Below are 438,939 nucleotides of genomic sequence, written 5' to 3' on the forward strand. Positions count from 1 at the left end.
ACGACGAGGTCGCCGCCAGTTCCATCGTCAACCGGTCGCGCTCGGGGCGACTCCGCGTGACGTTCGAGGTCGGAATCGACTACGATGCGGACGTCACCCGCGCGGCCGAACTCGCGGAGGCGGCGATGACGGACGCCGACGTCGGCCCGCTGCTCTCGACGCCCTCGCCGAGCGTCGTCGGGAAGGGCTTCGGCGACTCCGCCGTTCTCCTGGAGTGTCGGTTCTGGATCTCGGACCCGAGCGCACGGCGGAAGTGGCACACGCAGACCGCCCTCGTCCGCGCCGTCAAGGAGGCCTTCGACGAGGAAGGCATCAAGATCCCGTACCCGCAGCGCGAACTGATGGCCCGCGAGGAAGCCGACGGGTTCAGACTCGCCGGCGGCCCGGAGTCGGTCGAGGGGGCGACCGCCGACGGCCGCGCCAGCGGGGACGGGGACGCGGCCGAAGACAACCGTTCGGGTGACGGCCGATGACGGATCTCGCGGACCGGCGGGACCCCGATCCGGTGTACCAGCCGGCCGAGGACTCCCGACTGCTCGGCGAGGTGACCCGGGAGTTCGTCGACCGCGGCGATCTGGTGTTGGACGTGGGAACGGGCTCGGGGTGGGTCGGGAGCGTCGCGGCCGACGAGGGAGCCACGGTCGTCGGCGTGGACGTGAACCCCCACGCCTGCCGGGAAGCCCTGGATCTCGGCGTTCCGACGGTTCGCGGGAACCTCGTCGAACCCTTCCGGGACGAGACGTTCGACACGGTGGCGTTCAATCCGCCGTATCTGCCGACCGACCCCGAGGACGAGCGCGACGACTGGCAGGAGACGGCCCTCTCCGGCGGAGAGTCCGGCCGTGCCGTCGTCGACCCCTTCATCGACACCGTCGGTCGCGTTCTCGCGCCCGGCGGCGACGTGCTCCTGCTGGTCTCCTCGCTGACCGGCATCGAGGAAGTGACGGACCGCGCCGAGGCTAACGGCTTCCACGTCGAGGAAGTCGAACGCGAAAAGTTCCCCTTCGAACGCCTCGTCGTGCTCCGAATGATTACTCAGAAACATCAAACTGATTAGCAAATATTAAAGGCCGTCATTACGTATCGATGCGTAATGCCAGAGGTAGTCACGACGACGCCGGGTTTGTTCCCGTTGCCCGACTGGGCGAAAGACGAGTTATCGGAGTTGAAGGGCCATCAGAAGGCCGATCTGATTAGCGGCGACGAGACTGGGGAGATCCAGGAGGCCTACGAGCACGGCCGGAGCGAGATCATCGACCGCCAGCGCGAGGCCGGTCTCGACCGCATCGTCGAGGGCCAGTTCCGCTGGGACGACATGATCGCGCATCCGCTCGCCGTCCACGACAACGTCGACACGCGCGGCATCGTCCGCTACTACGACAACAACAACTTCTATCGGGAGCCGGTCGTCACCGGTGACCTCACTGCCGACGGCGACGTTGCCGCAGAGCTGAACGCCGCCGGCGAACAGGTCGACGAGGGCCTCCAGGCCGTGCTGCCGGGGCCGTACTCGCTGGCCGATCTGGCGACCGACGAACACTACGGCGACGACGGGGAGTTCCTCGACGCGGTCGCGGAGTTCCTCGCCGGCGAGATCGCCGAGTTCCCCGAGGTCGAGACGCTGTTCCTGCTCGAACCGTCGCTGGTCGAGAACGCGCCCGGCGAGGGTGCCGACGAACGCGCCAGCGAGGCCATCGACGCCGTCGCGAGCGAGGCCGACGCCGAGGTCGTCGCCCACACCTACTGGGGCGCGCTGGACGAGAAGGTGTACGCCCACCTGATGGACGCCGACGTCGACGCCATCGGCTTCGACTTCGTGGCCGACCACGAGGCGAACCTCTACAACATCAACGAGTACGGCACGAAATCCGACGTGGCGCTCGGTCTGGTCGACGGCCAGAACACACTGGTCGAGGACCCCGAGACCATCGCGGAGCGTATCGAGTGGGTCGCCGACCAGACGCCCTCGGCGGACTTCGAGACGGTCTACGCCACGATCAACACGGAGACGTTCTATCTGCCGTACAACAAGTTCGAGGCCAAACTGGAAGCGCTCGCTGCAGTCAACAAGACGGAGGTGGAAGCATGACCCGAGAGCAGTTCCGACCCGAGAACCACGACAACGACAACTTCCTGCTGACGACCGTCGTCGGCTCGTATCCCAAGCCGAAGTGGCTCAACCGCGCCCAGGATCTCATTGAGGACGACGAATCGAGCTTCGACGACGACGACTTAGAAGAGGCGCTCGACGACGCGGCGCGACTCATCACGGACGAACACGAGCGGACCGGGATGGACGTCGTGGTCGACGGCGAGATGCGCCGCAACGAGATGGTCGAGTACTTCGCCCACCTCATCGAGGGCTACGAGTTCAACGGCCGCGTCAAGGTCTGGGGGCACAACTACTTCGATAAGCCCTCGGTCGTCGACGAGGTCGAGTACGACCAGGAGTGGCTCGTCGACGAGTTCGAGTTCACCGACTCGGCGTCGGCCCGCCCCGTCAAGGTCCCGATCACCGGCCCTTACACGCTCGCGAACTGGTCGTTCAACGAGGTCTACGACGACACGGAGGAACTCGCCTACGACCTCGCCGATCTGGTCAACGAGGAGATCGTCCGGCTGGTCGAGGCCGGCGCGAAGTACATCCAGATCGACGAGCCGGCGCTGGCGACGACGCCGGACGACCACGCCATCGTCGGCGAGTGCCTCGACCGGATCGTCGACGACATCCCGGAGGACGTTCGCGTCGGGCTCCACGTCTGTTACGGCGATTACTCGCGCATCTATCCCGAGATGCTCGACTACCCCGTCGACGAGTTCGACCTCGAACTCTGCAACGGCAACTACGAGCAACTCGACGTGTTCAAAGAGACGGAGTTCACCGCGGACCTCGCGCTCGGCGTCGTCGACGCCCACGTCGCCGAGGTCGAGTCCGTCGAACAGATCAAGGAGAACATCAAGAAGGGCTTCGAGATCGTCCCGCCGGAACAGCTCACGGTCTCGCCCGACTGCGGTCTGAAACTCCTGCCGCGTGACGTGGCCTACGGCAAGATGGAGAACATGGTGAAAGCCGCCCGCGAAGTCGAGGAAGAACTCGACGCCGGCGAGATCGACGTCGGTCGAGCGGCCCCGGCCGACGACTGATCGCGGATTTATTTTTTGTCGTCGGATTCGTCGTGGGAGAGTGCTAAGAGTGCGGCCCCCAGTGCGAGAATCACTGCGAGCAGCCAGAACTGCTGGCCGATCGATTCGCCAGCGAGGACGCTCCCACCAGCGTACCCGATTGCGAAGGCCAATACGGCGAGTCCGACAACGATGACGCCGAACTGATCGCTGTCGAAGAGCCGTTCGCTGGACGGGAGCGCTCCGCGCATACGTGTCCAATTTGCTGTAGAAATATTAAGACTACTGGCTCCAGCGATCGAGACGCTCCGACGGTGCTGCCGCTATCCGGGTAGCGTCCGAAAAAACGAGATTACCGCGCGATTACGAGGTTTCGGGACCGGTTTCTTCCGCAATAGTCGCGGAGTTGTCGCCTTCTGAGGACTCGTAGACGAGCTGAATCTCGAAGTCGTTGTTGGCCGTGATTTTCGCGTAGTCACCGGACACCACAGCGCTGTCGCCGCCTTTGTCACCGTTCGCTGTTACGTTTGCACTGTCCAGAGCGGACCATTTCGTGTTGGAACTGTTAATGAACTTGTTATCTGGATTTGTATAGTCGACCGATGGACCTGGTGAGGCGTCAGTATTCATACTGTTGTTGTACCCCTGTCCACGGAACACGAGTTCATTTGCCTTGATCGTCGCCCCGCCATCGTGAGTTACCGTAACGATGCCAGCCTCGTCGTTGAGTGAGTTGTAATCGAAGCTGAACGAGGCCTGCGGCGTCTGGTTCGTCTGCCCGCCGAGCCCGAGCACGAACGATGCGATGACTGCGGCCAGAATGACCGTGATCGCGACCATCAGGATGACCCCGATGACCGGACTGACTGCGTCGTCGTCGGAAAGCAGTTGTCGTACCTGCATGACAACTGCCTTTTGTGAGCTGGTGTACATAAAGGGGGCCGAGCGTTTATTTTTGTTCAGCCGGTATGTGGACCTCTTTCGATGGGCGTACAGTGTTTTCACGCTGTGTAAAAGCCTGTATTGAACCGGTCCCTTACTGCGATTATGGGTGATATTTCGATATCAAAATAGATATCGTACCTAGTCATCATAATCTCGACAATACTGGGACTGTCGAGGTCGATTCGGACTGGTTCGTCCGATTGGTCGATGGGTGGGTGGATTCCGGCGCGTTTCGTGGAGAGGTTGCTGTGGACATCCCAAGTAGCGCCACGTTCGGGCGGGTATGGGTTCCTCTGGCCAACACGTCCGGCCTCGAAGTCGCCCCCGTTGTTTTTGCCCGACGGCCGACAACACTGTCGACATGGGCAGTCAGGAGGTACATCAGGAGGTCGAGGCCGTCGCGGAGGACATCGCGACGATGGAGACGCGCGGGGCCGCCACCATCGCCCGCGCCGTGGCCGATGCGTTGGCAACCCAGGCAGCGGCCAGCGAGGCGGAGACGCCGACGGACTTCCGCTCGGAGATGCGCGTCGCCGCTCGACTGCTCTCCGATACGCGACCGACGGCCGTGAGCCTCCCCAACGCGCTCCGGTTCGTCTTCGAACAGATGGACGGGGAAACCGTCGATGAACTCAAAGCGACGTCGATCGCGGCCGCCGACCGCTTTCGCGTGCAACTCGAACGCGCACAGGATGATCTCGGTCGCGTCGGGGCGAACCGACTCCGCGACGGTGACACGGTCATGACCCACTGCCACTCGACGGACGCGCTGGCCTGCATCGAGGCCGCCGTCGACCAGGGCAAGGACCTCTCGGCCGTCGTCAAGGAGACCCGTCCCCGCAACCAGGGACACATCACGGCTCAGGCGCTCCGCGAGATGGACGTTCCGGTGACGCTCGTCGTCGACAGCGCCGCCCGGCGCTACCTCGACGAGGTCGACCACGTCGTCGTCGGGGCCGACTCTATCGCCGCCGACGGCTCGGTCATCAACAAGATCGGAACCAGCGGGCTGGCCGTCGTCGCCCGCGAGCGCGGCGTCCCGATCATGGTCGCCGCACAGACTATCAAACTCCATCCCGCGACGCTGACCGGCCACACTGTCGAGATCGAGATGCGCGACGAACGGGAAGTGATCGACGACGAGGCTCGAAGGGACATCGGCGAAATAACAGTCGAGAATCCCGCCTTCGACGTGACACCGCCGCGGTACGTCGACGCCATCGTCACCGAACGCGGGCAGTTCCCACCCGAGAGCATCGTCACCCTGATGCGAGATATGTTCGGCGAGGGGACCGACGACCCGTGGGAAGCGGAGACGTGACCTGCCCGCTCGCGGGGCGAACTATTTACCGCCGTCGCTCGAACCTACCTGTTCGTGGCTCGTGTCATCTGTGCCGGGCACGTCAACTGGGACGTGACCCTCCGCGTCGATCGCTTCCCGGCAGCCGACGGTGAGGCGACCATCACCGACCAGCACCAGTCCGGCGGCGGGAGCGCCTCGAACGTCGCCTGCGCCCTGACGGCCCTCGACGTCGAGACCGCGCTGCTCGGGAGCGTCGGCACCGACGAGAACGGGCACCTCGCCAGGCGTGAACTCTCCGCCGCCGGCGTCGACTGTTCGTCGCTGGTGACCGCCGAGGGCGAGACAGCAGTGAAGTACCTCGTCGTCGACGCCGACGGGGAGGTCGTCGTGCTGGGCAACGACGGCGCGAACGAGTCGTTCGACGCGGCCGACCTCTCGGAGGAAGCCCTCGAAGCGGCCAGCCACCTCCACCTGACGAGCCAGGAGCCGGACACCGCGGCGCGGCTCGCCGAACGGGCGACAGAAGCCGGCCTGCGGGTCAGTTTCGACCCTGGCCGTCGCATCCACGCCCGGGACTACTCGGCGACTATCGCGCTCGCGGACGTCCTCTTTCTCAACGAGCGCGAGGCGGCCACCGCTATCGAGGAGCATCTCGGAGCCATCGAGGACCTCGCCCGCGTCGTCGCCATCAAACACGGCGGCGACGGTGCCGAAGTGTTGACGCCCGAGGGCAACTACGTCAGCCACGACGGGTTCCCCGTCGATACCGTCGACACCACCGGTGCCGGCGACGCCTTCGCCGCCGGGTTCATCGCCGCTTTGCTCGACGACCGCTCGCCTCCGGACTACGAGCGAGCGCTCGCGGTGGCGAACGCTTGCGGCGCGCTCGCCGCCTGCGAACCCGGCGCTCGCGCCGACATCTCCTGGGACTGTATCGAAGCCGTCCTCGAAGAGCGATGAGTCCGCCTAGCGGGGCGTCTCAGTTCCCCACTTCTCCAGGGCCGTCGCCAGTTCGGGGACCGCTTCGGCTTTCGACTCGATGTCCTCACCGGAAGCGGCGGCCTCGACGGCGGCTCTGAGTGCCTTCGCGCCGGCGTGGGTTCCGTCGGGGTGGCCGTGGACGCCGCCACCGGCCTGCACGCCGATGTTCGTCCCGAGACGGTCGACGAGCTCCGGGACGAGTCCGGGATGTAATCCGCCGGACGCCATCGGAAGCACGTCGTTCAGGCCGTGGAGGTCCGAGTAGAGCCACTCGTTGATGCCGGCCGTGTCCTCGTTTTCGAGTTTGCCGAGGTCGGCGGTCCCCGTGTGGATGTGGTCGACGCCGCAGAGTCGGGCGATCTGTGCGACGACGCGCATCGAGACGCCGTGATTGGGTACCCGGTCGAACGCCGCGTGCATCGCACGGTGGGCGTGGATGGCGATGCCGTGTTTCTCACAGCGTTCGCGGACCCGCTGGACGGCCGCCCACCCGGTCGTCACCACGTCGACCATCACGTACTCACAGCCCTGCTCGGCCGCCATGTCTACGCGTTCGAGCATCCGCCGGGTGTCCGCCGTGACGTTCACCAGGTACGATTTCGTCTCGCCGGTCTCCTCCTCGGCCCGGTCGCGTGCGGCCAGGCTCTCGGTCAACCGGTCGGCGAAGGGGTTGAAATCCTGGTCGGTCAGGTTCTCGTCGTCCTTGAGCAGGTCGAGGCCCCCCGTCCAGGCCTCCTCGCCGACCGTGACGTGTTGGTCCGTCGAGAGCCCCACCTTCGGCTTGGGGACCGTCGCGGTGATGGGGCGGTCGCCGGCGTCGAAGATCTCCTCGCGAACGCTGGTCCCGAACTGCGGCCCGGGGAAGGAGGTCGACAGTGGTTCGGGCCAGTCGCAATCGAGCAGGCGGATGCGCTCGACGGCTTTCATCCCCAGGATGTTCCCGGCGATACAGGAGAGCACCTGCGCCATGTTGCCGTCCTCGAACAGGGCGTCCGGATAGGCGACCCTGATCTCCCCGGACGACTCGTCGATGGCACACGCGGTCGCTGAGAGGTCCGTGACCGCCCCCTCGACCTGGAGTTCCGCCCAGGTGCCGTTGGAACTCTCGGAGGCGACGCGGCCGGCGGCCGCTTCCATGTCCATGTCCGCCGCCGGTTCGATGCGGAAGTCACAGACCAGTTCCGAATCCGCGGGGTCGTAGTCCAGATCCAGGAAGTCCTCGTATTTGATGCCGGGCATACCTCCGAGTTGGTGGCCCGCCAGTATAAAACTCGGACCGGATTAGAGTATCGAGACGACGATTCGTGCAAGAAGCACGTATCCGAGCGCCACCGGCGCGAAGTAGATGCTGCCCGCGACGACGGCATCGAGGCGGTCGTGTCTGAACTGCCAGACGTGGGCCGCGATCGCCGTCAGGATCGCGAGGATACCGACGACCGTCCACCGGGGCGCGAACTGCGTCGTCCCCGTGAGGGTAAACACCGCGACGAGCGATGCCGCCGCGGTGGAGACGTACTGAAAGGCGTGCTCTCGCTTGCTGACTGCCCCGGCCAGGGCCGCTACCAGCGGCAGCCCCAGCACGACGGCGACGAGCGTCGAGAAGACCGTCTCCGGTCCGATCAGTAGTGGTCCGAAAACCGTCCCGCGTTCATCGTCGCGAAACCGTCGACCTGGCCGCCACGTCATATCTCGGGTTCCCGTCGGGTTCGTATATAGTTTCCGTCAGGTGTCGTAACTGATAGCTGCTGCTCGGGCGAGTGAAAAAGGGAGAATCAGCGGGCCGCCTCAGGCGTCTTCGTAGACCCAGGGCTCGTCGGCGCGCTCGTAGTCGACGAGTTCGTCCTCGTCGAAGAACAGTTCGATCTCGCGCTCGTTTGCGCCCTCGTCCTCGTGGTCGGAGCCGTGGATGACGTTCTGCCCGAGGTCCAGTCCGAGGTCACCGCGGATGGTGCCCGGCTGGGCTTCCTTGGGGTCCGTCGTGCCCATCATCTGGCGGACCTGGCGGGTCGCGTCGGCACCCTCCCAGACCATCGCCATGACGGGACCGGACGTGATGAACGCCACGAGCTCGTCGAAGAACGGTTTGTCCTCGTGCTCGCCGTAGTGTTGCTCGGCGAGGTCCTGGTCGATCTGCATGAACTTCGCCGCGGCCAGCTTCAGCCCGCGCTCTTCGAGTCGACCGATGATTTCGCCCACGAGTCCGCGCTGGACGCCGTCTGGCTTGACCATGACGAACGTGCGTTCGTCGTGATGGCTCATGCCTCGGCCTCCTCTTCGGCCTCGTCGTCCTCGGTGTCCGCGTCAGCTTCGTCCGTCTCCGCCGGCTCCTCGTCCTCGGCGTCAGCCTCGTCGGCTTCGGCGTCTTCCTCGGCCGCTTCGAGGTCGGGGGCCGCTTCGGAGTCGTCGGCTTCCTCGGTTTCCGGTTCGGGTTCCGGCTCGCTCTCTTCCGCCTGCTGTGTGGCCGGTCCACCCGCCGCCTGCCCGGACGCGGTCCACTCTACCTCGCGTGGCTCGCGTCCGAGGTCGGCGTTCTTCTCGCATTTCGAGGAGCAGTAGTCGACGGTCGACCCGTCGTTTCGGACGAGCAGCGTGCCCGTCCCGGGCTCGATGTCGTCACCACAGTAGTCACACTCGCGTGTTCGTGGCATTATTGGCCTCCAATCTGGTCAGCTTCGCGGGCGGTCTCGCGGAGCTGCAACACGTCGCCCTCGCGGACTGGCCCGAGGACGTTCCGCGTGATGATTCGACCCTGGTTTTCGCCTTTGCGGATTCGACACTTGACCTGCATGGCTTCACCGTGCATGCCGGTCCGCCCGACGACCTCGATGACCTCTGCGGGCGTCGAACCGCCGTCGCCTTCGGATTCCTCTGCACTCATCTAAACCACCTACTGGAGGTCCTCGAGTTTCTCGGCGATGTCGTCGACGTCGCCGCTGGCGTCACCGGCGTCGGTGACGGCTGCGGCGGCACTGCCGACTTCGAGGCCGGCTGCGTGTCCGACATCGTCCTGAGACTCGACGAAGAGATAGGGAACGTCCTTCTCTTCGGCCAGCTCGGGGAGATGCATGACGATCTCCTCGGGCTGAACGTCCTCTGCGACGAAGACGAGGTCCGCGTTGCCTCGCTCGACCGCTTTGGTCGTCTCGTTCGTTCCTTTCTTTACGCTACCTGTGTCTCGTGCTACCTCGAGCGCTTCGAGGGCGTCCTCGGCGAGATCCGCCGGAACATCGAAATCAACGTATACTGGCATGGTTGTTCACCTCCCGCGCGTGGGCTCGCGCTCCCCCGCCTGGAGGGCCGCTGTAACCCGGCTTCGGGTGCTGCCGACGTGAGTCGGCTGCTCCGTGGCTGAGTTACAGCCGGCCCGATGTAGTCCTAAGAGGCTAGGAGCATCATCAACCCCGCGCAGGCTGTATCCGTCATTGAACCATGCCCTGTTAAAAGCGCTTTCGATGCCGAGAAGAGCGTGTCAGAACCCCGCACATGCCTGAGGACCAATGAGACCATACGGACCCCTGCTCGAGCCCCGTTTTCCCCCGTCTCCTGTCGACGGCTCTCGAAAACGACCCATCGGCACATCCAAAGGCCCCGACCGTCACTGACCGAGTATGTTCGCGGAGGTCGTCGACGCGCTTCGCGCCGAGGCGCGAGCGACGAACGAACGCCGCCTGCTGGTGTTCACTGGGGAGCCATCCAGTACCCGAGAGAGGGCGGCCGAGGCGTTGGATGCGGCCGCCATCGAAATGACCGACACCACGCTGATCGGCCCCGAAAACGCTCTCCGCTGTGAGCATCTCTCAGTGGCTCAATCCGGAGACCTGCTCGGGCGGACCCGCGACGCTGTCGTCCTCGATTTACACGACGAGTGCCGACCGAACGCGATTGGCCGGGCCGTCGGTGCCGTCGACGGCGGCGGCCTTCTGGTACTCCTGACGCCGCCGCTCGACGAGTGGCCGGTCCGTCGCGACGAGTTCGACGAGACCCTGGCGGTTCCGCCGAGTTCCCTCGGCGATGTCTCGGGGAACTTCCGAACTCGCCTGGTCGAAACCCTCCGGGCACATCCGGGGATCGCCATCGTCGACGCCGACGACGGGACGGTCGAACGCGACGGGCTGACCTACCCGGCACCCCGCTGTCGATCACCGAACGACGACCTCGCTCCCCCCGCCGACGCCGACTTCTCCGACGACATCTACGACGCTTGTCTCACCGCCGATCAGGTGTCCGCTGTTCGAGCGTTCGAGGATCTCCGGACCGACGGACGAGCGCTCGTCGTCGAGGCCGACCGCGGCCGGGGGAAATCCAGTGCCGCGGGACTCGCCGCCGCCGCACTGGCGCTCGACGGCCGGCACGTACTCGTGACCGCCCCGCAGTACCGCAACGCCGCCGAGGCGTTCGCTCGCGCTCGGGAACGACTCGATGACGCGGGCGAAACGGCGGACCACACCGACGAATCCCGGGAGATACGGACCGACACCGGCCGAATCCGGTTTCGCCGCGCGGCCGAGGCGACTGACCTTCCGGGGGACCCCGACGTGGTCGTCGTCGACGAGGCGGCTGCCCTCCCGGTCCGGGTCCTCGAATCGTTCCTGGATGCGCCCGCTGTCGCCTTCGCCACGACGATCCACGGGTACGAGGGGGCCGGCCGTGGATTTTCCGTCCGATTCAGGGACCGACTCGAAGAGAGCGATCACGAAATGACCGAACGCACGCTCGAGGAACCGATCCGGTACGCCGGCGGTGATCCGGTGGAGGTCTGGGCGTTCCGCACGCTCCTGCTCGATGCCCGCCCGGCCGTCGAACAGGTCGTCGAGACGGCGACACCCGACGCCGTCGAGTACACGCGACTTTCGGCCGATTCCCTCCTCGCCGACGAACACCTGCTCGGAGAAGTGTTCGGCCTCCTCGTCCTGGCTCACTACCGGACGGAACCCGACGACCTGGCCCGCCTGCTCGACGCCCCGAACGTCGCTGTCCGGGCGCTTACTCACGAAGGTAACATTATCTCGGTGGTGCTACTGGCTCGTGAAGGTGGCCTCTCGGCCGAGACGCGAGCGGGGATGTACGATGGGGGACGCATCCGGGGAAATATGCTCCCCGACGTGCTCACGACACAACTCCGGGACGAGTCAGCGGGGGCTCCGGAGGGGCTGCGGGTGTTGCGTATCGCCACGCACCACGCTGTCCGATCGCGCGGTTTCGGGTCGCGACTCCTCGCCGACGTCCGCGAGGAATTTGGGGCTGACCTGGACTGGCTGGGCGTCGGCTACGGTGCCACGCCCGCACTGCTTTCCTTCTGGGCGCGGAACGGCTACACGCCAGTGCACCTCTCGACGACCCGCAACGACACCAGCGGCGAGTACTCGGCACTGATGGTGGACCCCACGAGCGACGCCGGCCGCGACCTCGTCGACCGCCACGCCGACCAGTTCCTCGACCGTATCGGCGGCGTCCTGGCGGACCCGCTCTCCGACGCCGATTCCGACGTGGTCAGGGCGACGCTGTCGGCCGTCGACCGTGAGATCGACCCCGAATTAGCCGACTGGGAGTGGCGACACGTCGCCAGCGCCGCCTTCGGTCCGGGGCTGTTCGACATGGCTCCCGACGCGTATCGGCGGCTCGCCGTGACCTACTTCGCGTCCGGTCGAATCGACTCGCTGTCCGACCGACGGGAGCGCCTGCTCGTCCTGAAGGCCCTCCAGGGGCGTCCCTGGGACGAGGTCGCCGAGGGTCTCGGGTACCACTCGACTGCCCAGTGCATGCGCGCGCTCGGTGACGCGCTCGAACCGCTCGTCGACGCCTTCGGCTCCGAGGCCGCGATCCGGGAGGCCGATCGATATCGGTGATCGACTCGTTCGTGCCGCTCGTCCCCGTGCTTGGGATGGACCTGCTCACCTGGGCTGCAATCGGACTCGCACTGCTGGGCGTGGTCGGCAGCGCCGTTCCCCTCGTGCCCGGCGCGTTGCTCTCGCTGTCCGGACTCTACCTCTACTGGTGGCACACCGGGTACAGCGACCCTGGCCTGATCGTCCTCGTCGCGTTGACCCTGCTCGGACTCCTGATCATCGCCGTCGACTGGCTCGCCGGCGCGATATCGGCGAAAGCGGGGGGAGCGTCGACGGGCACTGCAGCCCTGGCCGGCGTCGTCGGCTTCCTCCTGTTTTTCGTCGCCGGGCCGGTCGGCATCCTCCTGGGCGTCGCCGGGGTCGTCTTCCTCGCGGAGTTCAGCCGGACCGGGAACCCGACAACCAGCGGGCGGACGGCCGTCTACACGACGGTCGGGATGCTCGCCTCGACGGTCGCACAGGTCCTGCTGACCGTTCTCTTCTTCATCGGATTCCTGCTCGCGATCCTCATCTGAGGGAAAAACACCTTGCCAGTGCCCGCGAAGATCGGAGTATGGCCACCTGTACGGAGGGGGAGTGTGAGAAACGCGCGGCCGTCATGTTACACATCCCGTGGGCCGAGAACCGCCGGGTATGCCTCGGGCACGCCAGAGTCTGGTCGCAAAAAGACGGGGTCGTCGCCGATCCGCTGGACGAGGCCGACGAGGAACTCCCCTAGAGGGTGATCTCCATCATCACCTCGTCGACGTAGTCCCCGTCCATCATGTAGTGGTCCTCGCGACGGGCTTCCTCGTGCCAGTCGTGCGTTTCGAGGAACTCGATAGCGGCCTCGTTCGACGAGGGGATGCTGTTGTAGATCTTCTCGTAGCCGTGTGAGTTGGCCCACTCGAGTCCGCGCTGGAGGAGGTGGCTCCCGATCCCGTACTCGCGGTACTCGGTGAGTACGCCGACTGTCAGTTCGGCCGTGTGGCTCAGTTTCTCGATTTCCGGGTGATTGAGGTGGACCCACCCGACGACCTCTCCCTCGACGCTGGCGACGAAGAACATCCGCGACTCCAGTTCGTTGTGTCGGAGCAGGACCTCCTCGTGGTCGATCATGTCCGCGATACTCTCTGCGACGACGTACGACCCGTCCTCGACGACTGACCGCATCACGCCGACCAGGCCGGTGATGTCTTCCTGGCGGGCCTGCCTGATCGTGAATTCGATCTCGGCTTCCTCGTACTCCTCCTCTGCGGCCTCGTCGTACGCGATCTGCAACTGGTCGTCGTCGGTCTGGGCCAGGACGCCGTCACGGCGCAGGATCGCGACGTGGTGGCCGAACTCCCGCGGCTCCATCCCGAGCGCCTCCCGGGTGGCGTCCGGGTCGACCAGACCGTGCCTCTCGACGTACTCGTAGATGTCTTTGCGACCCCGGTGGCTGAAATCCAGTTGCTCGGTCAGCTCCATGGTATGAGTTACCAGCCCACGATACTTAACTGTTGATGCAATTATAACACGGATTGTCACTCCCCGATCGGACGGATCGGGGGTTTAATTCCCACGTGTGATAGAATCCGAAATGCGGACAGCGAGACCTTCAGTCGATCTCACTCCGATCAGGGACGCGGGTAAGCATCGCGGCGACGTCTCTGATGTTGTGGGTGTCGAGAAGCAACTCGGCGGCTTCCCGGACGGTGAAATCTGCGTCGAGTTCGGTCCCGTAACAGCGCGTGTACAGTTCTAGATAGCCGTTCAGGGCCTCGTGGAGTTCCTCGAACTCGGCATCGGTGAACTCGACGCCCCGGTCGTTCGCTCGGGCGTCGACGTACACCATGACCGTCGGACCGACACCTTCGCGGAGGTACGCCATCGCACGGTCCGCCGCTGGTGGGTTCGCCGGCGGCTCGAAGTCGGCACGGTCCCGGCGGTACTGCTCTACGAGCACGTCGATTCGGTTCGCGTAGGCCGAACGGCGGTTCGTCATGTGGAATCCTTGGGACCAACCGGGTATCAGCCCTGCTTGAACTCGACGCCTTTCCCGCCGGCGGGGTGGTCCCAGTCGGTGTCGGCGACGATCGCACAGGTGCCACACTCGACGCAGGGCTGGGTGTCGAGGCTGACGAGGTGTTCCTCGCTGCCGTTGGTCTTGACCTTCTCGTCGCGGTAACAGCCACCGCCAAAGTCCGTCGCGCTCACGGGGCAGGCCGACACGGCGTCGCCGCTGGCCGCGAAGGAGTTGTCGACGAGTTCGATGTGCGGATCGCCCACGTCGTAGGTCAGGTCGCCGATGCGATCGGCCAGGTCCGGGGGCTGGATCGTGTTCTCGTCGGTGACCCGATCCCCGAGCGCCTCGCCCAGCGCGGTGGGGATCGTCACGTAGGGTAGTTTCGTGTCGGGCATGATCGACATCACGAACGGTGAATTGAATCCCCGTTCGAGCACCCCCGTCTTTTCAGCGACTTTCAACCCGGCCCGCCCGAGCGGTGAGTTGACGACCCGCTCGCCCAGTTCCGTCACCCGTTCGTTCTCCCCGACGACGCTCGCGAGTTCGTACTGGGGCGGTCGGAGTTTGTCCATGACGCCCTCGGTCCGTAGCTTCTGTTCGTACAGTTCGCCGGCCGTCGACTCGTCGCCCCGAGCCTGGGCCTGTGCGAACGCCTCGGCCGCGAGCGCGCCCGCGGTGACCGCGTGGTTCATCCCCTTGATGATGGGACCCTGGGCCTGCATCTGCCCGGCGGCGTCGCCCACGAGCATGAGACGGCCCTCGTGTGGCGAGGGATGGGCGACCTTCTTCGAGTCCGGGACGAGTTTCGCCCCGTACTCGATCTCCTCGTAGTCGTCGCCGAGCCACTGCGCCAACAGCGGATGGGTCAACAGCGCGTCGAGCAGTTCGTGGGGTTCGGCCTGCTCGGCCACCAGCGAGTCGAGGTGGAAGACGGTCCCGATCGAGAGGGTGTCCTCGTTCGTGTAGAGCAGCCCGCCGCCGCGTACGCCCTCGAAGAGATCACCCGAGAACAGGTGGGCCTCGCCCTCGTCCTCGCGAATGTCGAATCGCTCCTCGATGGCCCCTTCGGGCATGTCGACGATGGCTTTGACCCCCTGGAACCACTCGTCGGGTTCGTCCCAGTCCATCAGCCCCGCATCCCGAGCGAGTTCGGAGTTGACGCCGTCGGCCGCGACGATCACGTCCGCTTTGATGGGGTCGAGTTCGTCGCAGGTGACGCCGACGATTTCGCCGCCCTCCCGGAGGAGACCGTTGACCCGGACCTCCGTCAGGAGGCCGCCGCCGGTCTCCCTGGTCATCTCGTGCACCCGATCTTCGAGCCAGCCGTCCATCCGCCGGCGAAGCACCGAATCACACCACTCGGTGTCCGTGTGGTGGAGGTCGGTCATGTCCACCGTCTTCACCTTGTTTCCGGCGACGTTGTGCAGGTAGTACTCGTCGGCCGGCCGTTCGGTCGCCTCCTCCCGGAAGTTCGGGAACAGGCCGTCGATGGTGTACGGTGCCGATTGCTCGGCGTAGATGAGTCCCCCGGAGACGTTCTTTGACCCGGCTTCGACGCCCCGCTCTAAGACGAGCGTCTCGACGCCGTTGTTCGCGAGCGTTGCCGCTGCCGCCGCGCCGCCGGGACCCGCCCCGACGACGACCGCTTCGTAGTGTTCGTAGTCGTCAGTCATCAGTCGTATTCCCCCCATCAGCCAGCGCTTTCACGTCCAGTTCCCCTTTCTCCAGCGACTCGGTCAACTCCGGTAAGACATCGAACAGATCGCCCTCGATGAAGTAGTCCGAGAAGTCCACGATGTCCGCCTCGGGGTCGGTGTTGATGGCGATGATGGTGTCTGACTCGTCCATCCCGACCTTGTGCTGGACAGCCCCGGAGATGCCCGCCGCGATGTATACGTCGGGTTCGACCACCTGCCCGGACTCCCCGATCTGGCGGTCCATGCCGACGTACTGCTCGACGTGGCCGGCGAACTGGTAGGACGCCGTGATGACCCCGCGGGAGAGTCCGAGGTCGGCGTCCTCGAACTGATCGACCAGGTCCAGTCCCAGTTCGATGCCTTCCGTCGGGTCGTCGCCGATGCCGCGCCCGAGCGCGACGACGACGTCGTTGCCCGAGAGGTCGACGCCGCTGTCCAACTGGTCGAAGTCCGTCACCTCGACGCGGAACCACTCGTCGTCGAGCGGCATCTCGTGTTCGACGATTTCACCCTCGCGTTCGGGATCGGGGTCGGGCAGGTCGAAACTCCCGGGAATGACCGACGCCCCCTGCGGGTGGAACTCCCGGAACGGTTTGTCGATACAGAGGATCGTCGAGTACTCGAACCCGGAGAAGTCCGGCCGCTTCATGTGGAGGATGCGGTCGAACTCCTTCTTTTCGCCCGGCCGGCCGGTCTTGGCCGGGTTCGAGATCATCGCCGACTCGATGAACAGGTCCGAGCAGTCGCTGGCCAGTCCCGAGTCGAGTTCGCCCTGCACGAGCGCCGAGAGGTCCCGCCCGTTGTTCGTCGCCGGGAAGACCGTGTAGCGCGGCTCGTCGTAGTCGCGCCAGTCCTCCTCGGGACGGTCCGCCCGTCCGTAGGGATGTCCCGCCCCGCGTGCCATGTCACAGAAGATCTCCGTGTAGGACTTGTGGCGGAACCGCGAGAGCCGGTCGTCTTCGAGGTAGACCACCACATCCGCCCCGTAGGCGATACACACCTCGGCCAACTCCTCGACCGAGTCCCCGATGAGGACCGCGATAACCTGCTCGTCAGCATCGTATTCCTCGTTGTACTCGTCCATCAGCCCGCGGGCTTTCCCGAGCATCTCCTTGGACACGTTGATGAGGTCGCCCTGCTGAGTCTCACAGTACACCCACATGTCCTCGTAGACGCCGTCCTCGATGGCGTGGACCCACTGCTTGTCGGCGGTCGGGTGGTCGAGGTCCGGGTGTTTCTCTTCGGGCGGAACGTACTCCAGGTCCTCGCTCTCGTCCTCGTCGCTGCCTTCGACGGAATCGATACGGCTCTCGATCTGCTCTTTGGCGGATTTGCGGTCCTTGCCGTCCTTCTCGCGTTCGAGCATGTCCCGCAACACGTCGCCGTCGTCGACCTCCCGGACCAGGTTGGCGATGTCCGCGACGGTCTGGTCCGCGAGGTCGACCTCGCTCGGGTCGACGGTCTCCTCCTCGCCGGAGAGTTTCTCGATGCGGTCCTCGATGAGCGTCTTGACAGGGACGCGGTCCTCGCCGCCCTTTTCGAGGGCGAGCATCTCTTCGAGTTCCTGGACGTCCTCGACGTCTTTGATCTTCGGCCCCAGGTCCGCGATCTCGTGGTCGGTCGGGTCGATGTCCGGCATGGTCAGTCACCCCCTGCGTACGGTTTCACTTCCTCGAACACCGATTCCATACCCGCCTCGTCGCTCGGGTCGATCATCGTCGCCTCCCGCTCGGAGGGGGCTTTCGGGATCGGATCGACGCCGGCGACGATCGTCGGCGACCCGTCGAGCCCGATGTAGTCCGGGTCGAGATTGAGGGCCTCGTGGTTCCACATCTCGAAGTGATCCCAGTCGGTCGGTTCTTTCTCGGTTTCGTCGTCGAGGTACTCCCCGAACTCCTCGGCACGGGCCTGGGTTTCCTCGCGGAGGTCCTTGTACCGGAGCCGGTGTTCGGCCGTCCGATACGTCGGTTCGAAATCGGGGTCTGCGACGACGAAACAGGGCAGCGGCGCTTCCACCGTCTCGATCTCCTTGACGTCGCCCTCGACCAGTCGCTTGGCTCGCAACGTTCGCTCCTCCTCGTCGATATCGAGCGCGATGACGTGGGTGACCAGCGGCCAGTCCATGCACCACTCCGTCTGTGGCCCGGTGTGGCCGGTCTCCCCGTCGGCGGTTTTGAACCCGGCGAAGACGACGTCGGGTTCCTCGTCGAGGTTCTCCAGTCCCGTCGCGAGCGTCATCGCCGTCGCCCAGGTGTCTGCGGCCCCCATCTCTCGATCCGAGAGCAGATACAGATCGTCGGCGTACACGTCCGCCATTCCCTCCTGGAGGACCTCCGCATACCCCGGCGGCCCCATGCTCATCAAGCTAACCGATCCCCCGTGTCGGACCTTCGTCTGGAGCGCGGCCCGGAGCGCGTGCTTGTCGTTTGGATTCATCACCGTCGGTGTCTTCCCCCGTTCGAGGTGCCCGTCCTCGTCGAACGATACCTGTCCCTCCCTGAAGTCCGGAACGCCTTTCGTGAGAACTACTGTGTGCATAGTTACCGTGTCCTTTGACTGAACATATCTATCAGGGTCCGCCTTGTATATCGTTATTGTGTTTTATCTACAAATTCTGACGCATTACCAGTCGGACGTATCTGCCGCTACGAGTCGTCGGAGAACCGTTCGGCCCACCCGGTATCCCATCGTCAGATACGGCCCGCCCGTCCCGGGTCGACGTCGATGGCGTCGACGGGACAGACGTCGACACAGAGCATACAGTCGATACACTGCTCCTCGTTGGCCGGGTCAGCCTTGATTTCGCTTTCGGGATGCCCGGGCGTGTCCACCCACTCGAAGACGTCGACCGGGCAGTCCTCCAGACACGCGCCATCAGCCAGACAGATGTCGAAGTCGACCGCGACGTGTGTCCCGTGGATGCCGAGCGCTTCCGGTTCCTCGACTGGCCCCCACACCTGGTGGCCGTCGTGTTCCTCTACTGCCTCGCGGTTCTGTTCGAATTCTGGATCAATGGCCATCGGTACCTATCCGCTACCTCCGTAGCGACGTACTTAAACCTTTGACTGGCCCGAACTCGTTCGGCACGGATCGGTCGGGCAGTCGAGTTATCGCTAGGGGTGGGCGTAGTACGTCACTGTCTGATCGCCTTCGTGGGCATCGATCCTGGCGAACCCGACGCGGACGAACTGGACCATCTCGTCGGAGTCGTAGCTTGCGATGCCCGGTTCGGCGTGACCCGACACGTCGCCGTCCATCGTCCGCAACAGGACGGGCTGGCTTTCGTCGGCCGGCACCCAGTGGACGACGCTCACGTCGCCCTCCCGCACGACCTCGATGTCGTCGTCGGTGTAGGTCAGTCCCTCGTCGGTCCGACGGACGGGCCCGTATCCTTTCAGCCACACCCGTTCGCCCTCGGCCGGAACGTCGTCGGCTTCCAGTAGCACGGCGTCGCTGACCGGAATCTCCCGGGTGCCGCGGTCCTCGTGGCTGGGATGGAGCAGGGGTTCGGCCGAGTCGGGACCGCCCTCGATAGCGAACCGCTCCCCGTCCCGGACCAGGAAGCGGCGGTCGGTCTCCTCGTCGATGGCGTCCCGGTTGTTCGAGTAGATGGCCGACATCGCCAGATCGACGTTCGAGGTCGAGGTTCCGAGTTCGACCATCGCGTCGACGATCGACTGGCCGCGGATGCCGCGCCGACGCAGGCTGGCGATGGTCGGCGCGCGCGGGTCGTCCCACCCGTCCAGGTCGCCGTCCTCGATGCGTTCGATGATCGAGGACGTCGAGAGCTGCACGTCGTACTCGTCGATCTGGACGTGGCCCCAGTGGACGACCTCGGGGTACTCCCAGTCGAAGTAGTCGTAGACGAACCCCTGGCGCTTCGCGGAGTCCTGCAGGTCGATCCCGCGGATGATGTGCGTGATGCCGGTGAGGTGGTCGTCGATGCCGCTCTGGAAGTCGAGCATCGGCCAGCAGCGATAGTCTTCGGCCGCCTCGCGCGGGTGCGGCGTATCGATCATCCGGAACGCTACCCAGTCCCGGAGCGCGGGGTTCTTGTGTTCGATGTCGGTTTTGACCCGCAGGACCATCTCGCCGCTGTCGTACTCGCCGTCGACCATCGCCTCGAACTCCTCGCGACTCGTCTCGATGTCCTTCTCCCGGTGCGGGCAGGCCTCGCCGGAGTTTTTCATGTCGGAGAACTCGCCCTGCGGACAGGAACAGGTGTAGGCACCGCCCATCTCGATCAGTTCGCGGGCGTGGTCGTAGTAGGTCTCGACGCGGTCGCTGGCCTTGATGACGTCGTCCGGTTCGAAGCCCAGATAATCGATGGCTTCGAGGATCTCGTCGTATGCGTCCAGATCAGGCCGCTTGGTTTCGGGGTCGGTGTCGTCGAACCGGACGATGAACTCCCCGTCGTACAGGTCCTTGTACGTGCCAATCACGGAGGGCATGCGCGCGTGACCGAGGTGCCACGGCCCGTTCGGGTTCGGCGCGGCGCGCATTCGAACCGTCTCGTCCTCGTCGACGTTGGGAAGGTCCGGCAGGACCTGATCGTCCGCCTCGTCTTCCGCGTCGAGTTCCTCGACCAGTTCCGGTGCCAGTTCTTCGAGCCGACTACGGCGCTCCTCGGTCGACATGTCGCCGATACCCTCGACGACCGGCGCGATGACGCCGGCGATCTGGTCCCCGTGTTCGCGGAACTCGGGGTTCTCGCCCATCAGCGGCCCCATGATCGCGCCGACCTGCGGGTCGCTTCCGTGTTTGAGCGCGTTGAACAGGGCGTTTTTCTCCGCTTCTTCCCTGACTCGCTCACGAAGTTCGTCGTCCATTGCCAGTCGCTTCCGCGTCGGCCCCCAAAACTCCGCCGTTCCTCGGTCGTATCTGGGGGACGCGCCGGACACCGCCTCGATCTTCGGTGGTGCTCGCGCGGTCAGGTTCCCGTCACTTCCGTTCGTGGTGACCGACAGGTTCAAAGTATTCTGTTGCATATAACGCGACACGATGATGTTGCCAACGCACGCGCTTGGGGGGATGGCGCTGGGGCTCGCGGTCGGTGCAGTGGCCCCGGAGTTCGCCGGCGTCGCGCTGATCGCGGGGCTGTTCGGCGGAATCCTGCCGGATCTCGACCTGTACGCCGGACACCGTCGGACGTTGCATTACCCGGTGTACTACTCCGCGCTCGCGGCCGTCGCGTTCGTTCCGGCGCTACTCGCGCCGTCGGCGGGGACCGTCGGGCTCGCGGTCTTCTTCCTCGGAGCGGCCACCCACAGCGTCGCCGACGCGTTCGGCGGCGGGCTCGAACTGCGCCCCTGGGAAGGGACGTCCGACCGAGCGGTGTACGACCACTACCGGAATCGGTGGATCGTCCCGCGACGGTGGGTCCGCTACGACGGGTCCCCGGGCGATCTCATGCTCTCCCTGACGCTCGCTGCCCCGCTTTCCCTGGTGCTCGACGGCCTCCCGCGGTACGTCGTCGTGGCTAGTGCGGCCGTGGCAGTGCTATACGCCGCTGTCAGGCGTTTCCTCCCCGACATCGCCGAGGTGCTGATCGCCAGCCTGCTCCCGGTTCTGCCCGGACGTGTCGTTGCACGGCTGCCCGATCGGTACCTGCAGGCTCACTCGCAGTAGACACAGCCCCGTCCGGCGGACGACGCGGAGCCAAAGAATCATATCATCACGGTGTCGATCTTACGACATCGACGTTCCGTAACGATGGATCTGTTACTTTCCGTTCTGTTGGCCGTGCTTCTCGGCGGACTCGCGATCACGCTAGCCGTCGCCGCTCGCCGCCGTGACGTCGCTGCGCTGGTCAACACGCTGGTCTCGCTCGCCATCGCGCTGGTCTCGCTTCCCCTGGCTGCCGGCCTGCAACTGCCGCCGGGCGGGACCGTTCTCACCCCGGAGCTCCCGATCTGGGTCGCCATGGCCGGACTCTTACACTCGATCGGAATGCTCGGGCCCTACGATTCGATCTGGTGGTGGGATCACCTCACCCACACGGTGTCGGCGATGTTCGTCGCAGCGTTGTTGTACGCTGGACTCCTCGTCGCCGTCGACACCGACGCGACTCTGGCGCTCTCACCCGCCGGGATCGCAGCCGCGACGGTCGCCTACACGTTCGTCGTTGGCGTCTTCTGGGAACTCGTCGAACTGGTCGCCCGCGCTGTCGGCGACCGCTACGATATCGAGCCCGTGCTGGTCCATTACGGGTGGCGGGACACCGGCCTGGACCTCGTGTTCGACCTCGTGGGCGCGGTCGCCGTGGTCGCGCTGGACCTGCGAGTGTTCGTCGACCTCGCTGCACGGTTTCCAGACGCGACGCACGCCCTGCTCGGCTGGACCAGCGGCCTCGTCACTGTCGGTTCGTTCGTGTTAGCGCTCGGCCTCGTGGCCACCGAACGGTGGGACGGGTTCAAATAAAACGGACGGGCGCGGCGGAACCGCGATCGGTCAGTACTCGCGCTCGACCAGATAGTCCGCGATACCGCCGAGCAGGTCCCGCGACTCGTTGTCTGGGAGGATTTCCAGGTTTGCCTTCCCGCTGGCGATCAACTCGTGAGCGGTCTCGCGAGCGTACTCGATGCTGCCCGCGGCACGGAGTTCTTTCAGCGCCGCCTCGACCTCGGTCTCTTCGACTGCGTCGACGTCCTCGGCGTCTACCAGCCCGTCCACGTCGACCCCGTTCTGGCGGGCGTGGAGCGTCACGAGCGTCTTCTTGCCCTCGACGAGGTCGCTCCCGCGCTGTTTGCCGAGTTTCTCGCTGGGCGTCGTCAGGTCCAGCAGGTCGTCCTGGATCTGGAACGCCCGGCCGATGTCGAGCCCGTACCCGTAGAGGGCGTCGACGGCGTCGTCGGCACCGAGCAACACGGCCGGCACGCTCGCGGCCGCCGCGTAGAGCACGGCGGTCTTGAGTTCGACCATGTCGAGGTACTCGTCGGGTTCGACCGCGTTGCGGCCCTCGAAGTCGATGTCGAAGGCCTGTCCCTCGCAGATCTTTGTACACGTCGTGGCCAGTTCCGAGAGCGCCCGAACCGAGCGTTCGGCGGGCGCGCCGGTTTCGAGCATCGACTCGAAGGCCTTCGAGTACAGCGTGTCGCCGGCCAGAATGGCGGTTTCTAAGTCGTACTCGTTGTGGACCGACGGCACGCCGCGACGCATGTCGTCGTCGTCCATGATGTCGTCGTGGATGAGCGTAAAGGACTGGATGATCTCGATGCTCACCGCTGCCGACATCACGTCGACCTCGCCCGACTGGGAGGGGAACGCCCGGTAGTCCGCCGAGAGCGGCTCGATGTCTTCGATCGCCTCGGCCGCGAGCAACAGGATGGTCGGACGCAGGCGCTTCCCGCCGGCGTCGAGCAGGTACCGCGACGCCTCGTAGAGCCGTTCGGGCCGAATGATCGGCAACTCGTCGGTGATCGCCTGGTTGACCTGCTCGCGGCGCTCGACGAGTGCCCCCTCGACCGCCCGCTGTGCCGCGCCTGGTTCGCTCATCACTCGGTGAGCTGAATCATGTTCCCGTTACGCGTCACGTGGAGGTCTCGCCCGACTTTGTAGCCCTGGTTCTCGGCCAGATCGACGTACGGCGCGAACCCTTTGAGCGACTGGTGAGCCGGGATGACGTGCTGTGGCTGGAGCGCGTCGAGCATCTCGTAGTGGCCCTCGCTGCGCAGGTGGCCCGAGACGTGGATGTCGTCGTAGATGCGTGCGCCCTGCATGCCCAGCAGTTTCTCGGACTGGTAGCGCTGGCCCTCGTTGGTCGGCTCCGGGATGACCCGGGCCGAGAACAGCACTTTGTCGCCGTTTTCCAGTTCGTACGGCGTCTCGCCCCGACCCATCCGGGTGAGCATCGCGCGCGGCTCGCCCTGGTGGCCCGTCACGATGGGCAGGAAGTCCTCCTTGCCCTCCTTCATGATCCGCTTGAACGTCCGGTCGACGGATTTCCGGTGGCCGTACATCCCGAGGTCGTCCGGGAAGTCGACGAAGTCCAGGCGCTCGGCGGTCCCGGAGTACTTCTCCATGGACCGTCCCAGCAGCACCGGCTGGCGACCGATGTCGTCGGCGAACTCAACCAGCGACTTCACGCGAGCGATGTGCGAGGAGAAGGTGGTGGCGACGATCCCGCCGTCGTAGTCCTCGATGCTCGTCATCACGTCTTTGAGGTGGCGACGCGCGACGGATTCGGAGGGCGTCCGACCCTTCTTGCCGGCGTTCGTACAGTCCTCGATGTAACAGAGGACGCCGTTGTCCTCGCGGCCGATCTCCCGGAACCGCTTCATGTCGATGGGGTCGCCGATGACCGGCGTGTGGTCCATACGCTTGTCCAGGCCGTAGACGATCGACCCTTCCGGCGTGTGCAGGACCGGGTTGATGGCGTCGATGATCGAGTGCGTGACGTTGACGAACTCGAGTTCGTTGCGCTCGCCGATCTGCATCGTCTCGCCGGGGTCCATTTTGACGAGATCGTTCTCGACCCCGAACTTCTCCTCGCCCTTGATCTGCTGTTTGACCAGTTCGATCGTAAAGGGCGTCGCGACGACGGGCGCGTCGTACCGGTGGGCCAGTTTCGAGATGGCACCGATGTGGTCCAGGTGACCGTGCGTCGGCACGATGGCTTTCACGTCGCCTTCGAGGTCGCTCATGATCCGGTCGTCCGGGATCGCGCCCATGTCGATCAGATCGAGGCTGTGCATCCGCTCGGTTTCGACGTTGTCGTGGATCAGGACCTTCGAGAGGTTCAGACCCATGTCGAAGATAACGACGTCGTCACCGGCTCGTACTGCAGTCATCTGGCGGCCGACCGCCTCGTAGCCGCCGATTGTCGCGATTTCGATTTCCATAGTTGTGTCGCCGAGTCGGCCGCGTCGGGGACGGCTGACTGCGACGACCGGCAAACACGTGCCGTCCAAATGGTCCGAAAGCTAGCGACCGCCACGCCGTCGTCGTACCGTTTCCTCAGTGCTCGCTGGCCGGGAACGGCCATCGGCACTGCGACGAGGGCTGGCAGTCAGTCCCGTTCGGACACATCGAACCGCTCGATGTGTTGCCGGCCGCCGCAACCGTCTCCGGGCGGCCGTGCGCTCGGTTACCTGGCGCTTCGACGGCCGTCTTTAAAAACTGTTGGGTTCGACCGGCCCGCTATTCCATCGGCGACTGGTGCAGCAGGTGACCCCCGTCGACGGTGAAGTACCCGCCCGTCACGTAGTTCGCGGCCGGACTCGCGAGAAAGAGCGCCAGCGGGACGCAATCGGCGGCCGTCCCGTAGCGGTCGGCCGCCAGGTCCTCCAGCAGTTCCTCGGGCAACTCGCCGCCGACCGCGCCGGTGATGCCCTCCGTCTCGATGATGCCCGGTGCGACCGTGTTAGCGCGAATCCCGTGTTTGGCCCACTCGCTGGCGAGCGACTGCATCAGGTTGTGGACGCCCGCTTTTCCGGCCCCAGAATGGGCGTGGTACGGTGCCCCGAACACGGAGTTTGTCGCGCCCATCGAGACGATCGACCCGCCGCCGTTCTCGATCATGTGCTCGCCGACCGCGAAACTGCAGTAGGCCGTCCCGTCCAGAATCGTCCCGACGACCGACCGCCAGCCGTTGGCCGAGAGGTTTTCGGTCGGCGTGACGAAGTTCGCACCCGCGTTGTTCACGAGGATCGTCACGCCGCCGAGTTCCTCGACGACCGTCTCGGTCATCTCGTCGACCTTCTCGCGGTCGCGCACGTCCACGGTCGTCGCACAGGCGTCCTGGCCCGTCTCCTCGATCGCCTCGGCGACCGGCTCCAGATGGTCCATGTCCCGGCTGGCGATGGCCACGTCCGCCCCGTGCTCGGCCATCGCGAGGGCGATCTCCGCCCCGATTCCGGTCCCACCGCCCGTAATCAACGCCGTTTCTCCCGCCAGCAGATCGTCACTGTAGATGTCCGTACTCGGCGGCGTCGGGTCAAAGCCTGTCATGTGTTCTCACGATCTACCTAACATCACGGCGGACCAACGATAAATCCGTTTCCCATTCTATGGTACTCGATACCGCGCGTCATGAAATAAACCGAACGCCGGTTCTTGCCCATCGGAAACGATTAACACACTAACTGTACTCTGGGACGCATGATCGACTTCTCACTGACCGACCAGCAGCAGGCGGTACGCAAGACCTCCCGTGAGTTCGCGGAAACCGAGATCGATCCGGTCGCGCGGGAGCACGAGGAATCCGGGGAGTGGCCCCGCGAAGTCTGGGAGAAGGCCGTCGACGCCGGTCTCATCGGCGTCTCCATCCCGGAGGCCTACGGCGGCGCGGGGATGGGACAGGTCGAAGCCTGCATCTTCGCCGAGGAGTTCGCACGCGCCGACGCCGGCATGCTCGCGGCCCTGGGCACGGAGTTCGGGACCCGGATGATCGCCGAGTACGGAACCGAGGAACAGAAAGAGTGGATCCTCGAAGGGATCACCTCCGGAGACCTCATCGGCGCGCTGGGCAACACCGAACCGGAACACGGGAGCGACGCCGCGAGCATCGAGACGACCGCGGAGAAAGATGAAGACGAGTACGTCATCGACGGCGTCAAGACGTTCATCACCCACGGCGCGATCGCTGACTACGTCCTCACGATGTGCCGGACGGGCGGGGAGGGCCACAGCGGGATCTCGGCGATCATCGTCGAGACCGACCGCGACGGCTTCGAGGTCGAGTCCGACATCCACAAGATGGGCTGGAACGCCTCCAACACCGCGCAACTTCGGTACGACGGCGTTCGCGTCCCCGAGGAGAACCTCGTCGGCTACGAGGACGCCGGCTTCTACCAGCTCATGGAGTTCTTCGAGGAGGAACGGGTGGGGATTGCCGCCCAATCGCTGGGCATTGCCCAGCGGTGTCTGGACGAGGCCGTCGAATACGCATCCGAACGCCGGCAGTTCGACCGCGAAATCCGGAAGTTCCAGGCCATTCAGCACAAACTCGCGGACATGGCCGTCAAGGTCGAGAACGCCCGTCGCCTCACCTACGACGCCGCCGCGCGTATCGACCGCGGGGAGAGCCCAACCAAACTCGCGAGCATGGCGAAGCTGTACGCCTCCGAAATCGCCGAGGAGGTCGCCAGCGACGCCATGCAGATCCACGGTGGCAACGGCTACACCCGCGACTATCCGGTCGAGCGTCAGTACCGCCACGCGAAACTGTACCAGATCGGCGAAGGAACGAGCGAGATTCAGCGCAACATCATCGCGAAGGAACTGCTCGACCTCTAGAGGTCGCTCTCGTCTAAGGGCTCCCAGTCCCCTTCCTCGTCGGTCGTGTCCTCGATGTCGTCGTCGGTGATCGGCTCGTCCGGGAGTTTGTCCGCCGGATCGAGGTCGTCGTCGCTCTCGTCGCTCTCCTCGGACACCGGGTCGTCCGAGACCGCGTCCGCCGGTTCGGAACTGCCATCGTCCTCGGATTCGGCGTCCGCCGGCGGTTTGGCGACGAACTCGCCCGGGGCCTCGTCGATGGTCCGTGGCTCGTCGTCCTGTTCCAGCGTCCCTTTCTCGTCGGCCGTGTCGGTGTCCTCGAACGTCCGGGGACCGTCAGTCGTTGCATCCGGCTCCGTCGCTTCGCTGACGACCTGATCGATGTTCTTCCGCCCCTCGTCGCCCTCCCACAACTCCTCTGTGCTCCCGTCTCCCTGCTCGCCGTCGGAACTCTCGTCGTCGGAGAGCCCCTCGCGCGGCGGATTCGTCGCGACGCTGTCCGGATACCCGTGATCGACCGTCGACTCCTCGTCGGTTCGCTCCGACGGACGGTCGGCCGGGGACTGCCCGGCGTTCTCTCGTTCCCACGTCCGCTGATCCGGCGATGACGGACGCTCGCCGGCCGTAGTGTCTCCCGGTTCCGTCGGTTGCCCGTCGGTCGGTTCCGGTTCACCGTCAGCGTTCCCCGTGGCGGACGGTGTCGTCTCCGGGGGCGTCTCCCGCGTCCGCGGTTCGCTCGGTTCGGCTCGCGCCTGGGACGTGTCGATCCCGAAAATACCCTCGTCTTCCTGGGATTCTCCCGCCGAACCGTCGCTCTGTCCGCCGGCGTCTCCGTTCTGTTCACCTTCGGCCGGCGTTTCCGAGTCGTCCTCGTCGGTCGTCGACTGCTCGGATTCGTCCGCGTCGGTACTCGCTGTCGACGTCCCGCTCTCTTCGGTCGACCCCTCGTCCGCCTCGTCGGCGGATTCGGCGTCGGAATCGCTCGCCCCGCCAACAGCGGCTGCGGTGGCTCCAATCGCGGCACCTGCCTCGGGTTCGGCGGTTTCGATACCCGCGATGACGCTGTCGGCGATGAACTTATAGAGGAGTCCGACCGTCGCCCCGTACAGTCCGAGGCCACCCACCAGCGCGATGAGCGCCGCCGCCGCGATCCGACCGTAGTATTCGTTGGTACTCGGATTGACCATTGCCAGTGCGTCCTGATAGATCACGTACCCGCCCGCGATGAACGCGCTACAGACCAGCGAGACGGCGATGAAAACCCCGAGAAGCTTGAACCCGTATTTCATCCCGTCTACAATTCCGACGGTTGTCATGTCACGACGTTTGGTAACCGGGGACAAATAGATTACGGCGGTTCCCCCGCTCGTTATTCGGACGTCCCCCGCGAATTCACCCTGACCGTATCGTGTCAGATATCGTTCTGTTCCGACTCACCGCGAATCGTTCGGTGGCGTCGACCCCGCGACCACGGTCCCGGGTGCAGACCCCGCCAGGAACGCGTCGAGGTCGTCCAGACCGAACACGACTGCGGGCACCGGCAGATCCAGCAGCGTCCGTACTTTCGCGGCCATGCCACCGGTTACGTCGGTCGCGTCGCTCGCACCCAGGACGTCCGCGACTTCCGCGAAATTCTCGATCCGGGGGACGACCTCGTCGGCACTGTCCAGAACGCCCGGGACCGCTGAACACAGCCCCACGCGGTCGACCGGGAGTGCCCGACCCAGCGCGACCACGAGTTCGTCGCCGCTGAGTACCGTCGCCCCGTCGCCGCTGTGGACGACCATGTCCCCGTGGAGGACCGGCACGAACCCCTCCCCGAGCATCGCCTCGATGCCGTCGGTCGGGAGCGAGAGCGCCCCGTCCTCGTCGCGACTGGCCAGGGAGAACGGATGGACCGGAACCGCGCTGACGCCGTGATCCTGTAAGCGTTCGACCACCGCGTCGTTCAGTCGCTTCATCGCGTCGTGAACGTCGGTCACTGCGACCGCGTCGTCGGTCCCGTCGGTCGTCGACACCCCGTGTCGGTCGGCGTGATGGTGACCGAAACTGCCGCCGCCGTGGACGACGACGACATCCTCCTCTGTGCCGGCGACGGCTTCGGCGGCCGCGTCCAGGGCCGACTCGGCGATCGTTTCGGGCTCGGATTTGCGCGTGATGACGCTTCCGCCGAGTTTCAGGACGACCGTCATCTACGCCTCCTCGATCCTGACGCCGTCGGTGTCCAGTTCCGCACGGAAGGTCTGTTCACAGCCTGGCGTGTACTTCAGCGCCGTCTCGGCTTCCTCCGTCTCGTCGAGCGCGACGATACACCCGCCGCCGCCCGCACCCGTCAGTTTCGCCCCGTGGGCGTTCGACTCCCTGGCGGCCCACACCATCTCGTCGAGCGACCGCGAGGAGACGCCCAGTGCCTCTAGGAGCCCGTGATTGAAGTCCATCAGCCGGCCGAGTTCCTCGACGTCGCCCGCCGCGAGCGCTCGTTCGCCCGCGCGGACGATGTCGCCGATCGTCTCGACCGTCTCTGCGGCGAAGTCGTACTCCTCGCGCAGCGACCGGACGCCGGCCACCAGCTCGCCCGTGTCCCCCTCGCCGCCGTCGTACCCGATGACGAAGGGGAGGGTCGGCACGTCCTCGATGGCGCGGCAGTCCTCGCCTTCGACCCGGACCGCCCCACCGACGGCACAACAGAACGTGTCCGCCCGCGAGGCCTGGCCGTCCTGCACCTCGTATTCGACCTGATAGGCCCGCTCGGCGATCTCTCTCGGGGTGAGTTCGACGCCGAGTTCCCGGGTCGCCGCGTCGATGGCCGCGACGACGACGGCCGCCGAGGAACCGAGCCCCGCACCGAGCGGGATCGTGCTCTCGACGCTGATCTCGAAGCCCGCGTCGGGGCGATCGGCCGCTTCTCGGGCCTGCTCGGCGGCACCGTTCAGATACCCCACGCCGGCCTCGATCAGGCCAGGAGCCACGTCGACGTCTGGCTGCACGTCGGCATCGCTGTCGTATTCGACGGTGAACCCGTCGAGCGTGAGGTCCGCCGCGTGGACTCTGAGCGCGTCGTCGTCGCGTTCCTCGACCTCGACGGTCGCCCGGCGCTCGATCGCACAGGGGACCGCCGGCTCGCCGTACACCACCGCGTGCTCCCCGAACAGGTACACCTTCCCGGGAGCGCTCGATACGACCATACCTCCCGTTCCGACCCCGTGCTTAAGGAGATTTCCGACTGCGCCGACCGATTCAGAACACGTCTTCTCGCTTGAGGTACTCGCCGAGGTACCCGCCCAGCGCCCCAAGGCCGACGGCGTACACCAGCGCGAAGCCGAGTCCGAACACGATGACGGTGATCCCCATCGCGCCCGTGAACCCTGCGCCGGGACCGGCCCCCATCATTCCGCCCATCACCGGCATGAACGCGAACAGACTCCCGAAGAAAACGGCGATCAACAGGAGCGGAATCGACGCGATCACGCCCGACAGCGCGCCGACTTTCATGCCGTCATGCCCGTTCAGATACCCCGCGACTACGCCCCCGATCAGCGGCGCAAAGCCGGTAAACGTCGTCAGGACGGTCACCACTGCGCCGATGAGTGCGTTCGTCCCGGTATCGCCGTCGTTCATAGGTGTCACTCATCGGGCGAGCGGAAATAGATGCCAGATACGCGACCGAAACGAAAAACCTGCGTTAAAGTTCGCTCTCGAAGTCCTCGAGCGCGTAGGCCGGCTCCGCACCGCGGCGGTCGAGCGTCTCGTTGGCCAGCAGCCAGTAGACGACCGACAGCGCTTTTCGACCCTTGTTGTTCGTCGGCACCACGAGGTCGACGTTCCCGATGCCGTTGTTCGAGTCACACATCGCGATGACCGGAATCCCAACGGTGATGGCCTCCTTGACTGCCTGGGAGTCCCCGATGGGGTCGGTCACGACCACGACGTCCGGCTCGATGTAGCCTTCGTAGTCCGGGTTCGTCAGCGTACCCGGGATGAACCGACCGGTGCGTGCGCGTGCGCCGACGGCGTCGGCGAACTTCTCGGCCGGGAACCGGCCGTACTGGCGCGAACTCGCCACGAGCACCTGCTCGGGGTCGTAGTCGGCCAGGAAGTCCGCCGCCGTGCGGATGCGCTGGTCGGTCATCGACACGTCGAGCACGTACAGCCCGTCGGTCCGGACGCGGTGGATGAACCGCTCCATGTCCTGGGTCTTCTGCTGGGTCCCGATGTGGACACCTGCCGCCAGGTAGTCCTCGACCGGGATCAGCAGGTCAGCCTCGTCGTCGGGCATGACGTCCTCGTCCAGTCGCGGCTCTTCGTCTTCTTCCTCCTCGACTGGCTCAGTTTCGGTCTCCTCGGCTACCTCGTCGGTAGCGTCGGGCGATTCCTCGTCGGGCTCGTCGGCCTCGGGCTGTTCGGCCACGGTTCCGGCCTCGCCAGCCGGTTCCGGGTCGACGTCCGATTCGCTGGCGTCGAGCCCCTCCTCCTCGTTGTTACCGCTCATGCGTTGTCCTCTATGCGGATGAGTTCGTTCAGCTTCGCTGTTCGCTCGCCGCCGACCGCGCCCGTCTTGATGAACGGGGCATCGGTCGCCACGGCGAGGTGTGCAATCGTCGCGTCCTCGGTCTCTCCGCTCCGGTGGGAGACGACCGGCTCGTACCCGTTCTCGACCGCCATCTCGATGGCGTCGAACGCGTCCGTCAGCGTCCCGATCTGGTTGGGTTTGATGAGGATGCTGTTTGCCGCTCCGACCTCGATCCCCTCGGCGAGTCGCTCCGTGTTCGTCACGAACAGGTCGTCGCCACAGATCAGCGTCTGGTTGCCGACCTGGTCCGTGAGGTCAGCGAATGCCTCGTAGTCGTTCTCGTCGAGCGGGTCCTCGACGTAGACGAGGTCGTACTCGGAGACCAGGTCCGCGACGTACTCGATCTGCTCGTCAGTGTCGCGTTCCACGTCGCCGTAGCGGTAGACCTCGTCGTCGCCGTCGTACAACTCGGCGCCGGCCATGTCGAGGCCGAAGCCGATCTCGAACCCGACCTCGTCCTCGACCGTCTCGACGGCCTCGGCCACGATCTCGAACGCCTCGGCGTCGTCGATGGAGGGCGCCCACGCACCCTCGTCACCCTTGCCCGCGGGCAGGTCCCGCTCGGACAGGATGTCGTGAACCGCGCCGTGGACGGCGGCGTTCGCAAACACCGCGTCGGAGACGCTCGGTGCGCCCACCGGTGCGGCGAGGAACTCCTGGATGTGCGTCGCGTCGGCGGCGTGTTCGCCACCACCGATGACGTTTCCGAGTGGGGTCGGGAAGTTCCGACCTCGGAACGCGCCGCCGAGGTGCTGGTACAGGGGAATCCCCTGGACGTCGGCACCGGCCTTGGCCGCGGCCATGCTGATGGCGACGGCGCTGTTCGCGCCGATTTCCGAGAAGTCGTCCGTGCCGTCCGCGCCGTGGAGTATCTCGTCGACGCCGCGCTGGTCGCCTGCGTACGCTTCCCCGACGAGCCGTGGCACTGCCTTCTCTCGCGCCCTCGCGATGGCCTCGTTGGCTGGCAGTTCGATCGCCTCGTACTCGCCGGTCGAGGCACCGCTCGGTGCCGCGCCGCGACCGAAGCCGCCACTCTCGGTGGCGACCTCCGCCTCGACCGTCGGGTTCCCCCGGGAGTCGAGAACGCGACGCAGGCGCACGTCGGAGACGAGCGTCATTGCTCACCACGCCTGACCGTGAAGGGCAGGACGCCAGCGTCGTACTCCTCGGCGGCGATGAGGATCGGCTGGGTCTGCTCGGTATCGATGAGCACCGGCGCGCCGTATGCCACCTGCAGGGCTCGCGCCCCGATGATGCGTGCCTTCTCGTATCGGTTGTCCTGTTGTACCATGCGTTGGGTCACTGGTATGGTGCCACGATGTCGACGAGGTCCTTGTGCGAAACGAGCATTCGACGACAGCAGTGACGCTCGACGCCGAGTTCGTCGAGGACCGCTTCGGGGTCCTCGTCGCCCTCCTTCGCCCGGGCTTTGAACTCTTCCCAATGCTCGCCGACCACGTTACCACAGGTGAAACACCGAACCGGTACCATCATACTTGATCACCTAGCGGTAGGACTTCTGATAGCGCGCGCGTGCACCAGGTCCGCCCCATTTCTTGGGTTCGGACTGGCGGACGTCGTTGACCAGTAGCGACCGGTCGAACTCCATGAACGCGTCGCGCAGTTCCGCATCGTTTGTGTGCTGGACCAGCCCGCGAGCGATGGCGGTTCGCACCGCGTCCGCCTGCCCGCTCGTCCCGCCGCCTTCGACCTGCACGTCGACGTCGATGTCGTCGCGCATCTCGTCGTCGGCGATGCGGAACGGCTCCAGCATCTTCAGTCGCGACAGCTCCGGTTCGACGAGTTCGACCGGCCGGGAGTTGACCCGAACCAGGCCCTCGCCGTCGTGGATCGTCGCACGAGCGATAGCCGTCTTCTTCTTGCCTGATGTGTTCGTTACCATGTAACCGTAGCTCCGAGTTTTTCGCTGATTTCGCCCATCTGGACGAACTTGATGTTCGAGAGCCGATCCAGCGACGTCCCCTCGATGACCTCGCCGTCGTCGTCGTGGGGGTTGCCGATGTAGACCCGGATGTCCTCGAACGCCTCGCGACCGCGCGGCTTCTTGTAGGGCAGCATGCCCCGAATGGAGCGCTTGAAGATGCGGTCGGGCTGTTTCGGGTAGTACGGACCGCGGTCCGAGCCGACGTCACGGCGCTTCTGGAACGTCTCCATGACGTTCTCCTTGCGACCGGTGATGACCGCCTGCTCAGCGTTGATGACCTTGACGCGGTTACCGTCGAGGGCGCGTTCGGCGACCTCGCTGGCGACGCGACCGAGGATGCAGTCGCGCGCATCGATGACGACATCCGCATCGAATTCCGCGACGCTCATCGGACCACCCGTACGTTCGATCCGTCCGGATTCTGTTCGAGTGCCTGTTCGAGATTCATGGTTTCGCCGACCTGGTCGATCTTCGTCTGGGCCGTTCCGGAGAAGTCCACGGCTGCAACGGTGACGTCCTTCTGCAGGACGCCGCTGCCGAGGACCTTTCCGGGCACGACGACGGTCTCGTCTTCCCGGGCGTACCGCTCGATGCGGCCCAGGTTGACTTCCGCGTGCGTGCTGCGTGGCTTCTCCAATCGCTCTGCCACGTCACTCCAGACGTCTCCGCCCGAGTCGCGGGCGGTAGACTTCAGGTCAGCGATGAGACTACGGAGTCTCGGATTCGTCTTGCTCATGACCTACCTCCTGTAAGAAAGTGCAGGGAGCAGGATTTGAACCTGCGGACCCCTACGGGACAGCGCCCTGAACGCTGCGCCGTTGGCCTGACTTGGCTATCCCTGCGCGCAGTAGTCAGTTCCAACTGCCCCTTCAAACCGCTTTCGGTTGATCCCGAATCGGCCCGGCCGCTCTCCAGGGGCGCGGGGGCGTCATGTCGGGGTCGGTCAGGGGCAGTAGTATTCATTGTTCTATAGCTGTACAGCGTCTTTCAGATCGCTCGCTCGATCGTGGAGCGTGTCGACTGCCTGCGTGACGAGCTCCTCGACCGTGAACGACCCGTCCGTCTCGACGTGGAACACGAACGCGTTCGGCACGTCTTCGACGACGAGTTCCTTGCCGGGGAACCGGTTCGTCAGGTCGTTGTCGAACTCCTCGGTCGGCACGAGTTCGCCGTCGTCCTCGATGACCCCACGAAGGATGTGGGGCTCGTCCTCGCCGAACTCGTCGGTGTCGCCGACGACCTCGACGGTCTGCAGGTGGCGATAGCCGACCGCGACGCCACCCTGGTGTTTGGCGTGTTCCCGACCGCGGTCGTACACCGCGTCCGCCTCGACTTCGAGGCGCTGGGGGGTTTCCGACCCCTCCGGGTCCTTCAGATCGATGATCGGGACGTTCTTGTCCGCCGGCTCGACCTGTGCGTCCTGACTGACCATGTCGCCCGAGTAGGCCGTCCCCGGACCTTCGACGTCCAGGGCCAGCGTCGTCGTCTCGCCGATCTCGTAATCGTCGGGCGTCGTCAGCGGCACCAGGCCCAGTCGGTGTGCGATCTGCTCGTCGAACATCACCGACGAGTTCTCGATGACCCGCACTTCGTCGATCGAGAGCGTCGGCACGTCGGCGATCATCGCCCGACGGATGCCGTTGGCAAAGGCCGGCGTGATGTCGCGCACGAGGAACCGTGCTTCCCGGTCGCCCCGTTCGATGAACGTTACGTCGTAATCCGGTACCATCTTAGAATCCGCTGTTTTTGGGGGCGCGGGTCCCGTCGTGCGGGGTCGGTGTCACGTCCTCGATACGACCGATCTCTAGGCCGGCTCGCGCCAGCGCCCGGATGGTCGCCTGCGCACCCGGTCCGGGGTTGGTCTGCTGGTTGCCACCGGGACCGCGAACGCGCACGTGGACGCCTTCGACGCCCTGTGCCCTGACCTCTTCCGCGACGGTTTCGGCCATCTGCATCGCCGCGTACGGCGACGCCTCGTCGCGGTTCTGCTTGACGACCGTCCCACCGGAGGACTTCGCGAGCGTCTCCGCGCCGGTCTGGTCCGTGATGGTGATGATCGTGTTGTTGAACGATGCGTGTACGTGGGCGATGCCCCAGATGTCGTCTGGTCCTTCCTCTGGCATGTTACTGTTCCTCCGCTCGCTCCGGGTGGAGTTCGTCCGTCAGCGCACTCGCGCTGTCGAACTCGACGGTGTCTTCCTCCGCGACGGTCACCTTCGCCGACGGCTCGGTGACGCGCCGACCCTCCATGCGAATGTGGCCGTGGGAGATGAACTGGCGGGCCTGGCTCGCCGTGTTGGCGAGGCCTTTCCGGTAGACGACCGTCTGGAGACGACGCTCCAGAACGTCCGTCACGTCCAGCGACAGGATGTCGTCCAGCCCGTCTTCCTCGCCCAGAATCCCGAGTTTCTGCAGTCGGGCCAGGAACTCCTCGGACTCCTTGGCCGCGGCCTCGGCCTCGCCGGCGGCCGCGCCGAGCAGCTGGCGGGCCTCACGCCGGAAGGATCGAAGCTCGGACTGTGCGCGCCAGAGCTCCTCTTTGTTCTTCAGGCCGTAGCGGCCGACGAGGTCGTGCTCGCCGGCGATGCGTTCGCCCTGGAAGGGGTGGTTCGGCGTCTCGTAGAGCTTCGTGTTGGAACCGAGCGCCATTATTCCTCACCACCCTCCTCTTCGGCGGCGGCCTCCTCGGCCTGTTCTTCCTTGATCGCTTCGACGTTGACACCGATGGTGCCCTCGGTACGACCGGTGGACTTCGTTCGCTGTCCCCGTACCTTCTGGCCGCGCTTGTGGCGGACGCCGCGGTAGGAATCGATCATCTTCATGCGGTTGATGTCCTGTCGGCGAGTCATCCCGAGATCGTTGCCGATCTCGTGGGTCGTCTCGCCGCTGAAGTAGTCCGACTGGTGGTTCGTCATCCAGTCAGGCACCTCGTCGGCGAAGCTCTCGACGTGTTCGACGATCTCGTCGATCTCGTCGTCCTCGAGCTTTCCGAAGATGGCCCGGCGATCGATGCCGGATTTCTCGCTGATAATGCGGGCAGCTCGGTGCCCGATCCCGTTCATGTCTGTCAGTGCTCGCTCGACGGACTTCGTGCCGTCGAGGTCTGTCTGTCCGATTCGAACGAAGTAGCGGATGTCCTCTTCGTCTTCCGCGTCCTCGTCCGGTTGTGGGTCTTCTGCACTCATGTGTAACCGTTTTTGGGTGAGCGTCGTGGCGGGGATTCGAACCCCGGAGGCTTGACGCCACAGAGTTAGCAACCCTGCGCCTTGGGCCAGACTTGGCTACCACGACCCGCTTGGCTTCATACTTGTCGCCCACGAGGTCTCCGACCTCGGTGACTCGGGACCCGGCGCCCCTGCACGATCTGTGTCTGTTCTTCTCCTCGGTCCCTACTTAAACATCACGAAAGCGTTTCCCCGGTTCCGACTCGGCAGCCGGTTACTCCGCGTGCTGACGCACGACGAGAACGGAGAGGTTCAGCAGCCAGGTCCCGAGGAACGCGACGATACCGCCGAGAAACGCCGACAGCTCCAGACTCTCGGTGGCGACGACGAAGAACCCGACGAACTCGACGGCGGCGATCCCACAGGCCACGAGTACCCATCCCACGGTTTTCGGGGTGCGGTCGTAAGCCGGCCCGTAGTCGTCGTAGGCCGTCGGCACGCCGACTGCAAGCGTCATCAGCAGGAGGAAACTCCCCTCGTAGGTGAACGCGACGTTGAACGCGTACGCGGTCGGGGCGGCGACGGCGATGGCCGTGTAGATACTGACGTTGCGCTGGCTCGTCGCTCGGTCGAGAAATCCTGTTGTCGTCTGACTGGAGGGCATTGTCGGTGATTCGTTCCGAGCCGGTGAAAAGGATACGACGAATTTCCGGGTCGGAGAACCCGTATCAGGCTCCGATGTACTCCTCGTTGATGACCCACTCGCCGTCGTCGTCTTGGATCATGTACTCGCCGTAGTAGGGAACCCGGTTTGCCACGACTTCGCGGAACGTCTCCCGGATCTCGGGTTTCGACATCTCGCCCATCGACCGGAGGTCGTCGTTGCGGTTGAGACACCCCTTGAGGTATCCTTCGTGCGTGACGCGCACGCGGTGGCAGTTCTGGCAGAACTCAGCGTTCTCGACGGGGTCGACGACCTCCACCATCCCGCCTTCGTCGGAATCGCCACCGATCCAGTACCGTCGGCGGTCGTGCATCTCCCGGTGTTCGATCTCCTCGGCCTGCTCTTCGAGCCAGCCGTGCACCCGTTCGATCTCGATGGCCCACTCCGGACGACCGGCCAGTTCTGGCATGTACTCGATAAGTTGCAACTGGAGGCCGTCGTTGTCGGCGACGTACTCGACCATCTCCGGGACGTACCCGGCCGTGTGCTCGAAGACGACCATGTTCAGTTTCACCGGGTCCAGGCCGGCATCGACGGCGGCTTTGACGCCCTCGATGACGGCGTCGTACTCGCCGCTCTTGGTAACCTCCTTGAACGCGTCGGCGTCGAGCGCGTCCTGGGAGACGTTCACTCGGTCGAGACCGGCGTCGACCAGTTCGTCGGCCCGCTCGGGGAGGAACGTCCCGTTGGTGGTCAGCGAGGTCTCCATGCTGTCAGGTGTCCGTCGGACGATCTCGGCGAGGTCGTCCCGGAGCATCGGTTCACCACCGGTGAACTTCGCCGCGTCGACGTCGAACTCCTCGGCGACCTCGAGGAATCGAACGACGTCGTCGGTCGACATCTCGTCGTCCTGGGGGTCCATGGGGCCCCGTGTGTCGCCGAGCCCCTCGTTGTGGCAGTAGACGCAGTCGAAGTTACAGCGGTCGGTCAGCGAGATGCGCACCCCTGTCACCTCGCGACCGAACCCGTCGACTAACATACCTTCCCGTCAGAACTGCGAGTGCTTAAATGCGGTGTCGACTTGCGGTCGTATGTAACTGGTAATGGTTAACTCGGTAGGTGGAGGACATGTCGAATACGTCCGCCGTACGGACGGTTGCGCGGCTGACAGACTCGAAATCGGATCTGAGACGAGTTCACAACCCTTTTCGACGCCGGCCGGGTTACGTTCGGTATGGACGAAATCGACGTGTTCGACCGACTGGAGTCGGTCGAAGACCCCGACCTCGGCGGCGACATCGTCTCGCTGGGGCTGGTCAACGACGTAACCATCGAGGGGGACACCATCCACGTCTCGCTCGTGCTCGGCGCGCCGTACTCGCCGACAGAGACAGCCATCGCCGAGTCGGTACGCGAGGCCCTCTCGGACGTCGACTACGAGATCGACCTCTCGGCCGAGGTCGACAGCGGCCTCACCGCCGACGAGCAGGTGCTCCCGAACGTCGAGAACATCATCGCCGTCGCCTCCGGGAAGGGCGGCGTGGGCAAATCGACCGTCGCCGTCAACCTCGCGGCCGGGCTCTCACAGATGGGCGCACGCGTGGGCCTGTTCGACGCGGACATCTACGGGCCGAACGTCCCCCGGATGGTCGACACGGACGAACGCCCCAAAGCCACGCAAGACGAGCAACTCGTGCCAGTCGAGAAGTTCGGCATGAAGCTGATGAGCATGGACTTCCTCGTCGGCGAGGACGACCCCGTCATCTGGCGCGGCCCGATGGTCCACAAGGTCCTGACCCAGCTCTGGGAGGACGTCGAGTGGGGCGCGCTCGACTACATGATCGTCGACCTCCCGCCGGGGACCGGCGACACCCAGCTGACCCTGCTCCAGAGCGTGCCCGTCTCGGGCGCGGTCATCGTCACGACGCCCCAGGAAGTCGCGATCGACGACGCGCGCAAGGGCCTGGAGATGTTCGGCAAACACGAGACGCCGGTGCTTGGCATCGTCGAGAACATGAGCACCTTCCACTGTCCGGACTGTGGCTCGGAACACCACATCTTCGGCGAGGGCGGCGGCGAGGCGTTCGCCGACGAGTCCGACATGCCCTTCCTGGGTTCGATCCCGCTCGATCCCAGCGTTCGGGAGGGCGGCGACGATGGTCGACCGGTCGTCCTGGACGCCGAGTCCGAGACCGGTGGGGCGTTCCGGGAGTTCGCCGAGTCGGCGGCCGACATGCAGGGAATCGTTCACCGCCGCGGCATCTCGGTCCAGCGGTCAGAGCCGGAACACTCTCACTGAACTGCCGCCGGTCTCGGGGCCAGCGGTTTACCGCCGGAGCCCCAACCGTCAGTATGCCGCGACACGAAGCGACCCTCGATATCGACTCGGAGACGGATTCACACGCGGTCAGACATCTCATGGAAGTGATGTACGACACGCTCCGAGAGGAATTACGCGCGAGCGACGGCGCTTCGAAGGAGACGCTCGCGGACTTCAAAGAGATCCGAAAGGCGACCGAAGCGTCCACGCCCGGAACCCTGAAACTCGTCTACGAGACGCGCGAGGAGTCGTTCGAGGACTGAGGGCCGAAGAACAACTCCTTTAGAGCGTGGGCTCTCAATCGGAGTAGATGGCCAGTACCGACGATCGCGTCTACTACGTGATCAGCGATCTCCACATCGGTGGGGACGAGCAACTGGAGGACGTGGAGTTCCTCCCGGAGTTGCTCGACTTTCTGGACCGCTTGGCGACGACCGACGAGGACGCGGCACTGGTGATCAACGGCGACGCCTTCGGACTCTGGGAGTTCACCACGGTCGACGGGATGGCCAAGTTCGACGTACTGGAAGAGACGTACCCGGAACTGTTCGAGCAGTTGCGAGCGACCGGCGAGAACGTCCCGATCACGCTGATCCCGGGCAATCACGACCACGAACTGGCGGCCTTCGACGAGTACGTCGAGCGCTTCGCCGAGTACAACGTCGACCTCGTGCAGGACGAGTCGATCACGCGCTCGATCGGCGACCGGACGATCTACTTCGAACACGGCCACCAGCAGGACCCCAACAACCGCATTGAGGACTGGGGCAACCCCCACGCGACGCCGCTGGGGTACTACTACAACACGCTCGTCACCAGTCGCGCCGGCAAACTCTCCGATCGGGGCCGGTACAACTGGCTGAAGGACGTCCAGGCGGTCACGCCGACCGAACGGATGCCGGTCTGGATGCTCTCGAAGTACTTCTATCGCGAGATGAACCCCCTCTTGCGGTACGCGCTGGTCCCGTTCCTGCTGTTGTTCAACGTCAGTGCCCTTCTGGCGGTGCTCGCCGGCCTCGACCTGCTCGGCGTCTGGTCGGCCCCCGTCGAGTGGGCGAACACGTTCCTGGGCCAGTTCGGCACCGCAGGCACCGCGGTCTGGTTCCTGTTGGTGGTGAACGTGGCGATCGTCGGACTCCTCTTGCTCGTCGGGATTCCGCTGTATTTCCTCAGACGGGACATCAGACAGACCATCGACCGCTTCGGCATCTTCGAGACGGAACTCACGGTCGACGCCGAGGAACCCTACGTCGAGGCCGCAGGGGAGCGATTCGACGAGCACCCGGAGACGCTGCTCTACTGTTACGGTCACACCCACCGCCCGAACACACGACGGGTCGGCGACGGACTGGTCGCCAACAGCGGAACGTGGCTCAAACGGCTCCACCGCCGCGACGGCGTCATCGGTATCCTCCCGCCGGTGTTCTATCCGTCCTACCAGCTGTGTGCCGTCCGCATCGCCGCCGAGGACCGGGACGTGACCGTCGAGTACGAGGCCATCGAGAAACCGAGCCCCGGCGTCGAGGAACTCACGCTCACCGAGCGACTCCTCACAGTCGGTCGGAAACCGGATTCCGACCTCCCCGAGCGGGAGGTTCTCGAAGACGTGCTGAGTGCTCCGACGCAGGCCACCGTCGAGTAGTCCGCGGTCGGCTCGAAGTGAATGAACCGGACTGCCAGTGGAATTTCAGATTCGAGAACGACGCGGAATAGTTAATATGAATTGCACTATTCAGTCACGTGTTAGGAGAGTTGTACTCTCGGATGGGATTTCGATATGTTCGACATCGATTCTGAACTCACGGAACGTCTTCGCGCACAGGTCGGTATCGGGACGCTCATCGTGTTCATCGCAATGGTGCTGGTCGCGGCGATAGCGGCCGGCGTGCTGATCAATACGGCAGGGTTCTTACAGAGCAAGTCCGAGGCGACCGGGCAACAGAGCGGCGATCAGGTGACCAATCGGATCCAGGTGCTGGATACGACTGGTCTGAAAACGGACATGGACGGTGACACTCTCGGTGGGGTCCAGTTACTCGTCGCGAAAGCGCCCGGAGCGGGGGACATCGACCTGACAGGGGTGACGATTCAGTGGATCGACAGCACCGGTTCGTACGGTGCGGTCCACGAGAAGGTGTTCGTCCAGAATGTCGAGGGCGAATTCGCCCATATCCCGATCAAAGACGATGACGGGTCCCTCGAGACAGACTCCGACAACACTCCGGTCATCAACAGCCCGGACGACAGAGCGTTGCTCGTGATCGATCTCGGTGGAAACGATGCCGGAGGGGACGATCTGATCGGCGAGGCGTACAACGCCACGGACCCAAATAGCGACGACGACGACTTCCGGTCGGACTCCGGATCTGACGGTACGATTCGAAACACGGGCCTCGCGGAAGGAGAGACGGCGACACTTCGAATCACGACCCGGTCCGGAACCGCGACCACGGTTCAGTTGGTTGTGCCGGAGTCGCTCAGCGGCAAGACCGCCGTTCGACTGTAGGCTCTCGTTTTCGACTCGGTGCAGATCACTGCTCGGCCCGCAGGTCCTCCATCGCCCACGTCACGACCCGCGCCTCGACCAGCGCACGGACCTCGCTGTTGTCGGCGTCTTCGTACTCCTCGATGACGCGCTCGCTTTCTTCGAGCATCTCTCGTTCGAGCGGTTTCTGGTCGGGCTCCTCGCGGACGGCGTTGAGCATCGCCTCGAAGTCCTCCCGGAGGTCGAAGTCCGCGCGGGCGGCGTTACATCGGGATAGCGGGCTCATCCCGGCGTCGAGTACCAGGTCGACGACGGTCTCCCAGTCGCTCTCACAGAAGTAGATGGAGACCTCGCCGACGATGTCCTGCCAGGCGATGGGGCCGCTGTTGTCCAGCAACTGGACGGCACGCGGCGGGATGTCGAGGCGCGTCGCGGTCTCGGGGTTCCCGCACAGGCAACACGGCTTCTGTCGCTTCCCCGTGTACATGCCCGCTGGTTGGGACCCAGCGAACAAATCCCCTTCCGTTCACCGACTCGACTGAGAAGCTTTTAATCGGGTGCCGAGGGAATCGGGGGTATGGACACGGCCGAACGGGTCGACCTCGTCACGCGCTACGCCGAGGAGGTCGTCACGGAGGACGAACTTGAGGAACTGCTGGCCGAGGAGTCGCCGTCGGCCTACATCGGCTACGCGCCGACCGGGGAGATGCACATCGGTCACTTCACGACCATTCGGAAACTCGCCGACCTCCTGCGGGCCGACATCGACGTGACGGTCCTCATCGCCGACCTGCACGCCCACCTGGACAGCGAGAAGAGCCCGTGGGACTTACTCGACGCTCGGAGCGAGTACTACGAGGAAGCCATCCGCGGGATGCTCGACGCCGCCGGTGCGGACGGCGACGCTATCGAGTTCGTTCGCGGACGGGACTTCCAGCTCGACGAGGAGTACACCCTGGAGATGTACCGGATGGCCGCCGAGACGACGGTCTCGCGCGCCCAGCGCGCCGGCAGCGAGGTCGTCCGCGAGAGCGACAGCCCGAATCTGGGCGGACTCATCTACTCGCTGATGCAGAGCCTCGACGTGAAGGCACTGGACGCGGACATCGCCTACGGCGGGATCGACCAGCGCGGCATCTACATGCTCGGCCGCGAACTGCTGCCCGACCACGGCGGCGACGCGCCCATCTGTCTGTTCGCCCCGCTCCTGTCGGGGCTCTCCGGCGGGAAGATGAGCGCCTCCGAAGCGTCCTCGAAGGTGAACCTCAACGACTCGCCCGAGGAAGTCGAAGAGAAGATCAACGGCGCGTACTGCCCGCAGGGGGAACTCGAGGACAACGGCGTCCTCGAATACATGCGCTACCTCGTGTTCCCGGTGCTCGCCGAGGACGACGAGCCGTTCGTCATCGAGCGCCCCGAAGAGTACGGCGGCGACATCAGCTTCGACAGCTACGAGGAACTGGAGACGGCGTTCGTCGAGGACGGGCTCCACCCGCAGGACCTGAAAAACGCGGCCGGCGAATACATCTCCGATATCATCGATCCGATCCGGCAGCGACTCGACGACCAGCCCGAACTCCTCGAAGAGGCCTATCCCGAAAAGTACGCGTAGCGTTCAACACTCCGCTCGACACCGCTTCTCGAACTTGTCTCGGGCGTCCCCGGCGATGAAGCCGAAGGCACCGCCGAACCCGGCTCCGATGCCCGCCCCGACCGGCCCGAGCGGGCTTCCTGCGATCGCGCCGACCGTCGCGCCAGTCGCCGCGCCCTTCCTGGCATGGTTGCGCTTTCGTGGGAGCATCGCATCCTCACTAGGGAATTCCGTGGCATAAATTCGCATGGTCTCCACACTGAAATATCAGCGCTCTACCGTGTGGTCGGAGTCGGGGCTCGCGTCATGGCCCCACTCGGTGCAGATTACAGCGCTACTCGATCGCTCCACGCTGGGCTATCGCTTCGAGAGAAGGAAGACGGTTCAGTCCGCGGTCGCCGGTTCCGGCTCGGCTTCGATGTCCTCGCCGAGCCATTCGTCGGCCCAGCGCTCGATCTCGTCGAACACCGGACACAGCGACTCGCCTTTCTCGGTCAAGCGGTAGTAGGTCGCGACGGGTGCGTCCTCCTCCATGCGACGGGTGACAAAGCCCATCTCCTGGAGGTCGTCGAGCACCCGCGAGAGCGTGCGGGAACTCGCGTCCGTCGACCGCTTGAGTTCGTTGAACCGTTTTTCCTCGCCGTGGAGGTCGTGGAGGATCACCAGCCGCCACTGCGAACCGATCTGTTCGAGCGACTCGATGACTGGACACGCCCCCTCGTTTTTGGATTCGACTGACATCGGTTGCTGGTCACAACTATATCCGGAAACAGATAAATAGGTTCGGGTCCGAACCAGGTAACAGAATGAAACTGGTAACGAAACCGTCGAGGACAGGGCTGCCGACCGAATCGGAACTCCCGACGGGAACGGACCCGGCAGACCGATGAAGATCGACCCGGACACCTTCGAGCGGTCCCTGTATCGGACGATGACCGGCGCGGTCGTGCCCCGGCCCATCGGCTGGATATCGACGACGAGCGAGGACGGGGTCGACAACCTCGCGCCGTACAGCTACTTCAACGTCGTCAGCGTCGACCCGTCGGTCGTGATGTTCGCCCCCGTCGACGAGGGGCCGGACGCGCTGAAGGACTCTGCGCGAAACGTCCTCGATACCGGGGAGTTCGTGCACAACGTCGTGACGCGGGACCTCGCCGAGGCGATGAACGCGACGAGCGCGACGCTTCCAGCCGAGGAAAGCGAGTTCGACCACGCCGACATCGAGCGGGCCGAAAGCGAGACGGTCGCGCCGCCCCGGGTCGCCGCGGCCGACATCGCTTTCGAGTGTGAACTGTACGACGCCATCGACATCGGCATCTCGACGCTGATCTTGGGCGAGATCACGATGGTTCACGTCGACGACTCGGTGACGACCTCGGAAGGGAAAGTCGACGTCGAGAAGGTCGATGCGGTCGGCAGATTGGCCGGGAACTGGTATGCGACGACCCGGGATCGGTTCCGACAGGAACGGCCGGACTGAGGGTTGGCTGAGGCATCTGGCTGTTGATCCGGTACAAAAAAGTTCGGGGAAGCGCGCCGGACTGCCTGACGGCGTCTATAGCGGTTCCTCGCCGTCGATGATGCGCATCGCGCGGTCGGCCAACTCCGGCACGCCGTCGCGCATCTTCGGGTACATCGGGTCGTCGCTGTTGCCTTCCAAGTACCGTCGGAAGAACATCTCTCCGAGACCGGCCAGTTTGTAGACGGCCAGCGCCCGGTAAAACCGGTCGTTCTCGAACTCGTAGCCGGTGTGGTCCTCGTAGCGTTCGACCAGTTGCTCCCGGGTGAGGTAATCCTCCTGGGCCATGAACGTCGAGGAAAGCGAGGATGTCGAGGCCGGCGGGTCGGGGTCTTTCCCGTCCCACCAGTACGACAGCATCCAACCGAGGTCCGTGAAGGGGTCGCCCAGCGTCGCCATCTCCCAGTCGAAGATGCTGGCGATCTCGGGCGGCGTTCCCGGCGCGAACATCACGTTGTCGAGTTTGTAGTCCCCGTGGACCAGCGTGTGCGGGTGGTCTTCGGGCGCGTTCTCCTGGAGCCACTCCATCACGTCGTACAGCACCGGGACCTCACGCTCCTCGGCGGTGACGGAGAACGCCCACGTCAACTGTTCGCTCCACCGCTTGACCTGGCGCTGGGTGAACCCCTCGGGGTAGCCGAACTCGCCCAGTCCCACGGACTCGGGGTCGACCTCGTGAATCTCGGCGAGGCCGTCGACGAGTTCCGCGCCGATGGCCCGCCGGTGGTCGGGCGTGGCGAACCGGTCGGGTTCGTCCGTCCGGATCACGTCGCCCTCCTGGCGTTCCATGACGTAGAAGTCCGATCCGATCACGTCGTGGTCGTCACAGGCCGCGACGGTCGTCGGGACGCGGACGGTCGTGTCCTGAAGCGCGTGGATGACCTTGTACTCCCGAAGCACGTCGTGTGCGTTCTCGGCGGTCTCGCCCGGCGGCGGCCGACGGATGACCAGTTCCTGCCCGCCCCAGGTCACGAACAGCGTCTCGTTGGAATGGCCCTCCTGGTGGTGTTCGACCTCGTAGTCGTCGACGGGACCCAGCTGGTCTTCGAGGTACGCAGCGAGCGCGTCCTGGTCGACGATGCGCTCGAAGTACTCCTCGCTCGCGTCCGTCACGCCCGATCACTCCGTTCCGACCGGTCACTGCCCTCTGGTGCTAACATTGTAAGAGCCATTGGATCTACTCCTATGAATAAGTGGGGGTTCACCGGAGCGGGCGGAAAAATACCAGGGCATTGTTTTACATTGTTGCGTTCTCAAGGGAGGGGTATGGTCGTCGAATACGAAGATTCCCCCACAGCACAGGAACTGCAGGAGAGCGCCAGGGAGTTCATGGAAACGGAGGTGCTCCCGGTCGAACGGGAGTATCTCGGCGAGGCGGAGGTCCCGATGGACGTCATCGAGGATCTGTTCGAGACCGCCAAGGAGTACGGCGTGTTCTGCCCGCAGATCGAGGAGGAGTACGGCGGTGGTGGCTACGACTTCCGCGACGTACTGCCGCTGTTCGAGGAGGCCGGTCGCTCGGTCCTGGGCCAGATGGCGATGCGAGTCGACGCCCCCGACGAGGGGAACATGCACACCCTCGAACTCGTCGGCACCGAGGAACAGAAAGAGAAGTGGCTGAAACCGCTCGTTCAGGGCGAGATCCGGTCGGGCTTCTCCATGACCGAGCCGCGAGACGGTGCCGGCTCGGACCCGAAGATGATGCGGACCACAGCAGAAAAGGACGGCGACGAGTGGGTCATCAACGGCCACAAGTGGTGGACGACCCAGGGCGTCGAGGCCGACGTGTTGCTGGTGATGGCTCGGACAGACATGGACGCTCACCCCTACGAGGGGACCTCGATCATCCTGGTCCCGGCCGACGCCGACGGCGTCGAGATCGTCAACTCCACGCCCCACATCGGCCAGAGCCTCGTCCCCGAGAGCCACGCCGAGATCCGCTATGACAACGTCCGCGTGCCCGAGGAGAACCTCCTCGGTGCCGAGAACGCCGGCTTCATGATCGCCCAGCAGCGTCTCGGCCCCGCTCGACTGACCCACTGCATGCGCTTTTCCGGGATGGCAGACCGCGCGCTCGGCATCGCGAAAGCGTACATGAGCGAACGCGAGGCCTTCGACGAGAACCTCTCGGAGAAACAGGCCCAGCGCTTCGAGCTGGCCGAACGCGAGACCCAGCTCCACGCGGCGCGGACGATGGTTCGCCACGCGGCCGAGAAGATCGCCCAGGGCGAGGAAGCCCGCATCGAGGTGGCGATGTCGAAGTACTTCACCGCCAACGTCGTCCAGGACACCATCGACTTCGCGGTCCAGGCCTGCGGCGGGGCGGGCATCTCCCGACACCTCCCGCTGGCGGACTTCTACGAGGCCAACCGCGCCTTCCGGATCGTCGACGGGGCCGACGAGGTCCACAAACGGTCGATCGCCCGCGCGGCCTTCGAGGACGTGCCCGAGGGCGAACTGACCAACCTCCCGCAGTTCTAGCGTCCCGTTTTTTCGCTTCGGGTCACCTCACTCGCGTTGCTCGCTGCGGACACCGCTCGCGGAAAAACTTACGCGAAAAAAGCGGAATTTGCGCAGGCACCAGTTCAGTGCATCGACTCCCTGTGGTTGACGGATGCGTGACTGGGATCGTTCAAGCGCGGTTCGCTTCTCGTGAAACCAAACCCCAGTTTGAAACGAGAAACGGTGTCAGGTAGTTCAGAACGATCTTGGCAGAGAGAGCGGTAGATAGCCCCGCCGAAAGTAACATGTCGCCTTGGTTGTAGAGCGTCAACCACGTTCCGACGACGATCGTAATGGCAAGTGTCCGTCTCAAGTGTGGCGGGTGAAAACAGACCTCTGCCGAGCGTCGGACAGGATCTTTCATCCAGTACATCGACTTCTATGCGATAATCCAGTGTTCTTCGATGCGGTCGCACACAGCCTGTACTGGGCAAGGTCGTTGCGGCCCGTTCGTCAGAACCGCCCACGGAGCAACGAGTCAGTAAGCAGTGAACTACCCCGCCCTACCGCGCTTGGGGCTACTCGCCCCTCGTTTGTTGAGGGCGGGGTCGTCCGAAAATCGGAGATTTTCGTGATCACGAAAGACTTCGTCTTTCGAACGACTTCCTGGTTCTGCGTCGGCACTTGCACCCGACGTGGGCACAGCGTTAACGAGAGCGAAGCTCTCGTTCGCCCACCAGAAATCGGAGATTTCTGGGGACGGTCCCAGACTCCGCAGGCGACTTCCCTTGATAGGTGGTTCGGAGTGTCCCACTCCTACCGGCTCAACACTCGGCCACAACCGACGACGCACGCTTCTTATCGCGTTTGAACGTCGTCGGGAGCGTGGTGAGCATCTTACTACTTCTGTTCAACCGCGAAGGTAGTAAGGGTCTGCCGTCCAGTGAAAGTGAAACGATGGCGGGCGCTGTATCCTCTTCCTACTCACTCGCTAACGATCGCTCGTTGAGGAAGAGGGGGTTTAGCGCCCTGCACCACAGAAGCTAAACCGACGCGCCCCACCGATGTGGGTATAGATGGGGGTGTTGCAATTCACGGTCGGGCCGTCGTGGCTGCCGGTCTGGCCGATGCTCGTTCTCGCCGGCGTCCTCCTGTCGCTGGGGATCGCCCTTCGAATCGCCCGGCCACAGGGCGCGTGGGGCCGACGCCTCCGCGCACGGTTTTTCCTCGGCATCCCGTGGGGAACGCTGCTGACTGTCGTCGGCGTCGCGGCCGTCTACCTGTTCCTTCAGGGCGGCCTCGCACACCCTCGCAACCCGCTGGTAGTTCCGTTCCGCGCGTGGTCGTACTTCTACCCGCTCGGGGTCCTGACCGCACCGTTCACCCACGCCGGTCTCGGACACGTCACGGGCAACCTGCTCGGCACGCTTGCCTTCGCGCCCATCGCGGAGTACGCCTGGAGCCACTTCCCGACGACGCGCGGGAGCCAGTCGTTCAGCACGTGGCGAGCGAACCCCTTCGTTCGCATCCTGCTGTTCCCCATCGGTGTCTTCGCGGTCGGCGTGCTCACCGGCGTCTTCGCTCTGGGACCGGTCATCGGCTTCTCCGGCGTCGTGTTCGCCTTCGCCGGCTTCGCGCTGGTTTCTTACCCCATCGCGACCGTCGTCGCGCTCTCCGGGATGGAAGTGCTGAACCTGCTCTACCAGGCGGCCCTGAACCCGGTCCAGATCGCACAGTCTGGGCCGCAATTTATCACGCCCTGGTGGGCGCAGGTCGCCGTCCAGGGACATGCGCTCGGACTGTTGCTCGGTGTCCTGCTCGGCGGGTACGTCGCCTATCGCCACGACCGCCGGCCACCGGCCGGACGGCTCTGGCTCGCCTCGGTCGTCTTCGTCGTGGCCCAGTCGCTGTGGGCCGTCTACTGGTTCCGCGGGGGCGGCCGCTACGTCCTGTTCCGCGCGGCCGGCGTGTTCCTCGTCTTCCTCCTGGCCGCACTGATAACGGCCGCCGTCAGCGGGTCGAGCAAACGGATTCTCGGTCGCTTCAGGCTCGGATCCAGCGTGGTCGCCGCCGGCTTGCTGCTGTCCGTGACGGTCGCGCTGGCCGGCGCTGCGGTGCTTCCGAACCTCGTGTTCGTCTCCGCGGATCCCTTCGACAATAGCGTCCAGGTCGAGGACTACACTGTCACCTACGCCGAGGACGTCGAGGACCAGTACGTCTCCGCAGTCGACGTCTCGCTGTTCGGTGAGACGACCGAAATCAACACCAGCGGCGTCATCGTCGTCAGCGAACGCCGGAGCGTCTTCCAGACGATGGTCTCGAAGAACCGGCTGGCGTTTCAGGGTCGCGCGACCGTCGTCGTCGGTGGCCCCGGCTGGCGTGAGACGGTCGTGGTCAACCGCAGTGGATGGCAGGCAGCGGGTAACAGCAGCGTCTACAAGGTGTTCCTGAACCCGCCGGACGGCGACCGCCGGCTGGCCTTCCAATCGGATGCGACGACCGTCGAACCGCGCATCGCCGGCCGCCGAGTGCTCATCGGACCCACGGAGTCGTCGTTCCGGTTCACGGTCATCGACGAGAACCAGTCCATCGGATCGGTCGGGGTTCCGGCGACTGGTGAGAACGTCAGCGCCGGCGGGCTCCGCTTCAACAGGACCGAGGAGGGCGTCTTCGTCGAACGGAACGGGACGAGGGTGCGGATCGCACAGCGGGAAAACGCCTAACCGCTCCACTCGATCCGGAACACTTCCGCGTCGACCGTCCGCTGTTCTTCGGTGTGGTGGTCGTACTGGTGTGGGAGCTCGAACTCCGCCCGGAAGGCGTGTGTCACCTCGCCACCGTTGTCGGCGGCGAAGGACTCGACGAACGCGTCGCTGCCCGCATTGTGGATCGAGTAGGACACGTCCGCGATCTCGGAAGCGGTCTCCAGGAACGCCCGGTCCGCGTGTTCGTTGCCCGACTGAGCACCGAACGGCGGGTTCATGATGACCGTCGTCGGTCCGTCCGGACCGAGCGGGACCTGCGTCGCGTCGCCCCGGACCCACTCCACCTCCGTGGCTGAGGCGACCTTCCGCTCGTTATCCCGGGCGGTCGCCAGCGGTGCCGGGTCGATGTCCAGACCGACCACCTGCGTCGGGCCCCGCAGCGCCGCCCCCAGTGCGAGCATTCCGGTGCCACAGCCGAGGTCGACGATGGTCCGGTCCTCGATATCGCCCTGCAGGTCTGCGGTATGCACCAGGTGTGCCGCCAGTTCCGGCGGCGTCCGGTACTGTTCCAAAGAGACGTTCGGGTCCTCGAACCCCGCGACGATGGCCAACCGCTGGGCCAGCGCACTCTTCGAACTCATCGCCACCCCGCCTGGGGCCGCCCCGTCCGTCGATCGGTGCTCCCGTTCATCTCCATAGAGATACACACCAATCATTCAAAAATCTTTGTACATGTCCTGCGGTAATCCCGTTGGCCCCTGGACGTTTTCAGGCAGCGACTCGTGTGCGAATCCATGTCGGACCAACCGCATCCACAGGTACAGGCCATTCTACAACTGCTCGAAGACCAGTCGGTCCCGCCGATCTACTCGCTGTCGGTCGAAAACGCTCGCCAGCAGATGGAGAATTTCGCGGCCATGCGCGAGGGCGAACCGGTCGAGGAGGTACAGAACTTCGAGATACAGGGGCCGGCCGAGGCGCTCCCGGTCAGGTTGTACCTCCCCGACGCGTCGGGTCCACATCCGGTGCTGGTGTTCTACCACGGCGGTGGCTTCGTCGTCGGGAGTCTGGACACCCACGACGCGCTCGCGCGTGGGTTGACCAACGCCGCAGAGTGTGCCGTGCTCTCGGTGGACTACCGCCTCGCGCCTGAACACCCCTTCCCCGCCGCGGTCGAGGACGCCTACGCGGCCGTCGAATGGGTCCGTGAATACGGCGATACGGTCGGGTTGGATCCAGAACGCATCGCGGTCGGTGGCGATTCGGCGGGCGGAAACCTCGCTGCGGCGACGACGCTTGCGGTCCGGGACCGCGGCGGGCCGGCGCTGGCCCACCAGACGCTGATCTATCCGGCGGTCTCCTCACCCGTGCTCGGGGAGTTCGACTCCTACGAGGAAAACGCCGAAGGCTATTTCCTCGAACGGCGGAGCATGGAGTGGTTCGTCGAGCAGTACATCACGACGGAGTCCGACGTGCGCAACGAGTACTTCGCGCCGCTCCTCGCCCGCGACCTCTCGAGCGTCCCGCCCGCGACGGTCGTCACCGCCGGCTTCGACCCGCTCAGGGACGAGGGCCGGGCGTACGCCGACCGCCTCCGCGAGGACGGTATCGACGTCGAACACCACAGTTACGAGGACATGATCCACGGCTTCGCCAGCATGCTCGGTGCCGTCGACGCCGCCGAGGACGCCGTCGAACGGATGGGGCACGAGTTGCAGGCGTCGTTCTGAGGACACCTCTTTTGCCCTGGGCGTGGACAGGTACCCATGGTATCCGCGACTAGCGCACAGGCTGGAGCTGATCCCCACCCGTCGCTCCGGCGCGCCCGAACAGTCAGCCAGTTACTCGACTCCGCGATCGAGATCCCCGTCATCAACTACCGCGTCGGACTCGACCCCATCCTCGGCATCCTGCCGGTCGCCGGCGACACCGTCTCGTACGCGTGTTCGCTGTACGTCGTCTTCGAGGCCATCCGCGCCGGCGCGTCCGCGAAATTGGTGGCAGTGATGCTCTCTCTCATTACCGTCGATTACGTCGTCGGTTCGATCCCGGCGCTCGGGACGCTGTTCGACGCCGTCTGGAAGGCCAACGTCTGGAACGTCAGACTGCTCGAACGACATCTCGACGCGTAACCGACGCACACAAAAAAAGAGGCGGCCGTTGAAGTCGCTCAGGGCGGTCCGTTGCCCGCGCCGTCTCCGCCGTCGTATCCGCCGTTCCCCGGCCGCTCATCGGGCGGTCCGGGCATCGTGGCGTTCTCGGGCACCTCGTCGAGCCAGTCGGGTTCCTCGACGGTGTCGACGCCGCGTTCGTCGAGCGAGAAGCCGTACTCGGTGACGCTGTCGTACTCGTCCGACGCGACGGTCACGTCGGCCGAGTGGACGACGCCGTCCTCGTCGACCACGAGCGAGACGTTCCCGGTGAAGTTACCCTCGACGTCCTCGTCGACCTCGACCGGTGCGGTCAGCGTGTAGGCGGTCCGGTCGTCGACGGTCGTCTCGTTCTCGACGGTGAAGTTCTCAGTGATCGCATCGAGGAGCAACACCGCGTGTCCGGGCACTGCCATCTCACCAGCACCCATGCCGTGGTGCATACCCATGCCCTGCTGCATGCCCATGCCCATCCCCGGACCAGCGTTCATGCCGGGGCCGTTCCTGTGTGGTCCGTCACGGGGACCGTCGTGGTATGGTCCGTCACGGGGGCCGTCACGGGGACCATCCCGAGGACCGTCACGGGGGCCATCCCGGGGACCGTCACGGTGTGGGCCCTCGCCCATCCCTGGGCGGTCGTCCATCGGCGGCCCGTTTCCATCGTCGTACTCACTGTCGTTCGGTGGGCCAGCGAACCCCGGCGGACCGCGCTCGTAGACCCGGTAGGTCACGTTGTCGTCTTTCTCGATTCGAACCACTGTCTGGGACTCGTTCGACCACTTCGCGATGTCGTACTCCATGCCCAGGATGGAGAGACTCGTCATCGCCGAGGCGTTCTCACCGTCCGCAGCCCCTTCACTCTCCGTTTCGGCCGTCAGGAACTCCGAGTCGTTGAGTTCGACGGTGAGACTTTCGCTCGCTCGATACCCCTCCTCGCGGAGCCCCTCGCTGTGTGCTCGATATAGCGTCGTCGTGTTTATCGTCCCGTTCTCGTAGACCCCTGGTGCGAGTTCACCACTGTCTTGCATTCCGTTCTCCGCTGCCTGTGTTCCCGTCGCAGCCGCTGCAGTCGCCGTGGCCGGTGCCAGCACGACGAACAACACTACTGCTGCTGTGAGAACTGTGCGCTTTCGTGCCACGACAGGTCGTACCACTCCCACGGAAGTATGAGCTATTGCGACGTTGCTACTCGTTGTAGCATCGTTCGATACGGTTCCCTCTCGATGGACGGGGACACTCGGCAACTGGTCCGGAACCACCGGACGGTGTCGGTGAACCGGTCATCGACCGACGGGTTGCTGCCCGTCGATCGGGGTTCTCCGCGTGGCGTTCGCCGGGAGTTCGCTGACCCAGGCCGGTCGATCGACCGATTCCACGCCGAGTTCTCGGAGTCGATAGGCGCTCTCGATGGTCTGTGCCCCACCTTCTCGTCCGGACTGGACGGTGAGCGTGTGGATCACGCCCTGGCTGTCGACGACCATGCTGACCTGCGTCCGAGCGTCGGAGGGACTGCTACCGGACGGCAGGTCCGCTGTGAGCGTGATGCGCCGCTCCCCGTCAGTCTCCGTCACGTTCGCGACGGTGAAGTTCCCGGAAGCCTGGCCGAGGACGGTGAGCGTCGCTCTGGATATCGGCGGCACGGTTCGTCCGCGCGTTCGCTCGCGAACCTGATACGATTCGTTCCCGTCGACGACCTGCCGGACGAGCGTCGTCGTCTCGTTGGAATACACCTGCGCAGTCACGTTCTCCCCGTCGGCGGTCGACCGGTTCTGTCGGACGCGCACCTGCGTGAGATTCGGTGACGCCCTGACCCGCTGGCCGCTGGAGACGGTGACGGACCCGTTCGTTCGGGACGTAACCGCGGTCACGGCACTGAAGCCACTGGTACGCAACTGGGTCTGGTGTGCCTCCAGCAATCGCGTGACGTTCACCGTCTCGTTCTCGTAGACCCCGGGCGCGAGTCGTTCGCCGTCCCCATCCGGGCCGAACGGGAGACCCGGGACGCCAATCGTCGCGAGCACTGCCGCGGCCCCGACGACGGCGAGCAGTATGAGGACAGCGACGGCGAAGACACGTCTGGAGCGATTGGGCGATCGGACCACGGAAACGTCTCAACGGGCGTGAACGTAGGCGATTTTCCCGAGTGGTTGCCCGGTGGCTCCTGGTCGCTACCAGGTTCCGTGGAAGGTGTCGAAGGAGAGTTCGTCGAGCGGTTTCTCGCCGATGGCGATCTCGTACTCGCCAGGCGTGAGCATCGGCTGTTTGAACTGCGGGCCGTCGTCGGTCGTGATGCGCGGACAGCCCGTGTTGACGTAGGCGTCGAACCCGAAGTTCGTCAGTCGGTCCGGCGTCACCTCGTCCATCGTCACGAGGTAGGCGTTGTCGTTGTTCTCGATGATCTCCTCGGCCTGGTCCCAGCGACCCTGGCCGATCTTGGTACAGAAGATGACGCCCCAGTCCTCGGCATCCATCGCCCGGTGAACCGCGCCGTAGCGCTGTTTCAGGAACTTCTCGGGGTCGGCGATCGTGACGACGTTGTTGACCGGGTCGGCGATGACGACGTGTTTGTCCGGATGTTCCATCGCCAGCCCGAGGGGGTGGAACTTCCCGCCGCCAACGTAGAGGATCTGGTCGGCGTCCACGTCCGCACTCGCGTAGTTACAGCCCAGGACCTGCCCCTCGTGGGTCAGTCTGTCGTCGCCGCGGCGGGTGTGGACCTCGTAGCCGCGGTCCTCGAGCCACTCGCGCATATCGTCGAACTGGTTCATGTGCTGGGCCGTCGTCACCAGCCCGACGTTCGGATCGTCCTCGGGATCGGCGAGGTCGTCGAGTGACTCCTCCATGATGGGCGTGACCTCGACGTTCGAGAACAGCGGGACGTAGATGATCTTCTCCGATTCCTTCATCGGGCTGTGGCCGAAGTGGACGAAGACGTCCGTCCGGCGCATCATGTACGTGTCCAGATCACAGGCCCCGTAGCAGGGTTGCCCGGAGGTCATGACGGTCACGTTCTCGGGGAGGTGTTCCCGGAGGTCGTCGGTGACCGCCTTCGAGCGGCGTTTCAACCCCTCGGGGAACTGCAGGCCGACCGTTTCGGCGTCGCGTTCCTCGACTGCTTCGACGATGCGGTCGAGTTCGTAATCCCACTCGCGGTCGTGTTTGAGCGACATCCCAGTGTTGCGGAGGTCCCCCTCGGAGTACTCCGACCGGTCCTGACTCATTAGCCACCTGTACCCGCTCGGTGCGTAAAACGCCGACGTTTCGACGCGTGCAGCGCGACCGCGCTCCAGGCCGGGGCGTGTATCGTTCGGCAGGTTAAAACGGATGAAACCCCTATCGGCTGGTGATGAGTATCGAAACGGAGTCCCCGGAATCCCCCGAATCGACGGTCGACGAACTCAGTCGCGAACTCGGCGCGGCGATCGCCGAGATGCCGGAGTACGAGGCGTTCGCGGAGGCGAAAGCGGCAGTCGAGGCAAGCGAGGAGGCCCAGGAGAAGATCCAGGAGTTCGAGCAGTTCCGCGAGGAGTTCATGCTCGCACGCCAGACCGGAGAGGCGAGCCAGGAAGACCTCCGGGAGCTCCAGTCCAAACAGGAGTCGCTCCACGACGTGCCGGTGATGTCGGAGTTCCTCCAGGCCCAGAACGAACTCGAACTGCGCCTTCAGGAGGTAAACGAGGAGATCTCCGATCCGCTCTCGATCGACTTCGGTCAGAAGGCCGGCGGCTGCTGCGAAGACTGATACTGCCGCTCCGCGTTTTCAACCCCGCGAGTCCGTATTTTCACGTCGTTTCTGCCCGCACAACAGGCCACAGTTCACGCCTTTCTGCCCGGCAGTACGATCGCCCGGGCGAGGGTGTTAAAACCCCCCACGTTGTATGCAGGTGACACGGTTAGTGATTCGATAGATGGCTCTGGCGTTCAATATCTACACTGTGCCGCTGTTCGCCGCGGCGGCGATCTCTACGGTCCTGCTGTTGTTGACGCTCCCCCAGCACCGTCGCCCGGGAGCGAAACCGATGATCGGCTTCCTCACTGCGATCGTCGTCTGGACGGTGTCCTACGGGATGATGCTCGGTGCGGGCTCGCCGGTTCGACGACTGTTCTGGCACAACCTGCGGTTCGTCGGCCCCACGCTCGCGACGCTCTCGATCTTCGTGTTCGCCGTGGAGTACACCGGTCGGGCGGACCTGATGACTACCCGGAACGTCCTCCTGTTAGCACTCGTTCCCGTGCTGACGAACCTGCTGGTCTGGACGAACGGCCTCCATCACCTCGTGCGTGCGTCGACGACTGTCGTCGAGCCACCGGGCAGCATCGTCAGACTCCAGTTCGACTGGGGGCCGTGGTACTACCTGCATGCGGCGTACTCGTACCTCCTGGCTATCGGGTCGATGGTGCTGTTCGTCGAGAAATATCTGCGCCTCGGGGAGTCGCCGACCGCGGTCAAGCAGACCCGAACGATGTTCCTGGCGACCATCGCACCGCTGTTGGGCAACGCGGTGTATCTCGTCGGCCTCACCGAGATCGATTTCGCCCCGTTCGGCTTCGCGCTGAGCGCCGTTCTCATGATCACGGCCATCGCCGTTTACTCCTGACCGGTAGGCTCTTTTCGCTGCCACCGTCACCTCCGTCCATGACCGTACACAGCGACTGGGGCGACTGGCTCCCCGCAGCCGTCGAAGACGCGAGTCCAGACGGCGTCGCGATCTGGTATCTCGGCTGCAACGGCTTCGTCCTGAAGGCCGACGACGACACCACCGTCTTCATCGACCCGTATCTGGGTACTGGTGACCCGCCCCGAACCGTCCGGATGGTTCCCGTTCCCTTCGACCCGACTGACGTTCGAGAGGCGGATGCCGTGCTGGCCACGCACGAACACTCGGACCACGTCGACGGCCCGAGCCAGGCCCCGATTCTGGCCGGAACCGGAGCCGACTACGTCGGTCCCGACGACTCGCTCGCGGTCGCCGAGGAAACCGGCTGGACCGACGAGTGGGACGTGGACGAGGGCCAATTCCACGAGGTCAGCGAGGGAGACACGTTCGAAATCGGCTCCTTTACCGTCCACGTCGAACCGGCCAACGACCCCGACGCGACCCACCCCGTGTCGTACGTCTTCGAACACGACGCCGGCACGTTCTTCCACGGTGGGGATGCTCGCCCGGGTGCTCCCTTCGAGTCCATCGGTGCGGAGTACGACATCGATCTGGGCGTCCTGGCCTACGGGACCGACGGAATGTTGCTCGACAAGGAGACGCGCGAGCCGAAATACACCAAGTGGTACAGCGACGAAACGCAGATCTGTGAAGCCGCGCGTCAACTGGAACTCGATCGACTGCTCCCCTCCCACTGGGACATGTGGAAGGGACTCACCGCAGATCCGACGGCGCTCCACGACCACGTTCGGAGCTTCGAACATCCAAGCAGACTGGAACTCGTCGAGATCGGTGACCGAGTCGACCTGTAACGGTATCGGACCCGAATTCCTCCCTTCTGATCGGTGAAAACCGGCACTCGACGGGCTCGAAAGCGGCTCTGGGGGAGATATATTTCTCTGATTTATTGTCTGGAAGCATAGGGGAACGGTACGTAGCTTTAATATCGTTGGTAAACGGACGTGTAAGCATGAGTGAATCGGAGAGTTACGAGGAGGTGACAGTCGCTTCGAACGGGATAACCGTCATCAAGACGTTCGAGGCGGACGCCTTTCCGGTCCCGGCCATCGCGTTCCGCATCAAGTCCGACCGGACGGAGGCGGTGACAGTTCGGATCGTCGACGAGGTACCGGAGAACGTCGCCGTCGAGGACCTGGGCTTTCATCCCGAGTACGGGAGCGAGTTCTGGACGATCGAGGACGACGAGATCACGTTCGAGCGCGAAATCGAGTCCGAGGAACAGTACACGACGGTGTACGGCATCCGGGCGACCGGGACGGACAACGTCGAGCAGTTCCTCACGGAACCGGACATCGCGGACGTGGACCCGCCCCTCGAAGACGAGGACGGCGTCGTCGGCGGCAGCGGGAGCGACGTGGTCCGCGACGTGATCTCGGGCAACACCGATTCCGTACCGGGCCTGGACGACGAGGAACCGGACGAGGACATTGGGACCCTCGATCTGACCGATCCCAACGAGGAAGGTGGCTCGGAAGACGCCCAGGACGACGCCGACGAATCGGCGGCCGACGACGGCGACGAGGCGGACGATGCCGGAGACGAGACGGAGGCCGAGGCGGACACGGACGAGGCAGACGAATCCGAGGCTGACGCGGACGACGACGGCGCACAGAACGCGGCGACGAACGGGGCCACGGGGAACGTCGAGAGCGTGGCCGCGGCCCTGGCGACGGAGATCCGCAACGACGAGGTCGACGACGACGACCTCGACGTGCTCCGCGAAGAACTCGAACTGGAGGGGGTCGGTAGCGACTCCTCGGACGGCGGCGCTGCCGACGCACGGATCCAGAAACTCCAGACCGACGTGGCCGATCTGGAGGCCTACATCGACGCACTGGAGGAGTTCTTAGAGGAGAACGGAACCGGCGTGGACCTCATCGAGGACGTCCAGTCGGGACTCGACGACGTCCAGTCGAAAGTCGACGGCCTCGAATCGGACATCGGTGACAACACGGACCAGGTCGAGTCGCTCGACGACAGCGTCGGCGAAGTCAAAAACGACCTGCAGTCGCTGAAAGGCGACATCAAGGACCTCGACGACGACCTCGAAGACGTCCAGTCGACGGTCGACGACGTCGAGGGCGATCTCGACGAAATCGACGACGTCGAGTCCCGCGTCGACGAGATCGACGGGGAGATCGAGGAACTCAAGGAGTGGCGCGAGCAGCTCAGTAACGTTCTGGGCGCGACCGACGGGTAACGCGTCGAATCGGTCGGAAACCGGACTCGTTTTACTTCCGGCTCGTCTGCGTTTTGATAATGACGACTGTGCGCGTCGCCGTGCCCAGGAAAGGGCGACCGCTCGAAGCCGTCCTCGAACGGATCGCCAGTCGCACCGGCACGACCGACCTCGCCGACGAAATCATCTCGACGCTTCAGTACGAAAAAGCCGTCACGAAAGGCAAACAGACCGCCGACTCTGACGTGTACGAACGCCTCGCGACCTACAGCGACCTCTACGAGGACAGTACACCTGAGTTCACGCTCATGCGCGACGACCGCGAGGGGATGCCCCGTCGCATCGTCTTCGATAGCGTGACCGTCTCCGCCGACGACATCGACATCCAACTGGTCGGCCGGGAGGAACCGTTCCGTGCACTCCGGAAACACGAGTTCGCGCTCGGCTTCGACAGCGCCGATCTCGTCCTGGAGGAAGTCGTCGAACTGACGGCCGACCCGCTCAGATCCCTCGCGGAAGTCAACGACCGGATCGACCCGCGGGACACGGACGTTCGGATCGTGTCTGGTCTCGGTGATACGGTCTGGCACTCCCTGTTAGCGACGCCCGAAATCAGACGCGAACTCGATGGGGAGCTAAACCGATCGTTCGTCGACGCCTACGAGGGCGAGTTCTGTATCTCGCCCCGATACGAGCGACTGGTCGAGGCGGTGCTGGGGACCGACGCTATCGAGAACCTCTCCTTTACCTATCCCGAACCGGGGACGGTCGAGGAAGCAGCCATCGCCGAGACGGGGATCGGCGTCTACCTCACGGTCACAGGGTCGACGGCCCACGACCACGGCCTCGAACTCGGCGAAAAGCTGTTCCCCAGTGAGACCGTGCTGTTGGAAAACACGGCGGAAAAAACCGAGGCCGTCGAGCAGGCGACCGACGTCATCGTCGACTCCGATCTGGAGACCGAACTGGCGACGTCTTGATTCTGCAATCCAATATTGGCGAGCGGGTTCTAACAGACGATCCGATCAGAATCACGACCGGTCGCTGATCGAGCGATTCGAATACGGCCCTTTGCGCCGCGGGAACGATTCGGTCACCATACCGCAGACGACTCTGATCGCCTCTACGAGCTGTAATCGCAGTTTTTCGATACTCGTCACCGCACAGATCTCGATTCGAATTTCGGCCACTTTCCGTATAGCGACATACGGTATATGAGTTCGGTAGCGAACACGCCACTATGTCGAGTATCTGCAAAAAGTACTGGAATCACGGCCAGATCGTCGCCGATGAGTGTTCTGCGGATACAGCGGCGTGCTGACTTCTGATTTATCCCGATAGATGTGTTACGGATGCCTTACTGGCACACAACTTGGATACAGCACACCTGGTCCAGCAACACGAACCGATTTGCCGTCTCTCGGCTGGATCTCCCTGGGATTCACGGCGGACAAATGGGACGTGATCTTGATGATGCTGTCTGCTCGATACACAGAGGTTCCAACGACTCGGAGACGTCCGACCGTGGGCTTAGAGACTGAGATTTTCGGTAGAATTGGCGAGCCACACCTGGCGGACCCACATAGACATTGACATGATCCGTGTTGTCGAATTGGGACTCTGTATCTGACCAGGGTTACCGGTGAAATGAACTCCACCGGGTTCGATAACCGCGTAACGTCAGTGCTCCGGCACGACATGCGACGAGGTGCTGTAAATCGAATGGAATGTTTGCCCACTGGGCGACCTGCGACCTACCAGAGCGTTACGTTGGCCAGCTGTTTCCGCGAAGACAGCCACTCCAGGGGATCGACCAGATTCGAGTAACTCGATCATGGAGAACCCAGTGTTAACTCCGAATCGGTTTGAAGACGGTATCGTCGGCTGTGCGTTCCACGGTAGGTTACGTCTCAGAACAGGATATACTCCATCGGCTTTGCTGTCTTCGTAGTGCTCTGAGTAACGGCGCAACGACAGTAGAACGGTTCAGCATCGGAAAACAAATCCGGTCTTTGCAGGCACTCACAGCGACGGAGCAATCGTGAACACGAGGGACAACTCGTTTCACTGGCAGCCGTTGCGATGAAAAAACCGCCGGCGAGGCACATCCCGGATATCGATCTGTCTCAGAAGCCGTGCTTTTGGAGTCCGAGTCCGCCACTGTTCTCGACGTGTACAACAAATTCCCCAAGGCGTATCACTGAAAGTACTGATTTTCTGGCCGAGATACGAGGCGTCCGGTCACAGCGATAGACGCCGATTCGATCGGACAGAGGTTCGGTTCCGTCCGACTGTACGATCAGTCTCGGTCGGTCTGGATTCCCGTCCCTGGAAGCACCGATGTTCGGCCTCTACCCTGGGGGTCAGCGTCTGATTCCCCCCTTCCAGAGGAGTCCGCTGATGAAGTGATTGGAAACTAGTTCCGTTGGAGGCCCCAGTTTAATATTCGTCTTACCATCACCAGTCACTGATTTTCTAACACCAGTTACCCAAATATTGTACTTTGTAGGCGAGTTATTTGATGCTGATAACTCAAATAAGATAGTTTATTTGGGTAACTGTGTCGTTTCGATCCGTGTGTTAATCCATTCAATTCGAATCGGTGGGTCGACATTCGGATCGCGTTTTTCTCCTGACTAACGCTATCGGTTTGACTTCATTGGCGCTCAATCGAACCAGTACCCCTGCTGGACTGTGGCCTTCGCTGGAGGAAGACCCCGGTACTGGTGGTTCCGGAACACGAGTCTTTGATCTCGTCAGTTGGCAACGACGAACCGATCAAAAAATTCTGGCTATACGTACTTTACGTCGAAGAGTATCGGCGTCGTCTAAAACAAGCAAAAACCAGGGATACTGCTAAATCCGAAACTCTTCCACACGATCAATGCTTTGCACGGGACCTATAAACGGCATTACGCTATATCGATTGGCTTTGTTAGTTCGGATATCCGCCGAAGATTCACAGTGCCGATAGAATGGTTCTGTGCCCGATGTGGGCACATTCTCAGTGATTGAGGTTACTTTGAAACCCGTACTGTATGACTGTTTCGGAGTCGCAGGTTCGAGGTGTCGGCTGGGACAGATACCGAATTGTTACTGTCCGGCATCGCTGCCGACCTGCCTGCGTCGCATAATCGATTAACCACCTTCGATACCCGACTTAGCTGGACGCGTCTTTCAGATTTTTCTCAGCGAACTCCTGCGTGAACACCTCCCACGCGACGCTTTGCTGTTAACGTCCCGATCCCGGGTGACGAGGTGTAGGGTCCCCATCGACTTTCACTGCCGACCGGGAGAACCAGGGCGGGATGGCACCGTGTTCTTCAATTACACTCCGGAAACGGCGAATTTGTGGTGTGAGCTCCTCGCTGTCTCATCGCCTACTCGGTATTACCCCGATCCAGCCGGAACGTGGGGGTTCGTCGCAGGCCCGAAAGGACTGACTCTCAGAAACGGTGAATACCCGGTCAAAGAGGGGTTCGCTGGCATTTCAGTCGGGATTTTGCGGAGCCATGCGAAGCTCCATCGACCTGATTTGCTTATTCGGATTACTGAGGACAGATTAAAGACGGCATCGCGAGAAAGGGCAGACATGGCAACCGAGCGGGACGCTGACACGACTCGGACAGCGGTCCGGACCTACGTGCCGTCCTACCAGAAAGACGAGTGGGAACGTCACGCCGATGAGATGGACATGAGCCTCAGCGAGTTCGTTCGGACGATGGTTCAGGCCGGTCGGCGCGGGTTCTCGGGCGGCGACGTCCCGGATACTGACACCGATTCGGGGTCAGACTCTGGAGGCGGGACTGAGGAATTGGAAGAACGGATTCTGGCAATCCTGACGGAATCAGAGCCGCTATCCTGGGACGAGCTGTTGACTGCGGTCACCGGTGATATCGAATCGAGTCTCGACGAGACGTTACAGGAGCTCCAAGCCGCGAATCGGATCCAGTACAGCGGCCGGGAAGGCGGGTACGTGCTCGGTGAGCAATGAGCCAGCAACGTGGGGCGGCTGACCCCGACGATCCGATCGGGTATTTCCTCGAAGACATCGAGTACCAAGGGAAATCATCGCGAACTCGCAACTCCTACGAGCGGGTCCTCCGGGAGTTCGAGTCGTCCCTCGGAGACCGCGGCGTCGACGGTGGACTCGATGACATCTCCTACCGTGAGTGCATGTCCTGGGTCCACTCGTTGCGAGGGGCTCACGCCGAGAGTTCGATCGCCACGTACGCCTCCTACCTCCATCGATTTTACTCGTATATGGTCCAGGTCGGCGTGTTCGAATCGAATCCCATGACGGTCGTCATGGAGGAGATGGACGAGTCGATCCACACCGATCCGACACGCCGAGACATTCCGGTCGAGGAAATGCGCGGGTTCGTGGGGGCGATGCGGCACCCCCTCGACCGTGCGGTGATCGTCACACTGTTGAAAACAGGGATGCGGTCCGGTGAACTGTGTAATCTCGACGTTCGAGACGTGAACATCGCCGGGCTCGACCTGTCCGATGCGAGATTCGACGAGGTGCGTCCCCAACTGCAGGGGAAGCCAGATTCGATATACGTAAGCCAGGAACCGGCCCAGGGAAGTCGGGTAAACGGTGAGGAACGTTCCGCCTCGAACAAGCGCAAGCGCGCAACTATCGTTCCCGTGGACGACGAGCTCAGAGCGACACTCGAACGGTGGCTGGCTGTCCGGCCCGATCCGTCGTCCTCCGCGAACCCCTTGTTCGTGACGACATCCCGGAACTGGGGCCAACGAGTGACTATCGACGCGGTCCATCACCTCGTCACGACCAACGCGGAACGCATGGGCTGGTATCGAACGGGTGGCGGCCCACAAGAGAACGTCACACCCCACTACTTCCGGCACTTCTTCACGACACACCTCAGAGACAGGACCGGGGATCGTGGAATCGTGAAGTACCTCCGGGGCGACGTCGCCTCGGACATCATCGATACCTACACACACAACTGGGGGTCACGCGTTCGAGACACGTACGAAGAATCGATCTACGAACTGCTCTGAGCTTCGCGCTGGTCCCTTTGCAATATCACGAAGTAGATGTCTAATTCTTAATTAATTCAGTATTACATTCGAGTGTATCGCCTCAAATGTATAAATCATATATCGCTATACAGAACTGAGGGGTAGTGGCTGCTATTGAGAGAAGGCATTCCACGATTCGTCCTCGAGCAAAACGAAGGGTAGCAGCGTCGTTTGGTGGATGCAGTGACTCAGAATCTAGACAAGTAAGATCGATGTGACCTCGAAATAGTGTTATATCAGGATCGCCGTACGGTGGTCCCTGTTTCACCCCCAGCAAAGCGATCGGGAACTGAGACGACATGAGCCAAGAAAAACCGTCCCGCGAACGCTCAAGCCCGACGCCGAAGTGTACCGGGCCGTCGAGAACGCGAAGGGTGAATTCGGCGTCTAGATCCGCTCTGACGAAATGTCCTATCCCGCACGGTTCAATATACGAAGTCCGTTTTCCCGAACCGCCAGGCGCTCCTGGAGATAGCCGAAGGCGAGTAGGCCCGAATCGGATCGGTTCGCACAGCAGTCCCGACATCGTCCTCGGGTAAGTCGACCGCTGAAAGGGCCTGTTTTTGGCGAACCTAAAAGTTCAAGAGGCTCCCGTGATTCCTCACCAGTAATGAGCTCAGGACTCGCAGCGGAGACAGAGACGGAGACTGACGAGACGTTCACGTTCGACGATCTCAGCGTCGTGATGGGGACCTACAACGAGGAGGAAGCCATTGGCACAGTACTGTCGGACATCGAGTCCGTGACCGACGGCAAGGCCGAAGTCGTCTGTGTCGACGGGTCCGACGACCGAACTCCCGAGATTGCACGGGATCACGGGGCCCGGGTCATCGAGCAGGAACCCCAGGGATACGGCGTCGCCGTCCGGGAGGCCGTCCTTTCGGCTGACCGGCCCATCGTCGTGACCACAGACTGCGACGACACGTATCCGATGGATCGACTTCCGGACTTCCTGGCGCGGATCAACGAGGGCTACGACGTGGTCAGCGGCGACCGGTTGTACTACGGGGCCAAGACGATGCCGTCGTTCAACCGGTTCGGTAATCACGCCTTCGCGGTCCTCGCCAGTGCCCTCGCCGGCGAGCAAGTCCACGACACGACCACCGGAATGCGCGCGTATCGGCGCGAACTCATCCAGCAGATCCAATGGACCGAGAACACCGGACTGTCGGCGGAGCTGTTGCTTCGTCCGCTGATTCGGAACTACGAGGTCTGTGAGATCCCCATCGAGTACGGCGAACGCAAGGGCGAGACCAAACTCGATCCCCTTAGCGGTGGGGCCGCGATCGCCAAATCCATCTGCAAGGTCTGTCTGGAGGAACGGTTCCGGTAATCAGTCGGCCAACGCGCTGTCCCTGCCGACCGTCTCGATGTCCTGCGATAGGGATACCCCTGCCACGTAGTCGTCCGCTCCCGGGAGGTAGGTCCCTTCGTTCCCGCAGTCGGCGACCAGCCGACAGACCCGGTTTTCCGGTGGCCAGATAACTGCGACCCCGTCGTCGGTCTCCGCCGCGGCGACTTCCTGGCGGTAGGTCACGGTCGACCCGCCGGCCTGGGTGAACGTGACGGTCAGCGTCAGGTCGGCGGCGTTCTCGAACCCGACTGCGCGCTGGTCGCTGTACCTGTTGAGTCCGTCGTCGACCACTTCGGCTCTCCCCTTTCCGACCGTCCATTTGACTGTCAGGTTATCACCGGCCAGTCGTTCGACGCCGTACTGGACCGCTCCGTGTGGCCCGTCCAGTCTGACGGTGGCTGTCTCCGATCCGGCGACACGGCCGACGCGGTAGGTGATCCGCTGTCGGTCGCCTCGTTCGACGGCCAGCGGCGTGAGCGTGGCGTCGATCGGATCACTGAACTCGTCGAAGACCGGTCGCCACTCGCCCCGGTAGGTGTACCGGTACAGCGTGCGGTTCGGGTACGCTTCGAGGGTGCGGAAATCGCTCTCGGCGTCTCGGTCCATGGCGTAGACGACATTGCCACCGGGAGCGGGGTCGTTGCGGAGCGACTGGAAGGGGTGGTTGAGCCAGTCGCCGTAGGGCGTCGGGACGAACACGAGCGCGCGGTCGAACGATCGGTCCTCGAAGGGTTCGTAGGCCTGCTCGTAGCGCTCGGTGTAGGGTTCGCTCTTCTCCAGCGGCGCGCTCACCGCGGACTGTTCGGCGATGCCGCCGACGGCCAACGTGAGCACGACGGCGAGGGCCAGCACGACGTTCGCAATGCGGGCCGTCGAGCGACGCTCGACGAACGCTCGCAGGGAGTCACCGACCCACAGGAGCCCCGCAGCTCCGAACATCGAGAGCGGCAAGAGGAGATCGAAGTGATAAAACGGCCCCACGAGCGCGATCAGCCCGTCCGACGGATCGTCGAGAGCGGCCAGGATGTTGAGGTTCCCCCAGAAAAAGAGGTTCCCGACAGGAACCGTCACCAGCAGACCGGCAACGATCGACCGGATCTGGATGTCGGTGAGCGCGCCAGGTTCGGGCAGCGAAACTCCATTTCGCGCACGTTCGAGGAGGCCGGCGAGTCCGAGCCCTGCCGCAATTGTCCCCAGCGGAGCGGCCGCGGTCCAGTGGCCGAGCAGTCGCTGGAGGACGAGGCGGTTCGCTCGGAGTGCGAGTTCGGGCGTGTAATTGCGCTCGTACCCGAGGATGCGACGAACGCCGAACCCTGGGCCGTCCATCGGTGCGAACCGCTGGTACGGGAACACCAGCGGGGACCCGGTCACGACGGCGTTGTACAGCAGTGCCACGCCGACGAAGACGAGCCCCAGCGTCCCGATTAGTGTGTAGCGCTCGACGACGCTCCTGTCGACACCAAACCACTGGGGGTCAGTCGAATCACGCCGCCACGCAACGCCGATGGTCACCAGTGCGTGAGCCATGAACGGGAGTGCGAACAGGACCGCGGTGTACGGCCTCGCGAAGAAGGCGATCCCGATGGCAGCCCCCGCGAGCGCGCTGTATCGTCGCCGACTCCGTCGGGTCTCCCCTCGGCAGGCCCTGAGATAGGCGAGCGCGAACGCGAGGTTGAACATCGTCGTCGGGGCGTAGGGGAGAAAGAGCGCGGACTGGACGAGAAAGAGCGGCGACGCCACGAACAGGCCGGCGGCGAGCAGGCCGGTCCGCTCGTCGAACGCCTCGGTGGTCACGAGGCCGACGAGCGCTGTGTTCGCGGCGGCGACGAGCGCGAGAGAGAGCCGTGGCACGTCGACCAGGACGCCGAGCGCGAAGACCGCTGCGGGAACGGGCGAGTACTTCGGATACAGCCGTGATCCGTCCTGGACGAAAAACCACGGACGAACCGCGTCCGGAACCGGACTGTGGAACCAGAGTTGGCCGTCGAGCAGGAGCGCGGCCTGCTGGAGGTAGACCCCTTCGTCGTGATTCGAGGAGTGATGCGGGAAGAACTCGGTCGCAAAGAGGAAGACGACGACGCCGGTCAACACGGAGAGGACCCCGAGCCCGACGAGCGCGGGTCGTCGCTGACGGCGGGACATCAGCGGGTCGACGACGGGTCGGTGTCAGCGACGCGAGTTCCGCCGTCGGCGACGCGAGTCGCCCCGCGCGGGAACCAGGCCAGGTCGTGGTCGGCGTCGAGTTCGACCCTGACGGGTTCGTCGAGCGGCACTGTATCGGCGTGGTTGTGCATGCAGCCGACGACGTCGCCGCTGTCCAGTTCGACCCGGTACAGGACCGTCGGTCCGAGGAACCGACGATGGACGACCGTGCCGTTGGCCCCCTCGTCGCCGGGCGCGAGGGCCTGCACGTCGTCGGGGCGGACCAACACGTCGATCTCCGAGCCGTCGTAGGCCTCGGCGAGGCCGTTGACCCTGTCGCGGGGGATCGATCCCAGGCCGGTCGTGACGGTGTCGCCCTCGACCGAGCCCGAGAGGAAGCTCGCGTGGCCGAGGAAACTCGCGACGAACCGCGATTCGGGCTGCTGGAACACCTCTTCCGGGCGACCGATCTGCTCGATCCCACCCGAGCGCATGACTGCGACGCGGTCGCTGATCGACATCGCCTCCTCCTGGTCGTGGGTGACCGAGACGGCCGTGACCCCGGCGTCCTTGATAATGCGGCGGACTTCCTGGCGCATCTCGACGCGGAGGTCGACGTCCAGGTTCGAGAACGGCTCGTCGAGCAACAGGATCGAGGGCTCGGGCGCGAGCGAGCGGGCCAGCGCAACCCGCTGTTGTTGCCCGCCGGAGAGTTCCTCGGGGTACTGGTCGCGGTGTTCGTTCAGTCCGACCAGTTCGAGCAGTTCGTCGACCCGAGCCTGGCGCTCCTCGTCCGTGTGGTCCGTGAGACCGAAGGCGACGTTCTCCTCGGCGGTCTTGTGCGGGAACAGCGCGAACTCCTGGAAGACGACGCCCACGTCGCGTTCCTCGGGGGGCACGAACGTCCCGTCGCCCGCGACCGAGACGCCGCGAAGCCGGACTTCGCCACCGTCCAGCTGGTCGAGGCCGGCGATGAGCCGGAGCGTCGTGGTCTTCCCACAGCCCGAGGGACCCAACAACGTCAGGAGCTCGCCGTCCCTGACCGAGAGGTCGAGCGACTCGATGACGCGGGTCGATCCGAACCGCTTTTCGACCCCCGAGAGGTCCAAAAGCGACTCGCCGTCTTCGGTCTGTCTTTCGGTGTCGATTCCGCCCGTCGGTGTCGAATGTGCACTATTCGCCATTGTATCCCTCCATCGCGAGGATCACGACCATCGAAACGCCCGAAACCAGCAACAGCACCAGCGCGGGCACCGCCGCCTTGCCGAACTCGGCGGAGGCCTGTGCCCGCCAGATTCCCGTGACGAGCGTCACGAACCCCGGCGGGCGCAAGAGCAGCGTGGCCGGGAGTTCCTTCATCGTCGTCAGGAAGACCAGCGCCGCACCGCCGATCAACCCCGGGGCCGCCAGCCGCAGGGTCACTGCACGGAACGCGCCGAACGGCGTCCGGCCGAGCGTCCGTGCCGCCTCCGCGAGCGTCGGACTCACCTGGAGGAACGCGGCCCGAGTCGAGCCGACGGCCTGCGGTAAAAAGCGGACGACGTAGGCGAAGATCAACAGCGGGTACGCGATGACCCCGGTCTGGTAGAGCGAGCCCCCGTACTGGGAGCCGAGGAAGACCAGCGCCAGTCCGATGATGACGCCCGGGACCGCGTAGCCGACGTAGGTCGCCCGTTCGAGGACCGCCGTCAGCCGGGACTGCCGGTTGGCAGCCAGGTAGGCGATCGGGAGGCCGGCGAGCGCGGCGACGAGGGCCGCCAGCGCCGAGACCCACACCGAGTTGAGGCTCATTCCCACGATGTCGACGGAGTAGTTGACCGCCGACGACGAGCCGCGGACCACCCAGAGTCCGAGGATGCCGAGCGGCACCAGCAGTGCGATCGCGGCCAGCGCCAGACAGCCGAGTGCGGCGACCCAGCGCCACGGCCCGAGTCGGACGGCGGGTTCGTCGCCGCCGGCGTAGCCGCCCTCGGTGCCGATGTTCCCGCCCTTGCGGAGTCGCGACTCGATGGCGAGGATGAAGAACGTCACGGCGACCAGTTGCAGGGACAACAGGGCGGCCACGTCCCGACCGCTGCCAAAGGAGTAGAACTCCACGTAGATGACCCGCGTGAACACGTCGTATCGCATGATCTGCGGTGTTCCGAAATCCGACAGCGCGTACAGCGCGACCAGCAGCGTCCCGGCACCGATGGCCGGGCGAATCTGTGGCAGGGTGACCCGTCGGAACGCCTGCCAGCGGGTGTGGTCGAGCGTGCGAGCGGCGTCGACGAGTTGCGTGTCCATCGATTTGAGCGCCGCACGGGTCGTGATGAAGACGTACGGGTACGTGTACAGCGTGATGACCAGCACGGCCCCCTGGAGGCCGTAGATACTTGGGATCTGTTCGATGCCGAGCGGGGCCAGCAACCGCTGGAACTCCCCGCGGGGGCTAAACGCCGACACGAATGCGAAGGCACCGATGTAACTCGGGACGACGAGCGGCAGGGCGAGGAGCACGGTGAACGCCCGTCGGAAGGGGAGATCGGTCCTGACGGTCAGAAAGGCCAGCGGGACGCCGAGGAGAATCGAGATCGCGGTGATTGCGCCGACCATCAGGAAACTGTTGATCGTGACCTGGAGCGTCGCGGGCCGGGACAGCAACTCGATGGCCGTGTCGAGGCCCACGCGGTTCGCGGCGAGGACGAGCCAGGAAAGTGGGAGGAGGACCACGGCGGCGATCGCGCCAGCCAGAAGGGTTAGCCCGACCGACCTGGCGTCGCGGCTATCCGACCCCTGCGTGTCCTGGTCGTGCGCGGTTTCTGTGTTGCCTGCCATGATGGGGCGAGGGCCCCCGGTGGGGTGAGTTAGAGGACGCCCGTGTCGCGCATGAGTTCGACCGTCGCGTCCTGTTCGGAGAGCTTCGAGAGGTCGATCTCGGGGACCGAGAGGTCCGAGATGGACGGGAGTCGCCCGACCGGATCGACGCCGTCGACGAGCGGGTACTCGAAGGTCTTGATCGCGAAGTACTCCTGTGCCTCCGACGACAGCAGATGGCGGACGAACAGGTCCGCCAGTTCCTGGTTCTGTGACGCCTTGACCCGTGCTGCGCCTGCCACGTTGAAGACGGTTCCGGCATCGTTCTGCGTAAAGGCCGTGTCGATGGGCGCGCTGGAGCGACCGGCGAGGACGCGCTGGATGTAGTAGTGGTTCGCGAGCCCAAGCGCGAGCTCGCCGTCGGCGACCGCCTGCGAGACGGCGTACTCGTCGTTGTACTCCTGAATGTTCAGATCCTGCATCCCGTTGAGCCACTCCCGGGTCGCGCTTTCGCCTTCGAGGAGCCGCATCGCAGTGACGAAGGCCTTGGCCGACCCGTACGTCGGTGCCCAGCCGATGTCGCCGGAGTACTGGCTCAGGTCCGGGAAGTCCATGATGCTGTCGGGCACGTCCGACTCGCTGACCGCGTTGGTGTTGAACGGCACCGTCCGCGCGCGACCGGAGGTCCCGACCCAACTGTTGTCGCCCGCGCGGAACTCAGACCCGATCAGGGAGTAGGTGTCCTCCGTGAGCGGCTCGGCCGACCCCTGGTTCGCGACGAACCCGAGTGCGCCCGCGTTGACCGAGTAGAAGACGTCTGCCGGCGTGTTCCCGCCTTCCGTGACGAGCCTGTTGGCCAGCCGGCTCGCGTTGTCGTAGGTCGGGTTGATGGTCAGGTTCGAGTACCGCGTTTCGAGGTATTCGAGCAGTTCGCCGACCAGTCCCTGGCCGCGCCCGGAGTAGACGTTGAGCGTCCCGCTCATGTCCGGCATGTCGGCCATCGAGGTCCCCCCCGGAACCGCTCGGTCCTCGAACGATCCCGGTCCGGAGCCGTACCACGGCGGCTGGTCCTCGTTCTCGACGGGCGTCGCCGTCTCCTGGCCACCCGTGAAGTTACACCCTGCTAGCGATACCATTCCAACGCCGGCCCCTGCCTGGAGCAGGCGGCGACGCGAGACGATCCCGTCACGTGCAGATTCCCTGTCTCTCATTGTTGATTTAGGCTAACCTAAAACACTTAACGTTGCCGGTTCAGTCGTCCGCCGTCACGGAGACGCGGTCCTCGGTGGCCAGCGTTCCGGGCCGGAGTTCAGCGAGACATTCGAGCCAGTCCCGCATGAACTCCCCGCAGTAGTTGATGAACTCGGCGTTCTCGTAGTCGAACTCGCCGGTGGCCATCGCGTCGGCCATCGCGGCGAACACCTCGGCGTAGCTGTCGGCGTCTTCGCCGACCTCGTCGATGATCTCCCAGACGTGCTCGTTGAGTTCCAGCCCCGGGACCTCGTTGTTCAGGTCGCCGAACGTCGAGCGCGGGGCTTTGTTGTGTTCACACAGCGGGTAGCCGTTGACGATGTCCTTATCGAGGACGTCACAGGCCCGCTTGAGGAACAGGCCGCTCCAGATGTCGTCGAACCGGCCCACGTCCCAGCGGTTGTCGTCCATCGGCAACTGGTAGAACGCGGGGATGACCTCCCGATGGAAGGCGAGGTTCATCGAGCAGACGGTGAGGTACTGCCCCGACTCGGCGACGAAGTTGCCGTCGTAGTCCTCGGTCGTGGTCCGGGTCTGGGCCTGGCCCTGGAGGTCCCCGTCCATGAGGATTCGGACCGCGTCGAGGTCCGGAACGTTCGTCCACAGTCCCTGCGATGCCACCACGTCGTCGACCTCGGTGGTGCCGGTCTCTACGTCCTCGTCCATCGCGCTGTAGGGATACCCACGCGGATACAGCCCGTGTTCGTCGACGTTCTGGTAGAGGACGTTCACCCACTGCTCGTCGGACCGGACCGACTCAATTTCGCCTTCGTAGGCGAGATTATCGAAGTGGCTGCCGAAGAAGTCGAAGTCCGGATGCGGGAGGGTGTCGTCGTCGATGAAGAGGCCGTACTCGAAGTCTCTCTCCCACATGTAGAGCAGGCCGAAACTGGTCTGAGCGTGACTCGCTTCCGGGATGAGGTGGTTGTACTCGTCGATACCGCGCTCGGCGAACCAGTCTTCCCTGGCAGACCCGTCGAAGACAGTTCCCTCGACGCCTTCGTCGTCGAGCATCGCCTGCATCGCCTCGGTGTCACAGAAGTCCTCGGTGACGAGCACGACGTGTAGCCGGTCGAGATCGAACCCGTGTTCGCGTGCGTTCTCGAAGTACGTTTCCAGACACTCGTACTCGCGTATCGTCGGGACCACGAGGCAGACGTCCGTTACCATGTACTCGAATTTGTTTAGGCTTGCCTAAAATACCTGTCGCTCTTCGGTAACCCAGCGTGAGATCTCCAATGACCATAATACACTTCGGATTTTGTTTAACCCAGTATAAGGGGAACTATTATTTGGCCGTATGTGGCCAGCAATATATGAGGGATTCGGGGAGCACGGCACGGCGCGTGGCGATTGACAGGGTCACGTCGTCGGGCTCGACACCCCCTCTACTGCAACAATGATGCTCGAAAATCAGACCTGTGTGGTAACCGGTGCATCGCGCGGCATCGGCCGTGGTATCGCGGAAGAGTTCGGTCGGAATGGGGCGAACGTGGTCGTCAACTACCGGTCCTCGGAGGCGGAGGCCCACGACGTGGCCGACGCGATCGAGGACGCGGGGGGCGAGGCGGTGCCGCTCCAGGCCGACGTCTCGAACCAGGACGAAGTCGATGCGATGGCGGACCGCGTCGGGGAACTCTACGGGGGCGCGGACGTGCTGGTCAACAACGCCGGCATTACCATCGACAAGAAGTTCGAGAAGATGACGCGCGAGGACTGGGAGCGCGTCGTGAGCGTCAACCTCGGCGGCGTGTTCAACGCGACCAACGCCTTCTTCGACGATATCAAAACGGCCAACGAGGGCCGGCTCATCAACATCTCTTCGGTCGTCGGCCAGCAGGGCAACTACGGCCAGGCCAACTACGCCGCGACGAAAAGCGGCCTGTTCGGTTTCACCCGGACGCTGGCGCTCGAACTGGCGAGCACGGGCTCGACGGCCAACTGCGTCGCGCCTGGGTTCGTCGAGACGGACATGTTAGAAGAGGTGCCCGAGCGCGTCAAGCAGAAGATTCTCGATCGGATTCCGCTGAACCGCTTTGCGACCGTCGAGGACGTCGCAGGCATCGTTCGGTTCCTCGCCACTGCGGATTCCAGTTACATGACCGGCCAGATTCTCGCAGTCAACGGCGGCATGGAATGGTAACCGACCCATGAGCCAGCAGGAAGAGCCCGACGCGGACACCGGGGAGGACGCCCCCATCGAAGAGCTCCGCGAGCGCAAACGGGAGGCTCAACTCGGCGGCGGCAAGGAGCGCATCCAGCGCCAGCACGACAAAGGCAAGCTGACCGCCCGTGAGCGCATCGACTACCTCGTCGACGACGGGACCTTCCAGGAGGTCGATCCGTTCGTCGAACACCGGGCACAGGCGTTCGGCATGGACGAGAAGACGTTCGCAGGCGACGCCGTCGTCACGGGCTACGGCGAGGTCAACGGGCGGAAGCTGTTCCTCTTCGCCCACGATTTTACGGTGCTGGGCGGCTCCGTCGGCGAGGTCGTCGCCGACAAGATCTGCAAGGTCATGGACAAGGCCATCGAGACCGGCGTGCCGGTGGTCGGCCTCAACGATTCGGGCGGGGCGCGCATCCAGGAGGGCGTCGATTCCCTCGTGGGTTTCGCCAAGATCTTCCAGCGCAACACGGAAGCCTCGGGACTCATCCCCCAGATCTCGGCGATCATGGGCCCCTGTGCCGGCGGCGCGACCTACTCGCCGGCGCTGACGGACTTCACCTTCATGGTCGAGGACACCAGCCACATGTTCATCACGGGGCCGGACGTCATCCAGACGGTCACCGGCGAGCAGGTGTCCAAGGAGGAACTCGGCGGCGCGAAGACACACGCGACGAAGTCAGGCGTCGCGCACTTCACCGCTCGCTCGGAAGAAGAGGCCCTAGACGACATCCGGCGGCTCCTCTCGTATCTCCCGCAGAACAACATGGAGGACCCGCCGCGGGTCCAGCCCTGGGACGACCCCGACCGGCGGTGTGACGAGCTCGGCGACATCGTCCCCGACGAGCCGCGCAAGCCCTACGACATGTGCGCGGTCATCGACCGGATCGTCGACGAGGACTCCTTTTTCGAGGTCCACGACGGCTGGGCGCGCAACGTCGTCACCGGGTACAGCCGCCTCGACGGGCGCGTCGTCGGCGTCGTCGCCAACCAGCCCCGGGTTTCGGCCGGGACGCTGGACATCGACGCCGCCGAGAAGGCGGCCCGGTTCGTCCGCTTCTGTGACTCCTTTAACATCCCCATTTTGACGCTGGTGGACGTGCCCGGGTTCATGCCCGGGACCGACCAGGAGCACAACGGGATCATCCGCCGCGGCGCGAAGCTCATCTACGCCTACGCCGAGGCGACGGTGCCACTCATGTCGGTCATCGTCCGGAAGGCCTACGGGGGCGCGTACATCGTCATGTCATCGAAGTTCCTTGGGTCCGACGTCAACTACGCGTGGCCAGGCTCGGAGATGGCCGTGCTCGGGCCGCGGGGTGCGGTCAACATCCTCTATCGGAAGGAACTGGCCAAAGCTGACGACCCCGACGCCAGACGCCAGGAGCTGATGGACGAGTTCCGCGAGGAGTTCGCCCATCCCTACGGCCCGGCCAAACGGGGATACCTCGACGACGTCATCGAGCCCCAGGACACTCGCAAACGGCTCATCGACGACCTGGACCTGCTCGAACGAAAGCGCGAGGACACGCCCCCCAAGGACCACGGGAACATTCCGCTATGAGGGGTCCCGAGGACCGTACGAACGGACACGACGACGTGATCGAGATTCACCTCGACACGTTGCTCGACAGCCTCGAATTCGAGGGTACCGAGGTCCCAGATGAGGCCGAGGCCGCGGCCATCGCGTCGGCCGTCGGGACCTACCTCGCCGACAGGCAGCGAGCTGTGGCGGGGCAATCGGTGGAGACGACCGAAACGGTTCCAGAGTGGAAACTCGCCGGTCGGTTCGAATCGGTCGGTTGGCCGTCGCGACGCCGTCCGCGAAACGTCGAGCGCGGCCGAGAGTGGCAGGCCGCTGCGCACTCGCTGTAACCGCCGACAGCGGGCGGTCGACGCGGCCCCCGCTTCGTGTTGTAAAGTCTCTTAGTAGGCCGACCTAAAAATGGCGGCAATGAACGAGCACGATGTGCGCGGATGGCGAGAGAGCGGACGGGTGATCGGTCGTGGGAACTAACGCCGGTACCGGCCAGATGGACCGGGAACGTTCGGCGCGGTCGTCGGATCATGGAACGGACGAACGGGAGCGGGAAGAGCACGCTGCTGAAATCGGCCTCGAACCACCTCCAACCCGACGACGGGGCTGTCGTTCTCGACGGGCGGTCGATCCACGACTACGAACAGACGGAACTCGCACAGGAACTGGGATTTCTCTCCCAGGAGCACGCCTCGCCCGAGAGCATCGGCGTCGAGGACCTGATCTATCACGGGCGGTACCCTCACCGTGGCTTCTTCGAGGCGGTCTCCGAGGCGGACCGGGACGCCCTGGCGACGACGGACGTGAAGGACTTCCACGAGAACCGCGGCCGGATCGACTACGAGACGCTCCTCGACGTCGACCCGGACGTGCTGTTGCTCCGGGGGAACGAAGCGAAGACTGCTGCCGAGTTCGAGGACACTGTCGTCTCGTTCATGCAGAACCACGACAGCGCGAGCCAGTTGACGGCCGTCGAAAACGGCGACGTGTACCGCGGCGGGTCGCTCTACCAGGGACCGATCACGAACCTGGTCTTGACCGAACGGGCCACCCGACAGCTCTCCGGCGTCGACCGCGAACTGTTCGATCGTCAGCAGGTCGCCGACATCGTCGATGGGGACTAGCCGGAAAGCCCCGACACCACTGCATCGGCCGAGACGACGGTCGCGAACTCGCCGTCGAGATGGGCGAGTGCCGACCGGTGAACGGTAGGGGCTGGCATCGACGCCCCGTCGAACTCCCGGCCGAACGTGGCCGTCGCGTCGGCGACCAGGTACACCTCGTAGCCACGATTCTCGGCCATCCGGGTCGTCGTCGAGACACAGTGGTCGGTCGTGAGCCCGGCGACGACCAGCGTGTCGACATTACGGTCTTCGAGCCACGATTCCAGACTCGTACCTACGAAGGCACCATTCACGCGTTTGGTGACGGTATGCTCACCGTCGGTCGGTGCCAGCGTTTCCTTGAACGCGAACCCCGGTTCGTCGCGCCTGAGCGGGGAGTCCGGTTCCCGCGAGTCGTGTCGAACGTGGACGACCGGCATCTCGGCGTCCCGCCAGGCAGCGAGCAATTCCGCCGCTCGCTCCTCGGCGTCGGGATTGTTTCGCTCGCCCCAGACGGCCGCGTCGAAGCCCGTCTGGAAGTCGACGAGGACGAGCGCCGTGTTCGGTGGGACCGTCACCGAGCGCTCGTCAATCGGCGGCATGACCGTCCGGGAGCGTTCTGGTCGCTTTCGGGTGTTCGCGCGTAACGTTGATGGGACACTCGTCGGGGGCCTGTTCGGGGTCCGCGGAGAGCAGATACTGGTGCCACTCGCGGTCACCCTCTACCCCGTAGTCCCCGATATCGGCGTGCGGGCAGACGCCGTCGTATTCTTCGAGACGCCCCTGGATGGTCTCCCGGGCCTGCTGTCCGGCCTCGGTGTCGTGGGTGATGCCCTCGAACAGCGTCCGGGGCTGGAACGTGATCTCCAGACCGACCGGACAGTATCGGCTCTTGCGTTCGTCGTAGAACGGCGCTCGGCAGGTGGGGAACATCGGCTCGCCGCCGAAGCAGAACTCCCAGTAGGGGTCGTCCGGGTCCGTCGGAATCTCCTCGGGCCAGGGTTCGGGGTCGTGGACGTGGAGGAACTGGAGGATGTGCCAGAGTCGTTCGTGGTAGGCCCGCTCGGAGAGCGATCGCTCGGGCGGTCTGAAGAACACGACGAACGACGCCTGGTCGGCGTGGTCCTCGTAGACGTCGAGGTACTCCAGAAGCGTGTCTCGGAACTGCAACAGGGCGTCCTTGTCGGTCATCGACGGGCAGACAGTGTAGAGGGGGTCGCCGTTCTGGATGGACTCGACGCCGAAGAAACAGGGGAACGGGGAGCCGTTGCGGTCGCCGGTCAGTGCGTTTCGGAAGGTCTCCCAGTGTGCCTCGGCCCACTCGGGAAGGCGGCCCGACGCTGCGCGGTCAGCGACAGTCGCCTGGTCCATGAGGACCTGTAGACCCGATTCGTTCATGTCCGATTGTTCGCCTCGATTAGCTTGAATCTTGGTTTTTCGGTCCAGAATGGCAACTAATAGGGAATTCGATCGACGACTTTTCCCGAATATCACCACTTTCGACGATGCGGGCTCGCAACCCACCTCGATGAACCAGTGCGTCCTGGACGCCTGCCTGTTCGAGATGGCGTTCCAGGTACGAGCAGGGTTCACACAGTTCCGTCCCGAGACAGACGGCGTCGCCAACCCGGAACCGTTCGCCGACGAGGTGGTTGAGCGCTACGCCGCGGGTCGTGACGTTGCGCCGGTGTGCGCCAGGCGACAGCGAAACGTCGTACTCGCGCTCTGCGGCGGCCAATGCTTCGGATTCGATGAACGTAACGGCACAGCCATCGCGGTCACCGAACGTCCCTTCCTCGTGGTAGTAGCGGTCACCGTCGAGACCACGACCCGCGACGGCCCGTACCGAGTCCACTGGCTCCGGTTGTGCACCAGTCGTCTGGGCGATATGAATGCTGGTGACAGTTCCCGTTTGCGTCATCGTATCCTACCACCCACTGGGGTCTCTGGGCGTATAACTGCCACAGTCCTGTCCGTTTATCTCCGAATTCGTGCAGTCGAAATCCGCCGGGTCGACGTACACGTCGCCCTCGACGGTCGAATCGATGAGTTTGACCTGGTCGGGGGCCGTGATCGATCCGGAGACGGTACTTTCGTCGACAGTGACCTCCTTGTTCGTGCTTTCGACGTCGCCATCGACCGTGCTACCGTCGAGGACGTCGACGATCCGCTGTGCCTCGACTCCGCCGCCGACAGTCACGTTGTAGAGCTTCACGTCGGCCGTGCGCGAGGTTGCCGTGCCGGAAATCCGCCCGTTCTGGTGGTTGAGGACGTTCTCGACGTCGACGGACCCGTAAACCACAGCGTCGTCGGCGTCGAGTTCTTTCGTGTCACTTCTCGTGTCACCGATGACGACACCGCCGTTTTCGATTTCGATGACTTTGTCAGTCCTGACGGAGCAGTCGACCACCTGCCCATCGATCTGGATATCGTCGGTGCCACCGTTGGTCTCGGAATCGACCCAGGCACAGCCCTCGTCGATGGACGGAACGTCGCTGCCTTCGACATCGAAGGTCGCGAGCGTGTAACTGGTCCCGTCATCACCCATCCACACGATGCGTATTTCGTCTGCTGTCGGGAGGAGATCGACCGTCTGACCGGCGCGGAACTCACCGGAGAGGGCACTTTCGTTGGTAACACCCCGAATTTCGACGTTCTCGCCGTTGAGCGTGTCGCCAGATTCGTGAACGAGTTCGTACTCCGGAAGGACCTCACTGTCCGCCGTTTCGAGTTCGAGGGCGACGTCGGGGGCAGGCTCGGGGTCATCCGCGAGACCGAACACCATGATCGCGCCCACGCCAGCCAGCGTCACAGAAATCGCCACCAGCAACACCGCACCGACGACCGGCGAAACCGCTCGTCGGTCGGTGGCAATAGCCGGCATTACGTGATATACGGAAGTCGGCCACAAGAGTATTGGCGTCGTTTCAGTTCTCGAACTGTCACCGGGGGCAGGACTGTCGCGAGAGCCAGATTTACGGTACCACCCGTTGCATTTTCAGGGGATCATGGACAGGGACGTTGCCATCATCGGGGGCTCGATGACGAAGTTCGGCCAGCGGGACGCCTGGATACGCGAGTTGCTGGCCCAGGCGGGCGAGGAGTGCCTGGCCGACGCGAGCGTCGCCCCGAGTGACGTAGAGCACGTGTACGTATCGAACATGGCCAGCGGCGAGTTCGAGGGCCAGACTGGCGTCATGAACGCGGTCGCCCACGACCTCGGGCTGATGCCCGCCTACTCACAGCGCATCGATCAGACGAGTTCCAGCGGTGGGGCGGGCATCTACGCCGCCTGTCAGTCCATCGCCTCCGGTGCCAGTGACATGACCTTACTCGTCGGCGGCGAGAAAATGACCCACAAGGGAACCGGCGGAGCCACCGACATCATCGCCTCGATCACCCATCCCGCCGAGTACAAGCAGGGTGTGACGCTCCCTTCCTTCGCCGGGATGACCGCCCGCCACTACCTCGAACGGTTCGACGCGCCCCGCGAGAGCCTCGCGAAGGTCGCGGTCAAGAACCACAGGAACGGCGTGGACAACCCCAAGGCCCAGTTCCAGAAAGAAATCGACGTGGAGACGGCACTGGAGAGTCCCGTCATCGCTGACCCGCTCCGGCTCTACGACTTCTGTCCCATCACTGACGGGAGTTCGGCGCTCATGTTCTGTTCCGAGGAGGTGGCCAGAGAGTACACCGACGAGTACGTCGTGGTCTCAGGGGTCGGGGGTGCGACCGACACCCACGTCGTCCACGAGCGAGAGGACCCGACGACGATGGGCGGTGTCGTCGAAAGTGGCCAGACGGCCTACGAGCGGGCCGGACTCGGCCCCGACGACATCGACGTGGCCGAACTGCACGACATGTTCACCATTCTGGAGTTCCTCCAGATGGAGGGCCTGGACTTCGCTGAGAAGGGCGAAGCCTGGCAAGCAGTCGAGGACGGCCGAACCGAGAAGGACGGCGAACTCCCCATCAACACCTCGGGCGGACTCAAATCGAAGGGGCACCCGCTGGGAGCCAGCGGCGTCGCCCAGGGCTACGAGATCTACGAACAGCTCATGGGTGAGGCAGGGCCGAGACAGGTCGAGGCCGATACCGGACTGGCCTGTAACGTGGGTGGATTCGGAAACTGCGTGATTACTACGATCATGGAGGCGCGATAACGATGGCATTCGAGGCATACCGCTGTCGGAACGGACACGTCACGTACCCGGGACACACGCTCTGTCCCGAATGCGGCGCAAAACAGGACGAGACCGTCGATCTGACCGACGAGACCGCCGAAATCGTCACCTGGACGGAGAGCACGGCCACGCCACCGGGCGTCCGCGAGCCCAACACGCTGGCTATCGTCGAGTTCGACGTGGATGGGGAATCGGTCAGGGCGCTCGGACAGATCGGATCGACGGACGACGACGAATCGTTCGACGTCGAGACCGGTGACGAAGTCGAACCGGTTTACGTCGAGGAACTCCGCGAACCGGGCGTCGGTCTGAAGCCTGTCGATGCCGATCAGGAGTGGGACGGGTATCGGTTCCAGCCTGTCCAGTGAGACAGTCCGTCGTCGAGCAACAGGCTGGAAGCGAAGATTCCGACCGACGCAGTGAGGGGCGACGGCGCGAACCAGTCGGTCGGAACCGAAGATTCCGGCCTGTCCAGTGAGGGTTATCAGACGTGACCCGGTTGACGCAGACCCACAGCGACTCAGGGCGTCGGAGGGGACCTGCGACCGGCCGCCGTCGTCGACTCGTCGGTTTCCAGCATGGCGATCCCGTCGCAGATCGTCACTGATCGCCCGTGCCGGGCGTGCGGGAAGACCGAACGCAGTTCCTCGTCTTCGTAGACCGCCAGGCACATCACCGGAAAGACGGTCGCAGTGAATCGGCTGTCCGTGTAGAGGCTGTGACAGTCGTGACGGTCGAAGGCGGGCCGCATCGACACGCCGTGAGCTCGCGCCCACCCCTCAAACCCCTCGTAGGCGGCCAGTGCCGGCACGGTTTCGGGCGTTCCCATCGTGACCCGTGTCGGCCAGTTCTCGACGACGAGTTCGTCGACGTGGCCAGCCGATTCGAGGGCCCGGAGTCGACCGAGCGTCTTCTCTTGTTCCACACGTGCAGCAGCTGGCACCGAGTCCCGCAGGTAAAGTGTCGCCTGTGTCTCGGGAGTCATGCCGTGCAGAATGGTCGCCGGAGAGCTTAGCTGTTTGGGAACTTGTCACACACCTTGCCGATCGGCGGCTGTCGAGAGCTGTTCGTTGGACCGAAGGTGAACGGGACGGTCCCGTCGGGACCTGTCCCGACTTATTCCACGGGGACGGCAGGCAGGTCATCGTCGGCGGGTCCCGGAACCGGTTCGTCCGTCTCGAGGTCATCGAGGCCGTCGAAGACGGTGTAATAGGTCCCGTCGTCGGTGTGGGGGTAGACGGCCTGCAATTCTCCAGCCTCGTAGACGGCGATCGCCATCACCGGCAGGACGAGCGCGGTGTATCTGGCTCCGGTGGTCCAGTCGTAACACGCTCGCGTCGCGAACGCCGGATGCAGCCGAACGTCGTTCTCGCGGGCCCACTGGCTGAACGCGTTGAACGCCCGTTGGGCGCGCTCGTCGGTCGGGCCCTGGCCATCGACGGCCACTTTTCGAGGCCATTCGTACACGTCCACCGTATCGACGGTCGGTCCCGCTGCAAGCTCGCGGACCGCCTCCCGGAATGCCGCCTGGCAGCGACCGGCCAGACCCCGTGTTTCGTCCCTGAGGTACACCGCCAGTCGTCGCTTGGTTGTTGTCGTCATGGAGGGATCACAGGTGAACCTTCATCATTGTTCAGTAAAAATCGCACTGCGGTTCTCACGAACCGAGAACGTCAGTTCGTGGTTTCGAGCGTCCCCTTTTCGACCGCTTCGGGGTCGGTTTTCCCACCAGGGGCGCGCTGCCGGGCGGATTCGATCGAGCGGAGGCAGTCCATCACGGACCGCGACCCGTCGTTCGTAGTGTGTGGGTAGACGGACTGCAGCGTCTCGTCGCGATACACCGCCAGACAGAGGACCGGCAGGACCAGGCATTCCCCCTTCGCCCCGGAGTCCATCGAGTAACAGGTTCGCGTATCGAAAAAGGGAGCCAGATCGACCCCGACGTCCTCGGCCCACTCCGAGAACTGCTCGTAGCGCCTCCGCTCGCGGGATTCGGCGTCGAGTGGCACTTTCTTCGTCCAGTTGTGGATCTCAACGTGAGAGATATGTCCCGCAGTAGCCAGTTCCTCGAGTTGCGTCGCGACCTGATCGCGGCGTTTCCCCGCAACGTTCGATAGCGACGTCCGGGCGTACAGTTCGACCCGTGTCCCCGACCGTGTCCCGTCTCCAGACATTTCGTTCTACAATCGAACGACGGAATTAATAAAACGTGCTATGTTACAATAGGTTGACATCGTTACGCACGGTAGTTGTACAGACCGATCATTCGTCACCGTCGTCGTCGATGTCCTGTTTGATCGAGTGGAGTTCGGCGTCGACGTCGACCGGCACCTCGCGCGTGGCGTCGCCATCGGGAGCGGCGCTTCCGGTATCGGCGCTCGTCGCCGCCAGTTGGTCGTCGATCTCTTCGCGGAGCGACCGCGCCTCGTCGAGGACTTCGCGCGCTTCGTCGTCCGGTGGTCGGCCCTCCATGGCCTCCTGTACGTCCGCGAGGACGGTATCGAGTCGATCGAGCGTGGTCTGGCTCAACGCGACCGCTCGCTCACGAACGGCGTGGTCTGACGACGCTCCCCCCCGATCGCTTCGGTCGTCGGCCAGCCGAATGGCACGCTGGAGCAGCCTGAGCGCCCGAACGTTCGTCTCCAGCAGCAGGATCAACCCAGGTATCGCGACTTCGTCCGTGAACCGAAGCAAGTCCCTCGGTGTCGGTGGTCGCGGCCCCCTGGGGCCCGAATCGAGTTCGTGCTGTAACTCACGCAACGACCGAGCGAGGTCGGCGGCGAGTCGAGCGAGGTCAGCGTTCCCGTCCCTGTCGCTCATAGGCGGCCTACGCCTCGTCCAGTGAAAAAGGGTGTGTCCCCGATGTTGAACGTGGGACTGCGAAGTCGGTCCATGTTCACGACCCGCCGTTCTCAAATGATTAGGTAGACCAAAACCCTTTTAGATTTAGGCCCACCTAACTCAGGTAATGCCAGCACGGGATCGGCTCTCCGCAGACGAACGGGATCAGTCGGACGACGCACCCACCGAACACCTCGAACTACCGGTGACGAGCCACCGAACCACGCCCGACCGATGTGTCTTTACCGAGTCGGGCAACACGGACGCCTGGATTTCGACCGATACGACCGTCGACCTCGAACGGTAATTTCGGCGCCCCTATCTTTTCGCCGTCGCCAGAAGCGGATGCGACAGCGCTGTCTCGAACGTGGAAAAAGACGACCGTCGGGTTAGTCTACCAGTTCTTCAGCGAGTCTTCGCCGAGGAAGTGCTCGATGGTGTGGGCGAACTCTTCTAATTCGAGCAGTTGCTGGCGGAGCATCTCGGCGGACGCGTGGTCGCCGAGGTTCTCGGCGAGTTCGATGTGGTCCCGTACCGTCTCGATGATGTCGCCGTACATCTCCATGTCGTTGCTCATCGAGGTGCGGATGTCGTAGATGTCGTCGTCCTCGGCCTCGACGGGCGCGTGTTCTTCGAGGTTGGACATCTTGGCGATGGGGACGCCACCGAGCGCCTGGACGCGTTCGGCGAGTTCGTCCGCCGCTTCCTCGGCTTCCTCGGCGGCCTCGCCCAGGAACAGGTGGAGGTCGCGGTACTCCGGCCCCTCGACGTTCCAGTGGTGTTTGCGAAGCTGGTGGTACAGCACGTACGTCGCTGCGAGGTCCGTGTTCAGCGCGTCGATGACCTGTTCCGCTTTGTCCTCGGCGAGGCGAAGCCCGTTTTCCTCGACGGTACCGGCCTCTCTTAGGACGTTCTTCTGGGTACTCATTACACCCAGACGTTGGAGCGGACGCCCCTTAAAAATTGCCATCGAGAAATTATTTTTTGGAACCCTAAAATTTGATTTGCGCTAGCCGAGGATACTATCAGATCGATGAATTGAGGACGGTGTCGGTTCAGTCCCTGGCGAGGATCATCGGTAGCGCATTGTCGTCCGGTGTGCCGTCGGTGTCCCGGCGGGTCTGTTCCGAGTGGAGGTAGAGGAGTGCATCGAGTTCGGGTTCGGTGAGATCCAGGGCGTCCGCGAACTCATCCCAGACGTGGGGGCGCAGTCGGAGGTAGTACGTCGATTCCGTTCGCCGGAGGACGGGTTGTTCGTGGAACTGGCTGCGCCACTCGTAGACGATGTCCTCGACGCCCGGGTTGTCGCGAACCTGGCGTTGGTGGGCTACGACGAGTTCGCGGAGTCTCTCGGGTGTCACGTCGTTCTCGTCGGCGACGACGTCCAGGAGGTCGCCGTCGAACGGTGCCAGCAGGGCGTCGGACTCGCTCATGGCAGTCAGTTCACGGCCATCGACAAAAGCCTCGCGCCGAACGGCGAGCGACCGGTCGGGGCCGGGCGACCAGGTCGGGAAACTATTTGGGCTGCCGGCGGGTCACGGAATCGTATGCACGAGCGAGTAGCCGAGTTCAGGACGCGCGCGAGCGACGAGTTCGGGTTCGAGGTCGACGTCCACGAGTTCCCGGACGGGACCAAGACGGCCGAAGACGCCGCCGAGGCCGTCGGCTGTGACGTGGCCCAGATCGCCAGCGCCATCGCGCTCTCGGCAGGCGACCAGTTGATCGTCGTGCTCACGAGCGGCGCGAACCGGGTCAGCACGGCCAAAATCGCCACAGAGCGCGACATCGGAGATGGCGACGTCGAGATGGCCGACGCCGACGAGATCAAAGCCACGCTGGGCTGGAGTATCGGCGGCGTCCCGCCGTTCTGCCACGACGCCGACGTCCCCGTCTACATGGACGAGACGCTCCTCGACCACGAGACCGTCTGGGCGGCGGCCGGCACGCCCCAGTCAGTCTTTCCGATCGATCCGGACCGACTCCGGGAGTACGCTGGAGCGACGCCGCTCGACGTGGCCGAGTGACGGCCCCGTGAGCCGATAGGTTTGTCCCGTCTCGGCCGCTGGGACCGGGTATGTTGCCGCGACTCGCCCGGGGAACCGGCCGATACACCGTGCCGCTTGCAGTTCTCGGGCTGCCCGCCCTCCTGTTCTCGCCGCTTTCCGGCCTGCTCGTCGCTCTCGCGATGGTCGTCGTCGTCGTCTTCCACCGCGATCCCGACCGCACGGTCCCCGAAACCGGGGTGGTCGCGCCGGCCGACGGCCGCGTCTCGGTCATCCGCCAGGATGGCGACCAGGTCCGGGTGGGGATATTCATGAACCTCGACGACGTCCACGTCAACCGCGCGCCGATGGACGGAACCGTCCAGTCCGTCACGCACACGCCGGGCGGACACTGGCCAGCGTTCTCGAAGGAATCGGACCGAAACGAGCGGGTCCACGTGGCCTTCGAGGAGTACACCGTCGTACTCATCGCGGGTGCGGTCGCCCGGCGTATCCACCCCTACCTCGAATCCGGGCAATCGGTCGAGCGCGGCGACCGGATCGGACACATCTCCTTTTCCAGTCGGGTCGATGTGCTCCTCCCCGCGGAAGTCGACCGGACAGACCTGCTCGTGGAAAAAGGCGACACCGTCTCGGCGGGCGAATCTCGACTAGTGGCGACGGAACCGAACTGACCGGGTGGGGTCGTTTCGACGGGGAGGTGTCGGCTCCGAGTACCAGCTTGTATCCCGAACTATATCCCGGCGCGGAGCGAACTCCCGGATGACACGATGGGCGAGTTATCTACGATGTTCGCACCCGATCGGGTCGCGGTCATCGGTGCGACGGAGCGTGAGGGATCTGTCGGGCGAGCCATCACGTCGAACCTCGCGACCGATTTCGAGGGCGAGGTGGTTCCCGTCAACCCCACCGCCGAGACGGTATTGGGTTTCGAGTGTTACGCGGAGGTCGGGGCGGTCCCCGGCGACATCGACGTGGCTGTGGTCGTCGTCCCCGGCGACATCGCGGTCGAGGCCGTCGCGGACTGCGGCGAGACCGGCATCGAGAACGTCGTCGTCATCACGGCCGGGTTCAGCGAAGCGGGCAGCGAGGGAGCCAGCCGCGAGCGCCGACTACGCGACGTCGCCGCGGAGTACGATCTGAACGTCGTTGGCCCGAACAGTCTGGGCATCATGAGCACTGGCGTCAACATGAACGCCACCTTCGGCCCCGAGAACGCCCAGCCCGGGTCGATTTCGTTTATGAGTCAGTCCGGTGCGTTCATCACGGCCGTCCTGGACTGGGCCAACGACCGCGACGTCGGATTCCAGGACGTGGTTTCGCTCGGAAACAAGGCGGTACTCGACGAGGGCGACTTCATCGCCGAGTGGGGTGACGACCCCGATACGGACGTGATCCTGGCGTATCTGGAGGGGATCGAGGACGGGAGCCGATTCATCAGGACCGCCCGGGAGGTTACACAGGACACCCCGATCGTGATGGTCAAGTCCGGCCGCACAGAGGCCGGCGCGTCGGCTGCCGCTTCACACACCGGAACGATGGCCGGGAGCGAGCGCGCCTACGAGGCCGGTCTCGAACAGGCCGGGGCCATCCGCGTGGACAACGTTCAGGAACTGTTCGACTTCGCCGGGATTCTGGAGGGCCAACCGCTTCCCGACGGCGATTCGGTCGCCATCGTCACCAACGCCGGCGGGCCTGGCGTGATGACGACCGATGCCATCGGCGACTCGGACCTCTCGCTCGCCTCCTTTACCGACAACACGCTGAGCGCGCTCTCGGACGCACTGCCCGACGGAGCCAACATCTACAATCCCATCGACGTCATCGGCGACGCCGACGTGGACCGGTTCGCCGAGGCCATCGACGTGACCTTGGCCGACCCGAACGTCGGCGCGGCCATCGTGATGGCCTGTCCGACGGCGACGCTGTCCTTCGAGGCCCTCGCCGAGGTCACGGTCGAGTTACAGGCGGAACACGGGAAACCGGTCGCCGCGTCGCTGATGGGCGGCGACTCCACCAGGGACGCACAGGCAACGCTCAGCGAACACGGGATTCCGACGTACTTCGACCCGGCGCGGGCGGTCAGGAGTCTCGACGCGCTTCGGAACTACCGGGAGATACAGGCGCGAACGTACGCGGAGCCGACCGAGTTCGACGTGGATCGCGAACGCGCTCGCGAGGTCCTCGACGACGCCAAACGCCGCAACACCACGCGACTCGGCGTCGAGGCGATGGACCTGCTCGAAGCCTACGGGATTCCGATTCCGGACGGGGAGATCGTCGACGGCCCCGGCGACGCGGAGACGGCCGCCGAACGGGTCGCCGGCGACGGCGAGGGCGTCGTGATGAAGATCGTCAGTCCGGACATCCTCCACAAGTCCGACATCGGCGGCGTCGAGATCGGCGTCCCGGTTTCGGAGGTCGCAGACACCTACGAGGACCTCGTGACCCGTGCGCGCAACTACCAGTCCGACGCGACGATTCTCGGGGTCCAGATACAGGAGACGCTCGACCTGGACGACGCGACCGAGACCATCGTCGGGATGAACCGCGACCCGCAGTTCGGTCCGCTCCTCCTTTTCGGCCTCGGTGGCATCTTCGTCGAGGTCCTGGAGGACACGACGGTCCGGGTCGCACCGGTCAGCGAACCCGAAGCGAGGGAGATGGTCGACGACATCGAGTCCGCGCCGTTGCTGCGGGGGGCACGCGGTCGCGAACCGGTCGACGAGGCCGGCGTCGTCGAGACCATCCAGCGCCTCTCACAGCTCGTGACGGACTTCCCCGCGATACTCGAACTGGACATCAACCCGCTCGTCGCGACGCCCGACGGCGTCTCGGCGGTCGACGTGCGGCTCACCATCGATCAGGAGCAACTATGAATCCGATACTCGTCAGTACGACCGAACGAAGCACAGGCAAGACGGCCGTGGCGCTCGCATTGGCCCAGCGACTCCTCGACGATGGGGAGGCCGTCGGCTACATGAAGCCGCGAGGGACGCGCCTCCAGAGCGCCGTCGGCAAGACGCTCGACAAGGACCCGATGCTCGCCCGCGACCTGCTCGATCTGGACGCGGAGATGCACGAGATGGAACCCATCGTCTACTCGGAGACGTTCGTTCAGGAGGCGATCAGGGGACGGGAAGACCCCGACGCGCTCCGGGAGCGACTCGAAGAGAGCTACGAATCCATTGCCGAAGGAAAAGACGCCGTCGTCGTCGAGGGCGCGGACGACTACACGACGGGCGGTATCGTGAACTTGACCGATCCGGACGTGGCGGAGCTGTTCGACGCGTCGGTCCTGCTGCTGGCCAACTACGAGGACCCGAGCGACGTGGACGAAGTGCTCGCGGCGGCCGATGCTTTCGGTGACCGGCTGGGCGGCGTCCTGTTCAACGCCGTCTCCGACGACGACTTCGACGAGTTGACCGAGGACGTCGTCCCGTTCCTCGAAGAGCGGGGAATCACAGTCTTCGGTGCGCTCCCGTCGGTCAAGGAGCTCTCCGGCGTCACAGTGGCGGAACTGGCAAACAGTCTCGGGGCCGACGTGCTCACCTCGGAGGCACCGACCGACGGGTTCGTCGAGCGGTTCGTCGTCGGTGCGATGGGGAGTGACGCAGCGCTGCGGGCGTTCCGACGCACCCGCGAGGCCGCCGTCATCACCGGAGGCGACCGCTCGGACATCCAGACCGCAGCGCTCGAAGCGCCAGGAGTCAGGTGTCTCCTGCTCACTGGCGGCTTCCGCCCGACCGGTGCGATCATCGGGAACGCCGAGGACGCCGGGAAACCTGTCCTGTTGGTACAGGGCGACACCCGAACCGCGATCGACCGGGCCGAATCGATCATCAGTTCCGGTCGAACGAGAGACGCCTCGACCGTCGACCGAATGGGTGAACTACTCGGAGACAGCGCGGACGTACAGGCAATGCTTGCACTCGGCAAGTAACTGTCACTTCGGTTATCGACCCTGAAAACGGCCTGTCGTACAGCAGTCGATACTCCGCAATCTAGAGGTCCGATAGCGCATAATTCGTCGTGAACCGCCACTGTCCTTTGGTTATCAATCACTGTAATATCCTCTTAACCGGGCGTTTCAGCTGCTAATATCGACACAAGCACTTATTTGGAGTCGGTCCAAAACGTATGATGGAGCCATCTGGCTCCGTAGTGTCACACACCGGGGGCGAAGCCCCCGGGGTTTCCCTTTGACTGTCTGCCGCGTTTCGACACGTCACGAACACACGCCAGCGATGTCTCAGGTTCCGAAGACGATATCGCGAGGGAGTCGCTCGCGGACGCCACTGACGACATCCGCCGGGTCCGATAACTGAATCGGGGAGAGCGTCGCGACGGACTCGTCCGTCATCTCCGAGAGCACCTCGGGGTTCGTTCGCTCGGCGAGGGTCGCCCCCTCGTATTCGTTCAGAACGATTCCACGGACCGGGACGTTTCGGCGTTCGAGTGCTTCGACCGTCAGTGCAGTGTGGTTCAGCGTTCCGAGGCCAGATCGTGAAACCACGACCGTCGGCAGGGATAAGTCGGCCACCAGATCGATCACTTCCCTCCCATCGGCGAGCGGGACACGCAGGCCGCCGATCCCCTCGACCACGCCGACCTCGCTGTCGGCGAGCGCTGACTCACACCCTGTCAGGAGTTCGTCGTAACACAGCGATTCCTCGGCCACGTCGGCAGCGACTGCCGGGGCGAGCGCCGGTTCGAGTCGTCTGAGACAGGTCGCGGCAGCGTCCGTGCCACAGGCCTCGGCGACGAACTCGGCGTCGTCATCCGGTGGATAGCCGGTCTGACACGGCTTGATCGCTCGGGCGTCGTGGCCCTCGTCGCGAAGCCAGCCGACTAATCCGGCGGTGACGACCGTCTTCCCGACGCCCGTTCCGGTCCCGACCACCGCGAAATCCGCCGGCGCGTCGGTCATAGGAGTCCGAGGTCCTCCCCCGCCGCTCGGAACGCGTCGAGACAGCGGTCGATGTCCTCGTCGGTGTGAGTGGCCATCGGTGCGACGCGAATCCGACTCGTTCCCTCGGGTACTGTCGGGGGCCGAATCGCTGGTGCGACGATTCCGTGATCGCGCAGGCGGTCGTCGAGCGCCACCGCGTCGCTCCGGTCGCCGACGACGACCGGGAGGATTTGGGTTTCACCCCACACGTCGTAGCCCATGTCTTCGAGACCGTCACGAAGCCGGTCGACGGTGGCCCAGAGCTGGTCCCGGCGGCCGCTCTCGCGGGCGACCCGAAGGGCTTCACGGGCTGCGGCGGCGGCGGGCGGGGCCAACCCCGTCGAGAACACGAACGAACGGGCCGCGTTCAGGAGGTGTTCGATCAGGGGGTCGCTCCCGGCCACATAGCCGCCCTGACTGGCCAGTGCCTTCGAGAGGGTCCCCATCTGGACGTGAACCCGATCGGAAAGTCCCTCACGCTGGACGATACCGCCACCGTCGTCGTACAGGCCAGTCGCGTGGGCCTCGTCGACCATCAGCCACGCGCCGAACTCCTCGACGACGTCACAGATGGCGGTCAGTGGTGCCACGTCCCCGTCCATGCTGAACACCGAATCAGTGAGGACGAGCCAGGATTCGTCCCCGACGGGCGCTGCCGCCCGTGCTTCCATCTGCGCCCGCAGGTCCTCTGGGTCGCAGTGATCGTAGACGACGGTCTCGGCTCCGGCCTGTCGGCACCCGTCGATGATGCTGGCGTGGTTCAGTTCATCGGAGAAGACGACATCGGGAGCCAGTGCGGCGATCGTCCCGACGTTGGCCGCATACCCCGACGAGAAGGCGAGGGCGCGCTCGGTATGCTTCGTCTCGGCTAACTCGCGTTCCAACGCGCGGTGGGGCGGGGTGTCGCCGGTGACGAGTCGGCTGGCACCCGCACCGGTGCCCACTTCCCTCGCGGCCTCGGCTGCAGCGGCCTGAACCCGTTCGTGATCGGCCAGTCCAAGGTAGTTGTTGGCCGCGAAGATCGACAGTTCCTCGCCCTCGAACGTCGGCGGTTCGGCCTTCGGGTCCGGGGCCATGCGACTCCTGGCCGCGACGCGCTCGACGGGCGCGATGTCGCGATGGAGACCGCGTGCCTCCCGATCCTGGAGACGTTCAGCCGGGTCGAAACCGTGATCGCTTCGCTCCCTGCCGGCCGCTCGGCGTTGCTGTTCTGACATCCCCGTTCAGAACCCGGGCATCAGATCGGCCGGGCCGAACACGCCGTACTCGCCGGCGCGATTTCGACGGACGCCCGCCTTCAGATACCCCAGTGCCGGGCCGTTGACGTTCGCCTCCATACTGGTGTCGTCGTCCAGCTGGAAGGTGTTGGTCCCCGTCTCGCCGTCGAAGGTCGTCCCGGTGACCCGGACCGTCGTGGTCGTCGGTTTCTCGTCGGAGGTCACGTCGAGGACGCCACCGACGGTCACGTCCTCGGCGTCGCAGATGCCGGCCCGCTCCAGCAACACGTCGTCTGCGTGTTCCATGTCCTCGAACTCGATGACACCGTCATGGTCGTCGATGACGGCCTCGATCTCGTCGTCGCTCATCTCCCGTGCGTCCTCGATGCTGTACCCGTCGAGATGGGCGATGTCCTCACGGACAGTCCCCCGATTGTCCTCGTACCCGGATTTGAGCCCGACGCCCCACCAGATGTCGACCGATTCGACCTCGACGAACGACTGGGCGGCGATGGCCGCGGCCCCAGTCAGGAGTCCCGGCGTGGCACCGGCACCACACACGAAGGAAATTCCGGATTCCTCGAAGGTCTCGGCGCGTTCGTCGAGCATTTCGATGACGCGTGAGCGCTTGAGCACGTCCACGAGGACGCCCTCGTAGTCGGCGTCGGCGAACCGGTCGGCCACGCGCGGGATGAAGTCGTGCTCGAAGTTCGGCAGTGCGATCAGGACGGCGTCGATAGCATCGCTCACCTCGATGACGTCCTCGATGGGCGTCTCGGTCGGGTCAGCCTGCACCGAGGCCGCGACGCCCTTGTCTTGCCCGGACTGCTTGACGCCGCCGTCGGCAGTGCTGCCAGCAGCGGTTGCGCCACCATCGCTCGCGATGTTTCCCTCCGTCGCCGCGAGCAGTTCGTCCACGTCCAGTCCACCATCGGACGCGCTCTGCGCGCCCGACGAGCCACTGGAATCGCGACGCGATTCCAGGACGCCGTGATCGACGGCGACGCCGTGGCGGTCACAGGCCGCGACCGGCGTGAGATGGTCCTTGTTCTGTGAGACTTCCAGCGTTCGTCGACCGATGCCACCAGTTCCGAGTACCGCGAAATTGATTTCGTCCATGTATGTCCTGTTTGTCGTTTCGCTCGCTCACGGCGTCCTCGACGCCGCTCGCCTTTCGGAGATTCTCGCATCCGCTCGAATCTCCCTAATCGTCCAGCTCTGCGTTGCTAGTCGCCGTTCCTGCCGCAGTCTCTACGGTTCCGTCGTCGGAGCTCCCATCGCCGCGGGCCTTGACGGCCTCCGCGTCGAACTCGTTTGCGTCCATGTTCGGCTCCATCCCGGCTTGCTCCATCACCTCGATGTCGTCGCCCGGTGACTGACCACCCGTCGTCAGGTAGTCGCCGGTCAGGATGCCGTCCGCACCCGCCTCGAAGGGCAAGTGCTGTTCGTCTTTGTCGAGGTTTACCTCGCGCCCACCGGTCAATCGAACTCGGGCCTCCGGGTGGAGCAGCCGGTAGACTGCGATGGTCTCGATGATTTCCTCGGTGGAGATATCGGCCGAGTCCCCCAGTTTCTCGCCGAGGTCTGTCCCGGCGACCGGGTTCAGGATGTTGACGGGAAGCGAGGAAACGCCGATGTCCTGTAAGGCGATGGCCGCGTCCACGCGGTCGGTCGGCGACTCGCCCATCCCGAGGATGACGCCGGCACAGAGGTCCATCCCGACGTCCTTTGCGAGTTCCAGCGTCTCCACCCTGTCCTCGAAGGTGTGGGTGTCGACGATTTCGGGGAAAAAGTCCGGCGAGGTCTCGATGTTGTGATTGTAGTGATTGATGCCTTCGTCGGCGAGAATCTCGGCTTCCTCTCGCGTGAGGATGCCGAGGCTGGCGTCGACTTCCACGTCGGTCTCGTCCCGAACGAGTCGGATGGCTCGGAGGACTTCCGCCCACTCGTCGGGGCGGTTTTCCTTCGAGACGCCCTTCTCGGCGACGACGATGCCGAACCGCTGGGCACCGTCGCGCTCGGCGCGCTGGGCCGCTTCGAGGATCTCTTCGGGGTCGAGGAAGCCGTAGGTCTCGATCCCCGTGTCGAAGTGGACCGACTGCGCGCAGAAGCCACAGTCCTCGGCGCAGTTGCCCGCTTTCGCGTTCACGATCGAGCAGGCGTCGACCGTGTCGTCGCCCAACTGTGAGCGCACGTAGTCGGCGGCCGCTGCGAGCTCGTCGACCGGCTGTGCGAGCAGTGCGAGCCCGTCCCGTCGGTCGAGACGCTCGCCCGCCAGCACTCGCTCGACGGCGTCGTCTATCGTTGGAATGCCCGTCTCGTAAACCACACCGAGCTAGTCAGTTGACGATGGCAAAAAGGTTCGGGTCAGGCGTACTGCGTCACGAGGTTTTCGAGCGTTCCTTTGTCCTGAACGCCGACCAGTTCCTTCTTCATCTCGCCGTCGTGGAACAGTTCAAGCGTGGGGACGCCTTGCACGTTGTGCTGACGCGCCAGTCCCTGCAAGGCGTCGATGTCGACCTTCGCGACTGTCGCGTCGGTCTCGGCAGCGATCGCTTCGACCGTCGGTTCGAGCATCTTGCACGGACCACACCAGTCCGCGTAGAAGTCGACCAGGACTGTGCCGCTGGAAGTTACCTCCTGGAAGTGGTCGCTGTCCTCGACGTGAATGGGTTCGTCCGAACCGGCCGAGCCGCCGATTTCGTTCTTCAGTTCCTCTTTTTTCTGCTCACGGATCGCATCGATGTCCTCCGAATCGCTTGCGTCACTCATACCCGCTATTACGTACTGATCCCGTATAATCACGTTGGTGGTGTGTCCGTTCGATGCACGAGCGTGTGGGTTCGGGAACGCAGTAGCTGCGGTCGTGAATCCGGGTCCGTCGACCACCAGGTACCGCTTCCGTCTCGTCCCCCTCTCTCCCGATCGAAATCAGTCCTGATCGACGTCGACTTCGCCGGCGTCGGTCACCGTCACCTCGTGGTCGTCCACCTCGAAGGTGAGCGATCGCTCGTCGCCCTCGAAGACCTCCACGAGGTCCGCGAGGTCGACGTACTCCTCCAGCGACGCGAAATCGTCCGGGTCGGCATCGACCGCCGAAGCGACCTCTTCCATGACGACATCGCTTGCAGGTTGTGGACTAACCCACGCCTCCTCGTCGTCCGTCTCGGCGTCGTCGTCGGGACGTAGGATGTACAGTTCCCCGTCTTCTGCGCTCATGTTCCCCTATAGACACGGCATACTTATAATAACCAATCAGTACTTTCAGGATCTGAAATAACACGAGCGACGGTCAACTGTCGGTTCGAAGCCTCACTACCACTTCGCGTGGTGGGTTTCTGCCACGCCGACAAGTTCGACGCGGTGGTCACCGACGGTCCCGCGCCAGGTACCGAGCGGCTGGGCGTACCGCGAGACGACGAGTCCGAGGTTCGTGTCCTCGGATCTGACTCCCTCCGGATCGAGACGAACGTCGACGACGCCGTCGTCAGTTTCGACGGTCCACGTCGAGGCCGGATTGCGGCTGTCGAACGTGAACGACGCGCCGTCGACGGCACGGCGCTCGTCACCGATCCAGACGGCGTTTTCCAGACCGGAGTTGAAGCCGTCGATCAGATTGAAGCCGATTGGAGTCCCGTCGGCAGTCGTCCCGGTGGCGATGGCCCACCGCCAGCGGGTATCGCGCGCGAGGAGACCGTGTGAGAAATCGAGCATCCCGTCCGCGCCGTCGAAGGTGTGCGAGCGTCCGCGCCAGTCGACCGATCCACTTGCGGAGAGACAGGTCGACTTCTGCGTGACGTTGACGCCCGGATGCCGGCCTTCGTCGACCGGGCAGATCGCTGTGACCGGTCCCGGCCCATCGTGTGTGAGCGAGAGGTCGAGGGTAACGGGTCCGAACTGCCCGGCGACGGAAAAGCCGCTGTCACGCTCGGTCGCGCCGAGGGTCACGTCGCGGAAGTCCGCGCCGATGCGCGGGCGTTCGCCGGGTCGGTCCGCTCGTCGAACGGTCGTCGGCGGCAGGAGACGGGATTCGTCGGCGACGAGACGCCCTCGCGTTCGGTCCAGGACCCACACGAAGGCGGTGTTCGCGAGGCCGGCGTCGACGACTGCACCACCGACGGCGAGGTCGTCGTCGACCGCACAGAACCACTGCCAGCCTTTCTCCTGAACGTATCTGCGGAGCCTGTTGACAGGAAGCGACGAGAGCGATGTCGTCTCACAGGCACCTGCAAACGTGCCGAAATCCGCCCGCCCGTCGACGACTGGCCGCATCGGAGCCTGCGGAAGTGTCATTAACCACTCATCGAAACACCCCGCCCTCAATCTTACGGAAACTGATAATTCGCTAACTCTCGTCGGCGAAAGGGATTAGGTGGTTGGCCCGTGTCACCGACGTACATGAGTTCGGAAACACTCGCCACCTTCGAATCGTCGCTTCAAGGGGTGGCGACGGTCCACACGACCGACGCCGAGTCGTTCACCGAGACGCTCGGCGAGGCCATCGAGGAACCAGCGGTCGGGACGGCGCTTCCCCACGAGGGCGTCTCGCTCGCCGACACGTCGGTGGTACTCGACCCGTCACCGTCGGACATCGAAACCGCTGCGACCGGCGTGACACCCGCCGGACTGGGGATCGCAGACTACGGAACGGTGACGCTTCCGTCGGGCGCTGCGGGCGAGGAACTGGTCAGTCTGTACGCGCCCCGACACGTCGCGGTCGTCGCGGCGAGCGACGTGGTCATGGACATGCCGGCGGCCTACGAGCGCATGGGCGAGGAGTTCGCCGCCGGGACGGACACGCAGGTACTCGCGACCGGGCCGAGCGCGACCGCCGACATGGGGACGCTGGTCGAGGGCGTCCACGGGCCGAGCGAGACCCACGTCCTGATCCTGGAGGACCGATGAGTTCCCGCCGCGACCGCGCCGACGAACTCCGGCACCTGATGGAGACCGAGGGCGAGGCCGTCGGCCAGAACACCCGAACCGTCAACCAGCTCACGAACTACGCGCTCCAGCGGTTCGACGACTACGAGGAACTCCGAACGGCCGCACGGGGTATCAAGGAACGAGCCATCGCTGACCTTCCGGACCTCATCGACCGCGTGGACGAGGCCGTCGAGGCGAACGGCGGCCAGGTCCACGTCGCCCAATCGGCCGCCGACGCGAACCGCATCGCCGAGCGTATCATGGCCGATCAGGACGCCGAGAAACTCGTCAAGAGCAAGTCGATGACGACCGAGGAGATCGACGTCAACGACCACCTCGAATCGGCCGGGTACGAGGTGGTCGAAACGGACCTCGGGGAGTTCGTCGTCCAACTCGCCGACGAGTCGCCTTCGCATCTCATCGGCCCAGCGATGCACAAATCGGCCGACGAGATCGCGGCGCTGTTCAACAGCGAACTCGACCCGGACGAGGAACTGTCCGGCGATCCGATCGAACTGACCGCGTTCGCACGCGAGCGCGTCGGCGAACACATCCGCGAGGCCGACGTGGGCATGACGGGCGCGAACTTCGTCGTCGCAGAGTCGGGAACGCTCATGCTGGTGACCAACGAGGGCAACGCGCGGAAGACGGCCGTGACGCCGGACACGCATATCGCCGTCGCGGGCGTCGAGAAACTCGTCCCGAGTCTGGCAGACCTCCAGCCCTTCACGGAACTCATCGCCCGTACCGGAACGGGCCAGGATATCACATCCTACGTTTCACTGCTGACGCCGCCCGTCGACACGCCGATTCCCGATTTCGAGACCGACGAGTTCCGGGACGCCGACGAGCGGTCCTTCCACCTGATTCTGCTGGACAACGGCCGGATGACGATGCGGGAAGACGAGGACCTGCGCGAGACGCTCTACTGCATCCGCTGTGGGGCCTGTAACAACTCGTGTGCGAACTTCCAGACCGTCGGCGGCCACGGCTTCGGCGGCGAGACCTACACCGGCGGAATCGGTACCGGCTGGGAGGCCGGCGTTCACGGCCTCGACAGCGCGAGCGACATGAACGACCTCTGTACCGGCTGCTCGCGGTGTGAACCGAAGTGTCCGACGAAGATAGACATCCCGTGGATCAACACAGTCGTTCGCGAGCGGTTGAACCACCAGGGAGCGGACGGAGAGGACGACCTCGATTTCCTCGTCGAGGGGTTGACGCCGGACGAGGAACCCACCGGAACGGACCTGCAGAAGCGCTTTTTCGGGAACATCGAGACGGTTGCGAAACTGGGGAGTCTGGCACCCGGCCTGGCGAACGCGGTCGCCAGTTCGCGGCCGGGAAACTGGCTGTTGGAACGGGTCGCCGGCGTGGACTCGCGTCGTGACCTGCCGACACTCGCCGACGAGACGCTGCGGGAGTGGTACGGCTCGCGCGGGGCGCAGGTCAGCCAGCCTGACCGAGATGTCGTGTTGTACCCCGACCTCTACACGGATTACTTCGATCCCGACCGGGGGAAAGCCGCCGTGCGGGCGCTGGAGGCGCTGGGCTGTCGCGTTCACGTTCCTCCCGTTCCGGAGAGCGGGCGGGCACCGCTCTCCCAGGGGATGATCGAGACGGCCCGCGAGCAGGCCGAACGCGTTCACGGCGCACTCGTCACGCACATCGACCAGGGACGCGACGTCGTCGTCGTCGAACCGAGCGACCTGGCGATGTTCCGCTCGGATTACGAGCATCTCCTCCCCGAACGATCCTTCGAGCGTGTGGCCGACCACAGCTACGACGTCATGGAGTACGTGTACGGACTGCTGGAGAACGGGTCCGAGGCCGACGCGCTCCAGTCACCGGAGGGCGACGAGGAAATCGCGTACCACAGCCACTGTCAACAACGGACGCTGGGACTGGCGGATTACACCACGTCTGTGCTCGATGAGCTGGGGTACGACGTGCGAACCTCGTCCGTCGAGTGCTGTGGGATGGCTGGCAGTTTCGGCTACAAGCGCGAGTACTACGAGATGAGCGTCGAGGTCGGCGAGCAACTCGCCGACGACCTTGGCGAGGTCGACGACGGCGAGCGATTGATCGCGAGCGGAACGTCCTGCCAGGAGCAACTCGATACGTTGTACGAACGGCAGGTCCCACATCCGGTCGAACTGCTCGCACCGGGGTCAGGTCGCTGAAACGATAGTCCGGCCGCAAACGGCCGTATACGAGGGGTGAGCGTGTTTCTTTCGACCGACGCGCGTCAGACATCAGCCAAAAGTTAAGACCTAGGACGTGTACCGGAACTGTATGGACGCGCCAACGCAGGAGATAACTGCCCTCGTGGGTCGGGAAGTGTACTCGAACAACGGTGTCTTCGTCGGCGAGGTAGAGGACGTTCGTCTGGACCTCGATGACGTGAAAGTGACCGGACTGGCACTCCACCAGGTCAACGGTGACCTGTTCGGCGAGAAGGTTCGCGGGACGCGCGGCGTCATCGTTCCCTACGACTGGGTCCAGGCCGTCGGCGACGTGGTACTCGTCAGCGACATCGTCGAGCGCATCCGGACCCCCGAAGACGAAGAAGAGAGCGAAGTCGCGGTCTGATACGTTTCGGTTCTCTAACTGCCGTTACTGCTGCCGCCGTCGCTTCCCTCGACGCCCATCGCCTCGAAGAGTTTCGTCTTGACTGCCTGCTCGGTCAGTTCCAGCAGCGTGTCCCGGTTGTCCTCGTTCGTCTCGATACCCGTGAAGATGCCGAGCGGGATCTCCGCGCTGGCGTCTGTCGAGTGGCCTGCCGTGTCCCCGATGTCGTCGAACGCGTCTTCGAGGACGGCCCCGATGTCCATCCGGATGTCCTTCGAGCGCGCGGCGAGATAGATCGTATCGTCGGCGAGTGCGAACACCGCCGTCGTCGTGATTCCTTCGAGGTTCAGGAGGTGCTGTGCAGCTTGCGAGAGGGCGTCGCGGTCGCGGATGAAGCCGGCGTTCGAGATGAGATGCGAGCCTTTGACCTCGCGGTTACGGATGGCTTCGGCGAGTACGTCGAGGGTCTCGGGCGACATCGACGGGGACTCGACCTGTTCGAGCGTGTCGTGGTCGGCGAACGGATACAGATACGCGGCCGCCGTCAGGTCGGCGGGCGTCGTGTCGCGTTTGAAATCCAGTGTCTCGGCGCGGATGCCGTAGAGGAGCGCCGTCGCGACGTTCTGGTCGACGTTCAGGTCGAGTTCCTGGATATACTTCGTGAGGATCGTCGAGGTGGCGGAGACGTTCGGGCGCACGTCCATGAACGTCGCGTCGTAGGCGTGCTCCGGCTCGAAGTGATCGATGATGACGTCGATGTCCTGGTCGATTTGCGGCTCGCCGCCCTTGGCGTGGTCGACGAGTGCGAACGTGTCGTACTCCGTGAGGTCGGCTTCACCGCCGGAGATGAGTTCGATGCCCAGCAGGTTGACGAACGCACGGTTTTCCTGATGCCCGATCTCGCCCTGATAGACGATGTCGGCGTCGATGTCCCTGCTCTCGGCGATGAGTCGGAGTGCGGCGGCGCTGGCGATCGAGTCCGGGTCGGGACTGCGGTGGATGAGAATCGCCATCCGTTTGTCCGTGTCGTCGATGACGTCGGCCAGTTGCGTGGCCTTGTATTCGAGTTCGCCGGTCTCCAGGGCTCTGAGCGCGGAGTCGGCGATGACGGTCGAGGGATTGATGACCACGTCGGTACCGGCCTCGGTGAGTTCGTCGGCGGAGACCGGATCGTCCGCGCGGGCGATGATGAACTGTTCGCCGCCGTTCTCCCTGACGTTGGTGACGGCGGCCATGTTGGCCTCGACGTCCGAGGAGAGGATCAGGAGGACGTCGCGGTCCTCGACCTCGTCGGTGAGCGACGGATCGCGGATGTCCGCGGCGCGAGCGTCGAGGTCCTGGTCGCGGAGGGCTTCGACCCGGCCTTCGTCCATGTCGAGGATGAGTACGTCCTTGTCCTCGGATTCGAGCTCTTCGGCGACAGCGTGGCCCACACTCCCACAGCCGAGAATCGCATACGTAGACATCGAGGCCATCGTGATGCCACTGCTCATGATACAGACCGCTCGGGCCGGGAGCCACTTATAACACACACCTTCTCTCACCAGCGAAGCGCGGGTTGATAAGGGAGTTACGCACGGGCGCCACCGCGGGACCGCTGGACCACGAAAGGAAACGTATTTGAACCACACCCCGCTACGAAGAAACGCCAGGGCCGATAGCTCAGTCTGGCAGAGCGACGGCCTCTTAAGCCGTCGGTCAAGGGTTCAAATCCCTTTCGGCCCGTTTTACTCTGGCGCTCACACTTCGTGAGCGCCTGCTGTACGCTGCCGAAGGGTTTGAACGAGGCGAGTCGCAGCGCGACCGGAGGGAGCGATCGTCTCGGCGTGGTTCAAATCCCGTTCGGCCCGTATTCCTGGCGACGACCAAACCGTGAGTCACAACCGCGACTAAAACAAGCGGTTGAGTCAGTAGAGTCCTGGGTCGTCTCGTCGGGAAGTGGTCCGGGAGATCTGGTAGAGGAGACTACAGAGCAACAGGCTTCCGGCGACGGCCACCAGCAGGCCGAGTGAGGGGCTGACGAGGTGGTACAGCAGGGTCGCTGCGGCGAAGTCGACGGCCGTGAGCAGGAGGGCGTGGAGCGAGTGCGGGGCTGGGGACATCTCAGTTTAGCGATGCGGGTCGGTATCAGTTAAGCCGTCTCAAATATCAAAGACCGATTGTAGCTACTCGACGGGACCGATGTCTTCTCGGAACTCTGATATCCGGGCCTGGCGAAGGGGTTGCGACGCGGATCGTCGGCCGGTTCTGTCCACCGACAAGCCCTGATACCTGCGGCGTTTCCGTCGTTCCAATATACCTTCGGGTCGTTTCAGTTCCTGTCTCTCAGTACACTTTTATATCAGCGGAAAATTCTATTTTTCCAAGGCATGGTTGCGGGACGTTCACACGATACTAACCGGGAGGACATTGACATGAATGATAACAGAACGATTCCGGTCGACCGCCGGTCGTTTCTGAAGGCGACCGGTGCGACGGCCGCCGCGACCGGGTTGGCGGGGTGTCGCGGGTCGAGCGATAGCGGGGGGTTCAAGGTGGGCGTGCTGGCCCCTCTGAGCGGCGAGACGAGTGACATCGGCCAATCGATGGCCAACGGGGCGAAACTCGCCGTCGAGGAGATCAACGGTGAGGGGGGCATCGATGGGTCCGACGTCGAGGTGAGCGTCAAGGACACGGAGGGCGACCCCTCGACAGCCAAACAGAAGTACCAGCAGGACCTCGCGCTCGACGAGGACGTGGACGTGACGACCGGCGTGTTCACGAGCGAGGTGTTGATGTCGCTGATGGACGCCATCGCGGAAAACGAGACAGTCCATCTCACGACGGGGGCCGCGACGCCGGAAGCGAGTCAGCTGGTCAGCGATAGCTACGACAAGTACAAGTACCATTTCCGTACAGGACCGTTGAACGCGGTCCAGCTCGGTCAGAACGTCGCGACGTTCGCGTTGAACGTGTTTCCCGACATCGACTGGAACCGGGTCTATCTGGTGATGGAAAACTTCGACTGGACCCGACCGGTCCAGGACGTCATCGAGCCGAAGCTCCGGGACAGCAGCGATATCGAGGTCGTCGGTGCCGACCGGTTTTCGCCCCAGCAGACCGACTACGGAACGCTGTACGATCGGGTGGAGAACGCTGACGCCGATGCCGCGCTGGTCGCGATGGGGAACACCGGCGGCCAGGCCGTCACCTCGTGGTCGCGCGGCCAACGACCGTTCGGGTTCGGAGGCATCCACATCCCCGGCCAACTCCCGTCGTTCTACGGGGACACCATGGGGGCACCGGCGTACAGCATCACGCAGAACGTGGCGACCCCGACCAGTGAACTGACCGACAAGACACAGGACTTCATCGGCGCGTACGAGGACAAGTTCGACAGTCTCCCCATCTACACCGGGTACATCACGTACGACGCGCTCTGGCAGTACGCGACCGTCGCCGGCGATCTCGACGGGGACCCCGGTAACGCCGACGACGTCATCACGGGATTAGAGGAGAGCTCCTACACTGGTGCCATCGGGACTATCGAGTACCACGGAGAAGGACAGCGGTTCGCACACGACGTGATCTACTCGCAGGACAAGGTGAACCCGGTGTTCCAGCAGTGGCAACCCGACGGAAACGGCGGCGGGACGCAGGAAGTGATCTATCCCGAAGACTTCGCTACGGCAGACTACATGAAACCGAACTGGATCTAACAGAGATATTGACATGGTAGATATACTTCCAATCGTTATCAGTTCGATAGTGAAGGGGTCGCTGTACGCGCTCGTCGCCGTGGGTTTCACGCTGATCTTCGGCGTCGGCGGCGTGTTGAACCTGGCCCACGGTGCGACGATAACCATCGGGGCCTACGCTGCGTACCTCATCGGAGAGGGGTACGCGCTCGGTGCACCCGGTGCCATCGCGGGAGCGATCATCGTTCCGGGGCTGTTCGGAGCGTTGATGTACATCGTGTTGATCCGCCGGGTGCAGGACGATCCGGTCATCGTGATGATCATGACGCTCATCGCGTCGATCGGGGTGGAATCGCTGATTGGACAGATCGGGCCGAGCGGCCAGCAACCGCAGATCCTCGTCTCCGGGAACACCCCCGAAGTCCTCGGCGTCAGCGTCCAGTACCACGAGTTGCTGATCGTCTTCGTCTCGCTCGCGCTCATCGGCGCGCTGTTCCTGTACGTGAACAGGACCGACACGGGGCGGGCAATCCTGGCGACCAGTCAGGACCGCAAAGGCGCGTTCCTCGTCGGGATCGATAGCTCGCGGATCAACCTCTGGATGTGGGTCCTGGCGAGCGTGCTGGCCGGTATCGCCGGGTTGTTCCTCATTCCGAGCGAAGGGCTTTCGGCGGACATGGGGCTGTGGCCGCTGATCTTCTCGTTCGCCATCGTCATCCTCGGTGGCCTGGGATCGATTCGGGGCAGCGTCGTCGGCGCGTACGTCATCGGGACGGTCGAAGTCATGACGACCTCGCTGGTCGATCCGAAACTGACGGGCCTGACGCCGCTGCTCCTGTTGCTGGTCGTGTTGTTCGTCCGTCCGTCGGGGCTGTTCGGACAGGAGGTGCAAGTCTGAGATGAGTAATTCGGACCTCTCGGAACGGCTCGACGTCGAAGGCGGAACGTTCCGACAGTGGCTGAACCCGCTGAACAAACCGTTGCGACACAAGATCGGGCTGTTGGTGCTCCTGTTGCTGGCAGTGTTGCCGGTGGCGTTGACGAGTTCGGAGGCGTTGATCTTCGCCTCCGCGTTCTTCTTCGCGATGTTCGCGATGAGTTGGGATCTCGTCTCGGGCTACACCGGTCAGATCAGTTTCGGACACACCGTCTTCTTCACGGTCGGCGGGTACTCCGCGGCGCTGTTGAACATGGAGATGGGACTGAGCCCGCTCATGACGATTCCGGCGGGCGTCCTCGTGGCCGCACTCGCCGGGTTGGTGATCGGCGTCCCGACGCTGCGATTGCGCGGCCCGTACCTGTCGCTGGTGACGCTGATCGCACCGCTGATCCTGTTCGGCGTCTTCCGGTACTTCCCGATATTCGGCGGCGAATCCGGTCTCTCAGGGGAGATTGACAACCTGTTCGGGCTGGGGTTCAACGACGTGATCCCGGTGTACTACCTCGCCTTCGGGCTGTTCGTCGTCGTGTTGACGGTTCTGCTGGCGGTGACCCGGTCCGACGCCGGTCGGATATTTACCGCGATTCGGGAGAGCGAGGACGCGGTCAACTCCGCCGGCCTCAACCCCGCGAAGTTCAAGATCTTCGCGTTCGTCCTCAGCGCGGCCATCGGTGGGCTCGCCGGGGCCGCGTTCGTCCACACGCCCAGCGCGTCGCCGACGCCGAACACCCTGCTGGCACTGGCGATCAACATCGAGATCATCATCGCCGTCTTCATCGGCGGGGCCGGAACCATCGTCGGCGCGGCCGCCGGCGGGTTGTTCTTCGGCCTGACGCGGAGCTTCCTCGAAGGATCCGAACTCGTCATTCCCGTGGCGAACGTGGCCATCGCCGAGGTGTATCTCATCCTCCTGTCGGTCATCGCCTTAGTCATCATCTACGCGCTACCGGGGGGCCTCCTGCGTGGCAGTATCGTCGGGGGACGACGGGTCCTCAACCGGAACAGCGACGAGGACGTAGCGACCGACGGCGGCGAGATGGTGAACCCGGTCGCACAGATACTGAACAACTACCGCGATTTCCTCGGAGGTGACGACGATGAGCGCTGACCAGGACGCACCACCAGAGTGGAGCGACGAACTCGGACCGAACGACGGCATCCTCGTGATGTCGGAACTCACCAAACAGTTCGGCGGTATCACGGCCGTCGACGAACTCTCCTTTGCCGTCCAGGAGGAGGAGATCCTGGGCTTCATCGGGCCGAACGGGGCCGGAAAGTCCACGACGTTCAACTGTATCAGCGGCATCTATCCGCCGACTGACGGGAACATCTGGTACAAGGGCGAGAACGTGACCGATCTCCCGCCGTACAAGATGGTCAAACGCGGGATGGCCCGGACCTTCCAGTCGTTCCGTCCGCTGGAGGACCGGACGGTGCTGCAAAACATCGCCCTGCCGCTCGTGCCGGACAAACTGTTCTCGCTGGCCGGCCTGCGCGGTGAGACGATCAAGAAGGCCGAAGGCGTCTGTGAACTCGTGGGGCTCGACGACCGGATGGACATGACGCCCGACGAACTCCCCCACGCCGGGATGCTCAGGCTGGAACTCGGTCGGGCGCTGGCGACGAACCCCGACCTGCTCCTGCTGGACGAGCCCTTCGCCGGGCTCTCGGACCCGGAGGTCGAGAGCATCTCCGACCTCCTCAAGCAGTTGCGATCCGAGGCCGGCGTCACGCTCGTGGTCGTCGACCACAACATGCGCGGACTCTTCCCGCTCATCGACCGCGCGGTCGTCATTCGCTTCGGCGAGTTGCTCGCCGAGGGGACGCCAGAGGAGATCAGATCCGATCCCATGGTCAAGGAAGCGTACCTCGGGGGTGGGAACTGATGAGCGGCAGCGAGACCCTCCTCGCGATCGACGACCTGGAAGTCACCTACGGGAAGGTGTCGGCGCTGCGCGGGGTATCCTTCGACGTCGATCAGGGCGATTTCGTCGCGATCATCGGGCCGAACGGCGCGGGGAAATCGACGCTGTCGGACGCCATCGCCGGCTTCGTCGACTACGACGGCTCGATCGAGTACCTCGACGAGGAAGTCCGCGATCGGATGGTCGCCTCGTCGGTCGACATCATGCGCCAGCAAAACCGAACGATCGGCGAGCGGATCGGAACGCTCACCGACCGCTACCTCACGAAGGGCGCACGGACCATGGTCCGCGACGGGCTGATCTACTGTACGGAGAAGCGCAACCTGTTCGGCGAGATGTCCGTCCAGAAGAACCTCCAGCTGGGGACCTACCAGCGGAAGGGGAACGTCTCACAGCGGATGGATTTCGTCTACGACCTGTTCCCGGTCCTCCAGGAGCGGCGCGACCAACTCGCACAGACGCTGAGTGGCGGCGAGCAGCAGCAACTCGCTATCGGTCGCGCGCTGATGAGCAACCCGCGGATGCTGTTGCTCGACGAACCGACGCTCGGACTCTCACCGCGAGTCCGGGAAGACATCGCCAACGCGCTCACGCAGATCCAGCAGGACGGCGTGACGGTCGTGCTCTGTGAGCAGAACGTGACCTTCGCGATGGACCTGGCGGATCAGGTGTACCTGATGGAGAACGGCCTGTTCGCCCGACAGGGGAACCCCGAGACGCTACGGGGCGACGAGTACATCCAGAGCGTCTACCTGGGCGAGTAACTCCCGGGAAAGCTATTTTGGGCTGTTCGTCCCATCACTCACTGATGTCTGGTCTCGAACGGTACGACTGTGACAACTGTGAGAAAGCTTTCAAAGCACACTCGGCGAGCAACGCCGCGGCGAACGCCTACTGCAGTCCGAACTGTGAGTCCGAGGGCAAAGGGTTCTGATCGACCGGCACCACCGCGGTCGGGTTATTCGTCGGGGCTGTAGTTCGGTGCTTCGTCGGTGATGACCACGTCGTGGGGGTGGCTCTCCTGTTGCCCGGCCGATGAGACGCGGACGAACTCCGCGCGCTCTTTGACCGCCGGGATGGTCTCGGCGCCGACGTAGCCCATGCCGCTTTTCATGCCGCCGACGAGCTGGTGGAGTTCGCTCGCGACAGTTCCCTTGTAAGGCGTCGCGGCCTCGACGCCTTCGGGGATGACCTCCTCTTCCTCGTCGGCGTCTTTCAGGTAGCGGTCGCCGCCGCCGGATTTCATCGCGCCGACGCTCCCCATGCCGCGGTACTGCTTGTACTTCTTGCCGTTCATCGTGATGACTCGGCCCGGGGCCTCGTCGGTCCCGGCGAAGTAGGAGCCGAGCATGACGGCGTCCGCACCGGCCGCAATGGCCTTGATCGCGTCGCCGGAGTAGCTGATGCCACCGTCGGCGATGACCGGGATGTCGTGTTGGTGGGCCACGTCGGCCACCTGTGAAACGGCGGTGATCTGGGGCATCCCCGCGCCGGAGACGACGCGAGTGGTACAGATACTGCCCGGACCGATGCCGACCTTGAGGCCGTCCGCGAAGTCCACGAGGTCTCGGGCCGCTTCCCGAGTGCCGATGTTTCCGACGACGACGTCGGCCTCGACGAGCTCTTTGATCTCGCGAGCGCTGTCGACGACGTTGCGGTTGTGCGCGTGCGCACAGTCGATGAAGAGGACGTCCGCGCCGGCCTCGTCGGCGGCTTCCGCGCGGTCGGTCTCGAAGGGGCCGACGGCGACGCCCGCTCGCAGGGCACCGGTGTCGTCGCGGGCGGCGGTGTCGTACTCGCGACGCTGGAGGATGCCCTGCATCGTCACGAGGCCGACCAGTCGCTCTTCCTCGTCGACGATGGGGACGCGTTCGATCTTGTGGTCGTACATCAGTTCGAGGGCTTCGCGGGCGGTCACGTCCTCCGGAGCGGTGATGACTTCGTCGGTCATCGCCTCTCGGACCTCGTCGCGCTCGCCGACCTCCAGGTACGGCCGGATGTCGGTCCCGGAGATGATGCCCAGCACTTCGTCGTCCTCGTCGACGACGGGGGCACCGCTGACACCCGCACGGTCCATCATCTCGTCGACGTCGCGGACCGTCTGGTCGGGCTTCGCGGTGACCACGTCGCGGATGATGAGTTCGTCGGCGCGCTTGATGCGCTCGATCTCGGTCGCCATCTCGTCGATGTCCATGTTACGATGGAGCACGCCGAGGCCGCCCTGTCGGGCCATGGCGATGGCCATGTCGCTTTCCGTGACCGTGTCCATCGCCGCACTGAGAACGGGCGTGTTCAGCGTGACGTTCCGCGATACCTGTGTACTGGTGTCTGCCTCGTCGGGTTCGATGTGGCTCTCCTTCGGACGGAGGAGAACGTCGTCGAAGGTCAATGCCTCTTCGACCCGGAGCTTCTCGGAGAAGAACTCGTCGTCTTTCGCCATGTAAACCGTGGCAGGCGGGGCGACAAAAGGGTTGCGAGACGGAGCAGTTTCGAGAGCGCGTCACATCCCACTGGACGTATCGGTTCGGATTCAGTTATACCGCGATAAATCGACGATTGTGTTTGTTTACGACCCTTCTGACACGCTTTTCAACCAGTTCTGCCGAAGTCTTCTGGACAAACCTCAGGGTGTGTGTACAATACCCACACAACGCTTATGACCGTTACAATATTTGTTACGACTATGGACTCCGCCAGTCGAACGAGTGTGTGCGTTGCGAGTCAGCTGTCAGCCAGCGGCGACAGCGGGACAAATTTCTTCGCACACACACACAAACAGGCGGAGGATGCGCCCGGTTTCGGTCGCGGTTTTCGGGACCGACGCAGGTATCACGGCGCATATCACCCACCGGCCACGGGAGACGGCCATCGACGCTGAATGAGTCAGTCTCAGCATCCGGTCGCACTCCGCATCGAGCGGCGCGTCGGCGGTGCGACCAGACTCCTCGGCACGGTGATGTGTCTCCCGCTGCTGGACGGCATCTTTCCGGCACTGGTACTGGCCGGTGCGCTGTCCAGCCCGCTGGGCATTCTGGAAGTCGGACTGCTCATCTTCAGCGGGAGCGCGACGGTCGCCGTCATCCTCGCGGAGATGGACGGGACCGTCCGTGAGCAATCGAAAGCAGTACTGCTCGTCGGGGTCGTGCTGGTCTCCGGTGCAGTCCTCGAAGCAGCCCTGGCACCGACCATTCGAGAGCTGGTGAACTTGGCCGTCTTCGAGCGATTCGCCGGCCTGGTAATTCTGGCCGTCGCGGCCAAGACTGCCAGCGCCCGCATCGGCGAGTTGCTGCCGCGCCCGGCGATCATCATCGCCTTCGGGTTCCTCGCCAGCGTCGACCCGTCCGGCGCGAGCCTGGTGGTCCAGGCAGACCCAGACCTGATGCTCAGGGCCGCTGCGGCGGCGCTCGTGGCCGTCGCCTTCGCCCTCCACCTGGCAGTGTTCGGCCCGTGGCTCCGCGAGGTGGTCGACATCGACCGCTTCCGCTTTGGCAGCGCCGTCGCACTGGGCGTGTTGCCGCTCTCGCTGTTCGGCCTCGTGCCCGGGAACGCACCCATCGCGCTGGCCGTGCTGGGCATCTCGTTCCTGTTCGCGTTCGATCCCGAGGGAACCGCGCTCGGCGACGCCATCGAGTGGGGCGCAGGCGGGCGAAGCGAGGACGACCCCGAGCCAGTCGCCAACGGCGGGCAGTCCCCGAACGGCGACGAGGGCGACGACGAGTACACGCCCGGGCCCGCCAGTGCCGACACCGTTTCGGAGGAAGACAGGGCACCGTGGCTGTGAGTCGGTCCCGCGAGGGGAAGTCTTAGGGTGGTGACCGCGCGAAATGAGATATGGCCGATAATCGCGTCGTGCAGGGGCGGATGGTCACACCAGGGAAACTGGCCGAACTGATCGAGGGCGACTCCGTGATGGACGCGGAGGCCATCGAGGACGCGGACCGGGAGTGCCCGGAATGTGAGGGTGACGTGCTGGAAGTCGGATACATGCCGTCAGTCACGGAGTTCGTGACCGGGTGGAAGTGCCAGGACTGCGACTGGGCCGAGACCGATCGGGACTGACCGAATCGAAACCCCTTTAGGCAGATTGGTCATACGCCGTAGTGCGGGGTCGTGGCCAAGTCCGGCATGGCGACTGACTCCAGAGGCACCGCGCCCGGGACGAGACTCCAGACTGATATACTGAGCGTCCGACTGATCATCGGTCGCGCTGATGACCCTCTGGAGTTCCGAGGCGCAACCGGAGATATCAGTCGATCGGGGGTTCAAATCCCTCCGACCCCACTTCATCTGTCGCTCGCAATTCGCGAGCGACTGCTGTGTGGTGAGGGGGATTTGAACGAGGCCAGACGCGCACAGCGAAGCGAGCACGTCTGGACGTAGTTCACAATCCCTCCGACCCCACTTTCTGTGCGAACTTCACCGGCGAGGACCTCGTGTGCTCGTCAGCAGTGAGGGTGGAAAACGCGGAGCTCCAGACCAGGAGGAGTTACTGCAGTGGCTGCCGTAGCTAGCTCCATGAGCGACTCGACGCTTCAGTGCCGGTTGTGCGGCGCCGAACTCAGCCAGGGACTGCTCGCGACGAACAGCCGGAACTGCTGTCTGAACGCGACACCCATCGCGGGAACTTGTCCGGAACACGGTCCCGTCGGACCGCATCACGCCGTCGAGAAGTAGTCGAGTATCGACTCGAATGGGACGCGGAGAGACCGTACGTTATTGACCGACGGCGACGTAACACCGGACAATGGGGGAAGTCTACGGGTATTCGAAGCGATCTATCGGTCGAGACCTGGCGCTCATTGGGAGCGTCGGCGTCGCCCTGATACTGTTTCACTTCCTGCTGTCCCCGGTTACGCGTGCACGGCTGGCGTTCGATCACGGCAGCCTCGACGTCGTTTCGCTGTATTCGAGTGCATTCGTCCACTTCGACGCGTCCCACCTCCTCGGAAACGTCTCGGGGTACGTCGCCACGACGGTCGTGGCCTACGGACTCTGTCTGAAGGCCGACCGGCGGCGCTGGTTCCACCTCACGTTCGCGGGGTTCCTGCTCGGCCTGCCAGCGCTGGTGAGTCTCACGAGTTACGCGGTTCTAGGCTGGCTCTACCCGGCGATCACGCCGATAACTCGGGGCTTTTCCGGTGTCGGTGCGGGGTTTACCGCATTCGTATTGCTGGCCTTGCTGATCAGTTTGCGAACGAAGCACGGACTGATGACCGCGCTGTACGTCGGGGTCGCCGTCTGGTTGTGGCTGCTACTGGAAGTGTTTCTCATCTACGGTGGCGAGTCCCTGCCCGTTGCGGTCGCCATCACCGTGACGGGGTGGGGCTTTAGCGGCTGGGGATTGATCGATGAACACAGCGGCTCCGAGCCAATCGATGGCTTGGCTCGTGAGAGCGAGTCGGTACTCACTGTCCTGCTCGTCGTGTTGTTGTTGACGCTGTTCGTCTACATCCTCTTCCCCTCGGAGCCGGTCTCCGACGGAACGGTAACGAACGTGTTCGCTCACGCCGCTGGCTTCGGGTACGGACTCCTGGGGGCCGGGACGACCTACTATCTGACAGCGTCCTGATCCCGTTCCCGACCGTCGCTCCCGGAGCTGTGAAGTCCGGTTCGGCCGATCGACCGAAAGAGTTTTGTGTGGTAGACACTAACACACAATCAGAGCCCCGTACGTTGGGGTTCTCGGCGGGAACGACCGTCGCCAATCCCCCGGGAATTGGCATAGCCGAATAAACATGCGGCACTCCCGGTTCAGGCTGGCCAGCCATCCGACGCGTTCGGCCGGGACGCCGGCGGGTTCACTCGCCGGCAGACGGTTTTTATCGTGATACCACTGCTGAGTCCTGACTACCGGCGTGGCGGACGACCGCTTCGTGTTCACGGCCAAGGGTTTTGGTACTCCGATACGACCGGTGGGACGAATGACTGCCGACGAACTGAGTTTCTGGGGCTGGGGGTACTCCGAAAAGTTCCCCGACGAGGCTGAACGCCGGGAACTGGCGTCCCGAATGGAAGGGATGCTCGGGTTCCCGGAGCGGCCCATGCTCTCGCCCCCAGCGCTATCGGACGTGTCGATCCCCGAATCCTCACTGTCAGTGCCGGCCCACCTCGACGACGTGGTTTCGACGGCGACCGAGGACCGCATCAGACACACCTATGGAAAGGGGTATCGGGATATCGTCCGGGGGTTCCACGGCGACTTCGATTCGGCCCCGGACGCCGTCGCCGAACCCGACTGCGAGGACGACATCGAGGACGTTCTCGCGTGGGCGTCCGAGGAACGAATCGCCGTCGTCCCATACGGGGGCGGGACGAGCGTCGTCGGTGGCATCGAGTGCGACCCGGACGGTGATGGGGACGGCTTCGCCGGTGTGGTGTCGCTCGACGTGCGCGAACTCGACGCGGTTCTGGAAGTCGACGATCACTCCCGGAGTGCGAGGATACAGGCGGGCACCCTGGGGCCGGAGATCAACGAGCAGTTGGCCGAGTACGATCTGCAGTTGCGACACTACCCCCAGTCCTACGAGTTCTCGACGCTCGGCGGCTGGATCGCGACCCGGGCCGGCGGTCACTTCGCCACGGTCTATACCCACATCGACGAGTTCGTCGAGAACGTCCGGATGGTAACCCCCTCGGGGCCGATGGAGACACGACGACTACCCGCCTCCGGTGCCGGACCGGACCCGAACCGGCTGGTCTGTGGTTCGGAGGGGACGCTCGGCGTCATCACGGAGGCCTGGATGCAGGTCCAGCCACGGCCGTCCTACCGTGCCCGGGCGACCGTCCACTTCGACGAGTTCGAGGCCGCGGTGGACGCAACGCGTGCCATCGTGCAGGCGCGGCTCTACCCCGCGAACTGCCGACTGCTCGACCGCAACGAGGCGATGTTGAACGAGGTGGCGATGGACGGCAGTCACGTGCTGGTCCTGGGGTTCGAGTCCGTCGATCACCCGGTAGACCCCGACCTCGAACGCGCCCTGGATCTCTCTCGAGACCACGGCGGGAGCGTCTCCGGCGATCCTTCCTTCGAGGGACCACACCGGGACAGTGAAGCCGATGCTGGTGGCGACGACCGCGACGACGAGGAAGGCGACTGGCGCTCGGCCTTCTTCGAGGCACCCTACACGTTCAACGCACTGGTGAGCCTGGGCGTCATCGTCGATACGTTCGAGACGGCCGTCACGTGGGACCAGTTCCCGCGACTCCACGAGGAGATCACCACGCAGGTGATGGACACGATGAACGAGGAGTGTGGCACGGGCTTTCTCTCCTGTCGGTTCACCCACGTCTATCCCGACGGACCGGCTCCCTACTACACGCTGCTGGCACCCGCCGACGTAGGGAACGAACTCGAACAGTGGCGCGAGATCAAGGCGACGGCATCGGATGTGATCGAGGAGTACGGCGGGACGATCACGCACCACCACGCGGTCGGGCGGGTCCACCGCGACTGGTACGAGGAGGAGACGCCCGGAGAGTTCCGGGAGGCGCTGCGAGCGGCGAAGGAATCGATGGATCCCGAGGGAATCATGAACCCCGGGGCATTGCTCCCGGCCGAGCAACACCAATCTTGAGGTAGGGGGGATTCGAAGCGGCCGGCATGGACGAGCGGTTGCCGGGGACGGAGTCGACCGGTCGCGAGCGGACGATCTGCCACGTCGACATGGACTGTTTCTACGCGGCCTGTGAGCGGCTCAAGGAGCCGGCCCTGGAGGGCGAACCACTCGTCGTCGGAATGGGCTTCGAGGCCGGTGAGAGCCACGGCGCGGTCGCGACCGCGAGCTACGAGGCCCGCGAGTACGGCGTCGAGAGCGCCATGGCCATCTCGGAAGCGCTGGAACTGTCGCCCCGCCACGACGCGGCGGCCGACGACCCGGATATCGACCCCGAGGACGCCGGCTACTACCGCCCGGTCGACATGGAGTTCTACGAGTCGGTGGCCGCCGACGTCAGGGAGATCCTCCACGACACGGCCGACACGGTGCGGGAGGTCAGCATCGACGAGGCGTATCTGGACGTGACCGACGCCGTCGCGTGGGACGACGTCGAGTCGTTCGCGTCGGACCTCAAAAGCCGGATCAGCGAGGAGGTGGGCGTCGACGCGAGCGTCGGCGTCGCGCCGGCGATGAGCGCGGCCAAGATCGCGAGCGACCACGACAAGCCGGACGGCCTCGTCGTCGTCGAACCCGGCGAGGTCCGGTCGTTCCTGGCACCGCTCGACGTCGCGGAGGTCCACAATGTCGGCCCGGTGACCGCCCGCGAACTCCGGTCGATGGGCATCGAGACGGCCGGGGACCTCGCCGAGGCGGACCCCGACCGCGTGACGGAGACGTTCGGCGAGCGGGGCCGGGAGATCTGGCGGTACGCCCGCGGCGAGGACGACCGCGACGTCGAACCGGTCGGGAAACCCAAGAGCCTCTCCCGGGAATCGGCGTTCACCGAGGCCACAGACGACCGCAAGCGCAAACGCGACCGCGTCCGCGCGCTGGCCGGCGATGTCGCGGACCGCGCCGAACGGAAGGGTGCGCTCTACCAGACCATCGGTATCAAGGTCGTCACGCCGCCGTTCGACGTGCACACCCGCGCCGATTCGCTCCCGGGGCCGATCGAGGACGCCGATCTCGTCGAGGAGATCGCGCTCGACCTGCTGGCGGAGTTCGACGACGACGAGGTGCGGAAGGTCGGCGTCCGCGTCTCGAACCTGGACTTCGCCGACAGCGATCAGGCGAGCCTCGACGGGTTCGAGGACGCGAACACGCGCGAGAACCAGTCATTGACCGACTTCACCGACCGGCGGCGGAGCGAACGCGATCCCGACGACGGGACGGCAGGCCAGACCTCGCTCGCCGACTTCGAGTGATCGAGGGTCAGTCGAGGCCGTTCTCCAGGTTCTCCAGCAGTTTGCCGATAAACAGTCCGAGACGGGGCGAGAGTGCGCCCTCCCCGTCGGTCGTCGTCTCGGCCGGATGGGCGCGGAGCGTCTCGACGAACGATTCCCCGTGGGTCATCGCTCGCATCATGTCCACCACGTCGACGGTGAGCCCCTGGTCGCTGGTGTCCAGGTCGTCGTAGTTCTGGCGCTCCCAGTCGGTGTACTCGATGGTCCAGGCATGGCCACCGACGGTGTCGATAACCCGATCCAGATCGCCGATTTCGAGTTTCCCTTCGGCGGTCTCGATGTACACGGTCCCGTCCTCGACGGTGGTCTCGTAGCGTTCCATGCTCTCTGGAGGCTCCGACCGCTCCGCGGTCCTGACAGGACTTGTGGGCGCGCACCTAAAGCAGTTCGGCCGATATCGGGACGGAGAAGCCCGGTGTCTGACGGCTGGCTGACTGACGATTATGTGGGAGGACGTACTGGCCTAGCCTGACCGATGGGAGACGACCAGCAGACGATCACGGTCGCGGAGTTGAGTGACGGCCCGCCGCTGGGCGAGCAACCGGACCAGTCCATCGATCTCCCCGTCGTCGAGATACTGACCGGGCGCGGCTTCGTCACCGGCAAGAGCGGCTCGGGGAAATCGAACTCGGCCAGCGTCGTCGCCGAGAAACTGCTCGACAGCGGCTTCGGCATCCTCATCGTCGACATCGACGGCGAGTACTACGGGCTCAAAGAGGAGTACGAGATCCTCCACGTCGGCGGCGACGACGAGTGTGACATCCAGGTCACCGTCGAGCACGCCGGCAAGATCGCCTCGCTCGCGCTCGAACAGAACGTCCCCATCATCCTCGACGTCTCGTCGTTCTTAGACGAGGACGAGGCCGAAGAGTTGCTGACCGAAGTGTCGAAACAGCTGTTCGCCAAGGAGAAAAAGCTCAAACAACCGTTCCTGATGCTCGTTGAGGAGTGCCACGAGTGGATCCCCGAAAAGGGGTCCGTCGGCGAGGTCGGGAAGATGCTCATCAAGATCGGCAAGCGGGGCCGGAAACACGGCCTCGGCATCGTCGGCATCAGCCAGCGGCCGGCCGACGTCAAGAAGGACTTCATCACCCAGTGTGACTGGCTTGTCTGGCATCGGCTGACCTGGAACAACGACACGAAGGTCGTCAGTCGCATCCTCGATTCGGCGTACTCCGACGCCGTCGAGGACCTGAACGACGGGGAGGCGTTCATGATGACCGACTGGTCCGAGTCGGTCCGCCGGGTCCAGTTCCACCGCAAGAAGACCTTCGACGCCGGCGCGACGCCCGGCCTCGAAGACGTGGACCGCCCGGACCTGAAGTCAGTCAACTCCGATCTCGTCTCGGAACTCCAGGAGATCAGCGAGGAGAAACAGCAGACCGAGGACCGCATCGCCGAACTCCGGGAGGAACTGGACAAGAAAAACTCACGGATCGCCGAACTGGAGACGGAACTCCAGGACGCCCGGGACATGAGCCGGATGGCGGACCAGTTCGTCGACGCCCTCGTCGACACCGTTCAGGGCCCCAATCCGGGGCGGACCGAACGCGAGCGAATGCGCCAGGAACGGCAGTTCCAGAGCGGCCCCGCAGCCAAAACCGATCCGCAACCACACCAGCAAGCCGAACTCCCTGACCAGTCGACGACTGACCCGTCTGACGCGGCCGATGCGAGTTCCGATGACGGAACGGCGGATCCGGGAGAGGCAGTCGCTGATGGTGACGCGGCGGACTCGGTAACGAAGACCGAAACGGCGGAGAAGACTGAGGACGAAACGGAAGCGACACCGACCGAATCCGACGATGCAGACGCGGACGACTCGGAGCCAAATGACGCGGAAGCCGACGAATCGGCAACCGACGACACCAGCGCGAGCGATACCGAGACTGATGAATCGGTAGCCGACGAAACCGAGGCTGACGACCCGGCGACCGACGACACCACATCAGAAACGGGAGACTCGGCGGCCGACCAAACAGACGACGAGTCCGCGGGAGAGATCATCGAGACTGACGAACCGGCCCAATCCGCCGAGTCCGACGAGGGATCAGCCACGCCCGACATCGACGGGGCGATCGTCAACGGGACGCTGACCTCGGCCGCGGACGACGCCACGGTGACGACGAACGGGGACGCACCCGAGGGATCGACCGATACGGACGTGGCGGCTTCGATGGCGCAACTCGGCGAGGACGACGGCCAGATTCTCGAGGACGACTCGGAGGCGACGACCGTCGTCACGAATTCGACGACGGTTCCGGAGGCCGCGAGTGACCTCGTCGACCATCTGCGATCGACCATCGAGTCGATGCCACAGAAGACCCGGCGGATGCTCCGATATTACCGGAAGGAAGGGCCAGCCAAACCGCTGGACGCGCACTTCGCCGGCGGCGGCGACGGTGACCGGACGAACGCCTACGCACACAATCGAACGCTTCGGACGCACGGCTTCATCGAACACGTCGGTCGCGGCCACTACGACTACTGCCTTCGGGACCTGATCGATGAGGAGTACCCCGGCCGGGCCGACGAGGACGACCTCGACGCGCTCGTCGAGGCCACCGAGGAACCACTGCGGGAGTGACAGCGAACCATGACCGAACACAAAAGACCGGACGACCAATCGGATCGTTCCTACGAGGACGAACTCGACGACGTGACTGAAACAGTCGGTGAACCGACCCCATCGGTGGCCGAGGGTGCCAGCGGAAACGATCGGCGGGAAATACGTTACGTGAACGACGTCGTCGGCGTCAAAGGAACGTCCGACGAGCCGGTTCTGGACCGCATCGAGTACGTGCAGTACGTCACGAGCGACCAGCGTCGCCGTCGCAAAGCGGCGACGAACGTCCGGTATCGGGCCGCGCTGTCCCGGTGACGGGACGAGTCTCCCTTCTCAGGCGATCGGTTCCACGAGGTCTTCGAGCGCCGCCCGAGGGTCGTCTGCCTTCGCGACGCCGCTCGCCAGGAGGACGCCCTCCGCTCCGAGGTCGCGAGCCGAGTCGAGGTCCTCACCCGTCGAGATACCCGCGCCACAGAGAACGTCGACGGACTCGTCGACGGCGTCGGCGGCTTCGACTGCGTCCCGGACGATGTCGGGGTCGGCCTTGCTGACCGGTGTGCCGGTGCCGATGAGTTCCGGGGGTTCGACGGCGACGGCGTCGGGACCCAGCGCCGCAGCGGCGCCGATCTGAGCGGGGTTGTTCGCACAGACGATGGTCTCCAGCTCGACGCGGTCGGCCGCGTCGAGGGCGGCGTCGATGTCCGCGAGTTTCAGCCGGTTCTCGGAGTGGTTGAGCATGGTGCCGACGGCACCGGCCTCGGCGGCCGCTTCGGCCAGCGTCGACCCGGTGTGGCTGCCGTGTTCGACGGGACTGACGTGTTGGGCCCAGGTCTCGACGCCGGTGTCGGCGACGGCCGAGAGCTGGGCGGCCTGTGGCGCGATCGCGACGCGAACGCCGGTCGCTTCACTCACGTCGTGGGCGGCTTCTGCGACTGCGACTGGATCACAGGGGTACGCTTTGAGGTTGACGAGAACGAACATACGAAAAAGGCGACGGGCATCCCAATATAGGTTGCGAGACCGCTTCCTGTGGTCGACTCGGCCGTCCCATTTATTACCGGTCGTGTGAAACTATACGACGATTGGCGTGTCTCAGAGGTCCCCTGCACGACCGACCGTACTCATAGCGGATGACGAGCGTCCCCTCGCAGACCTCTATACGGATTATCTGGCCGAGGACTACGAGGTGTTGACGGCCTACGGTGGCGAGGAGGCGCTCGAATATCTCGACGAAGCCGCGGCGCGAATCGACGTGGCACTGCTGGACAGACGGATGCCGGACGTGTCCGGCGACAAAGTGCTGGCACGGATCAACGACAGCGACGAGGACTGCCGGGTCGCGATGGTCACTGCGGTCAATCCGGGCTTCGACCTCATCGACATGGGGTGTGACGAGTACCTCATCAAACCGGTTTCCCGCGACGACCTGCTCGACGTCGTCGAGCGACTGCTCAAACTCTCCGAATACAGCGACAAACACCAGCAGCTCACGTCGAAGCGGCTCACGCGGAACGTTCTCGAGGTCGAAAAGAGCGGCGCGGAACTGGCCGAAAGCGAGCGCTTCGCGCGGCTCGAATCCGAAATCGAACAACTCGAAACGCGACTCGACGACATTACCGAGGACCTCGAATTCGAGGACCTGCAGCGTCACATCTGAGCCGTCCCCGCGGAACGGACCCGACGTTTTCAGGAGTCCTTTCGCTGAACCTTGTCGCCGAGCGTCATCGTACCGTCGGCGGTGTCACTGCTCCAGTCCGTCTCCTCGCCGCTACCGCCGCCTTCCGTGAGGTCGATGTCGAGTTCGCGCTCGATCTTCGTCTGGACCGAGTCGGTCGGGAGGGTGTCGCCCTGTTCGAGTTTCTGGATGAGGCTGGCCTTCTCGTTGAGTTGGCTGGCCAGTTCCGACTGGCTGAGGCCGGCCGCCTCGCGGGCCGTCCGGATGCGCTCGTCGAAGTCCTGGGCGACTTCGTCGAGTTCGTCGAACATGTCGCGGCCACCACCACCCGAACTCCCGGCGGACCCGCTGGACCGAGAACTCGTTCCCGAACTAGACGACGCGCCACTCGACGACGACCCGCCCGAACTGGAGGAACTGCCCGTCGAGTACTTCGTGGACGTACTCGACGTCTCCTGGGTCCGGACCTCGGTGCCGAAATCGGCACAGTCGTCACACACGTCGAGTTCTGCGCCTTCGACCTTCACCGTGTTCGGCGAGGACGTCTCGGCCCCGCACATCTCACACTGGACCATGTCAAGACCTTCACCACGCCCGCGTATAAATCGTACGCCAACAAACACACCGACCGTCCCGTTCCCTGTCAGGAAAGCGCGCGAAACGCGCCGACGAACCGCTGCAGCGCAGTGAAGTGACCCACCACCGCGAAGAGGACGAGCAGCCACCCGACGAGCGTCAATCCGGAGAGCGACGCCGGGTACACGGCCGCCGCGAGACCGACGAATCCCATGAGCGCCAGGCGGTCGGCACGCCCCAGGAGTCCGCCGTACACCCGGTCCAGCCCGACGGCCTGGGACTGGGTCCCGAGATAGGAGGTCATCAGGACGCCAGTCACCGCCGCCAGCCCGAGCGGGTAGCGGCCGAGACCGGCGGCCATGCCGACGAGCATCACGATGTCGGCGTACCGATCGAGCACGTGGTCGAGCAGGTCGCCGGCCTTCGAGTCGGTGCCGAGGCGGCGCGCCAGCGCCCCGTCGAGCAGGTCGAGCCAGCCGTTGAGAAAGACCAGCAGTGCGGCCGCGAGATACCACATCCGGTCCGTCGGCCCGAGGTAGAACGCACCGCCGGCCCCGGCGGCCAATCCGAACGCCAGCACGCTCACGGCGTCGGGCGTCAGTCCGAGTCGGGCCGAGGCGTTCACGAACGGGTTCAACAACCGATCGGCCAGCGGTCTGAATCTATCGAGCGTCATAGGTAATCGATGAAACTCACCTCGCCCGCACTCGGCTCTCGCTCCCCCGCGAGGACGCCCTCGATCTCACCGGCGACGTCCTCGGGCGAGCGCTCTGTCGCGTCGATCTCGTACACCGAATCGAGCCCGTGTTCCTCGACGGCCTCCGAGAGGACCACGTCGAGCGCCTCGCTTTCGGCGTTCTCCTGGGCTTTCGACTCGGGTTCGCCCCGCTCGGTGAGTCGTCGTTCGAGTTCCTCGGGGCGACACCGGAGGACGACGACCTTGTCGACGGGGAGGTTGTGGGCCAGGTGGGAGTCGACGAGCACGTCGTCCCGGTCGTCGAGCCACGACTCGACGGCGTCCATGTCGGCGATGAGCGTGTCTCGTTCGGCGTCCTCGCCCAGGCTGAACTCCTCGGACTCGGACTTGATGACCTCGTTCAAGTGGATTACGTCCAGGTCGGTCTCGACGAGGTCCGTCGCTGTCGTCTTGCCCGTCCCCGGCGTGCCCGTGACCGCGACTCTCACGCCTCGATCACCTCGTTGAGGACGCTGACCGCTCGCTCCATCTGGCTCTGCGTCCCGCAGGTGATGCGGATGCACTCCGGGAGGCCGAAACTCGAACAGTCCCGGACGATGACGCCCTCGCGCTGTGCGGCGTCGGTGACCGCGGCCCCGTCGCCAACGTCGGCGAGGACGAAGTTGCCGGCGCTCTCCCAGGTTGGCGCGTCGAGGTTCTCGTAGAGGTACTCGCGGGCATCCCGGACCATCGCGCGCGTCTGTTCGAGGTGGTCCTCGTCGTCCAGCGCGGCGAGGCCGGCCCGACACGTGAGTTCGCCGGTGTCGAAGGGCGTGTGGACCCGGGAGTAGGCGTCGGCCCAGTCCTCGGGCACGAGTCCATACCCCAGTCGCATCCCGGCCAATCCGTACGCCTTCGAGAAGGTCCGCAGGACCGCCACGTCGTCGCGCTCGCGGACGAGTGAGACAGCGCTCGCCCGGTCGGAGAACTCGCCGTAGGCCTCGTCGACGAGCACGAGCGTCTCCTCGTCGGTCTCCTCGGCGAGCGTTTCGACCTCGCCGATGGGGATCTCCGAGCCAGTCGGGTTGTGTGGACTGGTGACAACGACGATGCGCTCGCCGTCGTAGGCGTCGAGGACGTTCTGAGCGGTCTGACGGAAATCGTCGTCCTCGTCGAGGTAGTACTCGGAGACGCCGCCGTGGTGGTAGCGGGCGCTCATCGAGTAGTAGGCGAAGCCGGGTCGCGGGACGAGGATGCGCTCGTCGGGCCGGAGGACGGCGCGACAGAGGCAGTCGAGGACGCCGTCGCCGCCGTTGGCCAGCCAGACCTGCTCGGGGGCGAGGTCCCAGTCGTCCGCGAGTCGCTCGATGAGATCGGTGTGTGAGCTCTTCGGGTAGATGTGGACTTTGTCGGCGTACTCGCGGATGACGGCGGTCGCCGCGGGACTCGGTCCGAGGACGTTCTCGTTCGAGGAGAGTTTCACGAGATCGTCGGGATCGAGTCCGAGTTCGCGGGCGACCTCTTCGATGCCCCGACCGGCCCGATAGACGCTGTGGGCGGAGAGGTCCCGTGGTTCCATAGATGGGCAAAGCGGACCGCGGTTCTTAAGCGTGCTTATGCTGACGGTTCCCCGTCGTAACTCACCAGATTCAAGGTCCGGAGAGACAAGCGTCATCTATGGCAATCGACGTGACAATCGGGTTTGTGATCCACATGTTGTTCGCCGCCATCTGGACCGGGGCGATCATCTTCATGACCTACGGGGTCATTCCGGTCGCGCGAGCGGGCAACATCGACATCGACCCGTTCGCCGACATCACGAGTCGTCTGCTGACTCTCTCGCGGCTCTCCGCGCTGGTACTGTTCCTCACGGGTGGCCACATCGCCGCGCAACTCTACACCGTCGAGACGCTGACCGGATCGACGCGGGGTCACCTCGTCCTGGGCATGCTCGCCCTCTGGTTCGTCATGGCCGGACTCGTCGAGGTCGGGACCAAGAAGATCAGCGCCGGTCTGCGCGAACGGAAGGTCCGAACGCCCGCCGAAAAGGGCCGCCCGTTCTTCCTCGGTGCCTCGGTCGTGGCGCTCGGCCTGCTCCTGATCGCCGGCCTGCTGATCGGTCTCCCATACGCCTGATCCCCGGACTCCTTTTACAGTCGCTCGTCGACGTGATCAGCACACTTCAGCGCCAGCGCTGCGATGGTCAGCGTCGGGTTCACCGCACCGCTCGTGACGAACACGCTACTCGATGCAATCGAGAGGTTCCGAACGTCGTGGGTCCGCAGGTTCGGGTTCACGACGCTCTCCGTGGGGTCCGTCCCCATCCGTGTGGTCCCCATGTGATGATAGGCCGGCCCGGTCCGGTCCGGACCGATGACGCTCACGTCGGTCGCACCGAGTTCTTCCAATACTGACCGCTGGATCTCGTTGGCTCGCTCGATGGTCCGACGCGTCCGGGCGTCGATCGACCACTGGATGTCCGGGACTGGGTTTCCGTGGTCGTCGGTCCTCGATCGATCGAGCGTGATTCGGTTTTCCTTCCTGGGTAACTGCCCGACGAGGCCGCCCATCGCGACGTGGGTCCCGTACGAGTCCCGGAGTTGGGCGAGCAGTTCGTCACCCCAGTCGTCGCTGTGGAGGGCCATCTCGACGGGTGACGGCCCGGCGTAGTTCAGGAACTCCAGTTTGATCGGTCCGAGGTCGGCGTCGCTGGCGGGTACGCCGCCGTCGGTTCCGCTCGTCGACTGGCCGGGGTCGTCGTAGAACTGGTGGCTCTCGCTGGTGAGGAAGCCGACGTGGTTCTGGCGCGTCTCCCGGTCGAGCACGCCGCCGGCACCGGCGAAGAGGTGTTCCATGAAGTACCGACCCACCGCGCCGCTGCTGTTTGCCAGCCCGTCCGGGTGTGCAGATGATTCGGAGAGCAGGAGGAGCCGCGGTATCTCGACGCCCCCGCAGGCCAGCACGACCTCGCGGGCTTCCTGGCGGTGTTCGACGCCGTCGGGCGTCGCGTAGACCGCGGCCTCGACGCGTTCGCCGGACTCGTCGGTCACGAGCCGCTGGACGGGGGCACGATCGATGACGCGCGCGCCTTCGGCTTCGGCCTTCTCGACGTGGACGTCCGCGCTGTACTTCGCGCCGGAGGGACAGACCGGTTTACAGGTCCCGTAGCCGACGCAGGCCGACCGGTCGTCGTAGCCCTCGGAGTTGCGGGCGTTGGGCACCGTGTGCATCGTCACGCCCAGGCGTTCGCAGGCCTCGGCGAACAGCGAATCGCTGTAGGAGGGCTCGAAGGCGGGCAGTGGGTACGGCTCCTCGCGCGGCGGGGCGAAGGGATTGTCCGACGCACCGGCGACCCCCATCTCGGTTTCGGCCGACCCGTAGTACGGACGGAGGTCCTCGTAGTCGATGGGCCAGTCGGCGGCGACGCCGTCCTGGGTCCGCCGGTCGAAGTCCGACCGGTGGTGGCGCATCACCATCCCCTGCCAGTGGAGCGTCGATCCGCCGACGCCCTTGACGCGAGCGTGATTGAGCGGGTAGTACCACTCTCCACTGGACGTGTACCGGTCCCGCTCCCCGCCCATGTCCCAGACCGTCAACTCGTCGTGTGCCGGGCGGATGGCCCGTTCCATGCGCTCCTCGCGGTTCTCGAACTCGAATCGCGGTCCGGCTTCGAGCACGACCACGTCTCGACCGCGCTCGGCCAGGCGGTGTGCGACGAGTGCGCCCGCAGGGCCAGCACCGACGACGCAGACGTCCGCCCGGTCGCTCGGGGTTCGGTCGGCGTCAGATGCGTCCTCGGCGGTCATTCTGGCGGCCCCTGCCGGTAACTCGTTGGGCCCCCAGGGTGGCCCTGCGGGTTCTCGATGCCGACCAGTTCACCGCCGGTCGGGGAGGCGTACAGCGCATACAGCAGTTCGTTGACGAGGTAGTACCGGACGCGCTGGGTGATCGTCCCCTCCGGCGAAGGGTCAGCCGTTCGTACGCCCAACTGGTCGAGCAGTACCGATCGGTCGCTCGCGTCCAGTCCGGCAAACCGTTCGGCGTCGAAATGCACCGCCGTATAACTGTCCAGATCTGCGACCGCGTCGCGGACGCCCGATCGGTAGGCCGCCCGCTCCGCCATTCGCGTTCCCGCATAGCCCACGACGAACTCCCGGACGTTCGATATCGCCGAGGGATACACGAGGTCCGCCACCGCGACGAGCGTCTCCATCACTTCTTCGCCAGAGGGCAGCGACGTTGACTGCTCCTCGAAGGAGATCGGATTCCGCCGGAGTGCCGACGCGGTCCCGCCGACGACGATCCCCGCACCCGAGAGGGCTGCGAGCGCATCGCGGCGAGTCAGTTCCATCTGTCAGTGGATTAGGGTAGCCTAAACTTATGGCTTGTCATACGATGTTTCGCCGTCCGGACCCTGGTCCGTGTGAGCGCCGCGTGGCTCATTGGGGATTCGGCAGTTCAATCGTCGATACCCGACCGATGAACAGGCGAGAACCCTGTCGGTCCAAACTGTTCGCGAGGACCCACAGATTATTGTCGTTTCCCGAATACGTCCCACGTATGAACGGAGGGATCGTCGTCCACATCACGAGCGGGGAAGTGAGCGACTGGCAGATGGCGTTGCGAAACCTGGTGAACCTGGTGGGGGACGAATCGGTGTCGACGCCGCCCGAGCGAATGCAGGTCGTGGTCAACGGCCCCGCCGTTCGATTCCTCCTGGCGTCCTCGCCCGAGGCATCGAAGATCGCCCAGATGGTCAAAGCCGACGTCGATATAAACGTCTGTTCGAACTCGCTGGCGCGGTTCGGCTACGAGATAGAGGACATGACGGAGGGAGTGACACCCGTCCCCTCGGGCGTCGCCGAAGTGCTCCGCGCCCAGAAAGCCGGAAAGAACTATCTGAAGTTACCGTAACGCGACATCGGGGTCGGTCCCCCAATGTGGACCGCTGGTCAGGGGATGTGGACGGTGTGTCGGAGCGTGCCGATGCCTTCGATCTCGATTTCTACCTCGTCGCCGTCGGAGAGCGGGCCGACGCCGGCGGGCGTGCCGGTCGAGATGACGTCGCCGGGTTCGAGCGTCATGTACTCGGTGATCTCCTCGACGAGTTCCGGGATCGAGAAGATGAACTGGTCGATAGAGGACTGCTGTTTGATCTCGCCGTTGACGCGGCTCTCGATCGTGGCGTCGTCTTTGAGGTGTTCCGACGTGGCCACGAGCGGGCCGATGGGCGCCGCATTGTCGAAGGCTTTCCCTCGGACCCAGTTCTGTTCTCGCTGCTGGTCGTCGCGGTTCGAGAGGTCGTTGACGCAGGTGTAGCCTGCGATGACGTCGTCGGCGTTGGCCGCCTTGACGTTGCGCGCCTGCTCGCCGATGACGACGCCGAGTTCGGCCTCGAAGTCGATCCGTTCTTTCCCCGCTGGGAGGGTCACGCGCTTGCCGTGGCTCGTCACGGTGTTGGGCGGTTTGAGGAACAGGAGCGGGCGATCGGGAACGTCTTTGTCCTGTTCGTCGGCGTGGTCGGCGTAGTTGAGGCCGACACAGACGATCTTGGTCGGCTCACACGGCGGGAGGATCTCGACCTCGTCGGGCGTGAACGTCTCGTCACCGAAGGAGATGCGTCCGTACGGGCCAGCCGCCGCTGTGACGAGTTCCTCACCGTCCTCGACGGTCCAGCGGCCACCCCGAACGTTCCCAGCCGAGTCCCGAAAACGAACGCGCTTCATGTCCTGCGAATCACAGTCGCGACTGATAAGCGTTTACAAGCACCCACGTATTACCGTCCAGATATGCGACCAATCGGAATACTGCGGACGCTCCTCGTCGTGCTCCTCGTCGTGAGTGCGTGTCTGGCGGCGACTGGCGTCGCGAGTGCCGCTGCCGAGTCCGGGGACGACGGGAGCAACAACTCCAGCAGTTACGAGACGGTGACGACCGACGCGACCACCAGCGGCTTCACGCTCGGGGCGGGACTGCTGGCCGTCCTCGTCGGCGGGGTCTACCAGCTCACGCGGCGGTAGCAGACAGCGGTCGTCGCTGCCTCTGCCTCCAGTATTAAGTGGCTGACAGTCGAACTGCCTCACGTCATGGAACTCACTTGGTACGGTCATTCGACGTGGTACGTCACCGTCGGGGAGACGGACCTGCTCATCGACCCGTTCTTCGACAATCCGAAGACGGAGACGGATCCTGGCGAGTTGGATCCGGACGTGGTCCTGATCACGCACGGGCACGACGACCACGTGGCCGACGTGGGCGAATTTACCGACGCGACTCTCGGCGGTGCGCCCGAAGTTGTGGGCCACCTCGCCGACCAGCACGGCTTCGCCGAAGACGACGTCGTCGGGTTCAACATCGGTGGCACCGTCGAGTTCGGCGACGCGTTCGTGACGATGCATCGGGCGGACCACACCAACGGGCTCGAATCCGGCTTCAACGCACCCAGTGCAGGGATGCCCGCGGGCTATATCATCGGCGACACCAAGCCTACACAGGTCGCCGACGCGGACGCGACGACGTTCTATCACGCCGGCGACACCGGCCTGATGACCGAGATGCGCGACGTCATCGGTCCGTTCCTCGAACCCGACGCCGCCGCCGTCCCGGTCGGCGACCACTTCACGATGGGGCCGATGCAGGCCGCGGTCGCCGTCGACTGGCTCGACGTCGACCACGCGTTCCCGATGCACTACGACACCTTCCCGCCCATCGAAATCGACACCGACGACTTCGAGCGCGAAGTCGAAGCCACGGGCAGTGACGCCGAGACACACGTCCTGGCCGGCGACGAGACCGTCGACCTGAGCGAACTGTAGCCGCCGCGCGCTCGCTGCGCACGCGGGCCAGTCGCTCGCGGCTCGGATCGTCCGAGATAGCCAGCCGTTTTTTCCGCTTACCAATCCCTTAGCCCCGTCCGGGTCTTGTTTGAGATGGTATGCCAGACATCGAGACGACCACGACCAACGACGACGGGTTCGCGGCGGGCAACCACCTCGGCGAGTACGAGATCGACATCGACGCACAGGATAAGACGGGGCCGAACCCCAATCAGGTTCTCGTTGCCGACTACGCCTCGTGTTTCACCTTCGCGTTCCGCGCCGGCGCGATGCGAGGAGACTACGACGACCTGGGTCGGATACAGACCGAAGCCGAGGCGAACCTCGACGACGAGGACGATCTGTCCGATATCGCCTTCACCATGCTCGTCGAGGCAGACCTCTCCGAGGCGGACGTCGACGACCTCCTCGCGAAAGCCGAGGACATCTGCCACGTCCACGCCGCGCTCCGCGAGGGACTGCACGCCGACGTCACCGTCGAAGCCGACGCGTTCTGACGACCGTCGACATCACGGGGAACCCGAATCGGCGTTTAATATAAACCCCCGTTCATAGCCGGCGGAACTATCACTGTGGATAGCCGACTACGTGTAGGTGCAGCCTTGGTCGGGGGGTGGGCCTGGACCGAGGGCGACGCCGCGTTCGGCTTCGAAGGGGCACAGCCCCGGCGGACGACGACAGACCATGGGTGGGGACCCGCGCCACAGGGGTGGCACACGACGCATCGTCCGGCGGAGTCGAAGCGGACGACTTCTATAGTAGTCTGCAGAAATTTTCACCGTCCAGGAGCGTTTGCAGGCCAGCTTTCCGGTGCGAAACGCTCCGTTCGAGGACACTGTGAGCAAAGCCTTCTGGAGGCTACTATAGGGAACGCTGATACGCCGGGAGCCGTAAGCCCGTAGCATGACCGACCAGTGGACCGACCTCATCGTCGGTGACCGCATGACCGTCGACCAGCAGTTCACCGACCGCGTCGCCAATTCGCAGTTCTCCCGGCAACAATGGGGACTCGTCATGACCGCCGTCGAGTTCGACATCGAACGACCGGACGACGAAGAGAGTGCGGAACTCGTCGCCGACACCAGTAATCTCCCGTCGATCATCCCCGAACTGGACGCCGTCGATCAGCAGGGCCCCATGGGTGGCGGGGCGGGACGCGGCGACAAAAGCGGCGACAGCTCCGGACTTCTCGGCGGCATCACCGACGCGCTGGGACTCGGCGGTGGCGGCGATGGCGACACGGACCAGGTCGACCAGGACCAACTCGAAGCGGCCGACCGACTCGCCCAGGAGTACGCGACACAGTTACAGAATCAGTTAGAGGACACCGGCAAGTGGGAGGAAGTCAGGACGGTTGCGGCCGCCACGGATCAGTAGTCCTCGTCGCTCCCACGGAACAGCGTCAGTTCTTCGGCCTGGTAGATGTTGATGAGTTCGTTGATGACCTCGTCGTAACTCTCGTCGTCGACCCGGAGGCCGTCTAATCGCTCGATCGTCTCCTCGTCGAGATCGATGGATGACATAGAAGAGGCATTGCCTGGCAGGGTCTTAAGCCCCGCGGCGGGCGAGGGGGCACTCGGCGGCGTCCAACCGGGTTTTCCGCCGGTATTCGTAGCGAACCGGGACCCAAGTGGCCAGAGAGCTTTCCCGAACCCGATTCGTTAAATCGGGACAGAATGGAAGCGAACCGAAAGGCGCTCTGGCTCCGTCGACACGACGAGAATTCGTCGACGGATGCACAGACATACCGTCCGCCTCCAATAATGCGTTCGCGGAGATGTCAGGGATCGATCACGCGTTTTCACGCGGTCCACTCGACCGGGGCCGCGTGTATGAGATCCGTCGGTCGGTGCGGAAATCGGTGACATGAGCTTGATCGCCGAGTACACGCTGTCGAATCCGATCCTGCGGGAAACGCGCCGTGCGGTACCGAGCGTCGAAGTCGAGGTCGAGGACGAACAGCCAACCACGACCAACCCGTCACAACTCGTCTTCTGGGCGCGTGGGGACGAAGCGGACCTCGACCGATTCTTCGAGGCGCTGCCCGCCGACCCGTCCATCAGGGACTTCGAGATCCTCTCGTCGGCCCCCGAGCGGTATCTCTTCCGAGCGACGCTGTCCCCGAACGCCGAGCAGGGCATGACGTACGTCGACGCGATACAGAGCGGGATCACGTTCCTAGAGATCAAAACGTCCGGGGAGGGAGTGGAGTACCGTGCCGAGGTTCCGGACCGCGAGTCGCTGTCGGCGTACCGCGAACAGTGCCAGGAACGCGGTCTCACCTTCGAACTGCGTCGACTCTATCGGAGCGAGCACGCCGTGGCGAGGGGCTACGGGCTCACCGATCGCCAACGGGACGTGTTGGGCCGTGCCCTGGAACAGGGCTACTTCGAGGTCCCCCGGAACACGTCGGTCTCCGAGTTGGCCGACGAGTTCGACGTCTCCAGCCAGGCCCTCTCCGCACTCCTTCGGCGGGGACAGGCCACGCTTCTGGAGAACACGATCGGCTAGACCGCGACTATATAAAAGGTTGGAGCGTGAACCCGAATCCATACCGCCCTCTCTACACTCTGCTTTGGTAGATTGATGGCTACGAATTACAATCAGGCCACCGAGGGGGACACAGTGGACGAAATCACCTACACCGCAGGTGACGACGAAACGGTGACCGAGGCAGTACTCGCTGCCCTCCGGTCGGCGTCGGACGGCACCACGTCCCCGGTCCACGGGACGAATCGCGACGGGGACGACCCGATGGCACCGCTCTTCGAGACGGTCGATACTGACGCGCTCGATGCGGTTTTCAGTTCGACTCCCGACAACGACCGAGCGACCGGTTCGGTCGAGTTCACACACGCCGGATACGAGATCACCGCAACGGCCACCGGTACGGTCACCGTCTCGCCGGCGGGTGTCGTCGAAGAGAGGTCGACGGCGCGGTCCACGAGCGCCGACGAGGCCTAATTACAGGCGGTCGATTATCGCGTCGCTTACGTCCTCAGTAGACGCGTCCCCGCCGAGATCGGGCGTTTTCGGACCGTCTTCGAGGACCGACTCGACTGCCGACCGGAGCGTGGCCGCCTCGTCGGCGTAGTCGAGGTGTTCGAGCATCATTGCCGCCGACAGCACCATCGCCGACGGGTTAGCGATGCCCTGGCCCGCGATGTCCGGGGCCGAGCCGTGGACCGGTTCGAACAGCGCGTTGTCCGGGCCGACGTTCGCGCTCGGAAGCAGTCCCAGTCCGCCGACCAGTCCGGCCGCGAGGTCCGAAAGCATGTCCCCGGCCAGGTTCGGGCAGATGACGACGCCGTAATCCTCCGGGTGCATGATCAGGTGCATCGCCAGGGCGTCCATGAGCGCCTCGTCGTACTCGTAGTTCCCTTCCTCGGCGACGGCACTACAGGATTCGAGGAACTGGCCGTCCGTCGTCCGCATCACGTTGGCCTTGTGCGCGACCGTCACGTCCTCGTAGCCGTTCGCCTCGGCGTACTCGAAGCCGTACTCGGCGATGCGACGGGACGCCGAGTCCGTGATGAGTCGCGTCAGCGTGGTCACGTCGTCGGAGAGCTGGCTCTCGATGCCCGCGTAGACGCCCTCGGTGTTCTCACGGACGAACACGAGGTCCGTCTCGGGTTTGACCGCGTCCACGCCTGGGTACGCGCGGGCCGGACGCACGTTCGCGAAGGAGCCGACCGCTTCACGGAGCGGGAGGATCACGTCCGCTGCGGTCTCGCCGGCCGCACCGAACAACGTCGCGTCGGATTCCGCGGCCAGTTCGTAGGTCTCGTCGGGCAGTGCCTCGCCACGTTCCTCGAGGACGGCGTCGCCGGCGTCGCCGTCGACGAACTCGAAGCCGAGGTCGAGCGCGTCCAGTACGTCGAGCGTCGCCGGGACGACCTCCTGTCCGATGCCGTCACCGGGGATGACTGCGATCTGCTCTGTCATGCCAGGAGGTCCGCAGGGCCGTGAAAAGAGCGTGTCGATGTTCCCCCTGCTGTCTCCCGGCCCAACCCTGATCGGACACGCCGTTCAACTATCTGCGCATCGAATCGGTTTGTATGAGTGAGGATCCACTCGACAATCTCGACCGTCGCATCCTCCACCTGCTCCAGCTGGACGCCCGCGGTGCGACAGACACGGACATCGCCGAGGAGACGGACGTAACAGGAACGACGATTCATAATCGCATCATGCAACTGGAGGAGGCAGGCGTCATTACCGGATACAACCCGGAGATCGATTACGAAAAAGCGGGCTACCCGATGCGCGTCCTGTTCATCTGCTCGACGTACCTGTCCGATCGGTCGAAGATGGCGACGGAAGCACTCGAAGTCCGAGGCGTCGTGAACGTCCGGGAGATGCTGGCCGGCGAGGAGAACCTCCACATCGAGGTCGTCGCCGAATCCACCTCCGACGTGAAACAGAGTACCGAACAGTTGGATAGTCTCGGCCTTCGGATCGTAAGTAGCAATATTCTGTCAGAAGAGCACATTCAACCCTGGAATCACTTTCACCAGGAGATGGCCAGCGTTCACGACGACGACATTTCGGAACCGTCTGATTCCACCAACTAGGGACCGCTCGGTAAGGCGGGACTAGTTGCGTTATTGAATCCTTGTCGACAGCGGCTCGACTGAACCCCCTCCTCTGCTTGGAAAAGTCAACCAATACCCCGACGCTATCCGTATTTCTCAAATAGGTTAAATTATCGGAAAAAAGAGGTTAAGGCCGTTCGTAACTGAGTATGGGTATGGAACCGTTGGATTCTTCGAGACTAACTGAGACGTTCGGCCTCCTGACACACCCACACCGACGCGCCGTTCTGTACTACTTGACACGAGAATCGGACGTCGTCGACGTCGCGACGCTCGCGACGACGATCGCGGACTGGGAAGGGGACCGGACGGAGACGAGTCGCGCGGGGGACATCGAGGCGATCAAGACCACGCTCCACCACACTCATCTGCCGAAACTCGAAGCTGCTGGCATCGTTTCCACTGACTCGAACCGGAACACAGTCGAACTCGAAGAAACCGAAGGCCCCGACCTGTTCCTCGACTATACCGCACCGATCGACGGGTGCGGCGGAATCGTCGCCGACGATTGAGAATGCAGGAACGAATTCGCGCGCAGAATAGCCGAACGCGGGTTTCAGCTCAGAGGTACGCCAGTTCGTCGGCCGTCTCGTCGATGGCTTGCTGGTTGGCCTTCATCAGCGCGGTCGTGTCCCAGATCCCGTCGACGAGGGCCTTCCGCTGGCCCTCGTTGACCGTGACCTCGACGGTCGTGTCGCCGTAGGTCACCGTCTCCTCGGCGATGTCGATGTCGATCTCGGTGTCCGGGTACTTGTCGATGTAGTCCTGGATGGCCTCGACCGTCTCCTGGTCGGCGGTGATGGTCGGCATCCCGAGGGCCAGACAGTTGCCGGCGAAGATTTCGGCGAAGGACTCGCCGATGAACGCGTCGATGCCCCAGCGCATCAGCGCCTGGGGCGCGTGTTCGCGCGAGGAGCCACAGCCGAAGTTGTTGTTGACGACCATGATGTTGGCGTCCTGGAACCGCTCCTCGTTCATCGGGTGGTCTTTCTCGTTGTCGTCCTCGTCGAAGCGCAGGTCGAAGAAGGAGAACTCTCCCAGGCCGTCGAAGGTGACGACCTTCATGAACCGCGCCGGGATGATCTGGTCGGTGTCGATGTCGTTCCCGCGGATGGGAATACCCGTCCCCGAGACCTCCTCGACTTCCGGGATTTCGACTTCATCTGTGTCAGTCATACGCTGATCACCTCCTCCATCTCGCGAACGTCAGTGACTTCGCCGGTGACGGCCGCGGCCGCGACCATCTGCGGGTTCATCAGTACGGTTCGCCCGTCCTTCGAGCCCTGACGACCGATGAAGTTCCGGTTCGAGGAGGACGCACACGCCTCGTCGCCCTCCAGCTGGTCCTCGTTCATGCCCAGGCACATCGAACAGCCGGCGTTGCGCCAGTCGAAGCCGGCCTCCTCGAAGACCTCTTTGAGGCCTTCCTCCTCGGCGGCCTTCTGGACGCGCTGGCTGCCAGGGACGACGAACGCACGCACGTCGTCGGGTACCTCGCGGCCCTTGACGATCTCCGCGCCGCGACGCAGGTCGGGGAGTCGGGCGTTCGTACAGGAACCCAGGAAAGCCACGTCGATGTCGTAGCCCTCCATCGTGTCGCCGGGTTCGACGCGCATGTGCTCCTGGGCACGTTTCGCCGTCTCCTGTTTCTCCTCGGGCAGCGACTCCGGTTCCGGAATCGGGTCGGTGATGCCGACGCCCTGGCCGGGGGTGGTCCCCCAGGTGACGGTCGGTTCCAGCTCGTCGGCGTCGATTTGGACGACGTCGTCGTACTCGGCGTCGTCGTCGGACCGGATGGACTCCCAGTACGGCTTGAGTTCCTCGAACTTCTCGGGGTTGTCCTGGAAGTAGTCGGTCTCTTCTAACCACTCGTAGGTGGTCTCGTCGGGGTTGACGTAGCCGGCGCGAGCGCCGCCCTCGATGGACATGTTACAGATGGACATCCGCCCTTCCATGCCCAGGTTCTCGATGGTCTCGCCGGCGTACTCGTAGACGTAGCCGACGCCGCCCTCGGTCCCCAGTCGGCGGATGGTTTCGAGGATGATGTCCTTGGCCTCGACGCCCTCCTGCAGTTCGCCGGTGACCTCGATCTTCCGGACCTTCTGTTTGTCCATCGCAATGGTCTGCGTGGCGAGGACGTCGCGGATCTGGCTGGTCCCGATCCCGAACGCGAGCGCGCCGAAGGCACCGTGGGTCGAGGTGTGGCTGTCGCCGCAAACGATGGTCTTGCCGGGCTGGGTGAGTCCCTGCTCCGGACCGATGACGTGGACAATGCCCTGATCGCCGGTGTCCGGCGAGAGGAAGTTGATGTCCGCGTCCCGGACGTTCTCCTCCAGTTCCGACATCATCCGCTCGGCGGCGTCGTCGCTGTAGGGCCGGGACTGGTCTGCCGTCGGGACGATGTGGTCGACCGTCGCCAGCGTCAGGTCCGGTCGCGCGACCTCGAGGTCGCGCTCCTGGAGCATCCCGAACGCCTGCGGGCTGGTGACCTCGTGGATGAGGTGCAGGCCGACGAACAGCTGGTCCTGTCCGTTCGGCAGCGTCGTTACCTTGTGATTCTCCCAAACTTTGTCGTACAGTGTACCTTCGCTCATACTGATTCGTCGCGTCCTTCGGTCCCGCGCTCGAAGACTCGCATGGCACCGTCTCCTGCCGGGGGTGTGTGACTTACGTCTTTCATCGTCTGCTCGTCCGTTCCGGTTCGCTCTCCCCCGTCGGCAACGACCGTCTGACCGCGTCGGAAGGTGACCGTCTCACCGAACGGCTCGTCGGTGTAGGGGTTCGTGTGGCTGACCGCGTTCATAGCGTCCGTCATGCTGTTACTCGGCGTCCTCGTCCCAGGCGAAGAGGTCGCGCAGGCGGCCGCCGACCTCCTCGATCTGGTGGTTCTGTTCGGCGTCGCGGTACTGCTTGTAGGCGGGCCGGTTGGCCTGGTTCTCGTTGATCCATTCTCGCGCGAACTCGCCGTTCTGGACGCCTTCGAGGATCTCCTCCATGCCCTCGCGGTTGATGACTTCCTCGCCGCGCGTGAGACCACCGTATTCGGCGGTATCAGAAACGGAGTTCCACATCTCCATGTGGCCGCCTTCGTACATCAGGTCGACGATGAGCTTGAGTTCGTTGAGACACTCGAAGTAGGCCATCTCCGGGCTGTAGCCCGCGTCGACCAGCGTCTCGAAGCCGACCTTGACCATCTCGGTCACGCCGCCACAGAGGACGGCCTGTTCGCCGAACAGGTCGGTCTCGGTCTCCTCGCGGAACGACGTCTCGATGACGCCCGCCCGCGTGCAGCCGATCGCCTTCGCGTACGCGAGGCCTTCCGCTTTGGCCTCGCCGGTGGTGTCCTGGTAGATGGCCAGCAGGCCGGGGGTCCCCTCGCCTTTCTCGTAGTTGCGGCGCACGAGGTGACCGGGCGACTTCGGGGCGACCATCATCACGTCGACGTCGTCGTCGGGGCGGATCTGGCCGTAGTGGATGTTAAAGCCGTGGGCGAACATCAGCGTGTCACCAGCGTCGAGTTCGTCCCGGATCTGGTCGTAGACGTCGGGCTGTACAGTATCGGGAACGAGCATCATCACGATGTCGGCCTCGCTGGCGGCCTCGACCGGCGTCTCGACCGTCAGGCCCTCGTCCTCCGCGGCGGCTCGTGAGGAAGAACTCTCCCGGAGGCCGACGATCACGTCGACGCCGCTGTCAGAGAGGTTCAGTGCATGAGCGTGGCCCTGGCTGCCGTAGCCCAGGATGGCGACCGTCTCGTCTTCGATGTTCGATACGTCTGCGTCCTCGTCGTAGTAGATAGGGTTGGTAAAGTCGTCAGTCATCGTCTGCTGTCACCTGTTTCGGTGTTCCGTCTTCGTTCACTGCTGCGGTCGGCTGTTCGCCACGTGAGAGCGATGCGTAGCCCGTTCGGACGACCTCGCGGATGCCGAACTGGGCGTAGGCGTCGATGGCGTCGTCGATCTTCTGCTCGTCGCCGGTGATCTCGACCGTGATGGTCCGCGGCCCCGCGTCGAGCGTGTCGCCGTCGTACATCTCGGTGATGGCCTGCACCTTGTCCGGCTCGTCGCCGTTGAGTTTCAGGATCACCAGTTCGCGCTGGACGGCGTCCGGCTCCAGTTCGCGCACGTCGACGACCGGAATCAGCTTCTGGAGCTGTTTTTTCGCCTGCTCGATGCCGGGTTCGGGCTCCTCGATGACGATCGTCATCCGGGCGCGGTCCTCGTCGGTGGTCGTCCCGACGGTGAGACTCTCGATGTTGAACTGCCGTCGGCTAAAGAGTCCGGACACGTCGGCCAGCACGCCGGGCCGGTGTTCGACCAGCGCCGACAGCACCGCGCGTCGGGGTTCGTGTTCCGCCTCGACTTCCGGGTCGATACGAATGCCTTGCTCGTTGCGCCGTCCCGCCGGGCGTTGCCGCTCGTCCGGGGACGGTCCTGGGAGTTTTCCTGTCATCGTTCTAGATGTCGTCCAGCATGTCCTCAGAGAGGGCGAACTGCCCGTTGTCCCCACCGCTGGGGACCATCGGGTAGACGTTTTCCTCCGGATCGATCAGCACGTCGACGACCGAGGGCCCGTCGTACTCGATGGCCTCCTGGATGGTCTCCTCGACGTTCTCCTGGTCTTCGAGCCGCCAGCCGCGAGCCCCGTATGCCTCCGCGAGCTTGTCGAACTCCGGAATCCACGGGTACTGGGAGGCCATGTGTCGACCGCCGTAGAAGCCGTCCTGCCACTGTCGGACCATGCCGATGGCCTCGTTGTTCAGGACGACGATGGTGATGTCCAAGTTCTCCCGGACCGCGACGGTCAGTTCCTGACTCGTCATCAGGAACGAGCCGTCGCCCTCGAAGGAAACGACTTCCTTGTCCGGCTCGGCGAGTTTGGCCCCGATCGACGCGGGCACGCCGTAACCCATCGTTCCCAGGCCGTGCGAGGAGACCCACGTCCGAGGCTCCATGTACGTCCAGTACTGGCAGGCCCACATCTGGTGTTGGCCCACGCCCGTCGTGACGATGGCGTCGTCGTCGGTCGCCTCGTCGAACTGCTCGACGATGTACTGGGGTTTGAGCGGGCGGTCCTCCGGCATCTCGTAGTCCAGCGGGTACTCGTCTTTCCAGGTCTGGCACTGCTCGCGCCACTCCTCGGCCTTCGGCGCGCGCGTCATGGCGTCGTCCAGCTGGTCGATGACCTCGCTGGCGTCGCCCAGCAGCGGGTAGTCCGCTTCGACGTTCTTGCTGATTTCCGCGGGGTCGATGTCGACGTGGATGACCTCCGCGTCCGGGGCGAACGAGTCGAGGCCGCCGGTCAGCCGGTCGTCGAAACGCGTCCCGATGCCCAGCAGGCAGTCGGTCATCGTGATGGCCATGTTGGCGTAGCCGGTGCCGTGCATGCCGGCCATCTCCAGGCTGAGTTCGTGGTCCTCGGGGAACGCGCCGATGCCGGGCATCGTCGTGATGACCGGGATCTCGTACTCCGTGGCGAAGTCGTACAGTTCGTGCCAGGCCTCGCCCTTGATGACGCCACCGCCCGCCAGGATGACGGGTTTCTCGGCGTCCATCAGACAGTCCGCGGCCGCCTCGACGGCGTCCTCGTCGGCCTCTTCCGGCGGGTTGTACGTGTCCGGCGTCTTCGGCTTCGTCGGCTCCCGGGTAGTCTCGCCCTGGGTCACGTCCTTGGGCAGGTCGACTAGCGTCGGCCCCTGCCGGCCCTCGTCGGCCAGCGCGAACGCGGTCCCGACGTCGTCGCCCACCTCGTCGGGGCTCGACGAGAAGTAGTTGAACTTCGTGATCGGGGCGGTGACGCCGATGGTGTCGGTCTCCTGGAAGGCGTCGTTGCCGACGAAGTTCGTCGGCACCTGCCCGGTCAGCGCGATCAGCGGGTCCGAGTCCATGCTGGCGTCGGCCAGCCCGGTCACGAGGTTGGTCGCGCCCGGCCCGGACGTAGCCATACAGACGCCCGGATCGCCGGAGACGATACCGAACGCGTCTGCGGCGTGTGCCGCGCCCTGTTCGTGGGCCATCGTGACGTGGTTCAGGTCCGATTCGCTGTACAGCGCGTCGTAGACGGGCATGATCGCCCCGCCCTGGACGCCGAAGAGGTACTCCGCGCCTGCGTTCTTCAGCGCCGCGACGACCGCGTCAGCACCCGTCTCGACGGGTTCGACGTGGGATTCGCCCTCCGGTTCGGTCGGCGGGCCGCCTTCGGCTTCCGATTCGACTTCGTCCGCGTGCGGTGTCTGCGCGCCTTCGCTCATGTTCTGTCCTCCAGTGCGTGTGGTCGATAGTGCGTGTCGTGCATGTCTAGTACCCTCCGTTGCTCGTCGATTGACGATGCCTCAAAAGCCGAAATGTGTGTGGTATAGGGGCTAGTCGGCCCCTACAATGATCGGCAGAAGTGCGAGCGCGTCGCTGGCCGAGGAGTGAACCCGACTGCCAGCGCGCGATGTCATCGGTACGAAAGTACATCGTCCGAGCGGTATAATTCTTCCGAGTCGAGACGAACGGTCCGTTTAGCCGCCGCTCGGGACAGGTCGAAACCGGACGGGAGGTCATCTCAGATCCGGACCTCCTCTTCTTTGACGCCGACCTCGCGGGCGAACTTCTCCAGAACGTCCATCGTGACCCGCTGTTTCTCGGCGCCGTAGTCCTTGACGCGTCGGGTGACCTCCCGAACTTCCTCTTCGGTCGGGTCGAACCCGGCGTCGCTCAACCGCTCGCGAACGGAGTGTTGGCCGGTGTGTTTCCCGAGGACGAGTTCGCGCTCGGCCCCCACCATCTCCGGCGTCATGACACCCGGCTCGAACGTGTCCGAGTTCTCGATGACGCCCGCGGCGTGGATGCCGCTCTCGTGGGAGAAGGCGTTCTCGCCGACGACCGGCTTGTTGGCCGGCACCGGAATCGACGACCGGTCCTCGACCAGCCGTGCCAGTTCCGTGATCCGCGTCGTGTCGATGTTGGTGTCGACGTCGTACAGGCTTTCGAGAGCCATCACGACCTCCTCGTAGGCCGCGTTGCCCGCCCGTTCGCCGATCCCGTTGACCGACACCTGCGACTGGCTCGCGCCAGCTTCGTAACCGGACAGCGCGTTCGCGCTTGCCAGTCCGAAGTCGTCGTGTGTGTGAACGTCCACGCGCGCGTCGATCGCATCGACGACGTTCTCGACCATGTCGTAGAGTCGCCGCGGTGTCGCGACACCGACGGTGTCCGGGAGATTCACCCAGTCAGCGCCGGCTTCGTCCGCGGCTTGCACCGCTTCGATCAAGAAGTCCTCGTCCGTACGCGTCGCGTCCATCGGCGAGAACATGCACTCGACCCCGGCCTCCGTGACACGCTCGATCGACTCGACGGCGGCCTGCTTGGCCTCCTCCCGAGTCGCGTGCATGGAGTCCTGCAGTTGGACGTCGCTGGTGGACACGAAGACGTGTACCAGGTCGACGCCCGAGTCGATTGCAGCCTCGACGTCTTTCTCGACCACGCGTGCCAGTCCACAGACCTCGCTCCGGGTGGTGGACTCGGCGATGTCGCGAACGGCCTCGAACTCCGCGTCCGAGTTGACCGGGAACCCTGCCTCGATGACGTGAGTGCCCATGTCGTCCAGTACAGCCGCGATCTCGCGTTTGTCGTCGTAGGAGAACGACGTGCGAGGCGACTGTTCACCGTCGCGCAGCGTGGTGTCGAAAACTCGTGCTTCTGTTATCTCAGAAGTGGAATCCAGTGTGCCCTGGAAGAACTCGATCCGCCGGGGATCCCGACGTGCCCTCATTGTTGGACATGATTACACCCAAACGAAGGTCATGCCTCCTATATAAACCTGTCCTTGCAACAATCCGACGTTCCTCGGTGAACACGGGGCGTCCACGTCGAGAGTGGTCGAGCAGTTGTCGGCCGTGGGGAAGTGGCGAGGCTTTTTGCCACCCGCACACCAGCAGGAGGTATGAGCGACTTCGACCTCGACCTGCAGGCAGTCGAGGACCAGATGGAAGACGGTGAACGGGAGGGGAGCCACATCGTGCTCGGCATCCTCGACGGCTCGACGCCGGACGGGGAGTGGCTCGCCGAGATCGCAAGCGGCGCCGTACTCGTGCTGTCAGTCGACGGAGACGTGAACGAACTGGCCTCCGGGTTCGCCCGCGACGTGAAAGCCGACGGCGGCGACCTCGTCCACTTCCGCGACTTCCTCATCGTCACACCGCCGGGCGTCGTCATCGACACCGAACGGCTCTGAGCGGGCCCCCTCTGTCACTGCCCCGAGGGTTCGAGGGTCCAGGTCGAATCGAAGCACGAGTACCAGTTCGTCGAGGAGCCCCAGTATTTCGAGAAAACCAGCGTACGCAGTTGGCATACGAACGGGACGATTGCCACTCAGAACCGATGCTGGGCCGAACGAGGTGTAGAATACGGGGGCGAGTGCTCAGTGCCGATCGTTCACACATCCGATAGAATGCTTGGGGGTAAGCGAAGATTTTCTTCCCGGATTGGACAGATTAATATGCCAAAGCAACAACTAGCAGGTGATGAATAGGTCAACCCAGGACTGGTGGCCGAATCAGTTGAACGTGGGAATTCTCGATCAGAACGCCCAGCAAGTCGATCCGATGGGCGAGGAGTTCGACTACGCCGAGGAGTTCCAGAAACTCGACTTCGAGGCCCTCAAGGAGGACATCGAAGAGGTTCTGACGACGTCGCAGGACTGGTGGCCGGCTGATTACGGGCACTACGGCCCGCTGATCATCCGGATGGCGTGGCACAGCGCCGGTACGTACCGCACGACCGACGGCCGCGGCGGCGCGTCCGGCGGGACCCAGCGCTTCGCACCCGTCAACAGCTGGCCCGACAACGCGAACCTGGACAAGGCGCGACGCCTGCTCTGGCCGGTCAAGCAGAAGTACGGCCGCAAGATCTCGTGGGCCGACCTGATCGTCCTGGCCGGGAACGTCGCCATGGAGTCGATGGGCTTCGAGACGTACGGGTTCGGCGGCGGGCGCGAGGACGCCTGGGCGCCCGACGAGGCCGTCGACTGGGGCCCCGAAGAGGAGATGATGGCGGACAAGCGTCACGACGAAGAGGGGAACCTCGAAGGCGATCTCGCTGCAGACCACATGGGCCTCATCTACGTGAATCCGGAAGGCCCGGGCGGTGAGCCGGACCCCGAAGAGTCGGCGAAGTACATCCGCCAGTCGTTCGACCGGATGGCGATGAGCGACGAGGAGACGGTCGCGCTCATCGCCGGTGGACACACGTTCGGGAAAGTCCACGGCGCAGATTCCGACGACAACCTCGGCCCCGAGCCCGAAGCGGCCCCTATCGAGAAGCAGGGCCTGGGCTGGGAGAACGAGTACGGCGAGGGCAAAGGCCCCGACACGATCACCAGCGGAATCGAGGGTCCCTGGACCCAGTCGCCCACTGACTGGGACATGGACTTCGTCGACAACCTGCTGGAATACGAGTGGTGGCCCGAGAAAGGGCCCGGCGGTGCGTGGCAGTGGACCACCGAGAACGGCGAACTCGACGAGAGCGCCGAGGGCGTCGAGGACCCGTCCGAGAGAGAGGACATCATGATGCTGACGACGGACGTGGCGCTCAAACGGGACCCGGACTACCGGGAGATCCTCGAACGGTTCCAGGAGAACCCGATGGAGTTCGGGATGACCTTCGCGAAGGCCTGGTACAAGCTGATCCACCGCGACATGGGGCCGCCCGAGCGGTTCCTCGGTCCCGAGGTCCCGGACGAGGAGATGATCTGGCAGGACCCCATCCCCGACGCCGACTACGACCTGATCGGGGACGACGAGATCGCCGAACTCAAAACGGAGATCCTCGACTCGGACCTGTCCACTTCCCAATTGATCAAGACCGCCTGGGCAGCGGCGTCGACGTACCGCGACAGCGACAAGCGCGGTGGCGCGAACGGCGCCCGCATCCGCCTCGAACCGCAGAAGAACTGGGAGGTCAACGAGCCCGACCAGTTGGCGACGGTGCTTACGATCCTGGAAGGGATCCAGGAAGAGTTCAACGGCGCCCGATCCGACGACGTTCGGGTCTCGCTCGCCGACCTCGTCGTGCTGGGCGGCTGTGCGGCCGTCGAGCAGGCGGCGGCCGACGCCGGCTACGACGTGGAAGTGCCCTTCGAGCCGGGTCGCACGGACGCCTCGCAGGAACAGACCGACGTCGAATCGTTCCAGGCGCTCAAACCCGACGCGGACGGGTTCCGCAACTACGCGAGCGACGACCTCGACCGCTCGGCGGAGGAAGTGCTGGTGGACAACTCCGAGCTCCTGAACCTGACAGCCCCCGAGATGACGGTGCTGGTCGGCGGTATGCGCTCGCTGGGCGCGACCTACCAGGACTCGGACCTCGGCGTCTTCACCGACGAGCCGGGGACGCTGACCAACGACTTCTTCGTGAACCTGCTCGACATGGATTACGAGTGGGAACCGGTCTCGGACTCCAAGGACGTGTTCGAGGGACGCGACCGTGAGACGGGCGACGTCGAGTGGAAGGGTTCGCGCGTGGACCTCATCTTCGGATCCCACTCTCGGCTTCGCGCCCTCGCGCAGGCCTACGCGAGCGACGACGCGGAGGAGAAGTTCGTGCACGACTTCGTGGACGCGTGGGACAAAGTGATGTCCCTCGACCGCTTCGATCTCGAATAGTCCCGTCCGAGCCCCTTTTACAGTTTCTACGGCCGGACCGGTCCCGGCGAGCGGAGCCGGTGCCACCGAGCCTGCTCAGTCGTCGCTGCTCGCGACGGCGTCGGTGGTCCCGCCGAGGAGAACCAGATCAGGCGCGAAAAACCGTATCCGATCGTCGTCGAGGGCAACGTCCGGTACTGGGTCATTTTGCTCAGTCGCCTGGTGCCGTCCCCGAACCGACCGTCAGTGAACCCGACGCGTATTGTCTCGGCGGTTTGCCCGCCGATGTCTCAGCCCGAATGTGGCGTTCACACGGAATGCAGGTCCCGAATTCCTATCGAAACGTGAGGTGGTGGCCGTCGGGGTCCACGATGCGAGCCTCGTCGGGCAGACGTTCGACGCTGCAGGCGTCCGCTTCGACGGCATCGACTGCGGCGTCGGGGTCGTCCGTTTCGAACCCGACATCGACGTGGACACCACCGCGACCGTCGGCGAGACCGAGCTGTGGTTCCCACAGTTCGAGGTCGAACGATCCGGCGGTCAGCCGAACGCGTCGGCGTTCGTCGCCGCGACCCATCACTTCCAGTCCGAGCGCGCGGTAGAACGCTTCGGCGCGGTCGAGATCGGCGACTTCCAGCACGATCTCGAAGACCCCCGTGATGCCGGCCCCCTCGTCGCTTCGCTGGCCGATCTCGACGCAGTTGCCGTCCACGTCGTAGAAGTACAGCGACTTCGCGTCGCCGAACTGGTGTTCGACGAGATCGAACGACTCCGAGAGCCGGGCCTTCCAGGCGTCGTATTCCTCGTGTGGGGTCGAGAGCGCGAAGTGCGTGTGGAGCCCGCCGCGCGGGACGGCCTCAGGGCGGCGGAGGACGAGATCGGTGTCACCGGCCGCTAGCGCGACCTCCGTCTCGGTCTCTCGGACCGTCTGCAGGTCCAGAAACGATTCGTAGAACGACCGCGCTCGGTCGAGATATTTGACCTCGAGCGCGAGCCAGCCCAGGCCAGTGAGCATAGCACACGTTCGCGCCCGACGGTCTTAACAGTGTACTGTCGGATTCGATCGGCGATCAAACCGTTTCGGTCAACGCAACAGTCGGGAGAGTCGGTCAGTGATACCGCCGCCGGACCCCAGTTTGAGGTAGAACGCGTCGCCGCCGTCCTCGTAGTAGTTCTCGATCCGGCGCTGTACCTCGAATCCCATGTGCTTGTAGAACCCGATGGCCGGTTCGTTGGTCGTCCTCGCGTGGCAGGTCACCGAGGAGTGATTGTCGGCGACCCGGGCGATGAGTTGCTTGCCGAAGCCGTTACCGCGGTACTCCTCGCTGACGGCGAGAAACAGGATGTACCCGTCACGGCGGACGGCGGCGAAGCCGACGAGCCGTTCGGGTTCGAGTTGCCCCGTCTCCAGATAGCAGTAGACCGTCGACCGGCGATAGGCGTCCTTGAAGAAGCCGCGTCGCTGGCGGAGAACGCCGTCTTCGCGTCTGATCTGCTCTTTGAGAGCCCAAGCCTCGTCGACGTAGTCGTCGGCTCCCGACTCGACGACGCGGCTTTCGATCGTGGCACTCACTACCCGGTACTAAGCGGATACGTTACTATAATTCCACCGGCGTCGGTAACAAACGACCGGACCGTCGTGGTCGCGTTCGCGGTCCACAATTCCTTTTTCCCTGTCAAGTGTCGGTTCTGCCATGTCGAAACCGACAGCGACCGTCGACCGGGGCTCGAACAGGGACGTCGTCCGGAAGCGGTTCCGAAGCGCGATGGTCACGGGCATCGCCGTGACAGTGCCGCTCATCGTGACGCTCCTGGTCCTCGGGTTCGTCGTCGACTTCGTGTCGAGAACGCTCAATCCGCTCGTCGTCGTGGCCGAATCCGCACCGGTCACGTCGGACGTCCCGAAACTGGCCGTGGAGCTCGTCGTCCTCGTCACGCTGCTCCTGGTGATCCTGCTCGTCGGACTCGTCGCCGACCGCCAGCCCGAGGAAAGCGCCATCGAGGACAGCTTCGACCGGATGATGGCCGGCATCCCCGGGATCGGGTCGATCTACACCAGTTTCAACGAGATGAGTCGGCTCCTCCTGGAGAGCGACACGGACAGCTTCCGGGACGTGAAACTGGTCGAGTTCCCCCGCGAGGGGTCCTACGCCATCGCCTTCCTCACGGCCCATACGCCCGCATCGATCGAGGACGCGACCGGACACGACGAGATGGAGACCCTCTTTCTCCCGATGGCCCCGAACCCCGTGATGGGTGGCCACGTCGTCAGCGTCGACGCGGACCGCGTCGTCGACGTCGATATGACCGTCTCGGAAGGCATCCGGACCATCGTCACGAGTGGCGTCGCCATCGAGGACAGGGACGACATCGAGCATGCGACGCGCCAGTCACACTGAGCGCGGAGGGAAGCAGCAAAGGGGGCCGGCGTCGAACCGACCGAGCAATGAGCTTCGACCTGCGCGAACACACGGCCGACGTGGCCGTCGAGGCGACCGGCCCGGACCTCGACGCCGCCTTCGCCGCCGTCGCCGACGGACTGGCCGCCGCGATGTGTGAGGACGTGCCCGACGACGGCGAGCGGTTCTCGCTGTCGGTCAGCGCCGAGAGCCGCGAGGCGCTGCTCTTCGATTACCTCGACGAACTCATTTACGAGCGCGACGTGCGCGGCGTGCTCCCCGTGGACAACGAGGCGACGGTGAGCCGGGACGGCGACGAGTGGACCTGCGAGGCGACTGCCCGCGGCGTCCCGCTGGACGCTATCACGGCCCGGGAGATCAAGGCCGTCACCTACTCCGAGATGGACCTCGCCGAGACCGACGAGGGATGGCACGCGTACGTCGTCTTCGACGTGTAAGACCCTCAAATCGGGGGAAGCCCCGGCCGCGATGACGATGCTTACCCACGTCGAGTTCGTAGCGAACCCATGGGTAATTCGTCCGCACGGTCCCCCGTGGCGTCGACGCTCGGTGCGGTGTTGTCGCTCGCGGCACTGGCCGTCATCGCGACCGATTCGGCGACGGCACACATCGATTACGTCACCGATGGGGCCGGAGAAACCGGTGACCCCATCGCGTTCGCCGTGGAAGTGCTCTCACAGCCCGAAAACGCCCTGCTGTTCGGTGGGACGGGACTCCTCGGTGGCGTCGCTCTGCTCGGGTATCTGTGGGTTCGACCGACGATTCCCGATATCGACGTTTTGCGGGCCACGCTCTCGGAGTACCGTGACCTCGTGCCGTGGATGCTCCGGCTCAGCATGGGCCTGCCGCTGATCGGTGCCGGCTTCGCCGGCTACTACTTCAGCCCGGCCGTCGAGACCGCGCCGCGATTGCTGATGATCGGTCTCGGATTCTTCCTGTTGTTCGGGCTGGCGACCCGGTTCGTGGCCGCCGTTGGCCTAGTCGCGTACCTGGTCGGTCTGGCATCCGACCTGCGACTCCTGCTCTCCATGGAGTACGTTCCGGGCTTGCTCGCTATCGTCCTCCTGGGCGGTGGCCGACCCAGCGCCGACCACATGCTCGGCGCGGTCGCGAACGCGGAGGGAACGTTGTACGGCCGCGTCGACCCGTTCCACCGCCTCGGCCACTGGTTCGCGGAACGAGTGGCACCGTTCGCCCGCTACGCGCCGTCGGTGATCCGCGTCGGACTCGGGGTGACCTTCGTCTACCTGGGCCTCGTCGAGAAAATCCTCCAGCCCGGGCGGGCGCTCCAGGTCGTCGAGCAGTACGACCTGACCGCGATCGTGCCGGTCGACCCCGGCGCGTGGGTCCTCGGTGCGGGCCTCGCCGAGATCGCGCTCGGCGTCCTGCTGATCGGGGGACTGCTCACGCGCGGCGTGGCCGCGGCCGCGTTCGTCGTGTTCACGCTGACGATGTTCGGCCTCCCAGACGATCCCGTGCTCGCCCACGTCACGATGTTCGGCCTGGCGTCGGCCGTGTTCACCCTCGGGAGCGGACCACTGGCACTCGACAACTTCGTGACGGACGCCGAACACCGGACGAATCATCCGACGCCCGCCGACTGACAGGCTCCCCTCGGATCCCTGCCAGTCGTAATTTATACCCCCGTCCCCGCGGGAGTATCTCCTATGACCACCTACGACGCGGACGGCATTACCCTGGAGAAGGTACGGGACTATGTCTGGGAGATTCCACAGGAGGGCGGGATGAACGCGCCCGCACGCGTGCTGGCGAGCGAGGCCCTTCTGGAGGAGATCGAACAGGACAAGACCCTCCAGCAGTTGAAGAACTCGGCGCATCTCCCCGGCGTCCGGAAACACGCCATCTGCATGCCCGACGGCCACCAGGGCTACGGCTTCCCGGTGGGTGGTGTCGCCGGTATCGACGCCGAGGACGGCTGTATATCGCCGGGAGCGGTCGGCTACGACGTGAATTGCGGAGTCAGAATGATGACAACTAATCTCTCTTATGATGATGTCCAGGGTCGTGAAGAGGAACTCGTCAACAACTTATTTGAGAACATCCCGTCGGGTCTCGGCGGCGGCGGCGTCGTCGAGACGGGAATGGACACCATCGAGGCCATCCTGGAGCGAGGGATGGACTGGGCGCTCGAAGCAGGGTGGGCCGTCGAGGACGACCTGGCCCACTGCGAGGACGAGGGGTTCCGGCCGGAGGCCGACGCCGACAAGGTCTCGAAGAAGGCCAAGGATCGCGGGAAGAACCAGGTCGGTAGTCTCGGCAGCGGTAACCACTTCCTCGAAGTCCAGCGTGTCACCGACGTCTACCGCGAGGACGTGGCCGACTCGTTCGGGCTCGAACCCGACCAGATCGTCGTGCTCATTCACTGCGGGTCCCGTGGGCTGGGTCACCAGGTCTGTACGGACTACCTCCGGGAGATCGAGCAGGCTCATCAGGGGATGTTGAACCAGTTACCGGACAAGGAACTGGCCGCGGCACCCGCCGGTTCCCAGCTCGCCGAGGACTACTACGGGGCGATGTGTGCGGCGATCAACTACGCCTGGGTCAACCGCCAGCTCATCATGCACCGGACGCGACAGGTGTTCGAGCGCGTCTTCGACCAATCTTGGCAGGAGATGGAGATGGACCTGCTGTACGACGTGGCACACAACATCGCCAAGAAGGAGGTTCATACCGTGGAAGGTGGCGAGGAGCGCGAACTGTTCGTCCACCGGAAGGGGGCGACGCGGGCGTTCCCGGCCGGTCGCGAGGAAGTCCCGCCGGCCTACAACGACGTGGGCCAACCGATCATCATCCCCGGTAGCATGGGGGCGGGCAGCTACGTGCTGCGGGGCGGCGAGAACTCCCTGGCGGAGACGTTCGGATCGACGGCCCACGGGGCCGGCCGGCTGATGTCCCGCACGCAGGCGAAAAACGAGTACTGGGGCGAGGACGTGAGAGACGAGTTGCGCGAACAGAACCAGATCTACGTCAAGGCCAACTCCGGGGCGACGGTCGCAGAGGAAGCCCCCGGCGTCTACAAGGACGTCGACGAGGTGGTTCGCGTCTCCGACGCGCTCGGTATCGGCGACAAAGTGGCCCGAACCTTCCCGGTCTGTAACATCAAGGGGTAGCGTCCCGGTCAGGGAACTCACGCTCACACGCCCGGGGAGCCGCTTCGACGCCGGTCACCTCGAACCTGGCCCCGCCGTCGGTGGCGTCCGTCACTGTGACTGACCAGCCGTGAGCGTCGACGATGTTCTCGACGATGGCCAGTCCGAGACCGGTCCCGTCGTTGGCGGTCGTGAAGCCGGTTTCCAGAATCTCGGTCCGCTTGCCCTGAGGGATTCCGGGGCCGTCGTCCTCGACGTAGAACCCGGACTCGTCGTCCAGTGTCCCGACGGTGACGGTTACCTCCGGGCCGGCGTGTTCCACGGCATTGCGGAGCAGGTTCTCGAACACGCGCCGAAGGCTGTTGCGATCCCCGTGAATCGTCGTCGCCGTCGCGACTTCCAGGGTCAGATCGTCGCTGTCGACGACCTCCCGGCAACGCTCCAGTAAGGGCTCGAGTTCGACTGGTTCGGTCTCCTCGATGATCAGTCCCTCACGGGCCAGATCGAGGATCTCGTCCACCATCTCGCTCATCCGACAGAGGGCCGCTTCCGCGGCCTCGAAGTGGCAGTCGTCGCCGGTTTCACGGGCCAGTTCGAGGCGGCCCGAGATGATGTTCATCGGGTTGCGGAGGTCGTGAGAAACGACGCTGGCGAACTGTTCGAGGCGGTCGTTCTGCTCGCGGAGTTCCCGCTCGCGTTCCTTCCGTTCGGTGATGTCCCGGATGTTGACGATGAACCCCTCGATCCGCGGGTTCGACAGCTGATTGTTGCCGATCGCTTCGAGCCACCGCCAGGACCCATCGGCGTCTTCGAACCGGAATTCGGCGGTCCGCGTCTCGTCGGGGTTCCTGACGGCCCCTTTGAACACGGTCCAGACCTCCGACACGTCCTCGGGGTGCATCGACTCGAAGGCGTTCCGTCCGACTAACTCCGACGGCTCGTAGCCCATGAGTCGCTGCCAGGACTGACTGACGTACGTGAAGGTCCCAGACCCGTCGACGACCACCATGAGATCGGTCGACTGTTCGAGGAAGGTTCGATACCGTTCGCGCTCCCGAACAAGCGTCTGCCGCGTCCGGTGGGACTCGACGGCGTTCCGGATGCGGTTGGCGAGCACCGTGCCGACCTCTCCGGCCCCCGACTTCTGAACGTAGTCGGTGACACCGTGTGAGAGCGCTTCGCTCGCCAGCGACTCGGACCCGTCCCCGGTAAAGAGAATAAACGGGAGGTTGGAGTCGTAGTCTCGGACGTCGTCCAGAAAGGCGATTCCGTCCGTCGACGCCAACTCGTAATCGCTGACGATACAGGCAACCGACTCCGTCCGAAGGGTATCGAGTGCGTCACAGGCCCGCCGCTCCCTGGACACCGAGAACTGCTCGCCCTCTCGCTCCAACCGTCGTGTAACCGTCTCGCTAAACTCGGCGTCGTCGTCAACGATCACGACGTGGAGGGACTCCGTCATTAATCAATGTCTGCGTTCCAATACTTCTTATATCCATGGTACCAATTCACCAGATCCCCCTCCGAAATTTATCAATATTGAAAATATAGTTGATTGTGAAAACGCTGGTAAGGTGCCCATTTAATCAGTTCATGACAATATAACCCATTCTGGTTTTTAGCTTCGATAATCAATGGCGGTTTAATACCGGTGTCTCGGAATACTACATGAATAGTTGATATATTAGATACTTCGCTCGTCGGACTGCGGACGACGGGAAGGCGTGGTGTTCGTGGAGACGTTACCCGGGCCAGACCAGCGAGAGGACGGCAAGGACGATGAAGCCGATTATCAGCCACTTCGCGATGTCCATCGACAGTCCCGCGACCTCACCGGCACCGAGGACGCCGGCGATGATGGCGAGGACGAAAAAGGCGATGGCGAGTTCAAGCAGTGCCATCGTTCCACGCCCCAAGAACGGTAGTCGCTCGGTCGTGCTGGCTGTCGGAGACCCGCTCAGCGGTCGTTTGTTCGAACATGCTCAGGTACGACTTCGCCCCGGACGTGCGAGAAGCTACGGCCTGCAAACGCAGGGTCACGGGCGGGCCCGGCGGTCGACCGGGGGGAACCGGAGAGTTGATATCAGACGGGCGAGCGGCGAGAGGCAAGCGCATGAGCACGATCGAGTTGTTCACCGCCGGTTGCGTGTTGCTCGGAACGGTCGCCATCGGAACCGTGATCCACGAACTCTCCCACGCCGCCGCCCTCCGAGCGTTCGGGGTTCCCTACGCCATCACGTGGCTCCCGGGTGAGAACGAGGGGTTTCACAACGGGTGGCCGTTCGGTGCGCTAGCGTCGGTCAGTCCCCTGCCGACGCGACGAGACATTTCCCCGTTTGCACTGCGGACCGCGGCAGTGATGCCCGTGCTCATGACGATACCGGTCGTCCTGGCTCTCCTCGGGATACTCCCGGACCCCGTGGCCAGCGGCAACGTGACCGGGACCGCTGTCGTCGTCGGCTGGCTCGCCTGTGCACTGCCGAGCCCCCGGGATTTCTCGCTGGTCTGGCACGCCGAGAAAGCCGTCGAGGAAACGCGGAACGATCCGAACGGCGAGCGTGAGAAGGGGTGTCCGAAATAGCGATCACGGCCTGAAGTCGAACCGCGGCCGGTCGATGTCGGGCGTGCGGTGGTCGACCGGTCGCCCGTCCTCGTACCGCAGGAAACTCAGGTAGAAGGTCCGTCCGCAGCCGTCTCTCGACGGGTCCGGGTCGTTCGCTCCGCCCTCGCCGATCGGTTCGCCGGAACCGGCGTCGCCGAGGCAGACGAATTCGACCCCGTCGGCGGCCTCGATATCACCGGTAGTCGAGGCGTACTCCCAGTCGGCGAGGGGTTCGCGAGTCACGCACTTGTCGTCGAGATACCCCTCGCGTTCGATGCCCGTCACCGCGCCGCAGTACGGGCAGTGATAGGTCACTTCGACCATACACACGGTAGGGGCGGGAGACGCTTCAGTGCAGCGTGGGGGCCGGTCACATCCCCGAACCCGGCAACGTCCGCCGGAAGCGGTCGCTGGGTCCAGAAGGTACTTCCCGCGAGGCACCGACCGTGAGCGTATGATAGACGAGACGGTCGAGGAGATCGAGCAGATGCAGACTCACTCCTCGTCGGTCGTGGCAGTGAAGGCCGCCGACGCGCTCCGGGCGTTCACCGAGGGCGAGTACCCGACTGTCGAGGAGTTCCAGCGGACCCTGGAACGAAACAGCAGCGCGCTCCGCCGTGCGAACCCCTCGCACGCGTCGTTACAGAACGCCATGCTCGAAATCGTCGACACCGTCGACGACGCCGACACCGAGTCCGTGGCCGAGGCACAGGCCGTCCTGTCCGAGACCATCGACGAGGTCGTCGACACCATCGAGCGCGGGAAGAGCCGGGCAGCCGAGAACGGCAAGGAACTGTTCGAGGACGGAATGACGATCCTCACACACGATTACTCCTCGACGGTGCTGGAAGCCATCGAAGCCGCGGCGCGGGACGGCATCCACATGGAGGTGTACGTCACGGAGGCCCGGCCCCGATACCTCGGTCGGAAGACTGCCCGGGTCCTCTCGGCCATCGACCGGATCGACACGCATCTCGTGGTCGACAGCGCCGCCGGGCACTTCCTCCCGGAGTGTGACCGCGTCGTCACTGGCATGAGCTGTATCGTCGAGGACACGCTGTACAACCGCGTCGGGACCTATCCGATCGCCGCCACGGCGGACGACCTCGGGGTTCCGATGACGGTCATCGGCTCCGGCGCGAAGATCATCGATGGCGGGTTCGCCTTCGAGAACGACATCCGGTCACCGAGTGAGGTGATGCGGGAACCTGCAGAAGGGTTCTCCGTCGAGAACCCGGCCTACGACGCGACGCCGACTCGATTGCTCGATTCCGTCGTCACCGACGACGGGATACAACAGTACTGAGCCGTATCAGTTCGCTCGCTTAAGTACCTCGACCGGTTCCAGCGTGGTACTCCAGAACCGAAGCGTCGAAGCCCAGAGCGAACCCCAGAGCGAACCCCAGGTGTCGACCTGCTTCCGGAGACCGTTGTCATCCGACGGCGTCGTCGCCTCGCTGTCCTCTGGCAGCGGGCGGCTAGTCACGGTCGCAGCACAGTTCGGGCAGTTGAGTTTGCGGACGCCCGCCGTCCGGTCGTCGCGTTCGACCCAGTCACCGTCTACCGGCGCATCGTACTCACAGTCCGGACAGAACAGGACGGCTTTTCGCTCGTTCGGGGGTGGGACGTTCTCGTCCTGGGCCGGGGGAGACGGAACCAGGAAACTATCGTGGGAATCCATCAACTGACAGTAGGGGCCCGAGCCCGAAAGACCTGTCGTCGTACTGTGTGGATATGACCCAAATCCGACAGCAGTAGATAGTAAATAGCCGTCTATAGACGGTCTATAGTGATTTTTCACGACGTTCCACCCGGCGTTCGAAGCCAGAATTGATTAAAATATTCCTGATGAATGTGGCCAGAACAGAGGGGGGCTGTGGCTCAAAAGCCGGTTGCACAACATATTTGCACTCGCCTCGCGAGAGTGTTCTCACGTAATGACCGGGTCGCTATTGGACGGTGTCGTACGACTGCTCCAGGCGGGGAACGTCCCGTTTCGCGACGCCAGCGACACGGTCTCGAACTTCCAGTGGTTGCCGTTCCGGATTCCGGAGTGGATCGCCGACATCCTGGCGACGGTAATCGTGCTGTTCATCGCGTGGGCCGTCTCGCGGTTCATCATCAAACTCGTGGGACGACGCGTCGCACGTCGGTTCCGCCGGCCGAGTCTCACGCGGACAGTGTTGCGCGGGATCAGAGTGGGCGTGTTCCTCTTCGCTCTCCTGACGATCATGCGCATCTACGGGCTGGACCTGGGCAACATCGCGCTGTCGGTGACGGTGTTTACGGCCGTGGTGGGTGTCGTGCTCGCGCCGATCGTCGGGAGCATCATCAGCGGGGTGTTCCTGCTGGCCGACCAGCCCTATGAGATCGGCGACATGATCGAGATCTCTGACAGCGGACAGCAGGGGTTCGTCGACGACATCACGCTCCGATACACCAGGATGTTCACGCTCGACAACACGTTCATCGTCATCCCGAACGGCGAGATGCGAAATCGGGACGTGATCAATTACTCCGCCGAGGACACGCGGACCAGACTGGAACTAGATATTATCGTCACCTACGAGGGCGATCTGGCCGAAGCGCGGACACTCATCGAGAAGTCCGCTCGCGACGTGGACGGCGTCATCGAAGGCGGACCGGACATCCGCGTCGGGAGCGCGCGGTATCCGGCCGCGCCGACCTGTTACATCGATACGTTCGGCGACCACGGTGTCCACCTCCGGTTGCGGTACTGGGCGAAGGAGCCGTACAAACTCCTGGCACTCCGCTCGAAGGTTCAGACCAACGTCTGGGAACGACTGGCCGACGCGGACGTGGAAATCGCCTACCCCCACCAGCACCACGTCTTCGACGATACCAGCGGGCGGATGGACGTCAGAATGGACAACTTATCGCGGCCGTCCGATCAGGGACACAGCGGCCCGACAGGCGCGAACGACGAACTGGATCGATGACGACGGCCCGGGTCAGGACACCGACGCCGTGATGATCTTGGCGTCGACTTCCTTCTGGAGGAACTGCTCGATGTCCGGGTCGTCCATCAGGCGGCGAACCATCCTTCGCCACCGGCTAGCCTGTTTCTGTCCGATGACGACGATATCGGCCCGCTGTTGGGCGATCTCGTCGAGGATCGTCTCCTCGACGAGGAGCCCCGTCCGCACGACGTACCGAACGGTGGGGAGGTCACCGAACTGCGATTCGACGGCCGATTTCAGTTCCGAGCGCGAGACGCGATCGTTGTTGTGGTAGAGATTGACGTGAAGGACTGTTAGACTTCCGCCGGCTTCCTCGGCGACCTCGATTGCCCGCGAGAGCGTGGCTTTCGAGTGTGCGGTGAGAGGGTATCGAACTGGGACGACCACCTGTGTCATTATTCACTGCCACGCTACCGGTCGGTGTCAAGTTTTTCCCTTCAGCCGCCGGTTGGCCGGTCTGGGCGAGACCGCGGTCGTGCGCTCGTCAGTCGACGGATTCGCCGACCGGTCGCTCCGGGCTCTCGGCGGCAACGCGGCGGATGCGACCCTCGATCTCGGGGTCGATTCCCCGCTCGCGGGCGTACTCGGCGATCACCTCGTACTGGGTGTCGAGCCGGTCGACGCGGTGGTGCTCGTCGAGAACGGGGAACTCGTGGTCGGTGTACAGGAGGTACTCCGAGGTGGCCAGCGTGTAGGTCTCCTCGTCCTCGATGGGCTGGCCGTCGACGGTGGCCGTGATGCGCCCGTCGCCGTCCTGTCGGATCGCGAGGCCGCTGACGTGGGCGTGCCAGCGGTCCGGGAGCGCCGAGAACCGCCAACCGTCGGCCTGTTCACAGAGGGTCCGCAGTTCCGCGCCGGTCAACTCGGTCACCGTCACCGGTTCGTCGAACGGAACGACGCTGACCAGGTCCGCAACGGTCACCGCACCGGACAGCGCCGCCCCTTCTCGGATCCCGCCGGAGTTCTGGAGACCCGCGTCGGCGTCCGCCGCCCAGCGGTAGGCGTCCGCGATGAAGTTCCCGATTCGACACTCGCCGCGCCCTTTCTGCTCCCGGTCGCGGACGAGGGGCGTCGCAACGTGGCCGACGACCTCCTCGAGGCCGGCGTCGTCGCGGCGAGCGACCAGCGATGCCTCGACCGCCTCGTCTTTCGGCCCGTCCGCGACGGCGTGGGCGTCGACCGTTCCCGAGCCGAGGTCGATTTCCAGGAGGGTGTGACCGTTGGCACCTGGACGCGTGAGTATCGTTCCGTCGACGCGGTCGATCCGCTTCGAGTGGACGTGTCCGCCCAGGACCGCGTCGACGTCGGTCCGTCGTGCCAGTTCGTCGTCGCCGCTCCCGAGATGTGAGAGGACCACGACGGCGTCGACGCCGCGTCGACGGAGTGCATCGGCCTCATCCGAGACCGCCGCGACCGGGTCGGTGAACGTCAGATCGCTCGCGCCGGGACACATCGACGCGGTCTCGGGTTCGGTCACGCCGACGAGTCCCAGACTGGTTCCGTCCGCGTCGACGACCGTCGAGGGGACCACGCCCACGTCCGCCCCGAACGTGTCCCCGTCCAGTTCGACGTTGGCGCTCACCCAGGTCTGGGGCGACTCGGCGACGATGTCGCGAATCGCGTCCGGTCCGTAATCGAAGTCGTGGTTCCCGAAGGTGTCGGCGACAGGTTCGACCGCAGAGAAAAAATCCAGTGCCTGCCGTCCCTCGGAGACCATCGACAACACGCCCGGGGCCGTGTTGTCCCCGGTGCCGACGACGACGGTCTCGGGCGTCCGGCGAGCGGCAATGAGTCCGGCCAGCCGACCCACCCGGTTCGGGTCGTCGTAGCCGTTCTCGAGATCGGAATAGTGGAGGAGACGAACAGACATGCGGAGCCAGTAGGACGCCGGCGTTCAAGTCTCCTTTGGGTGTGAGCAGGACGGAGGGACCACAGCGGACAGCCAAGGCTTTAGGACGCCGTCACCTACCGACGGGCATGCAAGCGCGGACGACGGCGGACGGCGAGACGCTGTACGTGGACGAGCGGACGGTCGAACGAGGCTCGAAAGGCCCCTTCTACGCCGTCTACACCTCGGAAGCCGGCGAGACGAAGTGGGGCTACTTCTGTAGCAACTGCGAGTCGTTCGACACTGCAATGGACTCGATGGGTCGCATCGAGTGCAACAACTGCCGCAACCTCCGGAAAGCCGACGAATGGGACGCCGCCCACGAGTGACCGTCGGACCGTCGACCGGACGGACGTTCAAATAAACTGTCAGGTAGATAGGCTTAAGACCAGGGGGATGGTAACGTCTACCAGATGGCGACCGTTACCACGTCACTAGCCGAGAAGGCAGAGACCGTTTTCACCGACCTGGGATACGTGGTTGACCGGGACGGACGCGAGCTTCGGGCACAGCGCAAGTGGCGCAACGTCCGGATCACACCGGTCGATACGCCGACCGAGGCCCCGGCGTCGGGGGACCTGCGCTGTTTCGTCACCTGGGAAGACCGGGCCGACGAACTCCGTGACCGTCTGGCCAGTTCCGAACCGGACTACGAGTGGGCCGTCATCGGTATCGAAGAAAACGGCGGGTACGAGGTACACCACGCCCCGCAGACGCCGTTACCCGCGTAAGGTCTCTCGGGTCGCCGCGAGGCCAGCTTCGACGTCGACGGCGGCATCCTGTGCTTCGAGCGCGTCGCCCAGCGCCGCGATAAGCGTCAGGACGTTCCCCCGCCGCGCGCTGTGGCCCATGCAGCCGATTCTGAGTATTTCCCCAGAGAGGTCGCCGAGGCCGCCCGCCACCTCGATGCCGTACTCCCCCAGGAGGTGTGCGATGACCGCGTCGTCGTCGACGCCGTCCGGGAGCCGAACGGCGTTGAGGCTCGGCAACCACCAGTCGTCCGCGGGATTGAGTGCCATCCCCATCCCTTCGACGCCGGCTTTCAACGCGCCGGCCATCCGACGGTGACGCTGCCAGCGGTTCTCGATGCCCTCCTCGGCGACCAGTCGCAGCGCCTCCCGAAGCGCGTAGACGTTCGTGATCGGTGCCGTGTGGTGGTAGGCTCGCTCGTCGCCCCAGTACTCCTGGAGCAAGGAGAGGTCCAGATACCACGACCGGACCGGCGTCTCGCGGTCGAGGATCTTTGCCATCGCCCGGTCGTTCAGGGTGAGCGGACTGGCACCCGGCGGACAGGACAGGCACTTCTGGGGCCCGGCGTAGGCCACGTCGATGCCCCACTCGTCGACGCGCAACTCGACGCCGCCCAGCGACGTGACGGTGTCGGCGATGACCAGCGCGTCGTGCTGGTGGGCGATGCGCGTGAGTTCCGAAACCTGTGGCTGTTTCGCGCCGGTGCTCGTCTCGGCGTGGACGAACCCGAACAGGTCCGGCTGGTGTTCGGCGAACGCGTCGGCGACGTCGGTCGGGTCGAGTGGCTCACCCCACGGCGCCTCGACGAAAACCGGGTCCCCGCCCGCGCGTTCGACCATCGCGGCCATCCGCTCGCCGAAGTAGCCGTTGCCCGGCACCAGCACGGTGTCACCGGGTTCGGTGAGGTTGCCGATGGCGGCCTCCATCGAGGCCGACCCGGTACCGCTGACTGGGATGGTCCACTGGTTGTCCGTCCTGAACGTGTACCGCAGCAGGTCCTGCACGTCGTCCATGATGTCGATGAACGCCGGATCCAGATGGCCCACGAGCGGCGTGCTCATCGCCTGCAGGACGCGCGGATGGACCTCGCTTGGACCGGGCCCCATCAGCAACCGGTCCGGCGGTGCTAATTCCCCTACCCTCGGTCGCTCCATACAGGCACTAGCCACAGACTCCGTTAAAAGTGGTTCGAGACAACAGTTACCACGGATACTGTCACTCGCTGCCACGAACAGCTTATATTGCGGGAAACCAAACAGAAAACGAATGTTTATCGGCCACGGACTGCTCGCGTTCGCGGTGGTCGCCCTCCTCGGCCGACGTATCGGCTGGTCTCGCGAGGGGACGCTCTGGCTGGCAGTGCTTGCCGGCGGGTTCGCGACGCTTCCCGACGTGGACATGGTCTACGCGCCCGTGGGGCTGCTCGGCGGGGCGAGCGGGGCCTTCGGGGCCGCCGAGGCGTTCTGGCAGACCGGAAACGTCGTCCACCGGGTTCTCACCCACTCGCTCGTGGTCGGCCTCGTCGCGGCCGTCGCGTTCGGCGGCTGGACGGCGGCCCGTGACTGGGACGGCGCCGGGTTCCGCGGCCACTGGACCCGACGACAGGGCGTCCTGGCTGGGGCCGGGATCGCGTTGCTCGGTGGTCTCGTCGGGGGCGCTACGCTCGCCACCGGCGGCCTCGCGGGCGTCATCATGGCCGTCTTCGTCGCTGCCGGACTGGGCCTCACGACCGTCGCCGCGAGGCGCGGGGTCACCTCGGGACAGATGGTCGGCATGGCGCTCGTGGGTCTGTTGAGCCACCCCTTCGGCGACATGGTCACCGGATCGCCGCCGGCCCTGCTGTATCCGTTCGATCTGACGCTCGTCGCCGACCGTTTCGTCCTCCATCCGGATCCAACGCTCCACCTGGTGGGGGCCTTCGTCGTCGAGTTGTCGACGTTCTGGCTGGCTGCGTACGCGTACTGTCGGCTTCGTGACGAACGCGTCCGCGAATACGTGTCGCCCCGTGCGGCGGTCGGCGTCGGCTACGCCGCGGCCGCGCTCCTCATTCCGGCACCGACGCTCGCAGCGTCCTCACACTTCGTCTTCAGCATCCTCGCCGTCGGCTTCGTCGGCTCCGTCGGCGTCAAGCGAGACAGCTTCCGAGGGGGAGCCGCCCCGTTCCGCACCGGCGACAGGGCCGTTCTCACGCGTGGATACGGGTGGTTGTTCTCCGATCGGCGGCCGGTCGCGGTCGCGGACGTGCCGACAGCGCTCGTCACCGGACTCACGGCGGTAACGCTGGCTGTCACCGGGTACACGATCGCGTACCTGATAGTCTAACTACCCATTCCGTGGGCGATAGGATTTCAAGCCCACAGTCGAATGTTCGGGATATGGATACAGTCGGGCTGGCTCGAATCGTCAGGGACCAGCGAAACAACGCGATACTCGGCTGGATACTGGTCAGTCTCGTGGCCGTGGTCAGTGTCGGAAGCCTGATAACCGGGTACCTGCTCTGGGCGCTCTTTACGGCCGCAGTCGTGGCCATCGCCGTGTTCCCGGCGGTGAGCCTGCGTAACGTCTGGATGATGCCGCCCTGGGAGGTGCTCTTGCTGGCGACGCTGCCGACCATCGGACGGCTGTTCGCGACGACGCTCGTGACTGGTCGGGTCGCGACGTACGTCTCGGTCGCGGCGCTCGCGTTGCTCGTCGCGGTCGATCTCAACGCCTTCACGCCGATCGAGATGAGCGACGGGTTCGCCGTGTTCTTCGTCGTCGTCACGACGATGGCCACGGCCGGTGTCTGGGCCGTGACGCGCTGGGGGTCCGACGTGCTCCTCGGGACCGGATTCCTGACGACCGAGCGGGCGTTGATGCTGGAGTTCGTCGCCTCGTCGGTCGCCGGCGTGTTCGCCGGTATCGTGTTCGTACTCTACTTCCGTCGCCTCGCCGATCCCCGCGAGCGGCTCCCCGAGGAGGTGAGGCCCTCGTGAAGTTCAGGGACCGCCTGGGGATCTCGGTCGCCTGGCAGCACCGCCTGACGTGGCTGATGGAAACGGCGATGATCGGGATCTTCTTCGTCGGCCTCTACGAGCTACAGGTCGGAATCATGATCAACACGGGCGTCGGCATTCTGGCCACCCAGCTCCCGCCCATCCTCGAACGCGACTACGAGATCCCGATGGACCCGGCGCTGACCCTCTGGATCACGTCCGCCGTCTTCCTGCACGCCCTCGGCGTCATGGGTCTCCCAGGTGGCGCCGAGAACCTCTATCGGTCCGTTCCGTGGTGGGACCACATGACACACGCCTTCTCGGCGTCGGTCGTCGCCGCCGTCGGCTACGCGACCGCCCGCTCGTTCGACCTCCACGACGACGACGTGGACCTCCCACCGAAGTTCATGTTCGTCTTCATCCTCCTGTTCGTGCTGGCCTTCGGCGTCTTCTGGGAGGTCATCGAGTTCGCCCTCGGCGAGATCGCACGGCTCGCCGGCGGCCAACCGATCCTCGCCCAGCACGGGATCGAGGACACGATGAAAGACCTCATCTTCAACACCGTCGGCGCGATCATCGTCGCGACCTGGGGCACGGCCCACCTCACCGACGTCGTCGGTGCCGTCTCCGAGTACTTCGAGTCCGACCGACCCGCCAGGAGCGACTGACTCGATCCCGGTTCGGGAGGGGGTTTTATGACGCTATGCCAAGTATTGACACGCGATGGTTTTCAAGAAAATCACGTTGATCGGAACGAGCGAGGAGAGCTTCGACGAGGCGGTCGACGACGCGTGTGACCGCGCTGAGGCGACGCTGGACAACGTCTACTGGGTCGAAGTCGAGGAGATGGGCGTCGAAATCGCGAGCGCGCCGGAGCGACAGTATCAGGCGGAAGTCGAAGTCGCCTTCGAACTGGCAGAGTAACACCCTTCGGTTCGGGTTCCCGTCGTTACGTTCTGAAACTCTCTCCGCAGCCACATTCCGAGACCACGTTGGGGTTCTCCACGTGGAACCCCTCGCCCTGGAGCCCGTCCTCGAAGTCCAGTTGGCTCCCGCCGATGTAGTCCATGCTGGCGGGGTCGACGAAGACGCGCAGGCCGTGGTGTTCGAAGACGGTGTCGTCGTCCTCGGGTTCGTAGTCGAACCGCATCCCGTAGGAGAGCCCGGCACAGCCGCCCTGCTGAACGAACAGTCGCAGGCCGGCGACCGCCGTGTCCATGTCCTCGCTTTCGAGCAGGCGGATCGCCTCCTCGGCGGCGGTCTCGCTGACCTCGATCTCGGTCTCGACAGCCGCAGTCGTTTCGCTCATGAGCCACTCTAGTTCAGGGAGCCTGTTAACTGTATTGCCACACTCCACCAGTATCGAGGCCCGATTGGACGAGAATACGGAACTCGCGCAGAACCGACGGCCACGGGACAGTCGTTTTCGGTAAGAATCAGTTACACGGACCGACCAGGGGACGAGTTTCAGAACGGTTCCCGTACCAGCGAGGAGAGCCGCTAATGCGGGCCCGAATGGCGGATTCGGCGGAGCTGTAGTTCGGCCGATCCTAATCGTTTTGGCGTCATCATCAAGCGACCGTACCACTGAGTAATGGATACATGACTGCCGTTGCACCTGGAAACCAAACCACTGGTCCGACACTGGATACGACTACCTGGTTCGACCTCCTCTCGAATCGACGAACCCGAAGCGTCCTGGCGACGTTGCGCGACCGACCGGACGGACTCGCGCCCCGGCAACTCGCGGCCAGCATTGCCAGTGCTGAACACGACGTTCCGATTCGGGCCGTGACTGACGAACAGGTCGAAGGCGTACTGACGAGCCTCCGACACCACCAGCTCCCGAAGCTCGAATCTGTATCGCTCGTCACGACCGACGGTGGTCGAGTGATCCTGGCCGATTCACCGCCACCGCTGGAAAGCCCTCTCGCAGTCGCACTCGATCTCCGAGGGACCGATGACGCGATCGATGCCACCTTCGATGCACTGGCCTCCGAAACGCGCCGGAAGCTCGTCGCACGGCTGAGAACCGAAGGCACGATGAGTGTCACAGCGCTGACGACGCGTCTCGAAGAGACCAGCGAATCCGGCGCCGACGACCTGGCGATCGGACTCCACCACAGACACCTCCCGAAACTCGACGACGCGGGGATCGTCGACTACGACCCCGACGACGAGACAGTCAGCTACGAGGGCCTCCCCGTCGACGAGGAAACCTGGCTCGACCGGCTGCTGGGCGACCAGACGCGACCGAGCCAATGGACCGACAACAGTGATCCGTCCGACATCTGGACGGTCCGCGGCCACGAGCACATCGTCGATCGCGGGCAGGAACTGTTCGACCGGGCTGATGAGGAACTGTTCCTGATGATAACGTCCGACGGGCTTCTGGAGCCGACGTGTATCGAAAAACTACACGACACCCTCGACCGCGGTGTCGACGTCTACCTCGGGTCACAGAACGAGGCGGTTCGTGATCTGGTTCGGGCGGAGGCTTCCCGGGTCATGATCTGGGAACCGCAACTGGACTGGCTGAACCTTCCCCTGACCGACGAGACAGTGAGCCGACTCGTGATGGCAGACCGCGAAGCGGTCATGCTCGGCCTGCTCGGTGACGAACTGGCGAACGGGAACTACAGCGAGCGGGCGCTCACCGGCGAGGGGCACACCAACCCGCTCGTCGTCCTCGTGCGGGAAACGTTCGGTGCCCGTCTGGACCATCTGAACGGGGAGAGCGCGGACGTGCTCTCGTATCTTCTCACTCGCTGAACCGTCGCCGAACGCTCTCGGCGTGTCCCTCCAGCCCCTCCGCATCGGCGAGGGTCGTGATCGTCTCCGAGATATCCGCGAGCGCGTCGCGGTCGAGTCGCTGGACCGTCGTCGCCCGGAGAAACGTCTCCACCGAGAGGCCGCCGTACCGGCGCGCACCGCCGCCCGTCGGTAGAACGTGGTTCGGTCCGCTCGCGTAATCGCCGGCGGCGACCGGCGAGTACGGGCCGAGGAAGACGCTCCCGGCGCTGTCGATGCGGTCGAGCAGTTGTTCGTCGTCGTCGGCGACGATAGTCAGGTGTTCGGCGGCGTACTCCTCCGTGAACAGAACCGCCTCGCTCATCGACCGGGCGAGCAACACCCCGCTCGCGTCGTTTTCCAGCGCGGCGCTGATCGTCTCCTCGCGCTCGCGTTCGCCGACCTGCGCGTCGATTTCCTCGGCGACCGCCTCGGCGAGGGTCTCGTCGTCGGTGACCGCGACCACGGACGAGTGAGCGTCGTGTTCGGCCTGGGCGACCACGTCCGCGGCGACGAGTTCCGGGTCGGCCGTCTCGTCGGCCAGGACGGCGACCTCGCTCGGCCCCGCGAGGAAGTCGATCTCGACCTCGCCCCGGACCTCGGCCTTGGCGGCGGTGACCCAGCGGTTGCCCGGCCCGACGATCGTCTGGACGCGATCGACCGTCTCGGTTCCGTACGCGAGCGCGGCGATGGCCTGTGCGCCGCCGACCTGGTAGACGGCGTCGGCACCCGCGATGTGGATGGCGGCCAGCGTCACCTGATTCAAGTCCTCGGCGGGCGGGGTCGTGACGACGACGTGGTCGACGCCGGCGACCTTCGCGGGGATGACGCCCATGAGGGCGCTGGATGGGTACGCCGCGGTGCCCCCCGGGACGTACGCGCCGGCGCGTTCGACCGGCCGGTATCGCTTGCCCAGTTCCCGGCCGTCGAAGTCTTCGCGCCAGTCTTCGGGGACCTGGCGCTCGTGGAACGCCCTGATGTTCTCGGCCGCGGACTCGATGGCGGATCGGAGTTCCTCGTCGAGTTCCTCGGCCGCCCGTTCGGCCTCGTCGGTCACGTCCAGGTTGCCGACCGAAACGCCGTCGAACTCCTCGGTGAACTCCCGGACGGCCACGTCGCCTTCCTCGTGGACCCGGTCGACGATGTCGCGGACGTCGTCCCGTACCTCCTCGATCCCGGCGTCCCGGTCGAAGAGTGCGGCCCGCTCGTCGGGTGCCAGGTCCGAAATCTCCCGTACGTTCATGTCACCCCGTTCGGGAGCGAGTTAAAAACGGTTGTCGAACTCGTCGTTATTCCCAGTTGCCCACGACATCGGGGATACAACCCACGTCGCGTTTGGGGTAGTCGTCGTGGCTCTCGACGTAGCTCACGTCGTACTCCTCGTAGTTGTGCGGGGCTTCGCCTTCGATTCCCTCGTGGCCGACTGCGGTGTCCCACATCGCGGCCCGGTAGTCGTATTTCAGCGACTCGTCGTCCGTTTTGTAGTAGTTGCGGAACTGCTCGCAGTGGTCGGCGATGGCCTGCCCGTACTCGCCGTCGGTGGCCACCTCGTCGTCGTCGATAGCGCCACCGAGCAGGTCGACCGACGTGACCGACGTGTCGTACCCGCGGTCCATGAAGAACTCCAGGCACTCGGCGATGGTCTTGGCACCGAGCGAGTGAGCGATGACGCGCACGTCGGTCTCAGGGCTAGCTGCCTGGAGGTCGCGGACGAACGTGCCGAGTTTGTCCGCGTTCCGGTCCGCGACATCGACCTGATCCCACCACTCAAGCGTCTCGCCGTCAGAGTCCCAGGAGTACCCGACGACGGGTGCCGTCACGTCCGAGCCGCGGAGGGCCTCGGTGACCTGTCGGAACTTCTCGCGGGCCTGGACGGCGTCGTGTTTCCAGCCGTGGACGAACACGATCAGTTCCTCGGGCGATTCGTCGTTGGTCACGCCCGGAACCGTCCCCGTCGTCTCGTAGTTCGTCCGGTCGTTGCCGTCGGTCACGTACACGTCGCCGTACCACGTGGTATCGTAGTGCCCGCGCGTGGTCACGACGCCCGAGTATTGTTCGAAAAAGGTCGATTCGGTCGCCGACGCCGTTCCCACCCCACTTGCGGCTACTGTTCCTGCCACTGCTGTCTTGCAAAACGTCCGTCTCGAAAGGTCCATCTGTACTCCCCCACGTCAAACCTGCACGAAACTCCGTATTAAATTTCGGAAATATTCGACAACGATTAAAACGTTGAACGCGTTTCCCCTAGCTCGCCGCACACAGCGTCAGACGCCCGTCTGCTGGGGAATTTAGCCGCTCCAGCCGGGACCCTCTGGTATGAACTCCGACGTCGTCGGGAGCGTGACGAAGGTCTGGTACTGTACGTACTGCGAGGCCCGCAACGTAACCGCGGCGGCCGACGTGTTCTCGGACCAGTGTGAGAACTGCACGTGCTACAACGAAGTCGACTGGACGGAGGCAGGGGACGTGACGTTCAGCGAGGCAAAAGCAGTCGCTGAGGGAACGGAAGCGAACTGACGGCCTCGGGAGACGGTTCACGAGTAGATGCGTGAGACCATGTGGAGGACCGAGAAGAACACGGCCCCGCCGAGCAGGACGAGCGAAACGAACACCGTCGGGACCGAGGCCTCCCAGCGGATCAAAAGCAGGATCGTGACGAACGCGCTCATGAGAAACACGAAGTGAAAGATAAGCCAGGGGCCGATGTTCCGGAGTGCGAGTTTGACGCTTCCCACGTTGGACGGGCCGCCGGTCATCGGTCCAGTGGCGTCGTGACCCGATGGCCGATACCCGCTCGCCGTCGCGCGTGCGTTCTGCCAGCCGTCGGCCCGTGCCCCGTCGTCCGTGCCGGTGCCACCGGGATCAGCCGACGCGGTCGTGTCGCCGTCAGGGTCCCAGTCGAAGTCCTCGGTCCAGGATCGGTCCCGCCAGTCGTCGCTGTACTGCCGTGAGCCGTGGCCGTCGTCGGTCGAGTACTCGGAACGGTATCGGTCGTAGTTGTGAGCCGTTTCGGACGCGCCCGTCCGCCGGGACTGACGGGAGTTCCTGCGTGAGCCGGACGCCGTCGAACCGCCGGACTGGCGGCCGCGTTCGCCCGACGTGTCGGATCGGGCCCGCGACCGGTCGGCATCCGCCGCGTTCCCGGTGGTCGCGTTCCGGGACCGGCCGGCGTTGGCCGTTCCTGTACCGCCAGTGTGGTCGACGGTCCAGGCGTTCCCGTCCATGTACCGGCGGACGTAGGTGTTGTGGCCGACCCGGTCGTACTGTTTGCGGCTTGCGTCGTCGACGAGCACCTCCCGCGCCTGCGTGATGCGTTTGAACTGGTCGACCGCGTCCTCGGCGTCGCTGACGTCCGGGTGGTGGGTCTTGACCAGTTCCCGGTAGGCCGCTTGAATCGTCTCCGTATCGGCCTCGGGGTCGACGCCGAGGACGCTATAGAACGTCTCTGCCATGCGCGGGGCTATTGCTCGACGGTTCGTACTCGGGGAGGTTAAATGTCACCCGCGTACCGACGTGCGAAACGCGGTCACAGGTCGGGCGGACGGATCGAACCCCGACAGCGTCCTGCGTCTGCCCGACGGGTGTCTGACTCAGTTATTTACGTCCCTCGGCCCCCGGTACCACCGATGGCAGAGAATTTCCTCGACATGGACGAGGTGACGATCGAGTTAGATGAGGCGGAACTCGAGGAAATCGACCAAATCGCCTTCGAGAACCATCGGGAGAACCGCGACGCTGCGATACGCGACCTCCTCGACCAGTGGCTGAAAGAGCGCGACGGGGAGGAGTAACCGTCCCAGTCAGCCCGACCCAGGTCCGGCAGTCAGCGCGCAGCGGAGTGCTTATACGCCACTCGTGACTACATAGAAGTATGGGTGGAGAGTTGACGGTCGATTCCTGGGGAGAGGCGCTCGCCGCCGTCCACGGCGTCGATTTCGGAACGGACATCCGGGTGCCCAAGTCCTCGGAGCCGACGCTTCCCGGAACGGTCGATCTCCGGTCGTCGAACTTCCCCTGGTCGATCCACAAGGGCGCGATCCGGGTGTTCCGGGAAAACGAGGCCGGGGCGCACCTCCAGATCCGTGAGTTCCCCGACTACTGGACGGTCCAGCGCGACCGTTCGAACCCACACTATCGACCGGTGAGCCACGCGCGGACGGACGTCCCGGCGATGACGGCGGCGATGAGCGTCGCCAGTTTCCCGATCTTTACGTACCTGAGCGGCCTCAGACTCGCCGGGCACCTCTCCGCACAGGCGGCCGACCTCTCCGTGACGGTCCTGGCCGACGGCGTCGTCCCGCTGGTCAACGCCGTGTTCAAGTAGCGTACTCGTCCCGCGTTCGATGCCACCAGTAGATGCCGACGGTCAGCGCCAGCGCGATCACGCCGCCGACGAAGAGCGAGCCACCGATCGTCGATTGACCCTGGAAATAGACGAGCATGAGTCCGAGACTCGCGGCGAAGAGTCCGACCTGGGCGAGGACGACGGCGGCGAGAAAGGCCCAGAAGGTGGCGCCGTCGGCCCGCTGAATCGTCCCCTGGAACTCGCCCGGGCGTTCGGACTCCTCCTCGATGATCGAAAACGGGTCAAGGAGCATTGGCTGACGTAGGTGCTGTACGGGGATAACGGCTCGGTCGGAGACGTAAGGTCCGGTACCGTGGGTATACTTGTGTGTCGGTCCACGAGTGAGGGTATGGCTCCGTCGCACGTACTCGTCCCGCTGGACGGGTCACCGCTCGCCGAAGACGCGCTGGTTCACGCGCTCGACACCTTCGATTGTGCGGTGACGGTGTTGAACGTGGTGACACCCCTCGACAAGTCGATGAGCGAGGGCGGCGTACTGGAAGCTGACGAGAAGCGCCAGGATCAAGGACGCGAGCGGGCGAACGCCGTCGTCGATCGCGCCAAGCACCGCGCGGCCGACCAGGACAGAACAGTGGAGACAGTCGTCGAGACCGGCGACCCGGCCGAGGCCATCCTGGCGTACGTCGACGACACAGACGTCGATCACGTTGTCATGGGCGGTCACGGCGGCGACCGACATCGACTCACCCGTCGACTGCTGGGCACCGTCGCCACGGCCGTCGTCGGTGAGGCCCCCGTCACGGTCACAGTCGTCCGCTGACTCGGCGGGTCGGAGCTTAGCCACCGAGAACTGCAGCGAACACGCGATACAGCCCGAATCCGATGGCGATGGACGCGACGAGCGTGATGAGCCAGAAGGCGAGCGTGACGCCGATTTTCCGGCGCGAGACGCCCGCCGAGCCGCCGGCGAGTCCGCCGCCGATGACCCCGGAGATGATGATGTTGTTGAAGGAGATGGGGATGCCAAGCGCGATCGCCGCCTGTGCGATGATGAACCCGGGGACCAGCGCCGCGATGGACCGTCTGATCCCGAGTTGCGCGTACTCCCGAGAGGTCGCCTGAAGCAGCCGCGGAGCACCCATCCACGCGCCGCCGAGGATGCCAGTGGCCCCGATCGCGAGGAGGACCAGCCCCGGCAACCCCAGTTCGGCCGTGTAGAGGTTCTCCAGCGGCCCCGTTGCGAGACCGACCTGACTCCCGCCGCTGGAGAAGGCGACGACGCTCCCGAGAATGACGAGGAAGGTTTTCACGCCACGGTCGACCGAGTCCTGTGTCCGTCGACGGATGAACACGAAACTCCCGATCGCGAAGAGCACCGTTACGACCCCGATCCCGACCGGTGCCCCACCCACTGCGGGGACGCCGACGAGTCGCGAGAGGAAACTCGCGAGCGAGGCCGTCGTCGCTCCGGCCGGTGACGGGATGATGCTCATCTGGATGTTGGCGATGATGCCACCGACGACGGCGGCAAGCAATGGAACGCCGACGGTCTCGGGGATGTCCTCACGCCGCAACAGCGTCGCGGTCAGGTAGGCGAGGCCGCCCGATACCGGCGGGACGAGCAGCCAGAACGTCACGATTCGGCGGTAGGTGTCGAAGGCCGGCGACCCACCCAGCGAGAGGCCGACGCCGACCATCGCGCCCGTCGTCGCGAACGCGGCCGGAACCGGATACCCGGAGTAGACGCCGAAGATCATGAACCCCGTCGCGGTCAATAGGCCGGCGGTCGCGGCCAGCGAGGAGAAGGCGACACCGTTGATGAGGCCGGCACCGACCGTTTCGGAGATGCTGCCACCCTGCGTGACCGCGCCCAGCGCCGCGAGGATACCGATGAGGAAGGCCGCACGCATCGTCGAGATGGCGTTGGCACCGATCGCGGGCGCGAACGGCGGCGAGTTGCTGTTCGCCCCGAGCGCCCAGGCCGTGACCAATCCCGTGACCGTCGCGAGCGCGACCAGTGCCCAGAAAACGATGTCAACCACGATTCACCGTTGTACCGGAGTGACAACGCGAACACCTGTCGACGCTAACGACGGTTTGGCTCAAACCCATTCGTGGGGAGATTGACTTGGAGCGGGAAAAAGGGTTCGCGTGGCGTCTCCATCCGGGCGCTAAGAGCCGAATACCGAGCGAGGAGCGCCGGGAGAGACGTGCTGGGTTTCGGGGACGATATGCCGATTCTCGCGCGGCGGGATTAACTGCTCCCGCTGAGACAGGATCGATTCCCACACTTCACGTAGCTCCGGGCCGTATCGGATCCAATGCCAACACTTGCGCTGGACGACGTCGATCTCCAGTACGAAGTCACGGGCGAGGGCCAGCCGCTGGTCTTCGTTCACGGCGGATGGATGAACGGCGACGCCTGGCGGACACAGGTCGAGCGGTTCGCAGCCGACTACCGGGTGATCACCGTCGACCTCCGTGGGCACGGTCGGACGGGCGCGACAGATACGCGGCAGTACTCGATCGAACTGTTCACCGACGACCTCGAAGCGTTGTTGGCACACCTGGACGTCGAGCGGCCGATACTCTGTGGGCTCTCGCTGGGTGGAATGGTCGTCCAGGAGTACCTCGACCGGCACCCTGACGGGGCGGCCGGTGCGATCGTCGCCGGCCCGGTCCGGTCGATGCCGCCGTTCGAGATTCCCAGCGGCTTCAAACCGTTCGTCTCGCCGCTCCCGATGCTCGCGACGACGCTGTCTGTCGCCGGGTCGGCGGCCACCTTCCAGTCGCTGTTGGCCTCCATCAGGCCCGTCAACGGTGGCCCCTGGCTCTCGGTCGACCCCTCGATCCACTCGTGGGCGAGAAGCGCCGTCGGCGACATCGACAGCAGCGAGTTCCGGAAGATCTTCAGAGCGCTCTACGAGTACGATCCGCCGACCCTCTCCCACGTCACCACGCCGACGCTCGTCGTGTACGGCGACCAGGAAGTGTCGCTGGTCAAAAACCAGGGCAAACGACTCGGGTCAGCCGTCCCCAATGGCACGGTCCGGGAGATACCCGACGCCGGCCACCTGGTCAATCAGGACAATCCCGAGGCGTTCAACGCCGCCCTCGCCGAGTTCATGGCCGGCCTCTCGACCGACGACCGACAACCGGCGGCCTGATACGGTTTGCTGTAGCTGTGTACCGCTACGATCGCCCGCAATTGGGCGATCGATGCGGAAATGATCTACAGCAGTCCGTATGAGGAACCCTCACACTGCGTCTTCGGGTTCGCTCTCGATGGCCAGATCGCGGAGGCGATTCCGCAACTCGCGTGCGTCCTCGGCCGTGAGACCGGGGATCGAGACGTCCGCGCCGCGCGACCCGGCGGTGTAGACGACGACGCTCCCGAGTCCCAGCACGCGGTCCAGCGGGTCCCGCTGGGTGTCGACGTGTTGCACCCTGACGTACGGCACTGCCGTCTCGACCTGGGTCACCACGCCGCGTTCGAGTTCGAGCGCGTCGGACTGGAGTTCGTAGCGCCACCGCCGGTACAGGGCCAGAACGTACAGCACGACGAGCGGAATCAGCACGAGCGCGAGTCCAACGCCGAGAAGCGGTGAGATCCCGAGCAGGAACCGGTCTACGACCGTCACCAGCCCACCGATGACAGCGAGCGCGACCAGCGCCAGGAGTCCCCATCGGAGTCGCACGCGAGGATGGAGGGCATTCATAATTCGACTGAACGGTCGAGGCGGTGAAAAAATACCGGAACGCGATTCCGGTGCCGGCGCGGAACTGTCGACCCTCAGGTCCAGTCGTCGAGTCCGGTCTGGACCGTCGCGTCCTCGATGCGCTCGAAGCCGCGTTCGACCTCGTCGGCCGCGACGCCCCACTCCTCGACGACGAACTCGCGGGCCGCGTCGATGTCCGGCGACACGTCGGTCTCGAACGTCACGTCCTCGGTCACCGGCGGGTTCAGGAACAGCTCGCGGATGCGGTCGGTGTGTTCGATGTGGACCGACCGGTCCTCGAAGACGCCCCAGATGTCGCCGTGTTCCTTGACCGCCTTCACTGCGGTTTTGGGACCGATACCCGAGATGCCCTCGTTGAAGTCCGTCCCGCAGAGAATGCCGATGTCGACCAGTTGCTCCCAGGTGATGTCGTGGTTCGCGAGCGTCGCGTCGAGATCCATCAGTTCGGGGTCGCCGCTGGACGTGAGTTGGCGGAGCGTCAGCGGCGAGCCAAAGAGCAAGGCGTCGTAGTCCTCGGTGCCCGCGTAGTCGACCGTCCCCGTTCGAGCCATGTGTGCGGCCTGAGCCTCGCCCTCGGCGGGCGCGTCGACGACTGGCACGTCGAGCAAGGAGAGCAGTTCGCGGGTCGTCTCGATGATCGTCTCCGTGAGTCGCTGGGTCCGGGATTCGAGGGTCGCGACCATCTCGGAGTCGCCCTCCTCCCGGGCAGTTTCGAGTTGGGCTTCGTATTTCTCGCGTTGGTCCCTGCGCTTCTCGATCTCGTCGTCCTTGAGGTCGGTGACGCCGCCGTCGAAGACGAACACGGGCGTCACGTCGTGTTCGAGGAACTTCGGGAGCCCCTGGACGACGCCGATGAGGTTCGCTACCTCCGTCCCGTCGGCCGTGGTGTAGGCCGATTCACGGGTGAACCGGACCGTCGTCGTCAGGTAGCGGTAGAGCCAGTTGTGGGCGTCGACCGCCACGACCGACCCGGCCAGGTCGTCGTACGCGACGTCCTCGATGACCGCGACGTCCCGCAGATCTGCGTTTCCCATTGGACTCCCGTTGGGACGGCCATCGCTTGAATCCCCCGACAGTCGACTACGACGGTGCGTCGACCACCGACGGCGGCATCGACTCCACCCGTTCCGACAGAAACGCCGCCTCCCCCTCCGAGAGGTCCCGTTCCCGGAACAGGTCCAGCCCCGACTGATAGGTCGCCGGGTCACGCTCCCCCGGGGATTCCAGTACGAGCTCCGCCATCCCGGTCTGGTCGCCCGTGTAGCCGAACCCAGCGCGATACATCGCCTCGTAGGCGAAGGGGTTGTTCACTGCGATTCGAGCGGACTCGTACCCGCGCTCGTGGGCGCGCTCGGCGACGAATCGGGCGAGTTTCGGACCGATCCCCTCGCCGCGTCTGTCGCGCCGGACAGTAATGTAGCGGAGCCAAAGCGTACTGGCGTCAGTTCGGTCCTCGTTGAACGCGACGGCACCGACGATACGCTGGTCTCCCTCGACTGGCTCTCGGGCCACGGCCTTGCCGGTGTTCGTCATGACGAACTTCCCGGCGTAGCTGAACCGCTCGTGATCGAGCCGCAGCTTCGGCCCGTCCGGGGGCCAGCCACGGACCACGTACTCCATGGTCGACCTGGAACCCGCGAGCGCTTGAACGCTGTGCCCCAGTGCTCAAGGCCGTGGCCCGCTGTGCTCGGGTATGGCCAAGCCCGACCACGCCACCGACGGGACACGGACCGGCGATGTGTCCGTCTTCGACCGATTCTCGCCGCTGTACGACCGATTCAAGCCGGCCACGGACCGATCGAAACTCGACGCCGGCCTCGACCGTGCCGACCGGGAGATCGAGCGCGTCCTCGACGTTGGCGGCGGGTCCGGCCAGGGCGTACGCGCACTCGATGTGTCCGAGGGGATCGTCGCCGACGCCGCACCCGGAATGCTCCGACGGGCGCGGCGACGCGGCCTCGACGCCGTCGGTGCCGACGCCGGTACTCTCCCCCTCACCGACGAGAGCGTCGACGCCGTGCTGATCCTCGACGCGCTCCACCACATGCGAGGGCCAGAGGCGGTCGTCGGGGAGGCCGCTCGGGTCCTTCGGCCCGGCGGCGTCCTCGTGATATTGGAGTTCGACCCGACGACGGTACTGGGACGAGCGCTCGTCGCTGGCGAGCATCTGGTCGGCATGGACTCGGCATTCTTCGCCCCCGGTGACCTCGAAGCGATGGTTCGGGCCGCGGGCTTGGACGCGTCGGTCCCCCGAACGGGATTCGAGTACACGGTCGTCGGGCGCAAGCGACGCGGGGAGTGACACGTCGAAGGCGGGACACACAAGTTCCGGCAGTCCGAACCGGCGGGTATGAACACGGTGACCGAGTGGCTCGGAGACCGCGTCGACGTGTCCCGGACGACGATGGGACTGTTCGCGGGTGACCTCGCGTTGATAACGCTGTTCGTCGTCGTCGGCGAGATCAGCCACGGCGTCGACCCGATCGCCTTGGCCGGGTACGTGGTGACGAACACGCTGGCACCGTTCGTCGTCGGCTGGCTGCTCGTTTCGATCCCGGTCGGGATGTACGGTGTGGCGACGCGTGAATCCGCGTCCAGGGTCGCACTCAGGACCGCCGGCGCGTGGTTCGGTGCCGACGTGATCGCCCAGGCCATTCGGTCGACCTCCTATATTCAGGGTGGTGCGTCTCTCCAGGCGATTCTCGTCTTCGGGTTCATCTCGTTTGCAGTCGGTGGAACGCTGCTCGTGGCCTGGCGGGCGGGCACGACGCTGGTCAGGTCCCGACGGCGGTCGACGGCGCTCGCGTGACCAGGTAGGCACCCAGCCCGGACGCACACGCTGCCAGCGCCGCGAGGACGACGAACAACTGTTCTGCCGAGAAATACGTCAGCATCGTCCCGGCGACGACGGCACCGAGCGCACCGACGCCGAACACGCCCAGATACGTGAAGCCGTAGGACAGTCCGCGGGCTTCAGACGGCGTGTACTCCGCGACGCTGGCCTGGTAGAACGGCTGGACGAAAAACAGGAAGAAGCCGAGCAGCGCGGCCGCCGGCAGCAACGCGACGAGGCCGATGGCCGCCGCCGGAAGGAAGAGGAGCGCGACGACGACGAGCGCGCCGAAGCCGGCGAAGATGCCGATCTCGGGCCGGCCGCGGTCAGTGAGTTTGCCCCCGGCGTACTGTCCGAGGACGCCGACCATCAACAGCCCGACGTAGAGGTAATCGCCCGGTTCGAACGTCTCCCCGCCGAATTCGACGGGCGTCAACGCCGGCACGTCGCGAAGTAGCTCGGGGAGGAAGGTGAGGGCACCCCGGTAGTAGAGCCCGGAGAAGAACGTGACGAGGAACACGACGACGAACGCGCTGGCGAACAGCGTCTTCGCGGTTGCGAGGAATTCACCGAGCGAATCGACCCCGGAGTCGGTGCGGTCGTCGCCGCCGTCGGCAGCGGCGACCGCCGCTCGCTCGTCGATGTCGACACGGATCGCGTACGTGGCCGCAACGACTGCCGGGATCGTCAGGACTCCGGCGACGAGTCGCCAGTCGAAGGCGATGAGCAGCAGGATCGTCAAAAGTGGGCCGACGGCGATGCCGACGTTCCCGGCCATGCCGTGGTAGGCGAACCCACTGCCGCGTTCCTCGACGCCCCGGCTGATGAGGGAGAGCCCGGACGGGTGATAGACGCTGGCGGCGACGCCCCAGATCGCCAGCGCGAGTCCGAGGAACGCCGGTGACGGGGCGACGGCGAGGACGAGGAACGACGTGCCCATCCCGACGAGACAGCCGGTGATGAGCAGCCGGGCGTCGAGTCGGTCGACGAGGACGCCACTGGGGAGCGCGCCGAGTCCGAACAACCCGTAGCCGATGGCGACGAGGGCACCGAGCGTCGCTTCGTTGACGGGGAACTGGAGGATACCGAGGTCGATGACCGAAAACTCCGAGAGCCAGATGGGCACCAGTATGGGAATCGACAGCTCGTAGGTGTGGACCATCGCGTGTGCAACCATGACGAGTCCAACGATGGACCGGTCGTTGCTGTTCACGCCCGAGTGTTCACTGCTGGAATGCTTGAACGCGTCGATTGGGAGAAAAGCCGCCGGACCGACCCAAACCTGACAGGAACCACGGGAGACAGTCGATCGGCGGAACTGTCGCCCGGGAACCGTCACTGCTCGGCTCGCTAATCACCGCCCACGACGGTCCCACTCAGCACTGCTCTGTAATCGAGACAGCGACGCTGGACTGAATCCACGCCTGGTGGTTCTCCCGGTCGTAGATGACGAACTCCTCCTCGCCGATGTTGAGCTCTGCGTATCGCCGCCCCGTGCTATCGCCTGCGGGCTCGTCCTGGTCCGTATTGTGGATGCTCATGGGTGAACTCAGCGGGCTGCGTGCCGCCACACGTTATCTCCATGTGAACTTCACTCATGATAACGGATAAGTACTACCCCCCGATTATCACGGCCGAAAACCGACATATCCCGCATATTATTACTCTTCCTCTAGTTTCGATTCGTGATATTTGGCCCTCCAGTATCGGAATCGGATTCATCTGATCCGTAATCCGCCGTTCGCAGTACCGTACCGGTGCTGTCATCCGATTTCCGGCTTATAAGTTATGAGTAACCACTGAATTGGGTAGTAGAAAACCTCAGAGTAAATACTCGGTGCCTACAAGGAATATTATACAGCGCCTATGGGAAACACTTATACCCCTACCTATCCTCTATTTATTCACTTATGACGGGCTATTACGACCTTGTTCTCGGCCTCATCCCGCTCGCACTCGCTGGAATCACTGGCGCGCTCAGCGTAGCGGGCTTCGGCCTGACGACGGCAGTGCCGCTCGCCTCTGTCGTCGCGCTCGGCCTCGTCGGCCACGCGATGTTCGTCAGGGCTCCGGTCGATTCGCCGGCCGAATCGCCGAGCAGACAGGACTCGTCGTTCTCCGCTGACTAACTCCCGGCAAACTGACTCGATTCGCGTTCTTCGTTTCGATTTCTCGCAGCTCTCGCGATTCCCGTGCGAGACTCCCGCACTTCTAAGATACCCACCCACGAACAGGGGGACATGAGTGACGACGGAACAGTCGAGGCGCTGTTCTTCCAGAGCGACGAACTCGCGGACCTCGCGACGCCCCCGGAGTACGTCGAGGCCGTCCGTGACGGCTATCGACAACGCGGTGAGGGTGCGCCCGCCGAACCGCGTACGAAACTACTGAACGGCGACCCACCTGGATTTTTCACGGGATACCTCGCCGTCCTGCCCGACACGGGTGCGATGGGCACGTACACCTACGGCGCTGGCTTCGGCGCTCAGGATGCACACTTCATGCTCTCGCTGTTCGACGCCGAGAGCGGCGAACCCCTGGCCCTGATGGACGGTGCGAGTATGAACCCGTTCAAGACGGGCGCTGCCGGTGCGGTCGGCGTCGACGCACTGGCACGACGCGACGCCTCGTCGCTCGCGCTGATCGGCAGCGGCGCGCAGGCCCGCGGCCAGCTCCGAGCGGCCGTCACCGTCCGTGATCTCGATCGGGTGGACGTGTACTCGCCGACGAAGGACAACCGCGAATCGTTCGCCGCCGAGATGAACGAACGACTCGACCCGACGGTCGCGGCCGTCGCGTCCAGTGCCGCTGCGATCGAAGGGGCAGACATCGTCATCACCGCGACCAAAGCGACGGAACCGGTGTTCGACGGCGACCTCCTGGAAGACGGGACCCACGTCACCGCGATGGGACAGTACGACCGCGACAAGCGCGAGGTCGACGCGACGACCGTCTCGCGTGCGAAATACGTCCCTGACCTCCGGGCGCGGACCGAGACGGACGCCGGCGCGTTCATCCAGGCTGTCGAGGACGGTGCCATCGGCGAGGATCACGTCCACGCCGAACTCGGCGAGGTCGTCGCCGGCGAAGCACCGGGCCGCGAGAGCCAGGACGACGTCACGCTGTTCGACAGCGGCGGCACCGCCATCGAGACGGTCGCGTCGGCGCACATGCTCTACGAGAAGGCAGTCGAGAAGGACCTGGGTGAGCCGCTCTCCTTCGCGCGGGCCAGCGAGGCGCTGACCGGGCGGTAATCCTAGAGGTACGTCGCCAGCCCGATGGCTTCGAGTAGTGGGATACCGCTGGCGAGCGCACCGATGAGGTAGCCGGTGATCGCCCCGCCGTTGAGCAGGGGCAGTCCGGCGTGGGCGCGTCCTTTCAGCACCATCCGCAACAGGACGGCGAGTCCGACGAGCGTCCCGATCATGGCCATCAGTGCCGGCAGTGTCAGCGCAAGCCCGGGAACGCCCAGCGAGGGGACGCTCTCGGGCGAGAAGAAGGCAGCGCTGGCGACCAGAACGGTCGGAATGACGGCGTCACCGAGCCCGATGAACAGCGCGTCACGGTCCATCGGGTCGGCCTCGATGTCGTCGGCGGCGGATTCTTCGTCGGACTCGTCGTGCTCGTCGGTCTCTGCGAGGTCTTCCCCGCCGTTGGCGGCGGCCCCGTCGCCGTCGTCGGTCGGGTCGGGCGTGTCCGACGACAGGAACGAGTACGACAGCGTGAGCGGGACCACGAGGACGACCGGGACTTTGAGATCCATCACGCCGGAGGCGAGCGTGAGCATGTGTTCGGTCCCGTAGACGCTGATCGCGTCGTAGACGGCGAGGACGGTGAGGAGGATGAGTGCGGGCAGGAGCCCGAAGCTGATGCCGAACAGGCCGGCCGCGCCCGCACCCATGACGATCCCCGAGGCGTCGATGACGTACCACTCGGGGTAGGCGTAGAGGGCGATGCCGAGCGCGAGCGCAGCGGCGACTGCCAGCACGTTGACCCCCTGATAGGTCGCCACCGGCGGAACGACGACGCTGAAGACGTACCACGAGAGGTAGACGCTGGCGAAGACGATGAGCGCCCGGATGAGCAACTCGACGTCGTACCGGAAGACCAGCAGCATGAAGACCGTCATGACCAGGATGGCCGCGACGTAGACGAGGCTGTTCGTCGGGTCCTGGGGGTCCTCGACGGCCTGATAGCCGGCCTGCTGGAACGGTTCGACCAGCGCCAGCGAGCCCAGTTGGACGAGCAGGAAGATGACCCCGATAAAGCCCGAGGCCAGCAGTGCTCGCGTGCGTTGTTGCATGGCTCCACGTCCTCGGGGCAGTGGTTTCAGGATTGCGAACCGAACGCCACCCAGTTGCGCTGACAGGTCACCGCGCGTACAGCGGTTGCCCGAGCAGCGTCGGCAGGCGCACGCCCTCGTCGGGCGAGACCGCGACGTACGGCCTGTCGACGGGGCCGAACACGTCGACGACCCTGCCGATCTCCGTCAGGTTCTCGTCGACCACGTCCATCCCGAAATCGGGGTGGTCGTCGTCGGGGCAGCGCACCACCGCGAGGTTCTGGGCGGTCCGAACGACCTCACCGATGCGTTTCATGACCGAATGACGTCGAGGTAGGCCGCGACCGCGCCGAGCAGGTCGCTTTTGGTCGCGTCCTCGGCGTTCTTGACGAGGACGCGGCCGCGGGGCTCCCACTCGCGGGAGTACTGTTTGTCCCGTTCGATCTTCGAGTCGTAGCCGACCTGCTGGACGGCCTGGGCGATCTCGTCGACTGTCGGGTCCGATACGGCGAGGTCCTCGCTGACCCGCCGCCCCTCCGCGCGGGTCAGGTCCGCGTCCAGAAACGCGGGCCAGATGACGTTTTCCACCATGTGTACTCCAAAACTCCCCGTCGCTTAAGGGGTTTTCTGGTCTGACCGTGACTCATACTACCGGCTATACTCACATGGAGAGTTTCGACACCTCGGGGTGTCGAAATCTGCCACGAAGTTATAGCCGGCAGTATCAGTCCCTGCACGCGAGCAGCGCGGTCGCCAGCAGCGACGCCGCGGCGACGGCGAATCCGAACCCAGGACCGCTCGAACTGCTCCCCGTCGTCGTCGATTCGTTCGGCGTCGTCACGTTCGCCATCGTAACCGACTCGTTGGCCTGGGCTAACTCCTCGGAGTTCCACTGTTTCGCCAGTTGCGTGAGTGGACCCGCGACACGCGGCCCGGGCTGGCTGATGAAGTCCTCGTTCAGTTCGACGGTCTGACCCTGCCGTATCGCCGTCGTCTCGTTGTACGCCGCGGTGTTCGGGGCCGAGGCGTGACCCGGGTAGAGGATCCAGTCGGGGTCCTGCTCGACGGCGACTTCGGGATTCAGTTCCGCGTATGACTCGATCCCGACCTCGGCAGCGACGTTGTCACCGCCTGCCGTCTCGATGACGTCGTGGATGTGCGTCTCGCTCCCTGCCGTATAGCCGAAGAAGTAGTACAGAACGCTGGGTCGCTCGTCCGCGAGTTCGGCGGCGCGTTCGACGGTCCGAACGTCGAGTCGGAACTCGTTTGCCTGCTCGGTCGCGGTCTCGCACTCGCCGACGAGACTGCCCACGGTCTCGACGTTTCGCGCGATCTCGTCGAGCGAGGTGACCAGTCCGAAGTGATAGACGGTCAACCCAGCACGTCGGAGCTCCCGAACCGTCTCGGGATCCGTCGTGTTCGAGGCGATCACGAGGTCGGGCTGTTGGCCGATGACCTGCTCGATATTGACGGTCCCGTCGTCGTTTTTGATGTTCGTCTTCCCGCTTCGCCCGTCGAGGTACGAGGTGTACTGAGTCCGGGCCATTCCGACGACGCGATCCTGTGCGCCGACTTCCCAGGCGAGCTGTGCGTCACTGGGCTGCAGGACGACGATGCGTTCGGGTTCGGAATCGATGCGCACCGTCTCGCCGGTCGCGTCAGTCCGTTCGACCGGGAACGAACACTCCGACTGGGCGGCGTCCATCGATCCCGCCCCATCCGTTGCCGACGGAGCCGCTGCCGTTGCCGTTCCCACTCCGCCCACACAGAGACTCGCGAGTAACAGACAGACCGTAAACAGCGTCGCGTGTGTTGTCATCGCTCAGTTGCTCGGCCCGTATCCAATAAATATTTGCATACTGCAACCAGGGTTGTAAGCCATGCACAGGCGAGCCAGGACGGCCGGGCTATCGAGCGGCCTCCTCGTGCTGTTGATCGCCGTCACGCTCGCCAGCGCGACGATAGGGCCAGTCGACGTCGCCCCGCTCGTCGTCGCGAAAGCCGCGCTCAACGCCGTCGGCGTCCCGGCCGGCCTGGCCGTCTCCAGCGAGTCGACGCGGCTACTGTGGCTCTCCGCCCCGGTTCCGGTCCTCGATCTCACCTACGCCTATCCGTTCTCGTTTTCGGTGCCCCAGTCGAGCGAGATCATCGTCCGACAGGTCAGACTCCCGCGCATCGCGCTGGCGGCCGTCGTCGGCTTCGCGCTGGCGGGGGCCGGCGTCGTGATGCAGGGCTTCTTCCGCAATCCGATGGCTGACCCCTCCATCATCGGCGTCTCCTCGGGCGCGGCCGTCGGTGCCGTCGCCACCATCGCCTTCCCGCTCTTGCTCCCCTTCGGGCTGCAGACCGCCGCGTTCGCCGGCGCGCTCGCGGCCGCGTTCGGTGTCTACCTCATCGCGAGCGAGGGGGGCCGGACCCCAGTCGCGACCCTGCTGCTCGCGGGGGTCGCGGTCCAGACGCTCCTGGGGGCAATGGTTTCGTACATGCTGTTGCACGCCGGGGAAAGCCTCCGGCAAGCCGTCTACTGGCTGATGGGACACCTCCACGCTTCGACGTGGGCCGAAGTCGAACTCACGCTGCCGCTGGCTGTGCTCGCGTTCGCCGTCCTGCTGGCGTACGCGCGCGACCTCAACGTCCTCCTTTTGGGCGAAGTCGACGCCCGGACCCTCGGCATCGAAGTCGAGCGGACCAAGCGACTCCTCCTGGCGCTGTCGAGCGTCATGACCGCTGCCGCCGTCGCCGTGGCGGGCGTCATCGGGTTCGTCGGCCTCATCGTGCCCCACGTGATGCGCCTGCTGGTCGGTCCCGACCACCGCGTCCTGCTGCCGACGAGCGCGCTCGCGGGTGCCTCGTTCCTGGTCGCGACCGACACCCTCGCCCGCTCGGGGCCGGCCGAGGTACCGGTCGGCATCGTCACGGCCGCGCTGGGCGCGCCCTTCTTCCTCTATCTCCTCCGGACCCGGGAGGTGCACGCGCTGTGATCTCGCTCGACGACGTAAGCGTGACGCGTGGCGACCAGTCCGTTCTGGAATCCGTCTCCGCGTCGGTTTCGGAGGGGGAGTTCGTCGGGTTGGTCGGCCCGAACGGCGCGGGGAAGACGACGCTCCTCCAGACGATAAACGGCGTGTTAGCTCCGGACTCCGGCACTGTCACTGTCGGCGGGCTGGACGTTCGTGACGCGTCGGCGCGAGAACTCAGCCGACGGGTCGCAACGGTCCCCCAGGAGGCCACCGTCGGCTTCGAGTTCGACGTGCGGGACATCGTCGAGATGGGCCGAACCCCGTACGCGTCCCGGCTGAGTCGGGGGGACTACCGCGAGGACCGTCGGCAGGTCGAGGCGGCGCTCGAACGCACCGAGACCGCGGCCTTCGCCGACCGCTCGATCCGAGCGATCAGCGGCGGGGAACGACAGCGGGTACTACTGGCTCGCGCGCTCGCTCAGGACACGCCCGCGCTCGTGCTCGACGAGCCGACTGCCAGTCTGGACATCAACCACCAGGTCCGGACCCTCTCGCTGGTCGCCGACCTGGTCGCCGAAGGGAAAACGGCCATCGCCGCCATCCACGACCTCGATCTGGCCGCCCGGTTCTGCGACCGGCTCTTTCTGCTCGCGAACGGGTCGGTCGCGGCCAGCGGCGACCCCGCGACCGTCCTCGACAGTCGCTATCTGGACGACGCGTTCGACACCGCGACGGCCGTCGCCACCGACCCCGTGACGGGAACGCCGTCGGTCACCGCGATGACGGACCCACCCGACCGGGACCCTCGTGTCCACGTGATAGGGAGCGGTCCCGTGGCTGCGACTGTCCTGGCTCGCCTGCACGAAGCCGGACTGAGCGTAACTGTCGGCCCGCTTCCCGACGGGGACGTCGCGCTCGAAACCGCGCGCGGACGGACCATCGAGGCGCTGTCCGTCCCGCCGTTCGGGACGGTCGACGCCGACACCGAGCGGCGACTGATCGACCATATCGAAGCCGCGGCCGCGACGGTTCTGGTCGACCCACCGCTGGACCCGGCGGGGACCGTGGCGGAGGCAGCGGCCGATACCGACCAGCTGATCGCGGTCGAGTCCGATCCCGCAACGGGCCGGGCGTCCGACAGGAGCTCGACGGCGTACGAACGGCTTCGGGACCGGGCAGTCGTGACACCTCCCACTTCCGTGCTGGAAACCGTGGTCTCGACCGCCCCGGAACAGGAACTGTCGGCCGACGACTGAGGAGCGACGGGACAGGACTGACTGTGGTTCCGGGTTACCTCGGGGCTTGGACAGGTAAGGCGCGCTTACGGCCGAAAACGAACCTGAAGCGTCGAAGGTCGATTCCCCGTGGCCGTCGAACGTGAGCCGATGCCCGGCAGTCACTTCAGGGAACTCCTGTCCGGCGACTCCGGAACGCTCCTCGCAGCGGTCGTCGCGGTCCTCGCAGCGAGCGTCGTTCTCGTCGGCGCGGCGACGGCCATCGGCGTGTTCGGGATGCCGCAGGTGGTCGCCATCGACAACCACCTCGTCGGCGCGAACGAGACGACGACGAAGGTCCAGTCCCAGCTAACGGTCACCAATCCGAACCCGTTCCCGATCACGTTGCGTCGGGCCGACGTAGCACACACCGTGTTCTTGAACGGGATTGCCGTCGGTGACGGCCAGCGGTCGGGCGTGTCGCTCGGCCCGGGGAACTCCTCGGTCGATGTCCGAACCGGCCTCGAAAACGACCGTATCGACGAGTGGTGGGTCACACACGTTCGTCGGGGCGAACGGACGAACCTCACCGTCGACGCCACCGTCGAGTCGGGCCGCCTCGACCGGTCGGTGTCGCGCCGCGTGACCGACCGGACCGTTCGAACCGACATCATTTCCACGTTCAACCGGTCAGAGACCATCCCCGTCAACGCCAGCCGAGCCGTCGTCTCGGACCCGGTCCTGTACGTCAACGAAACCACGGCACGCTGGGGGAACGTCACGACGAACCGGACGGTGATCCACACCCGACTGCGCGTCTACAATCCGAAAACGTACGCCGTCCCGATCACGGGCGTCCGGTACGACGTCGGAATGAACGACGTCGCCGTCGCCAACGGATCGACGCGTGACCTCAGTGCCATCCCGCCCCGGTCACATCGCAACGTCACCGCCCGACTCGTCGTCGACAACGGCAGGCTCGACGAGTGGTGGGTCAGCCACGTCAGGCGCAACCAGACCACGACCGTTCGCGTCGACTACGCCGTTAGCCTCGATCTCTCGGCCTACGGCGGGCAAAACCGCACGGTGTCCCCGGAACCCATCGAACGAACCATCCGGACTGACGTGTTCGGGGCGCATGGGGGCGAGACGAAGCTTCAGTTTTCCTGACTGCCCGTCGTCAGTCACTCAGCGCGGTTTCCAGTCGCTCGATGAGGTCGGCGTTGCCGATGTGGACCGGGACGCGCTGGTGGAGTTCGGTCGGCTCGACGTCCAGTAACGACTGGGACCCGTCCGAGGAGCGGCCACCAGCCGACTCGATGATGTATCCGATGGGGTTGCCCTCGAACTGGAGTCGGAGTTTGCCGTTCGTCGCGGATTCGAGCGCGGGATACGCGAAGACCCCGCCGTATTCGAGGACCTGGCTCACGTCCCCGATCATTGCGCCGCCGTAGCGGAGTTTGAGTTCCTGCTCGATGTCGCGAACGTAGGACGCGAAATCGTCGGGCCAGTCCGGGACGCGCCCGCCGAAGCCGTACACGACCGGGTCCGAGGGGAGCGTCACGTCCCCGTCGACCGGCCGGCGTTCGATGCCAGTTCCCGGAGCGTTCTGCGTCTCGCAATCTATGACGTACTCCGTGACGGTGTCGTCCCGTGCCACGACCATGTTCGTGATGGGTCCGTACAGGACGTAGGCGGCGGCCCGGAGCGCCCGGCCTGGCGCCGGGAGGGGTTCGTCGTAGACGGCGACGATGGTCCCCATCACGTTGTTCGATTTGAGGTTCGACGACCCGTCGAGCGGGTCGCAGGCGACGTGGATGTCGCCGTCTTCCTCGGCCTCTTGTATCTCGTCGCGCTCTTCGCTGGCGTAGCTTCCCACGCCGTCGACGGCGAGGATGCGCTCCTCCAAGAGCTGGTCGGCGTGAACGTCCGCCGCCAGCATCTGCTCGCCCGAGGGGTTCTCGTCGGCCTGGTACTCGCGGCGGCCGGTCAGCCCGGCCCGGATCTCCGGGGCCGTCTCGGTCACTTCGTCGAGGACCGCCGTGATGACGTCGCTCATTCGGCTTCCGGCGCAGCGGCCTCGGCGGCGTCGAGCGCCGCTTCGACCGAGGTCTCCTCGAAGATGACCTTCTCGAGGGCGTCGAGGAGGCGTTCGGGGTTCTCACGCTGGAAGACGTTTCGACCGACGGCCAATCCGGCACCGCCGGCGTCGATGACGGACTTGACGTTCGAGAGGAACTCCTCGTCGGACCGCTTGGAGCCGCCGGACATGACGACCTTCGTCTTGCCGGCCATTCGGACGGTCTCCTCCATGGCCGCCTGACTCCCCGGGTATTTGACCTTCGCCACGTCGGCCCCGAGTTCGAGCCCCAGGCGTGCGGAGTAGGCGATCGATTCGGGCGTCTTCGCGTTCCGGAGGCCCTGGCCGCGCGGATACGACCACATGACGGCGGGCATGTCGTACTCGCGCGCTTTCTCCTGGGCGTCGCGGAACTCCTCGACCATCTCGATCTCGTTGTTCGAGCCGCCGTAGACGGTGAAGCCGATGGAGTCGGCACCGACCTCGTGGGCGTAGTCGACCGACCAGTTGACCGCCGAGTCCGGTTCGCCCCGCCAGAGGTTCGACGTGCCGTTTAACTTCGCGAGCAGGTTCACGTCGTCCTCGTAGGAGGGATAGTAGGCCTCGGCGATGCCCTTCTGGACCGCGAGGGAGGTGACGGCGTCGTGGGTCGCCACGTCGAAGACGCGCTCTGGGTTCGCGCTCTCGGGCACGTCCTCGAAGTCGACCGGGCCGTGTTCGAGCCCGTGGTCGTACGCCAGGATCAGCACCTTCCCGTCCCGGGTCAGCGGGCTGTCGTCGATAGGGATCATTACACCAGTTGCTCCCCCACGTTCGCTAATAATCTTGTTGGACCCTCCTGGCCAGATATTTATCGAGATTCGAGTTTCGATTTCTGGGATGGAGCTCGGACGCTTCGAGCCACCGTCGACAGCACCGGCCAACCGTCGCTGACCACTGCCGATTTTCGCCGGCTCGGTCGGGCACTCAATCGTCAGTCGCGGTCGGGTCAGTCCCGGATCGAGCGGTCCGGGCGGCGACCGTCGACTCGTTCGCGGCGACCCATCGCAATAACAGGAACGCGAACACGTATTTCGCGAAGATGTCGAGAACGGAGTACCCCCACGAGGTGAGGCCGACCGACTCGACGAGCGCCAACCCCTCGACACCGACGGCCCAGACGAGGGGATACCCGAGCCACAGGACGACGGTCAACGAACGGAGCGTCCCGAATATCTCGCCGGCTCCGGCGTCGGCCGCGGCCGCTGGCCATTCCGCCAGTAGCGCATAGAGAACGACGAGGAAGAACGCGGAGCTGATCGCGTAGAAGGCCCACCGGAACAGGTACGACGACGTGACCAGCGCGGCCGCCAGTCCAGTCACACACATCGCGATGTCGGCGGCGATGACCGTAAAGAGGCTCCCGACATCGACGTCCGCAAGGAGGCCGAGCGCGAGCAGGATCATCGGCGTCGACAGCGTCCACGTGAGATACCGGCCCCACTGGCTGAGCACTTCCTCGCCCGCGAGCGCGTGACCCGGCGGGAGTTCGACGACGCCGACCGTCAGGCCCGAAAGCAGGCCGAGGTAGCTCGCGAGGGAGATGAGGGGGATCAGCAGCGTCGCCCCCCAGATGAAGCGAGCGCGCGGGGCCGAGACACGGCGGCCCATGTACACGAACAGGAGGATCGAAACCCCGGCCAGCGCGATGTTGGCCCACAGCGAGGAACTCAGCACGACATCGTTCCGTATCTCGGACAGAACGTCAGCCTGGGTCGTTTGGAGGGGCGTGGTGGTCGCGGCTGCAGACCCGATTGATGCCATGCTTGCAGTGGTCTGATTCTCGCTGCAAATAACCCCACAACCATTGAGCGCGGGATGGCTGTCACTAACTATAAGGCTGCTGTGGTCGCTGGAACCGCGACCACGGAGGATCGCTCGGGCACAGGTTCCAGCCGACTCCGGTCGGCACCATACTTACACAGGACCGCGTGGAGAATCCAAGCATGCACGGAGTCGACGACATCGACACGATCGGCGTGGTCGGTGCGGGAACGATGGGCCACGGGATCTCGCAGGTCGCAGCAGTCAACGGCTACGAGGTCGTGATGCGCGACATCGAACAGGAACTGGTCGACGAGGGGATCGCCGGGATCGAGGACAGCCTCTCGCGGTTCGTCGAGAAAGACGAGATGGACCAACAAGCAGCCGATGCGGCCCGCGAGCGCATCACCGGCACGACCGACCTCGATGCCCTGGCCGACTGCGAGTTCGTCGTCGAGGCGGTCGTCGAGAACATGGACGTCAAGCAGGACGTCTTCGCCGACTTAGACGAGGTCACGCCGGCCGAGACCGTGCTGGCGACGAACACCAGCACGCTCTCGATCACGTCCATCGCCAGCGCCACCGACCGACCCGGTCGGGTCGTCGGGTTGCACTTCATGAACCCCGTCCCGCTGATGGAGGGCGTCGAACTCGTCGTCGGCGAGAAGACCGACCCCGAGGTCGTCGACCTGGCCCACGAACTCGCCGACTCGATGGGCAAGACAACCTGGGAGTCCGACGACAAACCCGGCTTCGTCACGAACCGCATCCTGATGCCCTGGCTCGCGGAGGGCATCCGGGCGTTCGACGAGGGCGTCGCCTCGAAGGCGGACATCGACCAGGGGATGACGCTGGGTACCAACGTCCCGATGGGGCCACTCACGCTCGCCGACCACATCGGGCTGGACATCTGCCTCGACGCCATGGAGACGTTACACACCGAACTCGGCGACCGCTACCAGCCGCCGTACCTGCTCAAACGGAAGGTCGAAGCCGGCGACCTGGGGAAAAAGTCCGGCCGCGGGTTCTACGAGTACGAGGAGTGACGGTCACGTCCCGACCGACCGACGACTATTCGACCTGAATCTGGGTCCCATCGGTGTCGTCCCGCGGGAGCGTAACCTCGAGGACGCCGTTGTTGTACGTGGCTGTGGCGGCCCCTTCGTCGACCGCGGCCGGGAGTCGGATCCGCTCGTCGTACTCGCGGCGGTCACCCGATGCCGCGATCGACAGCACGCGACCGTCGCATCGGACCTCGATGTCGGCTTCCACGACGCCGGGAAGGTCCGCGACGGCCCGAATCTCGTCGTCGTCCGCCTGTACGTCGACGTGAGTCTCCGTAGCTGATTCTCGGCGCTGGCCCCCACGTGGTGTCTCCCGCCGGTGCACGTCGAAATCGACGTGTCCGTACGGTCCCATCATCCGGTCGACGTTGTCGGTCATGTCCTCGATGATTCGTTCCATCAGCCGGAACACGTCCTCGAACGAGTCGTCGTCGCGGTCTCCTGGTCGGCGGCTCATGAACGATCTTACGGTCGCCAGCAGGAAATAGCCCTCGCGTTTTCGCCACGCTGACACGAGCCGCTACGTCTCCGAGAGGGCGTCGGTGAGTCGATCGATGTCGGACTGGAGCGATTCGAACTCCTCGGCCACGTCCTCCCGGTCGCCGAACTGTCGTTCGGCCCGCGTCCGGACCTCCTCGGCGTCGTCGCGCAGGGCATCGAGTTCCTCGGCCAGCGTGTCCCGTCGATCGAGCAGTTCCGCGACCTGCTCGGCGAGTTCGTCCAGATCGGCGTCGCCGACGAGGTCGTAGTCGTCGTACAGTCCCTCGCCGATCGCGCCGTGTCCCACACCGGTGACGTCGTAGCACTCGCCCTCGCGCTCGTCGACCTCGGTGATCAACCCGAGCGTGTCGAGTTGTCGGATCCGGTTTTCGACGGGGTCCCGGTCGATGTCCGTGGCCGTCACGACGGTCTCGACCGTCGCACCGTCGCGGTCGTCGAGTGCCTGGAGGACGACGATCGCCTCCCAGTCGAGTACGTCCTGCAGTTCGGATAGCGTCGGAGACATTCGTACCGACGCCGAGGACTGCCGGGCGGGTAAGGGTTTCCGACTCGGTACCTCCGGCGAATCCCGACCGTCACGGGGACTGTGCGGCCATCGGCCGTCCCGAATCGGACTCGTACAGCAGTTCGCCGGCGACGAACGCCGCGGTCCGCCAGTCCTCCGGGTCCTCGAACACCTGCTCCGGCGGGCCGGATTCGACCACAGTCCCGTCGTAGAGGAAGGCCACGCGGTCGGAGAGACGCCGTGCCTGGTGCATGTCGTGGGTCGCGACGACGACGCCGACGCCCCGGTCGCGCGCTCGGTCGACCGCGTTCTCCAGAACGGCCGTGTTCCGCGGGTCGAGGTTCGACGTGGGTTCGTCGAGCAACACGACGGTCGGGTCGACCGCCAGCGCCCGTGCGAACGCGACCCGCTGGGCCTCGCCGCCGGAGAGCGCCAGCGCGTTCTGCTCGGCCTTCTCGGTGAGTCCCACCGTTTCGAGCGAGTCGTGGACGGACTCGGGTACTGACGAGTTGCCGAGGAGGGTGCGGAGTCGCTCCCCGATCCGGTCGCGCCACGAGCGACGGATCCGGAGCCCGTATCCCACGTTCTCGGCCACCCGCGCGTTGAACAGGCTCGGTTCCTGAAACACCATGCTCAGTCGCCGGCGGACGGCCAGTCGGTCCTCGTCGGGGAGCGCCCAGACGTCGTCGCCGGTCCACTCGACGGTCCCATCGTCCGGACGCTGGAACATGGCGAGCGCGCGCAGAAGCGTGGTTTTGCCGGTTCCGGAGGGGCCGACGACCGTGAGGACCTCACCCGGGTCGACGCCGAGCGTTACGTCTTCTAAAACTGACTGTCCGTCGAACGCGACCGACACGCCGCTCGCGCGCAGCGTCACGACGCACCCCGTCCCCGGCCTTTGCTCCGGAGCCACGATCCGAGACCGTTGATTCCGAGGACCAGCACCAGGAGGATCGCCCCCAGGACGAGCCCGATCTCGTAGCGGCCCTGGCGCGCTTCGACGGTTATCGCGGTCGTGAGCGTCCGGGTGTAGGACTGCCCGTCGCTGTAGACGATGTTCCCGCCGACGATGAGGATCGATCCGACCTCGCTGATGGCGCGGCCGAAGCCCGCCAGCACCGCGGTCACGATGCCGTACCGGGCCTCCTTGATGACGACGAGCCCCACGTCCGCCTTCGTCCCGCCCATGGCGTACGCGGCGTCGCGGACCGGCTGGCCGACGCCCTCGACCGCGGAGAGACTGATGCTCATGATGACCGGCGTCGCGAGCACGAACTGCGATGCGATCATGGCGGTCGGCGTGAACGCCAGGTCGAGCGACCCGAGCGGGCCGCTGTTCGAGATCGCCATCAGTACGACCAGCCCGACCACCACGCTCGGGAAGCCCATCCCGGTGTTGACGACGGCCGTCACCACCCGTTTGCCCGGAAAGTCGGTGAATCCGAGCACGAGCGCGACAGGGAGGCTGACCAGCGTACTCAGGCCGACGGCCGTGACGCTGACGTACAGCGAGACGATCACGACGCTCAAAACGTACGCCCAACCGCCGTCCGGCAGCACCTGCAGGAACATATCTGTTCAGTAGTCCGCCGGCACCTGTTCGTCGACCCAGTAGAGGTACTGCCTGTCGGCCCGTGTGAGACTGTCCGCCTGCTGTGCGGAGTACCCCTGCGGGACGTACTGCCCGAGGTTCGGCTCCTCCGAGATCGCGTTCGGGAAGAACAACTGCGAATTGTTCGCCGTGTAGTCCGCGATCATCGACTGGCCCCGCTGACTGGTCAGGAATCCGATGTACGCCATCGCGCCCTCGTAGTTCACGTCCTCGTACTGGCCGGGATTGACTGCCATCACGCCGTAGGGGTTCTTCAGGATGACCGGACCGTCCTGAAGCGGCCCCTGAACGTGGATCGTGAGGTCGATCTCGTCCTGCATCGAGAGGTACGTCCCGCGGTCGGCGATGGTATATGCGCTGCTCTGACTCGCCTGGACGAGCGTATCACCCATTCCCTTCCCGACGGCGCGGTACCACTGCCCGCTGGGCTCGACGCCGGCCTCGTCCCAGACGATGCGTTCCTTCTTGTTCGTCCCGGAGTCGTCGCCGCGAGAGAGAAACGTCGCTTGCTCCTGGGAGATCGTCCGGAACGCCTCCGTGGCGCTTTCCATTCCGTCGATGCCCGCCGGGTCGGATTCGGGGCCGACGACGACGAAGTCGTTGAACATCACGTCCCGTCGGTTCACGCCGTACCCGTCCTGCATGAACTCGTCCTCGGCGTTGCGTGCGTGCACGAGGATGACGTCCGCGTCACCGTCCCGGGCCGTCCTGAGGCTCGCACCCGTACCCTTCGGAATCGTCTTCATCGTCATCCCGTACGTGTCCTCGAAGGCGGGATTGAGTTCGCCGAGCAGTCCCGTATCGAACGTGCTCGTCGTCGTCGCGAGGACGAGTTCGCCGTCACCGACCGTCCCCGATTGCGACCCTCTGCTCCCCGGAAGCGAGCACCCAGCCAGTCCCGCGACCGCACCGACGCCTGCCGCCCGGAGGAACTGCCGTCGATGTATCGTCATTGGAACAACGGTTGGAACACGGACGGTTAAACCTTCTCCCGCAGAGACGCCCGACGCCGACAGCGCGTCCCCAGGTCCGAGACGACTGTTTCCCTCTCGGTCGAATGGGCCACGGTGACGGTTCGGTGACTGCCCCCGGACGAGTCGGGACGGCGATTGCCTTCGAACGTCCCAATGCGAAAAGTAAAGGAACGACTGACCGACACTAGCTGGTATGGACCTATCGCTCACGCAGGAACAGCGCCAGATCAAGGACATGGTGTCCGACTTCGTCGACGACGAGGTCAAGCCGCGGGCCGCCGAGATCGACAAGAAAGACGAGTTCCCCTGGGACCTCGTCGACGAACTCGCCGAACTCGGCCTGATGGGGATGCCCTTCCCCGAGGAGTACGGCGGCGCGGGACTGGACTACCACGCCTATCCGATGGCGCTCGAAGAGATCTCCCGTGGCTCCGGGGGACTCGGCACCATCGTCGCCGCCCACATCAGCCTCGCGGGCAACATGGTCTACGAGTTCGGGGACCACGAGCAGAAAGAAGAGTACCTGACGCCGCTGGCCGAGGGCGAGGACATCGGGGCCTTCGCGCTTTCCGAGCCCGGTGCGGGCTCTGACGTGCCCGCCATGGAGACCACCGCCGAGAAGGACGGCGACGAGTACGTCGTCAACGGGAACAAGCTCTGGATCTCGAACGGTTCGGTCGCCGACACCGTCACGCTCTTCGCCAAGACCGACCCCGACGCCGGCAACAAGGGCATCTCCTCCTTTATCGTCCGGCCCGAGGAGGACGACGGCTTCATCGTCGAGGGCACCGAGGAGAAACTCGGTGACAAGGGCTGTCCCACCGCGGAACTGCGCTTCGACGAGATGCGGATCCCCGAGGACCGCCTGCTCGACGAGGAGGGCGCTGGCTTCGTCCACGCCCTGAAGACGCTCAACGGCGGTCGCATCACCATCGCTGCCCGATCGGTCGGGATCGCCCAGGCAGCCATCGACGAGGCCGCCAAGTACGCCGGCGACCGCGAGCAGTTCGGCCAGGCCATCGGCGAGTTCCAGGCCATCCAGCACAAACTCGCCGACATGGACACGAAGATCCGCGCGGCCCGTCTGCTCATGCACGACGCCGCCGACAAGAAGATCCGCGGCGAGAACTTCATCAAGGAGGCCGCACAGGCCAAGCTCTACGCCTCCGAGATCTCACGGGAGGTCGCAAACGAGGGCATCCAGATCCACGGCGGCTACGGCTACACCAAGGACTTCCCCGCCGAACGGTTCTACAGGGACGCGAAGCTCAACGAGATCTACGAGGGGACCAGCGAGGTCCTGCGGAACACGATCGGCCAGCAGCTCCTGGAGTGAGCCCGCGACAGACGGCACTGTTATCTGACACGAGTCGGAACCAGTCGGACGGCGAGCGAGCACATGACTGGTCACTCGGACGTCGAGACGCGAGACTGCTGGGACTGTGACGCGACAGTGGGCTCCGACGATGCGTACTGCCCGGAGTGCGGGGCCGACCAGAACCGGGAACCGGACGGCTTCTTGGGGAACGGGCGGAGTTTCTACGCCGTCGTGGCCGGCGAAGCGCTGTTCGTGGCCATGTTTTTGCTCCTCAGCCTGCCGGGATCGGTCGCGGGAGCGGTCGCGTTACTGTCGTTCGTCGTGATTCCGGTGGCGGTCCATTTCGATCTGCGATACGTCCGCCTGCGAACGTCCTGGCGACCGAACGCGGCCGGCTGGCGACTCGTCGTAGCGGTCCCGTTTCTCAACGGGTTCGCCGTACCCGCGTATCTCTGTTGTCGGTGGCTGGGCGGGCGAAAAAGCGCCCTTGTCAGCGGTCGGATACGCCGAGTACTCGTCGTCTCGGTCGTGACGGTCCTCTTTTTCAGTGCCCTTTTCACCGCCGTCTGGATCGTCGAGTGTTTCACGGTCGGGTGCTCCTCGACGGCCCCGACGTGAACGTGCGTCGCGACGACCTTCGTGTTTCAGCCCTCTAACCGGTCTTGCAGCCACTCGTAGTGGTCTCGGAGCCGGCGCTGGCCGGCCTCGGTCAGCGAGTACACGTCGGTCAACCCCTCGGTTCTGGAGTCGAGGAACCCCTTCCGTTCGAGGTCCTCGATCGACCCGTAGAACCGCTTGGGTTCGATACGGGTGTCGTAGTGCCGTTCGAGTCGTGTCTTGAGTTTCTGTGCCGGGAGTTCCCCGTCGTCCGCGCCCGCAATGAGGACGCAGATGTCGCGACGAGTCCCGCTCTGGAGCCACCGGGTCATATCGAACGAGCGGAACGCCGCCGATACGGGTCTTTCCATTCCGGTCGGTCGCGTGTCACTCCACGTGGTACGTCTCGGTGAGGTACGCCAGCATCTCGTCGACGAAATCGGCGCGATAGGTCCAGAAGCCGCTGTACACGTTCGGGCCGACCTCTTCGGCCAGCAGGCCGCACTTCTCGTCGTCGTCACCGTCGCCGTCGTACAGCACGAACCACGACCGGCCGATTTCCTCGTCGTCGATGCCGTGGACGTGTACGTCGACGCTGTCGGGAACGTCCGCGTTCGGCAGGCCGTAGACGTGGGTTTCGACCGGACTCTCGCCGAGTTTCCGGTAGATTCGCTCCTGGCTCGCGACGAGCGAGAGGCGCTGGAACCCGGTGTAAAGGGTTCCCCGGCCGGCATCCCAGGCCCGCTTTTCGATTTCACGGGACGCGATGATCATCCGCCGTTTGCCGAACTCCGAGAACGTGGTGTTGTCGATGTGACCCAGTACCTCCGGGTACTCGAAGTCGAGGTCCTGCCTCCTGTGGAGCCCGCCCTCGATGTCGACGTGTTCGTACACGTCCGCGAAGTCGGAGGCCGCGACGAAGTCACCGTCATCGTGGAGGACCACGAAGTTCGCGGGCCGCCCCTTCTCGGATGTGTCCCGCGTAAATCGCACCTGCTGGGGCTCGAGATAGCTCGCGACCTGCTCGACGGCAGACGGCGGCGCGTCCAGGTTGAACAGCGTCACGGTGGACCGCGAGCCGTTGACGGACTCGATGATCTCCCGGAAACTCATCCTGGTTCGGATATGAGAGCTTGCGGTAATAAATTCGGCCCCGACTTCGTGGATCGTAGCTGCCGTCGAGACGCTGAGGGGACGAGTCTGTTTCAGGAGCGACCGGACACCACGTCCTCGTCGGAGGGACCCTGCCCGTCGAACTCCGCGACGAACTCGTCGAGTCGGTCGGGGTCATCAGATCCCGGGAGTTGCTCGTCTGCGGTCCGGCAGACCGCATCCACGCCCAGGCGGTCGCACACGAGATCGGCCGTGGCTTCGGCCATCTGCCGGTACGTAGTCAGCTTCCCACCCACGATGGCCGCGGCGTTCTCGACGCCGTCCTCGGCGTGGTCGAGGAGGACGAAATCGCGCGAGATGGCGCGTTCCTCGCGGTCGACCTCGTCCGGTTCGTAGAGCGGCCTGACGCCCCACCAGGTCCGCCGCTGTGTCGCTTCTGCGACGGCGGGGAGCATCTCGGCACACTCGGCGACGACCCGCTCGATCTCCGCGTCAGTTTGGCTGTACTCGTCAGGATCGCCGACGGCCTCGCTGGTCGTTCCGAGGACGACCTCGCCGTCGTGGGGCAGGACGATGTCGCCGTCGCTGGGCGGCCGACACCTGTTGAGAACGGGGTCGAGCCCGTCGTACTCGACGGAAACCATCACTCCCTTCGTGGGACACATCCGAACGTCCAGCCCGGCCATCGCCGCGATCTCTCCGGCCCACGCCCCCGCCGCGTTCACGACGCACGACGGTTCGATGGTGTCGTCGACGCGACCGCCGACCGTGACCGCCACAACGGACCCGCGTTCGACGCGTACTCCCTCGACCGGCGCGTGAGTCAGGACGTTCGCACCGTGGTCGCGTGCGTCCACGGCGTTGGCCGCGACCAGTCGGGACGGGTACACCACGGCGTCCGGCACTTCCATCACGCGCTCGACCGTGTCGGCCAGGTCCGGAACCAGTTCCCGGGCCGCCGCCCCGTCGATCACATCGGTCGGAATCCCCACGTCTTCACAGGCGCGGCGCTTGCGTTCGAAATATGCGGGGTCGTCGGCGTCCAGCTGGACGAACAACCCACCAGTGTCCCGGATGGACGCGCCGGCGATGTCACGCAGGATTCGGTTCTCCTCGATGCACTCCGCCGCCCCCGATTGGTCGGACTCGGCATAGCGGGCACCACTGTGGAGCAGGCCGTGCGAGCGGCCGGACGTTCCGGCCGACAGCCCGCCGCGTTCGACGAGCGTGACGTCGACGTCACGAAGTGCGAGGTCGCGAACGATGCCGACGCCGGTCGCCCCGCCGCCGACGACGAGCACGTCAGTCTGTCTGGCCATGCATACAGTTGTGCGCTGACGCGAAAGGATATGTCGGTCGGTGGCACGACACGGTCTCGAACGGTCACCCAGTGACGAGAGCCCGGGGCAGCAGTCAGGACGGGAGTGCGAATGGCGGAGACCGACAGGTACGACCCGATTGGGTCCGTACCCCCGATAATGACGGACGCCGAAGTGACCGACCAGGGCATCACCGCACGCTACTACGAGACCGAAACCGAGCGCCGACTCGACTTCGAGCGGGACGGTGCGACGGCCGCCATCGCCCAGAACGTCGAGGGGTACGCCATGCTCAAGGTTCGACCGTCGGCCGACGGCGACGAACTCGAACGCTACTACGGGTTCGACATGGCGCTCGACCACGCGGCGGAACTGCTGGGCGTGTCACCGCACGACCTCCCAGTACCGGAACCGGCCGCCGACATGGGAATGTGAGTCCACCGAACCCACGACGGTGGATCCCAGTTCGTGACAGCTACGTACCACGTGAATAGACATCATGCGGCATCGGCAAGCCTATAAGGAGAACAACCCCTACCGGTGAGTGATGTCAGACCCACGTGTAGCCGGTATCGGCCTCACCCACTTCGGCAAACACCCCGAACGGACGGGGCGAGACATGTTCGCCGAAGCGGGCCTGGCCGCGCTCGACGACGCGGGCGCCGACCCCGACGACGTCGAAGCGCTCTACTACGGCAACTTCATGGGCGAACTGGCGGAACACCAGGGTCACCAGGGCCCGCTGATGGCCGAAGCGGTCGGCCTCGACGTTCCCGCGACGCGCTACGAGTCCGCCTGTGCCTCCAGCGGTGTGGCCGTCCGCGAAGCCGTCAAGACGGTCCGCAACGGTGAGGCCGACCTCGTCCTCGTCGGTGGTGCCGAGCGGATGACCAACATCGGAACGGCCGGTGCGACCGACGCGCTCTCTATCGCTGCCGACGACCTCTACGAAATCCGTGCCGGGATGACGTTCCCCGGCGCGTACGCGCTCATGGCCCGCGCGTACTTCGAACAGCACGGCGGGTCCCGCGAGGACCTCGCGGAGATCGCCGTCAAGAACCACGAACACGCGCTGCCCAACGAACACGCACAGATGCGCCAGGAGATCACCGTCGAGGACGCCCTCGACGCGCCGATCATCGCCGACCCGCTCGGCCTCTACGACTCCTGTCCCATCACCGATGGCGCGAGCGCAGTGGTCGTCGCCAGCGAGGAGTACGCCGAGGAACACGACCTCGACGCGCCGGTCGCCGTCACCGGCACCGGCCAGGGCGGCGACAAGATGGCGCTGCAGGACCGGCAGTACCACGCCCGCTCGCCAGCGACCGAGGACGCCGGCGAGGAGGCCTACGCCGACGCCGGGATCGGCCCGGACGACGTCGACTTCCTGGAGGTCCACGACTGCTTTACCATCGCCGAGGTGCTGGCGCTGGAAGGCCTCGGCCTCTACGAGGTCGGCGAGGCCATCGGCGCGGCCGGACGCGGCGAGACGACACGTCACGGCGACCTCCCGGTGAACCTCTCGGGCGGCCTGAAGGCCAAGGGCCACCCCGTCGGCGCGACGGGGGCCGCACAGGTCGTCTCGATCACGAAACTGCTGGAGGGTCGCCACCAGCGGGCCGACGACGTGCCCGACGCGACGACGGCCCTGGCGCACAACGCCGGTGGCACCGTCGCGAGTGCGACCGTTCACGTCTTGGAGGTACAAGAATGACTGACGCACGTGACGACAAGTACGACGACCTGCTGGACGCCATCGCCGAGGGCGAGGGCTACTACATCGAGTGTGACAACGGGCACGGCTCGCTCCCACCGCGACTGGCCTGCCCGCAGTGCGGTTCCCAGGACATCTCCGAGGAACCGCTCCCCGATTCCGGGGAGATCACGACCCACACGACGGTCACGGTCCCGACGCCGCAGTTCGAGGACGACGCGCCCTACGTGACCGCGATCGCCGATTTCGGACCGGTATCGGTGACGGGTCAGATCAGGGACGCAGAGCCCGAGGACGTCGAAACAGGCGACGTCGTCGGAATCGGCGTCGGCGAGACAGTGACGAACGAGGAACGACTGATCGTCTTCGAGCCGCGTTAGTCGGTGACCAGCGGCGTCGGCGCGTCATCGCCGGCGGCTTCCCTCGCCACGACGATTCCGAGGAGGAACGAGGCAAACGCGACGCCGCCGACCACCAGGCTGAGCGCGATTCCTGCTTCTATCGGCACTCCGATGCTGTCGTTCTGGACGGCGAACACGCCGGACACGATGACCAGCGTCCAGAGTGCGTTCCAGCGCTGGGTCGCCCACGAGTCGGTCTCGGGCACCAGAACGTGATACCGGGCGAGCAGCCAGGCGGTGACCCCGAATATCGGGGAGAGGCCGATGGCGACCAGCGGCGTCCCGAGCGCGACGGGGACGGCGACGCCGGCACCGGCGGCCACGATGCCGACCAGGCGACTCCTCCAGCGGTTCATTCCTGCGTCGTGGCGTCCTCGCCGCCAACCGCTTCGATCTCGATCTCGGTCATCGACCCGAGTCCCTCGCCGCGGACGACCTGGCGAACGAACTGCGCGCCGTGTTCGGCGTGGGGAAGGAGGTCCGACTCGTCGAAGACGATGAGCCGCGCGTTTGCGTCCTTCGCCAGTTCCTTCCCGGATTCGACCGGCGTGATCTCGGCCTGCCGCCCCCAGACGATGGTGACGGGCGCGTCGACCGTCGACAGGACCGCTCCCAGGTCAACGTCGAGGTCGAGGAAGCCGCTGATAAAGGAGGCGACGGCGAACCGGCCGCCCGGTTGATGGGCTGTCCGCCACTGGAAGTCGACCAGTTCGTCCGTGATGTTGGCCTCGTCGTAGTAGCCGTGGTCGGCGTTGAAGTGTCGGATCGACGGCTTGCTGGCGACGGCGTTGAACAGCGCCTTCCCCACCAGCGGGGAGCGAAACAGCGACCGCAGCCACACCCGGCGACCGGGCATCGTCTCGGCGGTCGGACAGACGAGAACGAGTTCCCTGACGGGGACCGACTGGGCAGCGACGCCGACGTAGGCTCCCGAGAGCGAGGAGGCGATGACCGTTGGCTCGTCGGCCATCGCAGAGAGGAAGTCCTCGACGAAGGTGGTGTACAGCGACCCGGAGTACATGAGCGGCGGCCGATCCGACCGGCCAAAACCGGGCAGGTCGGGAGCGATGACGTGGAAGTCCTCGGCGAGCGCGTCGAAGATCTCCCGGAACTCGTAGCTGCTCCCGGCGGCGTTGACGCCGTGGAACAAAACGAGGTCGTGGGCGTCGGGGTCGCCGGCCTCGGTGTAACTGACGTCGAACCCGCGCCAGCGGTACTGGCCCTGCCTGCCGTCGAGCGGCCGCGGTGCGTCGCCGGCGCGGCGCGTCAGTAGCCTGTTCGCTCCCGCGGTGAGACCGATACCCCCAAGGGCTCCAGCAGCGAGCGTTCGGAGCTTCATACACGTCCAATCGGCCGTCGGGCGCTTATATTCTGGTGTCGCCGGCCGGTCGTCCGCCGGGACGGCCTACGTCCGCCAGGCGGTTCGCATCGCGGCCGCCAGCGAAACGACGAACCAGGACGCGAGACCGATGCTATACGCGAGCGGTGAACCAGCCATCGCACCGCGCGTGTACACGTCCCCCACGGCGACCGAGAGGACCAGCCCCCGGAACGCGCTGTTGGGACTGAATATTAGCAACGGTTCGACCTGTCCGGCCGAGATGATACCGCCGGAGAGTGCGGCGACGATCGTCGCGTCGAATCCGACGACCAGTGCGATAAAGAGGACGGTGACCAGCGCCAGCGCCTCGCGGGTGGACCGTGCGACCGCCGAGACGGCCGTGGCGATGGCCAGCGTCACAAGCCCGAACACCGCGGTCAGTGTGACGAACCGGAGGTATATCGCCGGCGAGTCGACCGTCTCGTGGGCCGAGATGACCGTCACCTGTTCGCTCGGACTGGTCGCGACGAGCACAGCGCCCACGAGCAGCGGTGCCAGCACGACCCAGAGAAACCCGGCGAGCCGGCCCAGATAGACGCCGCCGACGAACGCGGTCCGCGAGACGGGATAGGTCCGTATCGTTTCGAGTTCGCCGCGCTGGGCGTCGGCGAATATCGCCCGATAGCCGAAGGCAAAGGCCAGCACCGGGACGAGCACCTCGACCGGTCGCAGCAGGTCGAGCGTGAGCGGAAGGTACCCGCCGGTCCCGGCGGCGACGACCAGGCCGACGATCACCAGAAAATAGCCCGCTGCGAGCACCGCGATGGTCCGGGTCCGCAGGAGCGTGCGGAACTCCCGCTGGGCGAACACCAGCGCGGTCCGACCGGCCTCGCGCACGGTCACGCTGACCCTCCCGTCCCGTCGACTCGCGTCGCCACCTCGCCGGATTCATGGCTCACGAGCGCTGACATGGCGTCTTCGAGGTCAGCCGCGCCCGTCTCCGCGAGCAACTCGTCGGGCGCGCCCGTCGCAGCGATCTGCCCGCGGTCGATCAGGACGGTGTCGTCGGCGATTCGCGAGACGGCCCCGAGGTCGTGGGTCGCGACGATGACGGCCGCGCCGTCGTCGGCGAGTTCGGAGATGGTCTCGGTGATGTGGTGACTCATCATCGGGTCCAGGCCGCTGGAGGGTTCGTCGAGGACCAGCAGTCCCGGATCGCCGATGGTCGCCTGTGCGATGCCGAGCAGGCGCGTCATACCGCCCGAGAGGGCTTCGACGCGCCGGTCCGGGACGCCACTGAGTCCGACGCGGTCCATGGCCGATTCGGTGTCGACGGACTCGCCCACGAGGTCGCCGTAGAACGACAGCGTCTCGCGGACGGTAAACTGCGGGCGAAACGCCGGTGCCTGGGCGAGGTAGCCGACCGGACGCGTCCCGGTCGACGGTCGGTCGACGCTGCCGCTGTCGGGAACCAGCAGTCCCGCGACTGCGCGCAGCATCGTCGTCTTGCCCGAGCCGTTCGGGCCGATGAGACACGTCACGGTCCCGGGGTCGACGCCGAAGGTAACGTCCTCGATGACGGTGAGGTCGCCGAAACTGACGGTGACTGCCTCGACGCTGAGTCCGACTGTCTCTGTCATGGGTGTGTTGCGTTCAGTTTCGATAGTTGCTCCGGATTCACCGGTTGTGCCAGCGTTGCAGTGTCGACGATGCCGCTTTCGCGGAGCCCGGGGACGGCGCTCTGGACGTTCCGGATCATCCCGACCGCGGGCGACTCCCTGAGCGTGACCGTCCCGCTCGCGTTCAGGAGCGCCCCCTCGATGTCATCGGTCGGGTAGTAGGCCGCATCGAGGGTCCCGTCGCCGTCCGCGTCCCGGCCCGGAAGCGGCCCCCAGTAGTTACCGCGGTCCTCGGTCCACAGGCGAATCGGGCCGCGAAGGGGCTGCACCTGAACCTCGTTGTCGACGATGTCGTTCCGGGCCACCTCGTTGGAGGGCAACAGCGTGCTCGCCCGCAAGCCGAGGTCGTTCCCGGCGACGACGTTCCCCGTAATGACCGACCGGTCCGCGCCGAAGGTGATTCCAATGCCGTTGTCGACGACCACGTTGTCGGCGATGTAGGAGGCGGACCCGGACATCGAGAGTCCGATATCGTTCCGGCGCACGTCGTTCCCGAGGAGCACGTTCCCGCGGGGACGCGTCATGACGATGACGCCCGCGTTCGTCCCCCGCATGGTGTTGTTCGCCACCACCGACCCGGAGGTGTACATCTCGTGGACGCCGTACCGCATGTCCACCATACGGTTGTCCCTGACGACGATGCCCGGCGTGCGGTGGGTGTAGACGCCGTCTCGACCGCCCTGAACCGAGATGTTCTGGACCACGATGGGATCGTACATCGCGACCACGCCCATGAAGCCCTCGACCCACTCCTCACTGCCGCGCACGGTACTGTCGCGAACCACCGTCCCGGAACTGTTGTGGACGATGAGCCCCGTGGCCGGCGTGTCGACGTGGACGCCCGAGACGAGCGACCCGGATGCGTTCTCGAACCTGATGGCCGAGTCGCCGCGGCCGTAGGCGACCCGGATGCGTTCGTCCCAGTCGTCGCCCACCTCCGCGAGCGACCGCGTCCCGTTCGGCCCGACTCCCGATACGCGGAGGTCGGTGACTGCCGACCCCGACGCTCGCATCTCCAGGACCGTCCCAGTCCCCGGACCCCTGAGATGAGTCTCGTTGCCCGCGCCCGTGATCGTCACCGGTTTGTCGACGGTCAGGTTCACGTCGTAGGTCCCCGGCGGCAATCGGACGGTCGTGTTCGGCTCCGCCCGTTCGATGGCTGTCGACAGGTTCGGCGCGTCCTCGCCGACGACGACGGAGACCGGCCGGTCGGCCAGCGTGGCTGTCCGCCGCACGCTCTCGTCAGCCCACGCCGAGCGGTTGTTGACGATGGTGTCGCGTTGCTCCCCGGGATCCGTGCGTTGCGTATCGGTCCGAGCCAGCAGTTCGTTCCACTCGACGACCCTGCCGTCGTACTCGTCTGCGAACGACCGCGCTGCGTCCGGGGACGAGAAGGGGACGACGGCTGGACCACCCGGTGTCCGGGCGCGGCTCTCGACGACGAAGTGGGCCTGACGCGCCGGGACCCACGAGATGTTGATGCTGCTGTTCGCGACGAGATAGTCACCTGCCGCCAGGGTCGGTTTGGCGCCGGTGTAATCGGTTACCAGTACTTCGATCGGACGCCCGAACTGCCGTGCAGTTCCCCGGGCAGCCAGGTGGTCCGCCGCCGCGTCGACGCCGTAGTAGCCGACGACGTACTGATACTGCGTGTAAAACACCTGTGCCTGCGGGATGCTGTAGCCAGCGTCCTCGGCCTGGAGGACGTCCACGCCCGACAAGCCGAGCCGCAGCGTCTCGTCGAACGGCACTGGCTGCACGCTCCGGTCGACGTCCGGGGAGACGGTGAACCCGGTCGCCATCACCGCCAGGACGGCCAACAGGGCGACGAGCGCGTACTTGACGTCCATCCCTCACATCCCGAGCTGGGCGATCAGTTCCGGTGTCACGTCTTCGACCGCCACACGCTCGCCCCCGTATTCGTCGGCGAACGACCCCGCGTCGTCGTCGGCCGAGAACGCGATGAGGTCCTGACCCATCGCGCCCTCGACCGACGAGCCGGCGACGAACGTCACCTCGCTGGCCGTGGTGAAGGCGTCGGCTTCGGGATGCGTCGAAATCATCGTCGTGCCCTCGTCCTCGAAGACGTCGTACTCGACTGTCGAGTAATCGGTGACGTACATGACGGATCGCTCCCAGCCGCGGTCCTGGCGCTCGAAGTCGTACTGAAACGCCTCCCAGGTGCTGTCGAACCGCGCCGGGTTCTCGTGGCCGGAAGGCTCGTTGTCGGGATAGAAGATTTCGGTGGTCGGTCCCGGGTGGTTCGGGATGATCATGCCACAGACCTCGCAGGCGTCGTCCGTGGTCAGGGTGATCGCGTCCGGCAGGTCCGCAGTCGTCGTCTCGCCGCCGGGGCCGGTCGTCTCCGAACAACCCGCTAGCGCCAGGGCCGCGCCGGCAGCGACGCCGCCGAGCAGCCGTCGCCGCGAGAGTCCGGCCGTCGGCGTCGTTCCACAAGCTCCGCGCGTTTCGTGCTCGCAGGGTCCGGTCGTCCGTCCGTGTGAACAGGGTTCGTGAGGGTTGTCGTCTTGCATACGTTGTGGACAGCTACGTCACAGGCATTTGGTTTCAGGCCGTTACTTCACTGGATCTATTCGCTCATTACCTAATTGGGTATTCACTGTTTTCACAATATGAGAACCGATCGGGCGTCCACGTACCGACAGGGCTTACGTGTCACGTCGTTCGCGAACGCACTCCTCGATCGGCGCGAGGATCTCGTCGGAGACGGCGTAGGGATCGGTCTCGCGGTCCATGACGCGGTCGACGAACGCCTCGATGCCGCCACGGCGATCGACCTCCGCGGCCAGCAGGTCGCTGGCGTCCTCACGGAGGAGCGTCCGGATCTCGGCGGCGTACCGCGAGCGGGCCTTGGCTTCGAGCTGTCCCGACGCCGTCAGGTACTCGGCGTGGTCCTCGAGCACCGAGCACAGTTCGCCGACGCCCTCGCCGGTTTTGGCGACCGTCTCGACGATGGGCGGCGTCCACGAGTGCTCCCCGTCGGTGTCGGTGTCCGTGCCGTCCGGTTCCGTCTCGACCGCGCCGTGGTGCCCCGTCGCGACCGCGACCTCGTTGCGTCGCCCCTCGATCATCTCGCGCAGTTCGTGGACCGTCCGATCGGCACCGTCCAGATCGGCCTTGTTGACGACGAACAGGTCCGCGATTTCGAGGATGCCGGCCTTGAGCATCTGCACGTCGTCGCCGCTGCCCGGCGGGACCAGCACCGCGACGGTGTCGGCGGTGCGGACGATGTCGACCTCGTTCTGGCCGGCCCCCACCGTCTCGATGATGACTTTGTCCTTCCCGAACGCGTCGAGGGCCTTGACGGCGTCCGTCGTGGCCGTCGAGAGCCCGCCGAGCGATCCGCGGGCCGACATCGACCGGAAGAACACGTCCATGTCGCCGGTGTTCGAGGCCATTCGGATTCGGTCACCGAGCACCGCCCCGCCGGTAAAGGGCGAGGACGGATCGATGGCGATGACGCCGACGGTGAGTCCCTGCTCGCGGTAGGCTTCGGCGAGTTTGTCGACCAGCGTGGACTTGCCGGCACCAGGGCTGCCCGTGACGCCGATGACGTCCGCGTCGCCGGTGTGTTCGTGGAGCCGCGAGACCAGTTCCCGATAGCCGGGCGCGCGGTCCTCGATCTTCGTGATCGTGCGAGCCAGGGCTCTGTGTTCGCCCGCGAGCAGGGCCTCGATCAGTTCGTCCGTCATCGCTCCGGTGCGTTCTCACGGACGAACTCGATGATCTCGTCCATCGACGCGCCGGGTCCGAAGATGCGGGCCACGCCCGAGTCGAGTAACTCGTCGCGGTCCTCGTCGGGAATGATCCCGCCGACGAGCACCAGCGTGTCGTCGAGCGCGCCGTACTCCTCGAGTCCCTCCATGATCCGCGGCACCAGCGTGTTGTGGGCACCCGAGAGGATCGAGATGCCGAGTACGTCGACGTCTTCCTGGACTGCGGCCTGGACCACTTCGTCGGGTGCCTTGTGTAGCCCCGAGTAGATGACCTCGAATCCCGCGTCGCGGAAGGCGCGCGCGATGACGTGTGCCCCGCGGTCGTGACCGTCTAACCCGACTTTGCCGACGAGACATCGGATGGTCCGCTGCTCCTGGTCAGCGCTCATGCGGGTTTGTAGCACGTTGTGGGCTTTCACTCTTGCCGTTGCCGTCCCCGACCGATCCGAACCCGACGGACTGATGGGCGTGCCGTCCACAGAACCCCGTATGGCTGTCGCCGATGAACCCCAAAGTTGGCCGAAGTCACACCCCCGCGCCGTAACCGCCGTCCTCTCCGTTCTCGGATACGCGCTCGTCGTCGGTGCCTTCGGCGGCCTGCTCCCCTTTCCGACGATCAGCCGCGACGCCGTCATCTTCCTGGGCGACGCCATCGCCGTCGTCAACACCCTGGCGCTGGCGGCGATCCTGACCGGCGTCTACTTCATCAAACGGGGCGAGGTCCGCAAACACCGCGCCGCGATGCTCACCGCCTTCGCGCTCATCATGGTCTTCCTCGTGCTGTACCTCCTGAAGGTCGGCGGCGGGTTCGAGAAGGCCATCCTCGCAGAGGGTGCGGTCTACTACACCTACCTGATTATGCTCGCCGTTCACATCCTGCTGTCGGCCCTGGCCGTGCCGGTCGTCCTCCACGCCGTCGTCCTGGGGTTGACCCACTCGCCGGAGGAACTCCGTGAGACCGTCCACGCCCGCGTCGGCCGCATCGCCGTGGCCGCCTGGGGCCTCTCGCTCGCGCTCGGCGTCATCACGTACATTCTGCTCAACCACGTCTACATGTGGACGCCACGGGGCCACAGCGCCGGTCTGGCCCTCCTGCTTCTCTCCACCCGGCCGCTCCTCGACCGGGAGTGAGGGAGGGACGGTCGAACAGACAAACATAAAAATACGCGCGGCCAGGTTCGGTCACGCACATGGCCTCGGTTCGGGTCTGGCTCGTCGGCCTCTACATCGTCGCTGGACTGCTCCCGCTCTTTCTCTTCCCGTATGTCCTGGACAACCGTGATAAACCCGGCGCGACCGGGCTGGTCCTCCTGCTGTTCGGAGCCACCGTCTGGAGCGTAGCCACCGCTGTCGTCACGATGGCGACGACGGGGACACCCGCGTTCGTGGGCGAGAACCTCACGTCGCTGGGAGCAGGCGTCCTCGGAACCGGCTGGGTCCTCATGGCGGCCGAGTACGCCGGCATCGTCGTCCCGTCACGGTCGACGGTCGGTGCGGTGCTCGGGGTGGGGGTCGTCCCGCAGCAACTCGTCGCCTGGACAAACCCGTTCCACGGGCTCTACTACCAGTCGATAGCGCCATCGGCGTCACTGACCAGTGCGTCGACTGACGTCGGTCCCGCGTTCTGGGTGTTCGTCGTCGTCGGCTACACGTTCTTCTCCGTCGGCTTCCTCGTCCTCCTCACCGAGGTGCTCACCGCTGGCGGCGTTCGCCGGAAACAGAGTGTGTTCCTACTGGCGAGTACGCTGCCGATCGTCCTGCTCTCGTCCATCAGCGTGTTCGCGTTTCCCGAGGTCAGCCTGTCCCCGTTCAGCTTCGTCGGGATGGTGTTCATCGTCACCTGGGCGCTCTTCCGGAGTGATTTCCTGGATATCGTGCCGATCGCCCGAAAGGAACTCGTCGCGACCATGCACGACCCCATGCTCACCCTCGACGAGCAGGGGCAGGTCATCGACAGCAACGCGGCCGCCCGGGCGCTCGCCGAGGTCGAATCGGAATACACGGGTGTACAGGCGTCGGAGTTCCTCCCGGACCGTGCCTGGCAGAGCGTGGACGACGAGACGCACGTGACCGTCACCCGCGACGGCCGGGACCGACACTTCGTGCCGGACGTGTCGCGGCTCACCGACGCCCGGGGCAACGAGCGCGGACGGCTCGTGGTTCTCCGGGAGGTCACACGGCTCAAAGAACACGAGCAGCAACTCGAGCGACAGAACGAGCGCCTCGAGCAGTTCGCGTCGATGATCTCTCACGACCTGCGGAACCCGCTGAACGCGGCCCAACTCCGGTTCGATATCATCCGGGACGAGGCGACCGAGGAACACGCCGCGGCGGTCGAACGGAACCTCGACCGGATGGAAAGGATGATCGACGACATGCTGACGGTGGCCAGGGCTGGGGCGGACGTCGAAGACACCGAACCGGTCGATCTGCCCAGTCTCGTCGCGGAGGCCTGGGACACGGCAGAGACCGACGGGGCCACCCTGCACAGCGACTTGCCCCCGGACACGACCGTCGCGGCCGACCCGTCCCGGCTCCGGAACGTCTTCGAGAACCTGTTTCGCAACGCCACCGACCACAACACCGCGCCCCCGACCGTCCGGGTCGGCACGCTTCCGGACGGGTTCTACGTCGAAGACGACGGCAGTGGCATCCCCGACGACGAGCGCGACGCGGTGTTCGATCGCGGGTACACGACCAGCGACGACGGCACCGGACTGGGACTCTCCATCGTGAGCGACATCGTCGAGGGCCACGGCTGGGAGATCACCGCCACCGACGGCGAGGCCGGCGGGGCGCGGTTCGAGATCACGACGGAGTGAGGTCCCGGTTGCCACGGCGACTGACCGCGACCACGCGCGCCCCCGAGCGTCAGTCCGTTCGCGGCAGAGCCGCCGCACCGCCGGCGAAGAACACGAGCGTCAGTCCGGCGAGCGCGCCCAGATAGAAGAGCGGTCCGGGCGGGGCCATCCCGAGGAACGGCTCGGTGCCGGCCTCGTAGGTCACCCACCGAACTCCTCTGGCGAAGTACGTCAGCGGCGAGAGCTCCGTGGGGAGCCACGCCGGGAGCATCGCCGGCGCGACGAACGTCTCCGAGAGGAAGAGCAAGGGCAGGGCGAGCGCGTTGCTCGCCGCGATGACGCCGTCCTGTGAGTCCGCGAAGCTCCCGAGCATCGCGCCGAGGCCGCAAAACAGCGCGACGCCGAGGCCGACGAACGGAACGAGCAGCGGCGAGAACGTGATCTCCGCGCCGGTCACGAGGACGATGAGGCCGAGCAGCAGTATCCCGGCCAGGCCGATGACGACGACGTTGACGAGCGTCTGTGCCAGCAGCCACTCCCACCGGGAGAGCGGCGTCGTCGCCAGCTTCTCGAACTGGTTGCCCTCGCGGTGGCGCGCGACCTCGCTCCCCACCCGTGAGAGCGGGGTGAAGAGGACGACGACGGCCAGATAGCCGGGGACGTAGTACCCCGCCGGTTCGGAGAACAGCCCGCTCCCGGTCGGTTCCGTCTGGACCACTGCGCCGAAGATGAGGATGATGATGACCGGGAAGAAGAAGGTGAAAAAGACCGCCGTTCGACGGCGCAGGAAGGAGTACCAGGCCGCGACGAACGCCGCCCCGATCCGGCCGGGTGCGCTCATCGTTGGGCCCCCTGGTGGGTGTCATCGTCGGCCCCGTTCTGGACTCGTCCGCCGTCGGCCAGGGGCGTCTCGCCGGCCGTAACGGGGTCCCCGCTGGCGGTGACCGCCTGCCCGGTCAGGTCGAGATACACGTTCTCCAGGTCCGGTTCGGTCCAGTTCAGCGCGTCGTAGGTCGCCCCCTGAGATTCCAGGGTCGAAACGATATCGCCGATGGCCTCGGGCGGCACGTCGTAGACGGTGAGCTGTCCGTCCGCCATCTTGGCGGGGTAGCCGAGCGCGTTCGTGACCGACGGGTCGGCGTCGGTCTCGACGACCAGCCGACTGTCCCCGCCGTGGGTTTCGATCAACGAGGCCGGCGAGTCGCAGGCGACGAGTCGCCCGTCGGCGAGCAGGCCGACGCGGTCGGCCAGCCGTTCCGCTTCGGCCATGTAGTGGGTCGTCAGAAAGACCGTCGTCCCCCCGGCGGCCAGGTCCTCGATGAGTCGCCAGACCGCGCGGCGGCCGGCCGGGTCGATACCCGTAGTCGGCTCGTCGAGGACGAGCAGGTCCGGATCGTTGACCAGCGTCGTCGCGAGACAGGTCCGGCGCTGCTGGCCGCCCGAGAGGTTCTCGTACCAGGTGTCGGCGTCGTCGGCGAGCCCCACGTCGGCCAGCACGTCCTCGACCGGTCGCGAGTCGTCGTACAGGCCGCCGTAGTACTCGACGAGTTCGCGCGCGGTCAGTCGCGCCGGCGGATCGAAACTCTGGGGGAGCAGTCCGATGCGAGCGCGGTCGACGTCGCGGGGGTCCTGACCGAACACGCGAACCGTCCCCTCGGCGTCAGTCGTTCCGAGCAACGCACGAACCAGCGTCGTCTTTCCGGCCCCGTTCGGGCCGATGAGCGCGAACACCTCGCCCTCGCCGACCGAGAGCGAGACGCCATCGACTGCGACGGTGTCGCCGTAGACCCGGCGGACGTCCTCGGCGACGACGGTGTCTGCCATGTCCGGAGACGTGACCGGGACCGGCGTAAGGGATTCGGTTCAGACCACCGCGACCGCCCACCGGCCGACCGCGAACGCGATCAGGACAGCTCCTTCCGCGCGCGACAACGCAGCGTCGGTCCAGGCCAGGAGGACGACGACGGCCACGGAGACCGCCAGCAACCCGATCCCGACCGGGACCCTGGCTCCCGACCGACAGCGGTGCCAGGACTGCCGCACCGCCGAGTCCGAGCGTGAGGTTGGTGAGATCGCTGCCGACGAGGCTTCCCGCCGAGACGTCCCGTTGCCCGCGCGTCGTTGCGACCACTGCCGTCGCCAGTTCCGGCGTCGAGGTCCCGATGGCGACGACGGTGTTCCCGATAGCCCACTCCGAGAGCCCGACTGTCCGTGCGAGGTTGGCTGCAGACCCCACGAGAAAGTGCGCACTCCCCACGACGGCGACGAGTCCCCCGAGGAGTTTCAGGGCGGACAGCAGCCACGGCTCCCGGGGGTCGGCAGCGACCGGCCCGGGCACGGCGTCGGCCGTCGCCGTCGGTGTTCGGTCCCGGTTCCCTCGCAACAGCACGCCGATATATCCGATCCACAGACAGACCAGGACCGCGCCTTCGAGCCGACCGAATCGCAGGTCGAGGAAGAACGCGGTCGTCAGCGTGCCGGCAGCCAGAAGGACGAGGCCGTCGCGGCTCACGACCCGGCGCGGGATCGGAAGCCGACCGGAGAGCGCCACGCCACCGAGAATGATCCCCAGGTTGAACACGTTCGACCCGACGACGTTGCCCACCGCGATGGCCGGTTGTCCCTCGACGGCGGCGTCGAACGTGACGACCAGTTCCGGCATCGAGGTGCCGACGGCGACGACGGTGAGGCCGACGACGAGCCCGGACAGGCCGAGCCGGTCGCTCACCGCGACTGCCCCCGTGACGAGCAGGTCGGCCCCGAAATACAACCCGACGATGGTCACGAGGACGACGGCCAGATCGACGGCGACGCCGGGAGTCACGTATCGGTTCTCTGCCGGGACCGTCAAAAAGCACCGGTACGTCCCGTGTTCAGACGAACGTGCGAACCTGCCGAACGATGTCGTCCACGTCGTACGCGTCCTCGTGTTTGTCGAACACCGTCTCCCCGCCGACGCTCACCGTGAACACCCCGTTGTCGCCGGTTTTCAGCGTCACCGCGTCGAGTTGTTCGCCGAACGTCGTCAGGAGCGCGTGCTGGACGGTTTCGGCGCGGTCGAGGAAGCCACAGGGAACACAGTACTCGATTTCGACGGTGGTCATACGAGAGGCATGGAGTGGCGCAGGTTTGAACCCTCCTACTGACCGAACGGCCGCCAGTACAGCAGGCCGACCGTCACCACGAACACGATCGTCGAGAGCCCGTAGGACTGGGAGTAGACGGCGCTCGCGACCGCGGTCCCGCTGCCGAAGACGCCCGTGGCGATGCCTGCCAGCACCGGCCAGGTGCAACTGACGCAGGACAGCAACCCGAGCAGTCCCGTCACGGCCGACCCGGCGGCGTCGAGGACCGTCGCGTAGACCAGATACGCCAGCGCGACGTAGCCGACGGCCTTGAACGGAAGTATCGAGACGGTGAACAGCGATCCGCTGTAGAACAGGGCCGGACCCCATCCCGGCGGGAGGTCGAAGCTGGCCGAGAACCCCGCCATTGGCCCGCCCATCGGGCCGTTGATCAGACCGCCGACGTACGCAAGCACCGCGAAGTAGCCCACTGCGAGCACCAGACCGATGCGCCGGTGGCGAGCGCTCGCGGCGGCGGGTGTGGTCCGGACGATGGCCCAGAGGCCGACGTTGATCCAGACGAACGGATAGAGCCAGTAGCGGACGGCACCGGCACTGGTCAACGTACCGTCGAACCCGACGACGTACAGGCTGAGGAGCAGCAACTCGAAGTTACAGACGAGAGCCACCCAGAGCAGCGTCTCCGTGTCGGGGCGCAAGCGGTCGTACCATTGCGAAGCGGCGATTGTGTCAGTTGTCATAGCGCGAGTGCGTCGACGACGACAGCTACCAACACGGCACCCAGGTAGGCGTTCGAGGCGTGGAACGCACGGAACGCCGCGTCCTCGGTCTGCTCGCGATGGAGCCTGATGACTGCCCACAGGAAGACCCCGCCCAGCGAGACCGTCGTCGCGGCGAACAGCCAGCCCAGGTCTGTCAGCGTCGCCAGGACCGTCGCGGCCAGCAGCGTCGCCGACAGCCAGAGCAGGATGTGCTTGCGCGTGGTCGCCTCACCGCGGACGACTGGCATCATCGGGAAGCCGCCCGCCTCGTAATCGTCCTTGTACGCCAGCGCGAGGTTGTAGAAGTGCGCGGGCGTCCAGACGAAGATGAGGCCGGCGAGTGCAAGCCCGGGGAGTCCGATCTTCCCGGTGACGGCCGCCCAGCCGATGAGCGCAGGGAGCGCGCCCGCCGCCCCGCCGATGACCGTGTTCTGGACGGTGTTCGGTTTGAGGACCAGCGTGTAAATGACGCTGTAGAACAGGATGGCCGACAGCCCGAGCGCTGCCGCGAGTGGATTGATCTGGAGGAACACGCCGACGGAGACGGCCGCCAGCGCCAGGCCGAAGGCGACCGCGTTCCGGACCGGAATCTGGTGGGTCGCCACGGGCCGGTCGCTCGTTCGGTCCATCCGCTTGTCTTTCTCCCGTTCGAGGACGTGATTGAAGGTCCCGCTCGCGCCGATCGCGAGTACACCACCACCGAGCGTGAGGACGACGGTTCGGACCGTCAGCGCCGGCCCCGCTGCCAGGGCCATCCCCGCGGACGCGACGAGACAGAGCAGCCACATCAGTCGCGGTTTCATCAACCGGAAGTACGCCAACCCGATGTACTTCGCACGCGTGAGCGGGCCCGCGTTCAGGACCGCCTCGGTCGTCTCCTCGCCCTCGTTCGCCGTCGCCACTGGTTCCTCGTCGAGGGTCAGGTCGGCCGTTCTGGTCGCCGTGTTTCGCTCGTGTTCGGGTTCGAGGTGCCAGGCCAGAGCCAGCGTCAGCCCGGCGAAAATCGCCATCCCGGTTACGAGGTGTGCCAGCGGGAGCGGATCGGCAGCGCCGTTGAGTGCGACGAACGCGCCGATCGCGATCTGGACGGGATAGAGCGCGAGCGACGCGGCGAGCGCGGCCTTGACACGAGTGGAAACGTCCGCTCGTCGCAGGCCGACGATTCCCGTGACGACGGCGAGGACGCCCACCAGCGACGCCACGGTCCGGTGGGTCCACGCGACCAGTAGCGTCGGCGTCGAGAGCGTGGGCGTCCGGTGACAGACGGGCCAACTCGAGCAGGCCGCAGCGGCGTCCGTCAGCGCGGCCGTCGCACCGAGTACCACCAGCAAATAGACCCCCATCGCGGTACTGGCCAGTAGAGTCACGAACCGTGGACGGGGGAGGCGCTGGAACACGGCTGATTCTCTCACTATCTGAATCTTGGAGCGCGACCACTTATGCCCCCCGCTTTACCCGCGCAGGCTGCCGAACACCTTCGTGGAAACCGCTATAGGGAGGGGGTCCTCGGGAGAAGACAGCAGCTATTTAAGCCCGAATTCCTAACGCCCGAACAATGCTAAACCGCAAGCGTGCCGGGCTCCTGGGGCTTTTCGGCCTTGGCCTGTTTCTGGCTGCGGTCGAACCGGCCACAGCACAGTCGACGGAGTCGACGATCACCGAGGGACTGATCTGGGGACTGAACGAGAAACTCGTCTACGCTGCAGTCCCCATCACGGTCCTCGTCGAAGGGATCCTGATTTACACGGTCTGGAAGTTCAGCAAGAACGACGAGGCGAAACCGACCCAGGAGAACCGCCGACTGGAGATCACCTGGACGATCGCCACCGCCATCATCCTGCTTTTCGTCGGCGTGGCGACCTACCAGGTGCTCGGAAGCCCCTACGTTTCCGCCGGGTCACAACAGGCGATCGAAGAGCCGGGCAACGTCGAGGAGATCGAGGTGTACGGACAGAAGTACGTCTGGAACTTCGAGTACTCGGTCGACGCTGAGGGAGTCACGGCCTCCGATCTGACGCTCGAAAACGTCACGTTAGATGAGGCAACCGTAACGAACACCTCTGGAGACGGAATCCAGGTCGAAGATGCGGAGGTGTCCGGCGAGAAGATCGAGAGCGGCACGCTATTCAACGGCGTCGTCACGGGCCTCGATAACGAGACCCGCGACTCGTTGACCGAAAACGAGACCGAGACGTTCTCGGACGTCACCGTCGAGTCGGCCACCATCTCGGACGCGACCATCCAGAACGGGACAGTGAGTTCCTCCGAGACGATGAAAATGCCGGCGAACCGTGAGGTCACGCTGAACATCACCTCCAACGACTGGCTGCACTCGTTCCACGCTCCGGGCCTCGGCCTCAAGCAGGACGCGTTCCCGGGCGAGTGGAACCAGATCAGGACGAAAGCGACCGAAACCGGTGAACACCAGCTCTACTGCGCCGAGTACTGTGGCTCCGGCCACTCCGACATGCTCGGACAGGTCGAAGTCGTCTCCCAGGAAGAGTACCGCGAGTGGAAAGTCGATACCTGGCTCGAAGACCAGCAGTAACTAAACGCTCCGTTTCTACGTTTCCGGTACTCGTGTTCGCGAACTCGACAGTCACCACTGTCGAAAGCAGAGACACGAACTGGATGTTCTGGCTCGCTTCGGAAACCGACGTATTCTATCTCGATCGCTGAGCAGTCACGTCCGACTGCAATCGCCCTCTGCACGTTGTTCGGTCGGTTCGCCGGTTCGGATGTCGAACAGTCCAGACACGCCACACGGCGGTCCAGAGGACAGACACATCTGGACGGACAACATGGACAGTACGACTGGAGTAACAACAGTCATCGACAACAGTACGGACGAAAGAAAACGTCGCTCGTGGTTCAGCAGACGTTCGCGGTGGCGTACACGTCGCCGGAGTCGGTGATCTCGACACCGGTGCCGATCTGATTCGCGTTCTCGTAGGTGAGTCGCGTGCGAAGGTACTGGTTGCTGGTCCACTGGTCGACGATCTCCCGCGCGATCGTGGTATCGTTCAGGTAATACTCCGCGGAGACGGTCTCGACGTTCTCGAACATGGCGTTGTCGACAGAAATGGTGGCACCACCGCCGTCCTTCTGGAACTGACAGACACCGTATAGATCAGCTTCACGGTATCGATCCGCGCTCGACTGGCCGTCGATTTTGTGGATCGCTTTCCCCTCGGCTGCCATGGCGATGCTGTGGTTCCTCGCCATCCAGTCGACGCGTTTGGCGGTCAGTCCGGTGGTGCTCAGCGGGTCGAGGCCGCGCGACTGCCGATACTCGTTGATGAACCGCTCCATTTCGGTCTCGATATCGTCGCTGTCGTACCGCCTGAATCCGACGACCGTTCGCGTTTCGCCCGGTTCAGGCGTCCCGGACTCCGTGACCGATGGAGAACTCGGACCGGCAGTCGAGGTCGGCACCTCCGTTTCACCGCCGGGGATCGGGGTCGGACTGCCGCTGTCCCCGTTGTCCCCGCCGTTTCCGTTACCGCCGTTGGTTCCGCTACCGCCGCCATCACTCGCCTGGTTGTTGGTCGGTCCACCGAGTTGCATTCCGATGAGGATACCGACACCCATCGAAACGAGGACGATGACCCCGAGGACGGCGAGTGCCGTTTTGTTCACCATACTGCCTACGTTATATCCAGCGAGTAAATCAATGTTGGGTACCGCTCAGGTTGTCGACACGACACGAACGGCGTCGACCAGCCGGATCGTAAGGATACATTAACATACCCGTTCTCGGGAGGAGCCAGCATAAACGAGGTCCTTCGGTCGATCTGTCGGCCAATAGTACCTAGCGGACCCGTTCCAATAGCACGACGATTCATGATGGGTAGCGCGGTGTTAATGGCTACCTAACTCGTCGTATCGGGGTTCAGCCTTCAGGTCGGAATCAAAATATCGTTCTATTGGTATCGGACAGTGGGGTCCGTCGGCTTCGAAACCGACGACTGTCCCGGAAACGTCACGTTTCTGGCGACGTATGAGTCGCCATGGCCCGACGAAGCGTTCTGTTCTCTCCAGGAGACCAGCCGGACCTCATGCGCAAAGCGCCCGGAACTGGAGCTGACGTCGTCGTTTTCGATCTCGAAGACGCCGTCTCGCCGGATCGGAAATCCCACGCACGATCGGCCGTCAACGACGTGCTCACCGACGAGTCGTTCGATCCCGAGTGTGAAGTCTGCGTCCGCGTCACACCACCGTCGGTCGCTGCCACCGAAGACCTCGACACCGTTCTCGACGGGACGCCACGTATCGACAGCGTGATGCTCCCGAAAGCGTCCGGGGCCGACGACGTGGCTGAGATCGCGTCCATGCTCGCGGACTTCGACGTCTCGCTTCCGGTCGTCCCCATCATCGAGTCGGCTGCCGGCGTCCTCAACGCCGAGGAGATCGCCGCGTCGGCCGCGACGACCGCCGTCGCGTTCGGTGCCGAGGATCTCGCCGCAGATATCGGGGCGACCCGAACCGAGGCGGGAACCGAGGTACTCTACGCCCGGGAACGCGTCGTCCTGGCTGCCAGTGCCGCCGGTGTCGACGCGATCGATACGATCCACGCCGACATCGAGGACACGGAGGGACTCCGCGAGGCGACCGACTTCGCCATCGAACTCGGATACGATGGCAAAATGGCGATCCACCCGGCCCAGGTCCCCGTCATCAACGACGCGTTCACCCCTACCGACGACCAGGTCGACTGGGCCGAACGGGTGATGGACGCGAAGGCCGCGGCCGAGGCCGAGGGACGCGGCGTCTTCACTGTCGACGGCGAGATGATCGACGCACCGCTCGTGAAACAGGCCGAACGCATCCTCGAACGCGCTCGCGTTGCCGAGACCCAGTGACGAAGCGTCTATTAATATAAGTATATTATAAATTCGACATTACGTTTATCAGTACAGTCAGTGATGGGTCGGCCATGAGCGACGACGTGAACCCGTTCGAGAGTCTGCAGGAGCAGATCGACGACGCTGCCGCCTACATTGACGTTGCTCCCGACGTTCTGGAGCGGTTGAAACACCCGGAGCGCGTCCTGGAGGCGAACCTCTCGGTCGAGATGGACGACGGCTCCATCGAGGTGTTCAAAGCGTTCCGGTCCCAGTTCAACGGCGACCGTGGACCGTACAAGGGCGGCATCAGATACCACCCGAACGTCTCCCGCGACGAAGTGAAAGCGCTCTCCGGCTGGATGGTGTACAAAAGCGCGACAGTCGATATTCCTTACGGCGGTGGCAAAGGGGGGATCGTCATCGACCCGCGCAAGTACTCGGCAAACGAGATCGAGCGACTCACACGGGCGTACGCGACCGAACTGCGGCCGATTATCGGCCCGGACAAGGACATCCCCGCCCCGGACGTCAACACCGGGCAGCGCGAGATGAACTGGATCAAGGACACGTACGAGACGCTGGAGAACACGACGGCACCGGGGACCGTGACCGGCAAGGCTCCGACCAGCGGCGGCAGTGCCGGCCGAGTGAAGGCGACGGGTCGCTCCGTCATGCTCACGGCCCGGGAGGCCTTCGAGTACCTCGGGAAAGAGGTCGAATCGGCGACCGTCGCCGTTCAGGGCTTCGGTAACGCCGGTTCGGTCGCCGCGGGGCTGATCGACGAGGAACTGAACGCGAATATCGTGGCCGTCTCGGATTCGAGCGGCGCCATCTACAATTCCGACGGGCTGGACATAGCAGACGCCAGGTCCCACAAGAACTCGACCGGACAGCTCTCGGGCTACGGGGGCGCATCGAAGGAACTCACCAACAGGGAACTGCTCACGCTCGACGTGGACCTGCTCGTTCCCGCAGCCCTGGAGAACGCCATCGACGCGAGCATCGCGGCGGACGTCGAGGCCGACATCATCGTCGAGGCAGCCAACGGTCCGTTGACCCCCGACGCCGACGACGAGCTCACGGACCGTGACGTGGCCGTGTTCCCCGACATCCTCGCGAACGCCGGCGGCGTCACCGTCTCGTACTTCGAGTGGGTCCAGAACCGCCAGCGGTTCCACTGGACGGAAGAGCGCGTCAACGAGGAACTGGAACGGATCATCTGTGACGCGTTCGATACGCTGACCGACCGATACGAGGGAACGGACGCCCCGAACTACCGAACCGCCGCCTACGTCGTCTCGATCGAACGCGTCGCCCACGCCGCAAAAGAGGCCGGACAGTTCCCGTAGCCGCCCGTCGATCCCGGTCCTGATTCGCCAGTACCACGTTCGTTTTACGGATACCGCCCCTAGCAGTTGCCATGTCCGTCTACCAGCGCGAGGTCCGAGTCGCTGCGCCGTTCGACGACGTCTGGGAGTTTCACTCGCGAGTCAGCGGATTAGAGGCACTGACGCCCAGCTGGATGAACCTCGACGTCGAATCAGTGGTCGGTCCTGACGGTGACCCCGATCCGGGGATTCTGGCGGTCGGGTCGCGTATCGAATCGTCGATCAAGCCGTTCGGGATTGCCCCCCAACAGCGCTGGACCTCGGTCATCGTCGAGCGGGAGGCGGGCGACGGGTCCGCGATGTTCACGGACGAGATGGAGGGCGGGCCGTTCCGGGAGTGGCAGCACACCCACTCGTTTTACGCGGACGGTGACGAGACCGTCGTGCACGACCGGGTGGAGTATCAACTCCCGCTCGGGAGCCTCGGTCGGCGGCTCGGACCGCTCGCCGTCGTCGGCCTCGAACCGATGTTCCGCTACCGTCACCGGCAGACGAAGCAACTACTGGAGTGACTGCTTCCCGTTCGCAGTCTCCTGACCACGGGGATTCGAGTCGTCCTGCCCGATTCCTGAACGCCTAAGACGCCGCCGGTCCTCGGGCGGGGTATGCGACTGGAGGACTACTGGGGCGTCGGGCCGAAGACCCGGGACCTGCTCGCCGAGTCCATCGGCGAGTCGGCGGCCATCGAAGCCGTCGAATCCGCGGACAGTCGAGCCCTCATGGCCGCCGGGCTCAGCCGCGGGCGGGCGACCCGGATTCTGCGGCGAGCACAGGGCGGCGAGGGCATGGACGTCCTCGCCACGCGGGATACGCGAGACGTATACAAGGACATTCTCAACCTGGCCAGCGAACACGCGGTGACGCGCCACGCGGAGGACCGCATTCGGGTTCTGACGCCGCTGCGCGACCGCGAGGCGATGGAAGACCGGCTCGACACCGTCCTCGAGGCCGTCGACGCCTGGCGAGGACTCGACGAGGAGACCAGGGGTGCGGTCGTCGACGCCTTCAAGCGTCACGACAGCATCGACGGCGGGGAACGGTCGGCCGTGCGGACGGTCCTCGAACTGCTCGACGTGGGCGTCTCCGGGGGCGTCTTCGATCGGCTGGCACCGCTCGATGCGGACGCGCTCGACGACGCGGCCGACGCGCTGGCTGCGCTGGGTGACGGACGGGTCGGACAGGGGGCCGACGACCGACTCGACGACCTGCGCGATCAGCAGACTGCGGTCGAGGAACTGGCCGCGAACCAGGCCGACGTGCTCGAATCCGTCCAGGAGGGCGTCCGCGGGACGGACGAGTTCCGCGAGGCGTTCGTCCGGCACGTCAGCGACGAAACGGGCATTCCCCTGAGTGCAGTCAGGGAGGCCATGCCGTCGGACGCGACCGACGCGTCGGGGTTCGTCAGCGAGACGCTGCGGTCACTGGCCGACGACAGACGGAAATCGGCCACCGATCGGGCCGACGAGGTGGCGGCCGACCTCGAAGGGGCAATCGAAGAAGCACGTGACGACATCGACACCGCAGTCGCGGCCATCGACGACATCGCGTTCTACGTGTCGCTGGCTCGATTCGCGCTCGCGTACGACCTCACGCGGCCGACGTTCGTCACCGACCGGGAGACGATCGCCGTCGCCGACGCCCGGAACCTCGAACTGCTCGGTGCGGACGCGGGGTCCGTCCAGCCGATCACGTACGCCGTCGGGGAGCACGACCTCGATGTCGGAAACGCCGACGGCCCGCCGAACGGCGATCAGGTCACGGTATTGACCGGGGCCAACAGCGGGGGGAAGACCACACTGCTGGAGACGCTCTGTCAGGTCCAACTGCTCGCCCAGATGGGGCTGCCCGTTCCGGCGGCGGCCGCCGAAGTGAGCGTCGTCGACGTGGTCGTCTTCCACCGGCGACACGCCAGTTTCAACGCGGGCGTGCTGGAATCGACCCTGCGAACCGTCGTCCCGCCGCTGTCGAGCGACGACCGGACCCTGATGCTCGTCGACGAGTTCGAGGCGATCACGGAACCCGGGAGCGCGGCCGATTTGCTCCACGGGCTGGTGACGCTGACCGTCGACCGCGGGGCGATGGGCGTGTTCGTCACGCACCTCGCGGACGACCTAGAACCACTACCCGAGGAAGCTCGAACGGACGGCATCTTCGCCGAAGGGCTCACGCCCGACCTCGACCTGGCCGTCGATTACCAGCCACGCTTTGGCACCGTCGGGAAGTCCACGCCCGAGTTCATCGTCTCCAGACTCGTCGCCGACGCCGGCGACCGCCAGGAACGCGCCGGCTTCGAGACGCTCGCTCAGGCCGTCGGCGAGGAGGCCGTCCAGCGGACGCTGGCCGACGCTCGCTGGACGAACTGACGCGGCACAGGACAGGCATCTCTCAGCCGTCCCACACACCGGGTTTCCGGTGAAACCGGCCGTAGAGGAGTCGATACCGCCCTCGAAAACGAGGGTCAGCTAGATGTATTGGCGCAGAATACTTTTCGCGGTCACTCACTCCCGATCGGTTCGACGTCATCGAGCGCGAGTGCGACCGAGGATCGTCCGTCCGGCGTCGGGTCGTCCAGGGAGAGCGCGACGACGACGTTTCCCTTCTTCGGCGTGTAGGTGACCGACGTGATCGTCCCGGGTCGCGTTTCGCCATCGACGGTCGCGGTGGCCCGTCGGCCCTGCAATCGCTCGGCCAGGTCGTCTGACATACCCGAGACTCAGCACTCACTGCCCCTGGATGTTGCGAAGCGTCACCCGGCGGGTCGAGAATACCAGTTCCGACGGGTGACTCCAACCGTCCGATATCTCCAGCCGAAACCACGGTTTCGACCCGACACACAGGACGGCCCCGATATCATTCCATGGCAGAAACGGCGAAATATGGTATACGTTACCAAAGAACATTATAGTCATTTGCTACGTGAGTGATATCAATGGGCTACGGTCGAACCCCGATTTTTCGCGTGGAAACCTCCGCCGTGCAGGGCGACCAGATCGGAACACGATCTGAACAGAACCGCTCTGGGGGTTCTGACCGTCCCCTCGGTCTGCGCTACTCGCGGAGGATTTCGTCCGTGTGGAGTCGGGATTATCTGCATAAGTTATGGCGATTTCAAACAGTGGTTCAATCATCATTTCAAATGCCTTCATGGGAAGGAATCGGGGAAACGTTTTTGTAGAATCGTTCTGAATCTCTATACGTGGAGGTGAATGCCAGATATGACACGCAGTGATGACTCTATCACTCGACGGCAGGAGAACAGACCCGGATTGACTCGGTCCTTGTCACGATACGACCTCCTGCTAGCGTTCATGCCGACGGTTTTCCTCGTGAGTATCGTCGTGGGGAACCTGCTATCAATCGGTGTTCAAACGGCATTCACCGGGGCATCGCTCGTCGGCGTGATCGCACTGGTCGATGCGCTGTTCCTGCACCCGCCGGAGGGTGCGGGACGCGCCTGACGGCTTCGTTTTCCGTCCGACGTGACCGCACCAGGTGACAACCAGCCAGCAGTTGCTCAGTCCTCGGGTTCGACAGCCTCTGCTTCGCCTTCCGTCACGCGGACGCCCTTCGAGGAGAGGTGACGCATCCGTCGCTGGGCGAAGTCCTCCTCGTTGCTTCCCCGCGTCGCGAGGACGTACACCAGCGATCGGCCCTCGGGCCGCATCGTTCGCCCGGCCCGTTGAGCGCCCTGCCGTCGCGACCCGCCGAGCCCCGAGGCGACGATCGCCAGTTCGGCGTCCGGGAGGTCGATCCCCTCGTCACCGACGCGGGAGACGATGAGCGTGTCCCGGGTCCCCTGCCGGAACTCCGAGAGCAATCGCTCCCGTTTGCTGTGTGGCATCTCGCCGTTGACGAACGGAACGTCCAGCGCCGCCGAGAACGCTCGGCCCTGGTCCAGGTAGTCGGCGAACACGAGCGCCTTCTTGTCGACGTGTCGGGAGAGGAGATGCCGCGTCTCCTCGATCTTGGCCGGGTTGGTCGCAGCGAGTTGCCGGCGTTCGTGGCCGTCGCTGCTGACGTACTCGTTGCGCGCGTCGTCGTTCGCCCACGGGACGTATCTGATCTCGACTTCCGGCTCGGCGACGAAGCCGGCGTCGAACAGCGAGTCCCAGTCGGTCCCGATGGGCGGTCCGATGAGGGTGTAGATGTCCTCTTCCTTGTCGTCTTCCCGCACTGGCGTCGACGAGAGTCCGAGTCTGTGTTTGGTCTGTAAGTTCGCGCTCCGCCGGTAGATCGATGCGGGAACGTGATGGACCTCGTCGTAGACGACGAGCCCCCACTCGCGGCTGTCGAACAGCTGGCGGTGACGGTCCATCCCGGCGGTCTGGTAGGTGGCGATGGTGACCGGCCGCACGTCCTTTGTCCCGCCGTGGTACTCGCCGACCTGGTCGGGGGAAAGCGTCGTGCGCGCGAGGATCTCGTCACGCCACTGGCCGGCGAGTTCGCGACTGGGAACGAGGATCAACGTCTCCCCGCCGACCCTGGCGAGAATGCCCAGCGCGGCGACCGTCTTCCCCGCTCCCGGCGGCCCGACCAGCACACCGGATTTCGTCTCCATGAACCGGCTCACCCACGCGTGCTGGTAGTCCCTGAGGTCGAGGTTCAGTTCGAGCGCCAGGTCCTCACCGGTGTCGAGGTCGCGCTCGTCCTGGACGGGATAGCCCGCCTCGTAGAGGATGCGCTTGACTTCGGCGACGGACTCCTCGGCCACCCAGCTCTCGGTGTCGGAGATCGGGGCGCGCAACTGGCCGTCGTCGAGTTTCTCACGCCCCACGTTGCCCATCAGGTTCTCCGTGGCGGCTTCGAGGACGACGTATCCGTCCTCGTGTGATTTCAGCGTGAACTGGTGGGCGCGTTTCCACTGATCCTCGATCCACTCCTCGAAGGCCGGCGAGCGCTCGGGCAGCACGTCCCGAACGGTGCCGAGCAGTCCCTCGAAGTCCTCGTAGGGCGCGCCCCAGATGTCCTCGCGGCGCACGTCGTAGAGGTAGCCGCCGCGATGGGTGGTGTCGACGAGGTGCGCGAACTGTGAGAGTTGCGCCCGCGTGAACTGCGTCGGGTGGTCGACGACGATCTGGCGGCGGTCGGGGAAGAGAATGACGCGTTCTCGGTCGGTCAGCCGCGACCAGTCGGTCGGGTACCAGACCACCGGGTCGGCGGACACGTCGAGTTTCTGAATCAGGTCCTCCGCCGCCAGTGCGTCCAGTGCCTCGCTGGCCGCTTCCTGGGAACACTCCAGTGTCTGTGCGACCCGGGTCGCCGTGACGACCGGTCGGCCGATGTCCTGAATGACGTCGGTGAAGCCGTCGCCGTCGAGCACGGGCGACGCGTCGGCGTCCGGGGATGGGGTGTCAACGTCCGCGGAAGCCGATTCCTCGCCGTCGGGAGCCGTTTCGGCGGAGTCCTCGTTGTCGGTCACTGCGCGTGGGTAGGCCGCCGAGCGTCAAACGGTTTGCGTCACGAGATGGATTCCCCCACCCCTCATCGCTGGGTATGGCCCGCGAACGCCGGCCTACACGCCCAGCCACTCGTCGTTGCGGACCTCGTAGCCGTTCGACCGACAGAACTTCGCCGCCTGCCGTCGAACCGCTCTGGAGCCCGGGATTTTTCCCTCGTCGTGAATCCGCTCGACGATCCAGTCGCTGATCGCCGCGACTCCCTCGTCGTCGTCATCGGCGTCGATCGCCTTGAGTTCTCGAAGCGTCTTCTCGTAGGCCTCGCGCTGTGACTTGCCGAGGTCCGTGTTCGGAACCGTCTCGACCGCCTCCACGACCCGCTTCATGGCCGCGGCGATCGTCGGCCGCTGGACCCGCATTCGAACGGTGTCGGGGGCGTCGAACGTCTCCTGGTCCGTCTCAGCCACGAGTTCCGAGACGGTGTACGTCCCCTCGACCGACTCGACCGTTTGATCGCCGACCGCATCGACGACCTCGGCACCCGTCACCGGGAACGCCAGGGTGTCGAGTTCCGACTCGAACTCCCCGAGGTCCCGCTCGTCGACCGGGGGCTCGGTTTCGTCCGCTCGTTCGAGTGCCGCGAGGACCTCCCGCTCCCGTTGACGACGATCTTCGTCCCGCGCTTGCTCCTCTCGCCCTCGTTTGTCGTCTGCCATCCGAGATAGTAGGCCGGCGAGTCGGATAACCTTGTGGTGATCTCAATTACACTAGAGGAATCGGGTTCACGATCGGGGAGCCCAGACGGTTTCGATACACCACAGCCGGTCAGGAGACCGACCGGTAGTCCCAGTCACGGCGATTCGGTCCACCACTCGTCGCGTCTGTCGCTCGCGTCGGCGTTTCGGAACGGGGCTGGGAGGTCACGCTCGGCGAGGCCGAGCGCCTGACCGAACCAGTACCCGGTGTGCCAACCGACGGCCTCCGTGTCGATGTCAGCCAGCGCAATGGTGGCGTTCGTGTAGTACTCGATGGCTCCGTCGCCGTCGGTATCCGATCCGAACCGAGCCAGCGAACTCCGTTCGGTTTCGCCGTGCCGTAACCGGTCGGGGAACTCGACGACGACGTTGGCGTCGCTTCGGTTGTCGACCCGCACGATCGTGACGTTCTCGGGCACGTCGTCGTCCTCGTCTTTGATCCGTTCGTAGTAGTCGATGACGTGCCCGACCTGCTCGCGGGCGTCGGCGCGGTCGCTCGCTCGGAGGTCCTCGGTCGCGGCGAAGACGCGGAAGTCGGTCGTCTCCCAGGGATAGCCGCGCTCGCTGGCGTTGGGTCGGGCCGTTCGATTCACCGTCTCGGTCGGCTGCATGTACTGCTCGGGGTCCTCACCGTGCCGAATCCCGAGGACGTGACCGAACTCGTGGATCATGATCTCCTCGGTACTCGCCGTGTCGTACCCCGATTCGATCAGTACCTCCGCCGGCGGGTCCGCAGTAGTGTCCTCCGTGAGCAGCGGCGCACACCCTAGCACGCGCTCGCCCTGTTCGATCCCGCAGCTATCGACCGAATCTCTGATCTCGACGTGTACGTCGGCGTCGTCAGCGTCGTCGACGGTGACGAACTCCACCGTGTAATCCCCGTACTGGGCGTTCGTGTTCCAGTAGTCGAGGGCGTCCGAGAGCGGGGTTCGGTAGTCGATTTCGCCGTCGCCTTCCGAAACGAGCGCGACGGTTACCGTGTCCACTCCCCAGGGGGTATCAGCGGGGTCGATGTCCGGCGTCGGCGTTGTCTCCGGACTGTTCCGGGTCATCGACGTGGTTTCAGCGGTCGCTGTTGCTCCCGCCGTCGTCGGTCTCGACGCGGTTTCGGTGGCTTGCGGACCCGGTGTCGAGTCGGTTCCGCCGCCGTCACCGTCCGTGACACGAGGAGTCTCGGCTGTCCCGGTCGCCCCCGGGAGCGCCGAACAACCGGCCAACACCACCAACAGGGTAACGAGAAACACCCGTTTCATTCGCCTCGCCGGTTCCACGGCCGCACGCAAAAGCGTTCGTCCGACCTCGGATGGACCCAACCGTTAACCCCATGGACGGTCTATGATATTTCATGAAATACACAATACAGGCTGCAGTCACTGGGGAATTCGACGAGGTCGTCGACGCGACGAACGCTGCACTCGAAAGCGAGGGATTCGGCGTCCTCTGTGACATCGACATCCAGGCGACACTCGAAGAGAAACTCGGTGAGGCGTTCCGTCAGTATCGGATCCTCGGTGCGTGTAATCCCTCGCTTGCATCTAGCGGATTGGCCGAGGAAATCGAACTTGGTGCCCTTTTACCCTGTAACGTCATCGTCTACGAGAGTGATGATGGTGACGTCGTGGTGAGTGCGGTCGACCCGGGACAGTTGGTCGGCATCGCGGACAACGATGCGCTCGATTCAATCGCGACAGAGGTCACCGAGCGATTCGACCGCGTACTGACCGCTGTGACAGATGAGTTCGAACCCGCACCGGAGGCCTGATTTGGGATGTCAGCATCCGACCAACTGGATCCGACGACGATACTACTCCTGGTCCTCGGCGCGGTCATCCTCCTACCCATGCTGATGATGGGGCTGGGTTTCGGCGGGATGATGGGATACGGCGGGATGATGGGCCAGTATAGCGGTACAGGTGGCTGGTGGCCCTTCGTCGGGATGCTCATGCCACTCGCCTTCCTGCTCGTGCTCATCGGCGGTGGCTACCTCGTCTTTCGGCGCACGAGCGGGACGCAGTCGCCTCACAACTCCGCGATGGAGGAGCTCCGAATGGCGTACGCTCGTGGCGATCTCACCGACGAAGAATTCGAAGCCCGCCGCGAGAAACTCGAACGATCAGAGTGACCGCTGCCGAACCAACATAGAACCCGTTCGAGCGGGCTCTCATCGAACAAGGAGTATCGAAACGACACGTCTGGGCGGGAGCGAGCTTCGAATCGAAGAAACGAGCCCGTTTCAGCTTGTGATCGCGAGTAGTAATGGGAATAAACCACAATCACGTATCCTTCAGTACGGTGGATGCCACCCACTTCGCACGGATGTCGCTTGTCGCTAACCACGGATCAAACGGCCCAGTAATCATGACACATCACACTCGACGTCGATTCTTGGGGCTCGTCGGTGCCGGCGCAGTCGCTAGCACGAGCTTCGTTCAGTCAGCGCACGCACAGCAGACACCCGTCGTGGAGATGGGGAACAATTACTTCGACCCGATCGGTCTCCGAGTCGATCCCGGGACAACCGTTCGATTTGAACTCGCAGAAGGGGCACATTCCGCCACGGCCTACTCGGATCGCATTCCGGACGGTGCTTCTGCCTTCGATAGCGGCACGATTTCACAGGGACGCTTCGAACACACGTTCGAAACTCCGGGGACGGTTGATTACTACTGCATCCCGCACGAGTCGACTGGGATGGTCGGACGGATCGTCGTGGGTAGCCCTGGAGGGCCGGCGGAGGAGGGCTCGATCCCGTATGGAGAGGTCCCGTCGAGTGAGGCCATCGTCGAGCAGGGAGCAGTAGCCTACGGCTCGACCAGTGACGGGAGCAGAGATGGGGGCGATGGAATGATGGGACCCAGCGGCCACGGAATGATGAATGACCGCAATGGGGGAGGAGTGGGGGTTCCCGTTGTCGGCGGGGGGCTCGGAATGCTGGGGATTCTCGGTGGTGCACTCTACTGGCTTCGAGGTCGAAGCACCCCATCGGAGAATCATAGCTCGCCGAGAGAGGTCCTCGAGACCCGCTATGCGAGCGGGGAAATCGATGAGGAAGAGTATCGACGTCGCCGCAAGCGCCTGGATGGTACTGGTGAGGACTCCTCTGAATGATATCTGTTTGAAATCGATGATTCAGTCGATGCCCAGTGCTTCGAGAACCCCGGGTTCGGGTCATCACGAAGCCCCTTCTGTTTCCGAATCATCTCGGGACACTGGGCCTGTACTGATCGGGGAAGCTGAAACTCCGGTCCGCAACCGAACGCTAAAAGTCACGCACTCGCCAGATTTCCTCACCCGCCGAAAGGCAGGTGTATTCACTTTGCTGTCTCTATACCGGTCGGGAGCGTCAAGAGACGGGAAACTGGGTCGTTACCGAGTTAGTGAGTATGGCCCAGTGCTTCGTTGCACATATCGTTGAGCTCCGATATCTTCTCGCGGACCCGCTCCGGCTTGTCTTCTGGGGAGTCTTCGAGCGCCGGTTGATCGTGTGCGTCGGGTTCGCCGACGATGACACTACCGATCATGCCAGTAGTCTCGTGGGGCGTGCAGTAGTAGTGGTAGACACCCTCGGTTTCGAATGTGTGTTCGAAAGTCGCTCCATCCTCCGAAAGGAGGCCACTATCCCAGGCAGCGGCACCGTCGGGGACGAGTTGTGGCTGGTCGTTATCGGGGTGGTACGCCGTCGTGGAGTGGTTGCCGCTCTCGTTGACGAACGTTACCGTCCCACCGACGTTGACTCGGGCGACGTGGGCCTCGAAGTGCTCCCCATCGTCCGCTGTTATCATCGCTACGCTGGCGGAGTCGGTCGGGTCACCAACCGCTTCGTCGTGTCCGTGTCCGTCATCCTCGTGGCCACTTCCCCCGTCATCGTGTCCGGACCCCTCGGTTTCTTCATCGTGTTGGTCTTCCGTGTGGGTGGACGTCGAGTCCGAGTCCGCCGGGCTGCTGTTGTTCTGTGTCCCCGTACATCCTGCAAGCCCGACGACCGCCGCACTACCGGTCACTCCGAGCACCCGTCGGCGCGTATACTGTAAATCAGTTGGCATCGTCGGTCACCTTACATATGTGACTACGAGAGGGCTACAAAAAGACGAGAACCCTGTTTTGCACGCGACGCAAAACGGTCCGTTACTTAAGTATAGTTGATCGAGTAGCTAGCATCGCGAGGAACAGCTGTGTCCAAAGACGATCGTGCTGAGGAGCTTCTGGAACTTCTGGGTGAGGAGCGCGTCCGCCAGATTCTGGCAGCCACGAGCCGTGAGCCACTTTCAGCGAAAGAACTGAGTGAGGAATGTGACGTTGCGCCCTCGACGATTTATCGCCGTGTAGAGGACATGGTTGCCACCGATTTGCTCGTCGAACAGACACATATCGAAGCCGATGGGAGCCACCACAGCGTCTACGAGGCGAACGTCGATCACCTCGACATCGATATCGAGGACGGAACGATCGAGATTCGGAAACACGTTCGCGAGGATGCATCTCAGCGGTTCTCGCGCATCTGGAACGACATCCGGGACACCTAACCATGCACATCGAACTCGTCATCGCGAAACTCATCACAGTCGGACTGGGACTGTTGATAACGTATCAGGCATACCGTGGGTACAGAGTCCACGGTAGCGAACCGATGATTTACGTGGCTATCGGATTCCTCTTCATCAGTGTCGGGTCCGTAATCGAAGGTGTTCTCTTCGACGTACTCGGGCTGTCCATCTTCGTGGCAGGGACTATCCAGACGTCTATTGTCGCGGTGGGCATGCTCATCGTTCTCTACTCGCTATACGGACGAATGTCCCAACCAGCAGATGGAGGAGATTACTCGTGACCAACGGGTGGGAATTCACGCTGACTGGAATCCGTGTCCTGCTACTTTTATTGGGTATTGCCACGACAGTGATCAGTTTTCGCGCGTATCGTCGGGAACGGACTCGATACTTGCGTGATGCCACGATCGGCTTCGGGTTCATTACGCTCGGCGTCCTCATAGAGGGGTTTCTCTACCAATTCACAGCGTTACCGCTCACGCAGGTTCATATCGCTGAATCCGTCGCGTTGGCGTGTGGATTCGCTGTCCTCCTCTGGTCCTTTCTTCGGTAAGTTTCGGAACCCCTCGCAGAAGACTCGATCTTTATTCTCATCGAATCTGGGTTGGGGGGAGAGATCGTTGTGGCTCCCTCTCACATGCGAAGATGCTGTGACCGACACAGTACCAATCGATGCCGTCCAAACTCGACGAGCACGGAACTACATACGGGAGGGCTGATCTTCGAGCGATCGAAAAAGCGGACAGTCGAACACGGTTCTACCGAGCGACACCCTTCCAGCTCTGTGTCCTCTCGCTCAGGGGCAACACCTTTTACCGGGTAGGTGACAACCACCTGGCATGCAATGGGGTACTTCGACGCTGGCGGTCTGTGGGGTTGCAGTCCTGTGTGTCCTGGCGGGGTGTAGCGGGAACGGGAGTCCGCCACCGGTCGAGACACCGACAGTCGACGAGAACGGAACGGCGACCACGCCGTTCGAGAGCGGGACGGCGACCCCGTTCGAACCGGGGGTCGCCGACACCGAACGCGGGCGAGCGATCCTCGACGTGATCCGCGGGCGAGACCTCCCGGTGCAATCCGTCGAAACCCGGAATCGAACCGTCCACCTGACCTACGAGGCGACGAACGGGTCACGGGACGAGACCGTCTTCTTCCTCGCGCTGGCCTACGGTGAGGCCGTCGACGATACGTGGTCGAGCGGACTGACGTGGAACGCGAGCCGGATGGACGCCGTCGCGCTGGACGGCGACGGCACGCCGGTCGCCCGGTTCCGAATGCCGGCGTACTGGGCCCGACAGACGGCCGAGAGACAACTCAACGCGACCGAACTCGCGGCCAGACTCCGAAACGCGACGGAGACCGTCCGCGCTGACACGCCCGACCGGGACGAACGAACGGGGTCGTTCCGTTCGGCCGTGACGGCGGACGCCGATGGAACAGTGACCGAAGTCGACCGACGCGGTCGAACGGTGTTCCTCACGATCGAAACCGACACCGACGACGAGACGCTGGAGAGAACGCTTGGCAACCTCACGGCGACCTACGGCACACACGTCGACCGAGGCTGGAACACGACCGCGATGGAAGTGACGATCCGGGGCCCCGACGGTGATCTGTACGGCTGGTACCGCGCCGACGCCGACCTCGCAGTCGACGCCGCGAGTGGAAACGAGAGCGTCACGGCCGACCTGCTGGACGCGATCTATCCGGAGGACGACGCCCTCGAATCGAGTCCGTGAGCGCGACTGGCGGACGGAGAGAACGGCGTCTTCCGACACGTTCTTCGGTCACTGTGTCCAAGACGTGAACAGCATGCGCGTCAGAGACTGGCAGGACATCTTAGAGGAGGTGGTCGAGAGCAACGCCGAACCCGACGGGTGGCGAGCCGTCGGCGGCGACCGCGCCAACGGTATCGGCGAGGACCTCTACGTCGGCCATCCCAGCGCCGGCGTCTTCCATCTCAAGACCTACGCGAAAAACCCCTTCCAGGTCGAGGGCGTCGGTGCGCAGGTCGCCCGTCGGATCGACGACGACCTGGACCCGCTGTTCCCCGCCGACGACGCCGGTCGGTTCGGCGTGCAACAACCCATCGAGGCGGACGACGCCGAGGACAAAGCGAACGAGCTCTCGGAAGTGCTACAGGCCCACGCCGACGCGCCGACGACGCCGGACGACCTCTTCGACGACGTGATGGAGACGCTGGAGAGCCCAGCGTTCGGTCCCGCCGAGATCGACACCTACGACCGGCCCGATTCGGTCGACGACCTCTCGACGACGTTCGAGGAAGCCGAAGAACTCCTGGACGCCGAACTCGACGAGATCGTCGACGAGTCCGTCGACCGCGGGTTCCAGTGACGGTGTGTGTTTTTGACACGGGCGTCGAGAACCCACAGCCGTAAGTCCCACCGGTGGGTTCCTCCCGACATGGACGCCGCGGCAACCATCCGCGAGTACTACGACGCCCTCCGAGCCGGTGAGCCCCTCGGCGAGTTCTTCGGGGACGAGACCTCCGACGGGGACCAGCCAGTCAAGTTCGGCATCTCCGAGCGACTGGTCGGGGCGGACGAGATCCGATCCGGCCTCGGAGAGCAAACCGAGACGACGACGGGCTGGACCGTCGAGAGCCGCGCCCTCCGGGTCACCGAACGGCCCCGTCACGCCTGGTTCAGCGACGACGTGTTCATGGCCTGGACCGACACCGAGCGGGGCATCCGCTACGAGTTCGAGACGCGCTGGAGCGGGACGCTCGAACGCCGAACGGACGATGGATCGCCGGTCGAAGACCGGAACGACGACGCCGACTGGCAGTTCGTCGGGATGCACGTCAGCACAGCGGGGTCGCTCTGATGGTCGGACCGGTGTCCGACGAGGAACGCGAGTCCGCGACCACGAAGGTCAAACTCGCCTTCACGGCGCTCATCGGTTTCTCGGCGGCGCTCGTCACGCTGCAGGTAGACCCGTCGCCGCTGGTGTTCGCCAGTGCGCTGGCCGGCGGACTGGTCGTCGGGTGGCTGCTCGTCTGGTACGTGTTCCCGGATACGAGCGGCCTCACCCAGCGGGAGAGTCGACGACGGCGATAGAACGAAGCGGCGTTACTGGACGCGGCGGAGCCAGGCCGCGGGGTCGTCGATCTCCGCGTCGGTGGGCAGGTTCTCCTCGCGCGCCCAGACCTCGCTGGCGCCCTCGATCCCGCGCTCGTCGGCGACGGACTCGAAGAAGTGTTTCCCGCGCTCGTACTGGCGGCGTTTCATTCCGAGGCCGAGCAGGCGACGGACCAGACGAGCGATGGGGCCGCGACCGCTCCGGCGCTCGTCGAGTTTGCGTCGGAGGTCGGCGTATTCGTCGTCGAACGCCCGGTCCATGATGAGTTCGGCGTACCCCTCGACGGCGGTCATGGTCGTATCGAGCGCCGTCAGGGCGTCGCGGTCGATGTGGCCCTCGCCCAGCGCGTCGATGGCGGTCTGGAGGTCAGATTCGAGTTTCTCCGAGAGCCACGGAGCCGCGCCGAACTCTGCGGCGTGGGCGACCTCGTGGAACGCGATCCACCGGCGGAATCGGGGTTCGGAGACGTCGAGCATCGACGCGACCCGGCCGATGTTGGGGTGGACGAAATAGAGCGCGTGGTCCGAGCCGTCGGCGAGCAAGAGCGGGTCGTACTGGCCGAGGACGTTGTCGCCGAGAAAGGAGAGCGCGACGGACATCGAGGCCGTGTTGGCGACCCTGGCGAACCCCGGGAGCATCCCGACCTGTTCGCCGAGGGGATCCATCACCCGACGGAAGGTGCCGATGTTGGCGTCGATCCAGTGGTGACGGTTCTGTATCTCGATGGTCTCGGGGACGTCGAAGTCGACGGCGGCCACATCGCGGACCCGCGTCCGGGCATCACGGACGTCCGCCGCGTACGCCTCGCGGACGTCGGCCGGGAGGTCGAGCGAGCCTGGATCGGTCGACGCCTTGGACGCTTCGGCGACGGCGTCCCAGTCGACCGGCCCGTCGCCCGAGGCTCCCGTTACCGCCTGCACACTGCGAAATAATCCCATGGTTGGCGGTGGGTCGCGTCGGTGAAATGTCTTCCCCCTGCCGTAGTCAGGGGGTTACTTCGAGTTCCTCGTCGATGTCCGGCATCCGGCCGCGCTTGAGCCACCAGCCCACGCCACCGAGGAGTCCGAGTCCGATCACTGCAAGCAGGAGTTTGCTCGGTCCATCGCCGGTCGACTCCTCCTCACCGATCGACACCTCGGTGGCCCCACCGCCCGATTCGCTGGACTCGCCGCCCTCGCCACTGAAGGGTGCCTTGGCACTGAACGATGCGTCTTCCAGGTGGAGTTCGACCAGGGTCACGTCGACCATAGCGATACATCCACGGCACCGCTCTTATCGTTTGGGCGCATCGGCGGTCTGTCAGTCTCGCCGACCGCAGGCGTCGGCTTGATAGTGATCCCCACGTCATGGCCGGTATGGACGAGAGACAGCGCGAGTTCCTCTTCGAGTTGATCGAAACGCCCTCGCCGACCGGGTTCGAGGCTGCCGGACAGCGCGTCTGGATCGACTACGTCGAGTCGTTCGCCGACGAGGTCCGGACCGACGCGTACGGCAACGCCATCGCGGTCCACGAGGGGAGCGGCGGCCCCGAAATCGCCGTGACCGGCCATGCAGACGAGATCGGGTTCGTCGTCCGCCGCATCGACGACGACGGCTTTCTGCATCTCTCACGGGTCGGCGGGACCGACAAGACCGTCTCCCGCGGGCAACACGTGACGGTCCACGCGAGCGACGAGTCCGTGGACGGGGTCGTCGGCCAGACCGCCATCCACCTGCGCGACCGGGACGAGGACAGCGAGGTCGCGGACATCACCGAACAGTACGTCGACATCGGGGCGGCCGACCGCGAGGAAGCGACGGAGTTGGTCGACGTGGGCGACCCCCTGACCGTCTCGTCGACGGTCGAGGACCTCCAGGGCTCGCGGCTCACCGGCCGAGCGATGGACAACCGGGTCGGCGTCTGGGCCGCCGCGGAGACGCTCAGGCAGGCCCACGAGGCCGACACCGAGGCGACGGTGTACGCGGTCAGTACCGTCCAGGAGGAGGTCGGCGGGAACGGCGCGCAGATGGTCGGCTTCGACCTGGAACCGGACGCCGCCGTCGTGGTCGACGTGACACACGCGACGGACACGCCGGGGCTCCCCGGGAAGAAACAGATCGACGTCGAACTGGGTGGCGGCCCGTCTGTCAGACGCGGTCAGCCCGATCACCCAGTCCTCGTCGACGCCCTGCGGACCGTCGCCAGCGACCAGGAAACCGAGATACAGATCGAGGCCGGCAGCAACACCACCCTGACCGACGCGAACTCGCTGTTCGTCCAGCGCGGCGGCATCCCCTCGGTGAACGTCGGGATTCCGACCCGGTACATGCACACCCCGGTCGAAGTCGTCGATTCGGAGGACCTGACGGCGACGGTCGAATTAGCCGGCGGGTTCGTCGAGCGGGCAGCGGACTTTACTCCGTACCGGACGCGTATTTGAATGCAGGCCGTGAAGCGCCGAAATCGAGGGGTATAACAGACCAAAAGCCGTGTTCGTCGGCCCTGCAGGGATTCGCAGTGGAGCGGTACGTTTATGGGTTCGTCGACACCCCGTTGGCGTATGAGTGGACGACCACTGGACATCCTGGAGGACTCCCTCGGGGAGACAGTGACAGTGCAACTGAAAGGCGGCGAGAGCTTCGAGGGGGAACTGACCGGGTACGACCAGCACATGAACCTGGTCATCGAAGCGGACGAAGACACAACGATTATACGCGGCGATAACGTGGTGTCTATCAACCCATGACTGGCGCAGGAACCCCGAGCCAGGGCAAAAAGAACAAAACGACACACGTGAAGTGCCGCCGCTGTGGCGAAAAATCATACCACAAGCAAAAGAAGGTCTGTTCCTCCTGTGGCTTCGGCAAATCGGCGAAGCGCCGAGACTACGCCTGGCAGGAGAAGGCCGGCGAATAAATGCACGAGAAGTGCGGCGTTGTGGGAATCTCTCTGGAGGACCGGAGCGCCGCCCGACCGCTGTACTACTCTCTTTACGCCCTCCAGCACCGCGGTCAGGAGTCGGCAGGCATCGTCACACACGACGGGTTCCAGCAACACTCCCACGTGGAGATGGGGCTCGTCGGCGACGCCTTCGACCAGACCGACCTAGAACAGCTGAACGGCCCGCAGGGCATCGGCCACGTCCGCTATCCCACTTCGGGAAGCGTCGACAACAGCTGTGCCCAGCCGTTTTCGGTCTCGTTCAAGAGCGGGTCGCTCGGACTGTCCCACAACGGAAATCTCGTCAACACCGAGGAGTTGCGCGACCAACTGGCCGAGCAGGGCCACGCCTTCACCTCGGACGGTGACACCGAAGTCATCGCCCACGACCTGGCGCGCAACCTCCTGGAGGAGGACCTGATCCGAGCGGTCAAACACACGATGGCGCGCATCCACGGGTCGTACGCGCTGACCATCATGCACGACGACACGGTGATGGGCGTGCGCGACCCGCAGGGCAACCGACCGCTCTGTATCGGCGAACTCGACGACGGGTACGTGCTCGCCTCCGAGAGCGCCGCGATCGACACGCTCGACGGGGAACTCGTCCGTGACGTAAAACCCGGCGAGCTCGTCGTCCTCCACGACGACGGGAGCGGCTACGACACGTATCAACTCGTCAAGACGGAGAACACCGCCCACTGTTTCTTCGAGCACGTCTACTTCGCGCGGCCGGATTCGGTCATCGACGAGGAACTCGTCTACGAGGTGCGACGCGAACTCGGCCGCAAACTGTGGGACGAAAACGGCATCGACTCCGACGTGGTGATGCCCGTCCCGGACTCGGGTCGGTCGTTCGCGTCCGGCTACGCCGAAGCCGCCAACGAGGACCCCAACGCCGAGGGCGTCGAGTTCGCTGAGGGACTGATGAAAAACCGATACGTCGGTCGGACGTTCATCATGCCCACCCAGAGCGAGCGCGAACGGGCCGTCCGGATGAAGCTCAACCCGATCAAGTCCACGGTCGAGGGGAAGACGGTGACGCTCATCGACGACTCCATCGTCCGCGGGACGACCTCGACGCAACTGGTCGAGTTGATGCGCGACGCCGGTGCCGAGGAGGTCCACGTCCGCATCGGCGCACCGCCGATCATCGCTCCCTGCTACATGGGGATCGACATGGCCTCGCGCGAGGAACTGATCGCGGCCGATCAGTCCATCGAGGAGATCTGCGAGGAGATCCAGGCCGACTCCCTGTCGTATCTCTCCATCGACTCGGTGGCCGAGGCGCTGTCGGAATCGCGAACGGACCTCTGTCTCGGCTGTGTCACCGGGGAGTACCCCTACGACATCGACGGCGAGGCGACCGACAGGGACGTCGACCGCCCCGGGATCGACACCGCGACACCGGCCGACGACTGACGACGGGCCGTTTTTCGAGCGTCGGTGGTCGATTCCCGCGGCATCGATCAGAACAGAACGTACAGCAGCAGGTAGACGACCGTCCCGAGGGAAAACGAGATCAGCCACAGCGACGCGGCGACGCGACCGATTTTCGGATGGAGCGTCTCGCCGAGTTCGCTCGCCGGGCGCGTCACGGCGAGCAGGAACACGTAGTACAGCAGCGGGATACAGACGATGGCGAGCAGGATGTGAACGGCAAGGATCGGGACGTAGAGGTACTGTTCGAGCACCGCAGGACCCGCGAACTGCGCCGGTCCTTCGAGGGTCACTCGGTAGAGATAGAGGACGAGGAACACGGCGAACAGGACGAGCGAGGCGACCATCGCCTTGCGGTGACGGTCGACGTTCCCGGCGCGGACGTTGCGCCACCCCGAGACGATGGTCACGATGGCCGCGAGACTGACGACGGCGTTGACGTGGGGAATGGCCGTGAGCACCCACTCGGGTGCGTGTGGTATCAGTCCGGTCGGGATCGCGCCGAGAACTGCCCCGAACACGAGCGCGAGCGACACGGCGGTCAACAGCCCGGTGAGTTCCGGAACGCGGTCCCGCGCCTGGAGTTGCATAGCTGAACCTGAGAACTCGACGGGCAAGGACCTTACTTTTCGGCCGGGCCGTCAGGGTTCGGGCCGACTGCCCAGCGTGAGTTCGACGGTCGTCTCGCCGCCGTCGCGGACGACGCCGACCGGAATGGTGTCGCCGGGGCTGGTTGCGAGGGCGAGATACGTCGACAGCGCCTGTTGGGTCAGAATCGGGTTCCCGCCCATGCTGACGACGACGTCGCCGCCGACCGGCACGCGGACGCCGTCGACCGCTCGTTCGTCGGTCGAGCCCTGGAGGACGCCGTCCGAGGGGCCGTCGTCGACGATTTCGCTGATGTACACGCCCTGGGCGTCGTCGAGGTCGTTCGCATCGGCGATCAGCGGCGTGACGTTCGAGAGCTGGACGCCCATGTAGGAGTGCTCGTAGGCCCCCGAGTCGATCAGTGCTGGCACGACGCGTCGCATCAGCGCCGCCGAGATAGCGAAGCCGATGTTGTCGGCCCCGCCGGAGTTGATGACGCCCGCGACCTCACCGTTGAGGGTTACCAGCGGGCCGCCGCTGTTGCCGGGGTTGACGGCGGCGTCGGTCTGAATCGCGTCGGGAATCGTGAAGTCGTTGGCCGCCGGAAGCGTCCGGTCGACGCCGCTGACGATCCCCGACGAGACCGAACCCGAGAGCCCGAACGGGTTCCCGATGGCGACGACCTCCTGCCCGACGGCGACTTCGCCGTCGATGAGCGGCAGCGGTGTCGCGGCGTCGGGGATTCCGTCGACGGAGAGCACCGCCAGGTCGCTGTAGACGTCGGTCCCCCGCAGCGTCGCGTCCCGCCAGGTTCCGTCGGTGAATCGGATCTCGATCGAGGCGGCACCGTCGACGACGTGCTGGTTCGTTACGACGTGTCCGTCGTCGTAGACGAACCCGGAGCCCTGGCCGGTCCGTCCGGCGTCGGTGTACACCCTGATTCGAACCACCGAATCGATGGTCTGTCGGTACACGTCGGTGTAGACGGACTGGGACGTCGGCGTCGAGTTGATGAGGTCTGCTTGTTCGTTGGGACTGGCTCCTCGCCCTTTTGCCGAATCCGTGGTCGGTGCGTTACAGCCAGCGAGTCCAACCGTCACTCCCGCCACGGCGAGAAAACGACGCCGTGACAACCGCTGTTCGTCCATGCCGCCCGGTTAGGAGAGCGCCGAATAAAGTCCAGTGGTTCCAGGCGCTCACGAACGGAGTGGTTTACCGCCCAGTGACAGAAACGGTCGAAGGAAAGGGTGGGGAGAGCAGGGGTGGGTAAGGGGTGGGTGGGTGAACGTGGCACCGCTGTGCCAGCATACATCCGTTCCAGACGATTCGTAATAAAGATATCTCCGCAGTTTTCTGTTTTGAGAATAAGTCGGCGCGAGACAGACAGAAACGGATTTCTTTCCCTGTAGAAAGCCGCTACTCGGGCTTGCTGGTCTGGACGCCTGCTGGTATCGGAGATTGTAGTTGCCACAATCTATTTCTTGACTTACCGCCAAGGGTGGGTATAAGAATGGTGAGCGATACCGTCGTGTCGCTATCGGGTGACGAATTGTCCGGTGTGGGGGATCTATGAGCAGCGAATCGCCAGTCGTACTCGTCGTGGACGACAACAAGGCGATCGCGAACACGTATACGGCGTTTCTCTCGGACGAGTATTCGGTTCGAACTGCCTACAACGGGAAGGAGGCCCTAGAAGAGTTGGGGCCGGACGTCGACGTCGTGTTGCTCGACCGGCGGATGCCGGAGGTGTCAGGAGACGCCGTTCTCGAAGAGATCCAGTCGCGACAGCTGGACTGCCGAGTCGTCATGCTGACCGCCGTCGACCCCGACTTCGACATCATCGACATGGGGTTCGACGAGTACCTCGTCAAGCCCATCGAACGCGAGGAACTCAACGAAGTCGTCGAGGAGATGCTGGAACGCGCGACCTACGACGACGATTTCCGCCGGTTCCTGGCGCTCGTCTCGAAGAAAGCGACCCTCGAAGAGGAGAAATCAAGCGCCGAACTGGAAGCCAGCGACGAGTACGCCAAAATCGAGGACCGGCTCTCGGACCGCCGCCAGCAGGTGGGCGTCGACCTCTCGAATCTCGAACGGGACTTCACCGAAGTCTCGGGGCGCGTCAAAGTCGCCGAGGAGATCTCCGGCGGAAGCGACGACGCACCCGACATCCCGGGTATCGACGACGACTCCGAGGACGAGGACTGATCGCGGCGCGTTTCGTTTCTCTCATCGTAGCGAGCCAACAGCGACGGCGATGCCGACCGCTCACCGGCGGACCATTGAGAGAGCGCCGAAGCTGTGACTGTGTGAAGTTGCGTCGGAAGTAAGGTTTTGCGTGGGTGATGTCCTGTAGGACGTCACCTGCACTTTGCAGTGCGTGGGACCGGATTTGAACCGGCGGACCCCTACGGGACAGCGCCCTCAACGCTGCGCCGTTGGCCTGGCTTGGCTACCCACGCACGTGGTCTCTGTCTGCATTGAATCCGTATCCGTGGCCGCATAAAAGGGCTTTCGTTTGCCATCGGCCGGAGGGCCCTCGGAAACGGACCTTTCAAATACGGGGAAGCTACTACCGGTGACATGGCCAAATATTCGACCGGCGGGGCTGGCGGCAGCGCCGGTGGGAACTGTGAACTCTGTGGCGCGGAGGAGTCGGACCTCCGAACGGCCAACGTCGCCGGTGCCACCCTGGAAGTCTGTAGCGAGTGCGCCCAACACGGTGAGACCGAGGACAACAGCGGGTCCAGCGGTGACGACGGCGAGCGGAGCGAACAGGACCGCAAGCGGCGCGCCGCACAGAACACAGCCCGAGTCGAAGACGCGCGCAAGGGCGACCCGAAACACTGGGAGGAAGGCGGGACCGACTACGAGGACGACCAGCTCCCGTATCTCGTCTCGGGCTACGGGAAGCGGCTCACCGAGGCCCGCCAGGACGAAGGCCTCCAACTCGAAGAACTCGCCGAGGAACTCGACATCGACGAGGGCGACCTGTTAGCGGTCGAGCAGGGCCGAGCCACTCAGGCCGGCGTCGGCGGGTCCGTCGTCGCCAAACTCGAAGACCGACTCGACATCGAGCTCTCGGAGTCGGCCTGAGGTTTTCATCACGGCCCGGTTCTACCGGGACGCGAAGGTGACGACCATCTACGAGGGAACGACGGAGAGCCGGAATGGGATCATCGCGCGCGACCTGCTTTGACCCCGACACACATATCTACCGGCCGTCCATACGGCAGTTCGTGACGGACGAGTACGAGGCGTACGTCTACGACCTGGACGGGACGCTGGTGTCGCTGGCAGTCGACTGGGACGAGGTCGCCCGTGAGGTTGCGGGAGTGTTGCGAGCCCGCGGGGTCGGCGTTGACGGGGCCGACCTCTGGTCGATGCTCGAACTGTCCGAGGAGCACGGCTATCGGCGAAAGGTCGACGAGACCATCGCCGAGTTCGAGCGCGAGGGGGCACGCACGTCCGCGAAGCTCCCGCTCGCCGACGCGCTGCCCCACGACCAGCCGGTCGGCGTCTGTTCGCTGAACTGCGAGGCCGCCTGTCGCATCGCACTGGAGACCTACGGGCTGGACAGTGCGGTCGACGCCATCGTCGGCCGGGACTCGGTAGCGACCGAGAAACCCGACCCCGAGCCGCTTCTGGCGACGATCGACGGGCTTGGAGCCAGCCCGGAGCGGACGCTCTTTATCGGCGATTCACAGCGCGATTACGAGACGGCGGAGAACGCCGGAACTGCGTTCGTCTACGAGTCCGAGTGGCTGGACCGCGTTTGAGTCCGATTTGCCGAAGTCAGTTCGACCGGCGGGCGTAGAGGAACACCGCGACTGCTGTACAGAGCCAGACGATCGCGCCGACGCGGACCGCGAAGCTGACGCGGGCTTCCCACGAGGGGAGTTCGACGCCGGCCGAAAGCAGGGCGACGATCGGCGCCCCGAGGACAATCGTCGTGACGAACGTGACCTGCATGACCCACCCGTAGTCGACGGTCTCGTGGTCGGTGGGTTCGTCCGGATCGTCGACGCGTGTCGGCACGGATGGGCCTGTGAGCGGACGGAATAAGCGTCTATTGGTTGCGAGCGCGGGCTCCGGTGACCGATATTCGGACACGTTTAGGAACCCGGGCCGCGAGAGGGTTCGTATGCCCACAGTCACAGAGATACGCGAGATGGCCGGCGAGGAGAAGATCACGATGCTCACGGCGTACGATGCGGTAACCGCGAGCATCGTCGACGAGGCGGGCACCGACATCGTCCTCGTCGGCGACAGCGTGGGCAACGCGGAGATGGGCCACGACTCGACGCTGCCCGTCACGGTCGACGAGATGGCGAGTCGTACGGGGGCCGTCGTTCGGGGGACCGAGGACGCGATGGTCGTCGCCGACATGCCCTTTCTCTCTTTCGGCGTCGACGAGTCCGAAAGCATCGAACACTGCGGGCGGATGTTGAAAGAGGAAGGTGCCGACGCGGTCAAGATCGAGAGCAGCCCTCGAACGGTCGAACTGACTCAACGGCTGAGCGAACTCGGCATCCCGGTCATGGCACACCTCGGGCTGACGCCCCAGAAAGTCAACCAGCTCGGGGGCTACACCCGACAGGGGACCACGCCGGAAGCGGCCAGGCGCATCCTCGACCTGGCCAACAAACACGAGGAAGCGGGCGCGTTCTCGCTGGTTTTGGAACACGTCCCGGCCAACCTCGCCGAGCGGGTGACCGACGCGCTCACGATCCCGACCATCGGCATCGGTGCGGGACCGGCCTGTGACGGTCAGGTACTGGTCATCAACGACGTGGTGGGCCTGAGCGAGTGGGAGCCGCCCTTCGCGAAACAGTTCGGCGACGTTCGCAGCGAGATGGAAGGAGCGGTCGAAGGGTACGTCGACGCCGTCGAATCCGGCGAGTTCCCCGCCGAAGAACACAGCCACCACGAGGACGAGCTAGACGAGTTGTACTGAGTCAGAGCCGCTGCCGGAACCGGTCCACCGCGGCGTCGAACGCGTCGGGTCGCTCGATCATCGCGAGGTGGGCAGCGTCCTCGATCGTCGTCAGTTCGGCGTCCGGTATCTCGTCGGCGAGGTATTCGTGAAAGTCGACGGGCGTGAGCGAGTCGTGTTCGCCAACCAGCGCCAGCGTCGGCACGTCGATCTCGTCGATCCTGTCGCGTACGTCGAACTCGTGACACGACAGGAAGTCCCGCTCGGTGACGGCCCGGCCGACCGCACGCATCGCGTCCTTCGAGCCTTCGACGTGAGCCGGATCGGGGTCGTGAAAGAGCATGTCGTCGCCGTGGAGCACGTCGATCGCCCGCTCGAAGTCCTCGGCAAGTAGCTCCCGGAGGTCCGGGTGGACAGTGAGTTTCGCGCCCGTTCCTGCCAGTACCAGACCACCGGGGTCGACATCGGTTTCGAGGACGAGGTGGAGGAGGACGGCTCCGCCGAGAGAATTGCCGACCAGGATCTCCGCCCCGGTCTCACGCATGACCGCGCGCACGTCCGCCGCGTACGCATCGAGCGTCTCGTCCCCGAGAGCCGTATCGACGTCGTCGGAATCGCCGTGACCACTCAGATCGATCGCAACAGCGGGCGCGTCGTTCTCCTGGCGCCCGTACTGTGCGGTCCACACCTCGTGTGTCCCGCCGCTGCCGTGGACGTAGAGGATCGGTGCCGATTCGTCGCCGAAATCCGTCCGCCTGTAGGCCGTCTCCCGGCCGTCGTGTGTAATCGTCTGCATGGTCCCGATTGCACCGAGACAGTCATAAAGGCTCGCGACACATATCGACACGTTAGGACATGAACCGCATTTCGACCGATAAGTTGGACTTCCGCCGCCCTTTGCCGGTTTCTGGGCAATAGATTTATATACTATCGATGCTTACTTTGAGTTAGTATGAATTCAAGAGAGCAGTTCAGAGAGCAGGAAGGACCCGTGAGCCGGATGGAATACGACGACGGGTCGATGGTGCTGGCAGCCGACGTCGGCGCCGACCGGGAGGCGACCGTCGACGTGGTCGGCGACACGGTCATCGTCGTGACCGACGACGACCAGTACGAGTTCGAGCTCTCGGGTGACGAGACCGAAACCGAAGGGGACGCGCAAGCGTTTATGAAAAACGGCGTCCTCACTGTCGAGGTAGAAGCATGAAACTCACTGTCAAACCTCTCAAGCAGAAAGACGCGGGGCGCGGACTGGCCGCCATCGACCGGGCCGCAATGTCCGAGATGGGGCTGGAAAACGGTGATTACATCGTCATCGACGGCCACGAGGGCAGCCGAGCGGTCGCTCGCGTCTGGCCCGGCTACCCCGAAGACGAGGGACGGGGCGTCGTCCGAATCGACGGCCAGCTCCGCCAGGAAGCCAACGTCGGAATCGACGACACGGTCGAAGTCGAGGACGCCGACGTCCAGCCGGCCACGTCCGTGACCGTCGCGCTCCCCCAGAACCTCCGGGTTCGCGGGAACGTCGGCCCGCACATCCGGAACAAGCTCTCCGGGCAGGCTGTCACGAAGGGCCAGACCGTCCCGTTCTCGCTCGGGCTCGGCCCCCTCTCGTCGATGTCCGGCCAGCAGATCCCGCTGAAGATCGCCGACACCGACCCCGAGGGGACGGTCGTCGTGACCGACTCGACGGACATCGAGGTCAGCGAGAAGCCGGCCGAGCAGATCGCCGGCGAAGCCCCCGGTGGCGGCAACCACGCCGACACGCCCAACATCACCTACGAGGACATCGGCGGGCTCGACGACGAACTCGAACAGGTCCGCGAGATGATCGAGTTGCCGATGCGACACCCCGAACTGTTCCAGCAGCTCGGCATCGAGCCGCCGAAAGGCGTGCTCCTGCACGGGCCGCCGGGCACCGGGAAGACCCTGATGGCCAAGGCCGTCGCCAACGAGATCGACGCCTACTTCACGAACATCTCGGGCCCCGAGATCATGTCGAAGTACTACGGGGAATCCGAAGAGCAACTCCGCGAGGTGTTCGAGGAGGCCGAAGAGAACGCGCCGGCCATCGTCTTCATCGACGAGATCGACTCCATCGCACCCAAGCGCGGTGAGACCTCCGGTGACGTGGAACGCCGCGTCGTCGCACAGCTCCTCTCGCTGATGGACGGCCTGGAGTCCCGGAAGGAAGTCGTCGTCATCGGGGCGACCAACCGCGTCGACGCCATCGACCCCGCACTGCGCCGGGGCGGTCGTTTCGACCGCGAGATCGAGATCGGCGTCCCGGACAAGGAGGGCCGCAAGGAGATCCTGCAGGTCCACACCCGCGGGATGCCCCTGGTCGACGAGATCGACCTGGACGAGTACGCCGAGAGCACGCACGGGTTCGTCGGGGCCGACCTCGAATCGCTGACCAAGGAGTCGGCGATGAACGCGCTCCGCCGCATCCGGCCGGAACTCGACCTCGAATCCGACGAGATCGACGCCGAGATACTGGAGCGGTTGAAAGTCACGGAGGCGGACCTCAAGGACGCATTGAAGGGCATCACGCCCTCGGCGATGCGCGAGGTGTTCGTCGAAGTCCCCGACATCACCTGGAACGACGTCGGTGGACTCGAAGACACCAAGGAGCGACTCCGTGAGACCATCCAGTGGCCCCTGGAGTACCCCGAGGTGTTCGAGACCATGGACATGGCCTCGCCCAAGGGCGTGCTCATGTACGGCCCGCCGGGCACAGGGAAAACGCTGCTCGCCAAGGCCGTCGCTAACGAGGCCCAGAGCAACTTCATCTCGGTGAAAGGTCCCGAACTGCTGAACAAGTACGTCGGGGAGTCGGAGAAGGGCGTCCGCGAGGTGTTCGAGAAGGCACGCGCCAACGCACCGACCGTCGTCTTCTTCGACGAGATCGACGCCATCGCGGGCGAACGCGGCCGCAACTCCAGCGACTCGGGCGTCGGCGAACGCGTCGTCTCCCAGCTGCTGACGGAACTCGACGGCATCGAGTCCCTGGAAGACGTCGTGGTCATCGCGACCTCGAACCGGCCGGACCTCATCGACTCGGCGCTGTTGCGCCCCGGTCGCCTGGATCGGCACGTCCACGTGCCGGTCCCCGACGAGGAAGCGCGCCGCGCCATCCTCGAGGTCCACACCCGGAACAAGCCGCTAGCCGACGACGTCGACCTCGACAAGGTCGCCCGCAAGACCGAGGGCTTCGTCGGCGCGGACATCGAAGCGCTCGCGCGTGAGGCCTCGATGGCCGCCTCGCGGGAGTTCATCAACAGCGTCTCCCCCGAGGAGGTCGACGAGAGCGTGGGCAACGTCCGCGTGACCATGGACCACTTCGAGGACGCCCTCGATCAAGTCGGCGCGAGCGTCACCGAGGAGACCCGGGAACGCTACGACGAGATCGAAGAGCAGTTCGACAAGCGGGACGCCGGCGTCGAGGAAGAAGAGACCGTCAGCCGGACGTTCCAATGAAGTAGTACCTTTTTTACGCTCGGGTTCGCCTTCGGCGAACCTCTCGCGTAAAAAATCTACGCTAAAAAAGCGGAACTCGCGCGACGCGCGAGTTCCGTGAACCGGCGCGCGGAGCGCGCCGGATGCTTGACCGCAACCGTAGCTAACTGTGTGTCAGTGTAGCGCTAGCGATTCTATCGAACTATTCTTCGACGGTGTCGTACTGTAGACAGGACGCGACTCTATACGCGTCGCGCTGATACTCTGATGAGTCCGTCCGACTGGCTGCAGTGGGATGGCTTATGAGCGGACCCGCCTTCTCGAAAAGTATGTCCGAGGAAACGGACGACTGGGTCTACTGTCGGGAATGTGGGGCGAAAATCCGGCGGGCAGCAGAAATCTGTCCGGACTGTGGCATTCGGCAGCGCCCGCCGCCGACATCGCCAGCCGTAGAATCGGTCCTCGATGGCCGGAATCCCCTCGTTGCTGCACTGCTGTCAGCGCTATTTCCGGGGCTTGGACACATCTATGCCCGGGAAATCGAGACGGGGCTGTTTTTCGCCGTCTCGTTCATCCTTGCAGTGCTCTCGCTCATCGTCTTCATCGGCATCGTGCTCGTGCCGGCCATCTGGCTGTATGCCCTCTACGACGCTGCCAAGTCGGCCCAGCGCCGCGACGACGAGCTGACGACGGCATACGTCTCATGATCGAACCCCGAGTGGATAGTGGACAAATAACAGCCAGTAGCATCAGAAAGCCCGCCTATTCGTACCGTAGCGCTTCGATCGGGTCCACTTTCGCCGCGCTCCATGCCGGGTACAGGCCTGCGAAGATGCCCACGAGAACGCCGACGGCGATGGCGAGCGCGAACCACTCGTAAGCCAGCACCAGCGGCAGGTCGGCGTACTGTGTGACGATCCACCCGCCGAGGATTCCGAGCGGCGTCCCGACGAGGGCACCGAGCAGGCCCAGCAGCGTGGCTTCGACGAGGAACAACTGGAGGACGTCGCGGTTCGTCGCGCCGACGGCTTTCATGATCCCGATCTCCCTTGTGCGCTCCCGGACTGAGACGAGCATGATGTTGGCGATGCCGATGGCCCCGACCAGCAGGGAGATAACGGCGATACCGGTGACGAACTGGGTGAGTCGGTCGACGACGTTTCCGATGCGTTCGACGATGTCCTCGTTGGTGCGAGCGGTCACTTCGTAGCCGTCGGGCACCAGTTGGGCGGCGTCCGAGGCCGCGAGGGACCGCTGGACGCGCTCCTGGACGCCTCCGATCTCGCCGGGGTTTTCGGCGATGACGGTCACCTGGGGATACACCCGCTGTGTCTCGCCAGTCGAGGGACTTTCGACGACCTGGTCGTAGTACGACGTGGGGAGATAGAACGCGGGGCCGCCAGAGCCGAAGCCGCCGAACGGCGAGACGCTCGCGTCGGTAGCTAGCACGCCGACGACGGTGACGTTGACGCTGGTGCCGTTGCGATACGCCACGGTCACTTCCTCACCGACCGAGAGGTTTCCGGGGAACTGGGACGCCGCGTCACGATTGACGACGATCCCCGGACGGCTCTCGTTGAAGGGGCCACCGGCGGCGAACTCCGTTCCGTCGAACAGGGCCGGGGAGGTCGCCGTCACGTCCGCCGTCGCGACCGATCTATCGCCGTGGTCGACCGCCGAGACGGGAATCGACCCGACCGGGATCACCGCACGAACGCCCTCGACGGCACGAAGCCGGTCCAGATCCCGTTCGGTAAATACGGACTGTGCGCCGAATCCAGGCCCACCGCCGTCGCCGCTGGGCGAAGCGACGAGGAAGATCCGATTCGCGCCGGAGTCGCCGAACTCCCCGAGTATGTCGGCCTTGAGACTCACGCCGAGCGTGACGAAGGTGATGACGGCGGCGATGCCGATGACGATGCCCAGCGTCGTCAGCACGCTCCGGAGTTTGTGGCCCCGAATGGTTCGGACGCTCATCCGCAGGCTCTCGCCGAGTTCCATCAGGACCCCTCCGTTCGGTCGTCGGTGGGCGTTCCTTCCGGCTGTCTGTTCCCGAGTTCCTCGATGCGCTCGACACCGCCGTCCAGGAGGTGGACGATGCGGTCGGCGTGTTCGGCGATGGTTCGCTCGTGAGTGACCAGGAGGATCGAGTGGCCCTCGTCCCGCAGGTCGTCGAACAGGTCCATGATCGTCGCGCCGGTCTCGGTGTCGATGTTGCCGGTCGGTTCGTCGGCCAGGAGCAGGGCCGGGTCGGTCGCGAGCGCTCGGGCGATCGCGACCCGCTGGCGCTGCCCACCGCTGAGTTCCGACGGCCGGTGGTCCGTGCGGTCGGCGAGGCCGACGCTGTCGAGCAGGTCTCGTGCCCGGTCGAGTCGTACGTCGCGGTCGACGCCCTGGAAAACGAGCGGGAGCGCGACGTTCTCCTCGGCGGTCAAACGCGGCATGAGGTTGAACGTCTGGAAGACGAAGCCGATCTCCTCGCCGCGGACCCGCGCCCGGTCCCGGTCGCTCAGGCCGGTCACTTCACGGCCATCGACGTGAACGGTCCCGGAGTCTGGGGTATCCAGACAGCCGATGCAGTTCAACAGCGTGCTCTTCCCGGACCCGCTCGGTCCCATCACCGCGGTGTAGGAGCCGTGGGGAAGGGTGAGGGACACGTCAACCAGCGCGTGGACCGGCTGGCCGCGCTGATACGTGCGACTGACATCGCTGAGCTGTACCGCGGCCGTCGACGCGGCGCGTTCGCCCGCCGTCCCGTCCATACTCGGAATTGGGGCTCGGGCCAATTTAACGTACCGCGAGCGTTGGGTCGGCCGCGGATCACTCGTAGGTGAACGCGTTCACCCGTCTGATCGTGTACCGATAACAGATCGCACCGATGGCCCCGACGCTCGCGGCCCAGAACGCCAGCGCACCGAGTTGGGCGAGCAGTTCAGTCGTCCCGGTGAAGGGTGGGCCGTCGTAGAGGGCCGGAACGAAGACGGCGGCAAAGCCCAGCGCGGCCAGGATCGCGGTCAGAAACGAGTGGCCCAGCAGCGCGACGGTAGTCGGCGTCGGCGCTTCGACCCCGCCGAAGGCCCTGACCGACTCGAACCGCGGCGCGGCAGCGCCGAGCGCCAGAGCCAGCGTACTGCTGAACCAGGTGAGCGCAACGGCGAGCACTGCGACGAACGCCACGTCTACGGCTCCGAGACTGCTGAACCAGCCGAGGGCGACGACCAGCAGAAGGGAGAGGGGGAGCCACAGCAGCGTCCCGGCGAGAACGCGCGCCCGAACGATCGTTCGACCCGGCGAGGGCGTCGTCACGATCGCGGGAAGCATCGAACCCTCGATGCCCAGCGGGTTCAGCCCGAAGGTCCCACCGGCGAGGAACGCGCCCAGGACGGCCACGAACATCGGCAGGACGGCCGACCGCGGATGCTCGAACGTGTATTGCAGGATCGGGAAGCCCATGAACAGGAAGTACAGCAAGTGAACGAACTGGCCCGGGGCGCGGAGACCGCGCAGCCACTGCCACCAGATCAGCCGCATGGTCCGGGTCGCGCCGAGCGGACCCGGCGCACCGACCCCGCCGAACCGCGGCGAATCGTCGCTAGCGTCGCCCTCCTCGGTCGTCGTGGCCTCACCGTCACCGTACCAGACCGCGGGTCCGAGCCGCCAGGCCGTCCCGAGCAACAACGGGAACACACCGAAGACGAGTCCCGCTGCAACGATCGATTCGAGACCAGGTGCGACGGCAAACGGCGACGCGACGAGCAGGAAGTCGGCGTAGGGACCGATGGGAACGACACTCAGCGGTTCGAGCAGGTAGTGGATGCGCGAGGTGTCCTCGGGAAGGTAGACGTTGATGCCGAAGACGACGCCGACCATGACGACGAGGGCGACGCCGGTCTGAGGGACGTCGCCCCAGCCGAGTCGGCGGTAGAGCAGGCGAACAGCGTAGGCCAGGACGAACCCGCCCGCGAGGGCAACAGCCAGGATCGGGAGCAGCCCGAAGAGGACGACGGGCACCATCAGCGGGGTGCCTGCCCCGTAGGCGAACGCACCGACGACGAACGCGATCGGCGTCAGGAAGACGGCGAGAATCCGGAGATACTCGGCGAGCACCAGTCCCGTGACGACGGCACGCGGCCGGACCGTCGTCAGCATCAGGTCGGCGTGGTCGATGTCCCCGGCGCGTTCGATCATCCGCAGGCCGAACAGGGCCGTCATCGACCCGAGCCAGGCGGTGATCTGCGCCCTGGCGAGCGTGATGACGGGCATCGTCGTTCCGTCGGCCAACCGGGTACCGGCGGCGTAGCTCCCGCTGACGAACAGGAAGCCGGCCGGCGTGAACGCCAACAGCATGAACGAGAGACCGAGCAGTTGGCGGCGGCTGGCCAGGATCGATCGGACGCTCCGGCGGACCTCGACGCCGGCGATGCGAACGCCGTGGCGCAGGTCGGTTCCGAGCCGTCCGGCCATCGGTCACCCCTCCGCGTCGGCCGGCTCGCCGTCCCAGGCCCGTTCGTCGGTGACCGACAGAAACACGTCCTCGAGCGTGCGTTCCACGGCGTCGTCGGTCCCGTTCCCGGCCGTGGCCGCTTCGGCCCGGCGCTTGAGGGCCGCAGGCGACCCTTCCGCGACGAGACTGCCGTCGGCGAGCATTCCCACGGTATCGGCGAGTTCCTCGACGACCGGGAGGATGTGTGTCGAGAGGAAGACGGTCCGCCCCTCGTCGGCCTGTTCCGCGATGAGATCACGAACCGTTCGGGCCGCTCGCGGGTCCAGGCCGCTCGTCGGTTCGTCCAGAAAGATCACGTCCGGGTCCTGCAACACGGTCCCGGCGAGCGCGGCCTTCTGACGCATTCCCTTCGAGTAGGTCCTGATGGGATCGTCGGCCGCACCGGCCAGGTCGAACCGGTCCAGCAGCGGATCGATGCGCTCGCGCTGGTCGGCGTCCAGATCGCGGAGGTCCGCGAGATAGGTCAGTTGCTCGCGAGCGGTCAGTTCGTCGTAGACCGGCGGTGTCTCGGGCATGTACCCGATGTGGTCGACGACGGCGTCGCGGTCGCTGACGTGATCGCCCATGACCCACGCGTCACCGCTGGTGGGCGTCGTCAGCGTCGTCAGAATGCGCATGGTCGTCGTCTTGCCCGCGCCGTTGGGGCCGAGAAAGCCGTAGACGACGCCGCGGGGAATCGAGAGAGACAACCCCGCCAGGGCGTCGGTGTCACCGTAGGACTTCGTCAACGAGTCGGTCTCGATGGCTGCGGGCATTTGCTATTCACTCCCCCAGCCAGGGCCATCAATCAACCGCTCTCGGACCTCAGTCGAGGCGCTCGGCGGCGTCGCGTTCGACCAGCGGGTCGGCGTTCGTCGCCGGCAGCGTCACCACGTCCTCCGAGGAGAGATCGTACTCGCGGTCGTCGACGCCCAGAATCTCGCCCACGTCGCGTGTGATGCGAACGGTCGTCCGGTCGACTCGCCGATCGCCACCACCGTCCGACCGGGGCTCCGCTTCGGGCGTCGTCCCGGTTCTGCCCCCCTGGGGTTCGTCGGTTCCTCCGGCGGACTGAGTGGCGTCGGGACCGTCCCCGACGGACACGACGTCCGGCTCGCTCGCCTGGCCATCGGGGCCGTCCGGTGGGACTGCCTGTGTGCCGTTCCGTGTGGATTCCGACGAGTCGCCGTCCGATCCCACTCCGGCTTCGGGTGCCGGTCGGTCCGTGTCGGTCGGGTCCATCTCGGCTCTCGACCTCGAACCATCGGTAGACGATGGTTGCTTCCCGTCGGTATCCGACTGTGGATCGTCCGACTGGGTTTCGGCCGTCGACGCCGAGTCCGTCCCGCCCATGAGGTCGGCGGCGTCGACGCCGTCGGTCGGGTCGGGCGCCGTCGGCTCGGGTGACTCCTGGGCAGGGCTCGCGTCCGTCTGACCGGAGTCGGTCCCGGACTCGGCGTCGTCGCCGTCGAGAACGCCGAACACCTGATCGCGGTTCGCCTCGATGGATGCGACCAGCTGTTCGAACAGTTCCCGTTCCTCGGCGGTGAGTCCTTCGTCCTCTGTGGGCATGTCCGCGGCGGCGAAGGAAGCCATCTTGACCAACTTCCCGACGCGGCGTTCGTAGATGGCCTCGACGGTCTGTTCGGCCGTCTTGATGTCGTCGGAGAGTCGGTTGACCTCGGGGGAGTCGAACGGGTCGTCGGCGCGAGCGGCCGCCGTTTCCCGTTCCTCTCGGAGGTTTTGAACGAACTCGCCGGCGTCGGCGTAAAAGGTCTCGCGCAGTTGCTGGAGGCTGTCGCTCTGTCGCTCGCGGTCCCGAATCGATTGCAGCTCGTCCAGGTTCATGCGGTCTGTAGTGTCACTCTTTGCCCTTCTCGGCGCGACCCCGTGCCATCAGGAACACGCCCACGTGCTCTGGAACGGTACGAACACCCTCCGCAAGTGTAAAGCTATCGCCCCCGAGTTCGACCGTTCCACCGTCGGTCACTTCCACAGAGATGTCGTGGCCCCGGAACGTCTCCGGGACGGCATCGACCAGCGGGTCGAACGCCTCGATGTCCCCCCGGTCGATGCGGCGCACCGCAAGCCCGCTCCCACCGTGGATGGTACCCGGCATCCGGATCAGTCGGTTGGTGTCCGTCGTGACCGGCTCGTCGATGGGAGCGTTGTCCGCTTCGACGACGTCCCCGATCAGCACCTTCGCGACCTGGACGAACGCCGAATGCACGTCGATGTTGCCGGCCCGGATCTGCTCGCGGTTCTGGCGGGCGGCGTTCAGCGCCGCGGTCGCCTTCCCCTCGCCGATACCATCGAACTCCTGGAGTCGATCGACGGCGTCGTCCTCGTCCATCGCCAGCAGATCGTCGACGAACGACTCGATGTGGTCCAGTGCGCGGCGACTCCAGCCGCCCTCCGCCGAGAGGGTTCGCTTCTGGGCCGGGCTCTTCCGGCCCGCTTCACCGCCCACGGCTTCTTCCTCGATGAGCGCGTCGAACTCCAGGCCGATGCCCCGCACGTAGTCGACGATCTCCCGGCGGGCGTCGCTTTCGAGTCGCTGGATGCCCTCGTCGCGGACGTGGACGTGGTAGCCTCGCCCGCCCGAGAAGACGACGGTCAGGTCGTCGAAACCGAAATCGTTTTCGAGGAAGTCCAGCAGCCGGCAGAGCGCGTCTTTGCACTTTGCCAGCATCTCCGCGTAGGAGTCCTCGCCGAGCGTGACCGACGGGAGGTGGTCGGCGTCCAGGTCGAAGACCAGGTCCGAGGAGCGCCAGTTTTTCTCGCCCATCGAACTCGCGCCGGGCGCGTCGTAGCGGCCGGCCGAAAAGTAGACGTGACGCGGCCGCTCGCGTTCGAGGAACGATTCGAGGTCGCCCAGGTCCAGGAGCGACTTGTGCCGGACCATCGTCGTCCCCGGACTCTCCGTCCAGGGGATGTACCCCCACTCGCGCTCGTTGGCGTCCGGCGGCGGCGACAGGTCCGTCCGGCGATAGTAGTCACCGAACCGACCCCGAAGGTACGCTCGCGTTCGTTCCTCCATGCTATCACTCCGATGGCAACCCTCGGACAATAGCGTTTGCGTTCCACTTTTTACTCTCTCGGGTGGCCTGCGGCCACCACTCGGTCGCAAAACCTGGACTAAAACTGCCGGACGACTCGCTCACTGCGTTCGTCGCGTCCGGTGAACCGGCGCGCTTGCGCGCCGGATGCTTGACTACTTACTGTGTCTGCGGACTGAACACGAGCATCCGCGCGAACGTAGTGAGTGCGGTTCACTGAAATCGAACAGAGTGAGGCTTCAGTCTTTTTCGCCCACGTTTTTCGAGGAGTGGTGATCGAGCGGAGCGAGGTCACCCGACGATGAAAAAGGTGGCTGTACTGATCGGTCTCCTGTTCTCCAGCCATCTCGACGCGTGATGACTCACACTGAAACAACTGCGCACAGCGTACTGGCACTGATAGAGGAGGCTAAAACAGACAGTCCGACGCCCCGGGAATTACCCGAGGAACAGCCGGAGTTTCGGGTAGCGCTGGACCAGGCTTGTCTCCTCGAGGTAGCCGTCGAGGCCGAAGATGCGGCCGGCACCGAACGCGCCCAGACCGAACAGCAGGAGCGCGTAGACGATGTGGTCGTCGATGACGATGCCGTTCGCGAGCGGCAGCGCCGCCGCCCAGTAGAACAGCATCATTACGGCGCCCCAGATGGCTGCCCAGCGAACGAGTGCGCCGAGCAGCAGGCAGAGCCCGACGAGCATCAGTCCCCACGCGTTGAGGGGGTCGATCAGCCAGACCCACTCGTTAGCCAGGGTCGCCCAGAGCCCGCCGAAGGGGTTCCCTTCGGGGATGGCGTTCAGCAGGAATCCCGCTGCGGTCCACTCTGGGTCCAGCACCTTCGTGATGCCGGCGTAAAAGAACGTCCAGCCCATGACGAGCCGGAGCCCCAGCAGTGCGTACCCGATCCAGTGTTCGGAGTACTCGAAGTCGGTTTCTCTGCCGAATAAGTCAGTTTCTAATTTGCGTGTGGACATGTTCGGTCACCTCTACATGTATACTTTTGAGGACTGATGATATATAATAGTATGACTATTTTCAAAAGTATATAATGGTATTTTAATTAACACCTCCAGAACAGTCAATTTATGCCTCTGGGGACAGAGACGTGCCGGAAACGAAGAACAGTTATTGGTCGCGAACAGGTCAGTTTCGTTCGACAACGCTCGTCCGCTGTGTCACCGGGTCGAGGTAAGCAATCAGTGATCCGTCCTCGTAGTCCGCTTCGACGACCCAGACGCTCACCTGGTGGTCGACGCCGGTGATCGTCGCGTCGTATCCAGCGTCCTCGATGGCCGATTCGACCAGTTCGCGGGCGTGGTCGTCGTCCTCGACGGTGACGTCCGACTCGGGGAGTCGAACCGTCATGACCGGGCAGGACGCGTGACGGACGAGTCGCTCCGCCACGCTCCCGATGAGTCGCCGCTTGACGCCGGTGCGGCCGTGGGTGCCGGCGACGATGACGTCGGCGCCGATGTCATCGGCGTAGTCGAGGATTTCCGAGGCGGGGTCGCCGTCCCTGACCGCCGTCTCGGCGGTGACACCGTGGATGTTGGCCATCGTCTCGATGCGCTCGACGGCGTGTTGTCCCTGCTGTTCCAGTTCGTCAGTCGACTCCCCGTCCCCGAGCATCGAACTGACGTCCGAGTCGACGACGTTGAGGACGTGGAGCGTCGCCCCGTACTGCTCGGCGAGGTCGATGGCCTGCATCGCTACGTGTGCTGTACCCGTGCTTCCGTCGGTGGGGATCAGTATACGCTCGTACATATTCGGAGTGAGGATGGCGGCGTGTAAATAAGTGGTCCTGCGCTCCCGGGCGGTGAGAACACACGTGGCGAAGGCCGGCTTCGAATACGACGGGCAGACCCCAGTTACCGACCCGCAGAAGCCCCCGGAACACAAAGAGGGCCGCAGCACCAGTCACCAGAACACGATCACTAGCGAGGCAAGCACCGAACCCCGAGCGGCCGCCCCAGGACGACCGCGGCCCGGGACCACCGAATTTACAATGGTGTTTCCGATCCGGCGAACTGAAACATTGGTGGCTGATTATATAGCTGTGTTGCCAGTTTACGTTCATTTTTAAGGTAGTAGACCCAACCCGTGAGACATGCCGATGAAAGGATCGGGGACGGCGACGGAGTACCGGGAAATCGACCGCCGTGAGGAGGGCGTCGGCTGGATCGCGTTCCCGAACGAGACGATGCAGCGGGCGAGTCACGCATTCGCCGTCGACGGCGAGGTCTGGGTCTGTGACCCGATCGACGTCGACGGACTCGACGAGTTGCTCGGGGAGTTCGGTGAGGTCGCCGGCGTCGTAATACTGCTGGACAGGCACAAACGCGACGCCGCCGAAGTCGCGAACCGACACGACGTGTCCGTTCACGTCCCCGAGTGGATGGACGGCGTCGTCGAGGACATCGACGCGCCGACGGAGCGTATCCACGTGGAACTGGGGGAAACGGGCGTCGGCGTCCACAAACTCGTCGACAACCGGTTCTGGCAGGAAGCCGCCCTGTACATCGAAGAACGTGACGAACTCATCGTTCCGGAGTCGGTTGGGACTGCGGACTACTTCCGGACGGGGAGCGAACGGCTCGGCGTCCATCCGATGCTCCGGCTGAAACCGCCGAAACGGCTGAAGCGGTTCTCACCGGACCGAGTCCTCGTCGGACACGGTGCCGGCGTCCACGAGGGGGCAGCCGAGGCACTCTCCAGCGCTGTCTCGGGAGCGCGAGCGCGAACGCCGGGGCTCTACGTGAAGAATTTGAAAAACCTCGTGCTGGGGTGAGTCACCGTCAGGCGATGGCGACTTCGACGTCCTGAAGGTACGAGTTCTCCCATTCGCGCCGGTCGACGAGGGCGCTTTCGCCCGACTCGGTCAGGTCGTAGGAGTTGGTCCGACGGTCGATCTGTCCTTTCTCGACGTAGCCACGCTCGACGAGTTCGTCGAGGTTCGGATACAGCCGCCCGTGGTTGACGTCGCCCTCGTAGTAGTCCTCGAGTTCGGCCTTGATAGCCAGGCCGTACGCCTCGTCGAGTCCGGCCAGTACGTAGAGGACGTCCCTCTGGAACGCGGTAAGGTCGTGCATTGTTCATATAGCTGTTGTGTTTTGACAGAGATAAAATTGTTGGCAGTCCAAAACCCGGTTACAGTTACCTAACCTACCGATTGTTCCCAACTGTTCGATAATGTGTTCATGTTTCAAATCAAATATTTCAAGCTCAGGGGCCGGTCGGTGAAATTATATCTAGGGGGCCCAAATGGAAACTGTGGTCAACATCACTCGTGGTTTAGCCGAGACGTTAGTCCGGTTCGGGGGTGACCGCGACCCGGAGTCCGTGACGATCGCCCTCTCAGTACGGCCGGCAGGGGAACTCGACGAGACGGATCTCCCGGACGATACCCCGGTATTCACGCATTTCTACCTCCCGAACGCGGGGGGATCGGTCAACGCGGTGTTCGGGATGGATCTCGGGACGCCGGCCGGCCAGACACAGGGTCGGTTCGTCTCGCACCCGTCGGGTAAGCTCTCGGTCTCCGAACGCGACGACCTCGCGGAGGTGGTGTTCGTCGCCGTCCCACCGTGGGACCTAGACTCGCTGGCCGCGTTCGACCGGAGCGGTCGACGGCAGGAACTCACACTCGTCGACGCCGAACCGCCGGAAGAATCGGTGTCGCTGTAGCGGTCCCGGTCCTCGGCAGCTAATCCAGGTAGCCCAGGTCCTGCAGTTGCTCGGCGATTTCAGCGAACTCCGACTCCGTGAGTTCGTCCTGCTGTTGGTGTTGGATGACGATGCTTCGCAGGAGGAACCGGACCAGATCGCTGGTGCTGGAGAAACTCGTGCCTTCGATAGTCTCGTCGACGCGATCGGCCAGATCGGTGGGGATCGAGACCGTCGTGTAATCGGTCATGTCGCTCCCAAGGTCGACCGCTCGGATAGGCGTTGTGCTGCCGAGCGCTCGGTCGGGAGGGATAGGGTTTTCGGGATGCGAGCAGATAGACTCAACCAATGGGAGTTCGGCCACCACAACAGGACGACGACGAACCGGATGCCATCGAGTTCGGCATCGCGGCGCTGGACGCACGCCTCTCGGAGGTCGCGGTCGAGTACCCGACCGACGGTGAGACGATTCGAAGGACGCTCGGCGACACTGAAATCCCGTACAACGCGGCCGGAAACACCGTCTCGATCGGCGAGGCCATCGACCAGTCCGGGAAGACCCACTTCGAGTCCGAGCAGGAACTGCTCAACGCCCTCCACCCGGTCTTCGAGGAGATGCGTGAATCAGCGTCGTCCAGTATCCTCATGCAACTGCGTGCCCTGGTCCCCTTCTAGTCCCGTTCTGCACTTTCGCCCGGGGCGGTCAGCTCCTCCGAAGAATCGGATTCCGTCTCCCGAGTTCCCGCTGACTCGGCGGCCTGTGGCTGCTGCTCGCTCAGTTTCTCGGCCAGTTCCTCCAGACGCCGGGTCTGTTCGCGGTTGATCGCCACGATCATGTCCGATAGGACGCCGAAGATCAGCAGCTGGACGCCGAAGATGATCGCAAGCGTCCCCACGATGGCGATGACTTCGTGTGAGGTCCGGGTCGTGATCCACTCGATAGCCACGTACGCCCCGAGCGCGACGCCGGCGAGCGTGCTCAACACGCCGACGCTCCCGAAGTAAAACAGCGGGTTGTTGGTCTTGGCCATCTGGTACAGCGTCAGAATGATGACGCCCCCGTCCCGGAACGGCCGGAGGTTCGTTTCGGAGTCGTCCGGTCTGGCCTCGTAGCGGATGGGCACGACCTCGGTCTTGACGCCGTGTTTGACACACTCGACGGCCAGTTCCGTCTCGATACCGAATCCCGAGGCGGTCAGGTTCAGTCGCTCCATCGACTCCCGCGTGAACGCGCGGTAGCCGCTCAGGATGTCTTGGAGGTTCCGGCCGTGGATCCAGCGGAACGCGCCGTTGATGAGTCGGTTCCCGAGACGGTTGAGCCGCGACATCGCCCCTGACTCCATGTCGGCGAACCGGTCGCCGATGACGTGTTCCGCTCGTCCCGCAAAGAGCGGTTCGAGCATCGCGTCCGCATCCTCGACCCGGTAGGTGTCGTCGCCGTCGAGCATCAGGACGTACGGGTTGTCGATGTACCGGAGGCTCTCGCGGACGGCCTGTCCCTTCCCGTTCCCGGACTGAATCTCCACGCGTGCGCCGTGCTCGGCCGCGATCTCTCTGGTCCCGTCGGCGGAGTCGCCGTCGATGACCAGCACGTCCTCGAAGCCCCGCGAGGTGAACTCGTCGATGACGGTGCCGATGGTCTCGGCCTCGTTCAGCGTCGGGATGAGGACACAGACGTCCGAGCGGTCGGGCATCGTCGGGGTATGGTCACCACGTTCGCAAAAAGGTACGGTTCCGTCGCCGTGTTCTCGGTCGGACACCCGTCCGTGCCGCTCACTCGTCGGTGCGCTGGTCGCTCATGTGTTCCCAGATCTCCGTGCACCCACAGCCGTCGTCGACGTCCGCGAGGTGATCCGCGTCGTCGGGTTCCCTGTCTCTCGGCATAGTTACTCGATCTCTGAGTAACTGTAGTGATTTCTTTTGATAAGTATCTTTCGGCACCCTTAGGGGGAGGGGGTTCATATCGGGGCGACATGACCGAGGAAGCGGCCGGGATATTCGACCGGCTTGGGCTGACCGAGTACGAGACGACCGCGCTGACGGAGTTACTCACGCTCGGCCGGACGACGGCCCCGAACCTCGCGGAGGCGACCGGCATCCCGAAAGCCCGTATCTACGGCGTCCTCGATTCGCTCTCGGATCGGGGCTACATCGAAATCGTTCCGGGCCGACCCAAAGAGTATCAACCAAAATCCCCCGAGGAGATACTCGACCGCGCCAGGGAGAACCGCCGACAGGACTACGAGCAGTTCTGCCAGGACCTCTCGGACCACCGGGAGGCGTTCCTCTCGGAGTTCCGGCCCCGCTTCGAGCGGGCGAGCGAGGACATCACGCCCACCGAGGAACTGTTCCACGTCGTCGACGTCGGGGAACCCAGCGAGCGGGAGACCCGCCGACTCTACCACGACGCCGAGGAACGCGTCCGCGTCATCACCAAGAGCTTCGAGTACTTCGACGCCGTCAGGCCCGCCTTCGAGGAGACGCTCGACCGGGGTATCGACGTCGACGTTCTCTTTCTTCACCCCGAACATCTCTCCGACGAGAACCGTCCGATACAGGAACGGATGGTCGAGCGCATGACTGGCGAGTACCCGTCGGTCGACCTGCGGTTCAGCGAGTCGAAACTCCCCTGGCGGGGCACGATCGTCGACCCGAGCATGGAGTACGAGACCGGCAACGCCCTCTTCCTCGTCGAGGAAAAGGACATCCCGCTCCACATGCGCCAAGCGGCGATCACCGAGAACGGTTCGTTCGTCGCTGGCCTCCAGCGCTACTTCGAGTTGGTCTGGGAACACGAAAGTGACACGTCGACGTACGAACCGTAACGGTCAGTCGGAAGGAACTGATTCTGCCGGCAGCCCAAAGCCGATCGCCCACATTGACCCGCTGACTCGATTGCGACCGAAACCGACGTCACCGTCGTACGCACAGTAGAGTTCTCCGTCTATCATCCTGAGGTCGAGGTGATGCATACGACCGGAGTTCCACCCGACACCGCCCGTTCCGACCAGAACTGGTTCCTCGAATAGCGGGCGTTCTTCGTATGTCGACGTATCCAGCGTGGTAATCTCGTAGGCACGGAGGCCACTCCCGTATTCGCCGGTAGAATCCTGGAAAAACGCGATGATGGCGTCGTCCGTGACGATGGGACGACCTGCGGGACGGCCAGCGGTTGGTCGATCCGCCACGACTGGGTTGTCGGGGTGTGGCGTCCAGTTGGGTTTGGTGAGGTCTTCCGAATAATAGACGCTGATTTCGTCGTTGGCCCCCGTTCCCGCGATGGCCCACCAGCGAGACCCTTTCTGAAAGACAACCGTGTCCTGGTATTTGTCCGGTCCGGTGATGATGTCTGCAATGGGTTCCCACTCGTGCGGGAACTCACTCGCCCAATACAGTCGCGCTGGTGCCCTGTACTTCCCCGAGTTCGCGATATCGGGGACCATATATATCTCGCCGTCCGCTGCAAAGACGTACGGAAAGGACAGGTGCCTGTCGATACTCAATGCCAGTCCAGTGTACGTCCACTCCTGGCCTGGGTTCTCGCTCACTGCGTGCCCAATCGCTGCCGTCGGGTCTCGAAGCGGACTAAACACCTCGAAAAAGAGGTGCAGTTCGTCGCCTACCGAATGCAGAAACGGGTCGGCGACGAACCCCAGTTCGCCGTGGTCCGTCACGTTGCTGGCAGTGAAGCCTGAACCGTGTAGGTCCGCACGTCGGAGTTGCTTCAGTGCGGTCCGGATGTCTGTCGTGTGAAATCGAAAGCCGTGCTGCGTTCGACCGCCGAACGAATGGTGGAGGCCACGTAACCCAGCCCGAGAGAATCGTCGTAACGTTCTGACGGCTCGATTCACTGTGTTCAGTTGGTAATCTCGGGAATTTATACCTACTGATTACGACAACATCACCATGTCGCACTCGCTGGCGCTTCTTCTCGGCAGCCGACGAGTTCCCCGGTGGGTCGTCGACGCCATCGATCGCGTCGAACGGAACGGGACCGGCTGCGTCGAGAACGTGTTTGTTCCCGAAACGACGTCGCCAGCGTCACCGGACAAGGGGCTCCGATTCTACGTCGATCAGGTCCGAGAGAAAGGGTGCTGGACGCCAGTCGCGGCGGGACAGAAACTCGTCGGCGCCGTTCTCGGCCCGCTGCCCGCGCTCGAACGCGTCCCCGTCATGACCATCGACTCCGTAGACGAGGAACGCATCGAGACCTGTGGTCTCGAACGGCCATCGGAACACCGGTGCGAACTCTCGGCATCGGCCGTGGATGCGCTCACCGGAACCGATGTTGCGTTCCACTGGGGCATCGGTATTCTCACCGGTGAAGTCCTGTCCGCTCCAGAACACGGCGTGTTGGGCGTCCATCAGGGGAACGTACGGGAGTATCGTGGTGGGCCACCAGGATTCTGGGAGTACCTCCACGGCGACGACCAAGCAGGAGTGACCCTCCAGCGGTACACCGAAGACCTGGATGCAGGCGGAATCGTTGCCGAACGGACGGTGGACGTCGACGACGCCCACACTTGGCGGTCGGTTCGTCGTCGCCTCTGTACGGCGAGCGCTAGACTTCTCGTTGACGGACTCGACAAACTCGGTGACGACGGCATCGCCGTTGACTTACCTGAAAAACTGGGACCGGTGTACCGCCCCAGTCAACGAACCTGTAAGACCACTGTCCAATACCTCGGCCGTGCGCTCCCCGGGTGGATGCGAGAACTGGCGAACAGCTGAACACCATCGAAGTATCTCGGCAGCGCACCGCACTTATTCGTCGACGAACAACCGCGCAACGCGCTTGAAGGGGCCGAGGTTGACGCCGAACCGATCCTCGAAGCTCAACACGAGCATTATCTCTTCTTCCTCGATGCCACCGAGCGCGAGAATTGCGACGCCGTAGATACTGACGAAGGCCATGCCCATACCGACCAACACGGGTGCGGTCATATCGAGGAATCGGTTGACTACGTAGTAGATGCCTGCCATCGACAAAATGCCCACCGTGGCGGGCTTTACCAGCGCGGCCGTTATCGGATGGATGCTGGTTGCTCTATAGACCTGCGCCGAGTAGAGGACGTTCAGCCCTGTGTACGACACGGCGGTGGCGACGGCTGCACCCAGAATTCCGTACTCCGGAATTAGTGCGAAGTTGAGTACGACGTTGGTCGCCCCGGCCAGAAGGTTGTCCCACATGACGACCCGAGTCCGGCCGATGGCCGTGAGCGTGTTCACGTTGGGGCCCGCCACCGAGTGGGTGAAAAATCCGAGCGCGAGCACCACAAGTGCTAGTGACCCGTCGACGTACTCCACGCCAAACGTGAGCCGAATCGACGCCGTCGGGAAGAACACGAGGATGAGTGCCGGGGGCAGCGTTGCCATGAATATCCACTTGGTGACGAGTTTGTAGGTTCGATCCATCTCATCTGTCCGTTCGTCGGAGTGTAACTGGGAGAGGACAGGCATGGCGATGAAGCTGAACGCCGAGAGCGTAGCCGTCAGCAGTTCGGCCAGCGGATACACGACGTTGTAACTCCCGACTTCCCCCGAGGTGCGAAAGTAGCTCAGCATGAAGATGTCGAAATACGAGAGGACCATCACCATCGCCGCGGTGAGCATCAGCGGCGCCGAGAACGAGACGAGTTCACGTCGACGCATGTTCGCGGTGACCGACGACCGGAGGTTCGTCCGGGTCACCACGTAGTAGAGGCCAGCGAGTCCGGCGGCGGCGAACGTCACCGAGTAGGCTCCGACGATTCCCACAGCGCCAAGGCCGAAGTACAGCACGACGAGGACAAGCGAAAAGCGGACAATCGGTTGTCCGATGTTCCTGATGAGTACCTTTGGAAGTGAACGCTGGAGCCCCTGGACGATCCCGATAGTGAATTTCATCAGCGCTGCGAAGGGGATGCCCAGAGCGGCGATTCGGACGACGCCGACCGCTTCCGGCGCACGGAGAGCATACGTTGCAAACGGCTCGGCGAATACGAACAGCAGGATAGCACAACCGACAGACAGGCCAGTCACGACCTGGAGGCCGGACGCCATGACGCCCTTTCGGTCTGCTTCGTCGTCGAACCGCGGCAAATACCGGCCGACGCCCGTGTTCATCCCGAACAACAGAATGGTGGAAACAAACGACAGCGTAGTGATGCCGATGGTGGCCACGCCGTACGAGGTCCGACCGAGTAACTGTGCGATGAGAACTTTCGCCACGAACGAGATTCCGAGTTCGAGAACGAGTCCGGCGAACAACAGGACGCCACTCTTGAACAGTCGCCGAACGATGGAATTCTGTTTCTCAAACATACCAACGTGGAATCTGGAACGACCGGTCACACGAAGTGTTTTCGCAGCGGTACTGGAGTCAGTCGGCGTAGCCGAGACTACGGAGTTGCTCCTCGACGTCGGCTGTCATCTGCCGGTCTCCTTCGTCCACCGTCTCCCCCTCGATAACTGCCCAGGGAACTTCACGGAGGGCCGGGTGATGAATGCCGGTCGGATGACCATAGAGTCGCATTGGAAGCAGAGGCATGCGCTCGCCTAAATTGTTTCCGTGATCGGACGTTACGACGGTACGACCCTCGTGGTCAAGAAGGGGTTCGATAGCGTCTAATACGCGTTGGAGATTGTCACCGTAAGCCTCCCAGACCTCGTCGGCGTTTTCGTACCCGAGTCCCACCGCCTCCCAGACATCGGTGGCACCCTGCTTGACCCCCTCAACCGTCACTTCCTCGGTCCCATTGAACTCGGCGTAGCGCAGGTGCGGGGCACCGAGGAACGGGTAGTGGGGCTGGAGGTAGTGGACGATGAGTCGCTTTTCAGGGAACTGTTCGCGGGCATCCAGCGCCGCCTCAGTGACGTCTTCTGGTGGAACCGTTCCGATTTCTGGGTCGAACGACTCTCGCCAGGGCTCCAGAAAGCAATGGAACGCCGTCTCGACCTGCCGCGAGACGACGGGGTTGCCGGTGACGTACACGCAGTCAGTCTTCGCTGGACTGCCGAAGTTGGCCTTCACCCACTCGTGTGTCGCGCTCCCGGCACTGTATACTCGCTCGTAACTGTCGTAGGTACTCGTGTCTGCGATCTCCTCGAACAGGTCTCCACGGCAGGCGTCCAGCACGAGGAGCGTGTCCCACTCTCGGTCCAGCACGTGAATACCGTCGTGCTCGTGGAATCGCGACTGGAGCGGGCCGACGATTCGATGTGCTGCTCTGTTTTGCCACCAAGTCGGACGGTCGTAATTCGCCGCGATCTCGTTGACGGCGTACTGTAGCTTCTTTAGCATCGAGGATGTGCGTATCAATCCTGAACTGCGGATAAATCACTTTCGACTACTCGGCACCGACAGGTTCAAGTCTGAAACGGCTACCTTTCGATTTATGAGGGAAATGTAACGTGGTTCGGGTCCTCCTCCTCCATACGAACAAATCGTACGCGGAAACCCTAGCCCGAATCGCCTCGCGAGATCATCCGTCCTACGACGTCGAAGTCGTCTCGCGAGTTCCCGTTTCGCACCGGGTTCGAGCGCTCAGGACCCGTGATTTCGACCTGGTTCAGACGGACGAACTCATTGTCAACGGGATGCTCGCCACCGGTGCGTCAGTTCTCTTCGACGTGCCACTCGTCGCCGCGATTCGCGGCTGGGCCGATTACACGAACGCCCACGGTCAGTACGGCTGGTTCAAAGACGCCAGTATTCGTGCGCGCACGCGACTTGCCCTCCGCCAGGCGTCCGAGACGATTTTCATCAGCGACACTGCACGCAAGACGTTCCGGGCACAGTATCCGGTCGACCGGTACTCTGTCGTCGGCAGACCTGTTGACGTCGACCGCTACGGGACCGGGCAAGCAACCGAACGGGGAACGTTCGACCTTCTCACTGTCACGAATCTCCGATACGAGGAGAAATACGAGGGCGTACTCACGGTATTACGTGCCCTCCGCCCACTGTTTGCGGAACGTCCGGACCTGCGATATCGGGTGGCTGGCGGTGGCCAGTATCTGGACGAACTGCACGCGTTTCTCGAGGACTATGAGTTTGCGGACCGCGTCAAGGCCCTCGGTTTCGTCGACGCCGTCGAAGACGAGTTCGCGAGCGCGGACGGATTCGTATACGTGAGTTTCCTCGACGCCTATCCGACCGTGGTGCTGGAAGCGCAGGCTGCAGGACTACCCGTAGTCGGTGGTGACGCAGTCGGCGTCCCCGACGTGGTTGGAGACGCTGGCGACATCTGTCCTCCAACGCCTAACGGCGTTCGCGATGCGCTCGACCGACTCGTCACCGACGACGACCACCGGGAGTCGCTCGCGGCCCAGAGCCGGGAAAAAATGGTCACCTACAATCAAAAGTGCGTCGCCGGGCACGTTGACGTCTGGGACCGCGTGCGACAGCGGTAGCGCGGCAAACGGGGTCGTTACTCCTGATAGCCGAGGTCCCGGAGTCGCTGTGCCACTTGCTCGTCCATTTCGGCTGTGACCGCTTCGGTACCGACGCGCTGGGCGTGGTCATTGATTTGTTCCGCGAAGTCAGCGCGAACGTCGGGATAGTCTCCGGCGACATTTCGTGTTTCGTCCGGGTCGTCTGTGAGGTCGAACAGGCGTTCCTCGCCGTCTTCCATGCGGACGTACTTCCAGTCTGTCGTCCGGAGACCGAACCGGCGGTCATCTTCGTCGTAGTCGGCCCACTCTGCGATGACGCGGTTGCGGTCGTGGTCACTGCCTGGTGCGAGACTCGTCCCCTGGAAGGCAGCTGGCGTCGGCGCGTCAGCGTAATCGACGAGGGTGGGTGCGAGGTCAAGTAGTCCGACCATGCCGTCGACCTTACCTCCCGTCTCTCCATCGTCGACGACGAGCGGAACGTGTAGTACTTCGTCGTAGAACGTTGCTGCGTGGCTGAACTGCCCGTGGTCGAGGAACTCCTCGCCGTGGTCGGCCGTAAATGCCACGACCGGTTCGCTGTCCCAGGTGTCGCGGACGCCGGTCAGCAACCGGTCGACTTCGGCATCCATGAACGCAATTTCCGCATCGTACAGGTCTACGATGGCCTCGAACTCCTCATCGGTGACGCCTTCGGGATCTTCGAGCATCTTCCGCCGCAGTCGGATAGCGCGCTCGTCGTCAACCGAGTCGTCTCGGAACTGCCGCTGGTACTGGGCGGGCGGCGTGTACGGGTGATGGACATCCATGTAGTGAACCCAGAGGAAACGCGGCCCGTCGCCCATCTCTTCGGCCCACTCCAGGGCCATGTCGGTCATCTCATCGGCGGAGACGTACGCCGAGCCGAGTTCGACGCCGGCACGGCGCTCAGTGGCGTTGAACGCCGTCTGGAGGAACTGGTAAATCTGGCTGTCGTTGTCGACGTGGGTCTTGATGGCTTGTCGAGCACGCGCGAGAAGTGAAGGGTCGGATTTCGAATCGTAGAACCGGTCGAACCCGCGGTCATAGCCGAAGTCAGCCGACAGATAGAGGTTCGAGTGAAGGCCAGCAGTCTCGTACCCTGCTTCGGAGAGCGACTCCGCGAGCGTCGTCCGGTCAGCTGAGAGTTGATGGAATCCGCCGTGACCCAGCGCGTAGGACGAGGTGAGAATCGAGGGAAAGGACGGCCGCGTCGAGCAGCCGTGAGAGAACGCGTTTGTGAACCGTCGACTTTCTGCCGCCAAGTCGTCAATGGTCGGTGTCGTCTCTCGGTGGTACCCGTAACACCCCACGTGGTCAGCACGGAGAGAATCGACGGTAACGAGGACGATATCGGTCATACATCCGATGCTTGTGCCGGAGAAGGAATATTTTTCTATGCACCAATCGCTGAAGCATGGACTTTGTCATGCCGTAATGCTTTCCAGAGCCAGGACATAGTCTCTCGTTATCTCTCTCCAGTCGAACCCGGCGACATACGTCTGTAACGCCTGCCCCTTCCCAGATCGGTCCGCCCGCTCGATCGCGCCGGCTACGGATTCGGGATCGGTCGTACAGTACTCGACGAGGCCCCCGAACCGTGATTCGGCCCTGCCGGCGAGTTGGACGACCGGCAGCCCCGCCGCCCCGTACTCCAGGACTTTCAGCGTGTGCGGGTCGTCGACCAGCGAGAGGCCCACATCCGCTAACTGCAAGAGCCCCGGAACCTCCTCGTGTGGCACTGTTCCCAGGAACCGAATCTCCACCGAACGTTCGGCAGCGGCTTCCACCTGCGGTTCAAGCGACCCGGCTCCCGCCACCACGAGCGTCCAGTCGTCGAGGCACGCCACGCCCTCGAGCATGGCCTCGACCGAGTACATCGGTTCCAGTCCCCCGACGTACACCGCCAGGTTCGATGGGACGGTCCCCAGTCGCTCGCGGGCGGCGTCCACGACCGACTCGTCGGGGGTGGCGAATCGGTCGTAGTCGACGCCGAGGTCGGTCTCGGTGGAGGACGACGCCCGCGCCTGTATCCGTGCGGCTTCCTCGGGATAGACGTAGAAGACGTGATCGGCGAGCCTGAACGCGAGGTTTTCGAGGCGTTCGACCAGTGCGACGACTGGCGCTGATTCGGTCTCCCGGAGCTGGCTGATCGGATCGACGTGGTCTACGACGAGTGGAATCCCGTGGGCCTTCGAGACGCAGAGTGCGGTGATCGCCCCCAGTCGAGTCGTACCGACGACCACGTCGAACCGGCCCCGCTCACGAAGGGATTTCGCCACGGTCATCGCCGTCGTCCCGCGGACCTCGACGGTCAAACCCTCGTTTTCGAGATGGGTCGCGATTCGGTCCCGCCCGACACTGATGTCGTCGGGCTTGTCCGGCGTCAGCCACAGGACGGAGCGACCGGTCACGAACCGGCCCCCCGGAGGGAGTTGTACTTCGTCGCCCCGTAGAGATAGCCGAACCCGACGACCGCGGTGAAGACGAACAGCATGACCAGTTGCGTGAGCCGCTCGACGCTCGGTCCCCGAACCAGGTTGCGGAGGCGTTCGGGGGCGAACTCGAACAGGAGATCGCCGAGGAAGGCCGACTCTTCCCCGGTCGAGTCGGGAACGAGGTACTCCATCCCGCGCTTCGAGTAGCCCTGCCAGAACGCCCGATCCAGCAGCCACCACGGGTCCGTTCGGTACTCGTAGACTTTGTGTGCGACGCGGGCCTCCGGGTTGTAGTACACCCCATTCCCGTACTCGTCGGCGAGGCGCGCACAGAGCTCCGTTTCGCCGCCCTGGAGGTTTTTGTCGCCCTGTCGGCCGCCGATGTCCGTATCGAACCCGTCCAGTTCGAGGAACACGTCCCGTCGGAAGGAGATGTTCGAGCCGAACGTGTTGCGGACTTCGCCCGCCCCGTCGGCGAACCCCCGGTGCGTGACGCCGACGAGCCAGTAGAACTCCTCGGGCAGGAACCCGGGACGGCCGGCGACCCAGGCTGGCGTCATCTTCCCGCCCGCCGCCAGGGCGTCCTCGCGTTCGTACGTCTCGACGAGTTCCGCGATCCACTCCGAGTCCGCGATGGCGTCGTCGTCGATGAACGCCACCACGTCGCCAGTTGCGACCCTCGCGCCGTTGTTCCGGCTCTCCAGCAGGCCCACGTTCTCGTCGTTACAGTGTGTCACCACGTCACCGCGGTCGCCGTAGTCCTCGCGGAACCGGTCGGCGACGGCCTCGTTCCCGTCGCTGACGAGGACGAGTTCGGTGTCCTCGTACGTCTGGTCGAGGACGCTCTCGGCCGCTTCGGTGAAAGCGTCGTAGCGGTCGAGCGTGTGCGTACAGAGGACGACCGAGACGCGCATGGTGCGGCGTGCGCGGTCGGGTCCCAAAACCGTTTTCCTTCGACAGCCGGATCTCCGACGGTGCGCGCCCCACCAGAGTGGACTCCGCCAACGTATCGATCGACCAGTACGCTCCCCACACGTTTTCACGAACTGAGACCAGAGATATGTTGCTTTTTATCCCCCTTACGAGTAATGGCGTGTAGATGTACGAATCGATTCTCTTCGCCACGGACCGGAGCGATCACGCCGACAGAGTCGGGGAACACGCCATCGATATCGCGCGAACGCGGGATGCGACGCTGCACGTCCTCTCTGTGGTCGACGACCGCGCCTTCCTGGTCTTGGACGACGACCGCGTCGAGGAAGTCCGAAACGAACTGGAAGAAGACGCGCTTCACGCGGTCGATCAGGCCGTCACGAACGCCCAGGAGGAGGGCATCAACGCGACCGCGGCCGTCGACGTGGGCCACCCGGCCGAGTGTATCGTCGACTACGTCGAGGAGTCCGACATCGACCTCGTCGTGATGGGCACCAGCGGCGACAACTACGAGCGAAACGTCGTCGGCAGCGTCTCCCAGCGCGTCGTCGAGACGTCGCCCGTCCCCGTACTGACCGTCGGTCTCGACGCCTGAACCCTATTCCTCGATTTCGTCGCTGTCGGCGGCTGGGACCACCGTCACGCTCGCGACGCCGTCGTTGGCGTCCAGTTCCATGATGGTGACGCCCATCGTGTTCCGTCCGAAGGTCGAGATCTCCGAAGCGCGAATGCGCATGATCTGACCCAGTTCGCTCATGATGATGAGCTGGTCGGCATCCGTGACGGCCTTGACGGACGTGACCGGGCCGTTGCGTCCCTCCGTCTTGATGTCGATGAGTCCCTTGCCGTAGCGGGACTGGCGGCGGTACTCGCTCAGTTTCGTCCGCTTGCCGTAGCCGTTCTCGGTGACGGTCAACAGCGCGCGCTCGTCGTCGTCGCTCGTCGCGACCAGACCGGCGACCGCGTCGCCGTCCTGGAGTTTGATCGCACCGACGCCGCGTGCGGTCCGGCCCATCTGTCGGGCCTCGTCCTCGTCGAAGCGAATGACCATCCCGTCCTCGGTGGCGATGACGAGGTCCTGGCCGCCGGTCGTCACCTCGACGTCGACGAGTTCGTCGCCCTCCTCCAGCGAGGCGGCGATGATCCCCGTCGACATGATGTTCTCGAACTCGTCGGCGCAGGTCCGCTTGACGTAACCGTCGCGGGTGACCATCGTGAGACACTCGTCGGACTCGAAGTCGTCGGTGTTGACGACGGCCGTGATCTCCTCGCCGTCGTCGATTCCCTCGATGACGTTCCGGATGTGGTTGCCACGGGCCGTCCGGCTCATCTCGGGCACCTGGTAGGTCTTCAGCCGATAAACCTGCCCCTGGTTGGTGAAACAGAGCAGGTAGTCGTGGCTGTTGGCCCGGAACACCTCGTGGACGCGGTCGCCCTCCTTGGGGTCTGCGCCGATGATCCCCTTCCCGCCGCGACCCTGTGGGTCGAACTTCTCGACGGGCATGCGCTTGATGTAGTCGTCCTCGGTGATGACGACCACGCAGTCCTCCTCGGGGATGAGGTCCTCGTGCGTGACCTCGCCGGTGTCCTCGATGATCTTCGTCCGCCTGTCGTCGTCGTACTCGGCTTTGATCTCCTCGAGTTCGTCCTTGATGACGTCGAGCAGTTCCTGCTCGTCGCCGAGGATCTCTTCGAGACGGTCGATGCGCTCGTTGACCTCCTCGTACTCGGTCTCGATCTCCGCGACCTCCGCCGAGGTCAGGCTCCCGATCTGGATGCGGACGATGTGGTCGGCCTGGTCCTCGGAGAAGTCGTACTCGGCTCGCAGGGCTTCCTTGGCAGCGTCCCGGTCGTCGGCGTCACGGACGATCTCGATCACGTCGTCCGCGTTCTGGACGGCCGTGAGTCGACCTTCGAGGATGTGTGCGCGGTCCTCGGCCTCGTCCAACTCGAACTGGCTGCGCCGCCGGACGACTTCTTTCCGGTGGTCGACGTACTCCGCGAGCGTCTCCTTGAGCGTCAGCACGCGGGGCTGGCCGTCGACCAGGGCGAGGTTGATGACGCCGAAGGTCGATTCCAGGTGGTGTTCGAGCAACTGGTTTTCCACCACGTCGGCGTTCGCGCCGCGTTTGAGTTCGACGACGATGCGTACGCCGTCGCGGTCGGACTCGTCGCGGAGGTCGCTGATCCCCTCGATTTTGCCCTCGTTGACGTTCTCGGCGATGCGCTCGACCATCCGAGCCTTGTTCTCCTGGAAGGGAATCTCGGTGATGACGATGCGGCCGTCCTCGTGGTCGATCTCGTAGGCGGCGCGAACGGTGATGCGTCCGCGACCGGTCTTGTACGCCTTGTGGATGGCGTTGCGCCCGACGATGTTCGCGCCAGTCGGGAAGTCCGGCCCCTTGATCGGACCGGGACTCCCCTCCATGTGGATCAGGTCCTCGACCGAACAGTCGGGGTTGTCGATGAGGTGGACGGTCGCGTCGATGATCTCACCGAGGTTGTGCGGTGGGATCTTCGTCGACATACCCACGGCGATCCCGGTCGAGCCGTTGACCAGCAGGTTCGGGTACGCCGCCGGCAGCACGTCCGGCTCTCGGAGGCGGTCGTCGTAGTTGGGCTGGAAGTCGACGGTGTCCTTGTCGATGTCCTCCAGGAGTTCCTCGGCGATGGGGGCCATCCGAGCCTCGGTGTACCGCATGGCCGCGGCGGGGTCGCCGTCCATCGACCCGAAGTTCCCCTGGCCGTCGACGAGGGGATAGCGCATGCTGAACTCCTGGGCCATGCCCACGAGCGTGTCGTAGATGGCCTGGTCGCCGTGGGGGTGGTAGTTACCCATCGTCTCGCCGACCACTGACGAGGACTTGCGGTGACTGCTCCCCGAGGAGACGCCCATCTCGTCCAGCGCGTAGAGGATGCGCCGGTGGACGGGTTTCAGCCCGTCACGTACGTCCGGGAGCGCCCGGCCCGCGATGACGCTCATCGCGTAGTCGATGTAGCTCTGCTCCATCTCGTCTTCGACGCGCACCCGCTCTACGTTCGCCGCGGGTACCGCCGGCGTGTCGTCCGGTCCGTCCGGCATGTCTGAACTCATATGTCCACCCACTCGGCTTCCGGCGAGTGTTCCTTGATGAACTGTTTGCGCGGTTCGACTGCGTCGCCCATCAGCACCGAGAACATCTTATCGGCCGCCGCGGCGTCCTCGATGGTGATCTGTTTCAGCCGCCTGTTCTCGGGGTTCATCGTCGTCTCCCAGAGCTGTTCGGGGTTCATCTCGCCCAGCCCCTTGAACCGCTGGACCTGGGTGGGATTCCCGTCGCATTTCTCGGTGACGATCTGTTCTCGCTCCTGCTCGGTCATCGCGTCGTACGTATTCCCGCGATAGCGGATGCGGTACAGCGGGGGCTGGGTCGCGTAGACGTACCCCGCCTCGATGAGCGGCTTCATGTGCCGGTAGAACAGGGTGAGCAGGAGCGTCCGGATGTGTGCCCCGTCCACGTCGGCGTCAGTCATCACCATGATGCGCTGATACCGGGCGTCATCGATGTCGAACTCGTCGCCGATGCCCGTCCCGATGGCCGTGATCATGCTCCGGATCTCGTCGTTTTCGAGGATCCGGTCCAGTCGATGCCGTTCGACGTTGAGAATCTTCCCGCCCAGCGGGAGGATGGCCTGGAACTCCGGGTTCCGGCCCTGCTTGGCGCTTCCGCCCGCCGAGTCGCCCTCGACGATGAACAGTTCCGACTCTGTGGGGTCTTTCGTCTGGCAGTCGGCGAGTTTGCCGGGCAGCGCCGTCGAGTCCAGCGCGTTCTTCCGACGCGTCAGCTCCTCGGCCTTCTTGGCGGCTTTCCGTGCCTTCGCGGCCTCTACGGCCTTCGAGACGATGGCCTGGGCCACGTCCGGGTGTTCCTCGAAATGGGTCGAGAGTTTCTCGTGGATCGCGCTCTCGACGATGCCCCGGACCTCGCTGTTGCCGAGTTTCGTCTTGGTCTGGCCCTCGAACTGCGGATCGGGGTGTTTGACCGAGATGACCGCGGTCAGCCCCTCGCGGATGTCCTCGCCCTTGAGGTTCGAGTCCAGGTCGCCGAGCATTCCGTGTTCGTGCGCGTAATCGTTGATGACCCGCGTGAGCGAGGTTTTGAATCCCGTGAGATGAGTCCCCCCCTCGCGGGTGTTGATGTTGTTCGCGAAGGCGTGGATCGAGCCCTGTAGCTCGTCGGTGGCCTGCATCGCCACCTCCAGGTGGACCGCACCCTCGTCGATCTCGCTTTCGTCCTCGAAGTAGATGACGTCCTCGTGGAGGGGGTTTTTCGTCTCGTTTAAGTACTCGACGAACTCGCGGATGCCGCCCTCGTACATGAACGTCGTCTCCGACCCGTCGCGCTCGTCGGAGAGGGTGATCTCGACGCCGGAATTGAGGAAGGCGAGTTCTCGAAGCCGGTTTTCGAGCGTCGAGAACTCGAACTCGTCGGTCTCGAAGATCTCGTCGTCGGGCCAAAACCTGATGGTGGTCCCGGTCTCCTCGTCGGGCTCCATCGCCCGTTCCTCCCGGAGGTCGTACTCCGGTTCGCCGTGATCGAAGCGCTGCTTCCAGACCGTCCCGTCGCGTTTGACCTCGGCTTCGAGCCACTTCGAGAGGCCGTTGACGACGGAGACGCCGACGCCGTGGAGTCCACCGGAGACCTGGTAGGACTTGTTGTCGAACTTCCCGCCGGCGTGAAGGACCGTCATGATGACTTCCAGGGCAGGCTTGTCGTGCTCTTCGTGTGTATCGACGGGGATGCCGCGGCCGTCGTCGCTGACGCTCACCGAGTTGTCCTCGTGGATCGTGACATCGATTGCGTCACAGTAGCCGGCCAGCGCCTCGTCGATGGAGTTGTCGACGACTTCGTAGACGAGATGATGCAGACCGCGAGAGTCAGTCGAGCCGATGTACATCGCGGGCCGTTTCCGGACGGCCTCCAGCCCTTCTAGGACTTGGATTTGTCTGGCTCCGTATTCAGGCTCCTTAGACATGAAATCTATAGCGTCGTAGGGTACCGGGCTTGATAAAACTCCCGCACGCTCGCGCGCGCGAAATTACCTACCCACTTTCGCTCCACTTTCACCGCGCTGCCGTGCAACATTTAACCCCTCCCGGGGTACAAACAGCCAGAAGATGACCTCGTTTCAATCGACGCTCGCCGAGGGAGAGGGGATCGCCGAGGAGTTGGCCGAGTCCCAGCGGTCGATCTCTATCGCCGAGTTCTTCGAGAAGAACCGTCAGATGCTCGGGTTCGATTCGGGTGCCCGGGGGCTCGTGACTGCCGTCAAGGAAGGCGTCGACAACGCCCTAGACGCGAGCGAAGAAGCCGGTATTCTCCCCGATATCTACGTCGAAATCCAGGAAGCCGGCGACTACTATCGACTCATCATCGAGGACAACGGGCCGGGGATCACCAAAGAACAGATCCCCAAGATCTTCGGGAAACTGCTCTATGGCTCGCGCTTTCACAAACGCGAGCAGAACCGCGGGCAACAGGGGATCGGGATCTCTGCAGCCGTTCTCTACTCACAGCTCACCAGCGGCAAACCCGCCAAAATCACCAGCCGCACGCAGCGCGGAACCGACGCGAAGTACTTCGAGCTGACCATCGATACCGACAGCAACGAACCCGAGATCGAAGGCGAGGACACGACCTCCTGGGACCGCCCGCACGGGACGCGCATCGAACTGGAGATGGAGGGGAACATGCGCGCCCGCCAGCAGCTCCACGACTACATCAAACACACGGCGGTCGTCAACCCCCACGCCCGCATCGAACTCCGAGAGCCCAGCGAGCACATGAAATACGAGCGGGTGACCGACCAACTCCCCGCCGAAACCGAGGAGATCCGCCCGCACCCCCACGGCGTCGAACTCGGGACCCTCCAGAAGATGCTCGACGCCACGGATTCGTACTCGGTCTCGGGCTTCGTCCAGGAGGAGTTCACCCGCGTCGGCGGGAAGACCGCCGATTCGATCATCGACAACTTCCGCGATCGGCACTTCGGGCGCGAGATGGCCTGGAACGCGCCGCGGGAGCACGAAGACGGAGACGTTGCGGCGGCCGTCGAGGACGCTGTCGCCAACAAGGGCTCGGAAGCCACGAGCGAGTTCGCCGGAGCCGTCGCCGACGCCGTCGACGAGCGGGAACTCGTCGCCCACCACCAGCTCGTCGAGGTGGTCGCGAGTTTCGCGGAGACGGTCGGCGAGAAACACGACACGACCTTCGGGGACACGGTGCAGGAAAACGCCGTCGAGGCCGCCTGGACCGAGATCACCCTGGAACGCACCGCGGACGTGTACAGTCTCGTCGACGGGGCCACGACGGACCGGAAGGACGACGCGCACGTCCAGGGACTGGCCGAGCGGGTCGCCGCGAAGTTCGAGAACCGGGACGACGACCCGCGCGACCGGATGACCCGCACGGAACTCGAGGAGTACGTCGACAAGTCCGCCGACGACACCGAGGAGTACGACGACGCGACCTTCGGCGAGAAGGCCCGCGGGAAGGTCGTCGACGCGCTCTGGGACCGGATGCGGACGGTACCCGACGAGGTGCCCAAGATTTCGGCCATCGCCGAGGACCGCGACATGGCGAGCGAACTCCACGACGCGATGCGCGCGACCGACATCATCGCGCCGCCGACGGGATGTCTCTCGCCGATCACCGACGACCTGGTCCTGGAGGGACTCAAAAAGGAGTTCGACGCGGACTTCTACTCGTCGACGACCCGTGACGCCTCCGTCCACGGCGGCGACCCGTTCATCGTCGAGGCCGGTATCGCCTACGGCGGCGACATGGAGGAAGGCGGCAAATCGGAGGTGATGCGCTTTGCCAACCGCGTCCCGCTGGTCTACCAGCGCGGTGCCTGTGCCATCACCGACGTGGTCAAGGACATCAACTGGCGCAACTACAAACTCGATCAGCCCGGGGGACGGGGCATCCCGAACGGCCCGGCGGTCATCATGGTCCACGTCGCCTCGACGAACGTCCCCTTCACCAGCGAGTCCAAGGACGCGGTGGCGAACGTGCCCGAGATCGAAGACGAGATCGAACGCGCCATCCGCGATTCGGCTCGGGACCTCAAATCCTACCTCAAGAAGCGCCGGTCGATGGAGAAACGCCGGCGCAAACAGGACAAACTCGCGACGATCCTCCCGGCGATGGCGGACAAACTGGAGGGCGTGACCGGCAAAGGAGAGTTGAACATCGACGACACGCTCGCTCGGATCATGAACAACGTCCTGGTCGAACGCGAGTACGGCGAGGACTCCGTCCAGTTGACCGTCGAGAACAACGACAGCACGAACGCCCAACTGGAGGTGACCGACATTGTGACCGAGGACCCCGGAGAGGTCGACGGTGCCAACGTCGTCGAGATGGACGGCGAGTGGTTCGTGAAGTGGTCGCCGACGGTGAAGGCGGGTGAGGAAGCGACCATCGAGTACGCGGTCAACGGCGAGGCGACCTTCGACATCCAGGTCGAGGGCATCGAGGACGAGAAACTGACGGTGGACGCATAACAATGAGCACGGATTCCACAGCAGACGACGGCGACGCCCGCGAGCGGCTCATCGACCTCGCGGCACAGTTCTACGACCAGTTCGAGCACGGGGACGTCCCGACGATGTCGATCCCCACCCGGACCAAGAGCAACATCGTCTTCGACGACGAGAAGGGGGTCTGGGTGTACGGCGACCGGAACAGCACCCGCTCGGCCAAGACCGTCAGCGGTGCCCAGAAACTGCTGAAGGCCATCTACACGATCGACTTCCTGGCCCAGCAACTCGAAGAGAACCGCTCGTCGACCCTGCGTGAACTCTACTACCTGAGCGAGTCCTTCGAACAGCAGGAAGCGCAGTTCAACAGCCAGGACGAGTCGAACCAGCTCATCGAGGACCTAGAGATCGTCTCGGACGTGCGCCGCGAGGAGTTCCACATGCGGCCGGAGGAATCCGGCGCAACAGTGATGGGGCCGCTGAAGATCCGCGAGCAGACGCGTCGCGGCGAACGCGAGATCCACTGCCAGGAAGACGTCGGCGAGGGCGGATACCAGATCCCCAACGACCCCGACACGATCGAGTTCCTGGAGAACGACGCGGATTTCGTCCTCTGTGTCGAGACCGGTGGGATGCGCGACCGACTGGTCGAGAACGGGTTCGACGAAGAGTACAACGCCATCATCGTCCACCTCAAGGGGCAGCCCGCACGCGCGACCCGGCGGCTGACCAAGCGACTCCACGACGAACTCGGGCTGCCGGTGACGGTCTTCACTGACGGCGACCCGTGGTCGTACCGCATCTACGGCTCCGTGGCCTACGGCTCGATCAAGTCCGCCCACCTCTCGGAGTACCTGGCGACGCCGGAGGCCCAGTACATCGGCATCCAGCCCGAGGACATCGTCGAGTACGACCTCCCGACGGACCCACTCGGCGATTCCGACATCAACGCCCTGGAGTCGGAACTGGAGGACCCGCGCTTCCAGACCGACTACTGGAACGAACAGATCGAACTGCAACTCGACATCGGAAAGAAGGCCGAACAGCAGTCGCTCGCCTCCCGCGGCCTGGACTTCGTGACCGATACCTACCTGCCGGATCGGCTCGACGCGATGGGCATCATCTGATCGGGAACTCCTTCTCGGCCCGTGAGGTGTCGGTACAGGGTGGATTGGACCTTTACTCTCGTGGGTTCAAACTGCGGTATGGCACACGCGCCAGAACAGCCGCGGACCTACGTCTGTACCGACTGTCAGGTCGTCCACGCCGGCACCGTCACCAGTCACGACGCCGGGAACTACACGTACGAGGAACCGACGACGTGCGGTGCCTGCGAGGGATCGGAGTTCGTCAAAATCGGGGACTGGCCCCATCACGACAGGTGAGGCGAGGGCGGGATTACGGGTCTTCCAGAGTGACGGACACGCCCCGACGCTCCACGTCGTCGGCGAACGCCCCGGCGTCGGCTTCGATTTCCTCGAAGGTGTCGTAATGAACCGGAACGACTAGATCGGGTTCGAGGTCACCGACGAGTTCGGCGGCCTCGTGCCGGTCCATCGTGAACGTCCCGCCGATGGGCGGGAGGAACAGCGACACGTCGAGTTCGGCGTGGCCATCGAGCACGTCGGTGTCACCGGGCCAGCAGACCTCGACGCCGTCGACGTTCAAGAGGAAGCCACAGCCCCGGCCTTCGGGATGGTACGGCTCGCCGGAGTCGTCGACGTGTGGCCCGTCCGGGCGGTTGTAGGCCGGGAGCGTCCGGAGGATGACGCCCGCCGCGACGGTGTCGGTCTCGTCGTCGACTCGGTGGACCTCGCCCGGGAGGTCCCGAACCTGGGTCACGTCCCGGTCGGTTTCGCTGTGATGGACGGCCTCGTGGACGACGACCGTCGTTTCGTCCGTGCTGATTCGCTCGATCGCGTCGGGATCGTAGTGGTGCGTGTGCGAGACACAGACCAGGTCGGCGTCGCTGCCCTCGTAGTCGTCGAGGAGTCCGTACCGGCCGGGGTCGAAAAAGACGACAGTGCCGTCGGCGGACTCGATTCTGACGCTCGCGAGACCGAACCAGTCGACGGTCAACCCCTCGTGTTCGACGGTCATTGTCGAGCGTTCGTCGAGACCGGCCAAAATCACTGTCGGTCCGTCTCGATTCAGTCCCCCGCGCTCTGTTCTGCGAGGACCTCGTGTAGCGCTTCCAGGAGGAGGTCCGCGTGCTCTTTTTCGAACACCAGCGGGGGGCGGATCTTCAGCACGTTATCGTGTTCGCCGGTCGAGCCGATGAGAACTCGCCGCTGACGTAATCCGTTGACTACTGCCTTCGTCTGATGCGGTGCCGGCTCCCAGGTCTCCTGGTCTGTGACGAGTTCGACACCAACCATCAGTCCTCGTTGCCGAACCTCACCGACGAGTTCGCATTCGGCAGCGAGTTCTTTCAGGCCAGTATGCAAGTACTCGCCGACCGTAGCGACGTGGGGCAATAGATCGTTCTCCTGGATCTGATCCAACACCGCCAATGCAGCCGCGCATGAGACGGGATTCCCACCGAACGTGCTGAAAAACCCCGTCTGATCGAACAGGGTTGACGCGATGTCCGACCGCGTCACGACGGCCGCGACAGGGTGTCCATTGCCCATCGGCTTGCCGAGTGTGACGATATCGGGAACGACGTCCGCACTCTGGAATCCCCACAGGTCCGAGCCACATCGGCCGTGCCCTGACTGTATCTCGTCCGCGATAACGAGCCCGCCGGCCTCGCGGACACGGTCGATCATCCCGCCTAACCGGTCTTCATCAGGCGGGTAGATGCCGTCGCTGGTGAACAGCGAGTCGAACATGAACGCCGCTGTCCCCGACCCCTGTCTCTCGAGTGTTTCGACCGATTCGGTCATGCTTTCGACTGGATCGGTATCCGCCTGGCTGCGATGCGAACGTTCGTCGACGGGCGGTGTAACTGTCTCGACGTGCTCTGGACAGTAATCCTCGGGCCATATTGTCGGAGATTGTTCCGTTATCGTATCGGTAATCCCGTGATACGCGTTCTCCGAAACGATCGCGCCGTTGCTTCCGGTCGCAGTTTTGGCCAATCGCCAGGCGGTGTCGGTTGCCTCGCTTCCGGAGTTGACGAAGAGGACTCTGTTCAGTTCGTCCGGCATCGTCGCCAGGATGCGTTCGGCCAGCGTGACCGGGGCTTCCTGCAGATACCGGGTGTGGGTCGCCAGTTTGTGCGCCTGCCCGCCGATGGCGTCTGCGACGGCGGGGTTTGCGTGACCGACAACCTGTACGTTATTGTACGCATCGAGGTAGCGCCGGCCATCGGGATCGAACAGCCACACTCCCTCTCCACCGGCGACGTGAACGGGGTCCTCGTAGAAGAGCGGTGATTCCCCGAGCACGGCGCGCCGTCGGGAGCGCAATTCCGACCGTTCCATCTGCTGGTACGGGACGTTACTCGAGAGCGCCGCGGTTCGCAGCCGGCGGCCCACATTGTTCAGCCCTGCGTCCTCCAGCGATCGCAACAGCGCCCAGCCGTCGTCAACACCGGCGGCGCTGTGGTCGTCGATCTTGTCGGGATGTTCGTCGATCCGCCAGGCGACCGTAACGCCCCACGCGAGATGCCGCGCCGCAACGAGATCCACCAGCAGTTTCGCTTCTTCCGCTTCGAGTGGTGTCACGCTGACGTACCCTCGAATCACTGCCTGAGCCGCCTCGATCGGGTCATCACGACGGTACATGACGCTCGCGATAGCCATTACGAGGTCGCTCACGAGAGCCGTATGAGTCAGGTCGCCGAAGTCGACGATCCCACTGACCTGATTGGACTCGTCCAGCAGTACGTTGTCGAGCGTGAGGTCGTTGTGGATCACCTGCGCACGGAGCGAGTCGAAAACCGGTGCAACTCGATTATCGAACCGATCGAGGATACGTTCGGCGAGCTCGCGTCGCTCCGGGTCGGTAACGCTGTCCAGGAGTGATCGAAGTTCAGCGGTGTGCTGCAGGTCCCACAGGATGTCGTAGTCCGCGTTCGGATGGAAGAAACTGCGGAGTGCTTTGCCGAGTCTCGCCACGACCGCTCCGTAGTCGTATAGGGCCTCGTCGTCGAGATCGCTGCCCGAAACCGGTCGTCCCGAAACGTGGGTAAACATCCGCACGTGGTATGCCTCGCCGACATCGATAGTCGTCCAGAACGAGCCATCGACCGTTGGAATGGGCTCCATCACTGGAAGGTCGGGATCGGTCCGATTCACGTGGTGCAGGGCCTCAGTTTGTAGATCGAGTGACTCAACGTCATCGGCTGGACTGGAGATCTTCAGGACGTACGCCTCGCCGTCGTCGACGTCGATTCGAAAGTTCTGGTCGCGCTCGCCCCCGATTTCCGTTGCCGTCCCCTCTTTCCCGAATTCGTGTTCGGCAATCCGTGCAGCTTGCTGTTCGTCTAACGTCGGGGGCTGTACAGTAAACGGTTCTAACAACGTGGGTGTCTCTGTCATCGGTCGTTCACAATTTCGTTTTAAATATAATTTTATTGAGTCTTTCCCGTCCGCGTCCAGCTTGGGACGGGACTAAACCGTCTTCACGTACTGGTCACGTTCCCAGTCGGTGACGTGATCCCGAACCGCTCGCAGCTCGCACCGCTTCGATGCTGTGAACATCTGCACGAAATCCTCGCCAAGCAAGTCGACGAGTGCGTCGTCCGTCTCGAGCGCGCGCAAGGCGAGTTCGGGCGAGTGGGGGAGTTCGGGGCGGTCGCCGGTCGGATCACCGTCGGACGGTGACGGCGGCTCCAGTTCGCGTCGGAGCCCGTCGAGACCCGCGGCGATTATCCCGGCGATGACGAGGTACGGGTTGGCGTCGGCGCTCGGAATCCGCGTCTCCATACGGACGTCTCCTGACGGGATGCGGACTGCAGTCATCCGGTTGTCGTACCCCCAGGAAGCGGTGTAAGGGACGAACGAGCTTGGCTCGAACCGCTTGAACCCGTTGACGCTTGGCGTCCCGAGTGCGGTCAACGCGTCGGCGTGTTCCATCAAGCCGCCGACGAAATGCCGCCCGTTGGCGGAGAGTGTACTATCAGTGCCGTCCTCGAAGACGTTCTCATCGTCGTCGAATGCACTCACGTGGAGGTGATAGCCACTGCCCGATCGATCGGCGAACGGCTTGGCCATGAACGTCGGCCACTGATCGAAGCTCCGGCCGACCTGTTTGACGAGCCGCTTGAAATCGAGGGTCGTGTCCGCCTGTTCGAGCGGGCGGCCGTAGTCGAACAGCACTTCGAGTTGCCCGGGGCCGTGCTCGTGGTGGAGCGCGGTGAGGTCGATTCCGTAGTCGCCAGCCCACTCGACGAGCCGGTCGTAGAAAGGGGCGACCTCTTCGGTCGCCCACGAGACACACTCGTGGTCACCGCCGGTCGCGGGGACGTACTCGTTCTCGGGGCCTTCCTCCAGAAGGTAGAACTCGAGTTCGCTCCCGACGTAGAAGTCGAACTCGAAGTCGTTGGTCGCCAGTACCGACTCCAGGACCGCCCGCGGTGAGCACGATAGCCGCTCGCCCTCGTGGAAAAACCGGCACAGGACTCGGACAGCGTTCTTCCGCCAGGGCAGTCGCGTTGTCGTCTCCGGGATCGGGTGGACGACTCCATCGCCGTGTCCGGTCTCTGCACCGAGTCCGGACCCCTCCGGAACGTGATTGTTCGGGGTCTGGGCCAACATCACGAGGTTCATCGCAAACCCGTCGTCCCACTTCTCGAGGAACGTGTCTGCGGTTAGCTGTTTCGACCGGGAAATCCCGTTGACGTCTGCAAATTCGATGAAGACGTGTTCGATCGCTGGATCCTCGATGGTCTCGATCATCTGATCGGCCGCGCTACTCACTGGACTCCCTCCCAGAAACGCAGAAGCACACTCATCGTCGGAAGAGTTATTCAGATAATAATAGTACTATTTCTACCGACAATATTGTCTTAAATGCTACTCTGTAGTCGGAGTTTAGATGAAATACAATATAATTCAGTTTTCTCACATACAATGGTAAAAGCCGCCTCTGGCTTGCGCGTATCAGTGCGACTGCAGAATCGATAGTCGAAACGACTCTCGAACAGTACCGGAAGACCGTTCGGCATTCGAGTGATACAGTACTGACAGGCTGGCCTCGCTTCGCTCGGCGTATGCTCCTGCTCTTCACAGTTGCTCAGTGGGGACACACAGTGAGCGATCTACGATGGTGATTACTCGTCTGAAATCCGCGTCAACGAATTCCCGTCCCGAACCGAGCTACTGCTCGTCGGCCAGCCGCTCGACGCGCTCCCGGGTGTCGGCGTCCGAGGGGTCCTTGTCGTCGCGCACGCCGAGGAACCGCGGGAACCGCAGCGCCCACCCCGACTCGTAGGTCGGCGATTCCTGGATCTCCTCGTAGCCGACCTCGAAGACGGCCGCCGGTTCGATGTCGACCGTCTGCCCGGACTCGGTCAGGACGTGGGGTTCCAGCAACTCGGTGAGGTCGGCGAGTTCCTCGTCGGTGATCCCCGTCGCGACCTTCCCGATGGTCTCGTAGCCGTCGTCGGTCCGGACCGACAGCAGGAAGGTCCCGAGGAACTCCGCGCGCCTGCCCTCGCCCCATTCGGCCCCAGTCACGACCAGGTCGAGCGTCTCCACGTCGGGCTTCCGTTTGAGCCAGTTTTGTCCGCGGCGTCCGGGCGAGTACGTCGATTGGGGGTTCTTGAGCATGATCCCCTCGTGGCCCGCCGCTAGCGCGTCGGCCTCGATGTCGGCGATTTCGACGGGGTCGTCGGTGAGCCAGAGGTCGGCGACGCCGTCGTCGAGCACCGCGTCCAATCGGTCGTAACGCTCGACGAGCGGGGCGTCCAACAGGTCCTCGCCGTCGGCGTGGAGGCAGTCGAACGCTTCCAGTTCGACCGCGACCTCCTCGCGGGCCTTCGCCACGTCGTGTTTGCGGCGGAACCGGCGGAGGATCTCCTGGAATGGAAGCGGGTCGCCGCTCTCGTCGACGGCCACGACCTCGCCGTCGAGGATCGCAGGGACGTCCAGGTTCGCCTCGACGTACTCGACGATCTCGGGAAGCGGGTCGGTCACGTCCTCCATGTTCCGGGAGTACAGCGACACCGTCTCGCCGTCGTAGTGGACCTGAATCCGTGCGCCGTCGAACTTCCAGGAGACCGCCGTCTCGTCCCACGCCTCGACGGCGTCGCCGACGGTGCCGGCCTGGGCCAGCATCGCCTGCACCGGTCGCCCGATCTCCAGGTCCAGGGCGTCCAATCCCGACTGCCCCTCCTCGCGGGCCACGTCGGCGACGAGGCCGTAGTCGTTCGAGACCTGCAGGGCGCGCTCGACTGACTCGACCGGGACCGCGAAGGCCTCGGCGATCGCGTCCCTGACGGTACCTTCCCCGACGCCGATGCGCATCTCAGAGAGGACTAGTCGGGAGAGATACCGGGCTTCCTCGGGGCTCGCGCGGTTGAACAGGCCGAAGAGGACGTCGAGTTTCGTGTCCTGGCTCCCGCTCCCATCGACGGCCGCCAGCGTCCGCAACTGTTCGTCGACCTCGCCGACGGTCAGGTCGTCAGGGCCGTTCCCGGTGAACGCTCCCAGGCCCTGCTGGCCACCGAACTCGTAGCTCGCTGCGACGGCGCCGATCTCGCCGACCTCGGCCAGTCGGTCCTCGACGTCGGCTGCCGAGACGTTCTGCCCGGCGGCGCGTGCGATGGCCTCGTAACACAGTCTCGGGCCGATGTCGAGTGTCGTCGAGTCGTGGGCCGGGAACACCCGACCCTGGACGAACCGGGTGACGGTCGACAGGTCGTCGCCGGCACCGTCGAACAGGTCCCTGACGAGGGCGACGGTCTCCAGATCCGCGGGCTCGGCCTCGATGTCTGCTGCGCGGTCGGCGAACGCGGAGAACTCCATCGGTCTCTCGTAGTCAGGTCCCCGAGTTAAATCGCCCGGAGCGAAGCTATCACAGGAATCGCAGAATCAGTCTGAGTTGGGGGCGGTGTCCTCGTATGCGTCGGCGAGTCGCGTCACGATCCGGTGGATGGGCAGCGTGACCCCGAACTGGCGGGCGACCAGTGCGACCGGAAGCAGCGTGATCCCGAGCAGCAGGGTCAGTTGGTACGTCGCGAACAGCGCGCTTCTGAACAGGCGGTTTTCCATTGTCCTCGCTGGTGATGGGGTGATTGGGTTATATATTCTTTTCCCTAATTTATAATCCATAACGTTCTTCGATTGTATTTCATCGGACCGCCGTCCTGTGGTTCCATTCGAGTCGTATTTCGGGCAACTCCCCTTGCGATGGGTGCGCCGAGAACGGTAATGGGGAGATAATCGACGGGAGATGCAGCCATAAGTTATAGGGATGATTGTAATCCCATGCGCCTCGAATTTAGTAGGTAGAACTGTTCTCCGTGGCATATCACGTTCAATCGGCGGGCAGAGTCAAATCACAAAGCACGAGAGGGAGGACGACAGAGGGATGGGTATGAACTATCTGGTAGCGATGGAAGCCGCGTGGTTGGTCCGTGACGTCGAAGACATCGACGACGCCATTGGCGTCGCCGTCAGCGAAGCCGGTAAGCGCCTCAACGACCAGGACATGGACTACATCGAGGTCGAGGTCGGCGCGACCGGCTGTCCCGCCTGTGGGGAACCGTTCGATTCCGCATTCATCGCCGCCGACACGGCGCTGGTCGGTCTCGTCCTGGAGATGAAGGTGTTCAACGCCGAGAACACCGAACACGCACAGCGCATCGCGAAAAGTGAGATCGGCGGCGCCCTCCGCGACGTGCCGCTGAAAGTCATCGAGACCATCGAGTTCGAGGAAGAAGAGGAAGCCGAGGTCTGAACGGCGACCGCGACTGAGGAAGCTTTTTGTATTACCGTTAGTTATCCGACGGTATGGAGCTACCGACGCCAGCGGACCTTCGGGAACGGCGCAACGAGCTCGATCTCACCCAGAGCGAGCTCGCCGAACGGGCCGACGTCTCACAGCCACTCATCGCCCGCATCGAGGGGGGAGACGTCGACCCCCGCCTTTCGACGCTCCGGCGGATCGTCAACGCCCTGGAGGAAGCCGAGGGCGGGATCCTCCGCGCCGAGGACCTGATGCACAGCCCGGTGTACGGCATCGAACCCGACGACAGCATCAAGTTCGCCATCGAGACGATGAACCAGGAGGGGTACTCGCAACTCCCGGTCATCCGCGACGACTACCCGGTGGGCATCGTCAGTCTCGGCGACGTTCGCCACGTCGACGCCGAGGATCCCGGCGACCTCCCCATTACGGACGTGATGCGCGAGAGCATCACGACCGTCACGCGGGAGACGACCCTCGACGAGGTCGACACGCATCTCGACCACCACGACGCGGTCATCGTCATCGAGAACGGGGAGATGGTCGGCATCATCACCGACGCCGACATCGCCGCCCACCTGTCAGAATAACGTCGGACTGCGTTAGACCAGTTCCAGCCCGCGAATCGCGACGCACTCCTCGTCGTCCTGCACCTCGCCGATGATTCTCCCATCTTCGGTCGCATCCACCACCGCTTCGGCGTCTTCTGGCGGCAGCGCAGCGACGAACCCAGTGCCCATGTTGAACGTCCGGTGCATCTCCTCGTCGCTGACCGACCCTTCCTCCTGAACGAACTCGAAGACCGGCTGGGCCTCGAAGGGGTCCGTGATCTCGTATCGGAACTCGCCCATCCGGGCCAGGTTGGTCCACCCGCCGCCGGTGACGTGGGCGGCCGCGTGGGTCTCGTTGGCCAGAAGCGGGTCGAGCAGGTCCGTGTAGATTCGGGTCGGCTTCAGCAGTTCCTCGGCGATTGTCCGGTCCGTGTCGCCCGGGAACGGATCGGTGTACTCGTGGTTCCGAGTGACTGCCTCGCGTGCGAGGGTCAGTCCGTTCGAGTGAATGCCCGTCGAGGGGAATCCAACCAGCGCGTCGCCGGGCTGGGCCTCCCCCGGGAACACGTCGTCCTTGGCCGCGAGACCGGCGCAGGTGCCCGCGATGTCCAGCCCCTTGATGACGTCGGGCATCACCGCGGTCTCGCCGCCGACCAGCGCCACGTCGGCCCGGTCGGCACCCGTCGAGAGCCCCTCGCCGATCTGCTCGCTGGTCTCGTCGTCGGGTTCCTCGACCGCCAGGTAGTCGACGAACGCAACCGGCGTGACCCCCGCCGCGACGAGGTCGTTGACGTTCATCGCGATGCAGTCGATGCCGATGGTCGAGTAGTCGTCGACGGCCTCCGCGACCAGCAGTTTCGTCCCGACGCCGTCGGCCGCCAGCGCAAGGTAGCGGTCCCCGATGTCGAGCAGGCCGGCGAAGTCGCCCTCGAACTCCTCGGTCGCACCGAGCAGTGCGGCCGTCGCCGCCTCGCTGGCGTCGATGTCGACCCCCGCCTCGGCGTACGTCAGCCCCTCTTCCGAGTCCGCGTCGTTGCTATCGCCGTCCCGAGGCGTCTCTGACGCCTCGCTGTCCTCGGTCATGTCCGAGTGGCCGCGCGGCGAGCGCAAAAGCCCGTCGGTCCCCGCTCTCGGTCGGCCGACGGATCACGGACGGCCGTATCCGAGCCGCTTGTAGAGCCGCCATTCCCCGGCCTCCGTTCGGAGTTCCAGTATCTGCGACTGTCCGTCGCCGGAGCCGTCGACGTAGGTCCCTCGCACTTCGATTGTACTGCTCCCGACACTGGTTGACCTGATGTCCACGAAGTCCACGTCGTCGCGCCGGGTACGCTCCAGTCGGTCGTCGGACAGCGGGGGGAGTTGCGCGTCGCTGTGTCGAAGTCGCTCCGCGGCCTGCCGGTCCCCGTCGTCGAGGGCCTCGTGATATCGGTCGATGACGTCGCGGGCGTCGGCCGGGAGTTGCGGACCGGGGTCCGGTGTGGATGTCGGTGTTTCCCAGAAGTCGCCGCGAACGTTCAGCGGCACGTTCTCGTAGAGTTTCCAGTTCAGGTCCGATCGATTGTTGACCCGGAGGCGAATGGTGTTGCCCATTTCGACGGGGCTCTCCAAGTCGGGATGGGAGAGGCTGACGACCGTGGACACCTCCGCCCGCTCGACGAGTTTCGTGCCGACGCTCGTCCGGGGGACCGTCACCTCGCTGGCCGCGAAAGGCGCGACGGTCCGCTCGGTGATTCCGATGTCCGAATCCGCGTGTATCATCTCGTTCGCGCCTGCCACATCACCCTCACTGAGCGTCGCGTAGAAGGCCCTGACCGTCCGCTCCGGTTCAGTGCCGTCGCTGACGACCGTCTCTACCGTCGTCCCCTGGCCCTGGTCCCGATAGCTGTCGATCGCCTCCGAACAACCAGCCACGCCGACGACGCCGAGTGTGCCCACCGCGTGGAGGTATCGTCGCCGCGTCGAACTCGACTCGCTCATATTCGGCCACAGAGACCTGTCGCTGTTAAAACATCCTGTTCTATCTCGTCCTCAGAACAACCCGACGGTCGTGATCGACCAGATCGCCAGCGCCACCGAGGGGACGAACACGAAGACGAACACGGCCTTGTCCCAGTTCCAGACGGTCTTGCCGTCCAGCGGCCCGAACGGGATCATGTTGAACCCCGCCAGGAACAGGTTGATGACCAGCCCAAAGGTACCGACCTGGCCGAGAAAGCCGCCGTACAGGAACGCGAGCGGCAGGAACAGGGCTGCGAGACCGAGGTTCGTCACCGGGCCGGCGAGCGCGATCAGGCCGTTCTCCCGCTCGGTCGACCGTCCACGGTGGTAGACGGCACCGGGCGCGGCGAAGATGAACCCGACCATCGCCGAGACGATGGCGATGAACAGCATGCCGTAGTCCGCCCGGAACTCGGCGACCTTCCCGAACTTGATGGCCGCGACCTTGTGGGCCATCTCGTGGAGGAGGAAACCGACGCCGACCGTGAGGAAACTCAACGCGAGCATCCGGGTCAACAGCGGGATGTCCGAGCGCAGTAGCGCCGGCCGCTGGAAGAAGATCGTGAAGGCGACGCTCAGGGCGACCCACGCGGCCGCGAAGTCGAACAGTTCGCGCGTCGAAAACCGGACGTTCACGCTATCAGGCCCCAGATGATGTCGATGCTGTTCCGGGCACCCTGCAGCATGAGGCGGGTGATCTCGTCGACGCCCCCGATCTGCGTGAAGAAGTAGGGGAGCAGGACGAACCCGAACAGCATGCTCGCGATGAAACTCCCGACGTTCGTCATCGCGACGATGAGAATGAGTCGGAACAGCGGCACGTCCTTCATCCGGGCGAAGATGTCACGGATGGGTGCCTGCTCGTCGTCCAGGATCTCGTTCAGCGTGTTGATGTCGCTGATGTTGACCGAGAGGTAGCGCAGTTCGACGTAGCCGGCGAACCAGCCCGGCGCGAGAAGCGGGTTCACGCTCGTGAACCAGGCGACGGCCCCACCGACGGTCGCGCTCTGCCAGTGTGCCCCGGCGAGTTTCGCCAGCGCGAACGCGATGATCCCGTTGATGAGGAACCACGCGCCGAACAGCTGGATCAAAAAGCCCGTCGAGGCACCCTCGACGCCGGTCGCGACCGCCAGCGCCAGCAGCGCGAAGAAGGCCAGAAAGCCCAGGGTGAACAGGTAGCCGAAGAGCTTGAAGAAGGAGAACCGACTCCCGGACTCGACGCCGACGAGCGACTCGAAATCCGGGAGCGTCTCGGGATGGTCCAGATACTCCTGGATGCCGGCGCGGTGCCCGGCCCCGACGACGGCGACCACCTCGTAGCCGGCGCTCCTGAGCTGGACGAGGTTGTGTGCGATGTAGGCGTCGCGCTCGTCGATCAGCGCCTCGGCCCCGCCGGGGGAGAACTGCCGGAACTCCTCCATCATCGCGGTGACCACGTCGGCGTCGGTCAGCTCAGACATGTCGATGTCCTCGGGGTCGGCTCCCTCCGTGGTCGTGGTGAACAGGACGGCAAAGAGCAGTCCGAATGCCCCGCCGATGGTGAGGACGATGGCGAGTCCGTCGAGGATCGCCAGCGGAATCCCGCCCACGAGGCCGAGGCCGCCCAGCAAGAGCGGGCCGGCCAGCAGTTCGGCGGGCAGCGCGACGAACAGACCGATCGCCAGCCCGATACTGACGCCGGCGGTCACGGGGTTGGCCGCGCCCGTGAGCAAGCCGCCGATGAGCTTCAACTTCTCCAGTCCCGACAGCCGCGCCCAGAACCGCTGGATCGTCGTCTGGATGTTCCGGTCGACGAGTGCGATGCCGAGTCCCAGTTCTTCGGCCGTCTCGACGGCCGCCATCATGTCCGCGCCGGGTTCGATATCGAACCGATCACCAAGCCGTGCCTGGACGTATGACAGCATCCAGTACGCCAGGAACTGGAAGACGGTGTTGCCCTCCAGCAGGTCGCCCGGGTCCATGTCGTCGGGCGTCTCGCCTTTCATCTGGCGGTAGCGGCCCTCGTCGAGTTCGACGGCGACGACGTCGGGCCGGCGCTCATCGATCGTCTGTTCGACCTCCTCGACACTGTCCTGGGAGACGTGTGCGGTGCCCAGAACCGTGACACTCCCTTCCCCCGAAGGGTCCCCCGGTGCGTTCGGCGTGGGCGCCGACCGTTCACTCATTGACGGACCATAGACAACCCCCCGTTTTGAGATTGTCGGCATGACACCACGGAGACCCAACTACGTACCAGCTACTGTGCCCGTTCGAAGTCGGTACTCGTTTTCGAGTCCCCGGGAAATCGACTGGTATGCCCACGCTGATGGACACCTACATCGAGAACCGGGAGATGGTCCACCCGAACCACGCGAACAATCTGGAGACGACCCACGGCGGCACCGTTCTGAAGTGGATGGACGAGGTGGGCGCGATGTCCGCGATGCGGTTCGCGGGCAGCGACTGCGTGACCGCCCGCATGGATCAGGTGAACTTCCGCCGCCCCATCCCGGTCGGGGACAACGCGCTGTTGAAGAGCTACGTGTACGAAACCGGCGAGACCAGCGTCTCGGTTCGCGTCCGCGCGTTCCGGGAGAACCCGCACACGGCCGACGCCGAACTGACCACGGATTCTCATCTGGTCTTCGTCGCCATCGACGACGACAACGAACCGACGGCCGTCCCGGAACTCGTCGTCGACTCCGAGCGCGGCCGCGAACTCCGGGAGACGGCCCTGGACAGTTCCGACCGGGATCGCTGATACGGTTTGCTGTAGCTGTGTACCGCTACGACCGCCCGCAGTCGGGCGGTCGATGCGGAACTGTTCTACAGCATTCCGTATGAGGTCGCGACTCGAATCAATCCTTATCCCCCGTCCAGACCAACCCCTCCACATGGGACTCGACGTGCCGACGCCGGACCCGCCCGAACTGGAACAGACGGACCCGAACGAGTACGACGACGCCGAGGTGGTCGGTGACACCGACTACAAACGCGACGAGATCGAGCGGTTCCTGCGAGACGGGGCCTGGGAACAGGCCTTTACCCAGTGGGCCGAGGACACCGGACTGGACGAGTCCGACTTCGCGGTCGTGATCGATCTCGGTCTGCTGGAGCGGTTCGATTTCTTCTGGGACTCCTATGCGGAACGGGTCGGCTACCACGCGCCGGGAATCCCGGAGGACTGGAAGGAACGGAACTATCACGACGACATCGAGTCGTGGGGGACCGTCTCGAGCATCAACGCCTCGCTGACGGAACTGGGACAACTCGTCTGTGAACTCCTCAAAGACGAGTACATCGACTGGGAGACCGACTACGAACCGCCGGACGACCTCCCCGACTTCTGAGCCTATCGCTGGGCTTCGAGCACGAACGTCTCTCGCCTGTCCTGGGCGCTTACGACCTCGAATCCGACGGCTTCGAGGTGTTCCGTCGCGGTCTGGGCGTTGTATCGCTCGTCGACTGGCGGTCCCTCGATCCCCTCGCCGGCCGCCGTCCAGTCGGCGATGGCGAGGCGACCGCCGGGAGCGATGACGCGGGCGAGTTCCGCCGACGCCTCGGGGCTCGCGAACTCGTGGTACGTCATCGTCGAGACGGCCCCGTCGAGGGCGTCGTCGTCGAACGGGAGATCCTGAACCTCGGCCGTGACGAAATCGACGTTCTCGGGGGCTCCTTTCTCGCGATATGCGTCGTGCATCGCGGCCTGAACGTCGACCGCGTACAGGGTCTCGACGTACGGCGCGATGGCGTCGGTGTAGAACCCGGTGCCGCTCCCGAGGTCTGCGATCGTGTCGTCCAGTTGCGGGTCGAGCAGCGCAAGCAACTCGTCGACCGAGAGGAACTCGTATCGCGAGGGATCTTCGAGGGCGTCGGCTCGGGAAACGTCGAAGGTGTGAAAACCCATGTCCGTCGATTCGGGGGGCACAGTCATAAGGATACAGATTGTGGCAGGTCGGCGTTCGGACGCCCCGGTCGTCTGGACGTGAAGTCCCGGTTTCGCACGCCCCGTCGAGTGCCAGTCGAGAGCTTCATTACGGGTGACGGTCCATGTTCAGCTATGGCAACTGTCATCCCACCGAAAGAGCGCGTCTGTGAACGGTGTGGCCGACACGACGTCTGGGACGATGCGGCCGACGCCTGGCTCATCGTCACCGAGGACGACGACAAGCAGGTCGGCAACCCCCACTGTCTCCACGAGTGGGACATCAACGGGAACTACAATCCTTTCGAGGACAGGGACTAGCCCGAGTCTAACCCGGAGATAACTACGGAGACACTGGCGCACCCCGATTTCTGTCGGAAACTCTATATTTTTCCGAACCACCAACGCGTTTTGTCATCCGAGAATGCGTGGTGTCTAGTATCACGACAACTCGATGCACGCTCTGCAGACGATTCGTGGATCGCGGACACGACGCCGGTTGCCAGTGTGGCTGTGTCTGGACCCGAACTGCGCACGGAATCACGAAGAGGTCTGTCCAACCGACGCCAGGGAGCGATGGATCGGCCCGTCGAGATCTGAGTCCCAGTTGGGGCGGGCAATCACAATCCGTTTGGACGCGCGGGCCCCAACGGACGGGTATGCCGACAGCTTACGTGACTGCACCGCCCGAGGCCGCCACGGACATCGCCCGAACGCTGGTCGAGGAACGACTCGCGGCCTGCGTCAATCGCGTCCCCTGCCAGTCCGTCTATCGCTGGGACGGGGAAATACAGGACGACGAGGAGGTGGTGCTGTTCGTGAAAACGACCGAGGAGGCCTACGAGCCACTCGAAGCGCGCGTCGTCGAACTCCACCCCTACGACGTTCCCTGCATCGAACGACTCGACGAGACCGAGACGCTCGACGCGTTCGCCGACTGGCGCGCCGACGCAGTCGACCCAGCCGAGTGATCGTCGAGCGCGCTTTCAGTCCTCGTCGGTTTCGGGGACGTGACTGTCGGCCAGGACCTCGTCGGTTGCGGCGTGTTCGTTCGCCAGTTCGACGTATCTGTCGCCGGCGTAGATCCACGGCGAGTTCTCGACTTCCTTGACCTGTTCGGCCGGGGTCCCGGCGACGAGGACCGACTCCGGAACCTCCGTTCCTTCGGTGACGAGGCTGTTGGCTCCGACGAGACTCTCGGCACCGATCTCGGCGTGGTCGAGGACGATCGCGCCCATCCCGACCATCGCTCGCTCACCGACGGTGGCCGCGTGGACGATGGCGTTGTGCCCGACAGTGGCCTTCGGCCCGAGTTCGACCCCCTCGTGGAGCGTCGCGTTGTCCTGGACGTTGGCCCCCTCACGGAGGACGATCTCCCCGTGATCGCCCCGGAGCACTGCCCCTGGCCAGACGCTCGCGTCGGCCTCGATAGTGACGTCACCGATGACGGTTGCCTCGGGATCGACGTACGCGGACTCGGCGATTTCGGGTTCGGTCCCGTCGAATGACCGTATCATTCGTGAGTGCTTCCCACGGTTCACATATAAAAACTGCCGGTCGCGGTCCGCCGAGCCGGTTCGGGACCGGTCAATCGTCGTCGGTCGTGAGATGAACGCTCGTCGACTCCGGTTGGGCCCAGAGCGTAAAGGAGAGACAGCCCGCGAGAACGATCAGCAGTCCCCAGAGCGTCATCGTTCCGGTGGTCAGAACCTCACGCACGGCGTCCGCCAGAACGGTTTCGATGAGCAGCGGCAACGGGGCCATCCCCAACACGGTTTCGACCTGCATCGGCTGAACGGGAAAGAGCATGACGAGCGTCCCGACGTGGAGCAACGTCCGCGTCGGCTCGTGGTCCAGCAGGAACAACAGCGGCACGAGCGGGAAGTACAGGAAGATCACGTGATGAATGTTCGACGCCGGGGAGAGCAACAGTACGCCGCCGAGCGTGCCGAGATACGCGAGCAACCGTGATTCGACGGTCTCCATCCGCTGCCACAGGACCACGAGAACGGGGGCGACGAGCGTCAGCGCGATCGCCGGATAGAAGCGTGGATCGACGTTCGGCACGACCACGGAGAGTGGCCGGCTCAACGTCAGCGCCGAGAAGTTCGGACTCAGCGTCGTCCCCAGGTCCTCGATCCGGCTTCGGTCCGTCAGTATGAACCACGCGTAGTTCAGGTTCCTGTCGAGTCCGAAGGCGAGCACGCTGAGGGCCACGGCTGCCGAGCCCGTCGCGACGGCCGATTTGACGGCCAGCCAGGAGCGCTTCCGGACGAGCCAGACGCCGAACAACGCGGGGAAGAGTTTCACGATCGCCGGGATCGCGAACAGGACGCCGGCCAGGAACCCCCGTCCCCGCTCCTCGACCAGGAAGGCGAGACTCAGAACGAACAGCAAGAGCGGATCGACCTGTCCCTGTCCCAGGACGATCACCGGGTACGTGCTTGCGAGACAGAACAGGTAGATCAGTAGCTTGTCGAGGTGCTGGACCGGCCCGCTGTGTCGTTCGATGACCGAGACGATGATCCACCCCGTTCCCAGACAGAACCCGGCCATGATCAGTAACTGCACGACGAACGCCGACACCACGTCCGGGAAGACGGCGTAGGGAAGGAACATGCCCACGATGACCGGCGGATAGACGAACTCGCCGTTTCCGACCGGTGGACTGACACCGACGAAGGGCTCACCCGAGAGAAACAGGTCCACGGCGTGGAGGTACGCACGGAAATCCCAGGCCAGCGGCAACTCCGGTGCCCAGAGCGCGAAGTACGTCGGAATGAGACCGCCACCCAGTAATCCGGCTGTCAGGACTATCCGCGTCGCCAATCGTCCCGGGGACGGCGGTCGTGACTCGGAGACAACCATACTAAACCGGAGGCGGGAACGAGATCGGTGGAGGGGCTTGACTCGGTTCCATCGCGGGTAGTCGACCCTCTCATTTCCGAACACATAAATCTTCACGATCCGAGACATGTTCGGCCCGGAAGATCGGACCGCAGCTCACAAACCGGCAGACAGCAGCCGAACGTCGCCCCCACACTCACCCGCCCCACCTTCCCCCGGCACCGATTTCATCGACGAAAGTACTGATAAACCGGTTAATTATCAGATAGTGTAATCTCGGGGAGGGATTTATTCGTATCGACGGCCAAAATAAGATATGGCCGCTACTGGTCGAGACATCGCCGTGTTCGTCTCGGGGCTCGTTCTGGCCGGATTCGCTCCGATCTACCTGTTGCCGGGGTTAGAACTCGGTCCGATGCTTGCGGTCGCCAGCCGCTCAGCCGGCGGATTGCCCCTCGAACACGTCGGCGTCGTCGCGTTCATCGCACTGCTGGGGGCCGCGTGGATCGACACGGCGGGTTCCAGCCAGCCGACCGTCGACGCCGAGCAGTGGGATTAGTAGTCCAGGTCGTCCGTGTACCGATCGAGGACGAGGACGCCTCCGACGCCAATTCCGCCTGCAACCAGAGTCCCGAGTACGACCAGCGGCGTCCAGGCGTTCGTGCTCTCGATGGTCTCTACTGCCGGCAGTCGTAACGCGCCGACCATCAGGCTCACGAGGAAGACCAGCGTCGCGCCCCGATACGTCGAGAGCGCCCACCTGATCACGTGAGCGATCGTGACGACACCGATTATCGCCCCGCCGCCGAACGCCAGAATGGTCGTCCCCGGTTCGACCAGCGATTCGAACCCGCCCCCATTCAGGAGTCCCAGAACGTCGTCCGTAAACGAGGTGAGCGTCGCCGTCAGGTAGTCGTACTGCCCGAGCAACAGGAGGAAGAAGGCCCCCGAAATCCCCGGCAGTATCATCGCCGTGATGGCGATCATCCCGGAGACGAACACGAACGCGGGCGAGTTCGGCAGCCCGCTCCCCTGCGTGATCCCGGATACCCAGAACGCGACGCCGAACCCGACGATGGCGACGGCGATCCGTGACGGCGTCGTGACTTCGATTTCCCCGTACAGCACGATCGCCGAGGCGGCGATGAGTCCGAAGAAGAAGGCGAACGTCGGTCCGCGAGCGGTCGACAGCGCGAACTGTACCGCTCGCGAGACGACGATCAGCGCCGAAACGACACCGAACCCGAGCGCCATGAGGAAGCCGAGATCCATCTCGACCAGATCGTTCCACAGCGCCCGCCGACCCGCACCGGTGTGGAGACGCGGGACGTGTTCGAGTACCCGCGGATCGAGCGACGTGATGGCCGTGATGAGACGCTCGTAGATGCCGGTTATCAGGGCGATCGTTCCGCCCGAGACGCCCGGAACGGAATCGGCGGCACCCATACACAGGCCTTTCAGGTAGACCGCGAGCCAGTCACGGAGGGCTGAATCGACCACGACTCACTCAGGGCTGGATCAGCGTGCGTTCGGGGAGACCGACGCTCGACGGGGACTCCGTTGTCGTCGTCTCGCTGGTCGACCCGTCGTCGGTGGTATTGCCGTCGGACGTACTGGTGTCGGTACTCCCGTCGTCGGTCGTCCCGTCCGTGGTGTTCTCCTCGGTGGTGTTGCCGTCCGTGGCGGTCTCGTCACCACCCTGTTCGAGGCTCCGCAGGTCCGCGATCTTCTGCCGGTCGAGCGAGACCGTGGTCGCCGCGTCGTCCTCGCCGATGACCTGTGCCTCGGTGACCGTCGCGTCGGCGTTGTACTCGAACACCGACTCGTTCGTCACTTCGGCGTCCGTGTACAGCCGGTAGTCGCCGGTGGCCCGGGCGCTGACGTTCGTGTAGCCCTCGTCGGTGCCCCAGTTCTCGTAGCCGGTCGTCGAGTACGGCACCGTCATGCTGAACTGCCCGTCGGCCCCGGTCTCGGCCCGTTGCGTGTAGGTGAACGTCGCGTTCCGTGTCGGCGAGCGCACCTCGACTTCCGCCGTGACCGTCTCGTTGGTCGGCCCGGTGCCCTCGATGGTGCCACCGGGGACCCGCTCGAAGATCTTCACCCACGGCGGCGTGCCGCCCCGGTCGGGGAACAGCAGCGTCTCGAGGTCCTGTGAGAGCTGGGCCCGCTGCCGGTCGGAGATGTTCTGCACGTCCGTGTTCCCGATCAGCCCGTTCCGGTCGGCGAACAGTGCAGCCGTGTACGCGCGGCCGTCTGTCGCGTTCCGCTCAGCGTTGCGAACGAGCCGATAGTTTTCGAGCGCCTCGACGTACTCCGGCGGGTTCGGTCCGACACCGCCGACCTGTGCGGTGTTGGTCTCGTTGACCCGCTGGCGGACTTGTGAGAGCGCGCCCTCAGTGGCGTCCTCTCGGGCCTGTTGCTGGACCTGATCGAACGTCCCGTTGGTCGAGTTCCGATCGACCCGCTGATACCACAGCGGCTGGGGCAGTCGCGGAATCGAGTAGCGCGACTCGTTCCGCGGGATCGTGTACGCCGTCCCCCGCTGGGTCTGGATCGTCGAGTAGTTCATCATGATCGGGTTCGGTTCCTGGGCGCTTCCGTGGAAGTGCCAGAGCCGATTGACCATGCTGTCGTAGTATCGCTGGTTCTTGATCTGGTAGGCCGTCCTGACGGACGTCCCCTGCTGGGTCAGGACGCTGTTGAAGAAGTCCCGCTGGGAGACCTCGTTGTCGTCGTAGAACACGATGGGAGCGAAGAACTTCCCGCCGTAGCGACTGCGGGAGTTCGCCATCTTCCAGTCGACCATGACGTACCGGGTCTTGGCGTCGTCCTCGTCCATCCGGTTCAGTACGTCGTTCGCGTGTGTCTCGTTGGGCGCGAGCAGGTAGTTCGCTGCCTCAGTCGCCCCCTGCTGGAACGGGTTGGCGTTCGGAATCCGCTGACCGCGTTCGGTGATCCAGTGGCCGTAGTCCCACCAGGACATGACACCGTAGGCCCCTTCCGGATAGTCGAAGTCGTCCTGGCGCGGATACGTCCCGTTGAACGCCATCTCGTTGTCCGCACCGCCGTACGTCCCTTCGGCTGGCGTATTCTTCTGCATCCAGGACAGGCTGTCGTCCCAGCCGATGACGCCGGGGCTCGGCTGGTTCGCCTGGCCCTGTTGCCAGGCCGTCGACGCGCCCTGGCCGGAACTGACCGCCAGCGGCGCGATGATGAGGAGCAGGACCGTCACTACGGTCAGCACCTGGAACGTCTCGATTCCCTGTGTGTCCTCGCTCGTGCTGATGTACTGGGAGATGAGCTTGATCAGGTAGGCGTTCAAGACCGCGATGGGAAGCACGAGGTAGTACTCGAATCGAGACTGGGTCAGCGTCGCGAGCAGGAGCATGATCGCCCAGACCGCCACGAACAGCGACTCGGCCTCGGCGTCGTCGTACCGGATCTGCGCGTAGACGATGATGAGGACGCTGACGAACGCGCTCACGAACGTCAGCCCGAAGCTCCCGAACAGCGTCGTGATCGGGGCCGAAAGCGGCTGTGCCTCGCCGACGGTGCCCGCCTGCGCGCTCGTTCCGAGCCCGACGACCCGCTGGACGTTTTTCGCGAAGAACCCGTAGAGGTCCGGTGCCAGCAGGTTGAACAGCAGCGTGATCGCAGCTATGATGCCGAACACGACGAACGGGTACGCGCGGTTGTCGATGTCCCGGCTCTCGAACTGCCTCGCGAGCCAGGCCATGAACGCACAGCCGAAGGCCACAGCGAAGGCCAGGAGCGGCTGCAACAGCGAGAAGTTGGTCGCGGTGATCTCGAAGGTGTTGAACGGGACGAAAGCGAGCAGGCCCGCGACGGAGAGTGAAACGACACCGACGAAGGCGATGTGGTCCGGGCTCCGGCCGCGGAGGAAGTCCGCGATGAGCTGCAGCAGGAAGAACAGCCCCAGGATCCCCAGCAGGAGGACCCCCGGCGGCCAGACCCACAGATAGACCCCGATGCCGACGCCGGCGAGGATCGACCAGCCGACAGGACGGCGAAGTGCACCCCACTCGCGGTTCACGACGAGTTCCCAGACCGGTCGTTCCTTCTGTGCGATCGAGAGCGCCACCATGACACCGACGACCGCGATCATCTGGAAGAGGATCTCGCCGACGTGGTGGTCGGAGAAGCCGGCCATGCTCCGCTGGAGGAACCCACCCGTCGAGAGCGCGAGGACGAGGACCGAGACGAGACCGCCGAAGCGACCACCCATCCGCTTGCCGGCCAGGTACACCGGAATCGCGACCAGCGTGCCGAAGATCGCTGGGGCGAGCAGGACCGCCATCGCGATGGTCTCCTGACTCGGGTCCCCCAACCCGACGATCAGTGCCCCCGTTGCGATCAGCTGATCGAAGAAGGTCCCGAACTGGCTGTTGCTCGTCCCGTAGGAGAAGTACGTCCACGGGTCGAACGGCATCGTCGCCGGCCAGTTGTTCACCGTATAGGTCGTCTGTCGCAGGTGGTACCAGGCGTCGTTACCCGACAGTAACACGGTCCCGTCCCTGACGAAGTTGGACCACCCGCGCACCCGAACCCACAACATGAACGCGAGCAAAACCACCAGCGTCGGAATGTGATACCACCGTTTAACGTCTCTCAAGGCGTTCCCGATATCGAAATCGTCGATGCTCCCCCGGCGTTGACTCATTGCCCGGGGTAAAAACGAACGCCCGGATAAGCTTTGTCAATTCAAATGCACGGCAGGGTCGATCGGCGCCCCGACTCGGGTGATGAGTCTCCCGCAAGGCTCACGGTGCTTCGAACGCCATCGGTAAGCACACCGACCGCAGACCACCGCGAAAACAAGTTGTTCGTGAAGAAACGATGTCCGGAGATAGAGGCCCTATCGACTCGCTCGTCGCCGACCGACGAGGTGTCACCATCAACAACACCGCAGCAGTTGCGACGCTGCTGGTGTTTACGGTCCTCATCGGTGGTGGACTCGGAGCCGCGGTACTGTTCGCCGAGGAAGATGACACCGGTCCCCCAGGTGGGAACTTCACGTACGAGTACTTCGACGACAACGATGCGCTTCTCGTCACGTTCGACGAGGGTGACGAGTTCGAGGCTGGTGAGGTCCTGCTGACAAACGGTGATTCCAACGCGACGTGGGCGACCGTTGCGGGGAGCAACAACACCACCGCCCTCAAACCGGGAGATAGCATCCAGCTCAGCCGCGGGAGCGCGTTCGGCGACACGATCGGGTCCTCGGACCGCGTCCGGATCTACTGGACCGGCGGCAACGAGACGATCAAACTCGACGAGTGGAACTCCAGCGATTCGAGCGGGTTCTAACGGTTCCGTGGCTCAATCGTCGGCCGGGGCTGAGTCGGCGAGTTCCGTCGGGTCGATCGGCCCGTACCGGACGATTTCGTCGAAGTACTCGTGGGGCAGTGATTCCCCGTTCGTGATTCCTCGCGCATCCGGTTGGCCGAAGCGGGTTTCGGCGAACCACTCCGCGACCAGCACGCGGCGGGCGTCGTCGTTCTCGTCGATCTCGGTCTGTGCGCGTTCGAGCAACAGGGCCGCGGTAACCACGTCGAAGATGTAATCTGCCAGTTCCTTGGCCTCGTGCTGGGCGTACTCCTGGCTCTCGCCGGCGAGTGCGACCATTGCCTCCTGTAGGTCGGCGAACTCGTCTTCGACGGTGTCGGCGAGGTCTGCCAGCCGGGGGTGATCCACCGACTCGATGCGTTCGCGAACGAACGGGAACAGTGCCTCGTGGGCGGCCTCCTTGTTCAGCACGCGCAGTACGTCCAGCGAGAGGATGTTCGAGGTCCCCTCCCAGATGGGAAGCACCTGTGCGTCCCTGAGGAGTTGTTCGGTAGTGTAGCCGTTGACGTAGCCGTTCCCGCCCTGAATTTCGCAGGCGTAGGAGGCCGTATCGACGGCCATCCGCGCGGTCTTGTACTTCGCGATGGGGACGAGCAACCGCATCAGCTTGAACGCCGTCTCGTCGTCGGGGTCGTCCATGTAGTCTGCGTAGTGGGACGCCGACTCGAAGGCGAAGGCCAGGGCCGCGGCGTAGTCGACCTGCATGTCGACGAGGTCGCGACGCATCAGCGGGTACTCGTCGATGGTCGACCCGAAGGCTTCGCGGTTTGCCGCCTGCACCTTCGATTCGAGCAGCGCACGACCCATGCACCCGACGGAGCCGGTGGCGTTGGTCAGCCGCTCGAAGTTCATCATCTCGGCCATCAGCTTGAACCCCGCCTCGGGTTCCCCGACGAGATAACCTTCCGCAACCTGGAGTTCGACCTCGCCCGTGGGCACCGCGATGGTCCCGAGTTTGTCCTTCAGTCGTCGGTAGAGCTGGTCGTTTAGCTCGCCGTTTCGCTTCGTATGGGGCACCAGGAACAGCGACAGCCCCTCGGTCCCCTCGGGAGCCTCGGGCCGGCGAGCCAGCGCGAGCGTCCCCTCGGCGTCGATGTTCGAACAGAACCACTTCTCGCCGTGGAGTTCGTAGACCCCGTCCTCGTCAGTCGGTTCTGCGGTCGTCTCGTTGGCTCCTACGTCGCTGCCGCCCTGTTTCTCGGTGAGGAACATCGCCCCCTCGATGTGGTCCTCGTAGTCGCGACTGGTGAGGCGCTGGAAATAGTCGTCCAGCAGATCGGCGTTCGGGTGGTCGTCGTCGACGTACTTCTCCAAGACGATGGCCGCCCCGGTGGTCATCGAGATGGGGCAGACGAACCCGCCGTCGACGAAGGAGAGGATCGTTTGCTGGGTGAGAACGTGCTGGAACCCCAGCGGTTCGTCCCGTCCCGGCGGCGCGTGGAAGATGTCGTGTGTCACCCCTCGTTCGTAGACGAGTTCGTCGTTCTCGTGCTGGAGCGGGTGGTACTCGACGTGGTTCTGCACCTCGCCTTCCTTGTCGTAGGTCCGCAGCTCGTGTCCCTCGCGGTCGATGATCTCGGAGTTGTCCGCGATCGTATTACCCGTGACCGCACCGAGTTCCGAGAGTTCCCCTTCTGCCCACTCGAACTCCGCGTCCGGATAGGCGCGTTCGGCTTCGGAACGGAGCGTGTCGTCCAGTTCCCAGTAGTTGCAGTGTCTCCCCGCTTCGAGGGAGGCGTAGTCTATGGGTCGGCCTGACATAGCACGAAATATGACACCATCACACATAAACATACGTCAAACCTGTTGTTAGTTCACCCGTTGCGAAGCCGGGTACGCCGAAAAGAACGGGGCCATTCGGTGAGAGTTCCCCGGTCGGTCGGCACACGACAACACCCAGTCCGTTTACCCCTGTCCGAAATACTCATCCGGAGGGGTGTCGCATGTGATATAACCACATGGTTGATGCGAGTGATCTGGGCAACGACGACCTGGACGTACGGGTCAGCGAGGACGGCCTCGTCGTGCGTGCCACTATCGAGCGGCCCGAGGAACGCAACTCCCTGAACGACGACGTGATCCTCGGCCTGGCCGACGCGCTAACCTTCGCCGACGAGGGCGACCCCCGGGTGTTCGTCATCCGCGGGGCCGAGGAGACGTTCTGTTCGGGCGGCGACCTCAAGTCGATGGCCGGCGTCTTCGGCGAGGACTCGACGGCCTACCGCGAGCAGTTCTCCGCGCTCGCGGGCCTGATCGAGGCGATGACCGAGGCCAGCGTCCTCACCGTCGCGGCCGTCGAAGGGTACTGCCTGGCCGGTGGCCTGGGACTGGCCGCGGCCTGCGAGTTCGTCGTCGCCCACGAGGACGCGACGTTCGGGACGCCCGAGGTCGACATCGGCCTGTTCCCGGCCCAGGCGATGGCTCCCATCATGCGGGCCGTCGACGAGAAAGCCGGCCTGAAACTCCTGTTCACCGGCGAGCACATCGACGCGACCGAGGCCGACGAGATGGGGCTGGTGACGGAACTCGCATCCGCCGAGGAGTTCGAGGCGACCCTCGACGGACTGATCGACCAACTCGCGAACAACAGTCCGGTCCTCATCTCGATGGGGAAGGAGGCGTACTACACCCAGCGGGACATGGCCTTCGGCGAGGCGCTCTCCTATCTGAAGGAGATGATCACGCTCATCGCGATGAGCGACGACACCGAAGAGGGCATCAATTCGTTCCTCGTGGACGAGGAACCAGACTGGAAGCAGCGGTAGCCGACGACGGAGGAGACACCACACATGACATACGCAAACCAGGAATCCATCAAGGGGAACGACCCGGACAAAGCGATCATCTCGGCGGCACTCACGGGCGCGCTGACGACACGCGACCAGTGCAAAGCGATTCCGTACACGCCCGAGGAGATAGCCGAGGACGCCGCGGCCGCGCGGGAGGCGGGCGCGGCCGTCGCGCACATCCACGCCCGGACGGAGAACGGCTCACCGACCTTCTCGACGGAGACCTACCAGGAGATCTACGACGAGGTGCGCGACCGCACGGACATCCTGATCAACTTCTCGACGGGGGCGCTCCACGAACCGGTCGAGACACGGGCGGAGTACGTCCGGGAGGTCGAACCCGACATCGCGGCGCTGAACATGGGCTCGATGAACTACGCGAAGTACTCCGAGGACCGCGAGGACTTCGTCTTCGATATGGTGTTCGAGAACCCGTTCGACGAGATTCGGGAACTCCTGACGACGATGCAGGAAAACGGCGTCAAACCGGAACTGGAGTGTTTCGACACGGGCCACATCGGCAACACCCGACCGATCCTCCAGAAGGGTGAACTGGAGACGCCGCTGCATTTCTCGCTCATCATGGGCGTCCTCGGCGGGATTCCGGCGACCGTCGAGAACCTCGCCCACCAGGTGCGACAGGTCCCCGACGACGCCAACTGGCAGGTCATCGGCATCAGCGAGGACCAGTGGCCCCTGGTCGGGGCCGCCCTGGCGATGGGCGGGAACGTCCGCGTCGGCCTCGAAGACAACTTCTACGTCGAGGAGGGCCGGATGGCCGCGGACAACGCCGAACTCGTCGAGAAGGCCGCCCGGATGACCCGCGACATCGGTCGGGAGCCTGCGACGCCCGACGAGGCACGCGAGATCATGGGCATCGAGTAGCAGCGGCCGACGCTCGGATGGGAAGTCGGTAGGCTGAAACGAGGGGTCGACCAACCGGCGGGCATGCTCCGGCCACTCGGGCGTTCGGACCGGCTCGGCGCTCGCCTCGTGCTGGGCAGTGGCCTCCTCTTCGGGCTGGTCTACGCCGCCTACATCCTCCTGACCAGTCCCCACGAACTGGGCATCGACTTCGAGGTGTACTACGTGGCCGCCAGGGCGAGCCTCGCCGGCGAGAACTTCCTCGCGGTCGCACCTGCTCGCAGCCCCGATTTCACCTACCTCTACCCGCCGCTCACGATACCGTTCTTCTACCCCTTCGCCCTGCTTGGCTCCTGGCAGGTCGGGTTCGCGATCCACACGCTGCTGACTATTGGTTTCGGTGTCGCGACCGCCGTGTTGCTCGTCCGCTACGTCGAGTCCCGCGGCGTCGACCTACCCTGGACCGACCGGGTGCTGATCGCCGGGTTCGTGGTCGCGTCGAGCCACTCGATCCCTTCGCTCGTGTTCGGGCAGGTGAACCACCACCTGGCGTTCGCCATGACGCTCGGCTTCCTCGCGCTCGAACGGGGCCGTGACGGGCTGTCCGGCGCTGCCTTCGCGGCGGCGGCGTTCGTCAAGGTGTTCCCGGCGGCCGTCGGCGTCTGGTTGCTCCGCCAGCGCGCCTGGCGCGCGGTCGGGACTGCGATCGGGACCGGACTGGGACTCATGGCGCTTTCCGTCCTGGCGTACGGCCCTGACCTGAACGTCTTCTACGTCACCGAGGCGTTGCTCCCGCGGCTGGAACACGAGCAGTTCCTCGGCGGGCTCGACCCGTCCGCGACGTACCTCACGCTCCGCCGGCCGCTGTCGGTGCTGTTCCCGCAGGGACCGTCACTGCTGTGGGTCGCCGGGGCGCTCTGCCTGCTCGCCCCGCCGGTCGCGTACCTCTACCGCGACACTGACGCGGCGATAGACCGACTCGTCGCCATCCAGGGGACGCTCGTGGCAATCCTCCTGTTTTTCCCGTCCTTTCCCATCTACGCCGTGATCCTCTACTTTCCACTGATCCCGCTGCTCTACCTGCTCGAATCAGGGCGGGCACGCTCGCTGTTCGTCGGCGGGGCGCTGCTCGCGAATCTCTCGATACGACTGGACGACCTCCGGGCGGTCCTCGAACTGTTGCCAGTCGGTTCGGGAGTGACTGACGGCGTTCTCGCTGTCGCCGCTCCGGTGTTCACGGTCGGCACGCCGCCGCTCTACGGTTTCCTGTTGGTGCTGGCGGCGTGTGTCCTGGTCCGGCGACGACGCGACGCGGCCACGCGCGGTGGGTGACGACTGATCCGGTGGCACTCCCGTCTCTCGAACAGAACACATAGGAAGGCTGTCCGCCAAGACACGGACTGATGGCCGGACACGATGAGTCCCACGGCGATGCCGAGCACAGGAGCCTTCATCTGTACCTCGTCGTGGGCATGATCCTCCTGTTCGTGCTGTTTATACTGGGCGGACAACTGCTGGCAGTACTGTAGTCCGACCGAAAAGCGGTTAGAGCGGCGACGTGTCGACCGTGGAATGGAGCAATCGACGGTCGCGGAGCTACCGGAGCGAGCGAGCCGAGTTCGTGACGACGAGCAGGCTCGAGGTCGTCATCGCGAGCGCGGCGAACAGTGGGTTGAGCAAGCCGGTCAGAGCCAGCGGGATGGCGACGGCGTTGTAGAGGAACGCCCACCCGAGGTTCTGCCGGATGCGACCGTGCGTGCCCTCCGAGATCTCGAACAGTGTGAGCACGCCCTGCAGGTCGTCTTCGAGGAGGATCGCGTCCGCGGCGTCGGTCGCAAGGTCGGTGCCGCTGCCGAGCGCGATCCCGAGGTCCGCCGCCGCCAGCGCGGGGGCGTCGTTGCTCCCGTCGCCCACCATCGCCACGGTCCCGCGGCCACGCAAGCGCTCGACGGTCTCTGCCTTCGCTTCCGGCGGGACTCCCGCAAAGACGTCGTCAATCCCCCGGTGGTTCCGGAACGGCTCTACGGCCTGACCCTTGTCGCCGGTCAGCACGACTACTTCTCGCGTGGCCGATAGCGACTCGACGACCGACTTCCACTCCGGCCGCGGCGACTCGCCCAGTACCAGGATCGCCCGCGCCTGCCCGTCCCAGCCGACCGCGACCGGCCGGTTGCCGTCCTGTCGTGCCTGCTCGGCCCGCCGTTCGAGCGACTCTGGGACCGACAGCCCTTCGGCGTCGAGGAGTTCCGTGGTCCCGACGACCACGCGCTCGCCGTCGACGGTCCCACTGACGCCGGTCGCGTGGTTCTCGAACTCGGTGGCGGTCGGCGGATCGTCGGCCGCGTCGACGACGGCTTCGGCGACCGGGTGACTCGACAGCGACTCGACCGCTGCGGCCCGGCGGAGCGCTTCATCAGGAGTCTCGCCAGCGACGTCGACGACCTGTAACTCGCCGGTCGTGAGCGTCCCCGTCTTGTCGAAGACGACCACGTCGACCTCGGGGACTTCCTCGAAGACCGCTTCGGTGGCGACGACGATGCCGGCCGCCGAAGCCTCGCGCACGCCCGCGGCGATGGCGAGCGGCGTCGCGAGCCCCAGCGCGCAGGGACAGGAGACGATGAGCACAGTAAGGGCGATCAGGAGCGCGGCGACGCCGGCTCCCCCGGTCGCGAGCGTCCAGGCGGCGGCTAGCACCGCGAGGACGACGACGGTCGGGACGAACACCGTCGCGAGCCTGTCGGCCAGCCGCTGGATGCCGGGACGGGCGCTCTGGATGGACCAGAGCAGTTCCACGAGCCGGTCGAGCGTGCTCGTGGCGTCTGCGCTCACCTCGACCACGAGCGGCGCGTCGGTGACGACCGAGCCCCCGACGACCTCGTCGCCCGCGGTCTTGCGTTCGGGCATCGGTTCGCCGGTCAGCAGCGACTCGTCGACCGCCGCCGAGCCGTCGACGACGGCCCCATCGGTGGGAACCCGCTCGCCGGGCTTGACGAGCACGCGGTCCCCGCCAGTCAGGTCGGCCACGTCGGCGGGTTCGGTGTCGCCGTCCCGATACCGGCGGGCCTCCTCGACCCGCGATTCGGTCAACTCCGAGAGCAGGCCGGCCGCGCGTCGTTTCACCCGCCGCTCGTAGTAGTTGCCGAGCGTCACCACGAGGACGATGGCGACGCTCACGTCGAAGTAGAGATGGGTCCGGCCCAGCAGTATCGCGACGGTGCTGTAGGCGTAGGAACTGACCGCCGCAAGCGCGACCAGCAGGTCCATGTTCGGATGGCCCGCCCGGAGGCTGACGACGGCCCCGCGGAGGATCGGCCACCCGGTGTAGACCAGGACGACCGTGCTGAACAGCCAGACGTTCCCGAACAGGTAGAGGCCGGCGATGCCGCCGAGGTCGATGAACGGCGGATCGTACCCGAAGTAGGTCGGGTAGAGGAAGACGACGTACCACAGCATCACCATCATGCCGAAGAAGCCGCCGATGACGAGCGACCAGACGGACTCGTCGGCCTCCGTGTCGTCGCCCGCACTGCGTTCGTGAGCCTGGTACCCGTAGCCCGAGACGGTCTCACCGAGTTCGCGTTCGTCCACCGCCTCGGGGTCGTACGCCAGTCGCATCGTGTCGGTCGCGTAGCTGGCGGTCGCGTCGTAGACGCCCTCGCGGTCGACCGCCCGCGATTCGAGGAACGCCTCGCAGGTCGCACAGTGCATCCCGTCGACGGCGAGATACGCCTCGTCGGCGTCCTCGGGAACGTCGGCCGTGGCCTCGCCGTCGAGACGCGATTCGACGGTCTGCTCGTCCGGGGCGTCGGCATCCGCCCCGTCGAGTGCCTTCGAGACTTCCAGACAGCCGCGACAGCAGAAGTCGCCGTCTACGGACTCGCCAGTGACCGGCGGGTCGGGCGTCGGCCGATCACAGAGGGTACACTCGGTCATCTATCCCACCAGCGGCTGATAGAACGGGACCGGGACGTGCGGGACGTGAATGCCCAAGAGCATCAGTCCGTGCGAGAGCGGGATGTACCCGAGCACGAGGAACGCCGCCCCGAGCAGTCGGTGGAGGCTCCGGCGATGCGCGTCCCCGATCGACCCCAACAGGGTCCCGTAGGCGAACAGCGTCGGAAAGGTCCCGAGTCCGAGGATACCGAGGCTGAGGGCGGCCCGGATCGGATCACCAAGCGCGAACGCGTACACGTACGCGGGATACAAGATCGGACAGGGGAGCAGTCCGTGGATCGCGCCGAGTCCGACGATGCGTGGCGACCCGACCAGCGAGTCGACGCGTGCCGTCAGGACACCGGATATCCGCTGAAACGCGGTCCCGACGAACTCGGGGGTGAAGCGGTCGAGCGTCCCCGTCCCGCCAAGGAGGTACTGGAGGCCGGCGGCGATGATGACGATCCCGACGGTGAGGCCGGCGACGATCCGAACCGCGCGTTCGACTGGGGGAATGCCGCCGACCGAGGCGAACAGGGCACCGCCCAGTACCGCGGCGAGTGCGCCGATAGCCGCGTAGCTCAGCGTCCGACCGAGGTTGAACAGCGCGTGTTGCCGGACGGCGAACGGCGTGAGGGTGTCGCCCCGTCGCCGCTCGGTCCCTGCGTCGATGCGGTCGGCGTACAGCGTCACCAGCGGGCCACACATCCCGAGGCAGTGCGCCCCGGCAAGCAGGCCGATGACCGCAAAGGCCAGCAGGTCGGCGTTCGCCCCGACCAGCTCGACGCCGGCCAGCTGGAGCGTGAGTCCTGGACGCACGGGCATCACCGACCAATCAGTCGGGCGGTCACCACTGACGCTCAGACCTCCGATCCGTGCGCGTCGTGTTCGGCGTGGTCGCCGTGGGGCGAGAACAGCAGGAACAGGCTCGTCCCGATGAGGACGACGTTGACCGAGGTGACGGCAGCTGCCAGATACTCGGGTTTGAGCAGTCCGAACGTCAGTACAGGAACGAGCGCCAGGAGCGCGATCGCGACGGCGATCCGGGCCGGAACCCGGGTGAGCAGGCTAGGCATATCCGAAAGAGACAGGCCGGTCAAATAAAACGATACGTCCCATTCCCAGAAGGTGAAAACAGTCCCTCAAAAGTTATATGAACATCTTCGTAAGAGCGCATATGGTAGAGGCAGAAGCTGGTTCAGAAACACCCGCGGACGTACAGGCGCCGGACGCGTACGCTGACGGGACGCTTGTCCGCGATCCCGAGGTCGAAAATCCGCTCGGGCAGGAGGATTTCGACCCGAAGGGAACGCTAGCACTGTTACTCGTCTATTTCATCATCCTCACGTTGATGTGGACGTTCATGTACTACGTCGAGTTCCTCGGAAACGGGCCGACGGTCATCGGGTGATCCTATGCACGTACACAACTACGAAAAACTCTGGCTGCTCGCGTCATTGGCGTTGATCGTCGGATTCATCTCGACCATCGTCTACGGTGCCGTCGGCGCTGGCGTCGTGATGGTCAACGACGAGGGCGGCCAGGTCAACGCGAGCGGGCTGAGCGAGCATCCGGAGTTCAACGACCCCGGAGTCCGGAAGGTCGGTCCGAACGAATACGAGGCATACGTCGTTGCCCAGCAGTTCGCGTTCAGTCCGGATCCCATCGAAGTGCCCGCCAACAGTACGGTAACGTTCTACGTGACGTCACGAGACGTGGTTCACGGGTTCGAGGTCGCAGGGACCAACGCGAACGCGATGGTCGTCCCGGGCGAGGTTTCGAAGATGACCGTCGAGTTCAACGAGACTGACGAGTACGGTGTCGTCTGCAACGAGTATTGCGGCCAGGCGCACCACGATATGGCGGGCGAAGTCATCGTCAAGGAGCCGGGGAACTTCACGCTGGACGACGCGGGCGAGTCGACGACAGCGCAGGCAACGAACGGCACAGACGAGACCGCGAACGGGACGGGTGAATCATGAGTACGCCAACTGAATCCATATTGAACATCGGACGGACAGACGATGAGACCGCGTTACCAGCCGAATCGTTCATCGTGAAGTACCCGACAGTGGCCCGCGTCGTGCGGGTCTGTTTCGCCTACGCCTTCGTCGCACTGGCCGTCGGTGGCCTCTTCGGCGTGATCCAGGCGCTTCACCGGACGAACGTCATCCGGGTCATCGACTCGGCCGATTACTACACGCTGTTGACGGCCCACGGTGTCTTCCTCGCCATCGTGTTCACCATCTTCTTCCTCGCGGGCGTGTTCGCGTGGGCGAACACGCGGAGCCTCGAACGGCCCCCGCTCAATCCACGGTTCACGTGGCTCTGGGTCGGCACGATGTCGGCCGGGACGCTGCTTTCCGGCGGGAGCATTCTCGCAGGGCTGGTGGCCGAGATCGACGTCAGCGCGGACGTGCTCTTTACGTTCTACGCGCCGCTCCAGGCCCATCCCCTCTTTTACATCGGGCTGGCGCTGTTCGTGGTCGGCACGTGGCTCGCCGGCATCGACTGGTTCCGCCAGTACCTCGACTGGCGGGCCGACAACCCCGACGAGCGCATCCCGCTCCAGTCGTTCATGGTGTTGACGACGATGCTGATGTGGTACCTCTCGACGCTGGGGGTCGCCATCGAGGTGGTCGTCTTCCTCATCCCGTGGTCGCTCGGACTGATGCCGGCCCCGACGCCGCTGTTGACCCGGACGCTGTTCTGGTTCTTCGGCCACCCGGTCGTCTACTTCTGGCTGATGCCGGCGTACCTGATGTGGTACACCGTCCTGCCGAAACTCTCGGGCGGCCGGCTGTTCAGCGACCCGCTCGCTCGCGTCGTGTTCGTCCTCTTCCTCCTGCTTTCGACGCCGGTCGGGATCCACCACCAGTACCTGGACCCCGGGATCGCGGAGGGGTTCAAGTTCATCGCGATGACGAACACGATGTTCCTGCTGCTCCCGTCGCTGCTGACAGCGTTCACCGTCGTCGCGAGCGTCGAACACGGCGCACGTCAGAACGGCGGCGAGGGATACTTCGGCTGGTTGACAGCGCTTCCGTGGCGTGATCCGGCATTCACCGGAATGATGCTCGCCGGCCTGATGTTCGCCGCCGGCGGGTTCTCCGGGATGGTCAACGCAGGGATGAACATCAACTACCTGGTCCACAACACCATCTGGGTGCCGGGCCACTTCCACCTCACCGTCGGGACGGCCGTCGCGCTGACGTTCATGGCAGCGGCTTACTGGCTCGTCCCGCGAGTCACCGGTCGGGCCCTCTACAGCCGACCGATCGGCCTGTTCCAGGTCGTGCTCTGGTTCATCGGCATGACGTTCATGTCCGCCGCGATGCACCGGGGCGGCCTCGCAGGCATCCCGCGCCGAACGGCCGAACCGGAGTACTCGAAGTTCACGTTCGAGGCCGTCGTCGGTACCATCAGTAGCCTGCGGCTCCAGATCGCCTTCGGCGGCGTGTTGCTGTTCGTCTCGCTCGTGATCTTCCTCGCGAACATCGCACTCACCGCCGCGAACAACGAGCCTGCCACGGGCCTCAAGACTGACCTGCCGCCGGCGCTGTCCGGCCCCGAGCAGTCACCGCAGGTGCTCGACGAACTGAAGCTGTGGGCGATCATCGCCATCGTCCTGGTGATCCTGGCCTACAGCCTGCCGCTGTGGAGTATCATAAACGGTGCCGGCTTCTATCAGGACGGCATCACCGCCTCACCGCAGGTGGTCCAGCCGGTTCTGGAGGTGCTGATATGAGCCGTCTGTCGCCAGCTGCTCTGTTGCTGATCGGGGCCGCGCTCGTCCCGATTGCCATCGAGTTCCCGGTCATCCTGACGTTCGTGGGCATCCGGAACTTCTCGTTCGGGCTCTCGTTTGCCCTGTTCGGCCTCGTGTTCCTCGCCATCCTCGTGTGGTCCGAAGTCGCTGATGTGATCGGCTCCTCGGCGGGGTCCTGAGGCCCGCGACACACCACCGTTTTCGCAGTTCGTTTCTGTACTGACCGACGGTTTCGGAGCCACGGGCAACTCGAACGGGCCGCTATCTTGTTTCAGCTCCGGGCACCGTTCTCGTATTCACGGGCGTCAAACCGACATCCTCCGATACGTTCGGTCGTCCGAAAACTGGCGATCATCGAGTGTCCGAGACTCGGTGGTTCGCGAACGACGTGTTCAAAAGGAGGGTGCTCGTGAGACTATCGGCACTGGCCTGTTCGACGTCCGTCCCGAAAATCGACGTCCTGTTCTCAGGTGCGACGGCGATACTCGCGCTCGAAGAGACCGCGAACGCCCGAACTGGCGTACAGAATGGTGACGGCGAGACCGACGAACACCGCGCCACCGAACACGACGCCGTACGAGCCACTGAGCCCGGCCGGGCCGACGGTCGCGTACGCGGCCAGTCCCAGCAACGCGAGTGCCACCACCGCGACGACTGCTCCGAGTACCACCACGATCTGTTCCGCTTTCGTCCGATAGGTCATGTTCACCCTGTGGTTGTAGGTCCCCCATCAAAACTGAGGGCGGGTATTCCCACGACGTGAAAACGCGCGGCTCAGAACAGTATCGTCCCGTGATGGCGGTCGCGCCGGGTGCGGCGCTTGTTCTCGAAGGCGGTCATGCGAGCGACGAGTTGCTGTCGGAGGTCGCCGGCGGGCAGGAGTTCGTCGACCTGCATGTTCGAGGCCTGCTTCCGGATGTCGATGTACTTCTGGAACTCCTCCTTGGCGCTGTCGATGAACGCCTCGCGCGTCTCGCCCTCCATGTCCTCCAGTTGGCCGCCGAACAGGGCGTGGACGGCGGCGTCCGGACCCATCACACTGATTTCCGCGCTCGGGAGCGCGAGCGTCGCGTCCGGGCCGAAAGAGGGCCCACACATCGCGTAGATGCCCGCGCCGTAGGCTTTGCGGGTGATGACGCAGAACTTCGGGACCTGCGCGTTCGAGGTGGCGTAGATGAACTTCCGACCGCGCTGGAGGATGCCCTCCTTCTCGACTTTCGAGCCGACCATGAAGCCCGGCGTGTCACAGAGGTAGACCAGCGGGATCTCGTAGGCGTCGCAGATCCAGACGAACTCTGCGGCTTTCTCCGCGGAGTCGGGGAAGATCGCCCCGGAAACGTGGTCGGGCTGGTTGGCGACGACTCCCACTGGTTTGCCGTTCAGGCGGGCGAAGCCGGTGACGATCTCGCGGGCGAAGTCGGGTTTGATCTCGAAGAAGGACTCCCGGTCGAAGACTCGATCGATGACCTCGTGGACGTCGTACGCCTCGTTGGGTTCGTCCGGGATGACCTGATCGAGGCCCTTCGGGTTCTTGACCGGCGGTTTCGGCTCGCGCGTCGGGTTCGACGCGTCGTATTTCTGGGGGAGAAAGGAGAGCAGATGTTTGACGGCTTCGACGGCCGACTCCTCGTCGGGGACCACCAGGTCGGCGCTCCCGCTGTGTCTGGCGTGGACATCGGGACCGCCCAGCCCCTCCATGTCGATGGCCTCGCCGGTCATCGCCTCGACGATGCGGGGCGAAGCGATGGCCATGCCCGAGATGTCGTCGACCATGATGAGGAAGTCACAGAAGACCGGCGTGTACGCCGAGCCGGCGATGTCCGGGCCGTAGAGGACGCCGATCTGGGGCACCTGGCCTGAGTGGATGCACTGGTTGTAGAACATCTTCCCGCCGCGGTAGCGGTCCATGTGCGTGTCGCCCTCGTCGCGCTCCTCGGCGTTCAGACGCGCCCCCGTCGAGTCGATGAGCCTGACGATGGGTGCGCCCGCTTCGACGGCGCGCTCGGCCAGCCGGATCTCCTTTTCGACGCCCATCTGGCCCAGCGAGCCGGCCTTGACGGTGTAGTCGTTGGCCGTGAAAAACACCTGGCGGTCGTCGATGTTGCCGACGCCCGTGAGCAGGCCGTCGCCGGGGAGCTCGTCGTCGTCGGCGTACCGGGCGAAGGTTCCGTCCTCGTAGGCGATGTCGTCGAACAGCATCTCCAGGCGGTCCCTGACGAACAGTTTCCCGAGGTCCTCGATCTTCTCGTGGCCCCGCTCGGGACCGCCTTCGAGGATCGACTGGACGTCCTCCCGAATGCGCTCCTCTCGGTCCGTGACGACCGCGCCGCCTTCCGCCCAGTCGCCGTCGTCGGCGGAGACCCGTTCGCCGCCGTCGTCGACGATGTCGACCGGTTGGCCGAGGTGTTCGGCGACGGCCGTCGCGATGACGCGAGCGGTCTCCTCGTCGGCCTCGTCGTTCACGCGGATTTCCACGCGCGGTCACCTCCGAACGGGTCGACAACTGCAACCGCGAAACTCGACAACAGTTTAAAATTGCCTCGAATATCCATGGTAGACACATTCACCCGTGGGTGATAAAACAACTGGGGTGCGGGGTATCGAGGGGTCGGGTGGAAGCGGATCGTCCGGCCGGTCGCGAGTGTCAGCGAGGTCGCAGTCGGGGCAGTGTTTTTTCCCGCTCATCGTGGAAGGAAGGACAAATGAACCGGCCAGCCAGTGCGATTCTCGGGGGAGCGGTCGGAACGACGGTGATGTCGGTCATGCTCGCGATCATGGAGGTAGAGGCCAGGGGCGTGATGGGGTTGTTCGACGCCATCGCGCGGTTCGCGCGCGTCCCGGGGAACCAGTTCCTCGGGTTCGTCGTCTACGCCGTCGTCGGCGTGGTCGTCTGGCCGCTCCTCTTTCTCGGTCTCGAACGGTACGTCGGTCCCGAACGGGACTCGGCAGTCACGGGAATGGGGATGGGGCTGCTCCTCTGGTTCGGGTTCGCGGTCATCGGCCGGGGAGAGGTCGGCGGTGTCCTCCTCATGGTCTATCTCGTGTTCACTTTGCTCGCACATCTGGCCTACGGGTTCACACTCGGGGCCGTGTACGACCGGCTCTCGGAAGAGCCGACGTGACGGGAAAGCCCGACTTACCCGTTCCGTTCCAGTATACCGGCCTCATACCAAAGTACTGAGCGTCCCGGGAGACACCAACGATGACCGCTGGGTTGCTCGTCGGGGTGGCAGCGGTGGGTGGCGTCGGCGTCGTTTTCACGGCCGATCGTACCGACGAATCCGGCCCGACGAGCAGCGCCGCGAGCGAGGATTCGGCCCCGGACAGGGAGAAACCGAGCGGCCTCGTCCGGTGGTTCACGACGGTCGACCACAAGGACATCGGGCTGCTGTATCTGGCGTTCGGCACGTTCGCCGGTCTGTGGGGCGGCATGGACGCGATGATGATGCGGGCCGAACTCTGGACGACCGAGCCGTCGGTCTGGGGGCTCGACACCTACAACGCCCTGTTTACCACCCACGGGATCATGATGCTGTTTTTCTTCGCGGCCCCGGTGTTCGCGGGCATCGCCAACTACGTCCTCCCCTTGCTCATCGGGGCCGACGACATGGCGTACCCGCGGATCAACGCCATCGCGTTCTGGTTGCTCCCGCCCGCGCTCTTTCTGGTCCGGGCCGGCCTCATCACCGAGGTCGCGGGGAAGACGTTCCTGTTTACGGTCGGGCAACTCCCCCTGGGCGGGACGCCGTTCGTCGGCGTGCTGGATTTCGTCCAGAAACTACTCGCGTTAGAGCCGCCAACGACAGGCTGGACGCTGTACGCGCCGCTGTCGATTCAGCAACCGAACGAGCAGATCGACCTGCTCTTGCTGGGGCTGCATCTCAGTGGCATCTCGACCACGATGGGAGCGATCAACTTCATCGCGACCATCTTCACGGAGCGCGCCGAGGGAGTGTCCTGGGCCAACCTGGACCTGTTCTCCTGGAACATGCTAACCCAGTCGGGTATCATCCTGTTCGCGTTCCCGGTGCTCGGGAGCACGCTCATCATGTTGCTGCTTGACCGCAACTTCGGGACGACCTTCTTCGTCGCCGACGGCGGCGGCCCGATCCTCTACCAGCACCTCTTCTGGTTTTTCGGCCACCCCGAGGTGTACATCCTCGCGCTGCCGGCCCTGGGGCTGGTGAGTCTCATCCTCCCGAAGTTCGCGGGACGGCGACTCTTCGGCTACCGGTTCGTCGTCTACTCGACGCTGGCCATCGGCGTCCTCTCCTTCGGCGTCTGGGCCCACCACATGTTCGCGACCGGGATCGACCCCCGCATCCGCATGAGTTTCATGGTCGTCTCCATCGCCATCGCCGTCCCCTCGGCGATCAAGACGTTCAACTGGCTGACGACGATGTGGAACGGCCGGATTCGACTCCGGGCACCCATGGTCTTCTGTATCACCGGCATCGCACTGTTCGTCGTCGGCGGCGTCACGGGCGTGTTCCTCGCCTCCGTCCCCTACGACATCGTCGTCCACGGCACCTACTACGTCGTCGCGCACTTCCATTTCATCATCGTGGGGATCATCCCGTTCGGGATGTTCGCGGCCAGTTACTACTGGTTCCCGCTGATCACGGGCCGGATGTACAGCCGGCCCCTGGCGCTGATACACGCCGTCCTGACGACCGTCGGCGTCTTCGTGACCTTTCTCCCGCTGTTCGTCGTCGGAGCCGAAGGGCTCCCGCGCCGGTCCGCGCTCTACCCCGAGCGGTTCCTCCCCCTCCAACAGGCGGCCACGGTCGGGGCCGTGCTGATCGGGCTCAGCGCCGTAGTCTGGCTGTTCAACATGTTGCAGTCCTACCGTGTCGGCACGCCGGTCGAGGACGGCGACCCCTGGGACCTGGGCGCGACCGGCCAGTACACCAGGGAGTGGACAGACCTCCGAGACCGACTGGACGGCGATAAGGGACGGGGCGGAGACGCAGGCGATGGATCCGACGAGGGCGAAGTCTCACCCGGTACGAGCGACACACCGGGACACGAGGAGCGACCGTCAGAGCCGACGGTTCCGACGGCGGTCAGCGAGCGCGGCGGGATGAAACTCGTCGGCGTCGTCTTCCTCGGCATCGTCGCCCTGGCGGCCGTCGGACAGGTCGGCCTGCCGCTCTCGCGGTTCGACTCGACGACCGAGACGCTGATCCGGACGCTCAACCGACAGCTACTGCTCGTCGCCGTCCCGCTCATCGTCTTCGTCGAGGCGGTCCTGGTGTACATCGTCTGGCGGTTCCGGAGGAAGGAAACCCCCGTTCCGACCCCGGAGAACCGGAACCTCGAAATCGCGTGGACGATCGCGACGGCGTTCGTGCTCGTGTTCGTCGGCGTGATCTCCTATCAGGTGTTGGCCCACCCAGACGTGGCCTCGACGCCGGACACCGCCGAACCGGTGGGCGAGAACGTCACCGAGATCGAGGTCGTCTCCCATCAGTGGTACTACAGTGCCGGGTACGCCGACGCGAACGTCTCCGACGAACGGGCCGACGTGATCTACGTTCCGACCGACAGACCGGTCCGGTTCAGCGTGACCACGACGGACGTGATCCACTCCTTCTACGTCCCGGACCTGGGTGTGAAACAGGACGCCATCCCCGGCCAGGAGAACCTGGTTCGGACGACCGTCACCGAACCGGGGAACTACACGCTCTACTGCGGCGAGTACTGCGGCGAGGGGCACGCGCGGATGAAAACGACAGTGCGCGCGCTACCGCCGGAGGAGTACCGCCAGCGCGTCGACCGGCTTCGCGGTCGGGCCGAGCGGAACCAGTCCGGCCTGCGGGTCGGACTCCCCGAGTCGTAACCGGCGAGGTCGAGTTCGTCAGTCGACCGCCGCGCCGACGTACAGGGAGACGACCAGGAACACCCACACCACGTCGACGAAGTGCCAGTACATTGCAGCGACCGTCACGGAGGCGTCCCGCTCCGGAGAATACTGACCGGCAACGGATCGGAGCAGGACGATGCCGATGATCACCAGCCCGAGCGCGACGTGCATCCCGTGGAGCCCGGTCAGCCCGTAGAACGCGCTGAAGTAGATACCGCTCCCCAGCGTGAAGCCCTCCCTGACGACGAACTCGTAGTACTCGACGAGTTGGCCACCCAGGAACACCGTTCCAAGCAACTGGGTTACCGCGAGCCAGCGGACGTACCGCTTGCGGTCACCGCCGCGCAGACGGAGGTGTGCGAGGTGCATCGTGACGCTGCTCGTCACCAGGATGACGGTGTTGAAGAGGACGAGCGAGGTGAGCAGGTGCGGGAGTTCGCCCGGCGGCCACGTCCCGTATCGTACCCAGAAGTAGTAGGCGAACCCAGCGCCGAACGTCCCCAGATCGGTCGCGAGGAAGAGCACCATTCCCCAGCGATACTTTGCGTCGTCGCCGGTCGCACGCGACCAGTAGTGATGGACGAAGGCGTGGTAGGTCCAGCCGTAGAGGCCGATCAGAAAGAGCCCGGTCCCGAGGACGAACACGAACGGGCCGAAGATAGGTGCAAAAAGCGGTTCCTGGCCGAACGCGAGGACGAACAGCCCGGCCCCGGCGTACATCCCGACTGCGCCGACGGTGGTGACGATGGGCCACCAACTGGCCTCGCCGAATCCCTTGGGCCAGTCCTCGACGGCCGGGAGGTGATGGCTGGACTCGTCGGTCTCGGACTCTGGCGAACCCATGTGCCACCGTTGGCCGGCCAGTCGCTAAACGCCACTGTCCCACTGTCCGTTGTCAGGACGGGACGCTGTCACGAGTTTGGAGGTCTGTCGAAGAGAAACCGATCCGGATCTGTGCGACGGTATGAAGTGAAATCGACCCTCAGATCGCAGCAACTCATTTGCCGACACGGGATAACAACACGGGTGATGATTTTCTCAGTTGATCAGGATACCGAGACGCTCGATCGCCTTCCCGAACAGCAACTCGCACAGTTGAACGTTCTCGAGCGGGCCGATCTGGAGGAGTGGGTGATCAGAGAACCGCGGATACTCGGCGAGGACCTTCTGGTCATCTCATCGGAATACTCGAATTTCGCTGATTTACGTGACCGGCTCGATGTTCTGGCGATCGACACCGAAGGGAAACTAGTTGTCGTTGAATTGAAACGCGACAGGGCGGACCGAACGACGGATTTACAGGCCATCAAGTACGCAAGTTACTGCGCGACGCTCACAGCGGAAGACGTACAAAAGGACTATCGAGCGTTCTGGAACGGACGTGAGGGAACTGATCGATCCCCCGAGGACGTAGGTCGGGAATTCGTCGATTTCCTGCAGCAGACTGTGATCGAAGACGCTCCGTATCTGGACGATGGGTGGGCGAATTTCGAACTCGATGATACCCCGCGTATCTTACTCGCTGCAGGGAGTTTCGGGCCGGAAATAACGTCTCCGGTCATGTGGCTCATCGAGGAATTCGACATGGACATAACCTGTACCCGAATCGAGGCGTATTCTCACCGAGACCGACTCATTTTGAACAGTCAGCAGGTGATTCCGATCCCGGAAGCCGAAGAGTACCTCACTAAACGACGTGAAAAACAGGAGAAACAAAAGCAAACGTCGGTTACTTTTACGCTACCTGCACTTCTAGAACGACAGGTTCTGGCGGAAGGCGATGTTGTTGTGTTCGATGAAAGTGAGGTCCCGGACGGAACCGACCGCGAATGGGATCCGAACGACGACTTCTGGCGCGCCCGGGTTACCGGTATGACCGGTCAGCAGAACAACGTCGAATGGTTGCACGACGGCAATATGTACTCCTTTACGGGCTTGACAAAGGAAATTCTACGCCAACTGGTAGATCGCGATACGGATAAACCACTCAATGGGTTCGCGTATTGGACCCACCCCGAATTCGGGTGGGAAACACTCCTCCAACTTCGCGAAAAAGAGGTACGGGAAAACCGAGGAACGTGAGAGATAACTGAACGTCGAACGGTGAGGCCTCGGTACCGTTACGAGAACTGCCCGAAACTGGGTAGGCATTGAACGTTCTATCGGCAAGCTGACCCCATTTCACGTATTTCACTCGATCCGGTGGTTCTGGAGAACTCCCTTTCAGCCCGACGAATATCGGTTTTCCTTCGTATCTGTTAGTTAATCTACGTAGTCTAATACACACCCGACACGTTGTCCGGAGTGTAACGGACGTTTATGGTAGTCGGGTCTGTGTAGATGGTATGGAATACGAGGAGACACAGGAACACTCGCTGATCCGGGAATCGTGCCGGAACATCGCGTCGGACTACGACGTGCACTACTGGCGAGAGCACGTCGAGGAAAAGAAGTTCCCCCAGGAGTACTGGGACGACCTCGCACGCGACGGCTGGCTCGGCGTGACGATTCCCGAAGAGTACGGCGGCGCGGACATGGGCATGCTGGAGATGTCCATCATCATCGAGGAACTCTCCCGGGGCGGCGGCCAGGGTGGCATCGTGTTCGTCCTGACCCCCGTCTTCGGCGGCATCGGTATCCAGCGCCACGGTAACGAGGAACAGAAGGAGAAGTACCTCCCGGCCATCGCCAACGGGGAGATGCGCTTTTGCATGGGGCTGACCGAGGCCCACGCCGGCGTCAACACCCTCCAGATCGAGACCACGGGCGAACGCGACGGCGACGAGTTCGTCCTCTCGGGCCAGAAAATGTTCATCAGCGGCGTCGAGAACGCCGACACCATGCTGCTGGTGGCCCGGACCTCCGAGTTCGACCCGGACAACCCGACCAGCGGCGTCACGCTGTTCCTCGTCGACGACCCCGCAGGCCGGGACGGCATCGACCTCTCGAAAGTCGACGTGGCGGCGCCGTGGTTCGAGAAACAGTACCAGGTCGACATCGACGGGCTACGCGTCCACGAGGACCAGATCCTGGGCCACGAGGACGGCGGCCTGCTCATGCTGTGGGACACCCTGAACACCGAACGGATCGCCGGCGCGGCCTCGTCGGTCGGCGGCGGCCTGCGGGCCATCGACCTGGCCGTCGACTACGCCAACGACCGCGAGGTCTTTGGCGGACCGATCGGCGCACACCAGGGCATTCAGCACCCGCTAGCCGAGTCGTATGCGAAACTGCTGTCCTCGCGCGAAATGATGTACAAGGCGGCCTGGCAGTGGGACAACGGTGAAGACGAGGGCATGGCGGCCAACGCGGCCAACCTGCTGACGAGCCAGTTCGCGACCGAAGCCGCGAGTCGAGCCATTCAGGCCCACGGCGGGAACGGGTTCACCCACGAGTACGAGGTCTACGACATCTGGCAGAACGCCCGCGTGACCGAAACGGTCCCGGTCCCCAACGAGATGGTGAAAAACTACATCGCCGAACACGAACTCGGGCTGCCGAAATCGTACTGATCACCGAGTCGTTGGGCCCGACCCGACGCCCCGACCTCTTGTTTCCATCCTAGATTGAAAAAACAATTTACAGTTACCATCGTTCACACAATTGAAATTCTGTTTTCCAACGTTGGAATCAGAGTGTTGGCCGTGAGAGCGGTCGAACTCGGAAATATCGAACGATTCGCGGCCTGTGAGTACGGTGGGCGAGAATAAACTACAAACAATGTGTTCAGTTGGCAAACTCGAATGTTTTTTAATACCAGTGGACAATGGATGTCATGTACTATGGCAGACAAGGATGACCTCCGAGAGCAGATGATCGAAGCGTTCGAAGGTGCAGACTACCCGATTTCCTCGCCGATGGACCTCGTTCCGGCACTCCCGAACGGCCCGTCCACGAAGTTCGAGTCCGGCGACTTCTCCATGACGGCCATGGAGCTCAACACGAAGCTCAGCGGCGGGGAGTTCCCCTACGACTCCGCAGCGGATTTCGTCGACGACATCCTCGAGGAGCTCGAGGACCAGGGCGAGTTCTGAGGTCTGCACACCAATCGGTTCGCCTTCCAGTTCTCTTGACCGCTACCGGGTAGCTACAGCTCCTCGTCCGTCGACTGGATCGGGTCGTCGAGGCGCTCGTCGACCTCTTCTTCGAGTTTGTAGCGCTGGACTTTCTTGGTGGCGCTGCGCGGCAGTTCGTCGACAAAGAAGACGCGGCGGGGGTGGGCGTAACTCGCGACGTGATCGAGCGAGAACTCCCGGAGGTCCCGCTCGGTCAGATCGCTGTCCCCTTCCAACACGACGAAGGCGACCGGGGCTTCGCCCTTGACCTCGTGTGGTGCGCCGACGACGGCGGCTTCGGCCACGTCCGGGTGTTCGTAGAGGGCGTCCTCGACCTCCGCGGGGTAGATGTTCTCCCCGCCGGCGATGATCATGTCGTCAGCGCGGTCGACCATCCAGAAGTAGCCGTCCTCGTCGACGCGGGCGATGTCCTCCGTGTAGAAGAAGCCCTCGTCGTCGAACACCGACTCGGTCTTCTGGGGGAGTTTGAAGTAGCCCTCGAAGACGTTGGGGCCGCGGATCGCGATCTCGCCGGTGACGGCGTCCTCGTCCTCGAAGTCGATGTCGTCGTCGACGCTCGGGTGGAGCTGGTCGGTCGAGATCCTGGTCTCCCGCGTGTCGGGATCGACGAGTTTGATGTCCATGTCGCCCAGCACCGGCCCGATACAGCCGGCTTCCTTCCGGACGCCACGCAGGGGTTCGAGCGTCCCCGCGGGGCTCGTCTCTGTCATCCCCCAGCCTTCGCCCATCGGCACGTCCCACGCGTCCTCGATGGTTCGGCGAACCTCGTCGGCCAGCGGCGCGGCGGCACAGGTGACTTCGTCCAGCGACGAGAGGTCGTACTCGTCTGGACTTTCGCGGTACTCGCGCCACATCATCGTGTACATCGCGGGGACGCCGGCGAACTGCGTGATGTCGTGCGCTTCGATGGCGTCCAACATCGGGACTGCCTCGGGCTGTGGCTGGAGAACCATCGTCCCGCCGTTGTAGATGTACGAACCCATGATGGCGTTCAGCGCGTAGATGTGGAACAGCGGGAGGACGAGCAGCATGTTGTCCTCCGGGTCGATAGCCAGCCCGCCGTTGTCGTAGGCCTCGATGGTCGACAGCAGGTTCTCGTGGGTCAACAGGACGCCCTTCGGATTGCCGGTCGTCCCCGAGGTGTAGGGCTGGCAGGCCACGTCGTCGTAGGCCCGTTCGACGCGCTCGAACTCACCGCTCGCGTCGTCGATCGCGTGGGAGTAGTTGACGATCCCGTCGCCGCTGACGCCCCCCAGCAGGAGCGTCCCGACCTCGGCGGCCGCCGCGAGGTTCTGGGCTTCGTCCGCGAGCAGCGGCGACGCGATGACGTGGTCGGCCTCGGCGTTCTGAACCACGTAGACGAGTGTCTCCGGGTCCATCCGCAGGTTCAGCGGAACCGGGACGGCACCGGCACGCATTGCACCGAAGTAGGATTCGGGGAACTGCGACGTGTTCGGGACGAACAGGCCGACGCGATCACCGGGTTCGACGCCCTCATCGACGAGCACGTTCGCGACTTTGTTCGCCCGCGTGTCGACCTCGCCGTAGGTCCGCGTCTGACCGAAGGACACGAACGCTGGCTGGTCTTCGTACCGGTGGGCGGCCATCGCGAGGAGGTCGCCCATGTGTCGGAGGGGTTCGCCTTGATATACTTCCATGTTAGCAACTAACAGGCACACCGGGCAGGGTATTAAGTCTGGCTCCGAGATTGACATCTTTCAGCCCCGTTCTTTCCCGAGTGCGGGACCTTCCGAGCCGGTGACCGTTCCCGAAACGACGGTTCCGTCGACCGGTGGTGACTACAACAACCGTTTTAGCTTTGCTCAATATTACAACAATTCCCGGAGAACGCTCGACTGGACACATGAAGATCGCGGAACACCGAGCCCGTCCGAGGGTACGAACAGTTGCAGATGCGGTGGCCGGGCGACTCGTCGGCCGGCCGGCGAGCGCTGTCGCGGTGATCGCCCTCGCCGTCGTGGCTGCCGTCGTCACGGCGAGACGCGTCGCCGCGACGGACACGTACCTGCAGATACAGTACGCGCTACCGACCTATGACGGCAGCATCGGGCCGATAGCCGTCACCGCTGGTGCCGTTCTCGTCGGACTGGCGGCACTGAGTGCGTACGTCGGAGCCGGGTTGGCCCCGACCGCGTTCCTGGCCGGCGGCCCCGTGTTCGGCTGGGCCGTCAACCATTTCTCCTCGTCGATAACCCCACAGTACGCAGCGACCTTCCCGCTCGAAATGGCGGTTCTGTACGGTGGTTGCATTGGCCTCGTCGGCTACCTGCTCGGGAGGGGAGTCCGGACGCTGGTGCCGCCGTCGGCGCTCTCGCCGTTGAAGAGCTGAGTTTCCGACCTCAGAGGACTTCCGTCGCCAGTATCAGCCCGGCGGTGACGAACACGCCCAGGCCGAACAGGGAGAAGTTGGCGATGGTGTTGTCCGCACGCGTAACTCGAAGGGTGAACCGTCGGTTCCAGAGCGGCCAGAACGGTGCGATGCCCATGGGGGTGAGCACGTCACCGAGCAAATGGGCGAGAATAGCGAGGGTCCCGATAGCGAACCCGAACACGGCGAGTTCGCTGGACATCCCGACGGCTTGCCCGCCGAACACCCACCCGACGGCACCGGCTGCCAGGCCCACGAGCAGCGCGAACCCGACGGTGTGGGTCGAGCCGCGGTGGGAGACGAACGGGATGCTGTGGTCGGTATCGGGAAGGGTCGCCAGCGAGAGCATACAGAGTTCGCCGAGGACGGCGAGGTCGGATCGACCCAGCAAAACCAGGGCGAACCCGAGCGGGGCGTACACCAGCAGTGACACGCCGAGGTGGCCAGCGCGGTACACAAGCGGGGGTTACACCCCGAACCCGATGAACGTTCTGCGATGCAGTCGGAGGCGAGTGAGTGGATACCGTGATAGCCACAAGCGCTTTGCCGGGCCACCGCCTTCGGTGACATAGAGTAATGCGGGGACTCGACGACACCGATCGAGAGATCCTGTCGCTGTTACTCGACGACGGGCGGCGACCCTACAGCGACATCGCGGAACGCGTCGATCTCTCGCCGCCGGCGGTCTCGGACCGTATCGACCGACTGGAGGAACTGGGTCTCCTACGGGGGTTCACTGTGGACATCGACCGGTCGATGCTCCGGGAAGGCGTCCCCGTCCTCGTCGACGTACAGGTCGAACCGGGGAACGCGGAGGCCGTCAGGTCAGCACTGTCGGCAGGGGAGATCACCGAACACGTGTTCGCGACCGCCGACGAGCGCGTGGTCGCCACGGCAACGGTGCCCGAAGCCGACGTTCAATCGCTGCTCGAATCGACGGTCGACGTGGAAGCCGTCGTCAGCTACGAGGTCGACCTGTTGACCGACAGGTCCTGGACGCCCTCGATCGGCGACGCGGAACTCGCAGCGTCCTGTGCCGAGTGTGGGAACACCGTGACGACCGAGGGTGAAACGGCTCGCCTCGACGGAACCCGCTACCAGTTCTGCTGTTCGTCCTGTAAATCGCGGTTCGTCGACCAGTTCGAAGAGTTACGCGAGGGTGCCGATTCCTGACGCCGGCAGATATACCGCCGCGTTCTGAACCCCTGGAACTTTCTTCGGAGCGGTGAAACTCTCCCGTATGGCTCAGATCCGTCGGCTCGTCCTCGACGTGTTGAAACCGCACGAACCAGCCGTCCCCGCGCTCGCGGACGGGGTAGCCGACTGTCCGGGGGTCGAGGGCGTGAACGTCTCGCTCGTCGAAAGTGATCGGGAAGTCGAAAACGTGAAACTCACCCTCGAAGGCGAGGATATCGACTACGACGCTGTCAGGTCGACCGTCGACGAGTTCGGGGCGAGCGTCCACTCCATCGACGAGTTCGCCTGTGGGGAGACGCTGATCGAAGCCGGCGAAACGCCCCAGGACTGAGATGGCGGGACCGTCGATTCGCGAGCGGGTCGGGTCGCTGTTCGACGCCATCTCCCGCCGCTACTTCGTCTCCAACGGGTTCGACGGGACGCTGACCAGCACCGGCGTCGCCGTCGGCTCGTATCTCTCCGGCGTCTCGGAGGGTGCCACCGTCGTTACCGTCGGGATCGGCGCGGCGGTCGGGCTGAGCACGTCGGGCGTCTGGAGCGTCTGGGAGATCGAGCGCGCCGAGAAACGCATCGAACGCCGGGACGTCGAGGCCGCGATGTTGACCGACCTCGGCGACACCCGAGTTCAGGAACAGAACCGGCGAGACCGGGTCAAACACGCAACGATGAGTGGCATCGGGCCGCTGATCGGTATCCTGTTTCCCATCAGCGCGTACCTGTTCGCACCCGCAGTCATCACGATGTTCGAGGCCACCGCCCTGGCGGTCCTCATCGGCGTCCTGTTGTTGTTCCTGTTCGGTGCCTACATGGGTGATATATCCGGCCAGTCGTGGGTCGTGGCGGGCCTGCGGATGGGGTTGGCCGGCGTCGTCGTCACCGTCATCAACGTCTTGCTGCCCGGCTAGCGGGAAGCGCCGCGTCCAGCGCCACCACGAGCAGGGAGTTCAGCGCGACGAAGACGACGAACGCGCCGGCGAGCCAACCCCAGGCTTCCAGCGCGAGGGGGACGACGTCGAAGAGGTCCGCCAGCGGCGTGTAGAGGACGAGCAGTTGCAGTCCCAGCGTGAGCGCGACGGCACCGACGAGCCAGGGGTTCGAGCGCAGCGACTTCCCGTACCGGCGGCGGATGAGTTGGATGCGAGCCAGTTCGATGACCACGAGGAACGTAAACAGCGTCGTCTGTGCGCGCACCAGCGAGCCCGTCGCGGCGAGCCGGGCGAAGAAGAGTCCGAGCCCGACGACGGTCATCACGACGCCGATGGCCAGGATGGACGCGAGCACGCGCCGGTCGATGATCGGCTCTCCCCGGCCCCGCGGCGGCCGGTCCATCACGTTCGGCGCCGTCGGGTCCGCCCCGAGCGCCAGCGCGGGCAACCCGTCGGTGACGAGGTTCACCCAGAGCAACATGACCGGCGTCAACACCAGACCGACGGCCTCGCTCCCCTCGAACAGGTCCGGGAACAGCAGGCTCCCGAGCAGGACGCCGAAAAAGACCACCAGTACCTCGCCGGCGTTGGCCGACAGGAGGTAGTTGACGAACGTGCGCACGTTGTCGAAGATGCCGCGACCGGTCTCGACGGCGTCCCGGATGGTGACGAAGTTGTCGTCCTGGAGGATCATGTCCGAGGCCTGTTTCGCCACGTCGGTCCCGCGCTGGCCCATCGCGATGCCCACGTCAGCCCCCTGGAGCGCGGGCGCGTCGTTGACCCCGTCACCGGTCATCGCGACGTCGTGGCCGTTCTCCTGCAGGGTCTGGAGGACGGTGACCTTGTGTTCGGGCTCGGCCCTGGCGAACACCTCCACGTCCTCGACGGCCTCGGCCCGTTCGTGCTCGGACAGGGCGGCGAACTCCCCGCCGGTCATCGCGCCGTCCGGATCGAAGCCGATCTGCTCGCCGATGGCGCGAGCGGTGGCGAGGTTGTCGCCGGTCGCCATGACCACGTCGATGCCGGCGCGTCGACAGTCCGCGACCGCGTCCTCGACCTCGCGTCGCGGTGGGTCGATCATCCCCTGGAGGCCCAGGAACACCATGCCCGACTCGATCTCGGCGTCGGGGGCCTCGGCGTCCGGCACGGTCTTGCGCGCGAACCCGAGCACTCGCAGTGCGTCCGCGGCGAACGACTCCGTCCGTTCGAGAATCGCCGCCCGTCGCTCGTCGGTCAGGGCGACCGGCTCCCCGTCCACGACGATGCGTTCGCAGTGTTCGAGTACCTGCTCGGGCGCACCTTTCATGTACGCGACCGGATCGTCCTCGTCGACGACGACGGTCATCCGCTTGCGCTCCGAGGAGAAGGGGATCTCGCGAAGTCGCTCGCCGCTCGTATCGACCCCCGCCTCGACGGCCGCCTCGTAGACGGCGATCTCGGTGGGGTCACCGTGGTAGGCCGCGTCCTCGTCCTCGGGCGCAGGTTCGGTGTTGTTACAGACCCCACCGCAACGCAGGACCGCCTCGAGCGCGTCCTCGCCGTCGGTCTGGAAGGCCCGTCCGTCGTCGTCAGCGTCCGTTTCGAAGACCGTCTCGTCGGCAAACGCCCGGGTGACAGTCATCCGGTTTTCGGTGAGCGTGCCGGTCTTGTCGGTGAGGATGACGTCGACCGAGCCGAGGCTCTCGACGACCGGGAGGCGGCGAACGAGCGCCTTCTTCTCCAGCAAGGTCCGCGACCCGAGCGCCAGCGTGAACGTGACGACGGCGGGCAACCCCTCCGGGACGGCGGCGACGGCGAGGGTCACCGCGACCAGCAGGACGGTGATCGGATCGGTGCCGGTCAGCAGGAACTGGGTGGCCGCCACGAGCGCGATGAGTGCGAGGACGCCGGCCCCGATCTGGGTCCCGAGGCGGTCGATCTCGGACTGGAACGACGTCTCGGTCTCCTCGACTTCGCCCAGTTGCGTGGCGATCTCTCCGACCTCGGTGTCCATCCCGGTCCCGACGACGACGGCCCGGCCGCGACCCCGAACCGCGGTCGTGTTCATGAAGACCATGTTCTCGCGTTCCGCCAGGGGCGTCTCGTCGGGGAGCGCGTCGGCGCGTTTGGCGACGCTACCGCTCTCGCCCGTCAGCGCCGACTCGTTCGCCTCCAGGCCCGTGGTCTCGACGACGCGCGCGTCGGCCGGAATCGCGTCACCCTGTTCGATCACGATCAAATCGCCCGGAACGACCTCGCGCGCGTCGACGATCCGGCGCTCGCCGTCCCGGATCACCGTGGCGTCGGGCGAGGCGAGTTCGCGGAGCGCCTCGATCGATCGCTGTGCGCGGTAGTCCTGGACGAAGCCGAAGACCCCGTTGGCCAGGAGGATGAGCAGGATGAGGCCGGCGTCGACGTACTCGGGTTCCTGGCCCGGCAGGAAGCCGACCGCGACCGCCAGCAACGCGGCGAAGATCAGGAGGTAGACGAGCGCGTCGCGGAACTGCGCGACGAACACGGCCAGGGGCGATACCGACTCCCCCGACTGGATCTCGTTCGGGCCGTGCTCGTCGAGTCGGCGTCGCGCCTCCGCACTCGACAACCCCTCGGCATCAGTTCCAACCTCCTCGCGAACGGCGTCGGCCGACACACTGTGCCACCGCATTCACTCCACCAATCACGTGCCAGCGTGTTAACCATTAAGTTCCGGAGTGGCACGGACCGTCGCCGGCCGATTAAAATAGTTCGCTCACACCGCGATTTCGTCTTCGAACCGAAGATATCGGCCGGTGACGACAACATATTCGAAGGAGCAAACCGCTTGAACGTGGGGCCACTATACAGAGACAAGAATGACAATCAGGCGCTCACGGCTGGAGTTGACGGGCATGAGCTGTGCGAACTGCGCCGGGACCATCGAGGAGCGCGTGGGCGAGCTCCCCGGTGTCTCGGACGTGTCCGTCAACTACGCCACCGACGAGGGAACGGTCGAGTACGACCCCGACGAGACGGCGCTGGCTTCGATCTTCGATGCCGTCGAAGACGCGGGCTACGGCGTGGTTCGGGAGTCGGTCACGTTCGGTATCACGGACATGACCTGCTCGAACTGCGCGTCGACCAACGAGGAGGCGCTGCTGGACACGCCGGGCGTCATCGACGCGACGGTGAACTACGCGACCGACGAGGCACAGGTCGAGTACAACCCCGCCCAGACGGACGTGTCGTCACTGTACGACGCTGTCGAGGCGGCGGGCTACAGTCCGATCCGCGGCGATTCGGAGACCGGGGACGAAAAGAGCGACGGCCGGTCGTCCCAGGACCGACAGGACATGGCTCGCAACGAGGAGATCGCCCGCCAGAAGCGGTTGACGCTGTTCGGTGCGGCGCTCTCGCTCCCGCTCGTAGCCATGATGGCCGTCGAGTTGCTCTCGCTGGGCGTCCTCCCCGAGTCGGTCGGTCCGATCCCGATGGGCTGGGTCGCCTTCCTGCTGGCGACGCCGGTCCAGGTCCTCCTCGGGCGGGAGTTCTACGAGAACTCCTACACGGCGCTCGTGAAGAACCGCCGCGCGAACATGGACGTCCTCATCGCGATGGGGTCCTCGACGGCGTACTTCTACAGCGTCGCGGCACTGATCGGCCTCATCGCCACCGAGGGACTGTACTTCGACACGGCGGCGCTCATCCTCACGTTCATCACGCTGGGGAACTACCTCGAAGCCCGCTCGAAGGGCCAGGCCGGCGAGGCCATCCGCGAGTTGCTGGCGATGCAGGCCGACACGGCCACGATCGTCGAGGAGGACGGGACCGAACGCGAGGTCCCCGTCGAAGACATCGAAGTCGGCGACCGGATGAAAGTCCGCCCGGGCGAGAAGATTCCGACGGACGGCGAGGTCGTCGACGGCGAGAGTTCCGTCGACGAGTCGATGGTGACCGGCGAGTCCGTCCCGGTCGACAAGGGCGAGGGCGACGAGGTCGTCGGATCGACGGTCAACCAGAACGGCGTCCTCGTGGTGGAGGCCACGAAGATCGGCTCGGAAACCGCGATCCAGCAGATCGTCTCGATGGTCAAGGACGCCCAGAGCCGCCAGCCGGACATCCAGAACGTCGCCGACCGCATCAGCGCGTACTTCGTGCCAGCGGTCATCGCCAACGCGCTGCTGTGGGGGACCGTCTGGTACCTGTTCCCCGGCGCGCTCGCGGGCTTCGTCGAGGCGCTCCCGCTGTGGGGGCTGGTCGGCGGCGGTCCCGCAATCGCCGGTGGCGGGGTTTCGGCCTTCGAGTTCGCGGTCGTCGTGTTCGCCAGCGCGGTGCTGATCGCCTGTCCCTGTGCGTTGGGGCTGGCGACCCCCGCGGCGACGATGGTCGGGACCTCCATCGGCGCGCGCAACGGCGTCCTGTTCAAGGGTGGCGACATCCTCGAACGCGTCCGCGACGTGGAGACGGTCGTCTTCGACAAGACCGGGACGCTCACCGAGGGGGAGATGCAGTTGACAGACGTGGTAGTCGTGGACGGTGCCGCGGCAGACGGTGGTACTGCCGCTGACGGCGGCCAACTCCAGGCCGTCGACGAGGACTTCGTCCTCGACGCCGCGGCCAGCGCCGAACGGGGCAGCGAACACCCCCTGGCCCAGGCCATCGTCGAGGGAGCGCGCGAGCGCGGCATCGAGCCCGAGGAGCCCAGCGACTTCGAGAACATTCCGGGCCACGGCGTGCGCGCGACCACGAGCCACGGCGAGGTACTCGTCGGGAACCGCAAACTGCTCACCGACAACGACGTCGACCCGGGGCCGGCCGCAGAGGCGATGGAACGACTCGAATCCGAGGGGAAGACGGCGATGCTGGTCGCCGTCGACGGTCGTCTCGTCGGGGTCGTCGCCGACGCGGACACGATCAAGGAGTCGGCGAAGGCGGCGGTGGCCCAACTGCAGGATCGCGGGCTGTCGATCCACATGATCACGGGCGACAACGAGCGGACGGCCGAAGCAGTCGCCGAACAAGTGGGGATCCCGCCCGAGAACGTCAGCGCCGAGGTCCTGCCCGAAGACAAGGCCGACGCCATCGACGAGATCCAGGCCGACGGCGAGCGGGCGATGATGGTCGGCGACGGGGTCAACGACGCGCCCGCGCTGGCGGCGGCCTTCGTCGGCTGTGCCATCGGGAGCGGGACGGACGTGGCTATCGAGGCCGCCGACGTCACGCTGATGCGGTCGGACCCGGTGGACGTGCTGAAGGCCATCCGCGTCTCGGACGGGACGCTGGCGAAGATCAAGCAGAACCTGTTCTGGGCGCTGGGGTACAACACCGCGATGATACCGCTGGCCTCGCTGGGGCTGCTCCAGCCGGTGTTGGCCGCCGGGGCGATGGCGTTCTCCAGCGTCTCCGTGCTGGCCAACAGTCTCGTGTTCCGGCAGTACACGCCGGACGAGGACTACGAGCTTCTGGGGAAGTTCCGGCCCTAGGGGTCAGTACTGCTCGACGAGCGCTTCGTCGGGTCCGGCCACGCGAAGCGGGTCGTTCTCACGCGCGAACCGGACGGCCTCGTCGAGTTTGTCCGCGGTGTGGGCGTAGACCGTCAGCAGTTCGTCCGACTCGTCGACGGCGTCACCGGTTTTCGCAGCGAGCCTGAGCCCGGCCCCCAGGTCTTTCGGTGCGCCGGCGCGCCGAGCGGTCTCGTTGACGAGTCGATTGTTCGCGTGGGTAACGACGCCCCCGCGAGACGCCGTGATCGTCGCGGTGTGGGATCCGATCGGGAGCTCGGCCGTCGTCACGTCGGGATCGCCGTTCTGCGCCGCGATGATGTCCCGGAACCGCGCCAATGCGCGTCCGTCGTCGAGGATCTCCGCGGCCGATTCGTCGCTCCCGCACGCGGAGAGGACCATGTCGGCGATGCTGACGCTCTTCAGCCGGAGGTCCTCGGGGCCGTTTCCGTTCAGCACGTCGAGGACGTCCCTGGCTTCGAGCCCGCAGCCGATGCCGGTGCCGACAGGTTGGTTCCCGCGTGTGATGGCACAGTCGACGGACATGTCCAGAGCCGTCCCGACGCGGTCGAAGTCTTCGGCCATCTCCCGGGCCGCGTCGAGACTGGGCACTTTCGCGCCCTCGCCGTAGGGGATGTCGATGACGACCCGCGTCGAGCCTGCGCTTTTTTTCTTCGAGAGCACGGAAGCGATCATCTGTCCCGGCGGGTCCAGCGAGAGCGGCGTCTCGACGCGGATGATCTTGTCGTCGACCGGCGAGAGGTTGACGCCGCCGCCCCAGACCATACAGCCGTTGGTCGCCGCCACGATCTCCCTGATTTCGTCGATGTCGAACTCGACGTCGCAGAATACTTCCATCGTGTCCGCGGTCCCCGCCGCGGAGGTGACTGCCCGCGAGGAGGTCTTCGGGATCGTGATCCCCGCAGCGGCGACGATGGGGACGACGATCGGCGTCACGCGGTTCCCGGCCACGCCGCCGATGGAGTGTTTGTCCGCTACGAGGTCGCTGTTCCAGGTGATCGTCTCGCCGGCGTCGACCATGCTCTCCGTGAGGTGGACGATCTCGGCCCGGGAGAGGCCGTTCGTGTAGATGCTCGTGACGAAGGCGGTCAGTTCGGTGTCCGTCAGGCGGTCGTGTTTGATGTCCGTGACGATCGCGTCGAGTTCGTCGGCTTCCAGTTCGACGTCGTCGAGTTTCTTCCTGACGTAGGACGCCGAGCTGGGACTGGGGGCGATCGTGACGGTCACGTCACCGACGATGTGACCGAGCGGCCGCGTCGCTGCCAACTCGCCCTGATCGACGAGTCCATCAGTCAGTTCGACCACGCCGATCGCAGTGCCCTCTTCGTGTCCGATCTGGACGCGGTCGAGCGGGTGAACCCCCAGCTCCTGGGCGTCCGCGGTGTGTAAGATCACCGTCGGGGTCCGGGTACCGATGTCGATCTGCCGCGCGTGGAGTTCCATATCGTAGCCTGACGGGCGCCCGATATAAGTGTCAGGCGACGGAGGACGGCATCGCCTCGGCGAGCACGTACGGCAGTCGCGTGTACACCTCAGCGTTGGCGACCAGCGCGTCGACCGTCGTGTACTCGTCGACTGCGTGGGCCGTTTCGGTCCCGAGGGCGAACTCGACGGTTGGAATCCCAACCTTCCGCAGCGTCTTGGCGTCGCCGCCGCCGGTCGCACTCCGGCGGTAGACGCGTTCACCGGTGACCGCACTGGCGACCGACTGGACCGAATCGACGAGCGGACTGTCCATCGGTTCGTACGTACCGATCGAACAGCTCGTGTCGGCGACGCGAACGCGGTCGTGATCCGCCAGCACCGTCCGAATGTCCGCCATGACGGCTGGCGTGTCGACGGACGCCGTGAGCCGGACGTCGAGTTCGGCCCTCGCGGCCGCGGGGACGCTGTTGATCGCCTCGCCTCCCTGGATCGTCCCGAGGTTGACAGTTGGATGCTCGAAGAGCTCGCGGGCGCGTTCGGCTCCGAGACGGGGCGCGTAGTACTCGACCGACTCGTCGACGATCGGTCGCACCGCTGGGTCGTACGTGAGGTCGTAGCCCGAGAGGAGTTCGCGGACGTCTTCGACGGCGGCCCAGAGTCGGTCGATCGCGTTCACGCCGAGCATCGGGCGTGAGCCGTGCGCGCCGTCTCCGGTCGCTGCGAGCGTGAGCCAGATGCTCCCCCGGTCGGCGACGGTCACGGAGTGGCGGTCGCCCTCGCAGGTGGTCTCCCCGATGACGCAGGCGGTCGCTTCGACCGCACCCGAGGAGACCAGCGCGTCCAGTCCCGCGCGGCCGCCGGTCTCCTCGTCGCTGACGAACTGGAACTGGAGCGTCAGCGGCGGCCTCGATTCCGCGTGGCCGAACGCACTGATCGTTTCGACCATCGCTGCGACGGCACCTTTCATGTCGGTCGCACCGCGGCCGTAGAGACGGTCGCCGTCGCGTTCCCCGAGCGGATCGACGGACCACTCGTCGGGATCGAACGGGACCGTATCGAGGTGGCCGTTGTACAGGAGCGTCGCCTCGCGCTCGCCGGGGACCGTGACTGTCAGATTGGGTTTCTCGGGATCCAACGCCACCCGGTCGACCGAGACGGGAAGGTCCGCGAACCTCCCGGTCAGGTACTCGACGATCTCACAGGTGGTTCCCGGCGGGTTCTGCGTGTCGTAGGCGAGCAGGTCGAGGGTCGTCTCGACGAGGTCCGACCCTCGATCCGCGCGGACGAAATCCGGTGGCGACTCGCTCACCTTCGGGTCTAGGGAATGAACGACCAAGTAGCAAGGGGACCGTTTGCATCCGTATCGCACGACCGTGGCGCAAACGCGGGGCGTCGGTCACATCTCCGAGTCGTCCGACCGGTTGGACCGGAGTTCCGTTTCGAGCAGTTCACCGCGCGTGTGCCACGTGCGGGGCCGACAGCAGAGGTAGAGCGCCAGCCCATAGGCGACGACGACGATCGCAGTGACGACGACGCCCGAGAATGCACCGACGGACGCGCTCGCTGGCCACGGTTGTTCGGAGAACGCGGTCACCCGGAGGACCCACGCCAGATCCAGAACCGTGAAAAGCGGGAAGTAGACCCGGCGGAGACGGTGTGCGATCGCTTCCTCGGCCGTGATCTTCAGCTTGGGCTGCTGGTAGTCGGCAGCCAGTTCTTCCCGCCAGCCCTCGTCTGTCAGGTCGACGTTGGGGTCCAGACCCGGCGCCCAGACGTTCTGCTGGATGTGCCGAACTCGGGAGCGCCAGACGTCGTAGGCCCGGTAGCGACGCGCCTCGATGAACAGGAAGATCGTGATCGCGGCGTGACCCACGAGGATGACGTAATGCGGGTTCCCCTCGCTGGAGAACGCCCACGTGAGGATGGCCGCCATCAACAAGACAGCCCAGTTCGTGGTTCGATCCAGTCGCTCGCGCCACAGCTTCATCCGATGCAGTTCCCCGCGGTAGAGGTGGGCGAACGCCGAACTCGGGCCCATGTCGACGTCGAGCAGCCCCTCACCGATCCGCGGGTCGGGCGGTCCGTCGTCGAGCCCCTCCGCCTGGTCGGGCGAATCCTGAACGGCCTCGTTCGCGCTGTCTCCCGGCCCCATCAGACGGGTCCCCGCTGTCGGTGGCGCAGCGTCAGTGCCTGCCATCCGTTCCCACTCGTGCCCGGACCTGGAGTGAACACGTTCATCAGTACCTCCGGGTAAACGGTCACTGCTGAAAACACTTGTGTAAGGGTTGCCCAATATTGGGGGGCGAGAAGTTAGCGGTTCGCGCCGCGATGCCGCGATCGGTCGTCGTCGTTAGTCACCCGTGAGCGCGTCCTGGCTGGCCGCGCAGTTGTTCGGGCCGAGTTCGAGTTCGAAGGCTTCCTCGTCGGTCGCCGTTTGCTGTCCGAGGTTCGTCTCGATGATGTCGACGTAGTTGGCCGGCCGCGGCGGCATGTCCGCGAGCACGATGTCGACGAACTCGTCCTCGTCGACGGTCAGCGCGTCCATCTCCTCGACGAGGTCGCCGATGGGAGCGGTGAAGGTGCCGTCGGCGGCGGGTTCTGCGGCGTCGCTGAAGTGTGCGCCGGCGACGAGGACGTCGTCGTCCAGCGTGAGGATCTTCTCCTGGAGCGTCTCGTAGAGCTGTCGGGCGGCGTCCGGTGCGCCCTCGTCGCCCTCCTCGAGGTCCGGCCGGGCGACGCTCTCGACGAACAACCCGTCCCCGGTGGTCAGGAGGCTGTCGCCGACGAGATACGAGGTCATGCCGGTCGTGTGGCCCGGGGTGTGGATGACCTCGATCTCGACGTCGCCGACCGTGAACACGTCGCCGTCCGCAGCGTCCTCCAGGACGTCGGCGTAGGTGACGCCCCGCGGTTCCGCCGCGGCCGGGATGACGCCTCTGACGCCCCGGTCGTCGAGGTTTCGCACGCCACTGATGTGGTCGGCGTGGATGTGTGTGTCGAACGCGTACCGGAGTTCGGCGCCGAGTTCCGCCGCGTCGGAGACGTAGCGATCGGTGAACTCCCGCAGCGGGTCGATAACGGCAGCTTCGTCGCCGTCGACGACCAGATAGCCGAGGCACCCGCTCGACGGTCGCTGGTACTGATAGACCGTTCCCGGACCGTCGTAGTCGGTGACCTCGACGCGTTCGTAGATGCGGGCCCACTCGTTCATCCCGCCGTCGAGGTGGACCACGTCGCGTCCACGTTCCGCGAGGGTGCCGGCGACGTACTCGCTGGCACCGCCCTTCGCACAGAGGACGACCAGCGGGTCCCCTTCGGGAACCTGCTCCAGCACGTCGTCGTCGAGTTCGTCGTCCAGGAAGTGGAAGTACGGCACGTTCGCGATCTCGACTGCGTCGCCGTCGATGTGCCACTCGTCGAAATCGCCCTCCATCCGAGCGTCGAGTATGGTCACCGACTCGCCGTCGTCGATCCGGTTCTTGAGTTCGGCCGGTTCCATCTCTTCGACCTCGACGTCAGGCGTCGGGAAGTCGTCTGCGTCCATGTTACAACCCACACTTGGGGCCGGGGCCACATATATCTTGCGTGTATTGTGCAATACTATAGATGGCCATGACTGTCGGCCCACGATCGAAGCGAGGTCGCGAGAAGAAAAGAGGGGAGGTCAGACGTCGGCGGCGACCGAGCTGCTGTTCGCGTCGGCGCGGAGTTCGCGAACGGCGCTGTAGGAGACGGCACCGCTGACGAGCAGGGCCGCTCCGAGGATGATAACCAGGCTCACCGTATCGAGCACCGGCATCTCGAGGACGCCACCGATCTGCCGGACGGCGACGGCGATGGCCCCGAGCAACAGCATGATGCCGAAGTACACCTTGATGTCTTCCTCTTCGACGAGCGAGGTCGCCGCGGCGCCCAGTCGGGCCCCGAGCGCGCTGCCCGCGAGCAGCGGGACCACGATACTGAGGTCAACGGCCCCCGACTGCGCGTAGAGGAAGCTCCCGATCCCGCCGGAGAAGACGATCTCGAAGAGGTCGGTCCCGACGGCGACCGGGACGGGCACGCCGATGAGGTAGAACAGCGCGGGCATGCGGATGAACCCGCCACCGACGCCGAGGAAGCCCGAGAGCAGGCCGGTCGCGAACGCGACCGCGAGGACCATCCACAGCGAGACGGTGAACCCGCCCCGGACCGAGATCATCGGCGGGACGTTGTAGGACTGTATCTTCTGTGCGATTTCGGGAATTTCAGCGTCCTCGGGGTCGGCGTCCTCGTCGACGTCGTGTTCGAGGCCGCCGTCACTGTCGCCTTTCAGCGCCTCGCGTGTGACGAACGCCCCGATGCCCCCGAGCAGGAGGACGTACGCGACGCTGACGACCGAGTCGGCCAGCCCGATGTGCTGGAGGTACTCCAGGCCGATCTTGCCGACCTCGATCCCGCCCGTCGTGCCGGCGATCATCAGCACGCCGAGCTTGTAGTCCACCTGACCGAGGTCGCGGTGTTTGAGCGTCGCGATGACGGAGGTCCCGAACACGAACGCCAGCCCGGACCCGACCGCCACGTTTGCGTCGTAGCCCATGACCAGCAGCGCCGGCGTCACCAGGAAGGATCCGCCCATCCCGAAGAAGCCGAACAGGATGCCGATGAGCAGGCCGAACCCGGCGAAGGTCGCAAGCAGCGTTGCGCTCACACCGAACAGTTCCATCATCGATTCCCACCTCCGTTCTCCGAGACCGAACAGCGGCGCATCAGCACCTCGACGAGGGCACACTGACCCTTCAGTACCCGCTTGACGGCGGGCCCGAACAGCTGTTCGAGCCCACCGTACCCGACGTACAGCACGATTGCCTCGAAGAGGACGATACCGACGAGTGCGGCCGCTTGCGCGTTGCCGCTGAGGGATTCAATTCCGAACAAAGCGACTCACCAATGTTAACGGTTTTGTAGTGTAGTGGAATCTCTGCACAATCAACTCTAATGGAACCGGGGTGATAACGGTTTTGGGTATGTCGTACAATACTATATCGCGATAACGAATCCATACCGATGGATAAGTTATGCGTAGCTACGGCACCGCGTTACAGCGAGCAGTCGCTCACGGCGCGCGGTAGGACAACGGGAGAACAGCAGACGCTCACTGCGACGAGAGGCGAAACCGGGGAGAAATAGCGGACGGCGACTTCAATCAGCGGTCGCGGGACCGCGATCGGACGACGTCAATCGCGAGCGCACGCGGCCCTGGACGTATGCACCGATGAACATCCCGCCGATGGCCCAGAGGATCGGCCAGTTGCCGATGCCGAAGCTCGCGTAGGCCGCCCCGGGACAGATGCCCGAGACGCCCCACCCGACGCCGAAGATGACGCCGCCAGCGATGACGTTTCGGTCGAAGGATTTGAGCCGGCGCACGTACTGATCACCGGTCAGCGGTGCCGAGTGCCCGAATCGCGTGGCGACGGCGAAGGTGATGCCCGTGACGACCGAGGCCCCGCCCATCACGAACAACAGCCCAAGGTCCTCGAACTGGAGGAAGTTCAACACGACCTCGGGACGGGCCATGTGGCTGTATCCCAGTCCGAACCCGAAGATGAGACCGCCCACGAGGACCGTCAGGTAGAAGCCGATCCCGCGGTTCGTCATGGCGACACCCCCAGTGCGGCGATCAGTTGTGCCGTCCCGATGGCGACCGCCATGAAGGTCGCGACGTTCACGATGGACGTCGAGGACAGCGAGCCCACGCCACAGACGCCGTGGCCGGACGTACAACCCTTGCCCAGCCGCGTGCCGATGCCGACGAGGACGCCCCCGCCGAGGAGTCGCCACCACTGGACGTCGGTCGTCCACGCGCCGCCCTGCCAGCCGACCGCGTACACCCCGGCCCCGAGGACGATGCCGAGCGTGAACACGACTCGCCAGTCACGGGACAGGACGTACGGTCCGCGGTTGAACCGGGAGACGTCCGAAACGTACGAGAGGGTCGTCTCCAGGAACGTACTCGCGCCCGCGATGATGCCCGTGGCGAGATAGATGAACGCCACGCCACCGCCGATGAACGCGCCACCGATGGCGTAACGAGCGATACCGTTCGGGAACAGTTCCGCGCCGATCATCGCGCGTCGAACCCTCCCCGCCGATCAGCTTTGTCGATTCGATAGCCACGCATGTCTCGCCCGACAGTACCCACTGCGGACGCAAAAGCCTTCGGATAGTAATTCTAATAGCATACAATACTAAGGCCCGTTATCGCGGTATTCCCGCCATTAAGCAGAGTTACGCCAACTCCAGTTTATAGTTATGCCCATTACCGACACAATTATCAAGGCCCAGTATAGTATTGTACAGTGTAGACACAACATGAGTCTCGAAACAGACGTTACCGAAACGCTGGACGTGAAGGGTGCATCCTGTCCGATGCCGGTCGTGAAATCGAAGCAAGCCGTCGACGACCTCGCTGCTGGCGACCTGCTGGAGGTCGTCGCTACCGATTCGGGGAGCATGAGCGACATCGACGGCTGGGCGTCGGGAACCGACGGCGTGTCGCTGGTCGAGCAGGAAGAACGCGACGAGGGCGGTGAGACCGTCTACGTGCACTACGTTCAGGTGGAAGAATGAGCACGGACGCAGACGAATCGGCGGGTGACGACGGGTTCACCCCGGACGACGAGGCCGCTGAGATAGCGGAACTGCGCGCTCGCATCGACGAACTGGAGGAGGAGCTCGCGGACGTAACGGTCGAAACCGACGACGACCAGAAGTCGATGGTCATCGTCGCGACCAAGGGGACGCTCGACATGGCCTATCCTCCGCTCATCCTCGCGTCGACCGCGGCCGCCTTCGGCTGGGACGTGACCGTCTTCCACACGTTCTGGGGCCTGGACATCCTCCACGAGGAGCGATCCAAGGACCTCAAGCTCAGTTCCGTGGGCAATCCCAACATGCCGGTCCCCAACGCGATCGCCTCGATCCCGGGCATGGACCGCGTGACGACGAAGATGATGCGCAAGAAGATCGCCGACAACGAGACGGCGAGCATCGACGAGTTGCTCGACACCTGTTTCGCCATGGACGTGGAGATGCAGGCCTGCCAGATGACCATCGAGCTGATGGACTACGACGAGGACGACTTCTACGACGACGTCACCGTCGGCGTCGGCGCCGCGACTGCGCTGGAAGCGATGGCCGAAGCCGACATTCAGCTGCTCGTCTGACTGCTAGACGCCTGTTTCCCCACGTTCGTAGTGTTGTACAGAACATACATAACCCTTTTACTGACACGCTGATTATATACAGGTATGCCCGACTCGATGGCCGAGATGTTACGCAAGGACATGAAGTGCGAGGGGCTCCTGGACTGTCTCCACGGGTTGAAAGACCTCGACAGGGAGTGCTTCGAGACGCTCGCCAGGAGCGACGAACCGCTGACCGTCGACGAGATCGCCGATCGGGTCGAACGCGAGCGCTCGACGGCCTATCGGTCGATCCAGCGACTCCTCGAAACTGGCCTCATCGAAAAGGAACAGATAAACTACGATCAGGGTGGTTACTACCACGTCTACTACCCGACCGACCCGGAAGAGGTCGCCGACGACATGCAGCGACTCCTGAACGACTGGTACGCCCAGATCGGCCAGTTGATTCAGGAGTTCCGGACCAAGTACGGGGACGAAGTCGAACCCCCGACGCCGGTCGAGAACTAACCCCTGCTGGACCGACGTATCGCCGCCCGCGACCGATCGGATCGGCCGGCCGGCGTCTACTGGGTCCGGTCGACGAACGCCAGAATCTTCTCGGCGACCGTTTCGCCGACGTCCTCCTGGAGGAAGTGCGCGCCACCCTCGACCCAGATGTCCGGTTGTTCGGACGCCGTCGGGAACAACTCCCGCAGATCGTCACGTGAGCCGTGCGTGATCGGGTCCGAATCGGAGTACAGGACAAACACCGGTTTGTCCCACTCCCGGAAGGTCTCGCGAGCGTCGCCGATCGTCTCCGCACCCTCCATGTCGGGGTCGATCGGGACCCGGCTCGGGAGGATACGGGCACCGGCCATGTGGGACTCGTCGGGGAACGGCGCGCCGTAGGCCGCCTGCACCTCATCGTCGAGGTCGCTCAGACAGCCACCGGCGACCAGTTGTGCGACGTCGAAGTCCGGCGCGTCCTTTGCCATGTCCTTGAAATCGTGCCAGATGTCCGGCATCGACTGGGTCCCGTCCGGCAGTTTCGTGTTCATCGGGACGAGTCGTGCGAACCGCTCGGGGTTGTTCGCCGCGACCGGGAGGCCGAGCAGGCCGCCCCAGTCCTGACAGATCAGCGTGACGTTCTGCAGGTCGAGTTCGGCAACGAACCGCTCGACCGTCTCGTACATCGCGTCGTACGTGTAGTCGTCCTGATCCTCCCACTTGTCCGACCGACCGAAGCCGACGAGGTCGGGGGCGACGACCCGCCCGGCCTCCGACAATGGGGGGAGCATCTTCCGGTAGAGATACGACCACGTCGGCTCCCCGTGGAGACAGAGGAACGTCTCGTCACCGTCGCCCTCATCGACGTACGCCATCTCCGGCCCCCCGACGTCGACGTAGTTCACGTCGTAGGAATACCCAGGCAGGTCCTCGAACCGTTCGTCTGGTGCGCGAATGAGTCCCATGGACCTTTCCACTAACCACCTATTTATAGATGTTATGCTTCCACCAGTAACAGAAGTCCCGCGTTGATCTTACACAGTTCATACTCGCCGATGGGCTTAAGCCCCAGCCACACCGGGGAGTAGTCGTGCAAATAACGTTCGTCTGTTATGCGACGGTCCGTGACGCAGTCGGGCAGAAGCGACTCGAGCGGACGCTGAGTGAGGGAACGACGGTCGGGCAGGCCGTGCAGTCCCTGGGCGAGGAGGTCGATGCCCTCGGACCGCTGCTGTTCGACAGCGACGGCCAGTTGCGCGAGAACGTCAACGTCCTCGTCGACGAGGAGAACGTTCGACAGTTAGACGGGTCGGAGACGACCCTCTCTGACGGAGACACCGTCGGCATCGCACCGGGAGTGGCCGGCGGCTGCAGCGTCGGAGTCACCGGTCGACACGTCACGGGTGAGCTCGCATGAAGCGGCTTCCGCTTGATAACACGCACTTCGAGGGCAAGAACAACGCCTACCTCTTCGACGGCGACGGACCGACCACGCTCGTCGACACCGGCGTCGCCGTTCCGGAGACCAGAATCCAACTCGAAGACGGCCTCGCCGAACACGGCTCCCGTATCGAGGAGATCGAACAGGTCGTGCTCACACACTTCCACGCCGACCACGCGGGGTTGGCTGGAGAGATCCAGGCTGAAAGCGGGGCAAGCGTGCTCGTCCATCCAGAGGACTCCCCGCTGGTCGAACAGGACGAGGCGGCCATGGCTGCAATGAATGACCAGCGGGACCAGTTGTTCGCGGAGTGGGGGATTCCCGACGGGCCGCGCGAGGAGTTGCTCGGCTTCCTGGAGAACGAAGCGACCATCAGCGGGAACGCCCCCGAGGTCGCGCCGATCGATCTCGACGCGTCAATCAGTGCCGGCGCGGAAACCCTCGACCCGATGCACCTCCCGGGCCACACGAGCGGTCTCACGGGCTTCGTCCGGACAGGGAGCGGGTCCCGCGAACTCCTGAGCGGCGACGCGTTGCTCCCGCAGTACACCCCGAACGTCGGCGGGGCAGACGTCCGCGTCGACGGCGCGCTCGCGAAGTATCTCGACGCGCTCGAACGGATCGAGACGGCCGATTTCGATCGCGCCTGGCCTGGTCACCGCGATCCGATCGACGACCCAAGCGGACGCGCACGGACGATCATCGATCACCACCGCGAGCGTACCGAGCGCGTGCTCGCAGCGCTCGACAAACTCGGTCCAGCCGATCCCTGGACCGTGAGCGCCGAGTTGTTCGGTGACCTCGAGAACATCCACATCCTCCACGGCCCGGGCGAAGCCTACGCGCATCTCGACCACCTCCGCGCCCACGACATCGTCGAACGAACGACCGATGGCTACGCGGTCGTCGCGTCAAATCCGGATCTCGACTCGCTGTTCCCCGACAGCGAGCAATAAGGGCGAACGGTGTTCGAGTAGTCAGTTCGGTGCCTCGGTCGGGTGCTCGATCTCGGCGATGAACTCGTCGACGCTCTCGGTGTCGTCACCGCTTCCGTTCGGATCGATCGCGACGACGATCACCACGTCACCCTCGTGAGCCGTCTTCGTGACGGACACGCGCATCGGGGTGGACCCGTTTTCGCTCTCGGCAGTCGCGTTGAACTCCGTCACGGTCGTTTCGGAGCCGAGTAGCTCGACCGAGCGCTCGCCGTCCTTCTCGAGGTTTTCGAGACTCCCCTGCGAGTTGCCACCGAATCGCTCGATGAGTTGCTCGTTGGGCAGTCGAACGAGCGGGTTGACCGACTCGCCGAAAAACTGCGCGTCGGGCAGCGAGACGATGGTGACGGCCGCGGGTTTGAGGCTCTCGTTGAGTGAGTCGTCCGAAGGCGACGTCTCGTTCAATTGCGACTCCGAGAGCGTCGATTCGTTGATCTCGCCGTCCGTCAGCTCCGCTGGCAGTTGCTGGGTATAGACGGCCTGATGGAACGAGATCCGCACCTCACGCTCGACGCCGGCGACGTCGATCGACTGATTGAGTTGCGTCCCGTTGTACTGCTGGAGCGTGAATCCCGTCTCCGCGGCGGAACTGTTCGAGACGGCCGCCGGCGACGACTCGAACTCCAGTGGCTCGCCAGTGATGAAGCCGATGCACCCGCTCAACGACAGCAACACGATCAACCCGCCGACTGCGACGATCCGCCTATCCATGCCCAGACGGACGGTCCTCCCCCTCCTAAACCTTGATATCGGATCGGCAGAAAAACCGAACTTCGAACGCGACAGTTCGTCCCGAGACCGGGAGTGGCCATTCTCCCCCTCTCGCGACGTTAGACCATTCCGCGGAGGCCCCCCGGAGTCGGGTGGTGTGTGTCGCGCTCGTCCTGGGATGCGTTCCGTTCCTCCTCGGTACGGGACCGTTCTTGCTCGGGCATGCTCCACTTCAATATCCCTAATTATCACCCTTATATTTTATTACAGGCAAAAATGCTAAGAAATATTCTCAAATACTTGCGAGATAACACTAGGCACTCAGGCTTCGGTGCTGCTGGGTTCAGCGAAACCGGCACCGTCGACGAGCAGTCCCGCGATCAGTGCGCCGGCGAGGACGTCCACGAGGACGAACAGAATGATGCCGAAGAATGCGACGAGGGCGGTCAGGTCGTAGAGCCAGTACAGGTCAGTCACCGTCGTCGTCGACAGCATCGGCGTGACGCGATACCCGAACGCACCGTACTGCCCCGCGAAGATCGTCGCGATGACGTACCCGCCGATGGTCCCCGCGACAGTCCCGTGCCAGAGCGCCGACCGTGGCCCACCGCGGTTGATCAGTCCCGTGAGGAATCCCGCACCGACCAGCAGGAAGTTCGCGAAGGCGAAACTGGTCAGGAACATCGCCAGCAATTCAGCGTTCATGACCATCAGCGTCCCGTGTTTCAGGGCTGCTGTGTTGCTTTGCTCTACGCCGAACACGTCCTCTTTAATCGACTCTGTGAGACCCATCTCCCTCCCCCTTCCTGCCTGTGCGTTCACTACTGTAGCGCTTAAAAATACTGCCTCAAGCGACTGGTGATTCAAAAGGACGGTTGATGTGGGGAAGCGCGCCGGGGTCCCGCGAGCGAACAATGTGAGCGGGCGTGCCGGGAGTCCCGCGAGCGAACAATGTGAGCGGGCGTGCCGGGAGTCCCGCGAGCGAACGGAGTGAGCGAGGGGGACTCAGGCACGGCCGTGAGTGAGCGAAGCGAACGAACGGGCGTGCCGGGATTCGAACCCGGGATCGAGAGGTTAGGAACCTCTCGCCCTGTCCACTAGGCCACACGCCCTATCGACTCTTCGACAGGGCGACGAAAAAGGGGTTTCCTTTCCAGGAAAGACTAAACCTGTTGGACAATATCACACCGACATGGAGAAAGTCGCGCTGGAAGACGTGAAGATCGAGAACAATCCACTCAAGGTCCACTCGGTCCGGAAACCGGTCTCCGACGCCCTCGGCGCGGAGTCGTTCGCGTTCAATTACTTCGAGCTCGAACCCGGGGAATCGTTCTCGGGAGGCATGCACCGCCATCACGACCAGGAAGAACTGTTCTACATCCTGGAGGGGACGGCGACGTTCGAGACGCCCGACGAGGAGGTCGAAGTCGGCGCGAACGGTTGCATCCGGTTCGAGCGCAGCGAGTACCAGACGGGCGGGAACCGGAGCGACGAACAGGTTCGCGGGTTCGCCATCGGCGCGCCGGGACAACACCACGACTGGGACGAGATCGACGCGCTGCTGTTCTGTAGCGAGTGTGAGGAAGAAACCGACCACGCGATGGACCTGACCGACGACGGGCAGTTCGACATCAGTTGCCAGCAGTGCGGTTCTGAACCCTTCTGAGTCGAGCGGCCGCTCCGCAAGGTATCTGGCGTTGAACGCGGCCTTCGCTCCGCGTCGCTCCGGAGTTCATGCGAAGGCCGGAAAAAGAGGCGTTTACTCCTTGCTGGTTTCTTCAGTCGACGGTTCGACCTCGCTCTCGACCTGGGGCTCGGTGCCGGTGTCCGTCGAGGTGGTCGTGGTGTCGTCGTTCATCGCGTCGCCCGTCGTGGCGTCGTCAGTGCCGGGCGGCGTCTCGCCCTCTTTCATTTCTTGGAGCTCCTCTTCGATCTCTTCACGTCCCTTCTGGAACTCGCCGATCGCCTGCCCGGACGAGCGTGCGAGTTCTGGAATCTTGTTCGCGCCGAACAGGAGAATCGCGATGAGCAGGATTACGATGAGTTCCGGCCCACCGGGAATTCCCGGGAACAACGGGATGATACCGGTCATGTCTGTTTCAGCATAGCCGGACGCCAATTATAGGCTTTTTGCCTTTGTAGCCATCGGAGAACCGTTCACAACAGTCCGTAGATGGCCCACAAGTGGTATCGTCCGGCTCAAATCGGCACCGGATTGGTCCGAGGAGTTGGCAAACCTGGGATGTTCAGTGGATTATCTGTTCGTAGTACGTAATTAATTTCGGTGTAATCTGTCGCCTGTCGTTCTCCGTACCGGCAGTATAATTGGAGTGGTAGCCCAACACCGGAGTGCTATGGTATCAGTTGGCGATTCCGCTCCCGACTTTACAGCACCGCTGGCCAACGGCGACATCCAGGAGTTCACGCTCTCGGACAACCTCGACGACGGGCCGCTGGTCCTCGCTTTCTTCCCCGGTGCGTTCACGAGTGTTTGCTCCCACGAGATGACCGAATTCCGCGACCGCCTGACGGCGTTCGAGGACATCGGCGCTACCGTCTACGGCGTCAGCGTGGACTCGCCGTTCGCGTTGAACGAGTTCCGCGACAAGCTCGATCTCGATTTCGGCCTCATCAGCGACGCCGACAAGGAGATCATCGAGCAGTACGGCATCGGGATGGACTTCGCCGAGCTCGGCGTTCACGACGTCGCGAAGCGCTCGGTGTTCGTCATCGACGGCGATGGGGAGGTCACCTACGCGTGGGTCAGCGACGACCCCGGCGTCGAACCCGACTACGACGAAGTCGAGGACGCGGCTGCCGACGCCTGAGTTCGGTCACGGCGTTCGCTTTTGTACCGCACCTTTTTTCGGCTGGCTCCCGACCGGAGAGACATGAGTGATGCAGACAGTGGCGGCAACGGTCGCGTCTACGACCCCGACGCCGACCACGCGTTTCCCGACGACCGCGTCAACGCCGTCCTCTCCTATCTCGACGACGACGAAGAAGTCACTGCCTACCTGGAAGCTCAGAACGTCAACCCCGTCACGCGCAAGAAGTACAACGACCACGGGACGAAACACATCGGCATCGTCCGCAATCGCGCCCTCTGTCTCTACGACCTCCTCAAGGGCGAAGGCGTCGAGTTCAACGGCGCGCTTGAACAGGGACTCGACGAGGCCGACGAGGCCGTCATCGTCGCCCTTGCCGCGACCCTCCACGACATCGGCCACGTCGTCCACCGGGACGAACATCCCTACTACTCGATTCCGCTCGCCGCCGACCTGCTCGACCGCCTCATCCCCGACCTCGGGTACTACGACACCGCGGAAACCGTCCGCCTCAAGGGCGAAGTCCTCCACGCGATCCTCTGTCATCACACCGAGGAAGACCCGCTGACGCTGGAAGCGGGCGTCGTCCGTGTCGCCGACGCGCTCGACATGGAGCGGGGTCGCTCCCGCATCCCGTACGAGCGCGGCGGGCGCGGCATCAACACCGTCTCGAGTCAGGCCATCAAAGGCGTCTCGCTCGAACCCGGCGACGACCGCGTCGTCCTGGTCGAGATTACGATGAGCAACGCCGCCGGCGTCTACCAGGTCGACAACCTCCTGAAGGCGAAGCTACAGGATTCCGGGCTCGAAGACAAGATCAAGATCGTGGCTCTCAACGTCCCCGACGAGACGGACCGGATCGTCGAACGGATCGAGCTCTGATTACGAAGGTCCCTCGGACCAGCAATCAGTGGCTTGACGCAACTGGCTACCCGAACTCACCCCCGAACGAGCCAGTAGACGGCTTTGATACTCGTCACCAGTCGGTCCACGATAGCCAGCGGGTGGAACCCAAGATCCGGGTTCTCGGCCGGTTCGAACCGCGTCGCGAGCGTCGAACCTGCTACCTGTACCACCTCGCCGGTGTGTCGGCGTCGACCTTTCTCGTCCGTGACTCGAAGAAGCGTCACCCGGTCGTCGGGCGTTCCGACGACGCGATAGACACCCGTGTCGACGGTCGCGTTGCTCGTCGCCCGGAAGTGCTCGTTCGGGTCCGGGAGGTGTCCCATACTGGCCCCTCCGGTGGTGCGAACAAAAAGTATCGGCAATAGCGAGAACTGCTAGCGTGGAACGGACAAGTGCCGAGACGAAACCCATTATCGCTCGGCTCACCTGACTTCGACACCGTGGGCGACGCTGGCCGTGGTTCGTTGTTGGCTAACCGCGAGTTCCTCGCCATCGCCAGCACCGCGTTCGCGCGCAGTCAGGCCTACTCGACCATCATCATCGCCCTGGCGCTGTACGCGGATCAGTTCGACACGACGGGGTTCGTCGAGGGGCTGTTCGGGACCATCTTCGCGCTCACGCAGTTGCTCATCGTGCTTCCCCTGGGACGGAAGATCGACACGGGGAACGCGAAGCGCATTCTCATGGTGGGCCTCGGCGTCAACGTCCTCGCGTTCGTCGGGTTCTCGCTGGTGACGAACGTCGGGCACGTCCTCCTCGTTCGGGTCGTTCAGGGCGTCGGCGCGAGCATCCTCTGGATCACGGGGACGACCGTCACCGGACAGATCAGTCCCGAAGCGACGCGGGGTCGGTGGCTCGGGACGTACAACCAGGTCGGTGCGTTCTCCAGTCTCGCCGGGGATCTGGTTGGCGGCCTCCTACTGACCGTCTACGGATTCACGCTCACCTACGCCGTCCTCTCTGCGGTGACCCTCTCGTCGGGCATCATGGTCCTGCTCTTTCTCCGGGACAACCCCGGCGGGCAAGCCGACCCCGAAGAGACCGACGGCATCGAGTCGTTCCGGTTGCTGTTGTCCCGGGCCGCGATCCGCGCGCTGGTCGTCTTCCGACTGGGACTCAGTTTCGGGAAGATGGCCGTCCTCATCTTCCTGCCCATCTACGCCAGGACCGCGTTCGGCATGTCGCCGGTGCTGGTCGGTGGCATCCTCGCTGGCGGGAAGCTGACGAAGACAGTCACGCAGGGGTTCATCGGCGACCTGACCGACCGGGTCGGCCGCAAACACTGGTTCGTGCTGACCGGGGCGCTACTGTACGCGTTCGGGACCGCACTCATCCCGCTCGCCGAGTTCGCGGCGGGCGTGATTTCGCCAATCAGCGTCGCCGTCCTCGGGACGACTGTCGTCCTTCCGCCGGCCTTCTTCCCGCTCTTTACCGCCTTCGGAGTCTGTGGAATCGCGGACAGCATCCGACTTCCGGCGAGCATGGCACTGTTCGTCGAGGAGGGCGAGCACTTCGAGGCCGTCGCAGGGAGCATGTCGCTGCGCTCGATCGCCTGGAAAGTCGGTCAGGTCGTCGGTCCGGTCACCGTCGGCGTCCTCTGGGACGCGACCGACGTGTTCACGGCCTTCTGGGCCGCCGCTGCCCTCATCGCCATCGGTGCAGTGGTGTTCGTTGCCCTCTACAGAATCGAACCGGCACCGGAGGCGGTCGGGACGACCGCCAACTGACCGCTATCTTGATACAGCGAGAGAATCCCGCCCTTCCCATGAGTGACGGGTGTTCCGACGCTCTGTCGGAACCGAGGAGCGAACAGGGCGGGAGGGAATCGCGTAAGCTCTGTGCAACGAACCACTCGGTTTCTCCCTGCTGAATACCTCACGTCACAAGAGTTATCTGGATTGGGTGTCTCGTATCTGGTAAGGCCAAATGGAGTATCATCTGCAAACCGGGTCGCACACAGTGTACGCGCTTCAGTATCACTTCGTGACCGTCACGAAGTACCGTGCCGATATTCTGACGGATGAGAGGCTGGAGCGTGTCGCTGAAATCGCTCACGATATTGCAGATGACTTCGAGGCCGGTATCACAAACGTGGACGGCGGTACCGACCACGTTCACATTCTGTTTCGGACCAAACCAACCACAGACCTCACGAAGTTCATCAATTCGCTCAAAGGCGTCACGTCTCGCCGGATTCGGTCGGAGTTTCCTGAAGTGACACAGACGCTTGAAGATGCGTTCTGGCAACCGGGGTACTTCCTCGCCACGACCGGCCAAGTGAGCATTGACGTGCTGATGGACTACGTGGACGACCAGTAGCATGACCGCAACAACCACGAAAACGCTGGAAGCTACGCTCGCCCCGCCGACAGCACACAAAGAGCGGAAACTGTGTGACCTGCTCGGCACCTACCGTGAGGGGCTTCACGAGGCGTTCGACGCCGGGTGTGACACGATGAGCGCAACCAGCGATGTGGTGACGCCCTACGACCTCCCGTATCAGGCGAAAGCGGCTCTGTGCAACTACGTTCCACAACTTCACGACACCTACGACGCGCAGGAGTTGGACGACGACCACCCGGTTCGGCTCACCAACCAAGCCGCCGAGTTCGACCACTCGGCGGCGCGTGACTACGAGTTCACATGGTGGGCACCGCAACCCGGTCGCGGGACGAATTTCTGGATACCGCTTCGTATCAACCCTGAACAAGACGGTCTGTGGCACGATCTCGTACACGGTGACGCTTCGGCGGGGCAACTCCGACTGCAACGCCACCGCACGTCGTGGACACTCCACGTCACCGTCGAGTTCCCGGTCGAAGAACCGGACTACGAACCGACAGACGACGATGTAACACCAGTTGGCTTCGACATTGGCGAAGCACACCTGCTCGCGGGCTGTGCCTGCGAGCAGGGTACTCCGACTGACCCACTGCTCATCAACGGTGGTCGCGCTCGTCACCTTCGCAAAGAGATGTTCACGACGCTCAAGCGACTTCAAGAGCGTGACGCCGCAGAGTGGCGGATTGACGAGCGATTCGACCACTACCAGAACGCACTCACAGACATCATCGAGAAGGCGTCTCGACGTTCCGTCGAGTACGCCTGTCGATTCGAGAAGCCAGTCCTTGTGCTGGAAGACCTTTCGGACATCCGTGAAGACCTCGATTACGGCGAGTGGATGAATCGACGCCTCCACGCATGGGCGTTCGCTCGGCTCCAACAGCGCATCGAGGACAAAGCACGAGAGGCGGGGCTTCCGGTCAGGTACATCCGACCGGAGTACACGAGTCAGACGTGTCACGAGTGCGCTCATATCGGGCACCGGAACGGCGACGAGTTCCGGTGTACGAACGACGAGTGTTGGGTATCGGAGTACCACGCAGACATCAACGCGGCGGTCAACATCGCTGACCGCCATGACCCGTGGGGTGAGAGCCTGCCGCTGAAACCGGCAGGCGATGACATCTCACGGGATGGGAGCGCCTGTGACAGCGCCACGACCCACCGAGAGACGAGCGAGGAATCCTCGCAGATGACCCTCTCGACGTTCCACGGGTCGGAACCCTCTGCCAGCAACAGCGAAACGTAGCTGGTATTCCCATGCCGGGAAGCCGCGCCGTTTACGGCGCGGAGGATTTCACTCGTCTTCCAGCAGTGCGTCGTCGCCGTGACGCTCGCGCAGTCGCTGCAGTTCGGCCAACCCCTCCTGAACGCGCGGTGTGGGCGTCTCGTAGGCGTGCTCGAAGATCTGCTCGGGGTTCGGCTCGTAGGTCATCGCCTCGTCGATAGCTTCGGCGACCGTGTCGCGGCACTCCTCGTGAATGGCGTCGCGTTTCTCGTCGTCGAGGAGGCCGCGGTTCCGGAGGAACCCTTCCATCCGCGGGATCGGGTCGCGTTCTTTCCACGCCTCGACTTCTTCGTCGTCCCGGTACGCGGAGGGGTCGTCGGCGGTCGTGTGCGCGCCGAAACGGTACATCACTGCCTCGATCAGCGTCGGCCGCATCTGATCGGCGTCGGGATCTCTGGCCTTTTGGACGGCCTGCCGGGTCACCTCGTAGGTCGCCAGCGGGTCCATGCCGTCGACCTGAACGCCGTCGAACCCGTAGGCGTCGGCCTTTTGAGCGATGGTGTCGCTTGCAGTCTGGGCATCACGCCCCATGGAGATGGCGTACTGGTTGTTGTTACAGAAGAAGATCGCCGGTACGTCGAACACGCCCGCGAAGTTCATCGCCTCGTGGAAGTCGCCCTCGCTGGTCGCGCCGTCGCCGAAGTGACAGACGAACGCCCGGTCCTCGCCTTTCAGCTTCGACGCCCAGGCCATCCCCGTCGTGTGAGGCAGGTGGCTCCCGATGGAGATGTTCAGCGGGAAGACGTTGCGGTCGGCCAGCCACTCGTTACCCTTCTCGTGGCCCATCCAGTAGAGGAGGTACTCGTGACTGAGGCCGCGAACGATAACGGCCCCGTGTTCGCGGTACTGGTAGAAGATCCAGTCCTCGTCCGCGAGCGCGTGCGTCGAGCCGATCTGTGCCCCCTCCTGGCCCGCCAGCGACGGATACGTCCCGAGTCGACCCTGTCGCTGGAGGCTGATGGCTCGCTCGTCGAGGTGTCGTGCGAGCCACATCTCGCGGTACATCGAGACGAGTCGCTCGTCCGAGAGGTCCGGCACAGACGCGTCGTCGAGCACCGACCCATCAGTGTCGAGTATCTGGGCCCGACCCTCCGTGCCCTGGCCGAGGGTTGCCTGCGTGTCACTCACTGTGTCACTCGGCACGAAGGGTATCGACATAACGTTGGTGTTCGGACGCCTACCGGACGAAAACCCGACAGGTCACAACCGTTTTGTAGTGGCGCATCCATCTGTGTGTATGGGTAACACGCCCACCCAACAGCCCTTCGAGGGCGATTCCCCGGACGTGGACGAACCGACAGCGGGCGCGTCCTTCACGCGGAGAGTGGCCGACGCCGTCCACTCCGTGGTCGACGGGATTCGTCGTCGCCTCTCGGTGTTCTCGGGTCTCGATTTCGGGCGGGCTTTCCGGATCGAAGACGAGTCCCTCGTTCGTGACGATCGGTTACCGGACACGACCGACGGTGAGACGGAGCCACCGCAGTTGCCACAGGTCGGGCACGCCTCGACCGACGGGTTCCCGAAACGGGATCGGCCACTGACACAACCCGTTCGCGACCGCGAGTTCGAGAACGCTCCGGATCTGGAGGCCACCGAAACGGACGGGAAACTCTCGATTTATTATCCCGACAGCGACGACGCCACGATCACCTCAGACACCTGGGAACCGATCGAGCGCTGACCGCCCCGGTCGGAATCCGGGGACAGTCTCTTTTGGTTACTATTTTACTGTCGACTGTGCATGATGTATATATGCCAACGACAGAGTACGACGATGTCGGGGCGCTGGTCGACGAAATCGTCGATCGGCTCGACGGGGACATCGTCGTGGGGGCACCATTGGGATTGGGGAAAGCGAATCACGTTCTCAACGAACTGGTCGCGCGAGCGATCGAGAACCGAGACATCGACCTGACGATCTGGTCCGCACTCACGCTCTCGAAACCCGACTGGGACTCGGAGCTAGAGCGAAGACTGGTCGAGCCGCTGGCCGACCGGATCTTCGGCGACTACCCGGAACTCGAATACGCTCGCCTGCTATGCGACGGGGAGTTACCGGCGAACATCGAGGTCCACCAGTTCTACTATCCTCCGGGCAAGCACCTGTGCAATCCCGACGCCCAGCAGAACCATCACAGCGTCAACTACACGCACGTCCTGCGGGCGAATCAGCAGGCGGACCTGAACCTGCTCTTGCAACTCGTCGGCGTCGGCGAGATCGAGGGAGAGCGGTACTTCAACCTCGGTTCGAACACGGACATCTCGGCCGATCTCATCGAGCAGAACGGCGACGGGTCGTCGGGCGACGGGGACATCATGGTCGTCGGTCAGGTCAACCGGAACATGCCCTTCATGTACGGCGACGGGCCGGTCCCGGCCGACCGGTTCGACGCCGTGCTCGACGACGAACAGTACGAGTTCCCGCTTTTCGGCCCGCCGAACATGCCGATCTCCGACACCGATTACGCCATCGCGCTCCGTGTCAGTGCCCTGCTCAGGGACGGCGGCTCCCTCCAGATCGGCATCGGCTCGCTCGGGGACGCCATCGGGCACGCGACCGAACTGCGCCACCACGACACCGAGGCCTACCGGGACGTAATCGACGCGCTCGGTGTCGTGGAGGACGCGCCGACGCTCGTCGAGGAGTACGGCGGCCTCGACGCCTTCGACGACGGGTTGTACGCCGCCACCGAGATGTTCGTCGAAGCCTTCCTGCACCTGTACGAGAGCGGGGTCCTGCGGCGTGAGGTCTACGACGACCCGGACATCCAGCGGCTGGTCGATCAGGGCCATCTCGGCGACGGCATCGACGCGGCGTCCCTGGACGCGCTGGTCGAGACGGGAGCGATCCCGACGATCCTCGACGAGGACGCCGTCGCATACCTCAAGCGCTGGGGCCTGTTCAGGTCGGAGGTCACCCTCGCGGACGGCGAGTTGCACGTCGACGGCCGGTCGATCCCCGCGGATCTCTCGGAGTCGGACGCCCGCGAGGCGATCGCCGAGCACGCGCTCGGCGACTCCCTCGACGGCGGCACGGTCCTCCACGCCGCCTTCTTCCTGGGCTCGAACGACTTCTACGAGGGCGTTCGGGAGATGGACGACGATCGACGGCGACGGATCAGCATGAAGAGCGTGAAGTTCACCAACCAGCTCTACGGGGACGAGGAACTCAAGCGTCGCCAGCGCTCCGACGCGCGCTTCATCAACACCGGGATGAAGGCGACCGTCACGGGCGGTATCGCCTCGGACGGCCTGGCGAACAACCAGGTGGTGAGCGGCGTCGGCGGGCAGTTCAACTTCGTCGAGATGGGCCAGGAACTCGACGACGGGCGCTCGATCATCATGATTCGCGCCACACACCAGGGGAGCGACGGCGTGGAATCCAACATCGTCTGGAACTACGGCCACATCACCGTCCCGCGCCACATGCGCGACATCGTGGTCACCGAGTACGGCATCGCCGACCTGCGCGACAAGTGCGACGCCGAGGTGATCCAGGAGATGATCAAGATCGCCGACTCCCGGTTCCAGGACGACCTCGTCGAGCGGGCGAAGTCGGAGGGAAAACTCCCCGAAGACTGGGAAGTCCCCGAGGGCTACCGGAACAACTACCCCGAGACCGTCGCGGACCGACTGGCCCCGTTCCGCGACCGTGACCTGTTGCCCGAGTTCCCCTACGGAACGGACTTCACGAGCGAAGAGCGCGACCTCACCGAGGCGCTCAGGAACCTGGAGAGCAGTTTCGAGGATTTCCCGCCGGAGATCTCCGATGCCGACAGCATCCGCAAGGCAGTCACGGTTCCAGAGGCGGCACAGCCCTACCTCGAACGGATGGACCTCGACCGCGCGTGGACACCGCGGGAGTTTCTCTATAAGCGCGCTGTGGTGTTCGCGCTCGCCGAGAGCGAGTTTATCTGAGCCGGACCGCCTCTCCAGCCGCGTTTCGGGCCACTCACAGCCCGTACAGGTCGACGAGAATGTCGATCCGGTTGGCGAGTACGTCCACCGTCTCCTCCGAGAGGTTGTCCTTGTGGAAAAACTCCGAGACGCCCGCCTGGAGCGCGTCCATCGCCACCGACTCCACCGCCGACGAGGTCAACAGGATGACGGGCACGTCGGACTCTATCGACGCCGTGAGTTCCATGCCGGATTCGTCCGGCAGATTGTGTTTCACGAGGAGACAGTCGATGTCACTCGCTTCGAGCGCCGCGCGTGCATCGGCCGCCGACTCGGCAGTGCTCGTCGCGAAATCGTACTGGTCCGATAGCTTATCGGCGATCTGTTGGGAGATGAAGACACTGTCTTCGACAACCAACACGTGCGGCCGTGACATCTCTCACCTGTTTATGGGCGTTCCGGCAATTAAATCACGGTGCCGTTTCGTCGGTCCGTACCTGGAGCGTCCGTTCAGTGGTTGGCGTCGTTGTTCCGGGATTTACGTCCTTCTGACGATTTCACTGCTTACTATCGTCCGCAGAAAATGCGCCGGCCGGGATTTGAACCACCTCCACTTCGTTCGCTACCGCTCACTCGTGGCGTACCTCAAATCCCTCAACCGCATTTGCGGCTCACGAATTGTTCGCCGCCAAAATGCGCCGGCCGGGATTTGAACCAGATGGAGACGTTCCGGGCATGTGGTCTCACTCCGTTCGACCATTCCGGGGCTGCGACTCCCAGGGTTCAAATCGCCTACTACCGCATTCGTCGCTCGCGAGTTGCGAGCGACAGAAGTGCGCCGGCCGGGATTTGAACCCGGGCCATGAGCTTGGAAGGCTCAGGTCCTACCACTAGACCACCGGCGCTCGTTCGCTTTGCTCACTCGCCCCGAGCCTCACCTCGCTTCGCTCGGTGAGACACCGGCGCTCACTTCGTTCGCACCTCCGTACCGCGGATGCGTATCCGACAATTCCCCGCGCCTATTTATGGATGTTTCCCTTCGCCGGCGCGGTGACCTCGGCGTAGCAGTTCCCGCTGGAGACGGATGCGTCGAGCACTTCGAGCCCGCTCTCGGCCAGATCAGCCTCGAACTCCTCGGGGTCGTAGATGTGGTAGTACCGCGGGACAGTCTCGCCGCCGGGCAGCGTCCAGTCGACGGTCGTGTCGAATCCCGCTTCGGCGTCGAAGCGGTCGTGGGCCGTGCTCCAGGCGCTCACCAGCGCACGACCGTCCGGCGAGAGGACTCGGGCGAGTTCGTCCAGGCTCGCAACGCGAAGTTGCCGGTCCGGAAGGTGATGGAGCGTCGCCACGTACACCGCGACGGTCACGGAATCTGTGGAGAGGGGGAGCGCCGAGGCATCGCCCTGCAGGAGCGTGACGGCGCTTCGCACGTCAGCGTCACGGATGCGCTCACGGGCCTGGGCCAGCAATCCACGACTCACGTCGAGACCGATCACGCGGTCGGCGTGTCCGGCTAGCAACTCGGAGTGGCGACCGTTCCCACAGCCGACGTCGAGTGCCAGCCTGTCCGTTGGGGCACCGTCGAGGAAGGTCTCGACTTCCGGCCACGGATACTCGCGGGTCTGCGAGAAGTGCTCGGCGATGCGGTCGTAGGTGTCTCGCACCCCCTCGCGGCCCGACTGGTCGTCCATACCGGCGGTTCCGGGCGGGCAGGCAAGTGCGTTCCGTTCGGGGACCTGCCGGAGTCGAGAGCGGTTACTGGATTTCCGCTTCGGCCTTCACGGCCTCGATCCGGGGCGGATAGATTCGGTCGGTCTCGCCGTCCTCCACGTAGTCGAACTCCTCGTTGTCGTTGGTATCGAGGTGCGGGACGGCGACGACCGTCACGTCGTCAGATAACTCCCTGTTCACCCTGATTTGGACGTCTTTGTGGGTTCCCGGTTCGAGGTACTGGGTCCGACCGATGACCTCGCCGTCGGGCGTGTGCAGGTGCAAGACGACGTAGCCGCCGTCCGAGAGCGACACCGAGTCGACGGTGACCGTCTCGCCGCCGAACTGTTGCTCGAACTGCATGGAGGCGACCGGCGAGGAAAGCAGGACGAAGGCGACGTAGGCGATCCCAAGCAGGACGAAGGCGTGTTTGACGCCGTCCCTGACGGTTCCCTCGCCGATCTGGCCGCCGATGAGTCCCGACAGGAACCCCTGGATCAGGGCGGTGTGGAAGAAGACCAGGGTGTACGCGGCCTTGTTGACCTCACCGAAGCGCGTGATCTGGTCGGCGTTGACGCCGAGGCGGTTGTTGCTGTCCGGCGTCGGCACGCTGTCGGGGAGGCTCGGCACCAGCACCTCCTGGACGGCGACGATGATGACCAGGAAGACCGCGAAGGAGACGTAGATGACGACCAGATAGGTGAGCATCTGGCGTCGGCGCTGGCGTTTCATGCGCAGGTCGGCCCTGGCCTGGGTCGCCGCGATCCGGAGGACGCGGCCGATGTTCCCGCTGGCGCGCATGGCGTTGCTCAACAGTGTCACGGCCCGGGTGACCGGCGTCGTCTGGACGCGGCGGCCGAACCGGACGAGCGCGTCCTCCACGTTGGCCCCCATCTTGATGTCGGCCCAGATGCGTTCGAGTTCAGGCGAGAGCGCGCCGAGGTCGCTCCCCCTGACGCGGTCGAAACTTTCGACGACCGACATCCCGGCCTCGTTGAGGCTGGCCAGCCGTTCGAGCAGTTCCGGACTGGCCGACTCGATGCGGTTGATGCGGCGCTTGTAGACGAATCGAACGGCCGCGTAAGTGCCCAGGACGAACAGGAGCGCCTGGATAATGATGTCGTCTAACGCCCGGATATTGACGCCGATACCGGTGAACACGCTCGGGAGACGTGCGAGCGTCACGAGCACCGCCAGCGGAATCGTCACGTACAGCAAGGACGTGGGGTTCCAGAAGACGACCTGCATCGGTCGGCGCAGGATCCGCTGAATGCGTTCGAGTTTGTCGTACATCGCCAACCGCTCGAAGTTCGCCGCCAGGGAGGGAACCGTTCCCCCGTCGGTCGTCTGCATGTCGGCCGCGGACTGGTCGGTGTCAGCGAGCAACTCCGTCTCCTCCAGCGCCGAGGCGTTGCTCTCGCTGCCGATTCCGAGCAGTTCCAGCCGCTGGTTCAGGAACACCATGAACCCGATGTTCGCCAGCGGAATGGCGAGATACCCCAGCAACTGGAGGATGCCGAGCGTGCTCGTCGTGGTGAGTCCGAACACCAGCAGGACGGTGATGAGAAAGAGCGTCCCCGCGACCAGCACCGTGACGTAGGCCTCGGCCATCGTCGCGAGCAGTTCGAGGATCTCCTCCTGGCGCTCCTCGGCTTCCTCCTGGTAGCGCTCGTACTGGTCGTGGAGGAAACTGGGGAGGTTCTGCCCGCTCTGGAGGACGCTGGAGAGGTTCTCGCTGAACGTCTTGAAGTCCTCGCTGGGCGTCCGCTTGGACATCCGCTGGATCGCGTTGATCATGTCCGTCCCGAACAGGTCCATCTCGCGAGCCGCGATCGAGATCTCGGCCGCCGTCTCCCCGTAGACGCTCCGGTTGTCGGCCAGCGTCCGCATGACCTGCGGGAACGGCATCCCGCCGCGGGCTTGTGCGTAGAGGAACGCCACGGTCCGAGGGAGACTCTCGTTGATCCGGCGGCGACGGGCCTCGGCCCTGCCCGCGAGGAGTCGCCAGCGCAGCGAATAACTGACGAGACCGCTCAGGAGCGCCGAGACGAGGCCGCCACCCACGAGCAGAATCACCCACGCCGTCGTCCCGAGTTCGACCGACCACGTCGACGGTTGTCCCAGGACCGCAGTCATCGTGTTCGGCAGGCCCGCGACCGCGTCGCCGATGAACGGGATCGCCAGCACGAGCCCACCGAGGAGGTACGCGCCGAGGATGCCGCCGGCGATCGCGATGAGGACGGCGTACAGGTAGGATTTGGCGGCGTACGCGTTGTAGGTCTCGGCGACGTAGGCGGACTGGAGCAGCCGTTTGCGTTCGAGTCGATCCTCGTCGACGAACCGCCCGAACAGCACGCGAGAGACGGCTTTGAACCGCTGGTGGAGCTGTTCGCTGGTCCCGACTGCGATCAGCAGGCTCACGACCGCGACCGCGACCAGCAACGGGAGGAAAGCCAGCGGTGAGACCATGTCAGTCCTCGATCTCGATCCCCGTGGCGTCGATGCGTTCCATGACCTCCTCGGGGTCGGCGTAGTACTTGTTCACCATCGCCGTGAACCGACGGTAATCGCTGACGTCTTCCTCCTGGAGATATCGGAGGAATCGCTTGCGGTTTTTGATCTCCCGGAGCAGTTCCGACTGGTTCCAGCCCCGTTCCTCGCGAATCTCGTCCAGCAGGTCGCTCCGGGTCTCGGAAAAGGTGTCCTCGGTCGCCTTCCAGCTATAGGTGTTCGAGTAGTCGAGTTCGCCGGTCCGCTGGTCGATCCCCTCGATCTCGGCGAGCGTCTGCATCCGCCGGACGCGCTCGCCCTGCGTGCGGGTGAGCAACTGGACACAGAGCACGTCCAGCGACTGGACCATCGGCCGGGGCACGTTGATGGGCTCGTTCTCCAGCCGGTTGATGACGGTCTGGACGCTGTCGGCGTGCATCGTCGAGAAGGTAGTGTGCCCGGTGTTCATCGCCTGGAACAGCGTGATGGCCTCCTCGCCCCGGACCTCGCCCACGATGATGAACTCCGGGCGGTGACGCAGCGCCGACCGCAGGAGATCGTACATCGAGATGTCGTCGTCGTCCATACGCTCCCGTGTCACGGAGGACAGCCAGTTGTCGTGATACAGCGAGAGCTCGCGGGTGTCCTCGATGGTCAGCACCTTCGACCGGGGCGGGATGAACATCGAGACGGCGTTCATGGAGGTGGTCTTCCCGGCCGCAGTCCCGCCGGCAAAGAGCAGCGACTTGTTGTTCTCGATGCACAGCCAGAGGAAGACGAGCATATCGAGGTTCGCCGTCCCGTACTCAAGGAGGTCGATCGGCGTGAACGGCTCGTCGGCGTACATCCGAATGGTGAAGGCCGACCCGCGAGGCGTGACCTCCTCGCCCAGCGCCAACTCGATGCGGGAGCCGTCGGGCAGCGTCGTCGAGACGACGGGGTCCGAGACGCTGACGTGCCGGCCCGACCGCTGGGCGAGCTGGATGACGAAGTTGTTCAGTTCCTTGGCCGCGAAGGTGACGTTCGTCTCGATGTCGGTGTACTCGTCGTGGTAGACGAAGATGGGGAGCCCGGGTCCGTCACAGGAGATGTCCTCGGCGTGGGGGTCGTTCATGATCGGGTCCAGCTTCCCGTAGCCGTGGAAGCGCCGGTAGAGGTAGTAGAACAGCCGGAAGAACGTCTCGACGCCGATCTCGACGCCGTACTCCTCGAGGCGCAGTTTCAACTCGTCCCTGAGCGCGCCCTCGGGGTCGTCGGCGACCTCGTCACGGTACAGCAACGGCTCGCGGATGTCCTCTAGCAGTCGGTCCAGCAGTTCCACTTCCAGGTCGTCGAGGTCGGGTTCGACGACGTGATACAGGTGTTTGTCGTCCTCGTGGTCGTAGTTGATGGAGACGAAGGAAAACGGTGTGTTGAGCCAGTACCGATCGATTTCTTCGTACCCGGAGAGGCCGCCGAAGGAGAGCAGTCGGCCGTGCTTGTCCGGGTCGTAGTTCTGGACGGGGATCGTCGAGCCGCGCAGGAGTTCGGCCGTCCGGTCGAGCCAGTGGCGAAGCTCCTCGATCCGACCCATGGCGGTCCCGTCGTCGCCAGTGTCCTGTCGTGACATCCCTAGCGTAGCCCCGCCACGTCCGGCGGTAAGCAGTTCTTACTACCGATTACGACCCCACTTACTTAAATTCGACAGCCGTTTTCGCAGCGATCATAACGGGCGGCTGTCAGGCGGTGTCCTCGGTCGCCGGTCCGTCGGCGGAGGTCTCCTCGACCCGTTCGACGCGGAGGAGGACGTACGCGAACGCGTACTGGAGGAGGACGCCGATCGGGAGCACGTATCCGGGGAACGGATCGGCCGCGAGCGATCGAGATCCGAGTTGGAAACTGGCCCCGAGCTGGAGGACGAGCGACGAGAGCGAGAGCAGGACGGCACCCACGAGAAGCAGTCCCCCCATGAGTCTGACGGGGTCGACGGCGGACTCGGCGAGTCGCTCCTCGAAGACGTACATGGCGATGCTCAGCAGTACGGCCGCGGCGATCACGACCACACCGAGCGTCCAGAGGTCGTAGGGGAGCGACCCCGGACTGCCGGCATAGAACTCCGCTGCGCCCCAGGGCGTCTTCAACAGCGGGTTCTGCAGCGACGCGTCACCGGTGACCTCGATGCCGAACAGGTAGCGGACCAACCCGAGCGGGAACCTGACCTCGACGAGCGTTCCGCCCTGAATGGAACCGAGGGCGACCGACACCGACCACGGGATGAACGCCGACAGCCAGGCGGCGACCACCGCCAGTTCCTCGGCGAGTTCCGACTTGACCCAGACCATACCCGCCCTCCGACCGGCCGGTCCTAAAACCTACCCCCGGTCGGTGCATCCGGTGATTTCCCGGGCGGGCGTTACGTTCATTGCGCCGGAAACCGTACGAGTGGATGGGAATGAGGCGCGACTACTTCACCCTCGGACTGCGGAACGTCGAGGACACGGCCGACGGACAACCGACGGTTCACGTCGAGTATCACGGACCCTCGGACGCCTACGAAACGCGCCTCACACCGGAGCGAGACGTCGACGTCGCCTTCCGCTTTCAGACGCCCGTCGACGACAGCGACGCCAGCGGCGTCTTCTCCGTCGCCGACCGCATGACCGGCGAGTTCGTCCTCGAAGTCAACGCCGACGCCGAGGACATCCTCACGCTCATCGACGCTGCCCGCGCGTACGACGAGGCCACCAGCGACTCAGCGGAGTGTTACACCGTCCGCATCCAGGAGGACGGCGACCGACTGTTCGAGACCGACGAGCGGATGCTCCTGGTCTACGACAACGACGGGGACCTCCTGCGCCAGCACTCCCTGATCCCGAGCGGCGTCGAACTGTAAGCGACGTTCCGGGTCGGGCCAGCAGTACATAAGTAGATGCCGGCTGATGGCCCGGTATGGACCTTTTCGGCACGGCGGGCATCCGCGGGTCGGTCACCGACACCGTGACGCCCACCCTGGCACTCTCGGTCGGACGAGCCGCCGCCGTCGACGGCGCGGAGTTCGTGGTCGCACGAGACGGGCGAGAGACCGGCCCAGCGCTGGCAGCGGCCGTCGAAGCCGGCCTCGAAAGCGGCGGCGCGCGCGTGCGTCGCGCCGGCCAACTCCCGACACCCGCGCTCGCCTACGCCTCGCAGGGACGCCGCGGAATCATGGTGACCGCGAGCCACAATCCGCCCACCGACAACGGCCTCAAACTGTTCGTCGACGGGCAGGAGTACGACTCGATCGCCGAGAACCGGATCGAGGAGCGCGTCGCCGACGACCCGGACCCGGTCGAATGGAATGAATGGGGAGACTCGACGACGGTCGACGTCCTCTCGAACTACCGGGAGACCGTCATCGGCTACGCCGAGGAGTTCGGATCGGCGCTGGACGGACTTCGCGTCGTCGTCGACTGCGGCAACGGGACTGCGAGCGTCGCGACGCCGCAGGTACTGCGCGCGCTCGGCGCCGACGTGGTCGCCCTGAACGCCTCCGTCGACGGCCACTTCCCCGGCCGGGAGAGCAAGCCGACTCCCGAGACGCTCGAAGACCTCCTGGAGTTCGTCCGAGCCGGCGAGTTCGATCTCGGCATCGGCCACGACGGCGACGCCGATCGCATCGTCATCGTGGCCGAGGACGGCAGCATCGTTCACGAGGACACTGTCCTCGCCATCCTGGCCGAACACTACGTCGCCCGGAGCGACGTGTCGGACCCGGTCGTCGTCACGACGCCGAACGCCTCCGCCCGCATCGACGAGCGAGTACGTGCTGCGGGCGGGCGCGTCGAGCGGGTCCACCTCGGCGGCCTCCACGAGGGGATCGCCGAGGTGCGCGCGACGGCCGAGGAGCAGGGAGCCACCGACGAGACGAGCGTTGTCTTCGCGGCCGAACCGTGGAAGCACATCCATCCGGCACTCGGCGGCTGGATCGACGGAATCGCCAGTGCTGCCGTGTTCTCGCGACTGGTCGCGACTGACGGACTCGCCGCCCTCCGTGAACCGGTGACCGAGCGCCCGTATCGGAAGGTAAGCATCGACTGTCCCGACGAGCACAAGGGGGAAGTGATGGCGACGCTCGAAGCGCGGTTGCCAGAGCAGTTCCCCGAGGCGTCGGTCTCGACGGCGTACGGCGTTCGACTGGAGTGGCCGGACGCCTCGTGGGTGCTCGTTCGACCGAGCGGGACGGAGCCCTACGTCCGACTGTACGCCGAAAGCGACGACGTCGACGCGCTCGTCGAGGACGCTAACGCAGTGATCGAGCGCGCGGTCGAAGAGACGACTACTTAGCCTCACTGACGTGTTCGTCGAGCGCGTCGCGGACGGTATCGAGCGCGTCGACGTCGGATACGTCCAGCGCGATGTCGCCCATCCAGTGTGACCGGAACCGGAGGACGAGGGATCGCTCGGTCAGGTCGTACGAATCGAAGTACGTCCACTCGGTGAAGGTGCCGTCGATGGCGAGGCCGTCGTCGGTGACGACCACCGACCGATCGTGCGTCGCGTAGAGCGACAGGACCGCGAGCGGACCGATGAGGACGGCAGCGACCAGGAGCGCCGAGGAGAGCGCGCCGTGCATCGCGAGCACGGCGAGCAGTCCGGCGACGACACCGAGTCCGACGGCGAACGTGCCGTACCTGACTCGTCGGCGGCGAGCCGCTGGACCGGACGGAAACGACGCGTACACCGTCGCCGCCCTGATCCGTTCGACCGTCTGCTGGCGGTGAGCGAGGACGATTGCCACCAGCGCGACGCCGAAGGCCAAAGCCCCGGCTGTACTCGGGCGCGCGAAGATCGTCAGCAGCGCCCTGTCGGGATTGTGTGCCAGTAACGCGATGAGCCACACCGCGTGGCCCAGCGGCAGGAGCGTCACCGCTACGGCGACCCACGTGTTCGTGAACCACCGAACCGGATCGAGGTCAGCAACGGCCAGATACCCCAGCGCGCCGGCAAGCAGCGCCCCGAGACTGAACGCCAGCCATGGGTCTATCCCGACCCCAGCGCCGGCCGCGAGGGCGGCAACCACGGGGCCGACGAGGAGCGCCAGGTAGCTTCCCCCCAGCGACCGGTAGATCCGCGCGCTGTATCCCATACGTTACTGCCTGGCCCCGTACTAAATTAAAAACCGTTACTGTTTCAGCACCTCGGGGTGCGGGCGAGATTATTTGGACTGGCCCCGCGTGGTGCCCGGTATGGAGGAACTCGTCGAACGGGCGCGCGAGGCGCTCGACGAAGCCTACGCCCCCTACTCGGAGTATCGTGTCGGGGCGGCCATTCGGACGGTAGACGGCAGCGTATATACGGGTTGTAACATCGAGAACGCCAACTACAGCAACAGTGTACACGCCGAGGAAGTCGCGATCTCGGCGGCGATCAAGCGCGGCCACCGGTCGTTCGACCGCCTCGCCGTCACGTCGAGCGAACGCGACGGCGTCACGCCCTGTGGCATGTGCCGGCAGACGCTCGCGGAGTTCTGTGATGAGTCGTTCCCAGTCGTCTGCGACGAGGGCGAGGAGACCGCCGAGTACGCGCTCGGGGAACTGCTGCCGAACGCCATCTCGCGGGAGACCCTGGGGAAATGACGGACGGCGAACCCACCGACGACCCCACGGCGGCCGACCACATGGACAGCGAGGACCCAAACGACGAGGAGCAGTACCACCTCGAAGTCGGTCCCGACGACGTCGCCGAGACCGTCCTGCTCCCCGGCAACCCCGAGCGCCTGGGGAAGATCACGGACGAGTGGGACCGCAGCGAGGAGGTCGCCAGCCACCGCGAGTACCGGACAGCGACGGGGGCTGTCGACGGCACCCCGATCTCCGTCACGTCGACCGGCATCGGCGGCCCGTCGGCGGCAATCGCGGTCGAGGAGTTGGCTCGGGTCGGCGCGGACACGTTCATCCGGGTGGGGTCCTGTGGGGCCATCCGGGAGGAGGCCAGCGTGGGCGACCTCGTCATCACTCGCGGGGCGGTCCGCCAGGAGGGGACCAGCGACGAGTACGTCCGGGAGGACTACCCGGCCGTGGCCGACCACGCCGTCGTCGCCGCGCTCGTGGCCGCCGCCGAACGCCTCGACTACGACTACCACGTCGGGCTGACCTGTTCGACGGATTCCTTCTACGCGGGGCAGGGCCGTCCCGGGTTCGAGGGGTTCGAGGCCCGCGGGAGCGACGACCTCGTCGAGGAACTCCGGGCCGCGAACGTGCTGAACTTCGAGATGGAGGCGGCCACGATCCTGACGCTGGCGAACGTCTACGGGCTCCGGGCGGGCGCGGTCTGTTCCGTCTACGCGAACCGCGTGACTGGCGAGTTCCGGACCGAGGGGGAACGAAAGGCGGCGAAGACGGCGAGCCTGGCGACGGTGTTGCTGGCCGAGATGGACGAGCGCGTCGAGGAGGCAGGTGCTCAGGAGTGGCACGCGGGCCTCGGACTGAAGTGATTCCGTTCGGGACCAGACTTAATGAAAAACGTGTGGAGTACGAACGTATGGTTTCGACCGGCGACACCGCTCCGACGTTCACCGCGAAGATCGGCACCAGCGACCACGAACCCTTCGACCTCGACGACCACCTCGGCGACGGCCCGGTCGTCCTCGCCTTCTTCCCGGGCGCGTTCACGCCGCCCTGTACGAACGAGATGGTCGCACTGCAGGACCACCTCGCCGATTTCCACGAGGCGGGGGCAACCGTGTTCGGGATCAGTGCGGACTCGCCGTTCTCCCAGGGCGCGTTCCGCGAGGAACACGGCATCGAGTTCGATCTGGTCAGCGACATGAGCGGCGAGGCCATCCGGGCCTACGACCTCGAAGTCGACATCGAGGACCTCGGACTCCACGGAATCGCGAACCGGGCCGTGTTCGTCCTCGACGACGACGGCACGGTGACGTTCGACTGGGCGGCCGAGGACCCGACGAACGAACCGGACTACGACGCGATCATCGACGCCGTCGAGGCGGCGTAGCGACCTCGAAAAACGGCAGACTGACGAGGGAGACTCGGAATACGGGTCCTCTCGTCGAACCCGATGTCCTCGTCCTCTCGCCCTAGATCCGCCGTCTCAGTAGCAGCGCCGCTGAGAGGAGGGCCGCGATCCCGGCGAGGACGCCGAGGCCGGGACCCTCCGAGCTCGTCGTCGTGGTCGCCTCGGTGGTCGAGTCACCGTCTCCGCCGTCGCCGCCGATGCCGTCCGACCCGCTGCTGGTCGTGGTCGCCTCGTCCGTCACCGTGACGTTCAGCCGCGAACTGTTCGTGTTACCGTTGCTATCGCTGACGAGGACGCCGATCCGGTACTCCCCGGGGGACTCGAACTCGTGGGTGATCGAGGCCGTGTCCGAGGTGCGGTCGGCCTCCCCGTCGCCGTCCAGGTCCCACTGGTATTCGACATCGGTATCGTCAGCGGTTTCGCCCGCGTCCAGCGTAATCGACTCGCCGGTGGCGACGCTCGTCGACGACGCGGCGAGCGCGGCCGACGGAGCGGCGGTATCACACGCGCCCTTCGTGATCGTGATGCTCCGGTTCATGTCCAACTCGACGGTCGACGACCGGTCGGTGTACAGCCGCCAGGCTTCGGTCCGGTTGGCCTGGTCACCCGACCAGTCCCACTCGCCCCAGGCGTCGGCTCGCTCGTTGAACCGGGGCGTGACGGTCAGGTCGAGGTCGTCGGTGGTGTCCAGTCCCCGGAAGACACCGCCGTCGGTCCGGTTTTCGATCCACTTCCAGTCGATCTTGCTCCGCGTGTCACGGTGGAGGAACACGTCGTCGCGGTCCTCGTGGTTGTCGTCTTCGATCACCCATTCGCCGGACTCGGGGAGGCCCACGAACTCCATCGTGGCCGTGCCTCCGCCCGGCGCGTCGCCGTACTCGTCGTGTAACACGACAAGACTGTACCCTTCGGTGCCGTGGAAGATGAGGAGGTTGCTCACCTGGTTGTCCTGGAAGTCGGTCGTCGTCCGCGAGCTACGGGTCTCGTAGCCGTAGAAACTCTCGACGCTCTCCCAGGCGCGGCCGATCGGTTCGACCTGGTGGCACTCGCCGCCCTGCGTGACGGCGAACTCCGTCTGGTTGTCGTCCTGTGCAGGACTCGACGAATGGTCCGCAGCCGTCGGCTGTCCACCGACGGGACCGGCGAGAACGACCGCCGCAACCAGGAGCGCCAGCAGGACGGGCGAGGACCGAACGCGCGCGGGTTTCATACCGAACGCCCTCCTGCAGAACTGCCGATTGCGGGGTGTTCGTGACCGGGGTCGGTCCGGTCGCGTCCGCACCGTTCGTCCGAGTGGCACGTTGCCGGTAGCAACCGGGTTCGTAGACGCAACGGACTGGGGACTCGTTTCCGAGCGCCGTGGTCTATCTCGTCGGTAGGAGGGGGTGATTCTGCCATGAGATACGACCCAATACGACGCAGTTGGAGGAATTGTTATGAACAGTCTACCTCGTTACACCCCAACTACGGTGCCCGTGTCAGGAAGAGAGAAGCGGCTGAATACTCGGAATACAGACCGTCTGCGTGGAAGACGGCCCTTCCGGAGCCTCGCGTCGAGCCTCGGCCACGAACGGTCGATGCTCGGCCATCGTCAGGTGGTGTTCGACCCGAGGCGATCGGGGAGTCAGTTATAGATCGGTCCCTCGTGGCTGGAGCCGTTGGCGTCGGGGTCGAAGATGGACTCCTCCTCGGAGCCGAGGACGTCGACCTCGGCGAGGAGGCCCCGGCGGGCGACCCGCGACAGCGCGTGGTCGACGATCTTGATCCGGGAGGGGACCGGCGTCTCCATCTCGCCGATCATACAACTTCCCGGCGGCACCTTCATCGTCTGGATGTTCGGGTCGGCGTAGGCCTCGAACTCGCCGTCGTCGGGGAGGCCGCCGTCGCGGTAGGCCCGGGTCCAGACGTTCCCGATGGGATGGAAGTTGCTGGAGAGGTTCGGGCCGCCGTCGACCATGAACACCCGGACGCGGTCGCCCTTGTTGACTTCTACGGGTCCGCGACCGGCCGCGGCGTAGGCGTACTTCTCGCCGTTGAGCAGCACATAGGTCGGGGCCTCGTTTTTCATCGCCTCCATGTCGAAGTTGTGGTGGCCCGTCGTCCCGACGTCCTTGTCGGTGTAGAGCTCGTGCTGGCCGAAGTACAGCTCCCGGTCGACCTCCGGGAGCCCGCCCTCGGGTTCGACCAGAATCATCCCGAACATCCCGGCGCTGATGTGCTGGTCCAGGTTCGGCACGGCGCAGTGGTAGATGAACGCACCGGGGTACTGCGCTTCGAACTCCATGCTGTTGGCGCTGCCGGGCGAGGCCGTCGTGGCCACCGACCCGCCGCCGGTCCCGTAGATGGCGTGGAAGTCGACGTTGTGTGGCAGGTTGTTCTCCTCTAAGTTCTCCATGGTGAACGTGACGGTGTCGCCCTGTCTGACGCGGACCATCGGGCCCGGGATCTGCCCGTTGAAGGTCATGTAGTCGAAGGTCACGCCGTCCTCGATCTCGGCGGTGACCTCCTCGGCTTCCAGCGTCACCTCGTGGTTCCGCGGGGAGTTCCAGTCGACGGGGTCCGGGAGGTCCGTCGGGTCGGCCGCCACCTGATCGGCGTCAATCGATTTCGCCTGGTCGGACTGGGACGTCGTCGTCGCTTCCGTCCCCGTATTCGTCGCCTCCTGTGGCTCGTTGTTCGAACACCCAGCCAGTGCTGCGGCACCGCCAATGCCGAGGGCCTGTAACATCCGCCGCCTCGAAGATTCAAACATCGGTTGTCACCTCTACATATTTGATTTGTGGTGAGAAGTGGATAAACTACGAGGAGAGTTCTCATACCGTAAGAAGCGTTCTCGGGCCGTGAGAAGCGCCGTCGCGATCTACGAACACCTTCGGATTCTTTATACCAGATAGGTTGTGAGAACTGAATTTCAAACGCAGTACATGAACGGATAGATGAGCGCGACGCGGTCGCCGTCGGTTAGCTCCGTGTCCAAGCCGTCGAGCAGTTCGTTGAATCGCCCGTTGACACAGACACGGGCGTACGCGCGAGTCTGTTCACCTTCGGGGTTCTTGTGCCAGTCCCCGGGCAGGTCGCCGTCGATGGTTGCCCAGCCGCGAGTGGTCGCCTCGGCTTCGGTCTCGGCGATGAGCATGTCCGAGACATCGTGCTCCTCGAAGAAGGCCGTCAGGAACTCCCGAAGCGTGTTCCCCGCGAACGTGAAATCGAACCGGTGTTTGCCGATTTCCGTCCGAACGTGACCGGTACAGTTCACCGTGACCGTCGTCTGTGTCGCCGCGGCCTCGTCTCCTCGGTCCGCGGTGTCGGAATCGCTCGCGGTGGCCTGCATAGGACTCCGTTGTCGTCACACCCCTGAAACCGTTGCCCCGAACATGTTCACCGGTCGACCGCTGGGGGCGAGTGCCGGCTGCCGAACGTGTTCGGGTCAGTCCTTTCCAGGGCTGGCACCGTATCCACAGGTGATGACCGTATCCCACGACGAGGTCGAGCCGGTGACGGAATCGGTCCACGACAACTCCTGGTCGGCCAACCTGGAGAAACCGCCCCACGCCGAGGACCGCTCGCTGGTACTGGCCCAGGCCAGGGACGCGGTCGAACACACCGCGTCCGGGAACCACGTGAACCTGGTCACGCATGGCGACCACGGGCACCCGGAGGCGTACCTGTATCCGGAACTCGACGACGCCTTCGGCGACGCGGTCGAGTACGAGTACGTCGAACAGTGTGGCTGTGGCGGCCACGTCACGCGCGTCCACGTCCAGTGAGATGCGGGGAAGCGTCGACACCGACGAGCGACCGTTCGTCCTCATCTGGGAGGTCACCCAGGCGTGTGACCTCGCGTGTGAACACTGCCGCGCGAACGCCCAGCCCGGTCGCCATCCCGACGAACTGACGACCGAGGAAGGAAAGAGCGTCCTCGACGCCGCAGCGCGATTCGACGAGAACCAGCTTGTGGTCCTCTCGGGCGGTGACCCTTGCAAGCGGCCGGACCTGACGGAACTCGTGGCCTACGGCGACGATCTTGGGCTGCGCATGTCGCTCACTCCCAGCGGCACCAGTTCGCTGACCGGCGACGCCATCGAGGAACTGTCCGAGGCCGGCCTCCGTCGGATGGCGCTGTCCATCGACGGCGGCGACCCGGAGCATCACGACGCCTTCCGCGGCGAGGACGGCAGTTTCGCCGAGACGATGCGCGCGGCCGAGAACGCCCGGGACGCGAACGTCCCGCTACAGGTCAACACTACCGTCTGTGCGGAGACGGTCGGGGAACTCCCGGCGATCCGCGAGGTGGTCTCGGAGATCGGCGCGGTCCTCTGGAGCGTGTTCTTCCTCGTCCCGGTCGGTCGCGGACAGCTACTCGACCCGATCAGCCCCGAGCGCGCCGACAGAGTGATGGCGTGGCTCGCAGAGACTGCCGACGAGGAACCCTTCGGCGTCAAGACGACGGAAGCACCGCAGTACCGACGGGTCAAACTCCAGGAGCGGGACGCCGGCCCCGAGGCCGGCCTGAAGCGTCGCAGTGGCATCGTCGCCGGCGACGGCTTCGCGTTCGTGAGCCACACGGGCGATATCTTTCCCTCGGGGTTCCTGCCGAAGGCGGCGGGCAACGTCAGGAAAGACGATCTGGTCGACGTCTACCAGAACTCGGACCTGTTCGAGGGGCTCCGGGATCGGGACACCCTCTCGGGGAAGTGCGGCGCGTGTGAGTTCCGCCACGTCTGCGGCGGGAGTCGGTCGCGGGCGTTCGCACACACGGGGGATCCGCTGGCGAGCGATCCGCTCTGCCCGTACGAACCCGAGGGCTATCAGGGCGTCTCGGGTGACTGACCGGCGAGGCGACGGCAAGTGGTCATGTGACGTCTTTCGTGATGAGGCTCTCGTCCAGTTCGGTCACGAACTCCATGATGATCGTCTCCTCGGCCCGGTGAAGCGTCTCACTGACGGTCGATTTCGCCATGTCGAGGCGCTCGGCGAGGTCGGTCAGCGAACATTCCCGCGGCGTGTCGTAGTAGCCCGCTCGCACGGCCGACAGAATCAATTCGCGCTGGCGGTCCGTCAGGAGTTGCTCCGTGGCGTCGACGGTCCGGCGGACGAACTCCACCTCGAAACTCATGCCGAACTGCTCCAGTTGGGTCCCGAACGTCGAGAGCCGGTCCTGTGACGCCGTCACCTCGACTGTCGCGCGCCCGTCTTTGATGTTGACCGGCGGCTCTAGCGGAACACCGGACTCCTGTACCGAGAACAGGAGCAGCGGCTCGTCCGTCTCGAACTGGATCAGCGTCCTGTCGGGTGATTGACCCAACACTTCGATCGAGAGGATCGCGTTGCGTGCCTCGATCGCCCTGACGGCCGAGGCGGGGTCTGGACCGGTGAGTTCGACCAGCCCGACACCCGTTTCCTCGGTCGGTAAGGCCGCCAGCACCCGGAAATCTACCTCCGGGTAGTCCGTCGATATATCGCCGATCCATGCCGCCGGGGGAAGTCTGACTGTGAGTTTCGCTCGTGGCATCGTTGAATACCTGCTGATTCGTCGCGTCGTCTCCAATAGGTGGCGCCGAACATATTCGCCTTCCGGCCCGAACAAGTTCGGCAAAAGGGTTGGGCATCGGCTGACCGTACGTCTGGGTATGGCACCGCAAAACGAGGAGTACGAGACGGCGGCGCTCGAAGCGACCGACGCACCGGCCGGTGTGCCCACCGAGCGACTGGACGTTCGCGACCTGGGGCCGCCAAAGCCGTTGAAACGGACCCTAGAGCGGCTGACCGACCTGTCGGACGACACCGTCTTCGTGCAAGTGAACGACCGCGCGCCCCAGCATCTGTATCCGAAACTCGACGACCGGGGGTACGAGTACGAAACCGTCGAGTTCGAATCGGCGGTCGTCACAGTCATCTGGCGGGCATGATGAGTCGAAGTATGTCGACGAGCGACGAGACTGACGGCGACCCTTCGACGCCGAGATCGGCCGAGGAAGCGATCGACCGAATCGACGCCCGGGCGAACGCACTCAGGGACGAACACGTCGCACGTGCACTGTCGCGGATCGACGAACGAGGGGACCTCACCCCGAAGAAGCGAGTCGTCGTCGCGGCGCTGGCCGACCGACTCACGACGAAACTCGTCGATCCGCCGAAAACCGGACTCCGGACAGCCGCCGACTCGGAGGAGAAACGAGCGACCGAGGTCGCCTTCGAGCTGTTCGGGGACTGATCACTCGTCCGTGCGGCGTGCGAGAACGAGCAACGCCACGCTGTCCGCAGTCGCTTTCGGCGAGATATCCCGACGGCCGTCGAACCTGGCCACGTCGCCGGCCGCGAGTTCGTGGACGTCGTCGTCGAGTTCCAGCTCCAACGCTCCCGAGACCACGTAACAGATGATCTGTCGGTCCGGATGGCGGTGTGGACTGACGCGCTCGTCGGCCTCCAGTGCCAGGCGGACGACTTTCGGCTCCTCGCCGGGGAACGGACTCGCGTGCGGTGTCGGCTCCAGGTCGTCCAGCGGTGTGATTTCGGCCATTATTGCTTGGGGAACTCGGCGACGAACTCGTCTTCACCCTCCTGGTGGGACTCGTAGTTGTCGGCATCGAACGCGTCGACTTCGGCCTGCATCTCGTAGAACAGCGGCTTGGGCTCGTGGTCGTTGACGAGTCGCAGCGTCTCGCCGCTGTCCATCGACTCGAACGCGTCCATGATCTTCGGATGACGCTCCTTTGGCGGGAGGTCCCGGACGTCTATTTCTGGCATACACACGGACCTTCGCCGCCGCTACGCCTCCGGCTTGTCCCGAACATGTTCACAGCGGTGCGTGCTATTCGCTCGATGGCTCGAACTCTTCGTTCTTCAGGCCCTTCCGGACGGGTTCGTGTTCGGCATCGGTGGGCGGCGGCGCGGTGACGAGGACGGCTTCGAGGCGTTCGCCCTCTGCACGGACCCCGCGCTCGACGCCGGCGGGGACGCTCACCACGTCACCGGGTTCGACGTCGTGTTCATCGTCGCCGTCCCTGACGATACCCGTCCCTTGCTGGACCACGACGGTCACGTCGCTGTCGGGCGCGTGGACCGGGATGAACTGATCGGGCTCGAAGTAGCCACAGACGACCTTCGAGTGCTCGCTCCGGAAGGTCCCCTGGGCGCTGAATTTCTCGTCGGAATACTCCCGCTCGTCGTCGATGCTCGTCTTGGGCATACGTCCGCCTTCGACCGTCCGTCGCCTCCCGGTTGTCCCGAACACGTTCGCCCCGGACCCTTTTCGGCCGGCCGGTCGAAACCCATCCGTGACGACGAGCGGAACCGTCTCCCGGTGGGGTCGCGGGTTCGTCGCCGCCAGCGCCTGCTGGCTGGTGATCTGGCAGGCCACCGCCGTCCTCCGAGCGCCGCGACGGGTCACGGTGACGCTCGGACTCCTCGGGTTCGTCCTGCACATGGTGTTCGGGAAAGCCTACTCGCTCGTGCCGTCGTACTTCGACCGGGAACTGGCCGTCGCCCGCGCCCCGGCGGTCCATCTCCCGCTGGCAATCGTCGGGACCGCCTGCCTCGCCCTCGGTCCGCTCACCGTCGTCCCCCCGGTCGTCGGAACCGTCGGCGCGGTGCTGTGGGCGGGCGGCATCGCGCTCTTCCTCGTGACCATCGGCTGGACTATCCGGGACAACCTCACGGGATCGGAGACCGCGACCGGCGACCACAACGCCGACCGCCGGTCCGTCGACCGCGCCGCCAACGCCGCCATGCCCGTCGCCTTCCTCTATCTCGGGGCGGGAGCGTACGCGACGCTCGCGCCGGCGCTCGGACTCCCCGCGCTCGTCGACGGGTACGCCCCGCGTGCATCCCATCTGTTCGCAGCCGGGACCGCCGCCCTGCTCGTGTTCGCCGTCGGCTTCCGTCTACTGCCCCGATTTCTCGTCGCCTCCCCGCCGGAACCGCTGGTCTACGTCGTCCTCCCGGCGGGTGCGCTCGGTCCGGCCCTGCTCGCGGCCGGGCTTCCCGCGGGGCTGCTACTGCAGGTGGGGGCGCTCGTCCAGACGGTCGCGCTCGTCGGCTTCGCGGCCGCCTACGGCTGGCTGTTCGTCGCGAGCGACCGGGAGCGGCTGGGGTTCTACAGCGTCCTCGCCGGCTCGCTCGCCGGGCTGGCGGTCGTCGCGCTCGGACTCACCTTCGCCTTCGGCGGGACGACCCCGGACCTCGTCGTCGTCCACTACCGACTCGCCGTGCTGGGGTTTCTCGGGTTGACCATCGTCGGCGTCGCGTTCCAGTTCTATCCCCCGACCGTCGGCCGGTTCCCGCTCGCGGGGGATCGGACAGGGGCCGCAGTCCTCGTTTCACTCGCCGGCGGACTGGTCGTCGAAGTCGGTGGCGCGCTGGCCGGCGTCGACCTCGCCGTCGTCGCCGGTCGAACAGTGGCGCTCGCCGGTGCCGTCGGCTACGCGTACCTCCTGATCGGGTTGTTCGTCCAGCGGGCGCGAAAGTGAGTCCGCCTCGCCTGGGGGCAACCGTCTGGGACGAAACCGGACAAAACCGCCAATCGGCTCGCGGTTCGAGCGGTCCCATGACGTACCGAACGACTATCGGCTGGTCGCTCATCACGTCGGGTATCGTCACGCTCCTCCTCGCGTACCTCCCCGGCGACTCCGTGTGGTGGGGAATCGGCCTCCTGGTCGTGGGTATCGCGGTGTTTCTGGTTCGGCAGTAACAGGGACCACATACGGCGAAAAGCGTCAGAACGGCGCGTCCGGGTCTCGGTCGTATCCTTCCTCGTTGGGGACGCCCGCGTCGGCACCGCCGGATCCGGCGTTGGGGCCCGGCAGCGTTCCTGACTCGACGTATCGCCGTTCGTGGTCTTCCAGTTCCGCGTTGATGATGCCGGCCTTGTGGTGCATGTCGTCGACCCGAACTCTGACGAGGTCGTACTCGTGGCGGTCGGAGAGGCCGTTCCAGGCCCGGAACGATCCCTTCGCGAGCGTGTTGCTCTGCGGGCAGAACTCGGTCGTCGGCGTGAATTCCGCGACGAGCACACCGGACTCGTCGGCGGACTCGGCATACCGGTAGCCGGCGTCGGTGTGACGCGAATCGAGGTTCAGGCGGGCGAGGTTGTAGCCGAACGTCATGTCGTAGACGCCGCGCTCGTCGAACAGATCGCGGGTCAGTTCGTGGAACGCGACGTGGTCCTCACCCGTCAGGATCGCGTGACCGGCGAGGTGGCTTCCGGGTTCGGGGATGTGCGCCGGGACGAACTCGTCGTAGTCGTCGAAGGCGACATCGTCCGAGGACGAGAGCGAGGGGAACTTCATACGAAACGATTGGCGCTCGGACCTCCTTGATCCCACCCCGAACACGTTCGTGGCGCGAGCGCGCTCTCGCCCACTCAGATCTCCAGATCGGGCGTCGGGAACGCGCCCTCGTCGACCTCTGGGTCGTACTCGCGGATGGCAGTGAGGACGAGTTCGGTCGTGCTCTCGGGACTCCAGCGGGCGGTGTTGATCACGAGGTCGTAGATCGACCGGTCAGAGAGGTCGATGTCGTAGTACGACTCGTAGCGGTCGGCCTCGATGACCTCGCGGACGCGCATCTCCGCGCTCATCTCCTCGCGGTCGCTGGTTCGGTCGACGCGGACCTCCTCGGGGGCGTCGAGCCAGATCTTCAGATCCGCGCGGTTGCCGGCGAGCCAGCCCGCGAGTCTGGATTCGAGGATGAATGCCTTGTTCGCGGTCCCCCACTTCTCGGCGATGGTCTGGAGGCGTCGGTCGAGCGCCCGGTCGATCTCGTCTGACTCGCCGGCCTCGGCGATGAGTTGCGTGAGACTCATTCCCCGCTCCTCGGCGATCTCGCGAAACACCTCGCCGCCGGACGCGTATCCGCAGTCGAGCGCCTCGGAGAGCGATTCACAGAGCGTGCTGACGCCACAGCCTGGTGGGCCCGAGACGGTGATGAAGAGGTTCGTATCCTGCAACGTCCCGCCAGTGTCGCGATCAGACATGTGGCCGTTCGTTTCAGACTGGCAACGGATAAACACGCGGGGTCGTGATCGTTGGGGAGCCACCGAGACCGCGGCCGGGACTCGAATACGAGGTTTCGCGTGACCGGTGAGCCGCCACCGTTGCTACTCCGCGTCCGGCGTCGGACTCGGGGGTTCGTCCTCGGGGCGTCGTGCGGCCACCGACACGTCCTCGAACAGGGTCGTCGAGAGGTACCGCTCCGCGGAGTCGGGGAGAACGACGCCGACCAGATCGTCCGCGTGTTCGTCGCGGCGTGCGACCCGGACTGCGGCCTCCAGTGCCGCCCCACCGGAGATGCCGACGGCGATGCCCTCACGGCCGGCGAGTGCGCGCGCTCGGTCGAGCGACTCGGACTCCGTGACCGTTTCGACCTCGTCGATGAGTTCCGTTCGGAGTACGTCGGGCACGAACCCGGCACCGATCCCCTGGATACCGTGGGAACCCGCCTCGCCACCCGAGAGAACCGGTGAGGACGCCGGCTCGACGGCGACGGTGTGGAACTCGCTCTTGTCCTGTGATTCCTTGAAGTACTCGCTGATGCCGGTGATCGTTCCACCGGTGCCCACGCCGGCGACGAGCACGTCGAGTTCGCCGTCGGTGTCGTCCCACAGTTCCGCTCCCGTCGTCTCGCGGTGGACGCGGGGGTTCGCTTCGTTCTCGAACTGCTGGAGCAACACGGCGTCGTCCTCGCGCTCGCAGCGCCGGTGGGCAGCCTCGATGGCCGCGTCCATGCCGCCGTCGGCCGGCGTCAGGCGCAACTCCGCGCCGAGCCCGGAGAGCAGTTTCCGGCGCTCACCGCTCATCGACTCGGGCATCGTCAACACGAGATCGTACCCGCGCGCCGCACAGACGAGCGCCAGGCCGATGCCGGTGTTACCGCTCGTCGACTCGACGATGGTCGTGCCCTCGTCGATAGCGCCCTCGCGTTCGCCCCGCTCGATCATCGCCTCGGCGATGCGATCCTTCACCGAGAACGGGTTGAACCCCTCGACCTTGCCCACGAGGTTCGGCGCGAACGCATCGAGTCGAACCAGCGGCGTCCGACCGATCTCCTCGGTAACGTCTCCAGCGATTTCCATGTAGAAACGACGGTGGGTGTGACAGAAAGGGACAGGACCCAAGCATTCGGGGTCTTGTCGTTCGCTGCGTCACTCGCGCTCAGTCGTGAACTGTTCGCGCAGTTCCTCCATCCGGTCCTGGAGCTGTTCGACCTGTTCGGTCGCGATTTCGCCGCCGGCCTGTTCCTGGAGTTCCTCGATCCGTGTCTCGGTTTGTTCGATGAACTCGAGGGTCTGTGCCTCGATGTCCTCGTGTGCGTCCAGCATCGTGTCGAGCTGGGTGTCGACCGAATCCAGGTACGACTCGGAGGCGTCTTCGACGTTGCCGACCGACCCTTCGGTGAACTCGACGACGCGTTCGCTCGCCTCCTCGCTGGCGTCCTTCGCGGCGTCGAACTGCTCGTCGATGGCGTCGCGCACCTGATCGAGGTTGCCCTCGGCGTCCGGAACCATCTGCTCGATGGCGTCGAGGGTGTTGTGGAGCGCATCGCGAGTCATCTCCGCCCCGCGGTCGCTCGCGTCGGCACCGCCCTCGACGCTCCGGACCAGCGCCTCGTTGAGCCGCTGCTGGAACTCGAAGCCCTGTTTCATCGCTTCCTGACTCCGCTCGATGGTCTTTCGCTGCAGATCGAACGCCTTGCTGACCGGGTTATTTTCGTCTGTCATCGTTCGAACAATCCCAGCGAAAGCACATCAAAGCTGCCCTCGACCCCCTGCTCACTGCTCGACTGCGTCGACCATCTCGTAACTGACGTTCTGATCCCGGAGTTTCTCGGTGTGGGCGGCCAGTTGGGTGCTGACGGCGACGAGCAACACGTCGAGACCGCGGGTGGCCGCCTCCTGGACCGCCGTCGCCGTCCCGAAACGGAGGTCGGGTTCGAGGTCGGCCGCCCGAACGGCGGCCAGCGCCTCGACCCCCGCGGTCGCGAGCAGGTCGTGGTCCGCAGCGTAGTCGGCGATGGTATCCGCGGCGACGGTATCGGACCCGCCGTCGTCCACTCGCGGGAGCGAGACGACGGTCACGTCGCCGAGTTCGTAATCCAGCACGCCCTCGAAGTCCGTGACGCCGACGTCCTGTTCTTCCTCAGCTGAGGTCACCGCGACGGCCGTCGCACTGCCGGCACTGCCGGGCGTCGCCGTGAGGATTCCGTCGACCATCGACAGCGAGACCGGTTGGCCGCTCTCGATGTCGCCGGTGGCGAGGGCCGTCTCGATCTCGACTTCGCCGATGACCTCAGTCGAGACGTGCTGGACGTACTCCTGGAGGCGATCGGTCTGTGAGATGAGCCAGTCGACGCCTTCCTTGGTCACTTCGTAGCGACCGCGGCCGTGCTTCTGAACGAAACCCTGCTTGACCAGGTCCTGGAGGTAATCGCTGACGGCCTGTGAGGTGATGCCGATGGCTTCGGCGACCTCCTGCTGGCTGACCGCCGGCTGGCGTTCCGCGATCTGGACGAGTATCTGATACCGCGTCGCGTCGCGCTTGTTCCGGAGCACGTTCGACTCGCCGGCCCCGCCCGCGTCCTCTGCCATTGGCCGTGTTCCGGACCGCCAACTCAAGTATTTTTGCCTTAATACATCGAGAGTTTCCTGCGAACTCCCGCTCCCCGATCAGCCACAAGTTAGATTGTCCTAATACAAACAAAATTGTTTTATGGCCGAGCGAAGTTGTGTTATCGTAATGTCTCGTGTAGCGCTCCCACACGATGCGAAGGCGGGACCGACGAAACCGGAGGTCAGGGCCGTCCTGCTCTCGAAGCTGGATCTCGACGGGACGGACCACTTCGTGGAAGTCGGTTCCTGTACCGGTGCGGTCACCATCGAGGCGGCCAGGCGCGCCGGTCGCGTGACCGCACTGGAACGGAAGTCCGATCGGCTGGACGTCACCGAACGGAACCTCGACGCGAACGACACAGTTGCCGACGTCGAACTCAGGGAGGCGGAGGCCCCCGACGGACTGCCCGAGGACGCCGACGCCCTCTTCCTCGGTGGCAGCCGCAACTACGAGGCGGTCCTCGACCACGCCGTCGAGGTCGGAATCGACCGCGTCGTGATGAACGTCTCGCGGCTGGAGGTCGCCGGCGCGGCGACCGAAGCCTTTCGCGAGCGGGACCTGCTGGACGACGTCGTCCAGTTCCAGGTGAGCCACGGCTACGAACTCGCCGGCGCGACCAGTTTCGACTCGGACAACCCGGTGTACATGCTCGTCGGCGGAGTGGGCGACAACGCCGACGAGGTGGCGACCGACGGAGGCACCCGATGACGCTGTACGGCGTCGGACTGGGGCCGGGCGACGCGGACCTGGTAACCGTCCGTGGCAAACGGATACTCGGCGAGGTCGACGTGGTGTACTCGCCCGGACGGCTCTCCCGGACGGTCGCGACCGAACACGTCCCGGAGGAACGCATCGGCGACCTCGACTTCCCGATGACCCGGGAGGAGGACGAACTCCGCCGGGCCTGGAAGAAGGCGGCCACCGAGATCGCTCCCGAGGCGCGCGACGGCGACGCCGCGTTCGTCACGCTTGGCGATCCGAACGTCTACTCGACGTTCGGACATCTCCGGCGGACTCTCGACGCGTTCCATCCCGACGTGGACCTCGAAATCGTCCCCGGCGTGAGCGCCGTGACGGCCTTTGCGACCGCACTCGGCGTCGAGATTCCGGCCGGATCAGGGCTCGCACTCCGGGAGGCCGCAAAGGGCCAGTCGCCGACCGGTCCCGACCGGATGGTGTTGTTCAAGGTAACCGATGCGCCCGCGACCCACGAGGGGCTGGTCGACGCCGGATACGACGTGGTGTACGGGCGACGGCTGTTCATGGAACAGGGCGAGACGCTCGTGACCGACGACCCGACCGACATCGACGAACGGGACTACTACACGCTGGCCTACGCGGAGAAAGAAGGCGTCGAGACGGACCTCGCGACCGCGAAATTCGACGTGTCCGACGACGTGCAGTCGGCGGAACGAGCAGAAGGAGTCGCCTGTGGCGACGAATCCCCGGAGGTGCGCTCGGATGACTGATCCGCAGGACGCGATCGACGCCGAGGGAGACGCGCGAGCGACCGAGCGCGATCCCCGAATCCGCGAGCACAACGCGGGCGACCAGCAGGAGGGGGTTCCCTTCATCGGTGCCGGACCGGGGGACCCCAAACTGTTGACCGTCGCCGGCAAGGAACTCGTCGAAGCGGCGGACCTCGTGGTTCACGCCGGGTCGCTGGTCAACAGCGAACTGCTGGAGGAGTATTGCGCCGACGCCGAGACGGTGTCCAGCATCGGCAAGGACTTAGAAGAGCTGATCCCGCTCATGCGGGACGCCTACCGGGACGGCGAGAACGTCGTCCGGCTCCACAGCGGCGATCCGGCCATCTACGGGGCCGCACTCGAACAGATGGACGCCCTGGAACACGAGGGCGTCCCGACCTACTTCGTCCCGGGCGTGACCGCTGCCTTCGCCGCGAGCGCGACGCTCCGGACGCAGCTCACCCTCAACGAGGTGTCGAACCACGTCGCGTTCACGCGCCCACAGGGCAAGACGCTCGACGCCGAGGAAGACCACATCGGCGAGTTCGTCGAGATGGGCGACGTGACGACCTGCATCTATCTGGGGACCCACGCCGTCGCGGACACGATGGACCGCCTGCTCGAGGACGGGCACGATCCCGAGACGCCGGTGACGGTCGTCTACCACGCGTCCTGGCCCGACGAGGACATCATCGAGGGGACGATCGAGACCATCGGCGAGAAGGTCGAAGACGCCGGATATCGCGCCTCGGCGCTGGTCCTCATCGGCGAGGCCGTGACCGGCGCGGGCTACGAGCGATCCTATCTCTACGACGGCTGGGCGAATCGCGGTTCAGGGGAGGCTGACGACTGACATGAGCACGGACACGAACGACACCGAGACGGACGCGGAGGAATCGAGCGGCGGCCACTGTTCGACGCCCGACAGCGACGGGGAGGTCGCCGAGGAGATCGCGATCATCTCCTTCGAGCGAAAGATGGACACGGCCGAAGAGATCGTCGCGGACATCGGCGATCGCTACGAGTCCATCGACGTCATCGAGTACCACGGCGACGTGTTCGCCGAGCACTGGGGCGAGTACGACTGTTTCGTCGGGCTGATGGCCTCGGGGATCGCGATGCGGAAGACGGCACCGCTGCTGGACGACAAGTGGGAGGACCCGGCCATCGTCGTCGTCGACGAGGAACTCACCTGGGCCATACCCATCACGGGCGGCCACCACGGCGCGAACCAGGTCGCCGACGACCTCGCGTCGATGGGTGCCGTCCCGGCGATGACGACCGCTTCGGAAGCCGCCGACAAGCAGGGCGTCGAAAAGCAGGCCAAGGCGCTGGACGCCCACGTCGTCAACGGCGATTCGACGGTCGCAACCAACCTCGCGGTGCTAGACGACGAACTCGGCCCCGTCGAGCGACTCGACGGCCCGAAGGCCGTCATGGTCAATGACGACGTGACGGTCCTCAAGCGCAACAAGGACGACGGCGTCGTCCTGGGGACGGGCAGTGTCTCGGGCGCAAAGAAAGAGCAGTTCCTCGACGCCTGGGAAAGTGCCCTCGAAGGAACGGGGTACGAGATGGCCGACGTGGATTTCGTCGCGACGGGCACGCGGAAGGAAGACGAGGAAGGGCTACTCGCTGCGGCCGAGGAACTCGGTCTGGGCGTCGTGGCCTTCGAGAAGGAGACCTTAGAGGAGTTCGAGGGACCGACGCCCTCGAAGTCGAAGGAACTCATCGGCTGGCCCGGCATCTCCGAGGCCAGCGCCATCGCGGGTGGACGCGAGCACGAACTGCTCGTCGAGAAGACCAGTCACGAGGACGCGGTGACCGTCGCGGTGGGTCGGTGAGATGACCGGGGAATCGACTGCCGACGAGCACGGCACGCTCTACGTCGTCGGTATCGGCCCGGGGCTACCCCACGCGATGACCCAGCGGGCCAAGGACGTCATCGCGACGGCGGACTGTGTCATCGCCTCGAACCTCTACCAGGAGTTCCTCCGGCGAGATGGGACCTTGCCGCCGGAGAGCGCCGCCGTCGACGCTGCGACGGACGGGGGAGCCGCCACGACGACCGACGACGGAACGCTTCTCGAACGCCCCGATGGGACCCGGCAGGAACTCGTCCGATCGACCATGGGGCGACAGATCGAACTCGCTCGCGAGGCCTTCGAGCGGGTCCGGGCCGGCGAGGACGTGGCACACGTCTCCGGGGGCGACCCGAACGTCTACGGCAAGTCGGACTTGCTCTTTACGATGGCCAAAGAGGAGGAGGCGACGGACGTTTCCATCGAAATCATTCCGGGCGTGACCGCAGCGCTGGGCGGGGCGGCGAACCTCGGTGCGCCGCTGTCGAACGATTTCTGCACCGTCTCGCTGTCGGACAAGTGGCGCGGCTGGGACGAAATCGAGGAGAAACTCCGGGCCGCCGCGATCTCGGGCTTCGTCGTCGTCCTCTACAACTGCTGGCGGGACTACGAGCGCGCCATCGAAGTCGTCCGCGAGGAGCGGGCCGACGACGTGCCGGTCGCCATAATCAACGACGCCGGGCGGAGTGACGCCGGGCGGAACGTCGACGGCGAGACGCAGACGATCACGACCCTCGCCGACGTGACCGACCACGACGAGAAGGTCGGCGGGATGGGCTCGTCCATCCTGATCGGCAACCACGAGACGGAAGTATGGGAGAACGACCACCGGGAGTTCCTCGTCACCCCGCGCGGCGGGCGTGACGTTGACGATTTCTAAGTATGAGCACTGACGACACCACCACCGACACGACCGACGCGAGCACAGACACCGAGAGCAAATGCGGAGCAAGTGAGGCGCGGAGCGCCTCGGAAGCGAGCGGCAAGACCGCGAGCACGGAGACGGACTCGACAGATTCGAGCAGCGAATCCAAATGCGGGGCGACATCCTCGACGGACGACGCCAGTAGCTCGAAATGCGGTGCATCCAGCGACGACAGCGACGAGGAGGAAGTCGGCGCGACGGTCGACGACTTCGACGCGGAACCAGGCCAGCTAATCGCCGTCGGCCTCGGACCGGGCCAGCCGGAGGGAATGACCGACCGGGCGAAGACCGCACTGGCGAACGCCGAGCACATCGTCGGGTACACGACCTACGTCGAACTGCTGCCCGACGAGATCACCGAGTCGGCCGAGGACATCTACGACACACCGATGTGCGGCGAGGTGTCCCGGACCGAGGAGGCCATCGACCGCGCGCTGGCGGGCAACGACGTCGCCATCATCGGCAGCGGCGACCCGAACGTCTACGCCCTGGCGGGCCTGGCCCTGGAGATCATCGAGTCGAAGGGTGCCACGGCGACGATGCTCGATTTCGACGTGGTCCCGGGCGTCCCCGCAGCACAGTCCTGTGCGGCCAGGGTCGGCGCACCGCTGGTCAACGACACCGTCTCGATCTCGCTGTCGGACCACCTGACGGACATGCCGAACATCGAGTCGCGCCTCCACGCGGCTGCCAAGGAGGGCTTTACCATCTCCATCTACAACCCGTGGAGCCGGAAGCGCCGGGACAACTACCAGAAGTGCTGTGAGATCCTGCTGGAACACCGCGACCCCGAGACGCCGGTCGGTGTCGTCCACGCCGCCGGCCGCGAGGACGAGCAGGTCGAGATCGTCGACCTCGAGGAACTGCCTGAACTCGGCGAGAGCGACCTCGTGGACATGACGACGACGCTGCTCGTGGGCAACGAGGACACCTACGTCTGGGACGACCGGATGGTCACCCCGCGGGGCTACGAGACCAAATACGACTACTGAGCCATGACGGAGTACACCATCACGGTCGACCGCGACGCCTGTGACGGCATCTTCGCGTGTCTCGTCCGCGACGACCGCTTCGTCGAGGCCGACGACGGCACGGCCACCATCGACGAGGATGCCGAAGGGATCGTCGAACACCGAACCGACGGCCGGAGCGTCGACGTTACCTTCGAAGGCGACGGGAAGCTGAACGACGCCCAGCAGGCCGCGGCCGCCTGTCCGGTCGACGCGATCACCGTGGAGGAGTCGTGATGTCGGTCGAAACCGGGACGCCGAAGGACCTGCTGTCGAGCCACCCGGAGACGGCGTACTTCTGGGGCCGGGTCGTCGGCGACGGCGACCTCGGCGAGGACAGCGTGGCCGTTCGGACGAACGACGAGACCGCGGCTCGGCGGTTAGCCGCCATCGCGGGGGCCGAGCAGGTTGACAAGCGCATCCGCAAACGGGAGTACGCCCACGACACGTCGCTCATTCGGAGCGAAGAGCAGTACACCGTCCAGGTCTTCGGCGAGCTGACCAGTCGCGCGGCGGCGGCCTTCGGCCTCCCGCGGAACGGCCAGCCGGGCGGCTACCGTCTGGACACGTTCGCCGACCACGACCGACAGTTACTCCGTGGACTCCTGGAGGGGTGTGGCACCATCTGCTTCAAGCAGTCCTCGGGAACCGTCGGCCTCTCGTTCGTCGCGGACGACCGGAAGCTTCTAGAAGTCATCCAGCGGTTGCTAGCGACGGCACCGGTCGACGCACCGACGCACGAAATCGCCGAGACCTCCTCCGGGGGCTACTGGTTCGGCCTCGAGGACGACGCGGTCCCGGCTGTGGGCTCCTGGCTCTACGAGGGCAGCGAGGAGAGCGGTCTCTTCGCGCCCTCTCGCCGACGGAAACTCCGCCAGAGCATCGACCAGGCCGAGGGACTCGACGGGGACGCATGAGTCGGAGCACGACTGGAGCCGAAGGCGCGACGCCCTTCGACGACGAGGCCGTCCTGCTGGTCGGTCACGGATCGCGACGCGAGAAATCCAACGAACAGGTCCGCGAACTCGCGGCCGACCTGGAAGAACGGCTCGGCGTGCCCGTCGACGCGGGCTTCCTCGAACTCGCCGCGCCGACGATCCCGGACGCGATCTCCGGGCTCGCGGGGACCGTCTCGGAAGTGACGGTCGTCCCGCTGTCGCTGTTCGCAGCGAGCCACGTCAAAAACGACGTGCCGCTAGCCGTCCAGCGCGCGCGGACGGAACACGAGGAGCTGACGGTCAACAACGGGGCACACCTCGGCATCCACCCGGCGCTCGTCGACCTGCTCGACGACCGGGCGGCGACGGTCGAGGCCGAGTTGGGCGTCGACCGCGAGGACGACGACGTCGTGGTCGTTCTCTGTGCCCGGGGTTCGAGCGACCCGGACGCCAACGCCGACGTACACAAACTCGCGCGCCTCCTCGACGAGGGGCGGGCGTTCGAGCGCGTCGAACCCTCGTTCATCGGCGTCACCGAACCCCTGCTGGACGAGACGCTCCATGGCGTTGCCAAACGACGACCCGACGCCGTCGTCGTCGTCCCGTACATGCTCGGGGACGGCGTCCTGACCCAGCGCATCCGGGACGGCGCCGCCGAGTTCGACGACGAGTACCCCTACGTCGACGCCGCGGGCGGCGATCCGCTCGGCACCGATTCGCGGTTGCTCGACGTGCTGGGTGACCGGTGGCAGGAAGCCCGAACCGGCAGCGTCGAGATGTCCTGTGACACCTGCAAGTACAAAGTCGAACTCGACGGCTACGAGGAGGACGTCGGTGGCGCACGCGCGATGCTCCGTGCGTTGACCCACCAGGAGACGCACGCCGACCGCGAGAACGTCGACGACGATCCGCACGTCCACGACGCGCCGGAGAAACACGTCGCAGTCTGTACGAACCAGACCTGTGCGGCCGACGGCGCACCCGCCGTGCTGGAGAACCTCCGACAGGCAGTCCGGGACTCAGAGGAGTGCGACGCTCGGGTGACTCGATCCTCCTGTCTCGGCCGCTGTGGCGAGGGGCCGATGGTCGCCGTTTACCCCGACGGCGTGTGGTACGGCGGCGTCGACACCGAGGACTCGGAGCGCATCGTCTCGTCCCACCTCGACCGCGATAGAATAGTAAGCGAACTCGTCGATCAGACGCTGTAAACGAACGAATATACTGCAAACATGAGCTGTGACGAACTCGAAGCCCTGCGACTGGGCATGATGAACGCGCTCGGTATCGGAGACGAAAGCACCCGCGAACACGCGGAGAAAGAACTCGAAGAGAGCATGGAGGGGCCGATCGAAGCCCTGGCACACGCGCAGACGCTCCCGGAGATAGAACGGCATCTCGACGCTGCGCTCGTCGACCTCGAGGAGGAAGTGGCATCGATGGATTCCGACGACCCCGCTTACGACTACACGCGGGGTCGGCTGGTCGCCGTTCGGGACGCCGAACGTGCCGTCCACCGGTTGACGACCCAAGGCGAGAGTATCCTGGAGGGATTCGGCGAGGCACACCACCACCTCCACGAGGCCTTCCCAGTCGATGAGTAGTCTCGGCCAGCGACGCGTCGGACTCGGTGACGTTGACCCGACTGGATCACGTCATCTGGGTCGCCGGTCCGCCGTGTCGATCCACGACGATCGGATCGTGGTCGGAACGGCCGCCGGCGAGGTTGTCGCGTTCGACGCCGACCTCACCGAACAGTGGTGTGATCCGGGTCGGGACAGTGCCGGAAGTCTCGTTTCGATCAGTACCCACAACGGAAACATTCTCGTCGGCGAGCGCGGACCGCGCGGAGCCGTTCGGTGTCACGACGGATCTACTGGGGAACTGCAGTGGCGGTACGAGACGGCCGAGGACATCGGGAACCCACAGAAAGAGACGCGGTTTTTCCTGCCGTTCGTCGCGGACATCGTGACCGACGGCGAACGCGGGTACGTGACCGCTCGGCGGTACGAGCGGCGTGACGGAGAACGGCGGTTCCGGAGCTTCGTGTACGCCTTCGAACCGGACGGGGAGGTCGCATGGCGGTACGAGACGGACGCGTCGCCGATCAGTCTCGACGTTCGTGACGACCGGCTGGCAGTGGCATTCAACCGCTGTCCCGGGGCCCACCAGTGTGGACTCGTTGTTCTCGACGCCGACGCCGGGACGGAACGACTTACCTGGGACCCCGGTACGGCGGGACAGCGCCGCGTCGGTGACGTGTCGCTCCTCGACGACGGCGTCGCCCTCGCGAGTCACGGCGACTACCATGGGTATCGACTGGACGACCGCGGCAGGGAGTGCTGGCGCGTCCCGCTCGCGACGCCGGAGACGGTCGACGGTGAACGGGTCTACGCGTATCCGAATCACGTCCACACGACCGAGTCCGGCATCGCGTTCGTCACCGGGAACACGTATCCCGAAGAGGGCCGCGAGACCGAGGCCCGGCATCCGAACGAACACACCGCAGTCGGAGTCACTCCAGGCGGTGAGCGGACGTGGCGCGAGTCGGTCGGCGGCTTCGCGACCGGCATCGGCACGAACGGCGATCTGTTAGTCGTGCCGGGTGCCCAGCACTTCCGCGACCGCGATGCGGACGCACACGGTTTCTGTGTGTTCGGCGTGGCGGACGGCCCCGTCTCGTCGGCTGACACCGAGGGCGTGGTCGCGGCAGCAGCGCTCGGCGACGAGTTCGTTGCGGCGGTCGAGGAACCGGTCGCATACCACGACGAACACGAGCGCCGGGGAGCCTATCGGCTCCACGTCGAGGAGTTGCAGTAAGCTATTTTTCGGTTCGCGAAATCCCAGCGCGTTCAATCCGCAGTCGGAGTGGGTTCCGCGTACCCCGTGTTCGATGTCTCCGTCGCCGCAGTCGAGCGTTCACGACGGAGCAACCAGGCGTGGGCGCTGGCCAGAACGACCCAGACCATCGCCTGATTGAAGATCACGAGCGCCCGGAACCCGGTGACGACCGTCTCCGGCACCGCCACTTCGACCGGGTTGGCCGGAGCGAGCACCGCTGCGCCGACAAGCAGACAGAACGGGGCGACTGCACCTGCGAGCGCGACCGGTCGACCGCGTTCGCGGAGGTGGGTATAGGCGTACCCGGCGATTCCACACGCCAGTAACCCCGCGACCATCATCCCGCCGTAGATCGCGATGCGGAGGTCAGTTCCGAACGCCTGTTCGACCCCCGGCGGTTGCGGCGGGAGGACAAGCCACGGCGCGCCCGAGACCGTGACGAAACCGGCCGCGGCGAGCAGGTAACTCTGTGTGTCCCCCGCGCCAGGGATGGCCGGTTCGAGGAAGTAGAAGGCGACGCCGAACGTCACGACGCCGAGCAGGAGCGCCCAGAAGACGCCACCCAGCACGCTGACCGCCTTCGTCGTCGCCGTCGAGACGGCGCTCTCGTGTTCCGCGCCGTGATGGCCGTCGCCGGCATTGGCCGCTCCGTGCCCGTGATCGCCGGCCAGTCCCTCGGCCATCCCGACGACCGGATTGGCCACCAGCGCGACGAACAGGCCGAGCACGAGCCCGGCCACCAGTCCCGCTTTCAGCCCCCGCAGGAGGTACTGCTGAAGCATCTCAGTGGCAGGTGATACCTGCGCCGTGACGGAAGTTGTGCAGCGAGTCGTGCATCAGGGGCTCCTGGAAGAACAGAAGCGTGAACCCGATGATCGCCGCGAGCGCCAGTCCGAGCGCGACCTGCGTCGGTGTCAGTTCGAGCCGCGCCCGTTCGATTCGACCGTGTACGCTGTCGTTGGCTGTCGCCATGGTAAACTACACTTGTATAACAGCAAGTTAGATTGTAAAACTTTCGAGTATCCCAAGTCAGGTTTGGTCCCCGACCGCCGCATCGAGGTGTTCGGCGGCGAGGTGTTCCAGGGGGACGCGATCACCGCCAGTCGCGTCGAGCACGATGTCGGTAACGCCGGCCCGGTCGCCGTCGCCGCTATCGACGACGAGAACCTTCGCATCCCGTTCAGCAAGTGCCGCCGCGGCGTCCCTCGTTCTCGCCGTCGGGCTTCCGTCGGCGACGTTCGCCTTGCCGTCGGTAACCAGCACGACGACGCAAGCCGTCGGGTCGGCTCGGTCGATGACCTCGCCAGCGGTTCGCAGCCCGTCGGGAAGCGGCGTCCGGTCGCCGGTCGGGAGGTCCTTGAGGTGGCGAGCAGCGAGCGTGACGCTGTCGGTCGGCGGCAGGACGACGTCGGCACTCTCGCCCGCGACGGCGACGAATCCGACCTCGTCGCGCTGCTGGTAGGCGTCCTTGAGCAGTTCCAGCACCGTGCCCTTGGCCGTGCGCATCGCCGACCGCATCGACGCACTGGCGTCGACCACGAACAGCACCAGCGCGCCGCCGTCGCTGGCCCGAACCGACTGCCTGAGGTCCCGGGTCGTGACCCTGTCCCCGCCGCGCTGTGCCGCGGCCCTGACCGACGCCGCCGCGTCGACGCTCTCAGAGGAATCCGCCGTCGTCGTCCGGACTCGCGGCCCCTCGTTGTCGACGCTCGGACGTGATCGCGCCCGGGCACCGCTGTCACCGTCGGCCTCTAATTCGGCCGAAACCGACAGGTCCGGTGCAGCTGCCTCGCCGATGCCGGCTCGTTCCTGACCCGGGACGAGCGGGGTCGCCGACTCCGCGTCGTCGTCGCGTTCGGGCGTCTCGCCGGCGTCGTCGTCACAGCCGGCTTCGGCCTCACCACTGCCATCTCCTGACTGGGTTCCAGTCGGGCCGGAGCCGCCGCGGTCGTCGTCCCCATCCGTGCTTTCGCTCTCCGCATCCGGTTTCGCGTCAGGGCCATCCGAGGACTGTCCGTCCGACTGGGAGTCGTCCCCACCTGTCTCCGACTGATCGCCGTCTTCTTCCGTTCCACGGTCAGCCGATTCCTCCCGGTTTTCTCCGCGTTCTCCCTCCTCGCCGTCGGCCTCCTCACCATCCGTTCCCTCGTCGTTGGACTCGTTCTCGTCCTCGAAGTGGTCCTCGAAGTGGTCCTCGATGGCCTCCTCGGGGTCGGGAGCGTCCTCGAACGGACGGGACTGGAACCGGTGAGGCAGCGCCAGTTCCGCCGCGCGCTGGACGTCGGGCTCGATCACTTTCCGTCGCCCGTCGAGCGCGGCGAGTGTCCGGGCAGCCCGTGCGGTCGCGATGTCACCACGGTGACCGTCGATACCGGCGTCGCGACAGAGCTCGGCGATATCGGCCGCGAAGTCGCGGGGGAGTTCGACCGCGTCGAGTCGGTCGATGGCCTCCTTGAGCTGTCTGCCGTAGTCGGGGTCGTCGGCTGAGCCGTCAGCTGTTTCGCCGAGCGCCTGTTCGATGATCGCAACCCGGTCGTCGACGTCATCACACCCGGTGACGGTCGACTGGAGCGCGAATCGGTCCCGGAGTTGCGGCCGCAGGTCGCCCTCTTCCGGGTTCATCGTTCCGACGAGCGTGAACTCGGCCGGGTGGCTGACGCTCATTCCGTCGCGCTCAACGCGGTTGACGCCGCTGGCGGCGGCGTCCAGCAACACGTCGACGAGGTGATCGTCCAGCAGGTTCACCTCGTCGACGTAGAGGATGCCCCGGTTCGCCCGCGCCAGCAAACCCGGCTCGAACTCTTTATTTCCTTCGAGCGCACCATCGACGGAGAGCGTCCCGACGACCCTGTCCCTGGTCGCTCCGAGCGGGAGCGTGACGAGCGGAACCGGTCGCTCTGTGACTGGTGGATCCGATCGAGACTGACAGTCCCCACACTGGCGATCGGGGTCCTCGGGATGACAGCCGTACGGACAGTCGGCGACGACCCGCTGGTCGGGCAGGAGGTCGGCGAGCGCCCGGACGGCCGTCGACTTGGCCGTCCCTTTCTCCCCGCGAACGAGCAGGCCGTCGATATCGTCGTTGGCCGCGGTCACGAGCAAAGCCTGCTTGAACTCCGCCTGTCCGACGATATCGCCGAAGGAGAGGTGCTGCGTTCGCCCCTGCGAAGGTTTTTTGCCGTCGCCGAATGCAACCATACTTGCGTTAAGACAACAGAGGTTTAACAACGTTATGCCGAAGATCGGCTTATATACGGCGACGGAGAACGAACTCGGAGCCGTCCAGCGAGCGGCGGGGGATGTGGACGCGGACCTCGTGGTGCGGTCCGAGGGAGACATCGACGACGGGACCGACGTGGACGCGTTCGTCGACGAACTGACCGACGCGGACGCGGTGGTCCTGTGGCTCCACGGCGGGGAGGACAGCATGCCGGGGTACGACCACGCGGTCGCCAGACTCGCCGAGGACGGCGTACCGCTGGTCGTGAAAGCCACTGGGGACGCCTTCGCGTTCGAGGACACCACGGTCGCGGACTCGGACCGCGAGCGCGTCTACGAGTACCTCGAACGCGGCGGGACGACGAACATCGCCAACTGTCTGCGATACCTCGCCAACGAGTACAGCGATGAAACGCGCTCCTACGACGACCCCGTGACGCTGCCGACGGAGGGCGTCTATCACCCCGAGTATCCGGCCGCGAGCTACGAAGAACTGGTCGAGACGTTCGACTCCGACCGGCCGACGGTCGCCATCTGGTTCTACGAGTCACACTGGACACACGAGAACACCCGGTACGTCGACGCCCAGGTCGAGGCCGTCGAGTCACAGGGTGCCAACGCGTTGCCCATCTTCTGTGAACCCGCGACCGACACCGAGGGCCAGTGGGACGCCGAAACCGTCACCGACGAGTGGTTGCTGGACGACGACGGGAACTCCCGGGTCGACGCCGTCCTCTCCTCGTTCATGTTTTCGCTGTCGATGGACGAACGCGGCCGCAGCGCCGCCGACGAGGGTGACTCGGCCGAGGACGTGTTCCTCGACCGCCTCGGGGTCCCGGTCATCCAGACCGTGACGACGATGCGCTCGCGGTCCCGGTACGAGGGAAGCGACACCGGCGTCATGGGCTTCGAACTCGCCCTCTCGGTCGCGCTCCCGGAATTCGACGGCAACGTCATCACACACCCCATCAGCGGGAAAGAGCGGATGGACGACGACGCCGACATCGGGAGCGCCCCGAAACAGCACTTCCCCATCGACGACCGGGTCGACCACGCCGCACGGCTGGCGGTCAACTGGGCCGAACTGCGACACACGCCCAACGAGGACAAACAGGTCGCGGTCGTCCTCCACAACTACCCGCCCAGCGACGACGGCATCGGGACTGCCTTCGGCCTCGACAGCCCCGAGAGCACGGTCAACCTGCTGGGCGAACTTCGGCAGCGGGGGTATGATCTGGGTGGGCAATTCCCCGCCGACGGACAGTCGCTGATCGACCAACTCACCGCCCAACTCACGCTCGACGACCGGTGGGTCGCACCCGAGGACGTGCGCGACCGCTCGGTCGACACCGTCACGCCGGACCGGTACGCCGAGTGGTTCGCGGCCAAAGACGACCGATTTCAGGAGCACGTCGTCGACGAGTGGGGCGACCCGCCTGACAGGCCCTTCGCCATCCCCGGCGTCGAGTTCGGGAACGTCCTCGTGACGGTCCAACCCCCGCGCGGCTTCGGGATGGACCCATCGAAGGTGTACCACGACTCGGACCTCCAGCCGCCACACGACTACGTTGCGTTCTACGGCTGGCTGAAGAACACGTTCGAGGCCAACGCAGTGGTTCACCTCGGCACGCACGGCTCCCTGGAGTGGCTCCCCGGCAAGACCGTTGGACTGAACGGCGAGAGCGCGCCCGACCAACTGATCGACGCGATTCCGAACGTCTACCCCTACATCATCAACAACCCCGGCGAGGGGACCCAGGCCAAGCGCCGCTCCTATGCCGCGATCGTCGATTACCTGACGCCGGTGATGTCGAACGCGGGCACCTACGACGACCTCGCGGACCTGGAGGAATTGGCCGACCGCTACCGGGAAGCCGGCATGGAGGACGCCCGGACCGACGACGGCGACCACCTCGAAGACCTGATTCGCGAGACCGTCGACGAACTGGATCTCGCCGTCGAGCTGGGTATCGCGGGCGAGATCGACGAGAAAGCCGACGTTCGGGGCCCCGACGAGGCCGGGACGACGCTCGCAGAGGGTGCTGTGGAGGGTGACGACGTAGCTATCGACGAACTCGTCGAGCGTATCCACGAGTACCTCACGGACGTCAAGACGACCCAGATACGCCTGGGCCTGCACACGATGGGCGAGCCGCCGGCCGACGAGCGACTGATCGAGTACCTCGTTGCGCTCACGCGTCTGGAGAACCCCGGCGCACCGAGCCTCCGGGAAGCCGTCGCGGGCGTGCTCGGCGTCGACTACCAGCGAATGCTGGACGAACCGGGCACCTACGACGAGGACCTGGGGATGACCTACGCCCAGGCCGCCGACGCGGTGTACGAGACGAGCCTCGACCTCGTGACGACCCTGGCCGAGCACGACTTCGACGTGCCCGAGAGCGAACTCGACGACGGCGATTCGGAGGTCAACATGAACCTGCTCGTCGTGGATATCGACCCGCTCGGGGACGCCCGGGCGAAGTCCGGCGCACACGACGACCTCCGAGACGTACTGGCGTTCATCTGCGAGGAAGCCCAGCCCCGGGTCGCCGGTGCCAGCGATGAGATCCCACGGACCGCCGACGCGCTCGCGGGCGAGTACGTCCCGCCGGGCGGGTCTGGTGCACCGACCCGGGGCGGCGTCGATCTGCTGCCGACGGCCCGCAACTTCTACACGCTGGACCCCCGCAAGGTCCCGGCCAAGAGCGCCTGGGCGGTCGGCAGCGAAGTCGCCCACGGCGTCGCGGAGCGCCACCACACTGAAGAAGGGGAGTACCCCGAGGAGATCGGCGTCGTCGCCTGGGGGACCCCAACGGTACGCACGCGCGGAGAGACGATTGCGCAGGTCCTGGCGCTGATGGGCGTCGAACCGGTCTGGACCGACGCCGGCCGCGTCGACGACGTAGAGCCGATTCCGCTCGACGAACTCGGCCGCCCGCGCATCGACGTGACGACGCGGGTGTCGGGCCTGTTCCGGGACGCCTTCCCGCAGGCCGCGAGCGTCGTCCACGACGCCGTCGACGCCGTGGTCGACCTCGACGAACCGCCGGAGTTGAACTACGTCAAGAAACACGTCGAGGAAGAGGCCGATGAACTCGAAGCCGAGACGGACATGGACGCCTCTGAGGCCGAGTCGGCAGCCAAACACCGGGTGTTCACGACTCGCCCGGGCGGCTACGGTGCGGGGACGAACAAGGCAGTCGACGAGGGCAACTGGGAGGACCGCTCCGACCTGGCCGACGTGTACGTCCAGTGGGGCGGCTACGCGATGGGCTCGCGCGGAAAGGTCTCCGAGGCCCACGACGCCTTCGAGCGCCGACTGGGCAACGTCGAGGCCACAGTGAAAATCGAGGACACGGCCGAACAGGACGAGTTCGACAGCTCCGACTGGTACGCGTTCCACGGCGGGTTCATCACCGCCGTCGCCGAGACGGCCGGCGAGGAACCGGCCTCCTACGTCGGCGACTCATCGGACCCGGACAACGTCGACGTGTACACCAACGAGGAGAAAGTCCGGAAGGCGATGCGCGCACGGGTCCTGAACCCCGAATGGCTCGACTCCATGGCGGACCACGGCTACAAGGGCGCTGGCGACCTCTCCTCGACGGTCGACGTGGTCCTCGGCTGGGACGCCACGACCGGCGTCGTCTCCGACAGGCTCTGGGAGGACGTGGCCGAGAAATACGCCTTCGACGCCGAGCGACGGGACTGGCTCGAAGACGTCAACCCCTGGGCGCTGGACTCGATCACCGATACCCTCCTGGAGGCCATCGACCGCGGCCTCTGGGACGCCGCTCGGGAGACCGAAAATAGGCTTCGGGACATCAATCTGGAGGTCGATGGAGAACTGGAAGCGCGAACGAGCGCAGATACCCAGGAAGTGACATCAGATGACGACTAACCCGGACGACGCGACAGCAGGGAGTACAGACGACGGCGAGTTCGAGGAATACGCCGACCTCGGAGCCACGACCGAGAACGCCATGGACATCGCGGAAACGTCGATGGACCGCGTTCGCCGGATCGTGCCGGACGAGACGCTGGCAGACCGTATTCGCCAGAAGTCCGTCCACGCCACCGGCGACCCCGAGTTCCAGCACCTGGTTCGGTTCTCGGGGGCGACCGACGACGATGACGAACCGGTTGTGGCCGGTGCACGCGCCGTCCTCGACGAGCAACCGATCGTCACGGACATCACGATGGTGAAAGCCGGCATCACCGGCCGGGGGCACGACTGCCCGGTCCGGAAGGCGATCGGCAACGGTGCCGAGTTGGCGGCCGAGACCGGTATGACCAGAACCGCGGCCTCCGTGCTGGAACTCGACAAAGAAGGCGTGTACGACGGCGCGATTGCCGTCGTAGGCAATGCCCCGACAGCGGCGCTGGCGCTGGCCGACTGTATCGAGGACGGGACTCGGCCCGCAGTGGTCGTGGCGACGCCCGTGGGCTTCGTCAAGGCCGCCGAGAGCCGGAAACGGCTCCGGGCGGTCGCCGACGAGCACGGCGTTCCTGCAATCACGAACGTCGGTCGACGCGGCGGGAGCGGGCTGGCCGCGGGCCTGACGAACGAACTCGTCCACGTCGCGAGCGACTACCGCAACGGCGAGGTCGACCTGCCAGAATGAGCGACAGCGAGGACGAGTACGATCTAGATGCCGGACCGGACCCCGCAACGCTGGCAGCCAGTGAACCGGAGAACGTGGTCGAGCGGGACGAGCGGCCGGTCCACGCCGTCGGTATCGGCCCGGGCAACCCCGACTTCCTGCACCCACGCGGTTGGCAGGCCATCGCGGACGCTGACGTGGTCGTCGGCTTCGAGACAGTCGTCGAGTTCGTCGCGGACCTGACCGACGCCGACCTGTTGACCTGCGGCTATCGGGACGAGGGCGAGACGCTCGAAGCGTTCGCCGAGCGCGTGGACGGTGGCGAGCGCGGGACGGCCGTTCTGATGGGTGACCCGAACCACTCGGGGTATCAGTTCCTGGGGAAAGTCGAGCAGAGCGTGGACGCTCCCGTCCGGGTGATTCCCGGCATCTCGTCGCTCCAGGTGGCCGCCTCGCGCGCGCGAACACCCATGGAAGACAGCGAGTTCGTCACGCTGCACAAGAGCGGCGACCTCTCGGCGGATCTGGACCGCTTGCGCGGGGCGGTCGGTGACCGGCACCTGCTCGTGCTGCCGCGCCCGTTCGACCTGATGCCGGGTGATGTCGCCGCCGAGTTACTGGCTGCGGGGGGATCGCCGGATCTGGACGCGCTCGTTCTGGAGCGGTTGACCCACGAGGACGAGTCGATCACGCGGACGACGCTCGGCGAACTGGCCGACCACGCGGGCGGCTCAGATCCCGAGGACTCACCGTTCTCGGACCTGTCCGTACTGGTCGTCAGAGCGGGATAGGACAAGGGAACCGAATGGCGGGCGCTATCGGATCGCGCCTTCGCCGTCGGTGGCGACCGACTGATGGCGCTGGACCAGTTCGTTCTCGAAGGAATCGGGTCGGTCGGACTCGTCGGTAGTGAAGGCGCGCTGCCGGTCGAGTTCGCCCTGGATCGCGTCAGTCACGAGCGGGTGGTCGCCGAACGGGTCGCCGTAGGTGATACCGCCGCGGTCGAGTTCGAGTTTCGACGGGATCCGCGTCGCGGTCGTCTCGTTTTCGGTCATGAACAGGGGGATCGCGACTGCGTTCGGGGTCGAGACGTTGTAGCGGACACACTCGACGGCCGGGTTCTGGAGGAGATAGCACGTCACCACGTCGGCGTAGCCCGTCTCCTCGGCGATACGGCTGGCGTGGTACTCGGTCATCTGACGGCTGTACGGCAGTGAGCTGTTGCCCTGCCCGACGAGCACGAGCGTGGCGTCGCTTCCCGGTTCGACCGCTGCCGTGGCCTGATCGATGATTCGTCGGGTCAGCGCCGGACTCTGGCCGATGGGTTCACAGTACCGGACCGTCCCGCCCAGATGCCGGAACGCATCGGGGAGCACGTCGGTCGTCTCCCGACTGTGGGCCAGCGTGGCCGGCACGACGAAAAAGCGGTCGGCCGTAAGCGACGTCAACTCCCGCCGCAGTTCCCGACCCGGCTCCTCGGCGTACGTCACGACGTGGGTCCGATCGACTACGCCACGGCCGTCCAGCCTGCTGGCGTGTGTCGCCAGTGTTGCGGGCGCGTGTGTCCCCTCCCGACCGATGAGTACGAGTGCGTCCTCTGTCATGGTAACGACCGCTCTACAAACTCAATTGAGTTATACCAAGCGGACTTGTATCCACCGTCGACGCTGAGTGGCAAATAAGTTTTGGTCACTGCAGTGAGATGGAAGTGGTTCCACAGCGGGAGACGTTTCGCGGCGAGACGGGCCATTCCAGTCACCGGCACGTCGCCAGGATACCCATGTCGAACAGCGGCCGAATATGTTCGCTCTCGTTCTCGGGGTGTAGGAACATCCCTTCCAGGGTATATATCAAAGCCCGTAATATCCAGGTGTCATGAGTGATCAGATGAGTGCGCCCGGAACGCGGTTCTCGCGCAGAAATTTCGTCAAAGCGACCGGCGCTGCTGGCGTCGCCTCCCTCGCAGGCTGTAATGCTCCCAACGCTGACACCACGGAGGCGGTCGAAGGGAAGACCGAGACGCCGTCGACGTCGAGTAACGTTCAACAGCTTCCGACGACCAGTCCGCCACAGGTCGTGGACCTGGCGGCACAGAACAACCAGGTAACGCTGTCGACCAAGCGGCGGAGCCACGAGGTCCACCCCGGCGAGTCGATGGGCGGCCCCATCGAACTCCCCGAGGTGTGGGCGTTCCAGGCCGACGACCGGGAGCCCAGCGTTCCGGGTCCCATCCTCCGCGCCCAGGAGGGCGACACCGTCGAGGTGAAACTGGACAACACCGACGGGATGCACCCCCACACCGTCCACTTCCACGGCGTGCGCAAGACCTGGGAGAACGACGGCGTCCCGACGACGACGGGAATCACCGTCAAACCCGGCGAGGAACACACCTACGAGATCCCCGCCAACGTCCCCGGGACCCACCTCTATCACTGCCACTACCAGACCCACCGGCACATCGACATGGGGATGTACGGCATCTTCCGCGTCGATCCCGAGGGCTACGAGGAGGCCGACCGCGAGTACTTCCTGACGGTCAAGGACTGGGACTCGCGACTCAACCGCCAGATCGCCGGCGAGGACGTGAGCTACAGTCCCCGGAACCGGGACCCCGACGTGTTCACCATCAACGGCAAGAGCGCGCCCCGGACGCTCCACCCCGAAGACGGCTCCCCGATCATCGTCTCGGAGGGCGACACCGTCCGCATTCACTACACCAACAACGGGTACATGAACCACCCGTTGCACACCCACAACCACCGCTTCGAGGTAGTCGAAAAGGACGGCTCACAGATCCCGGAGGCGGCCCGCTACAAGGAGGACATCCTCGACATCGCCCCGGCCGAACGCAAGACCCTGGAGTTCGAGGCTGACGCCGACCCCGGCATCTACCTCATGCACTGCCACAAGGTCAGCCACGCCATGAACGGCAACAGCTACCCCGGCGGCATGGTCGGCGGCATCGTCTACGAGGACGCGATGGATTCGGAGGTCTTCGCCAACCTCATGGATTACGCCGGCTACGAAGGATAACAGGCGACCCTGCCAGCACCGGCCGCGGCGGCCGATAGACCACAGCCGTCGACGGCGAGTCAACAGTTGTCACCTTTCTCGTCGTCTGTCTTCTCAGCGTTCGTCGGAACGCCCCTCGCGGTCGCATCCTGTGGAGTCTTCTCACCGACCCGAACGCTTTCGGCAAAAGTCCCAGCGGCCTCCGGTTCGGAGATCCGGCATGGTCGAGAAACCAGACCGGTCGCGTGTCGGAGACCACCCCAGAGACGCCACCGAAGACGAGTGGGAACTGTTCGTCCGCGACGACGCCGACGACGGCCTCCGATACGTCGGGAGCGTCACCGCACCGGACGCCGAGATCGCCCACGAACAGGCCACGAAGCTCTTCGCGTGGTACGCCGACGACATCTGGGTCTGCCGGGCGACCGACGTGCACCGCTTTTCGACGCACGATCTGGACGACGACGCGAACCCCGCGTCGATCGAAACCGGTGACGAACAGCGGACCGTCGAGTAACCTCGACCGAACGGGTTCGTCACAAGCTACTCCCGGCGACACCGCGTCTCACAGAGTATGAGTCTGAAACGACCACCGGATGCCGACCGGACGCTCGACGCACGCGAGGTCGACGGCGAGCCCTTCGGCCCGATAACGAGCGCGCTCGACGACCTCGGACCCGACGAGACGTTGCTCCTCGTCAACAGCTTCGAGCCGGAACCGCTGTACGGCGTCCTCGATGAGCGCGGGTTCACCCACGAGTCCGAGCAGGTGGCACCCGACGAGTGGCACGTCGAGATCGAACACGCGTGAGCGCGATCGTAGACGAACATATTCGGCCGTAGGCGTAGGGCGCGGGCGACCCATCATCCGAACATGAGCGTCGTTCCCGGGTCCATCGACACCGGTCAGCAACCGCCGATGACGATCCCGCTGCGGCATTTCGTCGTCGGCCTCGGCTTTCTGTTGGCCGGTGTCGTCCTCGGCGTCGGTGTCGTCTCCGGTATCGTCTCCGGGCTGGCCGGGCTGGCCCACGTCCACCTGCTTCTGGTCGGCTGGATCTGTCTCACCATCATGGGGGCGATGACGCAGTTCGTCCCCGTCTGGTCGGGCGTCGAGCTCCACTCGCGTAAACTGGCGTCCGTCCAGCTCTGGCTGGTGACGCTCGGCCTGGCCGGCTTCGCCGTCAGTCTCCTGGCAGTGTCGTTCCCCTGGCTCGTCGCCTTCGGCGCGGTCATGCTCTGTGGGTTCTGGACGTTCGCCTACAACGTCGGTCGGACCCTCTCCGGCGTCGAGGACTTCGACGTCACGGAACGCCATTTCGCGCTGGCTCTCGGCTACTTCGTCCTCGTGACGGCGCTGGGACTCCTGCTGGCCTCGGATTTCTCCGCGCCGGTGTTCGATGCGCTGCCCGTCACGAGGACCGGCGTCGTCGGCGCGCACGCGACACTGGCGGTGTTCGGTGCCGTTCTGACCACCGTGTTCGGGGCGCTCTACCAGCTGGCGACCATGTTCACCCAGACGGAGCTCCACGGCGTCGACAATCAGCTCAGGACCATCGAGGAAGTGGCTTACCCCCTGGGCGTCGTCGGGCTTGCCGGCGGACGCCTCTTGGACCTCGCACCGCTGGCCCGGACTGGCGGCATCCTCGTGATACTGTCGGTGCTGTCGATCAGCGTCGTCCTGGGCCGGAAACTCTACGAGACGCGGGTCGAGTGGACCCCGATGCTCTCCCGGTACACGGTCGTCGTTCCCGCCCTGGCGGCCTGGGCGCTGTTGACGATCCCTCACTGGCTGTGGAACGCCACCGCCCCGGCGACCCGGTTCGGTGCCCCCGGCGCGTCCCACCTCCTCGCGCTCGGCGGTATCGGGTTCGTCGTCCTCGGCACGCTGTACCACATCGTTCCCTTTATCATCTGGGTCCACCGGTACAGCGACCTGCTCGGGTTCGAGGACGTGCCGATGATCGACGACCTCTACGACGACCGCCTCGCGGCCGCTGACTGCACCCTGTTCGTCTCCGGCACCGCTCTCCTAATCGGGACCGCCCTGTTCGACCGTCCCGACTACGTCGCGGCCATCGGCGGAGTCATCGTGACCCTCGGCGTCGTCGTCTTCGCCGCGAACATGCTGCTGGTCATCCGCGAACACAGCCCGCAGTCGCTGTCAGCGATCCTGCTCTCCCGCGGCGATACCGAGACCTCGGAAGGAGCCAGCGAGGAGAAACCCGCCTGAGAGGCACCGTCGGGAACGGACTGCAGAGACGGGCGCCCCTCGTCCGCCGGAAAACCTGTCAATGGGGGGTCTCTACACCAGCGCAGACACGCATGCAGCGACGCGAGCCCCACCCCGAAAGCCCGGCGGACGACACCGGGATCGACGACGTGTTCGACGAACTCGAAGAACTGGAAGGGATCGTCGACAGCCCCGAAGAACGCGAGCAGGTCCGCGAGACGATGCGAACGCTCTCCCGTGCCGATACCCGGAGCCGACTCGGCCAGCTCCGAGGGGCCTTCGGGTCGCGCGACGCGGGCGAGGCGCTCGTCGGCAGTTTCCTCGTCGGCATTCCCATGATCGTCGAGGAGGGGACGCTCGATGTCGGCAGGTACATCGCGGAATCGCCGCTGTACTTCGGCCTGACAGTCGCATTTGGACTGACGCTGACACTGGGCATCCTCCATGCGGCTCGCTTCACGGAGATCGAAGCGGACCTGCTGTTCGGGATCGTCCCGGTGCGGCTCATCAGCATCCTCACGATCGCGCTCGTGACCGCCTTCGGGCTGATGACGATCTGGGGGCGCGTCGACTGGTCGACGCCGTGGATCGCGCTGAGCCAGGCGACCGTCACCGCGATGGTCATGGCGGTCGGTGCCGCGATCGGTGACATCCTCCCGGAATAGAGCCGTCACGAACTGCAGTCGCCTGTTCCCGGGCGTATCGTTTTTATCCATCCATGTGATACGATAACGAGTGTCGGTTCTACTGCAGAACATCCCGGCTCCCGTAGATATCGCGGTGACGCGGATCGTACTGGCCGGTGCCCTCGGGATGTTCCTGGGGCTCGAACGGGAGTGGTCCCAGAAGACGGCGGGTATCCGGACGTTCGCACTCATCAGTCTCCTCGGGGCGGTCTTCACCGTCCTCGACCAGCAGGCGCTGCTCGTGGTCGGCGGGGTGCTGGTCATCGTCCAGGGCACCGTCCTCGCCGTCGACGGCCTGCTCTCCGAGGACGGCGGGTTGTCGATGACCACCTCGGTGTCGATGCTCGTCGCCTACGGGATCGGAGCGCTGGTCGCCGCGGGCTACATCATCGAGGGCGTGACAGTCGCGGTGGTGTCCTCGCTGTTGCTCGTCCTGAAACGGGAACTGCACAGTTTCGCGTGGGGATTGACCCACGAGGAACTCCAGTCGGCGACGGAGTTCGCCATCCTCGCGTTCGTCGTCTACCCCCTCCTGCCCGCCGGATCGGTTTCGGTCGGCCCCGAGTCGGTCGCCGTCTCGCTGGAACCGCGCGTCGTCTGGCTGATGGTCGTCACGGTCGCCGGGATCGGCATCGCCAACTACGCCATCGTCCAGACGTACGGTGGCCGTGGGATCGCCGTGACCGGGTTTTTCGGCGGCCTCGCGTCCTCGACGGCCGTCGTCGGGACGATGCTCGACCACGTCCAGCAGCGACCGAAAGCGACGAGTTACGCCGTCGCCGCGGTCCTGCTCGCCGACGCCGCGATGGCCCTTCGGAACCTGGTCATCGCGCTCGTGTTCACCTTCGAGACCGGAATCCTCGTCGAGGCCGTCGTCCCGCTGGGTGCCGTCATCCTCGGGAGCGTCCTCGTCGCCGCGGTGACGGCCGACTGGCGGGAGACCGTCGAGATGGACCTGACGAGTCCGTTCTCCCTCCGCCGAGCGCTCACGTTCGGCGCGCTCTTCCTCTTTATCGTCCTGGCCGGGAGCGTCGCCCAGCAACTGTTCGGCACCGCGGGATTTTACGTTACAGCGGCAATCTCCGGGCTGGTCTCCAGCGCCGGTGCGACCACCTCGGCGGTCATTCTGTATCGCTCGGGGAGCCTCGTCGCCTCACAGGCCGTCCTGGCGATCCTGCTCGCGACCGGTGCGAGCATCATCGTCAAGGCCGGGTTGACGCTGGCGAGCCCGAATCGCCAGTTCGCCTACCGCGTCACCGTCTGGAGCGGCGTGTTGCTCGTGGGTGCCACCGTCGTCACCCTGGCTATCACGCTGTGACCAAGACGACCGCCTTCGCCCCGGGTTCTGTCAGCACTGGACGAACTGTTTATCGGCCAGCCAGTCGAATTGTTAGCATGGACCGTGAGAGCGTCGAGCCGCGCGTCGAGACGATACCGGGCGAGCGAGCCCGACGACAGGTCGAGTACCACCACAGCACGGCCGCGCCGAGCACGTACGTCTACGATTTCGTCTGGGACTACACGGCTCCGGCCGAGGGGCCGTTCTGTACCGACCTCGACGGGAACGTCCTCATGGACTTCACGGGCCACGTCGGTGCGGCCCCGCTCGGCTACAACAACCCCGAACTACTGGACCGGCTCTCCGAGTTCGACCTGGTCGAGCCGCTGAAGATCGCCGGCCAGGACTTCTACGCGGCCAGCGGCCCGGTCGACGACGCACCGTTCCCCGGCCCCGCCGACCTGATGGACCGGCTCACGGCAGTCACCAGCCACTACGACATGGACACCGTCTTCCTCTCGAACAGCGGTGCCGAGGCCATCGAGAACGCCATCAAGATCAGCTACGACCACACCGGCGGCCAGTACGCCGTCACGTTCCAGGGGGCCTTCCACGGCCGAACCCTCGGCGCGCTCTCGCTCAACCGCTCGAAGGGCGTCTACCGCCGGCAGTTCCCCGAAGTCCCGGGCGTTCACGACGTGCCGTTCTGTCGCGACCGGGACTGTGACCCCGACAGCTGTGGCTGTGGCTTTTTCACCGACGACGGCTCCCAGCTACGCCGGATGCTCGACCCCGAGACCGGCTACATCGATCCCCAAGAAGTCGCCTACGTGATCGTCGAACCCGTCCAGGGCGAAGGCGGGTACCGCTTCCCCAGCGACGCCTTCGTGAGGGAACTCGCCGAGTTGGTCGAAACCCACGACTTCACGCTCGTCGCCGACGAGATCCAGTCCGGCATGGGACGGACCGGAAAATTCTGGGCGTCGGACCACTACCCCATCGAACCCGACGTCATCGCCGCCGCGAAGGGACTGCGAGTCGGCGCGACCATCGCGAACAGCGACGTGTTTCCCGACGAACGGAGTCGGCTCTCCTCGACCTGGGGCGCGGGCGACATCCTGGCGTCGGCCCAGGGCGCGATCACGATCGACGTCGTACAGGAACAGAACCTGCTCGCGAACGCACGCGAGCGCGGCGAGCAGTTCAAAGATTCCTTCGACGGCACCACCGAAGGCGTCACCGACGTGCGCGGACTCGGGCTGATGCTCGCCGTCGAGTTCGACAGCGAGGAGCGCCGGGACGATGTGATGGCCGCGGCGATGCAACGCGGATTGCTCACGCTCGGCTGTGGACACGAGACGCTCCGGATTCTGCCGCCACTGGACGTGACCGAGCGCGAGATCGAGCTCGGATGTGACCTGCTGGAAGCCGCGATAGCTGACGTGACTCGATAGTAGAGGAGCCGCTGTCTCCAGCTTCGAAAACGACAGCACGAGACGATCAGGCTGCCAGCGCCGCGTTTCATCGCGGCGCGCGGGGAGGAGTGGTGGCGCTCCCGCGGCCATCCCGGCCGCGGGTGCAGTACGGTGCAGTGAGTCATCAGCCAGACACGAGCGGCGCGTTCACGCGCCGCGCAGGAACCGCGTGTCGCGTGCCACGCGACGCGCGGAACCCCCTTGCGGGGACCGACCTGTTGGATGACTAAGGGCGAGGCGGCTGCCAAGCCGCCGAGGGCTTAGAATTGGTAGCGTCGGTCGTCTTTCTGCTGGGGCTGTGGGAACTGGTTACCGGTCATCTCCTCGAAGGTCATCCCCGAGAGGTACTCGTCGTAGGTTACGTCGTATTTGCTGCGGAGGTGGAAATCCAGGTTGCCGGTCTCGACGGCGGTCTGAAAGAGCATGTGAACGGCGCGCCGAACGAGTTCGTCGGTGTCGTCGGGGTCCATCGCGGCGACCAACATCGACAGTTCGTTGCGCGTCTCCCCGTCCAGCGACACGTCCAGTGACTCGCCGATGTCGTCGTACTCCTCGCTCAAATCGTCCCTGAGGTCGTCGAGGCTCATGGCCGACTGGAGGATGTGGCGGTGGAAACACCTTTCGGAGGCGGACGTCGAGTCACACGATCTCACCGACACCGAGAACTGCCACGCGAGGGAAAACCGGATATGTCCGCCCCGTTTATAGGCGTGGCATGGACGACGAGGTCTACCGGGAACTGTTCGAGAACGTCGCTGACGGCCTCGTCCTACACGACCCCGCCACCGGCGAGATTCTGGACGTGAATCGCCAGTACTGCGAGATGAACGGGTACGATCGGTCCGAACTCGTCGGCGCGGACATCGGCCTCGTCAGCGCAGACGACCCGCAGTACACCAGGACGGAAGCGCTCGATCGGATTCGCGAGGCCCGCGAGGACGGGCCGCTGCTGTTCGAGTGGCGACACGTCGACCGTGACGGGCGCGAGTTCCCGGTCGAGGTCCACCTCTCGACGGTGGAACTGGACGGGAACGTGCGGGTGCTCGCCAGTGTCCGTGACGTCTCCGACGCCGAATCCATCAGACAGGAGCACCGCCAGCTCGCAGAAGCCGTCCGACACGCCGCCAGTGCGATCTTCATCACCGACGCCGACGGGACCATCGAGTACGTCAATCCAGCGTTCGAGGAGCTGACGGGTTACACCGGCACGGACGCCATCGGCCGGACGCCGAAAATCCTCAAGTCGGGGCAGATGGATGACGCGTACTACGAACGGCTCTACGAGACGATCACCAGCGGCGAGGTCTGGGAGCAAGACATCGTCGACCGCCGCGCGTCCGGCGAACTCTACTACGCCCACCAGACCATCGCCCCGATACTGGACCGGGACGGCGCGATCGACGGCTACGTGGCGGTCCAGACGGACGTGACCCAGTACCGGATCAAAGACCAGATACTCAACGTCCTCCACCGGTTGCTCCGGCACAACCTCCGAAACAAGCTGACGGTCATCGAAGGGCGGGCCGATGAACTGCAAGCGGCCGTCGACGACCCCGAACTGGAGACCATCGCGGCCGGTATTTTCGACGCCACGGCCAGACTCAGGGAAGTCAGCGAGAAAGGGATGACTGCCAGCGAGGTCATGGCCGAGGACCCGGCGACCCGTCCGATCGACCTCTCGGCGCTCGTCGCGGACGAACAGTCCTTGTTAGCCGATGTCTACCCGACGGCGACCCTCGATATCGACGTTCCCGATGGGCTGTACGTCCAGGGTGACGACGCGCTGGCGGTGGCGATCCACGAGTTGATGGAAAACGCGATCAAACATGGGGACGAGCCAACGGTGAAAATAGCGGGCAGCATGGCAGCGGACGGCGTCACGATCGAGCTGACCGTCGCGGACGACGGGCCGGGTATCGAACCGACCGAGTGGCAGCCGATCGAGACCGGCGAAGAGACGCCGCTGGACCACGCGACTGGCGTCGGCCTCTGGCTCACGGAGTGGACCGTCTCCCGCCTCGGTGGCACCCTCGATATTCGCGACCGGGATCCCGAGGGGACTATCGCACGAATTTGCCTCCCCCACGCCGAACGGGACTGAGTCCGCGGTCGCACGGCGAACCGCCAGCGGTAAGCGGAGTCGATCCATAGCCCGCAGCGATGAGCGAGGAGGGCGATCGGCTTCCCGCCGACACCGAGGCCGTCCAGCGGGCGCTGATCGAGTGGTACGAGGCCGACCACCGGGCCTACCCCTGGCGGCAGACCGACGACCCCTACGAGATCCTCGTGTCGGAGGTGATGAGCCAGCAGACCCAACTCGACAGAGTCGTCTCGGCCTGGACGGACTTCACGGAGCGCTGGCCGACCGTCGCCGACCTGGCCGAGGCTGACCGCGCCGACGTGGTCGGCTTCTGGACCGAACACAGCCTCGGCTACAACAACCGCGCGAAGTACCTCCACGAAGCAGCCAATCAGGTCGTCGCCGACTACGACGGCGCGTTTCCCCGCGACCCGGACGAACTCTCCGAACTGATGGGCGTCGGTCCCTACACCGCCAACGCCGTGGCGAGTTTCGCCTTCAACAACGGCGACGCTGTCGTCGACACGAACGTCAAGCGCGTCCTCTATCGCGCCTTCGGCGTCCCCGACGAGGACAGCGAGTTCGAGCGGGTCGCGTCCGAACTCATGCCCGACGGGGAGTCCCGGGTCTGGAACAACGCCGTCATGGAACTCGGCGGGGTCGCCTGCGGGAAGACGCCGAGTTGTGACGAGGCGGGCTGTCCCTGGCGAGGGAGGTGTCACGCCTACGAGAGCGGAGACTTCACCGCGCCCGACGTGCCGACCCAGCCGGATTTCGAGGGGAGTCGGCGGCAGATGCGCGGACGCGTCGTCTCGACGCTCAAGGAGTACGAGGAACTGCCCCTCGACGACCTCGGCCCGCGCGTCCGCGTCGACTACGCGCCGGACGGGCAGTTCGGCCGGGAGTGGCTCGGGGAGTTGGTCGCCGACCTGGCCGAGGACGGACTGGTCGAGACGGGTGAACGGGAGGGCGAGACGGTCGCCCGCCTCAAAAAGTGATTACGACCCTCGCAGCACGTCGATGGTGGCCTCGTCGACCGGTTGCCCTTCGCGGCCGGCGACGTGGGTTTTCGCCAGTGCGATCGCGGTCTCCACTTCGTCATCTCCGAAGTCCCCTGAGAGATCGGATTCGAGCAGGTCGGCCGTCCATGGGGTCTCGTCGTAGTCGAGGTCGCCGCCCACCAGCCCGAGACACAGCGAGGTCAGGATGCTGTGCATCGCGTCAGTGACGTACTGAACGTCGACGCCGCTTTCGGCACTCAGTTCGTCCAGATCGACGGACACGCCGCCGACGGTCGCGGCGAAGAAGATGCCGCCGGCGGCCAGTTCCCGCGCGGTGTAGCCCGAATCGGACTCCTCGGGGTCGTACTGTTCTATCGCGCGCAGTCCCTCCGTCCGAACGCCCTCGTCTAGCTCCAGCGACTCGGCGAGGTCCTCGGCGAGCGTCGCGGGGCTCGGTCGGGGAACGTCCACGTCGACCGTCTCGGCCAGTTTGTCGAGCCAGGTGTAGAGGACGCGGACCTCGAACTCCCCGGCCGCGGCGATCTCCCCGGGCTCGACCTCGATGTCCTGGATGCGACAGGCCGCGAGCACGGCTGCCCCGGCCATCTCGTCGGCGTTCTCGACGGAAAGGGTGTCGACGGCGTCGCTGACCAGACCGCGAGCGAACACGCGAAGCGACGCGTCCAGGCCGAGGGCTTCGGCCAGTTCGTCCACCTCGTTCTGGACGGCGTCCTCGGTCAGGTCCGGCGTCAGGTCCGTCCGGTCACCCGGCAGCCAGACGACGGTCGAACCCGCCTCCTTCCCTTCGATCTCGTCGTCCGCGTCCGCGCGCTCCAGCGCGGACCTGGCCGTCGTGGTCGGAACGTCGAGTTCCTCGGCGACGTGTTCGGTGGTGGGCAGCGCGTCCGGGAACAGCGACCCGACGACCTCCCTGATGTCCCGGTACTCCCCGTCCAGATCCAACGCTACTTCCTCCCCGTCGGAGTTTGAGTCGGCGACCTGCTCGGTCTGGGCCTGGTCCGGGTCGGATTGCTCACCCGAGTCCGCTGGTTCGTCGGCCTCCCCACCAGCCTCCCCCGTCGGCCCCGATTCCGAGTCGGCCGAGCCGTCCGCCCTCGCTCGCGGCCCGGGCTCCCCAGCCTCGGCCGATTCAGTACCCGAATCGACCGGCTTCGGCGCGCCAGTCTCCGGATTGAGGTGGTAGCGGTCGGCGTTGGCGAGCCGCTCTTTCCCGAGCGTGTCGTGGAGTTTCTTGCTCCGGTTCTGGACGGTGAACTGGCCCGTCCCGAGCGTGTCGCTGATGTCGCTCTCGGTGATGTCGTCGTACCCGTTGAGTTTGGCGGCGAGATAGAGAATCGATCCGGCGATCCCGTCCGGCGACGTTCCCTCCGCGATCATCTCGGGGTCCTCGGTGAAGACGTCGACGAGGATGCGGTTCGCGACGACGATGATCCCGTCGGGAAGGCCCAGATCGGTCCCGAAGCGCTCGATGAGCGCGCGCGGTTGCGGCGGCGTTCCCTGGAAATCGAGATTTGCCGTGAGAACGCCGAACAACGAGGTGATCTCGTCCGGTTCGATGCGACGGTCCGGCAGCGTCGTCGACCAGGCGTCGGCGATGGTCGCGACCGTGATCGGCAACCCGTCCTCCCGACAGGTCAGTGACAGGGCGGCCGCGCCGATGACGGCGGCCGGTTTGTCTTCGAGGACTGTCACGGATCTGACTCGGTCGAACCGCTCCCGCGCAGCCTGTGCCGTACTCTCCGGAATCCCGAGTTCCTCGCACACGCGCGATAGTTGTTGTTCGGTGTTGTCCCGTTCGGGTGTGCTCGACATATTTTTGGTAACAGTTAGCAACCTCTTAATACTCACTGCCCCTCAAACTGACCAAATAAACGGCAGAATACGGCAGTTACTGTACCTCATGTGACTGTTTTCGCTATTATTCGAGCGTATCCTGGAGAATTAAACGGGCAACCACTGCGTATTGGCGTTGCTCGTACGGGCGCAATCGATGAACTAACAATCGGGGTGGCTGAACCACGAGATACATGTGTCGTTTCTATCGGCAGCGTCGGCTGATCTCTGCGGTGAGAGCGTGAGTATGTCCTGGAGGGATGAGTGGCCGGGAATCCCGGGCGAACCGATCGACGAGGAGTCGGAGGAAGCGGACGAGGAGGAAGGGCCATACCGTGTCGCACTCAAGCGGTCGGCGTGTGAGGTGTCGCCGGCAGTCGCGTCGCGTCGCGAAGACGCAGGCGAAATCGTCACGTACGAATCCCGGGAAGCGGCGACGCGGAAGCTACTGGACTCGATCGACTGCCCGGTCCTCCGCTTGCAGGAGGCAGCGCCGAACGACCCCGCGCCGGTCGACGCCTACCTCATCAAGGGTCGGGAACTGAAGCCCGATCCCGGGGAACGAGGGCCACCGCAGGACGGCTGGACACATCAACTCGGGGCCCAACAGGTCGGAGCGCTGGCCGAAGCAGTGTTCGGCGCACACAGCGACGACCCGCCCCCGATCGTCGCGTACGCGGCCCGACAACTGGACATGGACCCCGACGCGTTCAGGGTCACGGTGGAACACGCTCCGTCGCCCGTCGGCGGAGAGGCGTCGAGTCGCCACTGGCATCCTGATTTCGAGTTCCGTGTTCGGCGGAAGACAGCGGACCATCCATACGGATACGACGGGCCAGTGCTCCGTCGGTACGTCGCGGAAGTCAAGCACGGGTCGGCGAGTTTCGGACGGAACCAGCGCCAGGCGATGGATCGGTTCGACGCCGAGAGCGGCCCGGACACCGACGTACTGGTCATCCGAGTCGATCTCGACGCAGTGCCCCGACACTACGACGTGACGATCCGGACCGTCGACGAACTACAGTAGCGACCACCGGAAGAACGGGTCGCGGGGTACGACGGGGATCGCGCTACTTCTTTGGAAGCGTCGCGACGAACTCCTCGGGGCCGACTCTGTCGACAGTGTACCCCTCCGCGTCGAAGGCGTCGATTTCGGCGGCCATCTGATGGTACAGCGGTGCCGGCTCGTGATCGTTGACCAGGGTCAGCGCCTCGCCGCTCTCTACGTCCTCGAAAGCGTCGAAGATCTTCGGATGGCGCTCGGGCGGCGGGATCTCTCTGAGGTCGAGTCGTTGTTCCGACATTCAGCGTAGACTACCGCAGCGACCACCGTAGGGCTTGATCCGAAGGTGTTCGTGGTCGTCAAATTCGATCGGGCTGAGGGGCCTCGGAGGCACCCGCGTAACGAACGGGACGAGCTGATTCCCGAAGAGTGGAAACGCCCTAGCGTTTATAACAGTGATGACATCGAAACAGTGTTTATGAACGGGAGCACAGCCCTCCTCGCGGCGACAAAGACGGTCACGCTATTTTTCGGGGGGACGATCACGTTCCTCTCGTACAGGGCTTACCGTCGGACCGGGTCGCCCGCATTGCGCGCGCTGACACTCGGTATCGGCATGGTGACCGGTGGCGTCATCCTCGGTGGCTTACTCCACCAGGCCGTGGGCCTCCCACTTGAACTGAGCGTCAGTATTCAGAGCGTGTTCACGGCCGCCGGCTTCGCCGTCCTCACGTACTCGCTCTACACAAAGCAAGCACCCAGCGGCCACACACGACCGCCACAGGGGCACCTCAGCGACGACTGACGGGTGAACTAAGAGCCCGCATAAACCGCTCGAAACTGTCGAGAACAGTGACGTGACCTCGTCAGTCCCCTGACGACGAGGTCATCGGTGTCCAGGACGCTACTCGAAGAGTTCGGCGACTTCTTCGCCGTGAGCGCGGAGCAGGTCACGCCCCGTCTCCGTCAGCGTGTACCGATTCGTCCGTTTGTCGATCTGACCGCGGTCGACGAGTTCGCTCTCGATCAACTCGTCGAGATTGGGATAGAGTCTGCCGTGGTTGACTTCGCTGTCGTACCGGGCTTCCAGACGCCGCTTGATGGCGAGGCCGTAACTATCCTCGTCGCTGTTCTCCAGCCGCAGCAAAACGAGCAGGATGTCGCGCTGGAACGCACTCAGATTAGCGAACTGAACGTCGACCTTCGTTTCTGTGGTGTTCTCTGTCATACTACGGGTTTCTCTGTGGCGGCGGTGACGGGACGACTGGGTGATGGCAGACGACAGGGAAAGCGACGAGGGGACGAACCTGACTACGAGTTCCAGATCCGTCCGCCGTCGGTCCCCGGTATCGCGGATTCCCGCCGTCCTAGTCGCTCGATACGACCCGCCCGTGTCGTATCACGCGTCTCGTACTACCGGTGTACTATCGACCGGCTCCGAGCTCCGAACCACTGGACTGCAGACGGTTTTCCAGTGGTCCCTACTAACAGTCGAGGTGGTGACATACTTAATTGTTACCAAAGTCACTGTTTCGGCTCCGGGGGTGTCCAGATCTTTCGGGGCAGTACTGCAAGGAATGGCTCTCAGAGTCTGACTCTCCGGGGCTCAGTCGCCGTTTTCCAGCCGACAGAGAAGATTACTGGCGATCCGAGTGGCTGGGAGACTCGTAGACGCTGGACGCGTCCTCTGCAGTCACGTCGAACGGCATGCAGACGCGACAGAAGTCGACGCCGAAGGGAGTCAGGTGGACGCTTCGGTAGATGGTCCGGGCGCGCTTTGCCTCCTCGACGGCCGCCTCGACGGCGGGTTGGGCTTCGAGGACCTGGTAGCGTTTGATGTTCGCGACCGGCTCGTCGGAGAACCAGACCAACCCGAGCCGATTGAGGTTGTTCATGTACGCCTGGGTCCGGTCTTCGTGACTGAGGCCCGCCTCGCTCCCGATCATCGTCAGCCCGGCGCCGATCAGTTCCGAGGAGATCGGTACCCAGCCCACGTCCCGCACGTCGATCGAGGGTTGTGGCCCCTCGGTGGCGAGCAACCGGAGGATCCGGGCCTCGTCGGCCGCCAGGCTGTCGAGGATCCGCGGATAGGACGGGTGGACGTCCTCGTCGTACGTGACGTCGGCCGACATCTCCAGCAGTCGTGAACCGCGTTCCCGGAGCACTTCCTTCGTCTGGACTCGCGATTCGCCGCCCCACTCCTCGTCGTCGTCTTCGAGGCGGTCGTCCACGTCCAGACCCAGCCGCGACATCTCGCGATACGCGATCTTCGAGATCTCATCGAGTAGGTCGGCCGGAGACTCGGCGGTCGACGCTGCCCGGACCATGCTCGTCCCCGTGCGGATGCCCGACCGGAGCGAGTACTCCGTGCTGCGCTGCGTGGCAGCGGCGGCGATCCGTGCGATGCGGAACGGGTCGAGGTTCTCGTTCGACCAGTTGTCGTTCGCCCCGCGAGCCGAGTCGACCCCGTCGGACAGCCCGTCCGCCGACTCCCTCGCTCGGTCCCGATCCGGATTGAACAGCGAAAACACGTTGTCAGCGGTCCTGTCGATGTCCTCCGGGTCGATCCCGGCCGACCGAAACAGCGAGGAGACGCCATTGGAGTCCTCTCCCCCGGTCCCGAGCGCGGAGTCGAGCAACGAGAACACGTCCTCGGTCGCCGGTGCCGGGTCAGTCGGGTCGACGAGCGCGGCTTCGAGCACCGAGAGCAAGCCCTCGCTTTCGGTCCCCTCGACCTGGACCGGGCCAGTCATGGCCGCTTCCAGCACCGAGAGCACCTGCTTTGCGCTCTCGGAATCCGGGGCCTGCATCACGGTCGATTCGATGACGGAAAACAGCTGATCGATCTCCTCGGTATCGAGTTGGTTGGGGGTGACTACGGCGGCTTCGAGTACCGAGAGCAGCCGGTCGGTCGCTTCCGTGTCCAGTTTCCCGCCTTCACGGACCGCCGTTTCCAGCACGGAGAACAGCCGGTCGACTTCCGCTGCGTTCAAGCCGGTCGATCTCCCACTGTCGCGCTCGTAGTCCCCGCCGTCCGAACCGTCGCCCGCACCGTCGATAGCTGTCCGTTCGTTCTCGCTCATACGCTGGTCACCACCGGTCGTTCGATTCGATCCACCCCGGACCCACGCGTGACTCCGACATCGGAGAGCGACCAGTCATCCGCCTCGAAGACCCACCGGAGCATTCCTGTGCGTGTTTCTCGCGGCAACACCTTTATTCGTTCGACAACAGGTCGCAAGTTTGAGGCAGGTTGCTTCCCGTCCGCTCGCGACGAACCCGGCGTCGTGAGCGGTCCGTGATACCGTTCGACAGGGGCAGCCAGTGCTACCGGGATTATTTCGCGCCGGGACTGGTTTGACTTAATAGACCCGTATATTACTGGCAACAAGTAGAGGGGGGACCAGAACATCCGTTCGAACGAGGTCAGACCAATGAGCGACAACACATCTCCGATCGGTGCGATCTTCCAGGTCCAGCGCGATACGATCAAGAACGGGCAGAAAGTCGTCGAGAAAACTCTCGAGGTCCCCAAAGACGTCAACGAGACGCTCCGGGGAACGGTCGGCTCCCAGAAGGACGCCCAGCAGCGAACCGTCGAGTTCGCCCAGGAGGCCATCAACCAGGTCCTCGACACCGTCGAATCCACGACGCCGAGCGAGGACGACACCGTCGACCAGATCCGTGAGTCCGTCAACGACGGGTTCGAGGCGCTGCTCGACCAGCACTCCGAGGCGCTCGACGCCATCGACGACAACTACGCCGAGGGGATCGACGCCTACGACGACACGCTCGAAAGCGCGACGGACGCGCTGAACGACCAGCTCGAGATCATCCTCGACGCCAACGAGGAACTCGAAGAGCAGACCCTCGACGCCTTCGAGAACGCCCTCGACCAGTACGAGGAACTCCAGGAACAGATCGAGGAGCAGACCGACGACCTCGGCGACCAGATCGGCGAGCAGGCCCAGTCGTTCGGTGACCAGTTCGAGGACCAGCTCGACCGCTACCAGGACCAGCTCGACGACATGCAGGACCGCTTCGAGGACCTGCAAGAGAACGTCGAAGAGAACGTCGAAGAGCTCCAGGACAGTGTCGAAGTGCCGGTCAACGAGCCGGAAGCCGAAGAGCAGGAAGCCGAAGAGCAGGACGCCTGACGCGGGTTCGATCGGTCATTCCGCGTCAGTCGCCGGCCCTCCGACGGGCGACGATGCCCGCTCTTTTCCGGTATCGATAGCTGTTCGATTCGTCGCGGTAGTTAGCTAGCAGACAACAACGGTAGCGAAACGACTCCCACGACCTGACCGGAGTGCAATCCGGACCGAGGACGCCACTCTGGACGAAGAAGAGAGCGTCGAGAACGAAGACGAGATGAGATCGGGGACCAGTCGTCGTGGGCGACCGCTAGAGGTCGACGTACTGCTGTTCCCAGTCGCGACGGGCCTCGATCTCGCGGCGGCCACGGCGAGTCAGACTGTAGAAGTTCGTCCGCCGGTCGCGCTGCCCCTTCTCGACGAGACCCTTGTCGACGAGCGTATCGAGGTTCGGATACAGTCGCCCGTGGTGGATCTCTTTCTCGTAGTACTCCTCTAGCTCCTCCTTGATAGCCAGCCCGTGTGGCTCCTCCCGGCCGGCGATCACGTACAGCAGGTCACGCTGGAATCCTGTCAGGTCGTACATCGGTAATGTCCAATGGTAGATTACTGTCGGAATATCATAAATATATCGACTTTCGGTACGGGCAACATGAGTCTCGGGACACGATCCCCGCAAATACGAGGGTATAGCGACGTGAAAGAGACCCGTTCGGTTTCGAACTCCACAGATTCATAATGAAGTCGTCATGTCTGCCCAGGCAAACCACTCCACGTGATGTCGGCTCACGCACACAAGGCGGGAGTCAGTGTGCAGTCACTTCGAAGGGGAGGGTGTCTTTATCTGTCCCGGCGACGTACTGGAACCCATGCCCGAGGAGGTTCTCTTCGAGACGGAGCGTCGCCAGAGTACGAGCAGTGTCGCCGAGTATCTCAGAGCGGTGGCCGACAAACTGGATGCTGGCGGCAGTATTACGCTCGATGCGGGGAGCCAGTCCGTGACGATGAACCCCCCGGACGACGTCGAGTTCGAGGTCAAAGCCGAACGGGAGGGCCCATCGGAGGGGCCCGGCGAGTTGAGCATCGAATTCGAACTGGAGTGGGACGAAGATCGAAGCGGCGAGAGCGGGGACACCGACGGGTCGCTGAGCATCAGCTGATCGGCGACCAGAAGTTGTGATTTAATTGTCACGTACGACCGTCGATGAGTCGTCGTGACTACTCCAGTTGCTCGGTATGTAGTTGTCGAATGGAAAGCAAATCACGCGGGTTGAAAATACCCGCGTGATTGCTTGCCGCCCTGAATTGGTCCCCGCTGACGCTTCGGCCCTCCAAGCGAAGCGTCACCTGAATCGAGTGGCCATAATCACTTAAATGTACCGGCATCGTCGAGAACAGTCAATAAAATCACACGATGGAGAGCTTTCGTTTCGACGCGAGATCGCTTGGCGTTCGTCATCAGTTACGCCCGAAAGAACGACGATCAGATATACTCCTCTTCGAGCACCCATCCCAGCGCCCGTTTGTAATACGTGAACATTTGCCGCACCCCTTGATGGTTCATGTTCTCGTCGTCGAGTTGCTCTTTCAGGAACTCGTACTGCTCTCGGATCTCCTCTTCGTCACGCATACGTGGCAATTAGGGAACGAGATGGAAGAATCTTCACACTCGGCCCGGTCCCAGGGTCGGAGGCGGGCCAGTTTTGCATCTCGGTTCCCAAGCCGGAGGCATGAAGATTCGCGGGGACCGCCAGTGCAAGGAGTGTGAGACGCGCTGGTCCTACTACGAGACTGGAGAGATCACCTGTCCGGAGTGTGGGAGTCTCAGGAGCGTCGGTGTCGAGGACCGGAAAGAACACACGGCCAGTCCCGTCACGCTGGATCTGACCGATGTCCGCAACCGGATCGACGACGTACCGATCAGTGAACTCGCCGCCGACGCGGCCGAGGAATGTCGATCGTTCGTCCGCCAGTACGGGTTCATCGACGCCGGAGAGCTACAGCCGCTGTCGGACGCGTATCTCGCCGCCCGCGAACTGCGCCACGTCGCCGGGTACGTCGAACACACGATGCGGCTCACCGACGACGAGGAGTACTACTTGCTCGAACTCATCAGGGGCGCGGATCAGGGGGAGCGGCCCGAACCCGCGGCGGTCCCGGACTCGGTCCGAGACGCGCGCGGACTGGCGTACGCGACGGCCGTCGATCACTACCGGAGTGACCTCCGCGTCTATCTGGACGACCACCCCGACGAGACCGCACGACAACTCCTGTCGACGCTCGCCGAACACGGAAAGCGCATCACTGCGCTGGACGGCGACGTACCCCTCTCGACCTCGGAAGCACTCGTCGGGACGGCCCGATCGCTGGGCGAGTATCTCGCGACCGGCGACGAGAGCTCACTCGCCCAGGCCCAGCACCGACTCGACACGCTCGGTGGGTAGACCGCCGATCACCGGCCAGAACGACGCGCCATCCGACGGCTCGACGTCACGGTCGGTAACAGTCCTGTCGAACGTCTTTCCAGGCGCTGGCGACCACACAACGCACGGTCAGTGGTTAGCGACGACGACCTCGCGGTCGACCGTCTCCTCTGGGACCGTTTCGACCCACTCGACGCGGTCGATCCCCTCGCCGTCGCGGCCGGGGTCGGCAGCGAGCGCCGTCGTCTCCGGTTCGGCGGTGTAGTGTGCGAACCAGAAGGCGACGCGGTCGGTCCCGTGTTCGAACCCGACCTCGGTCACGGCGAGGAGATCACCGACCGCGATTTCGACCCCCGTCTCCTCGCGGACTTCCCGGCGGACGGCCTCCTGGTGGGTTTCGCCGGGTTCGACCTTGCCACCGGGTGCGAGCCACTGATCGTCTTCCCGGACCAGGAGCACGCGCCCAGCGTCGTCGGTCACGACGGCGCCGACCGCCCAGGTCCACCCCGCCTCGATGCTCGCACGTGCCTCGGCCAGTCGGTCCGGGTCGACCTCGTGTGTCGTCTCGCGGTGCCACACGTCCTCGCGGGCGGCGAGCGTCTCGAAATCCGGAGTGGTCATTCAGGGAAGCGTCACGTCAATGTCTTCCTGCAGGCCGGCGGCCTTGACGGTGTTCCAGAGCAACATCGCACGCGTCATCGGACCAACACCGCCGGGAACGGGCGTGATCGCGCCGGCTTTCTCGCTGGCGCTCTCGTACGCCACGTCGCCGACCAGTTCGTACCCCTTCTCGTTGTCCGCCTCCACGCGGTTGATCCCCACGTCGATGACGGCCGCTCCCTCCGAAATCATGTCGCCGGAGATCATCTCCGGGACGCCGGCGGCGGCGACGACGATGTCGGCTGCCCGGGTCTTCTCGGCCAGGTCGTCGGTTCGGGAGTGACAGACGGTCACCGTGGCGTTGCCGCCCTCGGCCTTCTGGAGCAGCAGGTTGGCCATCGGCTTACCGACGATGTCGGAGCGGCCGACGACGACCGCGTCGGCTCCCTCGGTCTCGACGTCGGCGTCGGCCAGGAGTTTCTGGATGCCGTGAGGCGTACATGGTTTGTACCGGGCGTTGCCCGCCACGAGCCGGCCGACGTTCTCGGGGTGGAACCCGTCGACGTCTTTGGCGGGGTCGATGCGGCGGAGGACCTGCCGGTCGTCGACGTGGTCCGGCACGGGCATCTGGACGAGGATCCCGTTGACGTCGTCGTCGGCGTTGAGTTCGTCGATGGTGTCGTAGAGTTCCTCGGCTGGGGCCTCGGGGTCGATCTCGATGTCGATGGCTTCGATGCCCACCTCCTCGCAGTCGTCCTGTTTCATCGAGACGTACGTCTCGCTGGCGGGGTCGTCACTCATCAGAACGGTCGCGAGACTTGGCGTGACACCCGCGTCGTCGAGCGTGTCGATGGCGTCCGCGAGCCCGTCGCGAACGTCCTGGGCGACGGCGTTGCCGTCGATTACCTCGGTCATGTCCTAACGGGGACCGCGGCGAGTAATCAAAGGCTCGGATCACGCGCGACTGGTCACTCCCCTGCTGGACGCCTGTCGTCTCTCTATACGCTCTCGATCACATCGACCGCAACGCGTTGTTCAGTTCCTGGGGTAGACGTGTGCGACCCAGTCGTGAAAGTATAGATCAAAGACACTTTCCAGCCGAAGAACCGTTCTGCCACATGAACCGGCGTACCTTCCTCCAGGTCGTAGGTCTCGGTTCGGCCCTTGGTCTCGGTGGGTGTACTGCAGTTCGAACGGAAAAAGCGGTCAGCGGGACTCACCGACATCTACGGTCGACATCAGTCTGGAATGGCGTTCCGAAAACGATCCAGCAGACTGTGTTCGTTCCCGACGTCGTGGTGGACAACGGTCGCGTCGATGTCCTCACCACTGTCGATCTCGGTCTCCCGGATGAGTCTGACCGCCGACCCGAGGAAGCGACCGTCAGCCTCGCAGTTGATTCGACTGCCGATGAGTGGACCAAAGAGTGGGAAGACGACACCCGTCTGTCTGGCACGCTCACTGCCGAGATGGGGGAGGGAGACACCGTGTCGATCACTTCTCAGACCGCCTTCGAGTCCGGCGGTTCGGTTCAAACAACCCGCTACGAGGAGATCCATCATGAGGAGTAAGTTCTGGATACGACAGCGAGATGCATCAAACACCGCGACTGTCAGCAATGACTGAGACGAATCCGATCCGGTCCGATATCCTCGCTACGCTCAGGGGCATGGTTTTCGTGCTTTTTGCCCTCCAATTGACGCTGATCGGTGTCTTCGCTGGCGACGGTTCGTTTTGGGTGCTTCTCGCGGGATTTTTCAGCGGTCTAATCGGGGTTATTGCGTCTCTGCCGATATACTGATCGGTGATCGATCTCGCTGTGAGAGGACGGGCAGGGCGAACCCAACCCCCGAAAAGACCCTCAGCTACACGCGCTTTACTCGTAGAGCGTGTACTCGTCGGTGAGTTCGTCGACGCGTTCGGCGGCGTCGGCCTTCACGTCCTCGTCGTCGTAGTTGTCGACGACCTCGTAGATGATGTCGGCGACCTCGCGGCAGGCCTCGGCGTCGAAGCCGCGGGTCGTCAGTCCGGGCGTGCCCGCGCGGATGCCCGAGGGGTTGAACGCTGACCGGCTTTCGCCGGGGACCGTGTTAGCGTTGAGAACGATGCCGACCTCTTCGAGGGCTTCCTCGGCGTCCTTCCCGGTCGTGTCCGGGTGCGAGGGGCGCAGGTCCACGAGGACGAGGTGGTTGTCGGTGCCGCCCGACACCAGCTCGAAGCCGTGTTCCTGGAGCCGGTCGCCCAGTGCTTTGGCGTTCTCGATCGTCTGTTCGGCGTACTCCTCGAACTCGGGTTCGAGGGCCTCCTTGAAGCCGACGGCCTTGCCGGCGACGTTGTGCATCAGCGGGCCGCCCTGGCCGCCGGGGAACACGGCGGGGTCGATGTCGTCGGCGTACTCCTCGTCGCACATGATGATGCCACCGCGACCGGCGCGGATGGTCTTGTGCGTCGAGCCGGTGACGAAGTCGGCGACGCCGACCGGCGACTGGTGGACGCCCGCCGCTACGAGTCCGGTGATGTGTGCGATGTCGGCGAGGTGGTAGGCGTCGACGGCGTCGGCGGCTTCCTGGATGGCCTCGAAGTCGACCTCGCGCGGGTACGCGGAGTAGCCCGAGACGATGATGTCCGGCTCGAACTCCTCGGCGTGGGCGCGGAGTTCGTCGTAGTCGATGTAGCCCGAATCGGCGTCGACCTCGTACTGTTCGACCTCGTAGAACTGGCCGGTGAAGTTCGCAGGGTGGCCGTGGCTGAGGTGGCCGCCGTGGTTCAGGTCCAGCGAGAGGATCTTGTCGCCGGCTTCGAGGACAGCGTAGTAGACGCCCTGATTGGCCTGCGTGCCCGAGTGGGGCTGGACGTTGACGTGCTCTGCGCCCCACAGCTCCTTGGCGCGCTCGATGGCGAGTTCCTCGACCTCGTCGGCGTACTCACAGCCGGCGTAGTAGCGCTCGCCGGGGTATCCTTCGGCGTACTTGTTGGTCAGGACGCTGCTCTGGGCTTCGAGCACCGCTTCGCTGACGTGGTTCTCGCTGGCGATCATCGCCAGGGTGTCGTTCTGTCGCTGTACTTCGCCCTCGAGGGCGTCCGCGATGGCCGGGTCCGTCTCCCGGACGTGCTCGTAGTTCATGTGGACTGGTCCGACCCGGCCCGTCAATAATCTACCTAACCGGCGTCTGGAATGGGAGGGGTACACATACGTCCCGAGACCGACCAGGCGTTCGTCGATTCGTCTTAATAACCCGGTAATACACCAGCCGAAAAGTAATGGGCCAGTAGCGCGTTTCATGTCGGTACCATGATGGTGTGGGTGGCGGCCAATGGGGGGGTCAGAGCCATCGGCGACGCCGGTGAGGTAACTGTCCAGACAGCGGACTGGCAGGACAGTGCGACCGGGCCGACGCTCGGGCGACCGGTCGACGAGACGGTCACCGGCCAGGTCTCGTCGCTCACCGTTCCGGTTCGGAGCGCAACAGTGACCGACAGGGCGAGTGGGCAGGAGTACGACCTCGGGGACGGCGTCACCCTCGATGCGGGACCGTACGTCCTCGAATGCCGGCCGGCGATGGGAGTCTCCGACGGGAATCGGTCCGCTCGGGGGGATCAGCACGGCAGCACGGAGCTGGCGATCCGGTTCGACGGTCCCGTGGCGATCCGCCGCTCGGGACGGGACCTGACGGTCGCCTTCGAGGGGCAAGAGCCGGTGACCGTGGGGTTCTCCGAGTGTCGGAGTGATCCGGCGACGATAACTGTACCGGGAACAGGGGACGGGGTGGCCACCGCGATCACGCACCTCTCGTCAGCACTACGGACGGCGGGTCCCGAGCGGTCGCACCCGTCACACCGGGACACCCCGCCGATGGTCGAACTCGGAGACGAGGTATCGATCCCCGACGCCGTCGCGGACGCGACGCCGGAGACGGGTCTCGAACTCCAGGTGCCGCCCTCGATGGAGTACCTGTTCGTCGGTGCGCCGCTGGCCTACTATCTCGGCGCCGAGGTAACTGTCACAGACCGGACCCACCCGCGACTCGTCGCGCCATCGATCGACTTCGAGTACCAGTTCCGGGAGCTACCGACGTTTCAACACGGCGTGGCGCGACTGCTCCGACAGACGTTCTTTTTCGATACGCTCGTCCGCGACGTCGACGGCGACGCGACCGACCAGCGGGCACGGTTGGCGTCACGGTACGGCCTGGACACCGAGGCGCTGCGGCGGTGCTCGCCGGCCGAGCGCCTGGCGCGGTATTTCTGGGTGTCGGACGCCGACCTCCCACAGGCGCTCCCGGAGTGGCACTTCTCGACGTACGCGGCACCAGAAACGCGCAACGTCCGGTGTCTGCCGTACCTGCTCGACGCGCTGAGTCTGGTCTACCTGCCAGAGTCCTCGGAGCTCCGGGGAACGGAACTGTTAGAGCGGACCCTCGACGACTGTTACCGGTCGGGGAGCGCGACCAGCGGATCGGTCGCGTCGGTCGACGTGGTGAAACCCGAACTCCAGGCCGGGCGCGTGCACGCCTGGCTGGCACCCGGTGCACCAATCGACGCGTTCAAACCCACGCCTCGGGCGTACGAGAACCGTCGCCGCTACCAGAACGACAGCGGGACGGAGTTGTCCGTGGCCGTCATCCTCAACGACGAGGAGATGGCCGACGAGCACGCGACGGTCTCGGAGATCTACCGGGAGCGGTCGGCCGATCTCCCGCTGTCGGTGACCGTCCACGAACACCTGGGGCGCGACGAACTGGCCGAGGTGTTCGCCACGCCGAACGACTTCGTCCACTACATCGGCCACTGTGACACCCAGGGGTTACAGTGCGTGGACGGCACCCTCTCGGCGTCGTCGCTGGACGCCTGCCGCGCACGGACCTTCTTCCTCAACGCCTGCGGGTCCTATCACGAGGGGCTCGATCTGGTCGAGCGGGGCAGCGTCGCGGGCGCGGTGACGCTGACGAAGGTTCTCGACCGACAGGCCGCGAAGGTGGGGACGGCTTTCGCGCGCCTGCTCGTCCACGGGTTCGGCCTCGAACCAGCGATGCAACTCGCCCGGCGGCGGATCATGATGGGGAAGGACTACGCCGTCGTCGGCGACGGTACCTACACGCTCGCACCGACGCCCGAGAGCCCGACCGTCGGCTGGCTCGAACGCGATGGGACGGACTATCGGCTCCGCTGTGAGGCGGTATCCGCCCGAGATATCGGGGACAGCTACCGGCCACCCGTCAGCGACGATGCGCTTCTGCACGGCACTGCCACGGAGACTGTCCTCGACACCGACGAACTGCTCGACGTCCTCCGACAGCAGGCACTCCCCGTGATCTACGACAGCGAGTTCCACTGGTCGGCGGAACTCGCCGCGAAACTCACCGACGGGAACTGATCGATCACTGTTCTGGCGACACCTCACCACCGGCAGGACTCCCCCAGTCGGGACGACCGCGCACCTTCTCCATCGAGGATATTCATTTTTGATATCGGCTCGCAAGACATATATTTACTGTCCTTCAACTGACGGTGTTTACGAGTTCGCCGCGTAATTCAACTCGTTATCAACGATAAAATTAAATACGGTTAAATAATATATACAGTCATAGGACGATGAGTGAAAACCTGCTCACGGACGGAATCGCGGACTTGCTGGATTCGGTACTGGACGCGGCGAGTACGGATTTGTACGTGGTAAACCCCTCACAGGGGACGATCGAGGAATTGATCTCGGTGATGACCGATCTCGAATCGCCGCCGACCGTCAACCTGCTGGCCGGAGAGCGATCGCTGAAGGACGTGATGGACGATTTCATCGTTGCGAGTCGGGCGGCGAACCTGGTCGAAGCCGGACACCTTTCTATTCGAACAACTTCGTCGCAGCCCGAGAACTCCCTTTTCATCACTGAAAACGAAGTCGTTTCGATCGTTACCGCCGGTGACCGAGTCGCGGGGCTGACGACCGACGACAGTGATTTCGTCACCAGCGTCCGGGATCGGTACGCGACGGTCTGGGACGACGCCGACGAGTACGCGCTCAGGACGCCGCCACTGACGGAGGTCCGTGACACCCTCTCGGCAGACATCAGCGAAGCGACGGCGGCCGACTTCGACGAGGTGCTCGCCTCGCTTCAGACCGCACGCGGTAACGGGGACGGGCTCGACGAGGTGACGATCAGTCTGCTCGTTGCAGCGAAGAACGGCGAGCTATTGTACGACATCAGCAAGTGGGGCGAGGACATCGGGCTCGCCTCGAAGGCGACGTTCTCACGCACCAAGACCAAGCTGGAGGACATGGGCCTGATCGACACCGAGAAGGTCCCGATCGACGTAGGACGGCCGCGCCTGCGACTGATGCTCGGTGACAGCCGGCTTCAGGACGCCGAGGCCGACCAACTGGCCAACGTCTCCCAGAGTCTGCTCTCGAACTGACCCCCGCGCTTTTTCTCCCCCGGGTCTCTATCGACGGGACATGACAGTGGCCCTCGTCGGTTCGGGACCGGCGCGTGACGCGGTCGCGGCGGCGCTCGACGACGTCGACGTCGCAGTGACCGACGCGACTCCCGACGACATCCAGCACTGCGACCTCGCAGTCGTCGTCGGGCAGGCTGGCGATGTCGCCTTCGAGACGGTGAATACGACGGCAATCGACCGAGGAACCCCGTGGCTCGCCGTCGAGATCGGCGGTCTCGGCGGCTATCCGGTCGTCGAGGCAGCCGTCTCCGGATTCGGTCCCGAAACCGGCTGTTACGACTGCCTGCGGACGCGAGTCAGGGCGAACGCCGACCCCTCTCAGGAGCCCCAGGCCGCCCCGAGCCCCGAGACCACGCGGTTCGCGGGGGCCCTCGCCGGCCGGGAGGCGGCCCGACTCGTCGCCGGGAAGCAGTCGGTCGCGCTGGGCGGCGTCATCGAGATTCCACACGCCGAGCGGCGCGTCCTCCCGGTGCCGGACTGTGAGTGCCAGCCCGAACGAGACCGGACGCTGGAGCGGACGGTCGTCGACCGCGACGTCGAGGAGTCCCTGGCCCGCGCGGAGGGCGCGCTCGACGAGCGGGTCGGCATCGTCAATCAGGTGGGCGAAGCCGAGTCGTTCCCGGTTCCCTACTATTTAGCGACGCTATCGGACACCACGGGCTTTAGCGACGCGACGGCCGCCCAGCAGGCCGCGGGCGTCGACGCCGACTGGAACAGCGCGTTCATGAAGGCGCTCGGCGAGGGTCTCGAACGCTACTGTGCGGGCGTCTATCGAACGAGCACGTTCGCGACCGGCACGCCCTCGGACGTGGAAAACGCCGTGCCGCCCTCGACGTTCGTCCGCCCGACGGGCGATTTATACACGAACCCTGGCGAGGAGACGTCCATCGAGTGGGTCCCCGGGAAGAACCTGATCACCGGTGGGGAAGTCGAGTTGCCCGCGGAGTTCGTCCACTTCCCGCCGCCGGCCGAGCGGTTCCGTTCGGCGGTGACGACTGGCCTCGGCCTGGGCAACGGCAGCGTCGAGGCCCTGCGCTCCGGGCTCTACGAGGTCATCGAACGCGACGCGGCGATGCTGGCCTGGTATTCGACGTTCGACCCGCTCGAACTCGACGTGGTGGACGACGGCTTCGAGACGCTGGTGACTCGTGCGCGCTCGGAAGGGCTGTCGGTCACACCGCTCTTGCTCACCCAGGACGTGGACGTGCCCGTCGTCGCCGTCGCTGTCCACCGCGAGGAGTGGCCCCGTTTCGCGCTCGGGTCCGCCGCACACCTCGACGCGGCGTCCGCCGCCCGCTCGGCGCTGGCCGAAGCCGTCCAGAACTGGCTCGAACTCCGCGGCATGGGACCGGAGAAGGCCGCCGACGCCAGCGGTGCGATCGGCCACTACGCCGACCGCCCGCAAGCGGCCGAGGCGTTCATCGACGCGGACGGCACCGTCCCCGGGGAGAGCGTGGGTGCCGACGAGGTCCCGACCGGACAGGCTCACCTGGACACCGTCATCGACCGCCTCGACGACGCCGGCCTCGACGTGTACGCGTCCCGAACGACGACCCCCGACGTGGCTGCGCTCGGGTTCGAGACGGTGCGGGCGCTCGTCCCCTCCGCGCAACCGCTCTTCTTCGAGAACGCCTACTTCGGGGAGCGGGCCGAAACGGTGCCACCCGAGATTGGGTTCGAACCGCGTCTCGACCGCGATCACCACCCATTCCCCTGAGAACATCCAAAATTCGCCGTCTGAGGCGAAGATTTATGCGCTAGAGTGTCACAAATTTACACGGGGACGTACTCCGCTCGGTAGCGCCCCGTGTTCGTCATGACGACCGAATTCGATCTCCCGTGTGCGGACTGTGGGCAGGACCTGGTCCGCCGGCAGGTGCTGCGTGCGGGGGAATCAGTCACCGTTGCACAGTGTCCGAACTGCGGCGGTCAGTACTATCCGAAAGCGGCGCTCGAACGGCTCTAGATGCCGAAGGTCGCCCGGATCATGTCTCGGGTACCGGGTCCGAGACCGACTGCCACTATCGCGGTCAGCAACAACAGCGCGTAGCGCGGGCTCTCCTCGAAGATCTCCGCGTCGAAGATCCAGATGACGGCCACCGCAACGACCAGTTTGACCAGGAGAAACGGCCACGACGAACCCAGCGTCGCCAGCACGGACGCGGGAACGATCGCTTCCGTCGCACCGATGATGAACTCGTTGGCCGGGTGTTTCGGGGTGTAGGTGAGGTTCACACCGAGGACCCCCAGCCAGTCGGCGGCGATGACGTTCGCCACGCCGTCGATGGCGTGGCCCCAGAGCACGACCAGCCCGATCGCACCGGTCCCTTCGTTGATCGACGGTGCGACCCGGTCGACGCCCTTCCAGATGCCGACCGCCAGGAGCGTCGCGATGAGAACCGTAGAGACCAGTACCTGCGGGTACAGCCCCACGTAATCCTTCGTGGCTCCGAGGACGGTGAGATAGGCGAACGTGCCCAGGAAGGCGGCGACGCCGACGGCCGCGAACGGTCGCGCGTGCGTCTCGGTATATCCAGCCCGGTAGATTTTGAGCGTCCCCAGCAGCGCGGCTAACGTGACGACGAAGACGGTGAAGTAGATGACGGGACTGATGATCAGCGAGTTCCAGGGATAGGCGATGGCCTGTGAGACCCCCTCCGGAACCGCGTCGTTCGCGTCCTCGACGACCCGGAGCACACCGCCGAACAGCATGAACGGGATCAGTGCATAGAAGGTCCGCCGGTCGGCCTCGAAGTCGAGATACTCGATCAACTGGAGGACGCCCACCAGCGAGAACAGGAGGAGGACCATGTACCCGACCTCCGAGACGAGCGTATAGCCCGGCTCGGCGACGATAGCGCCCTCGGATGCCGCGACTCGACAGGCGCTCTGCTGGTACAGCAACTCGGTTCCGCCGCTCCCGTGTGCCGCACAGATCGCGTTGTGTGCGTCGGCATAGACTGGGCCCCAGAAGTACTGCCAGATGAACCCCCAGTACACCTGTTCAGTGAGAGCCAGCGAGCCGACGACGAACACCGTCAGGGCGGCGAGGGCAGTCCCGACCCAGGCGCGGCCGGTATCGAACTGCTCTGTCACCTGCATAATCGAATCCCCGCGAGCCGACCGTTTCAGGGTTCCGGTCCCGTGTCCGCCCACTGCACAGACGACGACGCGTCTCGGCCCCACTCACTCCCGCTCGCCCGCCGCCGCGGCGTCCTGCGCGACGTCGAGGACCGCTTCGTGTGCCCGCCCGTTCGACGCGACGAGGCCGGTGCTGTCGTGACGCCAGCGGTTCCCCTCGAGGTCGGTCACCGTCCCGCCGGCCTGCCGGATCAGATGCACGCCGGCGACCGAGTCCCACGGGTTGGGCTGCCGGGTCGTGACTGCCGCCTCCAGGCCCCCGCTGGCGACGAAAGCCAGCGCCGACTGCATGCTCCCGAACCGCCGCATGTCCCCACAGCGTTCGACGACGGTGCTGCTGAGCGCCGAATACGCCGCTCGCTGGCCCTGGGGACCCCACCCCAGCACCGCAACCGCAAAGGTCTCGACGTCGTCGCGCACGCTGACGGTCGCGGAGTCCCCGTTCAACCGCGTCTCGTCGGGTCCGGCCACGTACTCGTCGTCGAGCGCCGGCATCACCGTCGCGCCGGCGACCGGGTCACCGTCCTCGACAGCCGCGACGGTCGTCGTCCAGACCCGGAGCCCGCGAAGGTAGTTGGCCGTCCCGTCGATCGGGTCGACGACCCACGCCGGACCCGCCTCGGGAATCGCCGTCCGTTCCTCGTCTTCCTCGCCGACCACCGGCGCGTCGCTCGACTCCCGGAGTCGCTCGACGACGTGCTCCTGGGCCGCCCTATCCGCCTCGCTCACGAGGTCGTTCTTGTGGGCTTTCGTCTCGACGTCGACCGACCGCCGGAAGCGCTCGTCGGCAGCCGCGCCGCCGGCTCGGGCCGCCGCCCGTGCGATCGAGAGTCGTGTCTCGTCCATGTGCGGTGGAAGCCGACACTGCACAAAGAGCCCCGCGGTCTGGGGTTCGTTCGTTTGCGGTGACTGTCCGAAAACCGATAGCGGGCGATCAGAAGAGGATATCGCGGAACGCCGACATGTTCTTGACGCGCTCGTCCGACTCGATGTGTTCCTCTGCCGCGCGCTTGGCCTCGTAGTAGATGAGACGTTCGCCGTCGAGTCTCCCCTGGGCGCTTCGCTGCAGGTCCTTGGTAGCCTGTTCCATCGTCGAGATGGTCGCGTGCAGATCCGAGGCCCGTGACTGCAATCCGGTCGACTGGCCGACGATCGTAAACGACATCGAAGCGCCGGCAAACTCGGCGCTGGCACGCATGAAGCCGTCGCGAGCGTCCTCGTACTCGTCACTGTGATACGCGTCGACTGCGGGCTTGACGCCTTTGATAGCACTTTGTGCCGACTCGAGGCCGGTGTCGAAATCCTGGAACGCCGCGATCGCACCGTCGAGCTGGCGGATCTTCCGTTCGTACAGTCGCTCGCTCAGTTGCGAAAACACCCCGGCGCTCTTGGGCTCGATCTTCTCGGTCAGCTCCTGATAGATCTCGTTGGCTTCCTCGTAGTCGTTGGCCATTCGATTGCGCGCGGTTTCGGTCTGCCCGAAACTCTCGTTGAACAGCCGCTCGGTCGCGAACTCGAAGTGTTCGTAGGCGTCGATGAGTTTCCGGTCGGTTTTCGCCGACAGCAAGAGGAGATATCCCACCTGTTCGAGCGCGAGCACGTTGACGGCCTGTCCCCCCTCCGCGTGCTCGGAGGCGCGCTCGAGGGCAGCCATGGCGGCTTCCACGTCAGTCCTGATACTCACCCACTGGAACGAATCCGTCGTGGGTTTGACACCCGCCATCCGAGCGTTCCGACCCGTCGACTGACTCGTATACGTGTCGTGTGCTGCGATGAGTTTCTTGCGTGCCTCGGCGATGTGTTTCGTGGCCTTCGGGTTCTCCGGCGTCGCCGTCTCCTTTTCGTCCCCCAGTTCGACTTCGATATCCGCGTCGATATCGCTGTTGTTGATGTCGTTCCCGATATCGTCGACGTCGATATCGGGGTCGGACCAGTTGCCGTCGACGCCGATCTCGTCGTTTTCGATCCGCTCGTCACCGATCGACGAATCGACCCCCATATCGTCCGAGTGTAATCCCGGGCCACTGGAACCGCCGTCACCACCGTTCCCACCGGTTAATGCCCCACACCCCGCCGTGAGTAACGTCCCAGCTGTCGCAAGGAATGCGCGACGTCGCATAATTATAGCTACTGTCTACTTGCCAGTCCGACCCTATTTAAAAATGCGCCGGCTAGAGACGGTTCTTTTTAGTAGCCGATCGGTTCCCAGTTCCACACGCGTGGCTACCCGGGATGGCTCGATCGTAGAATTGCGAGGGAAGATCGCTCCGCTCGCGGGTCGCTTTGCTTCACGGTTCACTCCGTTCACCGTTCCGTCTCGCGGTCTCCCGTTGGTCGACCGCGCACGCTCCCCGCTCGCAACGCGGTCACCCATTCGGGCGACCTCGGGATCTTCCTGCACTGTTTGCGAGGGACCGTATGGTCCACAGTGCGAGGGATGCGATTTGAACGCATGGACCACCGGAAGACTCACTCGCTCACGGCGTCGACGTTCGCAATACGCGGCGCGAGCGCCGCGTCCGTTCGTCTTCCGAGCCGTCGCTCACGATGTTCGCGACGACCCTACGGGACTGGATCTTGAGTCTGCCCCCGAGTTCACAGGCACGGCTACTGTGTGGGTGTAGTAGAATTGCGAGGGAAGATCGCTCCACTCGCGGGTCGCGTCACGCTCCCCGCTCGCAACGAGGTCACCCGTTCGGGCGACCTCGGGATCTTCCTGCACTGTTTGCGAGGGACCGTATGGTCCACAGTGCGAGGGATGCGATTTGAACGCATGGACCCCTACGGGAGCGGATCTTGAGTCCGCCGCCGTTTCCAGGCTTGGCTACCCTCGCACGCGACCGATTCTTCGATGCTTCTCCTTGAATAACCTGCGTTTTCGGTCTCGACTGCCGGATCACGAGTCCCGCGGTCGAAACGGTCACAGCAGACCCCGTGGTACCGAGTAACAAAACCAGGAATTTGAGTTATCATCGGTTCTTTTTCCCATCACCCGGTACGGTACTGTGCCGACAGCCGCCCTGTCGGCAATTCGGCCGCACCGAGCCAACTCGTGACTCGTCGCGACTCCGGCCCGCCCTGGCCGGACTCCGAACCTTCCACGGGCCCCGTTGCGCACCACGGGGCCTTCTCCTGCGAGATCCCGACGAGAACACGCCTGAGTCAGGCAGGGCGACCATGGGTCCACTTTCGGTGGCCCCTGCCTGCAGTCCCCTCCAACGACTGTCCTGTGAACGGTTCCGACCGACGGATTCACCAGTGGCTCGGGCGTAGTGTCTCCCAATGGACGACCACACCCGCGACGACTCGGTGGACCGCCCGACGGCGGGAACGCCGACCGGGTGGCTCCCGGAACAGAACCGGTGGAAACACGACACGCTTCGACGAGCGACGGTTCACGGCGTGCGCCTCTACAACGCCGGGGAGTTCCACGAATCACACGACTGCTTCGAAGACGAATGGTACAACTACGGTCGCGGGCGGCCCGAAAGCAAGTTCCTCCACGGGATGGTCCAGGTCGCCGCAGGTGCGTACAAACACTACGATTTCGAAGATGACGACGGGATGCGGTCGCTGTTCCGAACCGCGCTCCAGTACTTACACGGCGTCCCGAACGACTTCTACGGCGTCGACCTGCTGGACGTACGTACGACGATCACGAACGCACTCACCGACCCGACGGTACTGGACGGGTGGCGGGTCGTCCTCGACGGGGAACGGCCGGACGCACGTGAAGCGGATTACAGGTACGCCGAGTCCCTGGACCACTGATCGAGCCGCCCGTACGGTCGAACCCGTGGGAACTAAGACCGGTGACCGGTCACTATCCGAAACGAATGCGCGTCGAAACGGTCGGCGATGGACCAGCCCAGATCGCGGTGATCGGGGGCATCCACGGTGACGAACCCTGTGGCGTCCACGCCGTCGAGACACTGCTCGACGAGGACCCCGAGTTCCAGCGTGCCGTGAAGTTCGTCATCGCGAACGAGCGAGCCATCGAGGCGGACACGCGATACGTCGACGAGGACCTGAATCGTGCGTTCCCCGGCGATCCCGACGGGGACACCCACGAGAGTCGACTCGCGCACCGACTCGGGAGAGAGGTCGCCGATTGTCAGATCCTGGCGCTGCACTCGACCCAGTCCTACGGCGGGAAGTTCGCGCTGGTGGACAGAGTCCGGGAGTTCGAACGACGAGTCTGCCCCCACCTCTCGGTCGACGCCGTCGTCGAGACGTGTGACTTCACTGAGGGACGACTGTTCGAGGTCTCCCGCCGACTCGTCGAGGTCGAGTGTGGCTACCAGCGCTCCGAGACGGCCGCGGAGAACGCCGTTGACATCACACGGGAGTTCCTCGCGGCGACTGGCGCACTCCCCGAACGCGTATCGGCCGCGGCCGACGGCGGACTGGAAGATCGCCCCATCTATCGGCTCGCCGAACCGATGCCGAAAGTCGCCGCCGATTCCTACGAAGTGTTCGCGACGAACTTTTCACGCGTGGCGGCCGGGCAGACGTACGCCGCCGCCGACGAGCAGGAGTACGTCGCCGAGGAACCGTTTTACCCCGTCTTGCTGTCGGCCTACGGCTACGAGGACGTGTTCGGATACTCGGCCGACCGCGTCGGGACGCTCGACGTGTAACTGCGATCAGGCGTCGTCCGCGTCGGCCGCGAACTCGACGAGCGTCAGGTCCCGCTCCAGCATACAGTAGTCGTGTGGCGGATCGCCGACGACCTCGTCGATCCGGTATTCCTCGTCGAACTCCGTCCCGGCCGGTTCACAGAACTCGTGGCTCGGACAGCCAGTGTACGGGCAGGGTCCTTCGAGGCCAGCCTTGCTGCCGGCGTAGGCGCTGTTCGAGTCGACGTTCGCGAGGACCGGCGCGGGTTCGACCTCGACGGCAGTGACGCCGGCGTCGTGGACGCCACAGTCGAGCGTGCTGGCGTTCTCGCGGACGCTCGTCACCCGATATTTCTGCCCCTCGGTGAGATTGAGACACTGGTCGCGATAGGGGCACCCCTCACAGGCGTCTGCTTCCCCCTGGTAGACGAACTCGGTCCCCACGTCGGCCAGCCGAGTCCCGATGAGCGTGACCGTCGACATGGGTCCCGGTACTCCCGCACGGCGGTTAAGTGTCCCGCCCCGAATCTGTGACAGGGTCACCGGCCGGCCAAGGGCGTTCGAACCCGCAAAGCAATGCGGCTACGCCGTTCGGCCCGTCAACGCCGCCAGTTCGTCGAGATACTCCTCGCGGGGGATCTGGTACAGCTCACGAAAATCGACTTCTCCCCGCGCGAATCGCTCCGCGAGGTCCATCGCACCCTCGACGGCCTGGGCGCGGGAGTCGTACGTCTCGCCCCCGTGGTCGATTTCGGGTTCGAGGTAGAGCGTAACGTACCACGGGTCCGTCGGTGCGGGATCGTCGCGGCCGGGTCTGCGACCCCGTTGCCCCTTCGTGAGGTAGATCGTGGGGAGGCACGGGGCCGGGAACGCGGTGCTGTCGAACACGTCCGGCCGGTACGCCAGGATGCACTTGGTGGGTTCCTCGTTCCACACGACCCACCCGTCCGCGAGGTCCTCGAACGTCATCTATCGACCGTAGCCCCGGAAGCACAATGAGTGACGCGGTTGACCACGAACGGACGATGACCGCCGAACCCGGAGAGGGAACGATCGTCCGCCACGCGTCAGACGCCAGTACTTAAATGCACTCGAACGAGCCCGCGAACGGGAATCGAACGTATCGCCCGGCGTAACTGTATTTTGCAGTTATTTGCGGGGTTCAAAGTCGAGGCGAAAAACCGGGTCTGGGAGAAGTCTTATGTATGCGTAGCACTCAATAAATAAATAGTATCGGTGGTAAGCCCACCCATACCCCCACCATCGCCCCCACCCTCGCCGCCCAGCGTCCCCGGTGATTTTTTGTTGCCACTCGGCAACCGGGTCGCTGCGACGTGCGGGTGGTATGGTTATTCATGCCACACAATCGACACCCCCGTCGACGACGGGCGCGCGGGCCGTTTGCACGCTCGGAGACGGAGTCAGTCGGTCCGCGATGGTGGGGTGGTTCGGTCGGGCACCATCGAGACACGCGGGCGCGAGCCCGCGAGCAGCGGGTCGGACCACACAGTGTCGGTCGCGCCCGCATTCCACAACCGTCCGTGATAGCATGACCGGTAACAAGGACACCCTCGCAGAGTTGAGTCGGGAGTACCAGGATTCGATCCCATCAGATCTTCGGCAGACCCATTCGTTCGACTGGTACCTCGACAAGCTCTATGACGACCCGCGGATCGCTCGCAACGCACACCAGCGCGTTGCTGACATGTTCGACTACTACGGCACCGAATACGACGAGGACGCCGGCGTCGTCGAGTACGAACTCGCCGCCGAGGACCCGCTCGGCGACGGTGAGAACACCTTCTACGGCCAGGTCATCCACGAGGCCATCCACGAGTTCGTGAACAAGGTCAAAAGCGGTGCGCGAGGCCTCGGCCCCGAGAAACGCATCAAACTCCTCCTGGGACCGGTCGGCTCCGGGAAGTCCGACTTCGACCGACAGGTCCGGCGGTACTTCGAGGACTACACCCGACGGGAGGACGGGCGGATGTACACCTTCCGCTGGACGAACCTCTGTGACGTCATCCCCGACCAGGACCCCGCCGACGACGTGGTCCGGTCCCCGATGAACCAGGACCCGATCGTCTTGCTCCCCCAGGAGCAACGAGAGTCGATCATCGAGGACATCAACGAGATCCTCGATGCGCCCTACACCATCCGCAACGAGCAGGCCCTGGACCCGGCCAGCGAGTTCTACATGGACCGCCTGCTGGCCCACTACAACGACGACCTCCAGGACGTCCTGGAGAACCACGTCGAGATCATCCGCCTCGTCGCCGACGAGAACCAGCGCCAGGGCATCGAGACCTTCGAGCCCAAGGACAAGAAAAATCAGGACGAGACCGAACTCACCGGCGACGTCAACTACTCGAAGATCGCCATCTACGGCGAGAGCGATCCCCGGGCGTTCGACTACTCGGGCGCGTTCTGTAACGCCAACCGGGGCATCTTCTCCGGCGAGGAACTCCTGAAACTCCAGCGTGAGTTCCTCTACGACTTCCTGCACGCCACGCAGGAACAGACGATCAAACCCAAGAACAACCCCCGGATCGACATCGACCAGGTGATCGTCGGGCGGACGAACATGCCCGAGTACAAGGACAAGAAGGGCGACGAGAAGATGGAGGCGTTCAACGACCGGACCAAGCGGATCGACTTCCCGTACGTCCTCCAGTACACCGAGGAGTCCCGGATCTACGAGAAGATGCTGCGCAACGCCGACCTCCCGGACATTCAGGTCGAACCACACACCTTAGAGATGGCCGGGCTGTTCGGTGTGCTGACTCGGATCGAAGAGCCGGATTCGGGCACCGTGGATCTCCTCCAGAAGGCCAAGGCCTACAACGGCGAGGTCGACGAGCAGGAGGACGTCGACGTGAAGAAACTGCGCGACGAGGCCGCCGAGATGGCCGAGATCGGCGAGGGGATGGAGGGCGTCTCGCCCCGATTCATCGGCGACGAGATCGCCGAGGCCATCATGGACTCGATGCACCGTGACCGCCAGTTCCTCTCGCCGCTGACGACGTTCAACCACTTCGAGGAGAACCTGGAAAATCACGGCTCCATTCCGGAGGACCGCTTCGAGAAGTACTACCGCTACCTCGAACTCGTCCGCGAGGAGTACAAGGACCGGGCCATCGAGGACGTGCGCCACGCGCTGGCCTACGACATCGACGAGATCCAGCGCCAGGGCGAGAAGTACATGGACCACGTCATGGCCTACATCGACGACGACACCGTCGAAGACGAGATCACCGGCCGCGAGCAAGACCCCGACGAGACGTTCCTGCGGAGCGTCGAGGAGAAACTCGACGTGCCCGAGGACCGCAAGGACGACTTCCGGCAGGAAGTCTCGAACTGGGTCTCGCGCCGCGCACGCGAGGGTGATACGTTCAACCCACAGGACAACGACCGCCTGCGCCGAGCGCTGGAGCGCAAGCTCTGGGAGGACAAGAAACACAACATCAACTTCTCGGCACTGGTCTCGTCCGGCGAGATGGACGACGACGAGCGCAACGCGTGGGTCGACGCGCTCATCGAACAGGGCTACACCCGCGAAGGAGCCAAGGAGGTGCTCGAATTCGCCGGTGCCGAGGTCGCCAAAGCAGAGATGGAAGACTGATGGCCGGACACGACTTCATCGACGCCGCCGACGACGCCCTGGAAGCGACCTACCAGGAGCCGATGAGCCTCCCGGAGTACGTCGACCTCGTCCTGGAGGACCCCCAGTTGGCCGCCCACGCCTCGAAGTACCTGCTGTCGGCCATCGAGGCCGCCGGCACCCGGACAGTCATCGAGGAGGGCGAAGAGAAACAGCGCTACCGGTTTTTCGACGATCCGCACAACGACGGGGAACACGCCATCCTGGGCAACACGGACACGCTCAACCGGTTCGTCGACGACCTGCGTTCGATCGCGGCCAGGCGCGGCAAAGACGAGAAGATCATCTGGCTCGACGGACCGACCGCCACGGGCAAGTCCGAACTCAAGCGGTGTCTCATCAACGGCCTCCGGGAGTACTCCAAGACCGACGACGGCCGGCGCTACACGGTCGAGTGGAACGTCGCCGGTGCCGGCGAGGGCTCCTCGGGCATGACCTACGGCGACGTCCCAACCAGCGACGAGGACGACTGGTACGAGAGTCCGGTCCAGTCCCACCCACTGACGGTCTTCCCACCGGACGTTCGGGCGGACCTCCTGGGGGAACTCAACGAGCGACTCGACGACCACGTCGAGATCCGCGTCGACGGGCAACTCGACCCGTTCTGCCGGGAGGCCTACGACTACCTCGAAGAGCAGTACCGCCGCCAGGAGATCCAGGACCTGTTCTCGGCGGTGACCGATCCCACGCACCTCAGAGTGAAGAACTTCGTCGTCGACGTGGGCAACGGGATCGGCGTCCTCCACAGCGAGGACGACGGGTCGCCCAAGGAACGACTCGTGGGCTCCTGGATGGCCGGGATGCTCCGGGAACTCGATTCGCGGGGCCGGAAGAACCCGCAGGCCTTCTCCTACGACGGCGTCCTCTCGCAGGGCAACGGCCTGCTGACCATCGTCGAGGACGCCGCCCAGCACGCAGACCTGCTCCAGAAACTCCTGAACGTGCCCGACGAGGGCAAGGTGAAACTGGACAAGGGCATCGGGATGGACATCGACACCCAGATGATCATCATCTCGAACCCCGACCTGGAGGCGCGCCTGAACCAGCACGCCGACCGCGAGGGGCAGGACCCGCTGAAGGCCCTGAAGCGGCGGCTCGACAAACACGAGTTCATCTACCTCACCAACCTCTCGCTGGAGGCCCAACTGCTTCGGCGGGAACTGACCAACGAGACGGAGGTCTGGACCGCCGAGAGCTGGGACGAACTGGAGTCGTGGATCCGCGAACCGCTCTCGATCCGGGTCCGGGACAGCGACGCCGTCGTCAACGAGAAGGAACTGGCCCCCCACGCCATCGAGGCGGCGGCACTGTACGCCGTGGTGACTCGGCTGGACGACGACGACGTGCCAAGTGGGCTCGACCTCGTGGACAAGGCCCTGCTGTTCGATCGCGGGTATCTCCGCGAGGGCGACGAGCGCATCGAGATGGAGGACTTCGAGTGGGACGACGACGCCGAGGACGGCGAACAGGGCATCCCCGTCACCTTCACGCGCGACGTGATCGCGGACCTGCTCCACGAGGAGCAAGACCGGTTCCACGCGGACCTCCCGGTCGAGCACGTCGTCATGCCCCGGGACATCCTCAACGCGATGGCCGAGGGGCTGGCCGACGCGCCTGTCTTCTCCGGCAGCGAGCGCGTGGAGTTCGAGAACCAGGTGGTCACCGTGAAAAACCACGTGTTCAGCCAGCAGGAGGCGGACGTGCTCGAAGCGATCATGCGCGACAAGCGGGTCGACGAGGACACCGTCGAGGAGTACATCACGCACGTCTACGCCTGGGCGGCCGACGATCAGATCGAGAACGAGCGCGGGGAACTCGTCGATCCGGACCCGCTGAAGATGAAGGTCTTCGAGGTCGAGCACCTCGGTCGGTTCAGCGAGGAACAGTACGACGGCAACGAGCCCAACCAGGCGGTCAGGGAGTTCCGGACGGACAAGATCATCACGGCGCTGAACCGCCACGCCTGGCACAACCGCGACGAGGAGTTCCAGGTGTCGGACGTGAACGTCAAGGAGATCCCGGTCATCAAGTCGGTGCTGGGCACCCACGACTGGGAGGACGTCCGCCGGACCTTCGAGGACTTCGATCCCCGGCAGTGGGACAACCCGCCGAGCGAGACCCAGACGGCCGCGGTCAAGGCGGACACGATCCGGAACATGATCGAGATGTTCGAGTACAGCGAGGCCTCGGCCGAGTTGACCAGTCGACACGTCATGAGCCAGGTGAGTTACAAATGGAACTGAACGCGGAGGACCGCCATGGGACTTGAGGACGACCTCGAACGCTACCGCGAGGTCGGCGAAGAACGCCGCCAGGACTTGGCCGAGTTCATCCAGTACGGTGATCTGGGCCAGTCGCGGCCGGACGAGGTGAAGATCCCGATCAAGATCGTCGATCTCCCGGAGTTCGCTTACGACCAGCGGGACATGGGCGGCGTCGGCCAGGGCGAGGGCGCAGAGGAGGGCCAACCGGTCGGCGAGCCCCAGCCCCAACCCGGTGACGGCGACGAGGACGGCGAACCCGGCGAGGAGGGCGGCGAGCACGAGTACTACGAGATGGACCCCGAGGAGTTCGCCCAGGAACTCGACGAGGAACTCGGCCTGGACTTAGAACCCAAGGGCAAGCAGGTCGTCGAGGAGAAAGAGGGCGACTTCACGGACATGACGCGGACCGGTCCCTCCTCGACGCTGGACTTCGAGCAACTGTTCAAGAAGGGACTCAAGCGCAAGCTGGCGATGGACTTCGACCGGGACTTCGTCCGCGAGGCGCTGAAAGTCGACGGCATGGGTCCGGCCTCGGTGTTCGAGTGGGCACGCGAGGAGCACATTCCGGTGTCGAAAGCCTGGCTCGAAGACGAGTACGGCGAACTCAGTTCCGAAGAAAAGACGGCGTGGGCCTCGATGGACGAGATGGAGGACAACGTCGAGCGGACCTCGACGGCGGACCGCATTCGCCGGGAAGGGATCGACAGCATCCCCTATCGGCGCGAAGACGAGCGGTACCGCTACCCCGAGATCATCGAGGAACGCGAGAAGAACGTCGTCGTCGTGAACATCCGAGACGTGTCCGGGTCGATGCGCGAGAAGAAGCGAGAACTCGTCGAGCGGACGTTCACGCCGCTGGACTGGTACCTCACGGGCAAGTACGACAACGCGGAGTTCGTCTACATCGCCCACGACGCCGAGGCCTGGGAGGTCGACCGCGACGAGTTCTTCGGCATCCGTTCCGGTGGTGGGACGCGCATCTCCAGCGCGTACGAACTCGCGGCGGCGGTCCTAGAGGAGGAGTACCCATGGAGCGACTGGAACCGGTACGTGTTCGCGGCCGGCGACTCCGAGAACTCCTCGAACGACACCGAGGAACAGGTCATCCCGCTGATGGAGCAGATCCCCGCGAACCTCCACGCCTACGTGGAGACCCAGCCCAGCGGGAACGCCATCAACGCGACCCACGCAGAGGAAGTCGAGCGACACTTCCGGGAAAGCGGGGACGTCGCCGTCGCGTACGTCTCCAAACCGGCAGACGTCGTCGACGCGATTTACACCATCCTCTCGACGGAGGAGCAACATGACTGATAGATACGAAGCGAAGAAGATCGCCGAGGAACTGGAGGAACCGGTCGACGAGGCCTCGAACCTGGCCCACAAACTGGGGCTGTCGCCGTACCCGGTGAACTACTGGATCGTCGACTACGACGAGATGAACGAACTCATCGCCTACGGCGGCTTCCAGCAGCGCTACCCGCACTGGCGCTGGGGCATGCAGTACGACCAGCAGCAGAAACAGAGCCAGTTCCTCGGCGGGAAGGCCTTCGAGATCGTCAACAACGACAACCCCTCGCATGCCTTCCTGCAGGAGTCAAACACCATGGCCGACCAGAAGGCGGTCATCACCCACGTCGAGGCCCACGCGGACTTCTTCGCGAACAACGAGTGGTTCGGGATGTTCGCCGACAATCCCGACGCCGCCGCGATGCTGGCGCGTCACGCCGACGCCATCCGGGAGTACATGCTCGACCCGGACATCGACCGGGCGGCCGTCGAGAAGTGGATCGACCACGTCCTCTGTCTGGAGGACAACATCGACCAGCACGAGGTCTTCGGCCCGGTCGAGACCGAACACCGCGACGAACTCGTCGACGCCGACGAGGACGCCGAGGACCTCTCGGAGCGCCTGGACGAACTGGACCTCTCCGAGGAAGTGAAAGGACAGGTGTTCGACGAGGAGTGGCTCGAAGCCCAGCGGTCCGAGGGCGAAGTCACCTTCCCGGCCGAACCCGAGAAGGACGTGCTCGGATTCCTCCGGAAACACGGCATGCAGTACGACGAGGACGCCGGGAAGGCCGTCGGCATGACCGACTGGCAGCGCGAGATCCTGGAGATCCTCCGCCGGGAGGCGTACTACTTCGCACCCCAGAAGATGTCGAAGGTGATGAACGAGGGGTGGGCCGCCTACTGGGAGTCCGTCATGATGACCAAGGAGGCCTTCGCGGGCACCGACGAGTTCATCAGCTACGCCGACCACATGGCCCAAGTGCTCGGCTCGCCCGGGCTGAACCCCTACAAACTCGGACTGCAACTCTGGCAGTACGTCGAGAACACGACGAACCGACGCGAGGTCGTCGAGCGGATCCTCCGCGTCGACGGCATCACCTGGCGGAACGTCCACGACCGCGTCGACTTCGAGACAGTGCAGGACCTGATCGCGCCGGACTCGGCGATCACCTCGATCACGCCGGATTCGCTCGACGAGTTGGACGCCGAGGACCCGCGCATCGACGCCGAGGGACTCGAAAGCGCCCGGGCCGGCGAGTTCGACGTCTCGACGTACCCCTGGAAGGTGCTGACCTACGAGGGACTGGCCGAACGCCACTACTCGCTGGTCGAACCCCAGAACCGCGGGTTCGTCAGCCGCGTCAGCCAGGCGGAGTTAGAGCGCGTCTCGCGGTACATGTTCGACGACAGCCGCTACGAGACCGTCGAGGAGGCGCTCGCCGACATCGACTACACCCGCGGCTGGGACCGGATGCGCGAGATCCGGGAGAGTCACAACGACGTGACGTTCCTGGACGAGTTCCTCACCCAGGAGTTCGTCGACGACAACGACTACTTCACCTACGAGTTCACCCAGTCGACGGGCGACTATCGGGTCACCAGCACGGACTACGAGGACGTCAAGAAGAAACTGATGCTCCGGTTCACGAACTTCGGGAAGCCCACCGTCGTCGTCGCCGACGGCAACTACAACAACCGCAACGAGTTGCTGCTGGCGCACAAGTACAACGGCGTGATGCTCGACATCGAGCAGGCCAAGGACACGCTGAAACGCGTCTTCCACCTCTGGGGCCGGCCGGTCAACCTGAAGACCATCGTCAAGGAACTCGACGAACACGACATCGAGGTGGCGAAGCGGCGCGACCGGGAACCCGAACCCGAGGAACGGGGCAAACTCATCCGCTACGACGGCGAGGAGGTCGAAGTCCGCGACCTGGACTGGGAGGACGTCGAGGACATCGCCGCGACCGAGGTGGACTACGACACGAAGCCCGACGAGTGGCTGGCCTAGGCGAACGTCGGACGGCCGGGGAACCCGAGTCGCGAACTCGGCCCACCTATATCAATCTGTTCGTGATGTAGGGAAGTGAGTTTTCAGGGGAGATTAACAACATCGAAAACCGTTTATGGAATAGGATACGTGGAGTTACAAGTATCAGTGCGGGACGAGCAGTCGCGAGCAGACGGGGTCTCGGCCACCGACCCCGTGAGGTGATCATGGTCGCTCAGACTACCACAAGAGAAACGCTCGAAGCGAGCCAGATTCACGATATATTGCGGAACGACCGGCGGCGACTGGCGATCAAGTGCCTCCGGGAGAACGGGGACGTCCTGAGCGTCCGCGACCTCTCCGAGGACGTCGCGAGTCGCGAGACCGGCGAGACGCCCGCGCCGAGGGACAAGCGCCGCAGCGTGTACGTCTCACTGCACCAGACGCATCTCCCCAAGCTCGACGATCTCGGGATCATCGACTACGATACGGACGCGAAGGAAGTCCGGTTGCGTGACCAGGCGGCCGAGGTCACGACGTACATGGAAGTCGTTCCCCGCTACGGGATCACCTGGGCGGAGTACTACCTCGTCCTGGGCATCCTCGGGTTCGGGACCGTCCTGTCGGCGTCGTTCGAGACGCCGCTGCTCGGTGCCCTCGGCGTCCCCGTCGTCGCAACGGTGTACCTGCTCATCCTGGTCGGCTCGGCCGCCTACCACGTCAACTCGCAGGACCGGCAGCTGTTCGAGGGGCTCCGTTCCCGGGCCGAGTCGCCCGAGACCGAAGAGTAACCGCCGACCGAGCGTTCAAATTCTCGCCGCCCGTTCGGACGCGTATGGAGACGCGCACGGACATCGAGATCTCGACCGGAGACCGGGAAACGGTCGTGGACATCACCGACGAGGTCGCCGCCGAACTGCCCGCCGACGCGACCGGCACCTGTACGGTGTTCGTTCGCCACACCACTGCAGGGCTCCAGATCAACGAACCGGAGCCGCGGCTCCTCGGAGACATCGAGCACGCAGTGAAATCGCTCGTCCCGGCCGACGGCTGGGATCACGACCAGCTCGACGGTAACGCCGACGCTCACCTCCGGTCGATGCT

General features: G+C 64.7%; 473 protein-coding genes, 8 tRNA genes and 4 pseudogenes (2 of these 485 cut by a window edge). 238 read left to right on the forward strand and 247 right to left on the reverse strand.

The features are described 5' to 3' along the window. The 4 genes in view from E2481_RS00545 to E2481_RS00560 are tightly spaced (at most 36 nt apart) and all read left to right on the forward strand, a layout consistent with a single transcriptional unit that may run on beyond the window. Positions 1-473 carry the 3' end of a mechanosensitive ion channel family protein gene (locus E2481_RS00545; RefSeq protein ID WP_136715173.1) on the forward strand. Its footprint begins 724 nt before the window's first position, so only the last 473 of its 1,197 coding nucleotides appear in the window; the start codon falls outside the window, past its left edge; the stop codon is at positions 471-473. Continuing rightward, complete coding sequence (locus tag E2481_RS00550) at positions 470-1,057, forward strand: HemK2/MTQ2 family protein methyltransferase (RefSeq protein WP_136715174.1); 588 nt, start codon at positions 470-472, stop codon at positions 1,055-1,057. The genes E2481_RS00545 and E2481_RS00550 overlap by 4 nt, the downstream gene beginning before the upstream one ends. A gap of 36 nt (positions 1,058-1,093) precedes the next feature. Continuing rightward, positions 1,094-2,089: a methionine synthase gene (locus E2481_RS00555; RefSeq protein ID WP_136715175.1), complete on the forward strand. Its 996-nt coding sequence runs from the start codon at positions 1,094-1,096 to the stop codon at positions 2,087-2,089. Beyond that, on the forward strand, positions 2,086-3,144 hold the full coding sequence (locus E2481_RS00560; RefSeq protein ID WP_136715176.1) for a methionine synthase: 1,059 nt from the start codon (positions 2,086-2,088) through the stop codon (positions 3,142-3,144). The genes E2481_RS00555 and E2481_RS00560 overlap by 4 nt, the downstream gene beginning before the upstream one ends. An 8-nt stretch (positions 3,145-3,152) precedes the next feature. On the opposite strand, the gene E2481_RS00565 is transcribed toward E2481_RS00560, so the two are convergent. Together E2481_RS00565 and E2481_RS00570 are read right to left on the reverse strand one after the other, a co-directional pair. Beyond that, entirely contained in the window at positions 3,153-3,374 is a 222-nt protein-coding gene (locus E2481_RS00565) for a hypothetical protein (protein WP_136715177.1), read from the reverse strand. Positions 3,375-3,486: 112 nt separating this feature from the next. Then, positions 3,487-4,128, reverse strand: a complete 642-nt coding sequence (locus tag E2481_RS00570) for a type IV pilin N-terminal domain-containing protein (protein ID WP_306293919.1) — start codon at positions 4,126-4,128, stop codon at positions 3,487-3,489. 301 nt (positions 4,129-4,429) lie between these two features. Between E2481_RS00570 and E2481_RS00575 the strand changes: the two genes are divergently transcribed. After that, complete coding sequence (locus E2481_RS00575) at positions 4,430-5,389, forward strand: ribose 1,5-bisphosphate isomerase (RefSeq protein ID WP_136715178.1); 960 nt, start codon at positions 4,430-4,432, stop codon at positions 5,387-5,389. Positions 5,390-5,443: 54 nt separating this feature from the next. After that, a complete protein-coding gene (locus E2481_RS00580) occupies positions 5,444-6,331 on the forward strand; it encodes a carbohydrate kinase family protein (RefSeq protein ID WP_136715179.1) in 888 nt (295 codons plus the stop codon). A 6-nt stretch (positions 6,332-6,337) separates the two neighbouring features. Here the strand turns inward: E2481_RS00580 and rbcL are convergent, their stop codons facing one another. From rbcL to rpl7ae, 6 genes are all read right to left on the reverse strand, one after another. Continuing rightward, positions 6,338-7,591, reverse strand: a complete 1,254-nt coding sequence (gene rbcL, locus E2481_RS00585) for a type III ribulose-bisphosphate carboxylase (protein ID WP_136715180.1) — start codon at positions 7,589-7,591, stop codon at positions 6,338-6,340. Between the two features lie 42 nt (positions 7,592-7,633). Beyond that, positions 7,634-8,038 carry a hypothetical protein gene (locus E2481_RS00590; protein WP_136715181.1) on the reverse strand — a complete coding sequence of 135 codons (405 nt, stop codon included), beginning with the start codon at positions 8,036-8,038 and terminating at the stop codon, positions 7,634-7,636. Between the two features lie 99 nt (positions 8,039-8,137). Then, positions 8,138-8,611 carry a nucleoside-diphosphate kinase gene (ndk, locus tag E2481_RS00595; protein ID WP_136715182.1) on the reverse strand — a complete coding sequence of 158 codons (474 nt, stop codon included), beginning with the start codon at positions 8,609-8,611 and terminating at the stop codon, positions 8,138-8,140. Continuing rightward, positions 8,608-9,000 (reverse strand): 50S ribosomal protein L24e, encoded by a 393-nt coding sequence (locus E2481_RS00600; RefSeq protein ID WP_136715183.1) that lies wholly within the window; start codon positions 8,998-9,000, stop codon positions 8,608-8,610. Before E2481_RS00600 ends, ndk begins: the two co-directional genes overlap by 4 nt. Continuing rightward, positions 9,000-9,230 (reverse strand): 30S ribosomal protein S28e, encoded by a 231-nt coding sequence (locus E2481_RS00605; protein ID WP_136715184.1) that lies wholly within the window; start codon positions 9,228-9,230, stop codon positions 9,000-9,002. Before E2481_RS00605 ends, E2481_RS00600 begins: the two co-directional genes overlap by 1 nt. Positions 9,231-9,239: 9 nt before the next feature. Next, positions 9,240-9,602, reverse strand: a complete 363-nt coding sequence (gene rpl7ae / locus E2481_RS00610) for a 50S ribosomal protein L7Ae (protein WP_136715185.1) — start codon at positions 9,600-9,602, stop codon at positions 9,240-9,242. A 358-nt stretch (positions 9,603-9,960) separates the two neighbouring features. On the opposite strand from rpl7ae, the gene tmcA reads away from it, so the two are divergent. The 3 genes from tmcA to E2481_RS18490 are packed head-to-tail and all read left to right on the forward strand — an operon-like array spanning position 9,961 to position 12,916. Further along, positions 9,961-12,198, forward strand: a complete 2,238-nt coding sequence (tmcA, locus tag E2481_RS00615; protein ID WP_136715186.1) for a tRNA(Met) cytidine acetyltransferase TmcA — start codon at positions 9,961-9,963, stop codon at positions 12,196-12,198. 35 nt (positions 12,199-12,233) lie between these two features. Next, positions 12,234-12,713, forward strand: coding sequence for a DUF456 domain-containing protein (locus tag E2481_RS00620; protein ID WP_136715906.1), 480 nt, complete (start codon positions 12,234-12,236; stop codon positions 12,711-12,713). Positions 12,714-12,751: 38 nt separating this feature from the next. Further along, positions 12,752-12,916, forward strand: coding sequence for a hypothetical protein (locus E2481_RS18490; RefSeq protein ID WP_169302343.1), 165 nt, complete (start codon positions 12,752-12,754; stop codon positions 12,914-12,916). Here E2481_RS18490 and E2481_RS00625 read toward each other — a convergent pair. The 7 genes from E2481_RS00625 to E2481_RS00655 all read right to left on the reverse strand — a co-directional run bounded on the left by E2481_RS00625 (position 12,913) and on the right by E2481_RS00655 (position 20,711). After that, positions 12,913-13,647, reverse strand: a complete 735-nt coding sequence (locus tag E2481_RS00625) for a GNAT family N-acetyltransferase (RefSeq protein ID WP_136715187.1) — start codon at positions 13,645-13,647, stop codon at positions 12,913-12,915. The two genes, E2481_RS18490 and E2481_RS00625, sit on opposite strands and share 4 nt — an antisense overlap. Before the next feature lie 130 nt (positions 13,648-13,777). After that, a complete protein-coding gene (locus tag E2481_RS00630) occupies positions 13,778-14,164 on the reverse strand; it encodes a hypothetical protein (protein ID WP_136715188.1) in 387 nt (128 codons plus the stop codon). A 26-nt stretch (positions 14,165-14,190) separates the two neighbouring features. After that, positions 14,191-15,858 carry an FAD-dependent oxidoreductase gene (locus tag E2481_RS00635; protein WP_136715189.1) on the reverse strand — a complete coding sequence of 556 codons (1,668 nt, stop codon included), beginning with the start codon at positions 15,856-15,858 and terminating at the stop codon, positions 14,191-14,193. Beyond that, entirely contained in the window at positions 15,851-17,521 is a 1,671-nt protein-coding gene (locus tag E2481_RS00640; protein ID WP_136715190.1) for an electron transfer flavoprotein subunit alpha/FixB family protein, read from the reverse strand. The genes E2481_RS00635 and E2481_RS00640 overlap by 8 nt, the downstream gene beginning before the upstream one ends. Before the next feature lie 2 nt (positions 17,522-17,523). Further along, positions 17,524-18,420, reverse strand: a complete 897-nt coding sequence (locus E2481_RS00645; protein ID WP_136715191.1) for an electron transfer flavoprotein subunit beta/FixA family protein — start codon at positions 18,418-18,420, stop codon at positions 17,524-17,526. Positions 18,421-18,572: 152 nt separating this feature from the next. Continuing rightward, positions 18,573-18,902, reverse strand: a complete 330-nt coding sequence (locus E2481_RS00650; RefSeq protein WP_136715192.1) for a 4Fe-4S dicluster domain-containing protein — start codon at positions 18,900-18,902, stop codon at positions 18,573-18,575. Between the two features lie 93 nt (positions 18,903-18,995). Then, positions 18,996-20,711: a glutamate--tRNA ligase gene (locus tag E2481_RS00655; RefSeq protein ID WP_136715193.1), complete on the reverse strand. Its 1,716-nt coding sequence runs from the start codon at positions 20,709-20,711 to the stop codon at positions 18,996-18,998. 172 nt (positions 20,712-20,883) lie between these two features. On the opposite strand from E2481_RS00655, the gene E2481_RS00660 reads away from it, so the two are divergent. Further along, positions 20,884-21,510 carry a metal-dependent hydrolase gene (locus E2481_RS00660; protein ID WP_136715194.1) on the forward strand — a complete coding sequence of 209 codons (627 nt, stop codon included), beginning with the start codon at positions 20,884-20,886 and terminating at the stop codon, positions 21,508-21,510. Positions 21,511-21,594: 84 nt separating this feature from the next. Next, on the forward strand, positions 21,595-22,302 hold the full coding sequence (locus E2481_RS00665) for a hypothetical protein (RefSeq protein WP_136715195.1): 708 nt from the start codon (positions 21,595-21,597) through the stop codon (positions 22,300-22,302). A 30-nt stretch (positions 22,303-22,332) separates the two neighbouring features. Here E2481_RS00665 and idsA3 read toward each other — a convergent pair whose 3' ends face one another. The 3 genes from idsA3 to E2481_RS00680 all read right to left on the reverse strand — a co-directional run bounded on the left by idsA3 (position 22,333) and on the right by E2481_RS00680 (position 25,830). Beyond that, positions 22,333-23,376 (reverse strand): geranylfarnesyl diphosphate synthase, encoded by a 1,044-nt coding sequence (idsA3, locus tag E2481_RS00670; RefSeq protein ID WP_136715196.1) that lies wholly within the window; start codon positions 23,374-23,376, stop codon positions 22,333-22,335. Further along, the gene (locus E2481_RS00675; protein WP_136715197.1) at positions 23,376-24,722 is read right to left on the reverse strand and encodes a ribonuclease J; all 1,347 of its coding nucleotides are present in this window, start codon (positions 24,720-24,722) and stop codon (positions 23,376-23,378) included. The genes idsA3 and E2481_RS00675 overlap by 1 nt, the downstream gene beginning before the upstream one ends. Before the next feature lie 298 nt (positions 24,723-25,020). Continuing rightward, positions 25,021-25,830, reverse strand: a complete 810-nt coding sequence (locus tag E2481_RS00680) for an SDR family oxidoreductase (protein WP_136715198.1) — start codon at positions 25,828-25,830, stop codon at positions 25,021-25,023. A gap of 153 nt (positions 25,831-25,983) precedes the next feature. On the opposite strand from E2481_RS00680, the gene E2481_RS00685 reads away from it, so the two are divergent. After that, the gene (locus E2481_RS00685; protein ID WP_136715907.1) at positions 25,984-27,117 is read left to right on the forward strand and encodes an acyl-CoA dehydrogenase family protein; all 1,134 of its coding nucleotides are present in this window, start codon (positions 25,984-25,986) and stop codon (positions 27,115-27,117) included. On the opposite strand, the gene E2481_RS00690 is transcribed toward E2481_RS00685, so the two are convergent. From E2481_RS00690 to moaA, 19 genes are all read right to left on the reverse strand, one after another. Beyond that, entirely contained in the window at positions 27,114-28,412 is a 1,299-nt protein-coding gene (locus E2481_RS00690; protein WP_136715199.1) for a hypothetical protein, read from the reverse strand. The genes E2481_RS00685 and E2481_RS00690 overlap by 4 nt on opposite strands. A 117-nt stretch (positions 28,413-28,529) precedes the next feature. Next, complete coding sequence (locus E2481_RS00695) at positions 28,530-29,288, reverse strand: isopentenyl phosphate kinase (protein ID WP_136715200.1); 759 nt, start codon at positions 29,286-29,288, stop codon at positions 28,530-28,532. After that, positions 29,289-30,281, reverse strand: a complete 993-nt coding sequence (gene mvk / locus E2481_RS00700; RefSeq protein WP_136715201.1) for a mevalonate kinase — start codon at positions 30,279-30,281, stop codon at positions 29,289-29,291. 52 nt (positions 30,282-30,333) lie between these two features. Continuing rightward, a complete protein-coding gene (locus tag E2481_RS00705; protein WP_136715202.1) occupies positions 30,334-30,714 on the reverse strand; it encodes a DUF5518 domain-containing protein in 381 nt (126 codons plus the stop codon). 64 nt (positions 30,715-30,778) lie between these two features. Continuing rightward, complete coding sequence (gene rpsB / locus E2481_RS00710; RefSeq protein WP_136715203.1) at positions 30,779-31,585, reverse strand: 30S ribosomal protein S2; 807 nt, start codon at positions 31,583-31,585, stop codon at positions 30,779-30,781. Next, entirely contained in the window at positions 31,582-32,784 is a 1,203-nt protein-coding gene (eno, locus tag E2481_RS00715) for a phosphopyruvate hydratase (RefSeq protein WP_136715204.1), read from the reverse strand. Before eno ends, rpsB begins: the two co-directional genes overlap by 4 nt. Continuing rightward, positions 32,781-32,957 carry a DNA-directed RNA polymerase subunit K gene (locus E2481_RS00720; RefSeq protein WP_136715205.1) on the reverse strand — a complete coding sequence of 59 codons (177 nt, stop codon included), beginning with the start codon at positions 32,955-32,957 and terminating at the stop codon, positions 32,781-32,783. Before E2481_RS00720 ends, eno begins: the two co-directional genes overlap by 4 nt. Positions 32,958-32,965: 8 nt before the next feature. Further along, positions 32,966-33,160, reverse strand: a complete 195-nt coding sequence (locus E2481_RS00725) for a DNA-directed RNA polymerase subunit N (RefSeq protein ID WP_136715206.1) — start codon at positions 33,158-33,160, stop codon at positions 32,966-32,968. A gap of 10 nt (positions 33,161-33,170) precedes the next feature. Further along, positions 33,171-33,569 (reverse strand): 30S ribosomal protein S9, encoded by a 399-nt coding sequence (locus tag E2481_RS00730; protein ID WP_136715207.1) that lies wholly within the window; start codon positions 33,567-33,569, stop codon positions 33,171-33,173. Further along, entirely contained in the window at positions 33,563-34,000 is a 438-nt protein-coding gene (locus E2481_RS00735; protein WP_136715208.1) for a 50S ribosomal protein L13, read from the reverse strand. Before E2481_RS00735 ends, E2481_RS00730 begins: the two co-directional genes overlap by 7 nt. Then, on the reverse strand, positions 33,997-34,347 hold the full coding sequence (locus E2481_RS00740) for a 50S ribosomal protein L18e (protein ID WP_136715209.1): 351 nt from the start codon (positions 34,345-34,347) through the stop codon (positions 33,997-33,999). The genes E2481_RS00735 and E2481_RS00740 overlap by 4 nt, the downstream gene beginning before the upstream one ends. A 21-nt stretch (positions 34,348-34,368) precedes the next feature. Next, positions 34,369-34,453: transfer RNA gene (locus E2481_RS00745), tRNA-Leu, on the reverse strand. Positions 34,454-34,578: 125 nt separating this feature from the next. Then, entirely contained in the window at positions 34,579-35,340 is a 762-nt protein-coding gene (locus E2481_RS00750) for a DNA-directed RNA polymerase subunit D (RefSeq protein WP_136715210.1), read from the reverse strand. 1 nt (position 35,341) lies between these two features. Next, the gene (locus E2481_RS00755) at positions 35,342-35,734 is read right to left on the reverse strand and encodes a 30S ribosomal protein S11 (RefSeq protein ID WP_136715211.1); all 393 of its coding nucleotides are present in this window, start codon (positions 35,732-35,734) and stop codon (positions 35,342-35,344) included. A 1-nt stretch (position 35,735) separates the two neighbouring features. Further along, complete coding sequence (locus E2481_RS00760; RefSeq protein ID WP_136715212.1) at positions 35,736-36,260, reverse strand: 30S ribosomal protein S4; 525 nt, start codon at positions 36,258-36,260, stop codon at positions 35,736-35,738. Further along, positions 36,260-36,796, reverse strand: a complete 537-nt coding sequence (locus tag E2481_RS00765) for a 30S ribosomal protein S13 (RefSeq protein WP_136715213.1) — start codon at positions 36,794-36,796, stop codon at positions 36,260-36,262. The genes E2481_RS00760 and E2481_RS00765 overlap by 1 nt, the downstream gene beginning before the upstream one ends. Before the next feature lie 21 nt (positions 36,797-36,817). Next, positions 36,818-36,902, reverse strand: a tRNA-Ser gene (locus E2481_RS00770). Between the two features lie 147 nt (positions 36,903-37,049). Further along, positions 37,050-37,439, reverse strand: a complete 390-nt coding sequence (locus tag E2481_RS00775; protein ID WP_136715214.1) for a hypothetical protein — start codon at positions 37,437-37,439, stop codon at positions 37,050-37,052. Between the two features lie 64 nt (positions 37,440-37,503). Further along, positions 37,504-38,478, reverse strand: a complete 975-nt coding sequence (gene moaA / locus E2481_RS00780) for a GTP 3',8-cyclase MoaA (RefSeq protein ID WP_136715215.1) — start codon at positions 38,476-38,478, stop codon at positions 37,504-37,506. A gap of 195 nt (positions 38,479-38,673) precedes the next feature. Here moaA and E2481_RS00785 point away from each other — a divergent pair, with 195 nt between their 5' ends. The 4 genes from E2481_RS00785 to E2481_RS00800 all read left to right on the forward strand — a co-directional run bounded on the left by E2481_RS00785 (position 38,674) and on the right by E2481_RS00800 (position 42,265). After that, on the forward strand, positions 38,674-39,738 hold the full coding sequence (locus E2481_RS00785) for an Mrp/NBP35 family ATP-binding protein (RefSeq protein WP_136715216.1): 1,065 nt from the start codon (positions 38,674-38,676) through the stop codon (positions 39,736-39,738). 53 nt (positions 39,739-39,791) lie between these two features. Then, entirely contained in the window at positions 39,792-40,022 is a 231-nt protein-coding gene (locus tag E2481_RS00790; protein WP_136715217.1) for a hypothetical protein, read from the forward strand. 47 nt (positions 40,023-40,069) lie between these two features. Further along, positions 40,070-41,401, forward strand: a complete 1,332-nt coding sequence (locus E2481_RS00795; protein WP_136715218.1) for a metallophosphoesterase — start codon at positions 40,070-40,072, stop codon at positions 41,399-41,401. 135 nt (positions 41,402-41,536) lie between these two features. Beyond that, on the forward strand, positions 41,537-42,265 hold the full coding sequence (locus E2481_RS00800; protein WP_136715219.1) for an archaellin/type IV pilin N-terminal domain-containing protein: 729 nt from the start codon (positions 41,537-41,539) through the stop codon (positions 42,263-42,265). A gap of 25 nt (positions 42,266-42,290) precedes the next feature. On the opposite strand, the gene E2481_RS00805 is transcribed toward E2481_RS00800, so the two are convergent. Then, entirely contained in the window at positions 42,291-42,731 is a 441-nt protein-coding gene (locus E2481_RS00805; RefSeq protein WP_136715220.1) for a hypothetical protein, read from the reverse strand. 90 nt (positions 42,732-42,821) lie between these two features. Between E2481_RS00805 and E2481_RS00810 the strand changes: the two genes are divergently transcribed. Further along, on the forward strand, positions 42,822-43,856 hold the full coding sequence (locus tag E2481_RS00810; protein ID WP_136715221.1) for a tyrosine--tRNA ligase: 1,035 nt from the start codon (positions 42,822-42,824) through the stop codon (positions 43,854-43,856). A gap of 3 nt (positions 43,857-43,859) precedes the next feature. Here the strand turns inward: E2481_RS00810 and E2481_RS00815 are convergent, their stop codons facing one another. Together E2481_RS00815 and E2481_RS00820 are read right to left on the reverse strand one after the other, a co-directional pair. Then, positions 43,860-44,045, reverse strand: coding sequence for a glycine zipper domain-containing protein (locus E2481_RS00815; RefSeq protein WP_136715222.1), 186 nt, complete (start codon positions 44,043-44,045; stop codon positions 43,860-43,862). A gap of 174 nt (positions 44,046-44,219) precedes the next feature. Then, entirely contained in the window at positions 44,220-44,576 is a 357-nt protein-coding gene (locus E2481_RS00820; RefSeq protein ID WP_136715223.1) for a winged helix-turn-helix transcriptional regulator, read from the reverse strand. A 145-nt stretch (positions 44,577-44,721) separates the two neighbouring features. Here E2481_RS00820 and E2481_RS00825 point away from each other — a divergent pair, with 145 nt between their 5' ends. Next, on the forward strand, positions 44,722-45,315 hold the full coding sequence (locus E2481_RS00825) for a flavin reductase family protein (RefSeq protein WP_136715224.1): 594 nt from the start codon (positions 44,722-44,724) through the stop codon (positions 45,313-45,315). Positions 45,316-45,390: 75 nt separating this feature from the next. On the opposite strand, the gene E2481_RS00830 is transcribed toward E2481_RS00825, so the two are convergent. Further along, on the reverse strand, positions 45,391-46,467 hold the full coding sequence (locus tag E2481_RS00830; RefSeq protein WP_136715225.1) for a phosphotransferase family protein: 1,077 nt from the start codon (positions 46,465-46,467) through the stop codon (positions 45,391-45,393). A gap of 153 nt (positions 46,468-46,620) precedes the next feature. Between E2481_RS00830 and E2481_RS00835 the strand changes: the two genes are divergently transcribed. Next, the gene (locus E2481_RS00835; protein ID WP_136715226.1) at positions 46,621-47,835 is read left to right on the forward strand and encodes an acyl-CoA dehydrogenase family protein; all 1,215 of its coding nucleotides are present in this window, start codon (positions 46,621-46,623) and stop codon (positions 47,833-47,835) included. Positions 47,836-48,872: 1,037 nt separating this feature from the next. Then, positions 48,873-50,519 (forward strand): rhomboid family intramembrane serine protease, encoded by a 1,647-nt coding sequence (locus E2481_RS00845; protein ID WP_136715228.1) that lies wholly within the window; start codon positions 48,873-48,875, stop codon positions 50,517-50,519. Here the strand turns inward: E2481_RS00845 and E2481_RS00850 are convergent. Next, positions 50,516-51,142 (reverse strand): METTL5 family protein, encoded by a 627-nt coding sequence (locus tag E2481_RS00850; RefSeq protein ID WP_136715229.1) that lies wholly within the window; start codon positions 51,140-51,142, stop codon positions 50,516-50,518. The two genes, E2481_RS00845 and E2481_RS00850, sit on opposite strands and share 4 nt — an antisense overlap. 153 nt (positions 51,143-51,295) lie before the next feature. Between E2481_RS00850 and E2481_RS00855 the strand changes: the two genes are divergently transcribed. Together E2481_RS00855 and E2481_RS00860 are read left to right on the forward strand one after the other, a co-directional pair. Beyond that, positions 51,296-52,231, forward strand: coding sequence for an alpha/beta hydrolase (locus E2481_RS00855; RefSeq protein ID WP_136715230.1), 936 nt, complete (start codon positions 51,296-51,298; stop codon positions 52,229-52,231). Positions 52,232-52,267: 36 nt separating this feature from the next. Next, on the forward strand, positions 52,268-52,633 hold the full coding sequence (locus E2481_RS00860; protein WP_136715231.1) for a DUF4112 domain-containing protein: 366 nt from the start codon (positions 52,268-52,270) through the stop codon (positions 52,631-52,633). Positions 52,634-52,671: 38 nt separating this feature from the next. Here E2481_RS00860 and E2481_RS18495 read toward each other — a convergent pair whose 3' ends face one another. The 3 genes from E2481_RS18495 to dph2 all read right to left on the reverse strand — a co-directional run bounded on the left by E2481_RS18495 (position 52,672) and on the right by dph2 (position 55,872). After that, on the reverse strand, positions 52,672-53,790 hold the full coding sequence (locus E2481_RS18495; protein WP_169302344.1) for a hypothetical protein: 1,119 nt from the start codon (positions 53,788-53,790) through the stop codon (positions 52,672-52,674). Between the two features lie 141 nt (positions 53,791-53,931). Then, on the reverse strand, positions 53,932-54,753 hold the full coding sequence (locus tag E2481_RS00875) for a hypothetical protein (RefSeq protein ID WP_136715233.1): 822 nt from the start codon (positions 54,751-54,753) through the stop codon (positions 53,932-53,934). 66 nt (positions 54,754-54,819) lie between these two features. Further along, the gene (gene dph2 / locus E2481_RS00880; RefSeq protein ID WP_136715234.1) at positions 54,820-55,872 is read right to left on the reverse strand and encodes a diphthamide biosynthesis enzyme Dph2; all 1,053 of its coding nucleotides are present in this window, start codon (positions 55,870-55,872) and stop codon (positions 54,820-54,822) included. Positions 55,873-55,997: 125 nt separating this feature from the next. Here dph2 and E2481_RS00885 point away from each other — a divergent pair, with 125 nt between their 5' ends. From E2481_RS00885 to E2481_RS00925, 9 genes and pseudogenes are all read left to right on the forward strand, one after another. Further along, complete coding sequence (locus E2481_RS00885; RefSeq protein ID WP_136715235.1) at positions 55,998-56,393, forward strand: YlbF family regulator; 396 nt, start codon at positions 55,998-56,000, stop codon at positions 56,391-56,393. A gap of 166 nt (positions 56,394-56,559) precedes the next feature. Continuing rightward, complete coding sequence (locus E2481_RS00890) at positions 56,560-57,249, forward strand: histidine kinase N-terminal 7TM domain-containing protein (protein WP_136715236.1); 690 nt, start codon at positions 56,560-56,562, stop codon at positions 57,247-57,249. A gap of 38 nt (positions 57,250-57,287) precedes the next feature. Continuing rightward, positions 57,288-58,121, forward strand: coding sequence for an MBL fold metallo-hydrolase (locus E2481_RS00895; protein ID WP_136715237.1), 834 nt, complete (start codon positions 57,288-57,290; stop codon positions 58,119-58,121). A 158-nt stretch (positions 58,122-58,279) separates the two neighbouring features. After that, positions 58,280-59,530, forward strand: a complete 1,251-nt coding sequence (locus E2481_RS00900) for a hypothetical protein (protein ID WP_136715238.1) — start codon at positions 58,280-58,282, stop codon at positions 59,528-59,530. A 59-nt stretch (positions 59,531-59,589) separates the two neighbouring features. Next, on the forward strand, positions 59,590-60,489 hold the full coding sequence (locus E2481_RS00905; protein ID WP_136715239.1) for a hypothetical protein: 900 nt from the start codon (positions 59,590-59,592) through the stop codon (positions 60,487-60,489). 2,612 nt (positions 60,490-63,101) lie between these two features. After that, a complete protein-coding gene (locus E2481_RS00910) occupies positions 63,102-63,503 on the forward strand; it encodes a DUF5805 domain-containing protein (RefSeq protein ID WP_136715240.1) in 402 nt (133 codons plus the stop codon). Further along, complete coding sequence (locus E2481_RS00915) at positions 63,500-64,540, forward strand: tyrosine-type recombinase/integrase (RefSeq protein WP_136715241.1); 1,041 nt, start codon at positions 63,500-63,502, stop codon at positions 64,538-64,540. Before E2481_RS00910 ends, E2481_RS00915 begins: the two co-directional genes overlap by 4 nt. A 328-nt stretch (positions 64,541-64,868) precedes the next feature. Beyond that, a pseudogene (locus E2481_RS18860) lies at positions 64,869-65,100 on the forward strand (NADH-quinone oxidoreductase subunit D-related protein); the annotation flags it as partial. Positions 65,101-65,171: 71 nt separating this feature from the next. Further along, entirely contained in the window at positions 65,172-65,894 is a 723-nt protein-coding gene (locus E2481_RS00925) for a dolichyl-phosphate hexose transferase (protein ID WP_136715242.1), read from the forward strand. Here E2481_RS00925 and E2481_RS00930 read toward each other — a convergent pair whose 3' ends face one another. From E2481_RS00930 to E2481_RS00950, 5 genes are read right to left on the reverse strand one after another with little or no spacing between them, the layout of a single operon-like run. Next, positions 65,895-68,057, reverse strand: a complete 2,163-nt coding sequence (locus E2481_RS00930) for a DUF7846 domain-containing protein (RefSeq protein WP_250137690.1) — start codon at positions 68,055-68,057, stop codon at positions 65,895-65,897. Next, a complete protein-coding gene (locus tag E2481_RS00935; RefSeq protein WP_136715244.1) occupies positions 68,057-69,241 on the reverse strand; it encodes an ABC transporter ATP-binding protein in 1,185 nt (394 codons plus the stop codon). Before E2481_RS00935 ends, E2481_RS00930 begins: the two co-directional genes overlap by 1 nt. After that, the gene (locus tag E2481_RS00940; RefSeq protein WP_136715245.1) at positions 69,231-70,874 is read right to left on the reverse strand and encodes an ABC transporter permease; all 1,644 of its coding nucleotides are present in this window, start codon (positions 70,872-70,874) and stop codon (positions 69,231-69,233) included. Before E2481_RS00940 ends, E2481_RS00935 begins: the two co-directional genes overlap by 11 nt. A 29-nt stretch (positions 70,875-70,903) precedes the next feature. Then, complete coding sequence (locus E2481_RS00945; RefSeq protein ID WP_136715246.1) at positions 70,904-72,064, reverse strand: extracellular solute-binding protein; 1,161 nt, start codon at positions 72,062-72,064, stop codon at positions 70,904-70,906. Positions 72,065-72,104: 40 nt separating this feature from the next. Next, positions 72,105-73,274: an alpha-1 4-glucan-protein synthase gene (locus tag E2481_RS00950; protein WP_136715247.1), complete on the reverse strand. Its 1,170-nt coding sequence runs from the start codon at positions 73,272-73,274 to the stop codon at positions 72,105-72,107. A 229-nt stretch (positions 73,275-73,503) separates the two neighbouring features. On the opposite strand from E2481_RS00950, the gene E2481_RS00955 reads away from it, so the two are divergent. From E2481_RS00955 to E2481_RS19280, 4 genes are all read left to right on the forward strand, one after another. Further along, entirely contained in the window at positions 73,504-74,247 is a 744-nt protein-coding gene (locus E2481_RS00955; protein ID WP_136715248.1) for a beta-ketoacyl-ACP reductase, read from the forward strand. Positions 74,248-74,254: 7 nt separating this feature from the next. After that, positions 74,255-75,835, forward strand: a complete 1,581-nt coding sequence (locus E2481_RS00960; RefSeq protein ID WP_136715249.1) for an acyl-CoA carboxylase subunit beta — start codon at positions 74,255-74,257, stop codon at positions 75,833-75,835. Then, on the forward strand, positions 75,832-76,146 hold the full coding sequence (locus E2481_RS00965) for a hypothetical protein (protein WP_136715250.1): 315 nt from the start codon (positions 75,832-75,834) through the stop codon (positions 76,144-76,146). The genes E2481_RS00960 and E2481_RS00965 overlap by 4 nt, the downstream gene beginning before the upstream one ends. 192 nt (positions 76,147-76,338) lie before the next feature. Further along, positions 76,339-76,932, forward strand: coding sequence for an ATP-binding cassette domain-containing protein (locus E2481_RS19280; RefSeq protein WP_372492976.1), 594 nt, complete (start codon positions 76,339-76,341; stop codon positions 76,930-76,932). Here E2481_RS19280 and E2481_RS00975 read toward each other — a convergent pair. From E2481_RS00975 to E2481_RS00990, 4 genes are read right to left on the reverse strand one after another with little or no spacing between them, the layout of a single operon-like run. Continuing rightward, the gene (locus tag E2481_RS00975; protein ID WP_136715252.1) at positions 76,929-77,513 is read right to left on the reverse strand and encodes a cysteine hydrolase family protein; all 585 of its coding nucleotides are present in this window, start codon (positions 77,511-77,513) and stop codon (positions 76,929-76,931) included. The genes E2481_RS19280 and E2481_RS00975 overlap by 4 nt on opposite strands. Then, positions 77,500-78,309, reverse strand: a complete 810-nt coding sequence (locus E2481_RS00980; RefSeq protein WP_136715253.1) for a YqcI/YcgG family protein — start codon at positions 78,307-78,309, stop codon at positions 77,500-77,502. The genes E2481_RS00975 and E2481_RS00980 overlap by 14 nt, the downstream gene beginning before the upstream one ends. 19 nt (positions 78,310-78,328) lie before the next feature. Then, on the reverse strand, positions 78,329-78,832 hold the full coding sequence (locus E2481_RS00985; protein WP_136715254.1) for an MOSC domain-containing protein: 504 nt from the start codon (positions 78,830-78,832) through the stop codon (positions 78,329-78,331). A 6-nt stretch (positions 78,833-78,838) separates the two neighbouring features. After that, positions 78,839-79,795 (reverse strand): type IV pilin, encoded by a 957-nt coding sequence (locus E2481_RS00990; protein WP_136715255.1) that lies wholly within the window; start codon positions 79,793-79,795, stop codon positions 78,839-78,841. 124 nt (positions 79,796-79,919) lie between these two features. Between E2481_RS00990 and E2481_RS00995 the strand changes: the two genes are divergently transcribed. Both E2481_RS00995 and E2481_RS01000 read left to right on the forward strand, forming a co-directional pair. Beyond that, on the forward strand, positions 79,920-81,074 hold the full coding sequence (locus E2481_RS00995; protein ID WP_136715256.1) for a thiolase family protein: 1,155 nt from the start codon (positions 79,920-79,922) through the stop codon (positions 81,072-81,074). Positions 81,075-81,076: 2 nt separating this feature from the next. Next, positions 81,077-81,463 (forward strand): Zn-ribbon domain-containing OB-fold protein, encoded by a 387-nt coding sequence (locus E2481_RS01000; RefSeq protein WP_136715257.1) that lies wholly within the window; start codon positions 81,077-81,079, stop codon positions 81,461-81,463. A 152-nt stretch (positions 81,464-81,615) separates the two neighbouring features. Here E2481_RS01000 and E2481_RS01005 read toward each other — a convergent pair whose 3' ends face one another. The 4 genes from E2481_RS01005 to E2481_RS01020 form a co-directional block, all read right to left on the reverse strand. Then, complete coding sequence (locus tag E2481_RS01005) at positions 81,616-82,080, reverse strand: HTH domain-containing protein (RefSeq protein WP_136715258.1); 465 nt, start codon at positions 82,078-82,080, stop codon at positions 81,616-81,618. Positions 82,081-82,211: 131 nt separating this feature from the next. Beyond that, a complete protein-coding gene (locus tag E2481_RS01010; protein ID WP_136715259.1) occupies positions 82,212-82,697 on the reverse strand; it encodes an HTH domain-containing protein in 486 nt (161 codons plus the stop codon). A 71-nt stretch (positions 82,698-82,768) separates the two neighbouring features. Then, a complete protein-coding gene (locus E2481_RS01015; RefSeq protein WP_136715260.1) occupies positions 82,769-83,269 on the reverse strand; it encodes an HTH domain-containing protein in 501 nt (166 codons plus the stop codon). Positions 83,270-83,357: 88 nt separating this feature from the next. Continuing rightward, positions 83,358-83,915: a DUF7547 family protein gene (locus E2481_RS01020; RefSeq protein WP_136715261.1), complete on the reverse strand. Its 558-nt coding sequence runs from the start codon at positions 83,913-83,915 to the stop codon at positions 83,358-83,360. A 148-nt stretch (positions 83,916-84,063) separates the two neighbouring features. Here E2481_RS01020 and E2481_RS01025 point away from each other — a divergent pair, with 148 nt between their 5' ends. Further along, positions 84,064-84,243, forward strand: coding sequence for a hypothetical protein (locus E2481_RS01025; protein WP_136715262.1), 180 nt, complete (start codon positions 84,064-84,066; stop codon positions 84,241-84,243). A gap of 87 nt (positions 84,244-84,330) precedes the next feature. On the opposite strand, the gene dpsA is transcribed toward E2481_RS01025, so the two are convergent. Together dpsA and E2481_RS01035 are read right to left on the reverse strand one after the other, a co-directional pair. Beyond that, complete coding sequence (gene dpsA, locus E2481_RS01030; RefSeq protein ID WP_136715263.1) at positions 84,331-84,864, reverse strand: DNA starvation/stationary phase protection protein DpsA; 534 nt, start codon at positions 84,862-84,864, stop codon at positions 84,331-84,333. Positions 84,865-84,991: 127 nt separating this feature from the next. Next, positions 84,992-85,369, reverse strand: a complete 378-nt coding sequence (locus tag E2481_RS01035; protein WP_136715264.1) for a hypothetical protein — start codon at positions 85,367-85,369, stop codon at positions 84,992-84,994. 114 nt (positions 85,370-85,483) lie between these two features. Here E2481_RS01035 and E2481_RS01040 point away from each other — a divergent pair, with 114 nt between their 5' ends. From E2481_RS01040 to E2481_RS01055, 4 genes are all read left to right on the forward strand, one after another. After that, entirely contained in the window at positions 85,484-85,960 is a 477-nt protein-coding gene (locus E2481_RS01040; RefSeq protein ID WP_136715265.1) for a YbaK/EbsC family protein, read from the forward strand. A 50-nt stretch (positions 85,961-86,010) separates the two neighbouring features. Then, positions 86,011-86,613 (forward strand): protein sorting system archaetidylserine decarboxylase, encoded by a 603-nt coding sequence (locus E2481_RS01045; protein WP_136715266.1) that lies wholly within the window; start codon positions 86,011-86,013, stop codon positions 86,611-86,613. A gap of 96 nt (positions 86,614-86,709) precedes the next feature. Next, entirely contained in the window at positions 86,710-88,818 is a 2,109-nt protein-coding gene (acs, locus tag E2481_RS01050) for an acetate--CoA ligase alpha subunit (protein ID WP_136715267.1), read from the forward strand. Further along, a complete protein-coding gene (locus E2481_RS01055) occupies positions 88,815-89,882 on the forward strand; it encodes a phosphotransacetylase family protein (RefSeq protein ID WP_136715268.1) in 1,068 nt (355 codons plus the stop codon). Before acs ends, E2481_RS01055 begins: the two co-directional genes overlap by 4 nt. A gap of 309 nt (positions 89,883-90,191) precedes the next feature. Here the strand turns inward: E2481_RS01055 and bioD are convergent, their stop codons facing one another. From bioD to E2481_RS01090, 7 genes are all read right to left on the reverse strand, one after another. After that, positions 90,192-90,869 carry a dethiobiotin synthase gene (gene bioD, locus E2481_RS01060; RefSeq protein WP_136715269.1) on the reverse strand — a complete coding sequence of 226 codons (678 nt, stop codon included), beginning with the start codon at positions 90,867-90,869 and terminating at the stop codon, positions 90,192-90,194. Next, positions 90,866-92,107: an aminotransferase class I/II-fold pyridoxal phosphate-dependent enzyme gene (locus tag E2481_RS01065; protein ID WP_136715270.1), complete on the reverse strand. Its 1,242-nt coding sequence runs from the start codon at positions 92,105-92,107 to the stop codon at positions 90,866-90,868. Before E2481_RS01065 ends, bioD begins: the two co-directional genes overlap by 4 nt. A gap of 6 nt (positions 92,108-92,113) precedes the next feature. Next, entirely contained in the window at positions 92,114-93,226 is a 1,113-nt protein-coding gene (locus E2481_RS01070) for a transcriptional regulator (protein WP_136715271.1), read from the reverse strand. An 85-nt stretch (positions 93,227-93,311) separates the two neighbouring features. Continuing rightward, positions 93,312-94,436 carry a biotin synthase BioB gene (bioB, locus tag E2481_RS01075; RefSeq protein WP_136715272.1) on the reverse strand — a complete coding sequence of 375 codons (1,125 nt, stop codon included), beginning with the start codon at positions 94,434-94,436 and terminating at the stop codon, positions 93,312-93,314. Positions 94,437-94,474: 38 nt separating this feature from the next. After that, positions 94,475-94,879 (reverse strand): thioredoxin, encoded by a 405-nt coding sequence (trxA, locus tag E2481_RS01080; RefSeq protein WP_136715273.1) that lies wholly within the window; start codon positions 94,877-94,879, stop codon positions 94,475-94,477. Positions 94,880-95,038: 159 nt separating this feature from the next. Next, the gene (locus E2481_RS01085; RefSeq protein ID WP_136715274.1) at positions 95,039-95,326 is read right to left on the reverse strand and encodes a HalOD1 output domain-containing protein; all 288 of its coding nucleotides are present in this window, start codon (positions 95,324-95,326) and stop codon (positions 95,039-95,041) included. Between the two features lie 96 nt (positions 95,327-95,422). Then, positions 95,423-96,400, reverse strand: a complete 978-nt coding sequence (locus tag E2481_RS01090; RefSeq protein ID WP_136715275.1) for a DUF2804 domain-containing protein — start codon at positions 96,398-96,400, stop codon at positions 95,423-95,425. A gap of 105 nt (positions 96,401-96,505) precedes the next feature. On the opposite strand from E2481_RS01090, the gene E2481_RS01095 reads away from it, so the two are divergent. The 3 genes from E2481_RS01095 (at position 96,506) to E2481_RS01105 (ending at position 99,625) form a co-directional block, all read left to right on the forward strand. Next, complete coding sequence (locus E2481_RS01095) at positions 96,506-97,012, forward strand: LUD domain-containing protein (protein WP_136715276.1); 507 nt, start codon at positions 96,506-96,508, stop codon at positions 97,010-97,012. Then, a complete protein-coding gene (locus E2481_RS01100; RefSeq protein ID WP_136715277.1) occupies positions 97,009-99,216 on the forward strand; it encodes an LUD domain-containing protein in 2,208 nt (735 codons plus the stop codon). Before E2481_RS01095 ends, E2481_RS01100 begins: the two co-directional genes overlap by 4 nt. Before the next feature lie 112 nt (positions 99,217-99,328). Beyond that, the gene (locus tag E2481_RS01105; RefSeq protein WP_136715278.1) at positions 99,329-99,625 is read left to right on the forward strand and encodes a PRC-barrel domain-containing protein; all 297 of its coding nucleotides are present in this window, start codon (positions 99,329-99,331) and stop codon (positions 99,623-99,625) included. Between the two features lie 14 nt (positions 99,626-99,639). Here E2481_RS01105 and E2481_RS01110 read toward each other — a convergent pair whose 3' ends face one another. After that, positions 99,640-101,097 carry a DHH family phosphoesterase gene (locus E2481_RS01110; protein ID WP_136715279.1) on the reverse strand — a complete coding sequence of 486 codons (1,458 nt, stop codon included), beginning with the start codon at positions 101,095-101,097 and terminating at the stop codon, positions 99,640-99,642. A gap of 158 nt (positions 101,098-101,255) precedes the next feature. On the opposite strand from E2481_RS01110, the gene E2481_RS01115 reads away from it, so the two are divergent. Further along, positions 101,256-101,329, forward strand: a tRNA-Lys gene (locus E2481_RS01115). Between the two features lie 182 nt (positions 101,330-101,511). On the opposite strand, the gene E2481_RS01120 is transcribed toward E2481_RS01115, so the two are convergent. Then, positions 101,512-101,706, reverse strand: a complete 195-nt coding sequence (locus tag E2481_RS01120) for a hypothetical protein (protein WP_136715280.1) — start codon at positions 101,704-101,706, stop codon at positions 101,512-101,514. A 312-nt stretch (positions 101,707-102,018) separates the two neighbouring features. Between E2481_RS01120 and E2481_RS01125 the strand changes: the two genes are divergently transcribed. The 6 genes from E2481_RS01125 to E2481_RS18865 are packed head-to-tail and all read left to right on the forward strand — an operon-like array spanning position 102,019 to position 107,080. Continuing rightward, on the forward strand, positions 102,019-103,302 hold the full coding sequence (locus E2481_RS01125; RefSeq protein ID WP_169302346.1) for an ABC transporter substrate-binding protein: 1,284 nt from the start codon (positions 102,019-102,021) through the stop codon (positions 103,300-103,302). A gap of 49 nt (positions 103,303-103,351) precedes the next feature. Beyond that, complete coding sequence (locus E2481_RS01130; protein ID WP_370628369.1) at positions 103,352-104,179, forward strand: branched-chain amino acid ABC transporter permease; 828 nt, start codon at positions 103,352-103,354, stop codon at positions 104,177-104,179. A gap of 1 nt (position 104,180) precedes the next feature. Next, positions 104,181-105,329, forward strand: coding sequence for a branched-chain amino acid ABC transporter permease (locus tag E2481_RS01135; RefSeq protein WP_136715283.1), 1,149 nt, complete (start codon positions 104,181-104,183; stop codon positions 105,327-105,329). Then, on the forward strand, positions 105,319-106,107 hold the full coding sequence (locus E2481_RS01140; RefSeq protein ID WP_136715284.1) for an ABC transporter ATP-binding protein: 789 nt from the start codon (positions 105,319-105,321) through the stop codon (positions 106,105-106,107). Before E2481_RS01135 ends, E2481_RS01140 begins: the two co-directional genes overlap by 11 nt. Then, positions 106,107-106,910, forward strand: coding sequence for an ABC transporter ATP-binding protein (locus E2481_RS01145; protein ID WP_136715285.1), 804 nt, complete (start codon positions 106,107-106,109; stop codon positions 106,908-106,910). The genes E2481_RS01140 and E2481_RS01145 overlap by 1 nt, the downstream gene beginning before the upstream one ends. Before the next feature lie 44 nt (positions 106,911-106,954). Continuing rightward, positions 106,955-107,080, forward strand: a complete 126-nt coding sequence (locus E2481_RS18865; RefSeq protein WP_256867877.1) for a hypothetical protein — start codon at positions 106,955-106,957, stop codon at positions 107,078-107,080. Between the two features lie 24 nt (positions 107,081-107,104). Here the strand turns inward: E2481_RS18865 and guaB are convergent, their stop codons facing one another. Then, a complete protein-coding gene (guaB, locus tag E2481_RS01150) occupies positions 107,105-108,586 on the reverse strand; it encodes an IMP dehydrogenase (RefSeq protein ID WP_136715286.1) in 1,482 nt (493 codons plus the stop codon). 438 nt (positions 108,587-109,024) lie between these two features. On the opposite strand from guaB, the gene E2481_RS01155 reads away from it, so the two are divergent. From E2481_RS01155 to dinB, 7 genes are all read left to right on the forward strand, one after another. Next, positions 109,025-109,927: a DUF5794 domain-containing protein gene (locus tag E2481_RS01155; RefSeq protein WP_136715287.1), complete on the forward strand. Its 903-nt coding sequence runs from the start codon at positions 109,025-109,027 to the stop codon at positions 109,925-109,927. A gap of 50 nt (positions 109,928-109,977) precedes the next feature. Then, the gene (locus E2481_RS01160; protein WP_136715288.1) at positions 109,978-110,205 is read left to right on the forward strand and encodes a DUF5795 family protein; all 228 of its coding nucleotides are present in this window, start codon (positions 109,978-109,980) and stop codon (positions 110,203-110,205) included. Positions 110,206-110,250: 45 nt separating this feature from the next. Continuing rightward, positions 110,251-110,427 (forward strand) — tRNA-Trp (locus E2481_RS18500). A gap of 234 nt (positions 110,428-110,661) precedes the next feature. Then, a complete protein-coding gene (locus E2481_RS18505) occupies positions 110,662-110,820 on the forward strand; it encodes a hypothetical protein (RefSeq protein WP_169302347.1) in 159 nt (52 codons plus the stop codon). Positions 110,821-110,890: 70 nt separating this feature from the next. Further along, positions 110,891-111,715 (forward strand): hypothetical protein, encoded by an 825-nt coding sequence (locus E2481_RS01165; protein WP_136715289.1) that lies wholly within the window; start codon positions 110,891-110,893, stop codon positions 111,713-111,715. 352 nt (positions 111,716-112,067) lie between these two features. Next, positions 112,068-113,720 carry an FAD-binding oxidoreductase gene (locus E2481_RS01170; RefSeq protein ID WP_136715290.1) on the forward strand — a complete coding sequence of 551 codons (1,653 nt, stop codon included), beginning with the start codon at positions 112,068-112,070 and terminating at the stop codon, positions 113,718-113,720. Between the two features lie 26 nt (positions 113,721-113,746). Next, positions 113,747-115,006 carry a DNA polymerase IV gene (dinB, locus tag E2481_RS01175; RefSeq protein ID WP_136715291.1) on the forward strand — a complete coding sequence of 420 codons (1,260 nt, stop codon included), beginning with the start codon at positions 113,747-113,749 and terminating at the stop codon, positions 115,004-115,006. A gap of 7 nt (positions 115,007-115,013) precedes the next feature. Here dinB and E2481_RS01180 read toward each other — a convergent pair whose 3' ends face one another. Then, a complete protein-coding gene (locus E2481_RS01180; RefSeq protein WP_136715292.1) occupies positions 115,014-115,367 on the reverse strand; it encodes a hypothetical protein in 354 nt (117 codons plus the stop codon). Between the two features lie 153 nt (positions 115,368-115,520). Between E2481_RS01180 and E2481_RS01185 the strand changes: the two genes are divergently transcribed. Then, complete coding sequence (locus E2481_RS01185; RefSeq protein ID WP_136715293.1) at positions 115,521-117,632, forward strand: ATP-binding protein; 2,112 nt, start codon at positions 115,521-115,523, stop codon at positions 117,630-117,632. Between the two features lie 9 nt (positions 117,633-117,641). Continuing rightward, positions 117,642-117,926 carry a hypothetical protein gene (locus E2481_RS01190; RefSeq protein ID WP_136715294.1) on the forward strand — a complete coding sequence of 95 codons (285 nt, stop codon included), beginning with the start codon at positions 117,642-117,644 and terminating at the stop codon, positions 117,924-117,926. A gap of 18 nt (positions 117,927-117,944) precedes the next feature. On the opposite strand, the gene tpiA is transcribed toward E2481_RS01190, so the two are convergent. After that, positions 117,945-118,592: a triose-phosphate isomerase gene (gene tpiA, locus E2481_RS01195; protein ID WP_136715295.1), complete on the reverse strand. Its 648-nt coding sequence runs from the start codon at positions 118,590-118,592 to the stop codon at positions 117,945-117,947. A gap of 106 nt (positions 118,593-118,698) precedes the next feature. Between tpiA and E2481_RS01200 the strand changes: the two genes are divergently transcribed. Next, on the forward strand, positions 118,699-119,268 hold the full coding sequence (locus E2481_RS01200) for a response regulator (RefSeq protein ID WP_136715296.1): 570 nt from the start codon (positions 118,699-118,701) through the stop codon (positions 119,266-119,268). A 29-nt stretch (positions 119,269-119,297) separates the two neighbouring features. On the opposite strand, the gene E2481_RS01205 is transcribed toward E2481_RS01200, so the two are convergent. The 4 genes from E2481_RS01205 to hisC form a co-directional block, all read right to left on the reverse strand. After that, on the reverse strand, positions 119,298-119,861 hold the full coding sequence (locus E2481_RS01205) for a multiprotein bridging factor aMBF1 (RefSeq protein ID WP_136715297.1): 564 nt from the start codon (positions 119,859-119,861) through the stop codon (positions 119,298-119,300). Between the two features lie 68 nt (positions 119,862-119,929). Further along, positions 119,930-120,538: a CDP-alcohol phosphatidyltransferase family protein gene (locus E2481_RS01210; protein WP_136715298.1), complete on the reverse strand. Its 609-nt coding sequence runs from the start codon at positions 120,536-120,538 to the stop codon at positions 119,930-119,932. Continuing rightward, positions 120,535-121,047, reverse strand: coding sequence for an adenylate kinase family protein (locus E2481_RS01215; RefSeq protein WP_136715299.1), 513 nt, complete (start codon positions 121,045-121,047; stop codon positions 120,535-120,537). Before E2481_RS01215 ends, E2481_RS01210 begins: the two co-directional genes overlap by 4 nt. After that, positions 121,044-122,117 carry a histidinol-phosphate transaminase gene (gene hisC, locus E2481_RS01220; protein WP_136715300.1) on the reverse strand — a complete coding sequence of 358 codons (1,074 nt, stop codon included), beginning with the start codon at positions 122,115-122,117 and terminating at the stop codon, positions 121,044-121,046. The genes E2481_RS01215 and hisC overlap by 4 nt, the downstream gene beginning before the upstream one ends. 98 nt (positions 122,118-122,215) lie before the next feature. Here hisC and E2481_RS01225 point away from each other — a divergent pair, with 98 nt between their 5' ends. Continuing rightward, positions 122,216-122,674 carry a transporter gene (locus E2481_RS01225; RefSeq protein ID WP_136715301.1) on the forward strand — a complete coding sequence of 153 codons (459 nt, stop codon included), beginning with the start codon at positions 122,216-122,218 and terminating at the stop codon, positions 122,672-122,674. Between the two features lie 14 nt (positions 122,675-122,688). Here E2481_RS01225 and E2481_RS01230 read toward each other — a convergent pair whose 3' ends face one another. Beyond that, positions 122,689-124,344, reverse strand: a complete 1,656-nt coding sequence (locus tag E2481_RS01230) for a GMC family oxidoreductase (protein WP_136715302.1) — start codon at positions 124,342-124,344, stop codon at positions 122,689-122,691. Continuing rightward, on the reverse strand, positions 124,341-124,889 hold the full coding sequence (locus E2481_RS01235) for a gluconate 2-dehydrogenase subunit 3 family protein (RefSeq protein ID WP_136715303.1): 549 nt from the start codon (positions 124,887-124,889) through the stop codon (positions 124,341-124,343). The genes E2481_RS01230 and E2481_RS01235 overlap by 4 nt, the downstream gene beginning before the upstream one ends. A gap of 209 nt (positions 124,890-125,098) precedes the next feature. Here E2481_RS01235 and E2481_RS01240 point away from each other — a divergent pair, with 209 nt between their 5' ends. Continuing rightward, on the forward strand, positions 125,099-125,452 hold the full coding sequence (locus E2481_RS01240) for a DsrE family protein (protein WP_136715304.1): 354 nt from the start codon (positions 125,099-125,101) through the stop codon (positions 125,450-125,452). 38 nt (positions 125,453-125,490) lie between these two features. Here the strand turns inward: E2481_RS01240 and E2481_RS01245 are convergent, their stop codons facing one another. Beyond that, on the reverse strand, positions 125,491-126,264 hold the full coding sequence (locus tag E2481_RS01245) for a fumarylacetoacetate hydrolase family protein (protein WP_136715305.1): 774 nt from the start codon (positions 126,262-126,264) through the stop codon (positions 125,491-125,493). A gap of 63 nt (positions 126,265-126,327) precedes the next feature. On the opposite strand from E2481_RS01245, the gene E2481_RS01250 reads away from it, so the two are divergent. From E2481_RS01250 to E2481_RS01265, 4 genes are all read left to right on the forward strand, one after another. Continuing rightward, positions 126,328-126,558: a hypothetical protein gene (locus E2481_RS01250; RefSeq protein ID WP_136715306.1), complete on the forward strand. Its 231-nt coding sequence runs from the start codon at positions 126,328-126,330 to the stop codon at positions 126,556-126,558. A 66-nt stretch (positions 126,559-126,624) separates the two neighbouring features. Then, positions 126,625-127,353, forward strand: coding sequence for a metal-dependent hydrolase (locus E2481_RS01255; protein ID WP_136715307.1), 729 nt, complete (start codon positions 126,625-126,627; stop codon positions 127,351-127,353). Positions 127,354-127,472: 119 nt separating this feature from the next. Beyond that, positions 127,473-127,871 (forward strand): OsmC family protein, encoded by a 399-nt coding sequence (locus E2481_RS01260; protein ID WP_136715308.1) that lies wholly within the window; start codon positions 127,473-127,475, stop codon positions 127,869-127,871. 406 nt (positions 127,872-128,277) lie between these two features. Continuing rightward, a complete protein-coding gene (locus E2481_RS01265; RefSeq protein WP_136715309.1) occupies positions 128,278-128,751 on the forward strand; it encodes a DUF5799 family protein in 474 nt (157 codons plus the stop codon). Here the strand turns inward: E2481_RS01265 and E2481_RS18510 are convergent. Continuing rightward, complete coding sequence (locus E2481_RS18510; protein WP_169302348.1) at positions 128,745-128,897, reverse strand: DUF7557 family protein; 153 nt, start codon at positions 128,895-128,897, stop codon at positions 128,745-128,747. The two genes, E2481_RS01265 and E2481_RS18510, sit on opposite strands and share 7 nt — an antisense overlap. 343 nt (positions 128,898-129,240) lie before the next feature. Between E2481_RS18510 and E2481_RS01270 the strand changes: the two genes are divergently transcribed. Together E2481_RS01270 and E2481_RS01275 are read left to right on the forward strand one after the other, a co-directional pair. Further along, entirely contained in the window at positions 129,241-129,885 is a 645-nt protein-coding gene (locus tag E2481_RS01270; RefSeq protein ID WP_136715310.1) for a helix-turn-helix domain-containing protein, read from the forward strand. 75 nt (positions 129,886-129,960) lie between these two features. Then, complete coding sequence (locus E2481_RS01275; RefSeq protein ID WP_136715311.1) at positions 129,961-130,338, forward strand: HalOD1 output domain-containing protein; 378 nt, start codon at positions 129,961-129,963, stop codon at positions 130,336-130,338. Here E2481_RS01275 and E2481_RS01280 read toward each other — a convergent pair whose 3' ends face one another. Further along, positions 130,339-131,319, reverse strand: a complete 981-nt coding sequence (locus tag E2481_RS01280; protein ID WP_136715312.1) for an isocitrate/isopropylmalate dehydrogenase family protein — start codon at positions 131,317-131,319, stop codon at positions 130,339-130,341. 113 nt (positions 131,320-131,432) lie between these two features. On the opposite strand from E2481_RS01280, the gene E2481_RS01285 reads away from it, so the two are divergent. Together E2481_RS01285 and E2481_RS01290 are read left to right on the forward strand one after the other, a co-directional pair. After that, positions 131,433-131,948: an Lrp/AsnC family transcriptional regulator gene (locus tag E2481_RS01285; RefSeq protein WP_136715313.1), complete on the forward strand. Its 516-nt coding sequence runs from the start codon at positions 131,433-131,435 to the stop codon at positions 131,946-131,948. Between the two features lie 176 nt (positions 131,949-132,124). After that, positions 132,125-132,481: a DUF7344 domain-containing protein gene (locus E2481_RS01290; protein ID WP_136715314.1), complete on the forward strand. Its 357-nt coding sequence runs from the start codon at positions 132,125-132,127 to the stop codon at positions 132,479-132,481. A 49-nt stretch (positions 132,482-132,530) separates the two neighbouring features. Here E2481_RS01290 and leuD read toward each other — a convergent pair whose 3' ends face one another. The 7 genes from leuD to E2481_RS01325 form a co-directional block, all read right to left on the reverse strand. Further along, the gene (gene leuD / locus E2481_RS01295; RefSeq protein WP_136715315.1) at positions 132,531-133,145 is read right to left on the reverse strand and encodes a 3-isopropylmalate dehydratase small subunit; all 615 of its coding nucleotides are present in this window, start codon (positions 133,143-133,145) and stop codon (positions 132,531-132,533) included. Beyond that, positions 133,142-134,563, reverse strand: a complete 1,422-nt coding sequence (gene leuC, locus E2481_RS01300; RefSeq protein ID WP_136715316.1) for a 3-isopropylmalate dehydratase large subunit — start codon at positions 134,561-134,563, stop codon at positions 133,142-133,144. The genes leuD and leuC overlap by 4 nt, the downstream gene beginning before the upstream one ends. Continuing rightward, positions 134,560-134,784, reverse strand: a complete 225-nt coding sequence (locus E2481_RS01305) for a hypothetical protein (RefSeq protein ID WP_136715317.1) — start codon at positions 134,782-134,784, stop codon at positions 134,560-134,562. The genes leuC and E2481_RS01305 overlap by 4 nt, the downstream gene beginning before the upstream one ends. 4 nt (positions 134,785-134,788) lie before the next feature. Beyond that, complete coding sequence (gene ilvC, locus E2481_RS01310; RefSeq protein ID WP_136715318.1) at positions 134,789-135,790, reverse strand: ketol-acid reductoisomerase; 1,002 nt, start codon at positions 135,788-135,790, stop codon at positions 134,789-134,791. Beyond that, on the reverse strand, positions 135,783-136,421 hold the full coding sequence (ilvN, locus tag E2481_RS01315; RefSeq protein ID WP_136715319.1) for an acetolactate synthase small subunit: 639 nt from the start codon (positions 136,419-136,421) through the stop codon (positions 135,783-135,785). Before ilvN ends, ilvC begins: the two co-directional genes overlap by 8 nt. A gap of 4 nt (positions 136,422-136,425) precedes the next feature. Then, positions 136,426-138,219, reverse strand: coding sequence for a biosynthetic-type acetolactate synthase large subunit (ilvB, locus tag E2481_RS01320; protein ID WP_136715320.1), 1,794 nt, complete (start codon positions 138,217-138,219; stop codon positions 136,426-136,428). A 299-nt stretch (positions 138,220-138,518) separates the two neighbouring features. Next, complete coding sequence (locus E2481_RS01325) at positions 138,519-139,727, reverse strand: LeuA family protein (RefSeq protein ID WP_136715321.1); 1,209 nt, start codon at positions 139,725-139,727, stop codon at positions 138,519-138,521. 171 nt (positions 139,728-139,898) lie between these two features. Between E2481_RS01325 and E2481_RS01330 the strand changes: the two genes are divergently transcribed. Both E2481_RS01330 and katG read left to right on the forward strand, forming a co-directional pair. Further along, positions 139,899-140,189: a DUF5779 family protein gene (locus tag E2481_RS01330; RefSeq protein WP_136715322.1), complete on the forward strand. Its 291-nt coding sequence runs from the start codon at positions 139,899-139,901 to the stop codon at positions 140,187-140,189. 289 nt (positions 140,190-140,478) lie between these two features. Next, a complete protein-coding gene (gene katG, locus E2481_RS01335; protein ID WP_136715323.1) occupies positions 140,479-142,617 on the forward strand; it encodes a catalase/peroxidase HPI in 2,139 nt (712 codons plus the stop codon). Positions 142,618-142,930: 313 nt separating this feature from the next. Here the strand turns inward: katG and E2481_RS01340 are convergent, their stop codons facing one another. Continuing rightward, a complete protein-coding gene (locus E2481_RS01340; RefSeq protein ID WP_136715324.1) occupies positions 142,931-143,611 on the reverse strand; it encodes a VOC family protein in 681 nt (226 codons plus the stop codon). A gap of 69 nt (positions 143,612-143,680) precedes the next feature. After that, positions 143,681-144,169, reverse strand: a complete 489-nt coding sequence (locus E2481_RS01345; protein ID WP_136715325.1) for a GNAT family N-acetyltransferase — start codon at positions 144,167-144,169, stop codon at positions 143,681-143,683. Between the two features lie 121 nt (positions 144,170-144,290). Between E2481_RS01345 and E2481_RS01350 the strand changes: the two genes are divergently transcribed. The 4 genes from E2481_RS01350 to E2481_RS01365 all read left to right on the forward strand — a co-directional run bounded on the left by E2481_RS01350 (position 144,291) and on the right by E2481_RS01365 (position 148,147). Continuing rightward, a complete protein-coding gene (locus tag E2481_RS01350) occupies positions 144,291-144,995 on the forward strand; it encodes a DUF502 domain-containing protein (RefSeq protein ID WP_136715326.1) in 705 nt (234 codons plus the stop codon). Between the two features lie 47 nt (positions 144,996-145,042). Next, positions 145,043-145,453, forward strand: coding sequence for an archease (locus E2481_RS01355; protein ID WP_136715327.1), 411 nt, complete (start codon positions 145,043-145,045; stop codon positions 145,451-145,453). 69 nt (positions 145,454-145,522) lie between these two features. Next, positions 145,523-146,620, forward strand: a complete 1,098-nt coding sequence (locus E2481_RS01360) for a DoxX family membrane protein (protein WP_136715328.1) — start codon at positions 145,523-145,525, stop codon at positions 146,618-146,620. A gap of 63 nt (positions 146,621-146,683) precedes the next feature. Continuing rightward, positions 146,684-148,147, forward strand: a complete 1,464-nt coding sequence (locus E2481_RS01365; protein ID WP_136715329.1) for an RtcB family protein — start codon at positions 146,684-146,686, stop codon at positions 148,145-148,147. Here E2481_RS01365 and E2481_RS01370 read toward each other — a convergent pair. Further along, positions 148,137-149,588: a sensor histidine kinase gene (locus tag E2481_RS01370; protein WP_136715330.1), complete on the reverse strand. Its 1,452-nt coding sequence runs from the start codon at positions 149,586-149,588 to the stop codon at positions 148,137-148,139. The two genes, E2481_RS01365 and E2481_RS01370, sit on opposite strands and share 11 nt — an antisense overlap. Positions 149,589-149,868: 280 nt before the next feature. Further along, positions 149,869-150,021 carry a DUF1328 domain-containing protein gene (locus E2481_RS01375; protein ID WP_136715908.1) on the reverse strand — a complete coding sequence of 51 codons (153 nt, stop codon included), beginning with the start codon at positions 150,019-150,021 and terminating at the stop codon, positions 149,869-149,871. A 218-nt stretch (positions 150,022-150,239) separates the two neighbouring features. Here E2481_RS01375 and E2481_RS01380 point away from each other — a divergent pair, with 218 nt between their 5' ends. Next, positions 150,240-150,707 (forward strand): hypothetical protein, encoded by a 468-nt coding sequence (locus tag E2481_RS01380; protein ID WP_136715331.1) that lies wholly within the window; start codon positions 150,240-150,242, stop codon positions 150,705-150,707. 3 nt (positions 150,708-150,710) lie between these two features. Here E2481_RS01380 and E2481_RS01385 read toward each other — a convergent pair whose 3' ends face one another. Further along, positions 150,711-151,052 carry a hypothetical protein gene (locus tag E2481_RS01385; RefSeq protein WP_136715332.1) on the reverse strand — a complete coding sequence of 114 codons (342 nt, stop codon included), beginning with the start codon at positions 151,050-151,052 and terminating at the stop codon, positions 150,711-150,713. A 130-nt stretch (positions 151,053-151,182) separates the two neighbouring features. Here E2481_RS01385 and E2481_RS01390 point away from each other — a divergent pair, with 130 nt between their 5' ends. Continuing rightward, on the forward strand, positions 151,183-152,034 hold the full coding sequence (locus E2481_RS01390) for a translation initiation factor eIF-2B (protein ID WP_136715333.1): 852 nt from the start codon (positions 151,183-151,185) through the stop codon (positions 152,032-152,034). Between the two features lie 6 nt (positions 152,035-152,040). Here E2481_RS01390 and E2481_RS18870 read toward each other — a convergent pair whose 3' ends face one another. Beyond that, on the reverse strand, positions 152,041-152,409 hold the full coding sequence (locus tag E2481_RS18870) for a hypothetical protein (protein ID WP_250137692.1): 369 nt from the start codon (positions 152,407-152,409) through the stop codon (positions 152,041-152,043). 256 nt (positions 152,410-152,665) lie between these two features. Between E2481_RS18870 and E2481_RS01400 the strand changes: the two genes are divergently transcribed. Then, complete coding sequence (locus tag E2481_RS01400; protein WP_136715334.1) at positions 152,666-153,688, forward strand: mechanosensitive ion channel family protein; 1,023 nt, start codon at positions 152,666-152,668, stop codon at positions 153,686-153,688. Positions 153,689-153,700: 12 nt separating this feature from the next. On the opposite strand, the gene E2481_RS01405 is transcribed toward E2481_RS01400, so the two are convergent. Both E2481_RS01405 and E2481_RS01410 read right to left on the reverse strand, forming a co-directional pair. Beyond that, positions 153,701-154,105, reverse strand: a complete 405-nt coding sequence (locus tag E2481_RS01405; protein ID WP_136715335.1) for a universal stress protein — start codon at positions 154,103-154,105, stop codon at positions 153,701-153,703. Positions 154,106-154,193: 88 nt separating this feature from the next. Further along, positions 154,194-155,579 (reverse strand): bifunctional metallophosphatase/5'-nucleotidase, encoded by a 1,386-nt coding sequence (locus E2481_RS01410; protein WP_136715336.1) that lies wholly within the window; start codon positions 155,577-155,579, stop codon positions 154,194-154,196. 107 nt (positions 155,580-155,686) lie between these two features. On the opposite strand from E2481_RS01410, the gene E2481_RS01415 reads away from it, so the two are divergent. Further along, positions 155,687-155,926, forward strand: a complete 240-nt coding sequence (locus E2481_RS01415) for a DUF5816 domain-containing protein (RefSeq protein WP_136715337.1) — start codon at positions 155,687-155,689, stop codon at positions 155,924-155,926. Positions 155,927-156,010: 84 nt separating this feature from the next. Further along, a complete protein-coding gene (locus tag E2481_RS01420) occupies positions 156,011-156,328 on the forward strand; it encodes a DUF7116 family protein (RefSeq protein ID WP_136715338.1) in 318 nt (105 codons plus the stop codon). Here E2481_RS01420 and E2481_RS01425 read toward each other — a convergent pair. Beyond that, on the reverse strand, positions 156,317-157,501 hold the full coding sequence (locus E2481_RS01425; protein ID WP_136715339.1) for a pyridoxal-phosphate-dependent aminotransferase family protein: 1,185 nt from the start codon (positions 157,499-157,501) through the stop codon (positions 156,317-156,319). The genes E2481_RS01420 and E2481_RS01425 overlap by 12 nt on opposite strands. Before the next feature lie 112 nt (positions 157,502-157,613). Here E2481_RS01425 and E2481_RS01430 point away from each other — a divergent pair, with 112 nt between their 5' ends. From E2481_RS01430 to E2481_RS01445, 4 genes are read left to right on the forward strand one after another with little or no spacing between them, the layout of a single operon-like run. Then, complete coding sequence (locus tag E2481_RS01430) at positions 157,614-158,669, forward strand: metal-dependent hydrolase (RefSeq protein WP_136715340.1); 1,056 nt, start codon at positions 157,614-157,616, stop codon at positions 158,667-158,669. A 53-nt stretch (positions 158,670-158,722) separates the two neighbouring features. Further along, complete coding sequence (locus E2481_RS01435) at positions 158,723-159,322, forward strand: hypothetical protein (protein ID WP_136715341.1); 600 nt, start codon at positions 158,723-158,725, stop codon at positions 159,320-159,322. Next, a complete protein-coding gene (locus E2481_RS01440; RefSeq protein ID WP_136715342.1) occupies positions 159,319-159,990 on the forward strand; it encodes a hypothetical protein in 672 nt (223 codons plus the stop codon). Before E2481_RS01435 ends, E2481_RS01440 begins: the two co-directional genes overlap by 4 nt. 55 nt (positions 159,991-160,045) lie before the next feature. Further along, positions 160,046-160,246, forward strand: coding sequence for a dodecin (locus E2481_RS01445; protein WP_136715343.1), 201 nt, complete (start codon positions 160,046-160,048; stop codon positions 160,244-160,246). A gap of 25 nt (positions 160,247-160,271) precedes the next feature. On the opposite strand, the gene E2481_RS01450 is transcribed toward E2481_RS01445, so the two are convergent. Next, positions 160,272-160,631 (reverse strand): HesB/IscA family protein, encoded by a 360-nt coding sequence (locus E2481_RS01450; RefSeq protein ID WP_136715344.1) that lies wholly within the window; start codon positions 160,629-160,631, stop codon positions 160,272-160,274. Between the two features lie 293 nt (positions 160,632-160,924). Between E2481_RS01450 and E2481_RS18515 the strand changes: the two genes are divergently transcribed. Next, on the forward strand, positions 160,925-162,094 hold the full coding sequence (locus E2481_RS18515) for a DUF7344 domain-containing protein (protein ID WP_169302349.1): 1,170 nt from the start codon (positions 160,925-160,927) through the stop codon (positions 162,092-162,094). Here the strand turns inward: E2481_RS18515 and hisD are convergent. After that, positions 162,084-163,355 (reverse strand): histidinol dehydrogenase, encoded by a 1,272-nt coding sequence (gene hisD / locus E2481_RS01460; protein WP_136715345.1) that lies wholly within the window; start codon positions 163,353-163,355, stop codon positions 162,084-162,086. The genes E2481_RS18515 and hisD overlap by 11 nt on opposite strands. A gap of 46 nt (positions 163,356-163,401) precedes the next feature. Continuing rightward, positions 163,402-164,232: a DUF726 domain-containing protein gene (locus E2481_RS01465; RefSeq protein WP_169302350.1), complete on the reverse strand. Its 831-nt coding sequence runs from the start codon at positions 164,230-164,232 to the stop codon at positions 163,402-163,404. Positions 164,233-164,428: 196 nt separating this feature from the next. Between E2481_RS01465 and E2481_RS01470 the strand changes: the two genes are divergently transcribed. Then, entirely contained in the window at positions 164,429-164,629 is a 201-nt protein-coding gene (locus E2481_RS01470) for a hypothetical protein (RefSeq protein ID WP_136715347.1), read from the forward strand. A 17-nt stretch (positions 164,630-164,646) separates the two neighbouring features. Here E2481_RS01470 and E2481_RS01475 read toward each other — a convergent pair whose 3' ends face one another. Further along, positions 164,647-165,564 (reverse strand): J domain-containing protein, encoded by a 918-nt coding sequence (locus E2481_RS01475; RefSeq protein ID WP_136715348.1) that lies wholly within the window; start codon positions 165,562-165,564, stop codon positions 164,647-164,649. 174 nt (positions 165,565-165,738) lie between these two features. Between E2481_RS01475 and E2481_RS01480 the strand changes: the two genes are divergently transcribed. Beyond that, complete coding sequence (locus E2481_RS01480) at positions 165,739-165,903, forward strand: ribbon-helix-helix protein, CopG family (protein ID WP_136715349.1); 165 nt, start codon at positions 165,739-165,741, stop codon at positions 165,901-165,903. An 80-nt stretch (positions 165,904-165,983) separates the two neighbouring features. Then, a complete protein-coding gene (locus E2481_RS01485; protein WP_136715350.1) occupies positions 165,984-166,436 on the forward strand; it encodes a hypothetical protein in 453 nt (150 codons plus the stop codon). Here E2481_RS01485 and E2481_RS01490 read toward each other — a convergent pair. Further along, entirely contained in the window at positions 166,429-166,710 is a 282-nt protein-coding gene (locus E2481_RS01490) for a DUF7322 domain-containing protein (protein WP_136715351.1), read from the reverse strand. The genes E2481_RS01485 and E2481_RS01490 overlap by 8 nt on opposite strands. 96 nt (positions 166,711-166,806) lie before the next feature. Here E2481_RS01490 and E2481_RS01495 point away from each other — a divergent pair, with 96 nt between their 5' ends. Next, the gene (locus tag E2481_RS01495; RefSeq protein WP_136715352.1) at positions 166,807-167,238 is read left to right on the forward strand and encodes a universal stress protein; all 432 of its coding nucleotides are present in this window, start codon (positions 166,807-166,809) and stop codon (positions 167,236-167,238) included. A gap of 16 nt (positions 167,239-167,254) precedes the next feature. Here the strand turns inward: E2481_RS01495 and E2481_RS01500 are convergent, their stop codons facing one another. Next, positions 167,255-168,460 (reverse strand): inorganic phosphate transporter, encoded by a 1,206-nt coding sequence (locus E2481_RS01500; RefSeq protein ID WP_136715353.1) that lies wholly within the window; start codon positions 168,458-168,460, stop codon positions 167,255-167,257. A 279-nt stretch (positions 168,461-168,739) separates the two neighbouring features. On the opposite strand from E2481_RS01500, the gene E2481_RS01505 reads away from it, so the two are divergent. Next, the gene (locus tag E2481_RS01505) at positions 168,740-169,585 is read left to right on the forward strand and encodes an alpha/beta fold hydrolase (protein ID WP_136715354.1); all 846 of its coding nucleotides are present in this window, start codon (positions 168,740-168,742) and stop codon (positions 169,583-169,585) included. A gap of 90 nt (positions 169,586-169,675) precedes the next feature. Here the strand turns inward: E2481_RS01505 and E2481_RS01510 are convergent, their stop codons facing one another. The 3 genes from E2481_RS01510 to E2481_RS01520 form a co-directional block, all read right to left on the reverse strand. After that, a complete protein-coding gene (locus E2481_RS01510) occupies positions 169,676-170,137 on the reverse strand; it encodes a PH domain-containing protein (protein WP_136715355.1) in 462 nt (153 codons plus the stop codon). A gap of 74 nt (positions 170,138-170,211) precedes the next feature. Further along, positions 170,212-171,192: a flap endonuclease-1 gene (gene fen / locus E2481_RS01515; RefSeq protein WP_136715356.1), complete on the reverse strand. Its 981-nt coding sequence runs from the start codon at positions 171,190-171,192 to the stop codon at positions 170,212-170,214. Positions 171,193-171,238: 46 nt separating this feature from the next. Further along, positions 171,239-171,778, reverse strand: a complete 540-nt coding sequence (locus tag E2481_RS01520) for a GNAT family N-acetyltransferase (RefSeq protein WP_136715357.1) — start codon at positions 171,776-171,778, stop codon at positions 171,239-171,241. Positions 171,779-171,851: 73 nt separating this feature from the next. Here E2481_RS01520 and E2481_RS01525 point away from each other — a divergent pair, with 73 nt between their 5' ends. Together E2481_RS01525 and E2481_RS01530 are read left to right on the forward strand one after the other, a co-directional pair. Beyond that, the gene (locus E2481_RS01525) at positions 171,852-172,460 is read left to right on the forward strand and encodes a class I SAM-dependent methyltransferase (protein WP_136715358.1); all 609 of its coding nucleotides are present in this window, start codon (positions 171,852-171,854) and stop codon (positions 172,458-172,460) included. Between the two features lie 48 nt (positions 172,461-172,508). Continuing rightward, positions 172,509-172,967, forward strand: a complete 459-nt coding sequence (locus E2481_RS01530) for a DUF3054 domain-containing protein (protein WP_136715359.1) — start codon at positions 172,509-172,511, stop codon at positions 172,965-172,967. On the opposite strand, the gene E2481_RS01535 is transcribed toward E2481_RS01530, so the two are convergent. Together E2481_RS01535 and E2481_RS18520 are read right to left on the reverse strand one after the other, a co-directional pair. Beyond that, positions 172,933-174,168, reverse strand: a complete 1,236-nt coding sequence (locus tag E2481_RS01535; protein WP_136715909.1) for an MFS transporter — start codon at positions 174,166-174,168, stop codon at positions 172,933-172,935. The two genes, E2481_RS01530 and E2481_RS01535, sit on opposite strands and share 35 nt — an antisense overlap. A 199-nt stretch (positions 174,169-174,367) precedes the next feature. Next, a complete protein-coding gene (locus tag E2481_RS18520; RefSeq protein WP_169302351.1) occupies positions 174,368-174,532 on the reverse strand; it encodes a DUF7331 family protein in 165 nt (54 codons plus the stop codon). 369 nt (positions 174,533-174,901) lie between these two features. On the opposite strand from E2481_RS18520, the gene E2481_RS01540 reads away from it, so the two are divergent. After that, positions 174,902-175,120 (forward strand): hypothetical protein, encoded by a 219-nt coding sequence (locus E2481_RS01540; protein WP_136715360.1) that lies wholly within the window; start codon positions 174,902-174,904, stop codon positions 175,118-175,120. A 111-nt stretch (positions 175,121-175,231) separates the two neighbouring features. Beyond that, complete coding sequence (locus tag E2481_RS01545) at positions 175,232-176,245, forward strand: ornithine cyclodeaminase family protein (protein WP_136715361.1); 1,014 nt, start codon at positions 175,232-175,234, stop codon at positions 176,243-176,245. Positions 176,246-176,247: 2 nt separating this feature from the next. On the opposite strand, the gene E2481_RS01550 is transcribed toward E2481_RS01545, so the two are convergent. The 4 genes from E2481_RS01550 to E2481_RS01565 form a co-directional block, all read right to left on the reverse strand. Then, on the reverse strand, positions 176,248-177,294 hold the full coding sequence (locus E2481_RS01550) for a presenilin family intramembrane aspartyl protease PSH (RefSeq protein ID WP_136715362.1): 1,047 nt from the start codon (positions 177,292-177,294) through the stop codon (positions 176,248-176,250). Positions 177,295-177,361: 67 nt separating this feature from the next. Then, positions 177,362-177,589, reverse strand: a complete 228-nt coding sequence (locus E2481_RS01555; RefSeq protein WP_136715363.1) for an H/ACA ribonucleoprotein complex subunit GAR1 — start codon at positions 177,587-177,589, stop codon at positions 177,362-177,364. Then, the gene (srp19, locus tag E2481_RS01560) at positions 177,586-177,864 is read right to left on the reverse strand and encodes a signal recognition particle subunit SRP19 (protein WP_136715364.1); all 279 of its coding nucleotides are present in this window, start codon (positions 177,862-177,864) and stop codon (positions 177,586-177,588) included. The genes E2481_RS01555 and srp19 overlap by 4 nt, the downstream gene beginning before the upstream one ends. A gap of 133 nt (positions 177,865-177,997) precedes the next feature. Further along, entirely contained in the window at positions 177,998-179,092 is a 1,095-nt protein-coding gene (locus E2481_RS01565) for a PGF-CTERM-anchored ABC transporter substrate-binding protein (protein WP_136715365.1), read from the reverse strand. A gap of 61 nt (positions 179,093-179,153) precedes the next feature. Here E2481_RS01565 and btuC point away from each other — a divergent pair, with 61 nt between their 5' ends. The 3 genes from btuC (at position 179,154) to E2481_RS01580 (ending at position 182,617) form a co-directional block, all read left to right on the forward strand. Then, positions 179,154-180,254 (forward strand): vitamin B12 ABC transporter permease BtuC, encoded by a 1,101-nt coding sequence (btuC, locus tag E2481_RS01570; RefSeq protein ID WP_136715366.1) that lies wholly within the window; start codon positions 179,154-179,156, stop codon positions 180,252-180,254. Next, on the forward strand, positions 180,251-181,489 hold the full coding sequence (locus tag E2481_RS01575) for an ATP-binding cassette domain-containing protein (protein WP_136715367.1): 1,239 nt from the start codon (positions 180,251-180,253) through the stop codon (positions 181,487-181,489). Before btuC ends, E2481_RS01575 begins: the two co-directional genes overlap by 4 nt. A 108-nt stretch (positions 181,490-181,597) precedes the next feature. Next, the gene (locus E2481_RS01580; protein WP_136715368.1) at positions 181,598-182,617 is read left to right on the forward strand and encodes an LEA type 2 family protein; all 1,020 of its coding nucleotides are present in this window, start codon (positions 181,598-181,600) and stop codon (positions 182,615-182,617) included. A 10-nt stretch (positions 182,618-182,627) separates the two neighbouring features. On the opposite strand, the gene E2481_RS01585 is transcribed toward E2481_RS01580, so the two are convergent. From E2481_RS01585 to E2481_RS01595, 3 genes are all read right to left on the reverse strand, one after another. After that, the gene (locus E2481_RS01585; RefSeq protein ID WP_136715369.1) at positions 182,628-183,506 is read right to left on the reverse strand and encodes a class 1 fructose-bisphosphatase; all 879 of its coding nucleotides are present in this window, start codon (positions 183,504-183,506) and stop codon (positions 182,628-182,630) included. Continuing rightward, on the reverse strand, positions 183,503-184,318 hold the full coding sequence (locus tag E2481_RS01590) for a class I fructose-bisphosphate aldolase (RefSeq protein WP_136715370.1): 816 nt from the start codon (positions 184,316-184,318) through the stop codon (positions 183,503-183,505). Before E2481_RS01590 ends, E2481_RS01585 begins: the two co-directional genes overlap by 4 nt. Positions 184,319-184,493: 175 nt before the next feature. Beyond that, the gene (locus E2481_RS01595; RefSeq protein ID WP_136715371.1) at positions 184,494-185,330 is read right to left on the reverse strand and encodes a bacteriorhodopsin; all 837 of its coding nucleotides are present in this window, start codon (positions 185,328-185,330) and stop codon (positions 184,494-184,496) included. A 182-nt stretch (positions 185,331-185,512) separates the two neighbouring features. Here E2481_RS01595 and E2481_RS01600 point away from each other — a divergent pair, with 182 nt between their 5' ends. Further along, on the forward strand, positions 185,513-186,376 hold the full coding sequence (locus E2481_RS01600) for a 3-hydroxyacyl-CoA dehydrogenase family protein (protein WP_136715372.1): 864 nt from the start codon (positions 185,513-185,515) through the stop codon (positions 186,374-186,376). Positions 186,377-186,401: 25 nt separating this feature from the next. Here the strand turns inward: E2481_RS01600 and E2481_RS01605 are convergent, their stop codons facing one another. From E2481_RS01605 to E2481_RS01625, 5 genes are all read right to left on the reverse strand, one after another. Then, positions 186,402-186,851, reverse strand: a complete 450-nt coding sequence (locus E2481_RS01605; RefSeq protein ID WP_136715373.1) for an Hsp20/alpha crystallin family protein — start codon at positions 186,849-186,851, stop codon at positions 186,402-186,404. Positions 186,852-186,914: 63 nt separating this feature from the next. Next, positions 186,915-187,400 carry a keratin gene (locus tag E2481_RS01610; RefSeq protein WP_136715374.1) on the reverse strand — a complete coding sequence of 162 codons (486 nt, stop codon included), beginning with the start codon at positions 187,398-187,400 and terminating at the stop codon, positions 186,915-186,917. A gap of 70 nt (positions 187,401-187,470) precedes the next feature. Continuing rightward, complete coding sequence (locus E2481_RS01615; RefSeq protein WP_136715375.1) at positions 187,471-188,277, reverse strand: ABC transporter ATP-binding protein; 807 nt, start codon at positions 188,275-188,277, stop codon at positions 187,471-187,473. Continuing rightward, positions 188,274-188,972, reverse strand: coding sequence for an ABC transporter permease (locus tag E2481_RS01620; RefSeq protein WP_136715376.1), 699 nt, complete (start codon positions 188,970-188,972; stop codon positions 188,274-188,276). The genes E2481_RS01615 and E2481_RS01620 overlap by 4 nt, the downstream gene beginning before the upstream one ends. A gap of 6 nt (positions 188,973-188,978) precedes the next feature. Continuing rightward, positions 188,979-189,965, reverse strand: coding sequence for a substrate-binding domain-containing protein (locus E2481_RS01625; protein WP_136715377.1), 987 nt, complete (start codon positions 189,963-189,965; stop codon positions 188,979-188,981). Between the two features lie 214 nt (positions 189,966-190,179). Here E2481_RS01625 and E2481_RS01630 point away from each other — a divergent pair, with 214 nt between their 5' ends. Beyond that, entirely contained in the window at positions 190,180-191,322 is a 1,143-nt protein-coding gene (locus tag E2481_RS01630; protein ID WP_136715378.1) for an acyl-CoA dehydrogenase, read from the forward strand. A 63-nt stretch (positions 191,323-191,385) separates the two neighbouring features. After that, positions 191,386-191,922: a hypothetical protein gene (locus E2481_RS01635; RefSeq protein WP_136715379.1), complete on the forward strand. Its 537-nt coding sequence runs from the start codon at positions 191,386-191,388 to the stop codon at positions 191,920-191,922. 26 nt (positions 191,923-191,948) lie between these two features. Here the strand turns inward: E2481_RS01635 and E2481_RS01640 are convergent, their stop codons facing one another. The 3 genes from E2481_RS01640 to E2481_RS01650 all read right to left on the reverse strand — a co-directional run bounded on the left by E2481_RS01640 (position 191,949) and on the right by E2481_RS01650 (position 194,333). Next, positions 191,949-192,233: a PadR family transcriptional regulator gene (locus tag E2481_RS01640; RefSeq protein ID WP_136715380.1), complete on the reverse strand. Its 285-nt coding sequence runs from the start codon at positions 192,231-192,233 to the stop codon at positions 191,949-191,951. Between the two features lie 55 nt (positions 192,234-192,288). Beyond that, positions 192,289-193,014, reverse strand: a complete 726-nt coding sequence (locus tag E2481_RS01645) for a DICT sensory domain-containing protein (RefSeq protein ID WP_136715381.1) — start codon at positions 193,012-193,014, stop codon at positions 192,289-192,291. 92 nt (positions 193,015-193,106) lie between these two features. Beyond that, positions 193,107-194,333: an FAD-dependent oxidoreductase gene (locus tag E2481_RS01650; protein WP_136715382.1), complete on the reverse strand. Its 1,227-nt coding sequence runs from the start codon at positions 194,331-194,333 to the stop codon at positions 193,107-193,109. 159 nt (positions 194,334-194,492) lie between these two features. Here E2481_RS01650 and E2481_RS01655 point away from each other — a divergent pair, with 159 nt between their 5' ends. From E2481_RS01655 to E2481_RS01665, 3 genes are all read left to right on the forward strand, one after another. After that, positions 194,493-194,768 carry a DUF7111 family protein gene (locus E2481_RS01655; protein WP_136715383.1) on the forward strand — a complete coding sequence of 92 codons (276 nt, stop codon included), beginning with the start codon at positions 194,493-194,495 and terminating at the stop codon, positions 194,766-194,768. 112 nt (positions 194,769-194,880) lie between these two features. Further along, complete coding sequence (locus tag E2481_RS01660) at positions 194,881-196,047, forward strand: thiolase C-terminal domain-containing protein (RefSeq protein WP_136715384.1); 1,167 nt, start codon at positions 194,881-194,883, stop codon at positions 196,045-196,047. Next, a complete protein-coding gene (locus E2481_RS01665) occupies positions 196,044-196,427 on the forward strand; it encodes a Zn-ribbon domain-containing OB-fold protein (protein ID WP_136715385.1) in 384 nt (127 codons plus the stop codon). Before E2481_RS01660 ends, E2481_RS01665 begins: the two co-directional genes overlap by 4 nt. Here E2481_RS01665 and E2481_RS01670 read toward each other — a convergent pair. The 8 genes from E2481_RS01670 to E2481_RS01705 form a co-directional block, all read right to left on the reverse strand. Further along, complete coding sequence (locus E2481_RS01670) at positions 196,424-196,804, reverse strand: hypothetical protein (RefSeq protein ID WP_136715386.1); 381 nt, start codon at positions 196,802-196,804, stop codon at positions 196,424-196,426. The two genes, E2481_RS01665 and E2481_RS01670, sit on opposite strands and share 4 nt — an antisense overlap. After that, a complete protein-coding gene (locus tag E2481_RS01675; RefSeq protein WP_136715387.1) occupies positions 196,801-197,787 on the reverse strand; it encodes an alpha/beta fold hydrolase in 987 nt (328 codons plus the stop codon). Before E2481_RS01675 ends, E2481_RS01670 begins: the two co-directional genes overlap by 4 nt. A 66-nt stretch (positions 197,788-197,853) precedes the next feature. Continuing rightward, a complete protein-coding gene (locus E2481_RS01680) occupies positions 197,854-198,672 on the reverse strand; it encodes an ABC transporter permease (protein WP_169302352.1) in 819 nt (272 codons plus the stop codon). After that, positions 198,669-199,409, reverse strand: coding sequence for an ABC transporter ATP-binding protein (locus tag E2481_RS01685; protein ID WP_136715389.1), 741 nt, complete (start codon positions 199,407-199,409; stop codon positions 198,669-198,671). The genes E2481_RS01680 and E2481_RS01685 overlap by 4 nt, the downstream gene beginning before the upstream one ends. Further along, entirely contained in the window at positions 199,406-201,298 is a 1,893-nt protein-coding gene (locus E2481_RS01690; protein ID WP_136715390.1) for a NosD domain-containing protein, read from the reverse strand. Before E2481_RS01690 ends, E2481_RS01685 begins: the two co-directional genes overlap by 4 nt. 3 nt (positions 201,299-201,301) lie before the next feature. Next, positions 201,302-201,982 carry a nitrous oxide reductase accessory protein NosL gene (locus E2481_RS01695; RefSeq protein WP_136715391.1) on the reverse strand — a complete coding sequence of 227 codons (681 nt, stop codon included), beginning with the start codon at positions 201,980-201,982 and terminating at the stop codon, positions 201,302-201,304. A gap of 135 nt (positions 201,983-202,117) precedes the next feature. Then, entirely contained in the window at positions 202,118-203,161 is a 1,044-nt protein-coding gene (gene meaB, locus E2481_RS01700) for a methylmalonyl Co-A mutase-associated GTPase MeaB (protein ID WP_136715392.1), read from the reverse strand. Then, complete coding sequence (locus E2481_RS01705) at positions 203,158-203,574, reverse strand: cobalamin B12-binding domain-containing protein (RefSeq protein WP_136715393.1); 417 nt, start codon at positions 203,572-203,574, stop codon at positions 203,158-203,160. Before E2481_RS01705 ends, meaB begins: the two co-directional genes overlap by 4 nt. 100 nt (positions 203,575-203,674) lie before the next feature. On the opposite strand from E2481_RS01705, the gene E2481_RS01710 reads away from it, so the two are divergent. Next, positions 203,675-204,316 (forward strand): DUF420 domain-containing protein, encoded by a 642-nt coding sequence (locus E2481_RS01710; RefSeq protein WP_136715394.1) that lies wholly within the window; start codon positions 203,675-203,677, stop codon positions 204,314-204,316. A 59-nt stretch (positions 204,317-204,375) separates the two neighbouring features. Continuing rightward, a complete protein-coding gene (locus E2481_RS01715) occupies positions 204,376-206,007 on the forward strand; it encodes a sensor histidine kinase (protein WP_136715395.1) in 1,632 nt (543 codons plus the stop codon). Between the two features lie 49 nt (positions 206,008-206,056). On the opposite strand, the gene E2481_RS01720 is transcribed toward E2481_RS01715, so the two are convergent. The 6 genes and pseudogenes from E2481_RS01720 to cyoE form a co-directional block, all read right to left on the reverse strand. Further along, entirely contained in the window at positions 206,057-206,827 is a 771-nt protein-coding gene (locus E2481_RS01720) for an ABC transporter permease (RefSeq protein WP_136715396.1), read from the reverse strand. Next, positions 206,824-207,810, reverse strand: a complete 987-nt coding sequence (locus E2481_RS18875; protein WP_136715397.1) for an ABC transporter ATP-binding protein — start codon at positions 207,808-207,810, stop codon at positions 206,824-206,826. Before E2481_RS18875 ends, E2481_RS01720 begins: the two co-directional genes overlap by 4 nt. A 193-nt stretch (positions 207,811-208,003) precedes the next feature. Continuing rightward, positions 208,004-208,810, reverse strand: a pseudogene (locus E2481_RS01730) (sodium:calcium antiporter); the annotation flags it as partial. A 49-nt stretch (positions 208,811-208,859) separates the two neighbouring features. Further along, positions 208,860-209,090 carry a SelT/SelW/SelH family protein gene (locus E2481_RS01735; protein ID WP_136715399.1) on the reverse strand — a complete coding sequence of 77 codons (231 nt, stop codon included), beginning with the start codon at positions 209,088-209,090 and terminating at the stop codon, positions 208,860-208,862. Positions 209,091-209,125: 35 nt separating this feature from the next. Further along, positions 209,126-209,812 carry a DUF7546 family protein gene (locus E2481_RS01740; protein WP_136715400.1) on the reverse strand — a complete coding sequence of 229 codons (687 nt, stop codon included), beginning with the start codon at positions 209,810-209,812 and terminating at the stop codon, positions 209,126-209,128. Then, a complete protein-coding gene (gene cyoE / locus E2481_RS01745; protein WP_250137721.1) occupies positions 209,809-211,176 on the reverse strand; it encodes a heme o synthase in 1,368 nt (455 codons plus the stop codon). The genes E2481_RS01740 and cyoE overlap by 4 nt, the downstream gene beginning before the upstream one ends. Positions 211,177-211,388: 212 nt before the next feature. Between cyoE and E2481_RS01750 the strand changes: the two genes are divergently transcribed. Next, the gene (locus E2481_RS01750; RefSeq protein WP_250137694.1) at positions 211,389-212,381 is read left to right on the forward strand and encodes a cytochrome c oxidase subunit II; all 993 of its coding nucleotides are present in this window, start codon (positions 211,389-211,391) and stop codon (positions 212,379-212,381) included. A gap of 323 nt (positions 212,382-212,704) precedes the next feature. Here E2481_RS01750 and E2481_RS01755 read toward each other — a convergent pair whose 3' ends face one another. Then, positions 212,705-213,475 (reverse strand): CAP domain-containing protein, encoded by a 771-nt coding sequence (locus tag E2481_RS01755; RefSeq protein ID WP_136715402.1) that lies wholly within the window; start codon positions 213,473-213,475, stop codon positions 212,705-212,707. 368 nt (positions 213,476-213,843) lie between these two features. Here E2481_RS01755 and E2481_RS01760 point away from each other — a divergent pair, with 368 nt between their 5' ends. The 4 genes from E2481_RS01760 (at position 213,844) to E2481_RS01775 (ending at position 218,431) form a co-directional block, all read left to right on the forward strand. Next, positions 213,844-214,695, forward strand: a complete 852-nt coding sequence (locus E2481_RS01760) for an HpcH/HpaI aldolase/citrate lyase family protein (protein ID WP_136715403.1) — start codon at positions 213,844-213,846, stop codon at positions 214,693-214,695. Between the two features lie 74 nt (positions 214,696-214,769). After that, positions 214,770-216,029 (forward strand): Glu/Leu/Phe/Val family dehydrogenase, encoded by a 1,260-nt coding sequence (locus tag E2481_RS01765; protein WP_136715404.1) that lies wholly within the window; start codon positions 214,770-214,772, stop codon positions 216,027-216,029. A gap of 71 nt (positions 216,030-216,100) precedes the next feature. Next, a complete protein-coding gene (locus E2481_RS01770; RefSeq protein WP_136715405.1) occupies positions 216,101-216,580 on the forward strand; it encodes an SRPBCC family protein in 480 nt (159 codons plus the stop codon). A gap of 93 nt (positions 216,581-216,673) precedes the next feature. After that, complete coding sequence (locus E2481_RS01775; RefSeq protein ID WP_136715406.1) at positions 216,674-218,431, forward strand: MutS-related protein; 1,758 nt, start codon at positions 216,674-216,676, stop codon at positions 218,429-218,431. 131 nt (positions 218,432-218,562) lie between these two features. On the opposite strand, the gene E2481_RS01780 is transcribed toward E2481_RS01775, so the two are convergent. Next, complete coding sequence (locus E2481_RS01780; RefSeq protein ID WP_136715407.1) at positions 218,563-218,772, reverse strand: hypothetical protein; 210 nt, start codon at positions 218,770-218,772, stop codon at positions 218,563-218,565. Positions 218,773-219,283: 511 nt separating this feature from the next. Here E2481_RS01780 and E2481_RS01785 point away from each other — a divergent pair. Next, the gene (locus tag E2481_RS01785) at positions 219,284-219,526 is read left to right on the forward strand and encodes a hypothetical protein (protein ID WP_136715408.1); all 243 of its coding nucleotides are present in this window, start codon (positions 219,284-219,286) and stop codon (positions 219,524-219,526) included. A gap of 56 nt (positions 219,527-219,582) precedes the next feature. On the opposite strand, the gene E2481_RS01790 is transcribed toward E2481_RS01785, so the two are convergent. From E2481_RS01790 to E2481_RS01800, 3 genes are all read right to left on the reverse strand, one after another. Next, positions 219,583-221,487: a DEAD/DEAH box helicase gene (locus tag E2481_RS01790; RefSeq protein ID WP_136715409.1), complete on the reverse strand. Its 1,905-nt coding sequence runs from the start codon at positions 221,485-221,487 to the stop codon at positions 219,583-219,585. A 93-nt stretch (positions 221,488-221,580) separates the two neighbouring features. Beyond that, on the reverse strand, positions 221,581-222,180 hold the full coding sequence (locus E2481_RS01795; RefSeq protein ID WP_136715410.1) for a DUF5789 family protein: 600 nt from the start codon (positions 222,178-222,180) through the stop codon (positions 221,581-221,583). A 134-nt stretch (positions 222,181-222,314) separates the two neighbouring features. Then, the gene (locus E2481_RS01800) at positions 222,315-223,472 is read right to left on the reverse strand and encodes a matrixin family metalloprotease (protein ID WP_136715411.1); all 1,158 of its coding nucleotides are present in this window, start codon (positions 223,470-223,472) and stop codon (positions 222,315-222,317) included. Positions 223,473-223,564: 92 nt separating this feature from the next. On the opposite strand from E2481_RS01800, the gene E2481_RS01805 reads away from it, so the two are divergent. The 3 genes from E2481_RS01805 to E2481_RS01815 all read left to right on the forward strand — a co-directional run bounded on the left by E2481_RS01805 (position 223,565) and on the right by E2481_RS01815 (position 225,327). Beyond that, positions 223,565-223,981 carry a DUF302 domain-containing protein gene (locus tag E2481_RS01805; protein WP_136715412.1) on the forward strand — a complete coding sequence of 139 codons (417 nt, stop codon included), beginning with the start codon at positions 223,565-223,567 and terminating at the stop codon, positions 223,979-223,981. 6 nt (positions 223,982-223,987) lie between these two features. After that, positions 223,988-224,341: an SHOCT domain-containing protein gene (locus E2481_RS01810; RefSeq protein WP_136715413.1), complete on the forward strand. Its 354-nt coding sequence runs from the start codon at positions 223,988-223,990 to the stop codon at positions 224,339-224,341. A 263-nt stretch (positions 224,342-224,604) separates the two neighbouring features. Further along, entirely contained in the window at positions 224,605-225,327 is a 723-nt protein-coding gene (locus E2481_RS01815; protein WP_256867878.1) for a plastocyanin/azurin family copper-binding protein, read from the forward strand. Between the two features lie 266 nt (positions 225,328-225,593). Here E2481_RS01815 and E2481_RS01820 read toward each other — a convergent pair whose 3' ends face one another. Continuing rightward, on the reverse strand, positions 225,594-226,262 hold the full coding sequence (locus tag E2481_RS01820) for a plastocyanin/azurin family copper-binding protein (protein WP_136715414.1): 669 nt from the start codon (positions 226,260-226,262) through the stop codon (positions 225,594-225,596). 129 nt (positions 226,263-226,391) lie between these two features. Here E2481_RS01820 and E2481_RS01825 point away from each other — a divergent pair, with 129 nt between their 5' ends. The 7 genes from E2481_RS01825 to E2481_RS01855 all read left to right on the forward strand — a co-directional run bounded on the left by E2481_RS01825 (position 226,392) and on the right by E2481_RS01855 (position 229,843). Then, complete coding sequence (locus tag E2481_RS01825; RefSeq protein ID WP_136715415.1) at positions 226,392-226,742, forward strand: helix-turn-helix domain-containing protein; 351 nt, start codon at positions 226,392-226,394, stop codon at positions 226,740-226,742. Positions 226,743-226,744: 2 nt separating this feature from the next. After that, positions 226,745-227,044 carry a DUF7521 family protein gene (locus E2481_RS01830; RefSeq protein WP_136715416.1) on the forward strand — a complete coding sequence of 100 codons (300 nt, stop codon included), beginning with the start codon at positions 226,745-226,747 and terminating at the stop codon, positions 227,042-227,044. After that, positions 227,041-227,316 carry a DUF7521 family protein gene (locus E2481_RS19285; RefSeq protein ID WP_136715417.1) on the forward strand — a complete coding sequence of 92 codons (276 nt, stop codon included), beginning with the start codon at positions 227,041-227,043 and terminating at the stop codon, positions 227,314-227,316. Before E2481_RS01830 ends, E2481_RS19285 begins: the two co-directional genes overlap by 4 nt. A gap of 286 nt (positions 227,317-227,602) precedes the next feature. Next, on the forward strand, positions 227,603-228,502 hold the full coding sequence (locus tag E2481_RS01840; RefSeq protein WP_136715418.1) for a hypothetical protein: 900 nt from the start codon (positions 227,603-227,605) through the stop codon (positions 228,500-228,502). Between the two features lie 73 nt (positions 228,503-228,575). Further along, entirely contained in the window at positions 228,576-229,118 is a 543-nt protein-coding gene (locus tag E2481_RS01845; RefSeq protein ID WP_136715419.1) for a hypothetical protein, read from the forward strand. Positions 229,119-229,187: 69 nt separating this feature from the next. Continuing rightward, positions 229,188-229,610 carry a nuclear transport factor 2 family protein gene (locus tag E2481_RS01850; RefSeq protein ID WP_136715420.1) on the forward strand — a complete coding sequence of 141 codons (423 nt, stop codon included), beginning with the start codon at positions 229,188-229,190 and terminating at the stop codon, positions 229,608-229,610. Next, on the forward strand, positions 229,610-229,843 hold the full coding sequence (locus E2481_RS01855; protein ID WP_136715421.1) for a hypothetical protein: 234 nt from the start codon (positions 229,610-229,612) through the stop codon (positions 229,841-229,843). The genes E2481_RS01850 and E2481_RS01855 overlap by 1 nt, the downstream gene beginning before the upstream one ends. Before the next feature lie 12 nt (positions 229,844-229,855). Here E2481_RS01855 and E2481_RS01860 read toward each other — a convergent pair whose 3' ends face one another. Together E2481_RS01860 and E2481_RS01865 are read right to left on the reverse strand one after the other, a co-directional pair. Beyond that, positions 229,856-230,803 carry a zinc-dependent metalloprotease gene (locus E2481_RS01860; protein WP_136715422.1) on the reverse strand — a complete coding sequence of 316 codons (948 nt, stop codon included), beginning with the start codon at positions 230,801-230,803 and terminating at the stop codon, positions 229,856-229,858. 46 nt (positions 230,804-230,849) lie between these two features. Beyond that, positions 230,850-231,113 (reverse strand): hypothetical protein, encoded by a 264-nt coding sequence (locus E2481_RS01865; protein ID WP_136715423.1) that lies wholly within the window; start codon positions 231,111-231,113, stop codon positions 230,850-230,852. A gap of 107 nt (positions 231,114-231,220) precedes the next feature. On the opposite strand from E2481_RS01865, the gene E2481_RS01870 reads away from it, so the two are divergent. The 4 genes from E2481_RS01870 (at position 231,221) to purF (ending at position 234,207) form a co-directional block, all read left to right on the forward strand. After that, positions 231,221-232,285, forward strand: a complete 1,065-nt coding sequence (locus tag E2481_RS01870; RefSeq protein WP_136715424.1) for a M20/M25/M40 family metallo-hydrolase — start codon at positions 231,221-231,223, stop codon at positions 232,283-232,285. A gap of 120 nt (positions 232,286-232,405) precedes the next feature. Then, on the forward strand, positions 232,406-232,591 hold the full coding sequence (locus tag E2481_RS01875; RefSeq protein ID WP_136715425.1) for an LSM domain-containing protein: 186 nt from the start codon (positions 232,406-232,408) through the stop codon (positions 232,589-232,591). After that, the gene (locus E2481_RS01880; protein WP_136715426.1) at positions 232,588-232,761 is read left to right on the forward strand and encodes a 50S ribosomal protein L37e; all 174 of its coding nucleotides are present in this window, start codon (positions 232,588-232,590) and stop codon (positions 232,759-232,761) included. The genes E2481_RS01875 and E2481_RS01880 overlap by 4 nt, the downstream gene beginning before the upstream one ends. Beyond that, the gene (gene purF / locus E2481_RS01885; protein WP_136715427.1) at positions 232,762-234,207 is read left to right on the forward strand and encodes an amidophosphoribosyltransferase; all 1,446 of its coding nucleotides are present in this window, start codon (positions 232,762-232,764) and stop codon (positions 234,205-234,207) included. A gap of 47 nt (positions 234,208-234,254) precedes the next feature. On the opposite strand, the gene E2481_RS01890 is transcribed toward purF, so the two are convergent. After that, positions 234,255-234,815, reverse strand: a complete 561-nt coding sequence (locus E2481_RS01890) for a DUF420 domain-containing protein (protein ID WP_136715428.1) — start codon at positions 234,813-234,815, stop codon at positions 234,255-234,257. Between the two features lie 51 nt (positions 234,816-234,866). After that, positions 234,867-235,961 (reverse strand): S1C family serine protease, encoded by a 1,095-nt coding sequence (locus E2481_RS01895; RefSeq protein WP_136715429.1) that lies wholly within the window; start codon positions 235,959-235,961, stop codon positions 234,867-234,869. A gap of 421 nt (positions 235,962-236,382) precedes the next feature. Here E2481_RS01895 and E2481_RS01900 point away from each other — a divergent pair, with 421 nt between their 5' ends. After that, entirely contained in the window at positions 236,383-237,021 is a 639-nt protein-coding gene (locus tag E2481_RS01900; protein ID WP_136715430.1) for a response regulator, read from the forward strand. A gap of 169 nt (positions 237,022-237,190) precedes the next feature. Here E2481_RS01900 and E2481_RS01905 read toward each other — a convergent pair. Then, a tRNA-Leu gene (locus tag E2481_RS01905) sits at positions 237,191-237,275 on the reverse strand. 121 nt (positions 237,276-237,396) lie between these two features. Between E2481_RS01905 and E2481_RS01910 the strand changes: the two genes are divergently transcribed. From E2481_RS01910 to E2481_RS01920, 3 genes and pseudogenes are all read left to right on the forward strand, one after another. After that, entirely contained in the window at positions 237,397-237,909 is a 513-nt protein-coding gene (locus E2481_RS01910; protein WP_136715431.1) for a multiprotein-bridging factor 1 family protein, read from the forward strand. A gap of 16 nt (positions 237,910-237,925) precedes the next feature. After that, a pseudogene (locus E2481_RS01915) lies at positions 237,926-238,012 on the forward strand (acyl-CoA dehydrogenase family protein); the annotation flags it as partial. Between the two features lie 40 nt (positions 238,013-238,052). Continuing rightward, positions 238,053-238,592: an HAD family hydrolase gene (locus E2481_RS01920; RefSeq protein WP_250137697.1), complete on the forward strand. Its 540-nt coding sequence runs from the start codon at positions 238,053-238,055 to the stop codon at positions 238,590-238,592. 16 nt (positions 238,593-238,608) lie between these two features. On the opposite strand, the gene E2481_RS01925 is transcribed toward E2481_RS01920, so the two are convergent. Then, positions 238,609-238,785, reverse strand: a complete 177-nt coding sequence (locus E2481_RS01925) for a DUF5822 domain-containing protein (RefSeq protein ID WP_250137724.1) — start codon at positions 238,783-238,785, stop codon at positions 238,609-238,611. A gap of 172 nt (positions 238,786-238,957) precedes the next feature. Between E2481_RS01925 and panB the strand changes: the two genes are divergently transcribed. Continuing rightward, positions 238,958-239,770 (forward strand): 3-methyl-2-oxobutanoate hydroxymethyltransferase, encoded by an 813-nt coding sequence (panB, locus tag E2481_RS01930; RefSeq protein ID WP_136715433.1) that lies wholly within the window; start codon positions 238,958-238,960, stop codon positions 239,768-239,770. A 1-nt stretch (position 239,771) separates the two neighbouring features. Here the strand turns inward: panB and E2481_RS01935 are convergent, their stop codons facing one another. Beyond that, positions 239,772-240,545, reverse strand: a complete 774-nt coding sequence (locus E2481_RS01935; protein ID WP_136715434.1) for an alpha/beta fold hydrolase — start codon at positions 240,543-240,545, stop codon at positions 239,772-239,774. A 156-nt stretch (positions 240,546-240,701) separates the two neighbouring features. Between E2481_RS01935 and E2481_RS01940 the strand changes: the two genes are divergently transcribed. The 3 genes from E2481_RS01940 (at position 240,702) to E2481_RS01950 (ending at position 243,915) form a co-directional block, all read left to right on the forward strand. Further along, a complete protein-coding gene (locus E2481_RS01940) occupies positions 240,702-240,956 on the forward strand; it encodes a DUF7127 family protein (protein WP_136715435.1) in 255 nt (84 codons plus the stop codon). Then, positions 240,953-243,229: a CDC48 family AAA ATPase gene (locus E2481_RS01945; protein WP_136715436.1), complete on the forward strand. Its 2,277-nt coding sequence runs from the start codon at positions 240,953-240,955 to the stop codon at positions 243,227-243,229. Before E2481_RS01940 ends, E2481_RS01945 begins: the two co-directional genes overlap by 4 nt. 308 nt (positions 243,230-243,537) lie before the next feature. Then, positions 243,538-243,915: a zinc ribbon domain-containing protein gene (locus E2481_RS01950; protein ID WP_136715437.1), complete on the forward strand. Its 378-nt coding sequence runs from the start codon at positions 243,538-243,540 to the stop codon at positions 243,913-243,915. 55 nt (positions 243,916-243,970) lie between these two features. On the opposite strand, the gene E2481_RS01955 is transcribed toward E2481_RS01950, so the two are convergent. The 8 genes from E2481_RS01955 to E2481_RS01990 all read right to left on the reverse strand — a co-directional run bounded on the left by E2481_RS01955 (position 243,971) and on the right by E2481_RS01990 (position 252,509). After that, positions 243,971-245,209 carry an ABC transporter permease gene (locus E2481_RS01955; RefSeq protein ID WP_136715438.1) on the reverse strand — a complete coding sequence of 413 codons (1,239 nt, stop codon included), beginning with the start codon at positions 245,207-245,209 and terminating at the stop codon, positions 243,971-243,973. Continuing rightward, positions 245,209-245,970, reverse strand: a complete 762-nt coding sequence (locus tag E2481_RS01960; RefSeq protein WP_136715439.1) for an ABC transporter ATP-binding protein — start codon at positions 245,968-245,970, stop codon at positions 245,209-245,211. The genes E2481_RS01955 and E2481_RS01960 overlap by 1 nt, the downstream gene beginning before the upstream one ends. A gap of 58 nt (positions 245,971-246,028) precedes the next feature. Continuing rightward, complete coding sequence (locus E2481_RS01965; RefSeq protein WP_136715440.1) at positions 246,029-247,672, reverse strand: hypothetical protein; 1,644 nt, start codon at positions 247,670-247,672, stop codon at positions 246,029-246,031. Positions 247,673-247,675: 3 nt separating this feature from the next. Further along, positions 247,676-248,467, reverse strand: a complete 792-nt coding sequence (locus E2481_RS01970; RefSeq protein WP_136715441.1) for an ABC transporter ATP-binding protein — start codon at positions 248,465-248,467, stop codon at positions 247,676-247,678. Between the two features lie 49 nt (positions 248,468-248,516). Then, positions 248,517-249,539, reverse strand: coding sequence for a DNA replication complex subunit Gins51 (locus tag E2481_RS01975; protein ID WP_136715442.1), 1,023 nt, complete (start codon positions 249,537-249,539; stop codon positions 248,517-248,519). A gap of 13 nt (positions 249,540-249,552) precedes the next feature. After that, positions 249,553-250,731 (reverse strand): DNA primase small subunit PriS, encoded by a 1,179-nt coding sequence (gene priS, locus E2481_RS01980; RefSeq protein ID WP_136715443.1) that lies wholly within the window; start codon positions 250,729-250,731, stop codon positions 249,553-249,555. Positions 250,732-251,188: 457 nt separating this feature from the next. Continuing rightward, entirely contained in the window at positions 251,189-251,719 is a 531-nt protein-coding gene (locus E2481_RS01985; protein ID WP_136715444.1) for a DoxX family membrane protein, read from the reverse strand. A 169-nt stretch (positions 251,720-251,888) separates the two neighbouring features. Next, positions 251,889-252,509 carry a universal stress protein gene (locus E2481_RS01990; protein WP_136715445.1) on the reverse strand — a complete coding sequence of 207 codons (621 nt, stop codon included), beginning with the start codon at positions 252,507-252,509 and terminating at the stop codon, positions 251,889-251,891. A 343-nt stretch (positions 252,510-252,852) separates the two neighbouring features. On the opposite strand from E2481_RS01990, the gene E2481_RS01995 reads away from it, so the two are divergent. Beyond that, complete coding sequence (locus E2481_RS01995; protein WP_136715446.1) at positions 252,853-253,533, forward strand: hypothetical protein; 681 nt, start codon at positions 252,853-252,855, stop codon at positions 253,531-253,533. Positions 253,534-253,540: 7 nt separating this feature from the next. On the opposite strand, the gene E2481_RS02000 is transcribed toward E2481_RS01995, so the two are convergent. Further along, a complete protein-coding gene (locus tag E2481_RS02000) occupies positions 253,541-253,834 on the reverse strand; it encodes a PadR family transcriptional regulator (protein ID WP_136715447.1) in 294 nt (97 codons plus the stop codon). Positions 253,835-254,015: 181 nt separating this feature from the next. Here E2481_RS02000 and E2481_RS02005 point away from each other — a divergent pair, with 181 nt between their 5' ends. Then, positions 254,016-254,429, forward strand: coding sequence for a hypothetical protein (locus E2481_RS02005; protein WP_136715914.1), 414 nt, complete (start codon positions 254,016-254,018; stop codon positions 254,427-254,429). A 19-nt stretch (positions 254,430-254,448) separates the two neighbouring features. Here E2481_RS02005 and E2481_RS02010 read toward each other — a convergent pair whose 3' ends face one another. Further along, positions 254,449-254,658, reverse strand: coding sequence for a ribbon-helix-helix domain-containing protein (locus tag E2481_RS02010; RefSeq protein WP_136715448.1), 210 nt, complete (start codon positions 254,656-254,658; stop codon positions 254,449-254,451). Between the two features lie 98 nt (positions 254,659-254,756). Here E2481_RS02010 and E2481_RS02015 point away from each other — a divergent pair, with 98 nt between their 5' ends. Next, entirely contained in the window at positions 254,757-255,083 is a 327-nt protein-coding gene (locus E2481_RS02015) for a DUF5789 family protein (RefSeq protein ID WP_136715449.1), read from the forward strand. On the opposite strand, the gene aglJ is transcribed toward E2481_RS02015, so the two are convergent. Further along, positions 255,080-256,102: an S-layer glycoprotein N-glycosyltransferase AglJ gene (aglJ, locus tag E2481_RS02020; protein ID WP_136715450.1), complete on the reverse strand. Its 1,023-nt coding sequence runs from the start codon at positions 256,100-256,102 to the stop codon at positions 255,080-255,082. The genes E2481_RS02015 and aglJ overlap by 4 nt on opposite strands. Before the next feature lie 279 nt (positions 256,103-256,381). Between aglJ and E2481_RS02025 the strand changes: the two genes are divergently transcribed. Next, positions 256,382-257,233, forward strand: a complete 852-nt coding sequence (locus E2481_RS02025; RefSeq protein WP_136715451.1) for a TrmB family transcriptional regulator — start codon at positions 256,382-256,384, stop codon at positions 257,231-257,233. Positions 257,234-257,236: 3 nt separating this feature from the next. Here E2481_RS02025 and E2481_RS02030 read toward each other — a convergent pair whose 3' ends face one another. After that, positions 257,237-258,082 (reverse strand): glucosamine inositolphosphorylceramide transferase family protein, encoded by an 846-nt coding sequence (locus tag E2481_RS02030; protein ID WP_136715452.1) that lies wholly within the window; start codon positions 258,080-258,082, stop codon positions 257,237-257,239. A 232-nt stretch (positions 258,083-258,314) separates the two neighbouring features. Here E2481_RS02030 and E2481_RS02035 point away from each other — a divergent pair, with 232 nt between their 5' ends. Beyond that, positions 258,315-259,139, forward strand: coding sequence for a formyltransferase family protein (locus E2481_RS02035; protein WP_136715453.1), 825 nt, complete (start codon positions 258,315-258,317; stop codon positions 259,137-259,139). A 33-nt stretch (positions 259,140-259,172) separates the two neighbouring features. Here the strand turns inward: E2481_RS02035 and E2481_RS02040 are convergent, their stop codons facing one another. Both E2481_RS02040 and E2481_RS02045 read right to left on the reverse strand, forming a co-directional pair. Then, complete coding sequence (locus tag E2481_RS02040; protein WP_136715454.1) at positions 259,173-260,711, reverse strand: flippase; 1,539 nt, start codon at positions 260,709-260,711, stop codon at positions 259,173-259,175. A 58-nt stretch (positions 260,712-260,769) separates the two neighbouring features. After that, positions 260,770-261,690 (reverse strand): hypothetical protein, encoded by a 921-nt coding sequence (locus tag E2481_RS02045; RefSeq protein WP_136715455.1) that lies wholly within the window; start codon positions 261,688-261,690, stop codon positions 260,770-260,772. 110 nt (positions 261,691-261,800) lie between these two features. On the opposite strand from E2481_RS02045, the gene E2481_RS02050 reads away from it, so the two are divergent. Beyond that, entirely contained in the window at positions 261,801-262,802 is a 1,002-nt protein-coding gene (locus E2481_RS02050) for a glycosyltransferase family 4 protein (RefSeq protein ID WP_136715456.1), read from the forward strand. A gap of 17 nt (positions 262,803-262,819) precedes the next feature. On the opposite strand, the gene E2481_RS02055 is transcribed toward E2481_RS02050, so the two are convergent. The 3 genes from E2481_RS02055 to aglG form a co-directional block, all read right to left on the reverse strand. Beyond that, positions 262,820-264,160: a sulfatase gene (locus E2481_RS02055; RefSeq protein WP_136715457.1), complete on the reverse strand. Its 1,341-nt coding sequence runs from the start codon at positions 264,158-264,160 to the stop codon at positions 262,820-262,822. 66 nt (positions 264,161-264,226) lie between these two features. Further along, on the reverse strand, positions 264,227-265,213 hold the full coding sequence (locus tag E2481_RS02060) for a rhamnosyltransferase WsaF family glycosyltransferase (protein ID WP_136715458.1): 987 nt from the start codon (positions 265,211-265,213) through the stop codon (positions 264,227-264,229). Continuing rightward, positions 265,210-266,151, reverse strand: coding sequence for a glucosyl-dolichyl phosphate glucuronosyltransferase (gene aglG / locus E2481_RS02065; RefSeq protein ID WP_136715459.1), 942 nt, complete (start codon positions 266,149-266,151; stop codon positions 265,210-265,212). Before aglG ends, E2481_RS02060 begins: the two co-directional genes overlap by 4 nt. A gap of 185 nt (positions 266,152-266,336) precedes the next feature. On the opposite strand from aglG, the gene E2481_RS02070 reads away from it, so the two are divergent. After that, on the forward strand, positions 266,337-266,765 hold the full coding sequence (locus E2481_RS02070) for a universal stress protein (RefSeq protein WP_136715460.1): 429 nt from the start codon (positions 266,337-266,339) through the stop codon (positions 266,763-266,765). Between the two features lie 3 nt (positions 266,766-266,768). On the opposite strand, the gene gyrA is transcribed toward E2481_RS02070, so the two are convergent. Together gyrA and gyrB are read right to left on the reverse strand one after the other, a co-directional pair. Then, positions 266,769-269,264 (reverse strand): DNA gyrase subunit A, encoded by a 2,496-nt coding sequence (gene gyrA / locus E2481_RS02075; protein ID WP_136715461.1) that lies wholly within the window; start codon positions 269,262-269,264, stop codon positions 266,769-266,771. After that, complete coding sequence (gyrB, locus tag E2481_RS02080; RefSeq protein WP_136715462.1) at positions 269,261-271,186, reverse strand: DNA topoisomerase (ATP-hydrolyzing) subunit B; 1,926 nt, start codon at positions 271,184-271,186, stop codon at positions 269,261-269,263. Before gyrB ends, gyrA begins: the two co-directional genes overlap by 4 nt. 142 nt (positions 271,187-271,328) lie before the next feature. Between gyrB and E2481_RS02085 the strand changes: the two genes are divergently transcribed. The 3 genes from E2481_RS02085 (at position 271,329) to E2481_RS02095 (ending at position 275,080) form a co-directional block, all read left to right on the forward strand. Next, complete coding sequence (locus E2481_RS02085; protein WP_136715463.1) at positions 271,329-273,719, forward strand: DNA topoisomerase VI subunit B; 2,391 nt, start codon at positions 271,329-271,331, stop codon at positions 273,717-273,719. A 2-nt stretch (positions 273,720-273,721) separates the two neighbouring features. Then, positions 273,722-274,822 (forward strand): DNA topoisomerase IV subunit A, encoded by a 1,101-nt coding sequence (locus E2481_RS02090; protein ID WP_136715464.1) that lies wholly within the window; start codon positions 273,722-273,724, stop codon positions 274,820-274,822. Between the two features lie 78 nt (positions 274,823-274,900). Continuing rightward, positions 274,901-275,080 carry a hypothetical protein gene (locus E2481_RS02095; RefSeq protein ID WP_136715465.1) on the forward strand — a complete coding sequence of 60 codons (180 nt, stop codon included), beginning with the start codon at positions 274,901-274,903 and terminating at the stop codon, positions 275,078-275,080. 13 nt (positions 275,081-275,093) lie between these two features. Here E2481_RS02095 and E2481_RS02100 read toward each other — a convergent pair whose 3' ends face one another. The 5 genes from E2481_RS02100 to E2481_RS02120 form a co-directional block, all read right to left on the reverse strand. Then, entirely contained in the window at positions 275,094-275,795 is a 702-nt protein-coding gene (locus E2481_RS02100) for an MBL fold metallo-hydrolase (protein WP_136715466.1), read from the reverse strand. 50 nt (positions 275,796-275,845) lie between these two features. Then, the gene (locus E2481_RS02105) at positions 275,846-278,182 is read right to left on the reverse strand and encodes an aminotransferase class III-fold pyridoxal phosphate-dependent enzyme (protein ID WP_136715467.1); all 2,337 of its coding nucleotides are present in this window, start codon (positions 278,180-278,182) and stop codon (positions 275,846-275,848) included. Positions 278,183-278,254: 72 nt separating this feature from the next. Then, positions 278,255-279,562 (reverse strand): glutamine synthetase family protein, encoded by a 1,308-nt coding sequence (locus tag E2481_RS02110; RefSeq protein WP_250137698.1) that lies wholly within the window; start codon positions 279,560-279,562, stop codon positions 278,255-278,257. Positions 279,563-279,961: 399 nt separating this feature from the next. Then, entirely contained in the window at positions 279,962-281,611 is a 1,650-nt protein-coding gene (gene ligA / locus E2481_RS02115; protein WP_136715468.1) for an ATP-dependent DNA ligase LigA, read from the reverse strand. A 66-nt stretch (positions 281,612-281,677) separates the two neighbouring features. Then, on the reverse strand, positions 281,678-281,857 hold the full coding sequence (locus tag E2481_RS02120) for a hypothetical protein (RefSeq protein ID WP_136715469.1): 180 nt from the start codon (positions 281,855-281,857) through the stop codon (positions 281,678-281,680). 325 nt (positions 281,858-282,182) lie between these two features. Between E2481_RS02120 and E2481_RS02125 the strand changes: the two genes are divergently transcribed. Both E2481_RS02125 and E2481_RS02130 read left to right on the forward strand, forming a co-directional pair. Next, a complete protein-coding gene (locus tag E2481_RS02125; RefSeq protein WP_136715470.1) occupies positions 282,183-282,545 on the forward strand; it encodes a DUF555 domain-containing protein in 363 nt (120 codons plus the stop codon). 53 nt (positions 282,546-282,598) lie between these two features. After that, positions 282,599-283,144: a CBS domain-containing protein gene (locus E2481_RS02130; RefSeq protein WP_136715471.1), complete on the forward strand. Its 546-nt coding sequence runs from the start codon at positions 282,599-282,601 to the stop codon at positions 283,142-283,144. A gap of 12 nt (positions 283,145-283,156) precedes the next feature. Here E2481_RS02130 and purM read toward each other — a convergent pair whose 3' ends face one another. The 4 genes from purM to E2481_RS02150 form a co-directional block, all read right to left on the reverse strand. Next, a complete protein-coding gene (purM, locus tag E2481_RS02135) occupies positions 283,157-284,188 on the reverse strand; it encodes a phosphoribosylformylglycinamidine cyclo-ligase (protein WP_136715472.1) in 1,032 nt (343 codons plus the stop codon). Positions 284,189-284,251: 63 nt separating this feature from the next. Next, on the reverse strand, positions 284,252-285,082 hold the full coding sequence (locus E2481_RS02140) for a hypothetical protein (protein ID WP_136715473.1): 831 nt from the start codon (positions 285,080-285,082) through the stop codon (positions 284,252-284,254). 51 nt (positions 285,083-285,133) lie between these two features. Then, positions 285,134-285,739 (reverse strand): metalloprotease, encoded by a 606-nt coding sequence (locus E2481_RS02145; protein WP_250137699.1) that lies wholly within the window; start codon positions 285,737-285,739, stop codon positions 285,134-285,136. Then, positions 285,736-287,268, reverse strand: a complete 1,533-nt coding sequence (locus E2481_RS02150; protein WP_136715475.1) for a TraB/GumN family protein — start codon at positions 287,266-287,268, stop codon at positions 285,736-285,738. Before E2481_RS02150 ends, E2481_RS02145 begins: the two co-directional genes overlap by 4 nt. Before the next feature lie 128 nt (positions 287,269-287,396). Between E2481_RS02150 and E2481_RS02155 the strand changes: the two genes are divergently transcribed. Next, positions 287,397-287,843 carry an acyl-CoA thioesterase gene (locus E2481_RS02155; protein ID WP_136715476.1) on the forward strand — a complete coding sequence of 149 codons (447 nt, stop codon included), beginning with the start codon at positions 287,397-287,399 and terminating at the stop codon, positions 287,841-287,843. A 133-nt stretch (positions 287,844-287,976) separates the two neighbouring features. Further along, on the forward strand, positions 287,977-288,432 hold the full coding sequence (locus E2481_RS02160) for a hypothetical protein (RefSeq protein WP_136715477.1): 456 nt from the start codon (positions 287,977-287,979) through the stop codon (positions 288,430-288,432). 2 nt (positions 288,433-288,434) lie between these two features. Here the strand turns inward: E2481_RS02160 and E2481_RS02165 are convergent, their stop codons facing one another. Beyond that, a complete protein-coding gene (locus E2481_RS02165; protein ID WP_136715478.1) occupies positions 288,435-288,989 on the reverse strand; it encodes a class I SAM-dependent methyltransferase in 555 nt (184 codons plus the stop codon). A 153-nt stretch (positions 288,990-289,142) separates the two neighbouring features. Here E2481_RS02165 and E2481_RS02170 point away from each other — a divergent pair, with 153 nt between their 5' ends. After that, positions 289,143-289,328 carry an HEWD family protein gene (locus tag E2481_RS02170; protein ID WP_136715479.1) on the forward strand — a complete coding sequence of 62 codons (186 nt, stop codon included), beginning with the start codon at positions 289,143-289,145 and terminating at the stop codon, positions 289,326-289,328. Positions 289,329-289,666: 338 nt separating this feature from the next. Further along, a complete protein-coding gene (gene cutA, locus E2481_RS02175) occupies positions 289,667-289,978 on the forward strand; it encodes a divalent-cation tolerance protein CutA (RefSeq protein ID WP_136715480.1) in 312 nt (103 codons plus the stop codon). A gap of 15 nt (positions 289,979-289,993) precedes the next feature. Here the strand turns inward: cutA and E2481_RS02180 are convergent, their stop codons facing one another. Then, positions 289,994-290,524 (reverse strand): gamma carbonic anhydrase family protein, encoded by a 531-nt coding sequence (locus E2481_RS02180; protein WP_136715481.1) that lies wholly within the window; start codon positions 290,522-290,524, stop codon positions 289,994-289,996. A gap of 70 nt (positions 290,525-290,594) precedes the next feature. After that, positions 290,595-291,836, reverse strand: coding sequence for a glycosyltransferase family 87 protein (locus tag E2481_RS02185; RefSeq protein WP_169302354.1), 1,242 nt, complete (start codon positions 291,834-291,836; stop codon positions 290,595-290,597). Positions 291,837-292,170: 334 nt separating this feature from the next. Between E2481_RS02185 and E2481_RS02190 the strand changes: the two genes are divergently transcribed. After that, complete coding sequence (locus tag E2481_RS02190; protein WP_136715483.1) at positions 292,171-292,413, forward strand: hypothetical protein; 243 nt, start codon at positions 292,171-292,173, stop codon at positions 292,411-292,413. Here the strand turns inward: E2481_RS02190 and E2481_RS02195 are convergent. Together E2481_RS02195 and E2481_RS02200 are read right to left on the reverse strand one after the other, a co-directional pair. Continuing rightward, positions 292,410-293,300, reverse strand: a complete 891-nt coding sequence (locus E2481_RS02195; protein ID WP_136715916.1) for a DUF368 domain-containing protein — start codon at positions 293,298-293,300, stop codon at positions 292,410-292,412. The genes E2481_RS02190 and E2481_RS02195 overlap by 4 nt on opposite strands. Positions 293,301-293,361: 61 nt before the next feature. Next, positions 293,362-296,535 carry an oligosaccharyl transferase, archaeosortase A system-associated gene (locus E2481_RS02200; RefSeq protein WP_136715484.1) on the reverse strand — a complete coding sequence of 1,058 codons (3,174 nt, stop codon included), beginning with the start codon at positions 296,533-296,535 and terminating at the stop codon, positions 293,362-293,364. A gap of 176 nt (positions 296,536-296,711) precedes the next feature. Between E2481_RS02200 and E2481_RS02205 the strand changes: the two genes are divergently transcribed. Next, positions 296,712-297,182 carry a type IV pilin gene (locus E2481_RS02205; protein ID WP_136715485.1) on the forward strand — a complete coding sequence of 157 codons (471 nt, stop codon included), beginning with the start codon at positions 296,712-296,714 and terminating at the stop codon, positions 297,180-297,182. A gap of 12 nt (positions 297,183-297,194) precedes the next feature. Here E2481_RS02205 and E2481_RS02210 read toward each other — a convergent pair whose 3' ends face one another. Beyond that, positions 297,195-298,982, reverse strand: coding sequence for an acyl-CoA dehydrogenase family protein (locus E2481_RS02210; RefSeq protein ID WP_136715486.1), 1,788 nt, complete (start codon positions 298,980-298,982; stop codon positions 297,195-297,197). 197 nt (positions 298,983-299,179) lie between these two features. Here E2481_RS02210 and E2481_RS02215 point away from each other — a divergent pair, with 197 nt between their 5' ends. The 4 genes from E2481_RS02215 (at position 299,180) to E2481_RS18880 (ending at position 302,403) form a co-directional block, all read left to right on the forward strand. Continuing rightward, entirely contained in the window at positions 299,180-299,986 is an 807-nt protein-coding gene (locus E2481_RS02215) for an enoyl-CoA hydratase/isomerase family protein (RefSeq protein WP_136715487.1), read from the forward strand. Between the two features lie 24 nt (positions 299,987-300,010). Beyond that, complete coding sequence (locus E2481_RS02220; RefSeq protein ID WP_136715488.1) at positions 300,011-300,895, forward strand: BKACE family enzyme; 885 nt, start codon at positions 300,011-300,013, stop codon at positions 300,893-300,895. Between the two features lie 63 nt (positions 300,896-300,958). Further along, entirely contained in the window at positions 300,959-302,206 is a 1,248-nt protein-coding gene (locus E2481_RS02225) for a glycosyltransferase family 87 protein (protein WP_136715489.1), read from the forward strand. Between the two features lie 71 nt (positions 302,207-302,277). Further along, a complete protein-coding gene (locus tag E2481_RS18880; RefSeq protein WP_256867879.1) occupies positions 302,278-302,403 on the forward strand; it encodes a hypothetical protein in 126 nt (41 codons plus the stop codon). Positions 302,404-302,470: 67 nt separating this feature from the next. Here E2481_RS18880 and E2481_RS02230 read toward each other — a convergent pair whose 3' ends face one another. Genes E2481_RS02230 through E2481_RS02240 form a run of 3 tightly spaced genes read right to left on the reverse strand, consistent with a single transcriptional unit; the run spans position 302,471 to position 305,883 of the window. Further along, entirely contained in the window at positions 302,471-304,807 is a 2,337-nt protein-coding gene (locus tag E2481_RS02230) for a heavy metal translocating P-type ATPase (protein ID WP_136715490.1), read from the reverse strand. Beyond that, positions 304,808-305,632 (reverse strand): sulfite exporter TauE/SafE family protein, encoded by an 825-nt coding sequence (locus tag E2481_RS02235; protein ID WP_136715491.1) that lies wholly within the window; start codon positions 305,630-305,632, stop codon positions 304,808-304,810. Positions 305,633-305,667: 35 nt separating this feature from the next. After that, positions 305,668-305,883, reverse strand: a complete 216-nt coding sequence (locus E2481_RS02240; protein ID WP_136715492.1) for a cytochrome-ba3 oxidase subunit — start codon at positions 305,881-305,883, stop codon at positions 305,668-305,670. Between the two features lie 101 nt (positions 305,884-305,984). Between E2481_RS02240 and E2481_RS02245 the strand changes: the two genes are divergently transcribed. From E2481_RS02245 to E2481_RS02260, 4 genes are read left to right on the forward strand one after another with little or no spacing between them, the layout of a single operon-like run. Further along, a complete protein-coding gene (locus E2481_RS02245) occupies positions 305,985-306,218 on the forward strand; it encodes a hypothetical protein (protein WP_136715493.1) in 234 nt (77 codons plus the stop codon). Positions 306,219-306,222: 4 nt separating this feature from the next. After that, on the forward strand, positions 306,223-306,789 hold the full coding sequence (locus tag E2481_RS02250; protein WP_136715494.1) for a cytochrome c oxidase subunit II: 567 nt from the start codon (positions 306,223-306,225) through the stop codon (positions 306,787-306,789). Further along, complete coding sequence (locus E2481_RS02255) at positions 306,786-308,555, forward strand: b(o/a)3-type cytochrome-c oxidase subunit 1 (protein ID WP_136715495.1); 1,770 nt, start codon at positions 306,786-306,788, stop codon at positions 308,553-308,555. Before E2481_RS02250 ends, E2481_RS02255 begins: the two co-directional genes overlap by 4 nt. After that, positions 308,552-308,755: a CbaC protein gene (locus E2481_RS02260; protein WP_136715496.1), complete on the forward strand. Its 204-nt coding sequence runs from the start codon at positions 308,552-308,554 to the stop codon at positions 308,753-308,755. Before E2481_RS02255 ends, E2481_RS02260 begins: the two co-directional genes overlap by 4 nt. Positions 308,756-309,042: 287 nt before the next feature. Here the strand turns inward: E2481_RS02260 and E2481_RS02265 are convergent, their stop codons facing one another. Together E2481_RS02265 and E2481_RS02270 are read right to left on the reverse strand one after the other, a co-directional pair. Then, positions 309,043-309,279, reverse strand: coding sequence for a hypothetical protein (locus E2481_RS02265; protein WP_136715497.1), 237 nt, complete (start codon positions 309,277-309,279; stop codon positions 309,043-309,045). Between the two features lie 71 nt (positions 309,280-309,350). Next, positions 309,351-311,051 carry an acyl-CoA carboxylase subunit beta gene (locus E2481_RS02270; RefSeq protein WP_136715498.1) on the reverse strand — a complete coding sequence of 567 codons (1,701 nt, stop codon included), beginning with the start codon at positions 311,049-311,051 and terminating at the stop codon, positions 309,351-309,353. A 227-nt stretch (positions 311,052-311,278) separates the two neighbouring features. On the opposite strand from E2481_RS02270, the gene E2481_RS02275 reads away from it, so the two are divergent. After that, complete coding sequence (locus E2481_RS02275) at positions 311,279-311,698, forward strand: DUF6789 family protein (protein WP_136715499.1); 420 nt, start codon at positions 311,279-311,281, stop codon at positions 311,696-311,698. A gap of 80 nt (positions 311,699-311,778) precedes the next feature. Then, positions 311,779-314,418, forward strand: coding sequence for a cytochrome c oxidase subunit II (gene coxB, locus E2481_RS19180; RefSeq protein ID WP_136715500.1), 2,640 nt, complete (start codon positions 311,779-311,781; stop codon positions 314,416-314,418). 18 nt (positions 314,419-314,436) lie between these two features. Here coxB and E2481_RS02285 read toward each other — a convergent pair whose 3' ends face one another. After that, on the reverse strand, positions 314,437-315,285 hold the full coding sequence (locus tag E2481_RS02285; RefSeq protein WP_136715501.1) for a cytochrome c oxidase subunit 3: 849 nt from the start codon (positions 315,283-315,285) through the stop codon (positions 314,437-314,439). A gap of 186 nt (positions 315,286-315,471) precedes the next feature. Here E2481_RS02285 and E2481_RS02290 point away from each other — a divergent pair, with 186 nt between their 5' ends. The 3 genes from E2481_RS02290 (at position 315,472) to E2481_RS02300 (ending at position 318,476) form a co-directional block, all read left to right on the forward strand. Continuing rightward, positions 315,472-316,524, forward strand: coding sequence for an endonuclease NucS domain-containing protein (locus tag E2481_RS02290; RefSeq protein ID WP_136715502.1), 1,053 nt, complete (start codon positions 315,472-315,474; stop codon positions 316,522-316,524). Positions 316,525-316,787: 263 nt separating this feature from the next. Continuing rightward, positions 316,788-317,954, forward strand: a complete 1,167-nt coding sequence (locus tag E2481_RS02295) for an acyl-CoA dehydrogenase family protein (RefSeq protein WP_136715503.1) — start codon at positions 316,788-316,790, stop codon at positions 317,952-317,954. A 270-nt stretch (positions 317,955-318,224) separates the two neighbouring features. Continuing rightward, complete coding sequence (locus tag E2481_RS02300) at positions 318,225-318,476, forward strand: MTH865 family protein (protein ID WP_136715504.1); 252 nt, start codon at positions 318,225-318,227, stop codon at positions 318,474-318,476. Positions 318,477-318,529: 53 nt separating this feature from the next. On the opposite strand, the gene E2481_RS02305 is transcribed toward E2481_RS02300, so the two are convergent. After that, positions 318,530-320,176 carry a class I adenylate-forming enzyme family protein gene (locus tag E2481_RS02305; protein WP_136715505.1) on the reverse strand — a complete coding sequence of 549 codons (1,647 nt, stop codon included), beginning with the start codon at positions 320,174-320,176 and terminating at the stop codon, positions 318,530-318,532. 260 nt (positions 320,177-320,436) lie between these two features. Between E2481_RS02305 and E2481_RS02310 the strand changes: the two genes are divergently transcribed. After that, the gene (locus E2481_RS02310; protein WP_136715506.1) at positions 320,437-320,868 is read left to right on the forward strand and encodes a hypothetical protein; all 432 of its coding nucleotides are present in this window, start codon (positions 320,437-320,439) and stop codon (positions 320,866-320,868) included. Positions 320,869-320,878: 10 nt separating this feature from the next. Here the strand turns inward: E2481_RS02310 and E2481_RS02315 are convergent, their stop codons facing one another. Then, positions 320,879-321,364, reverse strand: coding sequence for a metal-dependent hydrolase (locus tag E2481_RS02315; protein ID WP_136715507.1), 486 nt, complete (start codon positions 321,362-321,364; stop codon positions 320,879-320,881). A gap of 119 nt (positions 321,365-321,483) precedes the next feature. Here E2481_RS02315 and E2481_RS02320 point away from each other — a divergent pair, with 119 nt between their 5' ends. The 3 genes from E2481_RS02320 to E2481_RS02330 all read left to right on the forward strand — a co-directional run bounded on the left by E2481_RS02320 (position 321,484) and on the right by E2481_RS02330 (position 323,009). After that, a complete protein-coding gene (locus tag E2481_RS02320; protein ID WP_136715508.1) occupies positions 321,484-322,080 on the forward strand; it encodes a winged helix-turn-helix transcriptional regulator in 597 nt (198 codons plus the stop codon). Between the two features lie 67 nt (positions 322,081-322,147). Further along, positions 322,148-322,435, forward strand: a complete 288-nt coding sequence (locus E2481_RS02325; protein WP_136715509.1) for a DUF211 domain-containing protein — start codon at positions 322,148-322,150, stop codon at positions 322,433-322,435. 1 nt (position 322,436) lies between these two features. After that, entirely contained in the window at positions 322,437-323,009 is a 573-nt protein-coding gene (locus E2481_RS02330; protein WP_136715510.1) for a VIT1/CCC1 transporter family protein, read from the forward strand. Here E2481_RS02330 and E2481_RS02335 read toward each other — a convergent pair. After that, on the reverse strand, positions 322,987-325,674 hold the full coding sequence (locus E2481_RS02335; RefSeq protein ID WP_136715511.1) for a cation-translocating P-type ATPase: 2,688 nt from the start codon (positions 325,672-325,674) through the stop codon (positions 322,987-322,989). The genes E2481_RS02330 and E2481_RS02335 overlap by 23 nt on opposite strands. A 187-nt stretch (positions 325,675-325,861) precedes the next feature. Here E2481_RS02335 and E2481_RS02340 point away from each other — a divergent pair, with 187 nt between their 5' ends. Next, on the forward strand, positions 325,862-328,468 hold the full coding sequence (locus tag E2481_RS02340; RefSeq protein ID WP_136715512.1) for a heavy metal translocating P-type ATPase: 2,607 nt from the start codon (positions 325,862-325,864) through the stop codon (positions 328,466-328,468). Positions 328,469-328,471: 3 nt separating this feature from the next. Here the strand turns inward: E2481_RS02340 and E2481_RS02345 are convergent, their stop codons facing one another. The 8 genes and pseudogenes from E2481_RS02345 to E2481_RS02380 form a co-directional block, all read right to left on the reverse strand. Continuing rightward, positions 328,472-329,950, reverse strand: coding sequence for an AMP phosphorylase (locus E2481_RS02345; RefSeq protein WP_136715513.1), 1,479 nt, complete (start codon positions 329,948-329,950; stop codon positions 328,472-328,474). A 31-nt stretch (positions 329,951-329,981) separates the two neighbouring features. Beyond that, positions 329,982-331,241, reverse strand: a complete 1,260-nt coding sequence (locus tag E2481_RS02350) for a M20 family metallopeptidase (protein WP_136715514.1) — start codon at positions 331,239-331,241, stop codon at positions 329,982-329,984. A gap of 87 nt (positions 331,242-331,328) precedes the next feature. Beyond that, positions 331,329-332,084 (reverse strand): DUF2270 domain-containing protein, encoded by a 756-nt coding sequence (locus tag E2481_RS02355; RefSeq protein WP_136715917.1) that lies wholly within the window; start codon positions 332,082-332,084, stop codon positions 331,329-331,331. Between the two features lie 198 nt (positions 332,085-332,282). Next, complete coding sequence (locus E2481_RS02360) at positions 332,283-333,476, reverse strand: MBL fold metallo-hydrolase (RefSeq protein ID WP_136715515.1); 1,194 nt, start codon at positions 333,474-333,476, stop codon at positions 332,283-332,285. Positions 333,477-333,596: 120 nt separating this feature from the next. Continuing rightward, on the reverse strand, positions 333,597-334,637 hold the full coding sequence (locus E2481_RS02365) for a sulfite exporter TauE/SafE family protein (RefSeq protein WP_136715516.1): 1,041 nt from the start codon (positions 334,635-334,637) through the stop codon (positions 333,597-333,599). Between the two features lie 62 nt (positions 334,638-334,699). Further along, positions 334,700-334,846, reverse strand: a pseudogene (locus tag E2481_RS02370) (DUF7512 family protein); the annotation flags it as partial. Between the two features lie 264 nt (positions 334,847-335,110). Then, a complete protein-coding gene (locus E2481_RS02375; protein WP_136715518.1) occupies positions 335,111-335,569 on the reverse strand; it encodes a YeeE/YedE family protein in 459 nt (152 codons plus the stop codon). Then, positions 335,566-336,039 carry a YeeE/YedE family protein gene (locus E2481_RS02380; RefSeq protein WP_136715519.1) on the reverse strand — a complete coding sequence of 158 codons (474 nt, stop codon included), beginning with the start codon at positions 336,037-336,039 and terminating at the stop codon, positions 335,566-335,568. Before E2481_RS02380 ends, E2481_RS02375 begins: the two co-directional genes overlap by 4 nt. 244 nt (positions 336,040-336,283) lie before the next feature. On the opposite strand from E2481_RS02380, the gene E2481_RS02385 reads away from it, so the two are divergent. The 3 genes from E2481_RS02385 (at position 336,284) to E2481_RS02395 (ending at position 337,626) form a co-directional block, all read left to right on the forward strand. Further along, positions 336,284-336,541: a sulfurtransferase TusA family protein gene (locus tag E2481_RS02385; RefSeq protein WP_136715520.1), complete on the forward strand. Its 258-nt coding sequence runs from the start codon at positions 336,284-336,286 to the stop codon at positions 336,539-336,541. Continuing rightward, positions 336,538-337,137 (forward strand): DsrE/DsrF/DrsH-like family protein, encoded by a 600-nt coding sequence (locus E2481_RS02390; protein WP_136715521.1) that lies wholly within the window; start codon positions 336,538-336,540, stop codon positions 337,135-337,137. Before E2481_RS02385 ends, E2481_RS02390 begins: the two co-directional genes overlap by 4 nt. Positions 337,138-337,221: 84 nt before the next feature. Continuing rightward, positions 337,222-337,626 carry a helix-turn-helix domain-containing protein gene (locus tag E2481_RS02395; protein WP_136715522.1) on the forward strand — a complete coding sequence of 135 codons (405 nt, stop codon included), beginning with the start codon at positions 337,222-337,224 and terminating at the stop codon, positions 337,624-337,626. Positions 337,627-337,682: 56 nt separating this feature from the next. On the opposite strand, the gene E2481_RS02400 is transcribed toward E2481_RS02395, so the two are convergent. After that, on the reverse strand, positions 337,683-338,570 hold the full coding sequence (locus E2481_RS02400) for a haloalkane dehalogenase (RefSeq protein ID WP_136715523.1): 888 nt from the start codon (positions 338,568-338,570) through the stop codon (positions 337,683-337,685). 125 nt (positions 338,571-338,695) lie between these two features. Here E2481_RS02400 and E2481_RS02405 point away from each other — a divergent pair, with 125 nt between their 5' ends. Next, positions 338,696-339,022: a ubiquitin-like small modifier protein 1 gene (locus E2481_RS02405; RefSeq protein ID WP_169302355.1), complete on the forward strand. Its 327-nt coding sequence runs from the start codon at positions 338,696-338,698 to the stop codon at positions 339,020-339,022. Beyond that, the gene (locus E2481_RS02410) at positions 339,019-340,002 is read left to right on the forward strand and encodes an MBL fold metallo-hydrolase (RefSeq protein ID WP_136715525.1); all 984 of its coding nucleotides are present in this window, start codon (positions 339,019-339,021) and stop codon (positions 340,000-340,002) included. The genes E2481_RS02405 and E2481_RS02410 overlap by 4 nt, the downstream gene beginning before the upstream one ends. A gap of 21 nt (positions 340,003-340,023) precedes the next feature. On the opposite strand, the gene E2481_RS02415 is transcribed toward E2481_RS02410, so the two are convergent. The 3 genes from E2481_RS02415 to E2481_RS02425 form a co-directional block, all read right to left on the reverse strand. Beyond that, the gene (locus E2481_RS02415) at positions 340,024-340,752 is read right to left on the reverse strand and encodes a DUF6517 family protein (protein ID WP_136715526.1); all 729 of its coding nucleotides are present in this window, start codon (positions 340,750-340,752) and stop codon (positions 340,024-340,026) included. Between the two features lie 321 nt (positions 340,753-341,073). Beyond that, positions 341,074-341,544 carry a hypothetical protein gene (locus E2481_RS02420; protein ID WP_136715527.1) on the reverse strand — a complete coding sequence of 157 codons (471 nt, stop codon included), beginning with the start codon at positions 341,542-341,544 and terminating at the stop codon, positions 341,074-341,076. 247 nt (positions 341,545-341,791) lie between these two features. After that, positions 341,792-341,864, reverse strand: a tRNA-Arg gene (locus E2481_RS02425). Between the two features lie 80 nt (positions 341,865-341,944). Between E2481_RS02425 and E2481_RS02430 the strand changes: the two genes are divergently transcribed. Next, positions 341,945-342,418: a cupin domain-containing protein gene (locus E2481_RS02430; protein ID WP_136715528.1), complete on the forward strand. Its 474-nt coding sequence runs from the start codon at positions 341,945-341,947 to the stop codon at positions 342,416-342,418. Between the two features lie 93 nt (positions 342,419-342,511). Here E2481_RS02430 and tatA read toward each other — a convergent pair whose 3' ends face one another. Next, positions 342,512-342,844, reverse strand: a complete 333-nt coding sequence (gene tatA, locus E2481_RS02435; protein ID WP_136715529.1) for a twin-arginine translocase TatA/TatE family subunit — start codon at positions 342,842-342,844, stop codon at positions 342,512-342,514. 262 nt (positions 342,845-343,106) lie between these two features. On the opposite strand from tatA, the gene E2481_RS02440 reads away from it, so the two are divergent. Further along, on the forward strand, positions 343,107-343,580 hold the full coding sequence (locus tag E2481_RS02440; RefSeq protein ID WP_136715530.1) for a redoxin domain-containing protein: 474 nt from the start codon (positions 343,107-343,109) through the stop codon (positions 343,578-343,580). A gap of 63 nt (positions 343,581-343,643) precedes the next feature. Beyond that, complete coding sequence (locus tag E2481_RS02445) at positions 343,644-344,462, forward strand: HD domain-containing protein (protein WP_136715531.1); 819 nt, start codon at positions 343,644-343,646, stop codon at positions 344,460-344,462. A 56-nt stretch (positions 344,463-344,518) separates the two neighbouring features. Here the strand turns inward: E2481_RS02445 and E2481_RS02450 are convergent, their stop codons facing one another. Beyond that, entirely contained in the window at positions 344,519-344,809 is a 291-nt protein-coding gene (locus tag E2481_RS02450) for a hypothetical protein (protein ID WP_136715532.1), read from the reverse strand. 117 nt (positions 344,810-344,926) lie between these two features. Here E2481_RS02450 and E2481_RS02455 point away from each other — a divergent pair, with 117 nt between their 5' ends. From E2481_RS02455 to E2481_RS02465, 3 genes are all read left to right on the forward strand, one after another. Continuing rightward, on the forward strand, positions 344,927-346,213 hold the full coding sequence (locus E2481_RS02455) for an MFS transporter (RefSeq protein ID WP_136715533.1): 1,287 nt from the start codon (positions 344,927-344,929) through the stop codon (positions 346,211-346,213). Between the two features lie 199 nt (positions 346,214-346,412). Beyond that, positions 346,413-346,805, forward strand: a complete 393-nt coding sequence (tnpA, locus tag E2481_RS02460; protein ID WP_136715534.1) for an IS200/IS605 family transposase — start codon at positions 346,413-346,415, stop codon at positions 346,803-346,805. A gap of 1 nt (position 346,806) precedes the next feature. Then, positions 346,807-348,078: an RNA-guided endonuclease TnpB family protein gene (locus E2481_RS02465; RefSeq protein WP_136715535.1), complete on the forward strand. Its 1,272-nt coding sequence runs from the start codon at positions 346,807-346,809 to the stop codon at positions 348,076-348,078. Between the two features lie 48 nt (positions 348,079-348,126). On the opposite strand, the gene pdhA is transcribed toward E2481_RS02465, so the two are convergent. Then, positions 348,127-349,245 carry a pyruvate dehydrogenase (acetyl-transferring) E1 component subunit alpha gene (gene pdhA, locus E2481_RS02470; RefSeq protein ID WP_250137701.1) on the reverse strand — a complete coding sequence of 373 codons (1,119 nt, stop codon included), beginning with the start codon at positions 349,243-349,245 and terminating at the stop codon, positions 348,127-348,129. 109 nt (positions 349,246-349,354) lie between these two features. On the opposite strand from pdhA, the gene E2481_RS02475 reads away from it, so the two are divergent. Continuing rightward, positions 349,355-349,798 (forward strand): hypothetical protein, encoded by a 444-nt coding sequence (locus tag E2481_RS02475; RefSeq protein ID WP_136715537.1) that lies wholly within the window; start codon positions 349,355-349,357, stop codon positions 349,796-349,798. Between the two features lie 71 nt (positions 349,799-349,869). Continuing rightward, positions 349,870-352,035 (forward strand): acetyl-CoA hydrolase/transferase C-terminal domain-containing protein, encoded by a 2,166-nt coding sequence (locus E2481_RS02480; RefSeq protein WP_136715538.1) that lies wholly within the window; start codon positions 349,870-349,872, stop codon positions 352,033-352,035. Between the two features lie 34 nt (positions 352,036-352,069). On the opposite strand, the gene E2481_RS02485 is transcribed toward E2481_RS02480, so the two are convergent. The 6 genes from E2481_RS02485 to E2481_RS02510 form a co-directional block, all read right to left on the reverse strand. After that, positions 352,070-352,450: a response regulator gene (locus E2481_RS02485; RefSeq protein ID WP_136715539.1), complete on the reverse strand. Its 381-nt coding sequence runs from the start codon at positions 352,448-352,450 to the stop codon at positions 352,070-352,072. A gap of 398 nt (positions 352,451-352,848) precedes the next feature. After that, positions 352,849-352,919, reverse strand: a tRNA-Gly gene (locus tag E2481_RS02490). A gap of 114 nt (positions 352,920-353,033) precedes the next feature. Further along, positions 353,034-353,705: a class I SAM-dependent methyltransferase gene (locus E2481_RS02495; protein ID WP_136715540.1), complete on the reverse strand. Its 672-nt coding sequence runs from the start codon at positions 353,703-353,705 to the stop codon at positions 353,034-353,036. 64 nt (positions 353,706-353,769) lie between these two features. Next, a complete protein-coding gene (locus E2481_RS02500) occupies positions 353,770-356,193 on the reverse strand; it encodes a type II secretion system F family protein (RefSeq protein WP_136715541.1) in 2,424 nt (807 codons plus the stop codon). 1 nt (position 356,194) lies between these two features. Further along, positions 356,195-357,823 carry a type II/IV secretion system ATPase subunit gene (locus E2481_RS02505; protein ID WP_136715542.1) on the reverse strand — a complete coding sequence of 543 codons (1,629 nt, stop codon included), beginning with the start codon at positions 357,821-357,823 and terminating at the stop codon, positions 356,195-356,197. Between the two features lie 109 nt (positions 357,824-357,932). Further along, positions 357,933-358,535, reverse strand: a complete 603-nt coding sequence (locus tag E2481_RS02510; RefSeq protein ID WP_136715543.1) for a DUF7549 family protein — start codon at positions 358,533-358,535, stop codon at positions 357,933-357,935. Positions 358,536-358,645: 110 nt separating this feature from the next. Between E2481_RS02510 and E2481_RS02515 the strand changes: the two genes are divergently transcribed. Together E2481_RS02515 and E2481_RS02520 are read left to right on the forward strand one after the other, a co-directional pair. Next, entirely contained in the window at positions 358,646-359,086 is a 441-nt protein-coding gene (locus E2481_RS02515) for a DUF5793 family protein (RefSeq protein WP_136715544.1), read from the forward strand. Positions 359,087-359,142: 56 nt separating this feature from the next. After that, complete coding sequence (locus E2481_RS02520; protein WP_136715545.1) at positions 359,143-360,516, forward strand: phosphopentomutase/phosphoglucosamine mutase; 1,374 nt, start codon at positions 359,143-359,145, stop codon at positions 360,514-360,516. Here E2481_RS02520 and E2481_RS02525 read toward each other — a convergent pair. Continuing rightward, positions 360,509-361,318, reverse strand: coding sequence for a hypothetical protein (locus E2481_RS02525; protein ID WP_136715546.1), 810 nt, complete (start codon positions 361,316-361,318; stop codon positions 360,509-360,511). The genes E2481_RS02520 and E2481_RS02525 overlap by 8 nt on opposite strands. A gap of 100 nt (positions 361,319-361,418) precedes the next feature. Between E2481_RS02525 and cdd the strand changes: the two genes are divergently transcribed. From cdd to E2481_RS02540, 3 genes are read left to right on the forward strand one after another with little or no spacing between them, the layout of a single operon-like run. Continuing rightward, on the forward strand, positions 361,419-361,808 hold the full coding sequence (gene cdd, locus E2481_RS02530) for a cytidine deaminase (protein ID WP_250137702.1): 390 nt from the start codon (positions 361,419-361,421) through the stop codon (positions 361,806-361,808). Between the two features lie 41 nt (positions 361,809-361,849). Continuing rightward, on the forward strand, positions 361,850-362,665 hold the full coding sequence (locus E2481_RS02535) for a nucleoside phosphorylase (protein ID WP_136715919.1): 816 nt from the start codon (positions 361,850-361,852) through the stop codon (positions 362,663-362,665). A gap of 47 nt (positions 362,666-362,712) precedes the next feature. Continuing rightward, positions 362,713-363,186 (forward strand): redoxin domain-containing protein, encoded by a 474-nt coding sequence (locus E2481_RS02540; RefSeq protein ID WP_136715547.1) that lies wholly within the window; start codon positions 362,713-362,715, stop codon positions 363,184-363,186. A gap of 82 nt (positions 363,187-363,268) precedes the next feature. On the opposite strand, the gene E2481_RS02545 is transcribed toward E2481_RS02540, so the two are convergent. The 3 genes from E2481_RS02545 to E2481_RS02555 form a co-directional block, all read right to left on the reverse strand. Next, positions 363,269-364,417 carry a PKD domain-containing protein gene (locus E2481_RS02545; RefSeq protein WP_136715920.1) on the reverse strand — a complete coding sequence of 383 codons (1,149 nt, stop codon included), beginning with the start codon at positions 364,415-364,417 and terminating at the stop codon, positions 363,269-363,271. Positions 364,418-364,831: 414 nt separating this feature from the next. Next, entirely contained in the window at positions 364,832-365,959 is a 1,128-nt protein-coding gene (gene nirK / locus E2481_RS02550; RefSeq protein ID WP_136715548.1) for a copper-containing nitrite reductase, read from the reverse strand. A 159-nt stretch (positions 365,960-366,118) separates the two neighbouring features. Next, positions 366,119-366,538 (reverse strand): MoaD/ThiS family protein, encoded by a 420-nt coding sequence (locus tag E2481_RS02555; RefSeq protein ID WP_136715549.1) that lies wholly within the window; start codon positions 366,536-366,538, stop codon positions 366,119-366,121. A gap of 133 nt (positions 366,539-366,671) precedes the next feature. On the opposite strand from E2481_RS02555, the gene E2481_RS02560 reads away from it, so the two are divergent. After that, positions 366,672-366,974, forward strand: coding sequence for a CGCGG family putative rSAM-modified RiPP protein (locus E2481_RS02560; protein WP_250137703.1), 303 nt, complete (start codon positions 366,672-366,674; stop codon positions 366,972-366,974). A 1-nt stretch (position 366,975) separates the two neighbouring features. Next, complete coding sequence (locus E2481_RS02565) at positions 366,976-368,037, forward strand: radical SAM protein (protein ID WP_136715551.1); 1,062 nt, start codon at positions 366,976-366,978, stop codon at positions 368,035-368,037. A gap of 22 nt (positions 368,038-368,059) precedes the next feature. On the opposite strand, the gene E2481_RS02570 is transcribed toward E2481_RS02565, so the two are convergent. Then, a complete protein-coding gene (locus E2481_RS02570) occupies positions 368,060-368,719 on the reverse strand; it encodes a helix-turn-helix domain-containing protein (protein WP_136715552.1) in 660 nt (219 codons plus the stop codon). Between the two features lie 118 nt (positions 368,720-368,837). Between E2481_RS02570 and E2481_RS02575 the strand changes: the two genes are divergently transcribed. After that, positions 368,838-369,116: a DUF2249 domain-containing protein gene (locus E2481_RS02575; RefSeq protein WP_136715553.1), complete on the forward strand. Its 279-nt coding sequence runs from the start codon at positions 368,838-368,840 to the stop codon at positions 369,114-369,116. A gap of 11 nt (positions 369,117-369,127) precedes the next feature. Then, positions 369,128-369,421 (forward strand): hypothetical protein, encoded by a 294-nt coding sequence (locus E2481_RS02580; protein WP_169302356.1) that lies wholly within the window; start codon positions 369,128-369,130, stop codon positions 369,419-369,421. On the opposite strand, the gene E2481_RS02585 is transcribed toward E2481_RS02580, so the two are convergent. From E2481_RS02585 to E2481_RS02595, 3 genes are all read right to left on the reverse strand, one after another. Continuing rightward, complete coding sequence (locus E2481_RS02585; RefSeq protein ID WP_136715555.1) at positions 369,422-369,727, reverse strand: cupin domain-containing protein; 306 nt, start codon at positions 369,725-369,727, stop codon at positions 369,422-369,424. Further along, entirely contained in the window at positions 369,727-369,954 is a 228-nt protein-coding gene (locus E2481_RS02590) for a DUF2249 domain-containing protein (protein ID WP_136715556.1), read from the reverse strand. Before E2481_RS02590 ends, E2481_RS02585 begins: the two co-directional genes overlap by 1 nt. 64 nt (positions 369,955-370,018) lie before the next feature. Further along, a complete protein-coding gene (locus E2481_RS02595) occupies positions 370,019-370,396 on the reverse strand; it encodes a cupin domain-containing protein (protein WP_136715557.1) in 378 nt (125 codons plus the stop codon). An 88-nt stretch (positions 370,397-370,484) separates the two neighbouring features. Between E2481_RS02595 and E2481_RS02600 the strand changes: the two genes are divergently transcribed. Together E2481_RS02600 and E2481_RS18525 are read left to right on the forward strand one after the other, a co-directional pair. Next, positions 370,485-371,675: a hypothetical protein gene (locus E2481_RS02600; protein ID WP_136715558.1), complete on the forward strand. Its 1,191-nt coding sequence runs from the start codon at positions 370,485-370,487 to the stop codon at positions 371,673-371,675. Positions 371,676-371,752: 77 nt separating this feature from the next. Next, positions 371,753-371,896, forward strand: coding sequence for a hypothetical protein (locus E2481_RS18525; protein WP_169302357.1), 144 nt, complete (start codon positions 371,753-371,755; stop codon positions 371,894-371,896). A gap of 25 nt (positions 371,897-371,921) precedes the next feature. On the opposite strand, the gene E2481_RS02605 is transcribed toward E2481_RS18525, so the two are convergent. The 5 genes from E2481_RS02605 to E2481_RS02625 all read right to left on the reverse strand — a co-directional run bounded on the left by E2481_RS02605 (position 371,922) and on the right by E2481_RS02625 (position 375,790). After that, a complete protein-coding gene (locus E2481_RS02605; RefSeq protein ID WP_250137704.1) occupies positions 371,922-372,494 on the reverse strand; it encodes a hypothetical protein in 573 nt (190 codons plus the stop codon). Positions 372,495-372,568: 74 nt separating this feature from the next. Further along, a complete protein-coding gene (cmk, locus tag E2481_RS02610; RefSeq protein WP_136715560.1) occupies positions 372,569-373,180 on the reverse strand; it encodes a (d)CMP kinase in 612 nt (203 codons plus the stop codon). A gap of 123 nt (positions 373,181-373,303) precedes the next feature. Then, positions 373,304-374,278, reverse strand: coding sequence for a cysteine synthase A (cysK, locus tag E2481_RS02615; protein ID WP_136715561.1), 975 nt, complete (start codon positions 374,276-374,278; stop codon positions 373,304-373,306). Positions 374,279-374,347: 69 nt separating this feature from the next. After that, complete coding sequence (locus E2481_RS02620) at positions 374,348-374,923, reverse strand: hypothetical protein (RefSeq protein WP_136715562.1); 576 nt, start codon at positions 374,921-374,923, stop codon at positions 374,348-374,350. A 51-nt stretch (positions 374,924-374,974) separates the two neighbouring features. Further along, positions 374,975-375,790, reverse strand: coding sequence for a DUF7839 domain-containing protein (locus E2481_RS02625; protein WP_136715563.1), 816 nt, complete (start codon positions 375,788-375,790; stop codon positions 374,975-374,977). A gap of 148 nt (positions 375,791-375,938) precedes the next feature. Between E2481_RS02625 and cbiT the strand changes: the two genes are divergently transcribed. The 11 genes from cbiT to E2481_RS02680 are packed head-to-tail and all read left to right on the forward strand — an operon-like array spanning position 375,939 to position 384,833. Then, positions 375,939-376,520 (forward strand): precorrin-6Y C5,15-methyltransferase (decarboxylating) subunit CbiT, encoded by a 582-nt coding sequence (gene cbiT, locus E2481_RS02630; RefSeq protein WP_136715564.1) that lies wholly within the window; start codon positions 375,939-375,941, stop codon positions 376,518-376,520. After that, positions 376,517-377,281 (forward strand): cobalt-factor II C(20)-methyltransferase, encoded by a 765-nt coding sequence (locus E2481_RS02635; RefSeq protein WP_136715565.1) that lies wholly within the window; start codon positions 376,517-376,519, stop codon positions 377,279-377,281. The genes cbiT and E2481_RS02635 overlap by 4 nt, the downstream gene beginning before the upstream one ends. Beyond that, complete coding sequence (locus E2481_RS02640) at positions 377,274-378,134, forward strand: cobalt-precorrin-4/precorrin-4 C(11)-methyltransferase (RefSeq protein ID WP_136715566.1); 861 nt, start codon at positions 377,274-377,276, stop codon at positions 378,132-378,134. The genes E2481_RS02635 and E2481_RS02640 overlap by 8 nt, the downstream gene beginning before the upstream one ends. 1 nt (position 378,135) lies before the next feature. Further along, positions 378,136-379,125, forward strand: coding sequence for a cobalt-precorrin 5A hydrolase (gene cbiG, locus E2481_RS02645; protein WP_136715567.1), 990 nt, complete (start codon positions 378,136-378,138; stop codon positions 379,123-379,125). A 1-nt stretch (position 379,126) separates the two neighbouring features. Continuing rightward, complete coding sequence (locus E2481_RS02650; protein WP_136715568.1) at positions 379,127-380,023, forward strand: precorrin-3B C(17)-methyltransferase; 897 nt, start codon at positions 379,127-379,129, stop codon at positions 380,021-380,023. 2 nt (positions 380,024-380,025) lie between these two features. Continuing rightward, entirely contained in the window at positions 380,026-381,060 is a 1,035-nt protein-coding gene (gene cobJ, locus E2481_RS02655) for a precorrin-3B C(17)-methyltransferase (protein ID WP_136715569.1), read from the forward strand. A gap of 3 nt (positions 381,061-381,063) precedes the next feature. Continuing rightward, positions 381,064-381,315: a ferredoxin gene (locus tag E2481_RS02660; protein WP_136715570.1), complete on the forward strand. Its 252-nt coding sequence runs from the start codon at positions 381,064-381,066 to the stop codon at positions 381,313-381,315. Beyond that, complete coding sequence (locus tag E2481_RS02665; protein ID WP_136715571.1) at positions 381,315-381,995, forward strand: cobalamin biosynthesis protein; 681 nt, start codon at positions 381,315-381,317, stop codon at positions 381,993-381,995. Before E2481_RS02660 ends, E2481_RS02665 begins: the two co-directional genes overlap by 1 nt. Then, positions 381,992-383,224: a CbiX/SirB N-terminal domain-containing protein gene (locus tag E2481_RS02670; RefSeq protein ID WP_136715572.1), complete on the forward strand. Its 1,233-nt coding sequence runs from the start codon at positions 381,992-381,994 to the stop codon at positions 383,222-383,224. The genes E2481_RS02665 and E2481_RS02670 overlap by 4 nt, the downstream gene beginning before the upstream one ends. Before the next feature lie 21 nt (positions 383,225-383,245). Continuing rightward, positions 383,246-383,617: a DUF3209 family protein gene (locus E2481_RS02675; RefSeq protein ID WP_136715573.1), complete on the forward strand. Its 372-nt coding sequence runs from the start codon at positions 383,246-383,248 to the stop codon at positions 383,615-383,617. Continuing rightward, positions 383,610-384,833, forward strand: a complete 1,224-nt coding sequence (locus E2481_RS02680) for an outer membrane protein assembly factor BamB family protein (RefSeq protein ID WP_136715574.1) — start codon at positions 383,610-383,612, stop codon at positions 384,831-384,833. The genes E2481_RS02675 and E2481_RS02680 overlap by 8 nt, the downstream gene beginning before the upstream one ends. Before the next feature lie 32 nt (positions 384,834-384,865). On the opposite strand, the gene E2481_RS02685 is transcribed toward E2481_RS02680, so the two are convergent. From E2481_RS02685 to E2481_RS02695, 3 genes are read right to left on the reverse strand one after another with little or no spacing between them, the layout of a single operon-like run. Continuing rightward, positions 384,866-385,636 carry a CbtA family protein gene (locus tag E2481_RS02685; RefSeq protein ID WP_136715575.1) on the reverse strand — a complete coding sequence of 257 codons (771 nt, stop codon included), beginning with the start codon at positions 385,634-385,636 and terminating at the stop codon, positions 384,866-384,868. A 1-nt stretch (position 385,637) separates the two neighbouring features. Next, positions 385,638-385,826, reverse strand: a complete 189-nt coding sequence (locus E2481_RS02690; protein WP_136715576.1) for a CbtB domain-containing protein — start codon at positions 385,824-385,826, stop codon at positions 385,638-385,640. Between the two features lie 57 nt (positions 385,827-385,883). Then, the gene (locus tag E2481_RS02695; protein WP_136715577.1) at positions 385,884-388,052 is read right to left on the reverse strand and encodes an ATP-binding protein; all 2,169 of its coding nucleotides are present in this window, start codon (positions 388,050-388,052) and stop codon (positions 385,884-385,886) included. 34 nt (positions 388,053-388,086) lie between these two features. Between E2481_RS02695 and cobN the strand changes: the two genes are divergently transcribed. Genes cobN through E2481_RS02710 form a run of 3 tightly spaced genes read left to right on the forward strand, consistent with a single transcriptional unit; the run spans position 388,087 to position 393,468 of the window. Then, positions 388,087-391,974 carry a cobaltochelatase subunit CobN gene (gene cobN, locus E2481_RS02700; RefSeq protein ID WP_136715578.1) on the forward strand — a complete coding sequence of 1,296 codons (3,888 nt, stop codon included), beginning with the start codon at positions 388,087-388,089 and terminating at the stop codon, positions 391,972-391,974. Continuing rightward, entirely contained in the window at positions 391,964-392,698 is a 735-nt protein-coding gene (locus E2481_RS02705) for a precorrin-8X methylmutase (protein ID WP_136715579.1), read from the forward strand. The genes cobN and E2481_RS02705 overlap by 11 nt, the downstream gene beginning before the upstream one ends. Continuing rightward, the gene (locus E2481_RS02710; RefSeq protein WP_136715580.1) at positions 392,695-393,468 is read left to right on the forward strand and encodes a cobalt-precorrin-7 (C(5))-methyltransferase; all 774 of its coding nucleotides are present in this window, start codon (positions 392,695-392,697) and stop codon (positions 393,466-393,468) included. The genes E2481_RS02705 and E2481_RS02710 overlap by 4 nt, the downstream gene beginning before the upstream one ends. 24 nt (positions 393,469-393,492) lie before the next feature. Here E2481_RS02710 and E2481_RS02715 read toward each other — a convergent pair whose 3' ends face one another. Beyond that, complete coding sequence (locus E2481_RS02715) at positions 393,493-394,281, reverse strand: CbiX/SirB N-terminal domain-containing protein (RefSeq protein WP_136715581.1); 789 nt, start codon at positions 394,279-394,281, stop codon at positions 393,493-393,495. 271 nt (positions 394,282-394,552) lie between these two features. Between E2481_RS02715 and E2481_RS02720 the strand changes: the two genes are divergently transcribed. The 7 genes from E2481_RS02720 (at position 394,553) to E2481_RS02750 (ending at position 401,341) form a co-directional block, all read left to right on the forward strand. Next, complete coding sequence (locus E2481_RS02720) at positions 394,553-395,710, forward strand: multicopper oxidase domain-containing protein (protein WP_136715582.1); 1,158 nt, start codon at positions 394,553-394,555, stop codon at positions 395,708-395,710. 199 nt (positions 395,711-395,909) lie between these two features. Continuing rightward, a complete protein-coding gene (locus tag E2481_RS02725; protein ID WP_136715583.1) occupies positions 395,910-396,206 on the forward strand; it encodes an Htur_1727 family rSAM-partnered candidate RiPP in 297 nt (98 codons plus the stop codon). Positions 396,207-396,263: 57 nt separating this feature from the next. Then, positions 396,264-396,500, forward strand: a complete 237-nt coding sequence (locus E2481_RS02730; protein WP_136715584.1) for a DUF2249 domain-containing protein — start codon at positions 396,264-396,266, stop codon at positions 396,498-396,500. Positions 396,501-396,563: 63 nt separating this feature from the next. Next, positions 396,564-397,922: a hypothetical protein gene (locus E2481_RS02735; protein ID WP_136715585.1), complete on the forward strand. Its 1,359-nt coding sequence runs from the start codon at positions 396,564-396,566 to the stop codon at positions 397,920-397,922. 92 nt (positions 397,923-398,014) lie between these two features. After that, entirely contained in the window at positions 398,015-398,587 is a 573-nt protein-coding gene (locus E2481_RS02740; RefSeq protein WP_136715586.1) for a hypothetical protein, read from the forward strand. 70 nt (positions 398,588-398,657) lie between these two features. Beyond that, positions 398,658-399,926 (forward strand): MgtC/SapB family protein, encoded by a 1,269-nt coding sequence (locus E2481_RS02745; protein ID WP_136715587.1) that lies wholly within the window; start codon positions 398,658-398,660, stop codon positions 399,924-399,926. 77 nt (positions 399,927-400,003) lie between these two features. After that, a complete protein-coding gene (locus E2481_RS02750) occupies positions 400,004-401,341 on the forward strand; it encodes a class-III pyridoxal-phosphate-dependent aminotransferase (RefSeq protein ID WP_136715588.1) in 1,338 nt (445 codons plus the stop codon). Positions 401,342-401,622: 281 nt separating this feature from the next. Here the strand turns inward: E2481_RS02750 and E2481_RS02755 are convergent, their stop codons facing one another. Further along, complete coding sequence (locus tag E2481_RS02755; protein ID WP_136715589.1) at positions 401,623-401,949, reverse strand: hypothetical protein; 327 nt, start codon at positions 401,947-401,949, stop codon at positions 401,623-401,625. A 128-nt stretch (positions 401,950-402,077) separates the two neighbouring features. Between E2481_RS02755 and E2481_RS02760 the strand changes: the two genes are divergently transcribed. Beyond that, positions 402,078-403,463, forward strand: a complete 1,386-nt coding sequence (locus tag E2481_RS02760; RefSeq protein ID WP_136715590.1) for a PAS domain S-box protein — start codon at positions 402,078-402,080, stop codon at positions 403,461-403,463. Positions 403,464-403,522: 59 nt separating this feature from the next. Then, positions 403,523-404,440, forward strand: coding sequence for an A/G-specific adenine glycosylase (locus tag E2481_RS02765; protein WP_136715591.1), 918 nt, complete (start codon positions 403,523-403,525; stop codon positions 404,438-404,440). On the opposite strand, the gene E2481_RS02770 is transcribed toward E2481_RS02765, so the two are convergent. Further along, entirely contained in the window at positions 404,441-406,276 is a 1,836-nt protein-coding gene (locus E2481_RS02770) for a hypothetical protein (RefSeq protein ID WP_136715592.1), read from the reverse strand. A gap of 268 nt (positions 406,277-406,544) precedes the next feature. Between E2481_RS02770 and E2481_RS02775 the strand changes: the two genes are divergently transcribed. Next, entirely contained in the window at positions 406,545-407,324 is a 780-nt protein-coding gene (locus E2481_RS02775; protein ID WP_136715593.1) for a hypothetical protein, read from the forward strand. Positions 407,325-407,367: 43 nt separating this feature from the next. Here E2481_RS02775 and E2481_RS02780 read toward each other — a convergent pair whose 3' ends face one another. Continuing rightward, positions 407,368-407,601: a DUF2249 domain-containing protein gene (locus E2481_RS02780; protein WP_136715594.1), complete on the reverse strand. Its 234-nt coding sequence runs from the start codon at positions 407,599-407,601 to the stop codon at positions 407,368-407,370. Positions 407,602-407,778: 177 nt separating this feature from the next. On the opposite strand from E2481_RS02780, the gene E2481_RS02785 reads away from it, so the two are divergent. Beyond that, a complete protein-coding gene (locus tag E2481_RS02785) occupies positions 407,779-408,105 on the forward strand; it encodes a DUF7521 family protein (protein WP_136715595.1) in 327 nt (108 codons plus the stop codon). 99 nt (positions 408,106-408,204) lie between these two features. On the opposite strand, the gene E2481_RS02790 is transcribed toward E2481_RS02785, so the two are convergent. Next, positions 408,205-408,528, reverse strand: coding sequence for a PadR family transcriptional regulator (locus tag E2481_RS02790; protein WP_136715596.1), 324 nt, complete (start codon positions 408,526-408,528; stop codon positions 408,205-408,207). Positions 408,529-408,937: 409 nt separating this feature from the next. Then, positions 408,938-410,383, reverse strand: coding sequence for a DUF4393 domain-containing protein (locus E2481_RS18895; RefSeq protein WP_250137705.1), 1,446 nt, complete (start codon positions 410,381-410,383; stop codon positions 408,938-408,940). A gap of 351 nt (positions 410,384-410,734) precedes the next feature. On the opposite strand from E2481_RS18895, the gene E2481_RS02800 reads away from it, so the two are divergent. Next, the gene (locus E2481_RS02800; RefSeq protein ID WP_136715597.1) at positions 410,735-411,457 is read left to right on the forward strand and encodes a hypothetical protein; all 723 of its coding nucleotides are present in this window, start codon (positions 410,735-410,737) and stop codon (positions 411,455-411,457) included. Positions 411,458-411,704: 247 nt separating this feature from the next. Here the strand turns inward: E2481_RS02800 and E2481_RS02805 are convergent, their stop codons facing one another. Then, complete coding sequence (locus E2481_RS02805; RefSeq protein WP_136715598.1) at positions 411,705-411,980, reverse strand: PadR family transcriptional regulator; 276 nt, start codon at positions 411,978-411,980, stop codon at positions 411,705-411,707. 283 nt (positions 411,981-412,263) lie between these two features. Here E2481_RS02805 and E2481_RS02810 point away from each other — a divergent pair, with 283 nt between their 5' ends. Beyond that, positions 412,264-412,554 (forward strand): amphi-Trp domain-containing protein, encoded by a 291-nt coding sequence (locus E2481_RS02810; RefSeq protein ID WP_136715599.1) that lies wholly within the window; start codon positions 412,264-412,266, stop codon positions 412,552-412,554. Between the two features lie 323 nt (positions 412,555-412,877). On the opposite strand, the gene E2481_RS18530 is transcribed toward E2481_RS02810, so the two are convergent. Continuing rightward, positions 412,878-413,024: a hypothetical protein gene (locus tag E2481_RS18530; protein WP_169302358.1), complete on the reverse strand. Its 147-nt coding sequence runs from the start codon at positions 413,022-413,024 to the stop codon at positions 412,878-412,880. 100 nt (positions 413,025-413,124) lie between these two features. On the opposite strand from E2481_RS18530, the gene E2481_RS02815 reads away from it, so the two are divergent. Continuing rightward, a complete protein-coding gene (locus tag E2481_RS02815; protein ID WP_136715600.1) occupies positions 413,125-413,838 on the forward strand; it encodes a DUF7117 family protein in 714 nt (237 codons plus the stop codon). Positions 413,839-413,946: 108 nt separating this feature from the next. Here the strand turns inward: E2481_RS02815 and E2481_RS02820 are convergent, their stop codons facing one another. Then, complete coding sequence (locus E2481_RS02820) at positions 413,947-414,438, reverse strand: NUDIX domain-containing protein (RefSeq protein ID WP_136715601.1); 492 nt, start codon at positions 414,436-414,438, stop codon at positions 413,947-413,949. Further along, a complete protein-coding gene (locus E2481_RS02825) occupies positions 414,439-415,332 on the reverse strand; it encodes a bifunctional methylenetetrahydrofolate dehydrogenase/methenyltetrahydrofolate cyclohydrolase (RefSeq protein WP_136715602.1) in 894 nt (297 codons plus the stop codon). 383 nt (positions 415,333-415,715) lie between these two features. Here E2481_RS02825 and E2481_RS02830 point away from each other — a divergent pair, with 383 nt between their 5' ends. Next, positions 415,716-415,988 carry a hypothetical protein gene (locus E2481_RS02830; protein WP_136715603.1) on the forward strand — a complete coding sequence of 91 codons (273 nt, stop codon included), beginning with the start codon at positions 415,716-415,718 and terminating at the stop codon, positions 415,986-415,988. Between the two features lie 47 nt (positions 415,989-416,035). Further along, entirely contained in the window at positions 416,036-416,218 is a 183-nt protein-coding gene (locus E2481_RS02835) for a hypothetical protein (RefSeq protein ID WP_136715604.1), read from the forward strand. A gap of 75 nt (positions 416,219-416,293) precedes the next feature. Here the strand turns inward: E2481_RS02835 and glyA are convergent, their stop codons facing one another. Further along, positions 416,294-417,541, reverse strand: a complete 1,248-nt coding sequence (glyA, locus tag E2481_RS02840) for a serine hydroxymethyltransferase (protein ID WP_136715605.1) — start codon at positions 417,539-417,541, stop codon at positions 416,294-416,296. A 168-nt stretch (positions 417,542-417,709) separates the two neighbouring features. On the opposite strand from glyA, the gene E2481_RS02845 reads away from it, so the two are divergent. The 4 genes from E2481_RS02845 (at position 417,710) to E2481_RS02860 (ending at position 422,836) form a co-directional block, all read left to right on the forward strand. Further along, on the forward strand, positions 417,710-419,791 hold the full coding sequence (locus E2481_RS02845; RefSeq protein WP_136715606.1) for a hypothetical protein: 2,082 nt from the start codon (positions 417,710-417,712) through the stop codon (positions 419,789-419,791). A 218-nt stretch (positions 419,792-420,009) separates the two neighbouring features. Continuing rightward, positions 420,010-420,828: a transcriptional regulator TbsP gene (gene tbsP / locus E2481_RS02850; protein WP_136715607.1), complete on the forward strand. Its 819-nt coding sequence runs from the start codon at positions 420,010-420,012 to the stop codon at positions 420,826-420,828. Positions 420,829-420,868: 40 nt separating this feature from the next. Beyond that, positions 420,869-422,587 carry a YcaO-like family protein gene (locus E2481_RS02855; protein WP_136715608.1) on the forward strand — a complete coding sequence of 573 codons (1,719 nt, stop codon included), beginning with the start codon at positions 420,869-420,871 and terminating at the stop codon, positions 422,585-422,587. 99 nt (positions 422,588-422,686) lie between these two features. Next, positions 422,687-422,836 carry a zf-TFIIB domain-containing protein gene (locus E2481_RS02860; protein ID WP_136715609.1) on the forward strand — a complete coding sequence of 50 codons (150 nt, stop codon included), beginning with the start codon at positions 422,687-422,689 and terminating at the stop codon, positions 422,834-422,836. Here E2481_RS02860 and E2481_RS02865 read toward each other — a convergent pair. The 4 genes from E2481_RS02865 to E2481_RS02880 form a co-directional block, all read right to left on the reverse strand. Continuing rightward, on the reverse strand, positions 422,833-423,972 hold the full coding sequence (locus E2481_RS02865; protein ID WP_250137706.1) for a DUF63 family protein: 1,140 nt from the start codon (positions 423,970-423,972) through the stop codon (positions 422,833-422,835). The genes E2481_RS02860 and E2481_RS02865 overlap by 4 nt on opposite strands. A gap of 84 nt (positions 423,973-424,056) precedes the next feature. Further along, on the reverse strand, positions 424,057-424,857 hold the full coding sequence (locus E2481_RS02870) for an inositol monophosphatase family protein (protein ID WP_136715610.1): 801 nt from the start codon (positions 424,855-424,857) through the stop codon (positions 424,057-424,059). A gap of 88 nt (positions 424,858-424,945) precedes the next feature. Further along, the gene (locus E2481_RS02875) at positions 424,946-426,010 is read right to left on the reverse strand and encodes a hypothetical protein (protein ID WP_136715611.1); all 1,065 of its coding nucleotides are present in this window, start codon (positions 426,008-426,010) and stop codon (positions 424,946-424,948) included. Between the two features lie 751 nt (positions 426,011-426,761). Further along, positions 426,762-426,845, reverse strand: a tRNA-Leu gene (locus E2481_RS02880). Positions 426,846-427,293: 448 nt separating this feature from the next. On the opposite strand from E2481_RS02880, the gene E2481_RS02885 reads away from it, so the two are divergent. Both E2481_RS02885 and E2481_RS02890 read left to right on the forward strand, forming a co-directional pair. After that, positions 427,294-427,782: a DUF309 domain-containing protein gene (locus tag E2481_RS02885; RefSeq protein ID WP_136715612.1), complete on the forward strand. Its 489-nt coding sequence runs from the start codon at positions 427,294-427,296 to the stop codon at positions 427,780-427,782. A gap of 65 nt (positions 427,783-427,847) precedes the next feature. Beyond that, positions 427,848-428,651, forward strand: coding sequence for a succinylglutamate desuccinylase/aspartoacylase domain-containing protein (locus E2481_RS02890; RefSeq protein ID WP_136715613.1), 804 nt, complete (start codon positions 427,848-427,850; stop codon positions 428,649-428,651). 6 nt (positions 428,652-428,657) lie between these two features. On the opposite strand, the gene E2481_RS02895 is transcribed toward E2481_RS02890, so the two are convergent. Then, the gene (locus E2481_RS02895) at positions 428,658-429,113 is read right to left on the reverse strand and encodes a UPF0179 family protein (RefSeq protein WP_136715614.1); all 456 of its coding nucleotides are present in this window, start codon (positions 429,111-429,113) and stop codon (positions 428,658-428,660) included. 99 nt (positions 429,114-429,212) lie between these two features. Then, on the reverse strand, positions 429,213-429,599 hold the full coding sequence (locus E2481_RS02900) for a DUF5820 family protein (RefSeq protein ID WP_136715615.1): 387 nt from the start codon (positions 429,597-429,599) through the stop codon (positions 429,213-429,215). Between the two features lie 580 nt (positions 429,600-430,179). On the opposite strand from E2481_RS02900, the gene E2481_RS02910 reads away from it, so the two are divergent. The 6 genes from E2481_RS02910 to E2481_RS02935 all read left to right on the forward strand — a co-directional run. After that, complete coding sequence (locus E2481_RS02910) at positions 430,180-432,252, forward strand: PrkA family serine protein kinase (RefSeq protein WP_136715617.1); 2,073 nt, start codon at positions 430,180-430,182, stop codon at positions 432,250-432,252. Beyond that, positions 432,252-434,534: a PrkA family serine protein kinase gene (locus E2481_RS02915; protein ID WP_136715618.1), complete on the forward strand. Its 2,283-nt coding sequence runs from the start codon at positions 432,252-432,254 to the stop codon at positions 434,532-434,534. Before E2481_RS02910 ends, E2481_RS02915 begins: the two co-directional genes overlap by 1 nt. A 15-nt stretch (positions 434,535-434,549) precedes the next feature. After that, positions 434,550-435,866, forward strand: a complete 1,317-nt coding sequence (locus tag E2481_RS02920) for a YeaH/YhbH family protein (protein WP_136715619.1) — start codon at positions 434,550-434,552, stop codon at positions 435,864-435,866. Next, a complete protein-coding gene (locus tag E2481_RS02925) occupies positions 435,859-437,856 on the forward strand; it encodes a SpoVR family protein (RefSeq protein ID WP_136715620.1) in 1,998 nt (665 codons plus the stop codon). Before E2481_RS02920 ends, E2481_RS02925 begins: the two co-directional genes overlap by 8 nt. Before the next feature lie 206 nt (positions 437,857-438,062). Continuing rightward, positions 438,063-438,626, forward strand: coding sequence for a DUF7344 domain-containing protein (locus E2481_RS02930; RefSeq protein ID WP_136715621.1), 564 nt, complete (start codon positions 438,063-438,065; stop codon positions 438,624-438,626). Between the two features lie 44 nt (positions 438,627-438,670). Then, a protein-coding gene (locus tag E2481_RS02935) for a secondary thiamine-phosphate synthase enzyme YjbQ (RefSeq protein WP_136715622.1) crosses the window boundary here: on the forward strand, positions 438,671-438,939 show its 5' portion. Its footprint extends 124 nt past the window's final position; the window shows 269 of its 393 coding nt (coding positions 1-269); it begins with the start codon at positions 438,671-438,673; its stop codon lies off the right edge, out of view.

Origin of the sequence: Halorientalis salina (assembly GCF_005049285.1) — an archaeon.
GTDB lineage: Archaea > Halobacteriota > Halobacteria > Halobacteriales > Haloarculaceae > Halorientalis > Halorientalis salina.

What these genes read in the sequence shown, in the direction of transcription:
- E2481_RS00550 (WP_136715174.1), top strand. Translation starts at nt 470, where the DNA reads ATGACGGATCTCGCGGACCGGCGGGACCCCGATCCGGTGTACCAGCCG.
- E2481_RS00555 (WP_136715175.1), top strand. Translation starts at nt 1,094, where the DNA reads ATGCCAGAGGTAGTCACGACGACGCCGGGTTTGTTCCCGTTGCCCGAC.
- E2481_RS00560 (WP_136715176.1), top strand. Translation starts at nt 2,086, where the DNA reads ATGACCCGAGAGCAGTTCCGACCCGAGAACCACGACAACGACAACTTC.
- E2481_RS00565 (WP_136715177.1), bottom strand. Translation starts at nt 3,374, where the DNA reads ATGCGCGGAGCGCTCCCGTCCAGCGAACGGCTCTTCGACAGCGATCAG.
- E2481_RS00575 (WP_136715178.1), top strand. Translation starts at nt 4,430, where the DNA reads ATGGGCAGTCAGGAGGTACATCAGGAGGTCGAGGCCGTCGCGGAGGAC.
- rbcL (WP_136715180.1), bottom strand. Translation starts at nt 7,591, where the DNA reads ATGCCCGGCATCAAATACGAGGACTTCCTGGATCTGGACTACGACCCC.
- E2481_RS00590 (WP_136715181.1), bottom strand. Translation starts at nt 8,038, where the DNA reads ATGACGTGGCGGCCAGGTCGACGGTTTCGCGACGATGAACGCGGGACG.
- ndk (WP_136715182.1), bottom strand. Translation starts at nt 8,611, where the DNA reads ATGAGCCATCACGACGAACGCACGTTCGTCATGGTCAAGCCAGACGGC.
- E2481_RS00600 (WP_136715183.1), bottom strand. Translation starts at nt 9,000, where the DNA reads ATGCCACGAACACGCGAGTGTGACTACTGTGGTGACGACATCGAGCCC.
- E2481_RS00605 (WP_136715184.1), bottom strand. Translation starts at nt 9,230, where the DNA reads ATGAGTGCAGAGGAATCCGAAGGCGACGGCGGTTCGACGCCCGCAGAG.
- rpl7ae (WP_136715185.1), bottom strand. Translation starts at nt 9,602, where the DNA reads ATGCCAGTATACGTTGATTTCGATGTTCCGGCGGATCTCGCCGAGGAC.
- tmcA (WP_136715186.1), top strand. Translation starts at nt 9,961, where the DNA reads ATGTTCGCGGAGGTCGTCGACGCGCTTCGCGCCGAGGCGCGAGCGACG.
- E2481_RS00620 (WP_136715906.1), top strand. Translation starts at nt 12,234, where the DNA reads ATGGACCTGCTCACCTGGGCTGCAATCGGACTCGCACTGCTGGGCGTG.
- E2481_RS18490 (WP_169302343.1), top strand. Translation starts at nt 12,752, where the DNA reads ATGGCCACCTGTACGGAGGGGGAGTGTGAGAAACGCGCGGCCGTCATG.
- E2481_RS00625 (WP_136715187.1), bottom strand. Translation starts at nt 13,647, where the DNA reads ATGGAGCTGACCGAGCAACTGGATTTCAGCCACCGGGGTCGCAAAGAC.
- E2481_RS00630 (WP_136715188.1), bottom strand. Translation starts at nt 14,164, where the DNA reads ATGACGAACCGCCGTTCGGCCTACGCGAACCGAATCGACGTGCTCGTA.
- E2481_RS00635 (WP_136715189.1), bottom strand. Translation starts at nt 15,858, where the DNA reads ATGACTGACGACTACGAACACTACGAAGCGGTCGTCGTCGGGGCGGGT.
- E2481_RS00640 (WP_136715190.1), bottom strand. Translation starts at nt 17,521, where the DNA reads ATGCCGGACATCGACCCGACCGACCACGAGATCGCGGACCTGGGGCCG.
- E2481_RS00645 (WP_136715191.1), bottom strand. Translation starts at nt 18,420, where the DNA reads ATGCACACAGTAGTTCTCACGAAAGGCGTTCCGGACTTCAGGGAGGGA.
- E2481_RS00650 (WP_136715192.1), bottom strand. Translation starts at nt 18,902, where the DNA reads ATGGCCATTGATCCAGAATTCGAACAGAACCGCGAGGCAGTAGAGGAA.
- E2481_RS00655 (WP_136715193.1), bottom strand. Translation starts at nt 20,711, where the DNA reads ATGGACGACGAACTTCGTGAGCGAGTCAGGGAAGAAGCGGAGAAAAAC.
- E2481_RS00660 (WP_136715194.1), top strand. Translation starts at nt 20,884, where the DNA reads ATGATGTTGCCAACGCACGCGCTTGGGGGGATGGCGCTGGGGCTCGCG.
- E2481_RS00665 (WP_136715195.1), top strand. Translation starts at nt 21,595, where the DNA reads ATGGATCTGTTACTTTCCGTTCTGTTGGCCGTGCTTCTCGGCGGACTC.
- idsA3 (WP_136715196.1), bottom strand. Translation starts at nt 23,376, where the DNA reads ATGAGCGAACCAGGCGCGGCACAGCGGGCGGTCGAGGGGGCACTCGTC.
- E2481_RS00675 (WP_136715197.1), bottom strand. Translation starts at nt 24,722, where the DNA reads ATGGAAATCGAAATCGCGACAATCGGCGGCTACGAGGCGGTCGGCCGC.
- E2481_RS00680 (WP_136715198.1), bottom strand. Translation starts at nt 25,830, where the DNA reads ATGACAGGCTTTGACCCGACGCCGCCGAGTACGGACATCTACAGTGAC.
- E2481_RS00690 (WP_136715199.1), bottom strand. Translation starts at nt 28,412, where the DNA reads ATGACAACCGTCGGAATTGTAGACGGGATGAAATACGGGTTCAAGCTT.
- E2481_RS00695 (WP_136715200.1), bottom strand. Translation starts at nt 29,288, where the DNA reads ATGACGGTCGTCCTGAAACTCGGCGGAAGCGTCATCACGCGCAAATCC.
- mvk (WP_136715201.1), bottom strand. Translation starts at nt 30,281, where the DNA reads ATGGTCGTATCGAGCGCTCCCGGGAAGGTGTACCTGTTCGGGGAGCAC.
- E2481_RS00705 (WP_136715202.1), bottom strand. Translation starts at nt 30,714, where the DNA reads ATGAACGACGGCGATACCGGGACGAACGCACTCATCGGCGCAGTGGTG.
- rpsB (WP_136715203.1), bottom strand. Translation starts at nt 31,585, where the DNA reads ATGAGCGGTAACAACGAGGAGGAGGGGCTCGACGCCAGCGAATCGGAC.
- eno (WP_136715204.1), bottom strand. Translation starts at nt 32,784, where the DNA reads ATGACGCTCGTCTCCGACGTGCGCCTGCGTCGCGTTCTCGACTCCCGG.
- E2481_RS00720 (WP_136715205.1), bottom strand. Translation starts at nt 32,957, where the DNA reads ATGGTACAACAGGACAACCGATACGAGAAGGCACGCATCATCGGGGCG.
- E2481_RS00725 (WP_136715206.1), bottom strand. Translation starts at nt 33,160, where the DNA reads ATGATGGTACCGGTTCGGTGTTTCACCTGTGGTAACGTGGTCGGCGAG.
- E2481_RS00730 (WP_136715207.1), bottom strand. Translation starts at nt 33,569, where the DNA reads ATGGTAACGAACACATCAGGCAAGAAGAAGACGGCTATCGCTCGTGCG.
- E2481_RS00735 (WP_136715208.1), bottom strand. Translation starts at nt 34,000, where the DNA reads ATGAGCGTCGCGGAATTCGATGCGGATGTCGTCATCGATGCGCGCGAC.
- E2481_RS00740 (WP_136715209.1), bottom strand. Translation starts at nt 34,347, where the DNA reads ATGAGCAAGACGAATCCGAGACTCCGTAGTCTCATCGCTGACCTGAAG.
- E2481_RS00750 (WP_136715210.1), bottom strand. Translation starts at nt 35,340, where the DNA reads ATGGTACCGGATTACGACGTAACGTTCATCGAACGGGGCGACCGGGAA.
- E2481_RS00755 (WP_136715211.1), bottom strand. Translation starts at nt 35,734, where the DNA reads ATGCCAGAGGAAGGACCAGACGACATCTGGGGCATCGCCCACGTACAC.
- E2481_RS00760 (WP_136715212.1), bottom strand. Translation starts at nt 36,260, where the DNA reads ATGGCGCTCGGTTCCAACACGAAGCTCTACGAGACGCCGAACCACCCC.
- E2481_RS00765 (WP_136715213.1), bottom strand. Translation starts at nt 36,796, where the DNA reads ATGAGTGCAGAAGACCCACAACCGGACGAGGACGCGGAAGACGAAGAG.
- E2481_RS00775 (WP_136715214.1), bottom strand. Translation starts at nt 37,439, where the DNA reads ATGCCCTCCAGTCAGACGACAACAGGATTTCTCGACCGAGCGACGAGC.
- moaA (WP_136715215.1), bottom strand. Translation starts at nt 38,478, where the DNA reads ATGTTAGTCGACGGGTTCGGTCGCGAGGTGACAGGGGTGCGCATCTCG.
- E2481_RS00785 (WP_136715216.1), top strand. Translation starts at nt 38,674, where the DNA reads ATGGACGAAATCGACGTGTTCGACCGACTGGAGTCGGTCGAAGACCCC.
- E2481_RS00790 (WP_136715217.1), top strand. Translation starts at nt 39,792, where the DNA reads ATGCCGCGACACGAAGCGACCCTCGATATCGACTCGGAGACGGATTCA.
- E2481_RS00795 (WP_136715218.1), top strand. Translation starts at nt 40,070, where the DNA reads ATGGCCAGTACCGACGATCGCGTCTACTACGTGATCAGCGATCTCCAC.
- E2481_RS00800 (WP_136715219.1), top strand. Translation starts at nt 41,537, where the DNA reads ATGTTCGACATCGATTCTGAACTCACGGAACGTCTTCGCGCACAGGTC.
- E2481_RS00805 (WP_136715220.1), bottom strand. Translation starts at nt 42,731, where the DNA reads ATGTACACGGGGAAGCGACAGAAGCCGTGTTGCCTGTGCGGGAACCCC.
- E2481_RS00810 (WP_136715221.1), top strand. Translation starts at nt 42,822, where the DNA reads ATGGACACGGCCGAACGGGTCGACCTCGTCACGCGCTACGCCGAGGAG.
- E2481_RS00815 (WP_136715222.1), bottom strand. Translation starts at nt 44,045, where the DNA reads ATGCTCCCACGAAAGCGCAACCATGCCAGGAAGGGCGCGGCGACTGGC.
- E2481_RS00820 (WP_136715223.1), bottom strand. Translation starts at nt 44,576, where the DNA reads ATGTCAGTCGAATCCAAAAACGAGGGGGCGTGTCCAGTCATCGAGTCG.
- E2481_RS00825 (WP_136715224.1), top strand. Translation starts at nt 44,722, where the DNA reads ATGAAGATCGACCCGGACACCTTCGAGCGGTCCCTGTATCGGACGATG.
- E2481_RS00835 (WP_136715226.1), top strand. Translation starts at nt 46,621, where the DNA reads ATGGTCGTCGAATACGAAGATTCCCCCACAGCACAGGAACTGCAGGAG.
- E2481_RS00845 (WP_136715228.1), top strand. Translation starts at nt 48,873, where the DNA reads ATGGGGGTGTTGCAATTCACGGTCGGGCCGTCGTGGCTGCCGGTCTGG.
- E2481_RS00850 (WP_136715229.1), bottom strand. Translation starts at nt 51,142, where the DNA reads ATGAGTTCGAAGAGTGCGCTGGCCCAGCGGTTGGCCATCGTCGCGGGG.
- E2481_RS00855 (WP_136715230.1), top strand. Translation starts at nt 51,296, where the DNA reads ATGTCGGACCAACCGCATCCACAGGTACAGGCCATTCTACAACTGCTC.
- E2481_RS00860 (WP_136715231.1), top strand. Translation starts at nt 52,268, where the DNA reads ATGGTATCCGCGACTAGCGCACAGGCTGGAGCTGATCCCCACCCGTCG.
- dph2 (WP_136715234.1), bottom strand. Translation starts at nt 55,872, where the DNA reads ATGAGTCAGGACCGGTCGGAGTACTCCGAGGGGGACCTCCGCAACACT.
- E2481_RS00885 (WP_136715235.1), top strand. Translation starts at nt 55,998, where the DNA reads ATGAGTATCGAAACGGAGTCCCCGGAATCCCCCGAATCGACGGTCGAC.
- E2481_RS00890 (WP_136715236.1), top strand. Translation starts at nt 56,560, where the DNA reads ATGGCTCTGGCGTTCAATATCTACACTGTGCCGCTGTTCGCCGCGGCG.
- E2481_RS00895 (WP_136715237.1), top strand. Translation starts at nt 57,288, where the DNA reads ATGACCGTACACAGCGACTGGGGCGACTGGCTCCCCGCAGCCGTCGAA.
- E2481_RS00900 (WP_136715238.1), top strand. Translation starts at nt 58,280, where the DNA reads ATGAGTGAATCGGAGAGTTACGAGGAGGTGACAGTCGCTTCGAACGGG.
- E2481_RS00905 (WP_136715239.1), top strand. Translation starts at nt 59,590, where the DNA reads ATGACGACTGTGCGCGTCGCCGTGCCCAGGAAAGGGCGACCGCTCGAA.
- E2481_RS00910 (WP_136715240.1), top strand. Translation starts at nt 63,102, where the DNA reads ATGGCAACCGAGCGGGACGCTGACACGACTCGGACAGCGGTCCGGACC.
- E2481_RS00915 (WP_136715241.1), top strand. Translation starts at nt 63,500, where the DNA reads ATGAGCCAGCAACGTGGGGCGGCTGACCCCGACGATCCGATCGGGTAT.
- E2481_RS00925 (WP_136715242.1), top strand. Translation starts at nt 65,172, where the DNA reads ATGAGCTCAGGACTCGCAGCGGAGACAGAGACGGAGACTGACGAGACG.
- E2481_RS00930 (WP_250137690.1), bottom strand. Translation starts at nt 68,057, where the DNA reads ATGTCCCGCCGTCAGCGACGACCCGCGCTCGTCGGGCTCGGGGTCCTC.
- E2481_RS00935 (WP_136715244.1), bottom strand. Translation starts at nt 69,241, where the DNA reads ATGGCGAATAGTGCACATTCGACACCGACGGGCGGAATCGACACCGAA.
- E2481_RS00940 (WP_136715245.1), bottom strand. Translation starts at nt 70,874, where the DNA reads ATGGCAGGCAACACAGAAACCGCGCACGACCAGGACACGCAGGGGTCG.
- E2481_RS00945 (WP_136715246.1), bottom strand. Translation starts at nt 72,064, where the DNA reads ATGAGAGACAGGGAATCTGCACGTGACGGGATCGTCTCGCGTCGCCGC.
- E2481_RS00950 (WP_136715247.1), bottom strand. Translation starts at nt 73,274, where the DNA reads ATGGTAACGGACGTCTGCCTCGTGGTCCCGACGATACGCGAGTACGAG.
- E2481_RS00955 (WP_136715248.1), top strand. Translation starts at nt 73,504, where the DNA reads ATGATGCTCGAAAATCAGACCTGTGTGGTAACCGGTGCATCGCGCGGC.
- E2481_RS00960 (WP_136715249.1), top strand. Translation starts at nt 74,255, where the DNA reads ATGAGCCAGCAGGAAGAGCCCGACGCGGACACCGGGGAGGACGCCCCC.
- E2481_RS00965 (WP_136715250.1), top strand. Translation starts at nt 75,832, where the DNA reads ATGAGGGGTCCCGAGGACCGTACGAACGGACACGACGACGTGATCGAG.
- E2481_RS19280 (WP_372492976.1), top strand. Translation starts at nt 76,339, where the DNA reads ATGGAACGGACGAACGGGAGCGGGAAGAGCACGCTGCTGAAATCGGCC.
- E2481_RS00975 (WP_136715252.1), bottom strand. Translation starts at nt 77,513, where the DNA reads ATGCCGCCGATTGACGAGCGCTCGGTGACGGTCCCACCGAACACGGCG.
- E2481_RS00980 (WP_136715253.1), bottom strand. Translation starts at nt 78,309, where the DNA reads ATGAACGAATCGGGTCTACAGGTCCTCATGGACCAGGCGACTGTCGCT.
- E2481_RS00985 (WP_136715254.1), bottom strand. Translation starts at nt 78,832, where the DNA reads ATGACGCAAACGGGAACTGTCACCAGCATTCATATCGCCCAGACGACT.
- E2481_RS00990 (WP_136715255.1), bottom strand. Translation starts at nt 79,795, where the DNA reads ATGCCGGCTATTGCCACCGACCGACGAGCGGTTTCGCCGGTCGTCGGT.
- E2481_RS00995 (WP_136715256.1), top strand. Translation starts at nt 79,920, where the DNA reads ATGGACAGGGACGTTGCCATCATCGGGGGCTCGATGACGAAGTTCGGC.
- E2481_RS01000 (WP_136715257.1), top strand. Translation starts at nt 81,077, where the DNA reads ATGGCATTCGAGGCATACCGCTGTCGGAACGGACACGTCACGTACCCG.
- E2481_RS01005 (WP_136715258.1), bottom strand. Translation starts at nt 82,080, where the DNA reads ATGACTCCCGAGACACAGGCGACACTTTACCTGCGGGACTCGGTGCCA.
- E2481_RS01010 (WP_136715259.1), bottom strand. Translation starts at nt 82,697, where the DNA reads ATGACGACAACAACCAAGCGACGACTGGCGGTGTACCTCAGGGACGAA.
- E2481_RS01015 (WP_136715260.1), bottom strand. Translation starts at nt 83,269, where the DNA reads ATGTCTGGAGACGGGACACGGTCGGGGACACGGGTCGAACTGTACGCC.
- E2481_RS01020 (WP_136715261.1), bottom strand. Translation starts at nt 83,915, where the DNA reads ATGAGCGACAGGGACGGGAACGCTGACCTCGCTCGACTCGCCGCCGAC.
- E2481_RS01025 (WP_136715262.1), top strand. Translation starts at nt 84,064, where the DNA reads ATGCCAGCACGGGATCGGCTCTCCGCAGACGAACGGGATCAGTCGGAC.
- dpsA (WP_136715263.1), bottom strand. Translation starts at nt 84,864, where the DNA reads ATGAGTACCCAGAAGAACGTCCTAAGAGAGGCCGGTACCGTCGAGGAA.
- E2481_RS01035 (WP_136715264.1), bottom strand. Translation starts at nt 85,369, where the DNA reads ATGAGCGAGTCCGACGCCCTGCTGGCACCGTTCGACGGCGACCTCCTG.
- E2481_RS01040 (WP_136715265.1), top strand. Translation starts at nt 85,484, where the DNA reads ATGCACGAGCGAGTAGCCGAGTTCAGGACGCGCGCGAGCGACGAGTTC.
- E2481_RS01045 (WP_136715266.1), top strand. Translation starts at nt 86,011, where the DNA reads ATGTTGCCGCGACTCGCCCGGGGAACCGGCCGATACACCGTGCCGCTT.
- acs (WP_136715267.1), top strand. Translation starts at nt 86,710, where the DNA reads ATGGGCGAGTTATCTACGATGTTCGCACCCGATCGGGTCGCGGTCATC.
- E2481_RS01055 (WP_136715268.1), top strand. Translation starts at nt 88,815, where the DNA reads ATGAATCCGATACTCGTCAGTACGACCGAACGAAGCACAGGCAAGACG.
- bioD (WP_136715269.1), bottom strand. Translation starts at nt 90,869, where the DNA reads ATGACCGACGCGCCGGCGGATTTCGCGGTGGTCGGGACCGGAACGGGC.
- E2481_RS01065 (WP_136715270.1), bottom strand. Translation starts at nt 92,107, where the DNA reads ATGTCAGAACAGCAACGCCGAGCGGCCGGCAGGGAGCGAAGCGATCAC.
- E2481_RS01070 (WP_136715271.1), bottom strand. Translation starts at nt 93,226, where the DNA reads ATGGACGAAATCAATTTCGCGGTACTCGGAACTGGTGGCATCGGTCGA.
- trxA (WP_136715273.1), bottom strand. Translation starts at nt 94,879, where the DNA reads ATGAGTGACGCAAGCGATTCGGAGGACATCGATGCGATCCGTGAGCAG.
- E2481_RS01085 (WP_136715274.1), bottom strand. Translation starts at nt 95,326, where the DNA reads ATGAGCGCAGAAGACGGGGAACTGTACATCCTACGTCCCGACGACGAC.
- E2481_RS01090 (WP_136715275.1), bottom strand. Translation starts at nt 96,400, where the DNA reads ATGACACTTCCGCAGGCTCCGATGCGGCCAGTCGTCGACGGGCGGGCG.
- E2481_RS01095 (WP_136715276.1), top strand. Translation starts at nt 96,506, where the DNA reads ATGAGTTCGGAAACACTCGCCACCTTCGAATCGTCGCTTCAAGGGGTG.
- E2481_RS01100 (WP_136715277.1), top strand. Translation starts at nt 97,009, where the DNA reads ATGAGTTCCCGCCGCGACCGCGCCGACGAACTCCGGCACCTGATGGAG.
- E2481_RS01105 (WP_136715278.1), top strand. Translation starts at nt 99,329, where the DNA reads ATGGACGCGCCAACGCAGGAGATAACTGCCCTCGTGGGTCGGGAAGTG.
- E2481_RS01110 (WP_136715279.1), bottom strand. Translation starts at nt 101,097, where the DNA reads ATGAGCAGTGGCATCACGATGGCCTCGATGTCTACGTATGCGATTCTC.
- E2481_RS01120 (WP_136715280.1), bottom strand. Translation starts at nt 101,706, where the DNA reads ATGTCCCCAGCCCCGCACTCGCTCCACGCCCTCCTGCTCACGGCCGTC.
- E2481_RS01125 (WP_169302346.1), top strand. Translation starts at nt 102,019, where the DNA reads ATGAATGATAACAGAACGATTCCGGTCGACCGCCGGTCGTTTCTGAAG.
- E2481_RS01135 (WP_136715283.1), top strand. Translation starts at nt 104,181, where the DNA reads ATGAGTAATTCGGACCTCTCGGAACGGCTCGACGTCGAAGGCGGAACG.
- E2481_RS01140 (WP_136715284.1), top strand. Translation starts at nt 105,319, where the DNA reads ATGAGCGCTGACCAGGACGCACCACCAGAGTGGAGCGACGAACTCGGA.
- E2481_RS01145 (WP_136715285.1), top strand. Translation starts at nt 106,107, where the DNA reads ATGAGCGGCAGCGAGACCCTCCTCGCGATCGACGACCTGGAAGTCACC.
- E2481_RS18865 (WP_256867877.1), top strand. Translation starts at nt 106,955, where the DNA reads ATGTCTGGTCTCGAACGGTACGACTGTGACAACTGTGAGAAAGCTTTC.
- guaB (WP_136715286.1), bottom strand. Translation starts at nt 108,586, where the DNA reads ATGGCGAAAGACGACGAGTTCTTCTCCGAGAAGCTCCGGGTCGAAGAG.
- E2481_RS01155 (WP_136715287.1), top strand. Translation starts at nt 109,025, where the DNA reads ATGAGTCAGTCTCAGCATCCGGTCGCACTCCGCATCGAGCGGCGCGTC.
- E2481_RS01160 (WP_136715288.1), top strand. Translation starts at nt 109,978, where the DNA reads ATGGCCGATAATCGCGTCGTGCAGGGGCGGATGGTCACACCAGGGAAA.
- E2481_RS18505 (WP_169302347.1), top strand. Translation starts at nt 110,662, where the DNA reads ATGAGCGACTCGACGCTTCAGTGCCGGTTGTGCGGCGCCGAACTCAGC.
- E2481_RS01165 (WP_136715289.1), top strand. Translation starts at nt 110,891, where the DNA reads ATGGGGGAAGTCTACGGGTATTCGAAGCGATCTATCGGTCGAGACCTG.
- E2481_RS01170 (WP_136715290.1), top strand. Translation starts at nt 112,068, where the DNA reads ATGACTGCCGACGAACTGAGTTTCTGGGGCTGGGGGTACTCCGAAAAG.
- dinB (WP_136715291.1), top strand. Translation starts at nt 113,747, where the DNA reads ATGGACGAGCGGTTGCCGGGGACGGAGTCGACCGGTCGCGAGCGGACG.
- E2481_RS01180 (WP_136715292.1), bottom strand. Translation starts at nt 115,367, where the DNA reads ATGGAACGCTACGAGACCACCGTCGAGGACGGGACCGTGTACATCGAG.
- E2481_RS01185 (WP_136715293.1), top strand. Translation starts at nt 115,521, where the DNA reads ATGGGAGACGACCAGCAGACGATCACGGTCGCGGAGTTGAGTGACGGC.
- E2481_RS01190 (WP_136715294.1), top strand. Translation starts at nt 117,642, where the DNA reads ATGACCGAACACAAAAGACCGGACGACCAATCGGATCGTTCCTACGAG.
- tpiA (WP_136715295.1), bottom strand. Translation starts at nt 118,592, where the DNA reads ATGTTCGTTCTCGTCAACCTCAAAGCGTACCCCTGTGATCCAGTCGCA.
- E2481_RS01205 (WP_136715297.1), bottom strand. Translation starts at nt 119,861, where the DNA reads ATGGTCCAGTGTGAGATGTGCGGGGCCGAGACGTCCTCGCCGAACACG.
- E2481_RS01210 (WP_136715298.1), bottom strand. Translation starts at nt 120,538, where the DNA reads ATGACGCTCGATAGATTCAGACCGCTGGCCGATCGGTTGTTGAACCCG.
- hisC (WP_136715300.1), bottom strand. Translation starts at nt 122,117, where the DNA reads ATGGAACCACGGGACCTCTCCGCCCACAGCGTCTATCGGGCCGGTCGG.
- E2481_RS01225 (WP_136715301.1), top strand. Translation starts at nt 122,216, where the DNA reads ATGGCAATCGACGTGACAATCGGGTTTGTGATCCACATGTTGTTCGCC.
- E2481_RS01230 (WP_136715302.1), bottom strand. Translation starts at nt 124,344, where the DNA reads ATGACCGCCGAGGACGCATCTGACGCCGACCGAACCCCGAGCGACCGG.
- E2481_RS01235 (WP_136715303.1), bottom strand. Translation starts at nt 124,889, where the DNA reads ATGGAACTGACTCGCCGCGATGCGCTCGCAGCCCTCTCGGGTGCGGGG.
- E2481_RS01240 (WP_136715304.1), top strand. Translation starts at nt 125,099, where the DNA reads ATGAACGGAGGGATCGTCGTCCACATCACGAGCGGGGAAGTGAGCGAC.
- E2481_RS01245 (WP_136715305.1), bottom strand. Translation starts at nt 126,264, where the DNA reads ATGAAGCGCGTTCGTTTTCGGGACTCGGCTGGGAACGTTCGGGGTGGC.
- E2481_RS01250 (WP_136715306.1), top strand. Translation starts at nt 126,328, where the DNA reads ATGCGACCAATCGGAATACTGCGGACGCTCCTCGTCGTGCTCCTCGTC.
- E2481_RS01255 (WP_136715307.1), top strand. Translation starts at nt 126,625, where the DNA reads ATGGAACTCACTTGGTACGGTCATTCGACGTGGTACGTCACCGTCGGG.
- E2481_RS01260 (WP_136715308.1), top strand. Translation starts at nt 127,473, where the DNA reads ATGCCAGACATCGAGACGACCACGACCAACGACGACGGGTTCGCGGCG.
- E2481_RS01265 (WP_136715309.1), top strand. Translation starts at nt 128,278, where the DNA reads ATGACCGACCAGTGGACCGACCTCATCGTCGGTGACCGCATGACCGTC.
- E2481_RS18510 (WP_169302348.1), bottom strand. Translation starts at nt 128,897, where the DNA reads ATGTCATCCATCGATCTCGACGAGGAGACGATCGAGCGATTAGACGGC.
- E2481_RS01270 (WP_136715310.1), top strand. Translation starts at nt 129,241, where the DNA reads ATGAGCTTGATCGCCGAGTACACGCTGTCGAATCCGATCCTGCGGGAA.
- E2481_RS01275 (WP_136715311.1), top strand. Translation starts at nt 129,961, where the DNA reads ATGGCTACGAATTACAATCAGGCCACCGAGGGGGACACAGTGGACGAA.
- E2481_RS01280 (WP_136715312.1), bottom strand. Translation starts at nt 131,319, where the DNA reads ATGACAGAGCAGATCGCAGTCATCCCCGGTGACGGCATCGGACAGGAG.
- E2481_RS01285 (WP_136715313.1), top strand. Translation starts at nt 131,433, where the DNA reads ATGAGTGAGGATCCACTCGACAATCTCGACCGTCGCATCCTCCACCTG.
- E2481_RS01290 (WP_136715314.1), top strand. Translation starts at nt 132,125, where the DNA reads ATGGAACCGTTGGATTCTTCGAGACTAACTGAGACGTTCGGCCTCCTG.
- leuD (WP_136715315.1), bottom strand. Translation starts at nt 133,145, where the DNA reads ATGACTGACACAGATGAAGTCGAAATCCCGGAAGTCGAGGAGGTCTCG.
- leuC (WP_136715316.1), bottom strand. Translation starts at nt 134,563, where the DNA reads ATGAGCGAAGGTACACTGTACGACAAAGTTTGGGAGAATCACAAGGTA.
- E2481_RS01305 (WP_136715317.1), bottom strand. Translation starts at nt 134,784, where the DNA reads ATGACGGACGCTATGAACGCGGTCAGCCACACGAACCCCTACACCGAC.
- ilvC (WP_136715318.1), bottom strand. Translation starts at nt 135,790, where the DNA reads ATGACTGACGACTTTACCAACCCTATCTACTACGACGAGGACGCAGAC.
- ilvN (WP_136715319.1), bottom strand. Translation starts at nt 136,421, where the DNA reads ATGACAGGAAAACTCCCAGGACCGTCCCCGGACGAGCGGCAACGCCCG.
- ilvB (WP_136715320.1), bottom strand. Translation starts at nt 138,219, where the DNA reads ATGAGCGAAGGCGCGCAGACACCGCACGCGGACGAAGTCGAATCGGAA.
- E2481_RS01325 (WP_136715321.1), bottom strand. Translation starts at nt 139,727, where the DNA reads ATGAGGGCACGTCGGGATCCCCGGCGGATCGAGTTCTTCCAGGGCACA.
- E2481_RS01330 (WP_136715322.1), top strand. Translation starts at nt 139,899, where the DNA reads ATGAGCGACTTCGACCTCGACCTGCAGGCAGTCGAGGACCAGATGGAA.
- katG (WP_136715323.1), top strand. Translation starts at nt 140,479, where the DNA reads ATGAATAGGTCAACCCAGGACTGGTGGCCGAATCAGTTGAACGTGGGA.
- E2481_RS01340 (WP_136715324.1), bottom strand. Translation starts at nt 143,611, where the DNA reads ATGCTCACTGGCCTGGGCTGGCTCGCGCTCGAGGTCAAATATCTCGAC.
- E2481_RS01350 (WP_136715326.1), top strand. Translation starts at nt 144,291, where the DNA reads ATGTCGAAACCGACAGCGACCGTCGACCGGGGCTCGAACAGGGACGTC.
- E2481_RS01355 (WP_136715327.1), top strand. Translation starts at nt 145,043, where the DNA reads ATGAGCTTCGACCTGCGCGAACACACGGCCGACGTGGCCGTCGAGGCG.
- E2481_RS01360 (WP_136715328.1), top strand. Translation starts at nt 145,523, where the DNA reads ATGGGTAATTCGTCCGCACGGTCCCCCGTGGCGTCGACGCTCGGTGCG.
- E2481_RS01365 (WP_136715329.1), top strand. Translation starts at nt 146,684, where the DNA reads ATGACCACCTACGACGCGGACGGCATTACCCTGGAGAAGGTACGGGAC.
- E2481_RS01370 (WP_136715330.1), bottom strand. Translation starts at nt 149,588, where the DNA reads ATGACGGAGTCCCTCCACGTCGTGATCGTTGACGACGACGCCGAGTTT.
- E2481_RS01380 (WP_136715331.1), top strand. Translation starts at nt 150,240, where the DNA reads ATGAGCACGATCGAGTTGTTCACCGCCGGTTGCGTGTTGCTCGGAACG.
- E2481_RS01385 (WP_136715332.1), bottom strand. Translation starts at nt 151,052, where the DNA reads ATGGTCGAAGTGACCTATCACTGCCCGTACTGCGGCGCGGTGACGGGC.
- E2481_RS01390 (WP_136715333.1), top strand. Translation starts at nt 151,183, where the DNA reads ATGATAGACGAGACGGTCGAGGAGATCGAGCAGATGCAGACTCACTCC.
- E2481_RS18870 (WP_250137692.1), bottom strand. Translation starts at nt 152,409, where the DNA reads ATGGATTCCCACGATAGTTTCCTGGTTCCGTCTCCCCCGGCCCAGGAC.
- E2481_RS01400 (WP_136715334.1), top strand. Translation starts at nt 152,666, where the DNA reads ATGACCGGGTCGCTATTGGACGGTGTCGTACGACTGCTCCAGGCGGGG.
- E2481_RS01405 (WP_136715335.1), bottom strand. Translation starts at nt 154,105, where the DNA reads ATGACACAGGTGGTCGTCCCAGTTCGATACCCTCTCACCGCACACTCG.
- E2481_RS01410 (WP_136715336.1), bottom strand. Translation starts at nt 155,579, where the DNA reads ATGTCTGTTCGTCTCCTCCACTATTCCGATCTCGAGAACGGCTACGAC.
- E2481_RS01415 (WP_136715337.1), top strand. Translation starts at nt 155,687, where the DNA reads ATGCAAGCGCGGACGACGGCGGACGGCGAGACGCTGTACGTGGACGAG.
- E2481_RS01420 (WP_136715338.1), top strand. Translation starts at nt 156,011, where the DNA reads ATGGCGACCGTTACCACGTCACTAGCCGAGAAGGCAGAGACCGTTTTC.
- E2481_RS01425 (WP_136715339.1), bottom strand. Translation starts at nt 157,501, where the DNA reads ATGGAGCGACCGAGGGTAGGGGAATTAGCACCGCCGGACCGGTTGCTG.
- E2481_RS01430 (WP_136715340.1), top strand. Translation starts at nt 157,614, where the DNA reads ATGTTTATCGGCCACGGACTGCTCGCGTTCGCGGTGGTCGCCCTCCTC.
- E2481_RS01435 (WP_136715341.1), top strand. Translation starts at nt 158,723, where the DNA reads ATGGATACAGTCGGGCTGGCTCGAATCGTCAGGGACCAGCGAAACAAC.
- E2481_RS01445 (WP_136715343.1), top strand. Translation starts at nt 160,046, where the DNA reads ATGGTTTTCAAGAAAATCACGTTGATCGGAACGAGCGAGGAGAGCTTC.
- E2481_RS01450 (WP_136715344.1), bottom strand. Translation starts at nt 160,631, where the DNA reads ATGAGCGAAACGACTGCGGCTGTCGAGACCGAGATCGAGGTCAGCGAG.
- E2481_RS18515 (WP_169302349.1), top strand. Translation starts at nt 160,925, where the DNA reads ATGACTGCCGTTGCACCTGGAAACCAAACCACTGGTCCGACACTGGAT.
- hisD (WP_136715345.1), bottom strand. Translation starts at nt 163,355, where the DNA reads ATGAACGTACGGGAGATTTCGGACCTGGCACCCGACGAGCGGGCCGCA.
- E2481_RS01470 (WP_136715347.1), top strand. Translation starts at nt 164,429, where the DNA reads ATGAACTCCGACGTCGTCGGGAGCGTGACGAAGGTCTGGTACTGTACG.
- E2481_RS01475 (WP_136715348.1), bottom strand. Translation starts at nt 165,564, where the DNA reads ATGGCAGAGACGTTCTATAGCGTCCTCGGCGTCGACCCCGAGGCCGAT.
- E2481_RS01480 (WP_136715349.1), top strand. Translation starts at nt 165,739, where the DNA reads ATGGCAGAGAATTTCCTCGACATGGACGAGGTGACGATCGAGTTAGAT.
- E2481_RS01485 (WP_136715350.1), top strand. Translation starts at nt 165,984, where the DNA reads ATGGGTGGAGAGTTGACGGTCGATTCCTGGGGAGAGGCGCTCGCCGCC.
- E2481_RS01490 (WP_136715351.1), bottom strand. Translation starts at nt 166,710, where the DNA reads ATGCTCCTTGACCCGTTTTCGATCATCGAGGAGGAGTCCGAACGCCCG.
- E2481_RS01495 (WP_136715352.1), top strand. Translation starts at nt 166,807, where the DNA reads ATGGCTCCGTCGCACGTACTCGTCCCGCTGGACGGGTCACCGCTCGCC.
- E2481_RS01505 (WP_136715354.1), top strand. Translation starts at nt 168,740, where the DNA reads ATGCCAACACTTGCGCTGGACGACGTCGATCTCCAGTACGAAGTCACG.
- E2481_RS01510 (WP_136715355.1), bottom strand. Translation starts at nt 170,137, where the DNA reads ATGAATGCCCTCCATCCTCGCGTGCGACTCCGATGGGGACTCCTGGCG.
- fen (WP_136715356.1), bottom strand. Translation starts at nt 171,192, where the DNA reads ATGGGAAACGCAGATCTGCGGGACGTCGCGGTCATCGAGGACGTCGCG.
- E2481_RS01520 (WP_136715357.1), bottom strand. Translation starts at nt 171,778, where the DNA reads ATGGAGTACGTGGTCCGTGGCTGGCCCCCGGACGGGCCGAAGCTGCGG.
- E2481_RS01525 (WP_136715358.1), top strand. Translation starts at nt 171,852, where the DNA reads ATGGCCAAGCCCGACCACGCCACCGACGGGACACGGACCGGCGATGTG.
- E2481_RS01530 (WP_136715359.1), top strand. Translation starts at nt 172,509, where the DNA reads ATGAACACGGTGACCGAGTGGCTCGGAGACCGCGTCGACGTGTCCCGG.
- E2481_RS01535 (WP_136715909.1), bottom strand. Translation starts at nt 174,168, where the DNA reads ATGGTTGCACACGCGATGGTCCACACCTACGAGCTGTCGATTCCCATA.
- E2481_RS18520 (WP_169302351.1), bottom strand. Translation starts at nt 174,532, where the DNA reads ATGAGCATCCACAATACGGACCAGGACGAGCCCGCAGGCGATAGCACG.
- E2481_RS01540 (WP_136715360.1), top strand. Translation starts at nt 174,902, where the DNA reads ATGACGGGCTATTACGACCTTGTTCTCGGCCTCATCCCGCTCGCACTC.
- E2481_RS01545 (WP_136715361.1), top strand. Translation starts at nt 175,232, where the DNA reads ATGAGTGACGACGGAACAGTCGAGGCGCTGTTCTTCCAGAGCGACGAA.
- E2481_RS01550 (WP_136715362.1), bottom strand. Translation starts at nt 177,294, where the DNA reads ATGCAACAACGCACGCGAGCACTGCTGGCCTCGGGCTTTATCGGGGTC.
- E2481_RS01555 (WP_136715363.1), bottom strand. Translation starts at nt 177,589, where the DNA reads ATGAAACGCATCGGTGAGGTCGTTCGGACCGCCCAGAACCTCGCGGTG.
- srp19 (WP_136715364.1), bottom strand. Translation starts at nt 177,864, where the DNA reads ATGGTGGAAAACGTCATCTGGCCCGCGTTTCTGGACGCGGACCTGACC.
- E2481_RS01565 (WP_136715365.1), bottom strand. Translation starts at nt 179,092, where the DNA reads ATGACAACACACGCGACGCTGTTTACGGTCTGTCTGTTACTCGCGAGT.
- btuC (WP_136715366.1), top strand. Translation starts at nt 179,154, where the DNA reads ATGCACAGGCGAGCCAGGACGGCCGGGCTATCGAGCGGCCTCCTCGTG.
- E2481_RS01585 (WP_136715369.1), bottom strand. Translation starts at nt 183,506, where the DNA reads ATGAGCGACGTCATCACGGCGGTCCTCGACGAAGTGACCGAGACGGCC.
- E2481_RS01590 (WP_136715370.1), bottom strand. Translation starts at nt 184,318, where the DNA reads ATGATCCCTATCGACGACAGCCCGCTGACCCGGGACGGGAAGGTGCTG.
- E2481_RS01595 (WP_136715371.1), bottom strand. Translation starts at nt 185,330, where the DNA reads ATGGCATCAATCGGGTCTGCAGCCGCGACCACCACGCCCCTCCAAACG.
- E2481_RS01600 (WP_136715372.1), top strand. Translation starts at nt 185,513, where the DNA reads ATGCACGGAGTCGACGACATCGACACGATCGGCGTGGTCGGTGCGGGA.
- E2481_RS01605 (WP_136715373.1), bottom strand. Translation starts at nt 186,851, where the DNA reads ATGAGCCGCCGACCAGGAGACCGCGACGACGACTCGTTCGAGGACGTG.
- E2481_RS01610 (WP_136715374.1), bottom strand. Translation starts at nt 187,400, where the DNA reads ATGTCTCCGACGCTATCCGAACTGCAGGACGTACTCGACTGGGAGGCG.
- E2481_RS01620 (WP_136715376.1), bottom strand. Translation starts at nt 188,972, where the DNA reads ATGTTCCTGCAGGTGCTGCCGGACGGCGGTTGGGCGTACGTTTTGAGC.
- E2481_RS01625 (WP_136715377.1), bottom strand. Translation starts at nt 189,965, where the DNA reads ATGACGATACATCGACGGCAGTTCCTCCGGGCGGCAGGCGTCGGTGCG.
- E2481_RS01630 (WP_136715378.1), top strand. Translation starts at nt 190,180, where the DNA reads ATGGACCTATCGCTCACGCAGGAACAGCGCCAGATCAAGGACATGGTG.
- E2481_RS01635 (WP_136715379.1), top strand. Translation starts at nt 191,386, where the DNA reads ATGACTGGTCACTCGGACGTCGAGACGCGAGACTGCTGGGACTGTGAC.
- E2481_RS01640 (WP_136715380.1), bottom strand. Translation starts at nt 192,233, where the DNA reads ATGACCCGGTGGCTCCAGAGCGGGACTCGTCGCGACATCTGCGTCCTC.
- E2481_RS01645 (WP_136715381.1), bottom strand. Translation starts at nt 193,014, where the DNA reads ATGAGTTTCCGGGAGATCATCGAGTCCGTCAACGGCTCGCGGTCCACC.
- E2481_RS01650 (WP_136715382.1), bottom strand. Translation starts at nt 194,333, where the DNA reads ATGGCCAGACAGACTGACGTGCTCGTCGTCGGCGGCGGGGCGACCGGC.
- E2481_RS01655 (WP_136715383.1), top strand. Translation starts at nt 194,493, where the DNA reads ATGACGGACGCCGAAGTGACCGACCAGGGCATCACCGCACGCTACTAC.
- E2481_RS01660 (WP_136715384.1), top strand. Translation starts at nt 194,881, where the DNA reads ATGTCAGACCCACGTGTAGCCGGTATCGGCCTCACCCACTTCGGCAAA.
- E2481_RS01665 (WP_136715385.1), top strand. Translation starts at nt 196,044, where the DNA reads ATGACTGACGCACGTGACGACAAGTACGACGACCTGCTGGACGCCATC.
- E2481_RS01670 (WP_136715386.1), bottom strand. Translation starts at nt 196,804, where the DNA reads ATGAACCGCTGGAGGAGTCGCCTGGTCGGCATCGTGGCCGCCGGTGCC.
- E2481_RS01675 (WP_136715387.1), bottom strand. Translation starts at nt 197,787, where the DNA reads ATGAAGCTCCGAACGCTCGCTGCTGGAGCCCTTGGGGGTATCGGTCTC.
- E2481_RS01685 (WP_136715389.1), bottom strand. Translation starts at nt 199,409, where the DNA reads ATGACAGAGACAGTCGGACTCAGCGTCGAGGCAGTCACCGTCAGTTTC.
- E2481_RS01690 (WP_136715390.1), bottom strand. Translation starts at nt 201,298, where the DNA reads ATGGACGTCAAGTACGCGCTCGTCGCCCTGTTGGCCGTCCTGGCGGTG.
- E2481_RS01695 (WP_136715391.1), bottom strand. Translation starts at nt 201,982, where the DNA reads ATGCAAGACGACAACCCTCACGAACCCTGTTCACACGGACGGACGACC.
- meaB (WP_136715392.1), bottom strand. Translation starts at nt 203,161, where the DNA reads ATGACGGACGAACTGATCGAGGCCCTGCTCGCGGGCGAACACAGAGCC.
- E2481_RS01705 (WP_136715393.1), bottom strand. Translation starts at nt 203,574, where the DNA reads ATGAGCGCTGACCAGGAGCAGCGGACCATCCGATGTCTCGTCGGCAAA.
- E2481_RS01710 (WP_136715394.1), top strand. Translation starts at nt 203,675, where the DNA reads ATGGCTGTCGCCGATGAACCCCAAAGTTGGCCGAAGTCACACCCCCGC.
- E2481_RS01715 (WP_136715395.1), top strand. Translation starts at nt 204,376, where the DNA reads ATGGCCTCGGTTCGGGTCTGGCTCGTCGGCCTCTACATCGTCGCTGGA.
- E2481_RS01720 (WP_136715396.1), bottom strand. Translation starts at nt 206,827, where the DNA reads ATGAGCGCACCCGGCCGGATCGGGGCGGCGTTCGTCGCGGCCTGGTAC.
- E2481_RS18875 (WP_136715397.1), bottom strand. Translation starts at nt 207,810, where the DNA reads ATGGCAGACACCGTCGTCGCCGAGGACGTCCGCCGGGTCTACGGCGAC.
- E2481_RS01735 (WP_136715399.1), bottom strand. Translation starts at nt 209,090, where the DNA reads ATGACCACCGTCGAAATCGAGTACTGTGTTCCCTGTGGCTTCCTCGAC.
- E2481_RS01740 (WP_136715400.1), bottom strand. Translation starts at nt 209,812, where the DNA reads ATGACAACTGACACAATCGCCGCTTCGCAATGGTACGACCGCTTGCGC.
- cyoE (WP_250137721.1), bottom strand. Translation starts at nt 211,176, where the DNA reads ATGGGGGTCTATTTGCTGGTGGTACTCGGTGCGACGGCCGCGCTGACG.
- E2481_RS01750 (WP_250137694.1), top strand. Translation starts at nt 211,389, where the DNA reads ATGCTAAACCGCAAGCGTGCCGGGCTCCTGGGGCTTTTCGGCCTTGGC.
- E2481_RS01755 (WP_136715402.1), bottom strand. Translation starts at nt 213,475, where the DNA reads ATGGTGAACAAAACGGCACTCGCCGTCCTCGGGGTCATCGTCCTCGTT.
- E2481_RS01760 (WP_136715403.1), top strand. Translation starts at nt 213,844, where the DNA reads ATGGCCCGACGAAGCGTTCTGTTCTCTCCAGGAGACCAGCCGGACCTC.
- E2481_RS01765 (WP_136715404.1), top strand. Translation starts at nt 214,770, where the DNA reads ATGAGCGACGACGTGAACCCGTTCGAGAGTCTGCAGGAGCAGATCGAC.
- E2481_RS01770 (WP_136715405.1), top strand. Translation starts at nt 216,101, where the DNA reads ATGTCCGTCTACCAGCGCGAGGTCCGAGTCGCTGCGCCGTTCGACGAC.
- E2481_RS01775 (WP_136715406.1), top strand. Translation starts at nt 216,674, where the DNA reads ATGCGACTGGAGGACTACTGGGGCGTCGGGCCGAAGACCCGGGACCTG.
- E2481_RS01780 (WP_136715407.1), bottom strand. Translation starts at nt 218,772, where the DNA reads ATGTCAGACGACCTGGCCGAGCGATTGCAGGGCCGACGGGCCACCGCG.
- E2481_RS01785 (WP_136715408.1), top strand. Translation starts at nt 219,284, where the DNA reads ATGACACGCAGTGATGACTCTATCACTCGACGGCAGGAGAACAGACCC.
- E2481_RS01795 (WP_136715410.1), bottom strand. Translation starts at nt 222,180, where the DNA reads ATGGCAGACGACAAACGAGGGCGAGAGGAGCAAGCGCGGGACGAAGAT.
- E2481_RS01800 (WP_136715411.1), bottom strand. Translation starts at nt 223,472, where the DNA reads ATGAAACGGGTGTTTCTCGTTACCCTGTTGGTGGTGTTGGCCGGTTGT.
- E2481_RS01805 (WP_136715412.1), top strand. Translation starts at nt 223,565, where the DNA reads ATGAAATACACAATACAGGCTGCAGTCACTGGGGAATTCGACGAGGTC.
- E2481_RS01810 (WP_136715413.1), top strand. Translation starts at nt 223,988, where the DNA reads ATGTCAGCATCCGACCAACTGGATCCGACGACGATACTACTCCTGGTC.
- E2481_RS01820 (WP_136715414.1), bottom strand. Translation starts at nt 226,262, where the DNA reads ATGCCAACTGATTTACAGTATACGCGCCGACGGGTGCTCGGAGTGACC.
- E2481_RS01830 (WP_136715416.1), top strand. Translation starts at nt 226,745, where the DNA reads ATGCACATCGAACTCGTCATCGCGAAACTCATCACAGTCGGACTGGGA.
- E2481_RS01840 (WP_136715418.1), top strand. Translation starts at nt 227,603, where the DNA reads ATGCAATGGGGTACTTCGACGCTGGCGGTCTGTGGGGTTGCAGTCCTG.
- E2481_RS01845 (WP_136715419.1), top strand. Translation starts at nt 228,576, where the DNA reads ATGCGCGTCAGAGACTGGCAGGACATCTTAGAGGAGGTGGTCGAGAGC.
- E2481_RS01850 (WP_136715420.1), top strand. Translation starts at nt 229,188, where the DNA reads ATGGACGCCGCGGCAACCATCCGCGAGTACTACGACGCCCTCCGAGCC.
- E2481_RS01855 (WP_136715421.1), top strand. Translation starts at nt 229,610, where the DNA reads ATGGTCGGACCGGTGTCCGACGAGGAACGCGAGTCCGCGACCACGAAG.
- E2481_RS01860 (WP_136715422.1), bottom strand. Translation starts at nt 230,803, where the DNA reads ATGGGATTATTTCGCAGTGTGCAGGCGGTAACGGGAGCCTCGGGCGAC.
- E2481_RS01865 (WP_136715423.1), bottom strand. Translation starts at nt 231,113, where the DNA reads ATGGTCGACGTGACCCTGGTCGAACTCCACCTGGAAGACGCATCGTTC.
- E2481_RS01870 (WP_136715424.1), top strand. Translation starts at nt 231,221, where the DNA reads ATGGACGAGAGACAGCGCGAGTTCCTCTTCGAGTTGATCGAAACGCCC.
- E2481_RS01875 (WP_136715425.1), top strand. Translation starts at nt 232,406, where the DNA reads ATGAGTGGACGACCACTGGACATCCTGGAGGACTCCCTCGGGGAGACA.
- E2481_RS01880 (WP_136715426.1), top strand. Translation starts at nt 232,588, where the DNA reads ATGACTGGCGCAGGAACCCCGAGCCAGGGCAAAAAGAACAAAACGACA.
- purF (WP_136715427.1), top strand. Translation starts at nt 232,762, where the DNA reads ATGCACGAGAAGTGCGGCGTTGTGGGAATCTCTCTGGAGGACCGGAGC.
- E2481_RS01890 (WP_136715428.1), bottom strand. Translation starts at nt 234,815, where the DNA reads ATGCAACTCCAGGCGCGGGACCGCGTTCCGGAACTCACCGGGCTGTTG.
- E2481_RS01895 (WP_136715429.1), bottom strand. Translation starts at nt 235,961, where the DNA reads ATGGACGAACAGCGGTTGTCACGGCGTCGTTTTCTCGCCGTGGCGGGA.
- E2481_RS01900 (WP_136715430.1), top strand. Translation starts at nt 236,383, where the DNA reads ATGAGCAGCGAATCGCCAGTCGTACTCGTCGTGGACGACAACAAGGCG.
- E2481_RS01910 (WP_136715431.1), top strand. Translation starts at nt 237,397, where the DNA reads ATGGCCAAATATTCGACCGGCGGGGCTGGCGGCAGCGCCGGTGGGAAC.
- E2481_RS01925 (WP_250137724.1), bottom strand. Translation starts at nt 238,785, where the DNA reads ATGCAGGTCACGTTCGTCACGACGATTGTCCTCGGGGCGCCGATCGTC.
- panB (WP_136715433.1), top strand. Translation starts at nt 238,958, where the DNA reads ATGCCCACAGTCACAGAGATACGCGAGATGGCCGGCGAGGAGAAGATC.
- E2481_RS01935 (WP_136715434.1), bottom strand. Translation starts at nt 240,545, where the DNA reads ATGCAGACGATTACACACGACGGCCGGGAGACGGCCTACAGGCGGACG.
- E2481_RS01940 (WP_136715435.1), top strand. Translation starts at nt 240,702, where the DNA reads ATGAATTCAAGAGAGCAGTTCAGAGAGCAGGAAGGACCCGTGAGCCGG.
- E2481_RS01945 (WP_136715436.1), top strand. Translation starts at nt 240,953, where the DNA reads ATGAAACTCACTGTCAAACCTCTCAAGCAGAAAGACGCGGGGCGCGGA.
- E2481_RS01950 (WP_136715437.1), top strand. Translation starts at nt 243,538, where the DNA reads ATGTCCGAGGAAACGGACGACTGGGTCTACTGTCGGGAATGTGGGGCG.
- E2481_RS01955 (WP_136715438.1), bottom strand. Translation starts at nt 245,209, where the DNA reads ATGGAACTCGGCGAGAGCCTGCGGATGAGCGTCCGAACCATTCGGGGC.
- E2481_RS01960 (WP_136715439.1), bottom strand. Translation starts at nt 245,970, where the DNA reads ATGGACGGGACGGCGGGCGAACGCGCCGCGTCGACGGCCGCGGTACAG.
- E2481_RS01965 (WP_136715440.1), bottom strand. Translation starts at nt 247,672, where the DNA reads ATGGCCGGACGGCTCGGAACCGACCTGCGCCACGGCGTTCGCATCGCC.
- E2481_RS01970 (WP_136715441.1), bottom strand. Translation starts at nt 248,467, where the DNA reads ATGCCCGCAGCCATCGAGACCGACTCGTTGACGAAGTCCTACGGTGAC.
- E2481_RS01975 (WP_136715442.1), bottom strand. Translation starts at nt 249,539, where the DNA reads ATGAACCTGGACGAGCTGCAATCGATTCGGGACCGCGAGCGACAGAGC.
- priS (WP_136715443.1), bottom strand. Translation starts at nt 250,731, where the DNA reads ATGGAGGAACGAACGCGAGCGTACCTTCGGGGTCGGTTCGGTGACTAC.
- E2481_RS01985 (WP_136715444.1), bottom strand. Translation starts at nt 251,719, where the DNA reads ATGTCCACACGCAAATTAGAAACTGACTTATTCGGCAGAGAAACCGAC.
- E2481_RS01990 (WP_136715445.1), bottom strand. Translation starts at nt 252,509, where the DNA reads ATGTACGAGCGTATACTGATCCCCACCGACGGAAGCACGGGTACAGCA.
- E2481_RS01995 (WP_136715446.1), top strand. Translation starts at nt 252,853, where the DNA reads ATGCCGATGAAAGGATCGGGGACGGCGACGGAGTACCGGGAAATCGAC.
- E2481_RS02000 (WP_136715447.1), bottom strand. Translation starts at nt 253,834, where the DNA reads ATGCACGACCTTACCGCGTTCCAGAGGGACGTCCTCTACGTACTGGCC.
- E2481_RS02010 (WP_136715448.1), bottom strand. Translation starts at nt 254,658, where the DNA reads ATGACCGATTACACGACGGTCTCGATCCCCACCGATCTGGCCGATCGC.
- E2481_RS02015 (WP_136715449.1), top strand. Translation starts at nt 254,757, where the DNA reads ATGGGAGTTCGGCCACCACAACAGGACGACGACGAACCGGATGCCATC.
- aglJ (WP_136715450.1), bottom strand. Translation starts at nt 256,102, where the DNA reads ATGCCCGACCGCTCGGACGTCTGTGTCCTCATCCCGACGCTGAACGAG.
- E2481_RS02025 (WP_136715451.1), top strand. Translation starts at nt 256,382, where the DNA reads ATGACCGAGGAAGCGGCCGGGATATTCGACCGGCTTGGGCTGACCGAG.
- E2481_RS02035 (WP_136715453.1), top strand. Translation starts at nt 258,315, where the DNA reads ATGTCGCACTCGCTGGCGCTTCTTCTCGGCAGCCGACGAGTTCCCCGG.
- E2481_RS02040 (WP_136715454.1), bottom strand. Translation starts at nt 260,711, where the DNA reads ATGTTTGAGAAACAGAATTCCATCGTTCGGCGACTGTTCAAGAGTGGC.
- E2481_RS02045 (WP_136715455.1), bottom strand. Translation starts at nt 261,690, where the DNA reads ATGCTAAAGAAGCTACAGTACGCCGTCAACGAGATCGCGGCGAATTAC.
- E2481_RS02055 (WP_136715457.1), bottom strand. Translation starts at nt 264,160, where the DNA reads ATGACCGATATCGTCCTCGTTACCGTCGATTCTCTCCGTGCTGACCAC.
- aglG (WP_136715459.1), bottom strand. Translation starts at nt 266,151, where the DNA reads ATGCGCGTCTCGGTCGTCCTCTGTACGCACACGCTCGACCGCTACGAC.
- E2481_RS02070 (WP_136715460.1), top strand. Translation starts at nt 266,337, where the DNA reads ATGTACGAATCGATTCTCTTCGCCACGGACCGGAGCGATCACGCCGAC.
- gyrA (WP_136715461.1), bottom strand. Translation starts at nt 269,264, where the DNA reads ATGAGTTCAGACATGCCGGACGGACCGGACGACACGCCGGCGGTACCC.
- gyrB (WP_136715462.1), bottom strand. Translation starts at nt 271,186, where the DNA reads ATGTCTAAGGAGCCTGAATACGGAGCCAGACAAATCCAAGTCCTAGAA.
- E2481_RS02085 (WP_136715463.1), top strand. Translation starts at nt 271,329, where the DNA reads ATGACCTCGTTTCAATCGACGCTCGCCGAGGGAGAGGGGATCGCCGAG.
- E2481_RS02090 (WP_136715464.1), top strand. Translation starts at nt 273,722, where the DNA reads ATGAGCACGGATTCCACAGCAGACGACGGCGACGCCCGCGAGCGGCTC.
- E2481_RS02095 (WP_136715465.1), top strand. Translation starts at nt 274,901, where the DNA reads ATGGCACACGCGCCAGAACAGCCGCGGACCTACGTCTGTACCGACTGT.
- E2481_RS02100 (WP_136715466.1), bottom strand. Translation starts at nt 275,795, where the DNA reads ATGACCGTCGAACACGAGGGGTTGACCGTCGACTGGTTCGGTCTCGCG.
- E2481_RS02105 (WP_136715467.1), bottom strand. Translation starts at nt 278,182, where the DNA reads ATGACAGAGACACCCACGTTGTTAGAACCGTTTACTGTACAGCCCCCG.
- ligA (WP_136715468.1), bottom strand. Translation starts at nt 281,611, where the DNA reads ATGGAGTTCTCCGCGTTCGCCGACCGCGCAGCAGACATCGAGGCCGAG.
- E2481_RS02120 (WP_136715469.1), bottom strand. Translation starts at nt 281,857, where the DNA reads ATGGAAAACCGCCTGTTCAGAAGCGCGCTGTTCGCGACGTACCAACTG.
- E2481_RS02125 (WP_136715470.1), top strand. Translation starts at nt 282,183, where the DNA reads ATGAACTATCTGGTAGCGATGGAAGCCGCGTGGTTGGTCCGTGACGTC.
- E2481_RS02130 (WP_136715471.1), top strand. Translation starts at nt 282,599, where the DNA reads ATGGAGCTACCGACGCCAGCGGACCTTCGGGAACGGCGCAACGAGCTC.
- purM (WP_136715472.1), bottom strand. Translation starts at nt 284,188, where the DNA reads ATGACCGAGGACAGCGAGGCGTCAGAGACGCCTCGGGACGGCGATAGC.
- E2481_RS02140 (WP_136715473.1), bottom strand. Translation starts at nt 285,082, where the DNA reads ATGAGCGAGTCGAGTTCGACGCGGCGACGATACCTCCACGCGGTGGGC.
- E2481_RS02150 (WP_136715475.1), bottom strand. Translation starts at nt 287,268, where the DNA reads ATGAGTGAACGGTCGGCGCCCACGCCGAACGCACCGGGGGACCCTTCG.
- E2481_RS02155 (WP_136715476.1), top strand. Translation starts at nt 287,397, where the DNA reads ATGCCCACGCTGATGGACACCTACATCGAGAACCGGGAGATGGTCCAC.
- E2481_RS02160 (WP_136715477.1), top strand. Translation starts at nt 287,977, where the DNA reads ATGGGACTCGACGTGCCGACGCCGGACCCGCCCGAACTGGAACAGACG.
- E2481_RS02165 (WP_136715478.1), bottom strand. Translation starts at nt 288,989, where the DNA reads ATGGGTTTTCACACCTTCGACGTTTCCCGAGCCGACGCCCTCGAAGAT.
- E2481_RS02170 (WP_136715479.1), top strand. Translation starts at nt 289,143, where the DNA reads ATGGCAACTGTCATCCCACCGAAAGAGCGCGTCTGTGAACGGTGTGGC.
- cutA (WP_136715480.1), top strand. Translation starts at nt 289,667, where the DNA reads ATGCCGACAGCTTACGTGACTGCACCGCCCGAGGCCGCCACGGACATC.
- E2481_RS02180 (WP_136715481.1), bottom strand. Translation starts at nt 290,524, where the DNA reads ATGATACGGTCATTCGACGGGACCGAACCCGAAATCGCCGAGTCCGCG.
- E2481_RS02190 (WP_136715483.1), top strand. Translation starts at nt 292,171, where the DNA reads ATGGCCGCTACTGGTCGAGACATCGCCGTGTTCGTCTCGGGGCTCGTT.
- E2481_RS02195 (WP_136715916.1), bottom strand. Translation starts at nt 293,300, where the DNA reads ATGGGTGCCGCCGATTCCGTTCCGGGCGTCTCGGGCGGAACGATCGCC.
- E2481_RS02200 (WP_136715484.1), bottom strand. Translation starts at nt 296,535, where the DNA reads ATGAGTCAACGCCGGGGGAGCATCGACGATTTCGATATCGGGAACGCC.
- E2481_RS02205 (WP_136715485.1), top strand. Translation starts at nt 296,712, where the DNA reads ATGTCCGGAGATAGAGGCCCTATCGACTCGCTCGTCGCCGACCGACGA.
- E2481_RS02210 (WP_136715486.1), bottom strand. Translation starts at nt 298,982, where the DNA reads ATGTCAGGCCGACCCATAGACTACGCCTCCCTCGAAGCGGGGAGACAC.
- E2481_RS02215 (WP_136715487.1), top strand. Translation starts at nt 299,180, where the DNA reads ATGGTTGATGCGAGTGATCTGGGCAACGACGACCTGGACGTACGGGTC.
- E2481_RS02220 (WP_136715488.1), top strand. Translation starts at nt 300,011, where the DNA reads ATGACATACGCAAACCAGGAATCCATCAAGGGGAACGACCCGGACAAA.
- E2481_RS02225 (WP_136715489.1), top strand. Translation starts at nt 300,959, where the DNA reads ATGCTCCGGCCACTCGGGCGTTCGGACCGGCTCGGCGCTCGCCTCGTG.
- E2481_RS18880 (WP_256867879.1), top strand. Translation starts at nt 302,278, where the DNA reads ATGGCCGGACACGATGAGTCCCACGGCGATGCCGAGCACAGGAGCCTT.
- E2481_RS02230 (WP_136715490.1), bottom strand. Translation starts at nt 304,807, where the DNA reads ATGACCGAGTGTACCCTCTGTGATCGGCCGACGCCCGACCCGCCGGTC.
- E2481_RS02235 (WP_136715491.1), bottom strand. Translation starts at nt 305,632, where the DNA reads ATGCCCGTGCGTCCAGGACTCACGCTCCAGCTGGCCGGCGTCGAGCTG.
- E2481_RS02240 (WP_136715492.1), bottom strand. Translation starts at nt 305,883, where the DNA reads ATGCCTAGCCTGCTCACCCGGGTTCCGGCCCGGATCGCCGTCGCGATC.
- E2481_RS02245 (WP_136715493.1), top strand. Translation starts at nt 305,985, where the DNA reads ATGGTAGAGGCAGAAGCTGGTTCAGAAACACCCGCGGACGTACAGGCG.
- E2481_RS02250 (WP_136715494.1), top strand. Translation starts at nt 306,223, where the DNA reads ATGCACGTACACAACTACGAAAAACTCTGGCTGCTCGCGTCATTGGCG.
- E2481_RS02255 (WP_136715495.1), top strand. Translation starts at nt 306,786, where the DNA reads ATGAGTACGCCAACTGAATCCATATTGAACATCGGACGGACAGACGAT.
- E2481_RS02260 (WP_136715496.1), top strand. Translation starts at nt 308,552, where the DNA reads ATGAGCCGTCTGTCGCCAGCTGCTCTGTTGCTGATCGGGGCCGCGCTC.
- E2481_RS02265 (WP_136715497.1), bottom strand. Translation starts at nt 309,279, where the DNA reads ATGACCTATCGGACGAAAGCGGAACAGATCGTGGTGGTACTCGGAGCA.
- E2481_RS02275 (WP_136715499.1), top strand. Translation starts at nt 311,279, where the DNA reads ATGAACCGGCCAGCCAGTGCGATTCTCGGGGGAGCGGTCGGAACGACG.
- coxB (WP_136715500.1), top strand. Translation starts at nt 311,779, where the DNA reads ATGACCGCTGGGTTGCTCGTCGGGGTGGCAGCGGTGGGTGGCGTCGGC.
- E2481_RS02285 (WP_136715501.1), bottom strand. Translation starts at nt 315,285, where the DNA reads ATGGGTTCGCCAGAGTCCGAGACCGACGAGTCCAGCCATCACCTCCCG.
- E2481_RS02290 (WP_136715502.1), top strand. Translation starts at nt 315,472, where the DNA reads ATGATTTTCTCAGTTGATCAGGATACCGAGACGCTCGATCGCCTTCCC.
- E2481_RS02295 (WP_136715503.1), top strand. Translation starts at nt 316,788, where the DNA reads ATGGAATACGAGGAGACACAGGAACACTCGCTGATCCGGGAATCGTGC.
- E2481_RS02300 (WP_136715504.1), top strand. Translation starts at nt 318,225, where the DNA reads ATGGCAGACAAGGATGACCTCCGAGAGCAGATGATCGAAGCGTTCGAA.
- E2481_RS02305 (WP_136715505.1), bottom strand. Translation starts at nt 320,176, where the DNA reads ATGGAAGTATATCAAGGCGAACCCCTCCGACACATGGGCGACCTCCTC.
- E2481_RS02320 (WP_136715508.1), top strand. Translation starts at nt 321,484, where the DNA reads ATGCGGGGACTCGACGACACCGATCGAGAGATCCTGTCGCTGTTACTC.
- E2481_RS02325 (WP_136715509.1), top strand. Translation starts at nt 322,148, where the DNA reads ATGGCTCAGATCCGTCGGCTCGTCCTCGACGTGTTGAAACCGCACGAA.
- E2481_RS02330 (WP_136715510.1), top strand. Translation starts at nt 322,437, where the DNA reads ATGGCGGGACCGTCGATTCGCGAGCGGGTCGGGTCGCTGTTCGACGCC.
- E2481_RS02335 (WP_136715511.1), bottom strand. Translation starts at nt 325,674, where the DNA reads ATGCGGTGGCACAGTGTGTCGGCCGACGCCGTTCGCGAGGAGGTTGGA.
- E2481_RS02340 (WP_136715512.1), top strand. Translation starts at nt 325,862, where the DNA reads ATGACAATCAGGCGCTCACGGCTGGAGTTGACGGGCATGAGCTGTGCG.
- E2481_RS02345 (WP_136715513.1), bottom strand. Translation starts at nt 329,950, where the DNA reads ATGGAACTCCACGCGCGGCAGATCGACATCGGTACCCGGACCCCGACG.
- E2481_RS02355 (WP_136715917.1), bottom strand. Translation starts at nt 332,084, where the DNA reads ATGGGGCCGGGAGACAGCGCGAACGAGGCCGTTCAGGATTCGCCCGAC.
- E2481_RS02360 (WP_136715515.1), bottom strand. Translation starts at nt 333,476, where the DNA reads ATGGACGCAGACGACTTCCCGACGCCTGACGTCGAGGTCGAAGAGATG.
- E2481_RS02365 (WP_136715516.1), bottom strand. Translation starts at nt 334,637, where the DNA reads ATGATGGAACTGTTCGGTGTGAGCGCAACGCTGCTTGCGACCTTCGCC.
- E2481_RS02375 (WP_136715518.1), bottom strand. Translation starts at nt 335,569, where the DNA reads ATGACGAACCGCGGGATCGGCTTCTACCTGACGGTCCTCGTGGGCGGT.
- E2481_RS02380 (WP_136715519.1), bottom strand. Translation starts at nt 336,039, where the DNA reads ATGATCGGCGCGGAACTGTTCCCGAACGGTATCGCTCGTTACGCCATC.
- E2481_RS02385 (WP_136715520.1), top strand. Translation starts at nt 336,284, where the DNA reads ATGAGTCTCGAAACAGACGTTACCGAAACGCTGGACGTGAAGGGTGCA.
- E2481_RS02390 (WP_136715521.1), top strand. Translation starts at nt 336,538, where the DNA reads ATGAGCACGGACGCAGACGAATCGGCGGGTGACGACGGGTTCACCCCG.
- E2481_RS02395 (WP_136715522.1), top strand. Translation starts at nt 337,222, where the DNA reads ATGCCCGACTCGATGGCCGAGATGTTACGCAAGGACATGAAGTGCGAG.
- E2481_RS02400 (WP_136715523.1), bottom strand. Translation starts at nt 338,570, where the DNA reads ATGGGACTCATTCGCGCACCAGACGAACGGTTCGAGGACCTGCCTGGG.
- E2481_RS02410 (WP_136715525.1), top strand. Translation starts at nt 339,019, where the DNA reads ATGAAGCGGCTTCCGCTTGATAACACGCACTTCGAGGGCAAGAACAAC.
- E2481_RS02415 (WP_136715526.1), bottom strand. Translation starts at nt 340,752, where the DNA reads ATGGATAGGCGGATCGTCGCAGTCGGCGGGTTGATCGTGTTGCTGTCG.
- E2481_RS02420 (WP_136715527.1), bottom strand. Translation starts at nt 341,544, where the DNA reads ATGGGTCTCACAGAGTCGATTAAAGAGGACGTGTTCGGCGTAGAGCAA.
- E2481_RS02430 (WP_136715528.1), top strand. Translation starts at nt 341,945, where the DNA reads ATGGAGAAAGTCGCGCTGGAAGACGTGAAGATCGAGAACAATCCACTC.
- tatA (WP_136715529.1), bottom strand. Translation starts at nt 342,844, where the DNA reads ATGACCGGTATCATCCCGTTGTTCCCGGGAATTCCCGGTGGGCCGGAA.
- E2481_RS02440 (WP_136715530.1), top strand. Translation starts at nt 343,107, where the DNA reads ATGGTATCAGTTGGCGATTCCGCTCCCGACTTTACAGCACCGCTGGCC.
- E2481_RS02445 (WP_136715531.1), top strand. Translation starts at nt 343,644, where the DNA reads ATGAGTGATGCAGACAGTGGCGGCAACGGTCGCGTCTACGACCCCGAC.
- E2481_RS02450 (WP_136715532.1), bottom strand. Translation starts at nt 344,809, where the DNA reads ATGGGACACCTCCCGGACCCGAACGAGCACTTCCGGGCGACGAGCAAC.
- tnpA (WP_136715534.1), top strand. Translation starts at nt 346,413, where the DNA reads ATGGAGTATCATCTGCAAACCGGGTCGCACACAGTGTACGCGCTTCAG.
- E2481_RS02465 (WP_136715535.1), top strand. Translation starts at nt 346,807, where the DNA reads ATGACCGCAACAACCACGAAAACGCTGGAAGCTACGCTCGCCCCGCCG.
- E2481_RS02475 (WP_136715537.1), top strand. Translation starts at nt 349,355, where the DNA reads ATGGGTAACACGCCCACCCAACAGCCCTTCGAGGGCGATTCCCCGGAC.
- E2481_RS02480 (WP_136715538.1), top strand. Translation starts at nt 349,870, where the DNA reads ATGCCAACGACAGAGTACGACGATGTCGGGGCGCTGGTCGACGAAATC.
- E2481_RS02485 (WP_136715539.1), bottom strand. Translation starts at nt 352,450, where the DNA reads ATGTCACGGCCGCACGTGTTGGTTGTCGAAGACAGTGTCTTCATCTCC.
- E2481_RS02495 (WP_136715540.1), bottom strand. Translation starts at nt 353,705, where the DNA reads ATGGACGACCAGTCGGGCCGCGAGGGGGTGCGAGACACCTACGACCGC.
- E2481_RS02500 (WP_136715541.1), bottom strand. Translation starts at nt 356,193, where the DNA reads ATGGTCTCACCGCTGGCTTTCCTCCCGTTGCTGGTCGCGGTCGCGGTC.
- E2481_RS02505 (WP_136715542.1), bottom strand. Translation starts at nt 357,823, where the DNA reads ATGTCACGACAGGACACTGGCGACGACGGGACCGCCATGGGTCGGATC.
- E2481_RS02510 (WP_136715543.1), bottom strand. Translation starts at nt 358,535, where the DNA reads ATGGTCTGGGTCAAGTCGGAACTCGCCGAGGAACTGGCGGTGGTCGCC.
- E2481_RS02515 (WP_136715544.1), top strand. Translation starts at nt 358,646, where the DNA reads ATGAGGCGCGACTACTTCACCCTCGGACTGCGGAACGTCGAGGACACG.
- E2481_RS02520 (WP_136715545.1), top strand. Translation starts at nt 359,143, where the DNA reads ATGGACCTTTTCGGCACGGCGGGCATCCGCGGGTCGGTCACCGACACC.
- E2481_RS02525 (WP_136715546.1), bottom strand. Translation starts at nt 361,318, where the DNA reads ATGGGATACAGCGCGCGGATCTACCGGTCGCTGGGGGGAAGCTACCTG.
- cdd (WP_250137702.1), top strand. Translation starts at nt 361,419, where the DNA reads ATGGAGGAACTCGTCGAACGGGCGCGCGAGGCGCTCGACGAAGCCTAC.
- E2481_RS02535 (WP_136715919.1), top strand. Translation starts at nt 361,850, where the DNA reads ATGGACAGCGAGGACCCAAACGACGAGGAGCAGTACCACCTCGAAGTC.
- E2481_RS02540 (WP_136715547.1), top strand. Translation starts at nt 362,713, where the DNA reads ATGGTTTCGACCGGCGACACCGCTCCGACGTTCACCGCGAAGATCGGC.
- E2481_RS02545 (WP_136715920.1), bottom strand. Translation starts at nt 364,417, where the DNA reads ATGAAACCCGCGCGCGTTCGGTCCTCGCCCGTCCTGCTGGCGCTCCTG.
- nirK (WP_136715548.1), bottom strand. Translation starts at nt 365,959, where the DNA reads ATGTTTGAATCTTCGAGGCGGCGGATGTTACAGGCCCTCGGCATTGGC.
- E2481_RS02555 (WP_136715549.1), bottom strand. Translation starts at nt 366,538, where the DNA reads ATGCAGGCCACCGCGAGCGATTCCGACACCGCGGACCGAGGAGACGAG.
- E2481_RS02560 (WP_250137703.1), top strand. Translation starts at nt 366,672, where the DNA reads ATGACCGTATCCCACGACGAGGTCGAGCCGGTGACGGAATCGGTCCAC.
- E2481_RS02565 (WP_136715551.1), top strand. Translation starts at nt 366,976, where the DNA reads ATGCGGGGAAGCGTCGACACCGACGAGCGACCGTTCGTCCTCATCTGG.
- E2481_RS02570 (WP_136715552.1), bottom strand. Translation starts at nt 368,719, where the DNA reads ATGCCACGAGCGAAACTCACAGTCAGACTTCCCCCGGCGGCATGGATC.
- E2481_RS02575 (WP_136715553.1), top strand. Translation starts at nt 368,838, where the DNA reads ATGGCACCGCAAAACGAGGAGTACGAGACGGCGGCGCTCGAAGCGACC.
- E2481_RS02580 (WP_169302356.1), top strand. Translation starts at nt 369,128, where the DNA reads ATGTCGACGAGCGACGAGACTGACGGCGACCCTTCGACGCCGAGATCG.
- E2481_RS02585 (WP_136715555.1), bottom strand. Translation starts at nt 369,727, where the DNA reads ATGGCCGAAATCACACCGCTGGACGACCTGGAGCCGACACCGCACGCG.
- E2481_RS02590 (WP_136715556.1), bottom strand. Translation starts at nt 369,954, where the DNA reads ATGCCAGAAATAGACGTCCGGGACCTCCCGCCAAAGGAGCGTCATCCG.
- E2481_RS02595 (WP_136715557.1), bottom strand. Translation starts at nt 370,396, where the DNA reads ATGCCCAAGACGAGCATCGACGACGAGCGGGAGTATTCCGACGAGAAA.
- E2481_RS18525 (WP_169302357.1), top strand. Translation starts at nt 371,753, where the DNA reads ATGACGTACCGAACGACTATCGGCTGGTCGCTCATCACGTCGGGTATC.
- E2481_RS02605 (WP_250137704.1), bottom strand. Translation starts at nt 372,494, where the DNA reads ATGAAGTTCCCCTCGCTCTCGTCCTCGGACGATGTCGCCTTCGACGAC.
- cmk (WP_136715560.1), bottom strand. Translation starts at nt 373,180, where the DNA reads ATGTCTGATCGCGACACTGGCGGGACGTTGCAGGATACGAACCTCTTC.
- cysK (WP_136715561.1), bottom strand. Translation starts at nt 374,278, where the DNA reads ATGGAAATCGCTGGAGACGTTACCGAGGAGATCGGTCGGACGCCGCTG.
- E2481_RS02620 (WP_136715562.1), bottom strand. Translation starts at nt 374,923, where the DNA reads ATGACAGACGAAAATAACCCGGTCAGCAAGGCGTTCGATCTGCAGCGA.
- E2481_RS02625 (WP_136715563.1), bottom strand. Translation starts at nt 375,790, where the DNA reads ATGGCAGAGGACGCGGGCGGGGCCGGCGAGTCGAACGTGCTCCGGAAC.
- cbiT (WP_136715564.1), top strand. Translation starts at nt 375,939, where the DNA reads ATGTCTCGTGTAGCGCTCCCACACGATGCGAAGGCGGGACCGACGAAA.
- E2481_RS02635 (WP_136715565.1), top strand. Translation starts at nt 376,517, where the DNA reads ATGACGCTGTACGGCGTCGGACTGGGGCCGGGCGACGCGGACCTGGTA.
- E2481_RS02640 (WP_136715566.1), top strand. Translation starts at nt 377,274, where the DNA reads ATGACTGATCCGCAGGACGCGATCGACGCCGAGGGAGACGCGCGAGCG.
- cbiG (WP_136715567.1), top strand. Translation starts at nt 378,136, where the DNA reads ATGAGCACGGACACGAACGACACCGAGACGGACGCGGAGGAATCGAGC.
- E2481_RS02650 (WP_136715568.1), top strand. Translation starts at nt 379,127, where the DNA reads ATGACCGGGGAATCGACTGCCGACGAGCACGGCACGCTCTACGTCGTC.
- cobJ (WP_136715569.1), top strand. Translation starts at nt 380,026, where the DNA reads ATGAGCACTGACGACACCACCACCGACACGACCGACGCGAGCACAGAC.
- E2481_RS02660 (WP_136715570.1), top strand. Translation starts at nt 381,064, where the DNA reads ATGACGGAGTACACCATCACGGTCGACCGCGACGCCTGTGACGGCATC.
- E2481_RS02665 (WP_136715571.1), top strand. Translation starts at nt 381,315, where the DNA reads ATGTCGGTCGAAACCGGGACGCCGAAGGACCTGCTGTCGAGCCACCCG.
- E2481_RS02670 (WP_136715572.1), top strand. Translation starts at nt 381,992, where the DNA reads ATGAGTCGGAGCACGACTGGAGCCGAAGGCGCGACGCCCTTCGACGAC.
- E2481_RS02675 (WP_136715573.1), top strand. Translation starts at nt 383,246, where the DNA reads ATGAGCTGTGACGAACTCGAAGCCCTGCGACTGGGCATGATGAACGCG.
- E2481_RS02680 (WP_136715574.1), top strand. Translation starts at nt 383,610, where the DNA reads ATGAGTAGTCTCGGCCAGCGACGCGTCGGACTCGGTGACGTTGACCCG.
- E2481_RS02685 (WP_136715575.1), bottom strand. Translation starts at nt 385,636, where the DNA reads ATGCTTCAGCAGTACCTCCTGCGGGGGCTGAAAGCGGGACTGGTGGCC.
- E2481_RS02690 (WP_136715576.1), bottom strand. Translation starts at nt 385,826, where the DNA reads ATGGCGACAGCCAACGACAGCGTACACGGTCGAATCGAACGGGCGCGG.
- E2481_RS02695 (WP_136715577.1), bottom strand. Translation starts at nt 388,052, where the DNA reads ATGGTTGCATTCGGCGACGGCAAAAAACCTTCGCAGGGGCGAACGCAG.
- cobN (WP_136715578.1), top strand. Translation starts at nt 388,087, where the DNA reads ATGCCGAAGATCGGCTTATATACGGCGACGGAGAACGAACTCGGAGCC.
- E2481_RS02705 (WP_136715579.1), top strand. Translation starts at nt 391,964, where the DNA reads ATGACGACTAACCCGGACGACGCGACAGCAGGGAGTACAGACGACGGC.
- E2481_RS02710 (WP_136715580.1), top strand. Translation starts at nt 392,695, where the DNA reads ATGAGCGACAGCGAGGACGAGTACGATCTAGATGCCGGACCGGACCCC.
- E2481_RS02715 (WP_136715581.1), bottom strand. Translation starts at nt 394,281, where the DNA reads ATGACAGAGGACGCACTCGTACTCATCGGTCGGGAGGGGACACACGCG.
- E2481_RS02720 (WP_136715582.1), top strand. Translation starts at nt 394,553, where the DNA reads ATGAGTGATCAGATGAGTGCGCCCGGAACGCGGTTCTCGCGCAGAAAT.
- E2481_RS02725 (WP_136715583.1), top strand. Translation starts at nt 395,910, where the DNA reads ATGGTCGAGAAACCAGACCGGTCGCGTGTCGGAGACCACCCCAGAGAC.
- E2481_RS02730 (WP_136715584.1), top strand. Translation starts at nt 396,264, where the DNA reads ATGAGTCTGAAACGACCACCGGATGCCGACCGGACGCTCGACGCACGC.
- E2481_RS02735 (WP_136715585.1), top strand. Translation starts at nt 396,564, where the DNA reads ATGAGCGTCGTTCCCGGGTCCATCGACACCGGTCAGCAACCGCCGATG.
- E2481_RS02740 (WP_136715586.1), top strand. Translation starts at nt 398,015, where the DNA reads ATGCAGCGACGCGAGCCCCACCCCGAAAGCCCGGCGGACGACACCGGG.
- E2481_RS02750 (WP_136715588.1), top strand. Translation starts at nt 400,004, where the DNA reads ATGGACCGTGAGAGCGTCGAGCCGCGCGTCGAGACGATACCGGGCGAG.
- E2481_RS02755 (WP_136715589.1), bottom strand. Translation starts at nt 401,949, where the DNA reads ATGAGCCTCGACGACCTCAGGGACGATTTGAGCGAGGAGTACGACGAC.
- E2481_RS02760 (WP_136715590.1), top strand. Translation starts at nt 402,078, where the DNA reads ATGGACGACGAGGTCTACCGGGAACTGTTCGAGAACGTCGCTGACGGC.
- E2481_RS02765 (WP_136715591.1), top strand. Translation starts at nt 403,523, where the DNA reads ATGAGCGAGGAGGGCGATCGGCTTCCCGCCGACACCGAGGCCGTCCAG.
- E2481_RS02770 (WP_136715592.1), bottom strand. Translation starts at nt 406,276, where the DNA reads ATGTCGAGCACACCCGAACGGGACAACACCGAACAACAACTATCGCGC.
- E2481_RS02775 (WP_136715593.1), top strand. Translation starts at nt 406,545, where the DNA reads ATGTCCTGGAGGGATGAGTGGCCGGGAATCCCGGGCGAACCGATCGAC.
- E2481_RS02780 (WP_136715594.1), bottom strand. Translation starts at nt 407,601, where the DNA reads ATGTCGGAACAACGACTCGACCTCAGAGAGATCCCGCCGCCCGAGCGC.
- E2481_RS02785 (WP_136715595.1), top strand. Translation starts at nt 407,779, where the DNA reads ATGAACGGGAGCACAGCCCTCCTCGCGGCGACAAAGACGGTCACGCTA.
- E2481_RS02790 (WP_136715596.1), bottom strand. Translation starts at nt 408,528, where the DNA reads ATGACAGAGAACACCACAGAAACGAAGGTCGACGTTCAGTTCGCTAAT.
- E2481_RS18895 (WP_250137705.1), bottom strand. Translation starts at nt 410,383, where the DNA reads ATGAGCGAGAACGAACGGACAGCTATCGACGGTGCGGGCGACGGTTCG.
- E2481_RS02800 (WP_136715597.1), top strand. Translation starts at nt 410,735, where the DNA reads ATGAGCGACAACACATCTCCGATCGGTGCGATCTTCCAGGTCCAGCGC.
- E2481_RS02805 (WP_136715598.1), bottom strand. Translation starts at nt 411,980, where the DNA reads ATGTACGACCTGACAGGATTCCAGCGTGACCTGCTGTACGTGATCGCC.
- E2481_RS02810 (WP_136715599.1), top strand. Translation starts at nt 412,264, where the DNA reads ATGCCCGAGGAGGTTCTCTTCGAGACGGAGCGTCGCCAGAGTACGAGC.
- E2481_RS18530 (WP_169302358.1), bottom strand. Translation starts at nt 413,024, where the DNA reads ATGCGTGACGAAGAGGAGATCCGAGAGCAGTACGAGTTCCTGAAAGAG.
- E2481_RS02815 (WP_136715600.1), top strand. Translation starts at nt 413,125, where the DNA reads ATGAAGATTCGCGGGGACCGCCAGTGCAAGGAGTGTGAGACGCGCTGG.
- E2481_RS02820 (WP_136715601.1), bottom strand. Translation starts at nt 414,438, where the DNA reads ATGACCACTCCGGATTTCGAGACGCTCGCCGCCCGCGAGGACGTGTGG.
- E2481_RS02825 (WP_136715602.1), bottom strand. Translation starts at nt 415,332, where the DNA reads ATGACCGAGGTAATCGACGGCAACGCCGTCGCCCAGGACGTTCGCGAC.
- E2481_RS02835 (WP_136715604.1), top strand. Translation starts at nt 416,036, where the DNA reads ATGACTGAGACGAATCCGATCCGGTCCGATATCCTCGCTACGCTCAGG.
- glyA (WP_136715605.1), bottom strand. Translation starts at nt 417,541, where the DNA reads ATGAACTACGAGCACGTCCGGGAGACGGACCCGGCCATCGCGGACGCC.
- E2481_RS02845 (WP_136715606.1), top strand. Translation starts at nt 417,710, where the DNA reads ATGATGGTGTGGGTGGCGGCCAATGGGGGGGTCAGAGCCATCGGCGAC.
- tbsP (WP_136715607.1), top strand. Translation starts at nt 420,010, where the DNA reads ATGAGTGAAAACCTGCTCACGGACGGAATCGCGGACTTGCTGGATTCG.
- E2481_RS02855 (WP_136715608.1), top strand. Translation starts at nt 420,869, where the DNA reads ATGACAGTGGCCCTCGTCGGTTCGGGACCGGCGCGTGACGCGGTCGCG.
- E2481_RS02860 (WP_136715609.1), top strand. Translation starts at nt 422,687, where the DNA reads ATGACGACCGAATTCGATCTCCCGTGTGCGGACTGTGGGCAGGACCTG.
- E2481_RS02865 (WP_250137706.1), bottom strand. Translation starts at nt 423,972, where the DNA reads ATGCAGGTGACAGAGCAGTTCGATACCGGCCGCGCCTGGGTCGGGACT.
- E2481_RS02870 (WP_136715610.1), bottom strand. Translation starts at nt 424,857, where the DNA reads ATGGACGAGACACGACTCTCGATCGCACGGGCGGCGGCCCGAGCCGGC.
- E2481_RS02875 (WP_136715611.1), bottom strand. Translation starts at nt 426,010, where the DNA reads ATGGGGGTCGATTCGTCGATCGGTGACGAGCGGATCGAAAACGACGAG.
- E2481_RS02885 (WP_136715612.1), top strand. Translation starts at nt 427,294, where the DNA reads ATGGACGACCACACCCGCGACGACTCGGTGGACCGCCCGACGGCGGGA.
- E2481_RS02890 (WP_136715613.1), top strand. Translation starts at nt 427,848, where the DNA reads ATGCGCGTCGAAACGGTCGGCGATGGACCAGCCCAGATCGCGGTGATC.
- E2481_RS02895 (WP_136715614.1), bottom strand. Translation starts at nt 429,113, where the DNA reads ATGTCGACGGTCACGCTCATCGGGACTCGGCTGGCCGACGTGGGGACC.
- E2481_RS02900 (WP_136715615.1), bottom strand. Translation starts at nt 429,599, where the DNA reads ATGACGTTCGAGGACCTCGCGGACGGGTGGGTCGTGTGGAACGAGGAA.
- E2481_RS02910 (WP_136715617.1), top strand. Translation starts at nt 430,180, where the DNA reads ATGACCGGTAACAAGGACACCCTCGCAGAGTTGAGTCGGGAGTACCAG.
- E2481_RS02915 (WP_136715618.1), top strand. Translation starts at nt 432,252, where the DNA reads ATGGCCGGACACGACTTCATCGACGCCGCCGACGACGCCCTGGAAGCG.
- E2481_RS02920 (WP_136715619.1), top strand. Translation starts at nt 434,550, where the DNA reads ATGGGACTTGAGGACGACCTCGAACGCTACCGCGAGGTCGGCGAAGAA.
- E2481_RS02925 (WP_136715620.1), top strand. Translation starts at nt 435,859, where the DNA reads ATGACTGATAGATACGAAGCGAAGAAGATCGCCGAGGAACTGGAGGAA.
- E2481_RS02930 (WP_136715621.1), top strand. Translation starts at nt 438,063, where the DNA reads ATGGTCGCTCAGACTACCACAAGAGAAACGCTCGAAGCGAGCCAGATT.